The following is a 454590-nucleotide window of genomic DNA, read 5'->3' on the forward strand; positions in this document are numbered from 1 at the left end:
ACCGGAGTCGTCTTGGCTTCCGCCGTGCCCCCAACGCGCCCACTCGTCCCGCGAGCCGAGCAGGGTGTCGGTGAGGCTCGGCAGGTCGTCCATCGGCGTCTCCTCGGCCCACTCCGGCCGGGGCCGCTCGGCGGTCGACTGCGACTCGCCGGTCTGCGGCACCACCGGCTGCGGCGCGGCCTGCCGACCGTCCACCACCGGCAGCTCCCGGGTGCTGTCCACCGGCTCCCCGGGACGCCCCGGCCCGACCCTCGGCAGCACCGCGGTCTCGTCCGCGGCGGGAACCCTCGGCAGCACGGCCGTCTCGTCCGGCGCCGGCACCTTCGGCAGCACCGCCGTCTCATCGGCGGCCGGCACCCGCGGCAACCGGGCGGTCGCCTCAGCAGCCTCCGCGGACTCCGCGGCCTTCGCCCCCTCCGCAGCCTTCGCGGACCCGGCAGCCTCCGCCGCCCGGACCGCCGCCTGCCGGTCGCGCAGCGTCAGCTCCCGCGTCGCCTCGTCGCCGAGACCACCCTCCGAGGCCCCCGGCCTGTCCCCTGCCGCGTCCCCGACCGCCGCGTCCCCGCCCGCCGGAGCCCCGGCCCGGTCCGAAGCCGTCTCCGCCGCCGCGGCGGCCGCCGCGAGCGCCGCGGCCTGCGCCAGCCGGGCCTCCTCGGCCCGCTGCAGCGCCTCCTCCGCCCGGCGCCGCTGCTCCTCGCGCGCCAGCTCCCGCTGCCGCTGCAGCTCCGCCTGGGCGGCCGCCTCGTCGGCGATCCGCTTGCGCTCGGCGGCCTCGGCCGCCAGCCGGGCCTCCTCCTCGGCCCTGCGCTTCGCCTCTTCCTCGGCCCGGCGGCGAGCCGCCTCCTCCGCCCGGCGGCGGGCTTCCTCCTCGGCCTTGCGGCGCGCCTCGGCGGCGACCCGTTCGGCTTCCTCCTTGGCCAGCCGCTCCTGCTCGGCCTGCTCGGCCCGCAGCTGCGCCAGCACCTCCTGGCGCTTGCGCTCGGCGGCCTCCTCCTCGGCCTTCTTGCGGGCCTCCTCGGCGGCGCGCCGCTCGGCCTCCTCCTTGGCCAGCCGCTCCTGCTCGGCGCGGGCTGCCTTCTCCTGCTCGGAGAGCGGCAGCTCGCGGTCGAGCCGGTGCCGGATGGCGGTGGTGACGAAGCCGGGGGCCTGGCTGCCGTCCACGACCAGGTAGCGCGCCGGGTCGGCGGCCGCGAGGGCGAGGAAGCCGGACCGGACCCGCTGGTGGAACTCGGTGGGCTCGGACTCCAGCCGGTCCAGCGCCTCGGTGAAGCGCTCCCGGGCCCGGGTCGGGTCGACGTCCAGCACCACGGTGAGGTCGGGCAGCAGCCCGCCGGTCGCCCAGCGGGAGATCCGGGCGACCTCGGTGGCGGCCAGGTCGCGACCGGCCCCCTGGTAGGCGATGGAGGAGTCCATGTACCGGTCGGTGATCACCACGGCGCCGCGGGCGAGGGCCGGCCGGATGACGTTCTCGACGTGCTCGGCGCGGTCGGCGGCGTAGATCAGCGCCTCGGCGCGGTGCGACAGGCCGGTGTTGCCGACGTCCAGGACGAGGCCGCGCAGCCGCTGCCCGACCGGGCTGCCGCCGGGCTCGCGGGTGAGCACGACCTCGTGGCCCTTGCCGCGGATCCACTCGGCGAGCGCCTGGGCCTGGGTGGACTTGCCGGCGCCGTCGCCGCCCTCCAGGGCGATGAAGAAGCCGGTGCCCGCGCCCCGGTGCGGCACCGGTCCGCCGGCGCCGCGCACCGCGTCGACCAGGTCCCGGCCGAACGGCACGGTGCCGCGCCGGTCGTCGGTGCGCAGCAGGACGACGGCGGCGAGCACCAGGGTGAGCAGCCCGGAGGTGGCGACGGCGAGGGCGCCGCCGCCGTGGATGAAGGTGAAGGAGCCGGGCTCGACGGTGCCGTACTCGACGTCCCCGTAGCCGGCGGCGATCAGCGGGACGACGACCAGCGCGGCGGCGACCACGGCCCGCAGCACCGCGTACAGGTGCTCGGTGACCTTGGCCAGCCGGGCCTCCTCGACCTCCTGGGCGAGCAGGCCGCGCCCGGCCGAGACGACGACCCCGGCGGCCAGGCCGGCCAGCACGGTGAGCAGCAGGACCAGGACGAAGTCCAGCACCAGCCCGGCCAGGATCAGCGCGACGCCCTCGGTGAGCAGCGCCAGGGCGAGCAGCCGGCGGCGGGAGAGCGAGGGCAGGGTGGCCCGGGTGAGCCGGGCGCCCAGCGCGGGGGCGCCGGCCGCGGCGAGCACGATCAGGCCGTAGCCGATCGGGCCGGCCCGGTGCTCGGCGGCGGTGAGCAGCGCCAGGGCGGCGACGCCCGCCATCGAGGCGTAGCCGGCCGCGACGGCGAAGGTGAAGTACGGGGCGCTGCCGGTGCGGCCCTTGCTCAGGGCGGGCCCGGGGGTGGCGTCGGTGGGGGCGCGCAGGCCGGTCAGCGGCGAGTGCGGGGCGACGGCCACCGGGCCGCCGGGCAGCTGCTGGAGGTGGTCGCGAACGGCCGCGGCGGCGAACAGGCCGGCCGCGCCGAGCGCCGCGAAGGTCAGCTGGTGGGCGCGCAGCCAGTCCGAGCCGAGCGCCGCGCCGATGTTGTTGACCAGGGTGAACGCGACCAGGCCGACGGCGCCCAGCGGCAGGGTGACCCAGCCGGTGAAGCGGTCGATGCTCCGGACGGTGTCCAGGTTGGCGGCGGCCGGCCGTTGCTCGGCGACCGGGGCGTAGGGGTCGGCCGGCGGCAGCAGACCGGGGACGGCCACGGTCTTGGCGATCCCCCGGACCCGCTCGGCGGCACCGGTGAGGAACACGGTGGCGAGCAGCACGTAGGTGGCCGCGCCGGAGGGCCCGGAGCGGGCGGAGCCCAGCCAGACCGTCCACCAGGGCGCGAGGCCGATCAGCAGGGCGCTCAGCGCGTCGGCGCCGAGCAGCGTCCAGCGCCGGTCCAGCTTGCCGGCGACCAGCTGGTGCACCGGCTCCAGCAGCGCCACGCCGACCAGCCCGGTGGCCGCCACCCGGGCGGCGAGGACGGCGGCGGTGGCGAAGGCGAGGCTGCGCGGCAGGTCGCCGAACTGCCCGCCCTGGGCGGCGGCGATCACGGTGAGCGCGAGCAGCACCAGCAGCCCGAGCCGGTCGGCGGTGCCGCCGATCAGCTGGGTGGTCCACAGGCGCCGGTAGGCCCTCGTCCGCAACAGTGCCCGGGCCCGGTCCGCGGGGGTTCCGGCGGGCGGGACCTCGGGCAGCTCGGGCCCGGTGGCTCTGGCGGCCGGGGCGGCACTGGGGGTGGGCTGCTCCTCGCTCGTCATACGGTCAGCGTAGCGGTCCGGGGTTTGCCCGATTGAGACGAACGGGGTTCCGGTTCGCCGTCATCACCGGCCTGTGACGATCCCTGCACAGACGCGAGGGCCCGCGCCCCCGGGTGGGGGACGCGGGCCCGGTGCCGCCGTCGGGTACGGGGGCGGGGTCCGGCCGGCGGATCAGCCCTCGTCGGTCGCGGTGGTCTTGGCCGCCGCGGTCTTCTTGGCCGCCGTCTTCTTCGCCGCCGCCGTCTTGGTGGTGGTGGTCTTCTTCGCGGCCGTCTTCTTGGCGGCGGTCTTGGTCACGGCCGTCTTGGTGGTGGTGGTCTTCTTGGCCGCGGCCTTCTTCGCCGGGGCCTTCTTCGCCACCTTCTTGACCGGCCCGCGGGCCCGCTTCTCGGCGAGCAGCTCGTAGCCGCGCTCCGGCGTGATGGTCTCGACCTCGTCGTCCTTGCGCAGCGTGGCGTTGGTCTCGCCGTCGGTCACGTACGGGCCGAAGCGGCCGTCCTTGACCACCACCGGGCGCTCGCTGACCGGGTCGGTGCCCAGCTCCTTGAGCGGCGGGGCGGCGGCGGCCCGGCCGCGCTGCTTGGGCTGGGCGTAGATCGCCAGCGCCTCTTCGAGGGTGATCGTGAAGAGCTGGTCCTCGCTGGTGAGCGAGCGCGAGTCGGTGCCGCGCTTGAGGTACGGGCCGTAGCGGCCGTTCTGCGCGGTGATCTCGGCGCCCTCGGCGTCGGTGCCGACCACGCGCGGCAGCGAGAGCAGCCGCAGCGCGTCCTCCAGGGTGACGGTGTCCAGCGACATCGTCTGGAACAGCGAGGCGGTGCGCGGCTTGACCGCGTTCTTGCCGGTCTTCGGGGTGCCTTCGGGCAGGATCTCGGTCACGTACGGGCCGTAGCGGCCGTCCTTGGCGACCAGCATGTTGCCGCTGACCGGGTCCGGGCCGAGCTCGAAGTCGCCGCTGGGCTTGGCCAGCAGCTCCTCGGCCAGCTCGACGGTCAGCTCGTCCGGCGGCAGGTCGTCCGGGATGTCGGCGCGCCGGCCGGGCTCGCCCTCGACGGCGGAGGCGCGCTCGACGTACGGGCCGTAGCGGCCGACCCGCAGGGTGAGGTCGTCGCTGATCCGGAACGAGCTGATCTCCCGGGCGTCGATCGCGCCGAGGTCGGTGACCAGTTCCTTCAGACCGCCCAGGTGGTCGCCGTCGCCGTTGCCGGCCTCGGCGGCGGCTCCGGCCGCGCCCTCGCCCTCGCCCTCGCCGAAGTAGAAGCGCTTCAGCCACGGCACGGACTGCGCCTCGCCGGCGGCGATCCGGTCGAGGTCGTCCTCCATCCTCGCGGTGAAGTCGTAGTCGACCAGCCGGCCGAAGTGCTTCTCCAGCAGGTTGACCACGGCGAAGGAGAGGAAGGACGGGACGAGCGCCGTGCCCTTCTTGAACACGTACCGGCGCTGGATGATCGTGTCGATGATCGACGCGTAGGTGGAGGGGCGGCCGATCTCCCGGTCCTCCAGCTCCTTGACCAGCGAGGCCTCGGTGTAGCGGGCCGGCGGCTTGGTGGCGTGGCCCTCCGGGGTGATCCGCTCGGCGGCCAGCGGGTCGCCCTGGGTGACCTGCGGCAGCCGGCGCTCGCGGTCGTCGAGCTCGGCGTTCGGGTCGTCGGCGCCCTCGACGTAGGCCTTCAGGAAGCCGTGGAAGGTGATGATCTTGCCGGAGGCGGAGAACTCGACGTCCCGGCCGTCGGCGGAGGCGCCGCCGACCCGGACGGTGACCGACTGGCCGACCGCGTCCTTCATCTGGGAGGCGACGGTGCGCATCCAGATCAGCTCGTACAGCTTGAAGTCGTCGCCGCTCAGGCCGGTCTCGGCGGGGGTGCGGAAGCGGTCGCCGGACGGGCGGACGGCCTCGTGCGCCTCCTGGGCGTTCTTGACCTTGCTGGCGTAGGTGCGCGGCGCGTCCGGCAGGTAGTCGGCGCCGTAGAGCTGGGTGACCTGCGCGCGGGCGGCGGAGATCGCGGTGTCCGACAGCGTGGTGGAGTCGGTACGCATATAGGTGATGAAGCCGTTCTCGTACAGCTTCTGGGCCACCTGCATGGTCCGCTTCGCGCCGAAGCCCAGCTTGCGGCTGGCCTCCTGCTGGAGCGTGGTGGTGCGGAACGGCGCGTACGGCGAGCGGCGGTAGGGCTTGGACTCGACGCTGCGGACGCTGAACGCGGTCTGCTCCAGGGCGGCGGCCAGCTGCCGGGCGGCCTGCTCGTCCAGGTGCAGGGTGTTGGTGCTGCCCGCCTTGAGCTGCCCGTCCGAGCCGAAGTCGCGGCCGCTGGCGATCCGCTTGCCGTCGACGGCGGCCAGCCGGGCGCCGAAGGTCTCCGGGTTGGCGGAGTCGGCCGGGGTGCGGCCGGTGCCGAAGGTGCCGACCAGGTCCCAGTACGAGGCGCTGCGGAAGGCGATCCGCTCGCGCTCCCGCTCGACCACCAGACGGGTCGCCACGGACTGCACCCGGCCCGCCGACAGCTTCGGCATGACCTTCTTCCACAGCACCGGCGAGACCTCGAAGCCGTAGAGGCGGTCGAGGATGCGGCGGGTCTCCTGGGCGTCGACCAGGCGCTGGTTCAGCTCGCGCGGGTTGGCCACCGCCTCCTGGATCGCCGACTTGGTGATCTCGTGGAACACCATCCGGTGCACCGGCACCTTGGGCTTGAGCACCTGCTGGAGGTGCCACGCGATGGCCTCGCCCTCGCGGTCCTCATCGGTGGCGAGGAAGAGCTCGTCGGACTCCGCGAGCAGCGACTTCAACTTGCTGACCTGGGACTTCTTGTCCGCGTTGACCACGTAGATGGGCGCGAAGTCGTGGTCCACGTCCACGCCGAGGCGGCGCACCTCGCCGGTGTACTTGTCCGGCACCTCGGCCGCGGTGCTGGGCAGGTCGCGGATGTGCCCGACGCTCGCCTCGACGATGTAGCCGGGGCCCAGGTAGCCCTTGATCGTCTTCGCCTTGGCCGGCGACTCGACAATGACGAGTCGCTGTCCGTGCGCGGTCTCGCTGCTCGGGGACACCTTCGCTCTTCTCTCCCGGTCCATATGTGGCTGGTCGGCGCCGGCAGCACGGGCTGCGCTCCGCCCGCCCCCTCCACCGTCCCGGGGTCGCCGCTTGACGACACCCCACCAGCGGAGTGTGACCGTACCCCGGCCACCCTTGTCAAACGGACGGATCCCGCTTCTTCGCTTGCCGGACTCGCCGACGCCACTCGAACGGTAACCCGATGACGGAGGTTCGCGCCCCGTGGAGGGGGGCTTCGGCAGGTTCCGGAGGATGGAATGACGGATTTCAAGATCTGTCAACGGAAAAATCGGCGCGCTTGCGGTAACGCGCTCCCCGGATCGCGCCGCCATGGCCGACGAAAGCCGGACCGACCCGACCAGAACGGGGCGGGACCGGACAGTACGGGCCGAGCCGGGCCGAGCCCGGCCGAGCCGGAACCGAATCCGGACGGGCCGGAACCGAATCCGGACGGGCCGACCGCAGCCCCGCGGCCGACGCCGCCTCAGCGACCGACCGCCGCCAGCAGCCCGGCGCCCGCCGCCAGACACACCACGCCCAGCGCGCTCCACAGCAGGTCCACGGCCACCGCCCGGCCGACCTCCCCCGCCGCCAGCACCGCCCGGCAGGGCCGGTCCGGGTCGTAACGGATCCGCACCGCGGCACCGGGCGCGAACCGTTCCGGACGGCGCAGCGGGGTGTGCCCGCGCGGCCGGGTCAGCACCAGCTCCGCGATCCGGGCGGCGCCGGACCCACCGGAGCCCGGCGGCACCGAGAAGGAGAGCAGCGGCGCACTGTCGAGCTGGCCGTGCACGTCGTTCTCGGCCACGACCGTGGCCACCACCGGCACCCCCAGCCGGCGCACCCGGTGGCGAAGGCGCACTTCGGCGGCGCACCAGAGCAGCAGCGCGCCACCGAACAGGACGAGCACCAGCCCGCCCACGGTCGCCGTCGTCGTGTCCACCCCTGGCCCCCGGATCCCCGACTCTGTCCACAGCCTGTGGACAGAGCCTCACAGCATCCGACCAACGGAGGACGGCCGGACGGGGACCGCCGGACGAACCAGGGAGTACGGGCGGGTGAACCGGCGGGGGCCCGCACGGCGCCGCACCGGACGACATCGCACCGGACGACGTCGCGCCGCACGGCGTCACACCACGCTGGGCTCACCGCACCGGGCTCACCACGATGGGCTCACCGCACCGGGTCGATGAACCCCTGCTCGGTCAGCAGCCGGAGCGACTCCGGCACCCGGTCCCGCAACACCACCCGGTCCTCGCCCAGCAGGTGCGCGATGGCGTCCACGATCTCGCCCGCCGACAGCGTCCCGTCGCAGACCCCGACGAACCCGGCGCCCACGGTGTCCACCTTGGTGGCCCGCCGCATGCCCCGGTTGTGACGCAGCACCACGTGCTCGGGGTCCTCCGCCCCCGGCGCCCCGACCTGCTCCTGGACCACCTCGTCGGCCAGCACGTAGCGGGCCGCCAGCAGGCCCGCGTCGTCGTGCGAGCGCAGGAAGTCCTGCCGGTCGAACCACTCGTCGATGTGCGGGCCGAGCGGCTGCTCCACCGGGTGCGGCCACTCCTCCACCCGGACGGTCGGGCGCTCGGCGCCGCTCGCCCGCAGGGTGATCCAGCCCATCCCGATGCCCTCGATCCGGCCCGCCTCGAAGGCGTCCAGCCACTCGCCGTACCGGGCCTGGTAGTCGCCGCCCGGGCCCCGGTGGTCACCGCCGTCGCGCAGCCACAACTCGGCGTACTGGGCCACGTCCTGGACCTCGCGCTGGACGATCCAGGCGTCCAGCCCAGTACCCGCCACCCAGCCGGCCAGCCGCTCCTGCCAGTCCTCGCCCTCGACGTGCTGCCAGTTGGCGAGCAACTGGCAGTAGCCGCCCGGCTCCAGGTGCTCGGCGGCCGAACGCACCAGGCTGCGGCACAGGTCGTCCCCGGCCATGCCGCCGTCCCGGTAGGTGAACCGGCCGGCCGGCGAGATGACGAACGGCGGGTTGGAGACGATCAGGTCGAACTTCCGCTCCCCGACCGGCTCGAAGAGGCTCCCGGTCAGCACCTCGGTGTTGTCGAACCCGGACAGCGCCAGGGTCAGTTCGGTGAACCGCAGCGCGCGCGGGTTCAGGTCGGTCGCGGTGACGCTTCCGGCGTGCCGGGCCGCGTGCAGCGCCTGCACCCCGGAGCCCGAACCGAGGTCCAGGGCCGCCCGGACGGGCCGCCGCACGGTGATGTTGGCCAGTGTCGTGGACGCCCCGCCGACCCCCAGCACCAGGTCCTTGCGGGCCACCCCGTGCGCGGTCTCGCCGGAGCCGATCCCGCCCGCGCCACCGACCGCGCACCCCAGGTCGGAGACCACCCAGGCGTCGGAACTGGGCATCCCGGCAACCTCGTTGGCGTACGGTCGGACGTCCACCGTGGCCCGCACCTGGTCCCCGTCCGGGCGCAGCCAGCCGTCCGCCAGGCAGTCCTCCACCGACAGCGCGGCCGCCGCCGCCCGGTACGGCACCGGCTGCTGCAGCAGGAACAGCCGCACCAGGGTCTCCAGGGGGCTGCCGCCGCGCGTCGCGCGCAGTGCCGGGACAGCCTCGCTACGGGCCAACGCCGCGTAGGCGGTGGGCCCCAGCAGGTCGAGGCACCCGTCGGCGGTGAACGAGGCGGCCAACAGCGCCTCGCGCAGCTTGGCCAGACGGGTCGGGTCGAGGACGGGGCTACTGATCACCCCGCCATTGTCCCCCGCTCCGCCCCGCCCCGGCCCCACCGGCCCGGCAGGGCGGGCCGCCGCACCCCTCGGCCCCGGAGCCCCACGGCTCCACCACCCCCGACCGGGAGCACGATCCAGCCACCCGCGCCCCCGCCCCGACCGACGCGCCCCGCCGCCCGGAACCCCGACATCGGCCCGGAGCACGGCGCCCGCCACCGCAACGGGTACGACGCCGGAGAGCCGGGGACGCTGCTGCGAACGCCCCCGGCCCTCCGGCTGCCGATTCTTCCGGGCGCCTCCGGCTTCTCCCGGTTCCTCCCGGTTCCTCCCCGCCCTCGATCAGCTCGCGCTCGGGGCCGGGCCGGCCGGGGTCGAGGCCGGGGTCGAGGCCGGAGCCGACGGGGTGCCGGCGCCGCCCGCCGAGGGGGTGGCCGCCGGGCTCGCGCTGTCCGTCGCACCCGGCGCGGGGCTGCCGCTGGGGGCGCCCGCCGAAGCGGACGCACCGGCACTCGGGGTGGCACCCGCGCTCGGCGCGGCCGAGGCGCCACCGGCGCCGCCGCTCGCCCCGGCACTCGGGCTGACCTGGGAGGGCTTGCAGCCCTCCTGCTTGGCCATCGCCACACCGAGGTCGCCGCGCTGCAGCTTGCTCTGCGCCTGGGTGGACAGCGAGGTCATCTGCTGCAGCTTGTCGGAGACGCTGTGCAGCGCGTCCGCGAACTTCGCCTGGTCGTCGGTGGGCAGCGCATCCAGCTTCTTCTGGACGTCCTGGTAGCCGTCGGCGGCCTTCTTCAGCTCGTCGACGGTGTCCTTCTGCAGGGCCGCGCCGTTGTCGACCTTCGGCGCACCGGCCGCGTCGATCGCGGCCGCGATGTCCTGGTTGGTCTTGGCCAGTCGCCCGATGTCCGTCGAGAGCCGGGTCTTCAGGTCGGCCGGGGACTCACCGGTCTTCACCTGGGCGGTGTCGGCGAGCGCGGCCTGCGACTGGGCGATCGGGTCCTTGGCCGCGCCGCAGACGTTCGACGCCCAGGACTCCAGCTGCTTGCTGTTGTCGTCGCCGCCACAGCCGACGGCGCCGAACGCGAGCAGCACGCCGAGAGCGGGTACGGCCAGCAGTCGCTTGTTCACCGGGAGAAGCCTTTCGGTTCGGTCGTCTTCGGTCGTCGAACCTACACGGCCGTCACCGAGCACCCGGTTCCCGGCTGCCCTGCTCCCCGGCCCGCCCCACCCCGGACTCCCACCCCGGACTCCCACTCCGAACTCCCGCTCCCGGCAACGCGACCCGGGCCGCCGTCCGCCCCGCCCCGGCGCCGCTCAGGCCCGTTCGACCCGGATCGGATCGCCCGGCCGAACGGTCCGCAGCACCCGCGCGTCCCCGTCCAGCAGACCGAGGACGTTGCAGGGGCTGGCCAGCCGGCACTCGCCGTCATGCGAGATCGGGGTCGGGCCGTACGGCAGCGCGAGGCTGTCGCCGTCCGTCCAGAACGCGACCGTGCCCGGCTCGACCACCTGCCGGGCGCCGTCCTCCCGCGGCACGCTGACGGGCGTGCCGAAGTAGACCTCCTCGCCCCAGGTGCTGGCCGTCGAACTGATCGGCAGCTCGGCCCAGAGCGCCTCGGTGGTGGGGGTGACCGCCAGCGTGGCGGTGGCCTGACCGGCCAGCCACAGGATGCGTATCCGCATGTGCTTCCTCTTCCGCGACAGGTCCGATCGAGGACCGGACCCGGTCGTGCCGGAAGCAGCGAACCGCCAGGCTCAACAATTTGTCAACGAGCGCCCAGGGAGCGGAATGCCGGGCACGGCGCAGCAGCGGCCCCGGCCGCGCAGGCACGCCGAACCCACGCAGGCACACCGAGCCCGCCAAGCCCGCGCGGGAACGCCGTGCACGCGTGGAACGGTGAGCCCGCGCGGGAACGCCAGGCCCGCGCGGAACAGTGAGCCGTGAGCCGTTCGGCGCCGTCAGACCGCGACGGAGGCGGCCGAGAGCGGCCAACTCATCCGGATCACGCCACCGTCGGCGCCATTGGTGACCTCCAGGTCCTCGACCAGACCGGTGATCACGGCGAGGCCCAGGGTGTCCTCGTCCGGGTCGCCGCCCTCGGCGGCGTCGGAGGCCGGGACGACGGCGGGGCCGGCCTCGTCCTCGACCTCGATGAGGAAACGCTTCTCCTGGTCGGTCAACGCGACCCGCACCGTGCCGCCGATCCCACCACGCTGGTGCAGACCGACCGCACGGGAGCACGCCTCACCGACCGCGAGCCGTACCTCGTCGAGCACCGACTCGTCGACCCCGGCCCGTCTGGCGACGGCCGCGGCGACCAACCGGGCCGTCCGCACGTGCTCGGGAAGCGCGCTGAATCGAAGTTCGACGGTTGCCATCTCTCCCCCTCGGGGTGCTCCGACCGGGGCCGGCAGTGCGGCCCCGCGGACCGGTTCGACCGGCCCTGAGGCGTCCGGGGAGCAGGGGGCCACGTGGGCCCCTGCACCCCCGGACGCGTGGAACGGGCGGGCCGGCCACGTGGACCGGCCCGGACGCGTCAGTCGGTCGCGGCGACCGCGTCGTCCACCGAGGTGTGGATCGGGAAGACCTTGGTCAGACCGGTGATCCGGAAGATCTTGAGAATGCGCTCCTGGTTGCACACCAGGCGCAGCGAGCCCTCGTGGGCACGCACTCGCTTCAGACCGCCGACGAGCACGCCGAGGCCGGTCGAATCGAGGAAGTCGACGCCCTCCATGTCGACGACGAGGTGGTACTTGCCGTCGTTGACGAGCTCGACCAGCTGCTCCCGCAGCTTCGGGGCGGTGTACACATCGATCTCGCCGCCAACCTCGACGACCGTACGATCGCCGACTGCACGGGTCGACAGGGACAGGTCCACGGAACCTCCAGCACCTTGCCTTGCTACGTCATGTGCGATCCTCGGCCGGACGGCCGCAACCGCATGGTCGCGAGCCCGGACGCGCCAAGCCAACGCGTGGCAAGCCTCAGCGCTGCGACCCACGGCCATACGGCCGTCACGGCCACATTCAACCACCTGTGACCATGCCCGCACGATGGCTTACGACGATTCTCCGTCACGCCGGTGACACACTGGGTCCTCATGCCGCCCCGACACAGCCTGCCCGAGGCACTGCTCACGACCCTGTCCGCCAGTCGGGGGCGGGCCGACCGGCTCACCCATACGGAGCACCTTCCCGCCCGGCCTGCGCGTTATTCGCCCTGGCCCGACTCGATCCGGCCGGAGATCGTCGCCTCGGCCCTGGACGTCGGCGTGGAACAGCCCTGGGCGCACCAGGCAGAAGCGATGAACCTGGCCAAAAGCGGCCAGACTGTGGTGATCGCCACAGGCACCGCCTCGGGCAAGTCGCTGGGCTACCTGGCGCCGGTGCTCAGCGACCTGCTGGACGGGACCGAGGCCCGCAACGGCCGCGGCGCCACCGCGCTCTACCTGGCCCCGACCAAGGCGCTCGCCGCCGACCAGCGCCGCCGCGCCGCCGAACTCGCCCCACCCCGGGTCCGGGCCGCCCTGTACGACGGCGACACCCCGCCCGAGGAGCGCGAGTGGGTCCGCCAGTACGCCTCCTACGTGCTCACCAACCCGGACATGCTGCACCGGGGCATCCTGCCCGCGCACGCCCGGTGGTCCTCCTTCCTCAAGGTGCTGCGCTACGTGGTCGTCGACGAGTGCCACAGCTACCGGGGCGTGTTCGGCTCGCACGTCGCCCAGGTGCTGCGGCGGCTGCGGCGCATCTGCGCCCGTTACGGTTCGTCACCCACCTTCCTGCTCGCCTCCGCCACCACGGCCGACCCTGCCGCCACCGCCCGGCGGCTGACCGGCCTGCCGGCGGTGGCCGTCACCGAGGACGGCTCGCCGCGCGGGCCGATGGTCTTCGGCCTCTGGGAGCCGCCGCTGACCGAGAACGTCGGCGAGCACGGCGCCCCGGTGCGCCGCACCGCCACCGCCGAGGCCGCGCACCTGCTGACCGACCTGGTCGAACGGCAGACCCGGACCGTCGTGTTCGTCCGCTCCCGGCGCGCCGCCGAACTCGTCGCCCTGCAGACCCAGGACCAGCTCGGCCGACCGCTCGCCGACCGGGTGGCCGCCTACCGCGGCGGCTACCTCGCCGACGAACGCCGGGCCCTGGAGCGCGATCTGCACTCCGGCCGACTGCTCGGACTCGCCTCCACCTCCGCTCTCGAACTCGGCGTCGACATCTCCGGCCTGGACGCCGTCCTGATGGCCGGCTACCCGGGCACCCGGGCCTCGCTGTGGCAGCAGGCCGGACGGGCGGGCCGTGAGGCCCAGGGCGCGCTGGCCGTCCTGATCGCCCGGGACGACCCGCTGGACACCTACCTGGTGCACCACCCGGAGGCGCTCTTCGCGACGCCCGTCGAGGCCACCGTGCTCGACCCCGACAACCCGCACGTACTCGCCCCGCACCTGTGCGCGGCGGCGGCCGAACTCCCGCTCACCGAAGCGGACCTGGAGCTGTTCGGCCCGTCCACCGCACCGCTGCTGCCGGTGCTGGAACGGCGCGGCCTGCTGCGCCGGCGCACCGACGGCTCCTGGTACTGGACCCGCCGGGAGCGCGCCGCCGACGCCGTCGACCTGCGGGGCAGCGGCGGCAGCCCGGTGCAGATCGTGGAAGCGGACACCGGCCGGCTGCTCGGCACGGTGGACGCCGCGGCCGCCCACACCACCGTCCACACCGGGGCCGTCCACCTCCATCAGGGCCGCACCTACCTGGTCCGGGAGCTCGACCTGGAGGACTCGGTCGCCCTGGTCGAACCGGCCGACCCGCCGTACACCACGGCCGCCCGTGACATCACCTCCATCTCCGTCCTCGACACCGACACCACCGTCCACTGGGGCGAGGGCCGGCTCAGCTTCGGCTCCGTGGAGGTGGTCAACCAGGTGGTCGGCTACCTCCGGAAGCGGATCTCCACCGGGGAGATCATGGGCGAGAGCAAGCTCGACCTCCCGCCCCGCACCCTGCGCACCCGGGCGGTCTGGTGGTCCGTCACCGAGGACCAGCTGCTCGACGCGGACCTCCCGCTCGACCGGCTGCCCGGCGCCGCCCACGCTGCCGAGCACGCCTCGATCGGCCTGCTGCCGCTGTTCGCCACCTGCGACCGGTGGGACATCGGCGGCGTCTCCGTCCCGCTGCACCCCGACACCGGGCTGCCCACGGTCTTCGTCTACGACGGCCACCCGGGTGGGGCCGGCTTCGCCGAACGCGGCTTCCAGCGGGCCGTCCAGTGGCTGACCGCCACCCGCGCGGCGATCGCCGCCTGCGAGTGCGAGCGCGGCTGCCCGTCCTGCGTCCAGTCGCCCAAGTGCGGCAACGGGAACGACCCCCTGGACAAGGCGGCCGCCGTCCGGCTGCTGGACGTCCTGCTGGCCGGGGCACCCGACGCGGGCCCCGTAGCGGACCCCGTACCAGGCGCGTAGCAGGCCCCGCGACGGACTCCGAGGCGGACTTCGAGGAGGACTCCGCGGCGGGCCCGGACGGTGGAGCGCCGGCCGCTTCATGAGGCCGCCGTCCCGTCGGTGACCGTCGCGTCCGCCGCGCCGCCCCGCTCCCCGCCGAGACCGTCCTCGGCCGTGGTGACCGGGGCCCGGACCGGTCCGGCCCGGGCGCTCGCCCGCGCCGGACCGAACGGCAGTCGCCACGGGAGCCCACCGACCTCGACCTCGGCCACCACCTCGACGGCATCCGCCGAGCGGTCCACCGCGCAGGACACCAGTCCGGCGCCCTGCGCCGCAGCGATCCCGGCGGCCCGACCGCAGCCACCGTCCGGGTCCAGCAGCAGCCGGTCCGCGGCCGCCAGGGCCGCCAGGTCAGCGGCCGACTCGGCCCGGTGCCGGGCGGCGACCACCGCGCCGACCGCGATGGTCGCGGCGAAGACCGCCGTACCCAGCATCGCCAGGGCCAGCAGCCAGACCGTCGCCGAACCCGTGTCCGCCGCGTATCCGTACCTGCCGGGCGCGGCCGCCCGAGCTGCGCGGACCCGTGCCGGCCACTGCGCCGCCCGTCGGGCGCCGGTCAGCCGGGCCACGGACCGCCACCTCCCTCCGTGGGGCCGCCCAGCACGTCCTCCCGCGCGGCCACGGCCATCGCCCCGACCCGGACCGTGAGCAGCCCGCCCAGTCGGCCCGGCGCCGCGGACGGGGCATCCACGTCGACCCGCACCGTGTCCGCCGCGACCACCACCCGTACCCGTGCACCCGGCGGGGCCGCCGCACGGGCGAGCCCCTCGGCGTCCGGCTCCCCGCGTGCGGCCGCCCTGGCGCCGATCCGGGCCGCGTCCACGCAGGTGATCTGCGCGGCCGCCGCGAGTACGCCCCAGATCAGCATCGCCGCGAGCAGGACGAGTGCGGGCAGCACCACCGCCGTCTCCGCCGTGACGAAGCCCGCATCGCCACGCCACCCCGGCCCCGGACGCAGCCGCTGCCCCGTCCGGAGCCGCCCTCGGCTTCGCCGAGTGGCGGGGCTTCGCGGACCAGCGCTACGTCGCATGGAGCGCCCGTTCCAGCATCTCGGTCAGCGCCCCGGTGATGGCCGCACTGGTCACCACCTTGTACAGCCCGGCTGCGAGGGCGCACGCGCCCAAGGTCCCGACGGCGTATTCGGCCGTGGTCATCCCGGCGTCCGACCGTCGGCGCTGAACCACCCGGACCATCCGACGCACCCGACGCACCCGACGAGCGGCCCCGCGGCTGTTGCGCCACCACGCCCCCGACACGTGCCGCAGCGGGCACCCGGTGACCGGCCTGATCATGATCACTGCAGTCATGAATCTCTCCTCTTCTGCTCACTTCTGAATCTGTTCTGGATCTTTTCGGCGGATCTGAGTCCAGGTCCGCCGATCACTCACATCGCTTGCCCGAAGCGGCTGGTGAGGCCGATCACCACCGGCACCACCCCGATCAGGACGAAGGCCGGGAGGAAGCAGAGCCCGAGCGGGGCGGTGGCGAACACCGCGGCCCGACGGACCCGGGCATGGGCCGCGCGGGCAGCAGCCGCCCGCTGCGCCTGGGCCAGCCCGATCAGGGGATCGGCCACCGGGGCTCCGCCCAGGCTCGTCCGGACCAGGCAGTGCGCCAGCGGAGCCAGCGAGGGGTACTGCTCGCCCAGCCGGGTCCAGCACAGCTCCGGCGGGCCGCCCAGGGCCAGTTCGGTCCCGATCGCCACCAGCCTCGGCCCGAGTGGCGCGCCCATACTCCGGCCCACCACCGTCACCGCCGCCGAGGGCAGCGCCGCCGAGCCGAGACAGGCCGCCAACAGCTCGGCACCCAACGGGAGCTGTCTGAGCATCAGCTCTTCCTCCAGCGCCGCCCGCCGATCCGTCGGCGACCGAGCCCGGGCCGACCACCGATGGACGCCCACCGTCGCCAGCACCCCGGCCACCACTCCGACGCCACCCCCGACCAGCAGCGCCACCGCCAGCCCCGCACCGACCGCCACTGCCACGCGCCGCCGAGGCCCAACTGCTCGGTCCCCCAGTCCGGTTCGCGTCCTCCCCTCCTCCCGTTCACGCTCTCGCTCCCAGGCGAACGTCCGCCGCCCAGTCCTGTGCCGCACCGACCTCGCCACTGTCACCGCCACCACCGCTGTCACCGGAAGCCCGGCCGACGCCCATCCGACTCCCCACATCACCCCACCCCCACTGCGGCGCCGAGCGCCCGCACCCGCCCCCTCAGGAGCCCGCGACGCCCGCTCCCACCCAGATCCGCGCCTTCGGCGCCCCCGGAGGCCTCCAGCCCGCCCCGCGCCGCCGCCCGGACGATGCGGGCCGTCCAGAACACCCCCAGTCCCTCCAGAGCCGCCCCCATCGCAAGGCAGCCGAGCCCGGCCGAGGTGCGCAGCAGGACCTCCAGCGGACGAGCCCCGAGCGCGCTGCCCAGCAGCAACCCCGCCACCGGCAGAGCGGCCAGGACCGCGATCGTCGCCCGTGGCCCGGCCAGCTCCCCGGCGATCTCCTCCGCCAGCGCCCGCTCACCGCGCAGCGCCTCCGCGACCCGGTCCAGCGCGGCAGCCAGCCCTGAGCCGCCGTCGGAGGCGACCCGCCAGCAGGCCGCGATCGCTGCCGCCCCGCTCCCGCCCGGCAGTTCGGCCAGCAACCGGAGCGCTGCGGGGACGTCACCGCCGTAGCGGCCCGCCGCCAGCCGGGCCACCGGCTCTGCACCGAGCCGGCGCAGCCCGTCCGGATCCGCGGTGAGCCGCGCGGTGACCAGGTGCAACGCCTGTTCCGGCGTCGAGCCGCTGCGCAACTCCCCGGCCAGCGCGGCGCAGAGCTCCACCACGGCAGCGGCCCGCCGCCCCGCCTCCACCGCCAGCCGCCGCCGCAGCCGCCACCGCCGCAGCGGCAGGACGGCCGGTACGGCCGCGAGTACCGGCACCGGTGAGGCGGTGGCCAGTCCGACGACCAACCCCAGCGGCAGCACCAACAGTTCGGGCGCCAGCAGCTGCGGGAGACGACCTCTCGCCCATCGCACGGCCGCCAGGCCCGACCCGTGCGCCGGAGGCCCGGCACCCGCCAGCACCAGCCTGGAACGCCGCCCACCCGCCAGCTGCCCCTGAGCGGCCCGCCACCCGACAACGGCCAGCAGACAGAGCATCAGAACCCAGCAGAGCTCGAACTGACTTCGCATCACTTCGATCACCTCCATCTCATCGCTCCTTCCGGCCCCACACCCCGAGCAGCACCAGGGCGCCCGTCGCGCATCCGGCCAGCAGCAGCACGAACCCGATCTCCACCAACCGCAGCTCCCGCGCCGCCTGGGCCGCCACCACCACCGACACCCCGCTCATGGCGCCCCCGCCCCGAGCACCACCCCGCGCGCGGCCAACAGCCCGACCAGCCGCTCCCAGCCCGCCCCGGGCACCAGCCCACCGGCCACGGGGAACTCCACCGCCGGAGTGGTCACGGCCAGCCCGTCGCGGTCCCCGGCCAGCGTGTGGATCTCCGTCACCCGGCGCCGCCCCGAGCCCGGATCCCGGACCAGGTGCACCACCACGTCCAGCGCGGCCCGCAGTTGGCTGTGCAACGCCGGCCGGTCGAGCCCGGCGAGCGAGCCCAGGGCCTCCAGCCGGACCGGCACATCCGCCGCCGTGTTGGCATGGACGGTCCCGCAGCCGCCCTCGTGCCCGGTGTTGAGCGCGGCCAGCAGGTCCGAGACCTCGGCCCCGCGGACCTCGCCGATCACCAGCCGGTCCGGCCGCATCCGCAGCGCCTGCCGGACGAGGTCCCGCAGGGTGAACTCGCCCAGCCCCTCCTGGTTCGCCGGCCGGCTCTGCAACCGGACCACGTGCGGATGGGCCGGTCGCAACTCGGCGGAGTCCTCGGCGATCACGATCCGTTCGTCCGGCCCGACCAGGCCGAGCAACGCCGCCAGCAGGGTCGTCTTGCCCGAACCCGTCCCGCCGGAGACCAGCAACGACAGCCGCGCCCGGACGATGCCGGCCAGCAGCTCGGCGCCCTCCGGAGGCAGCGCGCCGCCCGCCACCAACTCGTCGAGGGTGAACGGCCGGGGCCGGCACACCCGCAGCGAGATGTGGGTGCAGCCGGCCGCGATCGGCGGCAGCACCGCGTGCAGCCGGGTGCCGTCCGACAGCCGGGCGTCCACCCAGGGCCGGGCGTCGTCCAGGCGCCGCCCGGCCGCGGTGGCCAGCCGGTGGGCCAGCCTCCGCACCGCCTCGGCGTCGGCGAACCGGACACCGGTGGCTCGGTGCAGGCCGCCACCACGGTCGACCCACACCTCGTCCGGCCCGTTCACCAGCACGTCCGTGACGTCGGGCGCCGCCAGCAGCCGTTCCAGTGGGCCCGCACCCACCAGTTCGGCGCGCAGCGAGCGCACGGTGTCCAGCACCTCGTCCCCGCCGAGCGGCGGCCGGGTGGCCCGCAGCACGGCCGCGACCGAGCCCGCCGTCGGGGCGGCCCCGGACTCGGCCAGCCGCAGCCGTACCGCGTCCACCAGCTCCGCCGCCCGCTCCTCGCGGGCCGTCCGGCCGTACGGGCAGGGCCCGTGCTCGGCCTGGGGCGGCCCGCCGGGCGGCGGCACGCTCCGAAGCAGCCGGTGCTCCCGCGCACCGTCTCCGGGGCCCGGGGCACCGCCCCGAAGACCTGTCCTGCGCAGACGGACCATCAGTACACACCTCCTCCGACCGCCGGCACCGGCGGCAGTACTTCGTTCAGGAAGGTCGCGCAGAAGCGCGCAAGCGGGCCGCCGTCCCGCATGCCGGGCGGGACACCCTTCTCGACGTCCTCGGCCAGGCCCGGCTCCGGTTCCAACTCCCCGGCCAGCTCCAGCCGCAGCCCACGCGCGATCCGGTGCGCCGGGAGCCCGCCGGGACGCACCGGCCGCACCACGGCCCGGACGTCCCCGAGCCGCATCCGCGCCGCCGACGCGACCCGGTCGGCCGCCGCCACCGCGCGCAGTTCGGCCGGGACCACCAGCAGCGCCAGGTCTGACTGCTCCAGCGCCTGCCCGGCGGCGGCGTCCAGGTGGCGCGGCACGTCGACCACCACCAGACCGCCGCGCCGCCGGGAGGCGGCCAGCACGCTGCGCATGGCCTCCGGCGGCACCGTCAGGGTGTCGCCGCGGTCCCAGGACAGGCAGGACAGCGCGGACAACCGTTTGAGGGCCGGCAGCGCCCGCACCAGCTCGGCCCCGCTGACCCGCCCGCGCGAAGCGGCCAGGTCGGGCCAGCGCAGCCCGCGGGCCGTCTCGCCGCCGAGCAGGACGTCCAGGCCCCCACCCAGCGGATCACCGTCGAGGAGCATGGTCCGCCGCCCCGTCCGCGCGGCGGTGACCGCGAGGGCGCAGGCCAGGGTCGAGGCTCCGGCCCCGCCCCGGCCGCCGAGCACGGCCACGGTGACCGCCGGGGAGCCGACGCCTTCGGCCGCGTCCGCGATCCGGTCCAGCAGCCAGGCCTCGGCGTCGGGCAGGAACAGCACGTGCTCCGCGCCGAGTTGGACGGCTCTGACCCAGACCCCGGGGTCATCGAGGTCCAGCCCGAGCAGCAGCACCCCGCCGCGCCTGCCGAGCCCGGCGCAGTGTTCCGCCTGGTCGTCCCCGACCAGGACCAGCGGGGCGCCCTCCCACAGCTCGCGCGGCGGCGGCGCGCCCCTGATCAGCCGCGGCTCGGTGCCCGCCGCCGCGCAGACCCGCAGCAGGTGTTCGGCCAGGGCCTCGTCCCCGGTGACGACGAGCGGGCCGGCGGCCGCGGGGCCCTCGGTGGTGACGTGGTCGGCGATCGGTGTCGACATGGTGTGCTCCCCTCTGCGCCGCCGGCCACCAGGGGCGGCCGCGGCGCGCGTCGGACGGTTCGGGCGGACGGCCGCCAGGCAGACCTCTGGGAGAGGAAGGGGGATGAGGCCCTGCCCGGCGACCGCCGCCGACCATCACGGTGGGGGGAGATCCGGATTCCGTCATCCGAGTTCCGATTGCCTGTGGATAACTCGTGGGCTGTGGATGAAAACGTTCACCCGGGCGGGGGGCTATTCGGCGAAGAATTGACGAAAGGGGGTCACGGAGATGAACCGGCCGCCCGTCGGACCCGGGCTCGACCGCCTTCCCGGCACCCCTTCACCGCCATCCCCGCCGGTCACCGGCACCGCCCCGCGGAGCCGATCGGAACCAGCCGTCCGCCTCGTGCGCGTCATGAGCAAATGGCGACGCAGAGTGACGAAAGGTGGTGGACGGACGGAGCCGTCGACACCACCTGTACACAGTCGGAAGAGGCCCCCGCAGAGCCGCCGCGAAGGGCCTTCGAGGCCTGAAAATGGCCCCGGACGTGCGACGACCCCCGCCGGGGGGGAGAGCGGGGGTCGTCTATCCACAGCCCGACTCGGGGGGGAGGAGCCGGACCGGGTTAGCACGGTCGCGAACGATCCGTGACTTCCATGGTGTACCCGAGCGGCCAGAAACACAAACCCGCACGCCCGTGAGTACACCGAATGGCGGGGTCTTTTTCGGCTCCCTCTATCCTCGGTTCCCGTGGACACCACCGAGAACGCCGACGACCACGCCGACGAGTCCCAGGGCGGCCCCACCGGGCCCGAGGAGCCGAGCACACCCGCCCGCCCCCGGCCGAACGGACTGCGGACGGCCGCCTTCTTCGACCTCGACAAGACCATCATCGCCAAGTCGAGCGCGCTGGCTTTCAGCCGCCCGTTCTACCAGGGCGGTCTGATCAACCGTCGGGCCGTACTGCGCAGTGCGTACGCCCAGTTCGTCTTCCTGGTCGGCGGTGCGGACCACGACCAGATGGAGAAGATGCGCGAGTACCTCTCCGCGCTCACCCGGGGCTGGAACGTCCAGCAGGTCCGCGAGATCGTCGCCGAGACGCTGCACAACCTGATCGATCCGATCATCTACGACGAGGCCGCCTCGCTGATCGAGCAGCACCACGCGGCCGGCCGGGACGTGGTGATCGTCAGCAGCTCCGGCTCCGAGGTGGTCGAGCCGATCGGCGAACTGCTCGGCGCGGACCACGTGATCGCCACCCGGCTCAAGGTCGAGGACGGCTGCTACACCGGCGAGATCGAGTACTACGCCTACGCCGAGAACAAGGCGGCGGCCATCCGGGAGTTGGCCGGGACGGAGGGCTACGACCTGGCCCAGTCCTACGCCTACAGCGACTCCTCGACCGACCTGCCACTACTGGAGGCGGTCGGGCACCCCTCGGCCGTCAACCCCGACCGCGCGCTCCGCAAGGAGGCGCAGGCCCGGGAGTGGCCGGTGCTGGTCTTCGACCGGCCGGTGCAACTGCGACGCCGGCTGCCCGAGTTCTCCGCGCCGAGCGGTTCGGTGCTGACCGCCGTTGCGGTCGGGACGGCCGCCGTGACCGCCGGGGTCATCTGGTACCTGGCGAGGCGCCGCCGCCCCACGGCCTGAGGCACCCATCGGGAAGCCGTGATCTAGCACGAAAGCCACTGAAACGGGCATATCGCCACAGACTTCCCGTTTCGGGTTCCCCTTTCGGCCGAAACGCGATACAAAGGAAGCACGGCCCGCGAGACCCGGTCAGGACCGAAGAGGTCAAACCGACAACGCAGTTCAGGCCCCACGGACCGCACGTACAGATATCCGAGCACCCACATGCAGCCGACCCGCTGTCGGGCCGCCGGACCAGACGAACGGGCAGGATCCCCGTCTGATCGGCACTTCCGGTGCATGCTTGGTCACCCGGTATCTGCACCAGCGGCGGCACCCAGCAGGACCAGGTGCCGCCGCATCTTCGTGTCCGCGGCGCCCGCGACGCCCTCGGACCGGCCCAGGACTCAGGCCATCCCGCGCTGCATCGCCTCGCAGACCGCCGTGCTCTCCCGCACCCCGAGCCGCAGCGCCCGTCCGCAGTGGGCGATCCAGGCCGCCATTCCCTCGGGCGTGCCCGCCAGGTAGCCCGCCAGGGCGCGCCGGTAGGTGTCGGTGCCGAGTTCAGCCAGACCGACCTCGGCGGGGCAGATCGACTTCGGGTCGAGGCCCTCCGCGATCAGCACGATCCGCTGGGCGGCGCGCGCGATCAGCCCGTTGTGGGCGCCGAACGGCCGCAGGGCGAGCAGTTCGCCGTGCACCACCGAGGCGACCACCAGGGCCGGGGTGCCCACGCCCTGGCCCTCGGCGCGGGCCACCAGCAGCCGGGAGAGCTGGTCCAGCCGGGCCGCGACCTCCTCCGCGCCGGGCGCGGGCGGCAGCACGGGCGGCGGCCCGTCCACGGTTTCCACATCGACGCTCTCCACCGGCTCGAGCTCCAGCGGGAACAGCTCTTCGGCGCCCTCCCCCGCCCGACGCGGCCGGCCGGCGGCCGGGTCGGCATCGCCGACCGCGAGCAGGTGCAGCCGGGCCAGCACCTGCAGCGGCGAGTGCCGCCAGATGCTGAGCAGCTGACCCGCCTCGGCGGCGATCCGCAGGGCGGCGCCGACCGTACGGGCCTCGGGGTCCGCGCTGAAGTCGGTGCGGCGGCGGACCTCCTCGAGCGGCCAGTCGGCCCCGGCCACGGCTGCCGACGCGCGGGCGCCGCGCAGCGCGGACTCGGAGGTGACCTCGGCCGCACGGCGGCGCATCACCCGGTGGCCGTAGAGCCGGTCGACGGCCTTGCGCACCTCGGCCACGGCGTCGGGCACCCCGGGGAGCTGGGCCAACGGGGCGAGGGGATCTGTTCCAGTGCTCACCTACCCGAGAGTAATGAACGGGCGGCCCCTCCAGGAACAGCAACCCCGCATCACCCGTTAGAGGCAATCCTCACTTCCCTCCCCCGGTGGACCCCAAACCCCGGCTAGCATGTCCACTATCGGAGACGATAACGATTTCCAGTTAGGGGTGCCCCCACACGCACCCCTGAGCACGCGGCCCGCCCCCAGGGCCCAGAGCGAGAGCCGGAGCCCCAGATGAAGATCGCCTTCGTCGGCAAGGGCGGCAGCGGGAAGACCACGCTGTCCGCACTGTTCATCCGCCACCTGGCCGCCATCGGCCGCCCGGTCATCGCCGTCGACGCCGACATCAACCAGCACCTGGGCCCCGCGCTCGGGCTGACGGACGCCCAGGCCGCCGACCTGCCCTCGCTCGGCGCGCACCTGCCGGAGATCAAGGACTACCTGCGCGGCAGCAACCCGCTGATCCGTTCGGCCGAAGAGATGATCAAAACCACGCCGCCCGGCCGTGGTTCGCGCCTGCTGCGGATCGTCGAGGAGAACCCGGTCTACACCGCGTGCGCCCGCCCGATCGCCCTGGACGAGGGCTCGGTCCGGCTGCTGGCGACCGGCGCGTTCACCGAGGAGGACCTCGGGGTGGCCTGCTACCACTCCAAGGTCGGCGCGGTGGAGCTGCTGCTCAACCACCTGCTGGACGGCCCCGACGAGTACCTGGTCACCGACATGACGGCCGGCTCGGACTCCTTCGCCTCCGGCCTGTTCACCCGCTTCGACCTGACCTTCCTGGTCGCCGAGCCGACCCGCAAGGGCGTCTCGGTCTACCGCCAGTACAAGGACTACGCCCGGGACTTCGGTGTGCAGCTGCGGGTCATCGGCAACAAGGTGCAGAGCCCGGACGACCTGGCCTTCCTGCGCCGCGAGGTCGGCGAGGACCTGCTCACCACCTTCGGGCAGTCGGACTGGGTGCGCCGCCTGGAGCAGGGCGCCGAGCCGCCGCTGAAGTCCCTGGAGCCGGCCAACCGGGCCGTGCTCGAGGAACTGCGGACCGAGGCCGAGGCGGCGTACGGGCTGCGCGATGCGCGCCGCTACACCGAGCAGGCCGTGCTGTTCCACCGGCGCAACGCCGAGAGCTGGGCCAACGCCAAGACGGGCGTCGACCTCGCGACCCAGGTGGACGAGGACTTCGTACTGGGCGGCTTCCCCGGAGAGTTCGCGGCCGACGGCGCGCCGGCCACCCCCGCGGGAGCCACCGCCTGACGCCCATCACGCGCGGCACCGCGCACGGCACCGCCAATCGACCGGACGGGCCGCGGCCTCCCCCTCACCCCCGGGGAAGGCCGCGGCCCGTTCCCGTACCGACCCCCCGCCCCCGACGACCGCTCCGCAGCCCGGCCAAAGCCGCCCACCAGCAGATTCCCGTCGGTTCGAATACCACCCAATGGGGTGAACCAGCGAAATTCCACTTCCCTCCGGGAACGACGCTGTGCAAAGCTTTCATTACTCTCGGTTTACCGAGTCTTGATGGCCCGTCCCGACGGCCACGGCGAGACATCCCGCGCCTCGCCCCGGCCCCTGGCGGGCCCAGATGGTCGACGCCGGCCGGTGACACCCGCATTCCCCGCCGTGCGCACGCCATCCCGCCACACCGTCGCGACCCACGACAGCCGATCCGCCCCGAGCCCCACCCCGGACTCACCGCCGGACCTGACTGCGTTCGTTCCCCGGACAGACGGGAAGACCATGACCCTCGACATCTCCAGCGCACCCATCGCCTCCGACACCACCGACCACGCGCCACCGGGCCCCGGCGCCCGAACCCACTGGGCACACGACCTGTCCGCCTCCCTGGTGGTCTTCCTGATCGCCGTGCCGTTCTCCCTCGGCATCGCGCTCGCCACCGGCGCCCCGCTCACCGCGGGGCTGGCCGCGGCGGCCGTGGGCGGCATCGTGGTCGGACTGTCCGGCGGCACCCCATTGATGGTCAGTGGCCCCTCCGCCGCGCTGACCGTCATCACCGCCGGGCTGATCGCCCAGTACGGCTGGCGGGCCACGTGTGCCGTCACCGTCGCCGCCGGACTGCTCCAACTCCTGCTCGGCGCACGCCGGGTGGCCCGGACGGCGCTCGCCGTCTCGCCCGCGATCGTGCACGGGATGCTGGCCGGCGTGGGGCTCACCATCGCCATCGCGCAGCTGAACGTCGTCCTGGGCGGCTCCCCGCAGAGCTCTGCGTTCGCCAACCTCCTCGCTCTGCCGGGGCAGTTGGCCGGCCCACACCCACCCGCGCTGCTGGCCGGCACGGTGACGGTGGCGGTGCTGCTGGGCTGGCCGCGACTCAGCGGACTTCCGGGCCGCGCAGGGGAGTTCGGCGCCCGCCTCGCCAAGGTGCCCGGCCCGCTGGCCGCCGTGGCCGTCGCCACCACGCTCGCCCTCGCCCTGGACCTGCGGGTCGCCCACATCGAACTGCCCGCCTGGCAGCCGCAGTCGCTCGTGCCCGCGCTTCCGCACGGTTCGCTCGCAGGGATGCTCGCCGCCGTCCTCACCGTGACCGCCGTCGCGAGCGTGGAGTCGCTGCTGTCGGCCGTGGCCGTGGACCGGATGTCCCAGCGCACCGGCGACCTCGATCGCGAGCTGCGCGGACAGGGCCTGGCCAACCTGGTCAGCGGGCTGGTCGGCGGACTGCCGATCGCCGGCGGCGCCGTCCGCAGCACCGCCAACGTGCGGGCCGGCGGGCGGACCAGGTGGGCCTCGGTGCTGCACGGCGTCTGGGTGCTCGCCGCCGCGCTGGCGCTGACCGGAGGGCTGCGCCGGATCCCGTTGGCCGCCCTGGCCGCCCTGGTGCTGGTGGTCGGGCTGCAGATGGTGAGCTTCGCGCACATCCGCAACGTGCACCGGCACCGCGAGTTCCCGGTCTACCTGATCACCCTGCTCGCCGTGGTGGCCTTCGGCGTCCTCTGGGGCGTCGGCCTCGGTGCGGCCACCGCCGTACTGCTCGCGCTGTACCGGCTGACCCGCGCCCACGTGGACGTCGGGTCCGGCCCCGACGGCTCGGTCACCGTCCAGACCCACGGACCGCTCACCTTCACCGCCGTCCCCCGGCTGAGCCGGGCGCTGGCCGGGATCCCGGCGGGCGCCGAGGTCACCGTGGTGCACGACGGCTCCTTCCTGGACCACGCCGCGTACGAGACGCTGCACGACTGGCGCACCGGGCACCAGGCCGCGGGCGGGCGGGTCACGATGGTGACGCGGCGCCAGGACGACGAGGTGCTCGACCCCGACGGCACCGTCCGCGCGGGCAGTTCACCGGGCCCGCACCGCTGCCGGGCCTGGACGCCCTGGGTCGGGCACCACTGCATCGAGCAGCAGGAGGACCCGCACGGCCGGCTGCTGGACGGCGTCCGGGTGTTCCAGCGGCACACCGCCCCGCTGGTCAGGCCCGAACTCGCCCGGCTGGCCCGGGAGGGCCAGACACCCTCCCAACTCTTCCTGGCCTGCGCGGACTCCCGGATGGTGACCAGCATGATCACCAACAGCGGCCCGGGCGACCTGTTCACCGTCCGGAACGTGGGCAACCTGGTGCCGGCCCCGTTCGAGCCCGGCGCGGCCGACGACTCGGTGGCCGCCGCGGTGCAGTACGCGGTCGAGGCGCTGGAGGTGCGCTCGATCACGGTCTGCGGCCACTCCGGCTGCGGTGCGATGAAGGCCCTGCTGGACGGCGTGCACGAGCGCCCCGGGCCGCCCACCCCGCTGACCCGCTGGCTGCGCAACGGTCGCGGCTCGCTGGACCGGCTCCGACGGGCCCCGGCCGAGTTCGCCGACCGGCCGGTGGTGGACCTCGCGGAGCAGCTCTGCCTCACCAACGTGGTGCAGCAGCTGGACCAGCTGATGGCGAATCCGGCGGTGGAGCGCCGGGTCGAGGAGGGCAGCCTGCGACTGGTCGGGATGTACTTCGACTTCGCCACCGCCCAGGCCTACGTCCTCGACCGAGCCGCCGGGACGTTCAGCCCGGTCGAGGCCCGGACGGAAGGGGATTCGGCCGAACGGGTGAGAAACGACGGCCGGGTTCCGGTCGGCGGCAGCGAGGAGGGGCCCCAGCTGGCCGCCTGAGAGCCGGGTCCGTGTCTCCGCCGGGCGGGCCGGGGCACGGGCCCACCGGCCACCGCGCGGCCTGCCGCCCCGGGCGGCGGGCTGCGCGGTCGGCCGTTCGATGATCGGTTAAAGGTCTACACCAATTCCAAGGAGCCTCTTGTCAAGTGGCCTGTTCGCCTGGTGAGCTTGTGCGCTGGGACACGTGGGCCGATCCCCACGCACGGGATCGCCCCGGATCATGAACTCGATGAGGAGTGCGCGTTGAGCAACGAGAGCCTGGCCAACCTGCTCAAGGAGGAGCGGCGTTTCGCCCCGCCGGCAGAGCTCGCCGCAGCCGCCAACGTCACCGCGGCCGCGTACGCGCAGGCCTCCGAGGACCGCCTGGGCTTCTGGGCCGAGCAGGCCCGCCGCCTCAGCTGGGCCGTCGAGCCGACCGAGACCCTCGACTGGTCCAACCCGCCCTTCGCCAAGTGGTTCGCCGACGGCAAGCTCAACGTGGCCTACAACTGCGTCGACCGCCACGTCGAGAACGGGCTCGGCGACCGGGTCGCCATCCACTTCGAGGGCGAGCCCGGCGACAGCCGCTCGATCACCTACGCCCAGCTCAAGGACGAGGTCTCACAGGCCGCCAACGCCCTGCTGGAGCTCGGTGTCCGCAAGGGCGACCGGGTCGCGGTCTACCTGCCGATGATCGCCGAGGCGGTCGTCGCGATGCTCGCCTGTGCCCGGATCGGCGCCACCCACTCGGTGGTCTTCGGCGGCTTCTCCGCCGACGCCGTCGCCTCCCGCATCCAGGACGCCCAGGCCAAGCTCGTCATCACCGCCGACGGCGGCTACCGCCGCGGCAAGCCCTCCGCGCTCAAGCCGGCCATCGACGAGGCACTCACCAAGGTCGACGGCGTCGAGCACGTCCTGGTGATCCGCCGCACCGAGCAGGAGATCGCCTGGACCGAGGGCCGCGACGTCTGGTGGCACGAGATCACCTCGCGTCAGTCCACCGAGCACGCCCCCGAGGCGCACGACGCCGAGCACCCGCTGTTCATCCTCTACACCTCGGGCACCACCGGCAAGCCCAAGGGCATCCTGCACACCTCGGGCGGCTACCTCACCCAGGCCAGCTACACCCACCACGCGGTCTTCGACCTCAAGCCGGAGACCGACGTCTACTGGTGCACCGCCGACATCGGCTGGGTCACCGGCCACTCGTACATCGTCTACGGCCCGCTCTCCAACGGCGCCACCCAGGTCATCTACGAGGGCACCCCGGACACCCCGCACCAGGGCCGGTTCTGGGAGATCGTCCAGAAGTACGGCGTGACGATCCTCTACACCGCGCCGACCGCGATCCGCACCTTCATGAAGTGGGGCGACGACATCCCCGCGAAGTTCGACCTGTCCTCGCTGCGGGTGCTGGGCAGCGTCGGCGAGCCGATCAACCCCGAGGCGTGGATCTGGTACCGCGAGCACATCGGCGGCGGCACCTGCCCGATCGTGGACACCTGGTGGCAGACCGAGACCGGCGCCATGATGATCAGCCCGCTGCCGGGCGTCACCGAGACCAAGCCGGGCTCGGCCCAGCGTGCCCTGCCGGGCATCGCGGCCACCGTGGTGGACGACGAGGCCAACGAGGTGCCGAACGGCTCCGGCGGCTACCTGGTGCTCACCGAGCCGTGGCCGTCCATGCTCCGCACCATCTGGGGCGACGACCAGCGCTACATCGACACCTACTGGTCGCGCTTCGAGGGCCGTTACTTCGCCGGTGACGGCGCCAAGAAGGACGAGGACGGCGACATCTGGCTGCTCGGCCGGGTCGACGACGTCATGCTGGTATCGGGCCACAACATCTCCACCACCGAGGTCGAGTCGGCCCTGGTCGGCCACCCGTCGGTGGCCGAGTCCGCCGTCGTCGGCGCCACCGACGCGACCACCGGCCAGGCCATCGTCGCCTTCGTGATCCTGCGCGGCGGCGCCACCGAGAGCCCCGAGCTGGTCGAGGAGCTGCGGGCGCACGTCGGCCGCACGCTCGGCCCGATCGCCAAGCCGAAGCAGATCAAGGTGGTCGGCGAGCTGCCGAAGACCCGCTCCGGCAAGATCATGCGCCGCCTGCTGCGCGACATCGCGGAGGGCCGCGAGGTCGGTGACACCACCACCCTCGCCGACAGCTCGGTGATGAGCCAGATCCAGGCCCAGCTGCCGCCGCACGGCAGCAACAGCTGAGTGCAGCCCTGACGACCTGATGACCTGACGACTCGACAGCTTGACGGCCCGGCACCCACCGACAGTCGGAGGGTCAACCGGCCGGACGGCCCGAAGACCGGGCGGCGCCCCGCAGCACGGGGCGCCGCAGGTCGAGCGGGCCCGAGCAGTGACCGGGGCCCCGGGCGGTGATCACCGCCCGGGGCCCCGTTGTCACGCCCACGCGGGGGTCACGCCCCCGTGCCCTCCTCAGCCGCCGGGCCCGTCACCGCCCCCGCCGCCGTCGCCGTCGCTGTTCCCGCCCCCCGGCCCGCGCTGCGCGGCCAGGGCGCGCAGGGTCTCGTACGCGCTCTGGACGAAGCCCCGGCCGCGCGCGATCCGCACCCCCGAGCGCGCCCCGGTCAGCACCGCCAGCCCGACCTGGGCCCGGGGGCTGAACCCGACGAAGGCGCTGCACCCCCGGGTCGACCCGGCGTGGAACACCAGTTCCTCGGCCCCCTCCGCCAGCTGCCGCTCCACCAGACCGACCAGGTCGCCATTGCCGTCGCCATTGCCGTCGCCATTGCCGTCGCCATCGCAGTCGCCATCGCAGTCGCAGTCGGCGCCGCCACAAGCGCCGCCCTCGCAATCGCCGGCGTCACCACCGAACTGACCGGCCGACAGGCGCTGGGTCCGGCGCACCTCGGCGAGCAGCAGCGCGGTGAAGGTCTTGGTCACGGATCCGAGCTCGAACCGGGTGTCGGCCCGGACGGGGTGGAGCCCGGAGCGGTCGGAGTGCCCGCGGCAGGCGACCGTCCGTTCCTCACCGCGGATCACCGCGACGGCGACGCCGCCGTCCGGACCCGCGGTGCGGAACAACGGGCGGAGCAGCCGGTCGAGGTCAGCGGGGATCTCGGGGAGGTCCGGGGAATCGTCCGAGGGGAGCCCCGAGGAGCCCTCCGGCGGGGGCTCCGGACGATCCTCCGGGAGGAGCCCCGGCGCGAGTCCCGGTGCGAGTCCCGGGAGGCGTCCCGGGAGCGCGACCGACCGCGGCTCGGGGCCGTTCGGATCGGCGGGCTCACCGGGTAAGAGGGGCGGTTGGGGCATGGTGGTGCCGCCACCGGGCATGGTCGTGCCTCCAGCAAGTACAGCGGGTACAGCGGGAACAGCGGGGTGGGAAGGGGGACGCGCACCGGCCCGGACCGGGCGGGCGCCTGCCACCGACCCTAGGGAGCCGTTCACCCGACTGCACTCGGCCTGAGCCGTTCGGGTGCCGGTCCATTGCTTCTCGGGAGTGCAGAACCGGCCCACAGGGCTTAAGTCATTTGTAAGGACGATCCGGTGGTCACCCGAACGTCCCGCTAGACTGTTAAGGACGCATCAAGATCCTTGAGCAGGACTCGCGGGCGTCACAGGGCGCGCCGGGAAGTCTGGTCGGCAACTGCACCACCCGTGCAACCGTTGCCGCTCCCAGCCCCAGGAGGTCCCCGTGACCGACCAGCCGCCCGTCCACGAGCCGACGACCCGCCGCCGGCAGTTCCTCGGCCGGCTGTCGCTCCCCGAGCGCACCTTCATCACCGACGCCCTGCGCACCGAGACGGTCGGCGGCGTGCTGCTGCTGGCCGCCGCCGTGGTGGCGCTGATCTGGGCGAACGTCTGGCCGCACGGGTACGAGAGCCTGCTCGACTACAAGATCGGCCCGTCCGCCCCGCTGCACCTCGACCTCACCCTGGCCAACTGGGCCAAGGACGGCCTGCTGACGATCTTCTTCTTCGTGGCCGGCATCGAGCTCAAGCGCGAGTTCGTCGCGGGCGAGCTGCGCACTCCGAGTGCGGCCGCCCTCCCGGTGATCGCCGCGGTCTGCGGCGTCGCCCTGCCCGCGATCCTGTTCGCCCTGACCAACTCCGGCAGCGGCGGCCACCCCGGCGGCTGGGCCATCCCGACCGCCACCGACATCGCCTTCGCCCTCGGCGTGCTGGCCGTGGTCGGCAGTCACCTGCCCTCGGCGCTGCGCGCCTTCCTGCTCACCCTGGCCGTGGTCGACGACCTGATCGCGATCCTGATCATCGCGGTCTTCTACAGCTCCGGGATCAAGTTCTGGGCGCTCGGACTGGCCCTCGCCGGCCTGGTGCTGTTCTGGTTCCTGCACCGGCGCGGGGTGAAGGGCTGGTACCTGTTCGTGCCGCTGGCCGTGGTGGTCTGGGCGCTGATGCACGAGAGCGGCATCCACGCCACGGTGGCGGGCGTCGCGATGGGCCTGATGCTGCGCTGCCACCGGGAGGGCGACGAGAAGCACTCCCCCGGCGAGCACATCGAGCACCTGGTCCGCCCGCTCTCCGCCGGGCTGGCCGTCCCGGTGTTCGCGCTGTTCGCGGCCGGGGTGGCGATCTCCGGCCCGGCGCTGCGCGAGGTGTTCACCCAGGCCACCCCGCTCGGCATCGTGATCGGGCTGCTGGTCGGCAAGACGGTGGGCATATTCGGCGGCACCTGGCTGGCCGCCCGGTTCACCCGGGCCGAGCTGAACCCCCAGCTCAAGTGGGCCGACCTGTTCGCCGTCTCGGTGCTCGCGGGAATCGGCTTCACCGTCTCGCTGCTGATCAGCGAACTGGCCTTCCCGCACGACCTGGCGCTCGCCACCCGCGCCAAGACGGCCGTCCTGGTCGGCTCGCTGCTCTGCGCGCTGGTCGCCACCGTGCTGCTCAAGCTGCGCAACCGGCACTACCGCGCGCTGTGCGAGGAGGAGGACCGGGACGAGGACGGCGACGGCGTCCCGGACGTCTACCAGCAGGACGACCCGGCCTGGCGGGCCCGGAACACGGACGCGGCGGCGGCCGTCGAGGCCGCCCGGCAGCTGCCCGGCGAGGGACCGGCGGCCGGCCGCTGAGCCCCCGTGGGAAAGCCGCCGACAGCCCGCCCGGAGGCACCCCGAGCGATCGCCCAGCGGTCTCCCAGCAGCCTTCCGGTGGCCTTCCGGGGGCCTTCCAGTGGCCCTCCAACGGCCTCCCAGCGGCCTCCCAGCGGCCTTCCGAAGCCAGGACACGTCCCTCCGGCGGGGCCCCGGAGTGGTGTCCGACTGACCGGTAGGGGCATGATTCTGAGCTGTCGACAAACCGCTGACGCCTCCGGACCCCCCACCGGCCCCGGAAACCGCACCCCGCGCCGGCGTCACGCCGCAGCAGCCGCAGAGGAGAACCGCTGATGCCCGCAGGAGCCGCAGACCCGTCCAGCAACGGCCGGGCGCCCTACGAGGGCGAGCGTTCGGTGGGGCAGCTGTTCGCGGCGGCCACCGCCGATCTGAGCGCACTCGTGCACGACGAGATCGCGCTCGCCAAGTCCGAGATCAAGGCGGACGTCAAGCGCGGTGTCTCCGGCGGTGTCTCGGTAGGCGTCGCCCTCGTGGTGATCCTGTTCTCCGTCCCGATGCTGAGCGCCGCGTTCGCCTTCGGCATCCACGCGCTGGGCCTGTCGCTCGGCTGGTCCTTCCTCATCGTCGCGGGCGCCTACTGGGTGCTCGCCGCGGTGCTGTTCGTGGTGGCGAGGCGGTTCTTCAAGAAGATCCAGAAGCCCGAACGCACCATCGAGGGCGTCCACAGGACCGCCGAGGTGCTGAAGAACGCCCGGCCGCGTCCGGCCACCCAGGAGGAGATCGACCGGGGCCTGGGCCGCATCCCGTAACCCGCCCCGCGACTGACGTGCCCGGACCCGCCGACGGCGAGTGCCGGGCACGTGTCCTTCGCACGGATGTGACACGCTCTCGGTATGCCGCTCGACCACAAGCCCGCCACCGCGCAGCCGTCCGCCGTTTCCGGCCCCGACTCCGGCCCCGACTCCGCCCCGGACGGCGGCCCGGACGGTGGCCCCGACTCCGGCCCGGAGTCCGCCGAAAACGTCCCCGTTCCCGGACGGTCCGACGAGGGTGCCGACGGCGCCGTCGGCGAGGCCTGGAGCATCCGGCGGTCCGGCCCCTGGACGCACCGCGACCTGGCGGCCAACGGCGCCCGCTTCCACATCACCGAGGTGGGTTCCGGCCCGCTGGTGCTGCTGGTGCACGGCTGGCCCGAGTACTGGTGGGCCTGGCGCCACCAGCTGACCGCGCTGGCCGCGGCCGGCTACCGCGCGGTGGCGCTCGACCTGCGCGGCATCGGCGGCAGCGACCGCACCCCGCGCGGCTACGACCCGGGCAACCTGGCCCTGGACATCACCGGCGTGATCCGCTCGCTCGGCGAGCCCCGGGCGCACCTGGTCGGGCACGCCTCCGGCGGCACCCTGGCCTGGGTGGCGGCGGTGATGCGCCCGTCGGTGATCCGGAGCCTCACCGTGGTCTCCGCAGCGCACCCCCGGGACCTCCGCCGGGCGCTGCTGACGGACCGCAAGCAGATGGCCGCCTTCGACCACGTGCTGGGCTTCCAGCGGCCGTGGATACCGGAACGCCGGCTGGTCGCGGACGACGCCGCGCTGGTGGGCCGCTACCTGGACGAGTGGACCGGCCCGAACAAGCTGGACGCGGCCGCCGTGCACGCGTACCGGCAGGCGATCCAGATCCCCAGCACCGCGCACTGCTCGATCGAGCCGTACCGCTGGCTGCTGCGCTCGATGGCCCGCCCGGACGGCATCCAGTTCGCCCGGCGGATGAAGAAGCCGATCACCGCGCCGACCCTGCACGTCCAGGGCGCCGCGGACCCGGTGCTGCTGTCGCACACCGCGCTGGGCGGCGGCGAGTACGTGGCGGCGCCGTACCGCTGGCGGCTGCTGCCGGGGGTGGGACACTTCCCGCATGAGGAGGCGCCGGAGGAGTTCACCGCCGAGCTGCTGGACTGGGTCGGTCGCCACAAGGAGTGACTGCCCGGAGGGACGCCGGGGGTCGCCAGGAGAGGTGCTAGGGAGTGTGCGAAAGTCCCAACTCCCTTGATGTTGCGCTCATATGACATGCGCATGGGCCAATTTCGACAAACCCGGACGGTTACTCCCACCGGCCCAGGGGCATCCATTCCGGTATGACCTGGATGCCCGATCGCGGCGACGCCCCGCGCGGCCGACGCCACAACAGCCCCCAGCGCTCCGCATACCGCCCGGACTGGTCGGAGGACCTCGGCTTCGACGGCCTCGACCGCCGCCAGCGCGGGGCGCAGCGGCAGATGGGCATCCCGCGCATCCTCGGCCGGCGGGCCCGGTGGGTGGGCGCACGACTGCGGCGCGAGACCTGAGGCCTCGCGCCGCGTCGGTCGGCCGTTCGACGGCCGGTCAGTTCACGATCTGCGGTGACAGCGCGGTGAACCAGAGCAGGACGAAGGTCGCCACCGACATGATCGGCACCAGCACCTTGGTCTCGACGTTGTTGCCGCTGCGCTTGATCAGCACGATCTCGTAGCGCTCCTTGTGCGGCCACAGCAGTGGCGCGCCCTTCTTGGTCAGGCAGTCGCCCAGCAGGTGTGCCAGCGTGCCCAGCCCGACCGCGTACGGCAGCCAGCCGGGCGAATTGGGCATCCAGGTGTTCATCCCGAAGGTGCCGAGCGCGGACAGGCCGATGACGGTGATCCACGCCTCCGGGCCGTTGCTCGGCGGGCAGAGCCGCAGCGCCCGGACCGCCAGTGCCAGCAGGAAGAACGTCACCGTGAGGGTGAAGTAGCGGCCCAGGAAGGTGACGCCGGCCCAGGTGCCACCGCCCATCAGCGCGACGAACAGCAGCGAGTGGGTGGCGTGCCGGTGCCCGCCGGAGGCCCAGGCCACGAAGCGGCAGAGCGCCTTGGAGATCGGGCCGAGGAAGTTGGCGATCGAACCGTCGTGGTGGTCGAGGTCCGGCAGCAGCGCGGCGCCCGCGCACAGCACCGTGCCCATCAGTATGTCCGCCGGCTGCAGCGTGGTGTGCAGCAGCAGCGGGGGCAGGAACGGGGCGGAGGCCGCGTACAGCATCGCCCCGCTCACCGCGTGCGAATGACCCATCATCGGACTGCCACGACCTCCGTACGGCTCACTCCGGGACGGCACCCCGGTTGAGCCGAACGGGTGAGCGCGGCCGAGGCTACCAGGGCGGGCTGACGGTACGACGGATCATGCACCGGCGGGCCCGGCGCGGCGTCAGAGCGCGCAGCCCTGGGTGTCCACCTTGGCGGTCGCGGCGCTGCCCGCCGTCACGTCGTCGCGCACCTCGGCCGAGGTCAGCACGTACCCGGTGTCGGCGCTGTCCAGGGACTTGGCGAAGACCACGCCGTACACCTGGCCGTCCGGGGTGAGCAGCGGGCCGCCGCTGTTGCCCTGGCGGACCAGCGAGCGCACCGCGTAGACGTCGCGCACCACCTGGCCGCGGTGGTAGATGTCCGGGCCGTTGGCCTGGATCCGGCCGCGGATGCGGGCGGGCTGGACGTTGAAGGCGCCGTTCTCGGGGAATCCGGCGACGATCGCGCTGTCGTTGGTCTTCGCCTCGCCGGCGAAGGTCAGCGCGGGCGCGTTCAGCTTGGGCACGTCCAGGACGGCGATGTCGCGCTGCCAGTCGTAGCGGACCACCGTGGCGTCGTACAGCTGGCCGACGCCGCCGATCTGCACGGTCGGCTCGTCGACGCCGCCGACCACGTGGGCGTTGGTCATCACCCGGTGCGGGGCGAAGACGAAGCCGCTGCCCTCCAGGGTCTTGCCGCAGGAGGTCGCGGCGCCGACCACCTTGACCAGGCTCTGCCGCGCCTTGGCCACCGCCGCGCTGTTGGCCAGCGCCGGGTCGGGGGTGTCGACCTGGGTGATCGGCTCGTGCTCGAAGGGGTTGAAGACCTGCGGGAAGCCGTTGCGGGCCAGCACCTTGGAGAAGTCGGAGAACCAGTTCGGCGCGTCGCCTGGCAGCGCGTTCTGGACGCCGCCGAGGATCGCCGAGGACCGGACCTGCTTGGAGACCGTCGGCAGTGACGTCCCGGCCAGCGCGGAGCCGATCAGCCAGGCCACCAGCAGCATCGAGATCACGTTGACCACCGCGCCGCCGGACGCGTCCAGCACCCGGGCCGGGCGTCGGTCGATGTGCCCGCGCAGCTTCCAGCCGTAGTGCGCGGTGACCGCCTGGCCGATCGCGGCGAAGACGATCACCACCACGACGGCCACCACCGAGGCCGTGGTGCCGGGGCTGAGGTGGTCGAGCAGCAGCGGCAGCAGCTGGACGGCCAGCAGGCCGCCGCCGAGGAAGCCGACGAGCGAGAGGACGCCCACCACGAAGCCCTGCCGGTAGCCCGAAACGGCGAATCCGACGGCGGCGAGGACCAGCAGCACATCCAGGACGTTCACTCCGACACCCTCCCACGCTTCGCGACCGTGCCGCGCCGACGGCCCGTCACGAGCCGTCGGCGTCGCCGCCCGGCAGGGCCCGGGAGTGCTCGAGGTCGCCCTGGACGAGTGCCAGCGCGTCGTCCGAGAGGTCGACGACCCGGGACGGGTCCCAGGGCAGCTCCAGCCCGCTGTGGTGCAGCACCCGGTCGATCACCCCGGCGGTGAACCCCCAGACCAGCCGCCCGGCGACCGCGAAGGCCGGCCCGACGTGCCCGGACGGGTGCCGCAGCCGGACCCGGTTCGCCGGGTCCGCCAGGTCGGCGATCGTCACCCGGAACACCGCGCCGGTCTCGCCCTGGTCCACCGGCCGCACCGGCGACTCCTCGCGCCACCAGCCCAGCACCGGGGTCACCACGAAGCTGCTCACCGGGATGTACAGCCGGGGCAGTTCGGCGAAGACCTGCACCCCGGCCGGGTCCAGACCGGTCTCCTCCCAGGCCTCGCGCAGCGCCGCCGCGACCGGGCCGGGGCCGTCCGGGTCACCGTCCTCCGGGTCCAGCGCGCCGCCCGGGAAGGACGGCTGGCCGGCGTGCGAGCGCAGCGACCGGGCCCGCTCGATCAGCAGCAGGTCCGGTCCGTCCGGGCCCTCGCCGAACAGCATCAGCACGGCCGCCGCCCGGCCGCCCTCGCGCGGCGGCAGGAAACGGCTCAGCTGCTCCGGCAGCACCCGCTCGGCCGCGTCCCGGACCGGCTCCAGCCAGTCCGGCAGGCCGTTCCGCTCGATGGCAGTCGTGGTCACGCCTCCACCCCCAGGTCCGCGACCCGCCCGTGGTGGGCCTCGGCGTCGGCGCGGGCCGCCGCCTCGCCGGGGAAGTCCGACGGCGGCTTCAGCCGCTGGCCGGGCTGGCCGCCCATCTCGTACTTGAGCAGCTTGCGGGCCTTCTCCTGGTCCAGCTCGCCCTCCCCGTACGAGGGGCAGAGCGGCGCGATCGGGCAGGCCCCGCAGGCGGGCTTCTGGGAGTGGCAGATCCGGCGGCCGTGGAAGACCACGCGGTGCGAGAGCATCGTCCACTCCGACTTCGGGAAGATCTCGGCGACGGCCAGCTCGACCTTCACCGGGTCCTCCTCGGTCGTCCAGCCGAACCGCCGGGCCAGCCGCCCGAAGTGGGTGTCCACGGTGATCCCTGGGACACCGAAGGCGTTGCCGAGCACGACGTTGGCGGTCTTGCGGCCGACCCCGGGCAGCGTCACCAGGTCGGCCAGCCGGCCCGGGACCTCACCCCCGAACTCGTCGCGCAGGGCGGTCGACAGGCCGATCAGCGACTTCGCCTTGTTCCGGAAGAAGCCGGTCGGACGGATGATCTGCTCCAGCTCTTCCGGGTTCGCCGCCGCCATGTCCTCCGGCGTCGGGTACTTGGCGAACAGCGCCGGGGTGGTCTGGTTCACCCGCAGGTCGGTGGTCTGCGCCGACAGCACGGTGGCCACCAGCAGTTGGAACGGGTTCTCGAAGTCCAGCTCCGGGTGCGCGTACGGGTACAGCTCCGCCAGCTCACGGTTGATCCGCCGGGCCCGCCGCACCATCGCCAGGTGCGACTCCGGCTTCCTCGGCTTCACGGCCGGCTGGTTCGCCATCGGCTTGTTCACCACCGGCTTCTTCGCCGCCGTCGTCTTCGCCGCCGTCGTCTTCCCGGCCGGCTTCTCCGCGGGCTGCTTCGGCGCCGTCGCCTTCCGGACCTTGCTCTCTGCCATGGACGAAGGCTACGCCGAGCGGCGGACCGCTCGGGGCCGATCAAGGAGGGAAAAACGCCCTGCCGGGGCGGCTGTTGTGCGAAGGGGGCGGTCCGGGTGGGGGGGTGGTCACCGCGGGGGGCGGCCGATGGTGCCCTCGAGGGTGTTGAGGAGGCCGGCCAGGGCGTCGGCGAGGCGGGCCTGCTCGTCGGGGGTGAGACCGGCGAGGAGGGCGCGGTCGTAGGCGACGAGTTCCTGGACCAGGCCGTCGACCAGCTCGCGGCCCGCCGCGGTGAGGGAGAGGTGGGCGACCCGGCGGTCGCGCTCGTCGGGGCGGCGGCTGACCAGGCCGCGGTCCTCCAGCAGGCGCAGACGCTTGGTGACGGCGGCGCCGGAGGCGAAGCTCTCGCGGGCCAGCTGGGTGGGCGTCAGCTCGCGGTCGACCCGGCGCAGGGCGCCGAGGATGTCGAACTCGGCGCGGGTGAGGCCGGTCCGGGTGAGCGGGTCGGGGGTCTGCTGGAGCAGTGCGGCGCAGCGGTTGATCCGGCCGAGAACGGCGATCGGGCCGGTGTCCAGGCCCGGGTAGGCACGCTCCCACTGGCGCAGCACACCTGCGACGACGTCCTCCACGTGTGCTGCTCCCGTTCCGCGACCGACCGTCCGGCTGTCCGTCGATCCTAGGGCCTGTACGGCAGGCCCTGGGCGGCGCGCGCTCCGGCCCCCCGCCGTTCCAGCAGGGCTGCCAGCAGGTGGTGGGCGCGGCGTTCGGTGTCGGCGGTGCGCTGGTGCGGGAGCACGGGACGGCGCCACTCGCCGGTGGCGTTGTCGGCGGCCTCGCGCAGTTCCAGCAGGGCGGTGGCCAGGCCGGTCCGGGCCGCGGCGGCCTCGGAGCCGGCGGTGGCGACGGCGGCCCGGGCCCGACGGGTGGCGGTCTCGACCCCGGCCAGGGCGCGGGACAGCCGGGTGGCGGTGCGGCGGTTGGTGACCAGTAGGCAGGCGGCGAGGCCGGTGAGCGCGCCCACGCAGGTGTCCAGCCAGCGGTCGGCGACCAGCCCCCGGGCGGGCTGGAGGCCGGCGAACTCGGTCATCATCAGGGCCATCGGGGTCACGAAGACGGTGGCCAGCCAGTAGCTGCGGGCGATCGTCGCCTCCGCGCCGAACTGGCAGAGCAGCCCGAGCGCGATCAGCGCCACCGGGCCCGAGTGCGCGACGGGCAGGACGGCGGTGAACGCGGCGAGGCCGAGCAGGTTGCCCAGCACCCGCTGCAGTGCGCGCTGCCAGGACAGCGTGCTGTTGGCCTGGAACACCGAGGCCGCGGTGACCACCGCCCAGTACGGCCGCCCGACACCGAGCGCCAGCGAGAGCCATCCGGCCGCGGCGCAGCCGACCGCGACCCGCAGGCCGATCGGCAGCAGCGCGGAGCCGGGTCGCAGCGCCCGGTGCGGTGCCGGGCGGGGAACGGGCCGGCGGGCGCGCAGTTCGGCCGCCTCCGCCTCGGTGAGCTCCGGCAGCGGCAGCGGGCGGCCCCGGCGCAGGTCGCGGGCCCAGGCCGAGTACCGCTCGGCGGCGGCCGGGTCGGCGGGCGCGGCCAGGGCCGACTCGGCGTGGACGAGCAGCCGCTCGGGTGCGTCGCCGAGGGCCGGCCACCGGGCCGGGGAGGACTGCCCGAGGCTCTGCCGGGCCGCGTCGACCGCGCCGACCAGGGCCGTCCGGGCGGCCGCGTCCGGCGTGCCGGGCCCGGTGCGCGCCAGCCGGGCGGCGGCCTCCAGGGCGCGGGCGGTGGCGATCCGCTCGGGCCCGTACGGGCGCAGCAGCGCGGGGGCCATGCCGACCAGCCAGGCCAGTGCGGCGCCGAGCGCGGCGAGCGCCAGGTGCGGGAGGAGGTCGGCGGGGCGCTGGGGGACGAAGGCGCAGCCGGCCGTGGTGAAGGTGATGATCAGGCTGCCGGGCGGGCCGATCCGGGCGGCGTCGCAGCCCAGTTTGTGCAGCGCGGCGAGCCCGGCGGCCACCGCGACCAGGGTGACGGCGTCGCGGGTCAGCGCGGCGGCGGTGAGGGCGGCGGCGGTGCTGAGCAGGGTGCCGAGCAGGACGGCGGCCAGGGTGCGGGCCCGGGAGCGGTAGGGCAGGCCGTGTCCGTACAGCGCGCCGAGTCCGCCGGCCGAGGTGTAGAGCGCGAGGTCGAGCCGGCCGAGGGCGAGCAGGGTGAGGTTGAGGGTGCCGAGGGTCACCACGGCGCTGAGGGCGGGCTTGTGCCAGCTGTCGCCGGGCGGGCCGACCCGGAGCGCCTGTCGGAACTGGGCGGTTGTGGCCATGGAAAAAAGATTAGCAGGTAATTTACCCGTAAAACATATGCCCGCGGGACGGGCCCCGCAGGCCGTCGTCAGCGCCCTCGGAGCCAGCCCGCCGGAAGAAATCTCCGGCCGGAGCGATGAGTTCTGCGGCGAGCCCCGGTCTACCCCTGCGACCGACTCGTCCGACCGAAGGAACACCCCATGAGCACCGTGGTCTCCACCGACGGCACCACCATCGCCTGCACCGTCACCGGCTCCGGCCCGGCCGTCGTCCTGGTGGACGGGGCGATCGGCCACCGCGGCTTCGACCCGGGCGTCGCCGTCTCCGAGCGGCTCTCGGCCCACCACACCGTGTGGGCCTACGACCGGCGCGGCCGCGGCGACAGCGGGGACACCGCGCCGTTCGCCGTCGAGCGCGAGATCGAGGACCTGGCGGCCGTGATCACGGCGGCCGGCGGCTCGGCCGCGGTCTTCGGCATCTCCTCGGGCGCCGCGCTCGCCCTGCGGGCCGCGGCGGCGGGCGTCGGGATGAGCCGACTCGCCGTCTACGAGCCGCCGTTCAGCACCGAGGAGGAGCGGAGCGAGCAGTTCGTCGGGTACGTCGCCGAGTTGGAGGCGGCGATCGCCGAGGGGCGGCGCGGGGACGCCGTCGCGGCCTTCATGACCTTCGTCGGGATGCCCGGCGAGATGGTGGAGGGGATGCGCTACGCCCCGGTGTGGCCGGTGTTCGAGGCGGTCGCGCCCACCCTGGCGTACGACGCGGCGGCGCTCGGCGGGCGGACCGGCGGCACGGTGCCGACCGAACTGCTGGCCACGGTCGCCGTGCCCACCCTGGTCCTGGACGGCGGCGCCAGCCCGGAGCTGCTGCGGGCTCCCACCCGCGCGGTGGCCGGGGCCGTCCCGGGCGCCGAGTACCGGACACTGGCCGACCAGACCCACGAGGTGGCGCCCGAGGCGCTGGTGCCGGAGCTGCTGAAGTTCTTCGCCTGAGTCGGCTGATCCGGGACCTCGCCGAGGTGCGGGACCTGGGCTTCCCGGTGGTCGCCCGGGGCGTCATCCCGATCCCCGGGGCGAAGAAGCAGCTGGGCAGCCACGGCGCCCCGGTGCGCTGCGGCGGCGTGCTGGTGGCGCCCGGCGACATCGTGGTGGCCGACGAGGAGGGCGTCGTGGTGGTGCCCGCCGCCGAGCGGGCGAGCGCCCTGGCGGCGGCCCGGGCGAAGCTGGCCGAGGAGGCCGCTGAGACCCTGGACGACTGGGAGGCCGCCCACCACGCCCGGATCGAGCAGAGCCTCGCCGAGCTGGGCTTCACCGGCTGAGCCGGATCCGCAGGGCCGGAGAGCCGGAGAGCCGGAGAGCCGCAGGGCCGCAGGGCCGCAGGGCCGCAGGGCGGTCAGTACAGCCCGTTCAGCTCCCCGAAGCCGAGCGCGCCGTCGAGCTCGGTCAGCGTCCCGGCGCCGAGCAGCTCGACGGCGGCCCGGTGGGCCGTGGTGTACGCGGCCTGAGCCAGGCCGGTGCCGACGCTGACTCGCCGCACCCCCGTGGCGGCGAGTTCGGCGACGGTCGGCCCGCCCGCCCCGGCCATCGCGTTCACCGGCAGCGGGGAGCGCCGGCACAGCTCGGTGAGGGCGTCGAGGTCCAGCAGCCCGGGGACGAACAGGCCGTCGGCGCCCGCCTCGGCGTAGGCCTCGGCCCGGGCCAGGACGTCGTCCAGCCCGCCGAGCCCGAACAGGAAGACGTCGGTACGGGCGTTGACCAGCAGTTCGGGGAGCCCGGCCGCCGCGGCCGCCGTCCGGGCCGCGCGCAGCCGTTCCGCCTGCTCGGCCACCGGGAACAGCGGGCCGCCGACGGCCCTGGAGTCCTCCAGGTTGACCCCGGCCACGCCGGCGCCGACCAGCTCGGTGACGGTCGCGGCCACGTCGGCGGGCAGCGGCCCGTACCCGCCCTCGGCGTCGACGGTGACCGGCAGGTCCACCGCGGCGACGACCCGGCGGGCCGCCGCGACCGCCGCCGCCCGGTCCATCCGCTGGCCGTCGCCGTGCCCGAGCGACCAGGAGACGCCACCGCTGGTGGTGGCGATCGCCCGGGCGCCGGCCGAGGCGATCACCGCGGCGCTGCCCGCGTCCCAGGCGTTGGGCAGGACGAGCACGCCCTCCGCGAGGAGCTCGCGCAGCCGCAGTGCGCGCTCGCGGGCCTCGGGGGTGGTGGACATGACGGGTCACCGGCTTTCGTACGGATCGGTGGGGACGCAGGCATCCTGCGCCCCGCCGCCGGCCGGCCGCCAGTGTTTAAGCTGGGGCCGAATCTTCTCCAGGAGGGGTGCAGGTGCGGACGGAACTCCACTTCTCCGCGCAGGACTTGGCGCTGACCCGGTTCGCCGTCAGCCCGATGCAGGAGGTGGTGACCAGCCTGCGCGCCCTCGCCCACTCCCCCGCCCCGGCGCTGCACCGCCGCTGGGCCGGGCAGGTCCGCGAGCGGCTGGCCGCAGCCGGGCTGGACCGGGGCCGGCTGGCCGCGATGGTCCCGCCCGACGGCCACCTGCCCGACTTCCTCAACCCCGCCCCGGCCGGCTTCTCCCCCACCCTCGCCGAGGAGCTGGCCGCGATCGCCACGACCGGCGCCGGTCAGGTCCGGGCCGATCTCGACATCGTGGCCGCCGAGGCGGGCGGCCGGCTCCCGGCCGTCCTGGCGCCGCTGTACCGCGACCCGGACGGCCAGTTGCCCCGGCTGGCCGCCGAGATCGAGGCGTACTGGGAGCTGGCGCTCGCGCCGTACTGGGCCCGGATCCGGGCGCTGCTGGCCGCGGACGTCTTCCACCGCTCCCGGCAGGCCGCCGAGCACGGCACCGCGCGGATGCTGGACGAACTGCACGAGACGGTCCGCTGGGACGGCACCGCGCTGCGGCTGGAGCGCCGGCACTGCGCCGTGGCCCGGCTGACCGCCGGTTCCGGCCTGCTGCTCCTGCCCTCGGCCTTCGCCTGGCCACGGGTGCTCACCCGGGTGCTGCCGCCCGAGCCGCCGCAGCTGATCTACCCGGCGCGCGGCACGGCCGCGCTCTGGGAGGAGCGCCCCGGCACGGCCGCGCGCACCGACGCGCTGGCCGCCGTCCTCGGCCGCTCCCGGGCCCGGCTGCTGGCCGAGCTGGAGTCCCCCGCCTCGACCACCGAGCTGGCCGGCCGGACCGGACTCTCCCCGGCGGCCGTCTCCCAGCACCTCGCCGCCCTGCGGGCGGCAGGCCTGACCAGTGCCCACCGGGCCGGGCACGCAGTCCTCTCCGCCCGCACCGCGGTGGGCGACTCCCTGTTCGCTCCGCACGGACAGACGTTCGAGAAAGCGGCGGCCGCCGGGCGGCCCGCCCCGTGACCCGCCGGTGCGAATGGCCCCGCACCGCACACCCGGACACACCCCCTCCTCATATGATCGGAGCGACATGCGCCATGCTTGGTGATGCAGAACACTGAACGGAACTTGCGCCGGACGGCCCACCCGCCGGACGGCCGAGAAGGAGGAAGCACGTGGACGACGTTCTGCGGCGCGCCGCACTCTTCGCGGCACTCGACGACGAACAGGCCGGCGAGCTGCGCGCTTCCATGACCGAGGTCACCCTCGCCCGTGGTGAGTCGCTGTTCCACGAGGGCGACCCGGGCGACCGGCTGTACGTCGTCGCCGAGGGCAAGGTCAAGCTGCACCGCGCCTCCCCGGACGGCCGCGAGAACATGCTGGCCGTGCTCGGCCCCAGCGAGATGATCGGCGAGCTGTCGCTGTTCGACCCGGGCCCGCGCACCGCCACCGCCAGCGCGCTGACCGAGGTCAAGCTGCTCGGCCTCGGCCACGGCGACCTGCAGCCCTGGCTGCACGCCCGCCCCGAGGTGTCCATCGCCCTGCTCCGGGCCATCGCCCGCCGACTGCGCCGGACCAACGACGTGATGTCCGACCTGGTCTTCTCCGACGTGCCCGGGCGCGTCGCCAAGGCCCTGCTGGACCTCTCCCGCCGCTTCGGCGTGCAGTCCGAGGAGGGCATCCACGTCGCCCACGACCTCACCCAGGAGGAGCTGGCCCAGCTGGTCGGCGCCTCCCGCGAGACCGTCAACAAGGCGCTCGCCGACTTCGCCGGCCGCGGCTGGCTGAAGCTGGAGGCCCGCGCGGTGGTCCTGATGGACGTCGAGCGGCTGTCCCGCCGCTCGCGCTGACACCGTACGAACGCCGGAGGGCCCGTCGCGATCACCGCGACGGGCCCTCCGGCATGCGTGCGTCAGTCCTGGTCCGGGATCAGTCCGTGCTCCGTCAGGTACTCCAGCTGGGCCCGCACCGACAGCTCGGCGGCCGGCCAGAGCGCCCGGTCCACGTCGGCGTAGACCCGGGCGACCACCTCGGCGGCCGTCCGGCAGCCCGCCTCCACCGCGGTCTCCACCTGGGCGAGCCGGGTGGCCCGGTGGGCCAGGTAGTAGTCGACGGCGCCGAGCGCGTCCGCGAGCACCGGGCCGTGGCCGGGCAGCACCGTCCGCACGCCGTGCGCGGAGGCCATCGTGTGCAGGTGGCGCAGCGAGTCCAGGTAGTCCCCGAGCCGGCCGTCGGGGTGGGCGACCATCGTGGTGCCGCGGCCGAGCACGGTGTCCCCGGTGAGGACCGCGCCGTCGTCCGGCAGGTGGAAGGTCAGCGAGTCCGAGGTGTGGCCAGGAGTGGCGACCACCCGGAGGTCGAGGCCGCCGACGTCCAGGCGCTGACCGCCCACCAGGCCCTCGGAGCCCAGCCGGTGCGCCGGGTCCAGGGCCCGCACCTCGCTGCCGGTCAGCTCGGCGAAGCGGGCCGCGCCCTCGGAGTGGTCGGCGTGGCCGTGGGTCAGCAGGGTCAGCGCGATCCGCTTGCCGCGCTCCTCGGCCAGCTCGACCACCCGGCGCAGGTGGCCCTCGTGCAGCGGGCCCGGGTCGATCACCACCGCGAGGTCCGAGCCGGGCTCGGAGAGCAGCCAGGTGTTTGTGCCGTCCAGCGTCATCGGCGACGGGTTCGGCGCCAGCACGCACAACGCCCGGGGAGTCGCCTCGCCGCCGACCACGGCGGCGGGGTCGCCCGGCAGGAATCCGCTCATGCTGCTACCTCGCTGCGCTCGATGGTTCGCTCGCCAGGCGCTTCGCGCAACGCGCACCTCTCGATGGTTCGCTCGCTCCGCCCGCTCATGCGCCCACCTCGCTGCGCTCGCCAGGCGCTTCGCGCAACGCGCACCTCTCGATGGTTCGCTCGCTCCGCTCGCTCACCGGCCGCGCTCGCCGTCACGGTGCAGGGCCCGCAGGGGCAGGGCCCGGACGAGGGCGCGCTGGGCGACCTCGACGAACGGGACCGGACCGTCGCAGGCGGGGGAACGGCGGATCAGTCGGCGGGCGGGCAGCTCGGGGGCCGTCCGGCGAGCCACGGCGTTGTGGTCCATCGGGTGTCGGTCCTTCCTGGTCGGCGTTGTCGTGTCACGGCGGAGTGGGATGCGGACTGGGATGCGGTCGTGGGATGCGGTCGTGGGGGGTCAGGATTCCTCGGCGGGGAACTCCCCGTCGATGGTCAGTTCGTCGTACCCGGGCCAGCGGACCGTCATTCGGTCGCCGCGGACCTCGGCCCGGCCCAGCACCGGCTCCAGCACCCGGTCGGCGGCCGCGGCCAGCGCCTCGGCGGCCGACCGGACGTGCGACAGCTCGCGCAGCACCGTCACCGTCGGCGGCAGCATGCCGAACCGGCCCTCCCGGTGGCCCCGGACCGCCTCGGCGGGCGTCAGCCAGGCGACCCGGTCGGCCTCGCCGACCTCCAGGGCCGCGCGCTGGCCGGCCGGCAGGGCGGCCACGAAGAACCAGGTGTCGTAGCGCCGCGCCTCGAACTCCGGGGTGATCCAGCGGGCCCAGCCGCCCAGCAGGTCACTGCGCAGCACCAGGCCGTGGTCCCGCAGGAACTCGGCGAAGGACAGCTCGTGCGCCTCCAGCGCGGCCCGCTCCGCGGACCAGTCGCGCGGCGCGGCGACGCTCCGCGCGTCCGGGCCGGCCAGCAGCACGCCGGCCTCCTCGAAGGTCTCCCGCACGGCGGCGCACACCACCGCCCGCGCCGTCCGGGCGTCCACCCCGAGCCGCTGCGCCCACTCCTCGGGTGACGGCCCGGCCCAGCCGGGCTCGACCTCGGCGTCGCGCGGGTCCACCCCGCCGCCCGGGTAGGCGTACATCCCCGCCGCGAAGGCCATCGAGGTACGACGGCGCAGCAGGTAGGCCTCCGGCCCGTCGGCGCAGTCGCGCAGCAGCACGACCGTCGCGGCGGGCTTGGCCACCGCCGGGGTGAGCAGGCCGGAGTCGACCGCCCGGATCAGGGCGGGCCAACCGGGCGGCATCGGGAGCGTCGTTGCTCGATGGTCCATGCCCGGATGCTAAGCGCACGAAGGCGGGGTTGGACAGGCCCGACCCCGCCTTCGCGATCACACTCAGGCGTTCTTGACGCGCACCTGGATCTCGACCTCGACCGGGGCGTCCAGCGGCAGCACCGCGACGCCGACCGCGCTGCGGGCGTGCACACCGGCCTCGCCCAGCACCTTGCCGAGCAGCTCGCTGGCGCCGTTGATGACGCCGGGCTGGCCGGTGAAGTCGGGGGCGGAGGCGACGAAGCCGACGACCTTCACGACCTGCTCGATCCGGTCCAGGTCGCCGATCACCGACTTCACGGCGGCCAGGGCGTTCAGCGCACAGGTCTGCGCGAGCTCCTTGGCCTCCTCCGGGGACACCTCGGCGCCGACCTTGCCGGTGCTCGGCAGCTTGCCGCCGACGACCGGCAGCTGGCCGGAGGTGAACACGAACTCACCGGACCGCACGGCCGGCACGTACGCGGCGACCGGGGCGGCCACCGGCGGCAGGGTCAGGCCCAGCTCGGCGAGGAGCGACTCGACCTGGCTCATGCGTTCTTCTCCCGCTTGAAGTAGGCCACCAGCTGCTCCGGGTTCGGGCCGGGCACGACCTGGACGAGCTCCCAGCCGTCCTCGCCGAAGTTGTCCAGGATCTGCTTGGTGGCGTGCACGAGCAGGGGCGCCGTCATGTATTCCCACTTGGTCATGGCCAGACTCTAGACGAGCCGTCCCGGCGATCGCTGCCGCCCATCGCCCCGCGTGTGAGGTGGGACACAAAGGGGGCATGATTCAGTCCTGGCACCCCGGGTGCTCCGGGCATCGGGCGTGCTCCCTGGTTACCCTCGCGAGAGGGCATCCTCGTGCGGAGGCACCCCCCGTGGAGGGGCGTCCGCGCGGAGGGGCACCCTCATGGAGGGCATCCCCTGCGCGATCGGCACCCCCCTGGGGCGCCCCGCGGGAGGGGACGCCCATAGGGACGGAGACGGACGGAGACGCAGCGTGGCACGCACCCCCGGCCAGGCGGCCCGGCGCGACCCCGACTGGGAGGGGGTCCGGCTGCACGTGGTCAGCGGCAAGGGCGGCACCGGGAAGACCACGCTGGCCGCCGCGCTGGCCCTGGCCCTGGCCGCCGAGGGCGGGCGGGTGCTGCTGATCGAGGTCGAGGGGCGGCAGGGCATCGCCGAGCTGTTCGGGATCGCCGCGCTCCCGTACGAGGAGCGCCGGATCGCCTCGGTCTCCCGCCCCCAGCTGGGGCTGCCCGCCGGGGAGGGCGGGCCCGGCGAGGTCCTCGCGCTGGCGATCGACACCGAGCAGGCGCTGCTCGAGTACCTGGAGATGTTCTACAAGCTCGGCCGGGCCGGCAAGGCGCTGCAGAAGGTCGGCTTCGTCGACTTCGCCACCACCATCGCCCCCGGAGTGCGGGACGTCCTGCTCACCGGCAAGGCCTGCGAGGCGGCCCGCCGCAAGGGCCCGGACGGGCGGCGCCGGTACGACGCGGTGGTGATGGACGCCCCGCCGACCGGGCGGATCACCCGGTTCCTGAACGTCAACTCCGAGGTCGCCGGGCTGGCCCGGATCGGCCCGATACACACCCAGGCGCAGGCGGTGATGCGGGTGCTGCGGTCCCCGGAGACCGCCGTGCACCTGGTCACCCTGCTGGAGGAGATGCCGGTGCAGGAGACGGTCGACGGCATCGCGGAGCTGCGCGAGGCGAAGCTGCCGGTGGGCGGGGTGATGGTCAACATGGTCCGGCCGCCGTTGCTGGACGCGGCCGCGGTCGCCGCGGTGGACGGGGACCACCGGGAGGAGGTGGCCCTGGCCCTCGGTGAGGCCGGGCTGGGGGGCCGCTCGCGCAAGGCGGAGACGGTCCGGACGGCGGTGGAGCCACTGCTCGACCCGCTGTTGGAGCAGGCCAGGGAGCACGCCGAGCGGGTCGAGCTGGAGCGCGAACAGCGCGCCGACCTGCAGCAGTTGCGGCTCCCGACGTACGAACTCCCGTTGCTGGGCGAGGGCGTGGACCTCGGCGGGCTGTACCGGCTGGCGGGCGAACTGAAGCGGCAGGGGGCGGCGTGACTCCGGCGAACGGCGGTACGGCTTCGGCGAACGGCGGGACTTCGGTGAAGGGCGGGGCTTCGGCGAACGGCGGGACCTCCGCGAACGGCGGGGTGCGGGGCACCGGCAGCCGGCTCGCGGTGGACGAGCTGATCGACAGCCCGAAGACCAGGATCATCGTCTGCTGCGGCTCCGGCGGCGTCGGCAAGACCACCACCGCCGCGGCGATCGGCCTGCGGGCCGCCGAACGCGGCCGCAAGGTCGTGGTGCTGACCATCGACCCGGCCCGACGGCTCGCCCAGTCGATGGGCCTGACCGAGCTGGACAACACCCCCCGGGTGGTCAAGGACGTCGCCGGGGACGGCCGGCTCCACGCCATGATGCTCGACATGAAGCGGACCTTCGACGAGGTCGTACTGGCCCACGCCGAGCCCGAACGGGCCAAGGCGATCATGGAGAACCCCTTCTACCAGTCCCTGTCGGCCGGCTTCGCGGGCACCCAGGAGTACATGGCGATGGAGAAGCTCGGGCAACTGCGCGCCGCCGAGGAGTGGGACCTCATCGTCGTGGACACCCCGCCGTCCCGCTCGGCACTGGACTTCCTGGACGCCCCCAACCGGCTCGGGTCCTTCCTGGACGGCCGGGTGATCCGCATCCTGACCGCGCCGGCCAAGGTCGGCGGCCGCAGCGCGATGCGCTTCCTCAACGCCGGGATGGGCCTGCTCACCGGCGCCCTGGGCAAGATCTTCGGCGCCCAGCTGCTCACCGACGTGCAGACCTTCGTCAGCGCGATGGACTCGATGTTCGGCGGTTTCCGGGAACGCGCCGACCGCACCTACCAGCTGCTGAAGGCGCCCGGCACGGCGTTCCTGGTGGTGGCGGCGCCGGAGCGGGACGCGCTGCGCGAGGCGGCGTACTTCGTCGACCGGCTCGCCGCGGACCGGATGCCGCTGGCCGGGCTGGTGCTCAACCGGGTGCACAGCACGGGAGCGCCGCAGCTCACCGCGGAGCGGGCACTGGCAGCCGCCGAGGCGCTGGAGGAGAACGGCTCGGAGCACTCCTCGCCCGAGGCGGAGCTGCTCGCGGCCGGGCTGCTGCGGCTGCACGCCGAACGGATGCAGATCATGGGGCGCGAGCGGCGCACCCGGGACCGCTTCGTCTCGGTGTACCCGGACGTGCCGATCGTGGAGGTGGCGGCGCTGCCCGGCGACGTGCACGACCTGGACGGTCTGCGGGCCATCGGGGACCGGCTCAACGGCGCGGTGTAGTCCGGCCGGAGCGGTGCGGCCGGAGCGGTGCGGCCGAAGCCGTGCGGCCGGGCTCAGCCCGCCTGGGCGTAGTCCGTCAGTATCACGCCGGTCGCGAGCGACTCCTCGTACTCGGTGCGGGCCGTCTCCAGCAGCCTCCGCCAGGACATGACCGTCGGGCGGCGGCGCAGCAGCGCACGGCGCTCGCGCTCCGTCATCCCGCCCCAGACCCCGAACTCCACCCGGTTGTCCAGCGCGTCCGCGAGGCACTCCGTCCGGACGGGGCAACCGCTGCACACCGCCTTCGCCCGGTTCTGTGCCGCCCCCTGGACGAACAGTTCGTCCGGATCACTCGTGCGGCAGGCGGCCTGCGCACTCCAGTCGTCAACCCAGCCCATGCCGGCGCCGTCCTCTCCCGATGATTCGAGGCTCCCCCACGGCGGCAACGGCATATTCACCGTTGCCAGTTGAGGACGTTACGGAAGAAGGAGAACTTGCAACAGCCCCTTCGGGCTCAATCTCGAATGACCCAATCGGACTATGGGTATCGGTCATCTCACTCGTTGGAGTGATCGCAGGTCGCGGGCCTTGCCAGCCGCGAAGCCCCCACTCTCGCCACAGGCGCCGTCACGGAGCGCAACCGTTCACCCGAACACAGCAGGCCTCGGCCGCCTCAAAACCCGTACAAGGGTGGGCAATTCGGGCAACTCTCCGCACTCACAAGAGTGAACGATGTTGACGCACCGAAGCTGTCGCAAGCTTGTGACAAGCCTAGGCGAACACCTGCCCCTATGTGCGGGAATCGGGGACGTAGGGTTCTCCTCATGGCACCGAAGCGCCCCCAGGCATCCCAGCCCCCAGGCAGTCCCGGAGCTCCGCGCCGGAAGAGCAGCGGATCACCGATGGACCACGTCGGCAACGGCGTGAAGTTCCTGGGCGTCAGCGTGCTCTCCGGAGTCCTGCTGGCGGGCCTCGCCCTGCCGGCCGTCGGCGCCATGGGCCTGACCGCCAAGGACACGGCGGAGAGCTTCCAGAACATCCCCGACGATTTCAAGACGCCGCCGCTCACCCAGGCCACCCAGATCTTCGACGCCAAGGGCGGGCTGATCGCCAAGGTCTACGAGCGCGACCGCACCGTCCTCACCGCCGACCAGATGTCCCCGTACATGCGGAAGGCCCAGGTCGACATCGAGGACGCCCGGTTCTACGAGCACGGCGCCGTCGACCTCAAGGGCATCCTGCGCGCGGTCGGCAAGAACGCCGAGAGCGGCTCCGCCTCCCAGGGCGCGTCCACGCTGACCCAGCAGTACGTGAAGAACGTCAACGTGGAGAAGGCCGGCGACGACCAGGCCGCCGTCCTGGAGGCCCAGCGCAAGACCCTGGGCCGCAAGATCCAGGAGCTCAAGGTCGCGATCAAGCTGGAGGAGGACCTGACCAAGGATCAGATCCTCACCAACTACCTCAACATCACGTTCTACGGCCACCAGGCCTACGGGATCGAGGCCGCGTCTCAGCGCTACTTCAGCAAGAGCAACAAGGACCTGACCATCGCCGAGGCCGCCACCCTGGCCGGGCTGGTCCAGAACCCGTCGCAGTACGACCCGGTGCGCTACCCCGACAACACGATCAAGCGCCGCAACGTCGTCATCGACAAGATGCTCGAGAACAAGCACATCACCGCCGACCAGGCGAAGGAGGCGAAGGCCGCCCCGCTGGGTCTGAAGTACAAGGACCCGCAGAACGGCTGCATCACCGCCCAGGCCGGCATGGGCTTCTTCTGCGACTACGTCCGCCACGTGGTCAAGCAGGACCCGGCCTTCGGCAAGACCGCCGACGACCGGAAGAAGCTGTGGGACACCGGCGGTTTGAACATCTACACCACGCTGGACCCGGACAAGCAGGCCGCCGCCCAGAACGCCGTCACCAAGAAGGTCAACGTGACCGACCAGGTGTCGGCCGCGGCGACCATGATGGAGCCCGGCACCGGCAAGATCCTGGCGATGGCCCAGACCCGCCCGTACGGCCTGGACCCGAACAAGAACCAGACCGTCGTCAACCTCAACGTCGACGCCTCGATGGGCGGCGGCAACGGCTTCCAGACCGGTTCGACCTTCAAGCCGATCCTCGCCGCGGCGGCGCTGGAGGCGGGCATGTCGAACACCCAGTCGTTCCCGTCCGAGAACAAGATCGACTACCCCCAGATGTCGACCTGCAACGGCACCTGGAAGAACACCGACAAGCCCAAGGCCACGGTGAAGAACGAGTCGGCCGGCGAGGTCGGTCCGTACGAGCTCAAGCAGGCCATGGCCCTCTCGGTCAACACCTACTTCGTGGAGATGGAGCAGCAGGTCGGCCTCTGCGCGATGAAGCAGATGGCGAACAAGGTGGGCATCACCCAGTCCGCGAAGGGCGACCAGTTCCAGGAGGTGCCCTCGATGGTCCTCGGCACCCTGGAGCTCTCCCCGCTGACCATGGCGAACGTCTACGCGACCTTCGCCGCCCGCGGCAAGTACTGCACCCCGATCGCGATCAACAAGATCACCACGGTGGACGGCAAGGACCTCAAGGTCCCGCAGTCGCAGTGCAACCAGGTCTTCTCCGAGCAGACCGCGGACTCGGTCAACACCGTCCTGCTCAACGTGACCGAGAAGGGCACCGCCGCCGCCCTCGGCCTGGACGACGGCCGCAAGATCGCCGGCAAGACCGGTACCACCGACGAGAAGAAGGCCGCCTGGTTCGACGGCTACACCCCGTCGCTGGCCACCGCGGTCTGGCTCGGCGGCCCGGCCGGCGGCGTCAAGATGAAGAACATCAACATCGGCGGAAAGCACTTCGACGAGGTGTTCGGCGCCGACGGCCCCGGCCCGATCTGGCAGATGGCCATGAACCAGGCGCTCAAGGGCACGCCGCTGGAGCCCATCCAGACCACCAACATCCCGGACCCGCAGCCGGCCACTCCCCCGGCGGGCGCCACCCCGCCGGCCGACCCCAACGCCCCGCAGCAGCCGGCCGGCCAGAACCCGCCGCCGCCCGCACCGGGCAACGGCGGCCCCGGTGGGGTGATAGGAGGAGGGTTCACCCTCCCGCCCGGCATGATCGGCGGGGGCGGGAACGGCAACGGCGGCAAGCACGGCGGCGGCAACGGCTGACCTGACCTGGTCCTCCGAGCTCGCACAACGACGCTCGCACCACGCGCTCGCACAACGCGCTCGCACAACGGCGAAGGGGCGCCCTCCGGATCTTCCGGGGGCGCCCCTTCGGCGTGTTCACGCGTGCCGCTTCACACGTGCGCTTCACACGTGCGGCTCAGAGCAGCGCGGCCTTCACCGCGGCAGCCACCCGGCCGCCCTCGGCCAGGCCGTCCACCTTCGGCTTCACCAGCTTCATCACGGCACCCATCGCCTGCGGGCCGCTCGCCCCGCTCTCGGCCACGGCGGCGGCCACGATCGCGGCCAGCTCCTCGTCCGAGAGCTGCTTCGGCAGGTAGGCCGCCAGCACCTCGCCCTCGGCGCGCTCGCGCGCGGCCTGGTCGACCCGGCCGCCGGTGTCGAAGGCCTCGGCCGCCTCGCGGCGCTTCTTCGCCTCGCGGGTGATCACCTTCAGCACCTCGGCGTCGGACAGCTCGCGCTTCTGCTTGCCCGCAACCTCCTCGCTGGTGACGGCGGACAGCGTGAGCCGGATGGTGGACGAGCGCAGCTCGTCCCGGTCCTTGATGGCAGCCGTGAGGTCCTGGTGCAGCTGATCCTTGAGCGTCGTCATGGCCATGAGTCTCCCACCTGGGACGTTCCGTCGCTTGCCATTAACCTTCGACCGCCACGACCACCCCGCCCGGATCCGTAACCTCTTATCCTGGTTACATGACCGATGGAGACGGCGCACCGGAAGCCCCGACCGGCCTGGTCCTCACCACCCCCGGCGGCAGCCGCTTCCACTTCGACGCCGGCGCCCTCTGCCTCGAACTGCTCACCACCGGCGGCCCCGGCGACCACGCCCGGTACGAGGCGCTGCACCACCCGGCCGACCTCACCGACTGGCTCCCCCGCTCCCGGCTGCGCCTACCCGCCGACACCGTACGGATCACCGCCGAACACCTCGCCGACGCCCGCACCCTGCGCGACGCCCTCTGGCGCCTCGCCGCCGCCCGCGCCCACGGCCGGACCGGTGACCCCGAGGACCACGCCACCCTCAACCGGACCGCCGCCCACCCCCCGCTCGTCCCCCGGATCGCCCCGGACGGCACCCCCGGCGCCCCGCCGCCCGCCGACGGGGCCCAGCTGGTCTCCACCCTCGCCCGGGACGCCATCGCCCTGCTCACCGGCCCGCACGCGGACCGGATCCGGGAATGCGGCGCCCACGACTGCCAACTGCTCTTCGTCGACACCTCCCGGCCCGGACGGCGCCGCTGGTGCTCCATGGAACGCTGCGGCAACCGCCACAAGGTCCGGGCCCTGCGCGCCCGGCGGGAGACCCGGCAGCCCCCGCCCGCACCGACCCCGGAGACCGCACGGGCCCCGGAGACCGCGCCCACGGCGGCCGACCGGCCGTTCACCACCTGATCCACCGTCTGAGAGCATGGGCTGATGCGACCGCTGTACTCCGTTCCCATCGGTGTCGCCGCCGCCGGCGCCGCCTGCCTCGCCTACTCCGTCGGGTACGAGGTCCGTGCCTTCCGGCTCCGCCGCGTCGAGGTCCCCGTCCTGCCCCAGGGCGCCAAGCCCGTCCGGATCCTCCAGGTGTCCGACATCCACATGGTGAGCGGACAGGGCAAGAAGCAGCGCTGGCTGCAGAGCCTGGCCGGGCTACGCCCCGACCTGGTGGTCAACACCGGCGACAACCTCTCCGACCCCCTCGGCGTCCCGGCCGCCCTCGACGCGCTCGGGCCGCTCATGGACTTCCCAGGCGTCTACGTCTTCGGGTCCAACGACTACTACGGCCCCGCCCGCAAGAACCCCGCCCGCTACCTCCAGGCCATGCGCAGCGGCGTCCACGGCATGAACAACCCCGACGGCACCGGCAACCGCGGCATCAGCGGCGCCGTGCACAACCCCTGGGAGAAGCTCCGCGACGGCTTCGACGCGGCCGGCTGGCTCGACCTCACCAACACCCGCGGCCGCCTCACCGTCAACGGCCTCGACCTCGAGTTCACCGGCCTCGACGACCCGCACATCCGCCGCGACCGCTACGCCGAGGTCGCCGGCGGCCCCTCCGCCGACGCCGACCTCTCCCTCGCCGTCGTCCACGCGCCCTACCTGCGCGTCCTCGACGCCTTCACCGCCGACCGCTACCCCCTGATCCTGGCCGGGCACACCCACGGCGGCCAGCTCTGCATCCCCTTCTACGGCGCTCTGGTCACCAACTGCGACCTCGACACCCGCCGCGTCAAGGGCCTCTCCACCCACCAGGCCGGCGGCCACCGCTCCTACCTCCACGTCTCCGCCGGCTGCGGCACCAACCGCTACACCCCGATCCGCTTCGCCTGCCCCCCGGAAGCCACCCTCCTCACCCTCACCCCCACCCCCCGCTGACCCCCACCGGACGCCCGCCCGAAACCGGATTTCGTGTCTCGGCGAGCGTCCGGTAGAGTTCTACTCGTCGCGAAGGAGACGGAGCGACAAACAGAAAGACCGGGGTGTGGCGCAGCTTGGTAGCGCGCTTCGTTCGGGACGAAGAGGCCGTGGGTTCAAATCCCGCCACCCCGACCCAGTAACACCAGCTCAGGGCCGGTGTCCCGCAAGGGACACCGGCCCTGACTGTTTCTCCCGGAGTTCTCGGGAGAATCCTGGGAGAAACCGCCGGAAATCCTTCTCCCGAGGGCTGCGGCTGAGGCTTCCTCAGCAGGGCGTCGAGAACCGCCACGGGCGAGCCGGGCGACATCCGCCGGCGGACTGCAAGTGACCGGAGGCACATCCGGGTCAACCCCTCCATGAAGTCCCGGCAGGCAGGCATCTGCGGCACCGAGGCGCGCGGGGCCGAGTCCGTCATCGTGTCCGGGGCTGCGAGGACGACCGGGACTACGGCGACGAGATCGTCTTCACCGGTCCGGGCGGCCGGAGCGCCGCGACCGGGCCGCAGGCCCGTGGCCGGAGCCGTGCCGGAGGCAATGCCGCGCTCGCGACCGGCTTGGGCAGCCGACTCCCGGCGCGGGTCGTCCGAGGGCACCGCGGCGATCCGCGGCACACGCCGGTGACGGGCTACCGGTAGGGCGGCTCTTCCGGGTGGAGGAGTGCTGGTGGGAGAAGGGCCGGACCGGGTTCCAACCCTTCCGGCTGGTGCGGGCGGCGGGTCAGAGGGTGGTGGGGAGGGCGGTGCGGGAGGTGATGCCGAGTTTGGGGTAGGCCTTGTAGAGGTGGTGGGCGACGGTGCGGGGGCTGAGGAAGAGCTGGGCGGCGATGTCGCGGTTGGTGAGGCCGGCGGCGGCGAGGCGGGCGATCTGGAGTTCCTGGGGGGTCAGGGGGTTCGGGGTGGTCTGGGGGGTCTGGGCCGGGGCGGGGGTGCCGGTGGCGGAGAGCTCGGTGCGGGCGCGGGTGGACCAGGGGTGGGCGCCGAGGCGGTCGAAGGTTTCCAGGGCGGCCGTGAGGTGGGGGCGGGCGTCGGTGCGGCGGCGGGTGCGGCGGAGCCATTCGCCGTAGAGCAGGGCGGTGCGGGCGTGCTCGAAGGGGCGGTGGGTGGTGGCGTGCAGGTCGAGGGCGGCGCGGTAGGCGGGTTCGGCGAGTTCGTCGGGACCGAGCAGGGCCTGGCAGCGCAGGCGTAGGGCTTCGGCCCAGGGGCGGTCGGCGGCTCGGGTCCAGCGGGCGAAGCGTTCGTAGGGCTCGGCGGCACGGTCCGGGGTGCCGAGCCGGACGGCGGCTTCGACCAGGTCGGGGACGGCGCGGGTGGCGCTGACGTGGTGCCGGTGGGGGCCGGTGGTGAGGGCGTGCAGGCGGTCGGCGGCGCCGGCGGCGCGGCCCTGGCCGAGGTCGAGCAGGGCGAGTGCCCAGTGGGCCCAGGGGCGGCCGGCGGCGGGGGCGGCGGTCTGCGGGCCGGTGGTGGCGAGGGCGGTGGTGGCCAGTTCGGTGCAGCGTTCGGTGCGGCCGTCGAGGGCGGCCAGGTAGGCGAGCAGGGCGCTGAGTTGGCTGACCCACTGGTGCTGGCCAGTGTCCTGGGCGAGGACGAGGGCCTCGGTCGCGGTGAGCTCGGCGTCGGCGTGGCGCCCGTGGAAGAGTTCGGCCTCGGCGAGGAAGAACTGCAGGGTGGGCATCACTCCGAGGGTGCCCTTGGCGCGGGCTTCGGCGACGAGTTCGCCGCCGAGGTCGACGGTCTCCTCGTCGCGGCCGAGGACGAGGGTGGCGCCGCAGAGTTGGACCAGGTCGGCGGGGCTCTCGGCGCCGGCCCGGCGGGCGGCTTCGACCGCCTCCCGGGCGGGCGGCGGCGGGGTGGCGGTCCGGCCGAGGGCGGGGAGGACCGCGGCGGGCAGGTAGCGGGCGAGCGGGGTGAGGGGGTCGCCGGCGGGCAGCGGGAGGGCGGCGAGCCGGTCGAGGACCTCGGCGACCGGTTCCTCCCCGGCGTACCAGGCGGCGTGGAAGGCCTGGACCAGCATCCGGGCGGCGTGGGCGGGTTCGACGGCCTCGGCGGCCGCGGCGGCGCCGTCGGCGGCGAGGGCGAGGGCGGCGTCGGTCAACAGCCGGTAGGCGGTCGGGTAGGAGCCGCGCCAGAAGTGCGCGGTGGCCCGGACGTGGTCCAGCAGGGCGTGCGCGAGGACGCTGTCGGTACGGGCGGCGGCCTCGTCGGCGAGCGCTTCGGCGTGCTCCAACTCGCCTTCTTCGGTGGCGGCTTCGGCGGCCAGGACGAGCCGGCGGGTGGCGGCGTCGCGGTCGGGGGTGAGCCGGGCGGCGCGTTCGTAGGCGGCCGCGCCACCGTGGCCGCCGCGCCGGCCGGTGCGGACGGCGGTGCGTTCCAGCGCGTCGGCGAGGGCCGCGTCGGGGGCGGTGGCGGCGAGGGCGAGGTGCCAGGTGCGGCGGTCGCCGTCGGGCAGTGCCCCCGCGATGCCACGGTGGACGGTCAGCCGCTGGTGGTGCGGGGCGCGTTGGAGGATCGCGGAGCGCAGCAGTGGGTGGCGGAAGGCGATCCGGCGGTCGGGGGTGACGGTGACCAGGCCGGATTCCTCGGCGGGGGTGAGGTTCTCGGCGCCGACGCCGAGCGCGGCCGCGGCGGGCAGCAGGACGTCCAGTTCGCCGCTCTCCTCGGCGGCGGCGACCAGCAGCAGGGTCTGGGTGGCCGGGGGCAGCCCGGTGACCTGGCCGTGGAAGGCGATCAGCAGACGACTGGTGAGCGGCAGCCCGCCCGCGGTGGGGGCCTGCGGCCCGGTGGCGACGGGGAGTTCGGTGAGGGCGAGCGGGTTCCCGGCGGCCTCGGCGAGCAGTCGGTCGCGGACGGCGGCGGGCAGGTCGGGGCCGGCCCGTTCGGCCAGCAGCCGGGTGGCGTCGGTGTCGGCCAGGGCGGCCACCCGTAGTTCGGGCAGGCCGAGCCGGTGGTCGGCTAGGGCGCCGGGCTCGGTGCGGGCGGCGAGCAGCAGGGCGACGCCTTCGGCCTGGAGGCGGCGGGCGGCGAGCAGCAGGGCGTCCAGGGAGGCGCGGTCCAGCCACTGGACGTCGTCGAGCACGCACAGCAGCGGCTGGTCGGCGGCGAGTTCGGCGAGCAGTCCGAGGGTGGCGAGGCCGACCAGCAGCCGGTCGGCGGGCGCGGCGCCCGGACGGTCGGGCCCGGCGCCCGGACCGTCGGGCTCGGCGCCCGGACCGTCGGGCTCGGCCGGAGGCGCGTCGCCGAGTCCGAACGCCGCCTCCAGGGCGCGCCGTTGCGGCCCGGGCAGGGCGTCCAGCCGGTCCAGTCCGGGCGCCAGCAGCAGGCTCAGCCCGGCGAAGGGCAGTTCGGCCTCGTACTCGACGCCCGCCGCCCGGATCACCCGGAACGTCCGGCCCGCTCGGGCGACGGCGTCGTCCAGCAGGGCGGTCTTGCCGATCCCCGCCTCCCCCCGGAGCAGAAGCGCCCCGCTGCGGCCGGTCCGTGCCTGTGCCAACAGACCGTCCACGGCGGCCTGTTCGTGTTCCCTCCCGTACAGCATGCCCCCGACCCTATCGAGCCGGTCGGCGGCGTTCCGGCACAACGGCCCACCTGAGCCGGGCGGATGCCACGGCTGAGCAGGACGGGCGGTCACCGCCTACGTAGGCCCCGCGGATACCTACGTACCCCCGTACCGATCCGTGACTGATTCGCCCGCCGGCGCCCGTCCGTACCTTTGTGAGCAGCGGGAACGAGCCGCCAACCACCCACCGGAACACGGGAGATGACCATGACCGAGATCACCGCCACCGCCCTCCAGCAGCTCGCCGAGCGCTACCTGGCGGTCTGGAACGAGACCGACCCGGCCGCCCGTCGCAAGCTGATCGACGAGGTGTGGGCCGAGGACGGCCGCTACACCGACCCGCTGGCCGCCGTGGCCGGCCGGAACGCGATCGACGCTCTGATCGGCGCCGCCCAGGCCCAGTTCCCGGGGCTGCGGTTCACCCTCGGCCCGGTGGACGCGCACCACGACGTCGCCCGGTTCACCTGGAACCTCGGCCCGGATGGCGCCGAGCCGGTGGTGATCGGCTTCGATGTGCTGGCGGCCACCCCGGAGGGCCGGATCGGCACCGTGCACGGCTTCCTGGACCGCGTGCCGGGAGTCTGAGTCCTGGACGGACGTCCGGACAAGACGGACGTCCGTGTCAGACGTACGTCCGTATCAGAAGTCAGGCGGACGTACGTGCCAGACGGACGGGGAGGTAGCAGAGGTCAGACGGACGTACGTGTCAGACGGACGTACGGCCAACCCCGGCCTCCGACCCCCGGCCGAACCACTCCGGCGGGGCGCCACACCCCCACGGCGGCGCCCCGCCCGCCCCCCTGACAACCCCTGACCGCCCTGACCGCCCCTGGTAGCCCCGCAGTAGCGCCCCCCGGAGGAGAGCCCGAGATGAGCACCGCCCTGGACACCCGCCGCCGCGTCGCGGCCGCACCGGCGGCACCAGCCGCCCCAGCCGCCCCCAAGGGCCTGCTGCCGGTCGTCCTGACCGCCACCTTCATGACCGCCCTCGACACCTTCGTCGTCAACGTCGCCGTCCCTTCCGTCCAGGCCGACCTGGGCGCGGGCCCGGCGGTCGTCCAGTGGGTGATGGCCGGCTTCGGCCTGGCCCTCGCCGTCGGGCTGGTCACGGCCGGCCGGCTGGGCGACCGCTACGGTCGGCGCCGGGTGTTCGCGCTCGGCCTGGCCCTGTTCACCCTCGCCTCGGCGGGCTGCGGCCTCGCCCCCACCGCCGCCACGCTGGTCGGCGCCCGGGTCGCTCAGGGCCTGGCGGCCGCGCTGATGGGCCCGCAGGTGCTGGCGATCCTGCGGACGGCGTTCGACGGCGCCGCACAGGCCCGGGCCTTCGCCCGGTACGGGCTGACCATGGGCATCGGCGCGGTGTTCGGCCAGCTGATCGGCGGGCTGCTGATCCGCGCGGACCTCTTCGGCCTCGGCTGGCGCAGCTGCTTCCTGATCAACCTGCCGATCGGCCTGGCCGCGCTGGCGGCCGTCCGTCGCTGCCTGCCGGAGTCGCGGGCCCCGCAGCGGCCGGGGCTGGACCCGGTCGGGGTGGTGCTGGTGACCGTCGCGCTGACCGCCCTGGTGCTGCCGCTGATCCAGGGCCCGGGCCTCGACTGGCCGCTGTGGACGGTGCTCTGCCTGGCCGCCGCGGCCGTCCTGCTGGTCGCGTTCGCCGTCCACCAGCACCGCGCCACAACCGCCGCCACCACGACCGGCACCACCATCACCGGCACCGGCACCGCCGCCACCGCCGCCCCCACCCCGCTGGTCGACACCCGGCTGTTCCGCAGCCGGGCCTTCGGCACCGGGCTGCTCGCCCAGCTGGCCTTCTGGCTCGGCCAGGCCTCGTTCTTCCTGGTGCTCGCCCTGCACCTGCAACTGGGCCGGGGGTTGGACGCGCTCGGCGCCGGGCTGGTGTTCACCGCGATCGGCCTCGGCTACCTGCTCACCTCGAACGCCACCCACCGGGTCACCGCCCGCCTCGGCGAGCCCCGCACGATCACCGTCGGCGGTCTGCTGATGGCCGTCGGGCTGGGCCTGCTTGCCCTCGCCGCGTACGGCGCCGCGGGCGGCAGCGTGTGGTGGCTGGCGCCCGGGCTGTTCGTCGACGGCCTCGGCATGGGCCTGGTGATCGCCCCGGTCACCACCGTCGTCCTGGCGGCCGTCGAGCCGCAGCTGGCCGGTGCGGCGGCGGGGGTGGTGGCCACGGTGCAGCAGGTCGGCGGCGCCGTCGGGATCGCGCTGATCGGCCTGGTCTACTACGGCTCCGGCGACCCGACCGCGGCCTTCGGGCGCAGCGTGGCGGTGCTGGCGGTGCTGGAGCTGGTGCTGGTGGGCCTGGTCCGGCTGCTGCCGCGCCGTTCGTCAACGCCCGACCGGCTCGGGGAGTGAACACCCCACCGGCCCACGGAAGCCAACACCCCGCGGGCGCCGGGGGGACACCGCGAGGACGAGGGCGGGCGGGGGTGAACCCCGCCCGCCCGTTCCGTTCCCTCGCCCCGATCGGGTTGGATGGTCGGATGAGCGAGGAGAAGAGCGCCGTACCGGCGTGGGAGCAGCGGTTCAGGGCGGCCCGGGTGTCACTGCCGGACTGGGCCGAGGACGCCCCCGACCGGGCGCTGTACGTGTCCAACGCGACCGGCACCTACGAGGTCTACGCCTGGGACCGCGCCACCGGCGGCCACCGCCGGGTCACCGACCGCCCGAACGGCACCACCGACGCCGAGCTGTCCCCGGACGGCGACTGGATCTGGTGGTTCGACGACCACGACGGCGACGAGTTCGGCGTCTGGCGCCGCCAGCCCTTCACGGGCGGCCCGGACGAGGAGGCCGTGCCGGGCCTCGCCGCCTCCTACTCGGCCGGCCTCGCGCTGGGCCGGGACGGCACGGTGGTCGTCGGCCGGTCCACCGACGAGGACGGCACCACCCTGCACCTGCGCCGCCCGGGCGCGGCCGAGCCGGTCGAGATCTACCGGCACGAGGAGTACGGCGGCGTCGGTGACCTCAGCCACGACGCCACCCTGCTCGCCATCGACCACACCGAGCACGGCGACGCTATGCACTCCGCCATCCGGGTGGTCCGGCTCACCGCGGCCGGGGTCGAGACCGTCGCCGAGCTGGACGAGGTCACCGGCCGGGACGAGCCGCGCGGCGTGGCCTGCCTGGGCTTCGCCCCGGTCGACGGCGACACCCGACTGCTGGTCGCCCACCAGCGCACCGGCCGCTGGGAGCCGATGATCTGGGACGTCGCCACCGGCGCCGAGACCGCCCTCCCGCTGCGCGACGAGCAGGGCCGTGAGCTGCCCGGCGACGTCTCCGCGCAGTGGCGCCCGGGCGCCGCGGAGCTGCTGGTCGAGCACGAGTACGAGGCGCGCAGCGAGCTGTTCACGTACTCCCTCGCGGACGGCCGGCTGACCCGCCTGGAGACCCCGCGCGGCACCGTCGGCGGCGCCACCGCCCGCCCGGACGGCACCGTCGAGTACCTGTGGTCCTCGGCCGCCGATCCCTCCGCAGTCCGCTCGACCGCCGGTGCGGTCGTGCTGCGGGCGCCCGGCCCGGTGCCGCCCGGCTCCGTCCCGGTCGAGGACGTCTGGGTGGACGGGCCCGGCGGGCGGGTGCACGCCCTGGTACAGCGCCCGCGGACCGGCCCGGGCCCGTACCCGACGGTCTTCGAGATCCACGGCGGCCCGACCCACCACGACAGCGACTCGTTCGCGGCCGGGCCGGCGGCCTGGCTGGACCACGGCTTCGCGGTGGTCCGGGTCAACTACCGCGGCTCGACCGGCTACGGCCAGGCCTGGACCGACGCGCTGCACGAGCGGATCGGCCTGATCGAGCTGGAGGACATCGCGGCCGTCCGGGAGTGGGCGGTCGCCGACGGCCTGGCCGACCCCGACCGACTGGTGCTCACCGGCGGCAGCTGGGGCGGCTACCTGACCCTGCTCGGCCTGGGCGTGCAGCCCGACAGCTGGTCGCTGGGCGTGGCCGCGGTGCCGGTGGCGGACTACCACACCGCGTACGCCGACGAGATGGAGGCGCTGAAGTCGCTGGACCGCACGCTCTTCGGCGGCACCCCGGAGGAGGTGCCGGAGCGCTTCACCGCCTCCTCGCCGCTGACCTACGTCGAGCAGGTGCGGGTGCCGGTGTACATCAGCGCCGGCGTCAACGACCCGCGCTGCCCGATCCGGCAGATCGAGAACTACGTCGAGCGGCTGGAGCAGCTCGACAAGCCGCACGAGGTGTACCGGTACGACGCCGGGCATGGCTCGCTGGTGGTGGAGGAGCGGATCAGGCAGCTGCGGCTGGAGATCGACTTCGTCCGGCGTCACCTCGGCCTTCCGGACGGCAGCACCGGAGGCGCCGGGTGAGGCGTCTGCTGACGCTCGCGGGGGCGGCGGTGGCCGGGGTGCTGGTGCTCAGCGGCTGCTCGGGCTCGCACGGTGACGAAGGGGCCTGCCCGCCGCCCCCGGCTTCGATTGCGCCCACGTCCACGTCCGCCCCCATGCCCGCGCCCGCGCCCACGTCCACGTCCACGCCCATGCCCACCGGCTCGGCGACCAAGGCGAGTGCGCTGGGGGCCGGGTCGTCGGTGGTCCGGGCGGAGTTCGCGCCGGGCGCGACCGAGCCGGGCGCGGACGAGGACGTCGCCGAGCGCAGCGGGTCGCACGGCGGCTCGCACAGCGGGAGCGGCTCCACGGGGTCGTCCGGTTCCAAGGGTTCCGGCTCCAAGGGCTCGTCCGGGTCATCCGGGTCGAGCGGGTCAAGCGGGACGTCCGGGTCCTCCGGGACGTCCGGGTCCTCCGGGACGTCCGGGTCCTCCGGGTCGGGCGGCGGCGGCACCACGCACCACCACATCGACCACTACGGCACGACGGTCGGCACCGGCGGCCGCGGTCACTGCCGCGGCGGGAGCGAGCCGGCGGGCGACGACATGGCCGCGCCGTTCGGTGACGATCCGAGCCCGGCGGCCCCGTCGCACTCCCCCACCGCGCCCCCGGCGCAGTCCCCCGCCGCGCCCCCGGCGCAGTCCCCCACCGCGCCCCCGGCGCAGTCCCCCGCCACACCCACGGCCCAGGTGCCGGCCGCGACGCCGGCCAAGCCGGCGCCCACGCCGCCCCCGGCCGGCAAGCCGGCCCGGTAGCCGGGATCAGTCCAGGACCGGGTCCAGTCCCAGGGCCCGGTCCTGCGCCGCCTCCGCCGCCTGGCGCATCAGCCGGAACCACATGAAGATCACGAAGCCCGCGAAGACGAACCACTCCAGGGTGTAGCCCAGGTTCTGGAACGCCCGCAGGGTGAGCCCGTCGCCGCCCTGCGGCTGCACGGTCGGTACCGCGGTCAGCCCGGTGGGCACCTGGTCGGCGGCCACCCAGCCGTCGTACCAGCCGTCGTACGCCAGCACGTTCAGCAGCGAGGCCCGGTTGATCATGCCGAGCTGTCCGGCGGGCAGGCCGCCCGCGACCGCGCCGTTGCTGCCCACCGCCTCGTTGGCCTGCAGCCGCCCGGTCACCGTGACCTGCCCGGTGGGCGCGGCCTCGGCGGCGGAGGCGGCGGACGCGGCGGAGGCGGCAGCGGGGGCGGTCCCGGACGGGTCGCCGGCCGCCCAGCCCCGCACCACGGCGACGGCGTGTCCGTCGGCGGTGCGCAGCGGGGTGAGCACGTAGTAGCCCTGCTTGCCGTCCAGCACCCGGTTGGGGACGAGGAGTTGGTGCTCGGTGTCGTAGCTCCCGGTCACCGTGACGGGCTTGCCGACGGTCTCCGTGGTCACCTGCGGGGTGGCCGGGCCGAGCAGTGCGTCGATCGGCCGGGCTTCACTCGAAGCGGTGAGCGACTGCTTGGTCTCCTGATGGGTGGAGACGCGGTCCTCGAACCGACCGAGCTGCCAGGAGCCCAGCCAGACGCAGACCGCCACGGCCGCCACGGCCAGGGCGGTGCCGCCCAGCCAGCGCGGAGTCAGGAGGAACCGGTACACACCCCCCACGGTAACCACTCCTCACACCGGGCCGGACCACAGGGTCCGCCGCAGCGGGCCGCTCAGCCCGTCGAGGGCGCCCCGGTGGGCTGGGGTGCGGAGCCGCCCGCCGACTGCACTCCGCCCCGGTAGAGGGTGCCCCCGCAGTCGACCGGCAGCGAGGCGGTGGCGGCCACCGGACTGCCGGGGGCCGGGGTGTGGGCGATGGTCGCGGTGGCCGGGCCACCGGTGGGCTCGCCGCTCGGGGTGGCCGTCGGGCTGGGCGCCGAGGTGGGTGCGGAGGTGGGCGAGGAGCTGGCCTGCGGATTGGCGCTGGGCGCGGCCGAGGCGCCGCCGGCCGGGGCTGCGCCGGAGGACCCGCGCGGGGCCTGGGTGGTCAGCGAGGCCTGGTTGACGCTGTTGGTCGGCGCGGTGGTGGCGCCGCCGGAGGTGCCGCAGCCCTGGTCCGGGATCCACGCGAACGGCACCCGGTACCCGGTCTGGGGGGCGAGCACCGGGGGTTCGGCGTCCATCGCGGGCAGGCTGCCGGCCGGGTCGCCGGGGGTGTGGTCGGCGGTGCGGACCCGGTTGCGGTCGGTGCCGTTGACCCCGGTGACGGCCACCGCGCCCGGCCCGCCGAGGCGGCAGCTGTGCCCGGAGACGTTGTACACGGTGAAGGAGCCGTAGATCCGGCCCTGGGAGTCCGCCGGGCCGAGCTGCGAGGCGCCCTGTCCGAGGTCCGTCCGGGTGCACAGCGGGACGATCCCGCCGTCCGCGGTGCCGGTGGCACCGGTGGGGGTGGCGGCGCCGGGGCGGGTGGTGTCCGCGCCGGGGCTGGGTGAGGCGGTGCCGGAGGCCGTCGCGGGGCCGCTGCTCTGGCCGCCGGGGCCCGGGTGCGTGCCGGTGCCGGTGGTGCCGCCGCCGACGGCGCTGCCGCTGGGGGCCGCGAGGGTGGCGCCGTTGGCGTCCGCCGAGCCGGGCCCGCCGGAGAGCCCCAGGTGGTCGCCCTCGTGCAGGACGGGCAGGGCGATCGCGACCGCCAGGGCCAGCGCCGCCGCCCCCGTCCAGGCCCCGCGCCGGGCGGCCCGCCGCCGGGGTACGGCCTGCCGGATCCGGGGCAGGGCGCCGATCCCGGGTTGGATCCCGTCCACCGCGTGGTGCATGAGCCGGCGCAGCGCCCGTTCCTCGGCGGAGAGGTCCGGGAGGTCGTCGTCGGCGGGCCACTGCCTGGTGCCGTCAGCCATGTCCGGCCTCCATCTGGATCCGGAGGGCGGCGAGTCCGCGCGAGCCGTACGCCTTCACCGAACCGAGTGAGATGCCCAGGGTCTCGGCGACCTGCGCCTCCGTCATGTCCACGAAGTAACGCAGCACCAGAACCTCCCGCTGACGGCGTTGCAGACCCTTCAGCGCGGCCTTCAGCTGGTCGCGCTCCAAGGCATCGTAGGCACCTTCTTCTGCACTGGCCATGTCAGGCATCGGCTTCTGCAGCAGGCGCAGGCCGAGGATCCGGCGTCGCAGCGTGGAGCGCGACAGGTTGACCACCGTCTGTCGCAGGTAGGCCAGGGTCTTCTCGGGCTCGCGCACCCGGCGCCGGGCGGCGTGCACCCGGATGAAGGCCTCCTGCACGACGTCCTCACAGGTGGAGAGGTCGTCCAGGAGCAGCGCGGCGAGGCGCAGCAGGGAGCGGTAGTGCGCCTGGTAGGTCTCGGTGAGCAGGTCCTCGCTGGTACCCGCGTCGGTACCGGCACCGGAGTCCGCCGCACCGGGTGCGGCCGCGGTCATCTGGTCGTCTTCCGGCCTACTCGCAGCCCACGGGGTGCGCGACGGGAACACCACCACGGCTCTCGCCGGGATGCCCGCCGCTCCCCCCACCATCACGTTCGCCACGCCCGTTGGACACTCGATCCCCTGTCATGGTTGCCCAGCCCGGGGGCCATTCTTCCGCATCGGCGGAAGAGGCCTCCAGGGGATTCCCACGGGATTCCGGACAGATTGTGTCGAGGAGCGGACACAGGTCCGGACATCCTCGGGCACAAAGGGCCCTCCGGCACCGGCTGATGACGGATCCTGGACCTCCCCCGCCGTCAGCTCATCCCGTCTCAGGAGACGCCCCCGGATCGCCCTCACTCCGTCCCCGGATCGCCCTCAGCCAGTACTCCGGCCGTCCGCGGACCGCCCTCAGCCAGTACCCGGACCCCACTCGGGCCACCTCAGCCAGTACCCGGGCCGCCCTCAGACCGCCGGAACGGTCAGCTCGCCGGCCACCAGCTCGGCGATCTGCAGCAGGTTGAGCGCGGCCCCCTTGCGCAGGTTGTCGCCACAGAGGAAGAGGTCGAGCGCGTCCGGTTCGTCCAGCGCCCGGCGCACCCGCCCGACCCAGACCGGGTCGGTGCCGACCACGTCGTTCGGGGTGGGGAACTCCCCGGCCGCCGGGTCGTCGTAGAGGACCACCCCGGGCGTCTCGCGCAGGATGTCCTGCGCGTGCTCCTGGCTGACCTCGCGTTCGAAGCGGGCGTGCACGGCCAGCGCGTGGGTGCGGACCACCGGGATGCGCACGCAGGTCGCGGAGACCCGCAGCGCGGGCAGGCCGAGGACCTTGCGGGACTCGTCGCGCAGCCCGAGCTCCTGGGCGGACCAACCGCCCTCGCGCAGGCCGCCGGTCCAGGGCACGGCGTTGAGGGCGAGCGGGGCCGCGAACGGCCCCTCGTCGGCGATCACCGCGCGCAGGTCGCCGGTCTGCCGGCCGACCTCGGTGCCGGCCACCAGCGCGGTCTGCTCGCGCAGCGCCGCGGTGCCGGCCCGGCCCTCGCCGCTGGCGGCCTGGTAGGTGGCGACCACGAGCTGCTCCAGCCCGTACTCGGCGTGCAGCGCGCCGACCGCCGCGACCAGCGCCAGCGTGGGGCCGGCCGGACTGGCCACGATGCCGCGCGGCCGGATCCGCAGCGCGGCCGCGTTGACCTCGGGGACGACCAGCGGGACGTCCCCGGCGGTACGGAAGGCGGCCGAGTCGTCGACCACCACGATGCCCTTGGCCGCCGCGATCGGCGCCCACTGGGCGGACACCTCGTCGGGGACGGCGAACACGGCGACGTCGATCCCCGCGAAGGCCTCCTCGGTCAGCGGGACGACCGCGACCGGTTCCCCGCGCACCACCGGCGTACGGCCGGCCGAGCGCGGGGAGGCGATCAACCGGACCTCGCCCCAGATGTCCTGCCTGAGCGAGAGCAGGCCGAGCAGCACCTCGCCGACCGCGCCGGTGGCGCCGACGACGGCGAGGTTCGGACGCCGGGTCACCGCCCGGTGCCCCCGCCCGGCTGCCGGGTCATCGACCGGTGCCGCCGTAGACGACGGCCTCGTCGCTCTCGCTGTCCAGGCCGAAGGCACTGTGCACGGCGCGGACCGCCTCCGGCACGTCGTCGGCGCGGGTGACCACCGAGATGCGGATCTCCGAGGTGGAGATCAGCTCGATGTTGACGCCCGCGGCGGACAGCGCCTCGAAGAAGTTCGCCGTGACGCCCGGGTTGGAGCGCATGCCGGCACCGACCAGCGAGATCTTGCCGATCGCGTCGTCGTAGCGCAGCGACTCGTAGCCGATGCCCTCCTTGACCCGGCCGAGCGCGTCGATGGCCTTCTGGCCCTCGGTCTTCGGCAGGGTGAAGGAGATGTCGGTCAGGCCGGTCGAGGCGGCGGAGACGTTCTGCACCACCATGTCGATGTTGACCTCGGCATCGGCGATGGCACGGAAGATGCGCGCGGCCTCGCCCGGCTTGTCGGGCACGCCGACGACCGTGACCTTGGCCTCGGAGGTGTCGTGGGCGACCCCGGAGATGATGGCCTGCTCCATCTCGCCCCCTTCGGGCTTGTTCGGGTTGTCGTTGCTGACGATCGTCCCGGGAAGACCCGAGAAGGACGAGCGTACGTGAATCGGGATGTTGTAGCGGCGGGCGTACTCCACACAGCGGTCGAGCAGCACCTTGGAACCGGACGAGGCCAGCTCCAGCATGTCCTCGTAGGCGATCCAGTCGATCTTGCGGGCCTTCTTCACCACGCGCGGGTCGGCGGTGAACACGCCGTCCACGTCGGTGTAGATCTCGCAGACCTCGGCCCTGAGCGCGGCGGCCAGCGCGACGGCGGTGGTGTCCGAGCCGCCGCGGCCCAGCGTGGTGATGTCCTTGCTGCTCTGGGACACGCCCTGGAAGCCGGCCACGATCGCGATGTTGCCCTCGTCCAGGGCGGTGCGGATGCGGCCCGGCGTCACGTCGATGATGCGCGCCTTGTTGTGGACGGAGTCGGTGATGACACCGGCCTGACTGCCCGTGAAGGACTGGGCCTCGTGCCCGAGGGATTTGATCGCCATGGCCAGCAGCGCCATGGAGATGCGCTCTCCAGCGGTCAGCAGCATGTCGAACTCACGGCCGGCAGGAAGCGGTGACACCTGCTCCGCGAGTTCGATGAGCTCGTCCGTCGTGTCGCCCATCGCGGACACCACGACGACGACCTCATGGCCGGCCTTCTTGGCGTCAACGATTCGACGGGCAACGCGCTTGATGCCTTCGGCATCCGCAACGGATGAGCCGCCGTACTTCTGCACGACAAGGCCCACGTGCGCTCCTCGACTAGTGTCGTTTTCCGGGGGCTCCAAGCCCCCGTACCCCCGGGGGAAAGGGGGGTGCGGTCCGCGCCAGTCTACCGAGCAGGGGTGCTCTGACCGGCGCCTTCCATATGATGAGACGGCTGTTTCAGCACGTGGGCGGGGTACGGGCGGTGCCACCGGCAGGTCTGCGGGGCGTTCGGCGCCGCTCCGAAGAATCCTCGGACGAATGCCCGCCGCCGCGGCCGGATTTCTTTTCCGGGCGGATCGCTGAGGCATTCGTCACAATCGCCGAACGCCCGGGACCGTGGTCGGTCCAGGGCGTTCGAGGCTGCGGGTCTGCGGCCGTCGGGCCGCGGGTCGGCGGCGTGCGGGGCGGCCGACCAGCGGCGTTCAGTGCTGCGGATCAGCGGCGTGCGGGGCGGCGGATCAGCGGCCGAGGCCGAGTTCGGCCGCCATCAGGTCGCCCGCCTGCTGCTCCAGCTGCTCGTCGGTGAGCCCGTCGTCGTCGATGTCCGCGCCGTCCGGCGCCGCACCGATCGGGCTGTCCAGCCGGACGTGGGCGATCAGCGACTGCAGCGCCCGCAGCACCGCCGTGCAGGTCGTGCCCCAGTTGGAGAGGTACGAGAACTGCCACCACCACAGCGCCTCGCTGACCCGGCCCTCGCGGTAGTGGGTCAGGCCGTGCTGGAGCTCGCTGACCACGCCCGCCAGGTCGTCCGAGATCCGGAAGGCGTTGGGCTTCTCCGGCGGGCCGTACGGGTCGAAGACCTCGTGGTAGACGTCGATCGGCGCGAGCAGCCCGGCGAGGCGCTCGCGCAACTGCTCGCCGTCCGGCTCCGGGCCGGCGTCGGGCTCGAAGCGGTCCTCCGGGACGACGTCCTCGATGGCGCCCAGCCGGCCGCCGGCCAGCAGCAGCTGCGAGACCTCCAGGAGCAGCAGCGAGACCGCGCTGCCCGGTTCGTCGCCCTTGGCGACCTCGGTGACGGCGAGCACGAAGCTCTCCACCGAGTCGGCGATCTGCACGGCGAAGTCGTCCGGCTCGGAGCCGTGGCCGTGGGTGTGCGGGGCGTGGCCCTCCGGCTCCGGATGGGGCTGCGGGCCGTGGGGCTGCTGGTTGATCGTCCGGTCAGACATCGAGCAGTCGTCTCCCTTCGAAGGCGCGGCCGAGGGTGACCTCGTCCGCGTACTCCAAGTCCCCGCCGACGGGCAGTCCGCTCGCCAGCCGGGTCACCTTCAGGCCCATCGGCTTGCAGAGCCGGGCCAGGTAGGTGGCGGTCGCCTCCCCCTCCAGGTTGGGGTCGGTGGCCAGGATCAGCTCGGTGACCGTACCGTCCGCGAGGCGCGCGAGCAGCTCGCGGATGCGCAGGTCGTCCGGGCCGACGCCCTCGATGGGGCTGATCGCGCCGCCCAGCACGTGGTAGCGACCGCGGAACTCACGGGTGCGCTCGATGGCGACGACGTCCTTGGGCTCCTCGACCACGCAGATGACGCCGAGGTCGCGGCGCGGGTCCAGGCAGACCCGGCACTGCTCGGCCTCCGCGACGTTGCCGCAGACCGCGCAGAAGCGGACCTTGTCCTTGACCTCCAGCAGCGCGTGCGCCAGGCGGCGCACGTCGACCGGGTCGGACTGCAGCACATGGAAGGCGATCCGCTGGGCGCTCTTGGGCCCGACGCCGGGCAGCCTGCCCAGTTCGTCGATCAGGTCCTGAACCACGCCCTCGTACAACGTCGCGCCTTCCCTCGGATGGTCGGTGGTGCTCCGGTGCCATCATCCAACGAATCGGGCGTCGGACACACCGGCCGACGCCCGACTCCCATCGAAATCACATGGATCTATCGTCTGAACTTCAGATCTATTCAGACCCATTCAGACCCAGAAGTGAACTCCAGACCTAGAACGGCAGGCCGGGGATGCCGCCGCCCATGCCCTGGGTGAGCGGACCCATCCGCTCGGCCTGCATCTTCTGGGCCGCCTGGCTGGCGTCCCGGACGGCCGCCAGGACCAGGTCGGCCAGGGTCTCGGTGTCCTCCGGGTCGACCGCGGCCGGGGCGATGGTCAGCGCCACCAGCTCACCCGAGCCCGTGACCGTCGCCTCGACCAGACCGCCGCCGGCCGTACCGTTCACCTTCGCCTCGGCCAGCTCCTGCTGGGCCTTCGCGAGCTCCTGCTGCATCTTCTGCGCCTGCTTGAGCAGCTGCTGCATGTTGGGCTGACCACCACCGGGGAACACGGCTCACTCCTTGCTGTCACACGGTTCGTCGTTCGTCGCCGTCGAGCCTACGGGCCCGGGGCCCGCTCAGTTGCCGCGGTGGTGGATCTCCTCCAGCACCGTGGCACCCAGCTCGCGGATGATCAGCTCCTGGCCGGAGAACGCCTCCTCGTTGAGGTCCGGGTCGTCCTCCTCCGGGATGTCGTCCTCCGGGGCCACCGACTGCACCGGGCGGGCCGGGGGCGCCTGCGGCGGCGGGGCCTGCACCGGCGCGGGGGCCGGGGCCTGCGGCGACGGCTGCGGCGGCGCCTGGACCGGGGCCGGAGCCTTCGCCTGCGGCTGGGGCTGCACGGGGGCGGGGGCGGCCACCGGCGGCGCGGCGGCCACCGGACGCGCCGGGGCACCCCAGCCACCGCCGGCCGGGGCGGCCGCGGCCGGAGCCGCGACGGCACCGCCACCGGGGTTTCCGGACGGGTCGACGATGCACTCGATCCGCCAGTCCACGCCCAGCGCGTCGGACAGCGCCTGGCGCAGCACGTCGTCGCTGTTGCTGCCGACGAAGCTGTCCCGGGCGCCCGCGTTGATGAACGAGACCTGGAGCGTGCTGCCGTCGAACCCGGCCACCTGGCCGTTCTGGCTCAGCAGGATCCAGGTGAAGCGGCGGCGGTTCTTCACCGCTTCCAGGATCTGCGGCCACAGCTGCCGGACCTGCCCGGCACCCTGCTGCGCGGCCGCGGACGGCTGGCCGCCGGGGGCCGGGGCCTGCTGGACCGGCGGCGGGACCGGAGTGGGCGCGGGCTGGGCGGCAGCCTGCGGCTGGGGGGTGGGTACGGCGGTGGCAGCGGCGGGCGCGGGGGCCGGGGCGCCGCCGGCGGGCGGGAAGCTGCGCGGGATCGGCCAAGCACCCGGGGCGGACCCAGCGGGGGCCGGGGGCGCGGGGGCCTGTGCGGGCGCCTGCACGGAGGCGGGCGCGGGAGCGGGAGCCGCCGCGACCGGCGCGGCGACGGGCGCGGGCGCCGGGGCGGGCACCTCCGCCGGCGGGGCCATCGGTACGCCCACGGGCGGGGCCATCGGGGCCGCCGGTGGCGCCATCCCGGCCGGTGCCATCCCGGCCGGTGCCATCCCCGCCGGTGCCATCCCCGCCGGCGCGGCGAATCCGCCCGCGGCCGCCCGGCGCTCCAGCTTGTCCAGGCGCGCCTGCAGCGACAGCTCGTCGCTGTACGCGCCCGGCAGCATCACCCGGGCGCAGATCAGCTCCAGCTGGAGCCGCGGCGCCGCGTTGCCGCGCATCTCGGTCAGCCCGGTGTTGACAAGGTCGGCGGCCCGGCTCAGCTCGGCCGCGCCGAACGCGTCCGCCTGCGCCTGCATCACCGCGACCCGGTCGGCCGGGGCGTCGATCAGCCCCTTCTCCCCCGCCTCCGGCACGGTGGCGAGGATCACCAGGTCGCGCAGCCGCTCCAGCAGGTCGGTGACGAAGCGGCGCGGATCGTGCCCGCCCTCGACCACCCGGTCGATCACCTGGAACACCGTCGCCCCGTCGTGCGCGGCGAAGGCGTCCACCACCTCGTCCAGCAGCGCCGAATCGGTGTACCCGAGCAGCGCCGTCGCCATCTGGTAGGTGACGCCGCCCTCGGCGGCACCGGCCAGCAGCTGGTCCATGACCGACATCGAGTCACGCACCGAGCCCGCGCCGGCCCGCACCACCAGCGGGAACACCGAGTCCTCGACCTGGATGCCCTCGCGGCCGCAGACGTCCGCCAGGTAGTCGCGCAGCGTGCCGGGCGGGACCAGCCGGAACGGGTAGTGGTGGGTGCGGGACCGGATCGTCCCGATCACCTTCTCCGGCTCGGTGGTCGCGAAGATGAACTTGAGGTGCTCCGGCGGCTCCTCCACCACTTTGAGCAGCGCGTTGAACCCGGCCGAGGTCACCATGTGCGCCTCGTCCAGGATGAAGATCTTGTACCGGCTGTGCACCGGCGCGAAGAAGGCCCGCTCACGCAGCTCGCGCGCGTCGTCCACACCACCGTGCGAGGCGGCGTCGATCTCGATCACGTCGATCGAGCCGGGCCCGCCGGTCGCGAGGTCCCGACAGGACTGGCACTCCCCGCAGGGCGTCGGCGTCGGCCCCTGTTCGCAGTTCAGGCAGCGGGCCAGGATGCGTGCGCTCGTCGTCTTGCCACAGCCACGCGGCCCGCTGAACAGGTAGGCGTGGTTGACCCTGTTGTTACGCAGGGCCTGCTGGAGCGGAGCGGTCACGTGCTCCTGCCCGATGACCTCCGCGAAGGTCTCGGGGCGGTAGCGGCGGTACAGGGCTAGGGACACACCACCGACGATATCGGGACGGGCCGACAAACGCGGCACCCCTTCGTCCCGGGCCCGCAGGCCCCGGGAACGCAAAGACCCCCCGTGCACCCGCCAGAGCCCTCCTACCCTTGCTGCCTTCCGGCCCTGGGGGGGTTCAGAGAGATGACGCCACACGAGGGGCTGACCCCCACACTACCGGATCCCGGCCCCCACGATCCACAGGCCACCCCCGCCCTCCCGCCTGCGGGATAGCTGGTCGCGAGCACCCCGAAACATGTACTAAGCTCTCCCACGGAGGATTCGCCTAGAGGCCTAGGGCGCACGCTTGGAAAGCGTGTTGGGGGCAACCCCTCACGAGTTCGAATCTCGTATCCTCCGCCTTCACGAAGGCCCGGACCGCTCAGCGGCCCGGGCCTTCGTCGCATCCGCCCCCGGCGGTACGCCACCCGGCGGGCCATGGATGTCTTCGTGCCGGGTGAGGTGCCCTATCGGTAAGAAGAGCGGATCGGCACTGCCCGGGCCGAGGACGAGCCGGTCTGGTCGGAGGTCCCGGTGGCGACCATCGGCCAGCTGATGGTCATGTCGGTGCTGGGCCGCTCGATCTCCTACAGCGACGAGAAGAGCGATCGCCTGGTCCAGGACGTGTGCCCCAAGCGCGGCGCCGAGCAACGCCAGGAGAACAGCGGATCCGTCCTGCTGGACTGCACACCGAGGACGGCTTCCACCCCAACCCTCCGCACTTCCTCAGCCTGATCTGCCTGCGGTCGGACCACGACGAGGTGGCGGCCACGGTCAGCGGGGGGATCGGCGACGCACTGCCACTGCTGGACGAGGACACGGTGGAGGCGCTGCGGCAGCCGGAGTTCAGGATCCGGTTCAGCTCCTCCTTCGTGCCGGACTCCTCGGTCGGCGCACTGACCCCGGCCATGCCGATCCTCACCGGCAGCGCCGAGCATCCGGACCTCACGGTGGACTTCAACGCCACCACCGCGACCACCCCGCGTGCCCAGGCCGCGCTGGACCGGCTGGAGGAGGCCGTGCGCCACTCGCTCAAGGGGCTGGTCCTGCGGCCGGGCGAGCTGATCATCCTGGACAACCGCCGCGCGGTGCACGGACGCACCGACTTCACGCCGCGTTACGACGGCCGGGACCGCTGGCTCCGGCGATCCTTCGTGGTGACCGACCTGCGGCCGGTCAACAGCTTCCTCGGCCAGGGCCGGAGCCACCTGCCGGTGACCCCGGGTCACGACCGACCGATGTCGCGGCCACTCGCCGAGCGCGTCCTGGCGAGCGCGCTCGGCGCCTGACACCGGGCGGCTCAGATCAGCCAGGCGCGCGCCTCCGGGCGCTCGTCGGTGAGCTGCTTCAGATGCCCGTCGACGGTCGCGGCGGCCCGCTGGAAGACCTCCCGCCCTTCGGCGGTGAGGCGGATCTGGGAGCCGCGACCGTCGCCCGGGGAGGGCTTGCGGTCCACGTACCCCGCCTCGACCATCTGCGCCACCAGGCGGGAGACCTGGGGCTGGCTGCGCGAGGTGCGGGAGGCGACCTCCCCGGGGCGGATCCATTCCTGCTCCACCTGGAGCACCTCCATGATCTCGTAGGCGCTCACGCAGAGATCGAACTCGTCGGACAGCGTGCGCTCGATCCGCTGGTTCACCAGCGCGCAGACGCGCACCAGGGACAGCCAGCGGTCGGCAAGAGGAGTGTTCGCCACGCTTCGCAGTCTAGATCCGACCCACTGGCATGTCGATTCATGCGCATGTATCTTGTCTCCTGGAAAGGGGAACCCGATGACTGAGGCAATCTCACTCGTGGATGCCAAGCAGGAGAACGACCGAACGTCCGACCAGAGGCCGGGGCCGGAAGCCCCGAAGGCCTCCTGGCTGCCAATGGCCGCAGTCGGCGTGGCCCAGCTGATGGTGATGCTGGACTCGACGGTCGTGAACGTGGCGCTGCCCTCGATCGGGGCCGACCTCCCGGCCGACCAGACCGCCCTCCAGTGGACGATCAGCGCCTACGTCCTGATGTACGGCAGTCTGCTGCTGTTCGGCGGCCGGGTCGCCGATGTCATCGGACGCCGCCGCTCCTTCCTGTCCGGCCTGGGCCTGTTCGCCGTCGCGTCCGTCCTGTGCGGGGTCGCGGGCAACCAGGAACTGCTGGTCGCCGGCCGTGTGCTCCAGGGCGTGGGTGCGGCGGTGCTGTCCGCCGCCGCACTGTCGGTCGTGGTGACGGTCTACCAGAACGAGGAGCAGCGCAAGGCCGCCCTCGCCACCTGGAGCGGCCTCGGCGTGATCGGGGCCATCCTCGGGGCCGTCCTCGGCGGGCTGATCGTGTCGGCCGCCAGCTGGCGGTGGGCCTTCCTGATCAACATTCCGATCAGCCTCGCCTCCGGGATCATCGGCCTGCGCAGCCTCGCGCCGATGCGCTCCGACGTCCGCCGCCCGCTGCGGCTGCCCACCGCTTTCCTCGCCACCTTCGGCCTCGCCTGCCTGTCCTTCGGCCTGATCCGGCTGCACGACGGAATGACCTCACCGACCGCCTGGATCAGCATGGGCCTGTCCGTGGTCCTGCTCGCCGTGGTCGCCGTCACCGAGCTCGGCAAGTCCGACCCGCTGCTCCCGCTGCACCTGCTGCGCATCCCGACCTACTGGCTCAGCAGCCTGGGCCTGCTGCTCGCCGCGATCGTGATGATGGGCAGCTCCTATCTGGCCAGCAACTACTTCCAGGGCGCGCACGACATGAGCGCCTTCGCCACCGGTCTGTCGATGCTGCCGATGGGCCTGGCCGCTCTGGTCTTCGCCACGGTGGTGCCCAACCTGATCGCCAAGGTCGGCCCCGGCGGGACGTACCTGATCGGTGCACTCACCCAGATCGCCGGCGCCGCCGTCCTGATCACCGGACCGTCCAGCACCGCGGTCGCGATCATCGCGCTGACCGTCATCGGGGCCGGTCTGCCCACCTGCTTCGTCCCGCTGTACGGGATCGGCACCGCGCACGTCCGCCCGGAGGAGTCGGGCGTCGGCTCGGGCCTGCTGAACACCTTCAACGAGAGCGGCGCCGCCCTCGGCATCGCGGTGATCGGCACCGTCCTGGCCACCTCACTGGACGGCGAGCTGGAGTCCGGCGCGACCGCCCCGGACGCGATGACCATCGGCGTCGGCAACGGCTTCCTCGCCGTCGGGATCTGCGCCGCGCTCGCCGCCTGCATCGCCGTGGGCCTGCACCGACTGACCCGCCCCACACAGGCCGGGACCGAGACCACGGAGGCCTGACGACTCCCTTTCCCGGGCCTCCCCCGGCCCCCGGAACGCTCGACCGAACCCCCGTCGGTCGAGCGTTCCGCGTTTCGGAACACCGGCCGCCGGGCCGCGGCCTGTCGCTCGACATTCACAGCGGCCGGCCGTGAGTACGTGTTCAGCGGCCCGGGCCTTCGTCGTCTCTCGGTCGCAGTCTTGGATCAACCCCTCACGAGGTCGGATCTCGCGTCCTCCGCCTTCACGAAGGCCCCGACCGGTTGGCCGGGCGGGGTCTTCGTCGTTTTGCGGGGTGGCGGGGAGGCGGATGATGGGGGGAACCGAGGTGAGGGGCGATGTGGTGAGTGGGAGTGGGACCGGTGGGGCGGCCGGGGCGGTGGCGGCTGCGGGTCGGGGTGGGGGCGGCGGGGCGGCCGGGGATGCGGGTGGGGGTGTGCGGCGGCGGGGCGGGGTGCGGCGGCTGGCCGTGCTGGTGGTCGTCCTGGTGGTGTTGTGCCTGCCGCCGTGGTGGACGCTGTTCGCCGGGGCCGGCTGGCCGTTTCCGGTGGTGCTGGGCGGCACGGTCGTGCTGGTGGCCTGGATGGTGGCGTTCCCGTTCCTGATGATCGCGGGGCACGGGCGGCGGCGGCTCGACCGGGCGGCCCGTTTCGCGGACACCAGCCTCGGGGTCGTCTGGGTGCTGTTCACCTGGTCGGTGCTGGGTGGGCTGGTGGGGCTGGTGGCGGCCGGGCTCGGCGTCGGGGGCAGCGGCCGGGGCAGGGCGGTGGCGGTCGCGGTGGCCGTGGTGTCGGCCGGGTTGTTGGGCTGGGGGTACCGCGAGGCGATGCGGGTACCCCGGGTGAAGCGGCTGGACGTCCATCTGCCGCGGCTCGGTGGCGGGCTGGACGGGACCCGGGTCGTGGTGCTGGCCGACACCCACTACGGGCCGATCGACCGGGCGGACTGGTCGGCGCGGGTCGCGGAGGTGGTCAACGGGCTGGACGCAGACGTGGTGGTCCACGCCGGCGACATCGCCGACGGCACGCCGGCCCAGCGCCGGGAGCAGTCGGCGCCGCTCGGGACGGTCCGGTCCCGGCTGGCCAAGGTCTACGTCACGGGGAACCACGAGTACGGCGGGGAGGCCCAGGGCTGGCTGGACCGCATGGCGGAGCTGGGCTGGGAGCCGCTGCACAACCGCCACCTCGTGGTGGAGCGCGGCGGGGACTCCCTGGTGCTGGCCGGTGTGGACGACGTGACTGCGGAGCACTCCGGACTGGACGGGCACCGCGCCGACCTGGTGGACGCGCTGGCCGGGGCGGATCCGGCACTGCCCGTCCTGCTGGTCGCCCACCAGCCCAAGTACGTCCCCCGGGCCGCCGCGGCCGGCGTCGACCTGCAGATCTCCGGCCACACCCACGGCGGCCAGATCTGGCCGTTCAACTTCCTCGTCCGGATCGACCAGCCGGTGGTGCGCGGCCTGAGCCGGCACGGGGAGCGGACCCAGCTCTACACCAGTCGGGGCACCGGGTTCTGGGGGCCGCCGTTCCGGGTCTTCGCCCCGAGCGAGATCACCGTCCTCACCCTGCGGGCGGGCACCGGGGTCGTGGGCACCGGGGTGGCGGGTTCCGCGGCGGTCGGCGGGTAGCGGTCGGCGGGTAGCGGGTAGCGGACAGCGCGGCCCGCGCTGGGTAGCGGGCAGCATGCCGGCCCCGTTTTCGAACACCGTTCGGAATTTTCCGGTCAACGGGAACCGGTCCCTCACCGAGATCGTTTCCAACGGTGTTCGAATGGGTGGGGCGTCCCGTCGTCCGCCCGTGACCAGGGAGGGGAACCGTGTCGAAGGACATGTACAAGGAGTTCTCGGAGAACGTCGACCGCGAGGTCGCCAAGCTCGTCGACCGGACGAACCGGGCAGCCGCCCAGGCCGTCGACCGGGCGCTGGGCGGCAACGGGGCCGCCAGGGCCACCGAGACCGCGGGGGCCACCGGGACCGCCGAGACCGCCAAGGCCACCGGGGCGTTCGACACCGACCACTGGCAGCGACGGCTCGACGAGCTGCTCGCCACCCACCGCATCCCCGGCGCCGTGCTCGCCGTCCTCACCGGCGGGGAGATCCACGAACTCGCGAGCGGCATCCTGCACACCGGCACCGGCGTCGAGACCACCACCGACTCGGTGTTCCAGATCGGCTCGGTCAGCAAGGGCTACACCGCCGCCCTCGTCCTGGCCCTCGCCGACGCCGGCAAGCTCGACCTGGACCAGCCGGTCGCGAACGTCCTGCCGGACTTCGCCCTCGCCGACGCCGGGGCCGCCCGCACCATCACGCCGCGCCAGCTCCTCAACCACACCAGCGGGATCGAGGGCGACTACGTCAACGACACCGGCCGCGGCGACGACTGCCTGGCCCGCTACGTCGACGGCACCCGCGACGTCGGCCTGACCAACCCGCCCGGCGCCACCATGTCCTACTCCAGCACCGCCTACAACGTCCTCGGCCGGATCGTCGAGGTGATCACCGGCCGTACCTGGGACGAGGCGCTCAGGGAACTGCTCTGCGAGCCGCTCGGACTCCAGCGGACCATGACCCTGCCCGAGGAGGTCCTGCGCTTCCGCGCCGCGATGGGGCACATGGGCGAGCCCGGAGAGGACCCGGAGCCCACCCCGCTGTGGAACATGCTGCCCCGCTCCGCCGGACCGTACGGCGGCATCAGCGCCACCGCGGCCGACGTGGTCCGCTTCGCCAGGCTGTTCATCGACGGCGGGACGGCACCGGACGGCACCCGGGTGCTCTCCACCGCCGCCGTGGAGGCGATGCTCACCCGCGAGGTCGAGATGCCCGACCAGTGGTTCCTCGGCGCCCACTGGGGCCTCGGCTGGGGCCTCTTCGAGTGGGACGGCGTACGCGGCTTCGGCCACGACGGCAGCACCTTCGGACAGCTCGCCTACCTGCGCGCCATCCCGGAGAAGGGCCTCGCCATCGCCCTGCTCACCAACGGCGGAGGCGCCGCGCCCAAGGTCCACGAGGCCCTCTGCCGCGAACTGAGCGCCGAACTCGCCGGCGTCACCATGCCCGTGTTCGGGCCCGCCGAGAACCCCCCGGCCGTCGACCCGGCGCCGTTCACGGGCCGCTACAAGCGCGAGGGCTTCCTGATGACCATCAGCCCCCGCACCGGGGAGGACGGCGGCGAAGGCGTGCTGGACCTGCGCTACGAGGGCGTCGAGGGCCTCGCCGGCACCTTCGACCCGCTGGTCTGGCACCTCACGCCCGTCTCCGACAGCCCCGAGCGAACGGTCTTCGCCGGGCGCCGCAACGACAAGGACGCCTGGATACCGGTCGTCTTCTACGCCCTGTCCGACGGCAGCCGTTACGTCCACTTCGGGGTCCGCGCGACCGCCAAGTCCGCCTGACCGGCGGGTGTCGTACGGGCCCGTAGGCCCGGGCCCGTACGACACCTGGTCAACGAAGGCCCGGACCGCTGCGCGGTGGTCCGGGCCTTCGGGCTGTCCAGCGGGACGGGTCAGGAGCCGGGAGCGGGGCGGGGGTGCGGTCGGGGGCGCCGGCGCCGAGGGCGAGCGGCTCGCCGAGGACGACCCCGGCGTCACCCCTCGCGGCCGCCGCCGGGCGCGCCGTCAGCCTGCTGCACGGCGGCCCGGACGGGCTGGTCCGCCCGGCGATCACCGCCCAGTCGGCCGCCCGTTGACCGCCGCGGTCACCCGTATCTCGTGGACGGCGTTGCGGTCCCCGCCGAGCGGCTGGACCCGCCCGGCGGAGTCGGTGGCCCGGCAGCGGACGCGGTGCGGCCCCGGGGCGAGGTCGTACCGGAGCCGGAACCGCTGCCAACTCGGCCCCGGGCCACGCCCGTCCAGCTCGGCGGGCTGCCAGTCGCCGTCGTCCACGGCCACCTCGACGGCCGTCACCTCGGTGGAACTCCAGGCGTACCCGGCCAGTTCGGCGGCTCCGGCCGGCACGTTGGCCCCGTCCCGCGGGCTGAGCAGCTTGCTGCTGACGTCCTTCTCGCGGACCGGCCGGGACTCGCTCTCCCCCGGCAGCACCCGGGTGTACAGCCGGGTGGTGAACAGGTGCTCGGGGCGCTCGGCGGCCAGCACCAGACGCGTCAGCCACTTGACCGAGTTGGTGCCGAACATCCGCGGCGCCACCGCCCGCACCGGGTGCCCGTGGTCGGGGCGCAGCGCCTCGCCGTTCATCCGGTGCGCCAGGACGACCTCGGCCGACGCCTCCTCCAGCGGCAGGTCCTTGAGGTAGCTCACGTCGCTCTCCCCCGCGAAGTCGCCGCGGTCGGCGCCCTCCAGCCAGACGTGCCGGGCCTCCGGGCGCGGCCCGGCCAGCGCCAGCACCTCGGCGAGCGGGACCCCCTCCCACTCCACGTTGGTCACCGCGCGGGTGGGCACGGTCGGGCGCAGCGGATTGCCGAAGCACTCGTGGACGGCGGTGAACCGGCGCTGAGGGAGGCCCTGGAGGGCCCGGAAGTCCAGCCGCAGCGGCCGCTCCACCAGGCCCTCGACGGTGAGCGTCCAGGTGTCGGCGTCGAGCCCCGCGTACCGGCCGAGGTGGCTGCGGACGAAGACCTCTTCGACCGGTGTGAGGAAGACGTCGGGCGTCTCCGGATCCGTCCTGAACATGTGCCACACCCCCGTGTCGAACCAATCGTTGCGTGATCGACGGTACAAGGAGCGACTGACAACCGACCGCCCGGGCGCCTGCCCGGCGCAGACCGGGCCCGTGCCGGGCGCAGGCCAGGCCGCCGCCGGGCACCGCCCGGGGCCTGCCGGAGACGACAACGACCCGGGGTGTCCGATTCGTTCAAGACCTCCTCCCGCGGCCCGCCTACCGTGGCCGTCATGAACAGCACACCCGCACCGCAGTTCGCCTTCATCGGTCTCGCCGTCTCCGACATGGCCGCCTCGGTGGCCTTCTACCGGCGGCTGGGGCTCACCTTCCCCGAGGGCTCCGAGCAGCAGCCGCACGTCGAGGCGGAGCTGCCCGGCGGCCTGCTACTGGTCCTCGACGCCGAGTCGACCATCCGCTCCTTCCACCCCGACTGGCAGCCGCCGACCGGCGGCGCCCGGGCGGCGCTGGCCTTCCGCTGCCAGAGCCCGGAGCACGTGGACGCGGTGTACCGGGAGCTGACCGCCGCCGGGTACCACGGGGAGCTGAAGCCCTGGGACGCCTTCTGGGGCCAGCGCTACGCCTCGCTGCGCGACCCGGACGGCAACGGGGTCGACCTGCTCGCCCCGCTGTAGTCCGGCCTCACAGCAGCGCCGTCACCGTCGTTCCCGCCAACTCCCGTACGTCACGGGCCAGGTGCGCCTGGTCCGCGTAGCCCGTCCGGGCCGCCGTCTCGGCGAGCGGGACGCCGGAGCGGGCCAGCCCGAGGGCGCGCTGCAGTCGCAGGATCCGGGCCAGGGTCTTGGGGCCGTAGCCGAAGGCGGCCAGGGAGCGGCGGTGCAGCTGCCGGGCGCCGAGCCCGACCGCCTCGGCCGTCGCCGCGACGCTCCGCCCGGCGGCGAGCGCGTCGGCCACCGCCCGTACCAGCCGGTCCTCCGGCTGTGCCGTGGCCGCCAGGCGCAGGGCCAGTTGTTCCAGGGCGGCGGCCGGGTCGGGGGCGGCGTCGATCCGTTCGGTCAGCCGCCGCACCTCGCCGACGGGCCGGAGGTCGGCCAACTCGACCCGGCGGTCGCGCAGTTCGTGTGCCGGGAGGCCGAGCAGCGCCGGTCCGGCGCCGGGTCGGAAGCGAACGCCCGCCCACGGCCCGCGCAGTCCTGGTCCGGGCCGGTACGCCCGAGTGTCCGGCCCGGCGACCAGCAGCCGGCCCTCCGTCCACAGCAGGTCCATGCAGCCGTCCGGCAGCACCAGCCCGCCCGTACCGCCGCCCGTACCCCCGCCCGCACCGCCGTCCGCACCGCCGTCCGCACCCCCGCCCGCACCCCCGCCCGCCGGGTCGGCGCCCTTCGTCCACAGCACCGCCCCGGGCAGCCGGGACGGGCGCTCCGCGTACGGGGTGGACATGCTTCGAAGGCTACGCGCCCCCAGGAGCCCGCGGCGGCCCGGACGGCCCACCGGCCCCGGCTGCGAGGGGCAGCCGGGGCCGGTGGGTGGGGGGTGCGGCCGGGGGCCGGCCGCCGGGCGGGGCGATCAGACGCCCGCCCCGATGGCGGGCTCGGCGGGCTCAGCAAGCTCGGCGGCCTCGGCGGGCTCCACCGCGGTTCCGGCCGCCTTGCCCCGCATCAGCACCAGGGTGAGCACCGCCGCCACCAGGACGGCGATCCCGCCGACCGTGAAGGTGGTGGAGGTGGCGGTGTTGAAGGCCTCCCGGGCGGCCCGGGCCAGGGTGCCGTCGCCGCTACCTGCCGAGAGGGCGAGCGCGTCGGTGATGGCGTGCCGGGCGGGGGCGGGGGCGTCGGCGGGCATCGCGCCGGTGTAGGTGCCGGAGAGCACGGTGCCGAGGACGGCCACGCCGAGGGCGGCGCCGGACTGCTGGATGGTGTCGTTGAGCGCGGAGCCGACGCCGGCGTGCTCGGCGGGGATGGCGCTCATCAGGGCGTTGGCGGCGGCGGGCATGCCCAGGCCGGAGCCGATGCCGAGCACCAGCATGGCGAGGGCGACCTTGGCGAAGCCGTCGCCGACGGAGAGGGTGGCCAGCAGCCCGAAGCCGCCGGCGATGATCACCATGCCGATCGAGGTGAGCACCCGGGCCGGGAGCTTCTTGCCGAGCGCGGCGCCGATCACGTTGAAGGCGAGCGAGGCGATGGCCAGCGGGATGAAGGCCAGGCCGGTGTCGGTGGGCGAGAACTCCAGCACGAACTGCAGGTACTGGGTGAGCACCAGCATCAGGCCGCCGGTGGCGAAGGTGAGCAGGACGAGGGAGAAGCTGGCGCCGGTGAAGACCCGGTTGCGGAACAGCTTGAGCGGGACCATCGGCGAGTCGGTGCGGACCTGGCGGATGCCGAAGCCGGTGAGTGCGGCGACCGCGACGGCCATCGCGCCGAGGGTGTTGACGTGGGCGAAGCCGTCCCGCGGCAGGACGATGATCGACCAGACCAGGGCGGTCATGCCGACCATGGAGAGCAGCATGCCGGGCAGGTCGGGCTTGCGCCACGGGCCCTTGGACTCCGGCATCAGCACCATCGCCGCGACGATGGCCACGGCCGCGACCGGCACGTTGAGCAGGAACACCGCGCCCCACCAGAAGTGGGCGATCAGCGCGCCGCCCAGCACCGGGCCGCCGACCAGGCCGATCATGGCCACCGCGCTCCAGGCGGCGATCGCCTTGGGCCGCTCCTCGTCGTCGAAGACGGTGATCAGGATGGACAGGGTGCTCGGCATGACCAGGGCGCCGCCGACGCCCATCAGCACCCGGCCGGCGATCAGTTCACCGGGGCTGGAGGCGACCGCCGCGACCAGTGAGGCGGCGCCGAACAGCACCAGTCCGATGATCATCACTTTCCGCCGCCCGAACCGGTCGGAGAGGCTTCCCGAGGTCAGCAGCAGTCCGGCGAAGACCAGGATGTACGAGTCGATGATCCACTGGATGTCCTGCGCCCCGGCCCCGAGGTCCTCCGCGATCGGCGGGATGGAGACCGTGAGCACCATGTTGTCGATCACCAGCACCAGGCTGCTGAGGCAGAGCACGACCAGGATGAGCCAACGGCGCGGGTGACGATCCGTCTGACGGTCCACCACGATCCCCCTTCGGTTCGGCGCGTCGGCCGCAGCCCCGCGCACGTCCTCGCGTCGGCGGAAGGCCGCGCGGAAGTCCTCGCGGCGCACACCGTCCACCCGTCCCCGACCGAACGGTGTGCGCTACGCCGAACACTGTACGGACACCGAACACCGTGCGCAAGGCAGAACACCGTTCGCAAGACCGCACGACGTGTGGATGGCCGTACGGTGTGCGGGTGACCGTACGGTGTGCGGCGCCGGGGCCTATGCTGGACGGACCGCACCCGACCAGGGGGCACGTGGATTGGAGGGCCGGATGACGGCCAAGTCGGAGGACGACACCCCGCCGGAGCACCGGGCCGGCGCACAGCCGGACTTCCCCTCGCCGTGGAACCGTCCACAGAAACGGCGGACCCAGCCCGCCCTCAGCCGCGAGCAGATCGTCGCGGAGGCCGTCGCCCTGCTGGACTCCGACGGCATCGAGGCACTGAGCATGCGCAAGCTCGGCGCCCGCCTCAACGCCGGCGCCACCTCGCTCTACACCCACGTCGCCAACAAGGACGAACTGCTCGCCCTGGTGGTCGACCACATCTTCGGCGGACTCCCGCTCGCCCGGGTCGAGGGCGCCGAGGACCCGAAGGTCTGGCGTGCGGCCGTCATCGAGAGCACCGAGGCCATGCGCGCCGCCGTGGTGCGCCACCCGTGGATGGTCTCGGTGATCGGCGACGTCGGCATGGTCTACCTCGGCCCCAACTGGATGCGGCTCTCCGAGGCCCTGCTGGTCCTGATGGAGACGGCCGGCTTCGAACTCGGCGAGGCCAACGACGTGATGGGCATCATCATGGGCTACACCATCGGCACCGCCACCGTGGAGGCCGCCTGGCTGAGCGCGCTGACCAAGAGCGGCCAGGGCGAACAGGAGTTCATGGACCGGCTGCTGCCCGCCGTCACCGAGGCCACCCGGTCGCACCCGCGACTGCACGCCCTGTACACCACCCAGGTGCCGGATGAGGTCGAGGCCGGCCGGGACAGCAGCTTCCGACGCGGCATCGACCTCATCCTGGACGGGATCGAGGCGAGGCGGTCCAGGGCCTGAGCCCGCCCTCGCCGCCGACCATCAACTCCCGCTCAGCGCCTGGACCTCGGCATAGCCGGGCACCGGCCCGACCGGCCCGCCCGAGGCCACGGCGGCCGCCGTCGCCACCGCCGCCGCCAGCGCCGAGCGGTACAGCAGCGAGCCCAGGCTGACCCGGGCCACCCCGAGCCCGGCCAGCTCGGCGAGGCCCGGGCCGGTCGGCGTCCAGAGGATGTTGAGCGGGAGGGGCGAGCGCCCGGCCAGCCGGGCGATCGCCGCCGGCTCGCTCAACCCCGGCACGAACACCCCGTCCGCCCCCGCTTCCTGATAGTTCGTCAGGCGCCGCTCGGTCTCCGGTTCGGGGTCCTGACACCCGCACCAGTAGGTGTCGGTACGGGCGTTGACGAACAGCGCCGGCACGGCCGCCTTCACCGCCGCGACCTTCGCCGCGTGCAGCCCGGACGGCGCCAGGGTGCCGTCCGGCCGGCCGTCCTCCAGGTTGATGCCGACCGCACCGGCCTGCGCCAACTCGACGGCCAGCGCGGCCACTTCGGCCGGATCGTCGCTGAACCCGGACTCCACGTCGACGCTCAGCAGGAAGCCGTCCCGGCCCAGCCGGCGGGCCAGCCGCACGGTCTCCGCCCGGGTGGCGGCGGCTCCGTCGGGCAGCCCGGCGGCGGCCGCCACGCCCAGGCTGGTGGTACCGATCGCCGGGTGGCCGGCCGCGGCGAGGGCGGCGGCCGAGGCGTGGTCCCAGGCGTTCGGGAGCAGCAGCGGACGGCCGGGGCGGTGGTGCAGGGCGGCGAACGCGGTCGTCGGGGCGGGGGTGGTGGTCATCGCGACTGCTCCTCGCTCGTGACGGGGCCCGTCGCGGCGCTCGTGGACTCGCTCGTGGACTCGCCCGTCGCGGCGCCCGTGGCCGCGCCCGTGGCCGCGCCCGTCGCGGCGCCAGCAGCCGCGCCCGGGGTGGGGCCCACCGAGTCCGCGTAGTAGGCGGCGGTCCCGGCGACGTGGCAGACGATCTGCTGGAAGCTCCAGCCCTCCCCCGGCGAGTCGTCCAACTGCCGCTCCGGCAGCGCCGCGACCCGCTGGGCCCAGATCCGGCCGAGCCGGGTCAGCCGGCTGCGGGCCTCGTCCAGGTCGGCGGCGGTGAACGGCGCCAGGTCGGCCGGGGTGGTGACGTTGGAGGCGTGCCAGTGGTCGGCGGCGGCCGGCTCGCCGGCCAGCCGGGCCTCCACCTCGGCCAGGTGGTCCAGGAGGTGGTCGGCGACCCGGCGCACCACCTTGTGCGGGGTGTAGGCCCGGTCGTCGGCGTTGATCACCGGTCGCCCGTCCCAGTCCGTCCAGGTGTCCGCCAGGGCGAGCACGTGCGCGACCGCCGCGGGCATCAGCGCGGCGAGTCCGGCCTGGTCGAGGTGGTCCTCGGCGGGCGGCTCGGAGGTGTCCGACGGGTCGGAGGAGCCGTACAGGATGCCCTCGGCGATCACCATCGCCTGCGCGCGGCCCGGGCAGAGCCGGGGCGGGGCGCCGAAGGCCAGCGGCTCGCGCTCGCCGTCCGCGTCCCCGGCCGCGTCCCCGGCCCGGGCGGCGTCCAGGTCGAGCAGCACCTGCGCCCCGGCGGGCACCGCGACCCCGCTGACCACCGTCGCCCGGGCCGCGACCCGGCGCATCACCCGGACCGGCGGATCGTCCCGCAGCGCGGCGGCCGGCCCGCCGCCGCGCCGGGCGTGCTCGACCAGGGTGGCGGTGGCGTCGCAGGCCTGCACCAGCAGGCCGATCCGGTTCGCCGCCGTCTCGGCGTCCTCGGCACCCATCGCGGGCAGCAGCCGGGCCACCGCCGCGTCCGCCTGCGGATCGTCCGGGGCCGGGTCGAAGTACGCCCGGGCCACCGCCTTCACGTCCCGCGCGACGGCCTCCGGATCGGCCAGCCCGAGCATCGTCGCCAGCACCCGCACCACCCGCAGCCGGACGTCCGGTTCGAAGCCGCCGGCGGCCAGGATCCGCAGCTCGACCAGGTCCAGCCGGTCCAGGTCGGCCTGCACCAGCGCCCGCCGCCGGGCGTGCGGCTCGCCCGCGCTGAACCGGGCGACGCCGGCCCGCAGCCAGGCCACCGTGCCGTACGGGCCGGGCGTCGCCGGCGGGGGGACGAGGGCCGGGTCGGCCAGGGCCGCCGTCACGTCCTGGTAGCGGGAAAAGGTCAGTTCTCGGGGCGTCGGATCGCTCATGCCGCCATCGTGGACCCTGGTCGTTTCGGCCCCGGCCGAAACGTGTCGGGGCGACCATGGGGGCATGCCCGACCACGAACGCACACCCGTCGATCACCGGGGCTCATCGCTCGCCGCCCTCGCCGCGCTGCTCGCCGACCCCACCCGCGCCACCTTCTGCTCCGTGCTGCTGGACGGCCGCGCCTGGACGGCGGGCGAGCTGGCCCGGTCGGCGGGCGTCGCGCCGTCGACGGCCAGCGAGCACCTGTCCCGACTGATCGCGGGCGGGCTGCTGGCCGAGGAACGGCAGGGGCGGCACCGGTACGTCCGGCTGGCCTCCCCGGCGGTCGCGACCCTGATCGAGGACCTCACGGTGTTCGCCGAGGCCACGGGCGGATCGACGGGCGGATCAGCGGGCGGGTCGACAGGCGGATCTGTGGTCGAGCCCGCCGGTGGAACCGCCGGGCCGGCCCCCCGCAACCTCCGCGAGGCCACCCGGCTGAGCGCCGAGGCCCGCGCCCGCACCTGCTACGACCACCTGGCCGGCCGCCTCGGCGTGGCCGTCGCCGACGCCCTGCTCGACCGCGGCCTGGTCACCGACCGCGCCGGGCTCGCCGTCACCGACCGCGGCCACGCCTGGCTGGCCGCCCAGGCCATCGAGCTGCCGCCGCGCTCCGGCCACCCGGGTGGGCGCCCGGTGGTGCGCAGCTGCCTGGACTGGACGGAACGCCGCAGCCACCTCGGCGGCGCGCTGGGCGCCGCGCTCTGCCGGGCCGCGCTGGACCGCGCCTGGGTGGAGCGGATCGGCTCCGGCCGGGCCCTGCGGGTCACCCCGGACGGCGGCCGGGCCCTGCGCGAACTGCTCGGCGTCGAAGTGTCCTGAGCGCAGGGGCGTCCTGAGTACAGAGGCGTCCTCAGCGCAGGAGCGTCCTCAGCACAGGGGCGTCCCGAGTACAGAGGCGTCCTCAGCGCATGAGCGTCCTCAGCGCCTCGGGTGCTCGCCGCGCACGCTCACCCCATCGACTTCGCCCCGTCCAGCGCCTCCCGGATGATGTCCGCGTGCCCGGCGTGCTGCGCGGTCTCCGCGATCAGGTGCAGCAGCACCCGCCGGGCCGACCAGCTCGCCCCCGGCTCGAACCAGGGCGCCGACGGCAGCGGGTGGGCGAGGTCGAGGTCGGGCAGGCTCCGGACCAGTTCGTCGGTGCCGCGCGCCACCGCCTCGTACCCGGCGAGCAGCCCGGCCAGGGTCTCGCCGTCCGCCATCCGGAACTGGGCCGCCCAGTCCCCGCCGTCCCCGCCGTCACCGCCGTCACCGCCGTCACCGCCGTCCCCGCCGCGCATCGCCTCCGCGCCACCGGTGATGAACCGCGCCCAGCGCGCCTCGACCGCCGCCACGTGCTTGACGAGCCCGCCCAGGCACAGCTCGCTGACCGTGGTGCGCCGGGCCGCCTGCTCGTCGCCGAGGTCCCGGACGGTGCGGCGCAGCAGGCCGCGGTGCTTGTCCAGGGTCTCGACGAGCTCCTCGCGCTCGCCCATCAGACGTCCACCGTCGGCGGCCGCCCGCCCACCGTCCGGCCCAGGTCGATCAGCCCGAAGGCCGCGCCCTGCTGGTCGCCGACCGCCGCGAACCGCCCGAACGGGCTGTCCACCGGCCCGAAGTACACCTTGCCGCCGCGCGCCGTCAGCCGCCCGATCGCGGCGTCGGTGTCGTCCACCGCGAAGTAGACGCTCACGTACGAGGGCGCCTGCGGCGGCAGGAAGTCGCCCTCCGCGCCCATCCGGCCCAGCACCGGCTCGGCGCCGACCAGGAACATCCGGTAGTCGAACTGCTCGGAGTCCATCTTCCGCACGCCGTACGGGAAGACCGCGGGGAAGAAGGCGTCGGCCTTCCCGGGCTCGCGGGTGATGATCTCGGCCCAGCTGTACGCGCCGGGCGCGCTCTGCTTCTCGAAGCCCTCGTGGATCCCGGCCTGCCAGACGCCGAACGTCACCCCGGCCGGGTCCTTGGCGATCACCATGGTGCCGAAGTCGCCGACCTGCATCGGGCCCATCACCACCTCGCCGCCGTTGGTCCGGATCCGCTCGGCGGTCGCGGCGGCGTCCGGCGAGGCCAGGTAGAGGCACCAGGCGGACTGCGCCTCGGCCCCCGGCATCGGCGGCACGATCGCGGCCACCGCCTTGCCGTCCGAGTACGCCTGGGTGTAGTTGCCGAACTCCGACGAACTCTCGCCGAAGGTCCAGCCGAGGACGTCGCCGTAGAAGTCCTTGGCGCCCTCCAGGTCGGTGAACATCGCGTCGGCCCAACAGGGTGTGCCCTCAGGTAGCGCAGCCATCTCTCAGCCCTCCTGTCCGGCGGTGCGGGCGCGCACCGGACGGCACGCGCGGCCCCCGATTCGCCAGCCTAACCACGACCCGGCGCACCCGCGCGGGCTGAACCGCGCGGGTGCGCCGGGGGCCGGAGGGGCTTCCGGGGCCGAGGGGCGCCCGGTCAGTTCGCCGGTACGGCGCCGGCCCGCGGCGGGCGCAGCGAGCTGGTGCCCAGACCGGTCGGACCGATCGGCACGGTGGCTCCGACCGCCTCGACCCTCTCCACCACCGCCGAGGCCCGGGCCCGGACCGCGCCTGCGAGGTCCCGTTCGGCGCCGAAGTGCCGTTCCAGGTCCGCCGTACGGTACCGGCGGCACTCCCGGTGCCAGTTCAGCACGCCGGCGAGCCAGTTCTCCAGCTCCACCACGTACCCGCCGAGCAGCCTCCGGGCCTCCGCGGTCAGCCCGAAGTCGTCGTACAGCACCGGGAGTTCCTTCTGCGCGACGTGCTGGAACTGCGCCAGCCGCGAGTGCATCAGGTCGTCGACGATCCGGACCGCCGACGGGTAGTCGCAGTCGAAGAAGTTCTGCACCACCAGCACGATGTTGTGCAGCTCGCCCTCGTACTCGACCTCCTTCTGGTACGAGATCAGGTCGTTGATCATGCAGCCGTAGTCCATCGCCGAGTTCTCCAGCGCGCGCATCGAGCCGTGCCGGTAGACCTCCTCCGGTACGGTCCGGCCGTGGCCGAGGCGGGCGAGCAGCGTGGTGAGCTCGGAGCCGAAGGTGGAGCGGCGCATCTCCAGGTAGTCCACCGGGTCCGGGACGCGGTTCTGGATCTGGTTGGCGAGCTCCCAGATCCAGCTCGCCGTCATCACCTCGATCGCCTCCCGCAGCCGGCCCCGGGCCTCGACGGTCATCGGGCCGGCGGTGCGCTCCCAGATGTCGGCGAGGGAGCGCTCCAGCGGGTGGGCGGACTCGGGTGCGGGGGTGCCGTCCAGCGGCATGAACAGTGGCAGCCGCGCGTTGGCGGCCTTGGCGCCGGCCAGGTCGCGGGTGCGGCCGAAGACCACCGGGTAGTAGTCGTCGGCCCAGGTGCCCCAGGCCAACCAGGCCGAGGCGATGTCGAGTTGCTCGGCGGTGGCGTCCGGGTGGAGGCCGGCCGCGCAGAGCGCGAGGTCGTAGTCGCGCATCGACTCGGCGTCCCAGAGGCCGGATCCGGGCACGTCGGGGTGGGCGTCCAGCAGTCCCACCCGCTCGGCCCATTCGACCACCCGCTCCCGCGCGCCGTCCAGGTGCGGGCTCAGGGTGAGCGCAAACGGCAGGCGGAACTCCGGCAGTTGGGACGGCCCGACGGGCTGGAACGGCACGTGCCCGTGGGCGCGCGCCCGCCGTACGGCCGGTGGTCCGGCGGTCTCAGCACCCTTGCGCAGGATGTCCAGCGCCGAGGTCCCGACCCCGCCGATCGCGTACCGATCCCACCAGTTGCCGGCCCCGGACGGGCCCGGGAGCCCCGACATCCCCGGAAGTCCCGGAAGTCCCGAGTGCCCAGTCAGCCCGGCACCGCCCGTCCCCGGCGGCACCGCACCGGCCGAACCCGCCGCCGCGCCACCGCCGTTCATGTACCGGCTGGACCGCATGTGCCACTCGTGCCCGCCGGACTGCCAGTCCTGCAGCCCCTTCACGTACGCCATCACCCGGGCCCGGCCTGCCGGATCGAGCCCGGTCTCCTCGAACAGCACCGGCAGTTCGGTGAACACGGTGTTCTCGAACTGCTGCAGCCGCGAGGTGAGCAGGTCGTTGACCGACTCGGCGGCCTCTTGGGTGGAGCACTCCAGGAAACGCTCCAACACCAGGATGCCGTTGCTCAGTTCGCCCTCGTCCTCGACCTCGCGCTGGTACGAGAAGATGTCGTTGCGCAGGTGCACGGCGTCGGAGAAGGCGTCCATCAGCACCCGCAGCGCCCGCGAACCGGACACCTCCCTCGGCACCTCGGCCCCGGCCGCGAACTCCACCAGCTGCGCGGACCACGGCGCGCCGCCGACCTTGCGCCGCATCTCGATGTACTCCACCGGATTGGCGACCCGGCCGGCGTCGATGTTGGCGAGCTCCCACAGCGACTCGTCCAGCAGGTTCCGGGTGCTCTCCGCGAACCGGATCCGCCAGTCCTCCCCCATCGCCGGCACCGTCCGCCGCCACAGGTCGGCCAGCCCGGCCTCGACCGGGTTCTCCGGCTCGGGCACCGGCGTCGCCGGATCGGCGGGCATGAACAGCCGCAGCCGGTCCAGGTGCGCCTTGCCGGCCACCCGGTCGTTGGTGCGCTTGTACATGTCCAGGAAGTGGTCGTCGAAGAAGAACACCCACACGTACCAGTCGGTGACCAGCGACAGCACTTCGGCGGAGGCGTCGGGGTGGGTGTAGGCGCAGAGCAGCCCGTAGTCATGCGCGTCCAGATCGGCCTGGTCCCAGATCCCCGACCCCTCCAACATCCCCATCTCCCGCGCCCAGCCCGAGGAGTGGGCCCGCGCCTCCTCCAGATGCGGATTGAGCCGCGCCGGGTGCGGCACGTAGAAGGACGGCAGTTCGAACGGCTGGGTCACGGCGAGCAGGCCTTTCTGGACGCGTCGTTTGCGACCAGAATGACGTGCCTTCATCCCCCCGCACCCCCACAACACCAACAGTCATATGAGATGACCCAACCCATCCGACCCTTCGCTCCAGCGCTCCGCCTAATCCTCCGGCCCGGGCGACGTCCCGTTCGCCGCATATCCGTTCAAGGATCCGTTGAGTTTCCTGAAGCTCACCGCCGTACCCTCCGGAGGCTCCGGAGGCTCCGGACCGACTTCCTGGTCCTCAAGAAAGCTCTCCCTGATCAACCCTGCATCGTCCGGGCGACCTGCAGCATGGGTGGCATCCGCCACCCGGTACACGTAGGCCTGCCCCTCCGGAGAGGATTTCTGCAACCTCATGTCGCTCATCATCCGGTCCAGCGGCCCGACCACCGGCGGCCCCGGGTCGGCCCCGTCCGGGCCGCCGTCATCGTCCGGGAACGCCCCCGGCACCAAGTGCTCGTACAACTCGCTCACGGGCTCGTTGTTGGCTGCCGCCGAAAGCTGCGCGAGCGGACCGATCAGCTCGACGGCATCCTGGATCCGGTCGTCATGGCGAGACAGCCACCACATCGCCGCGCTACCGGGCGACTTGAACACATCGTCACCGAGGTACGCCCTTTTGCTCTGCTCGAACCGCCGCTCGTGCTCCCACACCTCCTCGGTCTTGCGCACCTCCGACAGCTTCCCCAGCCGGTGCCGGTCGGCGTCGGAAAGCCTCAGCTCGACCCGCCCGCCCATCGCCTCCACCAGGCCCGAGAAGTCCCCGCTCTGGGTGCCCAGAGCACCGTTCAGCTTGTGCTGCACCAGGTCCAGCCGCCCCGGCACCTCCTGCTCGGTCACCTGCCTAGCACGGGCCAGCACCGTCTCGACCGCCAGGCCGGCCGGATCAGCGTGCACCAACCCCGACGCGTTCCGGACCGGACGCCACCAGACCGTCGCCGAGAAGAGGAAGTCATAGTCCGGCACCAGACTCGGCAGCGCCACCCCGACCACCCGGGTCTTCTCCCAGGGCAGTTCGTCCGGCGACACCCTCGGCACCCGCGCCGTCGCCAGCAGCACGGCGAGCACCACGACCACCACCGTCGGCGGCAGCCACAGCCAGACCGGCCACCGGGCCGACACCCCGAGCCCTACGGTCACCATCCCCGCTGCGACGGCCAACCCGACCATCGGGACCTTCCCCATGCCCTTCACCGCCTGCTCCCCCCGTTTGCCCCGGCCAACGGTCCGATTCCCTGCGCACGGTCGATCCTCCGGCAGAGCCGCGCCGCCACCTCCGCCCGGCTCGACTGCCCGGGAGAGTCGTCCGGCGTCACCGCCCAGGAGCGCGCCACGAGGTAGAGACGGCTGAGCGCGCCACTTCCCCCGTTGGCCGCCTCGATGAGGACGTCCATCCGCCGCTCGCCCCCGTCCTGCTCCTGGCGAGCCGCTGAGAGCCACGCCTCGACCAGCGCCCGGAAGATCCAAATGTCCGGTCGCCATGGAGGCTTCCGCTCCATGCCGTCACACACCCGGCCCAGCAGCATCAGGAACAGCTGTCGATTCCCACCCGCCAGTTCGAGCAGGGCATCCAGGGCGTACCTCGGTTCCCTGCCAGGCTCCCGTCGTGCGAGCTGGTGCAGGCGGACGAGCGCCTGGCCCGGGTAGTCCGGGGCCATGACGTCGACGCAGATCCGCACCAGAGCCTGTACCAGATTGGTGGGCAACTGGGTGGCTATCGACCACTCGTAGGTCTTCTTCCGGAAGGCAGCCCCCCTGCTCTCACTCATGAGCCCCAGCTCCAGAACCCGCATAGCCTCGGGCAGCAGCCTGGTCCCCGCCGCCCAGGACTCCACCAACCCGGTCAGCACCTGGACGTCTCCGACGCTCAGCGCCTGTTCCGTGAAGCGATCGACCAGTCGCCGCCGATCCGCCGGATCCAACCCCGCCGCCGCGCTGACGGCGTCCGCCACCCACGCTCCGAAGGCCGTACGCAGGTCCGGGTAGTACAGCCAGAAGTGGGTCCGCACCGCGCCGGCATACGCCAGTACGCCGAAGCGCACGCGGCTCTCCTTCACGTCCACCTGCAGATCGCTCAACCGTTGCCTGAGGTCCGCATGCTCGAGGCGTGGCCTTTCATCCTCCGGATGGCGGACCTTGCTCAGCAGCCTGTCCGCGAACCGGAAGACCGTGTCCGTGGAGGCCTCCTCCAGCATCGCTGCCGTGAACAGCAGTGCCCGCTGGCGTCCGTCGGCGAGTCGGGCGACCTGCTGCGCCACCTCCCGGCCGCGGTCTCGAAGAGCTGCGACGGCCTTCTCGATCCACACGTCGACGTCACCTCCCGCCGTGCGCGCCTCGATCACCAGCTCGGACAACCGTTGCAACTCCCTCAGGGGAGAGCCGAGCAGCAGCCCATCGAGGTCCTTGTGGTTGTGGGGCATCCCAATGGCGGCCTCGCTCAGGTGTCTGGCCAGCACAGCGCCTCCGAAGGGCCGCCCGATCCGCACCATCAACTGGCGGAAGTCGGGCCGGAGGTGATGCTCGTACTCCTGTGGCAGAACCACGGCAAGACGGCCACCACACCGCTCGACCTTGTCCCAGTAGGACTGCACCAGGTCCTGCGCATCGACAAACTGCTGCTCGGAAACGCCCGAGAGGTCGATCAGGACACGCTCGCCCGCGGCCAGTGCCGACTCGTACCGGTCGTCCTCCGGCGCGACCTCACGAAACGGATCGTGCGGCCCGCCCGCCCGGTGCAGCAGCACGACGGCCGCCGTACGACGTCCACTGCCGTCGGCTCCCGAGACCAGAACGGCCGAGCCGGGTGCCTCCACCTTGCCGAACGCCTCCCCGTATCCGGGCGGGCGCACGAACCGCCGGTTCAACCACCGCCGCCGGTCGACGGCCACGCGCAGCGGATCGGCACCGCCTCGGATTCTCCTCTCCTCGGCGTCGTAGTAGTAGTGGTAGTTGTTCTGCGTACCGCTCCCCGTGTGCGTCTGCCCCTGCGCATGGCCGATCCACGTCGAATCGCCCAGCTCCCTCACCGCCGGCGGCCCTCGCGGTCGCCACGACCGCCGAAGTCGTTGTTCACCGTGCCGCGTTCGACGTAGTTGCTGCCGTCTCCGTGGAACTCCACACCCCCGTGTCGGATGGTGTTGTTCTGGTCGCCGCTTCCGGTGTGGACCGGCCCGCTGGCGTTGTTGATGAACGTCCCGACGTCCCGTCCCACGTTGCCGATGCCTCCGCTTTGGTCGTGCCGGTAGTCCCGGGCCTGAACCACGCTGCCGTTCACCCGGTCGATCTCGTTGTGGGTCTCAGTGATGCCGCCTTCCCTCGCCGTCTTCCGGTCCGCCGCCGCGAGGTGGGGCATCGCCTCGGCGAGGTCGTCGCCGAGGCGCCGCAGGCCGGAGTCCGCGTCGCGGTTGTCGAAGCGGCGGTACTGGCAGTCGGCCAGTTCGGCGATCGCCGGCGGGAGGTCGTGCCGGTCGAGCCGGGTCGCTCGACCGACGAGTACCGGGATGACCAGGGCGCCGGTCTCGAAGGCTTCGACGATCTCCCGTCGGGTCCAGTCCGCCGGGTCGTCGAGCGCGCGCCGCCCGTCCGCGGTCCGGGCGTCGGCCCAGCGCGGGCCGATGACGGCGATCAGCACGCCACAGCGGCGGACGGCGGTCAGCAGCTCCTGGGGGAAGCGCCCGCCGGCCTTGATCGACTTGCTGGCACGGAACACCCGCTCGGTGCCGAAGCGCCGGGAGAGCTCGCGCTCGATCAGGGTGGCGGTGCTGTCCTCGTCGTTGGTGCGGTAGTTGACGAAGATCTCGGGCATGGCGGATCACCTCTCCGGTGAGTGAGGGGTAGGTGGGGTTCGGGCAGCGGCCGGGTTCCCGGTCCGGTCAGGGGTGCAGCGCCCTGGCGAGCAGGGGCTGGAGCTCCTGTACGGGGCGGGCGGCCCGGAAGCGGTGCAGTTCGCGGGCGAGCCGCTGGACGTCGGAGCGGATGGTGGCCGAGTGCAGTGCGGGGACGCTCGGCAGGAGTTCCGCGGCGAGTTCACAGGCGTGTTCCGGTTCGCCCGCGCCCGCGTGGGCGAGTGCCCGCCGGAGGCCGTACCGGGCGCGGCTGCGGACGGCGTGCGCCGGGATCTTCGGGTACTCGCGGTCGAGCGCCTCGGCGGCCTCCCGGGGACGGCCGAGGTCGTGGAGGCACCAGCCGCTCACGACGGCGGCCGGGTCGGCCAGGCTGGTGGTGCCGAGGACGGGCCCGCCGCGGTCCTCGGCACCGGCTAGAGCCAGCAGCTCCCGGGCACGGTCGAGGCTGCGCAGACAGGCGTCGCGGTCCCCGGCGAGGGCGTGGCCCTGGGCTTCTCGCTGGGCGGCGAGGCCGCGGATCCGTGGTGGCAGGTCTCCGCCCTGGGCGGGTTGCACCAGTTGGACGGTCTGGGCCGCGTCACCCGCGTAGAAGGTGACCAGGGCCCGCCTGACCAGCGCGTACGAGGCCAGGTCGGCTTCGCCTCCGGCTTGGGCGAGTTCGACGGCCTGGGCGGTCCACCACAGGGCCGAGGGGTCGTCGCCGGCTTCCTGGGCCATCCAGCCCGCGTACTCGGCGTACCTGGCGGCGAGCACCAGAAGTCGGCCGCGGTTCGTCGCGTCCGCTTGGACGGCGAGTTCGCGCAGGGTGTGGGTCTGGACGGTGAGCAACGGCAGGAGCACGCCGGGGTCGGTGGTCTGGCCGAGCTGCCGCATCTGGTCGAACTGGGCCCGGAAGACCTCGACCGGGGTGGACCCCAGGACAGCCGCCGGGCCCTCCGGGGAAGCGACCGGCGGTGCGGCCGGTGCCGGACCGCCGACCACGAGGCCACCGCCGAGCAGGGTGGTGGCTCCGGCGGCGAGCAGTTGTCGCCGTCCGAGCCCGCCGGACCATCGGATGCCGTCGCGGTCGACGCGGACGAGCGGCTCCCGGTCCTGCTCGTCCGCGCCGATGGGAGTCCCGCGCCGCCGGCGCGGTTCGGTGGGCTCGATGAGCCGTTCCAGTTCGCCCCCGGCCACCAGCTGGACGTCGCAGCGTCGGGCGAGTTCGGGCGGTGGCGCCTTCTGCCCTCGTTCGATCTTGCTGAGGTGGCCCTTGCTGTAACTGAGCAGTTCGGCGAGCCGGGTGAGGGTGAGCCCGGCGGCGATCCGCCGGCGGCGGAGTTCCGGGCCGAACTCGCCGAACGACTTTCTGGACGCGCTCATGCCAACCCCCACTCTGGAACCGACCGCCCATGCGTCTGCTGCGTCGTGGGCCGGAAGCGGTCACCCCTCGCTTCCGCCTGAATATTGGCATGCGACCGAGCCGGTGAAACGGGGTTCGGCGGGTTTCCCGTTTCCTCTTTTCGGCTCGAATGGCCATGCGAACAAAACGAGTTGGCGATATGTCCATGCACTCGAACGAACTTCGCCCCGCAACGCCGCCGGGGCGGACCACCCGTCGGTGGTCCGCCCCGGCGGCGCTGCGGCCCGGGTCAGGCCGCGAGGCCCAGGGCGAGGGAGGCGGCGGCCGGGGCCAGGTAGATCAGCGGGAAGGGGATGTGGGCGTAGGCGCGGGCGCGGGCGACGGTGATCACGGCGCCGAGGAAGTAGAGGATGATGCCGACGGCGGCTGCGTAGCCGATGGCCGGGACGGCGAGGCCGGCCAGCAGGCCGAGGGCGCCGGCGGCCTTGGCGACGCCGAGCCAGGTCCACCAGGCGCGCGGGACGCCGTACTCGGCGAGGGGTCCGACGACGTAGTCGGCGCCGGCGAAGACGGAGTACGCCGAGAAGCCGACCATGAGGGCGCCGAGGACGGTGACGACGATGTGGGCGACGGACATTGGAGGCTCCCCGTTCGATGGCTGGTCGGGTCGATCCGGTCGATCCGATCCGGTCCGAGCCGGTCTGATCCGGTCGGACACAGCACTGACCCGGCGCACGCGATGGATGTGACAGCCGCGGACAAAAATGTTTCCGCGACACCTCCGGAAAACCCCCAACAACCGCTCCGCCAACGAACAAAGCAGCTCTCGCAAGGGTTGGAACACCAAGACTTCCCCAGCTACGGGCGTGTTGACGGTGTCCGTCCACGCCGCGTCATCCAGACTGGGCGCCGACCCGACGTCAACTCCGAGGAGGGCACACCCATGAACGTCACCGTCCGGCTCGCCCAGCAGCCCGAGGCCGACGAACTGCTCGGACGGAGCGCGCTCGCCGCGCTCGTCGGCATGCTGCTCGACCAGCAGGTGCCGATGGAATGGGCGTTCACCGGCCCGCTGACCATCGCCCAACGCCTCGGCCGCAAGGACCTCGACGCCCACGAGATCGCCACCTACAACCCGGAGGAGTTCGTCGCCCTGCTCTCCGCGAAGCCGGCCGTCCACCGCTACCCGGCGGCGATGGCCAAACGGGTGCAGCAGCTGTGCCAGTTCCTCGTCGCCCAGTACGAGGGCGACGCCGCCGCGCTGTGGAAGGACGCCCGCACCGGCAGGGAACTGCTCAGCCGCCTCAACGCCCTTCCCGGCTTCGGCAAGCAGAAGTCGCAGATCTTCCTGGCGCTGCTCGGCAAGCAGTACGGGGTGCGCCCGGAGGGCTGGCGCGAGGCGGCCGGCGCGTACGGCGAGGAGGGCGCGCACCGCTCGGTCGCCGACATCACCGGCCCTGAATCCCTCACCCTGGTACGGGAGTTCAAGCAGGAGATGAAGCAAGCGGCGAAGGAGGCCAAGGCCGCCGCCAAGCCCCGCACCACCACCCGCACCACCACCGCGGGCCTCACCGGCGCCCGTTGATCCCACCTCCGGCACACCGGCGGAAGCCAGACGGCAGCGGCCGGACGGCAGTGGCCAGACGGCGGCGACTACCGGCGGTCCGGCACCACCGCGTAGGCGTACCGCCCGCGCACCGCACGGAGGAAGTACCGCCCGTGGCTCTCCGCCGCGAGCAACTCCCGGTGCACCCGGGCCGGTACGTCCGCGTACCGGTACACCCGCCCGCCGGTGAACTCCAGCTCCAGCACCCGCGCCCGCGGGTCGTACCCGACCGAGCGCAGCACCGAGGAGTCCACCGCCGTACGGTCCATGACCCTCCCAGTGTGCGGCGGGGGCCCCGGTCGCGCAGCGCGACCGGGGCCCCGAACCGGGCGGCACGGCTCAGACCAGCACGGGCTCCTGCTCCTCCGCCTGACCCAGAGCCTCCGGGGCGCCGTCCTCGACCGCCACCCCGCGCTTGCGCGGCAGCGCGAACATCAGCAGGAACACCGCCAGCAGCACCCCCGCGACCCACCACATCGCGTGCACGAACGCCCCGCCGAAGGCCGTCCCCAGCGCGTCCGGCGCGACCACGTCGTCCATCGCCCCGAAGAAGGCGACCGACACCAGCCCGAGCCCGAGCGCATTGCCGATCTGCTGCACGGTGTTGATCAGCCCGGAGGCCGAACCGGCGTGCCGGCGCGGCACCTCGGACAGCACGGCGTCGGTGATCGGCGCGACGATCAGCCCCATCCCGAGGCCCATGACGACCAGTGGCAGCGCCATCTGCCAGGGCGCGATGGACGTCCCGTACCGGTTCGCCTCCCAGATGTAGGTGAGCACGCCCGCCGCCATCACCAGCGCGCCGGCCTGGAGCACCTTGCGCCCGAACCGCGGCACCAGCTTCTGCACCGAGAGCCCGGCCGCCGTGGAGACGGCGAGCGAGAACGGGATGCCGGTGGTGCCGGCCTTGAGCGGGCTCCAGCCGAGGCCGACCTGCATGTAGAGGGTCCAGACCAGGAAGAAGATGCCGAGTGCGACGCCGAAGGCCAGCTGCACGCAGATCCCGGCGGCGAAGCTCTTCACCCGGAACAGCGACAGTTCGACCAGCGGGGAGCCGTCCCGCCGCGTCTTGGCCTTCTCGTACGCCACGAACAGCAGGAACACCGGGAGGCTGCCGGCCATCAGCAGGTACCCCCAGAGCGGCCAGCCGGCCTCCCGGCCGTGGGTCAGCGGGTAGATCAGCATCAGCAGGCCGAGGCTGGCCAGGAGCACGCCGACCAGGTCGAGCTTGAGCGCGTGCTCGGCCTTGGACTCGTCGATGAAGCGGCGGCCGAGGAGCAGTCCGGCGATGCCGACGGGCAGGTTGATCAGGAAGATCGGCCGCCATTCGAGGCCGAGCAGGTTCCACTCGGTGAGCAGCGCACCGATCATGGGACCGGACACCGCGCCCAGTCCGACCACCGCGCCGAACATCCCGAACACCTTGCCGCGCTCCTCCGCCGGGAAGGTCGCGTGGATGATCGACAGCACCTGCGGCACCATGAGGGCCGCCGTCAGGCCCTGCAGGATCCGCATCGCGACCAGCATCTCCGGGCCGGAGGCCAGCCCGCACAGTGCCGAGGTGATCGTGAAGCCGCCGATCCCGATCAGGAACAGCCGCTTGCGGCCGTGGATGTCGCCCAGCCGCCCGCCGGTGATCAGCCCGACCGCGAAGGCCAGCGCGTAGCCGCCGGTGACCCACTGGATGGCGCTGAAGGAGGCGCCGGTGTCCTGCTGGATGCTGGGGATGGCGATGTTGACGATGGTCACGTCCACCAGGTCCATGAAGGAGGCGACCATCACGATCGCCAGCGCGATCCACCTCCGCCGGTCGGCTCCCGCCGTAGTCATTCCGGTCTCCTCGTTCGTCCGCTTGTCCACTCGGAGGACGATACGAGCCATGTAGGTCAGGAGCTGTCCCAGTTCGTCCGGCATGCTGGACGGCATGACCGACACCCCGGCCCGGCTGCTCAACCTGCTGTCCCTGCTGCAGACCCCGCGCGAGTGGCCCGGCAGCGAACTCGCCGAGCGGCTCGGCGTCAGCCCCCGCACCATCCGCCGCGACATCGACCGGCTGCGCGAACTCGGCTACCCGGTGCAGGCCAGCATGGGCGCGGACGGCGGCTACCGGCTGGTCGCGGGCACCGCGATGCCGCCGCTGCTGCTGGACGACGAGGAGGCGGTGGCCATCGCGGTCGGCCTGCGGGCGGCCGCCGGGCACGCCGTGGTCGGCATCGAGGAGGCCTCGGTACGGGCCCTCGGCAAACTGCTCCAGGTGCTGCCCGGCCGCCTGCGGCACCGGGTCGGCACCCTCAACACCGCCACCGTGCCACTGCTCACCGGGGACGGTCCGACCGTCGACCCGGAGGCCCTGACCCTGCTGGCCGGCGCCGTCACCAACCACGAGCGCCTGCGCTTCGGCTACCGGGCCCGCGACGGCGCCGAGACCCGGCGCAACGTCGAGCCCGAGCGCCTGGTCTCCACCGGCCGCCGCTGGTACCTGATCGGCTACGACCTGGACCGGGACGACTGGCGGCTCTTCCGGGTCGACCGGATCGCCGACCCGTTCGCCACCGGCGCCCGCTTCACCCCGCGCCCGCTCCCCGCCGAGGACGCCGCCACCTTCGTGGCCAACCGGCTGCGCCGCTCCCCGACCCGCTCCATGGTGGCCACCGTCCACCGCCCCGCCGCCGAGGTCGACGGCTGGATGCCCTGGACCGGCGACTACGAGATCGAACCCATCGACGACCACAGCTGCCGGCTGCGCGCCCGCGCCGACTCCCTGAAGTGGATGGCCGCCGGACTCCTCATGCTGGACTGCGACTTCGAGGTCCACGAACCCCCGGAGCTCCGCGCCCACCTGCGCGCGATAGCGGCGAGGGCCGCCCACGCCGCGGAAAGCGGGAGTTAGGTCCTGTCCGGCGGATCTTGTCGGATCAGCGCCCGGCGTTGGGCGCCCGGCAAGATCCGCCGGGCAGGGCCTAGGCCCTCACCGAACGTCCAAAGGGGATCAGACCCCGTACTCGCCGGTCAGCAGCGCCCGGCCCAGGGTGTGGAAGGTCAGGTTGAAGCCGACCTGGGCCGCCGGGGTGTCGGCGGTGACGTCGAGCTTCTCGACGTCCAGCGCGTGCACCGCGAACACGTACCGGTGCGGGGCGCCGGGCGGCGGGGCGGCGCCGTCGTACTTGTTGCCGGGGAAGTCGGTGCGCCCGTGGAAGGAGGCCGCGCCGGGCAGGGTGTCGTCCGACGAGCCGGCGCCGCGCGGCAGTTCGACGGTGTCGGCGGGCAGGTTGAGGGCGAGCCAGTGCCACCAGCCGGAGCCGGTCGGCGCGTCCGGGTCGTAGCAGGTGACGGCGATGCTCCGGGTGCCCTCCGGCAGGCCCGACCAGGCCAGCTGGGGCGAGAGGTTGCCACCCGCGTGGATGAACTCCCGGCCCAGTGTGCCGCCTTCGGTGAAGTCCTGGCTGCTCAGCGGGAAGGACGGTACCTGCGGCAGGAACTCGTACGGCAGCGGCGGACGAACACTCATGGGGTGCACCTCTCACGGTCGGGATGACACGGGTCACTGTAATGGGGTGCACGTCCGATCCGGCCGCCCCTACAGTCGACGCCATGGCCTCGAAACTCGCCCAGCTGTTCTCGGATTCCCGCCGCGCGCTGTTCACCATGCTCGGGATCCAGGCCGTCATATGGTCCGTGCAGGTGCTGAACTGGCTGGACGACTACGGCCTCTCCAAGGAGTTCGGCCTGCGCACGGAGCAGGTCGGCGACCTCCCCGAGATGTTCACCATGCCCTTCCTGCACTTCAGTTGGGGCCACATCGTGGACAACTCCTGGCCGCTGTTCGTGCTCGGCTTCCTGGCCGCCTACCGGGGCATGCGGAAGTTCCTGCTGGCCAGCCTGGTGATCGCGGTCTCCGGCGGGCTCCTGGTCTGGCTGCTGGAGAGCCCCAACACCGTGACGGCCGGAGCGAGCGGCATGATCTACGGCTACCTCGGTTACGTGGTGCTGCGCGGGGTCCTCGACCGGAACCTGCTGGACGCGGTCGTCGGCCTCGGCGTCGCGGCGGTCTACTGGACCGTCCTGATCGGCGTGCTGCCGATCGCCCACGGCGTCAGCTGGCTGGGCCACCTCGGCGGACTGATCGGCGGACTGGCCGCCGCCGTCCTGCTCCGCGAGCAGGTGCGACCGAAGCCCACCGACGCGCCCACCTCCGCGCCCGCCAAGGCCCCCGCCCACGCTCCCGCCGGCCCCAACGCCGCCCTGCTCAAGGAGCTCGACGACCTGGGCCTGTAGCCCGCCCGCAGCAGCCAGGTATAGACCATTCCCACCCCTGCGGCTAGCGTGACCGACGCACCTGCCCCCAGCTCCGGAGCCGCACCGTGGAGTCGTCCGTCCTCGCCTTCGCCACCGACCTCCTCGACGAGGGCGCCGACACCTTCTTCGGCAACCTCACCGACCGGGCCGGCGTCGGCGGCGTCACCCTGGCCGCCGTCTACCACGAGGCCCGCGACGTCTTCCCGCACAACCCCCGCCGGGTGATCCGCTACCTGGAGCCGGGCGCCGCCTACTTCCGCCCGGACCGGGCCCGCTGGCAGGGCCGCCGGCTGGCGCCCGCGCCGTCCACCGCGATCGGCGACCGCGACCCCTTCGCCGAGGCCGCCGCCGAGGCCGACCGCCGGGGCCTGCGGCTGCACGCCTGGACGGTCTTCTGCCACAACGACCGGCTCGGCTTCGCCCACCCCGACTGCGCCCCGGCGAACGCCTTCGGCGACCGCCACCTCACCGAGCTCTGCCCGGCCCACCCGGAGGTCCGCGAGTACGCGCTGGCCCTGGTCGAAGAACTCGCCCGGTACGGCGTGGACGCGATCCGCGCCGAGTCCCTGCACTTCCACGGCCTGCGCCACGGCTACCACCACGAGCGCTACTTCGAGCAGCTGGGCCCGACCGCCGAGGCCCTGCTCGGCGTCTGCTTCTGCCCGCACTGCCGCGCCGCCGCCACCCGCGCCGGCGTCCCGGCCGAGCGGGTCGCCGAGGCGGTACGGACCGAACTGCGCCGCCGGCTGGCCGACGAGACCGCCGCCGCCGAGCCGGCCGACCTGAGCACCCTCGCCGACGGCGCCTTCGCCGCCTACGTGGACGCCTCCGCCGCCACCGTCACCGCCCTCGCCGCCGACCTCACCGAGCAGGCCCGCCGCCACGGCATGCGACTGAGCTTCATGGACGGCGGCGGCCCCGGCAAGGGCTGGCTGTCCGGCATCGACCTGCCCGCCCTGGCGCGGGCCACCGACCAGATCGAGACCCTGGGCTACGCCGCGACCGCGCGCGAAGTCCGGGAGAAGGTGGCCGCCTTCGCCCTGCACGGCGTCCGCCCGGAGCGGATGGCGGTGATCCTGCGCCCGATGGCCTCGGACTGCGACGGCCCGGAGAACCTCGCCGCCAAGATCGCCACCCTGCGCGAACTCGGCGTCCCCGAAGTCGAGTTCTACCACTACGGCCTGATGCGGCTGTCCTCGCTCGACCGGATCGGCACCGCCCTCGGGGCCTGACAGCCCAGGGGCGGAGGGGACCCACCAGCGAGGAACTCACCCGCTGAGAACCCACCGGCGAAGACTCGTCAGCCGAAGACCCGCCGGCCGAAGACTCACCGCCGCCGCTTGGACGTCCCGAACAGGCTGCGCGAGATCTCCTGCCCGAGCTGCTTCCCGGCCGAGCGGGCGAAGGACTTCACGGTCGGGTTGCTGAGCAGCGAGCCCAGCAGCCCGCCCGCCCCCTTCGGCTCCTCCCGCCGCGGCGCGCGCTCCCGCGACGCGGGATCGGGCGCGGGCACCGGCGGTTCGACCGGCGCCGCCTCCGGCCGGGGCGCCCGGGCCGCCAGCTTCTCGTACGCGGACTCCCGGTCGATCGCCTCCCGGTAGCGCGCCGTCAGCGGCGAGGCGTCCACCGCCGCCCGCAGCGCCGCCTCCTCGACCGGCGCCATCAGCGACCGCGGCGCCCGCAGCCTGGTGGCCGCGACCGGGGTCGGCGCGCCTTTCTCGGAGAGCACCGTCACCACGGCCTCGCCGGTCCCCAGTGAGGTGAGCACGGTGCCGAGGTCGTAGGAGGAGCGCGGGAAGGTCGAGACGGTGGCCTTGAGCGCCTTGGCGTCGTCCGGGGTGAAGGCGCGCAGCGCGTGCTGCACCCGGTTGCCCAGCTGGGCGAGCACCTCGGCCGGGACGTCCTTGGGCGTCTGGGTGACGAAGAAGATGCCGATGCCCTTGGAACGGATCAGCCGCACGGTCTGGGTGATCGCCTCCAGGAAGGCCTTGGAGCCGCCCTTGAACAACAGGTGCGCCTCGTCGAAGAAGAACACCAGCTTGGGCCGGTCCAGGTCGCCGACCTCCGGCAGCTCCTGGTACAGGTCGGCGAGCAGCCACATCAGGAAGGTGGAGAACAGTCGCGGCCGGTCCTGGACGGCGGGCAGTTCCAGCACCGAGACCACGCCCTGCCCGTCCGGCGTGCTGCGCAGCAGTTCGGCGGTGTCGAACTCGGGCTCGCCGAAGAACGCCCCGGCGCCCTCGTTCTCCAGCACGGTGAGCGCCCGCAGGATCACCCCGGCGGTGGCCGCGGAGAGCCCGCCGATGGTGCGCAGTTCCTCCTTGCCCTCGGGCGAGGTGAGGTGGCCGATGACGGCGGTGAGGTCCTTGAGGTCGTAGAGCTCCAGGCCCTGGCTGTCGGCGTAGTGGAACACCAGGCTGAGCGAGGACTCCTGGGTCTCGTTCAGGTCCAGCACCTTGGCGAGCAGCAGCGGGCCGAAGCTGGTGACGGTGGCCCGGATCGGGATGCCCGTGCCCTGCCCGCCGAGCGAGTAGAACTCGGCCGGGCAGCCCCGGGGCGTCCACTCCTGCCCGACCTCGGCGGCCCGGGCGGCGGTGCGGTCGCTCGGTGCCCCGGGCGCGGCGATGCCGGAGACGTCCCCCTTGATGTCGGCGAGGAACACCGGCACGCCCTGGGCGGAGAGCTGTTCGGCGATCAACTGGAGGGTCTTGGTCTTCCCGGTGCCGGTGGCCCCGGCGACCAGCCCGTGGCGGTTGAGCACCCCGAGCGGGATGCGCACCTGCGCGTCGGGGTACGCGGTGCCGTCCAGCAGCACCGCGCCGAGGTCGAGGGCGGGCCCGGTGAAGGCGTACCCGTCGGCGATCTCCCGGACGGTCGGTGGGGTGGTGGCGGAAGGCATCGGGGCACGCTCCTGGGCGGGATCGGCGGTCGGAAGCTGGTCCTGAACCCGGCCGGGACCGGGCGATGTTCACGACATTTCCCATCAAACAGCCGCAATCGACCTCCCGCAGCTCGCACCCGTGCGCGTGGCGGCGCCGCGGCTGCTGCGCCGCGCGCCGTACGAACGGTAGGCTTTCCGTGTGATCTTCAAGCGCATCGGCAATGGGCGGCCGTACCCGGATCACGGCCGGACGAGCACCCGCCAGTGGGCTGACGTCGCCCCACGCCCGGTGCGGCTCGACCAGCTGGTGACCACCAAGGGCCAACTCGACCTGGAAACCCTGCTGGCCGAGGACTCGACCTTCTACGGGGACCTCTTCGCCCACGTGGTGAAGTGGCACGGCGACCTCTACCTGGAGGACGGGCTGCACCGGGCCGTACGGGCCGCGCTGCAGCAGCGCCAGGTGCTGCACGCCCGTGTCCTCGAGATGGACTGACGGCTGTCTCCCGACTCCCAGGACCGCCCCCTCGCCACCCGGCGGAGGGCGGTCCGCGCGTACCCGGATACCTCCTTTCGGGTACCGGGGTACTCCAGATGATGATCGTTTAGTACCTTCACCGCTGTCCGGCACTACGCTGCTGACTACGGCTGCGACCAGGGGATCCGCCCGCACCTGAGGGACTCTCCTACCCGGCCCACCCGTCATCCCGACCCCGCCCTGGCACGAGGGGGAGACAGACCCGTGAGCATGTTGACTCCCCAAGGCCTCAAGGGGAAGCAGTACCGCGTCACCGGCAACGCCTACCCGCGGCTGGGCCGGCCCCCGAAGAAGAGTCGCAAGGTGATCGCCGCACTCGCGGCCCTGCTCGCCCTGGCCCTGATCGGCCTCGGCGGCGTGCAGTTGTACGACATCTTCCGCGGCAAGGACAAGAACGCCTCGGCCCAGGCCTGCGCCACCCAGTCCGGCAAGCCACTGGCGGCCCCGACCGCCGGCGCCACCCCGGGCGCCCCCGCGGCCTCCGGCGCGCCGGTCGACCCGCACGCCGTCCCGCAGCCCTCCGCCGTCACGGTGAACGTCTACAACGCCACCACCAAGGCCGGCCTGGCCGGGCGGACCGCCGACGAGCTCAAGAAACGCGGCTTCACCATCGGCAAGGTCGGCAACGCACCCGCCGAGCTGGACAAGAAGGTGCCCGGCACCGCCCAGGTGATCGCCGGCCCGACCGGCGCCGCCGCCGGCACCCTGGTGAGCTCGCAGATCGCCGGGGCCGCCGTCACCGCCGACGCCCGCACCGACACCAGCGTGGACTTCGTGATCGGCGACAGCTACAACGCCCTGCTGGACGAGACCCAGGCGGCCGCCGCCCTCGCCCTGGCCACCAAGCCCTCTCCCACCCCGAGCGCCACCGGCAGCTGCTAGGGCGGTCCGGTCGAGACCCCGGCAGGACAACAGAGGAGAGCCCCCGGCAGACGCAGCGCCGGGGGCTCTCGGACGTTCTTCGGAAGGGTGGTCAGCCGGCCGTGCCGTACAGCCGGTCGCCCGCGTCGCCCAGACCGGGGACGATGTAGCCGTTCTCGTTCAGCCGCTCGTCGAGCGCGGCGGTGACCACGGTGACCGGCAGGCCGGCCAGCTCCCGCTGCATCACCTCGACGCCCTCGGGCGCGGCCAGCAGCACCACGGCGGTGACGTCGGTGGCACCGCGCTCGATCAGCATCCTGATCGCGGCGACCAGGGTGCCGCCGGTGGCCAGCATCGGGTCGAGCACGTAGACCTGGCGGCCGGAGAGGTCGTCGGGCATCCGGGTGGCGTACGTGGAGGCCTCCAGGGTCTCCTCGTTGCGCACCATGCCGAGGAAGCCGACCTCGGCGGTCGGCAGCAGCCGGGTCATCCCGTCCAGCATGCCGAGGCCGGCCCGCAGGATCGGGACGACCAGCGGACGCGGGTAGCTGAGCCGGGTGCCGAGCGTGACCGCCACGGGCGTGGTGATCTCCACCTCGTCGGTGCGGACGTCCCGGGTGGCCTCGTAGGCGAGGAGGGTCACCAGCTCGTCGGTCAGGCGACGGAAGGTCGGCGAGTCGGTGCGCTCGTCGCGCAGGGTGGAGAGCTTGTGGGCGACCAGGGGGTGGTCGACGACGTGGAGACGCATGTACCGAGGTTAGCCCGGTCCTGGACGCCTGTACGACACGCCGTGCCAGGCCGCCCACCGGCCGCGGTCACCTTTTCGTGACACGCCGTGACGCGCGCGGAATGTCCGGACGGAACCGTCTCCTGTGGTATCAACCCGGCCGATCGGGGAATGTCACGTCTTATGACGAGCAACCCGAAGGCCGGGGACGGCTCGGCGGACGACCCCGCCGGCGGGGCTGCCCTTCGCGCCGGCCCGCCGCAGGAGCCCCCGGAGACCGAGTCGGAGCGCCGTAGGCGGCGGGCCGTCTTCCTGCGCGAGCTCGCCGAGGCCCGCGAGCTGAGGGAGCGGGTCCAGCCCCGCCGGACCAAGGAGCGGCGGATGCGCGAAGCGATGCGGATGCGAACCTTCCGGATCTGACGCCGCCCCGCCCGGGCCCCGTCGCGGTCCGGCCGACGCTCCGCCGGGCGTTCGGAACAAAATTCGACCGCCTTCGGACGGCCCCGCCCGGGTTCCGCCCGCCGCCGCCCGGCCCTTCCGACACGACCTGCAAAGACGCGCTGCCGAACACCCCCCGCGAGGGCGGGCTTTCTGTCACGATTCCGATGGGACGGTCCGAACAAGCGGACCGCCTCTGGCGCGGGGGCGGCCAGATTTCCGCGTTGCCCGAGCGCGCCGACAGCCGAGACCGATGATCTTGGGAGTGTCCCTGGTGGCGTACTTCGCTGCAGTGCTTGCTCGCACCGAGGACGGGTGGGATGTGAGCGAGACGGAACTCGACGACGTCGAAACCCTGGCCGATCTGGCGGATCTGGCCCGCGGCTCCGCGCAGGACGACGACAGCGTCCTGATCTTCATCGAACAGGAGGACTCCTGGTTCGCCATCGTCCGGGTGGACGGTGAGGACGACCCCCGGATCTTCGTGTCGGACGGCGCCGCCGCCGCCCGCAGCTCCTACGGCTCCGTCCTCACCGACGAGCTGGTCGACCAGGCCGGCGAGAGCGAGTTCGGCGACCTGGACCACCTGCTCGACGAGGAGTCCGAGACCGCGGAGCAGGACGACGAGGACGCGGACGCCCGCAGCGGCGTCCCGGTCGGCCCGCTCGGCGACGCCCACCTGCTCACCGAGTACGGCCTGGCCGCCGACGAGCTGCTCGGCCTCAGCGGCGAGGGCGCGGTGCCGGGCGACGCCCTGGAGGAGATCGCCGAGGCGCTGGGCTGCGGCGAGGTCCTGGAAGCGGTCCGGTAGCGGCACCGGCCGCACCGGTGCTCACCACCGGATGCCCGACACTGGATGCCATGCAGCCCGCATCCACCCCGCTGACCGTCCCGTACGTCCCCCCACTGCCCGCCCCCGTCCGCCCCGACCCGGTCCGCGACCGCTGGGCGGCGCCGATGCGCCTCGCCATCGCCGAGGCCGCCCTGGCGCCGGCCACCGGTGACGTCCCGGTCGGGGCGCTCGTTCTGGGCCCGGACGGCGAAGTGATCGGGCGCGGCCACAACGAGCGCGAGGCGGTCGGCGATCCGACCGCGCACGCCGAGGTGGTCGCGATCCGGCAGGCGGCCGAGAAGCTCGGGGAGTGGCGGCTCAGCGGCTGCACCCTGGTGGTGACCCTGGAGCCCTGCACGATGTGCGCCGGAGCCATCGTGCTGTCCCGGATCGACCGGGTGGTCTACGGCGCCCTCGACGAGAAGGCCGGCGCGGCCGGCTCGCTCTTCGACGTGATGCGCGACCGCCGGCTCAACCACCGACCCGAGGTGATCTGGGGCGTCCTCGCGGACGAGTGCGGCGAGCAGCTGCGCGCCTTCTTCGACACCCATCGCTGACTCCTGCGGTGACGGCCCTCCCGATACGGATTTCGTGACCGCGCCACCCGTCCGGTAGAGTTCCCCTCGGTAGCGTGTCCGAGCGGCCAAAGGAGCACGCCTCGAAAGCGTGTGTGGGGGCAACTCCACCGTGGGTTCGAATCCCACCGCTACCGCCAGAAAGCCCGAGGGCCCGTCCGATCCGGACGGGCCCTCGGCGTTTCCGCGCACCCTCGGACGCGGAAAGGGCCCCGTACTCCAGGCCGATGACCACCATTGCCCGGCCCGTACGGAGCCTTGGAGGGGGAGCGGCTCTGGGGGACCGACCGCTCCCCCGGCGGAGTCCCACAACCGGCGCCGCGAGGGGGAAAGCCGCGACCACCGGTCCCACAGCGGGGGCTCCGGATCCACGCGCCGGGGATTCCTGCCAGATCCTCGGCACGTCAACCATCCTGCCGTCCGGGCCGTGCCGAGGCACCCGGAGAAAGGCCCCACCCGCGGGGACCTTCGTCCCGCCGGGCGAACGCGTCGCACACTTGATAGCCCGTCCGGTGGATAAGCTGCCCCGCAGGGCCGCTCGGGGACCCGGATGACGGCGGCCCACCGCAGGGAGGAAGGTCACGATGGCGCAGGCGAAGAAGATCGGCATGGCCCTCCTGCTCATCTTCGTGCTCTACTCGATCATCACCTCGCCGGCCCGGTCCGCCGAACTCGTCCAGCTGGGCTTCGAGGGCATCTCGAACGCGGCCAAGGCGGTCGGCACCTTCATGACCGGTCTGATCAAGTAAGGAGCGGTACATCGTGATCCGCCACCTGGTCCTGTTCAAGCTCAACGAGGGCGTCGCCAAGGACGAGCAGCGCGTGCTGTCCGGTGCCAAGGCGTTCGCCGAGCTCGGCTCGCTGATCCCCGAACTGCGCGAGTGGGACTGCGGCTGGAACACCACCGAGCGCGACATCGCGTACGACTACGCGATCAACAGCCTGGTCGAGGACCGTACGGCCCTCCAGGCGTACCTGACCCACCCCGCGCACCAGGCCGCGGCCGGCCAGTGGCGCGAGTTCGCGACCTGGGTGATCGCCGACATCGAGGTCTGACCCCCGCGACCGTCCCCCGGACGGCCCGCGCCCGCCCCGTCCGGTCCCCGGACGGGGCGTCTTGGTATGCGCCGGAACAACCCTTGCGGCGCCTCGCCGACGGGACCGGCGCAGTCCGGGCACCCCATCAACACACCTCCATCGGGTGCTTGCCCGACCTGCGCCCACCTTGTGATGCTATGACCGGTTTTGCCGGACATGGCGAGGTGCGAACCAGCCGCGACACCCGATCCGCAGGGCCCACCGTTGTCAACTTTGGGAGGGGTGAGGTGTCCGTGGACGAGGTGTTGGCTGCGATCATCAGCCCGGCCGGCGAACTCCGCCCGGACGGGCTGCGCGGCCCCGGCGGCCGACCCGCCATGGACGTCCGGACGCTCACCCGGGTGCTGTTCGAGCGGCTGTCCGAGCTGCCCCCGGACGCCCCCGAGCGGGAGCGGGTCCGGGCCGCCCTGATCGAGGTGAACATCCCACTGGTCCGCTACGCGGCCACCCGCTTCCGCAGCCGCAGCGAGCCGATGGAGGACGTCGTCCAGGTCGGCACCATCGGCCTGATCAACGCGATCGACCGCTTCGACCCGACCCGGGGCGTCCAGTTCCCCACCTACGCGCTGCCGACCATCCTGGGCGAGATCAAGCGCTACTTCCGGGACAACGTCCGCACCATGCACGTCCCGCGCCGGCTCCAGGAGCTGTGGGTCCAGGTCAGCGGCGCCATGGAGGAGCTGACGGTGCTGCACGGGCGGGCCCCCAAGGTGCCCGAGATCGCCGCCAGCCTGCGGATCCCCGAGGAGGACGTCCGGGCCTGCCTGGACGCCGGGCGCGCCTACAACGCGGCCTCCCTGGAGGCCGCCCAGGAGCACGAGGGCGGGCTCGCCCTGCTGGACCGGCTCGGCTACGAGGACGCCGCGCTGGCCGAGGTGGAGCACCGCGACATGGTCCGCCACCTGCTGGTCCAACTCCCCGAGCGGGAGCGACGGATCGTGATGCTGCGGTTCTTCGCCAACCTCACCCAGTCGCAGATCAGCACCGAACTGGGGATGTCCCAGATGCACGTCTCCCGGCTGCTCTCACGGATCCTGACCAGGCTTCGGACCGGCAACTCCTGGGAAGAGTGAGATTGCAGCGCGTTACCCCCGCGTGACATCTTGCGACGTTCGGGTTTGCCGGGGACCGTGTTCCGGTATGGAGGGGGTTGGGCCCCTGCCGGGAACCTCCGTGCGACGGCCCCCGTTCAACTGTCAGTCACAAGGGGGTGGGTGCATGTCCGGAGAGCTGGGCACTGCGGAGATCCACGCTGGTCAGGCCAAGGGTACGGCGGTCGCCGAGGAGCGGATCCCGCTCCAGCGGGCCACGTCTCTCGAAAGGCCCGTCGCCGGGGCGACCGGCCCGGTGACGTCCACCGAGGCGCCGCCCGGCTCCGGGCTGGACACCCGGACGCTCTCCCGCTCGCTGTTCCTGCGGCTGGCCGCGCTGGAGCCGGGCAGCGAGGAGCACACCTACGTCCGCGACACCCTGATCGAGCTCAACCTGCCGCTGGTCCGGTACGCCTCGGCGCGTTTCCGCAGCCGCAACGAGCCGATGGAGGACATCGTCCAGGTCGGCACCATCGGGCTGATCAAGGCGATCGACCGCTTCGACCCGGAACGCGGGGTGGAGTTCCCCACCTTCGCGATGCCCACCGTGGTCGGTGAGATCAAGCGCTTCTTCCGGGACACCAGTTGGTCGGTCCGGGTGCCCCGGCGGCTGCAGGAGCTGCGGCTGGCGCTCACCAAGGCCGGGGACGAACTGGCCCAGCGGCTGGACCGCTCCCCCACCGTCGCCGAGCTGGCCACCTGCCTCGGGGTCAGCGAGGAGGACGTGGTCGAGGGCCTCGCGGTGGGCAACGCGTACACCGCCAGCTCACTGGACTCCAGCCCCGGCGAGGAGGACAGCGAGGGGCCGCTGGCCGAACGGCTCGGCTACGAGGACCTCGCGCTGGAGGGCGTGGAGTACCGGGAGTCGCTCAAGCCGCTGCTGGCCAAGCTGCCGCCGCGCGAGCGCCGGATCATCATGCTGCGGTTCTTCGGCAACCTGACCCAGTCGCAGATCGGGGAGGAGATCGGGATCTCCCAGATGCACGTCTCCCGGCTGCTCACCCGGACCCTCACCCAGCTCCGCGCGGGGCTGATCAGCGAGGGCTGACCGCCGCCGCTCCCTGGCTCAACTGCCGTCGCCGTCCAGGAGGTTGGCGCGCAGTCCGGCCAGCACGTGCTCGTCCAGCCCGAGCCCCTCCCGCCAGAACGCGTCGAAGTCGCCCCAGCCGGCCTCGACCTCCGCGAAGGCCGCGTCCAGGTAGTCGCGGTCGGCCCGGAACACCGGCAGGAGGAGCTCGGGCTCGCGCATCAGACCCCGGCCGCCGAAGTCGGCCAGCACCCGCTCGACCACCGCGGCGGAGCGCTCGTTGGTGAGCAGGTAGTCGGCGAGCACCGTCTCGCGATCCACGCCCAGCGCGGTCAGGACGAGCGCCGCCGCCCAGCCGGTGCGGTCCTTGCCCGCCGAGCAGTGGAACAGCAGCGGCACGCCGTCCGGGGCGGCCAGCAGCCGCAGCAGCGCGGCGAAGCGCTCGCGGGCCACCGGGTCGGTGACGAACCAGCGGTAGAGCCCGGTCATCATGGCGGCCGCCCGGCCGTCGCCGAGCAGGGCGCGCTGCCTGTCCGGGCTGCGGTCGGCGAGGGCGCCGCGCAGCGTCAGGTGGATGTCGAAGTCCGTTGCCAGCAGCGGGAGATGATGGATCACCACGCCGTCCGGCAGCCGGTCCGGGCCGGCCTCGCGGACCTCCTCGGGGCTGCGCAGGTCGACCACCGCGCGCAGCCCGAGCGCGCCCAGCGGGTCGAGGTCCTCGGCGGTGACATGGTTCAGGCCATCGCTGCGCAGGACCACGCCACGGCGTACCGCGGCCCCCTCGGCCGTCCGACAGCCGCCCAGATCCCGGGCGTTGACCGCCCCGCGCAGACCCAGACTGCGGCCGACCAGGACCGTTCCATCCGGTTCCGGGAGCGCATTCCGTACGTTCCCGATTCGCTCGGATGCGATCTGACGATCGGCCATCAACGGCCTCCATTGCATATTCGGACTGTCACATGGCACAGCGGTGCCCGATATTGCATGAACCTGCCCGTTGCGGCGGCAAGATGTGCAAGAGTGTCGTGCGCGACGACGACAGTGTAGGTGCCCCACAGAGCCGTGTGAGCCGCACAGTCGGTAACCAGGTGTAGCACTCGGCTTCCGGTTTTTCATTTTCAATTCATTATTTGCGTAGGCGGTCCGGTTACGGTCACAATCAGCGCCGCCATGGCTTCGCCATGAACGTTGGTAACAGGTTCGCTGCACTCTCGCCCAATTGGTCCCTCGCACCGTCGACCCTCGACCAGGATGGGCGCCGGGCAGCCTGCTGCCCGCGAACAGCTACACGGGCCGGCGAGCGCCGAGCAGCGCAGCGCCTGTCCCAAGGGGAGGATCAGACATGGGTCGAGCGACCCGAAGAGTTGCCGCCTGCGCAGCGGCAGTTCTGCTGGCCAGCGGCCTGCAGACCACCCTGGCCCACGGCGACACCACGCCGCCCAGGATCGACCTCACCGTCCTGGTCATCGACGACGGGGGCCCCTCCGTCGCGGCGATCACCGCCGAGCTCAAGAGCCAGGGCACGCCCTACAAGGTCGTCAGCCTCAATGACCCCAACCGCCCCGTCATCGACTCCGCTTTCCTGAGCGACACGGTGAACGGGCTGCCCCGGGGCAAGTACCAGGGCATCGTGCTGCCCAACGAAAACCCCTTCCCCAACAGCGCAGCCGAGATGACGGCGATCGCCACCTACGAAGCGGCTTTCAACGTCCGGCAGATCGACGCGTACACCTGGGCCAGTCCGGCCGTCGGCCTGAACTACGCCCAGAATCCCGGATTCGTCGGCACCCTCGACGGATTCCAGGCAGCCACCACGACGGCCGGAACTTCGGGCCCGTTCGGGTACCTCAAGGGCAGTGTCCCGTTCGAGGACAACGACCCGAACGTCAGCGAGAGCTACGGCTACCTGGCCACCCCGCTGGCCAACCTGCCGACCGGGGCCTCCTTCGTCCCGCTGGTCGACGCGGCGATACCCGGCACGACCAACCGCGGCTCGCTGGTCGGTGAGTACACCCACGACGGCCGCAAGGAGCTGGTCGTCACCTTCGTCTACAACCAGTACCAGCAGCAGTACCGGCTGCTGGCCCGCGGCATGGTCGACTGGATCACCCAGGGCGTCCACCTCGGCTACGACCGCAACTACTTCGCCACCCACGTGGACGACGTGTTCCTGGCCGACGACCGCTGGGACACCGTGCTCAAGTGCACCCCCGGTGACGTCACCTGCCCGCCCGGCACCCCGGACACCGCCAACCCGATCCGGATGACCCCCGCCGACGCGCAGTACCTCAAGCAGTGGCAGACCGCCAACAACTTCACGCTGGACATGGTGTTCAACGGCGGCGGCAGCGAGGACTGGAAGGCCGACCACCAGACCACGGTGGACCCGACCGCCGGCCAGCTGATCGCCGACCAGAACAGCTACCGCTGGGTCAACCACACCTTCACCCACCCCTACCTGGGCTGCGTGCAGGACGTCACCGTGGTGCCGTGGAAGTGCACCAAGGACGCGACGGGCAACACCGTCTGGACCGACCAGAACACCATCTCCACCCAGATCAAGCAGAACTTCGACTGGGCGGCCGCCAACGGCCTCAAGCCCGACCCGCAGGTGCTCGTCACCGGTGAGCACTCCGGTCTGCTCACCGCCCCGCAGGAGACCAGCGACAACCCGAACCTGGCGCCGGCGCTGGCCGCCAACGGCATCAAGTTCACCGGCAGCGACGCCTCCCGCGAGCCCGGCCAGCGGGCCGTCGGCTCCTCCACGCTGACCGTGCCGCGGTACCCGATGAACGTCTTCTACAACGCCGGTTCGGCGAAGGAGGAGGCCGACGAGTACAACTGGATCTACACCAGCAAGGCCAACGGCGGCAGCGGCGTCTGCGAGAACAACGCCAACTCCACCTGCCTGCCCCAGCCGCTGGACACCGCCACCGGCTACCAGTCGTACATCGTGCCGCTGGAGGCCCGGATCGACCTCGGCCACGTGCTGAACAACGACCCGCGGCCGCACTTCGTGCACCAGTCGAACCTCTCCGAGGACCGCATCCTGTACCCGGTGCTGGAGAAGATCCTCGGCAACTACCGCTCGCTGTTCGCCGACAGCACCCCGATCGTGAACCTCGGCGAGCGCGAGATCGGCCAGGAGTTCCAGAAGCGCGCGGCCTGGGACAAGGCCGTCGCCGCCGGGCAGGTCACCGCCTACAAGATCGGCAACACCGTCACGGTCAACGCTCCGGCCGGTGTTCAGGTCCAGGCCACCATGCCGACCGGAACTGCTCAGAAGATGGCCATCGGTACGGCCGCCTTCGGTTCGGCCTACGCCGGTACGCTCTCGGGCTGGGTGTCCCCGGGCGCCCTGCAGAGCAGCGTCACCCTGCAGCTCCCCTCCGGCAGCGCGCCGGCCGCCCCGGCCGCCGTCACGCCGAACGTGGCGGCCAAGTCCGTCCCGGCACCGGCGCCGGCGGACAAGAAGGTCGTGCCGCAGGGCGTCGCCACGCCCGTCCCGGCCGGCCCGAGCGACGTCACCCGCAAGCCCGCCCAGTCCCTCGTCCCCGGCAGCGGAACCCCGGTGCCCGGCAAGGACGCGGTCCAGGGCGCCAAGTCCCAGGGCAACGGTGCCCAGGCCGGCAACGGCCAGGGCGGTTCCGGCAAGGCTCCCGGGGGGACGGCCTCGCACGGCACCACGACCGGGCGCTCCGGCAACCGGTAATCCTCAGCACCTCGTGGCGGGGTCGGGCCGGTCGCCCGGCCCGGCCCCGCCACGGGTCCCGCTCCGGCCACCCAGTCCGGACAACGACGCAAGAACAGGAGGGGGGACAGGAGATGCGCGTCACCCTGCTCACCGAGGGGACGTACCCGCACCAGCACGGCGGCGTGAGCGTCTGGTGCGACCAACTCGTTCAGGGCATGCCGGACGTCGACTTCGACATCATCGCCGTCACCGGAACCGGCCAGGAGCCGCTGGCCTGGGAACTGCCCGCCAACGTACGGTCGGTCACCACCGCGCCGCTGTGGGGCCCGGCCTCGGAGGCCCGGCCGCCGCGCGGCAAGGAGATGCGGCGCTTCCTCAACGCGTACGAGCGCTTCCTCCACTCCATCCTCGACCCGGTCTACACCACCCACTTCGGCACCGAGCTGTACGGCTTCGCCGACCTCGCCCGGCGCGGGCTGCTCAGCCCGGCGCTGCGCAGCGAGCGCGCCCTGCGCACCCTCCAGCACGTGTGGACCCGCGACTACCTGCCCACCGCGGTCTCCCGGCCCACCCTGCACGACGCGCTGAACGCCACCGACCTGCTGGAGCACGCGCTGCGGCCGCTCTCGGTCGACCCGCCCACCGAGGGCGTCGCCCACGCGGCCAGCGGCGGCCTCGCCACCCTGCCCGGGCTGATCTCCGCCCAGCAGTTCGGCGTACCGTTTCTGCTCACCGAGCACGGCATCTACCTGCGCGAGCGCTACCTCGGCTACCGCACCGGCCCGTACCGCTGGCCGGTCAAGGCGCTGCTGCTCGGCTTCTACCGGATGCTCGCCGAGGAGAGCTACCGGCAGGCCGCCCTGGTCACCCCCGGCAACCGGTACAACCGGCGCTGGGAGGAGCGCGGCGGCACCCCGTCCACGCACATCCGCACCGTCTACAACGGGGTGGACCCGGCCGCCTTCCCGCCGGCCGGGCCGGAGCCCGAGACGCCGACCCTCAGCTGGGCCGGCCGGGTCGACCCGATCAAGGACCTGGAGACGCTGATCCGGGCCTTCGCCATCGTCCAGCGTGAGATCCCCGAGGCGCGGCTGCGGCTCTTCGGGGGCACCCCCAAGGGCGGCGAGGCGTACCGGGACGGCTGCATAGCCCTGGCCGCCGAGCTCGGCGTGGCCGACTCGGTGGCCTTCGAAGGCCGCGTCGCCGACATCACCGACGCGTACGCGGCGGGCAACGTGGTGATGCTCTCCAGCATCAGCGAGGGCTTCCCGTTCACCCTGATCGAGGCCATGTCCTGCGGCCGCGCGACCGTCTCCACCGACGTCGGCGGCGTGCGCGAGGCCGTCGGCGACACCGGACTGGTCGTCCCGCCGCGCGAACCCGAGCCGATGGCGGCCGCCGCGATCGAGCTGCTGCGCGACCCCGCGCGGCGCGCCCGGCTCGGCGAGGGCGCCCGGCTGCGGGTCATCGAACAGTTCACCCTCCGCCAGAACATCGACGGCTTCCGGAGCATCTACACCGAACTCCTGGGCACCTCCCGCTGGATGCCCGGCGGCGTGGTCGCCGTCGCCGACGAGGTCCCCAGCCCGGACTGGGACCAGCAGCTGGCCACCGCCCGGCCCGAGCCCAGCGAGGTGGGCGCGTGAACGAGCGAAGCGAGCGAACCATCAGCAGGTGCGTGTTCCGCGAAGCGGCCGCCGAGCCCAGCGAGGTGGGCGCGTGAACGAGCGAAGCGAGCGAACCATCAGCAGGTGCGTGTTCCGCGAAGCGGCCGCCGAGCCCAGCGAGGTGGGGGCGTGAACGAGCGAACCATCAGCAGGTGCGTGTTCCGCGAAGCGGCCGCCGAGCCCAGCGAGGTGGGCGCATGAGCGGTCCCATTCGCCTCGTCCCGGACGAGGGCGGCGCCGAGCCGACGATGCAGCTGCGCACCCTGCCGCTGAAGCGCCGCCGCCCCGCCCCCGCCGCCGAGCCCGACCCCGCCGAGCAGCTCGGTCTCTCCGACGACCCGCTGGACGAGCTCGCCGAGCGCCTGCGCGACGTCTGCGCCGACGCCGTCCACCCGTACGAGATCGCGGCCTTCCTGGAGTCCGACGGCCTCTCCGACGAGCAGGCCGCCCTGCTGTACGGCCGCCCCGACGCGTTCACCGTCGCCGAGGAGCTGTTCGAGAAGGTCGAGCGCCGCTACCCCGGCCCGAGCTCCGAGTTCGCCAACCCCTGGCGGGCCGACCCCTGGCGCTGCGTGGTGCGCGGCCTGGTGTTCGCCCTGCCCGGCCTCGGCTACCTGCTCGGCGCCAACCTGTTCGCGACCACCCGGATGCGCTTCGGCCTGCCCTCGGGCATGCTCGCCCTGTCCATCGCCACGCTGGTCAGCTGGGGCTTCAACCAGGCCCTAGCGCACCGCGCGTACCGCTGGCTGGGCCGGCTGCGCCGCCGGGACGCGGCGGTCTGCCTGGCCGTGGGCGCCCCGCTCGGCGCGCTGGTGGCCTCCGCCTCCGCGTACGTGGTCGGCGGGCCGCTCGGCTCGCTGTGGTTCGCCGCGGGGCAGTCCTGCTACCTGGCCGCGGCCACCGCGCTGCTGGTGCTCGGGCGGGAGAAGTTCCTGCTGCTGGCGCTGGCCCCGGCCTCGGTCGGCGCGGGCGTGGTGCTCGCGGTCGACGTCCCGCAGGCGGTCCGTACGGTGGTGCTGCTCGCCTCGGTGGCGCTGGCGGTCGGCCTGGCCGTCCGGGAGCTGCTGGTCGCGGCCCGCGGCGGCGAACGGGACGGCGTGGAGCTGAAGCTGCCGATCCGCCAGGAGGTCCCGCACCTGCTGTTCGGGCTGGCCTGCGGCGCGCTCACGCTGATCGCCGGCCTCGGCGAGACCGTCCACCAGGCCGTGCACGCCGCCTCGCACGTGGTGCACACCCCGGTCCACGGCGCGCACACCCCGACCGCCCCGACCGCGCCGACCGGCCCGGCCATGATCGCGCTGACGCTCAGTCTCGGTCTGGCCGAGTGGCTGCTGTTCCGCTACCGGGCGATGGCCGTGGCCGCACTGCGCTCCAGCCACACCACCGGGCAGTTCACCCGCCGCACCGGCGGGATCCTGCTCGGCTGCCTGTTCATCTACCTCACCACCGTGGCCGCGCTGGACGCCGCCGCGACCGTGCTGTGGCCGGGCGCCCCGTCGCTCGGCGTGCCGCAGCTGGCCGCGATGCTGCTCCTGGGCGGCTCGCTCTGGCTGGCGCTGCTGCTGAACGCCTTCGGGTTCAGCTGGAGCACCGCCCTCATCTGTCTGGCCGCCGCGGTCGCCGAGAGCGTCGGGCTGCTGACCGGTGCGGACCCGATCGTCCTGCAGCTGATCGGCTGCGGGGCGGCCGCGCTCGTCCTCACCGCAACCGCCGGGCCCGCGCTCGGCCGCACCACCCAACACCGCTGAGAATCCGCCTCTCCAGAGGCACCACCGGCCGGTCGTGACCACGCGTCCGGCTGTCCCCCGAGATCGAGAAAGCGAATCCGCATGAGCAGCGTCGCGGTTACCGGAGCCGAGGGCTTCATCGGCTCCCACCTGGTCGAGACCCTGGTCGCCGACGGGCACCACGTCCGCGCGATGGTCCAGTACAACTCCTTCTCCTCCTTCGGCTGGCTGGAGACCCTGTCGCCGGAGGTGCTGGACTCGGTCGAGATCGTCCTCGGCGACGTCCGGGACCCGGGCTCGGTCAACGGCCTGGTCAAGGGCACCGAGGCGGTCTACCACCTGGCCGCCCTGATCGCGATCCCGTACTCCTACCGCGCTCCCCACTCGTACGTGGACACCAACGTCACCGGCACCCTGAACGTGCTGGAGGCGGTGCGCCACCTGGAGATCCCGCGCCTGGTGCACACCTCCACCAGCGAGACCTACGGCACCGCGCAGACCGTGCCGATCACCGAGGACCACCCGATCAACACCCAGTCCCCGTACGCCGCCTCGAAGGCCGGCGGGGACCGGCTGGCCGACAGCTACCACGCCAGCTTCGAGACCCCGGTCGTCACCCTGCGCCCGTTCAACACCTTCGGCCCGCGCCAGTCGATGCGCGCCGTCATCCCGACCGTGATCGCCCAGGTCGCGGCCGGTCAGACCGAGATCACCCTCGGTGACCTGCGTCCGACCCGCGACTTCACGTTCGTCAAGGACACCGCCAACGCGTTCCGCACGGTGGGCACCGCGGCCGCCGAGAGCGTGGTCGGCCGGACCTTCAACGCCGGCACCGGCGGCGAGATCTCCGTCGGCGACCTGGTCACCCTGGTCGGCAAGCTGATGGGCGTGGACCTGGTGGTGAAGGAGGACGAGCAGCGCATCCGTCCGACCAACTCCGAGGTCATGCGCCTGGTCGCGGACGCCACCCGGCTGCGCGAGGCCACCGGCTGGGCCCCGCGGTTCAGCCTGGAGCAGGGCCTGGAGCAGACCATCGAGTTCTTCCGCGACCCGGCCAACCTGGCCCGCTACAAGACCGACATCTACAACGTCTGACCGCCGTACCGACCATGCCCGTCCTGGCAACCAAGGTTCGCGTCCTGCACATCCTTTCCGTGGGGGAAACACCATGCATGCAGTGATCCTGGCCGGCGGTAAGGGCGTCCGTCTCCGCCCGTACACCACCGCGCTCCCCAAGCCGCTCGTCCCGATCGGCGACCAGCACGCGATCCTGGAGATCGTGATGCGCCAGCTCGCCGCCGCGGGCTTCAAGACCGTCACCCTGGCCATCGGCCACCTCGGCCACATCATCCGCGCCTACGTCGGCAACGGCTCGCAGTGGGGCCTGCGGGTCGGCTACGCCGTCGAGGACAGCCCGCTCGGCACCATGGGCCCGCTGCTCACGATGCAGGACCGCCTGCCGGAGCACTTCCTGGTGATGAACGGCGACATCCTCACCGACCTGGACTTCTCCGGGGTGCTCAAGCACCACGAGCAGTCCGGCGCCCCGCTGACCATCGCCACCTACGCCCGTCAGGTGAAGATCGACTTCGGCGTGCTGACCACCGACTCCGGCACCATCACCGGCTTCCAGGAGAAGCCCTGCATCGACTACCGGGTCTCGATGGGCGTGTACGGCGTCTCCCGCGCCGCGCTCGCCAAGTACACCCCGGGCCTGCCGCTGGGCTTCGACGAGCTGGTGCTCGACCTGCTGGCCGCCGACACCCCGCCGGCCGCCTACGACTTCGGCGGCTACTGGCTGGACATCGGCCGCCCCGACGACTACGACCGGGCGAACGCCGAGTTCACCTCGATCCGCCCGGTCCTGATGCCGTTCGAGTCGGCCGCCACCATGCCGGGTCTCGCGGAGCTGCCCGTCCCGGCCGCCCGCACCGCCCCGGACGACGCGACCGACGAGCCCGTCACCGCGGGCGCCGAGACCGACGGACGGGCCGCGTGAGAATCCTGCTCCTCGGCGGCGACGGCTTCCTGGGCCGTCACGCCGTCACCGTCCTGCGGACGCTGCCCGGGGCCACCCTGCTGTCCGCGGGCCGGCGGCCCACCCACGACCTCCGGCTGGACCTGGGCACCGCCCAGGTCGGCCCGCTCGGCGAGGAGCTGGCCGCACTGGCTCCCGACGTGGTGATCAACTTCGCGGGGGCGGTGGCCGGCAGCGCGGTCAAGCTCGCCGAGGTGAACGCCCGCGGCCCGGCGGTGCTCTGCGAGGCACTCGCCCTGGGCGCCCCGAAGGCCCGTCTGGTGCACATCGGTTCGGCCGGCGAGTACGGCGTCTGCGACGAGGGCGAGTCGCTCTCCGAGCAGTCCGACGCCCGCCCGGTCGGCGTGTACGGCGCGACCAAGCTGGCCGGCTCCCTCGCGGTGGCCGGTTCGCCGCTGGACGCGGTGGTGCTGCGGGTGTTCAACCCGGTCGGTCCGGGCGCCCCGGCGGGCTCGCTGCCCGGCCGGCTGGCGGCCGAGCTGCGCCGGGTGGCGCCCGAGGGCGCCGACGCCGTGATCACGGTCGGCGACCTCTCCGCCTACCGGGACTTCGTGGACGCCCGGGACATCGCCAGGGCGATCCGCCTGGCCGTCACCGCCGACGGCCCGCTCCCCCGGGTGCTCAACCTGGCGACCGGTCGGGCCCAGCGGGTCCGGGCGATCGCCGAGGGCCTGGTCGCGGCGTCCGGCTTCACCGGCCGGATCGACGAGAGCGGAGCGGGCTCCGAGCGCTCGACCGCGGTCTCCTGGCAGCAGGCCGACGTGTCGGCCGCCGCCCGGGCCCTCGGCTGGCACCCGGAGACCGCGCTCGCCGACACCCTGCGCGACCTGTGGCTCAGCACCGCCGAGCCCGCCCCGACCCCGGTGGTCGCATGACCGCCGGGACCACCCCCGACGGCCGCCTGCTGGTGCCGCTGTACGTCCACCCCGCGGTGGACCCGGCGGCCTGGCGGGCGGTCGCCGCCGCCGACCCCGCCCGGATCGCCGCCGTGGTGCTCAACCTCGCGGACGGTCCGGGCGAGGTACCGGACCACGTCTTCGCCGAGGCCGCCGACGAACTCCGGGCGGCCGGACTGCCGTTGGTCGGGTACGCCGACACCGATTACGGCCGCCGGCCCCACTCGGCCGTGGTCGCCGACATCCTGACGTACCGTCAACGACACGGCATCACGGGCGTCTACCTCGACCAAGTCGCCACCCACCCTGGCGCGTTGGCGCACTACCGGCGCCTCGCGACGGCGGCCCGGGCGGCCGGCTGCGGCACCGTGGTGTTCGGCCACGGCGAGCACCCGGACCCGGGGTACGCCGAAGTCGGCCTGGCCGACCTGCTGGTCACCTTCGAGGGCGACTGGGACACGTACCGCGCGATGGCGCTGCCGCTGTGGACCGGCCGGCACGCGGCCTCCCGCTTCTGCCACCTGGTCTACGACGTCCCGGCCGAGTCCGCCCAAGACGCCTCCGCACTGATCGCCGCCCGACGGGCCGGCGTCGGCTGCGCCGTACCGGGTGCCGGGGAGAACCCCTGGCGCACCCTGCCGTACGGCCTGACCGCCGCTGAACTGACCTGACCCGATCCGGAGTTCGAGTACCGTGAACCGCCGTACCCGGCTGATGCCGGCCGCTCTGGCCCTCGCCACCGCCACCGCCCTGCTGGTCAGCTCGTGCAGCAGCTCCGGCTCGGAGGACGACGACTCGGCCGACGGCAACCAGAGCAACTCACCCACGGCCACCGCGCCGAGCACCCCCGGCACCACCACGCCCACCGACCCCGGCACCACCTCGGCCCCGGGCACCCCGAGCGGCACCACCGCCCCGGGCACCCCACCGGGCACCACCCCGCCCGGCACCACCGCCCCGCCGGCCGGCGCCCGCTGGCAGCCCACCCCGGGCCTGGCCTGGCAGTGGCAGCTCGGCGGCACGGTGGACCAGTCGGTGGACGTGCCGGTCTACGACATCGACGGCTTCGAGAACGACGCCTCGGTGGTCGCCGCGCTGCACGCCAAGGGCCGCAAGGTGATCTGCTACGTCAACGCCGGGTCCTGGGAGGACTTCCGCCCCGACGCCGCGGCCTTCGCCAAGTCCCTCCAGGGCTCGGACACCGGCTGGAAGGGCGAGAAGTGGTTCGACATCCGCAAGCTCGACCAGCTGAAGCCCCTGATGGCAACCCGCTTCGACATGTGCAAGAGCAAGGGCTTCGACGCCATCGAGCCGGACACCATCGAGGCCTACAACCAGAACAGCGGCTTCCCGCTGACCCCGGACGACCAACTCAAGTACAACCGGATGCTGGCCCAGCTCGCCCACGAACGCGGTCTGGCCATCGGCCTGAAGAACGACCTGGACCAGATCCCCGCGCTGCTGCCGGACTTCGACTTCGCGGTCAACGAGGAGTGCTCGCAGTTCGACGAGTGCGACCGGGTCTCGCCCTTCATCAAGGCGGGCAAGGCGGTCTTCCACGTCGAGTACAAGCTCGACACGGACCGGTTCTGCGCCAAGACCAAGGCGCTGGGCTTCAGTTCGATGCAGAAGAAGCTCGACCTCAACGCCTGGCGCAAGCCCTGCTGAGGCCGGAGCCGCACGTCGCGCGGGTGACCCCCACCAGGGCCACCCGCGCGACGGTCACTTGACCGCCAGCCAGACGACGGCGCCCAGGACGACCAGGACGACGACGGCGACCAGCGCGATCACGCCGGTGCGACTGCCGTTGTTGCTGCTGCCGTAGGTGGAGACGGAGCCCGGTGCCTGGGGCGCCGGGGTCTCGTCGACGAACGCCCGGAACATCTGGGTGCTACCGGCGGGGTCGTAGTCGTTGTCAGCCATGGCACGGACTCTAACGAATCCGCCCACCTCAGGCACACCCCGGACCCCTCCTGGGATGAACACGCCACCCGCCCGTGCGACGGCGGTACGACCGGATCGTGAAATCCGTGTGACCGACGGAATGCGCTGCCGCGCAAGCGGGTTGACTGGGATCATGACCGGAAACCAGAGCCGGGTCCGCCTCGGCACCTCCGACCTGTCCGTCCACCCGCTCTCCCTCGGCGGCAACGTCTTCGGCTGGACGGCCGACGAACAGCAGTCCTTCGCGGTGCTGGACGCCTACGCCGCCGCGGGCGGCAACTTCATCGACACCGCCGACGTCTACTCCGCCTGGGCCCCCGGCAACGCCGGCGGCGAGTCCGAGACGGTGATCGGCGACTGGCTGCGCAGCCGGGGCAACCGGGACTCGATCGTGATCGCCACCAAGGTCGGCGCGCACCCGGAGGCGAACGGCCTGGGCGCGGCCAACATCAAGGCCTCGGTGGAGGGCTCGCTCCGGCGCCTCGGCGTCGACCACATCGACCTGTACTACACCCACCGGGACGACGACACCCCGGTCGAGGAGTTCGTGACGGCCCTGGACGAGCTGATCCGCGCCGGCAAGGTCCGGGCGGTCGCCGCCTCCAACATCTCCGCCGAGCGGCTCGCCGAGGCGCTCGCCTTCGCCGAGCGCGAGGGCCTGGCCAAGTACGTCGCGGTCCAGCCGCACTACAACCTGGTCTCCCGGGACACCTTCGAGGGCCCGCTGGCCGACGTGGTCGCCCGGCACGACCTGGCCACCGTGCCCTACTACGCGCTCGCCTCCGGCTTCCTGACCGGCAAGTACCGTCCGGGCGGCGCGGGCGTCGACAGCGCCCGGGCCGAGGGCGCCGCCCGCTACCTGGCCGAGCCGCGCGGCCCCAGGGTCCTGGCGGCGCTGGACGCGGTGGCCGCCGAGCACGGAGTCGAGCCCGCCGGGGTCGCCCTGGCCTGGCTCGCCGCCCGCCCGACGGTCGCCGCCCCGATCGCCAGCGCCCGCACCGTCGACCAGCTGCCCCCGCTGCTGGCCGGTGCAACGCTGAAGCTCACCCCCGAGCAGACCGCACTGCTGGACGCGGCCTCCGCCTGATGCCGCGCCGGGGCCCCGACAGCGGTTGCTGTCGGGGCCCCGGGTGCTTCCCGGCTACGGCCGCCCGAAGTGGGTCGGGTAGTAGCCGGAGTTGAGCGTCGATATCCGGACGGTCTTGCCCGGCCGCGGCGCCTCCACGAACGTGCCGCCGCCCAGGTAGATCCCCACGTGGTGGATCCCCGAGGCCCGCCCGCTGTCCGACCAGAACACCAGGTCACCGCGGCGCAACTGCCCCGCACTGATCGGTGTGGTGGCCGCGTACTGGTCGTCGGCCACCCGCGGCAGGCTTATCCCGCTGCGCCGGTAGGCCTGCTGGACCAGCCCGGAGCAGTCGTAGCCGGACGGGCCGTTGCCGCCCCAGACGTACGGCTTGCCCAGCTGGGCGAGCGCGTAGTCGACGGCCGACTCGGTGCTCCCGGAGGACGACGCGCCGCCCGACGAGGGCCGGCTGTCCGACTGGCCGGAGGCCTGGTCCGAACCGCCGGAGCCGCCGGACTGCCCGGTGCGGCTGACGTAGACGTCGTAGTGACTGGTCCAGCGCCACTCACCGGCGCCGTTCTTGAACCAGTACTTCGACCCGTCCCAGCCCTGGCGCGGGCCCCAGGAGGAGGCCGAGCCGTTCGAGACGGCCTGGCCGGCGGAGCCGGAGGAGCCGCCCGAACCGCCGGACTTCCCGGTGCGGCTGGCGTAGACGTCGTAGTGACTGGTCCAGCGCCACTCACCGGCGCCGTTCTTGAACCAGTACTTCGACCCGTCCCAGCCCTGCTTTCCGGCCGCGGCGTGCGCGGAACCGGCTCCCGCCGTCAGGCCGACCGCGCCGGCGCCCGCCAGCACGGTGGTGGCCAGGCAGGTGCTTCGCACGGCCCGGTGTATTCGGCTGCCGCCGCCCGCCACGGCGGCGCGGGCGGTGCGCGGCCGGGCGGCGCAGTTCGGGCAGCCGCAGCCCGTGATCGCGGGGATGCTGCCGAGGCGCTCCTCGAAGCCGATCAGACCGGGGTCGGCGTCGGGGCCGATGCCCGGTTCGGCGTACGCGCCGGTGGCTATCCTCATGCGGGTCGTCCTTCCTTCCGCCCGGCACGGGCGGCCGGGGGCGGTACCGAGGCGGCCACTCCGGCCGGGGCGACGAAGGCGACCAGCAGCTGTTCCATCAGCGCGCTGCGGGCGGCCTCGTCCAGTTCGTGCGCGGTCGCGCGTTCCAGCCGGCGGACGGCCAGCGCCGCCGCCTCCACCGCGTCGTCGACCAGCACGGTCCGCAGGCCCGCGTCGAGGTCGGCGAGCCGGCGGCGGCGCATCGACTCGGCCACCTCGGGCGCGTAGTCCAGCGCCAGCGGCTGCACCGAGTAGACCTCCAGGCCCGCCGGGGCGGCCTCGGCGGCCAGCGCCCGGGTCATCTCGTCGGCGAACCACTGCCCGTCGCGCAGGGCCGGGCCGGGGGCCGCGTTGCTGTCGCACGGCAGGGTGGAGGCGGTGCGGGTGAGCACCGCCTGGACCTGCTCGCGCAGGTAGCTCTCGTGGTCCTCGATCGCCAGCAGCGCCCGCGCGGTGTCCTTGACCCGCCAGACGATCAGCAGCCGGACGATGATCGGGGTGCCGGTGCGGTCGACCACCTTGACCGGCTCGCTGCGCCAGTGCCGCAGCCGCACGTCGACCCGGCGGCGGCGCAGCAGCGGGTTGACCCAGACCAGCCCGGTCCGGCGCACCGTGCCCCGGTAGCGGCCCCAGCGGGTCAGCACCCGGGTCTCACCGCCGGCGTTGGCCAGCAGGCCGGCCAGCGCGCACACCACCAGCAGCCCGGCCGCGCCGACCCCGGCGATCGCCTGGGCGTCCACCTCGGCCCGGCCACTGGCCAGGGCGGCGGGGCCGCGCAGTTCGGGCAGGGCGTCCCAGTGCGGGATGACGCCGGTGCGCAGCAGCACGTACACCACGCCGGCCAGGCCGAGCAGCACCACCAGCAGCGCGACCCAGCCGGGCAGGACGCCGGCGGTGTGCTCGCGCAGCGCCTGGTCCGCCCGCGGGGGGCGGCGCGAGGTGGCGGCGGCGGGGGCCCCGGCCTGGCCGACCTCGGGGAGTTCGACGGTCTCCGGGGCGGCCACCTCCAGCGGGTCCCGCAGGTCCGCGGCGTCGGCCGGGGACGGACCGGGGACGACCGCCAGCGGAGCGGTCGCCGGACCGGCGTCGACCGGTCCCACCGCCTTGGCGGCCTTGCCGGTCGAGGCCTTGGCCAGCGGGCTGGCGCCGGAGGCGGAACGTTCCGGCAAGACCGGCGGGAACGACTTGGGCAGGTTCTCGGGTCGCTGCGAAGAATCGCGGGTGACGTCCATGCACGGATCCTCTGGGTCTGGTGTGTCGCGCAACGGGCGGCCCGGATCTGACGGGCAGTGCCAGAGTCAGGCTAAGTTCATACGTCATCAAATGCGACATTTGAGCCGAGGTGTGTCGACATTTACTGACGAATCGCCACAGCTGACCTGACGCGCAGGCACATGAGCGGACGGTAGGGACGGTTCGGCGCAGGTCAGCGCCGTCGGGCACCGGATCCACGGGCGAACACCCGACGGGTGATCAGCCCGATCCCGGCGAGCACCAGCAGCACCCCGGCGAGCAGGCCGTGCCAGCGGGCCTCCCGGGGCCGGCCGGCCGCCGCCCCCTCGATCGGGGGTGCGGGCAGCGGACGGACGACGGCCCCGCCCGTCCGGGGTTCGCCCCGGTCAGCGGCCGACAGCGGCTCGGCCGCGACGGTCGACGGGACGCCCGGGGACGGGGCGGCACCGCCGGGCGGCGGGGCGGAGACGGCGGGAACGAACGGGACCGTCGGACGGCCCGAGGAGCCGGGGGCGGTGGAGGGCGTCGGAACGGCAGGAGTCGCAGGGACGGACGGCACCGGCGGCACCGGCGCCGAGGGCTTCGCCGGAGCCCCGACCACCGGCGGTACGGCCGGCGGAACGACGATCGGCAGCAGCCCCGGCGGGATCGGCCGGAGCGCCGGGACCTCGGTCGGGCTCGGCGACCCGACCCCGACCGTGGGCGCCGTCGAGGGCACCACCGAGGGCGCCGCCGTCGCACCGGAGGGTCTCGGCGAGGCTCCCACCGACGCCGTCGCACTCGGACCGGCACTCGGGCTCGCGCTCGGACTCACACTCGCCCCAACGGACACCGTGGCACCGGGCGTTGCACTGACCGGCGCCGAGGCCGAGGCCGAAACCGAGGCCGACGCCGACGCGGCCGCGGTCGCAGATGCGGTCGCCGAAGCCACCGGGCTCGAAGAGGCCGCCGGACCGGGCGCCACGACCGCCTGCACCCGCACCCGCACCGGATCCGCCGAAGTCCCGTTCCCCGCCCGGTCGGTCACCGTGACCGTCAGCCACTGCTCCCCGTCCGCCAGGTCCCGGTTGGCGGTGCAGCTCCAGCTCCCGTCCAGCGCCGCCGTGGCCCCGCAGAGCACCGTACGGTCGCCGGAGCCTGCCGCCGGAGCCGCCGTGACCAGCACGTTCGCGCCGGGTTCGGCCCGCCCGGTGAGCTTCGGCCGGCCGGTCCGCAGCACCTCGCCGGCGGCCGGGGAGTTGAGCACCGGCTTGTCCGGCGGCACGGTGTCCACGACCAGGGCGACCGGCTGCCCGGACGTCCGGTTCCCGGCGGCGTCGACGGCGACCGGGGTGAGCTGGTGGCTGCCGTCCGCCAGGTTCTCGACCGGCAGGCAGGACCACTCGCCGGCGGTCCGGACGGCGCTGCTGCACAGTTCGGAGGTGGTGGACCGGTCGGTGACCGAGACGGTGCTGCCGGCCTCGCCGGTGCCGGTGAGCTGCAGCCCGGGATCGTTGGTGTACGCGGGGAGGGTGAGCACGGGGGCGGTCGGCGGCGTGGTCTTCACGGTGACCTTGGCCGGCTCGCCGCGCAGCACCACGCCCCCGCTGGTGGTCTCCACCGGGGTGAGGGCGTGCGGCCCGGCCGCGAGCGCGCTGCCGGGGCGGCAGGACCAGTCGCCGCCGCGTTCGACCTTGGCCCGGCAGAGCGTCGCGTCGCCGTCCCGGACCTCCACCGAGGCGCCCGCGACGGCGCCCTCGCCGCGGATGTGCGGGCGGGCCTCGGCCAGCACGGTGCCGTCGACGGGCTCGGCGATCTCGGGCCGGGCGGCACCGACGGCCAGCTTGATCCGCTGGTCGGTGACCTCCCCCGAGTCGGCGAAGCCGCCGGAGGGGACGAGCTGGCTGGTGTCGCGGCCGAGCCGCAGCCGGGCCCAGGTCTCGCCGGAGGCGGCGCCGGCCGGGACGGTCCACTCCAGGGTCGCGGTGTCGGCGCCGGCCGGGATCTCGGTCTGCACCCGGTCGGCGGGGTCGAAGCGGCCGCTGTGGTCGAAGTCGATCCAGCCGGCCAGGGTGGCGGGCTGGTCGCCCACCGCCACCGGGACGGTGACCCGGTAGTAGCGGCCGATGGCGGCCTGGTCGGGGAAGCCGATCGACGGGTCGGCGCCCTGGTACTCGCTGCGGCCGGGCTGGAGCTTGGGCGGCGGCGGGCCGGCGGCCGTGCTGGCGAAGGGGTTGCCGCGCCGGACCGCGCCGTGGTCCAGCTCGACCAGCGGCTCGTCGCCCGTGCTGCCGCCGGGCCGGCTCCGGTCCCGGCGCGGCGGGGAGGTCGCGTCGGCGCCCAGGAACAGGTCGGAGACCACGTGCGAGGCGTTGCCGTAGGCCTGCGGCGCGGTGCCGAGGTCCTCGTCCACGGTGACGGTGTAGGCCTGGCGCAGGAGCGGCGGGGCGGTGGTGCTCCCGCCCCGCGCGGTGGAGCGCTGCTCGACCCGGAACTCCGCGGTGCGGACCGTCCCGGCGAGTTCCAGGGTGCCTTCGGCGGCTGAGCCGGCGGCGCCGTCGGTGCTGCCGTCGCTCCCGGCGGGGGCGAGGGAGCCGCCGTCGACCGTCCAGCCGGGCCAGTCGGTGCGCCCGACCAGGGTGGGGGCAGCGGGCGATCCGCCGGTGAGGGTCAGTCGGGCGGCGGTGCTGGTGGTGCCGGACGTCCCGGTGGCGACCGCGGCCAGTCCGCTGAGGTGCAGCCGGGGGTTGCGGACCGGCCGGGAGAAGCCGACCCGGAGGGTTCCGACGGTGCGCCAGGTACCGTCCGTCCGCGGCTGGTCGGGGGTGAGGGCGAAGGTCTGGGCGGCGTCCCCGGGGCGCTTCCCGTCCGCGTAGACCGCGGTGGAACGCCCCCCGCCGGAACGGTCGGCCAGCCGGCCGGGCTCGGCGGTGACGGCCGTGCCGTCCGCGCCGGTGAGGTCGAGCTGGACGGCGAGCCCGGACGGCAGCACCGCCCGGTGCTCGCCCGACCAGGCGTCAGGGGACTGCTGGGCCACCGAGAGCGGGGCGTTCCAACCGGTCAGCGCCCCGGCCGTGAGAACGGCCAGGGCGGCAGCTGTGCGGGGGAACTGTCGGCTCATCCGGCTCTCCTTCACGGTCGGCTGCCGGGGTGGCGGGCAGTCTGGGCACAAGATCCGACAAAAACGGAATCACGACCCCGGACCGGTCATACTGCGACACCTGGGCTTTTGGCCGCGTCCTACCCGTTTGGCGGTCATCCGGGCGGCAGGACGGGATGTACCCGAATCGGCTGCATTTCATCCATTAGGCGGTAATGGATCCCGCGCGAACGGCCGAGCCCACCCGAATGGCGGAGGAGGGGGAATTCCGGCTGATCAGGCGGGCACCAGCGTCCGGTACCTGACCATTCATCGGGTAACTCTGTTCGAATTGGCCACCCGGTCAGTAGAGTCGGGACCCGTGACTATGGACCCCGTACTCGTGAAGCGCAGTTTCGCGGCCGTAGAGCCCCACGGCCCCGTCGTCACCGAATACTTCTACCGGCATCTGTTCGAGCACGATCCCGCTCTCCGCCCCCTCTTCGCCGAGCACCTGGACGAACAGCGGGACCGGCTGTTCACCGCCCTCGGCGCGCTCGTCACCCACCTCGAGGACACCGGCACCGTGCTCGGGCTGCTCCGCGGCCTCGGCGCGCGGCACGCCGGGTACGGCGCGTTGGTGGAGCACTTCCCGGCCGTCGGCGCGAGCCTGCTCGCCACCCTGGCCCACTACGCCGGCGACGAGTGGACCCCGGAGGCCGAGGCCGCCTGGACCGCCGTCTACGCGGTGGTCAGCGACACCATGGCCGCGGCGCTCACCGAAGCCCGGTCGGCCTAGCCGGGGGCGTCCGGTGGCCTTCGACCCCGCGGTCGTCCGCGCCAGCTTCGCCGTCGTCGAGCGCCGGGCCGACCACCTGACCACCTTCTTCTACACCCACCTGTTCAGCCACAACCCCGGCCTGCGGGCGCTCTTCCCCGCCCAGCTGCACGAGCAGCGGGACCGGCTGTTCGCCGCGCTCACCCGGATCGTGCTGCGGCTGGACGAGCCCGAGCGGCTCACCGAGTACCTCCGGGCGCTCGGGCGCGACCACCGGAAGTTCCAGGCCGCGCCCGAGCACTACCCCGCCGTCGGCGCCAGCCTGATCGCCGCGCTGCGGCAGTGCTCCGGCCACTCCTGGACGCCGGAGACCGAACGGGCCTGGACCGAGGCCTACGCCCTGATCGCCGGGATCATGACCGGCGCCGCCGACGAACTCCCGGAGCACCACCCGGCCTGGTGGGAGGCCGAGGTCGCCACCCGACGCCGGGCCGCCCCCGACCTGATCGTGCTCACCCTGGCGCCGATGCGCCCGTACCCCTTCACGGCCGGCCAGTACCTCACCCTCAGCAGCCCCCGGGCGCCCCGGGTCTGGCGGCCGTACTCGCTCGCCAACGCGCCGCGCCCGGACGGCAGCCTGGAACTGCACGTACGGCGGGTGCCCGGCGGACTGCTCAGCCCCGTCCTGGTGGAGGACGTGATGCCCGGCGAACTGCTGCGGCTCGGACCGCCGCTCGGCGAGGCCGTGCTCGCCGACGCCCCGGACCGGCCGCTGCTGCTGGTCGCCGCCGGCAGCGGCTGGGGGCAGACCAAGGCGCTGCTGGAGCAGCTCACCGCCGGGCAGCCGGAGCGGGAGGCGACCGTCCTGCTGGCGGCCCGCTCGGCGGCCGGGCAGTACGACCTGGACACCGTACGGCGACTGCTCACCCGCAACCCCCGGCTGCGGGTGCTGACCGCCGTCCCCGACCGGTCGGCGGGCCCCGACGGCACCACCGCGCTGCTGCGGCGGACCCTGCACGGGCACGGCGACTTCACCGGCTGGGAGGTCCACCTCTCCGGCCCGCCGGAGCTGGTCGCCGAACTCGCCGGACTGGTCCTCGCCCTGGGCGCCGCCCCCGGGCTGGTCCGCCACGATCCGGTGCCGGCCACCTTCAACCGGGCCCGGCCGCTGACCAGCTCGGACTGGTTCCTGGACCACCGGGACGTGCCCTGGATCAACCGGACCGACCTGGGGTGACCGTCGCCACAACGGGCCAGGGCGGGGGCCGGGAAAACGGAGAAGCCCCCGGCCGGTGGCCGGGGGCTTCTCGATGGTGCGCTCAGCAGGATTCGAACCTGCAACCTCTTGATCCGTAGTCAAGTGCTCTATCCGTTGAGCTATGAGCGCAAGGAACGGGCGGACCCGATCTTGCGAAGGTTGGTGCGCTCAGCAGGATTCGAACCTGCAACCTCTTGATCCGTAGTCAAGTGCTCTATCCGTTGAGCTATGAGCGCTCGCCCTGGTGAACCGTGGCCCCCGGGGCGTTGCGTGGACAACATTACATGACCTGCGACGCAGGACGAAATCGATTGATCCGACCCCTCCGGCCTGCGGCGACCCGGCTCCCGGCCTGCTCCGGCCCGGCCGACGATCACGCCCCGGACATGCGAAGAGCCCCGCCGACGAGATCGTCGACGGGGCTCCCCGGGCTGCGGAGGCTGAGGGATTTGAACCCTCGATCAGGAATAACCCCGAAACCGCATTAGCAGTGCGGCGCCATAGACCGGACTAGGCGAAGCCTCCCCACATGGACCACGCCCGCGCGCTGCGGACCCGTTCCGTGTGTCAGTGATGATGCCACAACCGTGGGGCTCGGCACCAACCACCGCCCACGTTACTAGGCGGGTCGTCCCCGCCGCAAAGAAGAATGAGATACTGCCGACTCCGGAGGAGCTGCCCTGAGCCGAGGAGACCTGTCGACGTGAGCAGCAGGCCGATCCGAGGCGCTGCTCGCCTCGACGCCATACTCGACGCCCTGCCCGACGCGTTGTTGCTGGTGAACAGCAACGGCACGGTGGTGGACGCCAACAGCGCGGCGGTCCAGGCGCTACAGGCGCCCGGCACCTCGCTGGTCGGCATGGGCGTGCTCGGACTCCTACCCGAGTTCGACCCCAGCCGGATCCCCGGCTCGATGCGGCCGGCCACCCGCGACGGCGACGCCCTGGACCGCCCGGTCCGGATGACCGCCCACCGCACCGACGGCACGACCTTCCCGGTCGAGGTCTCCGGCAACGACTTCGCCACCGACGGCGGCGACGGCTACGGGCGCTCCCCGTACGAGCCGTACCGCGAGGGCGCGCGCGCCTCCTCGTCCTCCGACCTGCTCCTGCTGCTGGTCCGCGACCTCTCCGGCCGGCTCGGCGTCGAGGCCGAGCTGCGCCGCCAGCACAAGCAGACCGAGATGATCCTGCGGGCCGCCGCCGAGGGCGTGCTCGGGGTCGACCTCGAGGGCCGCTGCGTGCTGGTCAACCCGGCCGCCGCGCACATCCTGGAGTACCGGGCGAGCGAGCTGGGCGGGCGCGAGCTGCACCCGCTGATCCAGCACTCCCGGGCCGACGGCACCCCGCTGGCGCTGGAGGAGTCCGCACTGCTGGACACCCTGACCTCCGGACGCAAGCACCGGGTGCGCGGCACCGTGCTGTGGCGCAAGGACGGCCGGCCGGTCACCGTCGACCTCACCACCGCCCCGGTCCGGGACGGCGACCAGTTGGTCGGCGCGGTGATGACCTTCACCGACCGCAGCCGCGAACTCGCCCTGATCGCCCGCAACGAGCAGCTCACCGCCGTCCTGGAGGACGAGCTCGGCGGCGCGCTGAGCGCGCTCAACCAGCGGCTGGACACCCTCGCCGCCGACCCGGCCGGGCAGCTCTGGCCGGAGGCCAACTGGACCCTGCGCCGACTCGCCGACGAGTGCCGCCGGTTCGGCAAGCTGATCGACGACGTGCTGGAGCACCAGCGCGCCGAGGCCGGGGAGGCCGGCCCGGCCGAGGGCAAGGACGCCAAGGAGTCCGCCGCCAAGGGCACGAAGGACGCCAAGGACGGCAAGGACGCCAAGAGCGGGCCCCAGGCCGCCCGACAGGTGCCGGTCGGCCTGGACAAGGTGGTGCGCCGGGCCGTTGAGCAGGCGGGCGAGCTGGTCGGCCCGGGCCGGGTGCGCTTCTCGGTGCACGCCGCCGCGGTCGAGGTGATCGCCGACGAGCGCCGGCTCGCCCAGGCGCTGGCCCACCTGGTCGCCGACGTCAGCGGCGCCGGCCTCGGTCTGGACGCCCCCACCGCCCCCTCCCCCGGCCTGGCCGTCCCCGGACTGTCGGTGCCCGGCCTGGGCAACCCGCCCGCGCCGACCGCGCCCGCCGAACCGCCGACCGTCGTGCTGGCCGCCGCCCAGCGCGGCGACGTCGCCCGGGTCGAGATCCGCGGCCCCGGCGTCGGCGGCAGCCCCGTCCACCTGCCGATAGCCCGCGCGGTGGTCGAGCGCCACGGCGGCGTGCTCCAGCCGCACGAGCTGCCCGGCAAGGCCGGCACCACGTACGTGGTCGAGCTGCCGCTGGACCCGGCCGCTGCGAAGGCCGCCGCCGAACGCGCCGCCGCCGAGGGCCGCTCGGACCGGCCCAAGGAGAGCGACAGCGCCGTCCTGCCCGAACTGCCGGGCATCCCGCAGCTGCCCAGCAGCGGCGAGACCGCCGAGTCCACCGCGAGCAGGACCGCCACCACGGCCGCCCCCGACACCCCGGCGGCCGCCGCCGAGGGGCAGCCCGCCCGCGAGGCCGCCGCGCCGGAGCGGGCCCCCGCCGAGGAGCCCCCGGCCGAGCGCCGCGGCCGCCGCGGCCGGCCCGCCGCCGAGAACCCGGCCCCCGAGCCCTCCCCCGCCACCCCGGCCGACCAGTGGCCGAACGCCCCCGCGCGGGTCGAACGGGCCGTCCCCGAGCAGTGGAACGGCACCGGCAACGACCCCGCGTACGGCCGCCGCGGCCCGAGCGCCCCGGAAGCCGCCCAGCGCGACCCGTGGGGCAAGGACGACGGCCGCTCCGGCCCCGCCTACGCCGTGCCCGTCGAGGGCGGACGCCCGCAGCAGAACCGGCCCGCCGGCCGCGAACCGCTCGCGCTCGGCCCCGCCCCCACGGCCGGGGAGCCCGGCGCGACCCCCGCCGCGCCCCCCGCTGAGGACGGCGGCGAGGCCAAGCCGCGCAGACGCCGCGCGCTGCCCTCCGCCGAGGACTCCTCGGGCGGCTTCGCGCTGCCCGGAGTGGGAGAGGCCCCGGTGTACCCCGGCCTGGAGCACGCCCTGCCCGCCGGTCCGGCCCCCGCCCCGGCCGAGCCCGCCACCATGCCGACCGGCCGCCGCCGGCGGCTCTCCGTACCACCCGGCCCCGCAGCACCGGACGCCCCCCCGGCCCCGCAGGCCGGCGGCGGCGCGCTGGAGCCCGCCCGGCCCGCGCTGCCCGCCGCCGAGGAGCAGCACGCCCCGCGCCCGGTCGGCAGCGGACTGGCCGAGCTCGCGCCGCCACGGCCGGTCGGCGCCCCGGTCGGCGCCCCGGCGCAGCCGCCGGCCGTACCGCGCCCGATGGCCGAACTGCCGCCCGCCCGGAGCGACCGGCCCGACGCCGAGCAGTCGCCGACCGGGTCCGGCGAACTGGCCAACACCCGCCGGCTGCTGGTCTGGCCCGAGCCGGACCCGGCCACCAACCAGGCCCTCCAGTCGCGCGGCTACCTGCCGGTGATCGTCCGCTCCCGCGAGGAGGTGGACGCCCAGGCGAACGCCTTCCCGGCGGCGCTCTTCGTCGACCCGCTGACCAGCCCGATCACCCGCACCGCGCTGCAGTCGCTGCGCACCGCGGCGCTCAACAGCAGGGTCCCGGTGCTGGTCACCGCCGGCCTCGGCCAGGCCACCCGGGACGCCGCGTACGGCGCCGACCCGGCCGTTCTGCTGCGTGCCCTCGCCCCGCGCGACGGCGAGCACCACGCGCCGCGGGTGCTGCTGGTGGAGGGCGACCCGGACATCGCCGCCGCCATGATCAGCAGCCTGGAGCGGCGCGGCATGCACGTCGAGCACGCGGTGGACGAGAACGACGCCGTCGCCCGGGCCAGCAGCGTGCAGCCCAACCTGGTGGTGATGGACCTGTTCCAGATCCGCCGCCGCCGGATCGGCCTGCTGGACTGGCTGCGCGCCAACGACCGGCTGCACCGCACCCCGCTGGTGGTCTACACCTCGGTCGACCTCGACCCGCGCGAGCTGCCCCGGCTGCGCACCGGCGAGGCGGTGCTCTTCCTCGCCGAGCGCTCGACCAGCGAGGACGTCCAGTCCCGGATCGTCGACCTGCTCGGGCGGGTCGGCGCGATGGGCGAGGCGGGCGTCGCCGCCGCGGGCTGAGGCCGGAGCACGGCGGGCCGATCGCCCGGAGACACGGAGACACGGAGACACGGAGACACGGAGACACGGCGGAGGGCCGGCCCGGTACCGGGCCGGCCCTCCGCCGTGTCCGCTACTCCTTGCCGAGCGTGGTGACGTCCAGCTCGTCGGCCGCGTAGCTGGCCCGGATCACCTTCTTGTCGAACTTGCCGACCGAGGTCTTCGGGACGGACTCGACGATCGCCCAGCGCTCCGGCAGCTGCCAGGAGGCGATCCGCTCGGCCAGGAAGGCCCGCAGCTCCTTCAGCCCGGCGGTCGCGCCCGGGCGCAGCACCACGGTGGCCAGCGGGCGCTCGCCCCACTTCTCGTCCGGCACCGCGACCACGGCGGCCTCGGCCACCTCGGGGTGGCCCATCAGGGCGTTCTCCAGCTCGACGGACGAGATCCACTCCCCGCCCGACTTGATGACGTCCTTGGCCCGGTCGGTGAGGGTCAGGTAGCCGTCGGCGGTGATGGTGCCGACGTCGCCGGTGCGCAGCCAGCCGTCCTCGGAGAACTTGTCCTCCGGGCGGAGCGGATCCTGCCCGGCGCCGCCGTAGTAGGCCGCGGCGATCCACGGACCGCGCACCTCCAACTCGCCGGCGGCGACGCCGTCGTGCGGCATCCGCTCGCCGCCCGGGCCGATCAGCCGGGCCTCGACGGAGGCCGGGAAGAGACCCTGGGTGATCCGGTACGGCCACTCCTCCTCGGGCGTGAGGCCGCCGGGCGGCTGGGCGAAGGAGCCGAGCGGGGAGGTCTCGGTCATGCCCCAGGCGTGCAGCACCCGGATGCCGTGGCGCTCGTCGTAGGCCTTCATCAGCGAGGGCGGGCAGGCGCTGCCGCCGATGACCACCATGCGCAGGCTGGAGGTGTCGTAGTCGCCCGCGTCCAGCTCGTCCAGCAGGCCGCTCCAGATGGTGGGGACGGCGGCGCTGACGGTGGGCCGGACGGCGGCGATCATCTCGGCCATCGGCTTGGGCTGGAGGAAACGATCCGGCATGAGCAGGTTGGCGCCGGACATGAAGGCGGCGTGCGGGATGCCCCAGGCGTTCACGTGGAACATCGGGACCACCGGCAGCGCGGTGTCGCGCGGGGTGAAGGCGAAGTTGTCGCCGGTGTTGACCTGCATGCAGTGCAGGTAGATCGACCGGTGGCTGTAGAGCACGCCCTTCGGGTCGCCGGTGGTGCCGGAGGTGTAGCAGAGCACGGCGGCCTGGCGCTCGTCCATGTCCCGCTGCCACGGGTAGTCGGTGGGCCGCCCGGCGATCAGCTCCTCGTAGTCGTGCACGCCGCCCGCGAAGCCGGCCAGCGGCGAACGGTCGCCCGGGCCGGCCACCACGATGTGCTTCAGCGTGGGTGCGAGGGCCGGCAGCACGGCGGCGAGCAGCGGCAGCACGCTGCCGTTGACGATGATCACGCGGTCGGCTGCGTGGTCGATGATGAAGGAGAGCTGCTGGGCGGGCAGTCGCAGGTTCAGGGTGTGCAGCACGGCGCCCATCGCGGGGACGGCGAGGTACGCCTCCAAGTGGAAGTCGTTGTTCCACATCAGCGTCGCCACCCGGTCGTCCCCCGTGACGCCGAGCTCGTCGCGCAGCGCGTGGGCGAGCTGCGCGGCGCGGGCGCCCACCTCGGCGTAGGTCCGGACCACCGGCCCGGTGGCGTCCCAGGTGGTGACGGTCGAACGGGCGTGGACCGTGGATCCGTGCTCCAGGATTCGGGTGACGGTGAGTGGTACGTCCTGCATCGTGCTGAACACGGGTCCTCCTCGACCTGGCGGCACTGGCGACTCCCGCGGCACACCTACCGGGCGGTAATGCGCGCGGACGTGCCCGATTGTGCCGTTCCGTCCGCCTGCTGTCAGTATCCCGGCCCCGTTGCACGGATCACGGATTCGCCCGGTTCCTCCCCCGGCACCTACCCCGGTAGCTCGACCGCTGCCTCCCTCGGTTACTCCCGCGGGGGGGGCTCAGCGGTGGTCGGGGCGGCAGAGGCGCAGCGAGTTCGCCGGGTCGGGGGCGTACGCCGGGTCGAGGACCCAGCCCTGCTCGGCGGCGATCCGCAGGGCCCGCTGGGCGCCGGCGCCGCGGTAGGTGGCGCGGTGCAGCCGGATGCGGCGCAGGAAGGTTCCGTCCGGGGCGAGCAGCCGGCCGTAGCTGTCGGCGGTGCGGCCCAGCTCGCGGGTGGCGTCGCGCTTGAGGATCCGGCGGACGTGCCGGTCCCAGGCGGCGGGGCTGCCGGTGAACTCGGCTCGGAAGGCGCGCGGGCCGACCGTCCAGCGGGCGCCCCAGCGCTCCCAGTAGTCGGGCTCGGGGCGGTCCACCCAGAAGGTGAGCAGGCCGTACACCGGGGCGTAGACCAGCTGGAGCAGGAAGATGACCGGCAGCAGCGGCGCGAACCGGCCCGGCTGCGGCCCCCACGGGGTGCCGGGGGCCGCCGGCGGATCCTGCGGGGAGGGCGCGCCCACCGAGGCCGGGGCGGCGAACCGGCGGACCAGCCGGACCCGCTCCGCGTCGGTGCCGGACGGCGCCCCCTGCCAGCCGAACCGCTCGGCGATGCGGGCCACGCCGTCCGCGCCGAGGCCCCGGTACAGCCGCACCGCGAGTCCGACGGACACCTCGCGGCCGAGGTCGAGCTGCACCTCGCCGCCGCCGGCCGCGTGGTTCGCCTCGGCGGCGGCGATGCGGCGGCGCAGGACCGGGGTGACGTAGCGCTCCCAGTCCTCGGGGCGGCCGGTGAGCTCGGCCCGCAGGCGGCGCGGCGGGATGAAGCTGCGGTTGACCCTCAGCCAGCCGTCGGAGCTGGGGCCCTCGCCGCCGTAGTTGGAGAAGATCGCGGCCGCGATGATGATCGCGAAGACGGCCACCAGGCCGAGGATCCAGAGCGGGGCGTAGATCCACTGCAGGAGGAACTGGAGCAGCACCACCGTGCGGTTGCGGCGCGGCAGCGGGCCGGCGGGCTGCACCTGAGGCGCGAACTGGGCTGCGGGGTAAGGGTGTTGGACGGCTGGCTGCGGTTGCTGCCGTGGTTGCTGCGGTTGCTGCTGCTGCGGCGGGACCGGCTGGGCGTACGGGTTCTGCTGGGGCGGCACCGGCTGGGCGTACGGGTTCGGCGAGTACGGGTTCGGCGCGTACGGGTCCTGCCGTGGTGCGCCGCCGCCGTAACCGGCCGCGCCCGGGTGTTCCTGGCCGTTCGTCATGCCGCCCCCTGGGTGCTCGATGAGCGGCCACCCTATCGACGGGCGGTCAGCCGGCGGTCGGCCCGTCGACCTGGTCGCGGTCGATGGTGAGAGTCTGGCCGGCGTAGGTCTCCTGGGCGTTGCCGCGGTACTGGTGGACGCGCTGGTGGGAGGGCCAGAGGTCCGGGGTGAGCGGTCCGGCGCCGGCGGTGTCGGCGTGGTCGTCCCAGCGGGCGTACCAGACCGCGTCGGGGAGCGGGGAGCTGCCGGCCCGGGCGGCGGCGGCCAGGTCGGCGACGCCGGAGTCGAGGCTGGAGTAGAGGCCGGAGCGGTAGCCCGCCGAGTGCAGGGCCTGGGTCCAACCGAGGGCGAAGTCGACCACGGCCTGCCCGCAGGCGGCGTCGTGCATCGAGTAGGCCTCGATGTCCAGGTAGACCGGGCCGCCCGTGCCGAGCCCGAGCGAGCGCATCGCGCGCACGGCCTCGCCGGCCTCGTCCCGGCCCTGCTCGACGGCCTTGGCCGGGTCGATCCGCTTGGGCTTGCGGCTCGGGTCGGCGCACGGCGCCTGCAGGCCGACGTGCACCGGCAGGAAGCGCCAGCCGGCCGCGCGCGCCTGGCGGATCCAGTCCGCGGTGAGCCGGGGCTGGGCGCAGCCGCGCTGGGAGCCGCTGACGTAGATGCCGACCGCCCCGTACGGCGAGGCGGCGCGCCAGGCCCGCAGGGTCTCGGCCGGGGGCGCGGTGCAGGCGTCGAAGGCGGTGCCGCTCCAGTTGTCGCGGAACCGGGGCGGGCCGATCCGGTCGGGGAGCGTGACGGTGCGGATGCGCGGGACGGCGACGGCGGCGGGAGCGGAGGCTTCGGCGCTCACGCCCGTCCCGTCGGTGGCCAACAGGAGCACGAGGGAGGCGGCCAGGACGGCCGCCGGGCGGAGGTAGCGCATCCGGCCTTGATACTGACGGACCATCGGAAGAACGCGTCCACCACGCCGCAGGGGCCCTCCGGCTCCACCCTTTCGGGTGCGCCCGTCCCCATCCGTCCCGATTCCGGTAACGAGCTTGCCGCTTTGTCACTCCTTACGGCAAACTCATCAGTATGCCCACCTCCCACAGCAGCGAAACCGCTGTCCCCACCTCGGCCGCCGCCGTCGCCGAGGCCCTTGCCATGCCGCCCGCCCCCAAGGGCGAGCCTGCCGGCGAGCGGGGCAGCTGGCGACGAGGTGGGGAGCCCGGCTCCGCGGCGCCCCCCGGGGTGCGAACCGGCCGAACCGGCCGGTTCGGCAAGGCCCTGCGGCGCCCGGAGCGAATCCCGGCGCCGCTTCTGTGTCTGGCCGCGATGTTCCTGGTGCAGACCGGCATCGCGCTGTCCAAGCCGCTGTTCGGCCCGCTCGGGGTCAGCGGCACCACCTTCCTGCGCCTGGGCTTCGCCGCGGTCATCCTGCTCGCCGTCACCCGGCCCAGGCTGCGCGACAAGCGCCCGCGCGACCTCGCCGCGGCCTCGCTGCTCGGCGTCGCCTCGGCCGGGATGACCTTCCTGTTCGCCGGGGCGATCGACCGGCTGCCGATGGGCACCGCCGCGACCATCGAGTTCCTCGGCCCGCTCGCGGTCGCCCTGGTCTTCGCCCGCCGCGCCAGCCACCTGCTCTGGGCACTGCTCGCCGGGGCCGGCGTCCTGCTGCTGACCCTGCTCGGCGAGGGGGAGGGCGGCGGCTCGCTCGACCCGGTCGGCCTGCTGTACGCCTTCGGCGCGGCGGCCTGCTACGCGGTCTACATCCTGTTCACCGACAAGGTCGGCGCCACCTTCCAGGGCTTCCAGGGCCTGGCGGTGTCGATGACGGTCGGCGCGCTGGCCCTCGCGCCGTTCGGGCTCGGCCAGGCCTGGGACGGACTCACCGCGCCCGGCGCCTCCCCGCTGCTACTGCTCGGCTCGGCGGCCGGGGTCGCGCTGCTGCTGCCGGTGCTCCCGTACGCGCTGGAGATGACGGCGCTGCGCCGGATGCCCCAGCGGGTGTTCAGCGTGCTGGTCAGCCTGGAGCCGGCGGTCAGCGCGCTGGTCGGGCTGGTGGTGCTCGGCCAGCTGCTGGGCGCGGCTCAGCTGGCCGGGATCGGCTGCGTGGTGGCGGCCAGCGTGGGGGCCACGCTGACCGGGCGGCGCTGACCAGGCCGCGCTGACCGGCCCGGCCCCAGACGTCGGCCCGTACGACGGCTTACAGCCCTTACGGCGCTTACGGCGCTTACGGCCAGAGCAGGGTGCGCGACCACTCCGGCGCACGGACCGGGCCGGTGCGGGTGTAGCGCAGCCGGACGTGCCGGCGCTGGGCGTCGCCCTGCCAGAACTCCACCTCGTGCGCCCACAGGGTGTAGACCGCGTGGCCGGGCGCGACGGCGTCCGGGGTGGCCTCCAGCCGGCGCCGGGCGACCGCCACCGCCTCGTCGTACTCGGTCAGCCCGCCCAGCGGCTCGCTCTGCCGGCCGACCAGCGCGCCGATCCGGGCGGCCGGCGAGCGGGTGGCGAACTCGGCGGCGGCGACCAGGTCGGCGGCCCGCTCGACGGTGCCGCGGACCCGCACCTGGCGGCCCAGCTGCGGCCAGTAGACGGACAGCGCGGCGGCCGGGTGGTGGGCGAGCTGACGGCCCTTGGGGCTGTCGGCGGCGGCGGAGAAGTTCCAGCCGGTGCCGGCCGCGTCGACGTCGCGCAGCACCAGCACCCGGGCGTCCGGCATGCCGTCGGCGTCGACCGTGGAGAGGGTGAGGGCCTGCGGGTCCAGCACCCCGGCGTCCAGCGCGGTGGCGAGCCAGTCCAGGAACAGCGGGCCGGGCTCGGCGGGGGCGGCCTCGTGGTCGAAGGAGGGCAGCGGGCGGGCCATCGGCGGGCGGCCGAGCAGCAGTTCGGGGACGGACCGCGGTCCGGGCCGGCGCTCGTCCAGTGGCGCCGGGCACGCCTCCGGCTGCGGCTCCGGTGCGGGCCTGGCCCCGTCCGGGCCGGTCAGGCCCTCGTCCTCCGCCGCCATCGCGCGCCTTCCTTCCGATTGCCGCGGTCGTCGCCCCGGTCGGGCCGTCCGTTCCGGGCCCGGCCACGTGGGAGCGCTGTCGGAGCGCAACCGTACCGCCGTGGACCGACGGCTCCGGGCTCGGGCCCTCGTTGGACGGATCCGGGCCGCTCGCGCGGGGTGGTACGCCGCGGGTGCGCGCCCGTGGCCGCGCCCCGTGACCGCGGCCCCGTGGCCGTACCCGGTGCCCGCACCCGGTGGGAGCCGGCGGCCGGTCCTGATCCGGAGCGCGGGTCCGGACCCGGCGCCGGACACACTCGTGGGCGGTGCCGATGGCGGCACCGCCCACGAGGCCGGTTTCGCGGCGACCCTTTCCGCTGGCCGGTCAATGCGCTTGTCCTTCGGAACCCTCGACGGTGCTCAGCTCACCCACGGCCACCCACCTCCGGCGCCCCCGCCGACGGTGGTGCCGAAAGCGGTCAGCGGAAGATCGGGGCGAAGATGACGTTGACGTTCTTGTTCCCCTGGCCGGCCAGGACGTTGCCCGCGTTGTCCTTCACCGCGACGGTGTTGTTCTGGTTCGAGGCACCGGAACCGGTGGCCGTCTGCTGGTTGGAGACGTAGTTGCCGTCGACCCCGCCGAACACGTTGCCGGTGCCGGTGTTGGACACCACGCCGGCATTGGAACCGGCCGCGGCACCCGCGCCGCTGTCGGCGGCGGCGGCCCCGGCGCCCACCAGCAGCAGGCCGGCCGCGAGCGGCGCGGCGAGCAGGGTCCCGGACACCCGGCGGGTGTTGAAGCGAGCCATGTGAGCCTCCAAATAAGCTGTTAATCGTGCATTAGTCGAGCGTGGATGCGGGGGTTCGCCGGCCAGACGAACTCCTGCGGGCTGCGACGCCGGGTCACAGACTTCCGCAACAAATCGACAAAGCACTAGCCGACGGAGCAGTTTTCGCCCGTTAGCGTGATATCCACCCGAGCCGCGCATAACGGGCGCCGATTCGGACAGTGCGCCGACACACCGCCACTGAGCTGGGACTTCGCCCGAACGGCGGCGACTTTGCACGTCCCGGGAAGCGGCGCTTCGGCGCCGCACGAACCACCGAGCGCACGACCCCGGCGCAGGCCTCCAGGGAACGCGCCCCCGAAAAGTTCGGCCACCCTTCCATGTCGACTTTTCCGGCCATGCGCAGACCATCGGAAAGTCGTACTGAAAATACGGCCAAGAAAGCGACGGCGAAAGGGTGGTGGGACCACGAATCCTGTTGCTCTGAAAATCAGACCATCTTGCCCGGATTGAGGATTCCCAGCGGATCGAAGACCGCCTTCACCTGCCGCTGCAGGTCCAGCCCGACCGGTCCCAGCTCACGGGCCAGCCAGTCCCGCTTGAGCAGCCCAACCCCGTGCTCGCCGGTGATCGTGCCGCCCAGCTCCAGGCCGAGCGCCATGATCTCGTCGAAGGAGCGCTGGGCGCGTTTCGCCTGCTCCGGGTCCGCGCCGTCGAAGATCACGATCGGGTGGGTGTTGCCGTCCCCGGCGTGGCTGACCACCCCGATGGTCAGCGCGTGCCGCTCCGCGATCCGCGCGACGCCGTTCAGCATCTCGGCCAGCCGGGACCGCGGCACCGCCACGTCGTCGATCATCGTGGTGCCCAGCCGGTCCAGCGCGGGCAGCGCCAGCCGCCGGGCCGCCAGCAGCAGATCGGACTCCGCCTGGTCCTCGGCCGGCACCACCTCGGTCGCCCCGGCCTCCCGGCACAGCTGCGCGACCCGCGCCAGCCCGGTCTCCCGGTCCGGCCCGTCGAAGGCCACCAGCAGCAGCGCCTGGGTCGACTCCGGCAGGCCCATCTGCCCCAACTCGTTGACGGCCCGGACGGACACCGCGTCCATCAGCTCCATCAGCGATGGCGTCAGCCCGCTCGCCATCACCGCGCAGACCGCCGCACCGGCGGTGTCGGCACTCGGGAACTCCGCCGCCAGCGCCAGCTGCGGGGCCGGCGCCGGCCGCAGCGACAGCACCGCCCGGACCACCACCCCGAGCGTCCCCTCCGAGCCGACCAGCAGCCGGGTCAGGTCGTAGCCGGCCACCCCCTTGGCCGTCCGGCGCCCGGTGGACAGCAGCCGGCCGTCCGCCAGCACCACGTCCAGCCCGAGCACGTACTCGCTGGTGACGCCGTACTTCACGCAGCACAGCCCGCCCGCGCCGGTGCCGATGTTGCCGCCGATCGTGCAGGACTCCCAGCTGGACGGGTCCGGCGGGTAGCAGAGCCCGAACTCCTCGACAGCACGCGCGAGTTCGGCGTTCACCACGCCCGGTTCGACCACCGCTACGCGGTTCACCGGGTCGATCTCCAGGATCCGGTTCAGCTTCACCAGCGACAGCACGATGCAACCGTCGACCGCGTTCGCCGCCCCCGACAGCCCCGTCCGGGCCCCCTGCGGCACCACCGGCACCCGCAGCTCGGTGGCGGTGCGCAGCACGTGCTGCACCTGCTCGACCGTCTCCGGGAACACCACCACGGCGGGCGCACCGGCGGCGCAGAAGCCCGCCATGTCATGGCTGTAGGCCGCGGTGACGTCCGGATCCACCACCACCGCCCTGGCCGGGAGACCCTGCGCCAGCCGGTCCGTCAGATCACCCATCGCCGCCTCCACTCGCCACCGCACCGCCGCCATCTCCGCACTCTGCCCGCCGGGCCGGGGGCGGGCAAGTGGGCCTCACCCCCGGGCCGGGCCCGGCGCCCGGCCGGGGTGTCAGGAGCGCGGCGCAGCGCGGGCGCCTCTCTGCGGCAGCGTCAACAGCGCCTCCACCCACGGAAGATGGGAGGCCGACGCGCCAGCGAGCACCAGCGGCCCGTGGCGCCCGCCCGCCGGACGGGCCGAGCGGGGAAACACCGAGGGCGGGTGCCGAACGATGTCGGCACCCGCCCTGAGCAGGTGTGGTTCCCCTACCAGCGGAGAGCGTGGGATTCGAACCCACGGTGACGGGTCACGCCACGACAGTTTTCAAGACTGTTCCCTTAGGCCGCTCGGGCAGCTCTCCAGGCGGAGGTCAGCCTAACGGGTCCGGCGGGGTTCGGTGCACACGATTCCGCGTGCACCGGGGTCACTGATCGCCGTCCCGCTGGCCGAGCGTGACCTTGGTGGTCATGGTCTGGCCGTTGCGGGTGTACTCGACGTCGACGGTCTCGCCCGGCTTGTGCGTCCAGATCCGGCTGACCAGGGCGGGGCCGTTCTCGATCGGGGCGCCGCCGAGCTTGGTGATGACGTCGCCCGGCTTGAGGCCGGCCTTGTCGGCCGCGCCGCCGGGGGTGACGGCCGGCTGGCCCTGGACGTCCTTGGTCTGGATCTGCGCGCCGTCGCCCTTGTAGTCGTCGTTGCGCAGCACGTCGAGCTTGGCGTAGACCGGCTTGCCGGTCTTGATCAGGGTGTCCGCGACCCACTTGGCCTGGTTGATCGGGATGGCGAAGCCCAGGCCGATGCTGCCGGCCCGGCCGTTGGCGGAGGCGTTGGACTGGATCGCCGAGTTGATGCCGATCACCGCGCCGCTGGAATCGAGCAGCGGGCCGCCGGAGTTGCCGGGGTTGATCGAGGCGTCGGTCTGCAGGGCGTTCATGTACGAGGCCTGCGAGCCGGTCTCGTCGCCGGAGGCGACCGGGCGGTCCTTGGCGCTGACGATGCCGCTGGTGACGGTGGACTCCAGGCCGTACGGCGCACCGATCGCCACGGTCGCGTCACCGACGTTGACCTTGTCGGAGTCGGCCAGCGGCAGCGGCGCCAGCTTGCTCTTCGGCGGGTTGTCGATCTTCACCACGGCCACGTCGTAGCCCTCGGCGTGGCCCAGCACCGAGGCGCTGTAGGAGGTGCCGTCGGCGAACTTGACGGTCAGTTTGCCGCCGCTGCCGGTGAGGGTCGGCGCGACCACGTGGTTGTTGGTGAGGATGTGGCCCTCGGTGTCGAAGACGAAGCCGGTGCCGGTGCCCGACTCGCCGTTGCCCTGCGCCTTGATGGTGACGACGCTGGGCAGCGCCTTCTGCGCGATGCCGGCGATCGAGCCGGGGGCGGGCTCGTTCCTCTGGGTGTTGCTGGCCTGGACGGTGGTGCTGCGGTGGTCGTCCGCCGAGGAGCTGCTGTTGGTGTGGTCGGTGGCGACCACACCGATGGCGCCGCCCGCGATGCCGGCGACCAGCGCGACGGCCGCGAGCAGGGCCACCAGGCCGCCGCGCTTCTTGCGGGGGCCGCCGGGGCCGGTCGGGCCGCCGGGGTACTCGGCCGGGTAGCCGAGCGGGCCGCCCGGCCCGCCGGGGTAGCCCGCGCCGCCGGAGCCGGCGTCGTGGCCGGCGCCCCAGCCGCCGAGCGGCTGGCCGGCACCGAAGGGGTGGTGGCCCTGCGCGGCGGGCGCGCCCGCGCCCGGGGCGCCGTACGGCTCCTGCGCGTTGGCGGCCGGGACGCCGTAGCCGTCCTGGGCGCCGGCGGCGGGCACGCCGTGGCTCGGGGTCGCGTACGGGTTGGTGCCCGGGGCGCCCGGCGGCAGCGCGGGCGCGGCCGGGGCGGGGGCCTGGGCGGCCGGCGCCACGGCCGGGGCGGGGGCGGCGGGCGGCGCGGGCGGCAGGACCGGCGGCGGGGCGTCGATGTAGCCGGTGACCGGGTCGACGGCCGGCTCCTCGACGGCGGGCGCCGCCGGGGCCTCCGGCGCGGGGACCTTGGTGAAGGCGACGGTGGGCTTGTGCCCGCCCTCGGCCGGAGCCGCGTCCGCCGCCTCGGCGGCCGGCTGGGCGGCCGGCTGGGCGGCCGGCTGGGCCACGGGCTGGGCGGCCGGCTCCGGGACCCGGCTGAACGCCATGGTCGGCTGGTGACCGCTGTCGGCGGGCGCGCCCTCGACCGGGGCGTCGGCCGCCGTCGGCTCGGCCACCGACTCGGCGACCGGCTTCGCCACCGGCTCGGCGGCCGGCTCCGGAACCCGGCTGAACGCCATCGTCGGCTTGTGACCGCCCTGAGCGGTGCCGTCGGAAACGGCGGCCGCCGCCTCCGGGGCCCCGGCGGGCTGCTCCCCCTGCGGCCCGGTGGGCCCAACCTCGCGCTCGGTGCTCACGGACGACCTCCATAGCTGACAGAACCAAGGACCATAGTTTTTCGCACGGACGATTCGATTGCCGTAAGGACCCCTCTGAAGAACTCATAAGAATCCTTAGCCGCCTCCGACGACCGGGCTCCCCACCCCCGCCGGGCGTCCCGCGATGCGGACCGCGCACCCACCGGCCTTTGGCGTTCTTACCCGTGCCGGTTAGCCTGTCGCTCCAAACTGACACGCGGGAGCTTGGACCGACCAGGCTGAGAGTGCGCATGTCGACCGTACGCCAGGCGAGTGACCGGCGGACCGTCGAGGGGGCGCTGACCGCCGGAACCTGTCCGGGTAATGCCGGCGTAGGGAGTATCGGCCATGCCGCCTGCTTCGCCATCCTCTTCTTCGGGCGCGCCCGCGTCCAAGGATTTCCCCGCCCCCACCGCGACCGCGCTGCTCGACCACCGGGTCGAGGCGCCGCTGGTCCTGGACACCGAGCCGCCGCGCACCCTGCGCTTCCGGGACCACTTCGCGCTCTGGATGAACCTCGGCGTCAGCCTGATCGGCTTCTCCACCGCCGCCACCGTGCTCGGCGCCAAGGGCAGCGAGCTGTCGCTGGCGGCCGCGGTGACCGCGATCGTGACCGGTACGGCGGTCGGCACCGCGATGCTCGGCGTGGCCGCGCTGATCGGCGCCCGGACCGGCGCCCCGGCGATGGCCAACCTGCGCGGCCTGTTCGGCACCCGGCTGTCCTACCTGCCGACCGTGCTGAACATCGTCCAGTGCATCGGCTGGGGCGTGTTCGAGCTGCTGACCATCTCGGCGGGCGCGCAGACCGTCGCCCACACCACCGGCTACCGCTGGCTGTTCGTGCTGCTCGCGGGCGCGCTGACCACCGCGCTGACGATCTGGCCGCTGGGCTCGATCGCGGTGCTGCGCCGCTTCGTGGCCGGCGCGGTCGCGGTGGCGATGGTGTACTTCACCGTCCAGCTGGGCCGCCAGGGCGTGCCGGACCCGGGCGCGGGCAACTGGCACGGCTTCCTGGGCGCCACCGACGCGATGATCGCGGTGTCGATCTCCTTCGTGCCGATGGCCGCCGACTACACCCGGCACTCGCGCACCCCGCGCTCGGCGTTCTGGGGCAGCTTCTCCGGCTACACCGTCGCCCAGGTCTGGTGCTACGTGCTCGGTCTGATGGCGCTGCTGCAGTCCGACGGCGACCCGAACCGGATCTTCGACTCCTTCCTCGGCGTCTGGGCCGGCTGGCTGTTCCTGCTGGTGCTGGTGCTGCGCGAGACCGACCAGTCCTTCGCCAACGTCTACTCGACGGCGATGTCGCTGCAGAACCTGCTGCCGCGGGTGGACCGCCGGGTGCTGAGCGGCGGGATCGGCGTGCTGATCACCGTGCTGGCGCTGCGGATCGACCGGTTCACCGACACCTACAGCAACTTCCTCGGCCTGATCGGCTCGGTCTTCGTGCCGCTGCTGGCGGTGCTGGCGGTGGACTACTTCTTCGGCGCCGGCCGGCACGGCTGGGACCTCTCCGAGCGGGCGCCGTCCCGCTGGCTGATGCTGCTGCCGTGGGTGCTGGGCTTCGCGGTCTACCAGTTCATCGCGCCGACCGCGGTGGCCGACTGGTGGGTGGACTTCTGGACCTCCGCCCAGGAGGCGCTGCACTTCACCCCGCAGCAGTGGACCTCGGCCTCGCTGTTCGCCTTCCTGGTGCCGGCGCTGGCCACCTGGGCGCTCACCCCGCTGACCCGCCGCACCGCGCGGGGCTGAGTCCCCGCCGGATCCCGCCGAGTCCCCGGAGGCGGAGCCGGCCCCGCAGGTTGGGACCGTCTTCGCCTCCGCGTCACCCGCGCCCCCTATCGTGGGGGCCGTGACCAGCCCAGACCTGCCCTCGGCGGCGGCGCGCACCGCGCCCTCCGTCCAGGTGATCGCCCACCGCGGTTCCTCCCACGCCCTGCCCGAGCACACCCTCGCGGCGTACCGGCGCGCGCTCGACGAGGGCGCGGACGCCGTCGAGTGCGACGTCCGGGTGACGGCCGACGGCCACCTGGTCTGCGTGCACGACCGCCGGATCGGCCGGGTCTCCGACGGCCGGGGCACCGTCTCCGCGATGACGCTGGCCGAGCTGGAGGCGTACGACTTCGGCGCCTGGAAGACCGGCCGGCCCAGCACCGACCCCGAGCTGCGCGGCGTCCTGCGGCTGGAGCGGCTGCTGGAGCTGGTGGTGGACTACGGCCGCCCGGTGGACCTGGCGATCGAGACCAAACACCCGGTGCGCTTCCGCGGCCGGGTCGAGGCCGAGCTGCTGCGGGCGCTGGAGCGGTTCAAGATCGGCACCGTCCGGGAGGGCGACCGCCCGTCCGCCCGGATCATGAGCTTCTCCTCGATCGCGCTGAACCGGGTGGCCGCCGCCGCGCCCGACTACCGGCGGGTGTTCCTGATCGAACGGATGCTGCCGCTGCTCGGCCGGCTCCGCCCGGGGCAGCCGCTGCCGGGCGGGGCGCGGATCGCCGGCCCGGGCATCGAACTGATCAAGGCCAAGCCGCAGCTGGTGCCCCGGCTGCGCGAGCTGGGCCACGAGGTGCACGTGTGGACGGTGGACGAGCCGGCCGACGTCGAACTCTGCCTGGAGCTCGGGGTGTCCGCGATCATCACCAACAGGCCCGCCGAGGTACTGGCGCAGCTCGGGCGGTGATCCTCCTCCGGGAACACCGCCGTACCCGATCCCCCTGGTCGGCAGTCAAACCTTCCGCGCACGTTATTGCCGGAATTCTTGCCTTCGGGCGACGGAGGGTGAGCACGGAATGACCTCTTGTCGACCCTGAGTCGCTCCGCTCGAAATGGGCGCGCGGGATCCTCCGACGGTCGTTTCCGACGCATTACCAAGGGGCATCCATCCCTCGGCATACGCTGAAGGAGGTCCGGGGGTGGCGTTGATGGTGGCGCGTGAAGTGCCGACTTCATCGACCATGGCAGTGCCGCACGGCCCAGCGAGTGTCGGGGTCGCACGGCGCCGACTGCGTCGAGATCTGGGTGACCGGCAGATACCGGAACCGGTCATCGATGATGCTGTTCTGATCCTTTCCGAACTGTTGAGCAACGCCTGTCGATACGCCCGTCCGCTCGGCCCGCTGCCCGCCCTGGGCCGCGGCGCCCGGGCCGAGGTGGTGGACCAGGTGCTGGTCGGCGTCCCCTCCGGGACGCACCCGGCGCCGGGCGGCCGGGAGCACGAGGACGGTACGGCCGAGCCGGACGGCGGCGTGCTGGTCCGCTGGCAGATCCACGCCGACGGCGTGCTCACCCTGGAGGTCACCGACGGCGGCGCGGCCACCCGGCCGCTGCCCGCTAGCCCCTCGCTGACCTCGCGCGGCGGCCGCGGCCTGGCCATCGTCGACCAGCTGGCCAGCGACTGGGGCGTCCGGGACGCGCCCGGCGAGGTGACGGTCTGGGCGGCGCTGCCCGCCCGTGCCCGGCACGCCCGGCGCACCGGGGGTGACACCGCCCGCAGCGCGTAGGGCCGGCCAGGGCCTAGCCGGAGGTACGGACACCCGGGCGTATGGCCTCCGCCCCGGCGCGTTCCCGCGCGCCGGTGGAACGTCAGTAGGCTTCCCGGTGAAAAGGACCACCGTCCCCGGGAGAGCCGCAGCATGGGCAAGAAGGCCGCCAAGAAGGCGCCGCAGCGCCAGTCCACCACCGCCGTCACGGGCGAGATCCCCGTGGTCGGGGCCCGCGAGGACTGCCCTTGCGGCTCGGGCCGCCGCTACAAGGCCTGCCACGGCCGGGAGGCCTCGCACGCGGTGCAGGAGCTGGTGCACCGCCCGTTCGAGGGCCTGTCGGGCGAGGCGGACTGGGTCGCGCTGCGCGAGCTGGTGCCCGCCGCCACGGTGCCGCTGACGCTGGCCGCCGGGGTGGCCGGGACCGCTGAGGGTGACGTCCCGTCGGTGACCCTGGCCACCGTGCTGCCGCTGGCCTGGCCGGCCCTGCGCCGCGCGGACGGCTCGATCCTGCTGGGCCTGCAGACCCAGTCCTCCTCCGGCGACCTCAGCCGCGACCTCGCGGACGCCCTGGAGCTGGCCCTGGCCACCGAGCCGGGCAGCCCCGTCCCGGCCCGCCGGACCGTGCCGGGCGGCCGCCGCCTGCAGGACCTGCTGGACACCACCGCCGCGTTCGAGCCCACCGTGCACACCGGCTTCGAGTTCTGGCTGGAGGACGCCGAGACCGCCACCGGCGAGGTCGCCGCCTCGCTGGAGCGCGCCAACGCCTCCGCCATCCCGACCGAGAAGCTCGCGAGCGTCGACGCCGCGTACTGGTGCGGCACCCCGGACAAGAACCACCTGCGCTGGGTGATGACCGTGCCCGAGGAGCAGCTGCTGGACGCGCTGGCCCGGCTGAACGCCGCCGGCGAGGCCTCGCTCGGCGCGGACACCCGCCTGGTGGGCTCCTTCCGCGCGCACGGCCTGACCGTCCCGGTGTGGGACCTCCCGCTCGCCATGACCGCCACCGACTGCGAGAAGCCGGCCGCCGAGTTCGGCGAGCGGCTCGCCGCCGTCCTCGCCGACCCGACCCCGCTGACCGCCGAGGAGCGGCGCGCCCGCGCCAACCTGGTGAACCGTCAGGTCACCTTGAACTAAAGCGCGCTGGATCCGGGTGATACGCGTCACATTGTCGCCGTGGAAGCGCAATTTCCGGGCCTGGAGGGCGTCTTGGAAATTGGCGCGAGCGCGGATCCTTGTTACTGTCTAAAGAGTCCGGCCGCTGGTGCATCCCCCGTCGCCAGCGGCCGGATCTTTTGTTTTCCGGAACGCCCCGCACCACCGGGCCCGGAGTCCGGCACGAACCGGCGATCCGTCAGTACGTCGAGCGCCCGCTGTCCAGCCGGACCGTCGCCTCCACCAACTCCCCCAGCAGCGGCCCGACCTGCGGCAACCAGACCCCGCCGGACACGGCCGGTCGCGGCGCCAGCACCCAGCGCACCCTCCCCCAGCCTCCGGCCGGGGGGACCCCGACGGCCCCGCCCCCCGGCGGCAGCGGCAGGAAGCCGCCCGGCCCGTGGTAGCGCAACGATCCCGGCACCCAAGGGAGTTGGGCGAGCATCTCGCCCAGGGCGTCGAGCGAGTACGGGGCCACCAACAGCGCGTAGCGGCCCGGCATCGCGAGCACCGGGCCGAGCGGCAGCCGCAGCGCGCCCAGGTAGACCAGCGCCCGCGCGCCGGCCGCCGCGGGCAGGCTGACCGCCGAGACCGCGGAACCGGTCGCGGCCAGCACCGGCGCGTCCGGGCTCTGCCGCTCCCACCACCAGCGGACCATCCGGGCGTCCGTGGTCGCGGCCAGTAGTGAGGGATCGTGCGGATGGGCCCCGGGCACCGGGCAGTCCGGCTCCCCGCAGGAGCAGCGGCCGCCACGCAGCACCGTGCCGGGCACCACCGGCCAGCGGTGTTCGACGGCGGCCGTCAGGGCCGCTTCCAGCCGGGCGGACGACTCCCGCGATTCCTGCGACTCCTGCGACCGGCTCTTCGGGCTCTTCGGGTTCTCACGCATGGCGCTCGTTCCTTTCCCTGACCGCTCGGTTCGCTCCGCCCCACCGACGTCCGTCGGGACTCGCCACGCGGGCCCGCGACGGCACGGCCCCGGACGGCGCGAAGCGGGGGCGGGCGGCATGGCGGACGGCGCGGCTACGACGTGGAGCACGGTGTGGAGCACGACATGAGAAGGGCCGCGCACTGGAACAGCCCTTGGAACGAGAATCCCGTATGCGACCGGATGGACGCCGCCCGGGCGCGCTTGGTTCCACCGTACGAGTGAGAGACTTCCGGCCAGCCCGGAACGCGGGCGGCGCGGACATACGATCCGGACGGCCGCCCGGTCCGTCCCATCCGTTCTGCCCGCTCGCGGCTCGCTCCATGCCTGCGGCCGCGACCGGCGCGCGCACGAACCGTGCACGCCCTCCGACCGGGTCGCTCCGATGTGGAACCGGCCACCGCGTCGTCCTGGATCTGGACATGCCCCGAATGGCCTGTGTAGAAGTGGTGGCATTGCTGTCGATCAATGACGAGTAGTAGCGAATCGAGGCGAAACGGGCCCTTTGGCCGTGCTCGCTCCACATCGGCCGTATCTGGGGGTTTCGCATGGCACGTAGCACCGCGTCAGGAGTGGCGGCATGACCAAGTCCCACCCGTCGACGTCCCACCCGTCGACGCCGACCGCAGAGCCGGGTGAACCCGGCTGCGCAGGCGGGCTCACCGTCCTCGACCCGCCCGGCCGGCCGGCCCCCGCCGACACCGCGGACGGCACCACGGCCCCGTCCACCACGCTGCAGGACCGTTTGGCCGGACGTCTGTCCGATATCACCAGCCTGCACGAGCACACCGAACGGCTCGCCCGCGCCCGCGGCCTCACCGCCACCCTGGACGCCGTCCTCGCCTCCGGCGCCGACCTGCTCGGCGCCCGCCGCGGCGTCCTGGTCACCCTGCTGCCCGGCGGCGGCTCCGGCCAGCCCGTCGGCCTCGGCCTCGACCGGGCCAGCCTCGGCGCCCTGGAGACCGTCCCGACCGAACAGAGCCTGCTCGCCCGGCTGCTGCGCGAACAGGACCGGCCCGACCAGCTCCACTCCCGCGACCTCGCCGACGACCCTGCCATCGGCGGCCGGCTGCGCGAACTCGCCGTCCACCTCGGCCTCGGCGGCGCCTACGGCCTCCCGCTCGCCACCGCCGAGGACGGCCCGCTCGCCGCCGCCGTCTGGTTCTACGACCGGCCCGCCGAACCCACCGACTGCCAGCGCGAACTCGCCCGCCACTACAGCGAGATCGCCGCCCAGCTGCTCGCCAAGCAGCTGGAGGCCGAACGCACCCGGCGCACCACCGAGGCGCTGCGCCGCGGCCTGCTGCCCGACCACCTCCCCCAGGCCGCCGGACTGCGGCTCGCCGTCCGGCTCGTCTCGGCCAGCCTGGACCGCTCCAGCGGCAGCGACTGGTACGACGCCATCCCGCTGCCGGACGCCACCATCGGCCTCACCGTCGGCTCCGTCTCCGGCGACGGCCCCGGCGCCGGACCCGGCTCCGCCCCCGGCGCGGCCGCCGCGATGGGCCGGGTCCGGGCCGCGCTGCGGGCGTACGCGGTGCTGGAGGGCGAGGACCCGGTCTCCGTCCTCGGCGACCTGGAACTGCTGCTCAAGACCACCGAGCCGACCCGCACCGCCACCGCCGTCTACGCCTGGGTCGAACCCCAGGAGCGCCGGATCACCCTGGCCGGCGCCGGGCACTGCCCGCCCGTCCTGGTCGGCCGGCAGGGCGCCGAGTTCGTCGAGACCTCGCTCTCCGCCCCGCTCGGCATGCTGGCCTGCTGGGAGGCCCCCGGGGTCGAGTTCACCGCCGAGCGCGGCGACACCCTGCTGCTCTACACCGAGGGCCTGGCCCGCCGGTGCGGCCCGACCCTGCACGCCGGCCAGGCCAACCTGCGCCGGGCCGCCGCCGACGCCCCGCGCGACGTGCGGATCGACCCGGACCGGCTCTGCGCCCACCTGCTGTCCGTCTGCCCCCTCCCGGACCCCGCCCCGGCCACCGACGACCTGATGCTGCTGGCCGCGCGCTTCGAGTAGGCGTACGAACCCCCGATGGGCGAGCGGCCGGGCGTCCGTACCATGGACGCACGGCCGCCCGCGCGTGTCGCGACCCGACACCTCCCCCGAGGGCGGCGGTACCACCCCCAAGGAGGCGTTGCACGTGACCGAGGACCGGACCCCTGCGGTGGCCGAGAACCCCGAGGCCGAGGGCGGCGAGGAGCCGCAGCAGTTCAAGGGCCGCAAGAACGGCCTCTACGGCGAGATCTCGGACGAGCTGTCCGCCTCGATGAAGTCCGGCTGGGCCGACACCGAGCTGCACGGCCTCGCCCCGATCGCCCAGGCCCGGTACGCCGCCGCCCGCCGCGCCGCGCTGTCCGCCGCCCACCCCGGCGTGCGCCTGGTCGTCCCGGCCGGCAACCTGCGGGTGCGCTCCAACGACACCGACTACAACTTCCGCGCCTCCAGCGAGTACGTGCACCTCACCGGTGACCAGACCGAGGACGCGGTGCTGGTCGGCGAGCCGACCGGCGACGCCGGCCACGAGTTCGCGCTGTACCTGCTGCCCCGCTCGGACCGCGAGAACGGCGAGTTCTGGCTGGACGGCTACGGCGAGCTGTGGGTCGGCCGCCGGCACAGCCTGAGCGAGCAGGAGCAGCTGCTCGGCCTGCCCGCCCGCGACGTCCGCAAGGCCGCCGAGGAACTGGCCGAGCGCGCCAAGGACCCGGCCGTGCCGACCCGGATCGTCCGCGGCTACGACGCCGGCCTGGAGGCCGTGCTCGCCGACGTCCTGGACGCCGATGAGGACGCCGGGTTCAAGGAGTTCCTGAGCGGCCTGCGGCTGGTCAAGGACGAATGGGAGATCGGCGAGCTGCGCGCCGCCTGCGACGCCACCGTCAACGGCTTCACCGACGTGGTCCGCGAGCTCGGCCAGGCCGTCGCCACCTCGGAGCGCTGGATCGAGGGCACCTTCTGGCGCCGCGCCCGGGTCGAGGGCAACGACGTCGGCTACGGCACCATCGCCGCGGCCGGCCCGCACGCCACCACCCTGCACTGGGTCCGCAACGACGGCGACGTGCGCCCCGGCGAGCTGCTGCTGCTGGACGCCGGCGTGGAGACCCACACCCTCTACACCGCCGACGTCACCCGCACCCTGCCGATCAACGGCACCTTCACCGAGCTGCAGCGGAAGATCTACGACGCGGTGTACGACGCCCAGGAGGCCGGCATCGCCGCGGTCAAGCCGGGCGCGCGCTTCCGCGACTTCCACGACGCCTCGCAGCGCGTCCTCGCCGAGCGGCTGCTCGCCTGGGGCCTGCTGGACGCCTCGGCGTACGACGTCGAGAAGGTCCTCGAACTCGGCCTGCAGCGCCGCTGGACCCTCCACGGCACCGGCCACATGCTCGGCCTGGACGTCCACGACTGCGCCCACTCCCGCCGCGAGGAGCACGTCGACGCATTGCTGGTGCCCGGCATGGTGCTCACCGTCGAGCCCGGCCTGTACTTCCAGCAGGACGACCTGACCGTCCCGGAGGAGTACCGCGGCATCGGCGTCCGGATCGAGGACGACATCCTGGTCACCGCCGACGGCAACGAGAACCTCTCGGCCGGCCTGCCCCGCCGCTCGGCGGACGTCGAGGCCTGGATGGCCTCGCTGGCCTGAGCCGCTGACGCGCGAAGGGCCCGGCCTCCGTCCGTACGGGGGCCGGGCCCTTCGGCGCTACTTGGTGACGTTGACCGTGATGTCCTTCTCACCGAGCAGGGTCATGGTGCTTCCGCTGTAGGGGAGCATCACCTGGGCCTTCACCGGCATGCTCCCGGGGCCGTTCTTGGCACCCAGCGTCATCCGGTAGGTGACCTTCCTGCTCTGTCCCGGGGCCAGGGAGAAGACGGACGCGGGGTCGGCCACCGCATAGCCCATGTCGGTACCGGGTGACAGCCCCTTCTCCGTCCAGGTGCTGCCGTCCAGACGCTCGAGCTTGCCCTCGTTCGACGGGCCCACGAAGTCACTCGGCACCGAACCCGGGTAGACGTCGGTGATGACCAGCGGTTCGAGCCGGCTGTACGTGTTCTGGCTGGTGTTCCGGTAGGTCACCGAGAAGGTGACGACCGGGCCGCCCGCCGTCAGCTGCTGGCCGTCCGCGAGGCCGTCATAGCTGACCGCGATGTCGTTCTTGTTGGCGGCGGTCGGCGGGGGTTGGTGGCCGCTCACATCCAGGCTGTTGACGATCGATGTCAGGCCCGCCTGGTAATCGTCCTTGAGACCTGCCGACGTGACGAAGACCTGGTCCTGGGGCAGGGCCCACATCTGGGCCTTGAAGGAACTCTGGCCGCAGGTCACCTGCCACTGCGCCTTCTCCGCGGAACGACCGGCCACAGTGGGCGTGGTCCTGGTCGGACCCACGCTGCTGACTTCGCCCGCGGCAGCCGCGTGAGGGTTGCCCCAGACCGGGCAGAAGGGTTGTGCGTTCCAGCCGGCCTGGCTGTGGAGAAAACTCTCCGCAGGCCAGCTCTGCGACTGCCCGTCGAACGCCGATATCTCCACACCGTAGGGCTGGCAGTCCGAGTAGTCCGCACCCTGAGGCGCTCCCGGAGACAGGACACAGAGGTAGAAGCTCCCCGAAGTCGCGACCCGCCACCCCTGCGGCACCTTGAACTTGACGCCCTGGAACGAGTACTGCGTCCCGGCCGAGCCGCTCGGTGCGCCGGTGGTGGTCGCGGAGGACGACGGGGTGGGATCGGCGAGCGGTACGTCCGTCTCCGGGGCCTCGGTCGGGGTGGCGTCGGCGCTCGGGGAGGCCGCCGGGCTGGCGGACGGGGTGGCCGTCGGGCTGGGGGACTCCGACACGCCGGCCGCCGGGGGCGGGGGGACGTCCTGCTTGGCGACCGGGGTGCCGTGCAGGGTGAGCACGCCGATGGCCAGGGAGGCGGCCAGGGCGAGGATCGGCACCGTGGTGAGGTACAGCGGGCGCAATCGGCGCAGGCGGCCCTTCGGGGGGTCGGCCGGGCGCAGGTCGTGGGCGGTGATCAGGGACGTACGGGCGTTCATCGCCTCGCGGAGCAGCCGTTCCGTGGGGGTCTCGGCCGGCCCGTCGCCGTCACCGCCGCCCGGGCGGGGGAACTCGTCGGTCATCGAACCTTCTCCAGGTGCTTTTCCAAGGCGTCCAGGGCCCGGCTGGCGGTGGACTTGACGGCACCCCGGGAGAGCCCCAGGGTCTCGGCTATCTGCGCCTCCGACATGTCGGACCAGTAACGCAGCACCAGCACCTCACGCTGGCGGGAGGTCAACTCCTGCAGCGCCACCAGCACCCGCCGGTGCTCGTCGTTGAGCACCGCGTGGTCCTCGGCGGAGGGGGCGTCGGGCTCGTGCGGGGGCACGTACTCCCGGGCCGTCCTGCGGCGGCGCAGCATCGAGCGGGCGCCGTTGACCACCGAGGTCCGCAGGTACCCGAGCGCGTTGTCGAGGTCGTCCAGCTGCTCGCCGTGGCGCTGGTAGAGCTGGGTGAAGGCCTCCTGCACGACGTCCTCGGCGAGGTCCTGGTGGTCCACCAGCAGGACGGCCATCCGCACCAGGCCCAGCCGGTGGGCGTGGTACAGGTCGGTCAGGGTGGGCCGGTCCTCCGCGGGCTTTCGGCTGCCGCGCAGCAGCCGGAAGCCGGAGCGGCGCTGCGCCGCCTGCTGGTCGGTGGTGAGCGGGGAGTCCGGCTCGCCGGCCTCCTGCGCGCCGAACAGCGCGACGACCACTCCGCGGACTCCGCGGACTCCACGGACTCCACGGACGGAGACGCCACGGCCCCGCCGTGGCGCGGCGAACGGCCCGATGGCCATGGACATGTGCGGTTCTGCTTTCCCCCGGGACGGTGACGGCGTGTCCGCCGGACCGTCAGGCAACCTTCAAGATCGTGATCGGGGAGATCCTCGCAGCCGCGTCCGACCCGGTTCCCTCCGCCCCCGTACTGATGGACGTGCGGCGTGGGTGGAGGTTGCAGGGGGATTCGAAGAAAGTTCCGGGGTGGCCGCGACGGCTACACTCACCGGGATTCCGCCACCCGTGAGCAGGGGGTCCGCATGGCCGAGCAGAACACCGGGGTCCCGGTGCCACCCCGTCCGGTGGCCGTCACCATCGGCCGGCGCCCGGAGCCCGTGCACGACGTCGCGGTGTACGCCTTCGAGGGCATGGCGCCGTTCGAGCTCGGTGTGGTGGTCGAGGTGTTCGGCCTGGCGCGGCCCGAGCTGAGCGGGCTGCTGGCCGCGCCCTGGTACGGGCTGAAGGTGTGCGCCGACCGGCCGGGGACGGCGCTGGACGCGGTGGGCGGCTTCGCGCTGACCGCCCGGCACGGGCTGGCCGAGCTCGCGGCGGCGGACACCGTCATCGTCCCCGGAGTGCGCAACGCCTTCGCCGGTGTGGGGGCACCTCCCGGCCGCCAGACCGGGGGAGTGTCCGCCGGCCTGGTCGAGGCGCTGCGCACGGCGCACGAGCGCGGCGCCCGGATCGTGTCGATCTGCTCGGGCGCCTTCGCGCTGGCCGCCGCCGGGCTGCTGGACGGCAAGGAGGCGACCACCCACTGGCGGTACGCCGAACTGCTCCAGCAGCGGTACCCGCGGGTGCGGGTCAACCCGGACGTGCTGTACGTGGACCACGGCGACGTGCTGACCAGCGCCGGCAGCGCGGCCGGCATCGACCTGTGCCTGCACCTGATCCGCCGGGACCACGGCGCGAAGGTCGCCAACAGCGTGGCCCGGCGCTTCGTGGTGGCGCCGCACCGGGACGGCGGGCAGGCCCAGTTCATCGAGGCGGCGGTCCGCCCGGTGGAGGAGGACGAGGACGGGATCGCCCGCAGCATGCAGTGGGCGCTGGACCACCTCGCCGACCCGCTGACCGTCTCCGTGCTGGCCCGGGCCGCCCGGATGTCGGACCGCTCCTACCTGCGGCACTTCACCGCCCGCAACGGCACCAGCCCGATGCGCTGGGTCGTCACCCAGCGCATCGCGGCCAGTCTGGCGCTGCTGGAGTCGCCGGAGGGGACGGTGGAGGAGATCGCCGCGGCGGTCGGCTTCGAGAGCGCCGCGACCTTCCGCCACCACTTCGGCCGGGTGATGCGCACCTCGCCGACCGCGTACCGGCGCTCCTTCGGGCGCGGGGTGGCGTAGCGGCGCTCCGTGTTCCCGCGACGGTGCGGTGCCGCTACGGGCTCTCGCGCCGGGTGGGTGCGGTGCCGCTACGCGTTCCCGCGCCGGGTGGGTGCGGTGCCGCTACGCGTTCCCGCGAATGGTGCGGTGCCGCTACGCGTTCTCGCGCCGGTCGGCGTTGGCGACGATGGCGTCGTGCAGCCACTGCGCCAGGCCGGGGGCGAGCTCCTCGTAGGTGGTGGTCCAGCGCGGGTCCTCGACGTACAGGCAGGCCAGCCCGCGGTGGATGGTGAACGTGCAGTCGTAGAAGTTCCGGCAGATGTGCTGCCGGTGCGCCTCGGCGAGGTCCATGGCGACCGTGCCGTCGGCGGGCTCGCCGGCGGTGACGGCCGCGGCCAGGCGGGTGTTGAGCTCGGTCATCTCGCCCTGGATCCGCTGCCAGTCGGCCTTGCCGTAGCCGCCGGTGCGGCGCTGGGACTCGGCCCAGGCCTCGGTGTTGCCCCAGCGCTGCTCGGCTTCCTGCTCCCACTCCTCGCGGTAGCCCTCGCCGAAGATCTCGAACTTCTCCTCCGGGGTCAGCTGAATGCCCATCCTGCGTGCCTCCATGGCGTGTTCGACGGCTGTGGCGAGTTCCTGGAGGTGACTGATCCGGTCGGTCAGCAAGCGGTGCTGCCGCCGGAGGTGCTCGGTCGGGCTGACCGATTCGTCGTCCAGGATCGCCGCGATCTCCTCCAGGGGGAATCCGAGCTCGCGGTAGAACAGGATCTGCTGCAGCCGGTCGAGGTCGGCGTCCACGTACCGGCGGTAGCCGGCCCGGGTGCGGCCCGCGGGGGACAGCAGACCGATCTCGTCGTAGTGGTGCAGGGTGCGGACGGTCACCTTGGCGATCTTCGCCACGGCGCCGACCGGGTAGCCCTCGTCCTGGTTCATCCGGAACTCCTCCCTGGTGCTGACCACCAGCCTCGGCTCTCACGCCGCGTGAGGGTCAAGCCGTACCGGCGGGAAGCGGGAGACCTGCCGCGCGGCCGGGGGCTCAGGCGTCGACCAGCTCCCGCTCGCGCCGCCGGGCCGCCCTGCGGCGCCCCTCACCACCGCCCCGGGCCGACGGCCGGGGCCGACGGGTCTTCTGGGTGGGCCAGAGCAGCACGTACGCGGCGGAGACCACCACGAAGGCGAGCCGGACGAAGCCGCGGGCCGAGTCGGACGGCAGCAACAGCGTGCCGCCGTACAGCGCGGCCAGCGCGATCCAGCTCCACCAGGGGACCAGCCGCTTCTGCCCGACCGCGTCCCAGAGCAGGGTGCCGAGCAGGATCGAGGCCGTGTAGTACGTGTAGACGCTCGGGTCGAGCAGGATCCGGGCGTCCGCGCCGAGCAGCACGACGGCCGGCCAGCGGCCGCGCCAGACGGCCACGCAGCCGAGGCCGATGCCGAGCGCGAACTGGGTCGGGCGGTCCCACCAGGGGGTGGCCGGGTCGGTGACCCCGAACCAGCGCAGCGCGGAGGCGGGCTGGTTCGGAATGGTGAACTTGGCCGCCGCCATGGTGTCCAGGTTGCCCAGGTAGAACGGCAGCCAGGCGATCGCGACCAGCAGGCAGAACCACAGCGCGGTGCGCAGCCAGGCGGGCCTGGGCAGGGCCAGGAGCAGCGGGGCGAAGGCGATCGCCCAGGGCTTGGAATCCACCGCCAGGGCCAGGAAGACCGCGACCTGGACGGGCTTGCCGCGGGCCAGCGCGTGCGCGGCCAGGGTGGTGAAGAACAGCGCGAGGACGTCGTCCAGGTGCGCGAAGCGGACCGACACCTCGACCCACATCGGGATGAACGCCAGCCCGGCGATCAGCAGCCGCTGCTGGAGCCGGCGGTGGTTGATGCCGGTGCCGAGGTAGTACAGGGCGGCGGTGCGGCCGATCAGCACCAGCATCACCAGACCGAGCCCGGCGCTCGCCGCCTCCGCGACCAGCTCCCCGACGTGCGGCGAGAACGGGGCGGTGAGCCGGGCGGCGGCCAGGCTGACCGGGCCGATCTGCAGCTCGGGGTGGTGGGCGTAGAGCGAGAGGCCGCCGTCGGGCTGGCTGCTGAACAGCAGCTGCTCGCCCTGGCGCAGGTAGTGCCAGGAGAAGCCTCCGCTGGGCTCCACCAGGAAGAACCAGAGCACCGTCCACGCCGTCAGCAGCACGTGGTGCCGACGAAGCGGAAGGCCCGCGATCCGACCGGTCGCGGACTCGTAATCGGTGGTGGTCCGTGCCGTGCGTTCTCCCCGCACCTGTACCTCTCCCCGCCGTTCCGCCCCCTCCGGCCGGACATCCTATGTGACGGACGAGACCGGCCCGTGCCGCCCGGAGGTCCGTCCCAGGGGACGGCCGGGCGGCACGGGGAGCGCTCGGGAGGAGCGCCCGGGGGTCAGACCCGGGTCAGCTCTGCTGGCCCGACTTGCGGCGACGCAGCACCACGAGGGTGCCGATGCCGGCGACCAGGACGGCGCCACCGGCGGCCGCGATCGCGGTGGTGTCGTCACCGCCACCGGTGGTGGCGAGGGTCTTGTCCGCGCTGTCGGCGGCGGTCTTGGCCTTGGTGACGCCGGCCGGGGTGATCTTCGGCGGGGTGACCTTCGGGACGTCCACCGGGAAGTCGATCGGCTGCTGGACGTCGGTGCTGCTGCCGGACGGGGCCGGGGCGGTGGCCGCGCCGGAGCCGGAGTCGGTCGGGGAGCCGGACGGCGAGGCGGTGCCGGGGGCCGGGGTCGTCGGCGCCGGGGTGGTCGGGGCCGGGGTGGTCGGCACGGTGGTGGGGGTCCCCGTCGCGGTGGACGTGGACGTGGGCGTGGGGGACGCGGTGGCGGTCGGGCTCGGCTTGCCGGTCTTGGTCGGGGTGGGGGTCGGGCTGGGCTTGCCCCCGCCGCCGGCCTTGATGGTGAAGCCGGCGCCCTTGATCCCGTCGCAGCTGAAGTGGCCGTTGTCGGACTCGTCGTCGGCGTTGGCCGAGAAGACCACCGGCACGACTCCGGCCTTGCCCAGCGGGGTGTCCTTGGTGAAGGAGACCCGGACGTCGATGTCGATCCGCTTGCCCGGGGCGAGGTAGAGCAGCGCGTCGTCGGCGGGGCCGCCGTCGTTCACGCCGCCGAGCAGCATCAGCACGGCGCTGTCGTCGCCGTCACCGCCGCCGGGCGCGATCGAGCCGGTCCGCCAGGTGCCGCCGCCGGGCAGGCCGGCCGGCAGCTGGTACTCGACCTTGAGGTCCTTCGCCTTGAGCGTGCCGGCCTTGTTCTTGAACTTCAGCAGCGGGAAGGCGACGAAGTCGTTCTTGGTCGAGTTCTGGATCCGGTAGGAGAAGACGCGGGCGTCACCGCCGGCGACGAAGGTGTCCGGGACGCCCCGCACCGAGAGGTCGAGGCTCTGGTGCTTCGCCTGCTCGGCCTGGGCGGCGGCGGACGGGGAGGCGGCGGACGGGGCGCCGGTGGAGCCGACGGCCATGGCGCCCTGGGCGCCGGTGAGCACCAGCGAGGAGGTGAGCGCGGCGACGCCGGCCAGGGCAAGACTGCGACGTATGGACAAGAAGACCTCACGGAAGTGTCCGGGCGAGGCCCGGGGCGCGAGGGGCGGCCGTGGACGCCGCGAACCCCCGCGAAGCTGAAAGTCCGACGGAGAGTACCGAACGATCCAGCCACTCCGGAAGGCAGGTGCCGGGTTGTGGCGTACAGACAGGGCGGGCGCGCCCGAATCGCCCAACTCCGTCCCGTGGTAGGGCCTTTGCGCCGTGTCGGAGATGACCGCAGGGTGACGGGTACACGTCCGGGAGGACGGTACCGGATGGCTCCGGGTGGCCGGAATGCGTCGGTGGGCCGGCGCGGGGTGAGCCGACCCGGCGGGCCGGTCGGGTCGGCTCGGTCCGACCGGGGCGGGGTCGGGGCGGGTCGGGGCGGCCGACCCGGCGGGCCGACCCGGTCAGCCCGATCGACCCGGTCAGCCCGATCGGCCCGGTCAGCCCGGTCAGCCCGCGAAGAAGGACTTGGCCTCGATCAGCGCCTGCTCGTCGCGCAGGACGTCCCCCGGGCGGGTGCCGTTGCCGATCAGCGCGCCGCCCCAGCGCATCCCCATGTACTCGGCGACCAGCTTCAGCGTGCCGAGCAGCGGCTCGGCCTTGTCCGCCGAGCCGGCCAGGACGGTCACGTCCCACAGCGTGTGCCCGCTCATTCCGGCGCGGAAGTCCACCCCGGCGACCCGGAACCAGGCCGACCAGTAGTCGAGGTAGAGCTTGGCGCTGGTCGGCATCGTGTACCAGTACAGCGGCGCGACGAAGACCAGGTCGGTGGCCGCCAGGGTGGCCTCCAGCAGGGTCCGCTCGTGGCCGACCGGCTCCGGGTAGCGGCCGTCACCGGTGTGTCGCAGGTCCTGGAAGGGCGGCAGCGGGTGGTCGTCGAGCCGCAGCCAGCGCTGCTCCGCGCCTTCGGGCAGGCTCGACTCGGCGGCCAGTCGGGCGAGTTGTTCGGTGTTGCCACCGACGCGCGAGCTGGCGTCGAGGAACAGGAAACGGCGTGGCGTCTCGGCGCCGGACGACTGGTCGGTCATCGGTACTCCCCCGGTCGGGTGCTGCGGACAGAGGTGCGAGCACCCGCCGCGCGCCGGGTATTCCGCGCCCGCGCCCGACCAGAGGTCGTACGCGCCGGTCCGGGTTCGGGCCGGTCAGGGTTCGGGCCGGTCAGAGTTCGGGCCGGTCAGAGTTCCGGCCGGTCAGGAGGACAGCCGCTTCGGGATCCGGCCGGTCAGGAGGACGGCCGCTCCGGCAGTCCGGCCCGGCGGCGGGCGACCTCGGCGACGGCGGCCCAGTCCTTGTCTCCGTCGCCGTGCGCCAGCGCGTCCAGGAAGGCGTCCCGGAGGATGCCGCCGAACGGCAGCGGGACATGGCGCGCGGCCCCGGCGTCCAGGGCCAGGCCGACGTCCTTGAGGCCGAGCGGCAGCCGGAACCCGGCCGGCTCGTAGCGCCGTTCGGCCACCATCGAGCCGTAGCCGGAGTAGACCGGCCCGGGGAAGAGCGTGCCGCTGAGCATCTCCACCAGGTCGGTGGGCCGTACGCCGTGGGACTCGGCCAGGCTGCACGCCTCGGCCATCGACTCGATCGCGCAGGCCAGCAGGAAGTTGGTGCTGATCTTGGCGGTGTTGGCCTGCCGGGGGCGGTCACCGAAGTGCCACGTGCGGTCGCCCATCGCGGCGAACAGCGGCTCGGCCCGGTCCAGCAGCTCGGGCGCGCCCGCGACCAGGATGTTGAGCTTCCCCGCCGCCGCGACCGGCGGCCGGCCGAGGACGGGCGCGGCAACGTAGCCGATGCCGTGCTCGACGTGCAGCTCCTCGGCACGCTCGGCCAGCGCGAGCGAGATGGTGGCCATGTTGACGTGCAGGGTCGCCTTCGCACCCGCCAGCAGCTCCGGGTCCAGCAACACCCGTTCGACCGCCTGGTCGTTGGCCAGCATGGAGACCACCGTGTCGGCGGCGAACACCTCGGCGAGCGAAGCCGCCGCCTCGGCGCCCTGGGCCACCAGGGCGGCCACCGGCTCCGGCGAGCGGTTCCAGACCCGTACGGCGTGGCCGGCCCGCAGCAGGCTGCCGGCCATGCCCTGCCCCATCGCACCCAGCCCCACGAAACCGACCGTCGACCCGCTCATCCGCGCACTCCCGTCGCCGCAGCCATCCGTACGTACGTTGGTTCGTTCGGGCCGACTGTACGTCAGGGGAGGCTTGGGGCCGGGAGCGCGCTGCGGCCGCTTCCGACCTGCGGACGGGGCCGGGCTGCGGGCGGTCCGGGCTGCGGGCTGCGGGCGGTCCAGGCTGCGGGCTGCGGGCGGTCCGGCGGTCTAGGCGACCCGGGCCGGGCGGCGGATCCGGCTCGCGGCGGCCCCGCGCTCCAGCTCGGTGACCACCCGGTGGCGGAGCAGCTCGTACTGGGCCTGGAGCCGGCCGGGGCGGGCCGGGCGGGCGACCGGGCGGCCGGGGCCGACCAGCTCCCTCGGGCCGAACTGCTCACGGGTGAGGTCGATCTCGAAGCCGGTGGCGAAGCGGTTCCACCAGTGGAGGTCCGTCCGGACCCCGTCGACGTGGACCTCGCCCATCATCAGCTCGCCGCCGAGCAGGTCGTGCACCACCATGGCCGTCACGCCGCACTGGCCGCGGGCGGGATTGTCGGGACGCCAGTGGGCCAGGTCCTCGGGCGCACAGGTGTCCAGACCCCAGGAGGAGCGGATCGCACGTTCGATGTCGTTGAGGGTCCACGCCGTCATACCGGGAAGCCTGCCACGCGGCACTGACAACGACACCGGCTTTTCAAAGGGTCATCGCTTGTTCTGCGGCGACCCTCCCCTTGTTCACCCGAACGAGGACACCGTGGGCCGTCGGCCCGGGGGCACAGCCGCTGGTGGGGACGGGAGTTCGCCCGAGGACGGCCGGACGGCGCGTCCGGCCGGTCGGCCCGCGGGCGGGAGTTCGAGGACCCGCCCCAGGGCCGACCGGCCGGGGCGCGTCACTTCGCCAGTGCGGCGACGCCGGCCTGCGCGAACTGCTCGTCCAGGTCGCCGCTGGGCGCGCCCGCCACGCCGATCGCCGCCACCGGGGCGCCCTTGGACTGCACCGGGGCGCCGCCGGCCAGGAACAGCGTGCCAGGGATGTCCTTCAGGTTCGGGGCCTGGGCCAGCCGCTTGGCCAGCTCCGAGGTCGGGGCGTTCCAGGAGACCGCCGTGAAGGCCTTGCGCTCGGCCGACTCCGGGGCCTGCGGGCCGGCGCCGTCGCCCTTGAGCAGGACGCGCGTGACGCCGTCCCGGTCGACCACGGCGACCGAGACGTGCTGGCCGGCCTTGGTCGCCGCGTCCAGGGCGGCCTGGGCGGCGCGGGTGGCGGCGTCGATGGTCAGGCCGGTGCTCTGGGCGAGGTCCTTGTTCTGCGTGTCGGCCTTCACCGCGGTCGGCGCGGCCGGGGTCTCGGCGCTCTCGGCACTGGCCGAGACGGCGCCCACGCCGGCGGCGGCGAGCGCGGCGACGGCGACGGTGCCGGTCAGCACCCGGGTGCGCACGGAGGTCTTCTTCATGGTCCAGCTCCTCAACTCAACGGGATCGCGGGGTTCGCGGGGTTCTGCGGCGCTCTTCAGGGCTCTGGGCGGTTCTGCGGGGTTCGCGGGGCCCGCAGCGGTCCGGGGCCGGGCGGCGGGGGGACCGCCCGGCTCTGCTTCGATCCTCCGGCCGGACCGGGGCGCGCGGCATCGACGGTCCGGTGCGACCGTCCGGGCATGATGGGGGACGCCGCCGTCAACCGATCGGCTGATGCGGGACCGGGCCGGACGGGTCACCATCGAGGGATCGGCGCAGGTCAGTGAGCCGATCGCGGCCGGCCCCGCCGAGCGGCCGACCGAGCACCGTGCCGAGCCCGTAGCGCCAGGAGCCACCCGTGCAGCAGCCCCGTCCGTCCACCGGCCGGCCCCTGGGCGGGCGCGACGCCGGGGACCCGGACGCCGGCCGGCTGGCGCTGCTGCTGGACTCCGCCTTCCTGCTGCTGCTCGCCGCGGCACTCAGCCGCTACCTCACCCACCACGGCGGCAGCCCCGGGATCCCCTGGGTGATCGGGCTGAGCGCCGTGCTGGCCGTCGCCCAGCCGGCTGCCTCCTGGCTCGACCACCGCCGCCCGGCCGCCCCGGGCCGTCCGCGCCGGTGGCCGCTGGCGCTGGTGGTCGCGCTCTGGGTGGTGCTGGTGGTGCTAGCGCCGAGTTTCGCCTGGTGCGCCGTCCCGCTGATCTACACCGCGCTGCGGGCGCTGCCCGCCGGGGCGGCGATCCCGCTGGTGGCGGCCCTGACGCTGCTGGTGGTGATCGCCGAGATCCGGCTGCCCGGCGGCGCGGACGCCACCCTCGTCCTGCTGCCGCCCGCGGTGGCCGCGCTGGCCACCGGGGTCTTCCTGTTCATGGCCCGGCAGGCCGCCCGGCAGCGGGCGCTGATCGCCGACCTGGTCCACACCCGGCGCGAACTCGCCGCCACCGAACGGCGGGAGGGCACCCTCGCCGAGCGCGAGCGGCTGGCGATGGAGATCCACGACACCTTGGCGCAGGGGCTGTCCAGCCAGCAGATGCTGCTGCAGGCCGCCGACCGCACCTGGGAGACCGACCCGGCGACCGCCCGTACCCACGTCCGCACCGCCGCCGAGGTCGCCGCCCGCAACCTCGCCGAGGCCCGCCGTTTCGTCCATGACCTCGCCCCGACCGAGCTGGCCGACGGCGGCACCCTGGAGCGGGCGTTGCGGGCGCTGGCCGAGCGGGAGTCCGCCGAGAGCGGGCTGCCGGTCCGCTTCCACCTGGACGGCACGCCCGTCCCGCTGCCCGCGGCCGCGCGGTCGGCGCTGCTGCGGATCGCCCAGGGCGCGCTGGCCAACGTCCGGGAGCACGCCGGGGCCTCGGCGGCCGCGATCACGCTGTCCTTCCTGGGCGACCAAGCCGTCCTGGACATCGCCGACGACGGGCAGGGCTTCGACCCGGACGCGGGCGAACGGCGTACCGCCGGCGGCGCCCGCGGGTACGGGCTGTCCGCCATGCGCGCCCGGCTGCGGCAGCTGGGTGGCACGCTGACCGTGGAGAGCACCCCCGGCGAGGGCACCGTCGTCTCCGCCGCGATCCCCCTGGAGCACCGATCGGAGCACCGATGAACGCGATCCCCGTCCGGTTGCTGGTCTGCGACGACCACGCGGTGGTCCGGGCGGGCCTGTTGGCGCTGCTCGCCAGCGCGGGCGACATCGAGGTGGTCGGCGAGGCGAGCACCGGGGAGGAGGCGGTCGCGCTGGCCGCCAAGCTGGTGCCGCAGGTCGTGCTGATGGACCTCCAGCTCGGCGACGGCATCGACGGCGTGGAGGCCACCCGGCGGATCACCGCCGCCCCGGGCGGCCCGCACGTCCTGGTGCTCACCACCTACGACACCGACGCCGACATCACCCGGGCCATCGCCGCGGGCGCCACCGGCTACCTGCTGAAGGCCGAACGGCCGGAGGAGCTGTTCGCCGCCGTCCACGCGGCCGCGCAGGGCCGGACGGTGCTCTCGCCGCCGGTCGCCTCCCGGGTGATGGCGCAGATGCGGGCGCCCTCGCCGCAGCTCACCGAGCGGGAGCAGGACATCCTCGAACAGCTGGCGCAGGGGCTGGGCAACCGGGAGATCGCCCGGGCTCTGTTCATCAGCGAGGCGACGGTGAAGACCCACCTGGGGCGGATCTACGACAAGTTGGGCGTGGACACCCGGGCGGGCGCGGTAGCGGTGGCCAAGGAGCGCCGACTGCTGCGCTGAGCGCTGAGCGCGCCCTCCGGAACGGCCCCCGGCCGGAACCGGGCCCCTCCGGACCAGTCACCATCCGGAATTGACGGATCCGTCACTGCGCTGGGCACTCGCGCGGTGTCACTCCGTGCTGTCATCATGCATGGAATGTCGGATTCCAGGTCGGGCGTCCCTCGTGCCCGGCGCGTGCGGTACGACCGCAGGCCATCCTGACGAACCCACAACTGCCTGGTGGGACGCCCATCACACCGGCCCGACCGGATCGTCATGATTGTGGATTTTTCGTGGATCCCACTATTGACAAACCAACCACGCGGTTTGTTAGCGTGAGATCAACGACGTCCCCGGGGGGTGGGGGCTCGCCGGGGTCTGTGCGGACGCTCTCGCCGGAGGGTGGTGCCAGGGGGGACGGCGGGGCTGCCGGAGGGTGTCGGGGGGAGCGGCAGCGCCGAAGCCGCGCGACGAGGCGGCGTGGAGCGGGTCCGGGGGGACTCGCTCCACGCCTCCCCCGGAACCGTCCCCCTCCCGGAACCGCTCCCCTCCCGGAACCGCTCCCCTCCCGGTCAGACCAGCGCGCTCCAGTAGGCGCAGTGCACATGGGGCAGCGGCGCCGGGTCGGGCTCGCCGGCCCCCGGCAGCCGGGGGATCCGCTCCGAACAGGCCACCCCGAGCAGACTCGCGGTCAGCCGGATGTCACCGAACTCACCGAAGCACAGCACCAGCTGAGAACCCTCCGGCGTGGTGGCGGCCACCCCGGGGCGGTCCTGCCCGGCGTTCAGCGAGGTGATCGTCCACCCGCGCCGCCGCCACTGCCGCTCCACCACGTCCGCCAACTCCCGCCGCCGGCCCGGTGATACGACGGTGAGCAGGTCCCGCCCCCGGGTGACGTACCAGAGCACCTCGGGCCCGCGCCGCCCCGGGGCGGACAGCCGCATCCCGGCCCGCGGCACCGTCTCCTGCCAGACCGGGGCCGGCCGGACGGCGTCCATGGTGTCCTGGAGCAGGGTCTCGCAGTGCTCCGCCGCGTCGAGTTGACCGACCGTCACATCCGGGGCCAGCACCGGCCACCAGTCCGGCGCGACCGACGCGCCGCCGCGAAAGCCGTCCGGGCATCCGAGGTTCAGTTCGGCACCACCTGACTGCACAGGGCCCTCCGTACTCCTCCCGGTGTTCAACCCGGGCAGGCATTCCGTCACTGCTTGGACGGTGGCCGGGCACCGACAGTTCCGCAAGTGGCCGACCCAGGATTGCACTGCACGGTGCAGTGAAATCTGTGCTCTGCACCGTGCCGCCTCCTTCTCCTGTCGCCGGGGCCCGCCAAGGCCCGCCGAGGCCTCACCCGCGACGCGGTACGTTGGCACCTCCGACGACAAGATCGGACCGGGCGGCCACAAGGTCCCGAAACGGAAGGGCTGGGATCGTCACGTGGCCGAGGACCTGAAGCACTGGGTTCGCGTACCGGTGGGGCCCGATGCGGCCCGATGGGCCACCCGCGGACAGTGCCGACGAGTCCTGCTGGTCATCCACAACGTGACCGCGGCGACGCGGCTGCTCGATGTGCTGCCGCTGTTCCGTGACGATCTGCGCATCCAGGTGTTGGCCACCTGCACCGGGTCGTCCCCCTTCCAGTCCGGCGTAACGAAGTTGCTCGCGGAGACCGGCGTTCCGGTCCTGCCCTGGGAGCAAGCGCTCCTGACCCCGGTGGACCTGGCCGTATCGGCCAGCTTCGGCGGTCAACTCGCCGACATCAAAGGCAAGTTGACAGTTCTCTCACATGGAGTCGGATACAATAAGAAGCTGACCACGCCGGACGCCGGACGCCGGACGCCGGACGCCGGACGCCGGACGCCGGACGCCGGACGCCGGACGCCGGACGCCGTGTTCGGGCTCGGCCCCGAGTGGCTCCTCTCCCCCGAAGGCACCCCGATCGCGGATGCCATGGTCTTCTCCCACCCCGAGCAGATCAGCCGGCTCGCCGAGACCTGCCCCGAGGCCGTCCCGACCGCCGTACTGGCCGGCGACCCGTGCTTCGACCGCATCCTCGCCGCCCGGCACCACCGCGAGCGGTACCGACGGGCCCTGGGGGTGCGTCCCGGGCAGCGCCTCGTCCTGCTCAACTCCACCTGGAATCCGACTTCGCTCTTCGGTGACGCCGGCCCGGAGGACGTCCTCCCGCTCCTGCTGCCCCGGCTGACCTCCGAACTCCCCGTCGACGAGTACCGGTTGGCCGCCGTCCTGCACCCGAACATCTGGCACGGCCACGGGCCCGGCCAGGTCCGCCTCTGGCTGGACCGGGCCCGGCGAGCCGGCCTCGCCCTCGTCGACCCGCTCGACGGCTGGCGCCAGACCCTGATCGCCGCGGACGTGGTCCTGGGCGACTTCGGTTCGGTCAGCTACTACGCGGCCGCCTGCGGCACCCCCGTACTGCTGGGCGCCGCCGGCCTGGAGGCCCTCGGGGCGTCGTCGCCCGTCGCGGCGTTCGCCCGGTCGGCGCCCCGCCTCGATCCGTACGGCGCGCTGCGGCCCCAGTTGGAGAAGCTGCTGGCCGAACACCGCCCCCTCGACGGGCCGGCCGAGCTGACCACCTCGGTGCCGGGGCGTTCGGCGGCGCTGCTGCGCGCCCTCTTCTACCGGCTGATCGGCATCGCCGAGCCGGCCGCCCCGGCGCTCCTCGACCCGCTGCCGCTGCCGCCGTACGAGCCGCCGTCGCGCACCGCACCGCTGCGCGTCCTCACCCACACCGGCGCGGACGGCACCGTCGCCCTCCAACGCTTCGCCGAGCCGCGGTACGAACCCGACGCCGTCGAGGGCGCGGGCCACCTCGCCGTCCACGAGGACACCCTCGATCCCGGCGTACTGGAGATCGCCGACCTCGTCCTCCGGTACGGCGAGGCGGACGACCACCGGCTCGGCCCTCCCCAGGCGTGGGCGGCCGAGGTCCTGGACCGCTACCGCTCCGCCTCGCTCGCCGCCTACGTCACCGGCCCCGGCGAGTGCAGCGTGCTGCACCGCAGCGGACTGCGGTTCGAGCTGACGACCGACAGCCCCGGAGACCCCGCCGCGCACGCTTCGGCACTGCTCGCCCGGCTGCACGACAGCCCGGAGGTGGCGAGGCTGGTGGCAACCGGCCTGACCGTCGAGACCGGCGGCCGGGTGGAGCGGGTGCGGGTCAGTCTCCTTCCGGACGACACCGGTCCCGCAGGGCGGCCAGGTAGTTGAGGTGGATGGTGGCGTTCTCCTGGCTCAGCAGGGCGGTGGCCTCGTCGATCAGGGGCAGCGCCGCAGTGCGCTCAGCCGTGTCGAGGTGGAGTTCGGCGAGGTCCGTCAGCACTCGGGCGGTGTTGTAGCGCTCGCCGGTGCCCCGGAAGAACTCCCGTGCGGCGCCCAGTCGTTGCTCCGCCTCGTCGAACCGGCCGAGACCTCGTAGCGCCCGCCCCCGGTGCCGCTCCAACAGCGCGCGGGCCCGCGGCACATCAGCGGCGCCCTCCTCCGCCGGACCGATCCCGTCGAGCAGACCGTCGGCCTCCTCGAAGCACTCCAGGGCGGGCCGGAAGCGCCACTGGCGCAGCCGCAGCAGCCCCAGCGACTCGATCGCCGTCGCACGACCGCGCGCGTGGCCCGCCCGGGCCTCGTCGTCCGCGGCCGCCGACAGCTCGCGCTCGGCCTCCTCGTCAAGCCGCAGTTCCATGAGCGCGAAGGCCAGTTGGGTGTGCATCCGGCCCGCGACCCGAGTGCCCGGGCAGTGCCGTTCGGCGGTACGGGCCCCAGCCCGCAGCGCGGGCAGCAGGGCGTCGTGACAACCCGCCTTGAGCTGGACGGCCCAGAGCGCCTCGACGGACTGGCACACGGTGTCGAACCAGCCGAACTCCTCGGCGGCGAGCACGGATTCCACCAGGTTGCCCACCTCCGCCACCAGCGCGGCCACCGCGGCGCCCTCGTCCTCGTACGGACCCGGTCCGAGCTCGGCGTAGAGCGGGCCGAGGTGCCAACGCTCCTTCAGCGCCGCGTAGTCCGCCCGGACGGCGAGCCGCAGGTACCAGTCCACCGCCCGGGCCACCGCCGCGGCGCACGCTGCCAGACCGTCCTCGCGGGTGGCCGCCTCCTCGGCGTGGGAACGCAGCGCCGGGCGGTACCGGTAGCGGCCGTCGTCCGTGCTCTCCAACAGCTGGAGCTCGGCCAGTTCGGCCAGCGCCCGCTCGGCCTCCGCCGGTGGGACGTCCGCCGTCGCCGCCACCGCGGCCGCGTCGAGGGACGGCCAGGGCCGCAGCGACCCCAGCCGGTAGATCCTGGCCGTCTCGGGCTCGAGCCGGCGATAGGCCTCCTCGGCCGCCGCCCGCACCGGGGGCAGCCGGTTCTCCGCCCCGCCGCCGGGCGGGACCGTCGTGAGGTACGGGGCCATGGCCCGGAGCGCGAACGGGGAGCCCGCGCACTGCTCCAGCACCGAGGGGAGTGCGGCACGGGCCGCCGTCATGGCCGGGCGCCCCGCGAGCTCGGCCAGCAGCCGCTTGGAGTCCTTGACGGACAACGGACCGACCGGGATGGTGACCGCGTCGAGACCGGTCAGCGGGCGACGGGCGACGATCACGGTGAACACCCCGGGCGCCGCCGTGATCAGCGGCCGGACCTGGGCCGCCGACTGCGCGTGGTCGAGCACGACCAGCAGCCGCCGACCCGCGAGCACCGAGCGGTAGAGGTCGATGCGGTCCTCCACGGAGGGCGGAACGTACTCCGCCGGCACCCCCAGGCGCAGCAGGAAGTGCCGCAGGACCGTCGCGGCGGTCGGGGCGGTGCTCGCCGATCCGCCCCGCAGATCCGTGTACAGGGTTCCGTCCGGGAACCGGCGGGCTTCGCGACCGCCCCAGTGGAAGGCGAGGGCGCTGGTGCCGATCCCCTCCGGGCCGTGCAGCACGGCCACCTTCGGAAGACCGTCGGGCTTGCGGTCGGCCTCGCGGTCCAGCAGCGCCAACGGGCCCTTCCGGTCGGTGAAGAAGCGGGCCGAGGCCGGGAGCAACCGCGGCACCCCGTGCGCCACCGCTCCACCGGCGCCCTTCCCGCTCATCACGGCGGCGAGCGCCCTGGCCTGCTCCGGGCTGCGGAGCGCCTCCGCCACCAGCAGCTCCGCCACCGACTCCCGGTCGGCCTGGCCGACCGGGGCCGGTACCTCCCGCCCCACCGCCCGGGCCACCAGCCCGCCGACCGTCTCCCAGGCCCGCTTCCCCGCCTCGTTGGCCATCCCCGCGCCGGCCGCGCCCAGGAAAGCCGTCACCGCCGACAACGACAGCGGATCCACCCCACCCACCCCCGGTCCTTCGTGAGGCAGCGGTTCACCGCCGCCCCAGTCTGTTGCGTCCGGCCCCACGGTAGCCTGCCGAAGGAAGCGGACGGAGGAACTCTGTCTGCCACCGCGACGGAGGGGATCCGGCTCCCCGGCACCCCCACCGGCTGCCCGGTCCACCCGATGACGCCGCATCATCAATCCGGGTGGACCCCGCGACGATCAACGGCACCGCCGGACCTCCACCACCCACCATGGGCCGCATGAATCCCGTGACCCGACGTACCACCCTCGCCGCGCTGGCCGCCGGCGTGGCCACCGCCGGCCTGCCCACCACCGCCACCGCCCAGACCGACAACCGGCCCGGCCCCGCCGAAACCCCGCAGTCCTCCTGGGTGCTGCCCGGCGACCAGGCCGCGACGGAGGGCGACCCCGAAGCCGACGAGGTCATCGACCGACTGGTGCGCGACGACCAGATGGTCCTGGCCAACCGGGTCTTCCACGACTGGACCCGCAACGACCAGCCGGTACCGGACGCGGCCCCGCCGGTGCTGCACGACTTCCTCCAGCGCAACGTCGTACTGAGCGCGGACGAACGCGCGGCCCTCGACCGCCTCGCCCACGGCGACACGCTCAAGCTCATCCAGGGCAACATGGAAGCCCTCACGGTGACCGAGGCGTTCGGCGGCCTCTTCGCCGCGCTGGCCGACCCGCTGCTCGCCAAGTCCGTCTGGTACGCCAAGTACGACCTCGTGATGGACATCGGCCGCCGCTTCTCCCGCACCATGAACACCCTGTGGGACATGCTCGGCACCAACAGCTGGGACCCGTCCGGCAACGCCCTGGTCACCCTGGTCAAGCTGCGCCTCGTGCACGCCGCCGCCCGGAACATGGGCCTGGCGCACGGCTGGAACCAGGCCCGGGACGGCATGCCGATCAGCCAGCGCCTGGAGGTCGAGGAGCTCATGTACGTGGGCGCCTACAACGTCCAGCTGGCGGCGAAGTACGACTTCCATCCCACCGCGCGGCAGATCGACGAACTGATGGCCGTGGTGCGGGTCGGCGGCCGACTGCTGGGCATCCAGGACCGGTACAACCCGCGGACCATCGAGCAGGCCAACCAGGTCCTCGCCGACGCCGCCGCGAACCACCGGGCCCCCTCCGACGAGGGCGTCAAGCTCGCCCACAACATGCTGGACTGGATGGACCGGAAGATCTTCCCCGGCGCCGGCGCCGTCGGGGCCTCCCTGGTGCGGATGATGGACCCGCACGTCGCCGACGTACTGGAGATCAAGGCCGACCCGCCCCTCGACACCTCCGTCGCCACCCTCGCCCCCTACCTCTACCGGCCCGCCTACGAGGTCCAGCAGAAGTTCCCGCTGCTCGCCCCGGTCCACGCTCGGATGTTCAAGATCGCCTCCCAGACGGTCGCCTGGTACGCCGTCGACTTCCGCGACTACGACCTCCAGATGCCCACCGGCCGGCCCACCGGCTGACCCCGGGCAGCTTGCTCCGGACAACACGAAAGCCGCAGGTCAGATGACCTGCGGCTGTCGGTATGGAGCGGGCGACGAGAATCGAACTCGCGCTCTAAGCTTGGGAATCTCGCCTACTGATCGTGCCCACATGCGCTCTGACGTGCAGTGATGCCCTAAGGCGACATCCTGCAGAGTTGAGATTAAGGGTCGCTGTTTACCGTGACTTACCGCTCGTTACCGCCTCGTGGGGCACGGATGGGGCACGCCTATTCAGTGACCTCGATCGTGGAGACGAGGCCCTTCTGAATGCTGAACACGCGCTCGGCCTCCTGCGCGACGTACCTGACGAAGTGGACGAAGTCGGCGTCCGCCTTGTACGCGTCAGCCTCGACAACACGACTGATGCCAGCTATTCCGCCGTTGATCAGAAACTTCGGCATGCCGCCGCCTCCAATGTGAGTCCCGTCACCAACTGAGGGGAGGCTACTCCGTTTGAGCGACAGGCCCGGCATGGCGCCCGGCGTGTCGCTAAGGCCGGTGAAGCGGTTCTGGCCGCCGGCCATGGCTCGGGCTGAGCGGGTGGTCCCCTCCTCGATCGGGCAGCTTCGCCGCACCCGGGTTCTCCTGGGGCCGTCAAGGCTCACCCGGTGACGCTTGCGCTTGGCCTTGGCGGCCCCAGGAGGTTCCGGGTACGCCCTTGGGTGTCCGTCGATGAGGGGGCCTCCCGCGACCCGCCCACGATCACCACGACGAAGCTGCACCCGTGCGCCTGCCCCGGTCCCCTCCGAGGAGGGCCCGGCGGAGCCTCGTCTTGACCCGCGCTGTCCGCCCGGCGGGCTCCCTCATCTCGGCATCCCCGGCCGCACGCTCGCGTGCGCGGCCGGCCGCCGCCGAAGCGGGGCGCAGACAGGAGCGACGGCGAGCGGCAGGGCCGCGCGCTGGCGCGCTGTGCGCGCCCTTGAACCAGTAGCGAAACTCGTAACAGCCACCTTCCAGCCCCACCCCCTCGCCCCAACTCCCCTGATCCTTATCCCTTCCCGTACACCGCCCGCCTGAGTCTGCGCGCGCTGGCACCCACACCCTGGCCCCGTAGCCACTCCCGCTCGCCCGGACCGCGCTTCCTGGCCTTTGGCTGAACCGCCCCGGCTGGCCGGCTCTCCGCGTTCCTGCTGATAGGTCCGTGGGCATGCTGACCGTGGTCGGGGAGGCCGTGCCGGAGGGGGACGAATGACGGAGCTGGTGGTCAAGCCGTGGCGGGTGCCGGGGAAGGAACGGCTCTACGTCAACAAGGCTGGCGCCCGCGGGGATTCGGTGGCCTGGCTGGACTGCAAGACCGGGGTCGTCACGGTCGATGTCCCAGAGTGGGAGGCTCCCGCACTGGCCAAGGTCGAGGAGTGGTGCAAGTCCTCCGGCAGTCATGTGCCACCGCGCACCGTTCGGCACCGAGGAGCGAAGAATCCGCCGCCGAAGCCGGCTCCCACACCCGTGCCGCAGCCGCGGGCGGAGGTCCCGTTCCTTCCACCGCTGCGGAATGAAGACGACCTTGCACGGAACCTACCCGGCGCAGGGCTGGAGAGCCTGGTGCGCGAGGGCGAGGAGAGGTACGGGCTACTCGTCCGACTTGCCGCCAAGGTCACCCGTCAGCGCCTCGGTGATTCGAGCACGCTTCGCGGTCTGGAAGGTGAGCAGATCGTCGGCGCCCGGCTGGAGCCGCTGAAAGCCGTCGGCTGGAAGGTCCTGCACGGGGTGCCACTGCCGTCAGGGTCCGACATCGACCACGTGGTGATCGGCCCGCCCGGCGTCTTCACGATCAACTCGAAGCACCACCCGGGCGCCACCGTGTGGGTCGGCGACAAGGTGGTGAAGGTCAACCGCAACGGCTTCCCGTACCTGGAGAACTCGGAGTTCGAGGCGAGCCGTACCGCCAAGTTGCTCACCGAGTGGTGCGGCTTCGAGGTCCCCGTTCACCCCGTCATCGCCGTCGTCGGCGCCCAGAAGATCACGCTCAGTGCGGAGCCCGGAGTGACGGTCATCGACGGCGAGCAGATCGCCTCGGTCCTCCCTGCCCGGCCGGCGGTGCTGTCCCCGAACAGGGTGGATCGGGTTTTCACCATCGCCCGCCACCGGCACGTCTGGAGCCAGATCGGCAAGCGCGGCCGGAAGACCAGCTAACTCAGCTCGCCTGCGGCATGTCGATGAGCGTCCGGCCGTCGTGCGTCCGGACGTGCGGGACCGTGTCGCCCCGGACTGCATCGAGCAGGCGGACGGCGTAGACCTCGCCCATGCGGTCGGCGATCTCTTCCGGGGTGAGCCACGCGACGGCCGTCGACTCGTCGGACAGCTGCTCGCTGCCGCCCTCGGGGTGGCACCGGAAGACCAGGGCGACGATGCCACGGGCGACGTTCTTGTAGACCCCAGTGAGCCGCTCCACCGAGACCTTGATCCCGGTCTCCTCGTACACCTCGCGGCGCACGCCGTCCTCGACCGTTTCCGAGAGTTCCAGGACTCCGCCGGGCGGTTCCCAGGTGCCATTGTCGGCCCGCCGGATCGTGAGAATCCGGCCGTCCTCGCGCACCACCGCCCCGGCCACGGACACGGAGTGGAGAGGCGTTGAAACTTGATTCGAGGACCTGGTACTCATGTACAGGAGAATAGGAGACCTTCAGCACCATGGCGAGTGGCGAGGCCGCATCAACGGCGAAGGCGAAGTACCAGCAGATCGCGGACGACTTGGCGTCGCAGATCCGGTCCGGGGTCCTGGCTCCCGGCGCGGCGATCCCAAGTGAAGCCGAACTCATGGAGCGCTACGGGGTGGCTTCCGGCACGGTCCGTAAGGCCGTCGCCGAGCTGCGAACGACCCAGCTGATCGAGACACACCACGGCCGCGGCTCCTTCGTTCGCTCCCGGCCCCCGGTGCAGCGCAAGTCCTCGGACCGTTTCCGCCGCGCGCACCGGCTCGCCGGCAAGGCGGCTTACCTGGCCGAGGCGGAGCAGTCCGGCGGCAAGCCCTCCGTGAACGTGCTCTTCGTCGGACCCGTCGACGCCCCGGAAGAGATCGCCGAGCGCCTGAATGTGCCCGCCGGCTCGAAGGTACTGGCCCGCAAGCGGCGGTACTTCCGCGACGGGACACCGACCGAGGAAGCGACCTCCTACCTGCCATGGGACGTGGTCAAGGACATCCCGGAGACCTTCGCCGAGAACCCCGGCGGCGGTGGCATCTATGCGCGGCTGGAGGAGCACGGCCACACCTTGGCGGAGTTCACCGAGACTGTCCGGGCCCGGCTGGCCACCAAGGCCGAGACGGCCGCGCTAGCGCTGAGCCCCGGCTCCCCGGTGATCCATCTCGTTCGGGATGCCGTCACCGATGCCGGCCGCGTGGTTGAGGTCTGCGACACCGTGATGGCCGCTGACCAGTTCGTTCTTGACTACCGCTTCCCCGCGCGCGACTGACGCCAGGTCAACTTCCGCAGCCCGCCGCAAGATTCTTTCTCGCGGCGGTTGACTCATGTACAGGAGTCAGGCACTCTTCTATCCACCAGCTCATGTACATGAGTGCATGAGAACACCTCCGTTAGAGGAGATGCCCCGGGCCGTCTACTTCGCCCGGGTGCCCGATGAAGGAGCCAGAACATGCGCTTCATCCCCGTCGACACGACCGCCGCGCTGGTGATGGTCGCCCAGGCGCCCCGCCCGAAGCTCAAGAACCGCCAGACCGGCGAGATGGCCATGGACACCGAGACCGGTGCGCCCCTGGTCACCCTGGACGTCACGTTCGTGGCCAACGGTGAGGCCGACATCCTGTCCCTGACCGTGCCGCAGCCGGGCATCCCGGACGGGCTGGCGCCCGGCGTGCTGGTCAGCCTCACCCGGCTGATCGCCCGGCCGTGGGAGAGCGAGTTCAACGGCCAGAAGCGCTCCGGGATCGCCTTCCGAGCCGACGCCGTGACGATCGCCTCCCCGGTCCTCGCCGGCGCGAACGCCTGATCACCATGGACGCCCTGACAACCACGCTCCTGGAGCTGGGCACCCCCGCCGCGGTCCTCAGCTCCGGCGCTCTCTACGCCAAGGCCAGGATGCCCCGGACGTACTGGGCGACGGTCGGCATCCCGCTGACCATCCACCGCATCCGGCACGACTACGAGAACGTCATGGAGGCCTGCGGGCTGACCGTGGAACCCTCGTTCTGGCGCGCCATGGCCTCATCCGCCACCAACCGGCCAGCGAAGCCCGCGATGCCCAAGATCCGTGGAGTGAAGGCGAGTTCGACCGGCCTTCGGGTCCGCCTGCGGCTCGCCCGTGGTCAGCAGACAACGGACCTGGTCGACGCGGCCGAGCGCCTGCGGCACGCGTGGGAGGTCCACGCGGTGCACGTCTCGGAGGTCAAGCCCGGTGTGGTGGACCTGCGGATCGTCGGCTTCGACGTACTGCGCAACGTGCGCATGCCGCGCCGGGCCGCCGCCAAGCCGGGACTGCTGCGGGTTCCGGTCGCGCTTCGGGCTGACGGCACCGTGCACTTCCGGGACTACCGGCAGGCCCCGAACGGGCTGAACCTCGGCGCCAACCAGTCCGGCAAGTCCATGTTCACCCGGAACCTGATCCACGGGCTCGCTCCGCAGCCGGTCGCCCTGGTGGGTATCGACTGCAAGCGCGGTGTGGAACAGCGCCCCTTTGCGCCGCGGCTGTCCGCTCTGGCTACCGATCAGGGCGAGGCGCTCGGGCTGCTGCTCGCGCTGCTGGTCGAGATGGACGACCGGTACGACCTCATCCGTGACCACCAGGGTGTTCCCGGGTCGGTGGCGGCCGAGGATGTGACCGCCGACATCTGGGGCCTGCCGGAGAAGATCCGGCCGGTGCCGATCGTCGTCCTGGTGGATGAGATCGCCGAACTCTTCCTGGTGGCCAGCAAGGCCGACGAGGAGCGGCGGAACCAGATCGTCACGGCACTCATCCGGCTCGCCCAACTTGCCCGCGCTGCCGGCATCTTCCTGGAGATCGCGGGTCAGCGCTTCGGCTCGGAACTGGGCAAGGGCGCGACCCTGCTCCGCTCCCAGCTCACCGGCCGCACCGTCCACCGGGTCAACGACATGGAGACGGCGAAGATGGGGCTCGGGGATGTCTCCGACGCCGCCGTCGCCGCCGCTACGAAGATCAGCCCGGACATGCCTGGCCTGGCCGTCGCCGGCGACACCTCCGGTCTCTGGTCCGAGATCCGCACGCCGTTCCGCTCGCTCGCCGAAGTCGCCGAGCGCTGCCGCGAGTTCGCGTACCTGACGCCCGACCTGGACCGCTTGGCGGCCTTCCGCCCGCAGGTCGCCACCCCCGTCATCATCCCGCCGATGCCCACCGCGCCGCCGGACCTGGTTCCGGTCTCGCTCGGCAAGTAGCGAAACCTCACCCATCGGCTGACGCGACCGCTTCGCGCCAAGTCCCTACCCCACCACGCCCTGACACGAGGAGATCCATGTTCTGCGAGCACTGCGGCGACGAGAACGGCGCCGAGACCGGCATCGACCACGACGAACGCGACTGCCCCTGGTACGGCTCCGCGGACTCGGACGAGGAGTGACCGCCATGTCCCGCAAGCCGTCCATCGCCGAGATCGGCGCCTTCCTCGGCCACCTCAAGGCCACCCGCGAGAACAAGGCCGACACCGGCCCGCTGCTCGCCGAGAAGGCCGATCTGCTGGAGCGCATCGCTGCGGCCAACCCGGACGACCACGACGCCGCCCAGGTCGCCCGTGAGGCCCGCGCCACCGCCGACCGCGCCCAGCGCGACAGCGAGTGACCCCGGTGGCCGCCCGCAAGCTCCCCGCGCCGCCGAAGCCCACGCCCTGCGAGCCCTGCAAGGGCACCGGCCAGATCACCGAAACCGTCTACGCCGGCCGGGGCGCCCGCCGTCACCGGATCGCCGACCAGGAGGCCACCTGCCTCGACTGCCTCGGCGCCGGAACCGCCCCCGCGTAACGCCAACGTCGACCGGGCGGCAAGCCCACCGTGCTCCGCCCCGCCGCCCTTCCCAGGAGACAGCAATGCAGCAGGACACCTACCACTGCGTCCTTACGATCCAGCGGACCACGAACAACGGGACCGCCAGCGCGACGTTCTCGGACACCATCACGCCGACGCCCGGGATGACCCGCGCCGACGTGTTCAACCTGGCGATCACCCACCTGACCCAGCGCCGGCCGGAACTGACCGGCGGCACGGTCCTGCTCTTCGCCCTCGACAAGAACCAGCTCTGACGGAGCCCGCCATGCGCCGACTCCCCAAGCTGGACGCCGTACTGGCCCAGGCGGTCATCGCCGCCGCTCTGTCCTTCGCCCACCTGCACGACCTGGCCGCAGCCGCCGGACAGGCCGGATGGAAGTCCTGGGCCTACCCGGTGTCCGTCGACCTCCTGCTCGTCGCTGCCTGGCGCCGGATGCGCTCCGGCACCTCCCGCCGACTCGCCTGGTGCTGGTTCGTGATCGCCTTGGCGGCCTCACTCGGCGCCAACGTCGGCACCGCCGGGCTGCTCGACCTCGGCAACGCCCCGGCCTGGCTCCGCGTCCTGGTCGCCGGATGGCCCGCCGCCGCCTTCCTCGGCGGCACCCTGCTCGCCCACTCGACCCCTGCGCCCGCCGACGAACCCCAGGTCGCGGAAGCCGAGCCGGACGACGCCGAGACCGACAACGCCCAGCCGCTCTACGTCCCGGCCGCCGAGCCGATCACCGAACCGGTCATCGAGCCGGAGTCCGTCGAACCGCCCGCGGCTGTCCCGGCGATCGAAACGGCCCCCGCCCCGGCGCCGACCCCGGCGCCCGTGCCGGTCATGGCCTCCGTCCCGACCCCGGCGCCCACGGTCCCGGCGTTCCTCCTCGACCACGCTCGCAAGGTCGCCGACGACCACCGCACCCGCACCGGCAACCCGATCGACGCCGCCACGCTCCGCGCCCGCCTCGGCGTCCAAGACCCCCTTGCCTCGGCCCTCGTCGCCGAACTCGTCTGAAAGGCCCGCCTGGTGAACATCCAGCTGCCGTTCATCGTCGTCCTCGCGATCGTCGCCTGGCTCATCGTCCGGCACCTCCGACTGCGCTGGTGGGCCGTCGCCGCGCTCATCCTCCTCGGCTTCTACCTCGCCGACACCTCCGCCGCCCCGCTGATCGACAACACCACCCGCGACGGCGTGTCCGTCGTCAACAAGACCAACAAGTAGCAAGCCAGAAAGGAGAGTTACTCATGCCGACCACCGTCCGCCTGCCGCCCCTCGTCACCGTCGACGGCTCCGGCCTCGTCGCCGAGATCGAGGCGTACTTGGCCTCGCTGCCCGCCCCGGCCCGCATCGCCGTCCCGTACGTCTCGCCGCTCGGCTCCACCCTCCAGCCCTGGAACGCCGGCTACCCGGTGCCCCGGCTCACGCTCCTCGACCGGCTCACCCACCGCCCGGCCCGGCCTGTCCCGGTGAGCGCCGCCGGCCACCTGCGGCTCACCTCCCGCTACATCGACGCCTTCGGCTGGCTCCAAGGCGCCATGTGGGACTCCGCCGGCCGCGTCTGCCTCCTCGGCGCCCAGGCCGCCGTCCTCGCCCACGGCTACGGCACCCCGGCCACCGTCACCACCGCCCGCGTCCAGGTCATGGAGATCCTCCACGCCACCGGCCGCCCCACCCGCTCGCCGGACGAGTACAACGACCGCCCCACCACCCGCCAGGCCGATATTCACCAGCTGCTCGACCGGGCCGCCACCCGCGCCCAGCGCCTCGGCCTCTGACCTCCCCGGGGACGGCCAACACGCCGCCAGCATCCCGCCGCCCCGGAGATCGCAACCCCCATCCACGCCCGCCCATCACGGAGGACCACCATGGATCTCCCCACGGCCTTCGCCGCCACTGTGCCACTGATCGGATGGACCACCCACAGCGTCTGGCTGAGCCAGCGCCTCGCCACCGCCCGCCGCGACCCGCTCACCGGGCTCCACACCCGCGACGGCTTCACCGCCCGCGCCCACCGGCTGACCCAACGCCGCCCGGACCGCGCCTCGGTGCTGCTGATCGACCTGGACGACTTCAAGGCCACCAACGACACGTACGGCCACGCCGCCGGCGACGCGGTCATCACCGCCACCGCCGACCGCCTGTCCACCTGGTGCGGCCGTCCCGGCATCGCCGCCCGCCTCGGCGGGGACGAGTTCGCCGCCGTCGCTCTGGACGCCCCCGCCCGGCTGCCTGACCTGCGCGCCGCTCTCAACCAGCCGGTTCCGTACGCCGGTCTCACGCTCCCGGCCTCCGCTTCGGTGGGCATCTGCCCCGTCGCCGAGCTGCCGGTCGTCTCGCTCACGGACGCGCTCGCCTCCGCCGACCGGGACATGTACGCGCACAAGCGCGACGGCCGCACGACCCGCCGCCGCTGACTCCAAGACCGGCCTCGGGGCGGCAACACGCCGCCAAGCATCCCGCCGCCCCGAGGCCGCAACCCCTTCCCGAACCGAAGCCCACGAAGGAGACCACCATCATGCCGCAGCACAACCACACTCCGAGCCGGATCTGCCCGAACTGTTCCGGTTTCGCCTCCGTCGCCATCGCCACCGGCGTCCGTCTCCGCGACGGCTCACGCGCCACCGTCCCGGTCAACTGCCAGACCTGCAACGGCATCGGCACCGTCGCCCGCCCGCTCGCCACCACCGCCAAGGCGGCCTGACCGATGGCCCTCCTCGACTGGCGCGACTCCAAGCACTGGGCCCCGAAGCCCGAGCCCTGCGGCGTCTGCGACAAGCCCACCAACCTGCGCTCCGACCGTGGCAAGCCCGTCCACAAGGTCTGCGCCGAAGAGTGGCTCGACCGCCACCAGAAGCCCGCCGACCAGTCCTAACCTGCTGGGCCCCGGGACTGGTGCTACTGGCCCGTCCCGGGGCCTCCCCACGGAGGGAGAACCGCCTTGAACCGCCACATCATCGACCTGTTCGCCGGCCCCGGCGGCTGGTCCGAAGGTCTGCGCCGCCTCGGCCACACCGACATCGGCCTGGAGATCGACGCCGCCGCCTGCGCCACCCGCGCCGCCGCCGGTCACCGGACCATCCGCACCGATGTCGCCGCCTACCCGACCGCCCCGCTCGTCGGAAAGGTCTCCGGCCTCATCGGCTCCTCGCCCTGCCAGCCTTTCAGCACCGCCGGACTCGGCGCCGGAACCGACGACATCGCGCTCTGCCACCAAGGCCTTGACGACCTCGCCGCCGGCCACGACACCCGTACCGCCCTTCGGAGCGCTTGCGCGGACCCGCACTCGCTCCTGGCCGTCGAACCCCTGCGGTACGCCCTCGACATCCGCCCGGACTGGATCGCCCTGGAAGAGGTCCCCTCGGTGAAACCCCTCTTCGCCCACATCGCCCGCATCCTGCGCGGCATCGGCTACTCGACATGGGTCGGAGTCCTCAACGCCGCCGACCACGGCATCCCCCAGACCCGCCGCCGGGCCTTCCTCCTTGCCTCCACAACTCACCAAGTCACGCCGCCCGAAGCCACCCACGCCAAGGTGCCCGAGCCCGAAAGCCTCTTCGGCCCCGGCCGCGCCGCCTGGAACACCATGGTCGATGCGCTCTGCCTGGCTGCCGGCGATGTCGTCACCCGCGGCGAACACACCGGTGGCGGCAACTGCTTCACCACCACCGGCCCCGCTTGGGCCCTTACGGGCCGCGCTCGCTCGTGGAAGCTCTCTGCCACGACCTCCAGCCCGGCGCGCGAACTGAGCACAATCGAAGCGGCGCTTCTCCAGGACTTCCCCGCCGACTACCCCTGGGCCGGCTCACGGACCAAGCAGTTCGAGCAGATCGGCAACGCCGTCCCGCCCGGCCTCGCCGCCGCAGCTCTCCGCTCGGTCCTGAAGCCCACCCGCCTGCCGCTGGCGGTGGCCGCCTGATGCCTGACATCCACTCCGAGCGCGAACACCTGGCCCTCTCCGACCTCGCCCGCCTGGCGGCCAGGGGAGACCTCCCCCGCCTCCACGACCAGCTCCGCCGTACCGGCGGCTGTGCCAACCCGATGCACCTCAAGGGCTTCCGCACCCTCACCCACGCTCCGACCGGCGCCGTCTGGCACCGCTACTCCACCGACCACGAGCCCGGCGGACGTCTCAAGGTCGCCTGCGGCAACCGCCGTTCCTCCCGCTGCCCCTCCTGCGCCCGCACGTACTCCGCGGACACCTTCCACCTGATCCGCGCTGGCCTCGCCGGAGACACCACCAAGGGCGTGCCCACCACGGTCCGCTCCCACCCCCGGGTCTTCGCCACCCTCACCGCCCCCAGCTTCGGCCCCGTCCACAACCGGCCCGACACCGGCACCTGCCGCTGCGGCCACACCCACCCCGCCGGGTCGCCCCTGCTGGGCACCCCGCTCGACCCGGAGAAGTACGAGTACGGGCACGCGGTGCTGTGGAACAACCACGCCCCCGACCTGTGGCGCCGCTTCACGATCTACCTGTTCCGCGTCATGGCCAAGATGGCCGGGCTCTACCAGTACGAGTTCAAGGAGCAGGCGAAGCTCTCGTTCGGCAAGGTCGCCGAGTACCAGCGTCGGGGCGCCGTCCACTTCCACGCCGTCATCCGCATCGACGGCCCCGGCGGACCCGACACGCCCCCGCCCGCGTGGGCCACCGTCGGTCTGCTGGACGCCGCTATCCGGGCCGCCGCCCGCCGCGCCGGCGTCCCCATCGCCGCCGGAGGTGACCAGTCCGCCCGCGTCCTAGAGTGGGGCACGCAGGTCGATGTCCGCCCGATCGGCGCCTTTGCTGGCGGGGAGATCACAGAGCGGGCCGTCGCCTCGTACATCGCCAAGTACGCCACCAAGTCCGCCGAGACGACCGAGACCGTGGACCGCCGCATCCTGGAGCGCCACGAACTCGACCGGCACGACCTGCCCGCCCACACCCGTCGCCTGATCGAAGCCTGCTGGGACCTGGACCAGCACTACCCTGGCCGCCTGCTCGCGCACTGGTCCCACATGCTCGGCTTCCGCGGCCACTTCTCCAGCAAGTCCCCCACCTACTCGACCACGCTCGGCGCCCTCCGCCAGGTCCGCGCCGACTACCGCGCCGAACAAGCCCGGACCGAACTCCGGGAACGGCTGCTCGCCGCCGGGCTCCCGGACCTGGATGACCTCCCCGACGCCGAAACTCTGGTCGTCGCCCACTGGGCCTTCGCCGGCGCCGGGAACTCCCCGGGTGAGTCCCTGCTCGCCGCCACCATCGCCCGGGACCTGCACGAACGCCACACCACCGACCGACAGGAGATGCGCGCACAACTCGCGCGAGAAGAGGGGGAACAGGCATGGACCGCCTGCTGACCGTCAAGGAAGTCGCCGAACGCCTCGGCACCTGGGAGACCAGCGGGGAACGATTCCCCCGCCGCCTGATCGCCGAACGCCGGATCGCCTTCGTCAAAGTCGGCCACCACGTCCGCATCCCGGAAACCGCCCTCGCTGCCTACGTGGCAGCCAACACCGTCCAACCCCGGTCCCGCCGACTGCGGGCGGTGGCCTAAGTGGCAAGCAAGCGACGGCAGTTCGGGCGTATCCGCAAGCTCCCATCCGGCCGCTATCAGGCCCGGTACCTCGACCCGGCCGGCCTCCTCCGGCCGGCGCCCGAGACTTTCGAGACCAAGACCGACGCGGACGACTGGCTGGCCGAGATGCAGACCAGCATCCGCAAGAAGGACTGGCGCGATCCCGACGCCGGCGCGGTCAACTTCGGCAAGTACGCCGACGCGTGGATCACCGAGCGCGGCCTGATGCCGACCACCACGGAGCTGTATCACCGACTGCTGCGGCTGCACTTGGAACCGACCTTCGGCGCCCTCGACCTGGACGAGATCACGCCGCCGCTCGTCCGCGCCTGGCGGGCCGAACTCCGGGCCACCGGCAAGCACACCACGGCCGCGAAGGCATACCGCCTGCTCAAGTCCATCATGGCCACCGCGACCGATGACGAGCTGATCCGCCGGAATCCGTGCCGGATCAAGGGCGCAGGCAAGGAGTCGGCCGAGGAACGGGGGGTTGCCAGTATCGAGAAGGTCTACGAGCTGGCTGAGTTCGTGGGGCTTCGCTGGCGCGCCATGGTCCTGCTCGCCGCCTTCACGACGCTCCGCCCGGAGGAGCTGGCCGAACTCCGCCGCAAGGACATCGACCTCGCGGCTGGCACGGTCCGCGTCCGGCTCGCCGCTCCCGAACTCAACACCGGCCGGCGCGCGCTAGGCGACACGAAGTCCGAAGCGGGCAAGCGCGTCGTGACCATTCCGGCCGCGGTTCTGCCGGATGTCCGGCTGCACCTGGAGCTGTTCGCTGAAAAGGGTGATGAGGGCCTGCTGTTCGTCGGCGAGAAGGGCGCCCCGTTTCGGCGGACCACCTTCGGCCGGGTCTGGCGAAAGGCACGTGCCAAGGCGGGCATGCCGGGCTTCCGCTTCTACGACCTCCGCCACACCGGCAACAACCTGGCCGCCGCCACCGGGGCCAGCCTCAAAGAGCTGATGGCCCGCATGGGGCACGCCTCTGTCCGGGCCGCGCTGATCTACCAGCACGCCACCAGCGAGCGGGACAAGAAGATCGCGGACGGCATGGGCGCGGCGATCAACGACGCCCTCGGTCGGGGCACGACACCGCCCGCCGAGCCGTAGGGGCACGCAGGGGGCACGGGAACCCAAGAACGCGAAAGGCCCGGGTCGGGGATTATGTCCCTGACCTGGGCCTTTACTGCTGGAGCGGGCGACGAGAATCGAACTCGCGCTCTAAGCTTGGGAAGCTCATGTTCTACCATTAAACTACGCCCGCCTGATGAGCTGTCAGAGACCGCTCGATCCAGTGTCACTGTACCCCATCCGTGACTGTGGTTGCACGGCCGGTCCGGGGCCGTGGCGGAGCCGGGTGGGGGCGGGTGGGGGGCGTACTGTTTGGGCGCGTGTGAGTGCTCCGGTGGGTGTGGGGTCGGGGCGGCGAGCCATGGTGTGGAATGTCCGGAACATCCCCTAATGTGACGCTGTCCCGGGGCCTGGCCGCCGGGGCGCGATGAGTACGGGTGAGTACTGGGTTAGGGATGGGAAGGGGATCGATGGAGCAGCGCGCCGTCGTTCGTTGTGCCGAGGGGCACCTGTTCAGCACCACCACGTTCCCGATGCAGAACCTCGGTCCCGGGCGGATCGGGCCCGGACGGTTGATCCGCTGTCCGCAGTGCGGACGGCTCCGGAGCTCGGTGCTGGCCGACGTGCGGGAGCTGTCGACGGCCCAACTGGCGCAGGCGATGCGGCTGGAGGCCGCTGAGTTCCTGGCCTGACGGCCGGCGGGAGGACACCTGGGGCCCCGGACGGATTCGTCCGGGGCCCCGTCGTGCACGTAACCTCGAAGCGTGCTGCTCTCTGACAAGGACATCCGGACCGAAATCGACCTGGGCCGGGTCGTCGTCGACCCCTTCGACCCGGCGATGATCCAGCCGTCGAGCATCGACGTGCGCCTCGACCGCTTCTTCCGCGTGTTCGAGAACCACAAGTACCCGCACATCGACCCCTCCGAGGAACAGCCGGACCTGACCCGGCTGGTCGAGCCGGACGGCGACGAGGCGTTCATCCTGCACCCGGGCGAGTTCGTACTGGCCTCGACGTACGAGGTCATCACGCTGCCCGAGGACGTGGCCTCCCGCCTGGAGGGCAAGTCGAGCCTGGGTCGGCTGGGCCTGCTCACCCACTCCACCGCGGGCTTCATCGACCCCGGCTTCAGCGGCCACGTGACGCTGGAGCTGTCGAACGTCGCGACGCTGCCGATCAAGCTCTACCCGGGGATGAAGATCGGGCAGCTGTGCCTGTTCCGGCTCTCCTCGCCGTCGGAGCACCCGTACGGCTCCGCGCGCTACGGCTCGCGCTACCAGGGCCAGCGCGGTCCGACGCCGTCCCGCTCGTACCTGAACTTCCACCGCAGCGAGGTCTGACCGCACCACGGCGGAGTGCACGCACGGCGGGCGGCCATCCCTCTTCCGAGGGGTCGGCCGCCTGCGGCGTTTCCGGGACTCGCCCGGGGTGTCAGGCCCGCCTGGGGTGTCAGGCGCGCCCGGGGTGTCAGGCCCGCTTGGGGCTGGTGACCGCGACCAGCTCGGCGCCGTCCTCGGACAGCCGCAGCTCGGTGCGCAGCTCGGCGAGCTCGCCCAGGTGGTGCAGGTGGGTGCCGCCGCAGAAGATCCGCGCGCCGCCCTCGGGCAGCTCGCAGTGCCACTGGCGGCGGGCGGTCAGCTCGGGGCCGGGGACCTCGATCCGGACCGGGGCGTCGGCCGCGACCCAGGCGGCGAGCCGGGCGTTGACGGCCTCGGTGAGGGCGGGCAGGGCGTCGGCGAGGGCGGGGAACTCCTCGGTGGCGTCGACGGTGAAGCCCTTCTTCTTCAGCGACTTGCCGAGGCGGTAGGTGTCCGTGCTGGCCTCGGTGTCCATCACCGAGCTCGCCATCGCGAGGCTGTCGAAGTCGGGGTTGCCGAAGGCGTCCGAGCGGCCCGGGTCCTTGCGCCAGCGCGGGGCGAGCGCGGCGTTGAGGGCGAGGGCGAGCAGGTGGCAGCCGCTGTGCGAGGCGCTCAGGGCGGCCCGGCGCCCGGCGTCGACGGTGAGCAGGGCGGTGCGGCCGGTGAGGTCGCCGGGGTCGGCGGCGAGGACGTGCAGCACCAGCCAGGACCACTCCTCGTCCCCGCGCTTGACCGGGATCTCGGCGCCGACCAGCGGCGCGCCGCCGTCCGGGCCGACCGCGCCGGTGAGGCAGTCCAGCACGGCCAGTTCGGTGCCGTCGACGGTCAGGGTGCCGTGGTCGGCCGGCTGGTCGGGCCAGGTGTGGTCGAGCGGGTGGAAGGGGGTGGCCGCGGTCACCACGGCGTAGCGACCGTCCGCCAGCGGGTGCACCGCCAGCACCGGTGACTCTCCGGTCACCGCCCCGGCCGGGAAGCTGACGTGGGTGGTGGGGAGGGTCATGGCTGGCTCCGGCGCTGGTGGAGGACGGGAGGGTGGGCGGGCCCGGGCCTTCCGGCCGGATCCGCCCACCATTCTGCCTGCCGGCCCCCGGCCCCGGTCCGGGAGCCCGATCGGCCCGGGGCCGCCGGCTTGATCAGCCCGGCGTCGGAAGCCCGATCAGCCCGGCGCCCGCAGCTCGATCAGCTCGATCAGCTCGATCAGCCCAGTGTCGGCAGCTTGATCAGCACCAGCAGCGCCAGCAGCTGCACCGCCGAGGCGGCCGCCGCCTTGCCCCAGGGCAGGTCGTGCACCCGCCGGACCATGCAGGTCAGCAGGTACGCGCAGAGCCCCCAGGTGGCCCAGCCGACCAGCTGGACGACCATGCTGCCGGAGGGCAGCACCAGGTCGAGCAGCAGCCGGGGCGCGTCGGTCAGCCAGCCGATCAGCGCGGCCAGCCCGACCGTGGACTTCCACGGGCCGTCGCCACCGAGCTGGCGGGCCAGCGCGTAGGTGACCGCCCCGAAGACCGCGCCGGCCACGGTGAAACCGACGGCGGCGGCGAACAGGCCGGTCAGGGCCACCGAGAAGGTCGAGTTGACGATGTCGTCGTGGGTCAGCCCGATGCCGAGCACCGCGAGCACGCCGTACGTCAGCGAGACGGTGAGGGCAGGAAGCCAGACCTGGTGGTCCCGGGTGCGGTCGAAGATCGCGGTCGGGGTGCGGAAGATGCCGACGAACAGCTCGCGCCACTGCGGCCGCGGCCCGCTGACGTGCGGGGCGGACTGGCCGCCGGCGCGGTAGACGGTGACGTTGTCCTGGCCGTACGGGGGCTGTTGGTCCGGGCCGCCGCCGTACGGGGGCGGGGGCTGCTGGCCGTACGGCGGGTGCTGCCCGTACCCGCCGTCGTCGTAGTGGCCCGGGCCCGGGGGTTGTCCGTACCGGCCGTAGCCGTGGTCCTGGCCGTGCTGCGGGCCGTACGGCGGCTGCTGGCCGTAGGGGTCGCCGCCCTGGTACGGGTCGCCGACCGGGAAGGCCTGGGTGTTGCCGGGCCGGTCGGCGCGGTACGGGTCGTACCCGTCGCCGACGGTTCCCCCGGGCCCTCCGGGGCCGCCAGGGGCCCCCGGCCCGCCGGCCCCCACCGTCGGGTGCGCGGACGTGAAGTACTCCGGCCCGTCCACGGGCCCGTCCGTCCGCCCGTACCCCCCGGGCGCCCCCGGCGGCGGCGGAGGGGCCGGCCATCCGCCGTGCGGACGGTCGGCGCCCTGACCGCTGTCGTATCGATTACCAGCCACGCTCCGAAGGTACCCGTCCGGCCCAGTGCGCGTCGGCCCCGGACGAAGCCGGGGCCGGTTTGCAGCGAGCCTGAGACGAACGGGTCCGAAACCCGCCTGCGCGATCGCCCGCGCCGGACGGGTACCAGGGCGTGTCTGACAATTCCCGCCCGGCGCGAATTGTCAGACACGCCCTAACGCTGGGCGCTGACCGACGGCCCGTGTACCGCGGCGGCCGCGGTGGTGCCGGCCGGGCAGCCGCCCGGGCCGGCCGTGGTGCGGACGGCGCCGACCGGCAGCAGGGTGCCGCAGGCGATCCGGATGCCGTTGGGCAGCTCGTTGTCGGACTCCACGATCGCGCCGTCGCCGATCACCGCGCCGTCCAGCGCCGAGCGGTCGCCGACGGTGGCGTAGGCGCCCACGATCGAGTCCTTCACCAGGGTGTCCGGGCCGATCAGCGCGCCGGGCAGGATCACGCTGCCCTCGACGATGGCGCCGGCCTCGACCACCGCGTCCGCGGAGACCACGGTGCCGCCGCTGAGCACCGCGCCGGGGTGGACGGTGGCGCCGGGCAGCAGCAGGGCGTCGCCGGTCGGGCCGGGGACGGCCGGGGAGTCGACCTTGCCGAGGACCAGGTCGGCCGAGCCGCGGACGAACGCGCCCGGGGTGCCGAGGTCCAGCCAGTACGAGGTGTCGACGACGCCGCGCAGCAGGGCGCCGGTGGCCAGCAGCTCGGGGAAGGTCTCGCGCTCGACGGACACCTCCCGGCCGGCCGGGATGCGGTCGATGACGGACCGGGTGAAGACGTAGCAGCCGGCGTTGATCTGGTCGGTGACGATCTGCTCCGGCGTCTCCGGCTTCTCCAGGAACTCCAGCACCCGGCCGTCGGCGTCGGTGGGGACGAGGCCGAAGGCCCGCGGGTCCTCCACCCGGGTGAGGTGCAGCGTGACGTCGGCCCCGGCGGCCACGTGGCCGTCCCGCAGGGCGGCGATGTCGAGGCCGGAGAGGATGTCCCCGTTGAAGACCAGGACCGGTTCGTCCGGTCCGCAGGTCAGCCCGGAGGCGGCGTTGCGGATGGCTCCGCCGGTGCCCAGCGGCTCGCGCTCGGTCAGGTAGACCAGCTCGATCCCGTACGGGGTGCCGTCCTGGAAGTGGTCCTCGAACACCTCGGCCAGGTAGGACGTGGCCAGCACCACCCGGGTGACGCCGGCGGCGGCCGCGCGGGCCAGCTGGTGCGCGATGAACGGAACACCGGCAACCGGCAGCATCGGCTTGGGAGTGTGGGTGGTCAGCGGACGCAGTCGCGTGCCCTTACCACCGACGAGCATGATCGCCTCGGTCATGGTCTGCGCTGTTCCCCTTGTGGTCTCTGCGGCCCGGCCCGGCGGGCCGATACCTCCGTCGGTGGTCTGGTCCCGTCCTGGAACGGGTCGACCGGCGCGCGGCCGGTCCGGCGCCTACTGTATTTCCTTCCGACCGAATGCCCGTCCGGCGGTCGTGCGATCAGCGTCACTCGCCGTCCGCCCGCCGTACCGCCGGCCGTCGCCCGGGGCACCGAAAAGCCCGGCCCGGCGGGCGCGTTGGCGGCGTCCTCCGGGCCGGGCGGTTGTTGCAGAACTGTCGAACAGCGGTCGCGGTTACGCGTCCACCGTCGCCGGCTCCTCGGCCTCGGCCGGCGGGGTCGCCTTCACCGAGTCGAGCAGCAGCTGGGCCACGTCGACCACCTTCAGGTGCTCCTTGGCCGCGCCCTCGTTCTTCTTGCCGTTGACCGAGTCGGAGAGCATCACCAGGCAGAACGGGCAGGCGGTGGAGACGATGTCCGGGTTGAGGGACAGCGCCTCGTCCACGCGCTCGGTGTTGATCCGCTTGCCGATGCGCTCCTCCATCCACATCCGCGCGCCGCCGGCGCCGCAGCAGAAGCCGCGCTCCTTGTGGCGGTGCATCTCCTGCTGGCGCAGACCGGGGACCTTGTCCATGATCTCGCGCGGCGGGCTGTAGACCTTGTTGTGGCGGCCCAGGTAGCAGGGGTCGTGGTAGGTGATCAGGCCCTCGACGGGGTTCACCGGGACGAGCTTGCCCTCGTCGATCAGGTGCTGCAGCAGCTGGGTGTGGTGGATCACCTCGAAGTGCCCGCCGAGCTGCGGGTACTCGTTGGCGATGGTGTTGAAGCAGTGCGGGCAGGTGGCCACGATCCGCTTGGTCGGGGCGTCCTCCAGCGCGGCGTTCAGCGTCTCCACGTTCTGCGCACCGAGCATCTGGAAGAGGAACTCGTTGCCCAGGCGGCGCGGGGAGTCACCGCTGCAGGTCTCCTCCTTGCCGAGGATGGCGAACTTCACGCCGGCGGTGTGCAGCAGCTCGGCGAAGGCCTTGGTGGTCTTCTTGGCGCGGTCCTCCAGGGCGCCGGCGCAGCCGACCCAGTAGAGGTACTCGACCTCGGCGGGGTCGATGTCCTCGCCGATCACCGGCACCTCGATGCCGGTCTCCTTCTTGAGCTCCTTGACCCAGTCCAGGCGGGCCTTGGTGGCCATGCCCCACGGGTTGCCCTTGTTCTCCAGGTTCTTGAGCATCGTCCCGGCCTCGGTCGGGAAGTTGCTCTCGATCATCACCTGGTAGCGGCGCATGTCGACGATGTGGTCGATGTGCTCGATGTCCACCGGGCACTGCTCGACGCAGGCGCCGCAGGTGGTGCAGGACCACAGGACGTCCGGGTCGATGACGCCGTTCTCTTCGGCGGTGCCGATCAGCGGGCGCTCGGCCTCGGCCAGCGCGGCCGCCGGGACGTCCTTGAGCTGCTCGGCGGTCGCCTGCTCGGTGCCCTCCATGTCCTTGCCGCCACCGGCCAGCAGGTAGGGGGCCTTGCCGTAGGCGTGCTCGCGCAGGCTCATGATCAGCAGCTTGGGCGAGAGCGGCTTGCCGGTGTTCCAGGCCGGGCACTGCGACTGGCAGCGACCGCACTCGGTGCAGGTGGAGAAGTCGAGGATGCCCTTCCAGGAGAAGTGCTCGACCTGGGAGACGCCGAAGACGGCGTCCTCGGCCGGGTCCTCGAAGTCGATCGGCTCGCCCTTGCTCGTCATCGGACGGAGCGCGCCGAGCGCGGTGCCGCCGTCCTCCTCGCGCTTGAAGTAGATGTTGAAGAAGCCGAGGAAGCGGTGCCAGGCCACGCCCATCGAGGGGTTGAGGCCGATGGTGGCCGCCCACGCGAACGAGATGCAGATCTTCAGCATCGCGAACAGGTAGACCAGGTTCTCCAGCGTGCCGTGCGACAGGCCGCTCAGCGCGGAGGTGATCGGGTACGAGACCAGGTGCTCCGGGCCGTACGAGTCGACGCCGGCCAGGGCGCCCTCCAGGGCGCGCAGCATCAGGATGCAGATGCCGATGCCGAGGATCGTGTACTCGACGTAGAAGGCCTGCCAGGCGATCGAGCCGGCGAACCGGGACTTGCGGCCCGACCGGGACGGCAGGCTCATCAGGCGGATCACCATCAGGGTGGCGATGCCCAGCGTGGTCAGGGTGCCGACGAGCTCGACGAAGAGCTGCCAGATCATCCAGTTGCCGATGATCGGCAGTTCCCACTCGGCGTCGAAGAGCTGACCCATCGCGTTGACGATGGTCAGCACCAGGCTGAAGAAGCCGACCGCGACGAACCAGTGGGCGATGCCCACGATCCCCCAGCGGTTCATCCGGGTGTGGCCGAAGAACTCGGTCGCGACGGTCTTGACCCGCTGGGCGGGCTTCCCGAAGCGGGTCGAGTCGGGCGCGCCGGTCAGCACGACCCTGAAGATGTGCCACGCCGCACGGAGGGCGAGCGCGGTGCCGATCACGAAGGTGACCAGCGAGATGACGATCGCTGCTAGTTGCATCGCTCTCCGTCTCCTGCGGCTTGCGGTTGAGCAGTGTCTGCGGTTCTGCGGTTCTGCAGGTTCTGCGGTTCTGTGGTATTCCGAACTGATTGTACTGGTCGGTAACTTGCCGGGCCGACGGCCCGGACATTACCGGTGCGCAACAGTTCTCCAGAAGGCTCCCAAGCTATGGCGGCAGTCACGTGACCGCACGCCCGCCGCCCCGGTCGTCCGTCGACCCCGCCCGCACTGACGCGGAGCCCGGCCTCAGCAAAGTTGAGCGACTGGCACTCATACCTGTTGACGCTCCCCGTCGAGTCGTGCATCCTTGAGCCCGTAAAGCTCAACTCTTCCGTGGAGGTACCTACGATGGCACGCGCGGTCGGCATCGACCTCGGCACGACGAACTCGGTCGTCAGCGTTCTGGAGGGTGGCGAGCCCACCGTCATCACGAACGCCGAGGGCGCTCGGACCACGCCGTCCGTCGTCGCCTTCGCGAAGAACGGCGAGGTTCTGGTCGGCGAGGTGGCCAAGCGCCAGGCGGTCACCAACGTCGACCGCACCATCCGCTCGGTGAAGCGCCACATGGGCACCGGGTGGAAGATCAACATCGACGGCAAGGACTTCAACCCGCAGCAGATCTCGGCCTTCGTGCTGCAGAAGCTGAAGCGCGACGCCGAGGCCTACCTGGGCGAGACCGTCACCGACGCCGTCATCACCGTCCCGGCGTACTTCAACGACTCGGAGCGCCAGGCCACCAAGGAGGCCGGTGAGATCGCGGGCCTCAACGTCCTGCGCATCGTCAACGAGCCGACCGCGGCCGCCCTCGCGTACGGCCTGGACAAGGACGACCAGACCATCCTGGTCTTCGACCTCGGCGGCGGCACCTTCGACGTCTCCCTGCTGGAGATCGGCGACGGGGTCGTCGAGGTGAAGGCCACCAACGGTGACAACCACCTCGGTGGCGACGACTGGGACCAGCGCGTCGTCGACCACCTGGTCAAGGTCTTCCAGTCCGGCCACGGCGTCGACCTGTCCAAGGACAAGATGGCCCTGCAGCGTCTGCGCGAGGCCGCCGAGAAGGCCAAGATCGAGCTGTCCTCGTCCTCCGAGACCTCGATCAACCTGCCGTACATCACGGCCTCCGCCGAGGGCCCGCTGCACCTGGACGAGAAGCTCACCCGCGCCCAGTTCCAGCAGCTGACCGCGGACCTGCTCGAGCGCTGCAAGGTCCCGTTCCACAACGTGATCAAGGACGCCGGCATCTCGCTCTCCGAGATCGACCACGTCGTCCTGGTCGGTGGCTCGACCCGCATGCCCGCCGTCGCCGAGCTCGTCAAGGAGCTGACCGGCGGCCAGGACGCCAACAAGGGCGTCAACCCGGACGAGGTCGTCGCCATCGGCGCCGCGCTCCAGGCCGGTGTCCTCAAGGGCGAGGTCAAGGACGTCCTCCTGCTGGACGTCACCCCGCTGTCCCTCGGCATCGAGACCAAGGGCGGCATCATGACCAAGCTGATCGAGCGCAACACCACGATCCCGACCAAGCGCTCCGAGATCTTCACCACGGCCGAGGACAACCAGCCGTCCGTGCAGATCCAGGTCTACCAGGGCGAGCGCGAGATCGCGGCGTACAACAAGAAGCTCGGGATGTTCGAGCTGACCGGCCTGCCGCCGGCGCCGCGCGGCCTGCCGCAGATCGAGGTCACCTTCGACATCGACGCCAACGGCATCATGCACGTCGGTGCGAAGGACCTCGGCACCGGCAAGGAGCAGAAGATGACCGTCACCGGCGGCTCCTCGCTGCCGAAGGACGAGGTCGACCGCATGCGCCGCGAGGCCGAGCAGTACGCCGAGGACGACCACAAGCGCCGCGAGGCCGTCGAGACCCGCAACTCCGCCGAGCAGCTCGTCTACTCGACCGAGAAGTTCATCGCGGACAACTCCGACAAGCTCCCGGCCGACGTCAAGACCGAGGTCGAGACCGCCATCGGCGAGCTCAAGGAAGCCCTCAAGGGCGAGGACATCGCGAAGATCCGCGAGGCCTCCGAGAAGGTCTCCACCACCGCCCAGAAGCTCGGCCAGGCGCTCTACGCCAACGCCGACGCCGCCGCCGGTGCCGGTGCCGCCGCGGCCGGCGAGTCCACCCACGCCAAGGAAGACGACGTCGTCGACGCCGAGATCGTGGACGACGAGAAGCCCAAGGGCGGTGCGTCGGCATGACGGACAAGCCGCAGGGCGGTAAGCCCGGCGACGACTCCGCCGCCGAGGAAGCCGTGATCAAGGCTGCCGAGGAGGCCGCGGCCGGCGGTGCCGGCGAGGGCTCCGACGAACTCGCCGCGGCCAAGCGCGAGCTGGCCGAGCGCACCGCTGACCTGCAGCGCCTGCAGGCCGAGTACCAGAACTACCGCAAGCGGGTCGAGCGCGACCGGCTGACGGTCCGCGAGATCGCGGTCTCCAACATCCTGGAGTCCCTGATCCCCGTGCTGGACGACATCGGCCGCGCCCGCGAGCACGGCGAGGTGACGGGCGGCTTCAAGTCCGTCTCCGACTCCCTGGAGATGGTCGTCGCCAAGCTGGGCCTGCAGCAGTTCGGCAAGGAGGGCGAGCCCTTCGACCCGACCCAGCACGAGGCGCTGATGCACAGCTACTCCTCGGACGTCACCGAGGACACCTGCGTGCAGATCCTCCAGCCCGGCTACCGCATCGGCGAGCGGATCATCCGGCCGGCCATGGTCGCCGTCGCCGAGCCCCAGCCCGGCACCCAGACGACGCCCGGCCCGGACGCCGAGGCCAAGTCCGCCGACCCGGACAAGTCCGACGGTGGCTCGGACAGCTGACAACCTGTGACAGCTGACAACCAGTGCGCTGCGGAGTCGTACGCCGGCCAGTACGGCGGCCGGCTCCGCAGCGCGCTGTCAACAGCACTTCTTTCGGCTGCTGTTGACAGCGCAGTGACGATGGACATCGGGAGGTGGCGGAAGCCGTGAGCGAGCGCAGCGGGCGAACCATTCTGAAGTGCGTGTACCGCTCCGCGGCTGCCGAGCTCAGCGAGGTGGGCGCATGAGTGGCAAGGACTACGTGGAGAAGGACTACTACAAGGTCCTCGGCGTGCCCAAGGACGCCACCGCCACCGAGATCAAGAAGACCTACCGCAAGCTGGCCCGCGAGTTCCACCCCGACGCGAACAAGGGCGACGCCAAGGCCGAGGAGCGCTTCAAGGACATCTCCGAGGCCTACGACGTCCTCTCCGACGAGAAGCGCCGCAAGGAGTACGACGAGGCCCGCAGCCTCTTCGCCAACGGCGGGTTCCGCACCGGCGGCCCCGGCACCGGCAGCTACGGCTTCGACTTCGGCGACCTCTTCAGCGGCAACCAGGGCGGCGGGGGCGGCGGCGGAATCGGCGACGTCTTCGGCGGCCTCTTCAACCGCGGCGGCACCCGGCAGGCCCAGCCCCGCCGTGGCGCCGACGTCGAGACCGAAGTGACGCTCTCCTTCGAGGAAGCCGTCGACGGCGCGACCGTGCCGCTGCGGATGACCAGTCAGGCCCCCTGCCGCCTCTGCAACGGCACCGGCGCCAAGTCCGGCACCACCCCGCGGGTCTGCCCGACCTGCGTCGGCGCCGGCACCGTCAGCCGCGGCCAGGGCGCCTTCGCGCTCTCCGAGCCGTGCAAGGACTGCCGCGGCCGCGGCATGATCGTCGACGACCCGTGCCCCGACTGCCACGGCAGCGGCCGGGCCAGCTCCGCCCGCACCATGCAGGTCCGCATCCCGGCCGGCGTCCAGGCCGACCAGCGGATCCGGCTCAAGGGCAAGGGCGCCCAGGGCGAACGCGGTGGCCAGCCCGGCGACCTCTACGTCACCGTGCACGTCGACCCGCACCCGGTCTTCGGCCGCAAGGGCGACAACCTCACCGTCACCGTCCCGGTCACCTTCCCCGAGGCCACCCTCGGCGCCACCATCGAGGTGCCCACGCTGAACGGCCCCGCCGTGAAGCTCAAGCTCCCCCCGGGCAGCGCCAACGGCCTCACCATGCGCGCCCGCGGCAAGGGCGCCACCCGCAAGGACGGCACCCGCGGCGACCTCCTCGTCACCGTCGAGGTCGTGGTGCCGCAGCACGTCACCGGCGACGCGCTGAACGCGCTGGAGCAGTACCGCGAGGCCACCGCCTCCGACGACCCACGAGCCGCTCTCTTCCGGGCGGCGAAGGGAGCGTGACGACCAGATGTCCCCGAATCCCCTCAACCCGATGAACCCGATGAATCCGATGGGCGCCGACGGCCCGATGGACTCCAACGGCCCCATCGGCCCCGGCCTCGGCGAGGGCCTGCCCGGCAACGGCCCCCGCCGGCCCCGCCGCGCCGCCGCCCCGCCGCAGTACGTGCTCACCGAGGACACCCCGGTGTACGTCATCTCGGTCGCCGCCGAACTCTCCGGCCTCCACCCGCAGACCCTGCGCCAGTACGACCGCCTCGGCCTGGTCTGCCCCGACCGCACCGCCGGCCGCGGCCGCCGCTACTCCGCCCGCGACATCCAGCAGCTGCGCGAGGTCCAGCGGCTCTCCCAGGACGAGGGCATCAACCTGGCCGGCATCAAGCGGATCATCGAGCTGGAGAACCAGGTCACCGCCCTCCAGTCCCGCATCACCGAGCTGGTCGACTCCCTCGAAGGCGCCGCCACCGCCCTCCAGCAGCGCGAGGCCGCCGTCCACGCCTCCTACCGCCGCGACCTCGTCCCCTACCAACCCCCCACGCCGCAATCCAGCGCCCTCGTCGTCTGGCGCCCCAAGCGCTGACCCGGGGCCCGGACCGCACCACAGCCGCCGGCTCCCTCCTGTTCGGGGGGTGCCGGCGGCTGGGTGTTGGTGAGAGAGTGGCGGCTTCGGGTCGGCTACCGGGCGTCTTGACCTCCTCCGTTCGAGCTGAGCGTCGGATCGCGGTCTCCGATTAAGATCCCTGAGGCCGCGGACTTCAGTCGCGTTGACTACTTGTCCGGTCGACGACAAGGAGCCGAAAGTGAGTGATCGAGAACACCTGGTGAACCACCACGGTCGCTCGCCGATCCTGTCTCCCGGCGCCCGTACGCTGTACCTCAAAGCGCTCACGGGGGACGGTCGACTCGTCAGGGCCACCTGCACTCAGGACGAGAACGAGGCACTCCAGGAGTTGCTGGAACTCGGGCTCCTGATATCGGATAATGACGAGCCCGGGTCATTGTTCGCCGCCGACCCAGAAAAACTCGCCGCCAGCCTGAGTTCGACTTGGCAACGCCAGGCCCTCGACCTACTGGCCCGCGCGGTTTCAATTCCAGGCGAATTGACAGAGCTGGCAGAGGCATTTCACACACCGGATCAGACCGGTGGCCCCATCGAGTACGTCCAGGGCCGGGCGCTTATCAACCAACGGCTGCAACAGGCGATGGCCGGCGGCATGACCGAAGGTCTCGCGATGCAGCCCGGGGGGCCACGCCCCTCCGAAATGCTGACTTCATTCCTGGAGCGGGATCTCGACATCATTCGCACCGGCGCATCGATGCGATCGATCTACAATGCGAGCACTCGGTACCACCAGCCCACCAGGGACTATGTCGCCACGCTCGCCAAAGAGGGATGGCAGTTCCGGACCCTGGACGAGCCTTATACCAGACTGTTGATCTTCGATCGACGACTCGCCGTAATTCCGGTGGCCGGAGACAACCTCGCTGCCTTCGTCCACGACGCAGCAGTGATCAACTATCTCGCCCAGGAGGTCTTCGAACGGAACTGGAGCAGAGCCCTGGATTTCGAGGGCGATCGCACCGTACCCCAGCAGGTCGTTTCGCAGCTCCGGCAGACCATCATCGACCTGCTGCTGTCCGGAACGAATCATCGAGTCATCGCACGGCGACTCGGCATCAGCGAACGGACCCTCGCCAGGCACATCGCCGAAATGCGTGAGGAGTACAACGTGGACTCCCTGTTCCAGCTCGGCTATGTCCTCGGGCACGCGGCGAAGACAGGCCGCGGGAACACTGACACCACGCCCCTGGGTCACTCAGCGCTCGACGGGCTGCACTAGCCGACGCGGGTACAGGTGCACCCGTCGGCAACGCGGAGGACACCAGCTCGGCGGACTCGGCGCACCGGACCCCGAGGATCACTCACCATGCGCAGGGCATACAACGCTCCGCGCACCAGCCTGCCGGTGGGGCAATCCGCTTACGGGCGGGCCCTACCAGTGAAAGTCGTCAGACACCGTCTCAGCCCCGACAACAGCGACGGTTGCACGGTCATGCGCCGCCCCGGAAGCCCCATAACCCGCAATAGAGATGCAAGCCGCCAAGAGGGAAGCGCCCGCTACCGTGGACAGCACAGCCTTACGGACAAGTCGGTGCATACGGGACATGGACCCACCCTCTTTCCCCTCAAGTCCGCAAGTTGGACTAATAGCACTAGCGTCCACATGATGCCGCATGCCTCGCTCCTTTGTCACCCGCCGACCGGCAGGCCGGGCGTCATCTCTCTGCCAGGCATCCAGATGCCAGGGCGTAGCGCTAGACGAGGCCATCGCCACTGATAGACGATCAGTTCGCTCCCGATGGTCCCACGCAGGCGGCAAACTTGCCGCTGTACCGTCAAATTTCCGCTCTGCTTAACCACCGGATTCCTTGAAGCAGCAACCAAACACGCCTACCGGCACCGCCTCTCCCACCCGGTCGGCCTTCCCCCGGAGTCGACATGACCGAGCCCTACCTGCGTCACAGCGACAGCCAGGCCCCTGAGGGTCGGCGTGCACGTGTGTTCCTGGCCGCGCCGCTGATGCGGCTGACCGGCCCCGCGGACAGCGTGGTGACGCTCGCCAGCCGGACGCGGCTGACGACGCTCCGCACCACCCTGCTCCGCAGCGGTGCCGCCGTGTACAGCGCGCACCACAGCGACGCCTGGACCGTTGCCGGCCGGGCGCCCGAGCCCCGGGTGCCGTCCGACTTCCGGGCGCTGCAGTCCGCGGACCTGGTGTTCGCCTACGTCGGTGCCCCGCTCTCGGCTGGCGTCAGCCTCGAACTCGGTTGGGCGTCGGCGCTGCGGAAGCCGATCGTCCTGCTCGTCGACGAGGCCATCACCCACAACCCGCTGATCGCCACCATCGAGCAGGTCGCCCCCGTCCTGCCGCTGGTCTTCGACGACACCTGGTCCCAGGAGGCCCTCCACCACACCGTGGAGACCGCCCTGGACTGGGCCGGCATGGCGCTCTCCCTCCGCGAGGGCTTCTGGACCGCCCCCGGCGACCGCTTCAACGTCCCCCGGCAGCAGACCGCCCTCCCCGGTTACTGGCCGACCGGCGCCGCCACCGGCTGAGCAGAACTCACCCACCGGACTCCCCCGTCCGGGCTCCCCGCATCTGCCAGCCGAGCTGGAACAGGGTCTCGGCGTCGTACACCTCACGCAGCCGGGCGATGTGACCGGCCACGGTCCGCTCGCTCAGCCCCATGCGGCTGGCGATCGCCCGCTGCGTGAGACCCTTCGCGAGCAGGCGACCCACCTGATCGTGGGCCAGCGGCGTCGCGCCCGCTACCAGTGATCCCCAGTCCACGACCTGGGCCTGACGCCACTGCTGCTCGAAGACCCCGACCAGGTAGGCGACCATCGCGGCATCCTCGACCACGGCCGCGACCGTGTGATCTCCGGTGGCCGGGATCAGGGCCACGGTGCGGTCGAAGACCAGCGTCTTGGTGAACGGCCCCTCGATCAGACGGATCGGGGCACCGGCCCGGGTGGACTCCAGCGCGTACTCGACCGTTCGCGGATCGGAGCGGGCCGCCGGTTCGAAGACCGTGCGCATCACCCCGCCTGCTTCTATGTAGCGGCGGGTGTGGTCGAGGTTGTCCTGCATGTGGTCGTGCGGGCGGGGCCCGCCGGGCTGGGCGGCGAGGGCCTCGTGCGGGTGGTCCTTGACCAGTTGGGAGATCAGGTGCCGGATCTCCAGCATGCCGACCACCCGCCGCACGCCACCGACGGATTCGGCCTGGCGGGGCGTTGTGTCGTAGGCCTGGGTCAGGTCCTCCAGCAGGTCAGGCACTGCCGCCGCCCGAGCGAGGAGGCGGGCGCTCTCCTCCCGCAGATCCGCACCGATGCGCTCACCGACGGCACGGGGGTTCACCGCGCTGTAGGTGCTGTCGGCAACGCGAAGGACGATCAGTCCGAGGTCGGCGAGTTGCTTGACGGTGGCTCCGTCCTCGGGGCGGATCTCACCGATGTGTATCCGGCCGCCTTCGGCCAGGATCGCGCGGTAGAGCTCGCGGGCGGCGGCGTCGGGTAGGTCGAGTACCGGCTCAGGCATCGCGGGCTCCTCGCATCTGCCAGCCGAGTTGGAACAGGGTCTCGGCGTCGTACACCTCACGCAGGCGGGCGATGTGACCGGCCACGGTGCGCTCGCTGAGGCCGAGGCGGGTGGCGATGGCGCGCTGGGTGAGGCCTTGCGTGAGCATGTGGCCGATCTGGTCGTGGAGCGGAGCCTCGACTGCACCATTGGCGAGGGCCGCCCAGTTCACGCCTTCCGCCTGCTGCCAGTGCAGCTCGAACTCCCGGACCAGGAAGTCGACCACAGCCTGGTCCTCGACGAAGGCCGCGCAGCTGTAATCCTGGCCGACGGGGATCACGGCGACGGCTCGGCCGAAGATGAAGAGCCGGGTGAACGGAATTGGCAGGACCCGGATGGCGACGCCGAGTTCGGTGGCCTGTGCTGCGAAGGCGACAGTCGGTGGATCAGAGAGGGCCGACGCCTCGTAGATGGTCCTCATGGTGCCGCCCTTCTCGATGTGGCGGCGATCGGATTCGAGGGCCTCGGCCAGGTGTTCGGCAGGTCGAGCGCCTCCCGGCTGCCGAGACAGGGTCTCGCTCGGGTGGTCGGTGTGGATCTGTGCGACCTGGTGACGGATCTGCTCCGGACCGACGACGTACTGGACGGCGGGCGAGCGTTCGGGCTTCCGGCGAGGTGCGAGGTCGTAGGCCTGGGTGAGGTCGTCCAGCAGCTCGGGGATGCGCGCCGCCCGCGTGATCAGCCGGGCGCCCTCCTCCCTAAGTTCGGTGCCGATCCGCTCACCGACGGCCCGGGGGTTCACCGCGGTGTAGACGCCGTCTGCGATGTGCAGGAAGAGCAGGCCGAGATCGGCGAGCTGCCGGACGCCGGACTCGTCCTCGGAGCGGATGTCGGCAATCCGGAGCCGTCCACCGTCCTTCAGGATCGCGCGGTAGAGCTCGCGGGCGGCGGCGTCGGGCAGGTCGAGTACCGGCTCAGGCATCGCGGGCTCCTCGCATCTGCCAGCCGAGTTGGAACAGGGTCTCGGCGTCGTACAGCTCGCGCAGGCGGGCGATGTGGCCGGCCACGGTCCGCTCGCTGAGGCCGAGGCGGGTGGCGATGGCGCGCTGGGTGAGGCCTCGGGCGAGGAGGCGGCCGATCTGTTCGTGGGTGGCGGACTCGGCGGAGCCGTCGGCGAGGGCAGCCCGGTTCACGCCTTCGGCCTGCTGCCAGTGCGTCTCGAAGTCCTGGACCAGGAAGTCGACCACGGCCGGGTCCTCGATGAAGGCCGCGCTGGTGTCGTCCGGACCGACGGGGATCACCGCGACGGTCCGGTCCAGGATCATCAGCTGCCTGAACGGCACGGGCAGGACCCGGATCTGGCAGCCGACCTCCGTCATCCGCGCCGCCATCCTGACCGTCGGGCCGTCGAGCCGGGCCGCGACCTCGTAGATCGTGCGCAGTGTGCCGCCCGCCTCCGCGTAGCGGCGGGCGTGCGCCACGATGTCGTCCGCGGCCTCGGCCGGCCTGGCGCCGCCCGGGCGCAGGGACAGCGCCTCGTGGCCCAGCTCTTCGACGAGTTGGGAGACCCGGTGCCGGATACTCGCGTATCCATGGACGACCTGGGTGGCCCCGGCGCCGTCGTGGCGTCGCGGAGCACCGTCGTAGGCGGCGGCCAGGTCGTCGAGGAGATCGGGCACTTCCTCCGCCTGAACCAGAAGGCGAGTGCCGGCCGACCGTAGCTCGGCGGCGATCCGAGTGGTGACCGTGCGCGGATTGACCGCGCTGAGCACACCGTCCGAGATGTACGGCTTCAGGAGCCCCGTCTCCAGCAACGTCTGGACGGTGTTGGCGGCCTCCTTGGGAATGTCGGCGATCCGGAGCCGTCCACCGTCCTTCAGGATCGCGCGGTAGAGCTCGCGGGCGGCGTCGGGCAGGTCGAGTACCGGCTCAGGCATCGCGGGTTCCCCGCATCTGCCAGCCGAGTTGGAACAGGGTCTCGGCGTCGTACAGCTCGCGCAGGCGGGCGATGTGACCGGCCACGGTGCGCTCGCTGAGGCCGAGGCGGGTGGCGATGGCGCGCTGGGTGAGGCCCTGGGCTAGGAGGCGGCCGACCTGCTCGTGGATCGCGGATTCGGCCGAACCGGCGGCCAGCGCTGACCAGTTGACGCCTTCGGCCTGCTGCCAGAGCGTTTCGAAGGTGTCGACGGCGAAGGCGACCATCGCCGGGTCGTCGACCACGGCGGCGCTGGTGTAGTCGGCGGCGGCGGGGATGAGGGCGATGGTGCGGTCGAAGACCAGGAAGCGCTTGAACGGTACGGCGAGGACGCGGGTGGTGGCGCCGAGGTGGGCGGCCTCGGCAGCGAACCGGACGGTCGGCGGGTCGTACTTGGCCGAGAGTTCGTAGAGGGAGCGCACGGTGCCGCCGCGTTGGTGGAAGCGGCGGGCGCGCTCCAGGGCGTCCGGCAGCTCGATGGCGGGGCGGGGGCCGCCGGGTTGGGCGGCCATGCATTCGCCGGGGTACTCCTGACTCAGCTGCTCGAGCTCGTGTCGGATCTCTTCCTTCTCGGTGATGTACCGCACCCCCGTCGAAGCGCCTCGCCGCTTCGGGCTGGTGTCGTAGGCCCGGGTGAGTTCGCCCATCAGCTCGGGGAGTTGCTCGGCCTTCGCGAGCAGGCGGGCGCTCTGTCGGCGGATCTCGGTGCCGATCCGTTCGGTGGCCACCCGAGGGTCGACCGCGCTGTACGAGGCGTCCTGCAACCGCGGTACCAGAAGGCCGAGTTCCACCAGTTGTCCGAGCGCCTCCCGGTCCGCCAGGCCGATGTCGGCGGCGCGGATGCGGCCGCCCTCGCGGAGGATGGCGAGGTAGAGGGCGCGGGCGGTGGGGTCGGGGAGGGCGGCGGGGTCAGCCATGGCGTTCGCCGCGGAGGTGCCAGCCGAGGTGGAAGAGGGTCTGGGCGCCGTAGCGGTCGCGGAGGCGGGCGATGTGGGCGGCGACGGTGCGTTCGCTGAGGCCGAGGCGGGTGGCGACGGCGCGTTGGGTGAGGCCGCGGGTGAGGAGGTGGCCGATGCGGACGGTGGTGGGGTGGGGGGCGCCGAGGTGGTGGTCGGCGGGGGTGGCGCGGGCCCAGTCGCGGTGGAAGTGGGCGACCAGGTGGGCGACGGTGGCGGGGTCGGTGAGGACGGCGACGCAGTTGCGGTCCTCGGCGGCGGGGATGACGGCCACCGAGCGGTCGAAGACCAGCATCCGCTCGTACGGTTCGGCGAGCACCCGGGTCTGGGCGCCCTGGCGGCTGCGGAGGCCGATCTGGTGCAGTACGGCGGGGTCGTCGAGGGTGGCGGGCTGGTAGAGGGTGCGTGTGGTGCAGCCGCGGCGGAGCAGGGAGAGGTCCTGGCCGAGGGTCAGTTGGAGGAGTTCGGCGGGGCGGGGGCCGGGCTGGGCGGAGAGGAACTCCTCCTTGCAGTCGGCGAGGAGTTCGGCGAGGCGCCGGCGGATGGCGGTGTGGCCGTCGATCTGGGTGGCGGAGAGGGCCCCGTCGTCGAGGTCCCCGCCGGCCGGGCCGCCCGACCGGCGGAGCGCCTCGTAGGCGTGGGAGAGCGGCCGGAGGGCGCCCGGGAGCCGTTCGGCGTGCACGAGCAGCCGGGTGGCGCGGAGCCGGAGTTCGGCGCCGAGCCGGTCGCCGAGGGCGCGCGGGTTGGCGGCGGTGTAGCCGGTGGCGGTGGGGGTGAGGAGGCCGCGGGCGACGAGGGCGGCGACGGTGGGCCGGTCGGCGGGGGCGAGGTCCTCGTGGCGCAGCCGGCCGCCGCCGCGGACGGCGGCGAGGTAGAGGTCGCGTTCGGCGGGGCCGGGTTCATCGGTCATCGCGGGCGCCTCTCATCAGCCAGCCGAGCTGGAAGAGGGTCTGGGCGCCGTAGCGGTCGCGGAGGCGGGAGATGTGGCCGGCGACGGTGCGTTCGCTGAGGCCGAGGCGGGTGGCGACGGCGCGCTGGGTGAGGCCGCGGGCGAGCAGGCGGCCGACCCGGTCGGGGATGGTGCGGGCGGGGCCCTGGCCGAGGGCGGCGGCGGCTTCGGCGGTGTCGGCGCGGGCCCAGTCGCGTTCGAAGCCGGCGATCAGGAAGGCGAGGGAGGCCGGGTCGCTGATGAAGGCGGCGGTGCTGTTGTCGTCGTTGGCGGAGATGACGGCGACGCTGCGGTCGAAGACGATCAGCCGCTGGAAGGGCTCGTCGAGGACCCGGATCTGCGAGCCGTGCCGGGTGACCTGCTCGGCGTAGGCGATGGCGGGCGGTTCGGCGAGCGCAACCGGCTGGTAGACGGTGCGCAGCGAGCAGCCGCGCTGGAGGAGTTGGACGTCCTGGGCGAGGGCGACCTGCAGGGTGTCGGCGGGCCGGTGGCCGGGTTGGGCGGTGAGGACCTCGGAGCGGCAGTCGGAGACCAGTTGGGAGATCCGCTGGCGGATGTGGACGTGGCCCTCGACGTAGACGGCGCCGCCGGCGCGGCCGGACGGGCGGGGCATCGCGTCGTAGGCGCGGGTGAGGCCGTCGAGGGCGCCGGGGAGGTTCTCGGCGCGGACCAGCAGGCGGGTGGCCTCGCTGCGGAGTTCGGCACCCAGGCGGTCGCTGACGGACCGCGGGCTGACGGCGGTGTAGCAGCGGTCCAGCCGGTTGGCCATGACCAGGCCGATGTCGAGGAGTTGGCGGAGCGCGGTCCGCTCGGCGTCGGTGATGTCGGCGAACGGGATGCGGCCGCCTTCGGCGATGATCGCCAGGTAGAGCTGCCGGGCGGCCTCGTCGGGTTCCTCGCCCTCGGGTCCCGCCTGGTGCGGCGCGTCCGCCGGTTCCGCCGTCACGTCGTAACTCTCCCTGCCGGACGCTCTCCCCTGGTGCCTCCCCGCCGGTACGCGCGCGCCGTGGCGGTGCGCGGTCCGCGGGTGCCGGTGGCCGGGCGTCTCACGCTACCGGCCGGACGGCGGGCCCCCGGGTCCGGGTGCCGTCGCACACGGGCTCCCGGGGGCCGCCGTCGGTACGCCAATGCCAGGGCGATTCCGTCGAGGCGGAGCAGCAACGCCTCGCCGGATCCGGCCCGGGCTCCATCACCACACATGGATCCCGGCCGGCGCTCTTCCCCCCCGTTCCACGGCCGCGGGATGTTGCACCCGTGGTCAGTTCTGAAGAGCGAATCACCACCATCGGGCTGCGGTGCCCGGACGGCCTGGCGTGCCTCCACCCTCACAGCGTGACGGCCGGTGGACAAGTGCCGCCCGAGTGCAGGTTCACGCAATTGCAACTTTCCGCATCCCGCAGTGGGCCCGGGGGCGTGGGCGGCGGACGGGATTCCGGTAAAGGCCGAGGCCAGCGGGGGGCGGGGGCGTTGGGCGGCGGTTGGCTGTGCACCGTCATCCCGTAGCTGCGCGTTCCTGCAACGGCGGCGTGCTCATGAGCAGCGAGAACCGTCCGGCGAGAGCTGTCCGGCGGGGTCCACCACGGCTGTGCCCCGCCGCTGAGCCGGGCCGGCGCCGGCCCGGTTCAGCGCGCCAGCAGCCGCCCGCGCACCAGCCCGGCGGCCGTACCGCCCGCCGCCAGCACCCAGGCGGTGCCGAGGAGCAGGTAGAGCCCGACGGTCAGCGCGGTGAAGCCGCCGAAGCCGGTGTGCTTGGCGAGCGCGGCGGCGCCGGTGACACAGGTGCCGATCGGGAAGGTGTACGCCCACCAGGTCATCGCGAAGGGCATCCCGGCCCGCCGGGCGCGCAGGTTCGCGGCGAGCGCGACGGCCAGCCAGAGCATCGCGACACCGATCACCGCGACGCCGTACAGCTCGGCCAGCGGCAGCAGGACGGGCGCCAGCGCGGGCAGCACCGGGCGGGCCGCGTCGGCGAGCTGGTGGATCGCGGTGACGGACTGGCCGAGCGGGCCGAGCACCAGGAACAGCGCGGGGGTGAGCACCAGGGTGGGCAGCTTGCTGTGCAACAGCCCGGTGAACACCACCGGCAGCAGCACCAGGGTGGCCAGCAGGCCGACCCCGAACAGCGCCCAACAGCCGTACAGCAGGGCCTGCTGGGGCGTTCCGGCGGGCAGGTGCGGGACGAGGGCCGGGCCGCAGGCGGAGGCGACCAGCGGGGCGACCACGGGCAGCAGCCAGGTCGGGTTGGCCTCCAGGGCGGACACCCGGTGCCGGGTGATCATCAGGTACGGGATGCCGGCCGCGACGGTCAGCGCGTAGAGCGTGCCGACGCCCCACAGCACGGCGTCGACGGCGACGGCCGGGCCGATGCCGATGACCCGCGAGCCGAGCAGCAGGGTGCCGAGCCCGACGGCCAGCAGCGCCATCGGCGGACAGCCGTAGAAGACGGCGGTGGCCGGGTTGTCCAGCAGCTGGGTCCGGGCCGCCTCCCGGTGCCGGGTGAGGTGCACCAGCCGGGCGCCGGCCAGCACCAGCAGGGCGGCCGCGCCGAGCGCCCACATGACCTCGCCGAAGCCGATCAGGCCGGGCAGCCGGACCGGCAGGGCGGCGGCGCCGTTGGCCACGATCGCGGTGCCCATCACGGCGGCGTACCAGTTGGGGCCGAGTTGGGAGAGGTCGAGGCGGGAGGGCCGGGAGCCGGCGGCGGGGATCGCGGGAACGGCCGGGGCGGCCGGGGCGGCCGGGGCGGCCGGGACGTCAGTGGGGCCGGCGGGGACGGCCGCGACGTCGGTGGAGCCGGCGGGGGCCGCGGGGCGGCGGGCGAGTGGACGGACATCGGCCGAGGTGGACATGGATCCACCGTCGCCGAGCGGCCCGCCCTCCGGTAGCGCCGCGGATTCTATGAGGGCATAGCCTGAACCTATGCCCCTCTCCCCGCACGTCCCCGAACTGGGCGCCCTGGAACTGCTGCTCTCGGTGGCCCGGCTCGGCAGCGTCGGCCGGGCGGCGGCCGAGCTGGGGGTGAGCCAGCCGACCGCGAGCGCCCGGATCAAGGGCATGGAGCGGCAGATCGGCGTCCCGCTGCTGGAGCGCTCGCCCCGGGGCAGCCGGCCGACCGAGGCGGGCCGGCTGGTGGTCGAGTGGGCCCGGCAGGTGGTGGAGGCGGCGCAGGCGCTGGACGCCGGGATCGACGCGCTGCGCGAGCGGCGGGACGCCAAGCTGCGGGTGGTGGCCAGTCTGACCGTCGCCGAGTACCTGATGCCGGGCTGGCTGCTGGCGCTCTCCGAGGCCAGTCCGGGGACGGCGGTGACGCTGCGGACGGCCAACTCGGCGGAGGTCGCCGGGCACGTGCTCGCCGGGGACGCCGACCTCGGCTTCGTCGAGGGCCCGTCCACGCCGCCCGGGCTGGCCGGTGCCGTGGTGGCGGCGGACCGGCTGGTGGTCGTGGTGGCGCCCAACCACCGGTGGGCCCGCCGCCGCACCCCGCTGACCGGGACGGAGCTGGCGGCCACCCCGCTGGTGCTGCGCGAACCGGGCTCGGGCACCCGGGAGGTGCTGGAGATGGCGCTGACCCCGTACGGGGGCGCGGTGCCGCCCCGGATGGAGCTGGCCTCGTCCACGGCGCTGAAGGCGGCGGCGATGACCGGGGCGGGGCCGGTCTGCCTGAGCGAGCTGGCGGTGGTGGAGGAGCTGGCCACCCGGCGGCTGGTCGAGGTGCCGCTGGCGGAGGAGCTGGACCTGCGGCGGCCGCTGCGGGCGGTGTGGCCGGCCGGGCAGCGGCCCGGCGGGCCGGCCCGGGAGCTGCTGGGGCTGACCCGGCGCCGCCCCGGCCAGTCCCCGCGGCGGAAGGCCTGAGGCGGGAGGGCTCGGACGGACGGGCTCGGACGGGCGCCAGCAAAAATGCTTCGCCGAAAAGTTGAGCGGAATACACTCAACTTAGTGCATGCTGTATGTAGCAGTACTGAAGGACGACGAGGGAGGATCCCCCAGCAGTGGACGCGAGCAAGTTCACCACCAAGACGCAGGACGCCCTGTCCGCCGCGATCCGGCAGGCGGGCGCGGCCGGCAACCCGGACGTCAAGCCGGTGCACATCCTGATCGCCCTGCTGGAGCAGCCCGAGGGCATCGCCCGGCCCCTGCTGGAGGCGGTCGGGGTGAACGCGGCCCGGATCGACGCCGAGGCGCGCCGCCAGCTGACCGCGCTGCCCAGCGCGATGGGCTCGACGGTCGCCGCCCCCCAGCTCGCCCGGGACACCCTGGCCGTGCTCACCGAGGCCGGCAGGCGCGCGGACGACCTGGACGACCAGTACGTCTCCACCGAGCACCTGCTGGTCGGCCTGGCCGCCGAGGGCGGGGCCGTCGCCGAGCTGCTGGTGCAGCAGGGCGCGACGCCCAAGGCGCTGCTGGCCGCCTTCAAGGACGTACGGGGCAGCGGCAAGGTCACCTCGCCGGATCCGGAGGGGACGTACAAGGCCCTGGAGAAGTACGGCACCGACCTCACCCAGGCGGCCCGGGACGGCAAGCTCGACCCGGTGATCGGCCGTGACCACGAGATCCGCCGGGTGGTCCAGGTGCTCTCCCGCCGGACGAAGAACAACCCGGTGCTGATCGGCGAGCCCGGTGTCGGCAAGACGGCCGTGGTCGAGGGCCTGGCGCAGCGCATCGTGGCCGGGGACGTCCCGGAGTCGCTGCGCGGCAAGCGGCTGGTCGCGCTGGACCTCAGCGCGATGGTCGCGGGCGCCAAGTTCCGCGGCGAGTTCGAGGAGCGGCTGAAGGCCGTCCTGAACGACATCAAGTCCTCCGACGGCCAGGTCGTCACCTTCATCGACGAGCTGCACACCATGGTCGGCGCGGGCGCCGGCGGCGACTCCGCGATGGACGCCGGCAACATGCTCAAGCCGATGCTGGCCCGCGGCGAGCTGCGGATGGTCGGCGCCACCACGCTGGACGAGTACCGCGAGCGGATCGAGAAGGACCCGGCCCTGGAGCGCCGCTTCCAGCAGGTGCTGGTCGGCGAGCCCAGCGTGGAGGACTCGATCGCCATCCTGCGCGGCCTCAAGGGCCGGTACGAGGCGCACCACAAGGTGCAGATCGCGGACGCCGCCCTGGTCGCCGCGGCCACCCTGTCCAACCGCTACATCACGTCCCGCTTCCTGCCCGACAAGGCGATCGACCTGGTCGACGAGGCGGCCTCCCGGCTGCGGATGGAGATCGACTCCTCCCCGGTGGAGATCGACGAACTCCAGCGCGCCGTCGACCGGTTGCGGATGGAGGAGCTGGCCCTGGAGAAGGAGTCGGACCCTGCCTCGGTCGACCGGCTGGCCCGCCTGCGGCGCGATCTCGCCGACCGGAACGAGCAGTTGAGCGTGCTGACGGCCCGCTGGGAGCAGGAGAAGAAGAGCCTCAACCGGGTCGGCGAGCTCAAGGAGCGGCTGGACGACCTGCACGGAGCGCTCGAACGGGCCCAGCGCGACGGGGACTTCGAGCGGGCGTCCAAGCTGATGTACGCCGAGATCCCGGCCGCCGAGACGGAGCTCATCGAGGCCCAGGAGCGCGCCGCCACCGCGAACACCGAGCCTGGGTCCGCCTCCGCCTCGATGGTCAAGGAGGAGGTCGGCCCGGACGACGTGGCCGACGTGGTCGCCTCCTGGACGGGCATCCCGGCCGGTCGGCTGCTGGAGGGCGAGAGTGCCAAACTCCTGCGCATGGAGGACGAGTTGGGCCGGCGCCTGATCGGCCAGGCGGAGGCCGTGCAGGCCGTCTCGGACGCGGTGCGCCGCACCCGTTCGGGCATCGCCGACCCGGACCGCCCGACCGGCTCCTTCCTGTTCCTCGGCCCGACCGGCGTCGGCAAGACCGAACTCGCCAAGGCCCTGGCCGACTTCCTGTTCGACGACGAGCGGGCGATGGTCCGGATCGACATGAGCGAGTACGGCGAGAAGCACTCGGTCTCCCGGCTGGTCGGCGCCCCGCCCGGGTACATCGGCTACGAGGAGGGCGGCCAGCTCACCGAGGCGGTCCGCCGCCGCCCGTACAGCGTGGTGCTGCTGGACGAGGTGGAGAAGGCCCACCCGGAGGTCTTCGACGTGCTGCTCCAGGTGCTCGACGACGGCCGGCTCACCGACGGCCAGGGCCGCACGGTGGACTTCCGCAACGCGATCCTGATCCTCACCTCCAACCTGGGCTCCCACTACCTGGTGGACCCGGCCATCCCGGAGGACAAGAAGAAGGCCCTGGTGCTGGACTCCGTCCGGGCCGCGTTCAAGCCGGAGTTCCTCAACCGGCTGGACGACATCGTGGTCTTCGACCCGCTGGGCACCGCCGAGCTCAGCCGGATCGTCGACCTCCAGGTGGCCCGCCTCGGCGAGCGGCTGCGCGAGCGCCGGCTCACCCTGGAGGTCTCCGCCGCCGCCCGCGACTGGCTGGCGCTCACCGGGTACGACCCGGCGTACGGCGCCCGCCCGCTGCGCCGGCTGGTGCAGTCCGCGATCGGCGACCAGCTGGCCCGGGCGATCCTGTCCGGGCAGGTGCACGACGGGGAGACCGTGCTGGTCGAGCGGGACGACGAGGGCGACCGGCTCACCGTCCGTAGCCGGGGCCCGCTGGAGAAGTAGGCACCGGTGCCTGGGCCGCCTCCCCGCTCGCGCGAGGGGGCGGCCCGTGCCGCGTCCGCGCCCTGTACCGCCGTACCGCCGTACCGCCGTACCGCTGTACCGCCGTCCACCGTCCGCCGTCCGCCGTCCGCCGTACCGCCGCCGCGCCCTACCCCGCCGTACCGCGCTGCTGCCGCCGGGAGCGGTCCCGCCAGGCCCGCGCCAGCCGGTGCAGCTCGGCCCCCTGGGACTCCGGCAGGTTCCAGGTCTGGGTGAGCAGCCGCAGGGTGGACACCCGTGGGCAGGACACCCCCCGCTCCAGGTCGCGGATCGACCGCACACTCAGCCCCGACACCTCGCCCAGTCGCTCCTGCGTCATCCCCCGGTCCAGCCGGATGTTCCGCAGCAGCGCCCCAAGCGACGCGCCCTCCCCGGTCACCGTACGCTCCATCCCTGATCCCCCCATCGGTCCAAATCACCTCAACTCGCCCGGGGCAAAAGGGTTTTGCCAACGGCGAGTTCCGTCGCACGCTAACCGCATCCGGCCCGCGCGGCAGCCGAACCCGGCCGCCGGGCGCGTGACTTGGCTCACCCACCCACCCGGGGCCCGACGGGTCGGTCGGACCCCGCGCACCCTGGGTGACGGCGACCTCCGCACGCCCCCGGAGGAAGATCGACGCGCCCCCCGGCTCCCCTGTGAGCGAAGCCCCTAATGAGGCAGGATGGGAGGTGGAAAGGGCGGCCTCTCATTGCCGGCCACCCCGTGCACTGAGGAAGAGGACCCCCATGAGCATCGACCCGTCGTCCATCCCGTCGTTCGGCGCGCCCCAGGGCGGCCAGCCCGGCGGCCAGGGCGGCCGGCCGGCCGGCCCTCCGCCGATCATCGTCCCGGACCAGGCCCTGGTCACCCAGCTGCTCGACCAGATGCAGCTCAAGCACGTCGTGGACGAGGAGGGCGACCTCACCGCCCCCTGGGAGGGCTTCCGCGTCTACTACATGTTCCGCGGCGAGCAGAAGGAGCTCTTCGCGGTGCGCGCCTTCTACGACCGCTCGTACCCGCTGGAGAAGAAGGGCGAGATCCTCGACCTGATCGACGAGTGGAACCGCGAGACCCTCTGGCCCAAGGTGTACACCCACACCCACGAGGACGGCGTGGTCCGCCTGATCGGCGAGGCCCAGATGATCGTCGGCACCGGCGTCAACCTGGACTACTTCGTCACCACCACCGCGAACTGGACCCAGGCCGCGGTCGGCTTCGAGCAGTGGATCGTCGAGCGCCTCGGGCTGCAGAACGAGATCGAGGGCGAGGACGGCGAGGGCGAGGACGGCGAGGAGGCCTGATCCCGGCCCCGGCGCGCACCCCTGCGGCCCGGTCCCCGGCACGGCCGGGCGCCGGGCCGTACCCGTTTCCGTACCCCCGCACCGCCGGGCCGTCCTTGTCCCCCGCCCCCGGCTGCCCCAGGATGGCCCTGACGACGAGCCGTGAGGAGCCACCGATGGGTACCAGGCCGCTGCTGAACCGCCGATTGGCGGGCATGGGGACGACGATCTTCGCCGAGATGTCCGCCCTGGCCACCGCCACCGGCTCGATCAACCTCGGCCAGGGCTTTCCGGACACCGACGGGCCCGAGGAGGTCCGCGAGGCCGCCGTCCGGGCCCTGCGCGAGGGCCGCGGCAACCAGTACCCGCCCGGCCCCGGCGTCCCCGAGCTGCGCACCGCCGTCGCCGAGCACCAGCAGCGCTTCCACGGCCTGTCGTACGACCCGGACACCGAGGTGCTGGTCACCGCCGGCGCCACCGAGGCCATCGCCGCCGCCCTGCTCGCCCTGCTGGAGCCCGGCGACGAGGTGATCGCCCTCGAACCCTTCTACGACTCCTACGCCGCGTGCATCGCCATGGCCGGCGCCACCCGCCGCCCGCTCACCCTCCGGGCCCCGCACTTCCGCCCCGACCTGGACGAGCTGCGCGCCCTGATCACCCCGCGCACCCGGCTGCTGCTGATCAACACCCCGCACAACCCCACCGGCACCGTCCTGACCGCCGAGGAGCTGGCCGCCATCGCCGCCCTCGCCGTCGAGCACGACCTGCTGGTGGTCACCGACGAGGTCTACGAGCACCTGGTCTTCGGCGCCACCCACCACCCGCTCGCCGCCCTTCCCGGCATGCGCGAGCGCACCGTCACCATCTCCTCGGCCGGCAAGACCTTCTCCTTCACCGGCTGGAAGGTCGGCTGGGTCACTGGGAGCCCCGCCCTGGTCTCCGCCGTCCGCACCGCCAAGCAGTACCTCACCTACGTCAGCGCCGGGCCCTTCCAGTACGCCGTCGCCGAGGCGCTCCGCCTCCCGGACAGCTACTTCGACACCCTGCGCACCGACCTGCGCCGCAAGCGCGACCTGCTGCTCGACGGCCTCACCGCGGCCGGCTTCCGGGCCTTCACCCCCGAGGGCACCTACTTCGTCACCACCGACATCACCCCCCTCGGCGAGAAGGACGGCATCGAGTTCTGCCGCGCCCTCCCCGAGCGCTGCGGCGTGGTCGCGATCCCCAACGCCGTCTTCTACGACGACCCCGACGCGGGCCGCAGCCAGGTGCGCTTCGCCTTCTGCAAGAAGGACGAGGTGCTCACCGAGGCCGTCGCCCGCCTGCGACGGCTCTGACCGAACGCACGGTGGACGAGCGCGCTCAGCCGCCCGGGGCGACCAGACCGGACTCGTGGGCGAAGACCACCGCCCGGGCCCGGTCGCGCAGGCCGAGCTTGGTCAGGATGCGGCTGACATGCGTTTTGCCGGTCTGCTCGGCGAGACCGAGGTCAGCGGCGATCTCGCTGTTGGCCAGACCCCGGGCGACGAGCAGGAGGACCTCGGTCTCCCGGGGGCGGCCAGCAGCGCGCCGAAGCAACCACGTCAGACCCCTGCGGCCGTACCGAGCAGACGGACGGCCAGCCGCCGCTGGGCGACGACGAGCACCCGGAACACCGGCAGCAGGATCGCCAGGGTGAGCAGCCCGACCCCGAAGTGCGCGGCCCACGCGCCGACGAGCGTCGGACCGCCCCAGGCCTGGCTCACGTCCCGCCCCCACACCGCCAGCGGGTAGCAGACCCCCCGGGCCAGGAAGTCGGCCCACAGCGCCCCGGTGAGCAGACCGGCGAGGACCTGCAGCGGCAGCGCCAGCACGCCGTGACCCAGGACCCGCACCAGCCGGCCCCGCTCGGCCTCGTCGATCCGCGCACCCAGCAGCCCTGCCGCGAGCCCGCGCTGCATCCGGTAGGCGACCCGCGATCCGCCGAACAGCGCGAGCGGCAGGGCCACCAGCCCGACCGGCAGTGCCGCGACGGCGTACGCCGAGCTGCGCCAGTCGTAGCTTGCGCGAAGCCAACCTTCCTTTGCAGCAGGCGACTTGGCGGCGAACCCGGAATGCGTGGCGAGTGCCATGAGGTGTTTCTCCCTGCGGGGGCGATCGGTTGGCTTGAGCCTAGATTTCGCCCGCTCTCGCCCACGTCCCTCCACGGAGGCAACCTCGACCCCCTACCGGGGTAGCGGGTCCACCTGAGCAGGCGTCGGGGGACGGGCCAGCCCCTCCACGGCCGCCTGGCCGCCGTACCACTTGGCGAAACGGGCGAACCGTACAGCGGCGGCCATCGCACCCCTCCCCCTCGGTTCCGTCCACCCGCCCACCCGGCATATCCGCTGGTCAGCGGCCGATCAGGCGGTCCGCACGACGATGCGGCGGAGCGACGAGTTCCGCAAACCCTCTGCCGTCCGCCCGCCTCAACGTCCTTGTCACCATGAAGAGTTGGGCGATCACACCGTCCGGCACCGGCACCGGCCGAGCGCCATGACCTAGCACGCCGGCGCGACCACCGGCAGGCCGTCGCCGCCCATAGCCCGGGGGCGGGGCGGTTTGTGCAAAGGGGTCGGGTGCTCCGGGGGTGCGGTGCGTGCAGACGGCGCTCGAATAGGTTTCGCGCGCCCCCTGTTGGGCGGGTCCAATTCTGGCCCGGCGGTCGTGCTGATTGGCTCTCAACTTCCGTGGGTGGCAAGCTTCTTTGCTGCCGGTGAGGCAAACCGGGCGACCCGTCCGGCACGCCGGGGCGGCCCTCCGCGGCCGGTGCGTCGAGGGCGGCGGCGCGTGTAGCGCGCGAACAGCGCACTACCGGCGCACACGGCGCACGGGCCGGTTGCAGGGGCGCGCGCTGTGCAGAGTCGCACACCGGGTCGATCAGAGCCGGGAAGCAGGTGTGCTCGAAACGGTGAATGCTTGACAAAGTTGGGTAAATCACCGACGGACCCGGCGTATTCATGCTTCTCTGCTGCTGAATCTCCAGCCGGAATCCTTCCTTCCACGGTCGGCCGCGCCCAGGGCCGCACAGCCACGAACAGCCTCGCCATCGGCCCAGGCCTACTCGATGCTGCTCGGCGGGCGCGCACGGAGCTGAAACGCGGAGCCGAGCATGCTCACCACACTGCAGACCTCCTACACGGACACCCGCGCCGGTGACCTCGCCTGGTGCCTCGGCGGCGAGCCGCTGCCCGCTCTCGCCGTCCGCGACCTGAGACTCGACACCGACCGCCCCGGCACCTCCGGCACCCTCCAGCTGCGGCTGCTGGGCGCCTCGCACCAGGTGGTGATCTCGGCCGGCCCCGGCGAGTGCCTGGAGACCGTCGCCTGCCTGCCCGGCCGCCGCACCCCGCTGCCCGCCCGGGTGGCCAAGCAGGTCGGCGGCTGGGAGTACGAGTTCGCCGCCCGGATCGAGGCCCTGCCGCCGCACGACTTCGCGGCCCGCGCCCAGGAACTGCTGGCCCTGGTCGAAGGGCACCCGCGCGGCCTCGCCGGAGTCTTCCCGGGGGACCCGAGCGCCTTCACCGCGCTCGTCACCCAGGGCGGTACGGACCGGCTGCTCTGGCGGACCTGGCACGCCTACCCGCAGGAGGGGCAGCTGGTCTGCACCCGCTCCTCGCTGGTGGTGTCGAGGGCGTGACCACCGACGGACCGGGCGCCCAGAGCCCGGGCGGCACCGCCGATCCGGTCATGCACCACCCGGCACAAGCCTACGAATCGCACGCAGGAACGATTCGTCAATCCGACGGCCCCCGCTGTCCGTCGGATGGGCGCAGCGATCCGTCCCGCACGTCCCCTAGCGTTTGTTCGTGATCAACCATCCGGCCGGTCCGCCCGCACGCCCGCGAGTGGACCTCGACGACGGCACCCCACCCCGGCCCGGGCGAAGCCTCACCCCCCTGCCCACCCGCCGTCGATCCCGGCTGCGCTCCCGACCCCGGCTCGCCCGGCTGACCGTCCTGCTGGCCGCCTTCGTCTGCGCGGCCTGCGGACTCGTCTACGAACTCGAACTCGTCGCGCTCGGCGACTACCTACTCGGGGACGCCGTCACCCAAACCTCCGTCGTGCTCTCCGTCATGGTGTTCGCGATGGGCCTCGGCTCCCTGCTCGCCAAACGGCTCACCAGCCGACCCGCCACCGCCTTCGCCCTGGTCGAATGCGCCCTCGCGCTCACCGGCGGACTCTCCGTCCTCGCCCTCTACTCCTGCTGGGCCTGGATCGGCCGCTACCAGGCCGCGATGGTCGGCCTCACCTGCCTGATCGGCATCCTGATCGGCGCCGAGATCCCCCTGCTGATGACCCTCATCCAGCGGATCCGGCGCGAGGACGCCGGCCGCGCCGTCGCCGACCTGTTCGCCGCCGACTACGTCGGCGCGCTGGTCGGCGGCCTCGCCTTCCCGTTCCTCATCCTCCCCCTCCTCGGCCCCGGCGACGGCGCGCTGCTCACCGGGGCCGTCAACGCCGTCGCCGGGGCGGCCGTGGCACTCTGGCTGTTCCGCGAGGAACCCGCCCCCCGGATACGACGGTTGCTCTGGGCCGGCTGCACCCTCGTCCTCGCCCTGCTCGCCGCCGCCGCCGTCGGCTCCGACGCGATCGAACGCGCCGCCCGGCACGCCCTCTACGGCGACCAGGTCCGCTACGCCACCCGCAGCCGCTACCAGGAGATCGTGCTCACCGGCCCCGCCGAAGGCCCGCTCCGGCTCTACCTCGACGGACGGCTCGCGGTCTGCGGGCCCGACGAGTACCGGGGCAACGAAGCCCTCGTCCACCCCGCCATGGCCGCCGGGCCGGACACCCGGGTCCTGCTCCTCGGCGGCGGCGACGGCCTCGCCCTGCGGGAGGTGCTGAAGCACCGGGGCGTCCGCAGCGTGCGGCTGGTCGACGCCGACCCGGCACTCCCCCGACTCGCCCGCACCGACCCCGGGCTCGCCGCCCTCGGCGACCACTCCCTGGACGACCCCAGGGTCCGCACCACCGCAGCCGACCCGATGGCCTGGCTGCGCGGCGCCCCCGACGAGGAGTACGACGTGGTGCTCGCCGACCTGCCCGCGCCCTCGGACGGCGGACCGGTCAAGTTCCACTCCCAGGAGTTCTACGGCCTCGCCGCCCGGCTGCTGGCCCCCGGCGGCCGGATCGCCGTCCGCGCCGGAGGGGGCGGCGGGAACGACGGGAACGGCGGGAACGGCGAGGTCAACGGCGGGGTCAACGACGGGAGCGGCGAGGTCAACGACGGGAACGGCGGGGCCGACGACGGGCTCTGGCGGATCGAGTCGGGCCTCCGGGCGGCCGGACTGCGGACCACCCCGTACGCGGTCCCGGGCAGCGCCACCGCCGACTGCCGCCCCGGCCCGCCGGACACCGCCCAGGACTTCCTGCTCGCCGCCGCCACCCCGCCCCCGCTCACCCTCGCCCCCGACGCCCCGTCACCCCGCGCCCTCACCCCTGACACCCTCCACGCCTCCAGCACCCGCCTCACCGCCCTCCGCCCACCCCATCCCCCGGCCCCACTCACCCTCCTGGGCCCCCGCTGACGGAACCGCCGGAGGTGGTCGGGCGGAGGGCGGTGAGGCGGGTGGACACACCGGGCGGGGTTCCGGGTGGGGCGGGAAACAGGCGGGCGGACACCCCGACGGAGACCGATAGGGCCCACCGGCCGCTGCGGGCAGGGAAACGGGCGGATCGACACCCCGCTGACGGGACCCCCGGAGGTGGGTCGGGCAGCGGGCGGTGGGCGGTGAGGCGGGTGGACACCCCCGGGTGGGGTTCCGGGTGGGGCGGGAAACAGGCGGGCGGACACCCCGACCGAGACCGATACGGCCCACCCGCCGCTGCGGGCAGGGAAACGGGCGGATCGGCACCCCGCTGACGGGACCCCCGGAGGTAGGCGGGCAGCGGGCGGAGGGCGGTGCGGCGGGTGACACCCCGGGCGGGGTTCGGGGTGGGGCGGCAAACAGGTGGACGGACACCCCGACCGAGACCGATAGGGCCCACCCGCCGCTGCGGGCAGGGAAACGGGCGGATCGACACCCCGCTGACGGGACCCCCGGAGGTGGGTCGGGCAGCGGGCGGAGGGCGGTGAGGCGGGTGGACACCCCGGGCGGGGTTCGGGGTGGGTGGCGCGGGGCGCAGGGGTGTGGAGGGCACTGGTGGGGTCGGGAAAGTCGGCGGTGGTGGGTAGGGACCGGGCCGGGTGCAGTCGGTAGGCTCCGTGGCATGGAGCATGAGGTTGTCGTCCCGATGTCCGCAGAGCTGGTGCGGCAGGCCCTGCAGGATCCCGCGCTGCTGGCGCGGAGCGTGCCGGGGCTGAGCACCGAGCCGGCCGCGGTCGGGGCCGGGCTTGCGGAGGAGATCGGCGGGCGGCTGAAGCTGCGGATCGGCGGCTCCACGATCACCTACAAGGGTGTGCTGTCGCTGATCGAGGGCCGGGGCGGCGTGCTGACCGTGCTCGCCGAGGGGCAGGAGGCCCGGGGTGACGGCGAGGCGACCGCCACCGTGCGGGTCAGCGTCGCGGAGGGCGCCGAGGACGGCACCGCGGCGGTCCGCTTCACCGGCGACCTGAGCGCCACCGGTCGGCTGACCGAGTTCGACGCCGAGACCCTCGACGCCACCGGTCGCCGCCTGCTGGAACGCTTCGCCGTCGCGCTCACCTCCCCGGACGCCCCGGTGGAGGGCGACGAGGAGCCCGCCGACGGGACGACGGACGAAGCCGGGACCGGCGCCGAGGACGCGGCCGACACCGGCACCGACACCGACACCGACACCGGCACGGACGCCGAGGTCGTCTTCATCGAGGACCGCCAGGACCAGCCCGGCGACGACCTGGACGACGACCTCTCGGACCTGATCGCCTTCTCCGACGCCGACGCCGAGCGCTTCGGCCTCCCCACCGGCTCGGCCGCCGACGACGAGGACGACGCGGACGACGTCGACGAGCACGACGAGGCGGACGCCGGCGACGGCGGCCCCCAGGACGGGGTGGCCGAGGAGCTCCCGGTCGAGCCGCTCTTCGCCTACGAGGACGAGCCGGAGCTCAGCGGCCCGGTCCGCCGCAGCATCGTCGGCCGTTCGGCCGAGGAGGTGGACCACGCCCCGCCGCGCGGCCGCTACGCCCCGGCCCTGCCGGCCCGCAGCGCGCGGGCCCGGGCGGCGTCCCGCTGGGGCGGCGAGGCCGGCGGCATCGTGGTGCCGGGCGCGGGTGGCCGCAGCGCGGTGCCGTGGGTGATCGGCGGCTCGGTGGCCCTGCTGGGCGGCGCCGTGGTGCTGGTCAGGGCACTGCGCCGGCGCTAGTCGCGAGCGCCCCCCGAGCGTTCAGGCCCTAGACTGAACGCTCATGAGCAACGACCGCGACGCCCTGCTGGCACAGATCAAGGACAAGGCCGTCGTGCACGGCAAGGTCACCCTTTCCTCCGGCAAGGAGGCCGACTACTACGTCGACCTGCGCCGGATCACGCTGGACGGCGAGGCCGCCCCGCTGGTCGGCCGGGTGATGCTGGACGCGACCTCGCACCTGGAGTACGACGCCGTCGGCGGTCTGACCCTGGGTGCCGACCCGGTGGCCGCCTCGATGCTGCACGCCGCCGCCGCGCGCGGACAGAAGCTGGACGCCTTCGTGGTCCGCAAGGCGGGCAAGGCGCACGGCCTGCAGCGCCGGATCGAGGGCCCCGAGGTGAAGGGCCGCCGGGTGCTGGCGGTCGAGGACACCTCCACCACCGGCGGCTCGGTGCTGACCGCCGTCGAGGCGCTGCGCGAGGCGGGCGCCGAGGTGGTCGGCGTCGCGGTGATCGTCGAGCGCGGTGGCGCGGGCGCCGTCGAGGCGCAGGGCCTGGCGTACGTGACCGCGTACACCCTGGACGACCTGGGCCTCTGACCCGTACGGGGACTCCGAACAGCACGAAGGGCCGGGCCCTGTTTCACGTGAAACCACGTGGAACGGGCCCGGCCCTCTGTCGTGAACGCCGTGGAGGCCGTCGGCACTGCGAAGGCCGTGAACGCCGTGGAGGCCGTCGGCACTGTGAAGGCCATGAACGCTGTGATGGCCGTCGAGGCCGCAGCAGGGGCTCAGCCGCGCCGGTGCCGCCCGCTGCCGCTCTGCGCCGCGTCGGCGGCCGGGGTCTCGACCAGGCCGGCCTTCTTCTTCCGGCGCTCCCGCATGACCTCGACCAGGATCGGCGAGATCGACAGCAGCACGATCAGCAGCACCGCCGGGATCAAGTACTTGTCGATCACCGGGGCGAGGGCGTCGCCGAAGAAGTAGCCGATCAGCAGCATGGACTCGGTCCACAGCACGCCGCCGATGACGTTCCAGACGAAGAAGGTCCGGGCGGGCATCTCCAGGGTGCCGGCCACCGGGTTCAGGAAGGTCCGGATGATCGGCATGAAGCGGGCCAGCACCACGGCCTTGCCCGAGCCGAACTTGTTGAAGTACTCCTCCGCCTTCACCACGTACTCACGGCGGAAGATCTTCGAGTCGGGCTTGTCGAACATCCTCGGCCCGACCTTGGCCCCGATCAGGTGCCCGAGCTGGGCTCCGGCGACCGCCGCGATCGGGCAGCCGACGAGCAGCACCGCGATCGGCAGCTTCGCGCCGTCGCCGAGCACCGAGGAGGCCGCGTTCGAGGCGGCGACGCCTGCCAGGATCAGCAGCGAGTCACCCGGGAAGAAGAAGCCGACCAGCAGGCCGGTCTCCGCGAAGATGATCGCGATCAGCCCGATGGCGCCGAGGGACGAGATCAGGGATTTGGCGTCGAGCAGATTGACGGCCAGCTGGTTGTAGTCCACGGGCGCAGGATAGCGGGCGTACCTTTCCGGCGACTTCCGGCCAAGCCCCGCGGGCCCGGTCCGGGCGGGCCGACGGGTTCCGGCCGAGCCGTCCCGTGCGACGTCCCGACAGGCGGGCTCCTGCTGACCTGCGGGCACGAGTCTGGGAAGATGGCCCAGGCGTCCGGTCCGCGGCGGCCCACCACCCTCAGGGCCCTACCGCGGAGGTCGCCTCGAACCTTGGTGCCGGAGAGCCACACCGCAGCGCCGCGCGTCGGCGGGCCGGCACGGAGTCGTCACGAAGGCGTACACAGCGTCGGACAGCACCGTCCGTACGCCGCAACCCGACAGGAGCGGATCGCATGCCCATCGCAACTCCCGAGGTCTACAACGAGATGCTGGACCGGGCCAAGGCGGGCAAGTTCGCCTACCCGGCCATCAACGTCACCTCGTCGCAGACCCTGCACGCCGCGCTGCGTGGTTTCGCCGAGGCCGAGAGCGACGGGATCATCCAGATCTCGACCGGTGGCGCGGAGTTCCTGGGCGGCCAGCACAACAAGGACATGGTGACCGGCGCGGTCGCGCTCGCCGAGTTCGCCCACATCGTCGCCGCCAAGTACGACATCACCGTCGCGCTGCACACCGACCACTGCCCGAAGGACAAGCTGGACGGCTACGTCCGCCCGCTGCTGGCGGTGTCCGCCGAGCGCGTGGCCAAGGGCGAGAACCCGCTGTTCCAGTCGCACATGTGGGACGGCTCGGCCGAGACCCTCGCCGACAACCTGGCGATCGCCCAGGAGCTGCTGGCCCAGGCCGCCGCCGCGAAGATCATCCTCGAGGTCGAGATCACCCCGACCGGTGGCGAGGAGGACGGCGTCACCCACGAGATCAACGACGAGCTGTACACCACCGTCAACGACGCCGTGCGCACCGCCGAGGCGCTGGGCCTGGGCGAGAAGGGCCGCTACCTGCTGGCCGCCTCGTTCGGCAACGTGCACGGCGTGTACAAGCCGGGCAACGTCGTGCTGAAGCCGGAGCTGCTGCGCGAGCTGCAGGACGCGATCGGCAAGCAGTACGGCAAGACCGACCCGTTCGACTTCGTCTTCCACGGCGGCTCGGGCTCCACCGCCGAGGAGATCGCCACCGCGCTGGAGAACGGCGTCGTGAAGATGAACCTGGACACCGACACCCAGTACGCCTTCACCCGCCCGGTGGCCGGCCACATGTTCGCCAACTACGACGGCGTGCTGAAGGTCGACGGCGAGGTCGGCAAGAAGAACACCTACGACCCGCGCACCTGGGGCAAGCTGGCCGAGGCCGGCATGGCCGCCCGCGTGTTCGAGGCCGCCGAGCAGCTGCGCTCGGCCGGCAAGCGCCTGAAGTGACAAACGTCTGACGTGACAAGCGCCTGAAGTGACGGGCGCCTGACGTCACCGGCCCCGGAGCGACGGGCGCCTGAACCGACCGTGCCCCCGGTGGATGATCCACCGGGGGCACGGTCGTGTCCGGGTCCCTACAGCTCGGACGACTGCTTGAGCTCGGTGTACGCCTCCGCACTGCTGTCCTTCAGGAACTGCCAGCAGCGGGCCTCCTCCTCGGTCTCCTTGATCGCGCCGGCCGCCCGGGCGAGCGCCGCCAGGCAGCGCAGGAAGCCGCGGTTGCCGCGGTGGTCCCACGGCACCGGGCCGTGGCCCTTCCAGCCGGCGCGGCGCAGCGCGTCCAGGCCGCGGTGGTAGCCGGTGCGGGCGTAGGCGTAGGACTCGACGTGGCGGCCGGCCACGTAGGCGTCGTCGGCGAGCATGGCCCAGCCGAGGCAGAAGGCCGGGAATTCGGCGACCACCTGGGTCGGTGAGGCCGACTCCTCCGCCAGCATCCGGTAGGGCTGTTCGTCCTCCGGCAGAAGGGTCGGTTCGGGGCCGTCGAGAAGATTCTTGTGAATCGCCATGGAGTGCAGTCTGCCATCCGGGGCCCTGGGGTCAACCGCCCGGCCGTGATCGGGCGCCCGCTCGACCGGTACGGGGCCGGGGTCCGCGCAACGCCCGGCTCGCCCCGGAGGTTGCATACCGGGTATATGGACATTCACCCGTTCGCCATGCCAGGGTGTGGCTCGTGCCCGCAGCCAGATCCGCCCGCAGGCGAGCCACTCCACCCAAGAACGCTCGCAACAGACGCCGCCGGTCACGCCGCAGGATCAGCCCTGGCATGCTCACGGCAATGATCGCCTCCGTCGTCCTGCTGGGCGTCGCGGCCTTCGCGCTGAACGGCTCCACGGACACTCCGGCCCCCGCCACCACCCAGGCCCGGGTCGCCCCGCCCGCCGAACAGTCGCCCGGCACCGCGTCAGCGTCGGCGACACCCACCAGCGCGCCCACGGCGACCCCGACGCCGACCCCGACGCCCACCGCTCCGGACCCCGGCCCCACCAAGGGCTCGGGCACCTTCAGCATCGCCCCCGCCAGCGCCAAGGCGGTCGGCCGCGGCACCGTGCGCCGCTACCGGGTGGAGGTCGAGGACGGCATCGGCATCGACGCCGCGTCCGCCGCCGCCCAGATCCACGGCATCCTCGGCGACCGCCGCGGCTGGACCAACGACCGCAAGAACGCCTTCCAGCTGGTCGCCGGCGGCTCGTACGACTTCACCGTGAAGATCGCCTCCCCGGTCACCGTGGACAAGATCTGCGGCGCCTCCGGCCTGGACACCCACGGCGAGGTCAACTGCAACGTCGGCAACCAGGTGCTCGTCAACTCCAAGCGTTGGAACACCGGTTCACCCCAGTTCAGCGGCCCGCTGGACGAGTACCGAGCGCTGATCATCAACCACGAGGTCGGCCACCGGATCGGCCACGGGCACGAGACCTGCCCCGGCCCCGGCAAGCCCGCGCCCGCGATGATGCAGCAGATCTACGGCCTCAAGGGCTGCGCGCCGAACGCCTGGCCGTACTCGGCCGAGGGCACCTACCTGAGCGGCCCGGCCGTCCCCTAGCGTCCGTCCGGCGGACCTTGCCGGACGGACCCCGGCGGTACGGACCGGAACGGAGTTGAGACCTGATCGGCGATCCCCCGGCACAACCAGCGCCTACCCTGCGGTCATGACCGCTGCCCAACGCCGAAAGCTCACCGCCGTGTTCGCCGCCGCCGGGATCGCCCTGGGCGCCGCCGCCTGCTCGTCCTCGTCCGACACCGGGGCGGGCGGCGGGGCACTGTCCTACGACCGGGTCCGGTCGACCGCCCTGGACCTGGTGAAGAACAAGTCCACCAGCTGCCCGTTCGGCCTCGACCTCGCGAAGGCGACGGCCGCCGCCGGGATCAGCGGCACCGTCGCCCCCGCCGTGACGGACGGGCGTTCCGTCACCGGCAACACCGGCGACGGCGTGCCCGCCCAGCCCTGGCCGTCGGCGGTCAGCCACCCGCCGACCATGCCCGAGATGCCGGCCACGCCGCCGAACGCCCAGATCACCTGCTCGTACACGGTCGGCCCGTCCACCGTCGACCTCGAACTGCTGGCCGTGCCGAAGAACGACTACGGCGTCAGCATGATGCTCCCCGCGATCCAGCGCGCCGGGCTGCTCAGCGTGGATCAGCTGACCCAGTTCTCCACCGACCGCCCCTCCGTCGGGCAGACCAGGATCACCCCGGGCCAGGGCACGGCCGCCGTCGCCCGGATCGCGCTGCACGGCGACGGCGACCTGGTGCTGATGCTCGACCAGAACACCACCGTCCAGGACACCCGGAACCCGGCCCTGGCCGGCGAACCCCTGCGCAAGACCGCCGAGAACCTGGCCGGGCAGCTGCACTAGCCAAGTCCTAGCCCAGGACCGGCAGGTACTCCCCCAGGTCGCTGCGCTCGCCGGAGGCGGACACCTCGTGGTCCGCCACCGCGGCCGCCCACGGCACCCGGCCGGTGGCGAGCCGGATCCAGGTCAGCGGGTCGGTCTCGACCACGTTGGGCGGGGTGCCGCGGGTGTGCCGGGGGCCCTCGACGGCCTGGACGACGGCGTACGGCGGGATCCGCAGCTCGACCGCCCCGCCGGGGGCCCGGGCGGCCAGCGCGTCGGCCAGCAGCCGGGTGACGGCGGCGAGGGCCTGGCGGTCGTGCGGGAAGGCGGCCAGGCCGAGGGCGTCGGCCAGGTCGTCGGCGTGCACCACGGTCTCGACCAGCCGGGTGACCAGCAGGTCGGCGAGCGTCATCGAGCCCAGCCGGATCTCGAACCGCCGCGCCGGGTCGGCGGCTTCGGGCCTCGCGAGCAGTCCGGTCAGGGCGTCGGCGGCCCGCCCGAAGGCCTCCGCGACCGCGGCCGCGTCCCCGTCGAACTCCGCCCCGGCCCGCTCCCGGGCCTGCTCGTCCAGCAACGGCGCCACCGTGCCGACCGCCGCCACCCAGCCCGTCAGGTCGAGCTGCGGGCGCCCCTGGAGCGGGTCGTCCAGGTGCGCGGGGAGGTACTCCAGCTGGACGGCCAGGTGCGCGATCAACTCCCGCACCCGCCAGTCCCCCAGCCTGGTCGGCAGGTCCAACTGCCCGTCGGCGAGGCCCGCCACGGCGGCACGCAGCGCCCCGGTCTGGGCGGCCAGCGCGGCGCGGACCTTCTGCGGTTGGTAGGTACGGGACTTGGCAGGCATGGGGCCCAACATACGCCGAGGGCCTGTCTCCCGGGTTTTGTCGGCTCAGGCAAGGACCCGGGAGACAGGCCCTGAGGGGCGGGCGGTTCAGAACGAACCGCCCGCCCCTCGGAACAGCCGATCAGGCCAGCAGGGCCTCGATGACGCCGGTGTGGGCGTCCTTCAGCTCGGCCAGCGTGACGCTGAACTGCCCCTGGACGTCGATGCTGTCGCCGTCCACGACACCGATCCGGGTGGCCGGCAGGCCACGCGCGGTGCACATGTCGTTGAAGCGGAGCTCCTCGCTGCGCGGCACCGCCACGACGGCGCGGCCGGCCGACTCCGAGAACAGCAGGACGAACGGGTCGGTGCCCTCGGGCACGACGATCCGGGCGCCGTGGCCGCCCTTGAGGCAGCTCTCCACGAGCGCCTGGCCGAGGCCGCCGTCGGAGAGGTCGTGCGCGGCGTCGATCATGCCGTCGCGCGAGGCGGCGATCAGGATGTCGCCGAGCAGCCGCTCGCGCTCCAGGTCCACCTTGGGCGGCAGGCCGCCGAGGTGGTCGTGGACGACCTGCGACCAGGCCGAGCCGCCGAGCTCGTCCGCGGTGTCGCCGAGCAGGTAGAGCAGCTGCCCCTCCTCGGCGAAGGCGACCGGGGTGCGCCGGGTGACGTCGTCGATGACGCCGAGCACCGCGACGACCGGGGTCGGGTGGATGGCGACGTCGCCGGTCTGGTTGTACAGCGAGACGTTGCCGCCGGTGACCGGGGTGCCGAGCACCAGGCAGGCGTCGGCCAGGCCGCGGGTCGCCTCGGCGAACTGCCACATGACGTCCGGGTCCTCGGGGGAGCCGAAGTTGAGGCAGTCGGAGACGGCGAGCGGCTTGGCGCCGCCGGCCGCGACGTTGCGGTAGGACTCGGCCAGGGCCAGCTGGGCGCCGGTGTACGGGTCCAGCTTGGCGTAGCGGCCGTTGCCGTCGGTGGCGACCGAGACGCCGAGGTTGGTCTCGTCGTCGATCCGGATCATGCCCGAGTCCTCGCCGTGCGAGAGCACGGTGTTGCCGAGCACGTAGCGGTCGTACTGGTCGGTGATCCAGGACTTGGAGGCCTGGTTCGGGTGGCTCGCGACCTTCAGCAGATCGGCCTTGAGGCCCTCGCCGGTGGTCGGGCGGGCCAGCCGCTCGGCGGTGGGGGCGTCGGCCTGCAGCGCGTCCTGCCAGCTCGGGCGGGCGTAGGGGCGCTGGTAGGTCGGGCCCTCGTGGGCGACGGTGCGCGGGGGCACGTCCACCACGAGCTCGCCGTGCCAGAAGATCTCCAGGCGCTCGCCGTCGGTCACCTCACCGATGACGTTGGCGATGACGTCCCACTTCTCGCAGATCTCCAGGAAGCGGGCGACCTTGTCGGGCTCGACGATCGCGCACATGCGCTCCTGCGACTCGCTCATGAGGATCTCCTCCGGCGAGAGCGTGTGGTCGCGCAGGTGCACGGTGTCGAGGTCGATCCGCATGCCGCCGGAGCCGGCCGAGGCCAGCTCGCTGGTGGCGCAGGACAGGCCGGCCCCGCCGAGGTCCTGGATGCCCTTGACGAGCTTCTCCCGGAAGATCTCCAGGGTGCACTCGATCAGCAGCTTCTCCTGGAACGGGTCGCCGACCTGGACGGCCGGGCGCTTGGCCGGCTTGGTGTCGTCGAAGGTCTCGGAGGCCAGCACCGAGACGCCGCCGATGCCGTCGCCGCCGGTGCGGGCGCCGTACAGGATGACCTTGTTGCCGGCGCCGGAGGCCTGCGCGAGGTGGATGTCCTCGTGCTTCATGACGCCCACGCACAGGGCGTTGACCAGCGGGTTGCCCTGGTAGCAGGAGTCGAAGACGACCTCGCCGCCGATGTTCGGCAGGCCTAGGCAGTTGCCGTAGCCGCCGATGCCCGCGACGATCCCGGGCAGCACGCGCCGGGTGTCCGGGTGGTCGGCCGCACCGAAGCGCAGCGGGTCCATCACGGCGACCGGGCGGGCGCCCATCGCCAGGATGTCGCGCACGATGCCGCCGATGCCGGTGGCCGCGCCCTGGTAGGGCTCGATGTACGAGGGGTGGTTGTGCGACTCGACCTTGAAGGTGACCGCGTAGCCCTGGCCGACGTCGACCACACCGGCGTTCTCGCCGATGCCGACGAGCATCGCGTCCGAATCCGGCTTCTTCTCGCCGAACTGCTTCAGGTGGACCTTGCTGCTCTTGTACGAACAGTGCTCGGACCACATGACCGAGTACATCGCGAGTTCGGCGCCGGTCGGGCGGCGGCCGAGAATCTCCCGGATGCGCGCGTACTCGTCCTGCTTGAGGCCGAGTTCGGCCCACGGCTGGGCGGCGTCCGGGGTCTGCTCGGCGTTCTTGACGGTGTCGAGGCTCATCAGGCGTTCACCAGCTGCTTCAGGACGGAAGTGAAGAACCCCAGGCCCTCGGTGCTCGGGCCGGTGAGCGGCTCCACGGCGTGCTCCGGGTGCGGCATCAGGCCGACGACATTGCCGGCGGCGTTGGTGATGCCGGCGATGTCGCGGTACGAACCGTTCGGGTTGACGTCGAGGTACCGGGCCACGACCCGGCCCTCGGCCTCGAGTTCGTCCAGGACGTGCGCGTCGGCGACGAAGCGGCCCTCGCCGTTCTTCAGCGGGACGACGATTTCCTGGCCCGCCGCGTAATCCCGGGTCCAGGCGGTCTCCGCGTTCTCGATGCGCAGCTTCTGGTCGCGGCAGATGAAGTGCAGCGAGTCGTTCCGGGTCAGCGCGCCGGGCAGCAGGTGCGATTCGCACAGCACCTGGAAGCCGTTGCAGATACCCAGCACGGGCATTCCGAGCCTGGCCTGCTCGATGACGGTGTCCATCACCGGCGAGAAGCGGGAGATCGCGCCGCAGCGCAGATAGTCGCCGTAACTGAATCCGCCGGGCAGGACGACGGCGTCGACCTGGTGGAGATCCTTGTCACGGTGCCAGAGGGCGACCGGCTCCGCGCCGGCCAGGCGGACCGCGCGCTGGGCGTCGCGGTCGTCGAGGGATCCGGGGAAAGTGACGACGCCTACGCGGGTGGTCACTTCGCCGCCTCCTCGACCCGGACGGTGAAGTCCTCGATCACGGTGTTGGCGAGAAAGGTCTCGGCGGCTTCGCGGATACGGGCGAGCGCGGCGTCGTCGACCGGGCCCTCCAGCTCCAGCTCGAAACGCTTGCCCTGGCGGACGTCGGCGATCCCGGTGAATCCGAGACGGGGCAGTGCACGCTGCACCGCCTGTCCCTGGGGGTCGAGGATCTCCGGCTTGAGCATGACGTCGACTACGACGCGTGCCACTGGCACTCCCGGTGGTGTCTTCGGTGAGGCGGGGGAACTCCAGACTACCGGCCGTTCGGGGCAGGATTGCTGGCCGGGGCGGGTGACGCGCGTAGACCCAGGACCCTTACGGCACAAGGGATCCAGCACCCCCACCCCCCGCACGACCCGGCCCGTTTCCGGTGATTCGCGGGCCCAAACCACGACCCGCGAAGAACACCCGAATACGGCACTTGGGGACAGATCCGCCCGTCCCGCACTCCGGTATCCCGCAGTGCCGCGAAGACTCGTGAATATCCGGAAAAGAATGTCGAACTCTTCGATTTCGACCCCCTTCGGGTGCAGAATAGGGCCACCTGTCGCGGCAAGTGCTGCGTATCCGGCGGGCCACCAGGCCTGCCCGTATGCGCTTGCGCGAGTTGGTGCACATCAGGCCACCCGTCGCACTCCGCGAACCGGCGGCCGAATTGCCCGAGAGGATTGACACCCATGGCTCAGCGTGTAGTTGTCACGCTCTCCGACGACCTGGACGGCGGCGCCGCCGCAGAAACCGTCCACTTCGGCGTCGACGGGAAGTCGTACGAGATCGACCTGTCCGTGGACAACGCGGAAAAGCTGCGGGAGGCCCTCGCTCCGTTCGTCGCGGCCGGCCGTCGCCAGAGCCGCACCGGAAAGTCCTTCCGCCGCACCGCGCTCACCCCGGACCCGGCCGCCGTGCGCGCCTGGGCCCTGTCGCGCGGGATGGAACTGCCGGCCCGCGGCCGCATCCCCAAGCACGTGTACGAGGCGTTCGCCGAGGCGAACTGACCCCGTCGGGGCACCGCCCCCGGTCGCCCTGCCCGCCTGGACCGAAAGGGTGGGGCGACCACCCCGAACGATGCTGTAGAGTAATCCTCGTCGCCGCAACGGAGAGATCCGAAGAGGCGGCGGGTGCCCCACCAGGCACCATGCGGACGTGGCTCAGTTGGTAGAGCATCACCTTGCCAAGGTGAGGGTCGCGAGTTCGAATCTCGTCGTCCGCTCGCAGTGCGCGAGCACAGCACAACTCAATAGTTTGACCATGCGGACGTGGCTCAGTTGGTAGAGCATCACCTTGCCAAGGTGAGGGTCGCGAGTTCGAATCTCGTCGTCCGCTCCAGCACGAAGGCCCCCTCGATCGAGGGGGCCTTCGACGTATTCCCGCACTTCCTCCGCCGCTCCTCCCCATGACATTTGTCATCGCCGACCCGTGGATCCGCACCGCCGATTCATGACGGCGCGCACTGCCCGCGCGGCCGGGCCGGCGGAAGGCTCGGGGCATGGAGAAAAGCCAGCCCGCCCGCCCCGGCGACAGCGTGATCGAGGTCACCGACCTGCACCGCCGCTACGGCACCGGCGCCACCGAGTACCACGCCGTCCGCGGCGTCGACCTGACCGTCGGCCGCGGCGAGCTGTTCGCCCTGCTCGGCACCAACGGCGCCGGCAAGACCTCCACCATGGAGGTCATCGAGGGCCTGGCCGCGCCCGGTGGCGGCACCGTCCGGGTACTCGGCCGTGACCCCTTCAAGGAGCGCGCCGCCGTCCGGCCGCGGATCGGCATCATGCTCCAGGAGGGCGGCTTCCCCGGCGAGCTCACCGCCGCCGAGACCGGCCGCACCTGGGCCGGGGTGACCAGCGGCGCCCGCCCGGTCGCGGAGGCCCTGGAACTGGTCGGCCTCGGCCACCGCGCCGACGTCCGGGTCAAGCAGCTGTCCGGCGGCGAACGGCGCCGGCTCGACCTCGCGATGGCTCTGCTCGGCCGCCCCGAGGTGCTGTTCCTGGACGAGCCCAGCACCGGCCTCGACCCGGAGGCGCGCGCCGCCGTCTGGCGGCTGGTGCGCGAACTGCGCGCCCAGGGCACCACGGTGCTGCTCACCACCCACTACCTGGAGGAGGCGGAGGAGCTCGCCGACCGGCTGGCCATCATGCACGGCGGCCGGGTCGTCACCACCGGCACCGTCGCCGAGGTGATCGCCGGCCGGCCCTCCCGGATCACCTTCGAGCTCCCCGAGTTCACCGGCAGCGCGCTGCCCGTCCTGCCCGGGGCCGAGGTCACCGTCGACGGCCGCAAGGTCACCGTGCAGAGCACCGGCCTCCAGGACACCCTCACCGACCTGCTCGGCTGGGCCCGGCACCACGGGATCGCCCTCGGCGCCCTGGACGCCCGCAGCGCCTCGCTGGAGGAGGCCTTCCTCGCCATCGCCTCCGAGGCCGCCCACCAGGCCCCGCCGCAGGCCCCCGCCGCCGCCCGTCCCGCCCGCCGCCGTCTGATCGGATCCGCCCGATGACCACCGCCGCCGCCGCCACGGGTGCCCCGAGCACCACCGCCGGCCGACTGTTCGCCCTCGGCCGCGCCGAGGCCACCCTGCTGGTGCGCAACCGCACCGCGCTGTTCACCGCCGTGGTGCTGCCGGTCGTGCTGATCGGCACCCTGCGCGGGATTCTCAAGCAGCAGGCCGAGACCACCCCCGGGCTGGACGTCGACTCGATGCTGGTCTACGGCTCGGTCGGGATGATCCTGGCCTTCGTCGTCTACTACAACCTGACCGCCGCGTACGTCGGGCGGCGCGGCGAGCTGGTGCTCAAGCGGCTGCGCACCGGCGAGGCCAGGGACCTGGAGATCCTGCTCGGCACCGCCGTCCCCTCGCTCCTGCTCGGCCTGCTGATGGCCGCCCTGATCGGGATCGGCGGCAGCCTCGGCCTGCACCTGGCGGTGCCGGTCAACCCGCTGCTGATGCTGGCCGGCCTGGTGCTGACCCTGGCCACCATGATCGCCCTGGCCGCGCTGTCCAGCGCCTTCACCAAGACCGTGGAGAGCGCGGGCATCACCACCCTGCCGGTCATGCTGGTCATGCAGTTCGGCTCCGGCCTGTTCGTCCCGCTGGAGGTCATGCCCTCGCAGCTGGCCGACGTCTGCCGCCTGCTGCCGACCACCCCGGCCTTCCAGCTGATCCGGGTCGGCTGGTTCGGCACCGACGGCTCGGCCGCCCCGACCGACTTCCTCGGCAGCTGGAGCGCCGCCGCCCCGCACCTGGTCACCGGCACGGTCTGGTTCGGCCTGGCGGTCTGGGGCGCGGTCCGCTACTTCCGCTGGGAACCGCGCCGCTGACCTGGGGTGGGAGAGGGAAACCAAAAGACCAGCCCGTGTTCCACCTCTGATATGAAGGCAGCGACACGATCGTGATCAGACGGGGAGCACTGCGATGGTCCGGGGGCCGATCCGACGCTGGCGGAGCTACGGCAAGCCGCAGCGCGCCGAGCTGTACTTCCGCTGGTCGCTCTACCTGGTGGCATGGTTCACGCTGCCGGTGAACCTGCTGGCCAGCGCCTCCGCCGTGCGGATCCAGGGGGCGACGTCCACCGCCCAGGTCGGCCTGGTCCTGTCGCTGGCCTCCGTGCTGGTCACCCTCCGGGCCTACCGGACCTCGCTCGACCACTACCTGGGACGGCCCAGCACGTACCGGCGGTGGCTGATCGTCAACACCGCTCTGAGCGTGGCCGGTTCCTGGATCGTCCTGCTGCTCGGCCCGGCCTCCGACGGGCTGTCGACCCACCCCGGCCCGCCGTTCACCGCGGTGATCGCCGCCGCCCTGGTCGGAGCGGCCGCAGGCCCCACGGGGGTGGGCCTGCGGTGGCGGTGGACCTCGCTCGTCGGAATCGCTCTGCCGTTCGCGATCGCCCCGGCGATGCTGCTGGCCGGAATCGGCTTCGGCACCACCTGCGGATGGGTCTGCGGTTCGATCTTCGGCATCCTCGTCCTGATCGGCAGCTGCCGCAGCTTCGCCTGGGTGACCGCCGTGGTCTGGGAGCTGGACGCCGCCCGCGAGGCGCAGTCCCGGCTGGCCGTCGCCGAGGAGCGCCTGCGGTTCTCCCGCGACCTGCACGACGTGATGGGCCGCAACCTCACCACCATCGCGCTGAAGAGCGAACTCGCCGTCCAGCTCGCCCGGCGCGGACGGCCGGAGGCCTCCGAGCAGATGGCCGAGGTGCAGAGGATCGCCCAGGAGTCGCAGCGCGAGGTCCGGGACGTCGTCCGCGGCTACCGCACCGCCGACCTGCACGCCGAGGCGATCGGCGCCCGCGCCGTACTGCGCGCCGCCGACGTCAGCTGCGAGATCGACCTCGGCGAGGACGTCGACCGGCTGCCGCACCCCGTGCAGTCGGTGCTCGGCTGGGTGATCCGCGAGGCCACCACCAACGTGCTGCGGCACAGCGAGGCCGCCCACTGCCTGATCCGGCTTCGGCAGCGGGACGGCCGGGCGGTGCTGGAGCTGGAGAACGACGGGGCGCCCGCCGTGCCGCTGCCCTCCCAGGGCGGCGGCACCGGACTGGGCGGCCTGCGCGAGCGGCTGGCCGCCCACAACGGCGAACTGAGCGTCCCGGCCGCCGCGCCCGGTACCTTCCGGATGCTCGCCACCGTCCCGCTGCCAGGCTGAGAGAGGCCCCGATGACCGAGAACACCGCGCCCGTCCGCGTCCTGCTCGCCGACGACGAGCACCTGATCCGCGGCGCGCTGGCCGCGCTGCTCTCGCTGGAGGACGACATCGAGGTGGTCGCCCAGGCCGGCTCCGGCCCGGAGGCGCTGGCGATGGCCCAGTCGCACCGGCCGGACATCGCGGTGCTGGACCTGCAGATGCCCGGCAAGGACGGCATCGAGGTGGCCACCGAGCTGCGCCGGCTGCTGCCGGACTGCCGCTGCATGATCGTCACCGGCCACGGCCGGCCCGGCTACCTGAAGCGGGCACTGGAGGTCGGGGTGCGCGGCTTCCTGCCGAAGACCGTCTCCGCGGCCGACCTGGCCGGCATCATCCGCACCGTGCGCTCCGGCGGCCGGTACGTGGACCCGGAACTCGCGGCGGACGCGATCAGCGCCGGGGAGACCCCGCTGACCCCGCGCGAGACGGACGTCCTGGAGCTGGCCGCGGACGGCACCCCGATCGCGGAGATCGCCGAGCGGGCCGCGCTGTCCCAGGGCACCGTGCGCAACTACCTGTCCTCGGCGGCCACCAAGCTGGGTGCGGAGAACCGGCACGCGGCGGTGCGGATCGCCCGCGAGCACGGCTGGATCTGACGCCGTACCCGCGGGCCGTCCGGGCGGCTCAGACCCAGCTGGTGCCGGTCAGCCGCTCGTACACCTCGATGTACTTGGCGCGGGTCCGCTCGACCACCTCGGCCGGCAGCTCCGGCGGCGGCTGCTCGCTGTAGCGGTCCCAGCCGGAGGCCGGGGAGACCAGCCAGTCGCGGATCAGCTGCTTGTCGAAGGACGCCTGCGAGCGGCCCGGCCGGTAGTCGTCGGCCGGCCAGTAGCGGGAGGAGTCCGGGGTGAGCACCTCGTCGCCGATGATCAGCTCGCCGTCCAGCAGGCCGAACTCGAACTTGGTGTCGGCCAGGATGATGCCGCGGTCACGGGCGATGTCCCGGGCCCGGGCGTAGACGTCCAGGGTGGTGCGGCGGACCTGGTTGGCCAGCTCGGCGCCGATCCGGCGGGCGGTCTCCTCGTACGGGACGTTCTCGTCGTGCTCGCCGACCTCGGCCTTGAGGGCCGGGGTGTAGATCGGGGCGGGCAGCTCGGAGCTGTTCTCCAGGCCCTCCGGCAGGGCGATGCCGCAGACCGTGCGGCTCTCCTCGTACTCGGTCAGGCCGGAGCCGGCCAGGTAGCCGCGGGCGACCGCCTCGACCGGGATCATCTCCAGGCTCTTGCAGACCAGCGTGCGGCCCTTCCAGTCGGCGGGGGCGCCGGCCGGGAGCTCGGTGGAGATCACGTGGTTGGGGACGATGTCGGCGATCCGCTCGAACCACCACAGCGAGAGCTGGGTGAGGACGCGGCCCTTGTCCGGGATCTCGTTCGGCAGCACCCAGTCGTGGGCGGACGTCCGGTCGCTGGCCACCATCACCAGCTCGCCCGCTTCGGTGCGGTACAGGTCGCGCACCTTGCCGGTGTGCAGGTGGACCAGGCCGGGTACCAGCACCGGCTCGGGCTTGGTGACAAATCCGCTCAAGGTGTTCAGTCCTCAGGGGTCGTTCACGGGCGTGGGGCACCGCGAAAGGGGAGGTCACTGCTCCCGCAGTCTTTCACGCCCGCCCGGGCCCGGTTCCTGCGGAGCCGGGGCTCAGTTCTTGCAGAGCCGGTCCAGCAGGTTGGCGGTGGCCCGCTGGACCCGCTCGTCGGTGAGCCCGGGGCGGCCCAGCGCGGGCGACCAGGCGAAGGTGCCGGCCGCGAAGACGTACGCGCCGCTGGGCGCCCGGTACAGCGAGGTCTCCTGGTAGCGGGTGCGGCCGGCCAGGTCCCGGTACGGCGAGTGGGCCAGCAGCACCCGCTCGGTGTGCTCGGGCAGCGCGACCTTCGGGTAGTACCGGTCGGCCTCCCCCGCGACCAGGCCGGGCAGCTCGTCGCCCTCCTGCAGCCCGGTGCCGTCCCAGAGCCAGTGCCCGGTGTGCCGGGCGACCAGCGGCACCGGCGCCGCGACCCGGCCCGAGTACTGCACCCCCAGCAGGTGCTGCTCGGGCTCGCCGGCGTCCCGCCACAGCGCGCTGGCCGCACCGGGCACCCCGGCGGCCGGGCTGCCCGGTCCGGCCTTCTGCCGCTTGCGGCAGTTGAGCAGCCGGTTGGGCTCGCCGGAGGCGGCGGCGGTCAGCTCGACCCGCCAGTACATGGTGTTGGCGGACAGGAAGACCAGCGAGGTGCCGCCGTCCCGGGCCCGTTCGGCGGCCCGTCTCATCGGCTCGGACCAGTACTCGTCGTGGCCGGGGAAGACCAGCGCGCGGTGCTCGGCCGGGTCCACCAGGCCGGCGTGCAGGTCGGTGGCGGTGGCGTAGGAGAGGTCGTAGCCGTAGCGCTCGGCCCAGCGGATGAAGTCGTACGCGTGGCCGACGTGCAGCGGCAGTCCGGCGGTGGCGTGCGGGCGGTCGAAGGACACCGTGACGGCCGCCTCGGGCTCGCCGACCAGGCCGCCCCGGCCGTCCCAGGCGTGGTAGAGGCTGGCGCCGGTGCGGCCGTCCTCGGGGAACAGGTTGTACGCCTGCCAGGTCACGTCCGGGAGCACCAGGAGCAGCTCGGCGGTGCGCCCCTGGTCGGCGAAGTCCCGTACGGTGAACGGGATGTGGCTGCGGTGCAGCATGTCGGCGGTGGTCAGCACGGCGACGTACGCGCCGGGCTTCCAGTGCGCCGGGATCTGCAGTCGCCAGGAGTGCCACCAGTGGTGGCAGGAGACCGTCCGCTCGACCACCAGCGGGGCGGGCTGGGCGAGGCCGGCCACCAAGGGGCTGTCGGTCATGTGGCGGGCGCCGTCGCCGCCGTAGTGGCCGATCCGGTAGACGCTCACGGTGAAGTCGCGGGGCGGGTTGACGGTGACCCGGAAGTCCACCGAGCCGCCGGGGCGGACCACCCCTGCCGAGGCGAAGCCCTTGATCTGCTGGTCGACGTCGTTGGAGCTCTGCGGGGTGCCGACCGGCGGCTTGGTCCGCGCGCCGGCCGACAGCGGCTGCTGGCCGGGCGCGTCCACCGAGACGTACCAGGGCACGGCGCCCTCGGCCCCGGCCAGGTACTGGTCGGGGCTGCGCAGCCAGGGCAGCGGGCCCTGGCCGAAGGGGTCGGAGACGCTGTAAGCGTGCGTGCCCGACTCCCAGCGGCGGTTGAGTTCGGTCCCCACGCGCCCCTCCCAGGTGCACTTCCGTCCGGTTGGCACGTGCCCCCCGGATGTGCGTGCGGTCTAATACACCACACGGCGCTGGCGCTCCGTCACCCCACGGTAGCAATTGGTGTCGGGAATCTTCCGGGCCGTCAGGACAGGGCCTCCGGCCTGCGGATACGGCCGGCGGCCGAAGCCCCCGGGGGCGCGTGCCGGGGCTCCGAGCGCCGCCCGGGACGGCTGCGACGTCAGAGGCGGACGGGTTTCTCGAGCCGGACCTCGGCGGCGTCCAGCCAGGCGCGCAGCGGACCGTCCTGGCCCTGCTCCACGGCCTGGGCGACCGGGCCGGCCAGGTCGGTGCGGCGGACCCCGCCGAGCAGCAGCACCGGGCCGTCCAGCCAGTCCAGGCCGGGGGCGCCGCCCGCGGTGTCCACGGCGGCGCAGCAGACCATCGCGGTGACGTGGTCGACCAGCAGGTCGCGGCCGGTGCGGTCGGGTTCGAGCAGCGGGGCCGGGGCGGTGGTGCGGGCCAGCTGGGCGGCCAGGGCGGCCGCCAGCTGCTCGCCGTCGCCCTCGGCGAGCCGGAGCAGCAGCCGGGTGAGCGTCGGGGCGCCGGGGCGGGACTGCGGGGCCAGCCGGTCCAGCGCGGACTGCAGGCCGGTGGCCCGGGCCCGCCAGCCGACGTCCACCACCCCGGCCGGGTAGTCGGCCCACTCCAGCTCGTGCCAGGCGCCGGCCGCCGGACGGCCGAAGAACAGCTCGGCCGCGAGCCGGGAGACCGCCCGGTCCACCTCGCCGGGCTCCTCCAGCAGGTCGCAGGCGGGGCGGTCGCCGAGCCGGGTGCCGTAGCTGTCGGCCAGCCGGTCGCGGCGGGACAGCTCGGTCAGTGCGGCGACCACGCCGGCGTTCAGGTGCACCGGGTGGCGGCCGAGCCGCCAGGCGGGCAGCGCGACCCGGGTGAGCAGCCGGTCCCAGCCGGCGTAGGCCAGGCCGACCTGCTCCTGGGCGGCGATCCGCAGGCCGTAGTCGACCGTCCGGGCCTGCTCGGAGGCCCAGCTCGCGACCGACCGCTCCAGCTCGGCGGAGTGGCCGCGGCACGCGCCCAGCAGCCGGCGGGTGACCCGCCGGGTGAGCCGGTCGGCGAACCCGGCCGGGCCGCGGCGGGGCGGGGCGGGCGGCCCGGCCAGGGTGCCGCCGCCGAGGCCGGGGGCGGTGCCCGCGCCGGAGTCCAGGCAGGCGTCCAGGCTGCGCAGGAAGCGGCGGGCGGCGGCGATCTCCGGGTCCGCGGAGGCGGCGGTGCCGGCCACCACGGGGGCGAGCAGGGCGCGCAGCTCGCCGGCCCGCATCCACCACAGGAAGGGCGAGCCGATCACCAGCACCGGCGCGGGCGGCCCGGCGTGCGGTCGCGGCCCGCGGGGGCGCCGGGGCGGCGCGACATCCTCCAGCCAGCTGTCGCAGTCCGGGGTGAGGGCCACCGCGGAGGGCGCGGGGACGTCCAGCCGGTCGGCCAGTTCGTCGATCAGCCGGTACAGCTCGGGGGCGGCGCCCCGCTCGACCGGTACGGCCGGGGTCCGTGGCGGGACGGCCCGGCGCAGGGCGCGGGCGGTCAGCCCGGCCACCAGCAGGGTCAGCGCGGCGACCGCGCATATCACCCAGCGGGCGGCGTCCCAGCCGGCGGCGTCGGAGGAACCGGCGGCCCCGATCCGGCCGGTGAACCGGCCCGCGAGCAGGACCACCGCGACGGCGGCGGGCAGGACGGCCGCGGCCAGAGCGAGGCCCCGGATCCGCAGGACCGCTTGGGCGTGAGCGCGCGCGGTGTCGACGGCCATACGGTGCGGCACCCCCTTCGGAGCCCTCGGGCGCCCGTTACGGGCCCTGAGCCGACTCGAAACGATCAGTTCCGACCGGGAAGCGGAGGTGTCCGCTCCCCGGCAGTGCATGCTGTGTGGCGCTACTGACATTTTCGACGCCCCGATCCGGGCGGGTGTTCCGGATCGGCCCGGTTTCCACTCGTCCCGGTGACGCCGCCCGGTCGCTGCGGTGACGCCGTCCGAATTCCGGACGCCCACGACCGGTCCGATGCGAAGCACCGGGCGACCGCCTGGCCGATCGCCGTCCAGCATCCCCCCGCGGGCGCGCCGCTACCCGGCGGCGACCCAGGCGCACGGCCCGTCGCACGGCGATCCAGCGCACCATAAGGCCGAGCGCCCGGTTACGTCAGCTGGATGCGGGTGCTATCACCCGATGGGCTGGAATCCGCCCGCCGAACGGTGAGTCGGCCCGCCGGACCACCCCCACCCCGGAAACGCCGGAGGCGCTGCGCCCTGTGGGTTGCCGCGGCCCCCTTTTTGGGCTCGCTCGGCTCCGGGGCGCTCGGACCCGGTGCCGACCCCCTTTCTGGGGCTCGCTCGGCTCCGGGGCGCTCGGACCCGGTGCCGACCCCCTTTCTGGGGCTCGCTCGGCTCCGGGGCGCTCGGACCCGGTGCCGACGGTCGGCGGGCGCTGCGCCACCTCCTTCGTCGGCGGCTTGGCCCTTCTCCCTTTCGGCACCGGCGCGCCCCTTCGGCTCGCTCGCGCCGTGCGTGGCGCGGGCCCCGTCACGCAGAACCCGTAGCGCAGGCCCGATGGTTCAGGCCCGATGGCGCAGGATCCGTGGCGCGGGGCCTGTTTCGTTGGGCCCATGGCTCGGCCCCCGTGCGAGGGGTCGCACGGGGGCCGCGAGGGGCGCGGGACCTCAGGCGGTGGCCGCCTTGAGCGCGATGTCGGTGCGGTGCTGGCCGCCCTTGAGGGAGATCCGGTCCACCGCCGCGTAGGCGCGGTCGCGGGCCTCCGCCAGGTCGGCGCCGGTCGCGGTGACCGACAGGACGCGGCCGCCGGCGCTGAGCACCCGGCCGTCCTGGTCCGTCGCCGTGCCGGCGTGCAGCACGTACGCGGTGCCGTCCGCCTCGGCCTCGGCCAGGCCCTCGATCGGGTCGCCGGTGCGGGGCGCGGCCGGGTAGCCCTCGGAGGCGACGACCACGGTGACGGCCGCCCCCTCGTCCCAGCGCAGCGGCTCCAGCTGGTCCAGGGTGCCGGTGGCGGAGGCCAGCAGCACGCCGGCCAGCGGGGTGCGCAGCCGGGCCAGCACGACCTGGGTCTCCGGGTCGCCGAAGCGGGCGTTGAACTCGATCACCCGGGTGCCGCGGGAGGTGAGCGCCAGGCCCGCGTACAGCAGGCCGGAGAACTCGGTGCCGCGGCGGCGCAGCTCGTCCACCGTGGGCTGGAGGACGGTGTCCAGGACCTCCTGGACCAGCCCGGCCGGGGCCCAGGGCAGCGGCGAGTAGGCGCCCATGCCACCGGTGTTGGGGCCCTCGTCGCCGTCCAGGGCCCGCTTGAAGTCCTGGGCGGGCTGCAGCGGCAGCACGGTGGTGCCGTCGGTGATCGCGAACAGCGAGACCTCGGGGCCGTCGAGGTACTCCTCGATGACCACGCGCTCGCAGGAGGCGGCGTGCGCCAGCGCGGCGGCGCGGTCGGAGGTGACCACGACGCCCTTGCCGGCCGCCAGGCCGTCGTCCTTGACCACGTACGGGGCGCCGAAGGCGTCCAGCGCCTCGGCGGCCTCCTCGGCGGTGGTGCAGACGTAGGAGCGGGCGGTGGGCACGCCGGCGCCGGCCATCACGTCCTTGGCGAAGGCCTTGGAGCCCTCCAGCTGCGCGGCCGCGCCGGAGGGGCCGAAGACCGGGATGCCGGCCGCGCGCACGGCGTCGGCGACGCCGGCCACCAGCGGGGCCTCGGGGCCGACCACCACCAGGTCGGCGCCGAGCTTGGCGGCCAGTTCGGCGACCTGCGCGCCGTCCAGCTGGTCGACCGGGTGGACCGTCGCCACTCGGGCCGTACCGGCGTTGCCCGGGGCACAGTGCAACTCGGTCACGGAGGGATCTTGGGACAGGGAGCGGCACAGGGCGTGTTCGCGGGCGCCGCCGCCGATGACGAGGACCTTCACGCCAGGCAGCGTAGTCGGTGGCCAGTTCCGGCCGCTCTCCGGTCCCGTCGGATCCTCCAGGAAAGGCGCTCCGTACACCGATGACGTAGGAGGATCCTCCAAACCAGGACGGTCCCGGATGCGCGGCGAGTGTCCGGGTCAGGACGGCGGGTCACCGGCGCCTCGCTCGGACGGGTGAAATCTCGCCGACCCCCGCAACCGCCCCACCTCGGGTTCCGGTGGCCGAAACCGGTAACGATCAGCGGTGAAGGGCACCCACGGTCAGCCATTTGGCGGTAAGAAGTGCTGTTGGAGAACCACCGGCAGACGTCACGTCAGCCGATGCGCCGACAGACCCAGCCGCCCGCCCGCCACAGGGAGCCCCACAGGTGAGCCAGCCGGAAATGCAGCCCGAGGAGAGTGCCTGGGGCAAGGAGATCGGTGAGGAGGACCAGCCCGCCGCAGCCGTGGCCCGGCGGGCCTCCACCCGCCACCGGGGCGATCTGAGCGCCCGCCAGTTCCCGCTCGGGGACTGGGGCGAGCCCGCCGAACGGCTGGAGGAGCTCTACCGCTGGTCCGAGGAGCGGGCGGTCGAGGCGATCGAGTGGTACCGCCGGGACCGGATCTGGAAGCGCCGCTGGGCCCGGCTGCTGCGGTTCGGGTCGGCCGGCTTCGCGGTGGGCGGGGTGACCGCCCCGCTGGTCCAGCTCACCGGCACCGTCGCGCACGGCGCCGGCTGGGGCTACGTCGGCCTCGCGCTCGCCGCCGCCTGCTACGGCACCGACCGGGTCTTCGGGCTCACCTCCGGCTGGATGCGGGACGTCTCCACCGCGCAGGCGCTGCAACGCCGCCTGGAGGCCTTCCAGTTCGACTGGGCGTCGGAGTGCGTGCGCGAGGTGCTCGGCCCGACCGAGGGCACCGCGGGCGAGGCCGCCGAGCGCTGCCTGGGCGTGCTGCGCCGGTTCTGCGAGGACGTCTCGGACATGGTCCGCACCGAGACCTCGGAGTGGATGCTGGAGTTCCGCGCGTCGATGACCCAGCTGCCCACCCAGTCCGCGGGGACGTGGGGCGGGCGCACCGAGCCCGGGGTGGGCGCCCAGGTGCGGGTGCTGCCGCCGCCGGGGGCCAGGCCCACCATGCCGCGCCAGCGGCCGCCGGAGGGGCCGCTGCGCTAGGCCCGGCGGGAGCGGGACGCGCTACGCGAAGACGATCATCGAGCCCTGGGCGAGGCTGCGGGTCGCCGCCGCGTACAGGCCCGACCAGGCGTGCCGCTCCCGGGCGAAGGGGTGCAGGTCGTCGATCGGCGGCCCGAACGGCTGCTCCAGGCCGGTCGGGCCGAGCGGCCGGGTCGGGGCCGGCGGGTTGAGCGGGTCGATGCCCAGGGCCGGTGCCACGGCCTGGAGTTCGCGCAGCAGCCCGTGGCTGGAGCCGAGCGGGCCGCCGGAGGCGAGCAGGGTGTCGTCCACCAGCGGGGCCGGGAACTCGATCGGCACGTACGCGCCGGCGTGGTCGAAGTGCCAGACCAGGTGGGACTGTTCGGCGCTGCTCTCGAACATCTCCAGCAGCTGCTCGTAGTCGCCGCCGAGCGCGTCGACCGGGGTGATGTCCAGGCCGGTGAGGCCCAACAGGTAGGCGCGGCGCAGGAAGTGCAGCGAGTCGTAGTCGAAGGCGGCTATCGGCTCGACCGCCCCGCTGAGCCCGGGGACGAACTGGTAGACCGGCACCTCGGGCAGCCCGCGTGAGGTCAGCACCGCGTTGTAGAGCGCGAGGTCGTCCCGGAAGGGGTTGTCGGGGCTGTGGCTCAGCACGTCCACCAGCGGGACGAGCCAGAGGTCGCAGGCCATGGCCGGCAGTTCCTCTCCGGGCGGCGGGAATCGCCCGCGGGAGCGGGGCGACGGCGGGGGCGGAGTCGGTACCCGGACGGCCCGTGCGGGCGCCCGGTTCGACGCCCGCCCACCCTACCGGCCCGGAGCCGGGTGCGGATCGGGCCGTCCCCGCGGGGCCTCGGGGGGTGGCTCGGGCAGCTTCCGGCCGAACCCGGTGTGCGGCGGCACCCAGCGCGGCTGCGGTACCAGGCCTAGGCCCAGGCCCAGTTCCCGGCCCAGCTCGCGGCCGACCTCGTCGCTCCGCCGGGGCCGCCCGGACCGGGCCGTCCCCGTCGCCGTCGCTGTTCCCGCTCCCGCTCCCGCTCCCGACGCGGGCTCCGCCGACGGCCGGGCCGGCGACTGGGCCGACGGCTGGACCGGCTGCGGCCCCGGCGGCTCGACCGGGACGGGTAGCGGCTCCCCGTCGGCGACCTCGGTGAGCAGCCCGAGCACCGTCACCGACTCCAGCGGCCGCCCGGCCAGCCCGGCCAGCAGCCGGACGGTGAACAGGTTGTACTCGCAGATGATCCGGTGCGCGCCGATCAGGTCGTGGGTCGCGATCGCGTCGACCAGGTCGGGGTGGCGGTCCCAGCAGACCCCGGCCAGGGTGGGCATCGCCCGCAGGTAGGGCGCGGCGAACATCCAGGACTGCACCCGCAGCCAGTCCAGGTAGTCCCCGATCCGGCGGTTGCCGAGCAGGGCGGAGACCTCCTGCCAGAACCGGCGGTCGCAGCCCACCATCACGTCCAGGTTCCCGGCCCGGGCGGCCCGGACGGCCGCGTCGGCCCGGCGGCTCAGTGAGGGCAGCCGGCTGAGGTCGGGCAGCGACCGGCGGGTGGAGAACTGGCGGTAGAAGCTGTCGGTGAGCAGCACCCGGGACTCGAAGATCTCCAGGAAGTCCTCCCAGCCCAGCTCCGGCACCGTGAAGCCGCGGTGGTGCTCGGCCCGCAGCAGCCCCTGGGCGCCGAGGTCGACCAGGGCCTCGCGGGCCGGGGTCGCGGAGACGCCGTACAGGTCGGCGATCTCCTTGACGGTGAAGTTGCGGCCGGCCTCCAGCCGGCCGGCCATCATCTCCTCGCGGAGCGCGCCGGCGATCTGCTCGCGCAGGCTGTTGCGCTGGATGACGGGGCGGGGGGTGTCGCCGGCGCCGGTGCCGGACATGCGCGCGACCTCCTCGGGCGGGCCGCCGTGCCGACCCGCGACGGACCGGCCGACCGGCGGCGGGGAACACGACGAGTGCTCATCTTCTCAAACCGGCCCGGAGCAGGTACGAACCAACCCTCCGGAAAGCCGTGCCCCCGCCCGCGCCTACCGCTGGACCGGCGCCGGGATCCCCAGCAGGCGGTCCCGCAGCACCGGGAAGTCCTCGCGCGCCCGGCCCACCTCGGCCGGGTCGAACTCGACGGTCAGCACCTGCTCGTCCGGCCCGGCCTCGGCCAGCACCTTGCCCCACGGGTCCACCACCAGGCTGTGCCCGGCCTGCTCGACCCCGGCGTGCGTCCCGGCGGTGTTGCAGGCCAGCACGAAGGCCTGCTCCTCCAGTGCCCGGGCCCGGGCCAGCAGCGTCCAGTGCTCGCGCCGCTTGGCCGGCCAGGCCGCCGGGACCACCAGCAGCTGGGCGCCGGCGTCCAGCAGCGCCCGGAACAGCTCCGGGAAGCGCAGGTCGTAGCAGGTGGCCAGGCCCAGGGTGCCGAACTCGGTGGGCGCGGTGACGATCTCCTGCCCGGCGCCCATCACCACCGCCTCGCCGCTGTCGAAGCCGAAGCGGTGGATCTTGCGGTAGGTGTGCACCAGCTCGCCGTCGGGGGCGAACACCATCGAGGTGTTGTAGATCGGACCGTCCGGGTCGCGTTCGACGATCGAACCGGCGTGCAGCCAGACCCCGGCGGCCCGGGCGGCGGCCGCCATCGCGTCCGAGGTGGGCCCGTCCAGCGTCTCGGCGCCGTCCGACCAGAGCTCGTGGGCGAAGCCGCCGAGCGGCCACAGCTCGGGCAGCACCACCAGGTCGGCGCCCTGTTGGGCCCGTACCAGCGACGCGGCCCGGGCCCGCCGTTCGGCGGGCGGCTCGGCGTCGGAGACCGCGAGTTGGATCAATGAAGCGCGCACAGTACCACCGTCCACGGCAAGAGACCTACGATCGTCACCCGAAAGCGCTGCCCAGCTGTCTCCCGGCAGCGTAACGTGCGGTTAGCGTGCGCGCCCGGAAGCCGGCCATCCCGGCCGAGAGCGACGGCCGGGCGCGGAGCGTAGGAAAGCTGACGGAGGGCCGGAGATTCCCGTGACGGACAACCAGACCGTGCAGGCTTACACGGAGGCGTGGACGCAGAGCATCGAGGCCATATCGGAGCTGGTCGCCCCCCTGCCCGAAGGCTCCTGGAACCGGGCCACCGAGTGCCCCGGCTGGTCGGTCCGCGACGTCGTCTCGCACGTGATCGCGGTGGAGTCCGAGCTGCTCGGCGATCCCCGCCCGATCCACTCGCTGCCGCGTGACCTTCGCCACGTGACCACCGAGTTCGCCCGCTACGTCGAACTGCCGGTCGACAAGCGCCGCTGCCACACCGCGCTGGAGATGACCAGCGAGCTGGAGTACACGATCATCCGCCGCTCGCGCGCGCTGCGGAACGCCAAGCAGACGCCGCAGGAGCCGGTCCGCTGGCCGGGCGGCCCGCTGGCCAGGGACATCCCGTACCACGAGCTGCTGCGGGTGCGGGCCTTCGACGTCTGGGTGCACGAGCAGGACCTCCGCCGGGCCCTGGACACCCCCGGCGACCTGGACTCCCCGGGCGCCCTGGTCGCCCGGGACTACCTGCTGCAGTTCCTGCCCAAGGCCGTCGCCCACAACGCCGGCGCCCCGGCCGGGACGGCCCTGGTGGTGGACGTGACCGGCCCGGTGGAGTTCCTGCGCACCGTCCGGGTGGACGCGGCCGGCCGCGGCGTCGTGGACGAGTCGATCAGCCTGGCCCCGGACGTCCAGCTCACCATGGACTGGGAGACGTACGTCCGGCTCGCCTGCGGCCGCGGCCGGCCCGGCCCGGTGGGCGTCGAGGGCGACAAGGAGCTGGCCGAGCGGGTGCTGGCCAACTTCTCGGTCACCGTCTGAGGCCCGGGGTTCAGGAGGCGGCTGCGACCTTCCGGCGCAGCCGCAGGATCATCGCCGTGCCCAGCGCCAGCGGGACGTACTGCCAGCAGAACGCCCAGCGGAAGGCCTCGGCCGAGTACGCCCCGGCGCCGGCCGGGGAGAGCGCGTCCAGCAGCACGCCGATGCCGAACAGGGTGATCATCGTGCCGATGAAGCCGCCCATGTTGACGATCCCGGAGGCGGTGCCGAGCCGTTCCACCGGGTTGCGGGCGCGCGCGTAGTCCAGGCCGACCAGCGAGGCCGGGCCGTTGCTGCCCATCACCAGGATGATCCCGACCAGCAGCCAGAACGGCGGGTGCCCGCCCGGCCAGGCCAGCACCAGCGCCCAGCCGAGCCCGGTGGCCGCGAGGACGCCGAACACGATCGGCATCCGGGCCCGGGCCGTCCGGGAGATCAGCCGTCCGAAGACGAAGCCGCAGCTCATGTTGGCGAGCACCAGCACGGTCAGCAGCCCGCCGGCCTCGCCCCGGGTCATCCCCTGGGCCTCGACCAGGTAGGGCAGGCCCCAGAGCAGACCGAAGGCGTTGCCGGGGAACTGGGTGGTGAAGTGGATCCACAGGCCCAGCCGGGTGCCCGGCTCCCGCCAGCAGTCCAGCACCTGACGGCGAACCTTCGGCCGCTCCCGCCGCTCCCCGGCCGGCCGCACCGGCTCCTGCTGTGCCGGGGTGTCCTGGAGGAAGAGCGCGACCAGCGCGAACACCGCCACGCCGAGCAGCGCGATCGCCGCGAAGGTGGGCGTCCAGCCCTCGCTGTGCAGCGCCTGGGCGAGCACCACGGTGGTGACCAGGTTGCCGCCCATCCCGGCCAGGCCGGTCAGCTGGGCGACGAACGGGTTCTTCGCCGCCGGGAACCACCGGGCGGCGATCCGCAGCACGCTGATGAAGGTCATCGCGTCGCCGCAGCCGAGCACCGCCCGGGAGGCCAGTGCCGGGGCGAAGGAGGAGCTGAAGGCGAAGGCCAGCTGACCGGCGCTCAGCAGCAGCACGCCGAGCAGCAGCACCCGGCGCGGCCCGAACCGGTCGACCAGCAGGCCGACCGGGACCTGCATGGCCGCGTACACCAGCACCTGGAGGATGGAGAAGGTGGACAGCGCCGAGGCACCGATGCCGAAGCGCTCGGCGGCGTCCAGTCCGGCCACGCCGAGGCTGGTGCGGTGGATGACGGCCAGGATGTAGACGCTGACGCCGATGGACCAGGCCAGCCAGGCCGCGCGGCCGCCGGGCGGCGCGGGGACGGTGGCGGCGGGGAGCCCGGCGGTGGCCGGGGACTCGGCGGTGGCTCGGGGCTCGGCGGTGGCTCGGGGAGCGGGGACGGACAGGGGCGGGGCTGAACGGGCGGGCTCCACGGTCATAGTCCGTCCAGACTAGTCATCCCATGATTGGACGCCCAGATCCGGGGGGTGTGACCTCGCGGACTCCGGACTCCGGCCCCCACCCCCGGCCGCCCCCAGCCCCCAGCCGCCGGCTGCCGGCTGCCTTCAGCCGGCCCCGGCCGACGGACCCGCGCCGGCGACGCTCAGCCGGTGACCGTCCAGGACACCGACCGGGTCATGTAGCGGTCCCGGAAGGCCTCGTCCCGCACCCAGTCCGTGGAGTCCCGGACGATCGCGGTCACGGTCACCGTCCGGCCCGGGGGCAGGTCCAGCAGGGCGGTGTCCAGCCGGCCGCCGTCCACGGCCTGCGGGGCGGCCGGGGCGCCGTCCACCTTCCAGTCCACCTGGAGCTGCCGGGTGCCGGTCAGCGGCAGCGGTCGGACGTCCAGCCGTGGACGCCCGGTGACCTCGCCGGGCGGCGGCGAGGGGGCGTCGGTGGGGCGGACCTTGCGGTACAGCTCCTCGATGATCGCCTCCCGGGAGGGCAGGTTGTAGGCGCTGCCGAGGGTGCGCATCACCGAGTCGGGGGTGGGCCGGTAGAGGCCGTTGGCGCTGCGGTACGCCCCGACGGTGCCGGCGCCGTCCGGCGACACCGCGCCCAGCCAGCGCCACCACTTGGTCTGCTTCTTGCGCATGTCGTCGGCGTTGAGGGTGGAGAGGTTCGGGTAGTCGGCGTCGTCCGGGGCGCTGTCGTACTCGTCCCCGAGGTCCCCCACGGTGTGCCCGATCTCGTGCTGGATGATCCGTCCGGCGTCCGGGCTGCCCCCGGCCAGGGTGGTCACCCCGGTGCCCCCCGCACCGCCGTACTCGACCGAGTTGGCCAGCGCTATCAGGTACTGCGGCCCGGCGCTGTCCCCGGCGTAGCGGGCGGTGGCGCCCTCGTCGGCACAGAGCAGCCGGGCGGTGCCCTCGCACCAGAAGTGCATGCCCAACGGGGTGGCGGGGTGGCGGCCACGGCCCTCGGTCTCGGCTATCCCGGAGACCGGGGAGACCACCTCGACCCGCCGTATGTTGAAGAACCCCTGGTAGGTGCGGAAGGGCTCGACGTCCATCAGCGCGTGCCAGGCCTTGTCGGCCTGCTGCCGGAAGGCCTCCTGTTCGTCCGTCGTGTAGCCGTCGCCGAGCAGCACCAGGGTGATCCGGTTGGCCGGGTCCCCGGTGCGGCGTATGTCGAAGGTCGGGGCGGCCGCGGGCAGCCGCTGGTCGGCGCGGAGCACGGTGTGCGGCGGCAGCGCCCGGTCGGCGGGGGCGCCGGCTCCGATCACGCCGAACGGCGAGGGGCCGACGAGTTCCAGGGCGGCGGGGAGTACGGCGGTGGACACCAGTACGAGGGCGGCCAGACTCCGGACGAGACGGCCAGGGTTGCCAGCAGGCATACGGGTGCGTCCTCGGGGCTCCGGTCACCCGGTGTCGCCCGGGTGGTGGAGCGGAGACGTACCCGGACCGGCGTGTCGCCCCCACCGGCCGAAGAAAATGTCACCGACCTGGCCGAACGATTCCTGTCCTGCCAGAGATACCAATCAATCCCGGCGCCTCACTTCCGGCGCCTCACGTCCGGGGCCGCCTCCCCAGCTCCAGCACCAGGTGCGTCCCGAGCCCGAAGAGCAACCCCCAGAACGCCGAACCGATGCCGAACAGGCTCATCCCCGAGGCGCTCGCCAGGAAGGTCACCACCGCCGCGTCCCGCCCCCGCTCCTCGGCCACCGCCGCCGCCAGGCTGCCCTGCAGCGAGGCCAGCAGCGCGACCCCGGCGATCACCGCGATCAGCTCCTTCGGCAGCCCGGTGAACAGGCTCACCAGCAGCCCGCCGAAACTGCCCACCACCACGTACAGCACCCCCGAGGACATCCCCGCGACGTACCGTCGGCGCGGGTCCGGGTGGGCCTCCGGGCCCGAGCAGATCGCCGCCGTGATCGCCGCCAGGTTCACCCCCGGCGAGCCGAACGGCGCCATCAGCATCGACACCGCGCCCGTCGAGCCGATCAGCAGCCGGTCGTCCGCCCGGTAGCCGAAGGCCCGCATCACCCCGAGCCCGGGCGCGTTCTGCGAGGCCAGCGTGACGATGCCGAGCGGCAGCGTCAGCCCCACCAGCGCCGACCAGGAGAACGCCGGCACCGTCAGCACCGGTGCGGTCGGCCCGCCCGAGCCCAGGTGCAGCGGCAGCCCCACGGTCAGCGCCGCCAGCACCCCGCCGACCACCAGCGCCACCGGCACCGCGTACCGCGGCGCGAACCGCTTGGCCAGCAGGAAGGCCGCGAAGCTGCCCACCACCAGCACCGGCGCACCGTGCACCGCGCCGAAGATCCCGGCGCCGAAGGAGAACAGGATGCCCGCCAGCATCGCGTTCACGATCCCCACCGGCACCGCCGCGATCAGCCGGCCGAACCAGCCGGTCACCCCGAACAGCGTCACCACCACCGCGCTCACCAGGAACGCCCCGACCGCCTCCCGGTACGGGTAGTCGCCCAGGCTGGTCACCAGCAGCGCGGCGCCCGGGGTGGACCAGGCGGTGATCACCGGCGTCCGGGTCCACCAGCTCAGCGCGAAGCCGCTCACCCCGCTGCCGATCGCCACCGCCCAGATCCAGGACGCCGTGTGCGCCTGGTCCAGCCGGCCGGCGGCGGCCGCCGCGAGCACCACCACCAGCGGTCCGGAGAACGACACCACGACGCAGACCAGCCCCGCCAGCAGCGCCGGCGCCGACACGTCCCGCCGCAGCGACCGGCGTTCGTCGCTCCCGGCCGCCGTCTTCTCCGGTCGAATCGTCAGCTCATCCGTCATTCCGGCAGTATCCCGAAGCCCGGCCGAAGACTCCCGAAAAAACTTTTCGATCCACCTGCAACCCCTGCGGAGGATGCGCGTCTGTACGGATGAAGGCACGGAGAGCGAGACCGGCGGAGCCGGGGGGCGCTTCCGCTCACGAGGAGCGGAGCCGGTCGTCTTCACCCAACACACCGTCAGACCCATGACCCTGGGGAGTCACGTCATGCGCACGTCCGTTATCACCCGTTTTGCGAAGAACGACCGCGCCTTCTCCGGCCGCCGCCGCATCGCCCTCCTGGCCGCCACCACCGTCCTCGCGGGCGGCGTCCAGCTCCTCGCCACCGACACCGCCTGGGCCTGCGGCGCCCCGGACACGGCCACCGCGCCCGCCGAGAGCGCGCCGGCCGTCCAGCACAAGGGCACGGTCCAGAACGGGTTCTTCATGACGCCGTCTCTCGCCATCACGGCCGGCGGCCCGAAGACCGAGATCCCGGTCGAGGTCGTCAACTTCACGGGCGCTCCGTACCGCACCGTCACGCCCGGGCTCGCGCTCTACAACGAGAAGGGCGCCCCGCTGCGCAGCCAGGACCTGACCGTCGAGGTGGCCGGGCCCAAGGGCTGGGAGAAGGTCCCCCTCGTCCGCGGCTGCGACCCCAATCTCTTCGCGGTCGGCAAGCACGGCGAGGCCCTGGCCGACGGACGGGCAGCCCACTTCACTTTCCGGGTCGGCCTGTCCGCCACGGCCCCGGCCGACCTCCACGAGATCCGGGTCGGCCTCTCGGCGAACACCGAGGACGGCCAGCACGCGCCGTGGGTGTTCAAGACCATGTCCGTGTCGGCCCCCAAGCCCCAGCAGCCCGCCGCCCCTGCCAAGCCCACCACCCCGACCAAGCCCAAGCCCGCGCCGACCAAGGAGACCAAGCACGCCGAGCCCGTCGCCGACCGGACCCCGGCCAAGGAGACCCCCGCCCCCGCCGCCGAGGCCCCCAAGTCCACGGCTCCGCAGGCCACTTCCGCCGCCCCGGCGACCAGCGCGCCGGCCGGCACCGCCGAGCTGGCCCACACCGGCGCCGCCGAGACCAACACCTTCCTCGCCACCTCCGCCGCCGCGCTGCTCGCGCTGGGGGCCGGCGTCCTGCTCACCGTCCGCCGACTCCGCCGCCGGCGGTAGTCGACGGGCGGGTACGGCGAAGGGGCCCTGCTCCGCACGGCGGTGCGGAGCAGGGCCCCTTCGTCTCGTCTCCGGGGGCGTCAGCCCCAGGTGATCAGGCGCTTCGGGAACTCCAGCAGCCCGGCCACGTCGGCCAGCACCCGGGAGCCCAACTCCCCGTCCACCAGCCGGTGGTCGAAGGAGAGCGCGAGCGTGGTCACCTGTCGCGGGACCACCTTGCCCTTGTGCACCCACGGCAGCTCCCGGACCGCGCCGAAGGCCAGGATGGCCGCCTCGCCCGGGTTGAGGATCGGGGTGCCGGTGTCGACGCCGAAGACGCCGACGTTGGTGATGGTGACCGTGCCGCCCTGCATGTCGGCCGGCGAGGTCTTGCCCTGCCGGGCGGTCTCGACCAGCTCGCCGAGCGAAACGGCCAGGCCCGCGAGGGTCTTGGAGCCGGCGTCCTTGATGTTCGGGACGATCAGACCGCGCGGGGTGGCCGCGGCGATGCCGAGGTTGACCTGGCCCTTGACCACGATCTCCTGGGCCGCCTCGTCCCACTGGGCGTTGATCTCCGGGTGCCGCTTGATCGCCACCAGCAGCGCCTTGGCGACCAGCAGCAGCGGGCTGACCCGGACGTCCCGGCCCAGTTCGCCGCTCTCCTTGAGCTTGCGGACGAACTTCATGGTGCGGGTCACGTCGACCTGGACGAACTCGGTGACGTGCGGGGCGGTGAAGGCCGAGGCCACCATCGCCTGCGCGGTCGCCTTGCGGACGCCCTTGATCGGCACCCGGACGTCGCCCGTGACGGACACCGGCACCGGCGCCACCACGGCCTCGGCCGCCTCGACGACGGCCGACTCGACGGCCGGAGCCGCCGCAGCGCCCTGGGCCGCGGCGTGGGCGTGCAGGTCCTCGCGGGTGATCACGCCGTCCCGGCCGGTCGGGGTGACGGCCCGCAGGTCGATGCCCAGGTCCTTGGCCAGCTTGCGCACCGGCGGCTTGGCCAACGGCCGCTCACCGACCGGCACTTCGGCCGCCGGCGCGGCCGGGACAACCGGGGCCGCAGCGACCGGAGCCGGGGCCGCGGCCGGAGCCGGCTTCGCCGCGGCGACGGTCTTGGCGGTGGTCCGCCGGGCCCGACGCTGGGCGGAGCCGGTGCGCGGGCCGTACCCGACCAGCACCTCCCGGCGCTCCGGCTCAGCCTCGGCGGCCGGCGCCGCGGCGGCGGGCGCGGGCACGGCGGCAGCGGCGGCCGGAGCGGCCCCCGCCTCCCCGGCGACCGCCACCGTGATGATCACGGTGCCGACGTCGACCGTGGCGCCCTCGGGGAAGAAGAGCTGCTCGACGACCCCGTTGAACGGGATCGGCAGCTCCACCGCCGCCTTGGCGGTCTCCACCTCGCAGACGACCTGCCCGTCGGTGACGGTGTCACCCGGCTTGACGTACCAGCTGAGGATCTCGGCCTCGGTGAGGCCCTCGCCCACATCCGGCATCTTGAACTCGCGGAGCGAGCGAACTTCGGTGGTCATCTTCGCTCCCCGGTATCAGTACGCGAGCGCGCGGTCGACGGCGTCGAGCACGCGGTCCAGGTCGGGCAGGAAGGACTCCTCGACCCGGGACGGCGGGTACGGCGCGTGGTAGCCGCCGACCCGCAGGACCGGTGCCTCCAGGTGGTAGAAGCACCGCTCGGTGAGCCGGGCGGCCAACTCGGCGCCCATGCCCAGGAACACCGGGGCCTCGTGCACCACGACGGCCCGCCCGGTGCGCTTGACCGACTCCTCCAGGGTGGTGAAGTCCACCGGGGAGAGCGAGCGCAGGTCGACGACCTCCAGCCGGCGGCCGTCCTCCGCGGCGGCCGCGGCGGCCTCCAGGCAGACCTTGACCATCGGGCCGTACGCGATCAGCGTCGCGTCGGTGCCGGGGCGGACGATCCGGGCGTCGTGCAGCCCCAGGTCGGCGGCGGCGCCGACCTCGCCCTTGTCCCAGTAACGCCGCTTGGGCTCCAGGAAGATGACCGGGTCGTCGGACTCGATGGCCTGCCGCAGCATCCAGTGCGCGTCGTGCGCGTTGGACGGGGTGACCACCCGCAGACCGGCGGTGTGCGCGAAGTACGCCTCGTGCGACTCGCTGTGGTGCTCGACCGCGCCGATGCCACCCGCGTAGGGGATGCGGACGGTGACCGGCATCTTGACGTGGCCCAGCGCACGGGCGTGCATCTTGGCCAGCTGGGAGACGATCTGGTCGAAGGCCGGGTAGACGAAACCGTCGAACTGGATCTCCACCACCGGGCGGTAGCCGCGCAGCGCGAGGCCGATCGCGGTGCCCATGATGCCGGACTCGGCCAGCGGGGTGTCGATCACCCGGCCCTCGCCGAAGTCCTTCTGCAGGCCGTCGGTGATCCGGAAGACGCCGCCGAGCTTGCCGATGTCCTCGCCCATCAGGACGGTCTTCGGGTCGTTCTCCAGCGACTTGCGCAGCGCCTCGTTGAGCGCCTTCGCGATGCTCAGCTGACCGGCCATCAGTGGTTCTCCCCCGCCTCGAAGGAGGCCGCGTACTCGACGTATTCGGCCCGTTCCTCATCGACCAGTGCGTGCGGCTCGCTGTACACGTGGTCGAAGATCAGCGTCGGGTCCGGGTCCGGCATGCTGCGCACGCCCTCGCGCACCCGCAGCCCCAGCTGCTCGCTCTCGGCGTCGACGGCGGCGAAGAACTCGTCGTCGGCCAGGCCCTCCTTCTCCAGGAGGGTGCGCAGCCGCAGGATCGGGTCCTTGGCCTTCCAGGCCTCGGTCTCCTCGGCGAGCCGGTAGCGGGTCGGGTCGTCGGAGGTGGTGTGGGCACCCATCCGGTAGGTGAAGGCCTCGATCAGCACCGGGCCGTTGCCGCTGCGGGCGTGGTCGAGCGCCCAGCGGGTGACCGCGAGGCAGGCCAGCACGTCGTTGCCGTCGACCCGGACGCCCGGGAAGCCGAAGCCGGAGGCGCGGCGGTACAGCGGGATCTTGGTCTGGGTGGTGGTGGGCTCGGAGATCGCCCACTGGTTGTTCTGGCAGAAGAACACCACCGGGGAGTTGTAGACCGAGGCGAAGGTGAAGGCCTCGTTGACGTCGCCCTGGCTGGAGGCGCCGTCGCCGAAGTACGCGATCACCGCGTCGTCGGAGCCGTCCTTGGTGATGCCCATCGCGTAACCGGTGGCGTGCAGGGTCTGCGCGCCGATCACGATGGTGTAGAGGTGGAAGTTCTTCTCGTTCGGGTCCCAGCCGCCGTGGTTCACGCCGCGGAACATGCCGAGCAGGTTCAGCGGGTCGACGTCGCGGCACCAGGCCACGCCGTGCTCGCGGTAGGTGGGGAAGGCGTAGTCGCCGGTGCGCATGGCCCGGCCGGAGCCGACCTGCGCGGCCTCCTGGCCGAGCAGCGAGGCCCACAGGCCCAGCTCGCCCTGGCGCTGGAGCGAGGTCGCCTCGGCGTCGAACCGGCGCACCAGCACCAGGTCGCGGTAGAGGGAGCGCAGCTCCTCGGGAGTGGTGGTGAGGGGGTAGTCCGGGTGCTCGACGCGCTCGCCTTCCGGCGTGAGCAGCTGTACGAGCTCCGGCTGGGCGTCCGTCCCCGTGGCGCGGAGGGTGTCAGGGACGCCGGGGGCCGCCTTCTTGCGGGCCCTCGCCGTGCTTTTGACGGTCACGTTCACTCCTCGGTCTGTCCGGCCGCCCGGGGTCGCCGGTGACCGGTCCGGTCACCGCCTCGCGGGGCGCGCGTGGGTGTGCGCACCTACTGCGTGGCAGGTGGTGATCCTGTTCCGACGGCGTCCCTCACGAGAACGTTACCCAGCGTCCGCCCTTGGCGCGCTTGCGCTAGGACGTCCTACTTGTTCAGGGCCTACAACCCCGAGGGTGCCGCGCCCGGCTCGCCGTCGGAAGGGTGGGGGTGACGGTCGGCGTGACGCAGCTCTCAATTCGAGCGCCTTCAGGACACCAGCGCACGTTATCCGGGCGGACGCCCGTACGTAAGGGGGTTCTCGGTATCGGTTTCGGTCGGGTGTGGCTGGATCGCACCGTTACGGCACCCAGGACGATAGGCCTTCTGTACGGTGATATGGGAGGCTTTGGGCGTGACTGATAACGGACATATCAGGGTTTTCCTGCTCGATGACCACGAGGTCGTCCGACGCGGCGTGCACGATCTGCTGTCGGTCGAGGACGAGATCGAGATCGTCGGCGAGGCCGGCACGGCCGCCGAGGCGCTCACCCGGATCCCCGCGGTCCACCCCGACGTCGCGGTGCTGGACGTCCGGCTCCCGGACGGCAACGGGGTCGAGGTCTGCCGGGAGATCCGCTCCCTGATGCCCGAGATCAAGTGCCTGATGCTGACCTCCTTCTCGGACGACGAGGCGCTGTTCGACTCGATCATGGCGGGCGCCTCCGGCTACGTCCTCAAGGCGATCCGCGGCACCGACCTGATCACCGCCGTCCGGGACGTCGCGGCCGGCCGCTCGCTGCTCGACCCGGTCGCCACCAGCCGGGTGCTCGCCCGGCTGCGCGACGGCGGCGAGAAGGAGGACGAACGGCTGGCCCAACTCACCAAGCAGGAGCGGCGGATCCTCGATCTGATCGGCGAGGGGATGACCAACCGTCAGATCGGCAACGAGTTGCACCTGGCCGAGAAGACGGTGAAGAACTACGTCTCCAGTCTGCTCGCCAAGATGGGGATGGAGCGGCGCACCCAGGCGGCGGCGTACGTGGCCCGGCACCAGGCCGATCATCAGTACTGATACGGCCCTTCACACATGTGATGGTTTGTCAAGGGCCCCCACCAAGGGGCCATAACCTCTGCACGTGACTTTCAGCCAGACCCTCGCCTGCGCCCCGGCCCGCCCCGACCTCTCCGCACCGCCGATAGGGACCCTCAGTCCACCGGTACCGCGCAGCGCACTCGCCGAGGTCCTGGCCCGCTTCCGGGTGGGGCGGCCGCTCACCGTCGAACCGGTCGCCGAGGGCCTGCTCAACCGGGGCTACCGGGTCACCGCCGAGGCCGGCGCGTACTTCCTGAAGTGCTACGTCGACGCCGCCACCGCCAACCGCCCGAAGATCCTCGCCCACCACCGCGCGATGACCGACCTGCACGCCCTGGGGCTGCCCGTGGCGCCCCCGTTGAGCTGCTCCGGAGGCGGCGGGACGGTGGCCGGACTGAACGGCCGGCTGTTCGCACTGTTCCCCTGGGTGGATGGCCGACACCGACACGGTACCGAGCTGGATCCGTCGGGGTGCGACGCGCTCGGCGCGCTGCTCGGCCGGCTGCACGGCGCGCTCGACGACGTCTGCGCCCCCCTCGACCAGCCCGCCGGCTACCACAGCGCCGACCCCCTCGACAGCGCCGAACTGGCCCGCGAGCTGCGGCGACGAGCCCGCGACCACCGCCCCAACGGCGACCTCGACGCCCTGGTCGTCCGACGGCTGGACGAACGGTTGGAACTGCTCGCCGAGCACGCCCACCGCCGCCCCGGACCGCTCGCCGCCCCGCCCACCGGCTGGACCCACGGCGACTTCCACGGCCTCAACCTGCTCCACGGCGAGGGCCCGGACGGCGACCGGATCACCGGCGTGCTCGACTGGGACAAGCTCGGCCCGCAGCCGCGCGCCGAGGAGGCCGTCCGCGCCGCCACCCTGCTCTTCAACGACCGGACCACCGGCACCCTCGACCTGGTCCGGGTCCGCCGCTACTCACAGGCCTACCGGGCCTCCGGCGCCGCCACCGCAGAGCAGCTGGCCGCCGCCGTCCACCGGGTCTGGTGGGAGCGGCTGAACGACTTCTGGATGCTGCAGTGGCGCTACCAGCGGGCCGACCACCGGGCCGACCCGCTGTACCCCGCCTCGGCGGGCCAGTTGGCGTGGTGGTGCCAGGAGTACGAGCAGGTCCTGGACGCCTTCGCCAACTGATCCGTCAGGGGTTGAGCGGCGGCGGCAGCGTGCCGCCACCACCGGCCGGCTTCGAGGGCGACACCGGCGGGGGGGTGTTCCCGCCGCCCGCGGTCGGCGACGTCCCCGAGGTCGGTCCACCGGTCGCCGACGAACTGGCCGTCGCGGAGTGGGTGGTGGTCGGCGTCGGGGTCGGGGTCGGGGTGTGCTTGCCCGTACCCGGCGACGGCGACGTGTTGTTCTCGCCGCCGGTCCCGCCGGTCCCGCCGTAGCCGCCGGAGCCGGTCGGCTGGGTCGGCCGCCGGCTGCCGGAGGTCGACGGCGGCGGGGTCGGCTGGCCGTTCTGGGTCGGCGTGGTCGGCTCGGTGGTGCTGACCACCGGGGCGGGCGTCGTGGGCGTCGTCTGGTGGTCGGTGCCGCCACCGCCGCCGCTGAGCGCGAACGCGATCCCGGCGCCGACCGCGACCAGCACGGCGATCCCGCCGGCCACCCAGCCCCACGGCCCGCGCCGCCGGCCGCCGTGGTCGTCGTGGTCGTCCTCGCCGCCACCGCCGTACGAGCCGCCGGACCCCTGGTAGGGGGCGGGGGTGTGCGGTCCGCCCGCCGAGTACGGCAGCACCGAGGTCTGGTCGCCGGCGCCGACCGCGCCGAAGGCCTGGGTGGCCGCCGCCTGGTCCGGCCGGAGCACCTGGGTGGCCCCGGTGTCGCCGGGCATCCCGGCGCCGGCCCAGGCGGCCCCGCCCGCGCCGTGCATCTCGCGCAGCGCGTGCTGGAGGTGGGCGCGGAACTCGTCGGCGTCCTGGAAGCGGTCGTCCGGGTTCTTGGCGAGCGAGCGCAGCACCAGCGGGTCCAGGCCGACCGGCACCCGGCTGTTGGTCTGCGAGGGCGGCACCGGCGGGTCCTGGACGTGCTGGTAGACCACCGAGAGCGGGGTGTCGCCGGTGAACGGCGGGCGCAGCGTGAGCAGCTCGTAGAGCATGCAGCCGGCCGCGTACAGGTCGGAGCGGTGGTCGACCGGCTTGCCGAGCGCCTGCTCCGGCGACAGGTACTGCGGGGTGCCCATGACCATGCCGGTCTGGGTCATCGTGGTGGCCCCGCCGGTCAGCGCCCGGGCGATGCCGAAGTCCATCACCTTGACCGCGCCGGTGTTGGTGATGATCACGTTGGCGGGCTTGATGTCGCGGTGCACGATGCCGTTGCGGTGGCTGTAGGCCAGCGCCTCCAGCACCCCGGCGATGATGATCAGCGCCTGGTCGACCGGCGGCGCCTCCTCGTCCACCAGCAGCTCGCGGACGGTCCGGCCCTCGACCAGCTCCATCACGATGTACGGCGTGGACTCGTCGCCGAGGTACTCCTCGCCGGTGTCGTAGACCGAGACGATCGAGTGGTGGTTCAGCGCCGCGACGGCGTGTGCCTCGCGGGTGAAGCGCAGCCGGGCGACATCGTCCTGGGCCAGCTCGCCGCGCAGCAGCTTGACCGCGACGGTGCGGCCCAGCCGCACGTCCTCGGCGGCGAACACCTCGGCCATGCCGCCGCGGCCCAGCCGGTGGGTCAGCCGGTAGCGGCCGTCACCGACCGTGCCCATCGGAACCCCGCGACCGGGAGTCTGCGGTCCGCCGCGGCCGAAGGGCGGCAGCGCGGAGGTCGCGGCATCGCTGCCCGGCTCGGGGATCCTCGGCGTGCCGCCGGTCCGTCCGACCGCTCGGGCACCCGCCTCGTCGTCCGGCTGCTGCGTCTGTGCCATCGCTCCTCGCCCCGGGCGTTCGCTCGGATCGCGGTGCCCTGTCGCTTACGTATCCCCGAACGCTACCGCTTCCGACGGGCACCCGTGACACCCGCAGAACGGCGGGAAACCGTCAGAGCAGCCCGGTCCGGTCGGCCTGCGGGTCCACCAGGACGACCGCGGCCGGGCGCTCGGAGTGGAACTTCCCGTTGGTGCTGTTCTGCGCCTTGTTGACCACGATCGCGATGATGATGCCCGCCAGCACCAGCACGCCGACGATGATCGCGATCACCACGAAGGCCGTGGAACAGCCGCCGCTGCTGGGCTTCGGCTGCTGGTACGGAGGCATCGTCTGCGGGCCCGGCGGCATCGGCCGCGGGCCCTGCTGCGGCCCCCCTTGCTGAAGGAACTGCGGCTGCGGGGTGTGCGGGGCCTGCGGGCGCGGGGTCTGGTAGGCCGGCGGCGGGGTCCGGTACTGCGGCGCCGGCGGCTGCGGCTGCCCCTGCTGGAGGTACTGCGGGTGCGGGGTCTGGTAGGCCGGCGGCGGGGTCTGGTACTGCGGCGGCTGGGGCTGCCCCTGCTGGAGGTACTGCGGGTGCGGGGTCTGCGGCGCCTGCGGCGTCGCGTGCACCGAGCGCGGCCCCTCCTTGATCACCAGCGGGGAGCTGGCCTGCAGCGCGTGCCCGGCCCCGCCGCCCTTCAGCTCGGCGATCAGCCGCTCCGCCTCGTCCCGCATCGCGGCGGCGCTCTGGAAGCGGTGCGCCGGGTCCTTGCGCAGCGCCTGCGCCACGAAGGCGTCCACCACGGGGGTGAGCGAGCCGTTCAGGCTGGAGGGGGCCGGCGGCTCCTCCTGGACGTGCTTGTAGGCGATCGAGAAGGCCGAGTCGCCGTCGAAGACCAGCTGGCCGGTGAGCATCTCGAAGAGCATCACGCCGACCGAGTACAGGTCGGAGCGGGCGTCGACCGGCTTGCCGAGCGCCTGCTCCGGCGACAGGTACTGCGGGGTGCCGACCACCATGCCGGTCTGGGTCATCGAGGTGACGCCCGACTCCAGCGCCCGGGCGATGCCGAAGTCCATGACCTTGACGTTGCCCTTGCGGTCGAACATGACGTTGCCGGGCTTGATGTCGCGGTGCACCAGGCCCATGTCGTGCGAGGCCTCCAGCGCGTTCAGCACGCCGACGATGACCCGCAGGGCATCCTCGGTCGGCATCGCGCCGTACTGGGCGACCGCCTCGTTGATCGACTCGCGCAGGCCCATGCCGTCGATCAGCTGCATGACGATGTACGGCGTGCTGGAGCCGTCCGGGGCGACGTCCTCGCCGCTGTCGTACACCGTGACGATGTTCGGGTGCTCCAGCCGGGCCACCGCCTGGGCCTCGCGGCGGAACCGCTCCTTGAACGAGTCGTCCCGGCCCAGCTCGCTGTGCATGCTCTTCAGCGCCACCTGCCGGTCCAGCACGCTGTCGTACGCGAGGTGCACGGAAGCCATGCCGCCCTCGCCCAGCAGCCGCTGCAGCACATAGCGGCCGTTGCCCAGGGAGAAGCCCTCGGCCGCCGCGTTGCCGTGCTCGCTCATGGTCCTCTGCTCCCCCTCGGCGCGGTGGTCCTGCCGCAACCGTGACGTTCGGTCTCGTCCGTACGTGGTGGGCCCGGCCCGCTGGCCCGGCGAACCCCTGTCGCGGCGGCTCCACCGGCCTGCGACAGGGGTCAGGGTATCGGCTTCCGCCGACGGTGCTCGGCCCAGGGCCGATCCTGCCCCCGGACCGTCCGCGCCCTGCTGCGGCGGCGCGGTCCGGGGCGGATCGTCGTGGTACGTCCGGACCCGCGGCGGGCCCGGCGGGCCTACAGGTACGGGCCGGAGCGGATGCCGCGGCTCTGGCCCGGGTCCTCCTCGTCCGCCTCGCCCCCGTGCAGACCGGGCGGCAGCGCGCGGCGCATCTGCTCCAGCTGCGCCCGGGCGGCCATCTGCTGGGCGAACAGGGCGGTCTGGATGCCGTGGAAGAGGCCCTCCAGCCAGCCCACCAGCTGGGCCTGGGCGATCCGCAGCTCGGCCTCGGTCGGGATGGTGTCGTCGGTGAACGGCAGCGAGAGCCGCTCCAGCTCGGCCACCAGCTCCGGGGCCAGCCCGAGCTCCAGCTCCTTGATCGAACTGGCGTGGATGTCCTTCAGCCGGACCCTGCTCGCCTCGTCGAGGGGCGCCGCCCGGACCTCCTCCAGCAGCTGCTTGATCATGCTGCCGATCCGCATGACCTTGGCGGGCTGCTCGACCATCTCGGTCACCGGGAGCTCGCGCGGCACGTCCGCCTCGTCGTCCCCCTCCATCGGCGCCCCGGCGAACCCCTGGCCCACGGGCAGTCCGTCCGGTCCGACGATCAGCACCTTCTGGCCGTCCTGCGACTGCCCGCCGGCGGCCCGGAAGGGCTCCTGCGACGAGCGCTCGTTCATCGGATTCGTCATGAACAACATTCTCTCTCACTGGGGTTGGTCGGGCGGAAGCCCCCGTGTGTCCCGCCGTCCTGCGCCACCCCCCGACGACCGTACGCCCCCACGGCCCGCCCGGGAATCCGTACGGCTACTCAGTTCCCGCCCGGCCGCGCACAGCACCTCCCCCATCACCCCGCGAAACCCACCCCACCCAGGAGGGCCCCACTCCGCGAACCCCCACCGAATCTCCACGCCCCGGGCCCCGGGGCGCCCCGTCTCAGCCCTTGCGCAGCCGCAGGCCGATCAGCCCCAGGCCGCAGCCGATCAGCCCCAGGCCCGCGCCCAGCGGCAGCTGGAGCGTGGAGGGGTCCTGCCAGCGGGCGGGGAGGATGGCGGGGACGGCCGCGGCGGCCACGGGCTGGCCGGAGGCCGCCGTGACGGTGTCCTGGTCGGCGGCTGGAGCGGAGGCGTCCGAGGTGTCCGGGGCGTCCGCGTCCTGGGCCTGCTCGGGCGACTGCTCGACGGCCTGGTCCGGTGCCTGGTCCGGTGCCTGGTCGGGCACCTGGTCCGGCACCTGGCCGGGAGCTTGGTCCGGCACCTGGGCGGGAGCCTGGGCGGGCACCTGGTCCACGGCCGTGTCCGGGTGCTCCAGCACCGCCGCGGGGTGGTGCCGGTGGGCCCGGAGTCCGGCGAGGTCCGGGCGCGACCGGTCGGGCGCCGGGTACTGCGGCGGCGCGGCCTTCGGCGACGGCCCCTCCGGCTCCGTCCAGGCCTGGCCGTCATCCGCCGCCGGGCCGGACGGGTCATCCGCCCCGGCCTGGTCGTCGGCACCCGTCGCCGGCCCGTCCGACCCGGCCTGGTCATCGGCACCGGTGGCCGAGGAGTCCGCCGGCGCCGAGGAGTCCGCCGGCGCCGAGGCGGTCGGCGTCGGCTCGGCGGCCGCCACGGTCGCGGCGGCCAGCGGGAGGGTCAGTCCCAGCACGGCCGCCGCGAACAGCCGGCGGGCACGGCGGAGCCGGGGGTCGGTGCGGTGGTGGAGCGCGGCGGGCAGCGGCCCGAGGACGACGTACGGAGGTGCGGCCACGGTCGGAGTCCTTCCGACGGCCGACCGCGCCCGGGGCGGGGTCGGCGGTGGGACAGCTCCGGACCAGCCTCACACACTCCGACAATCGCGGCATTTCGGACGCCGCCGCACCCGACGCACCCGCCGCGCGGCCCGTCAGGCCTTCAGTACGACCTTCCCGACCTGCTCCCCCGCCTCCAGCACCCGGTGCGCGTCCCCGGCCGAGGTCAGCGGCAGCACCCGGTCCACCACCGGCTTCACCACCCCGGACTCGACCAGCGGCCACACGTGCTCCCGCACCGCCGCCACGATCGCCGCCTTCTCCGCGAGCGGCCGCCCGCGCAGGTTGGTGGCGATCACCGCGGCTCGCTTGCGCAGCAGCGTGTTGAGGTCGAGTTCGCCCTTGACCCCGCCCTGCAGCCCGATGATCACCAGCCGTCCGTTGACGGCCAGGGCGTCCACGTTCCGCTGCAGGTACTTGGCACCCATGATGTCCAGGATCACGTCCGCCCCGGCCCCGCCGGTGGCCTCGCGCAGCACCTCGACGAAGTCCTGCTCCCGGTAGTCGATCGTGATGTCGGCGCCCAGTTCGGCGCACCGGGCCAGCTTCTCGGCGCTGCCCGCGGTCACCGCGACCCGTGCGCCGACGGCCTTGGCCAGCTGGATCGCCATCGTCCCGATCCCGCTGGCACCGCCGTGCAGCAGCACCGTCTCGCCGGGCCGCAGGTGGGCGGTGAGGAAGACGTTGGACCACACCGTGGAGGCCACCTCGGGCAGCGCCGCGGCCTGCTCCGGGCTCAGCCCCTCGGGCAGCGGCAGCAGCTGCCCGCTCGGCACCGCGACCTTCTGCGCGTAGCCGCCGCCGGCCAGCAGCGCGCACACCCGGTCGCCGACGGCCCAGCCGGCCACACCCGGCCCGAGCGCGACGATCCGCCCGGCGCACTCCAGCCCGGGGTAGGGCGAGGCGCCGGGCGGCGGGTTGTAGAAGCCCTGCCGCTGGAGCAGGTCCGCGCGGTTGACGGCGGTGGCCGCCACCTCGACCAGGACCTCGCCCTCGCCGGGCACCGGATCGGGGACCTCGGCCCACACCAGTGCCTCGGGGCCGCCGGGTACGGGAATCGTCATCGCATGCATGCCCCGAACCTACTTCGCCGTACGGCGGTCCGGGGTTCAGGCCCCGCCAGGCCCGGCCGACTTGATGACGATCACCCGGTCGGTGAGCTGCAGCACGGCGGCCTCCGGCTCGGTGTAGTTGAGCACCCGTCGGCCCCGCACCACGGCGAGCACCAACTCCTCGCACTCGCGCGGACTGTGCCCGGCCTCAGCCCGGGTGACCGGCCGTTCGACCACGTCCAGCCCGTTCCCGTAGGTGAGCAGGTCCTCCATCACCGCTCCGGCGTGCGGGCTGAGCATCGACAGCCCGAGCAGCCGCCCGGCCGAACTGGAGCTGGTGACCACGACGTCGGCACCGCTCTGCCGCAGCAGCGGGGCGTTCTCGTCCTCCCGTACGGCGGCGACCACGGTGGCGCCCTTGTTCAACTGGCGCACCGTCAGGGTGATCAGCACCGCCGTGTCGTCCCGTTCCGGGGCGACCACGATCCGGGCCGCGCTCGGCACCGCGGCCCGCACCAGGGTGTCGGTACGGGTGGCGTCGCCGACCACCCCGACCAGACCGTGCTGGGAGGCGTGTTCGATGACCTTGCGCTGGGGGTCGACGACGACGATCTCCTCCGCCTTCACCCCCTGCCCGAGCAGGGTGTCGACGGCGCTGCGCCCCTTCGTCCCGAAGCCGATGACGACGGTGTGCTCGCGCACGGTGGACCTCCAGCGGTTCAACCGCCATTGCAGACGGGTGCGTTCGGTGAGCACCTCCAGCGTGGTGCCGACCAGGATGATCAGGAACACCACGCGCAGCGGGGTGATCACGAAGATGTTGGTGAGCCGGGCGCCGTCGCTGTACGGGGTGATGTCGCCGTAGCCGGTGGTGGAGAGCGTCACGGTGGCGTAGTAGGCCGCGTCCAGGAAGCTGAGCTCGCCGCCCGCGTTGTCGTGGTAGCCGGCCCGGTCGAGGTACACGATCACCGAGGTGGCGACCAGCACGGTGAGCGCCAGCAGCAGCCGGGAGCCGACCTGCCGCACCGCGGGCGCGGTCCGCCGGGCGGGCAGCACGATCCCGGCGTCCGCCCACGGCTCCGTGCCGGGCGCCGAGATGCGCCTCAGCCGGCTCATCCGCCCACCTCGCTCCGCCCGCTCACGGCGCCTCCACCAGTTCGACGGCCTCCCCCGCGCTGGCCCCGCCGGGCGGGACGACGGCCAGCGCCTCGGCCCGGGCGAGGCCGCGCAGCATCGCGGGCCCGTCGAAGGCCAGCGGGACGACCCCCGCGGCGGTGCGCCGCACCGGCTGGAGCCGGGTGTCCACCGGGTGTCCGGGCAGCGGGACGGCCGTCGGGGCGAGCGCGGGCGCGGTGGCGCCCCGCCCGCCGCGGGCGTGCAGCAGGGGCAGGGCGAGGGTGACCATGCCGGCGACGGCGGCCAGCGGGTTGCCGGGCAGGCCCACCAGGTGGCGCCCACCGGGGAGTTCGGCCAGCAGCATGGGGTGTCCGGGGCGGACGGCCACACCGTCGACCAGCAGTCGGGCGCCGGCTTCGGCGAGCGCCCGGTGCAGGAAGTCGACCGGCCCGGCGGCCGTTCCGCCGGTGGTGACCACGACGTCGGCGGTGGAGTGCCGCAGGGCGTCCCGGAGCAGCCCGAAGTCGTCGCGGACGCACCGGACTTCGGCGACCTCCGCACCGGCCGCCCGCAGCCAGGGCGGCAGCAGCGGGCCCAGCGCGTCCCGGACCAGCCCCGGGCCGGGGACCCCGGAGCCGAGCAACTCGTCGCCCAGTATGAGCAGTTGGACCACCGGGCGACGACGCACGGCGAGCCGGTCGTGGCCACAGGCGGCGGCCAGACCGAGCACGGCGGGCCCGACCACCGTCCCGGCGGGCAGCAACTCCTCGCCCCGGCGGCACTCCTGGCCGCGCGGGCGGACGTCCTGACCGGTGGTCAGTGGCTGCGGGCCGCGGTCGCGCAGCAGCGTGCCGTCCGTCCGGCCGTGTTCGCGGCGCAGTACGGCGGTCGCCCCGGGCGGTAGTTGGGCGCCGGTGGCGATCTCGACGGCGCTGCCGTCGGCCAGCGGCGCCACCTCGGTGCGGCCGGCCAGCACCTGCCCGGCGACCCGCCAGGGCCCGGGGCCGGCGACCGCCCAGCCGTCCATCGCGGAGGTGTCGAAGGCGGGCAGGTCGGTGAGCGCGCCGAGCGGTTCGGCGAGAACGTGTCCGAGCGCCTCGGCCAGCGGCCGCCCGATCACCGGCAGCGGGCGCAGCCCGGCCCGGCGCGCGGCCTCCCGGGCGCGCGGCCAACTCAGCACGCCGGGACCGGTGGCGGGGGCGGAGGAGGTCACGGTGGTCTGCCCGACCGCGCTCACGGCTCGCCCGGGCTGTCGTCGGCCGGGCTGTCGTCGCCCGGGCCGTCCTCGGCCGGGGCCCACCGCTCGGCGAGCGCCGCGGTCCGCCGGGACGCCTCGGCGACGGCCTCCGCCCCGCCGCCCTGCCGGGCGGCCGCGTAGCCGATCAGGAAGGCGGTCAGCGGCGCGGCCGGCCGGGCCACCCCGTGCGCGACCACCCGGGCCGTGTCGAGCAGTCCCCGGACGTCCACGTCCAGGTCGATGCCCAGGTCGGCCTTGACCTCGGCGATCCAGTCTTCCAGCGTGCGCTCCATGCGCCCATGCTGCCTGATCGGCGGTTTCCCCGAGGTGTTCGTCCCGTGTGCGGCGCGCGTCGATTCCCTCACGGCCGGGGGCCGGGACCGGTGAGGGCCGGTCAGGACTTCTCCCGCTCCCGGGCCTGTTCGAGGTCCTCCCAGGTGTCGCAGTCGTACGCGACGTCGTCCGTGTCGGCGACCCGCAGCCCGGCCAGTCCGCCGACGAGGCGGCGCAGCGGCTGCCCGGCCGGGTCGCCGAGGGCGGCGAGCGCGGCGCGCAGCGGGGCGGTGCGGTAGGCGGCGGCGAGCGGCTGGTCGCGGCCGCCCGCGTCGACCAGCAGGGCGGCGTCCACGGTCGGCCCGGCCCCGTCGAGGGCGTCTGCCAGCCGGTCCACCGTCCGCCGGTCCAGGAAGGGCAGGTCCGCGGCGAGCAGCAGCACGAGGTCGGCGGTGACCAGGTCGAGCCCGGCCGCGACGGCGGCGACCGGCCCGCCGCCGGGCGGCTGCTCCCTGGTCCAGTGGACGCCCGGGCGCGCGGTCGGCCGGGCGGGGCCGACCACGACGGTGGTCCGGGCACCGGCGCAGGCGGCGAGCACCCGGTCCAGCAGGGTCGTCTCCCCGACGGTCAGGCCGGGTTTGTCGGCCCCGCCGAGCCGCCGGGCCGAGCCGCCGGCCGGAACGATCACGTCGTACAGCGTCGCCATGCGGCCAGTATCCCGCCCTACTCGCTCGCCCCGTCCTTCCCGTCCTTCCCGTCCTCCGCTTCCGCCTCGGCCTCGGCCGCCGGGGAGGCCGCCGGGGCGGTCGCCCGCGCCGTGTTGGCGGCGGCGCCCAGCTCCAGGAAGGACGGCAGGGTGAGCTCCCCGTACCGCTCGTTCATCGCCGTGACCAGCGCCTCCGGGTCGTCCGGGTGCTCGGCCAGCAGCCGGTCGAAGTCCTCGAGGTACTCCCCGGTGAAGGCGAGCACCCGGTCCGCGTCGTCGCCCTGCTCGGGGGCGCGGTGCCCGGCGATGACCCGGTCCACGCCGAGGTCGGCGATCCGGCCGAGGTTGTGGCCCCAGGTGGTGCGCTGGGCCGGGGTGGTGTCGGCGGTCCAGACGTGGGTGCCGTTGCAGGCGAAGTCCCCGGCGATCACGGTCCGGATGCTGGGCACGTGGACGACGGTGGACTCCCCGCAGTCGGCCTGGCCGAGCAGCAGCACCGGGATCACCTGGCGGTCGAGCATCAGCGGCTGCGGCAGCAGCGGGGCGGGGACCAGCGGGTGGTCCGGGATGTCGTCGCCGTAGACCGGCTTCCACTGGGCGACCTTGGCCGCGACGGTCCGCCGGATGCCCTCGACCACCGCCGGGGCGGCCAGCAGCTGGGCGTCCGGGAAGAGCCTCAGCACCTCCTCGGCGCCGAAGTAGTGGTCCGGGTGCTGGTGGGTGATCACGATGGCGAGCAGCTGGCGGCCCTTGCCCGCGACCCACTCGGCCAGTTCGCGCCCGGCGCTGCGGGTGAGCTGGGCGTCGACCAGGATCGCGGTCCGCTCGCCGAGGATCAGCGTGGAGGTGGTGAAGAAGGCCGACTCGGGCCCGGTGAAGACGGCGACCTCCAGCGGAGGGGCCGGGCGCTCGACGTCGTCGGCGACCCCGGCCGCGACGGGCTCGGTGTCGGCCCGTTCCGCGCCGGCGCTCTCCTCGGGCGGGGACGACGTCACGGGCTGCTCCCTCTGGTTCGGCGGTCGGACTTCTTGCGCCCTACAGCATGGGAGCACCGGCGGCCGATTGCGCGGAAGGCGCGCCCGGCGGGGCGCGCCTTCAGGGGCAGGTCACACCGCGGCCCGGGCGGCGAGTTCCTTGCCCCGGCGGGCGGCCTGCTCCAGCGCCTGCGCCTTGGACTCGACGGCCCGCGGGACGAACTCGGCCAGCTGCGGGACGCTCGCCGCGAGGGTGAGCTCCGGGACGATGAAGTCGACCTCCAGCCCGAGCCCGCCGCCCAGCACCTTCTCCAGGTAGGTGGTGACGAACTCGTACGGCTCGCGCGGGGCGCCCGGGCCGTACGAACCGCCGCGGGAGGCGACGACGGTCACCGGGGTGCCCTTGGCGGAGGGCCGGTCGCCGGCGGTGCGGCCCATCAGGATCACGTGGTCCAGCCAGGCCTTGAGGGTCGACGGGATCGTGAAGTTGTACATCGGGGCGCCGATCAGCACCGCGTCGGCGGATTCCAGCTCGACCATCAGCTGCTCGCGGAGCCCGAAGGCGGCGGCCTGCTCGGCGGTGCGGGCCTCGGCCGGGAGGTATCCGGCGGTGATGCCGGCGGCCTCCAGGTGCGGGAGCGGGTCGGCGGCGAGGTCGTGGTGGATCACCGTGCCGTCGGGGTGCTCGGCCTGCCAGGCGTCCCGGAACGCGGCCGTGACCTCGCGGGAGACGGAGCCGTCGGTGAGCGCCGAGGAGTCGATGTGCAGCAGCGTGGGCATGGCAGGGCCTCCAGAGAATAAGTAGCTGCAGTTTCCGTTGCAACTGCAACTAACGTAGCAGCTTACTTTTCTATAGTCACTAGTGACGGGTCGAGTAGGCTGGAGCCATGGCCGAGCCCCAGGTAGTCCCCGACGCAGCTCCGACCTCCGTCGACACGGGCGCCCCCGAGGGCCACGGCGGCTGCTTCAACGTCGAGCTGGCCCTCAACCGGGTGTTCACCCTGCTCGGCAAGCGCTGGACCGGTCTGCTGCTGGGCGTGCTCAACAACGGCGGCCCCGCCCACTTCTCCGAGCTGCGCCGCTCCGTCCCGGGCATCAGCGAGCGGATGCTCTCCGACCGGCTGACCGAGCTCACCGAGGCCGGACTGGTCGTCCGCGAGGTCGACCCCGGCCCCCCGCTGCGGGTGAGGTACCGGCTCACCGAGAGCGGGGTCGCGCTGAAGCCGGCCCTCACCGAACTGGCCGTCTGGGCCGACCGCTACCTGCCGGAGGACGCCCTCAAGGGCGGCTGCTGACCCGCCCGGCCGCACCCGGACACGCCGAAGGGCCCGCCTGCCGACAACGGCGGACGGGCCCTTCGTACAGCTGCTCAGCCCTGCGCGGCACCACCGCGCAGCCGGGCCACCCGGTCGGCGACGCCCCAGGACGTCACCCGCCAGAGCGCCTCGACCACGATGCTGCGGCTCATCTTGGAGGCGCCGAGCTCACGCTCGACGAAGGTGATCGGCACCTCGGCGACCTTGAAGCCCGCCTTCACCGTGCGCCAGGCCAGGTCGACCTGGAAGCAGTACCCGGCCGAGGCCACCTCGTCCATGCCCAGGCCCAGCAGGGTCTCCTTACGGAAGGCCCGGTAGCCGCCGGTGACGTCCCGGATCGGCACGCCCAGCATCAGCCGCGAGTAGGTCGAGCCGCTGCGCGAGAGCAGCAGCCGGGACTTCGGCCAGTTGACCACCCGGCCGCCCGGCACCCAGCGCGAGCCGAGCACCAGGTCGGCGCCGCGCAGCGCGCTCAGCAGCCGGTCCAGCTCCTCGGGCTGGTGCGAGCCGTCCGCGTCCATCTCGACCAGGACGTCGTAGCCGTTGTCGATGCCCCAGCGGAAGCCCGCGAGGTAGGCGGCGCCCAGGCCCTCCTTGCCCTTGCGGTGCATGACGTGCACGTTCTGGTCCTCGGTGGCCAGCTTGTCGGCCAGCTCACCGGTGCCGTCAGGGCTGTTGTCGTCGGCGACCAGCACATGGGCCTCGGGCACCGCGGCCCGGACCCGGCCGACGATCCGCTCGACGTTCTCCGCCTCGTTGTAGGTCGGGATGATCACCAGGACCCTGCCGAGATCAGCAAAACTCTGCTGGTTCACGGTCACGTACAAACCTCTCGGCCGATGGCGGGGAGTATCAGAACACCGTCGCCCGCACTCTGGAACGCGGCCCCGCCGACAGCCCGCCGACGGGATGACCACGGTGGAGAATGCTGCGGGGGGCGGAGACTACTGCGTCCTGGCATCCTACTACCGCGCCCGGGAACCACCGGTCGGACCACGGCACTCCCACCGGATGGCCGCCGTTTCCCCGCGGGCGACCCAGGTCAGCTAGGGTCGATGCCCTTGCCCGTGCCCGGGCCGCCCCGTCAGCGAAGGAGTAGGACCGCGCGCATGGACAGGCTCGTCAACACCGTCCGCCCGTACGCCTGGGGGTCGCTCACGGCCCTGCCCGAGCTGCTGGGGCAGGAACCGACCGGCGAACCGCAGGCCGAGCTGTGGATGGGCGCCCACCCCGGCGACCCGTCCCGCGCCGACCGCGGCGAGGGCCCGAGGCGGCTGGACGAGCTGATCGCGGCCGACCCCGAGGGCGAGCTCGGCGCGGCGAGCGTGGCCCGGTTCGGTCCGAGCCTGCCGTTCCTGTTCAAGGTGCTCGCCGCGGGCATCCCGCTGTCCATCCAGGCCCACCCCACGCTGGACCAGGCCCGGGCCGGCTTCGCCGCCGAGAACGCCCTCGGCATCCCGCTGGACGCCCCCGGGCGCAGCTACCGCGACGCCAACCACAAACCCGAAATGGTCTGCGCGCTGGGTGAGTTCGAGGGCCTGTGCGGCTTCCGCCGGCCCGCCGCGGCGGCCGCGCTGATGGCCGCCCTCGGGGTGCCCGGACTGGACCCGGTGATCGCACTGCTGTCGGTCGAGGCCCCCGGCGGCCCCGAGGCCGAGGCCCGGGCCCTGCGCGACGCCCTGGCCGCCCTGCTCACCATGGACGACGAGACGGCCGGGCGGACCGTCCGGGACACCGTCGCCGCGCTGGCCGGGACGGACCCGGACGGCGAGCACGCCCCGTACGCCAGGATCGCCAAGGACTTCCCGGACGACCGCGGCGTGCTCGCCGGCATGCTGCTCAACCACGTCCGGCTGCGGGCCGGCGAGGCGCTCTACCTGGGCGCCGGGGTGCCGCACGCCTACCTGTCCGGGGTCTGCGTGGAGCTCCAGGCCAACTCGGACAACGTGCTGCGGGCCGGCCTCACCCCCAAGCACATCGACGTGCCGGAACTGCTCAAGGTGGTGCTCTTCGAGCCCTGCGCGCCCGAGGTGGTGCACCCCGTTCCGGTCGGGACCACCCCCGGCGAGCAGCTCTACCCCGTCCCGATCGACGAGTTCCGGCTCTCCCGCTTCGAGCTGGCCGGCGTCGAGCGCGAGATCGACGGCCGCACCCCGCAGATCCTGCTCTGCACCGAGGGAGCCGTACGGCTCACCGCCGCCGACGGCACCGTGCTGGACCTCGCCCGCGGCCAGTCCGCCTTCCTCCCGGCCACCGGCACCCCGACCCGGCTCGCCGGCACCGCCGGCACGCTCTTCCGCGCCACCGTCACGGTCTGAGCCCGCCCGGAGGGGCGGGTACGGCGAAGGGCTCGCCCCGGTGGGGGCGAGCCCTTCGTGCTGCTCGGCCGGTCAGCGGCCCGGGGATCCGGCCCCTGCCGACACCGTCTCCCCGACCGAATCCGAAGCAGAGGTCGAAGCCGAGGTCGAAGCAGGAGCCGAGACCGCGACCGGGGCGCTCGCGGCGGCGCCAGCCGGCACCGCGAAGGCGAGCGGCGGCAGCTCGCCGCCGGGCCAGCGGCGGTCGACCCACTTGCCCACCTTGCGGCCCACCTTCTGCACCGGGAGTTCCACCAGCTTGTACATCACCCAGCTCGCGATCATGATCACGGCGAGGTACTCGACCGTCCACAGCACCTTGCCGCCGGTCGTCGGCGGCACCTTGGGCACGTCCAGCAGGTAGTGCAGGGTGTGCAGCACCGGGACGTGCAACAGGTAGAGCGAGAAGCTGATCCCACCGAGCCAGGTCAGCGGCTTCGGGAAGCGGCGCTTGCGCAGTGCGAAGCCGATCCCGAAGGTCAGCCAGGCGCCGAGGTAGGAGCCGACGAAGGCCCGCGGCCCGGCCGTCCAGGTGTTGTTCTCCATGCCGCTGTGGTTGTAGAAGAACGCGACGGCCACACCCGCGGCCATCACGAAGCCGCAGCAGAGGACGGCCTGCAGGCGGTCGATCTGGCCGCGCTCGGCGCGGTAGACCGTGGTGCCGGCGAACATCGTCGCGAAGATCATCAGGGTCTCGAACATCGGGGCGCGGCTGTTGTTGTACATCAGCACGAAGGCCAGCACGCCGAGCGTGATCGCCCCGATCCGGGTCAGGTTCGCCCGGCCGCTCAGCACGCAGGCGAAGGCGAACAGCACGATCAGCACCACGCCCCAGACCAGGTTGTGGGTCGAGGCGGCGTCGACGGTCATGGTGTGGGACGCGATGGAGGTCCCGAAGATCACCGCCACAGCGGCGAAGGCCACCGCGATCGGGGCGCTGCGACGGTGCTGGCCGACCGCGAAGAGCGCGGTGACCATGTAGTAGAAGGCCATCTCGTAGCTCAGCGTCCACATGACGCCCAGGCCGTTCCAGACGCCCATGAAGTCCTGCAGCATGGTCGTGTTGGCGGCCACGGCCACGAAGTTGTGACCGGTGGCGAAGAGCGCGACCGAGCCGTCACCCTTGGGGATGATGGCCAGCGCCACCGCGATGCCGATGATCACCGGTGGCCAGAGCCGGAAGAACCGGCCGATCCAGAACGCCCGGACGTTCCCCCGGCGTTCCAGCGAGGCGGGGATGATGTAGCCGCTGACCAGGAAGAACAGCATCACGCCGTACAGGCCGAGATCCCCGTGCCACCAGATGAAGGCGGCCAGCCGGTCCGGCAGCAGCTTCAGGACGTCGAAGTGGTGCAGGGCGACCACGAGGGCGGCCACGCCGCGCAGCGCGTCGAGCCAGCCGAGCCGGGCGGCCGCACCGCCCGCCCGGGCCTGCGTGCTTCCCCCGGACTTACGGGCGACCGGCAGTCGTATCGTCTTCACCGCAGGGACAGTAGTCCATCTGCGTCACGCCCCCGCCTCCGGCGCCGTCACCGGGCGGGCCGTCACGGACCACCGCGGGCCGTCGCGGGCCGTCACGGACCACCGCGGGCCGTCGCGGACCGTCGCGGGCCCGAATCTCGGTTGACCGCGTCCCGTACCGCCGCTGGACTGTCGCGAGCGCCCCGACCGGTGGGGCCGCACCCAGGGGAGGCAGCGCAGCCATGGACATCCGATCCACGACCGACCAGGACCTCGGCGTCTTCGTCGACACGCTCCACGCCGCGTTCGGCCGCTTCCCGGAGACCCCGGCCGAGGACGGCGGCGGGCTCTGGTGGTCGGCGGTCGAACCGGACCGCGGCCTGCTCGCCGTGACGCCCGAGGGCCGGCCGGTCGGCACCGCCGGCGCGTACTCCTTCGAGCTCACCCTGCCCGGCGGGGCGGTGACCCCGGTCTCCGGGGTGAGCAACGTCGGCGTGCTGCCGACCCACCGCCGGCAGGGCGTGCTGACCGCGATGATGCGGCGCCAGCTCGCCGACCTGCGGGCCCGCGGGGAGTTGCTCTCCGTGCTGCTGGCCTCCGAGGCCACGATCTACGGCAGGTTCGGCTACGGCCCGGCGACGTACACGAACCGGCTGACGGTGCCGCGCCACCGGGCCGCCCTCGCCGCACCGCGGGCCGGCGACGCGGACACCGGCTCGGTCGAGGTGCTGCGGCGCGCCGACTGCGGGGACCTCCTGGAGCGGGTCTACGACCGGTACCGCCTGGCCCAGCCCGGCGCGCTGTCCCGGCCGCACCGCTGGTGGGCCCTGCGCGCGGGGCAGCCCCCGATCGCGGCGACGCCGCGCTACATCGCCGTCCACCGGGACGCCGACGGCGTTCCGGACGGGTACGCCAGCTACGCGCTCGACGGGGACAGTCTGAAGGTCGACGAGATCATCGCCGCCGACGACGCCGTCACCTCGGCCCTGACCAGGGTCCTGCTCGGACACGACCTGGTCTCCGAGGTCGTGTTCAAGCACGTGCCGTCCGAGCACCCGGTGCGCTGGCAGCTCGCGGACTACAGCGCCGGCCAGCTGGGCAACAGCACCGACTGGCTCTGGGTCCGCCTGCTGGACGTCCCGGGCGCGTTGACCGCGCGCGGCTGGCTCACCGACGGCGAGCTGGTCCTGGACGTCCGGGACCCGTTCCTCGGCGAGCGCGCCCGCCATCTGCTGACCGTCCGCGGCGGCGAGGCCGAGTGCGCCCCCACCGACCGGGAGCCCGACCTGTCGCTGGACGTCCGGGACCTCGGGGCCGTCTACCTCGGCGGCACCGCCCCGAGCACGCTCGTCCGGGCCGGGCTCGTCCGGGCCCACCACCCGGAGGCGGCCGCCCTCGCCGACGCCCTGTTCCGCGCCGAGCGCCCGCCGCACTGCCTGAGCTGGTTCTGACCACCGACCGGCCGCCCCGCCCGGGGCGGCCGGGACCGTCAGTCCCGGGTCATGTCGACGAAGCGCGAGTAGTGGCCCTGGAAGGCCACCGTGATGGTGGCGGTCGGGCCGTTACGGTGCTTGGCGACGATCAGGTCGGCCTCGCCCGCGCGCGGGGACTCCTTCTCGTACGCGTCCTCGCGGTGCAGCAGGATGACCATGTCGGCGTCCTGCTCGATCGAGCCGGACTCGCGCAGGTCGGAGACCATCGGCCGCTTGTCGGTGCGCTGTTCGGGACCACGGTTCAGCTGGGACAGCGCGATGACCGGGACTTCCAGCTCCTTGGCCAGCAGCTTGAGGTTCCGGGACATGTCCGAGACCTCCTGCTGGCGGTTCTCGGCCCGGCGGGAGCCGCCGGACTGCATCAGCTGGAGGTAGTCGATCACGATCAGCTTGATGTCGTTGCGCTGCTTGAGTCGGCGGCACTTGGCCCGGATCTCCATCATCGACAGGTTCGGCGAGTCGTCGATGAACAGCGGTGCCTCGCTGACGTCGGGCATCCGGCGGGCGACCCTGGTCCAGTCGTCGTCCGTCATGTTCCCGGAGCGCATGTGGTGCAGCGCGACCCGGGCCTCGGCGGAGAGCAGGCGCATGGCGATCTCGTTGCGGCCCATTTCGAGCGAGAAGATCACGCTCGGCAGCTTGTGGTGGATCGAGCAGGCGCGGGCGAAGTCCAGCGCGAGGGTGGACTTACCCATGGCGGGGCGGGCCGCGATGACGATCATCTGACCGGGGTGCAGCCCGTTGGTGAGCGCGTCGAAGTCGGCGAAGCCGGTCGGCACGCCGGACATCTGGCCGTTGCGGGAGCCGATCGCCTCGATCTCGTCGAGGGCGCCCTCCATGATGTCGGCGAGCGGCGCGTAGTCCTCGTTGGTGCGCTGCTCGGTGACGGCGTAGATCTCCGCCTGGGCGGCGTTGACGATCTCGTCCACGTCGCCCTCGGCCGCGTAGCCCATGCCGGCGATCCGGGTGCCGGCCTCGACCAGGCGGCGCAGCACCCCGCGTTCGGCGACGATCTGGGCGTAGTACTCGGCGTTGGCCGCGGTCGGGACGGAGTTGACCAGGGTGTGCAGGTAGGAGGCGCCGCCGACGCGCTGCAGCTCGCCGCGCTTGGTGAGTTCGCCGGCCACGGTGATCGGGTCGGCCGGCTCGCCGCGGGCGTAGAGGTCGAGGATCGCGCCGTGGATCATCTCGTGCGCGGGCCGGTAGTAGTCGGCCGGCTTGAGCACCTCGACCACGTCGGCGATGGCGTCCTTGGACAGCAGCATGCCGCCCAGCACGGACTGCTCGGCGGCGAGGTCCTGCGGGGGGACGCGCTCGAAGCCGTCGACCCCGCCCTGGCCGTCGTCGTCCCGGCGGTCCCGGTCGTCCCGGCCCTTGCCGTTCTTCCCGAAGCCGCCCTTGCGGAAGCCCTCGCCGCGGCCGCCACCCTGGCCGTTGCCCTGGCCGCCACCGCCCTGGCCGCCGCGGTTGCGGGAGACCGGCAGCCGGTCGCCGGGGCCGTCCGGGAAGGGGGCGTCGTCGAAGGCGCCGGCCGGGAAGGGATCCTCGGCGTTCTGCCAGTCCTCCTCCGGCGGCGGCGGGGCGTCGTGGTGGTCGTACTGGGGGCCGGTCACGCGTGTTCCCCGATCAGCGAGTGGTGCGAAGTTGGAGCGGGCTTGCCGGTGGCTGGGTGGAGCGGAGCCGCTCCTTTTGTACGCCACGGCACCGACAAATCGGACGCCGGGGTGGGTGAGAGTGTCGGGCGGAGGGCCCACGCTAAGGCGCCGGACGCCCTCGCGCCAAGGCGGTTATCCACAGGGGGTGTGGACGAGTGGCCCTCGACTGTGGAGAACTGCCGCAAAGCTGTGGACACCCCTGTGGAAGCTCCTGTGGATAACCGGACGATCGGTCCACCGTCAACCTGCTGACCTGCGTTTACCTCTTCCGGGGCCTGTGCATGAGAAATTCTTCACACACCGCCGAACGGCCATGACCACGGACCGGACGGAGCTCGCCGCTCACAGTTTCCAGTAATGACTGAATAGGCCATTGGCCTATTACCTGTGGATGAGTACCCTGGAGCGCATGAGCACCGCCCCCACCGAGCCCTCCGGACGCAGCCGCGACCGACGCAGCCACGACCGGGAGATCCTCGCCCTGGCGGTGCCCGCCTTCGGCGCCCTGGTCGCCGAGCCACTGTTCCTGCTGGCCGACTCCGCGATCGTCGGCCACCTCGGCACCCCCCAGCTCGCCGGAGTCGGCGTCGCCTCCGCCGCCCTCACCACGGCCACCGGGGTGTTCGTCTTCCTCGCCTACGCCACCACCGCCGCGGTGGCCCGCCGAATAGGCGCCGGGGACCGCCGGGGCGCCGTCCAGCAGGGCGTCGACGGCCTCTGGCTGGCGCTCGGCCTGGCCGTCCCGGTGGTGCTGCTCACCCTGCTGCTGGCCCCCTGGGCGGCCGAGCTGCTGGGCGCCTCGCCGACCGCGGCGCCGTACGCCGTGACGTACCTGCGGATCAGCTCGCTGGGCATCCCGGCGATGCTCCTGGTGCTGGCCGCCACCGGCGTGCTGCGCGGCCTCCAGGACACCCGCACGCCGCTGGTGGTGGCGGTGGCGGGCTTCACCGCCAACATCGGCCTGAACGCCGGCCTGGTGTACGGCGCCGGCCTGGGGGTGGCCGGCTCCGCCTGGGGCACCGTGCTGACCCAGACCGGGATGGCCGCCGTCTACCTGGTCGTGGTGGTCCGCGGCGCCCGCCGGGAGCGGGCCTCGCTGCGGCCGGACGCAGCCGGCATCCGGGCCGGGGCCAGGGCGGGCGGTCCGCTGCTGGTGCGCACGGTCAGCCTGCGCGCGGTGCTGATGATCGCCACCGCGGTGGCCGCCCGGCTCGGCGACGACCAGGTGGCCGCGCACCAGATCGCCATGACGCTGTTCAGCTTCCTGGCCTTCGCGCTGGACGCCATCGCGATCGCCGGGCAGGCCATCATCGGCCGCTACCTGGGTGCCTCGGACGTCCCGGGCGCCCGGGCGGCCACCCGGCGGATGGTCGAGTGGGGGCTGGGCTCCGGGGTGGTGCTCGGCCTGCTGGTGGTGCTCGCCCGCCCGCTGTACGTCCCGCTGTTCACGCCCGACCCGGTGGTCCAGGGGCAGCTGCACACGGCGCTGCTGCTGCTCGCGCTCAGCCAGCCGGTGGCCGGCCTGGTCTTCGTGCTGGACGGCGTGCTGATGGGCGCCGGGGACGGCCCGTACCTCGCCCGGGCGGCGCTGGCCACCCTGGCGGTGTTCACCCCGGCGGCCCTCGCGGTGCCCGCCACCGGCACCGGGCTGGCCGGGCTGTGGTGGGCGATGAACCTGTTCATGCTGGTCCGCGCGGTCTTCCTGGTCGCCCGCGCCCGCGGCGGACGCTGGCTGGTCACCGGGGCCGTCCGGAGCTGACCGGAACGACCGAGGGCCGGACTCCCCGAGCGGGGAGTCCGGCCCTCAGGCCACTGCTACGGAACTCAGGCAGCCACGACGGCGACGTCGAGGTTGGCCACGACGTCCGAGTGCAGCTTGACCGAGACCTTGTGGGTGCCCACGGTCTTGATCGGCGAGCCGATCGCGACGGCGCGCTTGTCCACAGCCGGACCGCCGGCGGCCTTGATGGCCTCGACGACGTCGGCCTGGGTCACCGAGCCGAACAGACGGCCGGCCTCGCCCGAGCGAACGGCCAGCTTGACCTGGACGCCCTCGAGCTTGCCCTTGACGTCGTTGGCGGCGTCGAGGGTCTGGATCGCGTGGATCTTGCGGGCGCGACGGATAGCGTCGACGTCCTTCTGGCCACCCTTGGTCCAGCGGATGGCGAAGCCACGCGGGACCAGGAAGTTGCGGGCGTAGCCGTCCTTGACCTCGACGACCTCGCCGGCGGAGCCGAGACCCGGGACCTCGTGCGTGAGGATGATCTTCATTACTCGGTCACCCTCTCTTAGCGCGCGGTGCTGGTGTAGGGCAGCAGCGCCATCTCACGGCTGTTCTTCACGGCCGTGGCGACGTCACGCTGGTGCTGGGTGCAGTTGCCGGTGACCCGGCGGGCACGGATCTTTCCGCGGTCGGAGATGTACTTCCGCAGCAGGTTCGTGTCCTTGTAGTCAACGTAGTTGACCTTGTCCTTGCAGAAGACGCAAACCTTCTTCTTCGGCTTGCGAGCAGGCGGCTTCGCCATGGTGTGCTCCATTTGGGGTTCACGGCCCGGCCGGCGTCCGGGGACGCCTGCGGCCGGGCCGCACGAAATCTGTCAGCTCTTTAGAACGGGGGCTCTTCCGAGAAGCCGCCACCGGACGGGGCGCCGCCCCAGCCGCCGCCGCCCTGGTTTCCACCGGACGGAGCGCTGGACGCCCACGGGTCGTCGGAGGGGCCGGACTGGCCGCCGCCGGAGTTTCCACCCCAGCTGCCGCCGCCCTGCTGGCCGCCACCGTTGCCGCCGCCCCAACCGCCCTGGCCGCCGCCGCCCTGCTGGCCGCCGAAGCCGCCCCCGGGGCCGCCGGGGCCACCGGACCGGTTGGCCCGGGTGACCTTCGCGGTCGCCGAGCGCAGGCTCGGGCCGACCTCGTCGACCTCGACCTCGAAGACCGTCCGCTTCTCGCCTTCCTTGGTCTCGTAAGACCGCTGGCGCAGTCGGCCCTGCACGATGACGCGCATGCCGCGCTGCAGCGACTCGGCCACGTTCTCCGCCGGCTGACGCCAGACGTTGCACGTGAGGAAGAGGCTCTCGCCGTCCTTCCACTCGTTCGTCTGACGGTCGAAGGTGCGGGGGGTGGACGCGATGCGGAACTTCGCGACCGCCGCACCCGACGGGGTGAAGCGCAGCTCGGGGTCGTCGACGAGATTGCCGACGAGGGTGATGACGGTCTCGCCTGCCATGGTGGTGATGACCTCTCGGGAAGATGTCCGTTCACCGCTGTTTCACGTGAAACAGCGGACGCGAGCTACCCGAGACCCGAAGGCCTCAGAGGTGGCTCAGTGGGTGTCCGGGCGCAGGACCTTGGTCCGGAGAACCGACTCGCTCAGGCCAAGCTGGCGGTCGAGCTCCTTGACGACCTCAGGCGTGGCCTTGAGGTCGATGACCGAGTAGATGCCCTCGGACTGCTTGTTGATCTCGTAAGCCAGACGGCGGCGACCCCAGGTGTCGACCTTCTCGACCTTGCCGCCGGCGTTGCGGACGACGGCCAGGAAGGACTCGATCAGGGGGGAGACAGCGCGCTCCTCGACCGACGGGTCGAGGATGACCATCAGCTCGTAGTGACGCATGAGTAACCCACCTCCTTTGGACTCAGCGGCCACGGTCTCTCCGTGGCAGGAGGGTTGTGCGTAGCGTCGGCACCGGTGCGGTGACGACTCCGGCCCACCGTAGCGGCCGGGTCCGACAATCGGGCCCCGCCCACCCGGAAGAGGGTGTCACCCGTAAGAGGGCGCAAGGGGGCACAACTACACCAGTGCAGACGGCACAGCCTACCTGCACCCGGACGGCCGAACAAAACGCATAGGGGTTGTGAGACGGACCCAACCGCCGCAATCTGGACGGAACGGGATTCCTGCCCGTTCGTCTCCACGCCAGGAGGTGGGACTCATGGCCCAGTCCGTCCACCGCATGCCCGCCCTCACGCTGAACACCGACGGCCACCCGCACCCCCGCGAGAACACCCTGGTGGCCCTGACGGCCGTGCTGGGCGTGATCGCCTTCACCACCTCGTTCTTCCACAACCTGCACCTGCTGAGCTCGTGGACCGGCCTGGCCGGGATCGTCACGGGCCTGTGGGGCATGTTCGTCTCGGTCACCACCGCCGAACGCTTCGTCCTGATGATCACGCTCGGCGCCTCCGCGATCGGCTTCTACCTCGGCATCGCCCGGGGCGGCCTCTGGGGCTGAGCACCCGGCCCAGGAACCCCCGGCGCCCCCGTCGCGTATCTGGAAGGGACAGGTACCCGACGGGGGCGCCGTCGTGCCCGCACCGGCGGGCGCCCGGGCCCCGGACGATAAGGTCAGCCCGAGAACCTGGGGCCCACCGCAGCCCGACCGACGAGGAGCACCGAGCAATGAGCCTGCGCCTGAGGACGATCACCCGCGAGGAGCACCTCGCCTTCATCAGGAGCCGCGCCTCGGCCAGCCACATGCAGGTGCCGTCCTGGGGCGACGTGAAGGCCGAGTGGCGTTCGGAGTCGATCGGCTGGTTCGACGACGCCGACCAGCTCGTCGGTGCCGGTCTGGTGCTGTACCGCCAGCTGCCGAAGGTCAAGCGCTACCTGGCCTACCTGCCCGAGGGCCCGGTGATCGACTGGTTCGACCGGGACCTGGACCGCTGGCTCTCCCCGATGCTGGCGCACCTGAAGTCGCAGGGCGCCTTCTCGGTGAAGATGGGCCCGCCGATCGTCATCCGCCGCTGGAACGCCCCCACCATCAAGGAGGCCATCGCCGGCAAGCAGGCCAAGCGCCTGCGCGACATCGAGGCCGACTGGTACGAGGCGCGCGCCTTCGAGGTCGCGGACCGGCTGCGCAAGGCCGGCTGGCTGCAGGGCGAGGACGGCGGCGCCGGCTTCGGCGACGTCCAGCCGCGCTACGTCTTCCAGGTGCCGCTGGCCAACCGCTCGCTGGACGACATCCACAAGAACTTCAACCAGCTCTGGCGCCGCAACATCAAGAAGGCCGAGAAGAGCGGCGTCGAGGTGTACCAGGGCGGCTACGACGAGCTGCCGATCTTCCACCAGCTCTACCTGGTCACCGCCGAGCGCGACAAGTTCACCCCGCGCCCGCTGTCCTACTTCCAGCGGATGTGGCAGGCCCTCACCGCCGAGGACCAGAACCGGATGCGGCTCTACATCGCCTACCACGAGGGCGAGCCGCTGGCCGCGACCACGATGCTGGTGGTCGGCGAGCACGTCTGGTACTCCTACGGCGCCTCGGCCAACCACAAGCGCGAGGTCAAGCCCTCGAACGCGATCCAGTGGCGGATGATGCGCGACGCCTACGCCCTCGGCGGCGGCGTGTACGACCTGCGCGGCATCAGCGACACCCTGGACGAGAACGACCACCTGTTCGGCCTGATCCAGTTCAAGGTCGGCACCGGCGGCCAGGCGGCCGAGTACCTCGGCGAGTGGGACTTCCCGCTGAACAAGCTCCTGCACAAGGCCCTCGACCTCTACATGTCCCGCCGCTGAGGAGGCTGCCCCGATGACGCTGTCGCTCTACCTCGACACCGAACGCTGGCGCACCCACCAGCGCTCCGTCCTGGCCGAGTTCCCCGGCCTGGTGCCCGTCGCCAAGGGGAACGGCTACGGCCTGGGCAACCACCGGCTGGCCGAGGAGGCGACCCTGCTCGGCACCGGGGTGCTGGCCGTCGGCACCGCGTACGAGGCGGCCGACGTCGCCGAGTGGTACGGCGGCGAGCTGCTGGTGCTCACCCCCTACCGGGTCGGCGAGGAGGTGCTCCCGCTGCCACACGCCCGGGTGATCCGGACGGTCGCCCGCGTTGACGCGCTGCGCTCGCTGCACGGCGCCCGGGTGGTGCTGGAGTGCATGACCACCATGCGTCGGCACGGCGTGAGCGCGGCCGACCTGCGCACCGTCGCCGCCGAGCTGGACGGCGTGTCCTTCGAGGGCCTCGCCCTGCACCTGCCGATGGACCGGCCGGACGGCTCCAGCCCGGTCGAGGAGGTCATGTACTGGGTGGACACCGCGAAGGCGGCCGGCATCCCGGTGCACACCGTCTTCGTCAGCCACCTGGGCGCGGCCGGCATGGACCAGCTGGCCCAGCGCTACCCGGACACCGTCTTCCGGGCCCGGATCGGCACCCGGCTCTGGCTGGGCGACCACGGCGCGCTGGAGGTCCGGGCCACGGTGCTGGACGTCACCCCGGTGAAGAAGGGCGAACGCTACGGCTACCGCCAGCACCCGGCGTCCGCCGACGGCCACATCCTGGTGGCGGCCGGCGGCACCGCGCACGGCATCGGCCTGGAGGCCCCCAAGTACGTGGCCAGCATGGGCGCGCGCGCCAAGGGCATCGCCCGGGCCGGCCTGGCGACCGTCAACAAGACCAAGTCGCCGTTCCACTGGGCGGGCAAGCAGCTCTGGTTCGCCGAGCCGCCGCACATGCAGGTCTCGCTGCTGTTCCTGGACGGGGAGACCGCGCCCCCCGCGATCGGCGAGGAGCTGGGCCTCCAGGTCCGGCACACCACCACCCACTTCGACCGCGTGGTGGATCGCTGAGCCGCACGGCTACTTCTCGGCCGGCTCCGTCGCCGGTGGCTCCTCCAGCCACTGGTCGAAGGGGCCGGCCGGCGCGTATCCGGCGTAGCTCTCCTCCTCGTGCAGCCGCCGGGCGGCGCCCAGGGTGACCACGTCCGGGGCGTGGTCGAGCACCCCGCCGGAGGGGTCGTCGGTGCCGTCCCAGCGGACCGGGTCGCGCTCCGGGTGGAGGGCGTCCCGGACCACCAGCGCGACCAGGTAGAGCGTGCCGAGCAGGTGCAGCACGATCGCGAAGTGGTACCAGGGCTCGCCGATCCCGTGCTGCTTGGGCCCGGTGACGAAGCCCAGGTGGGACCAGATGCCCAGGGTGTAGAGCACCTCGCAGGCCTGCCAGATCAGCAGGTCCCGCCAGCGCGGCCGGGCCAGCGCCGCGAGCGGCAGCAGCCAGAGCGCGTACTGCGGCGAGTACACCTTGTTGACCAGCACGAACAGTGCGACCACCAGGAAGGCCAGCTGCGCCAACCGCGGCCGGCGGGGCGCTGAGAGGCCGAGCCACGCTATGGCCGCACAGCCCAGCACCATCAGCACCGCGATGTAGAGGTCGAGGTCGGCCAGCCCCACCCCGCGGTTCTGCATCAGGATCAGCCAGAACGAGCCGTAGTCCTCGCCGCGGTGCTTGCTGAAGACGTAGAAGGTCGACCAGCCCTGCCAGTTGGCCAGCATGATCGGCAGGTTGACCAGCAGCCAGGAGCCGACCGCGCCGCCGAGCATCACCCGGAACTCGCGCCACTTCCCGGCCCGCCAGCAGAGCACCAGCAGCGGGCCGATCAGCAGCAGCGGGTAGAGCTTGGCCGCGGTGGCCAGGCCGATGAAGACGCCCGCCCAGCCCGGCCGGGAGCCGGCCCACCAGGCCATCGCCACGGCGGCCAGGGCGACCGCGAGGAGGTCCCAGTTGACCGTGCCGTTGAGCAGCAGGACCGGCGAGAGCGCGAACAGCATCGCGTCCCAGGGGCGCCGGCGGTGGGTGCGCGAGAGCGCGACCACGGCGATCACGGCGCAGGCCATCAGCAGTCCGGCGTTGATCGCCCAGAACCACTGCTCCTGGGCCTGCTCGGTGCCGCCGCCGGGCGTCAGCCAGGCCGCGACCTGCATGAACAGGCCGGTCAGCACCGGGTACTCCAGGTACTGGAGGTCCCCCGTGGTGCCCGGGATCCGGTCCACGTACGGGTGCAGCCCGGCCGCGAAGCCGCGGCCGGAGAACAGGTGCGGGATGTCGCTGTAGCAGGCGTGGATGTACTGCGGCGAGCCCGGCTGGAACCAGGCCTGGTCGTAGCAGGGCAGGTTGTGCACCATGCCGAGCGCCGAGACCACGATCACCGCCAGCGCCAGGACGCGCACCGGGATCCACCAGGAGACGCCGAGCAGCGCCCGGCGCCCGGGCGGACCGCCGATCACCTCGCTGCCGGCCGCCGCCACCCGGTCCTCGTCGGCCGGGACGACCACGGTGTCGACCGGGGGCACGGCCGTGGCGACGGCTGCCGGGAGGGGCCCTGCGGCGCCGTCGGGCCCGTACCGGCCGACGGCTTCGTCACGATCGCTCGACGTCATGCCGGACATCCTGCCGCACCCGCCGCACCGGGACGAGGAGGACCCCGCGGCGGTCCGGCGGTACGGGTGGGGGCGCGCGCGGCGAATCGTGACGAAAACGGCGGTGGCGGCCCTCCGAGGAGGACCGCCACCGCCGTTCCGGGTGTCTCGCTACTGCCCGGCCGCTCCGGCGCCCGGAGTGGCGCCGGTGCTGGTCGGGGTCGGCTTGCCACCGCCACCACCGTTGCCACCGCTGCCACCGGGCGGTGGCGTCGACGGGCAGAAGATGAGGGTGCAGCTGGAGCCCGACGGCGTCGGCCTGTGGGTGGGGCTCGCCGGCGGGGTCGTCTGGCAGTCCACGCCCGGCACGCAACCCCCGCCCGGGGCGGGCTGGGTCGGCTGCTGGGTCGGCTGCTGGACCGGCGCCTGGGTCTGCGCCGGGGGCGACGGGGCCTCGGTCGCGGTCTGGGTGGGCGTCGCGGTGGCCGTGGACGGCGCACCGGAGGAGTCCACCTCGGTGCCGACCGGCTGCGGGGTCGGGAAGTCCACCTTCTTCTCGTTGGCCAGGGCGGCCTTCATGTAGCGGGTGAAGATGTCGGTGGGGATGTCACCACCGTGGATGGACTCCTTGCCGCCGGTGCCGTTGAGGGACTCCCGGTCGTGCTTGCTCGGGTCCTCGCGCCACATCGCGACGCTGGTGACCAGCTGCGGGGTGTAGCCGACCCACCAGGCCGACTTGTTCTGGTCGGTGGTACCGGTCTTGCCGGCCACCGGGCGGCCCAGGCTGTTGGTCTTCGTACCGGTACCGTTCTTGGCCACGTTCACCAGCACGTCGGTGACGTTGTCGGCGACGGCCGGCTCCAGCGCCACCTTGACGTCCTTCTTGCCGAAGCCCGGGCGCTCCTTGCCGTCCACCTCGACCTTGGTGACCGAGTAGGGCTCGGCCTCCTTGCCGCTGGCGGCCAGGGTGCCGTAGCCGGTGGCCATCCGGATCGGGCTGATGGTGGAGGTGCCGAGCGGGAAGGTCGCGGTCTTCGGGTCGGCCAGGCTGTCCCGCTTGATGCCCATCTGCACGGCCATGTCGGCCACGGCCGGACCGCCGACGTCCTGGTTGAGCTGGACGAAGGGCACGTTGTACGACCACTGCATGGCCTGCCGCAGCGAGACGTAGCCGCGCTTGCCGGAGTCCTCGTTCTTCTGCCGGTAGGGCTTGCCGTCGTCTCCGATCACCAGTGAGCCGTCCGGCTTGCGGATCTCGGACATGTCGTCGGCGAGGTAGCGGCTGTCGGCGTTGATCCGCTTCGGCTTGCCGTCGCTGTCCTTCGCGGTCTGCACGCCCACCTGCATCGCGGTGGCGAGCACGAAGGGCTTGAAGGTCGAGCCGACCTGGACACCGGTGGCGTTGGCGTTGTTGTCGAAGTGGTTGTTCTCCACGCCGTCGCCGCCGTAGATCGCCACCATCGCACCGTCACCGGGGCGGATGCTGGCGGCGCCGAACTGGACGAAGGTGTCGTTGTTGGGGCGCTTCTGCGGGTCGAGGTTCTCGGCCTTGACGTCGTCGACGGCCTTCTTCAGGGCGTCGACCTTGTCCTTCTCGAAGGTGGTGTAGATCTTCAGACCACCCTTGTCGATCATCTGCTGGGTGACCGACTTGTCGGTGGCCATCACGTACTGGTTGGCGGTGTCGACCAGGTAGCTGATCTCACCGTTCATGTTGGAGCTGGGCTTCAGCGGGATCGGCTCGGGGAAGGTGGTGCACTTCGCCCGCTCCTCCGGAGTGGCGTTGTGGGTGGTCACCATCCGGTCCAGGATCCACTTCCACCGCTCCACGGCGCGGTCGTGGTTGGCCGGCTTGGAGGGGTCGTAGTAGTTCGCACCCTTCAGCAGGCCGGCCAGCATGGCGCTCTGGCAGAGGTTCAGGTCCTTGGCGTTGACCCCGTAGTAGGCCTGGGCGGCGGCCTGGGCCCCGTTGGCGTTGCGGCCGAACCAGCTGGTGTTGAGGTAGCCCTTGAGGATGTCGTCCTTGGACTTCTGCTGGTTGATCTTCAGCGTGATGAAGAATTCCTTCATCTTGCGGCTGATGGTCTGTTCCTGGCTGAGGTAGGCGTTCTTCACGTACTGCTGGGTGATCGTCGAGGCGCCCTGGGTCTCGCCGCCCTTCGCCATGTTGTACACGGCGCGCAGCATGCCCTTGGGGTCGATGCCGCTGTCGGTGCGGAAGGTCTCGTTCTCGGCCGAGATGACGGCGTTCTGCAGGGTCGGGTTGATGTCGTTGAGCTCGACGATCTGCCGGTTGGTCTCGCCCTTGCGGGTCATCTCCGAACCGTCGGCCCAGTAGTAGATGGTGTTCTGGTCCTTCACCAGGTCCTTGAGCTCCGGGACGGTGGTGGTCTGGTACAGGTAGAACACGCCCGCCACGCCGGCGGCGAAGAACAGCAGGAAGACGCTCAGCACCTGCTTCCAGGACGGCAGCCAGCGCCGGACGCCGGTCTTGCCCCAGCGCGGGTAGTCGATGAAGCGCTTCTTGCCCGGGTCGGCGGCCGCCGCGGCGGAAGCGCCGGCGCCACCGCGCCGGCCGCCACCGCCCTTGCCCTTCTTCTGCGCGGCCTTGCGCATCTCGGCACGGCCCATCCGGGGCTGTTGGGCGGTCTCCCGGACGCCGGGCGGGCGTCGGCGGCCGATGCCGTCCGAGGCCAGCTCGTCGGGCCCGGGGCCGCCCCGACGGCCTCCGCCTCCCGGGGGCTGCTGCCCGTCACCGCCCGGGTTGGGCGTCCTTCGCCGTCGCTCGCTCATGTTTCCAGCCACTCCTCGCCAGGCCTGATCGGCCTGAAGGCAGGGTTCCTGTCCGATGCTCGGACCGCCCTAACCCCGGAGGTTGGTCCTCGTGCACACGCGACAGCGTACGCAGCGGGGAATCAGAACTAATCGGGCATCAGTCGCCAATAACCACAAAACGGCGTCAGATCATTACACGCCCGTTGCCAAGCCCACCCGCGCGTCGGCTTGTGATCACATTCACGCGTGCCCCCCTTGCCCCTTCCGGGGGTCGGGTTTACTGTTCTCGATATATCGAGCCGATACATCGAAGCGGTATACCCGCCGATGCAGCGGCCGCAGCGAAGGTCGAGAGAAAGGAGGACGACGGCAGTGGGCAGACGCTCAGGAGTGCTGGAGTTCGCCGTTCTCGGCCTGCTCCATGACGCCCCGATGCACGGCTACGAGCTGCGGAAGCGGCTCAACATCCTGCTCGGAGCGCTGCGGGCACTCTCCTACGGAACGCTCTACCCGTGCCTGAAGAGCCTGGTCGCCCAGGGTTTCCTGGTCGAGGACAACCCGGACGTCGAGTACGTCCCGGCCACCGCGCTCAACGGCAAGCGGTCGAAGATCGTCTACCGGCTCTCCCCCGAGGGGAAGCAGCGCTTCGAGGAGCTGCTCGCCGACTCCGGTCCGGACGCCTGGGAGGACGAGCGCTTCGGCGTTCACTTCGCCTTCTTCGGCCAGACCGACCGGGCGGTCCGGATGCGCGTCCTGGAGGGTCGCCGCAGTCGGCTGGAGGAGCGCCTGGAGCGGATGCGCAGCTCGCTGGCCCGCGCCCGCGAACGGTTCGACGACTACACCGTCGAACTCCAGCGGCACGGCCTGGAGTCGGTGGAACGCGAGGTCCGGTGGCTCAACGAGCTGATCGAGACCGAGCGGGCCAACCGCACCGGCCGGCCCGGGCCCGCCACCGGGACCCCCGGAACCACCGCCGTACCCCACACGACTTCGGACGGCCGTGGCCAGGAGACCGGGTCCCCCGACCCGTCCGGGCCACCGTACGACCGCCCGGGGCGCTCCGCCCAGGAGCGCTGACGCCGCGTCAGCCCGGTGCCACGCGGCAGGAGTGGGCGCCTCGCGCCCGTACAAGCAGTCATTCGAAGAAGCAGGACGAGTGCCGTCGACTCTGACGGCCCTCATGAGATCACAGGGAGCAACCGGAATGGGTTCGGTTCGCGTAGCCATCGTGGGCGTGGGCAACTGCGCCGCGTCGCTGGTGCAGGGTGTCGAGTACTACAAGGACGCCGACCCGGCCGGCAGGGTCCCCGGGCTGATGCACGTCCAGTTCGGTGACTACCACGTCCGCGACGTGGAGTTCGTCGCCGCCTTCGACGTCGACGCCAAGAAGGTCGGCTTCGACCTGGCCGACGCCATCGGCAGCAGCGAGAACAACACCATCAAGATCTGCGACGTCCCGCCGACCGGCGTGACCGTCCAGCGCGGCCACACCCTCGACGGCCTGGGCAAGTACTACCGGGAGACCATCGAGGAGTCGGACGAGGCCCCGGTCGACGTCGTCCAGGTCCTCAAGGACCAGCAGGTCGACGTCCTGGTCTGCTACCTGCCCGTCGGTTCCGAGGCCGCGGCCAAGTTCTACGCCCAGTGCGCCATCGACGCCAAGGTCGCCTTCGTGAACGCCCTGCCGGTGTTCATCGCGGGCACCAAGGAGTGGGCGGACAAGTTCACCGAGGCCGGCGTGCCGATCGTCGGTGACGACATCAAGTCCCAGGTCGGCGCCACCATCACGCACCGCGTGATGGCCAAGCTGTTCGAGGACCGCGGTGTCATCCTCGAGCGCACCATGCAGCTGAACGTCGGCGGCAACATGGACTTCAAGAACATGCTCGAGCGCGAGCGCCTGGAGTCCAAGAAGATCTCCAAGACCCAGGCCGTCACCTCGCAGATCCGCGACCGCGAGCTGGGCGCCAAGAACGTCCACATCGGTCCCTCGGACTACGTGGCCTGGCTGGACGACCGCAAGTGGGCGTACGTCCGCCTGGAGGGTCGCGCGTTCGGCGACGTCCCGCTGAACCTGGAGTACAAGCTCGAGGTCTGGGACTCCCCGAACTCCGCCGGTGTCATCATCGACGCCGTCCGCGCCGCGAAGATCGCCAAGGACCGCGGCATCGGCGGCCCGATCCTGTCGGCCTCCTCGTACTTCATGAAGTCGCCGCCGGTCCAGTACTTCGACGACGAGGCCAAGGAGAACGTCGAGAAGTTCATCCGCGGCGAGGTCGAGCGCTGAGCGCAGTGCTGACTGTCGGTAGGGGCTCCTAGCTCCTCCGAAGGGCTCACGATCATCCGATCGTGAGCCCTTCACTGTTCCGCGGCGAATGTTTCACGTGAAACGGCGACCGGTTCCATGGCACCCTGAGCGGGTGGCGATCACCGAGAACGGCAGCACCCACCAGTCCGCGCACAGCGCCACGCTCCTCGGTCTGCTCCGCGGCCGGGACTTCCGCCGGCTGCTGACCGCCCGGGTGCTCTCCCAGCTCTCCGACGGCGTCTTCCAGGTCTCGCTCGCCGCCTACGTGGTCTTCTCCCCCGAGAAGCAGTCCTCCCCCGCCGACATCGCCTCGGTGCTGGCCGTGATGCTGCTGCCGTTCTCGGTGATCGGCCCGTTCGCCGGGGTGCTGCTGGACCGCTGGCGCCGCCGCCAGGTGCTCTACTTCGGCAACCTGGCCCGCTTCGGCCTGGGCCTGGGCACCGGCGCGCTGCTCCTGGTCAAGGCGCCGACCTGGCTGTTCTTCGCCTCGGCGCTGCTGGTCACCGCGCTCAACCGGTTCATCCTGGCCGGGCTCTCGGCCGCACTGCCCCGGGTGGTCGAGCAGGACCGGCTGGTCACCGCCAACGCCCTCTCCCCCACCCTCGGGACGGTCGCCGCCGCCTCGGGCGGGGGCCTCGGCTTCCTGCTGCACCAGGTGATGGCCCCCGGGCCGAAGGCGGACGCCGCGCTGGTCACCGTCGCCTCGCTGCTCTACCTGTCGGCCGCGCTGGCCGCCCGCCGGATGGACCGCGACCTGCTCGGCCCGGAGCGGCACGGCGAACGACCCGCGCTCGGCCAGGCGCTGGTGCGGGCCGCCGTCGAACTCGGCGCCGCCGTGCGCCACCTGGTCCGGGACTGCCGCCCGGCCGTGCACGCGCTGGCCGCCGTCACCGCGGCCCGGTTCTGCTACGGCGTGCTGATCGTGGTCGTGGTGATGCTCGCCCGGTACACCTTCAACGACCCGACCGACAGCGCCGCCGGACTGGCCACCCTCGGCCAGGCGGTCGGGCTGTCCGCCGCCGGGTTCTTCGTCGCCGCGCTGGTCAGCCCCTGGTGCACCCGCCGGCTGGGCCTGGCCGGCTGGATGACCGCCTGCCTGCTCGCCCCGGTGGTCTTCGTGCCCGCGCTGGGCCTGTTCTTCGCCCCGGTCCCCACCCTGGCCGCCGCCCTGCTGCTCGGGGTGGTCACCCAGGGCACCAAGATCTGCGCCGACACCGTGGTGCAGGAGTCGGTCGAGGACGAGTTCCGCGGCCGGGTCTTCGCCATCTACGACGTGCTGTTCAACGTCGCCTTCGTGGCCGCCGCCCTGGTCACCGCGCTGGTGCTGCCGCTGTCCGGCCGCTCGGTCGCGGTGGTCGTCGGGGTGGCCGTGGTGTACGCGCTGACGGCCGTCGTCTACCTGCGGGCCGCCCGGCGGTCCGGGCCGCTCCCCGGCGACGCCCACTGAAACCGTCCGGTAGCGGAATCGAAACCACCTCGTCCCGAAACCCCGGTCCGACCACCGGGCCGATTGCGTCCGACCCAGTCGCTAAGGTACGTAAACCTGTCGGAACGACAGCACTCGGTCTCGGGGGACGAACTGATGAGCACACCGACCGGCCCGTACGGGCCGCCGCAACCGGCCGCGCCCGGATTCGGTCCGCCCCCGGCGTCCTACCCGCAGGCGCCGCCCTACCCGCAGGCGCCGTACGGGCAGCAGCCGTACGCCCCGGGCCCGTACGGGCCGCCGCCCCAGCCCCAGCCGCCCCGGCCCCAGCCGTCGTACGGCCAACCGCCGTACGGCCAGCAGCCCTACGGGCAGGCACCGTACGGCCACCCCCAGCCCGGCGCGGTGCCCCCGGCGCCACCCGCCAAGCGCGGCGGCCGGTCCAAGCTGCGGATCGTCGGTCTGATCGGCGGCTGCGCCGCGCTCGCGGTCGGCTACTTCGTCGCCGGCCCGAGCGTCAGCAGCGCCAAGCCCGGCGACTGCGTCCAGGTGAGCGGCGCCCGCGACGTCTCGATCGTCAACTGCACTGACCGCAAAGCGAATTACAAGGTGCTGTCGAAGTTCACCGGCACCACCGACGTGAACCGCTGCCGGCAGACCCCGCAGACCACCAGCGCCGTCTCGGGCAAGAGCGGCCGCCGCTGGAACAAGACGCGGTACGTGCTCTGCCTCGGCCCACTGACCCCCACCACCACCGGCTACCCGCCGGTGAAGAAGTCCTGACCCTGCCACCGACCTTCCCCGGGGGACCTTTTGTCCGCTCCACCTCCGCCCCAGATGCCCTACGGCCCGCCGCCCGGTGACGGCAACCCGTACGGCGGCGGCCCGTACGGCTCGCCGCCCCCGCCGCCGCCCGGCTACGGCTACCCGAGCGCCCCGCCGCCGGAGCAGCCCTACGGCGCCCAGCCGCCCGGGTACGGCTACCCGCCGCCCGCCCCGATGGACGGGGAGACCTGCCGGTTCTGCGGCGGCTTCCCCGCCGTACGCGCCACCGTCCGCGGCCACCAGGGCCTGATAGTCGCCTTCCGGATGCTGCGGATGCACGGCCCGTTCTGCCGCACCTGCGGGACGGCCACCGTCCGCGACATGTCCGCCCGGACGCTGGTCCAGGGCTGGTGGAGCTGGGTCTCGCCGCTCCTGACCGTGATCACCCTGCTGCTGAACCTCGGCGCCAACGGCCGGATCAAGCGGCTGCCGCCGCCCATGCCGGGCACCCACGGCCCCCAGCTCGACCCGGGCACCCCGCTGGGCAGCCGCCCGCACATCGCGATGCTGCTGGTGCCGGTCTCCCTGCTGACCACCGGGATCCTGGTGGTCACCGGCGTGATCGGCCCGAAGAACGACCCCGGCAGCACGATCGGGTCGTCGACGCCGACCTACACCACCGCGCACTCGCCGTCGCCGCTGCCGATGCCCACCTACAGCTACACCCCGCCGCCGGTGGTGCCGATGCCGAGCTTCACCATGCCGAGCATCACCCTGCCGCCGCCCGCCACCCCGGCGGCCAAGGACGACGTCGACAGCGCCGGCATCGGCGACTGCCTGCGCAACGAGAACAGCAACGGCACGGGCGACGACGACCACCCGAACATCACCGTGCTGCCCTGCACCGACCCCAAGGCGCAGTACAAGGTGGTCTACAAGTACTTCGGCACCTCGGACGACAAGTCCTGCCAGAAGCAGCCGAAGTCGGACAGCTCCTACACCCGTACCTACAGCAAGCTGCCCTCGCTCGACTACGTGCTCTGCCTCAAGCACGTCAACAACTGAGCGGACACCGACGGCGGCCACCCCCTCGCTCTCCGAGGGGGTGGCCGCCGCTCGTCGTGGGGGGCGCCGCCCCGGTCAGCCCTGCTGCCCGGCCCACCAGGTCCGCAGCGCCGCGACCGCCTCGTCGGGTTCCATCGGCCCGTGCTCCAGCCGCAGTTCGAGCATGTGCTTGTACGCCTTGCCGACCGCCGGGCCCGGCTTCAGCCCGAGCAGCTCCATGATCTGGTTGCCGTCCAGCGCCGGGCGGATGGCGTCCAGCTCCTCCCGCGCCTTCAGCTCGGCGATCCGCGACTCCAGGCCGTCGTAGGTGCGCGACAGCATGGCGGCCTTCTTCTTGTTGCGGGTGGTGCAGTCGGAGCGGGTCAGCTTGTGCAGGCGCTCCAGCAGCGGCCCGGCGTCGGTGACGTAGCGGCGCACCGCGGAGTCGGTCCACTCGCCGCCGCCGTAGCCGTGGAAGCGCAGGTGCAGCTCGACCAGGCGCGAGACCTCCTCGGTGAGCTCCTTGGAGTACTTGAGCTCGCGCATCCGCTTGCGGGTCATCTTGGCGCCGACCACCTCGTGGTGGTGGAAGGAGACCCGGCCGTCCGACTCGAAGCGGCGGGTGCGCGGCTTGCCGATGTCGTGCAGCAGCGCGGCCAGCCGCAGGGTGAGGTCCGGGCCGTCCTGCTCCAGGGCGATGGCCTGCTCCAGGACGGTCAGCGAGTGCTCGTAGACGTCCTTGTGCCGGTGGTGCTCGTCGCTCTCCAACTGGAGCGCGGGCAGTTCCGGCAGCACGTGCCCGGCCAGGCCGGTGTCGACCAGCAGCCGCAGGCCCTTCACCGGGTGCGCGGCCAGCAGCAGCTTGTTCAGCTCGGCCTGCACCCGCTCGGCGGAGACGATGGTGATCCGCTCGGCCATCGCGGTCATCGCGGCGACCACCTCGGGCGCCGGGTCGAAGTCCAGCTGGGCGGCGAAGCGGGCGGCCCGCATCATCCGCAGCGGGTCGTCGGAGAAGGACTCCTCGGGGGTGGCGGGGGTGCGCAGCACCCGGGCCTCCAGGTCCTCCAGGCCGTGGTGCGGGTCGACGAAGCCGCGGCCGGGCAGGTCGACGGCCATCGCGTTGACCGTGAAGTCCCGGCGGACCAGGTCCTGCCCGATGGTGTCGCCGTAGGTCACCTCGGGCTTGCGGGAGGTGCGGTCGTACGCCTCGGAGCGGTAGGTGGTGATCTCGATCAGGAAGGAGCCCTCGGGGGTGTCCTTGCGGGCGCCGACGGTGCCGAAGGCGATGCCGACGTCCCAGACCGCGTCCGCCCAGCCCTTGACCAGCTTGAGCACCTGCTGCGGCCGGGCGTCGGTGGTGAAGTCGAGGTCGTTGCCGAGCCGGCCGAGCAGCGCGTCCCGGACCGAGCCGCCGACCAGGGCCAGCCGGTGACCGGCGGCCTGGAACCGGCGGGCGATCTCGTCGGCGACCGGCGACACCCGCAGCAGCTCTTGCAGCCCCAGGGTCTGGGCCTCGCTCAGTCCTGGGACGGTCTGGACGTCGGTGCTGGAACGATCGGTGCGCGCGGTGGGCTCATTGGCAGTGGACACGGCTCACAAGGGTACGTGCCCCGGAAGGTCAACCGCCCGCGCGTTTTGGGCGTCTCACCCCACAGCCCGCAACACTGCACCCCAGGCTGGATCGTTACCATGCCGGTGGACGAAGCGCGGACACCGGAACCGGGGATGCGGTGTCGCGTTCCGCCGTGCCGACGGAACCTCCGTGGCAGCAGGGTGGCGTACGGCGTCGAGCGAAGAACGTCGAGCGGGGAACGTCCGGCGACCGCGCCGGGCGGGCAGCATCAGCAGCGAGCGATCGAACAGAACGGCGAGGGCGAATCGAGTGAGTGAGCCGGCACGGCACTCGGGCCTGGGGGCACACCGACAGCCTGGCGGGATCGCGGATCCCACCGGGCGTCCCACCGAAGGGCGGCACCGCCGCGCCCGCCGACTCGCCGCCGCCTGCGCGGCCGCCCTGACCCTGTTCACGACCGCGTTCACGGCCGGCCCCGCGACGGCGCTGCCGGCCGGCGGCAACATCCGCCCGGCCGCCGACGCCGCGGCCACCGCGGAGTACCCGGTGGTGATGACCATCGACACGGTCACCCCGCAGCTGGCCACCCAGAACGGCACGGTGTCCGTCACCGGCCACGTCACCAACTCCGGCAAGTCGGCGCTCAAGGGCGCCCACGCGGCGGTCCGCAAGCCCGTCTCCAGCAAGCCCCTCCAGCGGCGCAGCGAACTCCAGGGCGTGGCCACCAGGACCACGCCGAGGGGCGACGACGGCATAGAGCTGGACAGCCCGCAGTACGCCCTGCCCGAGCTGAACCCGGGCCAGAGCCAGGCGTACACCCTGAGCGTCGCGGTGAGCGACCTCGGGCTGTCCGAGAGCGGCGTCTACGAGCTCGCGGTGGACGCCTGGGGCGCGACCGCCGACAACCCGCGCGACCGGGCGCTGGGCATCGCCCGCACCTTCCTGCCCTACACCCAGGGCGGCACCGAGGCCCAGCCGACCAAGGTCGCCACGCTCTGGCCGCTGGTGCACGCGCCGGTGCTGGCCGCGCAGACCTTCGCCGAGGGCGACCAGACCGTCCCGGTGCTGCGCGACGACAGCCTGGCCACCGACTTCGCGCCGGGCGGCCGGCTGTACGAGCTGGTCGACACCGGCGCCAAGCTGAACGGGCTGACCTGGATGGTCGACCCGGACCTGCTGGACGCCGCGTTCGCGATGACCAAGGGCTACCGGGTGCAGAAGCCGGGCACCGAGTCCTCCGGCAAGTCCGCCCGCGAGGAGAACACCGTCTCCCGCCCCGCCTCGGCCGCCGCCGACGCCTGGCTGAACAAGCTGCGGGCGGCCGTCGCCAAGCAGGGCAGCCAGGTCGTCGCCCTGCCGTACGCCGACCCGGACCTCGCCTCGATCGGGCACAACGGCGCGGACCTCGTCGGCATGGGCACCGCCCTGAACAAGGCGTCCACCGCCGGCCGGCTGACCGTCGAGGGCCGGCTCTCCGTGGACACCCGCTCCGACGTGGCCTGGCCGTACCAGGGCTACCTCGACCAGCAGATCGCCGGCATCGCCCGGCAGGCCGGCAGCAGCCTGGTGCTGGCCAACGGCGCGAGCATGCCGGAGCCGGACTCGGTCAACTACACCCCGACCGCGGTGCGCCCGATCGGCAACGGGCAGAGCGCCGTGGTCGCCGACGACACCGTCTCCACGCTCTTCCAGAAGGACCTGGCCACCCCGAAGGACCAGACCGAGACGACCCAGCGGTTCCTCGCCGAGACCTTCGCGATCACCCACGAGCAGCCGCAGAACCAGCGCGGCCTGCTGGTCATGCCGCCGCGCGACCTGACCGTCAACACCGCCAAGGTGCTGGCGGGCGCCCTGCAGACGGCCACCGACAAGTGGCTGACCCCGGTGAAGCTGGACGCGCTGGCCCAGGCCACGCCGGACCCGAAGGCCAACACCACCGTCCCGTCGCCCGCCGACTACCCGACCCAGGCCCGGGCCTCCGAGCTGCCGGCCGACGCCCTGACCGGCACCGACGTCATCCAGCAGCACCTGGACACCCTGATGCGGGTGCTCACCCTGCCGCAGCGCGTCCGCGGCCCGTTCAGCGCCGCCATGGTCCGCTCGCTGTCCACCGAGTGGCGCACCCGGACACCGGCCGGCGAGACCTACCGCAAGGGCGTCTCCACGTACCTGGACGAGCTCATCGGCGCCGTCCAGGTGCCCAAGAAGAACGTGGTCACCCTGGCCGGGAACACCGGCCAGCTCCAGGTCAGCGTGCGCAACGACCTCACCCAGACGGTCACCAACCTGCAGCTGCGGCTCACCTCGGTCCAGCCGAACAGACTGCGGGTGGGCAAGCCGGAGGAGCTGGTCCTCCCCGCCTCGCAGAGCGTCACCCTGCGCTTCAACGCCGAGGCCCGCAACAACGGCCCGGTCACGATGATCGCCCAGCTGTGGACCAGCGGCCCCGACCCGCGGCCGTACGGCGAGGCCCAGCCCTTCACCGTCGAGGTCACCTCGGTGACCAACGGGGTGCTGTACGTCTTCGCCGGCGCCGCCGTACTGCTGGTGCTGGCCGCGCTGCGCTTCGTCCGCCAGCGCAAGCGCCGGGGCGGGCAGCCGCACGAGGACGGCGACCAGCCGGTCGGCGACGGCCCGGACACCGACGGGCCGGGGAGCGCCGCCGAGGCCGAGCCGGCCGACCCGGACGCCGCCGCGGGTGACACCGCCGGCGACACCGCCGAGGAAGCCACCGAGGACCCCGAACCGGACGGCTCCGCGGGCGGCCGTCCCGCGCAGACACCGCGCGCCAGCAGCCCGGATGGCCGGGATCGGACCGCCAGTGATGAGAAGGTTGGTCCTTGATACCGCCGACCCCCCGCAACGCCGGGCCGGCCTCCCCCCACAACAGCGAAGAGGTGACATGACCGGGCGCAGCGAGGAGCGGCCGCCGGGCCGCGGTGAGAGCCGGCCGGGCGCCGAGTCGCCGTCCGGCGACTGGTACGTGGCCGACACCTACGCCCAGGACCCGTACGCCGCGGAGGCGTACCGGGCCCAGCAGGACGGCCAGGACCCGTACGGTCTCCAGGCCGGACGGCCCGCCGCCGCGCCGCCGCCGGTCACCGCGTACGACGTGCCGCCGCAGCTGCCGCCGCAGGGCGGCGGGTACCCGACGCCGGTGCCCTCGGCGCCGTTCACGGCCCCGGTGCCGCCCGTGCAGCCCGGCTGGGACACCCCGGTGCAGGCCGGCTGGCCGCAGCAGGCCGCCCCGGCCCCGGCGCCGACCCAGTGGGGCGGCGTCGAGCAGCCCCAGCCGCAGTGGCAGCCCGGCCCGGCGCACTCCGCCTGGGACAGCGAGACCACCGAGTACGTCGGGGTGGACGCCCTGTTCGGTGGCCACCAGCCCGCGGCCGCGGTCCAGCCGCCGGTGCCCCAGCCCGCCCCGGCACCGCCGTCCGCGCCGGTGCCGCCGGTCGCCCCCGGGCCGTACCCGCCGATGGGCGGCTACCCGGGGCAGCCGCAGCACGGCGGCCCGGACGGGCAGCGCCCCTTCGTGCCGCCGATCGAGTTCGACCCGCCGCTCTCCGAGGAGGAGGCCACCATGCAGGTGGCCGCCGTTGCGGTGCCCCCGGCGGTCGAGCCACTGGCGGACTTCGCCGAGGAGCACGCCGCCCAGCCCGCGTCCGCGCCCGCCCCGGCCACCGAGGGCGGTGGCGGCGGCAAGGTCGCCAGCCTGCTGAACTCCAGCGCGATCATGGCGGCCGGCACCCTGGTCTCCCGCGGCACCGGCTTCCTGCGGACCATGGTGATCGCCGGTGCCATCGGCATCGCCGTCATGGGTGACTCCTACAACGCGGCGAACACCCTGCCGACCCTGCTGTACATCCTGATCGGCGGCGGCGCGCTGAACGCGGTCTTCGTGCCGCAGCTGGTGCGCAGCATGAAGAACGACGAGGACGGCGGCACCGCCTACGCCAACCGGCTGCTCACCCTGGTGATGGTCGGGCTCGGCGGCGTGGTGTTCCTGGCCGTGCTCGGGGCGCCCCTGCTGGTCCAGCTGATCGCCCACCCGATGATGACCAACCCGGCCCGCGCCGACACCACGGTGGCGCTGGCCCGCTACTGCCTGCCGACCATCTTCTTCATGGGCGTGCACGTGGTGATGGGCCAGATCCTCAACGCCCGCGGCCGGTTCGGCGCGATGATGTGGACCCCGGTCCTCAACAACATCGTGGTGATCTTCACCTTCGGCGCCTACATCTGGGTCTTCGGCGGCTACAACGGCACCCAGGTCACCCCGGAGAACATCTCCCCGGAGGGCGTCCGGCTGCTCGGCCTGGGCACCCTGCTCGGCCTGGTGGTCCAGTCGCTGGCGATGATCCCGTACCTGCGGGCCGCGGACTTCCGCTTCCGGCCGCGCTTCGACTGGCGCGGCCACGGCCTGGGCAAGGCCGCCCGGCTGGCCAAGTGGACCTTCTTCTTCGTGCTCGCCAACCAGGCCGGCTACCTGGTCATCACCCAGCTGGCCACCGCCGCCGGCAGCGCCGCCGAGCAGGGCGGTCACGGCGGTGTCGGCCTGTCGGCCTTCTCCAACGCCCTGCTGATCTGGCAGCTCCCGCAGGCCGTCATCACCGTCTCGATCATGAGCGCGGTGCTCCCCCGGCTCTCCCGGGCGGCGGCCGACGAGGACGCCGGAGCCGTCCGTGACGACCTGTCGTACGGGCTGCGCACCACCGCCGTGGCGGTCGTCCCGGCGGCCTTCCTGTTCCTGGCCCTCGGCCCGGCGATCGGCCGCTCGATCTACGCGGTCGGCGGCGGCGGTACGGCCCTGGACAACGCCACCAACGTCGGCCTGATGCTGTCGGCCTTCGCGCTCGGGCTGATCCCGTACTCGGCCCAGTACGTGATGCTGCGCGGCTTCTACGCCTACGAGGACACCCGGACGCCGTTCTCCAACACCGTCTGGGTGGCGGTCTGCCAGGCCGGCTTCTCGCTGATCTGCTGGTTCGCGCTGCCCGCGCAGTGGACCGTGACCGGCATGGCCCTCGGCTACGGCCTCGCCTACGCCGTCGGAGTGATGGTCGCGGTGCCGAAGTTGAAGAAGAAGATCGGCGGCCTGGACACCAAGCGGATCGGCAAGACCTACAGCCGGCTGGCCACCGCCTGCGTGCCGGCCGCGGTGGTCGGCCTCGGCGTCAGCCTGGCGGTCCAGCAGGTGATCGGCGGCTGGCCGGGCAGCGTGGCGTCCGTCCTGCTGGGCGGCGGCATCCAGATGCTGGTGTTCGTGTTCATCGCGAAGCGCCTGCGGATCGAGGAGATGAACGCCATGCTGGGCATGGTCCGCGGCCGACTGGGCCGCTGACCGACCAGCCAACCGGCCGGACGAGCGGGCGCCCTGAGCGGGCGTCAACCGGGGCGACACCGCCCCCGCCCGTCCGGCCTGATTCTGGGCCGCCGGCCGCGGCCGGGACCGCCGGGTGGCGGCCCGGTGGCGGCCCGGTGTCGGATCTGCACCACATCTCTCCACCCCCGTGCAACCGAGCGGACACCTCAGCGGTCGTACCCGGTGGAGAAGAGTGGGCACAATTGTCCTGGAGCACAGGGCGGCCGATCCGCGGGCTCCAGCGACTCTCTCAGCCGGGGCGACACAAGGGGAGGCAGGACCACGGTGGCTGATGGCACCAAGGCGGTCGTCGACACGTCAGCAGCTGACACGGCGGCGGACGAGGCCGCGCTGGCCGCGGCGATCGACGAGCTCGGGGGCGGGAAGCCCGCCCCGGCGGGCTCCGCCGACGCCCCCTCCGCGGACGCCCCCACGGCTGCCGACGAGGACGAACCGGCGGAGCCGGACGCGGACCGCGCCCCGGAGGCCTCCGTGAGCGAGGAGACCTCGGAGGTCACCGCCCCGCTCTCGGTCCAGGAGATCGCCGCCGAGCTGGCGGCCGGCTCGGCCGCGAAGAAGCCCGCCCCCGGGCCGGCGGCCGCGCCCGCCAAGCGCCGCCCGACCGACCCCCAGCCCACGGTCGACCCGCGCGACACCGCCACCCTCCCGCGCACCCTCCCCGCGCCGATGCGCCACAGCGGCGACAAGATCGGCAACCGGTACCTGCTCGAGGAGTGCATCTCCCAGACCGAGACCTTCAGCAGCTGGCGGGCCGTCGACGAGAAGCTGCGCCGAGCGGTCGGCGTCCACCTGATGGCCTCCGGCCACCAGCGCGCCCGGAAGGTGCTGGCCGCCGCCAAGTCCGCGGCCCTGCTCGGCGACCCGCGCTTCGTCCAGGTGCTGGACGCCGTCCAGGAGAACGAGCTGGTCTACGTCGTGCGGGAGTGGCTGCCGCACGCCTCCGACCTCGCCAGGCTGCTCGCGAACGGCCCGATGGAGCCGCACGAGGCGTACCAGATGGTCCGCCAGGTCGCCGACGCCGTCGCCGCCGCCCACCGCCGCGGCAAGGCCCACCTGCGGCTCACCCCGCGCTGCGTGCTGCGCACCGACAGCGGCCAGTACCGGATCAACGGCATCGCGGTGGACGCCGCCCTGCGCGGGCTGCCCCCGGAGGACTCCACCGAGGACGCCCAGCGCACCGACACCCGGGCGATCGGCGCCCTGCTGTTCGCCGCGCTCACCCACCGCTGGCCGTACCCCGAGGACCGCTACGACCTCAAGGGACTGCCCAAGGACCTGCAGAACGCCGCACCGGACCAGGTCCGCGCGGGCGTCCACAAGGGCCTGTCCGAGCTCGCGGCCCGGGCCCTGTTCGACCACCCGCCGCACCACGCCGAGCCGATCACCACCCCGGAGGAACTGGTCCGGGCGATCGCGAAGCTGCCCAAGATCCGCCAGCCCGAGCCGGAGCTGCCGGCCTTCCCGGCCCCGCCGCGGCACAACACCCACGCCCTGCCCACCGCGCCCAACCCCACCCGGGTCGCCGACACGACGGTCGCCCCGCTGCCGCCGTCCTCCCGGCCGACCGCCGCCCGGCGCACCAAGCGTCGGCTGCGCCGGGTGGTCAAGGCCACCGCGTGGACGGTCGCGCTGGGGGCGATCGGCGTCGCCTCCTGGCAGTTCGTCGGCAGCCTGCGCAACACCGGGCAGGCCGCCGCCACCCCGCAGACCTCGGTCAGCAGCACTGCCCCGAGCATGCGCCCGACCGCCCACACCCCGGTGCCGATCACCATCAAGGGCGCGGAGTCGTACAACCCGCTGGGCGACGGGCCCGAGGGCACCGACAGCGTCAAGAACGCCATCGACGGGGACCCGAACAGCGCCTGGACCACCGGCTGGTACGTCGACCAGCTCGGCCCCAAGCCGCCCGCCCTCAAGTCGGGCACCGGGCTGCTCATCGACCTCGGCTCGCCCCAGTCGGTCTCCTCGGTGAACGTCCAGTTCAAGGAGGGCGAGCAGGCCGCCGAGATCCGGGTGCCCAACGCGGCCGCCGCCGCCGGGCCGGCGTCGGCCCGGCCGGAGAACTTCACCGTGGTCGCCGGCAGGAAGTCCGGCCTGAACGTCGACTACACCCTCGACTCGCCGGTCACCACGCGCTACCTCTTGATCTGGCTGACCTCTCTGAACAAGGATTCCGACGGCAGGTACCGCGGCCACGTCGGCGAGGTCAAGGTCTCCGGCTGACCGCACGGACCAGGTACGGAACGACCCGCAGGGACGAGGGTGAAAGTGGCGGACGACGACGCGACGCTGCTCGCCCGGCACGTCGCCGGCGACCAGGAGGCCTTCGGCCTGCTGGTGAACCGCCACCGCGACCGGCTCTGGGCGGTCGCCCTGCGCACCCTGGGCGACCGCGAGGAGGCCGCGGACGCCCTCCAGGACGCCCTGGTCTCCGCATTCCGGGCCGCCCCCGGCTTCCAGGGCCGCTCGGCGGTCACCACCTGGCTGCACCGGATCGTGGTCAACGCCTGCCTGGACCGCGCCCGGCGCAGCGCCACCCGGCGCACCACCCCGCTGGACGACGACCCGCAGCGGCTGGACCGCCTGGTCGGCACCGCCGAACCGGCCGACTCCCCGGTGGTCCGGGCCGAGGTGCACCGCGAGCTCACCGCGGCGCTCGCCGAGCTGCCCGCCGAGCAGCGGGCCGCGCTGGTCCTGGTCGACATGCAGGGCTACCCGGTCGCCGAGGCCGCCGAGCTGCTGGGCGTCCCGGTGGGCACGGTGAAGAGCCGCTGCGCGCGCGGCCGGGCCCGGCTGCTCCCGCTGGTGCGGCACCTGCGGGAGACCGACGGCGAGGCGCGCGGTGGAGAGCGCGACGGAGAGCCCGTCGGAGAGCGCGGCCGACGGAACGTTTCACGTGAAACACCGGCCCGGGGAGCGTCCGGCGGCCCCCCGCCACCGCACCGCGCGCCCCAGGGGAACCCGACGGGCCCCCGCACCGTCACAGGGACAGGCCCGAGCACCGGCCGCACGATGCTGGAAGGAGACGCGAGCACACGATGACCGCCCCCCTCTCCTCCCCCGGGGCCTCCGACGCCCACCCCTCCGTCGAGGAGCTCGCCGACCTCGCCGAGGGCCTGATCGAGCCCGCCCAGGCCGCCCGGGCGCTGCAACGGCACCTGGACGGCTGCGCCGAGTGCCGCGAGACCGCCGAGGCCCTGGCCGAGGTGCAGGCGCTGCTCGGCACCGCCGAGCCCGAGCCGATGCCCGCCGACGTGGCCGCCCGGCTGGACGCCGCCCTCGCCGAGGCCGCCCGCACCGACCACCGCGCGGCGGCCGGAGCCGTGGAACGCCCCCGGGAGGCCCCCGCCGTCGCCCGCCCGGCCACCACCCCGGCCACGCCCGTACGGTCCGTCCCGGCCCCCTCCGCGCCCCCGTCCCGCCCCAACTCGGCCTCCGGTCCCGGGCGGCCCCGGCCCCGCCGCCGGTTCGCCCTGCTGCTCGGCACGGCCGCCGCCCTGGCCGCCCTCGGCCTCGGCGGCGCTCTGCTGCTGAACCACCCCGACGACTCCGGCCGGTCCACCACCTCGGCGGCCTCGGCCCCCTCCTCGGCCGCCGCCGGCGACCCGAACGCCCGCGGCCCGCACCTGGCGGGCCCCGGCACCGACTACCGGGAGGACCGGCTCGCGGCACAGGTCCAGCAGTTGCTGGCCCGCTCCGGGGCCGAGCCCGGGCTGCGCGCCACCGGGCCCGCCAAGTCCGAGGCCGCCCCCGCCGACGGCTCCCGACCCGACCTCGCCGGCCCCGGCTCCCCCACCGCGCCGGCCTCCCCCACCGCCTGCCCGGCGCCCGCTCAGGGCACCCCGCTGGCCACCGACCGGGGCAGCTACCAGGGCTCTCCCGTCGACGTCCTGGTCTATCCGGCCCCCGACCGGCCCGGCTCCGTGGACGTCTACCTGCGCGCCGCGGACTGCGGCCCGGTCCTCCTGCAGCGGACCGTCCCCGGCCGCTGAGCAGCCGTTCCCAGCCACCGGTCGGCCGTTCCCATGCGATCGACGTCAAGGACGCCACGCCGCTTCCGGAGTTCGGGCACCTGGTACTGATCCGCCTGGGAATGCGAGAGACTGGTCAGTCGTTGTCCCGGGCGGCGGAGCAGGACCGCCCTCCCCGCAGCAAACGCGGGTCGCGATGCGAACCAGGAGAAGCAGTGAGCGACGTCCGTAACGTGATCATCATCGGTTCCGGCCCGGCTGGGTACACGGCTGCGCTCTACACGGCCCGAGCCTCCCTCAAGCCGCTGGTCTTCGAGGGAGCCGTCACCGCCGGTGGTGCGCTCATGAACACCACCGAGGTCGAGAACTTCCCGGGCTTCCGGGACGGCATCATGGGCCCCGAGCTGATGGACAACATGCGGGCGCAGGCCGAGCGCTTCGGCGCCGAGCTGATCCCGGACGACATCGTCGCGGTCGACCTCACCGGTGAGATCAAGACCGTCACCGACTCCGAGGGCAACGTCCACAAGGCCCGCGCCGTGATCGTCACCACCGGCTCCCAGCACCGCAAGCTGGGCCTGCCGAACGAGGACAAGCTGTCCGGCCGCGGCGTCTCCTGGTGCGCGACCTGCGACGGCTTCTTCTTCCGCGACCAGGACATCGCGGTGGTCGGCGGCGGTGACACCGCCCTGGAGGAGGCGACCTTCCTCTCCCGCTTCGCCAAGAGCGTCACGATCATCCACCGCCGGGACAGCCTGCGCGCCTCCAAGGCGATGCAGGAGCGCGCCTTCGCCGACCCGAAGATCCGCTTCGAGTGGGACAGCGCGGTCGAGGCGATCCACGGCGACCCGAAGCTGACCGGCGTCACCCTGCGCGACACCACCACCGGCGAGACCCGCGAGCTGGCGGTCACCGGCCTGTTCATCGCGATCGGCCACGACCCGCGCACCGACCTGTTCAAGGGCCAGCTGGACCTCGACGCCGAGGGCTACCTGAAGGTCGAGGCCCCCTCGACCCGGACCAACGTCGAGGGCGTCTTCGGCGCCGGCGACGTCGTGGACCACACCTACCGCCAGGCCATCACCGCCTCCGGCACCGGCTGCTCCGCCGCGCTGGACGCCGAGCGCTACCTGGCCGCGCTGGACGACGTGGAGAACAAGGCCGCCGCCGTCGCGGTCTGACCTCCCCACCACCGACCGAACCCCGCGGGGGTGTTCCACGTGAAACACCCCCGCCCCGGCCAGGCAGAAACAGAACGGCCCTGCCCGTTGTTCACCTGGCAGCAGCCCCCTCCGTCCTAACCCGAGGAGTCCCCGTGGCCGGCGCCACCACCACCGTCACCGACGCGACCTTCAAGTCCGACGTCCTGGAGAGCGACAAGCCCGTACTGGTCGACTTCTGGGCCACCTGGTGCGGCCCGTGCCGCCAGGTCGCCCCGGTCCTGGACGACATCGCGGCCGAGAGCGGCGACAAGCTGACCATCGCCAAGCTCGACGTGGACGCCAACCAGGCGACCGCCGCCGAGTACAACGTCATCTCGATCCCGACCCTGATCCTCTTCAAGGGCGGCCAGCCGGTGAAGCAGATCACCGGTGCCCGTCCGAAGGCCGCGCTGCTGCGCGAGCTGGACGGCCTGATCTAGGTCTCCCGGTCAGCAACCGAACGGCGGCGGGGCTCCCGATGGGGGAGCCCCGCCGCCGTCGTTCGACCCCGCTCAGAACGGCCGCAGGGCCGGCTCCTTCCGCCCGCCGCCGAGCAGCCGCTCCAGCGCCCCCTCCACGTCCCCGCGCCAGGAGAGCGTGGTCCGCGCCTCCAGCCGCAGCCTCGGGTACCGCGGGTGCGGCCGTACGGTCTTGAAGCCGACCGCGAGCAGATGGTCGGCCGGCAGCACACAGCTGGTCGGCACCCGACCCGCCCAGCCGAAGGCCTCGATCGCCCGCACCCCCCGCCCCAGCAGGTCCTTGGCCACCGCCTGCACCAGCACCCGGCCCAGCCCCTGCCGCTGGTAGCCCGGCAGCACCCGGCTGACCATCAGCTGCACGGCGTCCGGCGAGACCGGGCTGGTCGGGAAGGACTGGGAGCGGGGAACGTAGGCGGGCGGCGCGTAGAGCACGAACCCGACGGGCTGGTCGTCCACATAGGCGATCCGGCCGCAGGACCCCCACTCCAGCAGCACCGCGGAGATCCACCCCTCCTTCTCCAGCTCCGGCTTCCCCGACTCCACCGCCTCCTTCCCACTGACCGGGTCCAGCTCCCAGAACACACAGGAGCGGCAGCCCGTCGGCAGGTCCGCGAGGTTGTCCAACGTCAGCGGAGCGATCCGGCGTCCCATGGCCCGTACCTCCTCCTCCCTTTCACGGTCGAGCATTCCCCCACGAACGCCGATGGGTGCATGTTTCACGTGAAACAGCGCTCACGTGGCACATGCACCCATCGGGTCGTTGCCCTCGGTCCGGTCGGCCGGCTCAGCCCTGCGACAGCCGCAGACCGTCCTCGCCCGGAGCCATGCTGTCCAGGATCCGGTTCAGGTCCTCGACCGAACCGAACTCCAGCACCACCTTGCCCTTGCCGAGCTTGCCACCGCGCTGCGACACCTCGACCTTGACCCGGGTGTCGAAGCGGTCCGACAGCCGGCTCGCCAGGTCGTTGAAGGCCGGGGAGATGATCCTGCCCGCCTTCGGCGCCTGGCGCTTCTCCCCCTTCGGCTCCTCCGAGCGCATCAGGAGGACGAGCTCCTCGACGTTGCGCACCGTGAGGCCCTCGGCGATGATCCGCCCGGCCAGCTTCTCCTGGGCCTCGGGATCCGTCAGCGGAAGCAGCGCCCGGGCGTGCCCGGCCGTCAGCGTGCCGGCCGCCAGCCGGCGCTGGACGGGCGCCGGGAGCTTCAACAGCCGCAGGGTGTTGGAGACGTGCGGCCGCGAGCGGCCGATCCGGTCGGCCAGCTCCTCATGGGTGCAGGAGAAGTCCCGCATCAGCTGGTCGTAGGCGGCCGCCTCCTCCAGCGGGTTCAGCTCGGCCCGGTGCAGGTTCTCCAGGAGGGCGTCCAGCAGCAGCTTGTCGTCCTCGGTGACCCGGACGATCGCCGGGATCCGCTCCAGCCCCGCCTCGCGGGAGGCCCGCCAGCGGCGCTCGCCCATGATCAGCTCGTAGCGCTCGGCCGCGACCTGGCGCACCACGATCGGCTGGAGCAGGCCCACCTCCTTGATGGAGGTGACCAGCTCGGCCAGCTTGTCCTCGTCGAACACCTCGCGCGGCTGGCGCGGGTTGGGGGTGATCGCGTCCAGCGGCAGCTCGGCGAAGGAGGCACCGGGCACCGGCGCCGGCGTCGGCTGCTCCGCCTGCCGCCCGACGGCCGCCCGGGCCGCCACCGTGGCGCGGCCACCCGGCAGCACCGGCACCGAGGCCGGCGACGTCGCGCCGGCCGGCACCACCGAGGTCGGCGCGGACGTGGCGGGGACGGACTGCGCCGCCCCGCCGTCCGCCGGCGCGGCGGGGCCGATCAGCGCCCCGAGCCCTCGTCCCAGACCCCTGCGACCACTCACTGCTGACCCTCCGTCGTGCCGTGCTGTGCCATCGGGGCGCCGTGCCCCGTACCGCTGCCGTCCCGCTGCTGACCCACCAGCGAGCCGCCGCCCTGGCCCACCGCACGCAGCGCGAGCTCGCGGGCGGCCTCCAGGTACGACAGTGCCCCGGTCGAGCCCGGGTCGTAGGTCAGCACCGTCTGCCCGTAGCTGGGCGCCTCCGAGATGCGGACCGAGCGCGGGATCGCCGTGCCCAGCACCTCGGCCTGGAAGTGGGTCCGGACCTCCTCGGCGACCTGGGCGGCCAGCCTGGTCCGGGCGTCGTACATGGTGAGCAGGATGGTCGAGACGTGCAGCGTGGGGTTGAGGTGCGCGCGCACCAGCTCGACGTTGCGCAGCAGCTGGCCGAGGCCCTCCAGCGCGTAGTACTCGCACTGGATCGGGATCAGCACCTCCTGGCCGGCCACCAGGGCGTTGACCGTCAGCAGGCCCAGTGAGGGCGGACAGTCGATCAGGATGTAGTCCAGCGGCTGCTCGTAGGCGGCGATGGCCCGCTGCAGCCGGCTCTCCCGGGCCACCAGCGAGACCAGCTCGATCTCGGCGCCGGCCAGGTCGATGGTGGCGGGGACGCAGAAGAGTCCCTCGACGTCCACGACCGGCTGGACCACGTCGGCCAGGGGCTTCCCCTCGACCAGGACGTCGTAGATGGAGGGCACTTCGGCGTGGTGGTCGATGCCGAGCGCGGTGGACGCGTTGCCCTGGGGGTCGAGGTCGACCACCAGGACGCGCAGCCCGTGCATGGCCAGCGAGGCGGCCATGTTCACGGTCGTGGTGGTCTTGCCCACCCCGCCCTTCTGGTTGGCGACCACGATCACCCGGGTGGCGGCGGGCCGGGGCAGCCCCTCCCCCGCTCGGCCGATCGCCTGAACCGCAGCCTGGGCAGCCCGTGCGATGGGCGTGTCATCGATCTGGTCGATGGTCTCCGAGTCCTGCATGGGGCTCAGTGTTTCACGTGAAACCGGAGCGGCAACAGTCGCCGCTCGGAAGAGGCCGAGCCCGCGGCGGAGCCGCCAGTCGAAGCTGTCAGAGAGCAGAGAGCGACGTTTCACGTGAAACACCATGCCCGCTATGTCGCAAATCTGACGTTGCGACACTCCGGTGATCCGCTGGAGGCCCACCCGTCATCCGAACGACAGCGGGCGAACGGTTCCCCCCGTCGGAGGGGACCGTCCGCCCGCTGTCGTGGTGCGTGCCGGGGGTCAGCGGCTGCGGCGCCGGCCGCCCCGGGCCGCGCCCTGACCGTTCTTGGTGCCGACGTTGCGGCCGGCCCGGGCCACCTTGGCCCGCCGGGTCGCGGCCTTCACACCGCCGGGGCTCTCCCCCGCCTTGACCTGGACCACCCGGGTCGAGGTCTCCAGGGTGCCCTCGCCGACCGAGATCACGGTCCACTCGACGGCGCCCAGCTTGGCCAGCCCGGCGCGCGAGTCGGCCAGCTCCTGTTCGGCGCTGTCGCCCTTGAGCGCCAGCATCTGCCCGTGCGGGCGGAGCAGCGGCATGCCCCAGCCGGCCAGTCGGTCCAGCGGGGCCACCGCCCGGGCGGTCACCACGTCCACCGCGAGCTTGCCGACCATCTCCTCGGCCCGGCCGCGCAGCACCGTGACGTTCTCCAGCGCCAGCTCCCGGACGACCTCCTCCAGGAAGGTGGTCCGGCGCAGCAGCGGCTCCAGCAGGGTCACCGAGACGTCCGGACGGGCCAGCGCCACCGGGATGCCGGGCAGGCCGGCGCCGGAGCCGACGTCGCACAGGGTGGATCCGGCCGGCAGCAGCTCGGCCAGCACCGCGCAGTTGAGGACGTGCCGGTCCCAGAGCCGGGGCACCTCGCGGGGCCCGATCAGCCCGCGCCGGACGCCCGCCGTGGCCAGCAGCTCGGTGTAGCGGACGGCGGCGTCGAAGCGGTCGCCGAAGACCTCCCGGGCGGCGGCCGGTGCCTCGGCCAGCACGTCCAGCTCGGGCACCTCGGCCCGCTCCTCAGCGTCAGGGTTCACGTCCGCCCCCGGACGGCCGGTGGCCGCGCTCTCCGTGTCCATCTCGACCTCTCCGATCTCCGGATCCACCGACCCGCTCAAACGCACTGTTTCACGTGAAACATCCCAGAAGGAACAGCGACCCCGCCCGCACGAGGCGGACGGGGTCGCGTTCGGTAAGGCTCACCGGCCGCCGCGGCGACCGGTCGTCGGTCCGACGGCCTCAGGCCGGCAGCACGACCACGCACCGCTGGGGCTCTTCGCCCTCCGACTCACTGCGCAGACCGGCGGCCGCGACCGCGTCGTGGACGACCTTGCGCTCGAAGGGCGTCATCGGCCGCAGCTTGACCTGCTCGCCGCTGCTCTTGGCCTGCTCCGCGGCCTCGGCGCCCAGAACGGCCAGCTCCTCGCGCTTGCGGGCCCGGAAGCCGGCAATGTCCAGCATGAGACGGCTGCGCTCGCCGGTCTCCCGGTGGACAGCCAACCGGGTCAGCTCCTGCAAGGCCTCCAGCACCTCGCCGTCCTGGCCGACCAGGCGCTGCAGCGCGCGGTCGTTGCCGTCGCTGACGATGGAGACCAGGGCACGGTCGCCCTCGACGTCCATGTCGATGTCACCGTCGAGGTCCGCGATGTCGAGCAGACCCTCCAGGTAGTCCGCTGCGATGTCACCCTCCTGCTCCAGGCGGGTGATGAGGCTCTCGTCGGTGCTGGCGACGTCCTCGGCCTCGACGGCGGAGGTGGTGCCTTCCGTCACTGATGGACTCCTTCGGAGATGGGCCCGGCTGGCGGGCGGGGAACGAAGCTCTTCGCAGCTGCCACAACGGGCCAGGGGGCGGTCAGGACTTCCTCTTCGGCCGCTGGCCGCCGCGCTTGGGCTGCTGCCGGGTGCCCTGCTTGGTGCCGCCGGGCTTGGCCGCGGTCTGCTTGTCGGCCGCCGGCTTGGCACCGGACTCGGCCGGGACGGCGTCCTCGGCGGGCTGCTCGACCGCGGCGTCCTCACCCGGCTCGGCCGCCTGGGTGGCTCCGCTGTGCTGGCGCTGGGCCTTGGTCTGGCGACGGGGCTGCTGGCGGCTCGCCCGGACCGACTCCTCGACCACGGCGGCGGCGGAGGCCGCCTCGGCGATGGCCGTCTTGGACGGGGGCAGCATGCCCCAGAGCGCGCCCTTGATCTCCGTACCGTCCGCCCGCAGTCGGCCGGCCTTCTTCAGGCGCGCCTGGCGCTCCTCGAAAGCCTTGCTGCCCGGGGTCGGGTTGTTGTGGATGACGACCAGCTGCTGGCCCATCGACCAGACGTTGGTGGTCAGCCAGTAGACCAGGACACCGACCGGGAAGTTGATGCCCATCACGGCGAACATGACCGGGAAGACGTACATCAGCATCTTCTGCTGCTGCATGAACGGCGTCTTGACCGTGAGGTCGACGTTCTTGGTCATCAGCTGGCGCTGGGTGACGAACTGCGACAGCGACATCATGATGATCATCACCGCGGTGACGATCTTGACGCTGGTCTCGGGGCTGCTGACGAAGGTCGCGGAGAGCGGGGCACCGAAGATGTGCGCCTTGCCGGCGCTCAACAGCAGGGAGCCGTGGATCACGCCGATGTCGTGGCCCTTGGCGACGTTGGACAGCACACCGTAGAGGGCGGTGAAGAACGGCGCCTGGACGATGATGGGAAGGCAGCTGGAGAACGGGTTGGTACCCGCATCCTTGTACAGCTTCATCATCTCTTCGGACTGGCGCTGCCGGTCGTTCTTGTAGCGCTCCTGGATGGCCTTCATCTTCGGCTGGATCGCCTGCATGGCCCGGGTCGCCTTGATCTGCTTCACGAAGAGCGGGATCAGGCAGATCCGGATGACGACCACCATCGAGGCGATGGCCAGACCCCAGGCCCAGCCACCGTCCGGGTCGAAGACGTTGCTGTACAGCGAGTGGAACTGGACGATGATCCAGGACACCGCCGTGTAGAGGGGACTCAGAAAACCGAAGGTCACCGGTCAGACTCCTTGGACATCGGGCTTCGCCACCGGCTCCGGCTCGGCGGTCCCGCTCTTGGGGCTCAGCAGATCACGCAGCCGGCGGTGCCACACCGGGTGCTTGCGAGGCGGAACGTGGTCCACCCCGCCGGGCGACCAGGGGTTGCAACGCAGGATGCGCCAGACGGTCAGCCCGCCGCCCTTCACCGCCCCGTGCACCTTCACGGCCTCGTAGCCGTAGTGCGAGCAGGAGGGGTAGTAACGGCAGACCGGACCGAGCAGTGGGCTGATGGTCCACTGGTAGACCCTGATCAGACCCATCAGCAGGTACTTCATCGACCTGCTCCCGTCGGCGCCGTCGCGGCGGGCTCGACCCTCAGCAACCGCTTGAGCGCCGCGTCCAGGTCACGTTCGAGGTCCTGGTACGAGGCGGTCGCGGCCTGGGGCAGCGCACGCACCACTATCAGGCTACCGGCGGGCAGCCTGGACAGACGATCACGGAGAAGATGGCGCAACCGGCGCTTCACCAGGTTGCGGACGACCGCCGGGCCAACGGCCTTGCTCACGACGAAACCCGCACGCGCCGAAGGAGTCCCCTCGGCGACGTGCGGGCGGATGTCGCTGGTCCGGTCGGTCTGCCCCTGCTGCTCGTCATCTCTGCTGAGATGGACGACCAGAAGGGGCCGGCCGGCCCGGCGACCGCGTTTCACCGCGGTCGCGAAGTCCTGGCGCCGCCGCAGCCGATTCTCGGAGGGCAGCACAACAGACTCTGGTGCGGATCAGGCGGACAGGCTGGTGCGGCCCTTGCCACGGCGGGCAGCCAGGATGGCGCGGCCGGCGCGGGTACGCATACGCAGCCGGAAGCCGTGGGTCTTCGCGCGACGACGGTTGTTCGGCTGGAAGGTGCGCTTGCTCACTCGGGGGCTCCTGAGGTGAATCGTAGGATGACGGGGGGTCGCTTGGCCGTCACCGTGCGTCCGCGTGATCTCCCCATGATTCGGAAATCCGACCCATCGCCCCAGTTCGGCTGGGGTCTTGGGCAATCCACGGCGCCCGTGCTGCGCGCCTTATGGAGCGGGTGGACCCGCGGACATGCGGCAGCGGCCATCGACAACTCGACCTGGTTACGGTACGCGGGACGGGGCACGAGGGTCAAACCAGCCCTCCGGAGGGCGTTTACCCACAGCCTGTGGACAACGACTTGATCCGTCCCTGTTCGCTGACTACCGTTGCAGGACTTGTCTGGTTTTGTTCTTGGAAAGCGTGCACCAGTGGCTGATGTCAACAGCGACCTTGTCCCGGTCTGGGCGCGGGTCGTCGAGCGGCTGGTCAGCGACCCCGATATCGGGGAGATGGACAAACAGTGGGTGCAGCGCACCCAGCCCATGTGGATGATGCACGACACCGCCCTGCTGGCGACCCCGAACGAGCGGGCCAAGCAGGTGCTGGAGGGTCGGCTGCTGCCCCAGCTGACCGACGCGCTCAGCCGCGAGCTCAACCGGCCGGTCCGGATCGCCGTGATGGTGGACGCCAACGCCGCGCCGACCACCCCCGCGCCGGCCCCCCAGGCCCCCGCCGAGCCGTACCCGGCCTCCACCGAGCCGTACCCGGGCCCGGCCGACGACGACTCCGACTACGGCGACCAGGGCTACCGCCAGCCGTACGAGCAGGACTACGAGCGCCCCCGCTACGACACCGGCGGCTACGAGCAGCGCCCCGCGCCCTACGGCGGCCAGCCGGCCCAGCCCTGGCCCGGCTACCAGGAGCACCAGGCGCCGTACCCGGAGGCCGAGGAGCCCGCGTCCCGCCAGGCGCCGCGGCACCTCCCCGGCCCGCCCTCGACGACCCAGGGCGACCTCTTCGGCGGCGCGTACGGCCCCGGCCCGGGCGAGCAGCCCCGCACCGGCGCCGGCCGCCGCGGGCACGGCTCCCGGCCCTCCGGCGGCCGCCCGGCCGAGAAGCCCGCCGCCGAGCGGTCCGCCGAGCGCCCCGGTGTCCCCGGGGTGCCCGCCCCACCCGGCGCTCCCCCGGCCGGCGGCTCGCGCAAGGACGAGCCGGCCGCCCGGCTGAACCCCAAGTACCTGTTCGACACCTTCGTCATCGGCGCCAGCAACCGCTTCGCGCACGCGGCGGCGGTGGCCGTCGCCGAGGCCCCGGCCAAGGCGTACAACCCGCTCTTCATCTACGGCGAGTCCGGGCTGGGCAAGACCCACCTGCTGCACGCCATCGGGCACTACTCGCGCAGCCTCTTCCCGGGCACCCGGGTGCGCTACGTGTCCTCCGAGGAGTTCACCAACGAGTTCATCAACTCGATCCGGGACGGCAAGGCGGACACCTTCCGCCGCCGCTACCGGGACATGGACATCCTGCTCGTGGACGACATCCAGTTCCTGGCGAGCAAGGAGTCCACCCAGGAGGAGTTCTTCCACACCTTCAACACCCTCCACAACGCGAACAAGCAGATCGTCCTGTCCTCGGACCGGCCGCCCAAGCTGCTGACCACGCTGGAGGACCGGCTGCGCAACCGCTTCGAGTGGGGGCTGATCACCGACGTCACCCCCCCGGAGCTGGAGACCCGGATCGCGATCCTGCGCAAGAAGGCGATCCAGGAGCAACTCAACGCCCCCGCCGACGTGTTGGAGTTCATCGCGTCCCGGATCACCCGCAACATCCGGGAGTTGGAGGGCGCGCTGATCCGGGTCACCGCCTTCGCCAACCTCAACCGGGCCCCGGTGGACCTGGAGTTGGCCGGGATCGTCCTCAAGGACCTGATCCCGGGCGGGGACGAGGACGCCGGTCCGGAGATCACCGCGCAGGTCATCATGCAGCAGACCGCCGCGTACTTCGGCCTGGGCGTGGACGACCTCTGCGGCTCCTCGCGCAGCCGGGTGCTGGTGACGGCCCGGCAGATCGCGATGTACCTGTGCCGGGAGCTCACCGACCTCTCGCTGCCGAAGATCGGCGCGCAGTTCGGCGGGCGCGACCACACCACGGTGATGCACGCGGACCGCAAGATCCGCTCGCTGATGGCCGAGCGGCGCTCCATCTACAACCAGGTCACCGAACTCACCAACCGCATCAAGAGCTAGCGGCCCGGCACGAGTTGGCCCCGTGCCCCCGTGAGCCCCCGAAGGGCGTCAGGAGCGATCCTGACGCCCTTTCGCCGTTTCCACAGGTGTGCGTCCCGCTCCGGCTGGGCAGGAATCGCCCGACGGACGTGCCACCAGTCCACAGCCCGCGCCGAACAACTGACCGGTGATTCGAAAACCGAGGGCGCGCAAGGCCGTTGTCCACAGGACGGGCCCCTTCTGCACAGTCCACAGGCCGGGGAGTCCGGAGTTATCCAGAATTCGTCCACAGGCCCGTCACCGCTACGCTCTTCCGCGCAGGTCAGGTGCCTGTGGACTTGTGCACAACGGTTATCCACAGGGTGTGGACAATTGACGGGCCACCAGTGGGCCGTCCGGGTTATCCACCGGTTGTCCCCAGGCTCGGGGCGGTTATCCCCAGGTTGTCCACAGCGGGGTCCACAGTTCGACAACCTTGTGCCGCCGTTCATCCCCTGGTGTGAAAGGCGTCACGAAAAGTTGACCGGCGCCCGTGGATAACCGGGCCCGGATCTGGGGACAGCCCTGGGGATAACCTGTGGATACCCTGCGTGCCCTGTGGGTAACGCTCGGCTGTCCACAGCGCGGCTCGCCCGTCCACAGCCGCCGTCCACACCCACTGTGGACAAAATCTGGGCGCTGACCTGCGGAAACGGGGTTATCCACGGTTTCCACAGGCCCTACTACTACCGCTACACAGTTAGACCGTGAACCTGCTTTCAAAGTGGGTGGGCCCGAAATCTGTGGACAACGCGACCGACCGTCGGACCCGACGCTTGTTCGGGTTGCTTCCGCCCGTCTGCCCCGTCTGTCGGCGGAGTACGTCAGACTGTCCTTTGCGACTGGAAGCGGAGTGGTAGAGCTCAGCGGACAGGCGGACCGACGATCAAGATCAGACGAACCAGAGTGCGAGCGGGAGCGCTCGATCCAGGAGGCGGTTACCGGTGAAGTTCCGGGTGGAGCGTGACGTCCTCGCGGAGGCGGTGGCCTGGGCTGCTCGCAGCCTCCCGGCACGGCCGCCGGTGCCGGTGCTGGCCGGCCTGCTGCTGACCGCGCAGGAGGGCAGCCTGGCGCTGTCCGGCTTCGACTACGAGGTCTCGGCCCGGGTCGAGCTGGAGGCGGACATCGAGGAGGCCGGCACCGTCCTGGTCTCCGGTCGCCTGCTCAACGACATCTCGCGGAACCTCCCCAACAGGCCTGTGGAGATCTCCACCGACGGCCAGCGGGTCAGCGTGGTCTGCGGCAGCTCCCGCTTCACCCTCCCCACCCTTCCCGTGGACGAGTACCCGGCCCTGCCCCAGATGCCGACCGCCACCGGCACCGTCTCCGGCGACGTCTTCGCCTCTGCGGTCAGCCAGGCCGCCGTCGCGGCCGGCCGGGACGACACCCTGCCGGTGCTCACCGGCGTCCGGGTCGAGATCGAGGGCGACCGGATCACCCTGGCCGCCACCGACCGCTACCGCTTCGCCGTCCGCGACCTGCTGTGGAAGCCCGAGCAGTCGGACATCTCCGCGGTCGCGCTGGTCCCGGCCAAGACCCTCCAGGACATCGCCAAGTCCCTGGGCAGCGGCGACACCGTCTCCATCGCGCTCTCCTCGGGCGGCGCGGGCGAGGGCCTGATCGGCTTCGAGGGCGCCGGCCGCCGCACCACCACCCGGCTGCTGGAGGGCGAGTTCCCCAAGTTCCGCAGCCTCTTCCCGACCGAGTTCAGCGCGGTCGCCGCGATCCAGACCCAGCCCTTCCTGGAGGCGCTCAAGCGCGTCTCGCTGGTCGCCGAGCGCAACACCCCGGTCCGGCTCAACTTCGAGCAGGGCGTGCTGACCCTGGAGGCCGGTTCGGGCGACGACGCCCAGGCCACCGAGCGGATCGAGGCCGACCTCGAGGGCGACGACATCTCGATCGCCTTCAACCCGGGCTACCTGGAGGAGGGCCTCAAGGCCATCGACTCCCCCTTCGCCCAGCTGAGCTTCACCACCCCGACCAAGCCGGCCCTGCTCAGCGGCAAGGTCTCGGTGGACGCCGAGGAGGACAAGGCGTACCAGTACCTGATCATGCCGGTCCGCCTCTCCGGCTGACCGCCGGCCAGGTCGGTCGTCCACAGGCTGTGCACACCCGCTGTGCACAGCCTGTGGACGTCTCCCCCGACGCTCTCCCCTGCTGTCTCCCCGCTCTCCCCCGGTCGGCCCGGCGGCGCGGAGTCCGGATCCGCCGGAAGCGTAGGCTCGGGGAGTGCGGCAACGGCGCCGCCGCCAGGCACGTCCCCACAGTAAGGATTTGGTCATGGAGCTCGGCCTCATCGGTCTCGGCAAGATGGGCGGCAACATGCGCGAGCGGATCCGCCGCGCCGGCCACACCGTCATCGGATTCGACCGCAACCCGGAGATCTCCGACGTCGAGAGCCTGCAGGAGCTCGTCACCAAGCTCCAGGGCCCGCGCGTGATCTGGGTGATGGTTCCGGCCGGTGCCGCGACCCAGGCGACCGTCGACGAGCTCGCCGAACTGCTCTCCCCCGGTGACGTCGTGGTCGACGGCGGCAACTCCCGCTGGACGGACGACATCAAGCACGCCGAGGCGCTGGCGGCCAAGGGCATCGGCTTCGTCGACTGCGGTGTCTCCGGCGGCGTCTGGGGCCTGGAGAACGGCTACGCGCTGATGTACGGCGGCGACGCCGAGCACGTCGCCCTGGTCCAGCCGGTGTTCGACGCGCTCAAGCCCGAGGGCGACTTCGGCTCGGTGCACGCGGGCGCGGTGGGCGCCGGTCACTTCGCCAAGATGGTCCACAACGGCATCGAGTACGCGATGATGCAGGCCTTCGCCGAGGGCTGGGAGCTGCTGGAGGCCGCCCCCGAGGTCACCGACGTGCGCGAGGTCTTCCGCAGCTGGCAGGAGGGCACCGTCATCCGCTCCTGGCTGCTGGACCTGGCCGTCCGCGCCCTGGACGACGACGAGCACCTGGACAAGCTGCGCGGCTGGGCCGCCGACTCCGGCGAGGGCCGCTGGACCGTCGAGGCCGCGATCGACCACGCGGTGCCGCTGCCGGCGATCACCGCCTCGCTGTTCGCCCGCTTCGCCTCCCGCCAGGACGACTCCCCGCAGATGAAGATGATCGCCGCGCTGCGCAACCAGTTCGGCGGCCACGCGGTCGAGTCCAAGTAACCGCAGGCCCCTCCGGAGAAGGCGAGCGCAGTCCACCGCCATGCACGTCGCGCACCTGTCGCTCGCCGACTTCCGGTCGTACGCCCGGGCCGAGGTTCCCCTCGACCCGGGCGTGACGGCCTTCGTCGGGCCCAACGGCCAGGGCAAGACCAACCTGGTCGAGGCGATCGGCTACGTCGCCACCCTGGGCAGCCACCGGGTCGCGACCGACGCCCCGCTGATCCGGCTGGGCGCCGAACGGGCGGTCATCCGCACCTCGGTGGTGGACCGCGGCCGCTCCACCCTGGTCGAGCTGGAGCTCACGGCGGGCAAGGCCAACCGGGCCCGGATCAACCGCTCCGACAACGTCCGCCCGCGCGACGTGCTGGGCCTGCTGCGCACCGTGCTGTTCGCCCCCGAGGACCTCACCCTGGTCAAGGGCGACCCGGGCGAGCGCCGGCGCTTCCTGGACGAGCTGCTGACCGCCCGCGCACCCCGGCTGGCCGGGGTCCGGCAGGACTACGAGCGGGTGCTCAAGCAGCGCAACGCCCTGCTGAAGACCGCCGCGATGGCCCGCCGGGCCGGCGGCGGCAAGGGCGCCGACCTCTCCACCCTGGAAGTCTGGGACGGCCATCTGGCCCGCGCCGGCGCCGAGTTGACGGCCTTCCGGATCCAACTGGTGGCGGCCCTGCAGCCGTTGGTGACGGCCGCGTACGGCCGGGTGGCCCCGGGCGGCGGCGAGACCACGCTGGAGTACCGCAGCTCCTTCGAGGGCGAGCTGCCGACCAGCCGGGAGCAGGCCGAGGAGCAGCTGCTGGCGGCGCTGCTGGCGGTCCGCAAGCAGGAGGTCGAGCGCGGGATCACCCTGGTCGGGCCGCACCGCGACGAGCTGGGGCTCAAGCTCGGCCCGCTGCCCGCCAAGGGCTACGCCAGCCACGGCGAGTCCTGGTCGTTCGCGCTGGCGCTGCGGCTGGCTTCGTACGAGCTGCTGCGCGCCGACGGCGGCGAGCCGGTGCTGATCCTGGACGACGTGTTCGCCGAGCTGGACGCCGCCCGTCGGGACCGGCTGGCCGAGCTGGTGGCCGACGGCGAGCAGGTGCTGGTGACGGCGGCGGTGGCCGAGGACGTGCCCAAGGCGCTGGCCGGCGCCCGGTTCGCGGTCGCCGACGGCGCCGTCCGCCGGATCGACGCCTGATCCCCCCGGCACCACACCCACATCACGGAACAGCGCGGCACGGCAGGTGCCGACGTCCGGCGTGCGCGCGCTCCCGTAGGCTGGACGGCTCATCGGGTTGTCCACAGGCTGGGGAAAGGAGATCGCCGTGAGCGAATCGGCGGAGACCTCCCCCGGCTCCGGCGGCGCCGAGCCGACCGGTGCCGACCTCGCCCGGTCCGCCCTGCGGGCCGCCCGCGCCCAGGCCCGCCAGCGCGGGGAGCAGGTCCAGCAGAAGCGCGAGGCGAAGCGGCACGGGCTGCGCAGTGGCGCCCGCTCGGACGGCCGCGACCCGGTGCCGCTGGGCGCGGCGCTGAACCGGCTGCTGACCGAGCGCGGCTGGGAGTCCTCGGCCGCGGTCGGCGGCGTGATGGGCCGTTGGCCGCAGATCGTCGGCCCGGACATCGCCGCGCACTGCCACCCCTCCTCCTACGACGAGGCCGAGGCGGTGCTCACCGTGCAGTGCGACTCCACCGCCTGGGCCACCCAACTGCGCTGGCTGGCACGGCAGTTGGTGGCCCGTCTGAACCACGAGCTGGGCCATGGCACGGTCCGCACCATCAAGGTGCTCGGCCCGGCCGCGCCGGTCCGCGGCTACGGCCGGCTGCGCGCGCCCGGCAGCAAGGGCCCGGGCGACACCTGGGGCTGAGCCCGGCCGGCGCCGGTCGGTTCCGGCCGGGATCGGACCACGATCTTCCGGAACCCCTGACGGCCCTTCCAGGCGCCTCAGGCCCCCCGGGCGAGTATCGGGACTCGTGCCGAGGGGATTCAGGGCGGCATATCTGCCTTCAAGGGCTGCCAAACGCCCATCTCTGTCAGTCGTACCGGTAGACTGAAAGCCAAACACTGTTGCTAGTGGCAACCGAGTCGAAACGCCGTGGTCGCACGCTCGCCCGCACGGGGCGGGAATGCGGCCCGTGCTGTGCCAGAGAGGGCGCTTCGTGGCCGATTCCGGCAACCCCAGCCAGACCCCAGACCAGACCGACCAGGCTTCCTACACCGGTAGCAACATCCAGGTGCTGGAAGGCCTCGACGCCGTCCGCAAGCGCCCCGGCATGTACATCGGCTCCACCGGTGAGCGCGGCCTGCACCACCTGGTGCAGGAGGTCGTGGACAACTCCGTCGACGAGGCGATGGCCGGGTACGCCGACACCATCGACGTCACGATCATGGCCGACGGCGCGATCCGCGTCGTCGACAACGGCCGAGGCATCCCGGTGGACATCGTCCCCGGCCAGGACAAGCCGGCCGTCGAGGTCGTGCTCACCGTCCTGCACGCGGGCGGCAAGTTCGGCGGTGGCGGCTACGCCGTCTCCGGCGGTCTGCACGGCGTCGGCGTCTCGGTGGTGAACGCGCTGTCCACCCGGCTCTCGGTGGAGATCCACAAGGACGGCAACATCTGGACCCAGGACTACAAGATGGGCGCGCCGACCGCCGCCCTGGTCAAGGGCGCGGAGACCGACCGCACCGGCACCACGGTGACCTTCTGGGCCGACGCCGACATCTTCGAGACCACCGTCTACTCCTTCGAGACGCTCTCCCGGCGCTTCCAGGAGATGGCGTTCCTCAACAAGGGCCTGTCGATCTCGCTGACCGACGAGCGCCCCGAGCACGTGGACGAGGAGGGCAAGCCGCTCTCCGTCACGTACAAGTACGACGGCGGCATCGCCGACTTCGTCGCCCACCTCAACTCCCGCAAGGGCGAGGTCATCCACCCCTCGGTGATCGACTTCGAGGCGGAGGACAAGGACAAGGCGATCTCGGTGGAGGTCGCGATGCAGTGGAACTCCTCGTACACCGAGGGGGTCTACAGCTTCGCCAACACCATCCACACCCACGGCGGCGGCACCCACGAGGAGGGCTTCCGCGCCGCGCTGACCGGCCTGGTCAACCGCTACGCGCGGGACAAGAAGCTGCTCCGCGAGAAGGACGACAACCTCTCCGGCGAGGACATCCGCGAGGGTCTGACCGCGATCATCTCGGTCAAGCTCGGCGAGCCGCAGTTCGAGGGCCAGACCAAGGACAAGCTCGGCAACACCGAGGCCAAGACCTTCGTCCAGAAGGTCGTCCACGAGCAGCTCAACGACTGGCTGGACCGCAACCCCAACGAGGCCGCGGACATCATCCGCAAGTCCATCCAGGCCGCCACCGCGCGCGTCGCCGCCCGCAAGGCCCGCGACCTCACCCGCCGCAAGGGCCTGCTGGAGTCCGCGTCGCTGCCGGGCAAGCTCTCGGACTGCCAGTCCAAGGACCCGTCCGAGTGCGAGATCTTCATCGTCGAGGGTGACTCCGCAGGCGGCTCGGCCAAGCAGGGCCGGGACCCGCGCACCCAGGCCATCCTGCCGATCCGCGGCAAGATCCTGAACGTCGAGAAGGCCCGGATCGACAAGGTGCTGCAGAACACCGAGGTCCAGGCGCTGATCTCGGCCTTCGGCTGCGGCATCCAGGAGGACTACGACGAGTCCAAGCTGCGGTACCACAAGATCGTCCTGATGGCCGACGCCGACGTCGACGGTCAGCACATCCGCACCCTGCTGCTGACCCTGCTGTTCCGCTTCATGCGGCCGCTGGTCGAGTCCGGGTACGTCTACCTCGCCATGCCCCCGCTGTACAAGATCAAGTGGGGCAAGGACGACTTCGAGTACGCCTACTCCGACCGCGAGCGCGACGCGGTGATCGCCGCCGGCGTCGAGGCCGGGCGCCGGCTCCCCAAGGACGACGCGATCCAGCGCTTCAAGGGTCTCGGTGAGATGAACGCCGAGGAGCTCCGGGTCACCACCATGGACGCCGAGCACCGGCTGCTGCTCCAGGTCACCCTGGAGGACGCCGCCCGCGCCGACGAGCTGTTCTCCGTGCTGATGGGCGAGGACGTCGAGGCCCGCCGCTCCTTCATCCAGCGCAACGCCAAGGACGTCCGCTTCCTGGACGTGTGACGCCTGCGAAGCAGGCCCCGCACGTACCAGTCCGCGTGAAAGGAAACTGACCACCAGTGGTCGACGACAACCGTCCCGAAGGCGACCAGCCCGAGACCCCCGAGGCCGCCGAGGCCACCGCCCAGGCGACCATGCGGATCGAGCCGGTCGAGCTCGAGACCGAGATGCAGCGCTCCTACCTCGACTACGCGATGAGCGTGATCGTCAGCCGGGCGCTCCCCGAGGTCCGCGACGGCCTCAAGCCGGTGCACCGCCGCGTGCTCTACGCGATGTACGACGGCGGGTACCGGCCCGAGAAGGGCTACTACAAGTGCGCCCGCGTCGTCGGCGACGTCATGGGCAACTACCACCCGCACGGTGACACCTCGATCTACGACACCGTGGTCCGGCTGGCCCAGCCGTGGTCGATGCGGATGCCGCTGGTGGACGGCAACGGCAACTTCGGCTCCCCGGGCAACGACCCGGCCGCGGCCATGCGCTACACCGAGTGCAAGATGATGCCGCTGGCCATGGAGATGATGCGCGACATCGACGAGGAGACCGTCGACTTCGCGCCCAACTACGACGGCCGCTCGCAGGAGCCGACCGTCCTGCCCGCGCGCATCCCCAACCTGCTGGTCAACGGTGCCACCGGCATCGCGGTCGGCATGGCCACCAACATCCCGCCGCACAACCTCCGCGAGGTCGCCTCCGGCGCGCTCTGGTACCTGGAGAACCCCGAGGCCTCCGCCGAGGAGCTGCTGGAGGCCCTGATCGAGCGGATCAAGGGCCCCGACTTCCCCACCGGCGCGCTGATCGTCGGCCGCCGCGGGATCGACGACTACTACCGCACCGGCCGCGGCTCGGTCACCATGCGCGCCGTGGTCGAGGTCGAGGAGATCCAGGGCCGCCAGTGCCTGGTGATCACCGAGCTGCCGTACCAGGTCAACCCGGACAACCTCGCGCTGAAGATCGCCGACCTGGTCAAGGACGGCAAGATCGCCGGCATCGCCGACGTCCGGGACGAGTCCTCGTCCCGCACCGGCCAGCGCCTGGTGGTCGTGCTCAAGCGCGACGCGGTCGCCAAGGTCGTGCTCAACAACCTGTACAAGCACACCGAGCTGCAGACCAACTTCGGCGCCAACATGCTGGCCCTGGTCGACGGCGTGCCGCGCACCCTGTCGCTGGACGCCTTCATCCGGCACTGGGTCAACCACCAGGTCGAGGTCATCGTCCGGCGCACCACCTTCCGGCTGCGCAAGGCCGAGGAGCGCGCCCACATCCTGCGCGCGCTGCTGAAGGCCCTGGACCTGATCGACGAGGTCATCGCGCTGATCCGGGCCTCGGCCAGCGCCGACGCCGCCCGCACCGGCCTGATGGGCCTGCTGGACATCGACGAGCTCCAGGCCAACGCGATCCTGGAGATGCAGCTGCGCCGGCTGGCCGCCCTGGAGCGCCAGCGGATCATGGACGAGCACGACGAGCTGCAGCGCAAGATCGACGAGTACAACGCGATCCTGGCCTCGCCGACCCGCCAGCGCGAGATCATCTCCGAGGAGCTCGCCGCGATCGTCGAGAAGTACGGCGACGAGCGCCGCTCGACCCTCATCCCCTCGGACGGCGACCTCTCCATCGAGGACCTCATCGCCGAGGAGGACATCGTCGTCACGATCACCCGTGGCGGCTACGTCAAGCGGACCCGCTCCGACCTCTACCGCTCGCAGAAGCGCGGCGGCAAGGGCGTGCGCGGTGCCCAGCTGAAGCAGGACGACATCGTCGACCACTTCTTCGTGACGACGACCCACAACTGGATCCTGTTCTTCACCAACAAGGGCCGGGTCTACCGCGCCAAGGGCTACGAGCTCCCGGACGCCGGGCGCGACGCCCGCGGCCAGCACGTGGCCAACCTGCTGGCCTTCCAGCCGGGGGAGCACATCGCCCAGGTGATGGCCGTGCGCACCTACGAGGACAAGCCGTACCTGGTCCTCGCCACCCGGGCCGGCCTGGTGAAGAAGTCCGCGCTGAAGGACTACGACTCCCCGCGCTCCGGCGGCCTGATCGCGATCAACCTGCGCCAGGACGAGGAGGGCCAGGACGACGAGCTGATCGGCGCCGAGCTGGTCTCCTCCGAGGACGACCTGCTGCTGGTCTCCAAGAAGGCCCAGTCGATCCGCTTCACCGCGACCGACGACGCGCTGCGCCCCACCGGCCGCGCCACCTCCGGCGTCAAGGGCATGGCGTTCCGCGAGGACGACGAGATGCTCTCGATGAACGTCGTCCGTCCGGGTACCTACGTGTTCACCGCCACGGACGGCGGGTACGCCAAGCGAACGGCCGTGGACGAGTACCGTGTCCAGGGACGTGGCGGCTACGGCACCAAGGCGGCGAAGATCGTCGAGGGCCGGGGCTCGCTGGTCGGCGCGCTCGTGGTCGACGACACCGACGAGATCATGGCGATCACCCTCTCGGGCGGGGTGATCCGCACGAGGGTTTCCGAGGTTCGTGAAACCGGACGTGACACCATGGGCGTCCAACTGATCAACCTCGGAAAGCGCGACGCGGTCGTGGGCATGGCCCGCAACGCGGAGGCCGAGGACGAGGAGACGGCGGAGGACGAGGTCGCTGGCACCGAGTCCACCGAGACGGCCGAGGGTACGGGGACGGCGGTCGGCGGCGACGCCGAGGTCTGAACCGAACCGCAGACCGGTGCCGTCGCGTCCAGAGAGAGGACGCGGCGGCACCGGACGCCGACCAGTACCGGGCAATCCCGCCGGGCGCTGGATGACGAGTGACGGATCAGGGCGCCGCCCTGGTGGGAAGTGCGGGAGGACCAGGTGAGTGGAGCCACGGGTGCTGCGGGAGGACCCTCCGGCGGCCGTCCGGGCGCGCAGGGCGGGGGGTCGTACGGCGTGCCGGGGCAGCCGCCGACCGAGCACTCGGCCGCGTCCACCTCGCTGATGCCGCCGGTCGGCGGAGCGGGTCAGGCCGGTGCGACCTACGGGGGCCAGACCCCGCCCCCGTCCGGCAGCCCGGCTGCCGGACAGAGCGGCTTCTCGCAGCCGACCACGTACGCCAAGGGCCAGCCGACCCCGCCCCGGGGCACCCGGACCGGCGGCAACACCCCGCCCGGCGGCACCCCGGTGCCCGGCGCGCCGCGCCGCCCCGCCGGCGGCCCCGCGACCGTCGGCGGCGGCCTCGGCCGGACCCGCAAGGCCCGGCTGCGGGTGACCAAGGTCGACCCGTGGTCGGTGATGAAGGTCAGCTTCCTGCTGTCGCTGGCCGTCGGCATCATCATCATCGTGGCCTCGGCCGTGCTGTGGATGACGCTGGACTCGCTCGGCGTCTTCGACTCGCTGACCAAGACGCTCAAGGACGTCACCGGCGGCGGCGCGGACAACGCCAGCAGCCAGCTCAACCTGATGGACTACATCGGCTTCGGCCAGGTCATGATGTTCACCACGCTGATCGCCGTGGTCGACGTCGTCCTGCTGACCGCGCTGTCCACGCTCTCCGCGTTCATCTACAACGCGGCGGCCGGCTTCACCGGCGGCGTCGAGCTGACCCTGGCCGAGGAGGACTGATCCCGGCCGGATCCTGACCCCAGGTCAGTTCGCTGTCCGCAGACGGAATGTACGGGCCCCGCAGGCTGTTGCAGCCTGCGGGGCCCGTCGGCATTCGGGTGACACCGGCAGCCCGCGGCGTGCCGCCCGGAAACGGGCCGCCCGCGGTGGGATTAGCTGGACGCCGCCCGTTCCCGCCCCTGGGAGTGCCGCAGGCCGCCCCGGTCGGTCGACCGGGTCAGGAGAGGTTCCACAGGACGGCTGGACGGAGGCGCGCGGTGGCGAAGCTCGCAGGTCAACTGGTCGAGGCCCTGGAAGGGCTGTTGGGCATCCCGATCCCGTTGCGGGTGCAGACCTGGGACGGCAGCGTCGCCGGGCCGCCCGGAGCGCCCACCGTGGTCCTGCGCAACCGCCGGGCGCTGCGCCGGCTGGTCTGGCAGCCCAACGAGCTGGGCCTGGCCCGGGCCTACGTCGCGGGGGACCTGGACCTCGCCCCCGGCACCGACCTGTACGAGACGCTCTCCGCGGTCGCCCGCTTCGCCGAGCTGCCGGAGATCCGCACCATGGCCCTCGGGCCGCGCGAGGTGCTCGGCGCCGACGGCCGCCGGGTGCTCGCCGCCGTCCTCCGGGCCGGGGCGGTCGGCCCTGAGCCCACCCCGCCCCCGGAGGAGGTCCGGCGGGCCCAGGGGCGGCTGCACAGCCGCGGCCGGGACCGCGCGGCCATCAGCCACCACTACGACGTCGGGAACGACTTCTACGGCCTCGTGCTGGGCTCCTCGATGGTCTACTCGTGCGCCTACTGGACGCCCGAGGCGAAGAGCCTGGAGGCCGCCCAGGAGGCCAAGCTCGACCTGATCTGCCGCAAGCTCGGCCTGCGGCCCGGGATGCGGCTGCTGGACGTCGGCTGCGGCTGGGGCTCGCTGCTGCTGCACGCGGCCGAGCACTACGGGGTCACCGCGGTGGGCGTCTCGATCTCCAAGGAGCAGGTCGCGCTGGCCCGGGCCCGGATCGAGGAGGCCGGCCTGGCCGACCGGGTCGAGGTCCGGCTCCAGGACTACCGGGAGATCACCGACGGCCCCTTCGACGCGATCTCCAGCGTCGGCATGGCCGAGCACGTCGGCGAGGAGCAGTACCGGGTCTACGCCGACGGCCTGTACCGGCTGCTGGCCCCCGGCGGCCGGCTGCTCAACCACCAGATCGCCCGCCGCCCCGACCACCCGGGGGAGCCGCACCGCACCAGCCCGTTCATCGACCGCTACGTCTTCCCCGACGGCGAGCTCTCCCCGGTCGGGTCCACCGTGGCGCGGCTGGAGGAGGCCGGCTTCGAGGTCCGGGACGTCGAGGCGCTGCGCGAGCACTACGGGCTGACCCTGCGCGAGTGGGTGGCCAACCTCGAGGCGCACTGGACGGAGGCGGTCCGGCTGGTCGGCCTCGGCCGGGCCCGGGTCTGGCGGCTGTACATGGCCGCCTCCGCGCTGGCCTTCGAGCAGAACCGGATCGGCGTCAACCAGGTCCTGGCCGTCCGCAGCACCGAGGAGGGCGGATCGGGCCTGCCGCCGACCCGCGAGGAGTGGCTGGTGCGCCCTGCCGCCGAGGTCATCGCCGCGACCCCGGCCGGAACGGATTTGGGGGATCGGCGGTCGGTCCGCTAATCTTTCAGTGCGGCAAGGGCCTATAGCTCAGACGGTTAGAGCGCTTCCCTGATAAGGAAGAGGCCACAGGTTCAAGTCCTGTTAGGCCCACCACCGCGAAGGGCCCGGAGTGATCACTCCGGGCCCTTCGGCGTTTTCGCGGATCGGGCGGCTTCCGGTACGCTCTGGTGTGCAGCGAGGGCCTATAGCTCAGACGGTTAGAGCGCTTCCCTGATAAGGAAGAGGCCACAGGTTCAAGTCCTGTTAGGCCCACCGCCCCGAAGGGCCCGGAGTGATCACTCCGGGCCCTTCGGCGTTCCCCGGTGGACCGGCTCCGACGAGGGCTTCCCGGGCGGACCGCGTGCGGACGATCCGTACGACAGGAGGTGCGGCGTCAATCCTCGGACCGGACCGCCGGGTTGACGGCACCGGTGGCTGGTCACGATTGGGACACCGGTGTGTATCATCGGCCGCAAGGGCAGTCTGGCACCCGGCAGCCCGTTCGCGCTCGAAACACATCTGGACTCGTCGGCCCGGTCAGTCCGGCCGGAGCACCGGCTCTTGAGTCCGCCAACGCAAGAAGGACGAGGTCCCGCGGTGAAGAAGCTCCTCCTGGTCGCCCTGGTCGCCCTCGGCGGCTTCTTTGTCTACCGTCAGGTCCAGGCGGACCGCGCCGAGCAGGACCTGTGGACCGAGGCCACCGACCCGGTTCCGGCCGGTCGCTGAGCCCCTGGCGATCACACGATCGACGGTCTTCGGAGGCGCTGACCGCGCCTCCCGAACCGGTCGGCCCGTTCCTTCGATCGGACCGGCCGGTTCCCCCAGGGGGACGGCTCTCGGAATCACGCCGGAACCCGGTACGCTAGTGCCCGTTGGCACGCGCCGTGCCGTCGAGGGGCATTAGCTCAGTTGGTAGAGCGCTGCCTTTGCAAGGCAGATGTCAGGAGTTCGAGTCTCCTATGCTCCACAGCGCCTGAACGGCGGTCGACCTGTTCTCCAGGTCGGCCGCCGTTCGGCGTTTCCGGGCCCGCGCTAGGACTGCGGGCGGTCGTCGTCGGACGGCTCCGCGGATCCGGCCGCGTCCTCGGGGGTGACGCCGTTCACCGGGGCGGCGGTCGCGCCGGCCGGCTGGGGCGACTGCGGGGCCGGTGGCTCGACCAGCCACTCCGGGTTGCTGTGCCGGCGCCACCACTGCCAGGCGACCAGGCCGCCGCCGACGGCCAGCACCCCGACCACCACGAGGCCGGTGGACCAGCCGCCGCACCGCTGCCGCCGCTTCGCGTTCCGGGCGGCCAGTTCGCTGATCTCGGCCGAGCTGACATTGCCGTGGAGGGCGGTCAGCGCGGCGGCGCCGCGGGACTGGGCCTCGTGCGCGACCGGGGAGACCGCCGCGCGGGCCTCCTCGACCGCCAGGGCGACCCTGGGGCCGACCGTGGTGCGGGCCTGGTCGGCCGCGCGGGCGGCGGAGAGGCGGGCCGCCAGGGCGGCCTCCTGGGCCCGGTGGAGGGCCTTCAGGGCGTTCTCCTGGGCCTCCGGCGGCAGGCTGGCGAAGGCGTGGCCGAACTGCGGGGCGAGGTGCTTGTCGTAGTGGACACGGAGGTGGTGGGCGGCCTGGTTGGCCTTGGGGCCGAGGGCGTCCAGGGCGGGCCCGAGGCGCTGTTTGGCGCCGTCCGCGAACTGTGCGGCGGTGTCCCGGGTCCTGGTGGCGGTGTCACGGGCCGAGTCCGAAAAGCTCACGAGTCTCTCCTCCTGGGTGGCGTCCTATATGCACATATCCACCTGAATGCTGATCATGCATGCCGATTTGTCCACCGGCACGCCGAGATGGGCCGTACGCGGGGTTCGCGGGGAGGGCCGGGGGTGGAAGGCCGGCCGTCGGGGCGGGGCGCCGCAGTAGGCTGGCGGCTTCGGTGACCGGGCAGGGAAGGGGAAGCCGCTGATGCTCCCGGACGAGCCGCGACCGTCCACGGACCGCGCCCCCGAGGCCGAGCCGCCCGGCTGCTACCGGCACCCGCGGACGACCACCGGGATCTCCTGCACCCGGTGCGAACGGCCGATCTGCCCCCAGTGCATGGTGGCCGCCTCGGTGGGCTTCCAGTGCCCCGAGTGCGTCGGCGAGGGGCACGCCGGTGCGCGGCGGGCGACCACCCGGTTCGGCGGGGCGCCGAGCCTGGACGGCGGGCTGGTGACCCGGGTGCTGGTCGGGATCAACCTGGTCGTCTGGGTGCTGGCCGCCTATGTGCTCGTCCCGCGCCTGGGCGAGGTCTGGGCCCTGGTCAGCGCCGGGCGGGCGCACGCCGGCGGCCCGTACGGGGTCGCGGACGGCCCGGGGCAGTGGTACCGGCTGCTGACCGCCACCTTCCTGCACCTCCAGTGGTGGCACATCGGGCTGAACATGCTGGTGCTGCTCTGGCTCGGCCCGCCGCTGGAGGAGGCGCTCGGCCGGCTGCGCTTCCTGGCCCTCTACCTGCTGGCCGGCCTGGGCGGCAGCACCTTCACCTTCCTGGTGGCCGGCGACTGGGTGAACTCGTTCGGTGCCTCGGGGGCGGTCTTCGGCCTGATCGGCGCCACGATCCTGATGCAGTTGCGGGACCGCGGCCCGCTGGCCCCGGCGGTGGCCTTCCTGGTCTTCAACCTGGTGGTCACCTTCTCCGGGGCGAGGGGCGGCCCGGGGGGCGTCGGGCCGAGCATCGACTGGCGGGCGCACATCGGCGGGCTGGTGATCGGCGTCCTGGTCGCTTTCGGCCTGATGTACGCCCCGCGCGAGCGCCGTGGCGTGGTCCAGGCGCTGACGCTGGTCGGGGCGCTGGCCCTGGAGGCGGGGCTGCTGCTGGCCGGGACGGCCCTCTACGGCGCCTGACGACCCCGGACGTTTGTCCACAGCGGGTGGGGGGTTGTGCACAGGCTGTGCGCCGACCCGGCTGTGGACTGTTGTTCTACGCGTGTCCTGCTGTGCGATTCCCGCCCGTCCGGGAGGTTGTGCACAGCTGTGGACGGTCCGGAGCGGGAAAGTTATCCACAGGCTGTGGGGACTTTTCCCCAGTGTGGATAACCATGTGGATAAGCCTGACGGTGTGATGGTCGGACGGTCTGATGGCGGGCGGCCGACCGTGCCGCGACCCGGATCCGGGCACGCCGAACCGCCGCTCCGGGACCCGCGATCCGGAGCGGCGGACATGGCCCGAAATCGAGCCTCAGGACGCGGGTGGCGTCACTTCCACTGGGTGGAGACGCCGAACCCGGCCGCGATGAAGCCGAAGCCGACCAGGATGTTCCAGTTCCGCCAGCTCTCGACCGGGTAGCTGCCGCTCGTCACGTAGTACGTGACGATCCAGACCAGGCCGATGAGGAACAGTGCCAGCATCAGCGGCGCGACCCAACTACGGCCCGAGCTGATCTTCACCACGGCCGTGGTCGGCGGGGTGTAGTCGGACTTCTTGCGGAGTCGAGACTTCGGCACGAGGAGCTCTCCTGTCGATGCGCTGTGAGACCGCGCAGAGGTGCAGCGGGTTGAGAGCCGACGGACGGACGTGGAGAGCGCTCTGGGACCGCTCCCCCGGCTGCCACCGGCGTCCGTTAGCGTAGTGGCTCGGCGGGTCTCAAGGAGATAAGGGTACGGTGACTAATTTGTCGATTCCCCCCGGGAAGGCCGTTACCCGCCGCTCCGGCACCCGAAATGTCGGACGTGCCCTGACCTGCGCCGTGTTCGCGCTCGCCGGTCTGCTCTTCTACATCAGCGCCCAGACCGCCCGCGGCACCGACCTCCGGACCGACAACTCGCTGCTGAGCCTCGGCGACGTGATCCGCCAGCGCAGCTCGCAGAACCAGCAGGCGCAGGCCCAGCTGGCCGACCTCCAGGCCCGCGCGCAGCAGCTCACCGAGCAGCAGGGCCACGACCCCGCCGACGCGGCCCAGCTGGACGGCCTGCGGCTCGGCGCGGCCCTGGAGCCGCTGCAGGGCGGCGGACTGACCGTCGCCCTCAACGACGCCCCGCCGAACGCCACCGCGCGCATCCCCGGCGTCCCCGAGCCCGGCGTCAACGACCTGGTCATCCACCAGCAGGACATCCAGGCCGTGGTCAACGCGCTGTGGCGGGGCGGCGCGGCGGGCGTACAGGTGATGGACCAGCGGCTGGTCTCCACCAGCGCCGTGCGCTGCGTCGGCAACACCCTGCTGCTCCAGGGCCGGGTCTACTCCCCGCCGTACGTGGTCAAGGCGGTGGGGAAGACGGACGCCCTGCGGTCGGCCGTCGAGGCGGACCCGACGATCCGCAACTACCTGCAGTACGTCCAGGCGTACGGCCTGGGCTGGAAGGTCCAGGAGAGCGGGGACCTGACCCTGCCCGGATACTCCGGCACCACCGAACTGCGCTCGGCGGGCGGACAGCAGTAGCGGCAAGGGCGGACCGGCCTCACGGCCGTTGATCCCGGGTCTACTCTTGACCCCAGTCCGCTACCTCGAGGGAGCACCATGTACGGCTGGATCTGGCGTCACCTGCCGGGGAACACCCTGGTCCGGGCCGTCATCTCGCTGCTCCTGATCCTGGGGATCGTCTACCTCCTCTTCACCTACGTCTTCCCGTGGGCGGAACCGCTGCTCCCCTTCGGCGACGTCACAGTGGACGGCGGCGACGGCGCCTCGGCCGGCTGACCGGCGGGCCCGGAACTTCCCCCCAGCACCGCATCCCACGGAGACCACGCGCGCATGACCACCCAGTCGACCCCGCCCCGCATCCTGGTCGTGGACAACTACGACAGCTTCGTCTTCAACCTGGTCCAGTACCTGTACCAGCTCGGTGCCACCTGCGAGGTGGTGCGCAACGACGAGGTGACCGTCGAGCACGCCGTCCGCCGTGCGGGGGAGGAGGGCTTCGACGGGGTGCTGCTCTCCCCCGGGCCCGGATCGCCCGAGGAGGCCGGGGTCTGCGTCGAGATGGTGCACCACTGCGCGGGGATCGGGCTGCCGGTGTTCGGCGTCTGCCTGGGCCTGCAGTCGATCGCGGTCGCCTACGGCGCGGTGGTCGGCCGGGCGCCGGAGCTGCTGCACGGCAAGACCTCGCCGGTCGAGCACGAGGACGGCGGGGTGTTCGAGGGCCTGCCCTCGCCGCTGACCGCGACCCGCTACCACTCGCTGGCCGTCGACCCGGCCACCGTGCCGGACGAGCTGGTGGTCACCGCCCGGACCGCGAGCGGCGTGATCATGGGCCTGCGGCACCGTGAACTGCTCGTCGAGGGCGTGCAGTTCCACCCCGAGTCGGTACTGACCGAGGGCGGGCACCGGATGCTCGCCAACTGGCTGGCGGAGTGCGGCTTCCCGCAGGCCGTGGACCGGTCGGCCGGGCTCGCCCCGGTGATCGGCCGGGGCTGAGCGGCGTGACCGCGGTGCGCCCGGAGGGGCGTTACCAGCCGGAGGCCGGCCCGTACGGTGGCCCGCAGCCGTACGACGGCGTCCAGCGGCAGGGTGGCCCGCAGTACGGCACCCGGCAGCCCGCCGCCCAGCAGTACGGCGCTCCGCAGTACGGTGCCCCGCAGCCCGGCGGGCCGTACCCGCAGGAGCAGCCGGTCCAGGGGGCGCCCGAGGACGGCTGGGGCGTGTACGAGCAGGCCGAGCAGCCCGTCGAGGGCGGGCCCGAGTACCCGTGGCTCCCTGACCAGACCCTCCAGCTGCGGCTGCCCGCCGACGGCGGCGAGCCGCCCGCCGAGGCCGTCCCGGCCACCGGCGGCCGGGCCGAGCGCCGCCGGGCCGCCCAGGGCCGGACCTCGGTCCGTGCGGGCGGCGGCCGGCGCCGGGCGAAGGGCCGGGGCGCCGGTGGCGCCCGCCCGAAGGAGTCCGCGGTGGTGGTGGCCGCCCGCTTCGTCGGCGAGGCGTGCATCACCTTCGGCCTGGTGATGCTGCTGTTCGTGGCGTACCAGCTGTGGTGGACAAACGTGCAGGCCGACGCCGCCGCCAACAGCGCCCGGGACCAGCTGGAGCAGCAGTTCGACGCCCAGCCGCCCGGCGCGGGCCAGCCCGCCGCGGATCCGAACAAGCCGGAGGCGTTCGCCCCCGGCAAGGGCTTCGCCATCATCTACCTGCCCAAGCTGGGGCTGAAGTTCCCGATCGCCGAGGGCACCGACAAGGCGGCGGTGCTCGACAAGGGCCTGGTCGGCCACTACCCCGGCACCGCGATGCCCGGCGACCAGGCGGGCAACTTCGCGCTGGCCGCCCATCGCAACACCCACGGCGAGCCGTTCCGCTACATCAACGAGCTCGGCAAGGGCGACAAGGTCGTCGTCGAGACCGCCGCCGGGTACTACACCTACGAGATCACCGGGGGAATCCCGCAGACCCCGCCCAGCAACGTGAGCGTGATCAAGCCGGTGCCGAACGGCTCCGGGTACACCGGCCCCGGCCGGTACATCACGCTGACCACCTGCACCCCCGAGTTCACCTCCAAGTACCGCCTCATCCTCTTTGGCAAGATGACCGAGGAGCGACCGCGCAGTCAGGGCAAGCCGGCCGCGATCACGGGCGGGTAGCCGCCCGGAGGCCCGGTTTCGGAGGGGGAGCAGCGCAGATGCAGGACGACGGGACCGCGCGGTCGGCCGATCCGGAGGGGGAGGCCTTCCCTCCGCCCGAACGGGCGGTGCGGAAGGGCCGGAGCCGGGCGCTGGCCGCGCTCGGCGTCTTCGGCGAGCTGCTGATCACCCTGGGCCTGGTGCTCGGCCTGTTCGTGGCCTACTCGCTGTGGTGGACCAACGTGCAGGCGGACCGCTCCGCGGCGGACGCCTCGGACAAGCTGCGCGGCTCCTGGGCGGCCGGTCCGACCCCCGGCCCCACGGGCGCCGCCGCCGGGCCGGGCGGCGCCGTCGCGCCGCCCGCGATCGGGGACGACGTTGGCTTCCTGCACGTCCCGGCGATGGGCCGGGACTTCCAGGTGCTGATCCGGATGGGCACCTCCACCGACGTCCTGGACGAGGGCGTGGCGGGCGTGTACGAGCAGCCCTACAAGGCCGCGATGCCGTGGGACCAGGCGGGCAACTTCGCGCTGGCCGCCCACCGGGACGGCCACGGCGCCAAGTTCCACGACCTGGACGCCGTCCACAAGGGCGCCGCGATCGTGGTCGAGACCAAGGACAAGTGGTACGTCTACAAGGTCGACAACACCCTGCCGGAGACGTCCAAGTACGACACCGGCATCGTCGCGCCCGTCCCGGTCGGCTCCGGCTACACCGCCCCCGGCCGCTACATCACCCTGACCACCTGCACGCCGGTGTACACCTCGCGGTACCGGATGGCCGTCTGGGGGAGCCTGGTGCGGGTGGACGTCATGGACGCCAAGCGGACCCCGCCGCCGGAGCTGCGCTGACCCGCGGCACCCCCGGTGAAAGGCCCGAGGGCCCGTCGCGATCACCGCGACGGGCCCTCGGGCCTTTCACCGTCCCTGCTCCCCGGCTCAGAACCAGGGGAAGAAGGGCTTAGTTGTTGCCCCCTTTGCCGGGGGGTGTGGTGTTGGAGTCGCCCCCTTTGGCCGGATCGGCCGGCCGGGTCATCAGCTGCACCTGGGTGTTCGGGTCCAGCTGGGTGCCGGCGCCGGGGATGCTCTGGACGACGATCGCGTTCGGGTCCTGCGGGCCGGCGACCACGGTGTACAGCAGGCCGACCTTGGACAGCGCGGCGATGGCGTCCGACAGCTTCTGGTTCTGCATCGGCGGGACCTGCGGCTTGTCCTGCGCCTTGAAGATCGTCAGCGAGATCTTCGTGTTGGCCGGGACCTTGGTGTTCGGCGCGACCGACTGCGAGGCGACGGTGTTGACCTTGGTCGGGTCGGTGGTCGGCGTGGTCTTCGAGGTGTCGACCTGGAAGCCGAGGCCCTGCAGGGTGGTCGTCGCGTCGTCCTTCTGCGCGCCGGTCACGCTCGGGACGCTCACCTTGGTCTTGCCCTGGGAGATCGTCAGCTTGACCGGGGCGCTGGGGTCGGCGGGGGTGCCGGCCGCCGGGTCCTGGGCGAGGACGGTGTCCTGCGGGGCGGTGTCGTCGTCCTTGTAGTCGGGCGTGGCGACGTTGGTGAAGCCGGCCGCCGTCAGGGCCTGCATCGCCTGGTCCTTGGTCTTGCCGGTCAGGGTCGGCATCTGGGTCTTGGCCGGACCGGACGAGACCTGGACGGTGATGTGGGCGTCCTCGGAGACCGAGGTGCCCGCCGTCGGGGTCTGGGTGCAGACCTGGTCCTTCTTGATGTTGGTGTCCGGGCAGGCGATCTTGTCGCCCTCGGTGACCACGAGCTTGGAGCCGGCCGCGGCCGCGGCGGTCTTGGCGTCCGCCAGGCTCTTGCCGACCAGGTTCGGCGCCGTGACCTTCGCGGCGTCCTTGGTGCCCTTGTCGCTGAACATCGCCTGGGCCACGAAGAAGGTGCCGACCAGGACCAGCACGGCGGCCACCGCCAGCACGATCCAGGAGGTGTTGCTCTTCTTCTGCCGGTCGTCGGCGCGTCGGCCGCCGCCCTGGCCGTAGCCGTCGTCGTAGCCGTCGTGGCCGCCCGCGCCACCGGCGGAGGTCTGGCCGTAGCCGTCGTTCTGGTAGCCGGAGGCCTGCGGCAGCATGGTGGTCGGGCCGCCGGGCTGCTGCGGCAGCACGTTGGTCTGGCCGTACGGGTCGTGCTGCTGCGGGTAGCCGTTCTGGTCGTAGCCGTACCCGGCGGCGCCCATGCCGTAGGCGGCGGCCTGCTGGGCGGCGGCGACCGGGAGGCCGTCGAGGAAGCGCTCGATGTCGTCGCGCATCTCGTCGGCGCTCTGGTACCGGTAGTCGCGGTCCTTGGCGAGTGCCTTGAGCACGATCGCGTCGATCTCGGGCCGCACCTCGGGGTCGAAGACCGACGGCGGCTGCGGCTCCTCCCGGACGTGCTGGTAGGCGACCGCGACGGGGGAGTCGCCGACGAACGGCGGGCGGACGGTCAGCAGCTCGTAGAGCAGGCAGCCGGTGGAGTAGAGATCGGAGCGGGCGTCGACCTGCTCGCCCTTGGCCTGCTCGGGGGAGAGGTACTGGGCGGTGCCGATCACGGCCGAGGTCTGGGTCATGGTCATCCCGGCGTCGCCCATCGCCCGGGCGATGCCGAAGTCCATGACCTTGACGTTGCCCTGCCGGGTCAGCATCACGTTGGCCGGCTTGATGTCGCGGTGCACGATGCCGGCCCGGTGCGAGTACTCCAGGGCCTGGAGGATGCCGATGGTCATCTCCAGCGCCCGCTCGGGCAGCAGCCGGCGGCCGGAGTGCAGCAGCTCGCGCAGGGTCGAACCCTCGACGTACTCCATCACGATGTACGGGATGGAGATTCCGTCGATGTAGTCCTCGCCGGTGTCGTACACGGCGACGATCGCGGGGTGGTTCAGGGACGCCGCCGACTGTGCCTCGCGACGGAAGCGGGCCTGGAACGACGGATCCCGGGCCATGTCGGCCCGGAGCGTCTTCACTGCGACGGAACGGCCGAGCCGGGTGTCATGGCCGAGGTACACCTCGGCCATGCCGCCGCGTCCGAGGACGCCGCCGAGCTCGTACCTGCCGCCGAGGCGACGAGGCTCATCCATAGTTCCGACCCTCTCCCTCACCCGCCGGTGAGGTTGTGACGTAGGTGTCCCCGCACGCTCTGGGTGACGCCGCGCGGGCCGTGACCGGTTCTCCGGCCGGGCCGTGCGCCGTCTCGCGGGCGGCAACGGGCACACCCGCTGCTGGCGGATACGCTACCGGTCGCACCGCACCGGACCGGAGTCAGCCGTCGGCCGATATCAGACCGGTATCCGAACCGGGGTGCCGATCGTGACATTCACCTCACCCACGCCCCTACTTGCCGAGCGCGGCCTGCATCACCGCCTTGGCGATCGGGGCCGCCAGGCGGCCGCCGCTGATGCCGTCGCGGTTCTGGGAACCGTCCTCGACCACCACCGCGACCGCGACCGACTGGCCGTCCGGGGTCTTGGCCCAGGAGGTGAACCAGGCGAACGGCAGACCGGCGTTGTCCTCGCCGTGCTGGGCGGTGCCGGTCTTGCCGCCGACCTGGAGGCCGGGGATCTTGGCGTTGGTACCGGTGCCGTTCTCGACCACCGAGACCATCAGGTCCTGCATCTTCTGCGCGGTGGCCGGGCTCATCGGCTGGGAGAACTGCTTCTCGGTGTGCTTGGAGATGGTGGTCAGCGAGGCCGAGCGCTCCTGGTCGACCAGGTACGGCTGCATCAGGCTGCCGTTGTTGGCGATCGCCGCGGAGACCATGGCCATCTGGAGCGGGGTGGCGCGGGTGTCGTGCTGGCCGATCGAGTCCTGGGCGGTGCCGTCCAGGCTGGGGCTGTCCGGGAAGATGCTCTTCTCGGAGCGGACGGGCGTGTCGATCGTGCTGTTGAAGCCGAACTTCTCGGCCTGCGCGCGCATCTTGTCCTTGCCGAGGTCCGCGCCCATCTTGGCGAAGACCGTGTTGCAGGACTGGTCCATCCCGGCCTTGACGGTGGCGTTCCCGCAGCGCTCGTTGGGGCTCTCGTTCCTCAGCTCGAACTTGGTCCCGGGCAGGATGTACGGGTCCGGGGTGTCCGTGGCGTCGTCGATGCTCTGGTACTTGCCGTTCTCGAACGCGGCGGTGGCGGTGACCAGCTTGAAGGTCGAGCCGGGCGGATAGGTCTCCTTCAGTGCCCGGTTGAGCATCGGCTTGTTCGGGTCCGCGTTGAGGTCCGTCCAGGCCTTGGAGTCGGACGAGTCGCCGCCGGCGAAGCTGCCCGGGTCGTAGGACGGGGTGGAGACCAGCGCCAGGATCGCGCCGGTCTTCGGGTCGAGCGCGACCACCGCGCCCTTCTTGGTGCCGAGGCCGTCGAAGGCGGCCTTCTGCGCCTTGGCGTTGATGGTGGTGAGGACGTCGCCGCCGCGCTTCTGCTCGCCGGTCAGCATGTCCAGGGTGTTGCGGAAGAACAGCCGGTCGTCGGTGCCCGAGAGGATGCCGTCCTCCAGGTTCTCCAACTGGGTGGAGCCGTACGCCTGGGAGGAGTAGCCGGTCACCGGGGCGTACATCGGGCCGTCGACCCAGGAGCGCTTGTACTTGTAGCGCAGGCCGTTCACGAAGTCGGAGTTCGTCACCGGCTGGCCGCTGACGATGATGTTGCCGCGCGGGTGGGCGTAGCGGTCGTACAGCTGGCGCTTGTTGTTCTTGTTGGAGGCCCAGGAGTCGGCCTGGACGCCCTGCACCCAGTTGGTGCGGGCCATCAGGGCCAGGATCAGCACGAGGCAGAAGATCGAGACCCGTCGGATCGGCTTGTTCATCGGGCGGGTCCTCCCTGGCCCTCGGTGGCCGGGGCCGGTTCGACCCCGGGTCGGCGCGCGCTGTCGCTGATCTTCAGCAGGATCGCGACCAGCGCCCAGTTGGCGACCACGGACGAACCGCCCTGCGCGAGGAACGGCATGGTCATCCCGGTCAGCGGGATCAGCCCGGTGACCCCGCCGGCCACGACGAAGACCTGCAGCGCCATCGCCGAGGAGAGCCCGACGGCGAACAGCTTGCCGAAGGGGTCGCGGGCGGCCAGCGCGGTGCGCAGGCCGCGCTGCACCAGCAGGGCGTACAGCAGGAAGATCGCCATCAGGCCGGTGAGCCCGAGCTCCTCGCCGAAGGAGCCCAGGATGAAGTCGCTCTTGGCGGCGAAGTTGATCAGCCAGGAACGGCCCTGGCCGAGGCCGGAGCCGGTCACCCCGCCGGAGCCGAGCGCCATCAGCGACTGGCCGATCTGCTCGGTCGCACCCTTGGGCGGGTTCGGCGAGAAGGCGGCCATCGGGTCCAGCCAGGCGTCGATCCGGACCTTGACGTGGCTGGTGGTGGTGGCGACCGCGACCGCGCCGCCGACCGACATCAGCAGGCCGAACAGGATCCAGCTGGTCCGCTCGGTGGCGACGTAGAGCATCACCACGAACAGGCCGAAGAACAGGAAGGACGTGCCGAGGTCGTTCTCGAAGACCAGGATCAGCAGGCTCAGCAGCCAGATCACGATGATCGGGCCGAGGTCGCGGCCGCGCGGCAGGTAGAGGCCCATGAAGCGGCGGCTGGCCAGCGCCAGGGCGTCCCGCTTGACCATCAGGTAGCCGGCGAAGAACACGGTCAGGATGATCTTGGCGAACTCGCCGGGCTGGATCGAGAAGCCGCCCAGCCGGATCCAGATCTTCGCGCCGAAGTCCTCCGCCCGGGCCGGGAAGAAGGCCGGCGCGGCGAGCAGCACCAGCGCCACCACCATCGAGATGTAGGTGTAGCGCTGGAGCACCCGGTGGTCCTTCAGGAAGACCATCACCCCGATGAACAGGGTGACCCCGAGAGCGGACCAGACCAGCTGGTTGCGGGCCGCCGGGAAGTTGCCGCTGAGCAGGTGGCCCGCCTTGTCCAGCCGCCAGATCATCACCACGCCCAGCCCGTTCAGCAGGGTGGCGATCGGCAGCATCAGCGGGTCCGCGTACGGCGCGAAGCGGCGCACCAGCAGGTGCGCGACCAGCGCCAGCGCGCCCATGCCCAGGCCGTAGCCGAGCATCCCGGCCGGGATCCGGCCGTCCATCGCCAGGCCCACGTTGGCGTACGCCAGGATCGGCAGCAGGACCGCGAAGACCAGCAGGGCCAGCTCGGTGTTGCGCCGGTTCGGTGCGCCCTGGAGCGAGATGGTGGTGTTGCCGCGCCGCCGCGGCATGACGCGCTCGGCCGACGCCCGGCGGCGACCGCCGGCGCGGCCGGTGTCGCCGCTCAGGTTGTAGCTGCTCACGTGGTGACCGCTCCCTGACGGCCGGCCGGCCCGCTCCGGGCGGGCCTATGTCGGATCACGGACGTCACGGTTTCGGGCAGGACTCGGCCCGGCTGCGCTCGTCGTCACTCAGCGGGGGCTGGGCCTGCTCGGTCGGGGCGGCCGCCGGCGGGGTGGCGTTCTGGGTCGGGGCGGAGGTGGCCGGGGCGGTCGGGGTCGGCGAGGTGGTCGGCGCCGCCGAGGCCGTGTTGCGGGGCTTCTCCCGCTCGCCCGGGGTGGTCGGGGTGGCGGCCACGAACGCGGTCTTGGCGGCCTGGGTGCCCTGCGGGGCCGCGCCGTTCCCGGTGGGGACGGTGGCGGCCTTCTGGCACAGCTTGGCCCAGTCCACCAGGCCGGTCATGGTCTTCTCGGCGTCCTGCAGGCTGCCGACCGAGATGGTCCGGTTCACCTGGGCGCGCTGGTCCTGGGGCAGCCACTTCAGCGGGGCGTCGCTGTGCGACTCGTGCACCGAGGACAGGCTCAGCCCGGCCAGGTTCTGGTTGACGCCCTGGTAGATGGCGACGTGGTCGCCGTCCTCGCCGATGTAGTACTGGTCCTGGGTCCACTGGTAGCCGAAGTACCCGGCGCCGCCGAGCAGGCCGAGGGTGACCAGGACGGCCAGCGAGACGGTCAGGCCCCGGCGCTTGCGCTTGGGGGGCTGCTCCCCGTCGAACTCCTCGGCGCCGTACACCGACGGCTCGGCGGGGTAGCCGTAGCCGCCCTCGCCCTCGCCCTCGTAGCCCTCGGCGGGGCCGAAGCCGCCCTGGGCGGCGCCGTAGCCGCCCTCGTAGCCCTCCGCCGGGCCGAAGGTGCCCTGCGGGCCGCGGCCCAGCCCGGCGGCGCGGCCGGCCGGGGTGTCCGCGATGGAGTGGTCGGCGGCGGCCGAGGACGGCGGGGTCTCGGCGACCGCGCCGACCACCACCGGGACGTCGTTGAACTGGCCGCTGGCGGTGTCCGTGGCGCCGACGTCGATGACGTCCGCCACGATGCAGGTGATGTTGTCCGGACCGCCGCCGCGCAGGGCGAGCTGGATCAGCTCCTGCACGGTCTGCTCGGGCGAGTAGTAGCTGCCCAGGGTGTCCTGGAGGGTCTGGTGGCTGACCGGGCCGGAGAGGCCGTCGGAGCAGATCAGGTAGCGGTCGCCGGCCCGGACCTCGCGGATCGACAGGTCGGGCTCGACCTGGCCGCGGCCGTCCAGGGCCCGCATCAGCAGCGAGCGCTGGGGGTGGGTCTCGGCCTCCTCGGGCGTGATCCGGCCCTCATCGACCAGGCGCTGCACCCAGGTGTGGTCCTGGGTGATCTGCACCAGCGAGCCGTCGCGCAGCAGGTAGGCGCGGGAGTCGCCGACGTGCACCAGGCCCATCCGCTGGCCGGTCCAGAGCATGGCCGTCAGGGTGCAGCCCATGCCCTCCAGCTGCGGGTCCTCCTCGACCATCTGCCGGAGCCGGTCGTTGGCGCCCTGGACGGCGTCGCCCAGCAGGGTCAGCAGGTCGGCGCCCGGCACGTCCTCGTCCAGCCGGACGATCGAGCCGAGCACCTCGGAGGACGCGACCTCGCCGGCCGCGGCGCCGCCCATGCCGTCGGCCACGGCCAGCAGCCGCGGCCCGGCGTAGCCGGAGTCCTCGTTCCCCTCCCGGATCAGTCCCTTGTGGGAGCCGGCGGCGAAGCGCAGCACCAGGGTCATGCGACCTGTGCCCCCCTCTGGGTCATGGACGGGATGCTGTCCCTCATGCGCTACTACTTCCGCAGTTCGATGACGGTCCTGCCGATACGGATCGGCGTGCCCGGCTGGAGCGGAGTGGGCGCGGTCAGGCGCTGCCGGTCCAGATAGGTGCCGTTGGTGGAGCCTAGATCCTCGACCGTCCACTGCCCAGTCTGATCCGGATAGATCCTGGCATGCCGGGAGGACGCGTAGTCGTCGTCCAGCACGATGGTCGAGTCATGCGCGCGGCCCAGCGTGATGGTCTGGCCCTGCAGCGCGACCGTGGTCCCGGCCAGCGAGCCCTGGACGACCACGAGCTGGGTCGGGCCGCCGCGGCGGCGACCGCCGCCCTGGGTCTGGCCCGCTCCGGCGTTGCCGGGGGCGGGTGCCGCGGGACGTCCGGGTGCCGTGGCGGTCGCCGCCGCGGCACCGCTGGACGCGGCGCCGGAGTTGGCACCGCGACGGGAGCTGCGGGGGTTCACCTTGGTGCCGAACAGGTCGCTGCGGATCACCTGGATCGCGACGATGACGAACAGCCACAACACGGCCAGGAAGCCCAGCCGCATGACCGTGAGGGTCAGCTCTGACATGACCGTCCCGCCAGTCGGTGAGCGAGGCGCGCGAACAACTCGGACACTACCCTTCGACCTGCCGGTAGACGATGGTGGTGGAGCCCACGACGATTCGGGAGCCGTCGCGGAGCGTAGCGCGCTGGGTGTGCTGTCCGTCCACCACGATGCCGTTGGTGGAACCCAGGTCGAGGACCATCGCCGGGGTGCCGGGGCGGATCTCGGCGTGCTTGCGGGAGACCCCGGGGTCGTCGATGCGCACGTCCGCCTCGGTCGAGCGCCCGAGCACGCAGGCCGCGCCGGTGATCTGGTGGCGGGAGCCGTTCACCTCGATCCAGCGGCGGACCGAGGCGCCGTGGCCGGCGCCCGGGAGGTTCCGGACGTTGCCGCCGGCCGGCGGGCCCGGGGGCATCGCGGGGGGTGCGGGTGGCGGCGGGGGCGCGCCGTACTGCCCGGCGCCGCCCTGCTGCCACGGTGCGCCGGGGGCCGGTGCGGCGGGCTGGCGGTCGTAGCCGGGCTGCTGCGGGGCGTACTGCTGGGGCTCCTCGGCCGCCAGGGTGCGGCTGCGCACCCGGTACAGGCCGGTGTCCAGGTCGTCGGCCTTCTCCAGGTTCACCTGGAGCGGGCCCATGAAGGTGTACCGCTGGGCCTCGGCGTACTCGCGGACCATGCCGGCCAGCTCGGTGCCGAGCTGCCCCGAGTAGGGGCTGAGCCGCTCGTGGTCGTGCGGGCTGAGCTCGACGATGAAGTCGTTCGGCACGACGGTGCGGTCGCGGTTCCAGATGCTCGCGTTGTTGTCGCACTCGCGCTGCAGAGCGCCGGCGATCTCCACGGGCTGGACCTCGGACTTGAACACCTTGGCGAAGGTGCCGTTGACGAGACCCTCCAGCCGCTGCTCGAACTTCTTCATCATCCCCATGGGGCACCCCCTTCCAGGGTTCGTTCGCCTGCCTGCCGACCCGCCTCCTCCGAGGAGTGGTCCTCCGGGGAGTCGGTCGTGCCTACTTGCGGTACTTCCGTACTGATCGTATCCACGCCCGGCCCTTCCGTACGGTTCCCGGACCGCGTGGTGCCGGGGGTGGGCTCGGACACACAGGGTGACGCATTTCGGGTACGGCACGCCAGGTGTGCCCGTCGGAGCCGTCCGCCGCCCTTCGCTCGTGCGTTCGTCGCCCGCCTGTTCGGAGGCGGTCGGTCTCCCCGGGAAACGGATTCGGAGCCGCCCCCCAGGTCGTGCTACTGTTTTCCACGTCGGAAGGGCCGCCCGGAAGGGAGCCGGACCGGGGAAGCGCGAAGGACCACATGGTACCGAGCGGATCCGCGGAACGGACGGCAGCGAAGACAACACCCATGCGCGGGTGGCGGAATAGGCAGACGCGCTGGATTCAGGTTCCAGTGCCCGAAAGGGCGTGGGGGTTCAACTCCCCCCTCGCGCACAGCGAAGCCCCCCAGATCTTCGGATCTGGGGGGCTTTCTCGTTGTCCCGGCCCGCTCCGGACCCCCGCTCCGGCCCGGCCGGGCCCGGTCAGGAGCGGGAGGCGGGGAGTTCGGCGCGGACCTCGAAGCCGCCGTCCTGGGTGGGGCCGGCGGTCAGGGTGCCGCCCAGCAGCTGGGCGCGCTCGCGCAGGCCGACCAGGCCGTGGCCGCCGCCCGGCAGGGTCTCGGCCGGGTGGACCGGGGGCGCCTCGTTGCGGACCTCGACCCGCAGCCGGCGGCCCTTCGCCCGGACCTTCACGTGCACCGTCGCCGCCGGGGCGTACTTGGTGATGTTGGTGAGCGCCTCCTGGACGGTGCGGTAGGCGGCCCGTTCGACCGCCTCCGGCCACGGACGGTCACCGGGGTTGAGTTCGGTGTCGGCGGCCAGTCCGCTCTCCTCGATCAGCCGGGGCAGGTCGGCCAGCCGGGGCTGCGGGGCGAGCGGGGCGTCCGGGAGCGGGCGGCCGGTGCCGCGCAGCACCCCGACCATCTGGCGCAACTCGTCCAGGGTCCGGACGGACAGTTCGCGGATGGTGCGGGCGACCGTCGCGGCGGCCGGGTCGGCGGTGCTCACCTGGAGCGCCCCGGCCTGGATGCTGATCAGGCTGACCTGGTGCGAGACCACGTCGTGCATCTCCCGGGCCAGCCGGCCGCGCTCGCTGATCAGCACCCGTTCGGCGAGCAGCCGGCTCTCCCGCTCCTGGCCGCGGGTCAGCTCGTCCAGGCGGGCGGCCAGCTCCCGCCGGGTGCGGGAGAGCAGGCCGGTGGCGGCCGGGCCGGCGGACAGCATCACGGCCTGGATGGCGTCCAGGGCGGTGCTCCGGCTGAGATCGATGATCGGGGTCGGCAGCGGCCAGTGGAAGAAGGAGACGAGGGTGAACAGGGTCGCGCAGGGGACCAGCACCCGGGGGCCGGGGCGCTCGGTGGCCACCGTGTAGACCGCGGTGATCGGGGCCAGCCAGATCTGCTCGACCCAGGAGCCGGGCATGGTGAGCAGCAGCACCGCCACCGGGAAGCGGCGGCGCCAGAACAGCGCGACGGCGGCCAGCGTGGAGAGCGCCATCTGCCACCAGGTGGCGTCCCGGGCCACCAGCGCGGCGTCCAGCAGGGAGTAGAGGACGGGCAGCAGCAGCATCAGCCAGGGGGCGGTGCACCAGGCCGGCAGCCGTCGGGACGGCAACTGGTCGGCGGTCGTCATGCCCCGTCGCCGGGCTTGGGCCGCACCAGGCCGGCCCGGTGGGCGAGCACGGCGGCCTGCACCCGGTTGGCGGCGCCGAGCTTGCCGAGGATCGCGCTGATGTGGTCCTTGACCGTGCCGGTGCCCAGGAAGAGCCGGTCGGCGATCTCGGCGTTGGACAGGCCCTCGCCGAGCAGCGCGAGCACGTCCAGCTCCCGGCCGGTCAGGGTGCGGGCCAGCGCGGTGGCCTCGGCGTCCGGGCCGCCGCCGTCCACGTAGCCGCCGATGACGGTGCGGGTGACGGTCGGGGAGAGGATGTTGCCGCCCGCCGCGAGCACCCGGACGGCGTGCACCAGCTGCTCGGGGGCGGTGTCCTTGAGCAGGAAACCGGTCGCCCCGGCCCGTAGCGCGGTGCCGATGTACTCGTCGGTGTCGAAGGTGGTGAGCATCGCCACGGCCGGCGGGTCCGGCAGGGCGCGCAGGCGGCGCAGCACCGAGATGCCGTCGAGGTCGGGCATCCGGATGTCGAGCAGCACCACGTGCGGGCGCAGGCGCTGGACGTGCTCCTCGGCCTGCCCGCCGGAGCAGTCGCCGACCACCTCCAGGTCTGGGGCGGAACCGACGATCAGGCCTAGGCCCGAGCGGACCAGGATCTCGTCGTCGACGATCAGCACGCGGGTGGTGGTGATGGGTGCCTCCTCGGTTCGGGCGGCCGGGTTCGGTCGGTCCACGGGGGTCGCTTTGAGAGTAGGGGTAGGGAGGGCGGGCCGCCGAACCCATGACGGGTACGAACCCCCGCCGTTCGGCGGGGGTGGGAATCCGCTACCCGGTTCACGCAATTCTCAGGAATGGTGCGGAACCATGGAGTTGGCTGCCCTTTTCCGGCCTGCCGCTCGCTGCGGGCGGCCGGTGGGCGGGGGTGGCCGGTCAGTCCGTCGGACCGTGCGGGCGTCCGGCGCCGGGCCGTGTGCGGATGCGCCCCACCATCTGATCGTTTGGAATTGAGCTGTGTCGTCCACTGTGAAGTCGGAGCCGTCCGCCACCTCCGCCGGGTCACCGTCCGCCGGACCGCTCGCCCGCTGGCGCCCGAGGGCCGCCACCGCCTCCGTCTGGTACCTCCGGCTGCTGGCGCTGCTGAACGTGACCACCGTGCTGCTGGTGCCCTGGCGCAACCAGGTCTCCGAGCACAACGAGGGCGAGTACTTCACCCCGTACCTGATGACCTCGGGCCTGGCGGCCGCGGTGCTGTCGATCTTCCTCGCGGTCGCCATGCGGCGGCGCAAGCGGGCCGCGTGGATCTTCAACGCGGCGCTCGGAAGTGTCTTCGCCCTGCTGTACCTGGCCGCCATGGTGCTGCCCGGCGAGCGCTTCAACAAGCACCCGCTCAACTACTTCTCCACCATCCTGACCTGCCTGTTCGTGCTGTCGCTGCTGATCGGGCGCAAGGAGTTCACCTCCAAGGGCGACCGCTCCAACCCGAAGACCGCGGCGGCCACGTTCGTCGGCGGGCTGTTCTTCGGCGGCGCGGTGGGCGCGCTGCTGGTCTGGCTGACCAACGAGCTGGACGGCGCCGGCTGGTGGGACCTCTTCCGCTACTCGGTCGGCCGGATGATCACCATCACCCCGACGGAGCACCTGCGCTCCGTGATCGCCGCCCCGACCTGGGTGAACGCGGCGATCAACGCGATGGGCGCGGTGCTGTTCCTGCTGGTGCTGTACGTGGCCTTCCGCAGCCCGCGCGGCAAGGAGCTGCTCAACCCCGAGGACGAGGCCAGGCTGCGCGGTCTGCTGGAGAAGCAGGGTGAGCGGGACTCGCTGGGCTACTTCGCGCTGCGCCGGGACAAGGCGGTGATCTTCTCGCCCAGTGGCAAGGCGGCGGTGACCTACCGGGTGATCGGTGGGGTGTCGCTGGCCTCGGGCGATCCGATCGGGGATCCGGAGGCCTGGCCGGGTGCGATCGAGGCCTGGCTGTCCGAGGCCCGTGAGCACGCTTGGGCGCCGGCCGTGATGGGCGCTTCCGAGGAGGCCGGGGTGATCTACGCCCGGCACGGGCTGGACGCGCTGGAGCTGGGTGACGAGGCGATCGTCGAGCTGGACGAGTTCTCGCTGGACGGCCGGGCGATGCGGGTGGTGCGGCAGGCGTACAACCGGGTCAAGCGGGCCGGGTACACGGTGCGGATCCGCCGCCACGAGTCCATCTCCGAGGAGGAGATGGCGCAGCTGGTGGCCAAGGCCGACGAGTGGCGCGACGGGGCGACCGAGCGCGGCTTCTCGATGGCGCTGGGCCGGCTCGGGGACCCGGGCGACGGCCGCTGCGTGATGCTGGAGTGCAGCGACGGCGACGGCGAGCTCCAGGCGCTGCTGAGCTTCGTGCCGTGGGGCCCGGACGGGCTGTCGCTGGACCTGATGCGCCGGGCCCGGGACACCGAGAACGGCCTGATGGAGTTCATGGTGATCGAGCTGCTGCAGCGCGCCGAGGAGGTCGGGCTGAAGCGGGTCTCGCTGAACTTCGCGATGTTCCGCTCGGTCTTCGAGCGCGGTTCGAAGCTCGGTGCCGGGCCGGTGCTGCGGCTGTGGCGCTCGGTCCTCGGGTTCTTCTCCCGCTGGTGGCAGATCGAGTCGCTGTACCGGGCGAACGCCAAGTACCGGCCGATCTGGGAGCCGCGCTACCTGCTCTTCGAGAAGAGCAGCGAGATCCCCCGGATCGGCATCGCGAGCGCCCGCGCCGAGGGATTCATCGTCGCGCCGAGCCTGCCCGCACTGTTCCGTCGCCGGCACGCCAGGCCCGCCGTGGTGGCGCCCCGGCTGCCGGTGGGGGCACGGGACGGGCAGGGGTAGCCCTCCGTCGGGGGGCGGAGGGGGGCCGGGGCTCCGGGGGCGGAGAGCGCCATCGGTCGTAAGGGGGGTCCGGAGGGGGGATTCGTCTCCCTCCTGAGGATGACGTAACTCCCCATCCATGCCGATGTGGATTTGTTAACAGGCTTCTAATGTTGGAGTAGCTGACAAGTTCGGGGATTCGGGAGAAACGGTTGTGATTCACAGGACCCACGCGGGGGGCGTGCGAAAGGGGCCGCTGGCGCTTGCCAGAAAGGCCGCTGTCGCCGAGTGGGGAACGTTGTACCTGACGGTCCGGGGTGCGGTGGCGCGGAAGAAGTTCGCCGCGTTCCCGCTGGCCACGGTGGCGACGTTTCTGATCCTGCTGTTCAGCATCGTCCAGCACCTGCCGGGCGGTGAACGCTTCGTGAGCCACATCGGGGTGGTGCGGGCCTCGCTACCGCTGGAGGTCTCGCTGCTGCGGACCCCGCTGTCGTTGTACGTGCCGGCCCTGGACCTGCCGGTCTGGGGGGCGCTGGCCCAGGTGTTCGTGGTCTTCGCGATCGCCGAGGTCGTGCTCGGCCGGCGGATGACCCTGGTGGTCGCCTACGCGTGCACCCTGACGGGCACGCTGTTCGCCCGGGTCGGCGTGGCGATCGGGCCGGGCCACCTGTTCGGCTTCCCGAAGTGGGTCGCCTACGTGCGGGACACCGGGCCGTCGGCCGCGGTGGTGGCGCTGGCGATCTGCATCGCGTTCCGCACCCGGTCCTGGTTCACCGCCACCCTGGTCGTGGTGCTGATGGTCGGCGAGGCGGTCATGCTGCCGAACCTGGCCGGCCTGGAGCACGTGGTCGCGGTGATCACCGCGCTGCTGATCGCCGTCGCGGTCGAGGTCTTCGGGGACTTCTGGCCGCGGGTGCTGGCCGGGGTCGGCGCCGCCACCTCGGTGGCCACCACCACCTCCCGGGAGGTCGCGGCGGAGGCCCGGCGCCGCCCGGCGGGCGCGGTCATTCCCTGAGGGGCGCTTCACCCGGCCTGACGGCCGCGTACGGGCGGACTGCGGAGCAGTCGCCCGTACGCGGCCGTCAGGCGTGCGGGAGGGGCAGCTCGAACCAGACGACCTTGCCCACCGCCTTGCGGGCGGTGCCCCAGTGTTCGGCGAGCTTGGTCACCAGGGTGAGGCCGCGGCCGGTCTCGCCGAGCTGCTCGGCCGGCTCCAGCGAGGGCAGGTTGTGGTTGTCGTCGCTGACCTCGACCAGCAGCTTGTCCACCCGGATCAGCTGGAGCTGAACCCGGTCCCGGGCGACCCGGACGGCGTTCGTGACCAGCTCGCTGACCAGCAGCTCGGTGATGTCGCTGAGCGCCTCCAGGTGCCAGGCGGCCAGCTGCTCGCGGACCAGCGAACGGGCCCGGCGGACCTCGCGCTGGTCCACGGTGAGGTCCCAGGTGGCCACCTCGGACGGGGCGACCCCGTCGAAGCGGGCCACCAGCAGGGCGACGTCGTCCTTGCGGTCGTCCGAGTGCAGCCGCCGCAGCACCTCGTCGCAGGCCTGTTCGGGGCTCTGCTGCGGGTCGATCAGGTTGCCGCACAGCGCCGCCAGGCCCGCCCCTATGTCCCCGCCCCGGACCTCGACCAGACCGTCGGTGCACAGCACCAGCATCGAGCCGTCCGAGACGTCGATGGTCTTGGCGACGAACGGCACCCCGCCGACGCCGATCGGCGCGCCGGCCGGGATCTCCAGCAGTTCGCCGGTGCCGTCCGGGTGCACCAGGACCGGCGGGACGTGGCCGGCGCTGGCCAGCTCGCAGGTCCGGTTGATCGGGTCGTAGACCGCGTACAGGCAGGTGGCGAGGTGGTCGTCGCCGAGCTTCTGGGCCAGGTTGTCCAGGTGCCGCAGCAGCTGGCCGGGCGGCAGGTCCAGGGCGGCCAGGGTCTGCATCGCGGTGCGGAAGCGGCCCATCGCGGCGGCCGAGTGGATGCCGTGGCCCATGACGTCGCCGACCACCAGGGCGACCCGGCTGCCGGGCAGCTGGATCGCGTCGAACCAGTCGCCGCCGACCTCGGCCTTCGGGTCACCGGGCAGGTAGCGGTGGGCGATCTGCACGCCGGGGATCTGCGGCGGGCGGGTCGGGATCATCGAGCGCTGCAGGGTGGTGGCGACCCGCGCCTCGGCGCGGTGCAGTCGGGCGTTGTCCAGCGACAGGGCGGCCCGTACCGCCAGCTCCTTGAGGGTGGCGGCGTCGCTCTCGTCGAAGGGGGCGCGGTCCGGCAGCCGGAGCAGTTTGAGGATGCCCAGCACGGTGCCCCGGGCGGACAGCGGGACCACCAGCATCGAGCGGCCGGAGACGACCGGGGCCAGCCGGGCGCCGCCGAGCGCGATCGCGTAGTCCACCGCGACGTCGGCGCTGACCACCGGGACCAGCACCGGCTGGTTGAGCTGCAGGGCCAGCCCGGGCGGGGTCCGGCGCGGCATGCTGACCAGCGAGCCCTCGGAGAGCACGTGGTCCCAGGCGCCGCCGGTCTGGTTGAAGACCAGCGCGACCCGGCGCAGCATCGTGTCGTCGTCGGGGCGGGAGACCGGCAGCTCGGAGTCCGAGATCAGGCCGTCCACGAGGTCCACGCAGGCGAAGTCGGCGACCCGGGGGACCAGCACCTGGCACAGCTCGTGGGCGGTGAAGCCGAGGTCCAGGGTGGTGCCGACCTTGCCGCCGACCTCGTTCAGCAGGGCCAGCTGCTCACCGGCCTGGCCGTTGGTGAGGAACGGGCCCAGCCGGCCGCTCGGCGGGCCCTCGGCCGGTGGGGCCTGGCCGGCGGGGCGGGGCGGGAGGCCGTGGGCGGACGGCTCGACGGCGTCCTGCTGCTCGATGGTGGCTCCTCCTCCGGTGGGCGACTGGACGGGCGGGCGGCCGGTTCTGGTGGCGCCTCGCTCGGCCGGTTCGCGGGGCGCGGGCTCGCGCTGGGCCGCCTCCCGCTGAGCCGCTTCCCGCTGGGCGGGCAGTGGGCCCGGGGGACGGCGGCCGGGCGTGGACTGGTCGGCCTGCGGCGGCGGCCCGAGCCGGGCGGCGCGCTGCTGCGGGGTCGGGTAGCGGCGGCCCAGGCCGGCGGCCGCGTGGGCGGTGCCGTGCTGCGGATCGGCGGGCAGCACCGGCAGCGCGGTGGTCGCGTCCAGCCGCAGGGCGGGCAGCCCGCCCACGGCCACCGCCTCCCGCAGCGGGCCCCGGTGGGCGGCGGGCAGCAGCCGGGCCAGCGGCTCGGGCAGCTCGGCGGCGGGTGCGGTGAGCGCGGCCGTCAGCCCGTGGAAGCCACCCCGGGCGCCGGGCGCGGCGGCGAACGGCAGCAGGCGCTCGCCGAGCGCCAGCCGGGGCCCGGTGGTGCGCAGCGGGCGGGCGTCGGCGGCGAGGGCGAGCAGTCCGCCGGCCGGGCCGGGCAGCGGGTAGGCCCACCAGAGCACGTCGCGCTGGTGCTCCTCGCGGTCGGTCACGGTCAGCCGGCCGGCCCAGGGGCGGCCGGCGGCGGTCAGTCCGGCCAGGGTGTCGAGGGCGTCGCAGCGCCGGCGCACCGCGCAGCGGCCGAGCACCCGGGACTCCAGGGCGGGCAGCAGGCCCGCGGCCGGGCGGTCGGTGACGGCCTCGGCGCGGTGCCCGAACAGTTCCTCGGCGGCCCGGCTCCACTGGGTGATCCGGCCGGTCCGGTCGACCAGGACGAGGGCGAGCCGGACCAGGGCGGCGACGCCGGTCGGATGGTCGCCCGGCGCGGTTTCGGCGCCCGCCGGAAGCGGTGTGGAGTTGGACTCGGCCACCATGGATTCGGTCTGCTCCCGCCTGGCCGCCACGCCTGGAGGCGGCCGATTCTCCGGAGGAGGGCACGCTGTGCGGATACCAGCGAAGCACGGACCGGGCCGGGCTCGACACCGAAACGGGGAGATTCATCAGGATCGGTTGCGTGTCGTGCACCGCGCGCCGGTTCGTACGCCTGCTTCACCCGGACGGGGGCGCGGAGCGCGGCGGTAGGGTGGCAGGCCGGGCCGCCCGCGCGGTGGCCCCGCAGGACCCAGCCGGCCGGACGAGACAGAGGCGAGATCGTGACCGCGCAGAGCCCCGTTCGCTGGACGGACCCGGAGCAGCAGGAGCTGGAGGAGCGGGTCGCCGCCGCCGAACTGGCCTGGCTCAGCATGGACGTGGACGTCCAGACGCTGCGGGTCGAGATCGACAACTTCGCGCTGATCCACCACCAGCTGCTCGGCCCGCTCTACGCCCGGCTGGACGAGCTCGACGCGCTGGTCGCCGAGGCCGTCGCGGCCCGGACCGGCGACCCGGAGGACCGGCGGCGGGCCGCCGAGGCGCGGCAGCAGGTCGACGAGCTGCCCGACCTGGACGCGCTGTTCGACTCGGTGCGGTCGGTGCGGGAGGAGTCCGGTCGGGACGCGGACGAGGTCGCCCCGCCGCCGCCCGCCGCGCCGGCCCGGGTGCGGCCCGGGAAGGAGGCCCAGCGGATCTACCGCGAGCTGGTCCGCCGCGCCCACCCGGACCTGACCACCGACCGGGACGAGCAGCAGCGCCGGGCGGACTTCCTGGTCCGGGTCAACGAGGCCTACGCGTACGGGGACACCGCCGCGCTGGCCGACCTGGCCGCCGAGTGGTCCACCGCGCCGGAGGCCGCACCCGCCCTCGACTCCCCCGACCGGCTGGGCTGGCTGCGCCGCCGGCTGGAGTGGCTGACCGCCAAGATCACCGAGACCGCCACCGAGCAGGTCCGGCTGGAGCAGACCCCGATGGGCCAGCTGCTCGCCCTCGCCCCGCAGGACCCGGACCGGCTGCTGGAGCAGCTCGCCGAGGAACTGCTCGCCAAGGCCGCCGCGCAGCAGGCCGAGCTGGAGCGGCTGCTCGGGGCCCACCCGACCGTGCCGGTGGGCGAGAATGGCACCGACCCGAACCGAGCCCAGGAGAGCCACACGATGTTCGCGCAGATCCCCACCACCGACGCCGCCTCCGTGCCCGCCGACGCCGCCCTGCTGGACGTGCGCGAGCAGGACGAATGGGACGCCGGCCACGTGGACGGCGCGCTGCACATCCCGATCGGTGAGGTGATCGCCCGGATCGACGAGCTGCCGGACGCGAAGCTGTACGTGCTCTGCCGGGTCGGCGGCCGCTCCGCGCAGGTCGTCCAGTACCTGGTGCAGCAGGGCCGGGACGCGGTGAACGTGGACGGCGGGATGTACGCCTGGGAGAGCGCGGGCCGTCCGATGGTCGGCAGCGGCGGGCAGGCCGCCTTCGTCCTGTAGGCCGCGGCGCCCGCCCGGTGACGGGTAGGGCAGGATGGGCGCGCGACGCGCCGGTACCGGCCGGCGGCGCGCCGATCGGGCGGGGAGGCCATGACGGGGACCACCGACCGGGCCGCCCCCGGGAGGGTGTGGTCCGGGCCCGCGCAGCTCGTCCTCGGCCTGGCCGCCGCGGTGCTGGTGAGCGGCACCGGACTGTTCCTCGCCGCGGTGTTCCTGCACGTCGCGCCGGACAACACGGTGTCCCGGCAGTACCGGGACGAGGTCGACGGGCTGGTGTACCCGGAGTTCGAGCAGAACTGGAAGCTGTTCGCGCCCAACCCGCTGCAGCAGAACGTCAGCCTGGACGCCCGGGTGCGCACCGTCGCCGACGGCGGCGCCACCCGGACCCACGACTGGACCGGGCTCACCGCCCGGGACCTCGCCGCGATACGGGACAACCCGGCGCCCAGCCACGTCGACCAGAACCTGCTGCGCCGCGCCTGGGACTTCTACGACGGCTCGCACGATCCGCAGGACGAGAAGCTCACCAACCCGCGCGGCAAGCTCGCCGAGCAGTACCTCAAGCGGATCGCGCTGCAGCGGATCGGCCGGGAGGCGGACGGCGAGCGCGTGCTGGAGATCCAGTTCCGGGTGACCTCGGCCACCGTCCCGCCGCCGACCTGGAGCGGTGAGGCCGCGCCGCCCGCGCCCAGGGTGCGGGAGCTGCCGTGGTGGCCGGTCGGGGACGAGGACTACCGGGGGTTGGGGTGAACGGGGCTTCGGAGCCGGCGGGGTCGGCGGAGCTGTCGGGGTCGGCGGAGCTGTCGGAGTCGACGGAGCCGACGGAGCTGTCGGAGTCGGCGGAGCTGGGCGGTGCGGTCGGGCAGCGGCTGCCGGTGCGCGTGCCGCGTCAGGACGGTGCCAGGACGGATGTTCCCGGGCCGGTGGGCCCGGTGGGCCCGGTGGGTCCGGTGGGTCCGGTGGCGGCTTTCGGGCGGGCGGTGGAGGCGTTCACCGGGCGGGCGCTCGGACGGCACCAGGCCGCGGTGGTGCGGATCGGCTTCGGGCTGGTCTGGCTCGCCTACCTGCTGCGCGAGTGGCCCAACCGGCGGGTGCTGTACGGCGACCACTCGCCCTGGTCGATGGACCTCGCCCGGCGGTTGCTGGCCGACGACGGGGCGTTCACCGTGCTGCCCTGGTTCGACGGGCGGCTCTGGTTCGAGCTGGTCTACCACCTGGCCGTGCTGGCCGCCCTGGCGGTGCTGCTGGGCTGGCGGACCAGGGCGAGCAGCGTGCTGTTCCTGGTCACCGTGCTCTCGCTGCAGAACCGCGACGTCTTCCTCGGCGACGGCGGGGACAACATCGTCCACCTGATGGCCGTCTACCTGGTCTTCACCCGCTGCGCCGAGGTCTGGTCGCTGGACGCGCGCCGGGCCCGGACCGGGTGGGGCGGGGTGGTGCTCTGGGCGCTGCTCGGCGCGGTGCTGGCGGTCTGTCAGGCCGGCGACTTCTCCGGGGACAGCCTGACCTGGAGCAGTCCGGCCTTCCCGTACCTGGGCTGGGCGCCGCTGTTCTGGGGGCTCTGGGCGGTGGCCGGGCTGTGGTGGACGCTCGGCCGGCTGCGACCGGAGGGCGAGCCGCGGGCGGTGCTCGACGCGCTGGCGAACATGGTGCACAACTGCGCGATGCTGGTGATCGTCACCGAGGTGGTGCTGGTCTACGCCACGGCCGGCTGGTACAAGGTGCAGGGCTCGCGCTGGCAGGACGGTACGGCGCTGTACTACCCGCTGCACCTGGACTACTTCACCCCCTGGCCGGGGTTGTCCGGGCTGCTCGGCTCGGCGCTGCTGCCGGTCTTCCTGATCTCCTACGGCACGGTGATCCTGCAGGTCGGCTTCCCGTTCACGCTGCTCAACCGGCGGGTCAAGAACGTGCTGCTGGCGGTGCTGATGGTCGAACACCTGGGGATAGCGGTGGTGCTCGGGCTGCCGGTGTTCTCGCTGGCGATGGTCGCGGCGGACGCGGTGTTCCTGCCGACCGGCGCCCTGCTGTGGGCGGCGGCGCGGCTCGGGCGGCTGCGGCAGCGGCTGGTGGGGGCGCCCGGCGCCAGACCCTAGGATGTCGGTATGTCCTGGTTCGACGCCCTTCGTGACACCGCGCGGACCGGGCTCACCCTCGACCGGGCACTCACCGACCCCAAACGGGCCCTGCGCGGGGCCGTCGCCGTGGCGCTGGTGCTCTTCCCCACGCTCGCCCTCGGCGGGGTCGCCCTCGCCACCTCGGCCGCGATGGGCGCGTTCATCGCCGGCTCGGCCACCTTCCAGCGCAGCTTCCGGCCCCGCGCCAGCCTGGCCGTCGCGGCCGGGGTCGGCCTCGGGGCCAGCACCTTCCTCGGCTACCTGGCCGCCGGGGTGTACGGGCTGTTCCCGGTGCTGCTCGCGGTGTGGGCCTTCGGCGCGGGGCTCGCCTGGGCGATCGGACCGACCGCCGGGGTGGTCACCGCCAACACCCTCTCGGTGATGCTGATCGTGGTCCAACTCCCGGTCAGCGCCACCGCCGCGCTCGGCCACGGGCTGGTCGCCGCGCTCGGCGGGGTCGCCCAGGCCGCCGTCATCACCGTCTGGCCGATCGGCAGTTGGACCGCCCAGCGGGACGCCCTCGCCGACACCTACGCCGAACTCGCCGACTACGCACGCCGGTTGCGGCAGGACCCGACCGCGCACGTGGACCCGGAACCGTTCATGACCGCCCGGCACGCCTCCGCCGTGACCCCCTGGCAGGACCGCCACCGGCCGCCCGAACTGCGCGGCCTGCGCGGCATCGCCGAACGCATCCGGCCCACCCTCGCCGCGCTCGCCGACCCCAAGGTCGGCGCCCCCGAGGAGGGACCGGAACGCGACCGGGCCCGCGAGGTGCTGGCCGCCGCCGCCGAGGTGATGGACGCCCTCGCCCGGGCCGTCCGCAGCGGCGACCCCGTCCGGCTCCCCCGCTCGGCCCCCACCCTGACCCTGGTCCGGCCGGACGAGGGGACGCCGCTGCAGGGCGCGGCCCGGCGCTCCGCCCGACGCCTCGGCGGGCTGCTGCGCAAGGCCGCGGACACCCTGGACCGCAACGACGAGGACACCATCACCACCCCCGTGGTCGGCGCGGGCGGGGCCCTGCACAAGCCGTCGATCTCGCGGATGCTGCCGGTCGCGCTGCGGGCCGTCCGTCGGCAGCTGCGGCCGCGCTCGGCGATCTTCCAGCACGCCGTACGGCTGTCCGGGGTGGTCACCGTCGCCTACCTGCTGGCCCGGCTGGCCGGGTTCCACCACGGGTACTGGGCGCCGATGACCGCCGCGATGGTGATGCGGCCGGACTTCGCCCAGACCTACAGCCGGGGGGTCGCCCGGCTGGCCGGGACGGTCGTCGGGGTCGCGGTCTCGACGCTGGTGGTGCAGCTCGCCCACCCCGGGGAATGGGTGCTCGCCTCGCTGGCCGTCCTGTGCATCGGCGGGGCGTACCTGGCGTTCCGGACCGGGTACGCGCTGACGACGGTCGGGATCTCGACGTACGTGGTGTTCCTGCTCGGGCTGCAGGCCGGGAACCCGTTGCAGACGGCCTTCGAACGGGTCGGACTCACCCTGCTCGGCGGGTCGCTGGCGCTGCTGACGTACGCGCTGTTCCCCACCTGGCAGACCGCCCGGCTCGGGGAGCGGCTCGCCGAGTGGCTGGCGGCGGCGGGGCGGTACGCGGCGGCGGTGGTCGCCTGCTACGAGCAGCCGGGGGCGCCGCGGGGCCGTACGGTGCGGTCCGCGCTGCTGGACTCGCGGGAGGCGCGGTCGGAGCTGCTCCAGGCCATGCAGCGGGCGGACGCCGAACCGGGGCGGCACGAGTCGGGACTGACCGGGGTGACCAGGCGCCAGATCGACCGGGCGCGGGCGGCGGTCGGGCACCTGGGGCGGGCGGCGGTGCTGCTGGAGGCGCACCTGCCGGCCGCCGACGCCGAGCCGGTGCCGGGGGCGGCGGAGTACGCGGAGGAGCTGCGGCTGGCGACGGCGCTGGCGGCGGGGGCGCTGTTGACGGGGCGGCCGGTGGAGTTCGGGGCGGTGCGGGGGGCGCAGGCGCGGTTGGAGGAGGGGTTGGTGGGGGCGGGGGTGCAGGGGGATGTGGTGAGGGCGGGGACTCGGTTGGTGGGGGTGGCTTTGCGGGATCTGGAGAGGGCTTTGCGGGGGAGTTCGGAGGAGCGGTAGGGGGGCGCTGCGCGGGGCTGTTGTTGGGGGGGTGGGCTTTCGGGAGGGTGGGTGGTGCCGGGGGCGGTTCCGGGGGTGGGCGCTCCGGGGGCTGGATGATTTTCCGACCGCCGACCCTGTGGGCAGATGGCCGGGCGCCGTTGGCGGTCTGAAAATCACCCGTCACGCCCCTCTCCGCACCCACCCCCTCCACCGCCCCCTCCCGCAGCGCGTCCCTCTCGCCTGGGGCGGGTGGGAGGGGGAGGTGGGGGGTGAGGTGGGTGGGTGGGTGGGTGGGTGCGGGTTGGGGGTGCTGGGGGTGGGTGGGTGTTTTGGTGTGGGCGCGCGGGCTTTGCCCTGTGCGGCCGCTGGGGGTGGGTGGGTGCGGGGTGGGGGTGGGTTGGGGGTGGGAGAGTGACCGGCATGGATGACGAGCTGGTGCGGGTGTGGCGGGTGGCCGAGCGGGAGCCGGGGGTGGTGCTGTTGGACGGGTTCCATCCGCTGAAGCACGCGTTGCGGTTCGGGGGCGAGGTGCGGCGGGTGTTGACGGCGGACCGGGGGGCGTTGTTGGCCCTGGCCGGTGAGCTGGCGCCGGATGTGGTGGCGGCGGTGGAGGCGCTGGCGGTGGAGGTCGAGGAGTCGCGGCTGCGGGTGCTGGCGCCCCGGCTGCATCCGACCGGGGTGGTGGCGTTGGCGGTGCGGCCGTCGTTGGCGGCCAACCGGGCGGTGCTGGCGGAGCGGCCGCGGCGGGCGCCGGTGGTGGTGCTGGAGAACCCGCGGAACCTGGGGAACGTCGGGGCGGTGATCCGGCTGGCGGCCGGGTTCGGGGCGACCGGGGTGGTGACCACGGGTGAGCTGGATCCCTGGCACCCGACGGTGCTGCGCGGGAGTGCGGGGCTGCACTTCGCGACCGCGGTGGAGCGGGTGGGTCTGCCGGAGCTGCCGGCCGGGCCGTTGTACGTGTTGGATCCGGAGGGGGCGGACATCCGGGACCTGCCGTTCCCGGACGACGCGCTGCTGGCCTTTGGGACGGAGCGGCACGGGGTCTCGGCGGAGCTCAAGGCGCGGGCCGACCGGTTGGTGGCGGTGCCGATGCGGCCCGGGGTGTCCAGCTTCAACCTGGCGACGAGCGTGGCGATGGGGCTGTTCCACTGGATGTCGGGGCGGCGCTGAGGCGCGGCACCGGGGTGGTGCCGCGCCTCGGGCGCCCTCAGGAGAAGAGGGCGCGCCAGGTGTCGGGGCCCGGGTAGCCGTCGGCCTCGTTGCCGCGCCAGCCCTGGGCGAGTTGGAAGGCCTGGGTGGCCTTGCGGTCGGCTTCGCCCCACTGGGGGTCGGGGCCGGTGGTGTAGGAGCCGCCGAAGCCCTTGCGGACCAGCTGTTCGCCGAGTTGGCGGACGTAGTCGTTGCTCTGGCCGGGGGCGAAGTACCGGGTGCCGGGGAAGGCCGGGGCGCCGGTGGTCGGCGGGGGCGGCAGGGGGGTGCCGGCGCCGATGTCGCGGCCCTTGTCGTTGACCAGGAAGTCCCAGGTGTCCTTGCCCGGGAGGCCGTCGGCCTCGTTGCCGCGCCAGCCCTGGGCGAGTTGGAAGGCCTGGGTGGCCTTGCGGTCGGCTTCGCCCCACCGGGGGTCGGGGCCGGTGGTGTAGAAGCGGGCGCCGCCGCGCTGGACCAGCATCTGGCCGAGCCTGGTGACGTACGCGTTGTCGGCGCCGGGGCCGAACTTGTCCGCGCCGGGGAAGGCGTTGCCGGAGGGGGCGCCGTCGCTGCTGCCGCCGGACAGGCCGGTGTAGCGGTAGGGGACGTAGGAGCCGGAGTTGTTCCAGTAGGCGTACGGGGTGGCGCGCTTCTTGGTGCCGGGGGAGGTCTGCTCGTAGGCGAGGTACCTGGTGCGGGAGGAGTCCGTCCAGCCGGCGAAGATCGTCACGTGCGAACCGGCCTGGGGGTTGGCCGGGTTGTTGTAGATCAGCACGTCGCCGGGCTGGAGGTCGTTCCGGTTGATCCGTTCGGCGAAGTTCGGCAGGGTCCAGGTGGTCTGGTTGCTGCCGAGGCCCCAGGCCATCGAGACGAAGCCGGAGCAGTCCTGGCGGTAGCCGTCCGTCCAGTAGCGGCCCATGTTGTACGGCACGGCCTGGTCGACCCAGGCCTGGGCGCGCTGGACGATCTGGGCCCGGGTGACGGGCTGGGCGGCGAGCCGGGGGGCGGCGAAGGAGCGGGCGCCGGGGGCGTCACCGTCGGAGAGGCCGCTGACCTCGCCTTGGGGGGTCCGCGGGGGCTGGCTGGTGCTGCTGCCGCCCGGGGTGGGGCCGGGCGCGGGGGCCGCGGCGGCGGTGCCGCCGCCGATTGCGGTGCCCACGGCGGCCATCAGGACGGCGGCCCGGCGGCGGGCGGAGCGGGCCGCGGCATGGCCGCCCTCGTGGACCGGCGCGGAGTGCAGCCGGGCGCGGCGGCGGGCGTTGCAGCCCCCGCATATGCAGTCCTCCTCCGGCTCGACCTCGTCGAACTCCATCAGCGGGTCGGTGAGGGTCATGCTCCGCCTCTTTTCTGCGGTTTTCCTGGTCGACGCCTGACGGCGGGACAGGAACGGCCTTCCGGGGCCGACCGCGTGTTGTGGGGACCAAAGTCCCAAAGCGGGCGGGGTGCGGCGCGGCGGATTGAGCCGGACGGGTGAGGAGCCGTTCGACGGACCCTGAGTGGACGTCAGCGTGGGTTGGCCGGTGAGTACTCGGGATCGGTCCAGGTCAGCGGGGTGGCGTCGGCGAGTTCACGGACGCCGGTGACGGTCAGTTCGACCATCCGCTCGGCGCCGGGGGCGGACTGCCGGGCCTCCTCGGACCAGTCGGTGCGGGCCTCGCCGGTGACCAGCAGTGCCCCGCCGGTCTCCCAGTCGGGCAGCAGCAGCCCGGCCCGCGGGTCCAGCTCCAGGTTCCCGAGGGTCAGGAACATGCTGTTGCCCCGGTACTCGGGCCAGCGCAGCCGGTCCGGTGCCACCGCCTCCAGGAAGCCGGGGAAGCCGCCGCGGTGCGAGGCGTCCACCCGGCCGTCCGGGCCGGTGGTGGCGATGAAGAAGGTGTCGGCGGTGCCCGCGGCCAGCCGCTGCGCGGTGGAGAGCACCGGCCCCGCGGCGACCGTGCGGGGCGCGCCGGCGTCCGGGCGGTCCAGCGGGGTGCGGCGCTGGATGTACTTGGGGCAGTTGGACACCACCTCCTCGGCGTGGACCACCAGCCCGCCCCGGCCGTCCGGGGCCGAGCGGCCGTTGAGCCGCATCCGGCGTCGGCCGGCCGGGTCCAGGGCGATGGTGCCCAGCTGTGCCGGGCGGCCCAGCGCCTCGGCCAGCGGATCGGCTTCGGCCGGGCGGGTGGCGACCGTCATGGTGCGTTCGTCGGGGGCCCGCAGGAAGCCGGCCGGGCCGGACAGCTGGGTGGCCCAGACCCGGCCGTCCCGGTCGGCGGCGCCGACCACCAGCATCCGCCGCTCGGTGAGGAAGCGGGCGGCCACCGCCGGGACGGTGTCGCGGATCGAGCGGCCGGCGTGGTCGGCGCGGTCGGTCACTCCGGCGCGGGCCTGGGCGGTCCGCTCGCCGGGGTGGTAGGGGGTGGCGGTGCTGGTCATGGCGTGGCCTTAGAAGAATCCGCAGGTGGGGGCGGAGGCGTGGGGGGCTTCGGCGGCGGTCTCGTCGACTCCGGTGCGGGTGTAGACCTCCAGACGGATGCCGTCCGGGTCGCTGAAGAAGATGCCGCCGGAGGCGGAGCCCTCGGCGTGCGGGACGACGCCGTCGTAGGCGAACTCGGCGCCCAGTCCGCGCAGCAGCTCCTCGGTGGCGCGGACCTCGTCGAGGGTCTCCACCTCGAAGGAGAGGTGGTGCAGGCCGGGGGCGGCGGTGGAGAAGGTGCCGGCGCTCTGCTGCCAGAGGGTGAGCACCAGGCGGCCGTCGCGGCCGAGCATGGCGAAGCGACGCTGGGGGTCGGTGCCCTGGTGGGTGAGCTGGAGGCCGAGGACGGCGCGGTAGAAGTCGGTCGAGCGGCTCAGGTCGGTGACGTTCAGGCCCACGTGGCCGGTCTGCAGGGTGCGGAGCGCGGTGGTGCTGGACATGCCTGGTCACTCCCGGGGCTGGGGCTTCCGGCAAGGCTGTTGCCTAACCTGTATTCATGAGATTAGGGGTTAGGTGATGGGGCGTCAACCGGTATGTGGGTGTGAAGGGGTTAGGTGGAGGGGTTGGGCGAAGGGGGCGGGTGAATGCCGGAGCCCCGCCGGACCGGTGGTCCGACGGGGCTCCTGGGGCTCGGGGAGGGGGTGGCGCTACGGCCATTCCCAGCGGATGCCGATGTGGCCCGGCTGCTGGTCCGGGGCCAGGACGTGGGCGCTCGCCGAGGCGCCGATCCACAGCTGCTCGCGGCGGTGGTCGACGTCGGCGCCGGGCTCGCGGTCGTAGCGCTCGCAGTGCACCGGGACGGCCGCCGGGTCGAAGTGCACCTGGAGCACGTACTCGCGCACCGTGGTGGCGAAGCGCCGGCTGTACTCCATGGTCGGTCCGCCCGGCGGGATCTCCACCTCGTACTCGAAGACCGTGCTGTCGCCGTGCCCGAGCGGGCGGTCCAGCATCAGCTCGGCGACGGTCAGCCCGACCTCCGGGCGGCGGCGGACCCGGCCGAGCCGGCCGTGCCGCACCGAGGTGATCTCCGGGCAGCCGGTGGCCTCCTCATCGGCCTTGTGCACGACCAGGCAGCGGCCGACGCCGCCGACGGTGGCGCGCACCACCTGGCGCATCCGCAGCAGGTTGGCGCGCCGCTCGGCGTCCACGTAGTACGAGTCGTGGATGCTGAGCCGCTCCAGCTCGCCGGCCGGCGGGGCGTCCAACTCGGCGAAGATCGAGGCGATCTCCTGCTCGCCCGGCCAGACGTCCTCCAGCCCGAGGTGGAGGGTGTTGGCGGCGGCGGCCCAGCGGCCGCGCGGGCGGGGCGGGCCGAGCAGCGAGGAGAGCGAGCTGTGCGGCAGGCCGAGCAGTTCCTCCAGCAGGTGGACGGCGCGCAGCGAGCTGGCCCGCTCGGGCTGGCTGCGGCCGCGGCGCCAGTAACTCAGCGTCGTGACGCTGACCCTGACGCCGCGTTGGGCCAGGGCGGCGCGGATCCGGTCCAGGCTGAGGCCGCTGGCCTCGATCGCCAGGTGCAGGGCGTCCGCGAAGCCGCCGGCCGGGGCGGGGCGGCCGGCGGACGGCGCGGAGTTCGGCGGGGCGGGGTTCGTGGGGGGCGCCGGGGCGGGCGGGTCGGGACGCTCCGTACGCGATCCGACCAGCCGCAACCGCGCGGCGTCCTGAGGTTGCTGTGCGGCCATGCGGTGACCCTCCCCGCCAGGTGAGTGCGGTGGCGCCGGACCGGCGCCGGGGCGCGCCGCCAGCAGCTTCACCGAGCTTTGGGGAACCCTATGCACGGTCGAGAGGCTACGTCATCCGTCGCGCGTATGACAGTGGTCACGGCAGGTGAACCGGATGGTTAGCGATCTTGAAACAGTGCGGAAACACGGCCGGAACGCGGCCCCCGGGAGGGTGGCGAACCGGGCGGAACGGACACCGCCGGGGCGGGCCGTGTCGGCGCCGCCCCGGCGGGGGACTGGGTGGTGCTACCGGACGGTGATCACTTGACGTTCAGCGCGACGTCGTCGATCACGAAGCTGGTCTGGTTGGAGCCGTCCTCGGTGCCGGTGAACGTGAGGGTCACGGTCTGGCCGGCGAAGGAGGTCAGGTCCAGGGTCTGCTGCACGTAGCCGGCGGCCGCGTCCGCGTTGGACCAGGTCTTCAGCGTGGTGTTGCCGGCCTTCAGGGTCAGCTTGTCGTACGCGGTGGCGCCGGTCTCCGCGGTGTCGATGTGCAGCGCGAAGCTGAGGGTCGCCGAGGCGCAGCCGGCCGGGACCGTGACGGTCTGCGACAGGGTGTCGGTGTGGGTGGTGCCGTAGCCGTCCAGCCAGGCCTTCCAGCTGCCCGAGTGGGCCGGCTCGGAGGAGCTGTTGTCCAGCACGCTGCCGGAGGCCGTCCAGGGGGCGGTGGTGCCGGTCTCGAAGCCGCCGTTGCCGATCAGCTGGGCGGCGGTGCAGCCGCCGGCGGGCGGCGGGGTGGTGCCGCCGGTGCTTCCGCCGGTGCTGCCGCCGAGCAGGGCGGTGGTGAGGGCGTCGGCGACCGGGCTGCCCCAGCCGGTGACCTGGTCGTAGCCGGTCTTGGCGGCGAAGTCCTGGTTGGCGCCGCCGGTCACGTCGTGGAAGGCGCTGCCGTAGCCGGCGCTGTTCGCGACCGCGTACAGCTTCGGGCTCGCCTCGCCGAGGGCGGGCTGCCCGGCGGCCTTGGCCTTCTGGTTGAACTGGGCGGCGTAGCCGGCCCACAGCGGCGCGGCCGCGCTGGTGCCGCCGTAGACGTTCCAGCCACCGCCGGTGTAGATCGCGAAGCCGCTCTGCGGGTCGGCGTTGGAGGCGACGTCCGGGACGGTGCGCATGGTGCCGTTGACGCCGGTGCCGGTCTGCCAGCTGGGCTTGGCGAACACGGTGGAGACGCCGCCGCCGGCGGTGCTCCAGGCGCTTTCCGAGGAGTAGCCGTTGCTGCCGGTGACCCGGAGGTTGGTGCCGCCGACGCCGGTCTGGTGCGGGCTGGAGGCCGGGAAGTCGACCGAGGTGACGCCCGAACCGCTGGCCGAGCGGGTGCAGTCGCGCGAGCCGTCGTCGCCGGAGGCGGAGAAGACCGAGATGCCCTGGGCGGCGGCCTGCTTGAAGGCGTTGTCGACGGCGGTCATCGAGGCGGCGGTGGTGTCCGGCTCGCAGGTGCCCCAGGAGATCGAGATGACCGAGACCTTGTTGTCGGCCACGATCTTGTTGGCCATGTCGATCTCGCCCTGGTCGCTGTTGGGGGCTTCGTAGAGCAGCTGGGTGGCCTTGGGGGCCGCGCCGCGGACGATCTCGCTGTCCAGCTCGACCTCGCCCTCGCCCTGGCCGGGCGAGGAGTCGTAGTTCGCGCCGTCCACCGCGACGGTGGAGACGGCCGGGCCGGTCAGGCCGTACTGCGAGTCGTAGGTGGTCAGGTCCGAGGACTTGTAGCCGTCGAACTCCCAGAGGGCGACCGTGGTGCCGGTGCCGTCGGCGCCGGTCTTGTCCAGGTTGTAGGCGCCCCGGTACTGGGCCGGGGCCATGCCGTTCGGGGTGGCGGTGGCGGCGTTCGGCGTCACCGAGTTCGGCGTGGCGATCCGGCCCTTGCGCACCGCGTGGTTGTCCAGGCCGCTCAGGCCCTGGACCACGGAGGCCAGTTCGGCGGGGATCGAGGCGGCGGCGTCGTTGGCGAAGAAGGTGCGCTGCTGCTGCGGGTCGACGTAGGCGCTCTCGTGGGTGCCGAAGGCCTGCGAGATCTGCGCGGCGGTGCCGTGGGCGTTGACCACCTGGCGGTTGGCGCTGATGTCGCCGACGGTCAGGCCCTGGGCGGTCAGGTAGGCCTTGACCTGGTCGACGGCCTGCTGGGTGGGCGCGAACTGGGCGTTGAACTGCTCCGGCGTCAGGTACTTGCCGAACTCCGGCGTGCCGGGCGTGGTGACCGCGGTGAGGAAGCGGTCCAGCTGGTCGGCGTTGCGCAGCTTGAGGCTGACGGCCACCGAGATCTGCTGCTCGGCCGGGACGTCACCCTTCTTCTCCGAGTGGGCCACCGCGGGGTTCACGGTGTTCGGCAGCGCGACGCGCGGGGTCGCGTGGGGGGTGGCGGCCTGCGCGGTGGAGACGCCGAGCGAGACGGCGGTCAGCGGCAGGACGGCTATCGCCGCGGCGAGGGCGAGGGAACGGGGGCGCACGGATCCTCCTCCGGCCGGCTGTGGGGAGCCGGCAAGGGGCAAGGCGTTCCGAGGGGTTCGGGAACGCTGGCTAGAACATGTCAGAGCGGATCGGTGCTGTGGATCATGGACGGGCAATTGGTTGCTAAAAAACAGTCAACTGTGGAGGCGTGGAAAGCCGGGGATTCCATACAGTGAATGACCGGAATTCCGGCGACGGTCCATACCAATTCGCCGCGCCGGGACCGGCCGTAGAATCGGACCGAGCCGAGGGAGGGCCATGACTGACGTGACGCCGGACCCGAGGGACCACCGGCCGCTGATCGGCGAGCCGCTGGCGCTCGACCTGCTCAACACGCGCTGGACGGGAACCCCCGTCAACGACGCGCTCACCGACGTCGAGCAGTACGGGATCTGGCTCTCCAGCAACGGGCTGAGCGGGCGCTGCACGGCCGACGAGGCCGGGCTGACGGCGATCCGGCAGGCCCGCGAGGCGATCCTGCTGGCCGCCCAGGAGGCCCGCGAGCAAGGCGAGTTGGGCGCGGCCGGGCGGAGCGGGCTGGACGCGGTGCTGGCGCACGGGCGGATCCGGCGGACGGCCGGTCCGGGCGGGGCCGAGGAGCGGGTCGAGGCCGACCGGCCGGAGTGGCTGGCGCCCTGGCTGGCGGCGGACGACTTCCTCGGGCTGCTCGGGCAGGGCGCCCACCGGGTGAAGCAGTGCGCACACGAGGCGTGCATTCTGCATTTCTTCGACGCCTCGCAGAACGGGCGCCGGCGGTGGTGCCGGATGGCGGTCTGCGGGAACCGGGCGAAGGCGGCGCGGCACTATGTGAAGGCGCGGGGTTAACGGATGACCGAACGAAGGGTCGGCGGGCGGGCCGTCCCCGCGCCCCTTGCGGAACGCGGGGACGAGCGGGCCGGTCAGGCCTCGGCGGGGGCGCCCAGCCAGCTGGTGAGGGCCTCGCGCAGTTCGCCCTGGCCCGGGTCGACGGCGCCCCAGGCGACGTAGCCGTCCGGGCGGATCAGCAGGACGGTGTCGGCGAGCTTGCCGTGCGGGTCGGCCGGGGCGGCGCAGACCAGGTGGTCCGCCCAGGGCCCGGTGGCGGCCAGCTCGTCATTGCTGACCAGGACGAACTTCCCGGCGCGCAGCGCCTCGTAGAGCCGCTCGGGGCCGGCCGGGGCGCCCTCGGTGGGCTTGCTGAGGGCGGTCAGCCGAAGGTCCGGGACACGCTTGCCGACCTGCGGGTGGGCGCCCTTGGGGGCCGGGTAGGAGATCTCGATGCCGGAGACCATCCGGGCGCCGCGCTCGGTGAGCAGGTCCAGGTGGCCGCCGATCGCGGTGAGCGCTCCGCGCAGGGCGCGGGTGGGGGCGGACTCGGCGAGGGCGATCCGGATCAGCGCGCCGGAGGTGCGCAGCACCGCCTTGCCGACCGGGTGCCGCTCGCTCTGGTAGGTGTCCAGCAGCGCGTCGCCGGCCCCGCCGCGGAGGGCGGCGGCGAGCTTCCAGGAGAGGTTGGCGGCGTCCTGGAGGCCGGTGTTCATGCCCTGGCCGCCGGCCGGGGAGTGGCAGTGGGCGGCGTCGCCGGCCAGGAAGACCCGGCCGGAGCGGTAGTTGGGGGCCTGCCGCTCGTCGCTGTGGAAGGTCGAGCTCCACCGCACGTCGTGCAGGCCGAAGTCCTCGCCCTGGGTGGCCCGGACGATCGCGGTGAGCTGCTCGGGGGTGGGGGTGGTGCCGTCCGGGTACTGCTCGTTGCGGTCCCAGGCGATGACCCGGTACCAGCCGTCGCCGAACGGGGCGATGAAGGAGAAGCCGCTCTTGTTGGCGCCCACGGCGATCGCGTCGGCGGGCTCCCGCTCCAGCCGGACGTCGGCCAGCACCACCGAGTCGACCACGGACTCGCCGGGGAAGGGGATGCCGAGCAGCTCGCGGACGGCGGAGCGGACGCCGTCGGTGCCGACGGCGTAGCGGGCCCGGTGCGCCCGGCCGTCGCCGGTCTCCAGGGTGACGCCCTCGGCGTCCTGGCGCAGTCCGGTGACCTCGGCGCCGCGCAGGATGGTGGCGCCGGCCCGTACGGCCCGTTCCTGGAGCACCCGTTCGACGTGGTACTGCGGGGTGATCAGGACGAACGGGAAGCGGCTGGGCAGGGTGCTGAGGTCGATGCCGACCTTGTTCAGCATCCTCAGCCCGCTGAGCGGGCGGCCGGTGGCGATGACTTCCTCGGCGATGCCCCGGGCGTCCAGCAGTTCCAGGGTGCGGGCGTGCACGGCGAAGGCACGGGTGAGGTTCGACTCGTCGGTGCGCTTCTCCAGGACGGTGACGCCGACCCCGGCGGCGGCGAGGTCGCCGGCCAGCAGCAGTCCGGTCGGTCCGGCGCCGACGATGATGACGTCGGTTTCGGTCGTCGGCTTCACGGCCATGTATCAGCTCCCGTTGTTCGGAGGGCGGTTGGACGCCGTTTCCGGCGCTCTCCCAGCCTCCATCATCGCGGGCGCGGCTGGAGCTGTGAACCGCCGGTCCCCCGGTGGCCGTCGGCCGCCGGGGGACACGGGGGATTCGGGGGGTCGGGCCGGCTCAGCCGTGGCGGCGGATCTCCACGGTGCGGAACCGGTTGGCGACGAAGGCGCCGTCGCAGTAGGCCGAGTTGGCGGCCGGGTTGGCGCCGGTGCCGTGCAGGTCGGAGAAGGCGGCGGTCTGGTTGGGGTAGACGCCGCCGGTGAGGTTGAGCGACAGCGAGACGCCCGAGTCCAGGGCGGCCTCGACCAGCAGGGCCTCCACCGCGGGGGAGGTGGTGTAGCCGGAGGCCGTCATGGCGCCCTTCTCGCGGACCGTGGTGCGCAGCAGTTCCACTGCGGCGGGGGTGGACTCGACGGCGACGGCGAAGGTGACCGGGCCGAAGCACTCGCTGCGGAACACCGAGCGGTCGTCCGGCTTGTCGGCGTCCAGCTTGACCAGCGCCGGGGTGCGCAGGGTCGCGCCGGGGAAGTCCGGCGAGACCACCGCGCGCGGGGCGAGGGCGAGTTCGCCGTACTCGCCGCCGGCCGCGGCGGCCGAGCGCTGCAGCACGCCCGGGTTGACCACGGCGCCGAGGATGGCGGCGGCGCGGGCGTCGTCGGAGAGCAGGCCCTCGATGGCGGCGGCGAGGTCGGTGACCACCTGGTCGAAGGACTTGTCGCCCTGGTCGGTGCCGATGCCGCCGCGCGGGATCAGCAGGTTCTGCGGGGTGGTGCACATCTGGCCGGTGTAGAGGGAGAGCGCGAAGGCCAGGTTGCCCAGCATGCCCTTGTAGTCGTCGGTGGAGTCGATCACCACCGCGTTCACGCCGGCCTTCTCGGTGTAGACCTGGGCCTGCTTGGCGTGCTCCTCCAGCCAGTCGCCGAAGGTGGTGGAGCCGGTGTAGTCGATCATCTTGATCTCGGGCCGGACGGCGAGCGACTGGGCGACGGTGCCGCCCTCGTGCTCGGCGGCCAGGCAGACCAGGTTGGCGTCGAAGCCGGCCTCGGCGAGCACCTCGCGGGCGATCGCGACGGTCAGCGCGAGCGGCAGCACGGCCCGCGGGTGCGGCTTGACCAGCACCGGGTTGCCGGTGGCCAGCGAGGCGAACAGGCCCGGGTAGCCGTTCCAGGTGGGGAAGGTGTTGCAGCCGATCAGCAGGGCGAGGCCGCGCGGGACGACGGTGAACTGCTTGGTCATGACCAGCGGCTCGCGCTTGCCCTGGGGCTTGGTCCAGCCGGCCTGCTCGGGCAGCCGGGTCTGCTCGGCGTACGCGTAGGCGACGGCCTCCAGGCCGCGGTCCTGGGCGTGCGGGCCGCCGGCCTGGAAGGCCATGCCGTAGGCCTGGCCGGTGGTGTGCATGACGGCCTGGGCGAACTCGTGCGAGCGGGCGTTGATCCGGTGCAGGATCTCCAGGCAGACGGCGGCGCGGTGCAGCGGCGAGGCGGCGGCCCAGCCGGGCCGGGCGGCGCTCAGCGCGGCGATCAGCGCGTCCGGGGCGGCGTGCGGGTAGGTGATGCCCAGCTCGATGCCGTACGGGGAGGCCTCGCCGCCGACCTGGTCGCCGTCGCCGGGGTGGCCGTCGAGGGCGAAGGGCTTGCCGAGCAGCGCGTCGAAGGCGGCCTTGCCGTCCGCCGGGCCGCTCTCGCCGTAGGCCTTCGGGAACTCGGGGTAAGGGGACCAGTAGTCGCGCTTCGCGGCGGCGGCGAGCGCGGCGTCCAGGGTGGCCTGGTGGCGCTCGACCAGCTCGCCGACGAAGGGGTGGGTGACCGCTGCGGACATCTGTGCGCTCCTCAGAGGGGAGGACGGGACACGTCACAGGGTAACCGAACGATCGGTCGGTTCAAGAGGGTGCCGGGAACGGATTGCGGCCGGGGCGCGGGGGCGGGCCGCGGAAGGGGCACGGGGGACGGGAAAGGGACGGGGGCGCTGGGGCGGGAAAGGAACGGGGGCGCGTCCTGGTCGGACGCGCCCCCGGGGGCCTTCGGCGGGCCGGTCTACGGCACCCCGAGCTCGAAGATCACGTACCCGGCGTACCAGCCCGAGGCGATCGCGCCCGTCCCCAGCACCGTCGCCAGCACCGGCCAGCTGAGCTTGCGCATCCCCACCGCGAGCGCGACGAACAGCGGGAAGGCCGGCAGCAGGTAGCGCGACACATTGCCGAAGATGCCCAGGCTGCCGAGCACCGAGACGATCGTGGCCAGCGTGTAGGCGGTCAGCACCAGCGGCGGGCGCAGCCGCACCAGCAGCACGATCAGCACCGGCAGGCTGAACACGATCAGGGTGGCCAGGAGGTCCGGCACCGGGAACGCGAAGGGGTAGTCGCTGCGGCCCAGCAGCACCCCGCGGATCGCCTGCCAGGTGCCCTGGCCGCCGTCGAAGTAGTGCAGCCAGGCGTCGTGCTGCAGCCGGAAGTAGCCGCCCCACTCGCCGGTCCGCGAGCCCACCCAGGCCACGTAGCCCAGCAGGCCGACCGGGGCCAGCAGCATCGCCGCCAGCGGGCGCAGCACCCCGCTCTCCCGCCGGTACAGCTCGACCAGCGCGGCCAGGCCGACCGCGCCGATCAGCGCCGCCGCGGTCGGCCGGTTGAGCCCGGCGACCAGGGTCACCACCCCGGCCGCCACCCATTGCTTGGTCATCACCAGGTAGCAGGCCCAGGCCGCCAGCGCGACGAACAGCGAGTCCGAGTAGACCGCCCACTCCGCGCCCGAGCCGGGCGCGATCGCCCAGAGCCCGGCCGCGATCACGCCCGCGCGGGGGCCGGACAGCTTCTCCACCACGGCGTAGATCCCGGCGGCGGCGAACAGCGAGGCCAGCACCGAGACCAGCATCCCGGCGCCGTAGAGGCCGAGGCCGGTGGCGTCCGAGGTCAGCCGCATCAGGCCGGGGTAGAGCGGGAAGAAGGCGGCGGAGTTCTGCTCGATGTTGAAGCCGGGCTGGCCGCCCGGGATCGGCACCAGCGCCGGGTGGTAGCCGAACTGGGCGACCTGCTGGTACCACCAGCCGTCCCAGCTGGCCAGCACGTCCCAGGGGTTGGCGCCGCCGCCGAACCGGGCCGGCTTCTTGGCGTAGTCGCCGGCGAAGGAGAGCAGCTTCATGAAGACGGTGAAGCCGATCAGCTTGAGCACCGCGTAGCACCACACGGCCGGGCCGAACCGCACCACCAGTGCCTGGGCGCGCTCCTGCCAGGTGCGCGGGGAGCCCTCCGGCTGCCCGCTGCGCTGGTCGGGCACGTCGGAGGAGACTGCCGGTATTGCGTTCATCAGCTGCGAACCCCAGGCTGCTGGACGTGGACGATCGTCCGCCGAGTCTAGGGGGTCCACTCTCCGGCTGGTGTGGACCAGCTGGACCCGATCGCGTACCGCGCGGGGCGGCCGGGGATACTCGGAGGATGGCCGATCACACCACGCGCACCGCCTACACCGTCGAGTCACTGCTCGCGGTGACCGTCGACGTGTTCAACGAGCGCGGATACGACGGCACCTCGATGGAGGACCTCTCCCGGGCGGCCGGGATCTCCAAGTCCTCGATCTACCACCACGTCCGCGGCAAGGAGGAACTGCTGCGGCTGGCCGTCGGGCGGGCGCTGGACGGGCTGTTCGCGATCCTGGCCGAGCCGGCGGCGGTGACCGGCCCGGCGGTGGAGCGGCTGGAGCACGTGGTGCGGCGCACCGCGGAGGTGCTGCTGGCGGAGCTGCCGTACGTGACCCTGCTGCTGCGGGTGCGCGGCAACACGGCCACCGAGCTGTGGGCGCTGGAGCGGCGCCGGGACTTCGACCACCAGGTGGCGGAGCTGGTGCGGGCGGCCGTCGCGGACGGCTCGCTGCGCGGGGACGTGGAGCCGCGGCTGGCCACCCGGCTGCTGTTCGGGATGATCAACTCGATCGTGGAGTGGTACCGGCCGGGGCTGAAGGCGGCCGACGGCGTCGCGGACGCCGTGGTGCACCTGGCCTTCGACGGGCTGCGCGCGCGGTAGGCGGTCGCCGGGCACCTTAATCAGGCGGCACCTGGTCGGTCTCCTCGAACACCAGCATGGTCTGGGTGCCGAGCACCTGCGGGATGGATTGGATGCGGTTGAGCACCAGCTCCCGCAGGGCGTGGTTGTCGGCGGTGTGCACCAGCAGCAGGACGTCGAAGTCCCCGCCGACCAGGGCGATGTGGGCGACCCCGGGCAGCGTCAGCAGCTGCTCCCGCACGGTGCGCCAGGAGTTCTGCACGATCTTCAGGGTGATGTACGCGGACGCGCCCTGACCTGCCCGTTCGTGGTCCACCCGGGCGGTGAAGCCGCGGATGATGCCGTCCTCGACCATCCTGGAGATCCGGGCGTACGCATTGGCCCGGGACACGTGCACCCGCTCGGCCACCGAGCGGATCGAGGCGCGGCCGTCCTGCTGCAGCAGCCGCAGGATCGACCGGTCGACCCGGTCGAGTCTGGACATCTGTTCAGCCGACATGACCCCCCACCCTCGACGATTGGACACACTGCCACCAGTCGACCGCCACTCGGGCCGAATGTCCACCACCTTGTCACGCTTCTGGTCAAAGTGAACAGACGACCGAACAATCGGTAGGGAGCCCCCGCCACCCATGGAGGTGCCCCGAGATGACCGTTCTCGACCACAGACACCACACCGGAGTGCCCGGCTGGATGCCCGGGGCCGCCGCCCCGCGCACCGATCCGGCCCCGCTCCTCCCGGACGTCTCCCCCGTCCGGGTGCTCGGCACCCCCGCGCTGGAGAAGTACGACCCGGCGCTGCTGCGCGAGCTCTACCGGCGACTCGTCGTCGGCCGCCGCTACAACCAGCAGGCCACCACCCTGACCAAGCAGGGCCGCCTCGCCGTCTACCCGGCGTCCACCGGGCAGGAGGCCTGCCAGGTCGCCGCCGCCCTGGTGCTCGGCGAGCGCGACTGGCTGTTCCCCAGCTACCGCGACACCCTCGCGGTGGTCTCCCGCGGGGTCGACCCGCTGGAGGCGCTGACCCTGCTGCGCGGCAACGCCCACACCGGCTACGACCCCCGCGCCAGCCGGACCGCCCCGCTCTGCACCCCGCTCGGCACCCAGGCCCCGCACGCCGTCGGACTGGCCCACGCCGCCCGGCTGCGCGGCGAGCCGGTGGTCGCGCTGGCCCTGCTCGGCGACGGCGGCACCAGCGAGGGCGACTTCCACGAGGCGCTGAACTTCGCCGCCGTGCTGCGGGCGCCGGTGGTCTTCCTGGTGCAGAACAACGGCTACGCGATCTCCGTCCCGCTCAGCGCGCAGTCCGCCGCGCCCAGCCTCGCCCACAAGGCGGTCGGCTACGGCATGCCGGGCCGGCTGGTGGACGGCAATGACGCGCCCGCCCTGCACTCGGTGCTCGGCGAGGCGGTCGAGCGCGCCCGCGCCGGCGACGGCCCGACCCTGGTCGAGGCGCTGACCTACCGGATCGAGGCCCACACCAACGCCGACGACGCCACCCGCTACCGCACCGAGTCCGAGGTGGAGGCCTGGCGGGAGCACGACCCGATCCTGCTGATGGACCGCGCTCTGCGCGAACTCGGCATCCTGGACGACGAGTTGGTCCAGCAGGCGGCCGACGAGGCCGAGGCGCTGGCGGCCCGGATGCGGGCCGAGTTCCATGCCGAGCCGGAGCTCGACCCGATGGCCCTGTTCGCCCATGTCTACGCCGAGCTGACCCCGCAACTGCGGGAGCAGGCAGCCCAGTTGGCCGCCGAGCTGGCCGCCGAAGCCGAGGTGCAGCACTGATGTCGACTGCAACTCCCCCCCGTACCCTGAGCATGGCGCAGGCGCTCAACTCCGCGCTGCGGGACGCCCTGCGGGAGGACCCGACGGTCCATGTGCTCGGTGAGGACGTCGGCGCGCTCGGCGGCGTCTTCCGGATCACCGACGGGCTCACCGCCGAGTTCGGCGCCGACCGCTGTCTGGACACCCCGCTCGCCGAGGCCGGCATCCTCGGCACCGCGATCGGCATGGCGATGTACGGGCTGCGCCCGGTGGTCGAGATGCAGTTCGACGCCTTCGCCTACCCGGCACTGGAGCAGCTGTTCTCGCACGTCGCCAAGATGCGCAACCGCACGGCGGGCAAGCTGCCGCTGCCGATCACCGTGCGCATCCCGTACGGCGGCGGCATCGGCGGCGTCGAGCACCACAGCGACGCCTCCGAGGCGTACTACGCCAGCACCCCCGGCCTGCACGTGGTCACCCCCGGGACGGTCGCCGACGCCTACGGGCTGCTGCGCGCCTCGATTGCCTCCGACGACCCGGTGGTCTTCCTGGAGCCCAAGCGGCTCTACTGGGGCAAGGCCGACCTCGACCCGACCGTGCCGGTCGAGCCGATCGGGAAGGCCGCGCTGCGGCGGACCGGCACCTCCGCCGTGCTGATCACCTACGGCCCTTCGCTGCCGGTCTGCCTGGAGGCGGCCGAGGCGGCGCAGGCCGAGGGCTGGGACCTCGCGGTGCTCGACCTGCGCACCCTGGTGCCCTTCGACGACGAGACCGTCACCCGGGTGGTGCGCTCGATCGGGCGCGCCGTGGTGGTGCACGAGGCGAGCGGCTTCGGCGGTACCGGCGCGGAGATCGCCGCCCGGATCACCGAGCGCTGCTTCCACCACCTGGCCGCGCCCGTGCTGCGGGTGACCGGCTTCGACATCCCGTACCCGCCGCCGATGCTGGAGCACCACCACCTGCCCGGAGTGGACCGGATCCTGGACGCGGTCGCCCGGCTGCAGTGGGAGGACTGAGGATGATGCCCGTCGTACGGGAGTTCCGGCTGCCCGACCTCGGTGAGGGACTCACCGGGGCGGAGGTGGTGCGCTGGATGGTCGAGGTCGGCGAGGTGATCGCGGTCGACCAGCCGGTGGTGGAGGTGGAGACGGCCAAGGCCGTGGTGGAGGTGCCCTGCCCGTACGGCGGGGTGGTCACCGCGCGGTACGGCGCGGAGGGCGAGGAGATCGCCGTGGGCGCGCCGTTGGTGACGGTCGCGGTGGCCTCGGCGGGTTCGGACGCTTCCCCGGAGGGCGCTCCGGAGGCTCCGGCCGCGCTGTCGGCGGAGGTCGAGCGGCCGCTGGTCGGGTACGGGGTGGCCGAGAGCAGGGGTGGACGGCGGCGCCGGGTCGGGGCTGCCGCCCCGGTGGCGGTCGCGGTCGCGCCGACCGCTCCGATTGCCCCCGTCGCTCCGACCGTTCCGGTCGTGGTGCCGGTGATCTCGCCGCTGGTGCGGCGGCTGGCCCGGGAGCAGGGGGTCGACCTGGCCGCGCTCACCGGCAGCGGGCCGGACGGGCTGATCATGCGGGCGGACGTCGAACGGGCGGTCGCGGCCAAGGTGGCCGCTCCGGTGGTGGCCGCTCCGGCCGTCGTGGCTCCGGGGGACGACGTCGTCCCGCTGCGCGGGCTGCGCAAGGCGGTGGCCGAGAAGCTCAGCCGCAGCCACCGGGAGATTCCCGCCGCGACCTGCTGGGTGGACGCCGACGCCACCGAACTGATGGCGCTGCGACGGCAGTTGAATGCGACTCCGGGTCCGAAGGTGAGCGTGCTGGCGCTGCTCGCCCGGATCTGCACGGTGGCGCTGGCGCGCTTCCCCGAGCTCAACTCCAGTGTGACCGAGGACGGTTCGGGCATCGTCCGGCACTCGGCGGTGCACCTGGGCTTCGCGGCCCAGGGGGAGCGCGGACTGGTCGTCCCGGTGGTCCGGGACGCCCACACGCGCAGCACCGAGCAACTCGGCGATGAGCTGGCCCGGTTGACCGAGTCGGCGCGCGGTGGGTCGCTCACTCCGGCCGAACTGACCGGCGGCACCTTCACGTTGAACAACTACGGGGTGTTCGGCGTGGACGGCTCCACCCCGATCCTCAACCACCCCGAGGCGGCGATGCTCGGGGTAGGCCGGATCGTGGCCAAACCCTGGGTGCACGGCGGAGAGTTGGCGGTCCGCGAGGTGACCCAGTTGTCGTTCACCTTCGACCACCGGGTCTGCGACGGCGGGACGGCGGGCGGGTTCCTGCGGTTCGTGGCCGACTGTGTCGAACAGCCGGGGATGCTGCTGCGGCAGCTCTGAGCGGGCCGGAGCGGGACCGCTCCGAGCAGGGCGGGGTCGCCCTGGGTGTGCTGCTCGGCACTCAGGGCGACCGCCGATCGAGCGAGAGTAGCGCGTTCCCGGGCCGGGCGTGCGGGCTTCACCTGATTTGTCGGATGAGCAGTTCGGGCGTGCCACGCTGCCTAGGCGTCAGCAGAGACAAGCCAGGTGGTGGCGCAGGCCGGCCGGAGGCGAAACGATTCTCTTGGGTACTCGAAACGTTGCGGTGAAGTCCCGCAGAACACTCCTGATCCGCACCGGGCACGGCTCGGCGGAGGCCGCCTCCGTCCCGGGCCTGCCGGAGGTGCCGCCGGTGCCGGCGGACCCGCCCGACCTGCCGCCCACGGCGGTGCACCTGCCGCCGGTCGTGCCGCCCCCGCCCACCGAGCCGCCGGCCGTCCCCGCGCCCAGCTACCCGGAGCCGCCCTCGATCACCGGCACCGCACCCTCCTTCCAGCCGCTGCTCACCGCTGCCCCCAGCCTCAACTGGGCCGGCCCCGGCGACAGGTGGAGCGACGCCTGGGCTGCCCAGCCGGCCGCCGGGCCGTACCCGGCGCTGCCGTCCGCCGAGGAGGCCGCCGGGCCTGTCGCGCCCGGCACACCGGTCGGCGTGGTGCCGATCGCCGCCGCCTCCGGCGTCGAACTCCCGCTCACCGCACGGGACATCGAGCTGATCCGGGCCAGCCTCGCGGTGGTCGAGCCGGTCGCCGACCGGGCCACCGCGCACTTCTACGCCCTGCTCTTCCTGCACCACCCCGAGGTCCGCTCGCTCTTCCCCGCCGCCATGGACGTCCAGCGCGACCGGCTGTTCCGCACCCTGCTGGCCGCCGCCCGCGGCGCCGAGGACCCGGCGGCGCTGCGCACCCGGCTGAGCGCGCTCGGCCGCGGCCACCGCCGCTACGGCACCCTGACCGGCCACTACGCCCCGGTGGGGGAGTGCCTGGTGCAGGCGCTGGCCCGGTACGCGGGCGGCCGCTGGGGCGCCGAGACCGAACTGGCCTGGCGCCGCGCCTACCGGCTGATCTCCACCCTCATGATCGAGGCCGCCGAGGAGGCCGCCCGCACCTCGCCGCCCTGGTGGCAGGGCGAGGTGGTCCGGCACGAGCACCGCACCCGGGACGTCGCGGTGCTCACCGTCCGCCCGGACCAGGCCTACCCGTTTCGGGCCGGTCAGTACTGCAGCCTGGAGACGCCCTGGTGGCCGCGGGTCTGGCGGCCCTACTCCTTCGCCTCCGCACCGCGCCCGGACGGGCTGCTGACCTTCCACGTCAAGGCCGTCCAGGCGGGCTGGGTGAGCAACGCGCTGGTGCACCGGGCCGCCCCCGGGGACGTCCTGCGGCTGGGCCCGGCGGCCGGCTCGATGACCGTCGACCACACCGCCGGCGCCGACCTGCTCTGCCTCGGCGGCGGCACCGGCATCGCGCCGATCCGCGCCCTGGTCGAGGAGGCGGCCGAGCACGGCGCGTCCGGGGGCAGCGTCGAGGTGTTCTACGGGGCCCGGAGCGCCGCCGAGCTGTACGAGCTGGACGCGCTGCGCGAGCTGGCCGGGCGGCTGCCCTGGCTGACGGTACGGCCGGTGCTGTCCGGCACCGGACCGGCCGAGGGCGTGCTGACCGGTGAACTGCCCGAGGTGGTGGGCCGGTTCGGCCCGTGGGCCGGCCGGGAGGCGGTGCTCAGCGGTCCGCCCGCGATGGTCCGGCGCGGAGTCGGGGTGCTGCTGCGGGCGGGCCTGCCGGCCGAGCGGATCCGGCACGACCTGGTCGGCGAACTGGCGGCGGGATAGCGGCCGGGGCAGGAGCAGGAGCAGGAGCGGGGCGGCGGCAGGGCAGGGGCAGTGGCCGGGCCGGCGGCCCGGTGGTCAGCCGAGGTCGGGAGCGAGGAGCGCGCGGATGCCCTCGATGTTGGCCGCGAGGTACGCCCGCAACCGGGGCGGGACGACGTTCACCGAGGTCACGCCCTCGCGGGTGAACGGCAGCCGGACCACCTCGTACTCGCCGTTCGGGTCCGTCACCTCGGGCCCGTGCCGGCGGCTGAGGTCCATCGAGGCCAGCCGGCAGACGAAGAAGTGCTGCACCTTCACCCCGTGCGGGTGGAGCAGGGTGCCGTCGTCATGGTGCGTGTGGCTGATGGTGTCGACGAAGGCGGGCACCACGTCCACGACCTTGCCGCCGAGTTCCTCGTCCACCTCGCGGTGCAGCGCCTCGACCACCGTGCGGTCCTCGGGTTCGACCCCGCCGCCCGGGGTGATCCAGTACGGGTGCGGCGCCCCGGGCCGGACCCGCCGGATCAGCACGATCGAGGCCGGGCCGTGCGGATCGTCCGGGTCCAGCTCCAGCAGGATCGCCCGCGCGGTCCGCTTGACCACCGGGCGCGGCGGCGGGGTTCGGTTGTCGGGGCTCATGGCGACCTCCGGGGCTGGCGCGTTGTGCGGGAGTGTCCCGCGCCGGGCCGGGGTCGAAACGCCCGGGATGGGGGGAATGGGCCCGCCGTGGGCGCTTCGAGGCCCGCCGTTCGGCCGCTGGATCCGCCCGTTCGTCCCCGCACGCTCCGTGCCGGGCCCGGTGGGGCCGCTCGTTCACCATGTGAAAAAGCACATCTTGTCCACGACATGCCCAAACATGGACGATGAGGATCGAACGTGGATTGCTTGCCCAAAACCGTCGAAACCATGTCCGGCCGCCGGCGGAACCCTCATCCCCACACGCCGAGGCCGGGCAGAAGAGAGGTACTGGCGCCATGCAGCACAGCACAGTCCAGGGGCACCTGGTGATGAGCCTCGTGGTCTCGCCCGAGCTGTCCTTCAGTCTCGTGGTGGACCTGGCGTACGAGACCGGCGATCCGTACGCGGTCCGGTGCACCTTCCACCTCCCCGGCGACGCCCCGGTCACCTGGGTGTTCGCGCGCGAGCTGCTGCTCGACGGCCTCAGCGGCCCGGCCGGCGAGGGTGACGTGCGCATCCACCCGGTCGGCGGGGAGCTCTCGGAGGTCTCCATCGAGCTGCACTCCCCCAACGGGGACGCGCTGCTGCGCGCCCCCGCGCCCCCGCTGATCGCCTTCCTGGCGCGCACCGACCGGCTGGTGCCGATGGGGCAGGAACTCACCGGACGGGAACTCGACGCCCAGCTCGCGGACATCCTCCGGGGGTGCGACGCGGGGTGAGTCCCCGGGGTGAGCACCCGGATACGACGAAGGGGCCCGCACCCGGTGGAACACCCGGGCACGGGCCCCTCTCGCGTCCGCGTGCGACACCGCGCACGACGGGGTCAGTCGTCGTCCAGGGCCAGGTGCAGACCCCAGGCGACCAGGCTGATGATCAGCGAACCGACCAGCGCGGAACCGAAGTTGACCACGTGGAAGTCCAGCTCCAGCTTGGTCGACGCCCAGGACGTGAGCAGCAGCATCAGGGCGTTGATCACAAAGGTGATCAGGCCCAGCGTGAGGATGAACAACGGGAACGAGAACAGCTTCACCACCGGCTTGATCAGCCAGTTGATGAGCCCGAAGACGACGGCGACGCCGAGCACCGTCAGCGCCTTGTGCTGCCAGTCGGCCTTGCCCTCGGCGAGTTGGATGCCGCTGACGATCCAGGCGGCGACCCAGATGGCCGCCGCGTTGATCAGTGTTTTGATGACGAAACCCTTCATGCCGCCCAAGCCTGACAGGCGCCCCGGCCCGGGGGAAGCTCCCGCAGGAGGAGTTGGTGTTGAATGCCCCTGGTCCGGGAGGTGGACGGGACGGGCCCGGCGGACCGCCGAAGCGCGGGTGACGGAGGAGGACGGCAGCGGTGAAGGTGTTCCGGCTGGACGAACTGGACGCCGAGCGGGCGGCCAACGACGGCGCGTACCTGCGGTTCCTGCGCGAACCCCGGATGTCCGCCGGCCTGTACGCGCTCTCCCCCGGCGACACCGACACCCAGACCGCCCACGACCAGGACGAGATCTACCAGGTGATCAGCGGCCGGGCCGAGCTGACCGTCGGCGCCGAGACCACGACCGTCGCGCGCGGCACCGTGGTGTACGTCCCGGCCGGCACCCCGCACCGCTTCCACCACATCACCGAGGAACTGCGGGTCCTGGTGGTGTTCTCCCCGCCGGAGGACTGAGCCCGTCGGCCCGTCGTAGGGTCGGTCGTATGACCCGCAGCCTCACCGACGAGCTCTGGGCGTCGATCGAGCCGATCTACGCCGAGATCCTCGCCCACCCCTTCATCGGCGGCCTCACCGACGGCACCCTGCCGCGCGAGGCGTTCCGCCACTTCGTCGTCCAGGACTCCCACTACCTGCGCGACTACGCCCGCGCGCTCGCCGTCTGCGCCGCCAAGGCCCCCGGCGAGGCCGACGTCCGGGCCTTCGCCGACGACGCGGTCGGCGCGCTGGCCGCCGAGCAGGGGATGCACGCCGAGTTCCTGACCGCCTTCGGCGGCACCGCCGAGCAGGCCGCCGCCGAACCGGTGCTGCCCACCACCCGGGCCTACACCAGCTACCTGCTGGCCACCGTGTACGGCGGGTCGTTCGCCGAGGCGCTCGGTGCGGTGCTGCCCTGCTACTGGATCTACGCCCGGGTCGGCGAGGCGCTGCTCGCCCAGGGCTCCCCCGACCCGCTGTACGCCAAGTGGATCGCCACCTACGGCGACGAGGCCTTCCAATCCGTGGTGCGCCGGGTGCTGGCGCTCACCGACCGGCTCGGCGAGGAGCTGTCGGCGGCCGAACGGCGCCGGGTGGTCGAGCACTTCAGGACCACCTCGCGCTACGAGTGGATGTTCTGGGACGCCGCCTGGCGCGGGGAGCGCTGGCCGGTCTGACCCGGCCCCCCGCCGTTTCTCGGGGGTCTTCCCGGGGGTGCGGATAGGGGTGATCTAGGGGTTCTCTCCGGGCCGCAGGCCCTCGTTCCGCCGCTTGCGCCCCCGTACGATCGAAGCATCGGAAGCAAGCGGGATGCGGCCACCGAACGGCAGCCGGCCCGAGGGGAGAAGAGGAACCGACATGGCTGAGCTCTGGAAGTCGCTGCCCTCCTGGGTGCGCAACATCGTCATCCCGGTGCTGGTCCTGGTGCTGGCCTGGAACATCATCGCCTTCGTGTTCGGCGTGGTCGGCGCCCTGCTGAGCATCGTGATCAAGCTGCTGGTGGTCGTCGGCATCGCCGCCGCCGTGGTGATCCTGGTCAAGAAGGCCGCCAAGAGCTGACCCTGCTCCGCCCGCCGCGCGGAGCACTTCCGAAGGCCCGGCACCCCGTCCGCGGGGGCCGGGCCTCGGCGTTCCCGCCGTCCGTCCGGGTCCTTCCGGCGGTCGTCGCCCGGCCGGTTCCGTTCGGAGACCGTCTGGACCTGCGGCGATCGGCTCGCTACCGTGTTGGGCGTCATGTGCAGGCAACACCGCCTGCGACGCGGGAGCTCGGAGCACCGGGCTGAGAGGGCGCTGACCGGACCGTCGACGGACGGACCGACGGCTGCGTCGACCGCAGGAACCTGGACCGGGTAATGCCGGCGTAGGGAGTAGAGGTCAGATGACCACGTTCGAAGCACAGCCGCAGCCTGCCCACAGCGCCCCCAGCAGCGAGCGCACCGGTTACCCCACCCCGGCCTGGCGCAAGGCCTACCGCGACGGATCCCGCCCCGACCTGCGGGTCCCGTACCGCGAGGTGCAGCTCACCAACGGCCGGACCGTCCCGCTGTACGACACCTCCGGCCCGTACACCGACCCGGCGTACGAGCCCGACGTGCGGCGCGGGCTGCCCGCCCTGCGCGACTCCTGGATCCGCCAGCGCGGGGACGTCGAGGAGTACGACGGCCGCGAGGCGCGCCCCGAGGACGACGGGATCAAGCACACCTCCCCGCGCGGCGGCGACCTGCGCAACCTGGACGCCGTCTTCCCCGGCCGCCCGCGCCGCCCGCTGCGCGGCCGCGGTGGTGTCGCCGTCACCCAACTCGCTTACGCCAAGCGGGGCGTGGTGACGCCGGAGATGGAGTTCGTGGCGCTGCGCGAGGGCCTGGAGCCCGAGTTCGTGCGGGACGAGGTGGCCCGCGGCCGGGCCGTCATCCCGGTCAACGTGAACCACCCCGAGGTCGAGCCGGCCATCATCGGCACCAACTTCCTGGTGAAGATCAACGCCAACATCGGCAACTCCGCCGTCACCTCCTCGATCGAGGAGGAGGTGGAGAAGATGACCTGGGCGACCCGCTGGGGCGCCGACACCGTCATGGACCTCTCCACCGGCCGCAACATCCACACCACCCGCGAGTGGATCCTGCGCAACTCCCCCGTGCCGATCGGCACCGTGCCGCTCTACCAGGCCCTGGAGAAGGTCGACGGCAAGGCCGAGGAGCTCAGCTGGGAGGTCTACCGGGACACCGTCATCGAGCAGTGCGAGCAGGGCGTCGACTACATGACCGTCCACGCCGGCGTGCTGCTGCGGTACGTCCCGCTCACCGCGCGCCGCAAGACCGGCATCGTCTCGCGCGGCGGCTCGATCATGGCCGCCTGGTGCCTGGCGCACCACCAGGAGAACTTCCTCTACACCAACTTCGAGGAACTCTGCGACATCCTGGCGCGCTACGACGTCACCTTCTCGCTCGGTGACGGCCTGCGCCCCGGCTCCATCGCGGACGCCAACGACGAGGCGCAGTTCGCCGAACTGCAGACCCTCGGCGAGCTCGGCCGGATCGCCCGCGAGCGGGGCGTCCAGGTGATGATCGAGGGCCCGGGCCACGTCCCGATGAACAAGATCAAGGAGAACATGGATCTCCAGAAGGAGATCTGCGACGAGGCGCCGTTCTACACCCTCGGCCCGCTCACCACCGACGTCGCCCCCGGCTACGACCACATCACCTCGGGCATCGGCGCCGCCATGATCGCCTGGTGGGGCACCGCCATGCTCTGCTACGTCACGCCCAAGGAGCACCTGGGCCTGCCCAACCGGGACGACGTCAAGACCGGCGTGATCACCTACAAGATCGCCGCCCACGCCGCGGACCTCGCCAAGGGCCACCCCGGCGCCCAGGCCTGGGACGACGCCCTCTCCGACGCCCGCTTCGAGTTCCGCTGGGAGGACCAGTTCAACCTGGCCCTCGACCCGGAGACCGCCCGGGAGTTCCACGACGAGACCCTCCCGGCCGAACCCGCCAAGACGGCCCACTTCTGCTCGATGTGCGGCCCGAAGTTCTGCTCGATGAAGATCTCCCAGAAGATCCGCGACGAGCACGGCGACGGCTCCACGGCCGTCACCAGCGGCTTCGACGCCGAGGCGCTGGCCGGCATGGCCGAGAAGTCCGCCGAGTTCGCCGCCCAGGGCAACCGGGTGTACCTCCCGCTCGCTGACTGACCACTGCCGCACGACGGGGTGCTGTCCTGGGATGCCTGAGATCCCGCGACAGCACCCCGTCGCGCCGTCCGGGGCTGCTGCCGATACGGTGCTTCACGGCTGTGCAGAAGGTCGTATACGGCCCACGGCGTTGCCGCCACCGCCGGTGAAGCGTGTGACGGCCACTCAGCTCCCGGCGTTGTCGGCCGGGCGGGCCCGTTGGGAGGGCACCCGCGGCGTCGCGGTGTTCTGCTCCTCGCCGGGGCGACCGGCGGGCGGGACCTTGAATCGGGCGCGTAGCGCGTCGGCTTCGGCCAGGGCCTGCGGGGACGGCGGACGCGGTGTGTTCCGTCGGCAGAACGGGGCATCGGTGAGTGCCGGTGTCGGGCGCCGCTCCAGTACGGCGATGGCGCTGCTGCGCTCGACGACCGTCAGCCCGGCCCCCTCCGGGGCGAGCGGGTACCGGGCGATGACGGCTCCGGCGGGTGTCGCGATGGACAGGTAGGGCTGGTCGAGGCGCCGGCGGACCTCCACCTGGGCGCCGACCAGGTCCGGCATGACGTAGAAGTTGCCGCGGAAGGGAACCAGGTCCTGGGCGGTGACGGTACGGCGGGCGCGGACGCGGGCTGGGTAGGGCGTGGCGGGCAGTTCCCGAAGTGCTGCGGTGCCCGTGCCCGTGCCCGTGCGCGGGCCGTCGGCCGCCGGGCGTGCGTCGCCGGTGCTCCCGCGCCGGGTGTCCAGGCGTGCTGCGAGCCGGGCCAGGCTGTCCTGGGCGTCCTGGAGGGTGGTGTCGGTCGTCACCGTGCGCCACCAGAAGCGGAGGGCCTCGTCGAGGGTCCGGCGCGTGTACGAACGCTGGTCGGCCGGCCGGCGGCACTCGACGCGCACGTCGTAGTGCCCGGCCACCTGCCGGAACGCCGGTGTCACCCGGTCGGTCCTCGGGCACCACACGGTCGGCGTCCGGCCGAACCGCCAGCACCCGGTAGTGCCGCCGAGCCGTTTCAGCACGAGGTCGACGGCTTCCACGAGGGGGGCCAGTTCCTGGTCCTCCGCCAACGCCACCGACCAACGGCCGATGCCGGTGCCGGCGTCCGTGCCGGGGCTGGTGAGCGAGCCCAGTAGCAGGCACGCCCGGTGGCCGTAGCCCCAACTCACCGGCGGCTCGGGAAGCCGAAGCCAGTCGAACTCGACGGCCACCTCGCTCTGCTGGGCGGCCGACGGGCTGCTCGCGGCCGTAGCCGCGTCCTGGCACTGCTCGCAGCGCGGCCGGGTCCGGTGTCTGCGCAGGGCCCGGGTGAAGGTCGAGTAGCCGCCCGGATAGCCGAGGTCGACGACCTCGTCGAAGAGGACGGTCGCGGCGAGGTGCGGGTCCTCGACGAGGCGCTGGCGGCAGTACGGCAGGAACTGGAGGAAGCCGTCCTGGGAAGAAATTCGGATGCCCGGGATCCGCTCCCCACGAAGGTAGGACCTCACCGTTTTTCGATCACGCCCGAGGTGTCGGGAGATCCTGATTATTGACCATCCCTGGCGATGAAGCCTAACCGCTTCCAGATATTCCCTCCCGCTGAGCAAGAAGCCTCCCGGGGTCGAAGCTGACCCGACGCAAGTCGATGAATATGCCGTGAGCAAGTCGGAAACATAGCACCGGCCTGGGAGAAGGAACGTTTCTCTTGCAATTGTTTTACGTGGGGATTTTTGGTGAGCAGTGTCGCTGGTGAGTATAGGATTACCCCTACTCGGCTTGTTTGGGGACGTTCTGTAGTCGCCGAAAAAAGACCCATCCCCCTGCGCCACCCCCTGGGTAATTTTGTGGAGCATCTCCGATATCGAATATGGAAGGACGCCTGGATGCCGTAAAAACGGGACTCGCCGCTCCTCGTTGATGAACCGTGACCTCACCATGCCTGCCCTACGCCTCGTCACCCCCCGTGCGGGAGCCGGTCGCCTCGCTCGGGGCGTGGCTCTTCGTCCCCGACCGCCGGAACGCCGTGGGCGACGTGTCCACCGGCTACCTGTCGCGCAACGGCGAGCGCGTCGTCCTGGCGCACACCTCGCGCGCGTTGGCCGACTTCGTGCGGAAGATCAGCCAGTTGGAGAGCGACTTCGCCGCGCGGATCGGCCCCCTGTACTGCTCGGTCGAATCATGACGCCGCCACTCGTACCGGGACTCCCGGCGCGGGCCCGGGCCGGGAGCCGGATCAAGCCGCAGCCGGGCGACCGGGTGGGGAGCGTGCCGTGTACGACCGTGTGACCGATCTTCTCGGCGGGTACGGGGACCGCGGCTACGGCGAGTCGAACGACGAGGCATGGGCCACGCCCCGTGACCGTGTCCGCGAGGCGACCCGTCCGGCAGGCGACTGGTACGACGACGGCTTCACCTATGACCTCGGCATCGCGTACGGCGACTCGCGGGCGTTCAGCTCCATCGCCGCATCGGCCGGCGGTTGGGAGGACAAGACGGCGTTCGTGCCCCCTCCGCGCGCGCCGGTCGATTCGTCCGGCCCGACCGGGTCCGGCCGACCGGTCGGCCCGTCGGTCTCTCGGCATCGCCGACGGTCTCCCTTTCCCCGCCCGGCCTGGCCCCAGCTGATCAGCTCCGTGTTCGGCGCACTGACGGCGGTGACGGTCACCGCGGCCTGCGTGCTGGGCTGGGTGTTCTCCTACGGCCCGTTGCAGGAACTGGCGTTCTCACGCGTGCCGCGCGGACTGTCGCAGTTGTGGCCGGTGGTCGTCTACGGGCCGTGGTTCGCGGGTTGTCTGTCGGTCCTGCGCGCCGTCCAGCACGGACGTCAGCCGTTCCACTCCTGGGTCGTGGTCGTGCTGTTCTCCGGCCTCGCGGCCGGACTGTGCATCGCCGACGCCTCCTGGACGCCGTCCGCCGTCGTCGTCGCCGGGCTGCCGCCGCTCACCGGCGTCATCTCACTCCATCAACTGGTGCGCCAACTCACCGCCGCTCGGGGTCCGCGCCAGCGCCTGGACCGTCAGGCCGGGCACAGGGCGCGCCGGTGAACCGTGGTCATCGGTCGCAGGTCCGGGCGGCTGAGAGGTCTCCCGGAGCGACGTTCCGGCGAGCGCGTCGGCCAGCAGGACGGCGGCGCGGTCTGCGGTGAGGACGCCCAGGAGGTAGCCGTCGTCGCCGACGACGGGCCAGACGGTCAGGTGCTTGATCCGCATCGCGAGCGCGGCCAGGCCAGGCCCATCGTCGGCCACGTGAACGGGCCGCGCTGGTGCGTGGTGGTGCTGACCGGGGTCCGTTCGCTGCACCGCGAGTGGGCCAGGAAAGGACGGAGCCCGGTGCGGGTGACCAGCCCTTCACACCGGCCGTCGTGGTCGCGGACGAGCAGGTACTCGACCTGGGGCGCTGCGGAAGATGGCCGGCGGCCCGGGCAGGACCGCGGCGGAGTAACGTGGGAGACAACCAAGGACATTACGCACACCGGCATCAGCGTCGACGTCGCCCTGGGTCATGATTGGTCCTTCCCGGACCGGACGGGCGGCTCCACGTGATGCTGCTGAATCCTTTCCCCGCCTCTTCCTCTTCCGGGCCGTGGTCGGCGCCCGGCGTCCCGCTGTTGCCACGGCTGGAACTGGAGCCGACGATGTCGCGGGAGGGCGTCTTCGACGGGGCCTGGTGGCCCCGTTCGAACCATGTCGTCGCCGAACTGCCGGACCTGATCACCGCGCTCGGCGCCCACTTGGGCCGCATCGTCCGGGTCGGCCTCGACACCGCGGCCTGGGACGGCGTGCCCCGGTCCGTCGCGGCGAACGGCCTGACGATCAGGATCAGTTGGTTCACCGGCAGCGACGCGACGATCAGCGTTACCCGGGGCCTCCAGGACCACTTCCTGCTGCTGGTGGTGCCGCCCGGCACCGACCCGGCCACGGCTGCCTCGGCGATGGCAGGTGCCGCGGCAACCGGAAACCACACCCCGGCGGCAGAACTCCTGTATTGCGCCGGTCGCCGGCATCTCGCCGATGTGCTGGTGCCGGGCTGAAGTCGGCCTACCCGAAGATCAGCCGTGAAGCTCAGCCGTGAAGATCAGCAAAAGCATCACGGAGCCGTACCGCCGGCCGACTGACCTGCGCTGAGCGCCGTCCCGAGGGAGTTTCCAGTCTCGGGGCGGCGCTCAGCGGTCGTGTCATCGAGCGGGGGTCGAGGCTGGTGCCGGCTCGGGCCGGGGCGATGACACGGCCTCCAGCGTGCGGCGGATGACCGCCGAACCGTGCTCGACGGACTCGGCGATCGGTGTGGCCAGAGCGTCGGGCAGGACGTCGGTGTGCCACACGAATCTCGTCCGGCCACCGGCCTCCGGAAGGGCCTGCATGGAGGCGTGGTGGTGGGACGGGTGGAGGCTGCCGCCGATGACCGTGTAGGCGACCCGCATCGCCTCGTGGTCGAGGTCGACGAGCCGTTCGAGCACGATCGTGCCGTCGGCGAAGGTGACGGTGCGGGTGTCCGAGCTCAGGCGGGTGTCGGTGACGAACCCGGGTGCCAGTCGCTCGTGCACCGCGCCGTAGTCGCTGAGCACCGCCCACACCGCTTCGGGGCGGGCGTCGATGACGAATTCCTTGTGGATCGAGGCCATGTGGTGGCTCCCTTCGTGTCGTCAGGTGACCCCAAGCATCCGGGGCGACGGCCATGAAGGTCTTGAAGATCCTTGCGGTCCGTACTGTCCTACCCGGCGCGTACTGTCCGGAGCATGCTGTCCGTCACCACGCTCGCCGACCGGCCCGAGTTCACCGTGGCAGTGGTGGGTTGCCGCTCCGACCACACCCGGTGGTCCCAGCCGGAGACCCGGGATGACCACCGCCTGGTGCTGGTGCGACGCGGCAGGTTCCGGCGGTCGACCGACGGCACCGATGCCGATCTGGACCCGACCATGGCCTACCTGGGCGCGCCCGGTGAGGAAGAGCGCTTCGCGCACCCGGCCGGCGGCGATGTCTGCACGTCGGTCAGCTTCGAGCCCTCCCTCCTCGGACGCCCTCCCACTGCGACGACCGTGTACGTGGACGCGCGCGTCGATCTCGCCCACCGGCGCCTGGTCGCTGCCGCGGGCACCGGTGACATCGACTACGCGCTGACGGAGGCGTTGCTGCGGCTGGTCGCGGCGGCGGCCGACGAGCCGATCGTGCCTCCGCGGCCGGCCGATCGAGTGCTGGTGGCTGCGGCGCGTGAGGCGATCACCGAAGAGGCTCCGAGCGCTGGAGGGCTCTGCGCGCTGGCCGAGTTGCTGGCGGTGTCGCCCTATCGACTGAGCCGGGCGTTCTCACAGGAGATGGGTGTCTCGCTGACCCGTTACCGTAACCGCGTACGCGTCACCCGGGCCATGGACCGAATCGCCGAGGGCGCGTCCAGCCTCGCCGACCTGGCAACACAGCTTGGCTTCGCAGATCAGGCGCACCTGACCCGCACCATCCGCGAGCACGTGGGACACACACCCACCGCGTTGCGCCGGCTGCTCGCTCCTGGTCCGCGTCCGGCATCAGCGCAGGGATCGCTGAATGTGCTTCCCGCAGACCGAAGTTGACGGCGGCACGCGCGGAAGTGCCGCGCCCGGAGGCAGGAGGGGGCCTCCCGGTGCGGCACGGCCGGTTCAGCTGGTGGCGTCGGCGGCGCCGGCGGCGTCCTGGGGGTACCAGCGGAGTTCGACGGTGTTGCCGTCCGGGTCCTGGACGTAGAGCGAGGTGGCGGTGCCGCGGGCGCCGTAGCGGGGGCCGGGGCCGTCCAGGACGGTGAAGACGCCCGAGTCGACGACCTCCTGCCAGTCGAGGGGTTCGACGGTGAGGCAGATGTGGTCGACGTTGGACTCGTGGCGCGGGCGGTGGAAGAGGTCGATGATCGTCTCGCCGCTGACCCGGACGGACGGGAAAGAGACCTTGCTGGCCCGCCACTCGTCGACCCGGACCGGCTCCATGCCGAGCAGGCCGGTGTAGAAGGCGAGCGACCGCTCGATGTCGGCGACGTTGAGGACCAGGTGGTCGAGGGCTACGACGCGCATGGTGATCGGCTCCGGTGGTGTGGGTTCGCTGGTGACGAGGTCCACGATCCTCCGCCCCGGAGCGATCATCAATGCCGGATCACCGTACGATCGTTGAGCGGGACTAAACGATGCGGGTTCGATGCGGGTCCGAGGGGCGGGGGCGGCATGCTGGAGCGGCTGGAGACCGAGGTCTTCCTCGCGCTCGCCGGGGAACTGCACTTCGGCCGGACGGCCGAGCTGCTGGGCCTGACCACCGGCCGGGTCAGCCAGGTGGTGCGGAAGCTGGAGCGCCGGATCGGCGCACCGCTGTTCGAGCGCACCAGCCGGTCCGTGCGGCTCACCCCGGTCGGACGGCAACTGGCCGAGGACCTCGCCCCGCTGGTGGCCGCGATGGACGAGGCGCTGCGCCGGGCGGTGGACGCCGGCCGCGGGGTGACCGGCGAGCTGCGGGTGGCGTTCCTCGGCGAGTGGACGGCCCCGGTACTGCTCAGGGCGGTCGCGCTGTTCGGCGAGCGGCACCCGGACTGCCGGGTGGACGTCCGGGAGGTGCAGCTCTCCAACTCCCGCTCCAGCCTGGAGGACGGCTCGATCGACATCCTGGTCGCCTCCTACCCCTTCGACGGGATGTCGCTGGGCCCGGTGCTGCTCACCGAGCGGCGCGCCCTGGCGGTGCCGGCCGGGCACCCGCTGGCCGCCGAGGCCTCGGTGTCGCTCGAAGTGCTCGGGGACCACCCGGTGGTGCAGTACCCGGCGGTGACCTCGATCGGCTTCAAGCGGGACCGCACCCCCGACCGCACCCCGGCCGGCCGCGCCGTCCCCAAGGGCCCCTCGGGCAGCACCTTCTCCGAGATGCTCAGCCTGGTCGCGATGGGCCGGGGCGTGCTCCCGGTCGGCGAGCACTGCCGGCGCTACTACCCGCGCCCCGACCTCGCCTACGTCCCGATCCACGACGCCCCGCCGATCCGGCGCGGGCCGGTCTGGCTTCCGGCAAACACCACCGAGCGCGTCCGGGAGTTCATCCGCGCCGCCGCCGAGGTGGCCGCCGAGGTGGCGGCCCGGTAGCGGCCTGATAGGGGCCTGATAGGGGCCCGGTTGCGGGAGCTCAGGAGATCGCGCGCAGGCGGGCCGGTGCCGGGGCGGTCAACTCGGCGAGGTGGGCCGCGGTTTCGGCGTCGGCGGGGAGCAGGACGAGGAGTTGCTGGGCGTCGGCGGGGAACTCCAGGGTCTCGCGGTGGAGGCGGAGTTCGGGGCCGCTGGGGTGCCGGAGGCGCAGCGGGCCGCGGCGGGGCACGAGCTGGTTGGCGAGGCGGCGGGTGAACTCGGGGCCCGCGACGGGGGCGAGTTCGGTGCTGAACCATTCGGAGTTCTCGGCGGTGGGGCCGAGCCAGAGGTCGAAGGCCTGCTCGTCGGCGATGTCGTCCCAGTCGGCGAACAGCGCGCGGGCGCGGGGGTCGGTGAAGACGTAGCGGGTGAGGTTGGGGGCGGGGTGGTCCAGGAGGCCGGCGGCGCCGAGGACGGCGGCGTAGCCGGGGGTGTGGGCGAGGACGTCGCCGAGCCGGTTGGTGACGGCGGCGATGCCCGGTTCGAGCAGCCGGAGGGTCTCCCGGACGGTGGGGCGGACGTCGCGGCTGGGCGGGGCCGGCCGGACGTGGTGGGGGCAGGCACCGCCGGTGATCTTGGCGAGGTAGCGCAGGTGGGTGCGTTCGGCGGCGTCGAGGCTGAGCGCGTCGGCGAGGGTGTTGACCACGGCGGTGGAGGGGTTGCGGTCGCGGCCCTGCTCCAGCCGGGTCAGGTACTCGACGCTGATGCCGGCCCGGAGGGCGAGGTCGGAGCGGCGCAGTCCGGGTGAGCGGCGGCGGCCGTGGTCCGGCAGGCCGAGCGTCTCGGGTTGGATGCTGTCGCGCTTGGCGCGGATGAAGTCCCCCAGTGGTGTGCCCATATGACGAGCGTACGGGTGGGGCTGGTACGGAGGGTGGCCCTGTGGGGGCCAGTCTGGGCACGGTCTGGCTGGGGCCGTCCGGCGGGCGGATCGTGGTGGCCATGGAGAACAAGAGCACGCACAAGCTGGTGGTCCTGGTCGGCAGCGTCCGGGAGGGCCGGTTCGGCCCGGTGGTGTCCTCGTGGGTGGCCGAACAGGCCGCTTCTCACGGGGGGTTCGAGGTCGAGGTGGTGGATCTGGCCGAGGTGGAGCTGCCGTTGGCGCTGCCCGCCGCCCCGCCGAAGTACGCCGGCGCCGACTACCCCCGCCCGGCCGGGATGGCGGGGCTGACCGGGGCGCTGGAGCACGCGGACGCCGTGCTGATCGTCACCCCGGAGTACAACCACAGCTACCCGGCCTCGCTGAAGGCCGCGATCGACTGGCACTTCACCCAGTGGACGGCCAAGCCGGTGGCCTTCGTGAGCTACGGCGGCGCGGCCGGCGGCCGGCACGCGGTGCTGCACCTGGAGAACGTGCTGAGCGAGCTGCACGCGGTGACCGTCCGGGACGGCCTGGCCTTCCCGAACTACTTCACCGCCTGGACGGACGGCCGCCCGGACGACCCGCAGGCGGCCGGCTACGCCAAGGCCATGTTCGACCAACTGGCCTGGTGGGCGTCCGCGTTGAAGAACGCCCGGGCCGCCGCCCCGTACCCGGCCTGAGCCGGGGGAGGTGAGGACGTGATGGAGTACGGAAAGCTCGGCGGCACCGAGCTGGTGGTCAGCCGGATCGCGCTCGGCTGCATGGGCTTCGGCGGCGGCGGGCACGGCCACAACCCCTGGGCGCTGGACGAGGAGGCGGCCGGGCCGGTCTTCCGCCGGGCCGTGGAGCTCGGGATCACCCTCTGGGACACCGCCAACGTGTACGGCGGCGGCGCCTCGGAGGAGCTGGTCGGCCGCGCGGTGCGGCGCTACACCCGGCGCGAGGACGTCGTCCTGGCGACCAAGGCGGGCCTGCCGATGCACGACGGCCCGGGCGGTTCGGGGCTGTCCCGACGGGCGATCCTGGAGCAGGTCGACGGTTCGCTCGCCCGCCTGGGCACCGACCACCTCGACCTCTTCCAGCTGCACCGCTTCGATCCGGCGACCCCGGTGGAGGAGACGGTGGCGGCGCTGGCCGAGGTGGTGGCGGCGGGGAAGGTCCGGTACGTCGGGGCGTCCTCGATGTGGGCCTGGCGGTTCGCGAAGCTGCAGCACGCGGCGGCCCTGGCCGGCGGTCCGCCCTTCGCGTCGATGCAGCACCAGTACAGCCTGGTGCAGCGGGAGGAGGAGCGGGAGATGTTCCCGCTGCTCGCCGACCAGGGGGTGGGCAGCCTGGTGTGGTGCCCGCTCGCCTCGGGGCGGCTGGCCCGTCCGTACGGGCGGTCGACGGCCCGCTCGGCGGGGGACGCGGTGGCCGGGCGGTTCTTCGCGGGCGTGGACCGGCCGGTGGTGGACGCCGTGCAGGCCGTCGCGGAGGGCCGGGGGGTGCCGATGGCGCGGGTCGCGCTGGCCTGGGTGCTGGGCAACCCGCTGGTCACCGCCCCGATCGTGGGCGCGACCCGGCCGGGGCACCTGGACGACGCGGTGGCCGCGCTGGACGTCCGGCTGAGCGCGGACGAACGCGCGGCCCTGGAGGCGCCGTACACGCCGCGGCTGCCGACCGGGTTCTGAGCCGGGCCGGTGGCACGGGCCGGCCGCACGGCGGCGGCCCCGGTGCGGCTCAGCCGACGTCGTCCGGGCCGGTGAAGTCGGGCGGGGTGTAGCCGGGCCCGGTGAAGTCGGGCGGGGTGAAGGCGGCGGGGCGGGCGGTGCGGCCCTCCGGGTCGGTGATGTTGTCGGAGCCCGGGCTGGTGAAGGCCGGCGGGCTGTAGCCGGGGCCGGTGAAGTCCGGGCTGGTGAAGCCGGGGGCCGGGCGGCCGGGGACGGCCGGCAGCTGGGTGTGGAGGTACGGCAGCAGGCCGCGGTCGCGCAGGGCGGCGCGCCACTCGCCCCGGGCGGCGGCGAGTTCGGCGGCGAGTTCCGGGTCGGTGCCGGCCGGGACGGCGGCGGCGCCGTCGCGTATGGCGGTGAGCAGCAGGCCGATGACGCCGACGGCCATGGCGGCGACGCCGGCGGCGAGCGCGACCCAGCCGGCGGTGACCATCGAGCGGCCGAGGGCGAGCCCGGAGTCGGTGGCGCGCAGCAGGTAGCCGACCAGCAGCAGGACGAGTGCGGCGGCCCAGGCGAGGATCGGGGTGAGCACGGTGAGGACGGGGAAGAGCCCGGCGCCGCCGTTGGCGGAGCGCAGCTGGCTGAGCAGTCCGGGGGCGTACGGTTCGACGTCGGTCGGCGGCGGGGGTGTCGCGCGCAGGCTCTCGCGCAGCGCGGTGTAGTGGGCGTACTCGGTGGCGGCCGCGGTGTTGATGCGGTCGGCGTCGCGCAGGGCGAGGACGCGGAGCTGGTCGGCGGTGAGCGCGCCGGGGGTGCGCAGGGCGGTGAGGACGGTGCGGTCGCGCAGGGCTTCGCCGAGGAGGCGCTCGTACTCCGGGCGGTCCTCGGCGAGCAGCGGCGGGGGGTTGGACATGGGGACCCCGTTCATGCGGACCCCGGCCGACAGCGAGGACGCGGGACCGCATCGGGGACGCGGGACACCCTCAGGGCGCCGGGGCGGGCGCGGAGGCGGGCCGCCGGACGGGCGGCCGGGTGTGGTGTGCCTCATGGTAGGGGCGGGAGCGGCCGGGCTGACAGTCGGTTTCCGGAATTTCGCGCCCCGGGCCGCGCGCGTGCAGGGGTGTGCGCGCCGGGAACAACTGTTCTGGTGATGCCGTCGACTGACGTCGGGTCGGGTGAAGGGTCGGATCGTCGGACGATCGGAGGATGAGTCGGATCGGCAGATCAGATCATCGAACGGTCGGACCATCGAACGGTTGGACTCATCGAACGGTCGGGCTCATCGAACGGTCAGATCGGCAGCCGGGCGACCAGCAGCCGGCCCTCCATGGTGACCCCGCCGTCCATCGCCACCGCCAGGTCGTCCGCGTACACGTACGGCCCCGGGATGTGCGGCGGCTGCCCGTCGTCCGCGTGCACCGCGCCGGTGAGGTACGGGATCGGGCTGTGCCCGTGCACGATCCGGGAGCCGCCGAAGGTGTCCAGCAGCTCGTGGACGGCCGTCGGCCCGGCGTCGCCGCGGAAGGCGAAGCGCTTGGTGAAGCGGCGGAAGCAGTCCCACCACTCGTCCACGCTGCCGTCGGCGAGCAGGCTGTGCACCGCGTCGTTGACGTCGGGGATGGACTCGCCGTACTCCAGGTACGCGGTGGTGTCGGAGTGCAGCAGCAGGTGCCCGTCCTCCAGGCCCATCGCGGGCAGCCGGGAGAGCCAGCTGATGTGGTGGGCCTCCAGCCGGTCCAGGTCGTTCTGCTGGCCGCCGTTGAGCCGCCAGGCGGCGAGGAAGGAGGCGGTGCCGGCGGTGGACTGGACGGGCTCGTCGGCGAACTTGGCGGCGCCGAGGAAGAGCAGCTCGTGATTGCCCATCAGGGCGCGGCAGTAGCCGCCGGCCGCGGCGGCCTCGGCGGCGAGCTGCATGACCAGGTCGATGACGCCGATGCCGTCCGGGCCGCGGTCGGTGAAGTCGCCGAGGAACCAGATCCGGGCCCGGCCGGCCGACCAGTGGCCGTCGGCGTCGATCAGGCCCTGGTGGTGCAGTTCGGTGCGCAGCTCCTCCAGGTAGCCGTGCACGTCGCCGACGACGTAGACCGGGCCGGGCGGCTCGCCGGGGCCTGGGGCCGGGTACGGGTAGGTCGGCGCGGCGGGGTCGGGCAGCGGCGGGCCGAGCTCGATGGTCGGCGGGTCGTCGCGGTCGGCGGGCCGGCCGGGGTGCTGCTCGCCGAGCTGGAGGGCCGGGGAGGGCTGGTCGGGCAGGGTGGGCTCGTAGCCGGGGTGCTCCTGGGGCTCGTAGCCGGAGCGGTCCTGGGCTTCGTAGCCGGACTGCTCCTGCGGCTCGTAGCCGGGCTGCTCCTGGGGCTCGTAGCCGCCCTCGTAACCGCCCTGGTTCCGGTGCGAGAACGCCGGCTGCTGGTCGACCGCGCCGTGGTCGGTGCCGGGCGCCTGGGCGTGCACGGTGTGTCCGTGTTCCTGGCCGTCGCCGGGCCAGTGCTGCTCCAGGTAGCGGGCGCCGCCGTAGCCGCTGTAGGTCTCCGCTTCGTACGGGGCGCTCTGGTAGCCCGGGGTGGGCTCGGGTTCGTAGTAGGTGCCGTACGGCAGCACGTCGAGGTCCGGCTGGTGGCGGGGGCCTGAGTGGGGGTGCTCAGGTCCGGGGAAGCGGTCCTCGGGTGTCATTCGCCCATCATAGGAAGACCACTCTCCCGCCGTCGTCACCTGGTGGGTATCCAATCCTCCGGAGCGTCAGCCGGGCGCTCGCGCACGGTCCGTTTTGTCCCGGCTCGGTAGGGTCTCGTGGGCTTTTCGTGGGCGTTCCGTCGGCCTTTCGCCGTGGTCCCGCCCCCTGCGCTACACCTCGCCCGGCGTCCGGGGCGGGCTGACGGTGGTGCGCGGGCTCCGTCGCTGGGAGGAGGCCCGGACGATCAGCTCGGTCGGCATCAGGGTGCCGGGCGGCGGGCCGGTGCCGGCGGTGCGGAAGCGCGGCGGGAAGAGCCGGGCGATGTCCACGCCCGTCCCGGAGTCGACTCCCTCGATGGCGTCGATGAGCAGGTTGACGACGGTGGTGCCGATCTTGCGCGGCTTCAGCGAGAGGGTGGTGATCGGCGGCTCGGTGGCCGCGTAGACGTCGCTCTCGCTGCAGCAGACCAGCAGCAGGTCGTCCGGCACCCGCAGGCCGTAGCGGCGGGCGGCGGCGAGCAGGTCGGTGCCGTTGGGGTCGAACAGGCCGTACACGGCGTCCGGGCGGTCCGGGCGGGCGAGCAGCCGGTCGGCGGCGACGGCCCCGGCCGCCGGGTCGTGGGCCGGGTAGGCCTCGTACACCGGCTCCTGGCCGACCTTGGCGCACCAGCCGAGGTAGGCCTCGGTGGAGAGCCGGGTGTAGGTGTCGGTGCTGGTGCCGGTGAGCAGGCCGATCCGGCGGGCGCCGGCTTCGGAGAGGTGGTCGAGGATGCCGAGCACGGCGGCCTCGTGGTCGTTGTCGACCCAGGCGGTGACCGGGCAGTTGCCGGGCTTGCCGTCGCTGACCACCGGCACGCCGGACCGGTACAGCTCGCTGACCAGGGGGTCCTGGTCGGGCGGGTCGATCACCACGGTGCCGTCCAGGGCGATGTTGCCCCAGACGTCGTGGCGGGAGGAGGCGGGCAGCACCACCAGCGCGTAGCCGCGGCCGAGGGCGGCACTGGTGGCGGCCCGGGCCATCTCGGCGAAGTACGCGAACTCGGTGAAGGTGAAGGGCTCTTCGCCGTAGGTCGTGACCGTCAGCCCGATCAGGCCGGACCGTCCGGTGCGCAGGGTGCGGGCTGCCGCCGAGGGGCGGTAGCCGAGGCGCTCGGCGACCTCGCGCACCCGGCTGCGGGTCTCGTCGGGCAGGCGGCCCTTTCCGTTCAGCGCGTCGGAGACGGTGGTGATCGACACTCCGGCGGCTGCTGCCACATCCCGGATGCCGGCCCGCTCCAGACGCCTTGAGGTGGTGGGACGCCGACCGCTCTGGTTGGCTGCTGCTGTCATGGCGGACCGATCGTATGGCTCCTGACAAGGGTCTGTGACCGGCGCATCGGGAGCCTTCGGAGATACGTTTCTCCAAGAGTGAGCCGGGGTGCGCCCCTTCGATACCCTCCTGAAACCAGCCGACTTACCTCTGACATGTGCCAAAGGAACCGGGCAGAATGGCTGATCTGCGCCTGTAACCCGTCCGGGCATCTCACTCCTACGGGTGAGGGCGGTCGGTATCGTGCAAGGCACCCGACCGGGGTGGTCCGGGCCCGCCCCGAGATCCCGGGAGCGGAGCCGGGTCCCGGGGTACGGCGGCGATCCCGACCGTGCGACGGCGGGCCGACCGGCAGAGACACGAAGGAGTACGACCGTGAGCAGTGGTACCTCAGCGCAGGGCCCGCGCCTGCGCCCGAGCCTGGACGGCATCCCCACCTACAAGCCCGGCAAGCCGGCCGGCGCCGACGCCTACAAGCTGTCCTCGAACGAGAACCCGAACGACCCGCTGCCCGGCGTCCTGGAGGCGGCGGTCGCGGCGGCCGGCTCGTTCAACCGCTACCCGGACATGGGCGTCAGCGAGCTGACCGCCGTCCTCGCCGAGCGCTTCGACGTGCCCACCGAGCACATCGCCCTCGGCACCGGCTCGGTCGGCGTCGCCCAGTCGTTGGTGCTCGCCACCGCCGGCCCGGGCGAAGAGGTGATCTTCGCCTGGCGCTCCTTCGAGGCCTACCCGATCATCACCCAGATCGCCGGGGCCACGCCCGTCCCGGTCCCGCTCAAGGACAACGGCGACCACGACCTGGACGCGATGCTCGCCGCCGTCACCCCGGCGACCCGGCTGATCTTCGTCTGCAACCCCAACAACCCCACCGGCAACGTGGTTCACCGTGCCGAGCTGGAGCGCTTCCTGGACGCCGTCCCCGGGGACGTCCTGGTCGTCGTCGACGAGGCGTACATCGAGTTCATCCGCGACCCCGAGGTGCCCAACGGCATCGACCTCTACCGGGACCGCCCCAACGTCTGCGTGCTGCGCACCTTCTCCAAGGCGTACGGCCTGGCCGGTCTGCGGGTCGGCTTCGCGATCGCCCACGAGCCGGTGGCGGGCGCCCTGCGCAAGACCGCCGTCCCGTTCGGCGTCAGCCAGCTCGCCCAGAACGCCGCCGTCGCCTCGCTGCGCGCCGAGGAGGCGCTGATGGTGCGGGTGGAGGCGCTGGTCGGGGAGCGCGACCGGGTGGTCGCCGGGCTGCGCGCCCAGGGCTGGGACGTCCCGGACTCGCAGGCCAACTTCGTCTGGCTCGGGCTCGGCGAGCGCTCGGCGGACTTCGCCGCGGCCTGCGCCGCGGCCGGGGTGATCGTCCGGCCGTTCCCGGAGGGCGTGCGGATCTCGATCGGCGAGGCCGAGGGCAACACGATCTTCCTGTCGGTGGCGGAGGCCTTCCGCAAGGAGATCGAGGGCTGATCCCTCCTCCTGCTGTTCCGCAGGGGCGCGCTCCACGGGGGCGCGCCCCTGCGGCGTTCCTGGCCGGGGGCCGGGGGCCGGGGGCCGGGGGTTGGGGGTCGGGGGCTGCGTCTGCGGCTGCGGGTTGAACGCCGTCTGAGGGCCGTCTGAGGATGCGCTGCCGGATGGCTGGGGATCGCTGGGAGGCGGCTGGGAGTTCGGCCAACGATCGGCCACGCCCCGGCCAAGCCGCCCGCGCGGGGCGGGCGGTTCGGGCGGAATGCCCGGATCCGGTCGGTCAGTCTTCTCCCAGCCTGTGCCCAGGGCAGCGCAAGAGCGCCCCGCGAAGCTGTCCGCCATGAAGGTGCTCCCACGGCGGCGAGGCGCCGTCCTCGTCAACTCCGCGCTCGGCGTGGCCCTGCTGGGCGGTGCGGCCCTGGTGTACGCCACGGTCGACGGCAGCGGCGGCACGGCCGCGGCCAAGCCGGCCGCCCGTACCGCGACCGTCACCAAGGGGACGGTCCTGGCCACCGTGTCCGGAACCGGCACGCTGGCCTCCCCGACCGACGCGGCCCAGGACTTCGCCACCGGCGGGCGGCTCACCGCGGTCAAGGTCGCGGTGGGGGACGCCGTCAAGAAGGGCCAGGTGCTGGCGACGGTCGACACCACGGCGGCCCAGCAGCAGGTGGAAGCCGCCCAGTCGGCGCTCACCACGGCGAATGCCAACCTCACCAAGGCGCAGGCCGGGGTCACCACGACGACCACCGAACCCCTGCCCGGCGCCACCATCCCTCCGTCGAACAGCGGCAGTGGCAGCGGCAGCGGCGGCGGCGGTGGGGGTCGCGGGGCGGGCGGGAGCAGTACGCCCGCCCCGCAGACCACCACCATCACCACCACCAAGGTCGACGACGCGGCGGTGGCCCAGGCCCAGCAGCAGGTCGCGACCGCGCAGACCAACCTCACCAACGCCCAGGCGGCGCTGACCGGGACGACGCTCACCGCCTCGGTGGACGGCACGGTCGCCTCGGTCTCGGCGAAGGTCGGGGACACCGTGGGCGCCACCGCATCGGGCTCCGCCACGTCTTCGAAGTCCACCGGTGCGAGCGCGAGTTCGGGCTCCCCCAGCGGCTTCATCGTGCTCACCAACCCGACCGGGATGCAGGTCACCGCCAACTTCTCCGAGCTGGACTCGCTCAAGCTGAAGAAGGGCGAGGCGGCCACCGTCACGCTGAACGCCCAGTCCGACACCAAGCTCAACGCGACCGTGCTGTCGGTCAGTTCGCTGCCGTCGAGCAGCGGCAGCGGCGCGGCCGGCTCCTCCGCCGTCCAGTACGCGGCCACCCTCCAGCTCAACGGGGACACCAGCACCCTGCGCACCGGCCTCAGCGCGACCGTCCAGGTGATCACCGGCGAGGCGGACAACGCGCTCTCGCTGCCGACCTCGGCGCTGTCCGGCACCGGCGCCTCGCGGACCGCCACGGTGGTGCACGAGGGCGGTGCCACCGAGCGGGTCGACGTCGGCGTGGGCGTCGAGGGCGACAGCACGGTGCAGGTGGTCTCCGGGCTCAAGGAGGGCGACAAGGTCGAACTCCCCACCACCAGCGGCAACAACGGCTTCCCGAGCGGCTCCTTCCCCGGTCTGGGCGGTGGCGGCGGCCGGGGCGGCAGCGGCGGCGGCGTCGGCATCCCGGGCGGGGCCGGTGGCGGCGGTGGCGGCGGCGGCCGGGGCGGTAAGGGCTGAGCATGCAGCACGTCATCGACAAGCGCGTCCCCGCGCACCCCGTGCCGGTGATCCGGATCAGCCGGCTCACCAAGTCGTACGGGCACGGCGACGCCACCGTGCACGCCCTGCGCGGCCCCTCGCTGCCCGGGACGGGGGAGCCGGCCGGCGTCGACCTGGACATCGAGCAGGGCGACTTCGTCGCGGTGATGGGCAGTTCGGGCTCCGGCAAGTCCACCCTGATGAACATCCTCGGCTGCCTCGACGTCCCCACCTCAGGCCGCTACCTGCTGGACGGCACCGACGTCGGCCACCTGGACGAGCAGCAGCTCGCCCTGGTCCGCAACCGCAAGATCGGCTTCGTCTTCCAGTCCTTCAACCTGGTGCCGCGCACCACCGCCCTCGCCCAGGTCGAGCTGCCGCTCGCCTACGCGGGCGTCCGGGCGGCGGAGCGCCGGCGGCGGGCGATGGCCGCGCTGTCCCTGGTGGGGCTGGGCGAGCGGGCCGGGCACAAGCCCAACCAGCTCTCCGGCGGCCAGCAACAGCGCGTCGCGGTGGCGCGGGCGCTGGTCACGGCGCCCGCCATGCTGCTCGCCGACGAGCCGACCGGAAACCTGGACAGCCGCTCCACGGAGGAAGTGCTGGGCCTGATCGACGGGCTCAACGCGACCGGCCGCACGGTCGTGCTGATCACCCACGAGGACGAAGTCGCCCTGCACGCCAAGCGGGTGCTGCGGCTGGTCGACGGGCAGATCGTCAGCGACGTCCGGCAGGCGCCGGTGGACGGGCCCCCGCCCGTCCTGGCCCGGCAGGGGGTGCTCGCGTGATCCTCTGGCAGACGATCCGCTTCGCGGTCGGCGGCCTGGCCGCCAACAAGGTGCGCTCGGCGCTCACCATGCTGGGGGTGCTGATCGGCGTCGCCTCGGTGATCCTGCTGCTGGCGGTCGGCAACGGCTCCTCCCAGGCGGTCAAGGACTCGATCACCTCGCTGGGCACCAACTCGCTGACGGTCAGCTCCGGTTCGGCGGCCGGCGGCGCGCGTTCGGTGTCCTCGGTGAAGAAGCTGACGGTCGCCGACGCCAAGGCGCTGGCGAGCGGCGCGGACCCGTCCGCGGTCAAGTCGGTCGCACCGGTGGTGACGACGAGCGCGACGGCGCTGTACGGGAACGTCTCGTACAGCCCGGGGTCGGTGGTGGGTACGTACCCCGCGTACTTCGAGACCTCCAACCAGAAGGTCGCGCACGGCGACTACTTCACCGACGACGACGTGCTCGGCTCGCGCAAGGTCGCGGTGCTCGGCGCCACGACGGCCAAGCAGCTGTTCGACACCGAGGACCCGGTCGGCAAGAAGATCGTGCTCGGCGGGACGCCGTTCACGGTGGTCGGCGTGCTCGCCGCCAAGGGCGGCAGCGGGTTCACCGATCCGGATGATGTGGTGATCGCACCGCTGCCGACCGTGCAGAACGCGTTCACCGGGTTCGGGGCGGTCAACCAGATCCTGGTGCAGGCGTCGTCCGCCGACACGACCACGGCGGCGCAGAACGAGATCACCCGGGTGCTGCTCGGGACCCACGCGATCACCGACCCGACCAAGGCCGACTTCCGGATCACCAACCAGGCCTCGCTGCTCACGGCGAGGGAGAGCACGACGAAGACCTTCACCGTGCTGCTGGGCGCGGTCGCGGCGATCTCGCTGCTGGTCGGCGGGATCGGGATCACCAACATCATGCTGGTGACGGTGACGGAGCGAACGCGTGAGATCGGCATCCGCAAGGCGCTCGGCGCCCCTCGGGCCGTCATCCTCGGGCAGTTCCTGACCGAGTCGACGCTGCTGTCGGTGATCGGCGCCGGGTTGGGCGTGGCGGCGGGGATCCTCGGCTCGCACTTCAGCATCGTCGGCATCAAACCGGTGGTGATCCCGGCTTCGGTGCTCGGCGCCTTCGGCATCGCGGTCGCCATCGGACTGTTCTTCGGCAGCTACCCCGCCAACCGGGCCGCCTCACTGCGGCCGATCGACGCCCTCCGGCACGAGTAGGAGCACTTCTTCGATGGAGCACGACGAACAGGTCGCCCTGCTGGCCACCCCGCCGGACGCGCGGGACGTGAGCGCGGAACTGGCCGCACCGCCCCGGCGCAAGCTGCCCTGGCTGTCGCTCGTCCTCGCGGGCGGGGTGATCGCCACCGGGGCCTTCGCGGGCGGGGTCTGGTACCAGCAGGGGCAGGGCGGGACGAGTGGCGGCAAGTCCTCCGCACCCCGGGCCGCTTCGGCTGCCGCTCCGGCGGCGGGCGGCGGGTACGGGCAGGGCGGCGGTGGGCGCCGAGGTGGGCAGGGCGGCCAGGGGCAGGGCGGTCAGGGTCAGGGTGGTCAGGGTCAGGGCGGTCAGGGTCAGGGCGGTGCTCAGGGCGGCTTCACGCGCGGCACGGTCAAGGCCGTCGACGGCACGACCGTGTACCTGACCGACGCCAGTGGCAACACCGTCAAGGTGACGACCGGGGACTCGACCAAGGTCCAGCTGAACAAGGAGGGCAAGGTCGCCGACCTCCAGCCCGGCCAGAGCGTGACCGTCGTCGGGACGCCGGATTCCAGCGGTGGGTACGCCGCCAGCCAGCTCGTCGAAGGGGCCGCCGGTGCCGGTGGCTTCGGCGGTGGTTCACCCCGGAAGCCGTCCGGCGGCTGACCCGGAACCGTCGGACACCCCGCGAGGCCCTCGCCTTCCCAGGCGAGGGCCTTCGCGCGTTCAGTCGCCGTCGTCGGGGCGTTGCATCTTGAGGGTGGCGATGACGCCGAGGGCGACGGTGGTGATGGCGAGGGCGAGGAGGGCGAGAAGGATGGCGCCGACGAAGAAGTTCACGGGCGCCACGGGTCGTCGCGCTCCAGGTCGCGGAGGAGGTGGAGGAGGTTGAGGAGGGTGCTGACGGGGGCGTTGCCGAAGTCGACGAGGATGCGGCCGTCGAGGGTGGTCTCGGGGGTGCCGGCGGAGCCCCAGAGGAGGCCGTAGGGGAGGCCTCGGCGGTGCAGTTCGCCGAGGAGGGCGGTGAGTTGGGGCTTGGTGTAGTCGCGCATCCGGGGGTCGTCGGGGGCGATGGGGTCGCGGGTCACGAGTCGGTGTCCGACTCGCACTCGAACCAGGTGGTCTTGCCGCGCTGTTGGGGGTCGACGCCCCAGCGGTCGGTGAGGCCTTCGACGAGTTGGAGGCCTCGTCCGGTCTCGGTGAGGTCGGTGGGGGTGCGGGGCTGGGGGAGGGCGTCGCTCTCGTCGGAGACGGTGACGCGGAGGGTCTGGTCGAGGATGGAGAACCAGACGACGGGCGCGGGGGTGTCCGCGTGGCGCCAGGCGTTGGAGATGAGCTCGCAGAGGGCGAGTTCGGCGTTGAAGATGGTGTCGGCGTCCCAGCCGCCGCTGCGGGTCATGGCGTCCCGCAGGGCCTGGCGGGAGAGGGTGAGCGAGGGGGTGTTACGGGTGCACACGGGAACCTCCGGGAGGCTGTGGTGTGGAGAGAGGGGGTGACGTGACGGGGTCGTCGCCGTGAGCCAGGCCGGGGCGGCGGTTGCTCTTCGGTGCGCGGGCAGCAGGCGCCTACTGCCCTGGATACAGGCTTTACTGACGACCCGTCGGATCGAGCTGTGAACGACGATAGCGCATCCGCTCTTTAATTAAATTCGAACGGGCGAAGGTTCCTTCGCCTGGGGGACACGCGCTGCCGAACCCGGATGGATCCGGCGGCGACCGGCGCGGCACACTGGCCTCTGTACCAGCTGAGAGGACGCCATGGCCCTTCGAGTCCCCACGCTCCGTCAGCGGCGCCTCGGCGCCGAACTACGGAGGATGAGAGAGCAAGCCGGATTCGGCGGCAGCCACCTTGCCCGTCTGCTTGAGGTGACTGCCGCCCTGGTGAGCCAGATGGAGAGCGGGAAGTCATCCGTTAGCGAGGAACGTCTGCGGGAGATCGCGGCGGTCTGCGCGTGCAGCAATGAACCCCTGATCGAGTCACTCGCCGACATGGCCCGGGAACGAGAGACCGGCTGGTGGGAGGAGTACGGCCCGAGGCTGTCCACCGACCTGCTCGATGTGGCGGCGATCGAGGCCCACGCCCGGCGGATCTCCACCTACTCGATCACTTTCCTGCCCGGTCTGCTCCAGACTCCGGCCTATGCCGCTTCGGTGTTCGCTCGCGCGATCCCGCCACTGCCGCAGCCCGATGTCGACCTCCGCTTGGCCTTCCGGCTGCGGAGGCAGCAGGTTATCCAGGATGGCGCCACGCCTTACACGGCGTTCATCCATGAAGCCGCACTACGGATGCAGTTCAGCGGTCCGGCGGCGCTCGCCGAGCAACTCGGAGCTCTCATCGACCATTCCGAGAGCCCCGGCATCTCCGTCCGAGTTGTGCCGTTCAAGATTGAATCGCTGCCCGGACCCAGCGAGAACTTCGTCTATGTCGCTGGACCGGTACCCGAGCTGGATACCGTGCAGATCGACATCAGCTTCGGGTGTCCACTCTTCGACGCGCCCTCTGACCTGGCAAGTTACCGCGAGATCCTCGACAGGATGGCATCTGTGGCCCTCTCCGAGGATGACTCACGAGACTTCATCCGATCCATCAAGAAGGAGATAGAGGGCAATCATGAGTAGCCCTGCATGGCAGAAGTCCAGCTATTCCGGTTCCAGCAACGCGTGTGTTGAGGTGCGGGCTGTCGACGGGGTGCTTGAGCTGCGCGAGTCCGATGAGGGCGACATCATCGTCCGCACCACGCCCCTCAAGTTCGCCGCGTTCCTCCAGGGCGCGAAGTCCGGCGAGTTCGACCACCTGATCGTCAGCGCCTAGCGAATCGTTCCGGCGGCCTCTTGCTCCCCGCAAGAGGCCGCCGGTGGCCAAGGGTTGTCCCGTAAAGCTCGGAGGAGAATCAGGCGAGGCAGAACTCGTTGCCCTCGATGTCCTGCATCGTGATGCACGACTCGTTGACGCCGTCGGCGCGCTGCGTCAGCACGTGTTTCGCGCCGAGCGCCATCAGCCGTGCGCATTCGGCCTCGAGTGTGGCCAGGCGCTCCTCACCCACGAGCCCGGTGCCGGCCCGCACATCGAGATGCACCCGGTTCTTGACGACCTTGCCCTCGGGAACTCGCTGGAAGAGCAGGCGCGGGGCCACACCCGAGGGATCAGTGCACGCGAAGTAGATCGCATCCTCCGGCGGCAGCGAGCGGAAGCACTCCTCCCACGTGGCGAAGCCCTCCGGGACCGCCGGCATGACGTACCCCAGCACCTCGCACCAGAAGGCGGCGAGGCGCACAGGCTCCGCGCAGTCGAAGGCCACTTGGAACTGTTTGATCGTTGACATCGGCGCACGATAACAGGGGCCTGGCTCATCTCCCCAGGTCGGGAGGTCCGCCCGTTCTCGGGAGGAGGAGTCTGCTGCCCGCTGTCAGTGCCTCCCCGAAGGGAACCTGGGATGCGATCCCGGCCAGCCACTCTCGTTCCGCCAAAGATCAGTTACGGGACAACCCTTGGAGAGTCGTTCCGGCGGCCTCTTGCTCCCCGCAAGAGGCCGCCGTTGGTTGATCACCGACGTGTGGGCGCTCTGCCTGGACACCCGCCACGGGGCGGGCAACGACCGGTAGGGGGTAGGTCTGGCCCCACCCCAGGTGTGGGGCCAGACCGGTGTCGGCCCGTCCGCCGCCTCCGTAGATTCGTTCTCACCACGACACGGAGGACAGAACAATGGCGATCACCGCGACGGCGAACCGCGGCAACTCCCGTACCGACGAGGCGTTCTCGACCGCGAAGAAGTGCATCACGCTCTTCGGCGCGATCGGCGTGATCACCCTCGCGACCGTCGCCGTGATGGCCTTCACCGGGCACGCGACCACCCCGTTCATGTGGATCCGCGGCATCCTCTTCCCCGCCCTCGCCCCGGTGCTCCTCCGCATCACCGCCCGCGCCGCCGACGGCGACTACAAGGCCCTCGACCGCATCCGGACCCTCTCCACCGTGATGCCGATCGCCGTCCTCGGCGTCGACCTCATCCCCGGCATCTGCCCGACCTGGTACGCCGTCCTCCAGGGCCTCTCTGCCCTCGCGATCGTCCCCATCGCCATCCTGACCCGCACCAAGGCCGTCACCACCGCCATCCCCAAGCCGTAATCCCCCCACTCCGCCCCCTGGCGCAGGAAGTCGGCCCCGCCGACTTCCTGCGCCAACTTTCGTCCTCCAGTTCGAAGTTGGCCAGGTTTCCAGTACCGGAAACACTTGCCTCTTGCCTCGGCTGGTTGGACTCGGGAGCATCGTGGGGAGACCGAGCGAGCGAGGAGACCCCCGTGGAGCCGCTGGTCGAAATCCCCATGGAACTCATTCGAAAGGCCATCCGTGACAACCTCATCCAGGACCCTCGGAGACTGGTTCTCGGAGTTCGAACGGGAGGCGTTCCGACTGGAGACGCTGGACGACTACGGCCAGTCCGGCGGAGTGGAGGCCTATCACGCCTTCCTCGCAGGCGAGGAGCAGCCGGAAGACTTCAAGACCGTCGATTGGCTCACGACCGTGGGCGACGCCACTCGGGCCGGCAAGCGCATGTACCGGGTGCACACCCTCTCGCGTCCGCTCACGGACTACCTCCGGTTCGAGCTCGGCTGGGGGTACCTGCGGAACATGGCAGCCGGCGAGGAGTTCTTCATCCTCGACACCACGTACCGGATCAACCCCATTCCCAAGGCACCGGACTTCTGGCTCTTCGATGACGAGACCGCCGCCGAGATGAGTTACGACGGCAACGGTAAGTTCCTCGGCTCCGAGTTCCACACCGGCGCCCGAGCCGCCGAACTCAAGGCGTACCGCGACCTCGCGATGGCCAACGCCGTCCCGTTCGCGACCTGGTGGGCCGAGCACGGCGAGTGAGGAGCGGCTCCGTGAGGAGCGGTGGCCTCTTCCTTCCCGCCAGGGGCCACCGGGCGGCCTCCCAGCGGAGATCCCGACCAGGTGGAGATCTTTATTCCAGGTCGGGAATGGGCGGCTTGCGTCGTGGACAGGATCCATTACCCGGCCCTAGCGTCGTTGACCAGCCGCGAGGTACCGCACCTGAGAGGGGTCAGCATGACCGAGCAGACGGAACTGACGCGTCTTACCGGCAAGTTCAACGGACCGACCTGCGACGATGACGACTGCCCGAACGTCTATGCCACCGATCGACGAACGTTCGTGGTCCAGGGGGAGCACTTCACGGCGTTGAAGGTGCCTTCCGGGGAATCCGCCGTCGAGATCCCCGAGGACGTTCTGAGGGAGGCCGTCCGTGCTCTTGGATGGTGACCAGTGGCGCGCTCACTTCGACAGCTACCGGCACGATGCTTTCCGGTATGAGGTACAGCCCGTCTACACGATGCCCAAGGAGACCGAGAGCCTCTCTCGCTTCCTGCGAGGAGAGCCGAAGCCGGCCGACCACAACACGGCGTGGCACCGGCGGGTGCGCGCCTTCGTCTCGTCGGGACGCACCATCGGCCGGGTCCGCGTGGTGCGTCGGCCGCTCACGGACTACCAGCGGTACCAGTTCGCCTGGGGAATCCCGGGGAACATCGCGGCGGGGGAGGACATCAGGATTCTGGACGCGACCGAGCTGGACCTCGGGATTCCGGACCAGGACTGGTGGCTGTTCGATGATTCCTCGGCGGTCCACCTGAACTTCCGCGCCGATGGGACCCAGATCAACCGGGAGCTGGTCACGGGTGACATGGGCCGGTACCAGGAATGGAAGCAAGTCACCCTGGAGCATTCCGTGCCTTTCGCCGAGTACCTGAAAGCCCACGGGTGACACTCGATCCCGACCAGCTCGGCAGATCGAAGTCGGACCTCGCCGAAACGCTCAGAAGGCTCCGCCTGGAGGCCGGTCTCACAGGAGACCGGATTTCGGCGCGTTGTGGCATCTCCCAAAGCAAGATCTGCAAGATCGAGACCGGAAGATTGACTCCGACCCTGGTCGACGTGGAGCTCATCCTCAGGGCACTCGGAGTGCCTGCCGCCCTCGTCCAGGAGGTTTCCGCGCTGGCGAGGATCGCGAATACCGAATGGCAGGACAAGCGTGCGTCCTGGCGTCGAGGCATCGCGAAGCGTCAGGCCGAGCTGCTCTCGCTGGAGGCGGATGCGACGGAGCTGCGGTACTTCCTGCCGGCGATGATCACCGGCCTTCTGGCGACGCCGGAGTACATCCGGGCCAGCCTGAGTCATTCGCCGGGTGACAGGACGACCGTCATCACCCGCAAGCTGGAGCGGCAGGCGGTGCTCCACGACGAATCGAAGTCGTTCACGTTCCTGCTCACGGAGCAGGCGGTGAACTGGGCGTTGATCCCTCCCCAGGCGATGGCTCTCCAGATCGACCGCCTCGCCTCGCTCTCCCACCTGCCGGGAGTCCGGATCGGTGTGATCCCGTGCGGAACGCGCCTCACTCGTGGCCCGATGAACACGTTCACGATGTACGACGACCGCCTGGTCACCATGGAGTCGTTCACGGGGCGCATAGTGTTCCGCGATCCGCGGGACGTCCTGCAGTACCGTCACATCTTCGCAATGTTCGAGGATATTGCCCTCTTCGATGATGAGGCCCGAACGCAGCTGCGCAATTGGGCGGACCGTTATCGAGGGGCCTCCCGAGATCTTTAGTCGCTATCGGGAATAACCTCCATGGATCGTATGGAATCCCCTAATCTGCTCCTTGCTGATGTATGCGGCAATGGAAAGGGGAATGCGCATGGGAAAGCACGGCGGAGCATCGGGCGGGGACGGCCCCGGCAAGGCTGGCGGGGGCAGCGGCGGTGGGCACTCCGGGAAGCCGGACACCGCGCCGCACGACGGCCAGCGGGACGCGCCGCCCAAGAACCTGCCCAAGCCCGGGAAGTAGGGGAACCATGACGTGGTACGAACTGGCCGACGCGCTGCGGGAATCCGGGGCGCTGTCGGCCGACTGGGAGAAGACGTTCCGCACCACCCCGCGCGAGCTGTTCACCCCGGATCGGATCCTGGACGAGGGCGAGTGGCTCGATCGCGCCGAACAGCCCCATCGCTGGGCGGAGTTGGTCGCCTCCGACTCGGCCCTGGTGACGCAGGTCTACGAGGGGACCGACACCCCGTCGTCGTCCAGCTCCATGCCCACCGTGGTCGCGCAGATGCTCCGGCACCTGGACGTGGCCGAGGGCATGCGGGTCCTGGAACTGGGCACCGGCACCGGCTGGACGGCGGGGTTGCTGTCCAGCCGACTCGGCGGGGAGAACGTGACCACCATCGAGCTGGACCCGGACCTGGCGAGTCGGGCACGGCACCGGCTGCACGCGGCGGGCCTGCGGCCCACCGTCCTGGTCGGCGACGGCGCCCTCGGCCATCCCGAGGGCGCCCCGTTCGACCGGGTGCACTTCACCGCGGCCGTCCAGCGGCTGCCGTCGGCGATCCTGGAACAGACCGCCCCCGGTGGGGTCATCCTGGTGCCGTACGGCACGGCGTTCTGCAACGGCGCGTTGCTGCGGCTCACCGTGGCCGAGGACGGGCGGTCGGCGAGCGGACCGTTCGTCGAGGACGTGTCGTTCATGTGGGTGCGCGACCAGCGGCCCGACAGCGGCGAGTTCGACATCGAGGACGTCCGGCACGGACCCTCCGGCATCGACCCGGCCGACGTGGCCGAGCAGACCCACGCAGCCTTCGCCATCGGCCTGCGGATCCCGAACCTGTTCCGGCGGAGCGTCTGGGCGGGCTACGACCGGTTCGGCACCGGCCGGGCCGAGATCTGGGACGGGGAGTCGTACGCCCACTGCCGCTTCGCCGACTGGGACGGCCGGCACGCCGTGTCCCAGTCGGGCCCGCGCAACCTGTGGGACGAGGTGACGGCGGCGCACGACTGGTGGGTCCGCAGCGGCAAGCCCGAACTGACCCGGCTCGGCATGACCGTGACCGCGACCGGCGACCACCACCCGTGGCTGGACGACCCCGCCAACCTCCTGCCCTGACCAGTCCCGGCCCCCTGCGCAGGAAGTCGGCCCGGCCGACTTCCTGTGCGGACGCCGTCCTCCGGTGGCCCCTTGCGGCGGGCAAGGGGCCACCGGTATCCAGGGGTGGATCTTCGTTCGCTCCGTAGATAGGCCGTTCCGTGGCTCGCACGTCCCCGCCGCGTCCGCTCGATGTCGAGGCGCTGTTTCCCGAGGTGGCCGCCTGGCGGAAGCCGGCCACCCGGCTGCATCCGCGGCGAGGTGAGCCGGGGCCGCGGGACAGTTCGATGGGTGGACCGGTGCTGTGGCCTCGCTCGGAGCCGTGGCCGCACTGTGGGGACGGCCACCCCCGGACGTCGTACGCGCCGCGGAAGGGGGACGCGGGGCCGTTTCCGAGCTGGGACCTGCCGGAGGACGTCTACGAGGCGCTCCAGCCGAGGTTCGAGGAGGTGGAGGAGGAGACCGGCTGGTCGTACGAGGCCCACCTCTCGGTGTCCGACGGGATCAAGGTCTGTGGCTACCCGACCTGGACGCAGGACCCGAACTGGCCCGACTGCCCGTCCTGCGACCGCACCATGCGGCACCTCCTGACCGTCAACAGCGCCGAGTTCGACGGCGCGAGCCGGCGCACCTGGCTGGCGGTCGAGGACACCCCGGCGGAGGGCGAGATCTGGGACCTCCCGTACGAGGAGCGGACCTTGGTCCAGCGCCCGCACGGGCTGATGCTCGGGGACATGGGCGGCGTCTACCTATTCGAGTGCCCCGACTGCCCGGACCGGCCGTTCGCCCACCGCTCCGACTGCTCGTGAGGTCGCTCGTGAGGTCGCTCGTGAGGTCGCTCGTGAGGTTGAAGGGCCGGCTCCCCGTGTGAGGGGAGGGGGTCGGGCCGTCGGGAGGCACGGGAAGTCGGCCCGGCCGACTTTCCGTTCCGCAGCCACCCGGGGCACGACGACTACCGGCTCATCGGCCCATCCTGCCCCGGGCCCGGCGGGGGGTAAAACGGGGCGATCCGGCGCCGACCCCGCCGCTAAACTGCGGTCCCCCGTTGCGAGGACCGTTGCGAAGACCGTCGCGAGACCGGCCCGCGCGACGCTCCGCAGCTTCGCCGAGAGGACGGTGTCCGGCCCATGCGTTGGTCCCAGCTGTACGTACCCACCCTCCGGGAGGACCCGGCCGACGCGGAGGCGGTGAGCCACCGGCTGCTGGTGCGCGGAGGGTTCATCCGGCAACTGATGGCCGGGCACTACTCGTTGCTGCCGCTGGCGGTGCGGGTGCGCGCCAGGATCATCGCCGTCATCCGCGAGGAGATGGCCGCGATCGGCTCCCAGGAGTTCCTGCTGCCCGCCATGCACCCGGCGGAGATCTGGCAGCGCAGCGGCCGCTGGGAGTCCATCGGCGAGGAGATGTTCCGGCTCAAGGACCGCAAGGGCGCGGACCTGGCGCTCGGGGTGACGCACGAGGAGGTCTTCACCGTGCTGTCGCAGGAGTTGCGCTCGTACCGGGACCTGCCGCAGATGTGGTACCAGTTCCAGACCAAGTTCCGGGACGAGGCCCGCCCCAAGAGCGGGCTGCTGCGGGTGCGCGAGTTCACCATGAAGGACTCGTACAGCTTCGACGTGGACGAGGCCGGGCTGGACCGCTCCTTCCGGCTGCACCGGGCCGCGTACGAGCGGATCTTCGCCCGGCTGGGACTGCCCGCCATCGCCGTCCAGGCCTCCAGCGGGACGATGGGCGGCAGCGAGTCGGTGGAGTTCATGGCCGCCTCGGCGGCCGGCGAGGACCTGGTGGTCCGCTGCCCCGGCTGCGACTACGCGGCGAACAGCGAGAAGGCGACGTCCGCGCTGCCCGCCGTGGCGGACGGCCCGGGCCTGGCCGCCCCCGAGCGGTTCGACACCCCGGAGGCGCGCACCATCGAGGAGTTGGCGCGGCTGCACGGGGTGCCGGCCGAGCGGCAGGTCAAGACGCTGGTGTACGTGGTGGACGGGCAGCTGACCCTGGTCCTGGTCCGCGGCGACCACAGCCTGGTCGAGCAGAAGCTGATCGACACCCTCGCCGCGACCGCCGTCCGCCCGGCCACCCCCGAGGAGATCCGGGCGGCGCTCGGCGCCTCCCCCGGCAGCCTGGGCGCGGTCGGTGCCCCCGCCGACCTGCCGGTGCTCGCCGACGAGGCGCTGCGCGGCCGCACCGACCTGACCACCGGCGCCAACACGGACGGGGTGCACCTACGCGGGGTGTCCGTCGAACGGGACGTCGCCGTGCGGCGCTGGGCCGACCTGCGGGAGGTCGGCGCGGGGGAGCCCTGCCCGCGCTGCGGGGCGCCGCTGGAGGTGGCGGTCACCATCGAGGTGGGCCACATCTTCAAGCTGGGCCGCAAGTACACCGAGACCCTCGGCGTCGCCGTGTCCGGGCAGGACGGCGAGCGGGTCGTCCCGGTCATGGGCAGCTACGGGATCGGCGTGGAGCGGGCGTTGGCCGCCGTCGTGGAGACCCACCACGACGACAAGGGCATCGTCTGGCCCGTCGCGGTGGCCCCCTTCGAGGTGGCCGTGGTCGTCCTCGGGACGAAGGACGAGCGCGTGGCCGGGGCCGCCGAGACGCTCTACCGGCAGCTGCGGGCCGAGCGCCTCGACGTGCTGTTGGACGACCGGGACGAGCGGCCCGGCGTGAAGTTCCGCGACGTCGAGCTGATCGGCATCCCGTACCGGGTGACGGTCGGCGCCCGCGGGCTGGCCGACGGCCTGGTGGAGCTCACCACCCGGGCCACCGGCGAGACCCGGTCCGTCCCGCTGGCGGAGGCGGTCGAGCACCTGCGCAAGCTGCTGACCGCGGAGGCGTAGCCGTACGGCTCGGCAGGCCCTGTGCTGTGGGGTCGTTCGTGCGACAACGGGGGAGCAGAGGGAAGACGGGGGAGCAGAGGGAGAACGGGGGAGCAGAGGGAAGACGGGGGACCAGCGGGCATGGGACCCCGCCCGCGGAGCCGCCCGCGCCGGCTCAGGCGGCCTGCGGGGCGGGAGCGTCGGCGAGTTCGCGGATGGTGGTGGCGATGGCCCGGTGGTCCTTGCGGAGGATCTTGGAGTGGTTGCTGGGGACCTTGGCGGCGATGCGGATGTTCGGGCTGTCGGCGGCGAAGTCGGTGATGGCGGCGCGCAGGCCTTCGATGGTCTTCTCGTCGGCGCCCAGGTTGGCGCCGCTGGCCAGGACGTAGCGGGTGGGGACGGTGACCTGGTCGAGGACGGGGAGGAGGAGGGCGGGGGCGGACAGGTCGATGAGTTCGAGGTTGATCTCGGCGTGCTGCACGGCGCTCATCCGGGCGGCCAGGCCCAGGCGGCGGCAGATGGGGAACAGCGGGCTGAGGCGGCGGAAGAGTCCGCGGATCTTCGTCCGGGCGGCGTCGTCGAGCGGCTCGACGGGCATGGCGCCGTCGACGGAGACCGCGCCCAGGACGCGCTCGGGGTGGCGGGCGGCGAAGTGCACGGCGACCACCGCGCCGTAGGACCAGCCGACCAGGATCGCCCGCTGCACGCCGCGGGCGTCCAGGACGGCGTCGAGGTCGCGCATGCAGGCCTCGAAGGAGTAGTCGGAGGCGAGGGCGGACTTGCCGCGGGCGCGCTCGTCGTAGCTGATGTGGCGGTAGCCGGGGCCGAGGTCGGCGATCACGCGCCGCCAGTGCGACTGGTCGGCGTAGCTGCCGTTGAGGTAGACGACCGCGGTGCCGGTGCCGCCGGTGTCGGTGACGGCCAGGGCGGTGTCGTCGACGTGCACCATGCCGGACCACGCGGGGACGTTGACGGCGGTGGCGGCCGGGGCGGTGGCGGTGGCGGCGGGCTTCTGCATGATTGCTTCTCCTTCTCCGGCGGCGGCCCCTGTCGGCCGCTGCTTTCTTATGACGGAAAAGCTACGTTGCATTCATTGATCGGGCAACAGCTTCATTGTGCGAAAATGGCATCAGTGCAGGCAGTGGCCGTGAAATCATTGCAACGATCCTGCAGGGAATGCAACGACCCAGTCCTCTGGCGTTGCAATGGATTGGAGGTGAACGCTATCCTGTGCGGAGCGACCACGGATCCCGAAGGAGGCCGCGATGCCGGGCGGACGACTCACTCAGCAGGAACGCCAGCAGATCGCGCTGGGACTGGCCGACGGCCTCGCGTACGCCGAGATCGCCAGGCGCCTCGACCGGCCGACCTCGACCGTCACCCGCGAGGTGATGCGCAACGGCGGCCCCGCCACCTACCGCGCCGACCTCGCCCACCGCGCCACCGGGAACCGGGCCCAGCGCCGGCGACAGCCCGCGCCCCAGGGGCCGAACACCACCCCGCAGCCGTACGGCCGCGACGCCGAGGCGGTGCGCGAGTACGAGGACGTGTTCACCACCGTCATCATGAGCTCGGGCATGCCCAAGATGGCGTCCCGGACGCTGGCCTGCCTCTATATCACCGACGCGGGCAGCCTCACAGCCGCCGAACTCGTCGAGCGCCTCCAGGTCAGCCCGGCGACCATCTCCAAGGCGATCGCGTTCCTGGAGAGCCAGGGCATGGTGACCCGGGAACGCGACGAACGCCGCCGCGAGCGCTACTTCGTGGACGACGACATCTGGTACCGGGCGATGATGGTCAGCGCCCAGTCCACCGCCCAGCTCGTCGACACCACCCGCCAGGGCGTCGGCGTCCTCGGCGCGGGCACCCCGGCGGGCAACCGGCTGGAGAACATCGCCCGCTTCCTGGACTTCGTCTCCGAGTCGATCGCCCGCGCCGCCGAACAGGGCCGCGAGGTGCTCCACACCAGGCCGGAGGAGCCGGAAGCGGACGAGACCGAGGGCACCGACTGACGCGCGACGACGATGCACGAGAAGTCGGCCGGTCCGACTTCCCGTGCACTCGTCGCTCAGCACCCGACGTTCAGCACCCGACGTTCAGTACCCGTCGCTCAGCACCCGACGGCCTCCCGCAGCAATAGCACGACGCTCCGGGAGAAGCGGGTCGGTGCGTTGAGCACCAGCAGCTGGTTGACGGCGCTGGGCTGGCCGTAGGCGGCCCGGGAGCGGGTGTCCTCCAGCGGGAGCACGTACTCCTCCAGCCGGCGCAGCGCGGTGGGCAGGTCGGGGACCACCTTCTGGGCGCCGACCACCCAGATCGCCGTACCGGCGCCGCCGGCGTTGCCCGGCAGTTGGCTGCCGCTGGCCGAGGCGATCACCAGGGAGCCGGTCTCGGTGACGGCGGCGACGCTGCCCACGGCGACGTCGGGGGCGGCGAGCAGGCGCCGGATGCCGTCGGCCTCGGTGGTCCGGTCCATCGCCATCACCCGGGACTTGACGGAGTGATGGGCGGTGTCGTCGTTGAGGTCGTCGTTGAGGTCCTCGTCGATGCCGGACAGCCGGAGGGTCTCGCTGGCCGCGGTGAACACCGAGGCGCCGGCCGGGACGAGCTCCCGGACCCGGGCCCGCGCGTCGGCGGCGGTGTCGAGGAGTTCGACGGTGAAGCCGCGCGCCGCCAGCGCGGCGGCCGACCGTTCCAGGCGCTCCGCGTCCGCCGGGGCGCCGAACCCGGCGTCGGCCGGGGCCGCGCTCCCGGCGCTGCGCGGGGCCGAGCCGCCCAGCGGGCTGGTGTCGACGTACCGCACCTCGTAGACCCGCTCGGCGAACCGCCAGCCGTCCGCCGTGCGCTGGTAACGGTCTTGGTAGATCGCGTAGTTGAGCCCCTCGCGGCCGTCCAGCAGCCGGACCAGCTCGTGCATGTGGGCGCGTCCGGTCGCGGTGTCGCCGTCGATCCGGATCGAGCCGGGGTGGGTGTTCTGCACGAAGAAGTCCCAGCGGTCCTGGAGCGTCTGGCGCCCGGCGCGGATCTGCTCCGGGCCGACCAGTTCGATCGGGACGTCGGGCATCCGCAGCACACCGTCCGGGGTGAACAGTTCGGCGAGGCGGGCGCCGTCGCGCATCACCACCGCGTCGGTGAACTCGCTCTGCAGGGCCTGGATCCCGACCAGGTCGGCGGTCGTCTGGAAGTCGTTCACGGGGGGGTTCCTCCGTACCGTTCGGTGCCGTCTGCCGGGTACGACCGCGCGGCCCGCCGGAATGTGAGGCGGGGGGCGGATGTCACATTCCGGCCCGCTGTCCGGTCGTAAGGGGTGGAGGCGACCCCGGGAGGCGGACGATGGACGACGACGACCTGAGCGTGATCATGAGTGAGCGACGCCAACTGACCAATGTGGCCTACCGGATGCTCGGCTCACTGGCCGACGCCGAGGACGTCGTGCAGGAGACCTACACCCGCTGGTACGCGATGCCCCCGGAGCAGCGGGACGCCGTGGCCTCGCCCGGCGGCTGGCTGACCACGGTCGCCAGCCGGATCTGCCTCAACCAGCTCGGCTCCGCCCGGGCCCGGCGGGAGCGCTACGTGGGCGAGTGGCTCCCCGAGCCGCTGCCCGAGCACCGGGACGGGGCCGAGGGCGCGGCGGCGGACCCGGCGGACCGGATCACCCTCGACGAGTCGGTCAACATGGCCTTCCTCGTCGTCCTGGAGTCCATGACGCCGGCCGAGCGCGTGGCGTTCATCCTCCACGACGTCTTCCAGTACCCGTTCGCCGAGGTGGCCGCGGTCGTCGGCCGTTCGGCGGCGGCCTGCCGCCAGCTGGCCTCCTCGGCCCGCCGCCGGATCCGTACGGCCCAGGCCCCGGCGACGCCGACCGGTGTGCAGGCCGGGATCGTCCGGGAGTTCAAGCGGGCCTGGGAGGCGAAGGACGTCAGGTCGCTGATGGACCTCCTCGACCCCGGCGCCACCGTGATCGCCGACGGCGGCGGCCTGGCCGGCGCCCTGCTGGAGCCGCTCACGGGCGGCGAGTGGATCGCCCGCGCCTACGCCGGCTCCACCCGGCTCACGGCCGGCCGGACGCTGCGGGAGTGCACCGTCAGCGGCCTGCCCGGACTGGTCGTCGAGCAGGACGGCGTCACCGACACGGTGATCGCCTTCCGGATCGCCGAGGGCCTGATCACCCACATCTGGGTGGTGCGCAACCCGGAGAAGCTGCGCCCGTGGAACGGCGGGTGACGCAGGTCACGGCCGGGGCTGTCACAGGCGGCCCGGCTGCCCTGTCCCAGAGGGCAGTGCGGCGGACCGAAGCCGAGAACGAACCAGAGACAATGAAGGAGCACCCGATGGAAGCCCGACTGAACGCCTTCGCCAGCCCCGTCATGGGCAAGGTCTTCAAGCACCTCATCGCCGCGCATCAGCCGATCGCGGACTCGACGCTGCCCTACGCCACCCAGGAGCTGGTGCGGCTGCGGGCCAGCCAGATCAACGGCTGCGGCTTCTGCGTCGACATGCACTTCAAGGACGCCGTGCACGCCGGGGAGGAGGCGACCCGGCTGAACCTGGTGGCCGCCTGGCGCGAGGCCACCGTCTTCACCGACGCCGAGCGGGCCGCCCTGGAGCTGGCCGAGCAGGGCAGCCGGCTGGCCGACGGGGACGGGGTGACGGACGAGGCCTGGGCGAACGCGGCCAAGTACTACGACGAGGAGCAACTCGCCGCACTGGTCTGCGTGATCGCGCTGATCAATGCGTTCAACCGTGGCAACGTCATGATCCGCCAGCCCGCCGGCGACTACCGGCCGGGCCAGTTCGCCCACTGAATCGACGGGCGGCTGAGGGCGCGGCTGAGGACGCGGCCGGGCATGCGGCGGACGAGGCGGCTGACGAGGCGGCCGGGGAGCGTGGCCCCCCGGCCGCCTCGTCGTTCCCGTACAGTCGGCCCGCACACCCGTACGTACACCGCTACGCACACCCGCACGCCCGGGCGCACACACGTCCGCACACCGGTGCGCACACCACCGAGCCCCACCCCTCGGGGCTTGTCGGCAAAAAACCGACCGTTAAGGTGTTAATCCAACATTCATCCATGCCGCGTAGCCTCCGGGGGCTAGCCTCATGCTGAACGTCATCGTCCGACCGGGAGGCGAAACCCCCGTGCAAGGCACTGTCACCACACCGGGCGGCCCCGCCGTGGCCGGGGGCCAGGGCGAGGCGTTCCTCCTCGTCGTCGACGACGAGCCGAACATCCGCGAACTGCTCGCCGCCTCACTGCGGTTCTCCGGTTTCCGGGTGGCCTCCGCCGCCAGCGGCACCGAGGCGCTGGAGCTGATCGCCGTCGAGCGGCCCGACCTCGTGGTCCTCGACGTGATGCTGCCCGACCTCGACGGCTTCACCGTCGTCGAGAAGCTGCGCGAGCGCACCAGCCGGGGCCAGATCGCCGGCCCCGCGCACGGACACCCCGGCGACCACCTGCCGGTGCTGTTCCTCACCGCCAAGGACGGCGTCGGCGACAAGGTCCAGGGCCTGGCCGCGGGCGCGGACGACTACGTCACCAAGCCGTTCAGCCTGGAGGAGCTGATCGCCCGGATCCGGGCGATCCTGCGCCGGGCCGGCGGGCCCGCCGAGGACGGCCGCCTGGTGGTGGCCGACCTCAGCCTGGACCCGATCGCCCACGAGGTCACCCGGGCCGGGACCCCCGTCGCGCTCTCCCCGACCGAGTTCAAGCTGCTCCACTACCTGATGGCGAACGTCGGTCGGGTGGTCTCCAAGGCGCAGATCCTCGACCACGTCTGGGCCTACGACTTCGGCGGCGACCTCTCCATCGTCGAGTCCTACATCTCCTACCTGCGCCGCAAGCTCGACTCCGGCCCCGCGCACGGCCCCAAGCTGATCCACACCGTGCGCGGCATCGGCTACGCGCTGCGCCGCCCTCCGCAGGGCTGACCGGACCGGCCCGGCCCGTGTTCACCCGCTTCACCTCCCGGCTGTCGCTGCGCGCCCGGCTCCTGGTCCTGGCGCTCGTGCTGGTGACCACCGGGCTCGCGGTCAGCGACACCTTCGTGCTGGGCGCCGTACGGGCCCAGCTGGTCGAGCAGCTGGACGAGCAACTCCAGCGCTACGGCGTGCCGTTGTCGCGCAAGGCGCCGATGCAGGTGAACCCGCCCGGCACCGGCAAGCCGGTCGTGGCCGGGCGCCGGATCAGCCTGCCCAGCCAGTACCTGGTGCAGTGGCTGTCCGCGGACGGCAAGGTCCAGACGTCGCTGCGCCAGCCCGTCTCGGACAGCGACCCGGCACCCCAACTGGGCGGCCTGGACCCGACCCAGACCGCCCCCGACACCCCCTTCGACCTGCCCGACCAGCGCGGCCACCACAGCTGGCGGGTGCTGGTGCTGCCGATCCAGGCCCCGCGCACGCCGACCCCCGGACTCGGCGCGTTCACCTCGCCCGTCACCAACCCGACCTACGTCATGGTCGCCGTCTCCCGCGAGGACGTCGACACCACCACCGGCCGGCTCGGCACCTCCTTCCTGGCGATCGGCGGCGGCGTCCTGCTGCTGATCGCCGCGCTCGGCTTCTTCGCCGTCCGGGCCGGACTGCGGCCGCTGCGGCGGATCGAGGAGGGCGCCGCCCGGATCGCCGCCGGCGAACTGTCGCACCGGATGCCGGAACTCTCCCCCGGCACCGAGGTCGGACGGCTGTCCGTCGCGCTGAACGGCATGCTCACCCAGATCGAGGCGGCCTTCGCCGCCCGTGCCGAATCCGAGGCCCGGATGCGGCGCTTCGTCGCCGACGCCTCCCACGAACTGCGCACCCCGCTGGCCGGCATCCGCGGCTTCGCCGAGCTGTACCGGATGGGCGCGCTGCCCACCGAGGGCGACGTCAAGCGGACCATGACCCGGATCGAGAGCGAAGCCGTCCGGATGGGCACCCTGGTCGAGGACCTCCTGGTGCTCGCCCGGCTCGACGAGGAACGCCCGCTCGACCTCGCCCCGATGGACCTACGCACCCTCGCCGCCGACGCCCTGCACGACCTCACCGCGCTCGACCCGAGCCGCCCGGTCGCCCTCACCGGCCCCGCCGGCACCGGCGCCCCCGGCGCCGCACCCGTCCTCGGCGACGAGGCGCGGCTGCGGCAGGTGGTCACCAACCTGGTCGGCAACGCCGTCAAGCACACCCCGCCCGGCACCCCGGTCCGGATAGGCGTCGGCGCCGGGCCCGGCGGCATCTGCCTGCTGGAGGTCGCCGACGCCGGTCCGGGCCTCACCGGGGAACAGGCCCAGCGGGTCTTCGACCGCTTCTACCGGGTCGACGCCTCCCGCAGCCGCGACAACGGCGGCGGCGGCGGACTCGGCCTCGCCATCGCCACCGCCCTCACCCGCGCCCACGGTGGCACCCTCACCCTGGACACCGCCCCCGGCGCCGGCGCCACCTTCCGGGTCGAACTGCCCACGAACGGCGACCGGGTTTCCTGAGTCCTTGTCGACCCGTCAATTCCGCTGCGGACCAAGCAATTCCGAAGGCTCGTTCACTGCCGGAAGTCGGTATGGAGGGTCAAGAATCCGTGTGCCTCTGATCGGCGCTGTCGGAGCGTCAGGAGAGGCCCGCACAAAGGTCTTCGCCTTCCTTTTCGACCCGAAAGGGCCCTCGCCGATGCCAAGGTGGCGACGGAGAAGCCGGCCGACAAGCCCGCCGACAAGCCCGCCGAGACGCCCGCCCCACCTCCTGACCCACCCGGTTCGCGCCCGCTCGGGAGGAGGCCGCGAACCCGCCGCACCCCGAACCGCAGGGCAGGCCCCTCCCGGCCCGCCCTGCGGTTCTCGCGTTTCCGGGCCCCAAACTCCCCGTTCGGGTGAATTCGCGCCTGTGCACCCACTCAGCCCCTCGGTCGTGTGCGACCGTGCTGCCGTCGCTTGTGCGAGCTCGCACGGGCTCATCACACTGGACGGGAAAGAAGGTGTCTCGTGAGCGCGCTAGTTGCTGAGGTGGCCGTCGTGAACCTGGACCAGGTGCTGTGGCAAGCGTGGAAGTCCATGGATGTGCCCGAGGGCTTCCGCGCGGAGATCATCGAGGGGACGATCACTTTGTCACCCACTGGCGGAGCTCGTCATTTCACTGTCAACAGGCGGCTGAGTAGGGCTCTCTACGACTTTCTGCGCGGCACTGGCTATGGGCCGGCGCAGGACGGCAACGTGATCGCTGATCTGAAGGTGTTCATCCCGGATGTCTTCGTGGCGTCCGACGACATCGATGAGATCGAGCATCCGGAGGGCTTGGGGGTGCTGGCTTCGGGTGTGCCGATGGTTGTCGAGACCGTCTCGCCGGGCGCCGAGGCGCGCAAGCGCGACCACGTCCTCAAGCGTCGCGCATACGCCCGCGCCGGCATTCCGGTCTACGTGATCATCGACGATGACGACGAGGGCGGTACCGTGACCGTCCTGACCAGCCCTGACCCCGGCCGCCGGGAGTACGCATCATCGGTCCGCGTTCCGTACGGCAAGGAGGCCGTCATCCCCGAGGGTCCCGCCAAGGGCTTCGTGATCGGCCCCGAGATCACCGGGGAGCCCCGTGGCTGACCGGGCCGCCGTCTCCTTCAAACGCGACCTCTCCGAGCGGCGGCTCGCCCTGGTGGCCTGGCGGCTGCTGATCATCCAGGCGGCGGATCCGGCGGTGGGGGCCGGGATGCACGAGCACTCGACGTACCGGGCGCATCCGTGGCGGCGGATCGAGCACACCATCGGCAGCGGGCGGCGGCTGTTCTACCAGGACGCGGACGCGCTGCGCCGTGAGGTGGCGCGGCTGAACCGGTCGCACAAGCGGATCCGCGGCACGATGCCGGACGGGCAGCCGTACGACGCGCGGGACGCGGCGACCAGGGTGTGGGTGCTGCTGACGCTGTTCGAGTGCGTGGTCGCCATGCGGCGGCTCGGCGGGGACGCCTACGACGCCGTGCAACTGGAGGCGGCGTACCGGGAGTTCAGGGAGGCGATCGCCGCCTTCGAGCTGCCGGAGGAGGAACTCCCCGCGACCGCGGCCGACTTGCCGGCCTACTTCGCCCGGTACGCCCGGGAGAAGCTGGAGTTCAACGACGCGGCCCGCTACCTGCTGGACGACATCCTGCGCGAGGCGCCCCGGCCCCGCCGGTTGTGGTTCCTCGGGGACGCCGGCTGGCGGATCACCCGGACGGTGGTCGCCAAGGCGATCCGCGAGCTGACGGTGGCGGACCTGCCGCCGGTGGTGCGGGAGCGGCTCGGGCTGGTCCGCACCCGTCGGGGCGCGCTGCTGTCCGTGGTGCTGCACCGCGGTGCGGGGGCAGTGGTCCCGCGCCTGCCGGAGCGGATGCGCTACCGCTCCCCGGAGGAGGGGCGGACCCCGCCGCGCCGGCTGCGGCCGCAGCGCCGGGACGCCCGCGGCTCCCGGGTGGACCGGTTCTTCCGGGAGGTGCTGGACCAGACCGGGGACGGTGTCATCACCGTGCACGACCTGCGGGCGATGGCGCACAACGTGTGCTGGCAGCTGGAGTTGGACGAGGCCGCCGAGGCGCGGGTGTACGAGGCCTTCGACGGCTGGTGGGAGCAGTTGCGCGCGGCGATGGACGCCGACGGGAACGGCGAGGTGAGCCGGGAGGAGTTCGTGGCGGCGACACTGGCGGGCTGTGACCGGGACGAGGCGTACCTGGAGCGGGGGTTGCTGCCCGCGCTGCGGGCGGTGTTCGCCGCGGCGGACGCCGACGGCAGTGGCTTCCTGGAGTTCGACGAGTACCGCGCGGTGTTCGGCGGCCCCCGGGTGCACCCCGCCGAACTGTCGCACGGGTTCCGCCAGTTGGACGCGGACGGGGACGGGCGGATCACGGTGGAGGAGTTCGTCGGTGGCTTCACCGAGTTCTTCACCGCCCGGGCCGACTCCACCTCGGGCGCCCAGCTCCTCGGCCGCCCGTAGCCGAGGGCCCAGCTCCTCGGTCGCCCGTAGCGAGGGCCACGCCGGGCGCCCCGGTAGCACGCCCCGGTAGCACGCCCCGCTCGCCGTCGCGAGCGGGGCGTGCTGCTGTCAAGCGCCGGTTCGGCCAACTGCGACGGGCCGTGCGCCCGCGCGTTCGTTGCCCCGGCACCGGCCGGTCCGCAGACTGTGCGGACCGCCCGCGCTCGTCGTGACGCACCGCACACAGGCGTCAACCCACCCCACCTGCGGTTCCCCCGTAAGGATGGTGGATACTGTGCTTGTGAACGTGTTCACGTTCACAAGCGGACAAGCTCGCGCGGTAGTGCGGCGGTCTACGGCTGAAGATGAAGTTTGTCCGGAACACGCCCTGAGAAAAGGGCCGGTTGGAAGAGAGGGCGACGTGGAACTGGCAATCGCTCACGAGACGATCGCGCGATGGCAATTCGGAGTCACCACCGTCTACCACTTCCTCTTCGTACCGCTCACCATCAGCCTGGCCGCCATCGTGGCCGGGCTGGAGACCGCCTGGGTGCGTACGAACAAGGAGAAGTACTTCCACGCGACCAAGTTCTGGGGAAAGCTCTTCCTCATCAACATCGCGATGGGCGTCGTCACCGGAATCGTGCAGGAATTCCAGTTCGGCATGAACTGGTCCGACTACTCCCGCTTCGTCGGTGACGTCTTCGGCGCCCCGCTCGCGATGGAGGCGCTGATCGCCTTCTTCTTCGAGTCGACCTTCATCGGCCTGTGGATCTTCGGCTGGGACAAGCTGCCGAAGAAGATCCACTGCGCCTGCATGTGGATGGTCTCGCTGGGCACCGTGCTCTCCGCCTACTTCATCCTGGCCGCCAACTCCTGGATGCAGCACCCGGTCGGCTACTCGATCGACCCGGCCACCGGCAAGGCGCAGCTCACCGACATCGCCAAGGTGCTGTTCCAGAACACCACCCTCACCGTGGTCTTCCACACCCTGACCGCGGCCTTCCTCACCGGCGCCGCCTTCATGGTCGGCATCGCCTCCTTCCACCTCTGGAAGGCCAAGCGCAAGCCGGAGACCGCCGACCCCAAGAAGACCGCCGTGATGCGCACCTCGCTGCGGCTCGGCCTGGTGATCGCGGTGATCTTCGGCGCCGGCACCGCGCTCAGCGGCGACACCCTCGGCAAGGTCATGTTCGAGCAGCAGCCGATGAAGATGGCCGCCGCCGAGGCACTGTGGGACACCCAGGCCCCCGCGCCGTTCTCGATCTTCGCGGTCGGCGACGTCAGCAAGGGCCACAACTCGGTCGAGCTGGAGGTCCCCGGAATACTCTCCTTCCTCGCCCACAGCGACTTCAGCTCCTCCGTCCCCGGCATCAACGACACCGCGGCCGCCGAGGCCGCCGCCCACGGCGGCAACCCCAAGGACTACATCCCGAGCGTCTTCGTGACCTACTGGGGCTTCCGGTTCATGATCGGCTTCGGGATGACCTCCTTCGTGGCCGCCCTGATCGGCCTCTGGACCACCCGCCGAAAGTTCCTGCTGCACCCCGAGTTCCGCACCGGCGACACCGAGGTGCCCCGGCTGATGCTCACCCCGAAGCGGGAGATGGGCCCGCTGCTCACCAAGTGGAGTTGGCGGATCGGCATCCTCACCATGGGCTTCCCGCTGATCGCCAACAGCTTCGGCTGGATCTTCACCGAGATGGGCCGCCAGCCCTGGGCCGTCTTCGGCCTGATGACCACCGCCAGCGCCGTCTCCCCGAACGTGGGCATCGGCACCCAGATCGGCGCCCTGGCCACCTTCACCACGCTGTACGCGATCCTCGCCGTCGTCGAGGTCCGGCTGCTGGTCAAGTACGCCAAGGCCGGCCCGGTGGTGACCGAGCAGCCTCCGGCCAAGGACCCCTCGCTGCGCGGCCCGTCCGCGGACGAGGACGCCGACAAGCCGCTCGCCTTCGCGTACTGACCAGTACTGACCAGTACTGACCCACGGAAAGGAGACCAAGGGTCATGCAACTCCACGACGTCTGGTTCGTGCTGATCGCGGTCCTGTGGATCGGCTACTTCTTCCTGGAGGGCTTCGACTTCGGGATCGGCATCCTCACCAAGCCGCTCGCCCGGAACACCGCCGAGCGCCGGGTGCTGATCAACACCATCGGCCCGGTCTGGGACGGCAACGAGGTCTGGCTGCTCACCGCCGGCGGCGCCACCTTCGCCGCCTTCCCGGACTGGTACGCGACCCTCTTCAGCGGCTTCTACATCCCGCTGCTGGTCATCCTGGTCTGCCTGATCGTCCGCGGCGTGGCCTTCGAGTACCGGGCCAAGCGGGACGGCGCCCGCTGGCAGCGCAACTGGGAGGAGGCCATCTTCTGGACCTCCCTGCTGCCGGCCTTCCTGTGGGGCGTGGCCTTCGCCAACATCGTCCGCGGCGTGGACATCGACGCCCACAAGAACTACGTCGGCGGCCTCGCCGACCTGCTCAACCCGTACGCGCTGCTCGGCGGCCTGGTGACGCTCACCCTGTTCACCTTCCACGGCGCGGTGTTCGCGGCGCTCAAGACCGTCGGCGAGATCCGCGAAAGGGCCCGCCGGGCCGCCCTCCAGGCCGGTCTGGCCACCGCCGTCCTGGCCCTCGTCTTCCTGGTCTGGACCCAGGCGGACAGCGGCAACGGCCGCAGCCTGGCCGCCCTGGTGATCGCCGTGCTGGCCCTGGTCGGCGCCCTGGTGGTCAACCAACTCGGCCGCGAGGGATGGGCGTTCGTCCTCTCCGGGGCGACCATCGTGGCCGCGGTCGCGATGCTCTTCCTGGCGCTCTTCCCGAACGTCATGCCGTCCACGCTCAACCCGGACTGGAGCCTGACCGTCACCAACGCGGCCTCCTCGCCGTACACGCTCAAGCTGATGACCGTCGTGGCCGCGGTGTTCACCCCGCTGGTGCTGCTCTACCAGGGCTGGACGTACTGGGTGTTCCGCAAGCGGATCGGGGTGCAGCACATCCCCGAGCCCGCCGCCGGCCACCGGCCCGCCGCCCCCGCCGCGCCCGCCGCCCCCGCCGCGCCCGCCGCCCCCGCCGCGCCCGTCGACCGGGCCTGACGCCGTGAAGCCGGTCGACCCCCGACTCCTCGGACACGCCCGCACCACCCGGGCCTTCCTCGCCGGATCCGTCCTGCTCGGCGGGGCGGGCGCGGCCCTGGTCGTCGCCCAGGCGAGCCTGATCGCCGAGATCGTGGTCCGCGCCTTCCAACGCGGCGCCGGACTCGGCGAACTGGCCACCCCGCTGGTGCTGCTCGCCCTGACCGCCGTCGGACGCGGGCTGGTCGGCTGGCTCACCGAACTCACCGCGCACCGGTCCGTCGCCCGGGTGAAGTCCACCCTGCGGCGCCGGCTGCTCGACCACGCCACCGCGCTCGGCCCGTCCTACCTGGCGGGCCGGCGCACCGGCGAACTCACCACCCTCGCCACCCGTGGCATCGACGCCCTCGACGACTACTTCGCCCGCTACCTGCCGCAACTCGCCCTCGCCGTGGTCGTCCCGGTGATCGTGCTGCTGCGGATCGTCGGCGCCGACTTCACCTCCGCCGCGATCATCGCCGGGACGCTGCCGCTCATCCCGCTGTTCATGGTGCTGATCGGGATGGCCACCCAGGCCCGGATGGACCGGCAGTGGAACACCCTCTCCCGGCTCTCCCACCACTTCCTGGACGTCGTCGCCGGCCTGCCCACCCTCAAGGTGTTCAACCGGGCCCGCACCCAGGCCGCCACCATCGCCCGGATCACCGCCGACTACCGCAAGGCCACCCTGCGCACCCTGCGGATCGCCTTCATCTCCTCCTTCGCGCTGGAGCTGCTCTCCACCCTGTCCGTCGCCCTGGTCGCGGTCACCGTCGGCTTCCGGCTGGTCGACGGCACCCTCGACCTGGAGACCGGGCTGCTGATCCTGATCCTGGCCCCCGAGGTGTACTTCCCGATCCGCCAGGTCGGCGCGCTCTACCACTCCAGCGTCGAGGGCCTCACCGCCGCCGACGAGATCTTCCAGGTGCTGGAGACCCCGCTGCCCGCCGCCGGGACGCTCCCGGCCCCCGACCTCACCGGCGCCGTGATCACCGCCGAGGGCCTGACCGTACGCCACCCCGGCCGCTCCCGGCCCGCCCTGGACGGCGCCGCGCTCACCCTGCGCCCCGGCTCCAGCACCGCCCTCACCGGCCCGAGCGGGGCCGGCAAGTCCACCCTGCTGTCCGTCCTGCTCGGCCTCACCGCCCCCGAGGCGGGCAGCGTGCGGATCACCGCCGCCGACGGGCGCACCCACGACCTCGCCGAACTCGCACCGGACAGCTGGCGGCGGCAGATCGCCTGGGTGCCCCAGCACCCCCACCTGTTCGCCGGGACGATCCGCGACAACCTGCGGCTCCAGCGGCCGGACGCCACCGACGACCGGCTGTGGACGGCGCTCCGGGCCGCCCACGCGCTCGACTTCGTCACCGACCTGGACGCCGAACTCGGCGAGGACGGCGCCGGGCTCTCCGCCGGCCAGCGCCAGCGGCTCGCCCTGGCCCGGGTGCTGCTCGCCGACGACCGGCCGCTGGTGCTGCTGGACGAGCCCACCGCCAACCTGGACGGAGACTCCGAGGCGGCCGTGGTGGACGCCGTCCGCACCCTCGCCGAGGACCCGGCGCGCACCGTGCTGGTGGTCGCCCACCGGCCGGCGCTGCTGGCGGTCGCGGAGCAACGGGTCAGGCTGGCGGGGGCCTCCGCCGGGGCCGGCACGCCGGGCCCGGTCGCGGCGCTCGCCCACAGCGGCCGCCCCACCGCCGCCCCCGCCGTGCCCGAGGAGCCGGAGGCCGAGCCCGCCGCCCCCCGGCTGGCCCTGTCCGTGCTGCTCGGCGCGCTCGCCCTCGGCAGTGCCGTCGCCCTGATGGCCACCTCCGGCTACCTCATCTCCCGGGCCTCCCAGATGCCCCCGGTGCTCTACCTGATGATGGCCGTCACCTCCGTCCGGGCCTTCGGCATCGGCCGCAGCGTCTTCCGCTACGCCGAGCGGCTGGTCTCCCACGACGCGGTGCTGCGCACCCTCGGCACCCTGCGGGCCGCCGTGTACCGCCGGCTGACCGTGCTCGCCCCGGCCGGGCTGCCCGCCTTCCGGCGCGGCGACCTGCTCTCCCGGCTGGTCGCCGACGTCGACGCGATCCAGGACCACCACCTGCGCTGGCGGCTGCCCGCCGCCGTCGCCGCCGTGGTCTCCGTCGGCTCGGCCGTCGCGATGGCCGCCTTCCTGCCCGCCGCCGGGCTGGTGCTCGGCCTCGGACTGCTGCTCGCCGGGGTGCTGGTGCCCGCGCTCGCCGCCCGCTGGTCGGCCGGCGCCGAGCGGCGCCAGGCCCCCGCCCGGGGACGCCTCGCCACCTCCGTGGTGGACGCCCTCAGCGGCACCGCCGAGCTCACCGTGGCCGGCGCGCTGCCCGGCCGGCTGGCCGCCGTCCGCAGCGCCGACGCCGCGCTCACCGGCCTGGCCGCCCGCTCGGCCGCCACCACCGCGCTCGGCACCGGGCTGATCGCGCTGCTCACCGGGCTGACCGTGGCCGGCGCGGCCGCCGTCGGCATCCAGGGGGTGCGCGACGGCGCGCTCGCCCCGGTCTGCCTGGCCGTCGTGGTGCTGACCCCACTGGCCGCCTTCGAGGCCGTCACCGGGATGCCGCTCGCCGTCCAGGCCCGCCAGCGCAGCCGCGCCGCCCGGGCCCGGCTGGACGAGGTGCTGACCGCCCCCGCCCCGGTGGCGGAGCCAGCCGAGCCGGCCGAACTGCCCGCGCAGCCGCTGCCCGTCGCGGTGCGCGGGCTGACCGTACGGCACCCCGGGCAGGCCGCGGACGCGCTCGGCGGGGTCGACCTCGACCTCGCGCCCGGCCGCCGGATCGCCGTGGTCGGCCCGTCCGGCTCCGGCAAGACCACCCTCGCCCAGGCGCTGCTGCGCTTCCTGGAGCCCGGCGCGGGGTCCGTCACCTTCGCCGCCGGTCGTCCACAGGCTGTGGACAGCCGGGCGCTGGCGGGCGAGGACGTCCGCCGGGTGATCGGCCTCTGCGCCCAGGACGCCCACGTCTTCGACAGCTCGCTGCGGGAGAACCTGCGCCTCGCCCGCCCCGACGCCGCCGAGGACGACCTGCGCGCCGCCCTCGCCGCCGCCCGCCTGCTGGACTGGACGGACACCCTGCCCGAGGGCCTGGACACCATGGTCGGCGAGCACGGCGCCCGGCTCTCCGGCGGCCAGCGCCAGCGGCTCGCCCTGGCCCGGGCGCTGCTCGCCGACTTCCCGGTGCTGGTCCTGGACGAGCCCGCCGAGCACCTCGACCTGCCCACCGCCGACGCCCTCACCGCCGACCTGCTGGCCGCCACCGCGGGCCGCACCACCGTGCTGATCACCCACCGGCTCGCCGGGCTGGACGACACCACCGTGGACGAGGTGCTGGTGCTGGACGCGGGCCGGGTCGCCGAGCGGGGCCGCTGGTCCGAGCTGGTCGCCGACCCGGGCGGGCGGCTGCACGCGCTGTGGCGCCGGGAGCGGGAGGCGGACGGACTGGCGGACGCCGTCCTGACGCCCGCCGGGCGCTGATGCCGCTGCGGGAGGGGCGCTGCTGGTGGGCGCTGAGGAGAGGCCCTGATGGCGGCATCGCTCCTTCGGCTGAAAACCGTACAAACTAGGCTTTCTCCATGGACCCCACGCCAGGCCTCCCCGAAGCCGCCCCCGAGCAGACACCCCATCGGGTGCCCGAGATCGCCTCGCTCGGGCTGGACACCCTGGTCACCGAGGTCGCGGAACGCCTGCAGTCCGCCGCCGCGGTCACCGACCGGATGCAGCGGCTGCTGGAGGCGGTGGTCGCCATCGGTGCCGGGCTCGACCTGCACGCCACCCTGCACCGGATCGCCACCGGCGCCGCCGAACTGGTCGACGCCCGGTACGCCGCCCTCGGCGTGATCGCCCCCGGCGGGCACGGCCTGGCCGACTTCATCCACGTCGGCATCGACGACGGCACCGCCGCCGAGATCGGCGAACTGCCCGCCGGCCGCGGCATCCTCGGCGCGCTCATCGACCGCCCCGAACCGCTGCGGCTGACCGACCTCGGGGCCGACCCGCGCTCCTCCGGGTTCCCGCCGCACCACCCGCAGATGAGGACCTTCCTGGGCGTGCCGATCCGGGTCCGCGAAGAGGTCTTCGGCAACCTCTACCTCACCGAGAAGAAGGGCGGCGGCGCCTTCACCCCCGAGGACGAACAGGTCGTGCACGCGCTCGCCGCGGCCGCCGGCGTGGCCATCGAGAACTCCCGGCTGTACGAGGAGGGGCGCCGCCGCGAACGCTGGATCGCCGGCGCCGCCGCCGTCACCACCGCGCTGCTCTCCACCGAGCAGGCCGAGGGCGCGCTCACCGTCGCCGCCGAACAGGTACGGGAGTTGGCGGGCGCGGCGCTCGGCATGATCCTGCTGCCCACCGGCACGGTGGGGGAGGGGGACTGCCAGATGAGGGTCGCCCACGCCTCCGGCGAGGCCGCCGAGTTCGTCCGCGGCGAACTGCTGCCCAGGGACAGCTTCGCCGCCCAGCTGCTGGAGGGGGACAGCGTCCACCTGGACGACATGTCCGGCGACCCCACCGTGGTGATGCGGCTGGCCCGCAGCTTCGGCCCGTCGATGGCCGTGCCGATGGTCGCCGCCGGGCGGGTGCTCGGCGGGCTCTGCGTCTGGCGCTCGCGCGGCGCCCTGCCGTTCACCGACTCCGAGAAGCAGCTCGCCGAGACCTTCGCCTCCCAGGCCGCCCTCGCCCTGCGGCTCGCCGAGGGCCAGCGCGACCAGCAGCGGCTGGCCGTCTTCCAGGACCGCGACCGGATCGCCCGCGACCTCCACGACCTGGTCATCCAGCGGCTGTTCGCCACCGGGATGATGCTGGAGAGCGCCGCCCGCCGGGCCGTCGTCCCCGAGGTCAAGGTCGGCATCGGCAACGCCGTCGACGAACTGGACGCCACCATCCAGGAGGTCCGCACCACCATCTACGCCCTCCAGCACGACAACCACGGCGACGCCCCCGACACCCTGCGCACCCGCGTCCTGCGCGAGGCCAGCCAGGCCGCCGCCGCCCTCGGCTTCAAGCCCTCGGTCAGCTTCGTCGGGCCGGTCGAGAGCCTCGTCGGGGAGAACACCGGCCGCCAACTCCTCGCCGCACTACGGGAGATGCTCTCCAACACGGCCCGGCACGCGCGCGCCTCCCGGGTCGGCGTGGAGATCGACGCGACCATCCACCTGGACGACGGCGGCCGGCCCGTCGGCGGCGACCCCGAGTCGCTGGACCGGGGCGGCCGACCCGGCGTGCTGCTCACCGTCACCGACGACGGCGTCGGCATCCCGCAGGGCGGGCGGCGCAGCGGACTGCTCAACCTGACCCGGCGTGCCGAGGCCCTCGGCGGCGCGGCCTGGCACGAGAGCGGACCGTACCGGAGGGGGACCAGGGTGCGCTGGACGGCCCGGCTCTAGCAGTTCGTGTACTGGTAGGTGAAAGCTGAACAAGGGAGAACTTCCCGACCAACGGCGCAAGTTGTGAACGTTCCGGGCTTTCGGCGGTTCCGTGTGCACACATAGTTTGGCTCCCGTCTCGGAGGGGACGGCGCTGATCTGTACCACTGGACGGAGGGGGCAGTGGACGCTTCCGGCCGCGGTCACACCGCAGCAGGGGCAAGTCGAGGGGGGTTCCGGACCGAGCGCGCACCGGACGGGCGGTACCGCTGGCAACTGAAGGCGTCCAACGGGCGGGTGGTGGCGATCACCTCCGCGCTGTTCGAGACGCCCGGCGAGGCCGAGCGGGGCTTCGACGGTCTGCGCGCCGGCGCCGCCGAACTGACCGCACGGATCACCCATGTCCGCGACGGGATCGGCTGGATCTGGGTCATCCCCGGCTCGCGCACCCTGCCCGAAGTACGGTCCAGCCGCGCCTACGAACGGTACGCGACGTGCCAGAACGCCTTCCGCCGCTTCGTCGTGCTGCTCGCCAAACAGCCCGCGCGCGAGCCGGTGGTGCGGGAGGCGTCGAGGCGCGAGACGTCGGTGCGGGAGCCGGCCGTGCGCGACGCCTCCGCCCGTGACGTTCCCGCCCGTGACGTCCCCGCCCGTGACGTCCCCGCCCGTGACGTTCCGGCCCCCGAACCCGGCCGAAGAACCGTGTCGTTGAGACGCCCCGATGGCCGCTGAGCGGCGCGGGCCGCGGCTGCTGATCGTGCCCGCGGCCGACCGCTGCGTGGGCTGGGCGCTGCGCGCCGCCAACGGCCGACCGCTGGGCGTCGGCGTGCGGACGTACCGCAGCGAGGAGGAACTCGCCGAGGCCGTCCGCGAACTGATCATCGAACGGGCCGTGCTGCGCTGCTCGACGGCGCAGTCCGAGGGGCGCCAGTGGGTCTGGTCCGCCCACCTGCCGGTGCGCAGCACCCGGCCGGGCGCGGCCGCCGGCGTCCCCGTCGCCCGGAGCGCGCGCGGCTACCTGCGGCGCGACCAGTGCCAGGCGGGTGTCGAGGGCTTCCTGGCCGGACTCCTGTGGGTGGGGCAGGAGTTGCGGCGATCCGGCCGGGACGGCCGCTGGCCGCTGTAGGGCAGGTCCGGTGCGCGCCCCCGGTTCCTGTCACCCCTTCCTGTCACCCTCTCCTGTCACGCCCCTTCGGGCCACTGAGGTTCGTGCTGTCCCGGTGAAGCGCAGGTTTCCGGCAACACCCCGAGCCGCCTCCTGGAGAAGAACGTCGACCGGGTTCGGAGGCCCTGTTCCGGCCCTGTCACGTCCACGGTGACCAGTGGCTAAACCTCGTCGAACCGATGAGTCGACATTCCCCGGCCGAGTCCGACCGCCCTTCCGACGGAACCGCCCGGCCGGACAGGATCTGCACTGCCGGAGCGGCCGCAGCAGACACGGCCCACCGGCCCCGGACTCCCCCCGGAGCACGGGTTCACGCGATGTACGTCCCTTCTTCGGAGGAACAGGAACATGCGTAAGACCGCTGCCAAGCTGCTCGCCGCCGCCGCGCTGGCGACCTCCCTCGCCACCGTCGCCACCGGCACCGCCGTGGCCGACCCGGCCGCCGGCGTCACCCCGGCCGCGCAGGACATCGTCGGTGTCGGCTCGGACACCATCCAGGCCGTCCTGAACCAGTTCTCCACCGACTACAACGCCTCGCTGGGCTCCGGCTCCAGCCTGCCGCACCTGTACAGCTGGGACGCGACCCCGGCCGGCACCATCACCACCAAGACCGGTGCCACCGCGATCACCCGTCCGAACGGCTCCGGCGCCGGCATCAAGGCCCTGAACCTCAACACCAGCGCGACCGTGGACTTCGCCCGCTCCTCGCGCGGCCCGGCGTCGACCGACCCGACCGGCCTGAGCTTCGTCGCCCTCGCCAAGGACGCGGTCACCTGGTCCGCCCAGGCGGGCGGTCACGCGCCGGCGAAGCTGACCCCGGCCCAGCTGAACGCCATCTACAGCTGCACCACCACCAACTGGACCCAGATCGACCCGACCCTGACCAACGCCACCATCAAGCCGTTCCTGCCGCAGGCCGACTCCGGCACGCGCTCCTTCTTCCTCTCGGCGATCGGCAACCCGACCCTGGGCCCGTGCGTCACCACCGGTCCCGAGGAGAACGAGGGCACCGACGCCGCGCTGCAGAACAACGACGTCGTCTTCCCCTACTCCGTCGCTCACTTCCTGGGCCAGACGGTGGGCAACCACGGCACCTCGACCGACGCGCCGGGCAACCTGACCCTGCGCAACGTCGTGGTCAACGGCGCCACCCTGACCCCGGTCACCAACAACGCGATCAACGCCACCTTCGCCAAGTCCGCGTTCGGTCGCGTGGTCTACAACGTGGTCCGCACCTCGGAGTGGAACGCCGGTGACGCCCACGCCACCGCCCTCCAGGCGATCTTCGGCGTGAACGGCTGGATCTGCAACGACTCGGTCGCCTCCGCCGACCTGGCGAGCTACGGCTTCCTCCCCCTCGCCTCCTGCGGTGCCGTCACCAACACCTGATCCACTCCGCACCATCCGGTGGCCACGGGCTCCCCGCCCGTGGCCACCGGCCGGTCCTCCGACCGGCGTTCCACCCTCGAAGCGAAACCTTCCTCTCCCAAGGAGACTCGCATGTCCCGTACCACCGCCCGGTTCCTCGCCGGTGGCGTCGCGGTCGTTCTCGCAGCGACCGGCTTCAGCGGCGTGGCCGCGGCCGACACGGCTCCCGCCACCCCCAGCGGCAGCGTCGTGGTGACCGAGAGCAACGCCTTCCTGCAGAGCGCGGCCGGCAGTGGTGTGTTCATCGTCCCGCTGCCGAACGCCGGTGTGTCCTACGACAGCACCGTCGGCCTGTCCACGAGCCTTCCGGTGACCGGTGGCAGCCTCAACCTGGCCGGCTACTACGGCGATGTGACGCTCGGCGGCAGCCTGCTCTTCGTCGACCTGAAGACCGGCAAGAGCGTCCTCTTCAAGCAGCTCGACTTCAGCGCCGACGACTGGCGCCTGACCGGTGTGCCGGACGGTTCCACCACGCCGGTCGCGCTGCTGAAGCCAGCCGGCACGGTGGTGACCGGCCACAACGGCACCGCCCAGACCGTGACCGCGACCAGCCTCACGGTCGACTCCAACGGGGCCGAGTTCCTGGACTCCCAGCTGAACACCGGCTTCTTCACCGCCGGCCAGTCGGTGGGCTCGTTCTCGCTGACCTTCAACGGCTGACCCACCGCGGCCGGTTGAGCACGGGGCCCGCGTCTGAGACGCGGGCCCGTCCGTGTTGAGGCGTCAACTCCGCTACGGAGGTGCCGCGTTGTGGCCCTGTACACACGGGCGACCGGATTCGGCCACCTGCGGCTGGCCGAATGGACGTGTACCGGAACCGTTGGCCGCTCGCAGCCCGATCCCCCTTGCGTCGCGTTCCGGCGGCGCGCAACCGCACGGAGGTGCCCGCCATGAGAGTCCGACTGCCCGACCGCAGACCCCCGGGGTGGTGGCGCCGCCGGGTACCGGCGATCGCGTTGGTGTGGTCGGTGGTGGTGGCGATCGGCGTCGCGCCGATCGGCCTGGGGGCCGTGACGCCGGCCGCTGCGGACGGCTCCGCCACCACGGTGCGGGGGCCGCTGGTCTACCTTCCCGACTCCGGCACGGACGGGACCACGTACGGGAGCGTCACGGTCGACCAGACCAAGGACCTGGTCAACCAGGTGGTCCACGTCAGCTGGCAGGGGTTCACGCCCACCGCGGCGGACGACGGCTTCTGGGACCGCGGCCCGGACACCAACGACATCCGGGCGCACTACCAGGTGCGCGTGTACCAGTGCCGGGGCGAGAAGCCCAAGATCACCGACTGTTACGGCAGCACCCTGTACAACGCCGATCAGGACAAGGGCTTCCAGCAGAAGCAGCCCGCTCCGGGGACGACGTTCCCCGACTTCCCGTCCAACCACGTGCTCGCGGTGACGGGCCAGGACGGCTCCGGGGGCGCCGACATCGAGCTCCTCACGGCGGTCCAGAGCCCGACCCTGGGCTGCGACGACAAGCACGCCTGTTCGATCGTCGTCGAGCCCAACTACGGCGGCAACAGCGTGGGCTGGAAGTCGAAAACCGGAGCCGTCAACTGTCAGGACCACAGGTTCGACGGCGACGACGGTCTGGACCTGGCCTCCGACGCCAAGCTCAAGGGCATGCCCAACCAGGCCACGGGCTTCGCGACGGCCGAGCAGTGCGCCTGGGAGCGGGCGGCGGTCGTACCGCTGAACTTCTCGCCCACGCCGTCCTCGTGCCCGAGCCACGGGCCGGCCTTCTCGGCCGCGGGCCTCGAACCGGTCAAGCGGGCGATGGACCAGTGGCAGAACGGGCTGTGCCAGAGCAGCGATCCGATGCTGGTGTCCTACGGCTCGGCGAACGGCGACCTCCAGGCGCGGTCGGAGTTCTTCGCGGGCACCAAGGACATGGCACTGGGATCGAGGCCGGACACCCAGTCGCCGCCGCCGCGGCCGTACGTCTACGCGCCGATCGCGTCGTCGGGGATCTCCGTGGTGTTCGTCGTCGACGACCCGAAGTCGTTCCGGCAGATCAGGAGCATGAAGCTGAACGCGCGGCTGGTGGCGAAGATGCTCACCCAGTCCTACGGCGCTCCGGGCACGATCGACTCGGTGAAGGGCAACCCGATCTGCGTCTTCGACGACCCCGAGTTCCAGAAGCTGAACCCGCCGCCCGACAGCGGCAAGGGCAGCTGGCCGGTGGGCTGCAGCTCCCCCTACGCGACGCCCACCGTGTACTCCGGGATCTCGGACCTGACCTACCAGCTCACCTCATGGATCGCCTCCGACCCCGACGCGGTGCGGTTCCTGGACGGCGAGCCCGATCCCTGGGGCATGCACGTGGACACCTTCTACGAGCGCCCGGCCTTCTCCGGCTACCCGGTCGACGCGTTCCTGCGACAGGACAACAGCGGGCCCGCCGACGGAACGACCGACGCCTACCGCCACTGGAAGCAGTACGAGTGGAACCCGGTGTCGACCGGGATCAAGGACGTGGTGCGCAAGGTGCTGTGGAACCAGTCCACCTGCATCAACGTGGACACGAAGTCGGACGGCTCCCACGACGCCTGCCCGCCCAAGCCGGTCGGACAGCGGACCGTCTTCGCGATCATGGACTCCGGCCAGGCGAAGGCGTACGCGCTCCCCGAGGCCCAACTGCTCAACCCGGCCGGGAACTTCGTCTCTCCCGACGCCCCCGGCCTGCAGGCCGGCGTCGCGGACATGACCGTCGACCCGGCGACCGGAGTGCAGTCCCTCCCGTACGGTGCGTCGGACTCCGCGTTCTCCCGGGACCAGAAGGCCTACCCGCTGACCACCGTGGACTACGCGATGCTGGCGACCAAGGGGGTGCCGGCGGACAAGGTGACCGCGATGACCAAGTTCATGCGCACCGTGACCACCTCCGGCCAGGTCTACGGCCACGAGCCCGGCCATCTGCCGGCCGGGTTCCTGGCCCTGACGAACGCCCAGCGCGACCAGGCGACGGACGCCATCGGCCACCTGGAGGCCCAGGACGGCAAGCTGCCCGGCAACCAGGCGGCGCCGCCGAACCCGCCGGCACCCGGCGACGACGGTGCGGCCCAGGGGAGTGGCTCGGCCGGCGGCACCGGATCGGCCTCCGTCACCCAGGCCGGCGACGGCAACGGGTCGTCCGGCGCCGGGGGTTCCTCGACCGGGGGCCCGGCCGACGGCTCGTCCGGCGGCGCCGCGGTCGCTGCGGGCGGCGCCGGTGGTGCCCAGGCGGCCGCGGCCGCCAAGCCCGGTGCCACGCCGAGCGCTCCCGGCAAGTCGCTGTCCGCCGCGCCGGTCGCGGCGGGGACCCCGGCCGCGGACCGCTCCGGCGCCGCCCGGCTGCTGCTGCCGGTCGCGCTGGTCGGCGGCCTGGTGCTGCTGGTCGGCGGTCCGGCGGCACTGTTCCTCGGTGGGACGCCCGCGGGGGAGCGGATGATGGCCGGGGTGCGGCAGGGCTGGTCGCGGGTGCGGCGTCGTCCCTGAGGTGACCGTGTGATGGCGCCGCACTGAGGCGCGACTCGGCGGGGCCGCCGTTCCGGCCCCGCCGAGTCGTGCTCGCATCCGCCAACTCATCGTGGATCAACGCGCGTTGATCACCCTGGTCGATTCCGGCCACCGTTCCGGGCCGCCCGGGAATGCCCAAATCACTTGCCGCACAAGCGACTTGTGCGCGATGTCCGATCGCGATCCTGTCAACCACCTGCGATCGCCGCTGTTCTGGAGTTCCCAACTCCACTACGGAGTCGCCGCGTTGGGCCCTCGTACATGCGGTCGACCCGATCCGGCCACCTCGGACTGGCCGAATGGATGCGCACCGGATCCGTACACCCCCCGCAGCCGAGCACGGAGAGCAGACCATGACATCCGCCGCCGAGCCCGCGGCAGCACCCAGCGGGGCACCAGGTCAGGTCGAGCGCGGTCCGGACGGCGGTCCCGGCCGGGACGTCCCGCGGACCGTCACCGCCCCCGCGACCCCCGGCGACCGGGTGTTCCGCGGGGTACTGCGGATGGCCGGCCTCTCGGTCTTCGCGATCATGGGGCTGATCGCGTTCTTCCTGATCCTGCGGGGCACCGACGCGCTCCGCGAGGTCGGCTGGTCCTTCCTGACCGAGCAGAAGTGGCAGACCGCCGCGCACAACTTCGGCATCGCCGCCGTCCTCCCGAACGGCCTGCTGATCGCCCTGATCGCGCTGGTGATCGCCGTCCCGGTCGCGCTCGGCACCGCGATCTTCATCTCCGAGTACGCGCCCGTCCGGCTGCGTGCGGCGCTGGTCTCGCTGGTCGACCTGATGGCGGCGATCCCCAGCATCATCTACGGCCTGTGGGGGCTGTTCTTCCTGCAGCCGCGGATCATCGGCTTCACCCGCTGGCTCTCCAACCACCTCGGTGACGCGATCCCCTTCCTGAAGGTGCGCACCGGCGACATCAGCACGTCCTACACCTCGTCCACCTTCATCGCGGGCGTGGTGGTCGCACTGATGATCGTCCCGATCATCACCTCGCTCAGCCGCGAGGTGTTCTCCCAGGCCCCGCAGGGCGAGCGGGAAGGCGCCTACGCGCTGGGCTCGACCCGCTGGGGGATGGTCCGTGCGGTGGTGCTGCCGTTCGGCAAGGGCGGCGTGATCGGCGCGGTGATGCTGGGCTTCGGCCGGGCGATGGGCGAGACCATCGCCGTCGCACTGATCATCTCGCCGAGCTTCAAGACCATCACCCACGTCCTGGAGAACGGCGCCAACTCGATCTCGGCGCTCATCGCGCTGCGCTTCGGCGAGTCGGACACGCTCTCGCTCTCCGCGCTGATGGCGGCCGGGCTGGTGCTGTTCGCCCTGACCCTGCTGGTCAACGTCGCGGCCGGCTTCGTGATCAACCGGTCCCGGTCCGGTTCCGCCACCGCGGACTGAGACGGAGCACCGACATGACCCATCCCCTGGAAGGGACGACCCGATGACCACGCTCGACCGCCCGCCGGTCGCCGCGCCCGAGCCGACCGCCGTCACCGCCCCCGCCACCGGTACCGCCGGGCCCGCCGGTGCCGGACCGGCGCGCCCCGAGACCAAGCTGCGGCTCGGCGGCGTCACCTCCGAGGACGTGTTCACCGTGGTGGGCGCGCTGGTGGGCGCGATGGCGCTGGACTGGCTGCTGTACGAGCGGGTGCTGCCGTTCAGCGGCGTGTTCGGCTTCCTGGTCTGCTGGTACCTGCTCTTCCTGGCCGGCTACTTCACGCTCGGCCTGCTCCAGTGGGGCGGGCCGATGGTGCGCGATCGGCTGGTGTCGGTGGTGGCCTGGAGCTCCGGACTGCTGGTGGTCGCGCTGATCGGCGACCAGGTCGGCTACGTCGCCACCCGTGGCTGGGAGGCGGCCCACCACCTCAACTTCTTCACCGAGTCGATGGAGCGGACCGCCGCGCTCTCGCCGATCACCTCCGGCGGGGCGCTCAACGCGATCGTCGGCTCGCTCGAACAGCTCGGCCTGGCAACGCTGTTCGCGGTCCCGCTGGGCATCGGGGCGGCCGTCTTCATGTCCGAGGTCGGCGGCCGGATGGCCAAGCCGGTGCGCACGCTGGTCGAGGCGATGACCGCGCTGCCGTCCATCGTGGCCGGGCTGTTCATCCTCGGCGTCTTCATCATCACCTTCGGCTTCGAGAAGAGCGGCTTCGCGGCCTCGCTGGCACTCACCGTGATGATGATGCCGATCGTCACCCGGGCCGCCGAGGTGGTCATCCGGCTGGTGCCGGGCACGCTTCGCGAGGCCTCGTACGCGCTCGGCGGCAGCCAGTGGCGGACCGTGTGGAACGTGGTGCTGCCGACCGCCCGGCCCGGCCTGGTGACGGCGGTGGTGCTCGGCATGGCGCGCGGCATCGGCGAGACCTCCCCGGTGCTGCTGACCTCGGGCTTCACCCCGGGGTTCAACGCCGACCCGTTCCACGACCACCAGGTGTCGCTGCCGCTGTACATCTGGAACTACGTCAAGCAGCCGCACCCGGAGATGATCGCGCGGGCCTTCGCGGCCGGTCTGGCCCTGATGGCCCTGGTGCTGATCCTGTTCGTCACCGCGCGCGTGCTCGGCGGGCGCAAGCCGGGTGAGCTGACCCGGCGCCAGCGGCGGCGGATCGACCGGGAGGCCCGGCGCGCCGAGGCCTCGGTGCGGGCCGGTGTCCGGCCGTCCGGCACCGTCCGCCCGGCGGTGGCGCGCAGCACGCCCGCGGCCGTCGCGCCGGCCGCCGCCACGAGCCTGCCCGGGAGCAGCTGATGAGCAACCCAACCACCCTCCGTACCAGAGGAGTCGCCATGTCCTGGGAGGCCGCAAGCCGTCCCGTGGCCCGCGGGCTCGCCCTGCTGATGTCGCTGTTCCTGCTCGCGGCCGCGCCGATGCTCGGGCCCGGATCCCGGGCGTTCGCGGCCACCGTCGCGCTGAGCGCGGACGGTTCCAGCTGGGCCGGCCCGGCCCTTGACCAGTGGCGCCAGGACGTCGGGCCGCAGGGCATCGAGATCAGTTTCAACCCGGTCGGTTCGGCCGCCGGGCGCACCGCGTGGGCCCAGGGCCAGGACGACTTCACCGCCTCCGACGTGCCCTTCCGCAGCGGGCAGGACCAGGGCGTCAACTCGGCGGGCAAGGGCGGCTACCAGGGCAGCGCGGAGAAGCCGACCTACGGCTTCTCGTACATCCCGATCACCGCGGGCGGCACCACCTTCATGTACAACCTCGAGGTCGGCGGGAAGCAGGTCCGTGATCTGCGGCTGTCCCCGCAGACCATCGTGGACATCTTCACCAGCAAGATCACCAACTGGAACGACCAGCGGATCACCAACGACTACGGCCGGCAGCTGCCCAGCCAGCCGATCACCCCGGTGGTCCGCTCGGACGGCTCGGGCGCCACCGCCCAGTTCACCCGGTGGATGGAGCACACCCACAAGGACCAGTGGGACGCGTACTGCACCTCCGTCAACGGGGTGCCCTGCGGCGACTACACCGAGTTCTTCCCGCCGTCCGGCCGGATGACCGCCCAGAACGGCTCGGACGTCGTGGCCGGCTACATCAAGTCCTCCATCGGCCGCGGCACCATCGGCTACGACGAGTACGCCTTCGCCAAGCTCAGCAACTGGCCGGTCGTGAAGGTGCTCAACCAGGCCGGGTACTACTCGCTGCCGACCGCGTCCAACGTGGCGGTCGCGCTCACCGCCGCCAAGATCCGCGGCGTGGACGACAACACCCCGGCCACCGACCCGAACTACCTGCAGCAGAACCTCGACGGCGTCTACACCATGGACGACAAGCGGGCCTACCCGATCTCCAGCTACAGCTACGTGATCGTGCCCCGGCTCGGCGCGGCCGACCCGCCGCCGTCCCGCTTCAACAACGACAAGGGCGCCGCGCTCAGCAAGTTCCTCGCCTACGTCCTCTGCGAGGGCCAGGGCGAGGCCGACGGCCTCGGCTACTCGCCGATCCCGCGCGGCCTGGTCAAGGGCGGGCTGCTGCAGACCAAGTCGATCCCCGGCAACGCCAGCCCGGTCAACCCGGACACCCTGGCCAACTGCGCCAACCCGACCTTCAACTCGGCCGGCGAGCTGACCGTCCTCAAGAACGCCCCGATGCCGAGCCCCTGCGACGCCAAGGACGCGCCGCTGGACTGCACCGTGCAGGACGGCAAGGCGGTCAAGACCGGTGCGGGCGGCACCGGCGGTACGGGCGGTGGCGCGGCCGCCGGCTCCGGCGGCAACGGCAACGGCAACGGTGGCAAGGGCAACGGCGGCAGCGGGTCCGGTGGTGCGGGCGGCAACGGCGACGCGGGCGGGACCGGCGGCGCCGCGGCCGGCGGCGACCCGAACGCCGGCGGCGCCGCGGCCGGCGACCCGAACGGTGGCGACGGCTCCGCCGACACCGTCGACCCGCAGACCGGCCAGGTGGTCGCGCGCGGCCGGGGCGGCTCCACCGAGGTCGCGGCCAACGTGGTCGAGGTGAGCGGCCGGCCCGAGGACTGGATGCTCTCCTCGCTCACCGCCGTGGAACTGCTCGCCGTCGTCCTCGTCCCGCCGCTGCTCGGCCGCCGGCTGCTGCGCCGGCGCAAGGGCTCGGGCGGTGCCTCGTGACGGCACCCGTCCTGGAACCCGTCCTGGAGGAGCCACCCGCCCCGCCCCGGCCGGTCGAGGCCCCGCCGGCCGCCGGGCCGGCCGCGGCCCGCCCGGCCGTCAGCCCCGCCCGGCGCCGCTTCCTCCAGGGCGCCTGGGCGGCCAGCCTGCTGGCCGCGCTGGTGCTGGGCTTCGTCGGCTACCTCTTCACGCTCTCGCACGTCCAGGAGCGGCACTACCAGTCGACGGCGTACAAGACCTTCCAGGATCAGCTCGCCCGGGCCGTCGCCCCGACCGGCGCGGCCGCCGACGGCGACCCGGTGGCGCTGCTGGACATCCCGGCGATCGGCCTGCACCAGGCCGTGGTGGTCGAGGGCACCACCGGCCGGGACCTGATGCGCGGCCCCGGCCACCGCCGGGACACCGCGCTGCCCGGCCAGGGCGGGGTGGCGGTGCTGTTCGGCCGGGGCGCCACCTTCGGCGCGCCGTTCGCGGAGCTGTCCGGGCTCCGGGTCGGCGACCGGATCGAGACCACCACCGGGCAGGGCAAGGCCACCTACGTGGTCAACGTGTACGGCGACGGCGACCACCCGATCACCGACCCGGTCCGCAACCGGCTGGTCCTGGTCACCGGCGACTCCGACTGGATCGCCGGCTCCACCGTGATGATCGGCGCCCGGCTGGAGGGCGACCCGCAGCAGAACCCCGGCGGCCGCCCGGCCACCGTCCCGTACGACAAGGCGCTGGCCGCGGACAAGGGCGCGCTGGCCACGCTGCAGCTGTGGTCGCTCGCGCTGCTGGGCTCGGTGGCCGGCGCGCTGCTGCTGGCCCGGTACTGGCGGCGCTCGACCGCCTACCTGAGCGCGGCGCCGGTGGTCGGCGCCCTGCTCTGGGCGGTCTACGAGAACGCCGCCGCCCTGCTGCCCAACCTCTACTGACGCGCGCCCGGAGGGCCGTACCGATGACCGACACCACGCACCAGCCGCACGAGGCGGCGGTCGACCCGGCCGCCGCCGACACCCTCACCCTCCCGCCGGTGCCCCCGGCCCCCGGCCCCGGTGACGGGGTGCTGGCCGGGCTGGAGACCCGGGACGTCTCCGCCTGGTTCGGCAGCCGCAAGGTGCTGGAGCGGGTCTCGCTGGCGATGCCGGCCGGCGGGGTCACCGCGCTGATCGGCCCGTCCGGCTGCGGCAAGTCCACCTACCTGCGGATCCTCAACCGGATGCACGAGATGGTGCGCGGCGCCGCCCTGGCCGGCGAGGTGCTGCTGGACGGGGACGACGTCTACCGGCCCGGGCGGCGCCCCGCCGAGGTGCGGCGCCGGATCGGCATGGTGTTCCAGCGGCCCAACCCGTTCCCGGCGATGTCCATCCAGGACAACGTCTCCAGCGGGCTCAAGCTGGCCGGCATCAAGGTGTCCAAGGAGGAGCGCCGGCACCTGGTGGAGAGCAGTCTGCGCCGGGCCGGACTCTGGGACGAGGTGGCCACCCGGCTGCACACCCCGGGCGGCGCCCTCTCCGGCGGTCAGCAGCAACGCCTGTGCATCGCAAGGTCGTTGGCCGTCTCGCCGGACATCCTGCTGATGGACGAGCCGTGCTCCGCGCTCGACCCGACCTCCACCCGCCGGGTTGAGGAGACCATCGCCGAACTGCGTGGGCGGCTCACCATCGTGATCGTCACCCACAACATGCAGCAGGCCCAGCGGGTCTCCCAGACCTGCGCGTTCTTCCTGGCCACCCACGACACCCCGGGCCGGATCGTCGAGGCCGGGCCGACCGAGCAGCTCTTCGGCAACCCGCGCGACCAGCGGACCTCCGACTACGTCAACGGCCGCTTCGGCTAGAGCAGTCGAAGCAGCCCCTCCAGCACCGCCGCGACGCCGTCCTCCTCGTTGCTCACGGTGTGCAGCGACACCGCCGCCAGCACCTGCGGGTGCGCGTTGGCGACCGCGTACGCGGTGCCGGCCCAGGCCAGCATCTCCAGGTCGTTCGGCATGTCGCCGAAGGCCACCACCTCGGCGCGGTCGATCCCGTGCTCGGCGCACCAACGGGCCAGCGTGCTGGCCTTGGTGACGCCGGGCGCGCTGATCTCCAGCAGCGAGATCGGCGCGGAGCGGGTGATCTCGGCCAGGTGCCCGGCGGCCGTACGGGCCTCGGCGAGGAAGGTGTCCGGGTCCAGCTCCGGGTGCTTGGCCAGCAGCTTGAACAGGCCGCGCACCGGGCCGCCGTCCGCCAGCAGCTCCTCGGCCGGGCCGACCGCGCGGACCTCGTCGTCGCCCCACATCAGCACCTCGTACCCGGGCTCGCGGGCCCAGCCGTCCGCGTACTCGAACGCGAACGCGGTGCCCGGCAGCTTGGCCCGCAGCGTCTCGACCACGGCCAGCGAGGTCTCCGCCGCCATCGGGAAGTACTCGATCAGCTCGCCGCGCCGCACGTCCACGATCGCGCCGCCGTTGGAGCAGATCGCGACCCCGTGACCGCCGATGTGCGGGCTCACCTGCTGCATCCAGCGCGGCGGCCGGCCGGTCACGAACACCACCTGCACGCCGGCCGCCTCGGCCGCGGCCAGCGCGGCGGCGGTGCGGTCGCTGACGGTGCCGCCGGAGCACAGCAGGGTGCCGTCCAGGTCGGTGGCGATGAGGCGGGGGGCGGTGCGGGGTTCGGTCACCGGTCCATCTTCGCCCATCGCCGCCGCCCGGTCACCGGCGCGGCCGGGGCGTGCGGCCCCGACCGTACGGTCGGGTTCCGGCCCTTCGGGCGCCGTTTCCGGCCGATCCGGGCCCGCCCGGGGTGTCGCTGCGGGCGCGGCGGGCAGGACTCCCCCCGGTCACCGCCGTCGGCAGGAAGAGCCATGCCCACTCGCCAGCTCCGTGACGAGCCGCCCCCGACCCTCCCCTCCCCGGACTCCACCGAGGCCCACGAGCCCCCGGGCGCACCGGCCGCCTCCCGCGAGCCGGTCCTGCTCGGCGAGGTCCTCTTCCACACCCTCGCCGAGCTCGCCCGCCGCACCCCGGCCCAGCCCACCGCCCTCCCGGCCCAGCCCACCGCCCTCCCCGCCCAGCGCACCCGCCCGCACCCGTGACGCCCGGCCTCAGCCCAGCTGGGCGAGGCCCTCGGTGGCGATCCGCTCGAACACGGCGAGGTCGTTCTCGAAGATCGAGTCCGGCACCGGCCAGTGGATCACCAGCTCGGTGATCCCCAACTCCCGGTACGTCCCGGCCCAGTCGACGAAGGCGTCCAGTGACTGCAGCGGCTTCTCCGCCGTCGAGCCCTGGAGCAGCACCTTCTCCAGCGAGGCCACGTCCCGGCCCTGCGCCTCGCAGGCGGCCGTCAGCTTCGCGATCTGCGCGGCGATCACCGCGGGCGCCTGCTCCACCGGCACGTCCGCCGGGCCCTTCGGGTCGCCGTACGTCACCCAGCCCTGCCCGTGCTCGGCCGCCAGCCGCAGCCCGCGCGGGCCGGTGGCGGCCACGTAGAACGGCACCCGCGGGGTCTGTACGCAGCCGGGGATGTTCCGCGCCTCGACCGCCGAGTAGTACGTGCCCTCGCGGGTCGTGGCGTTCTCCCGCAGCAGCTCGTCCAGCAGCGGCAGGAACTCCCCGAACCGGTCCGCCCGCTCCTTCGGCGACCACGCCTCCTGCCCCATCGCCGTGGCGTCGAAGCCCGTCCCGCCGGCCCCGATCCCCAGCGTGACCCGCCCGCCGGACACGTCGTCCAGCGTGATCAGCTCCTTCGCCAGCGTCACCGGGTGCCGGAAGTTCGGCGAGGTCACCAGTGTTCCCAGCCGGAGCCGGTCGGTCGCGCAGGCCGCCGCCGTCAGCGTCGGTACGGACCCGAACCAGGGCTCGTCCCGGAACGACCGCCAGCTCAGGTGGTCGTAGGTGTACGCCGCGTGGAAGCCGAGGTCCTCGGCCCGCCGCCAGATCTTCTGCCCCTCGCTCCACCGGTGGATGGGGAGGATCACGGTGCTCAGTCGCATGGCAAGGACCCTACGGTAGCCGTCGGCGGCCGGCGCCCGACCTCTGAGCGGGGGCGCTGCCGGCGGACGGTCGGTGGGCCCGGCGAGTGGGCCGTCGTCATCGGCGACGCGGATTCAACGCTGCAGCCAGCTCAGCAGGGCCGTCGCCGTGAACACCGTGCCCGACGCCAGACAGACCGCGCGCGGGGTCAGCCACCGTGGGCCTCCCGAGGGCTGGGACTGCGGAGCCGGAGCCAGCAGCGCGTCCGCGAAGGCCTGGGCGGTCGGCGGTCGGTCTGCCGGTTCGACGGACATCGCGGCCCGTAGCAGCAGGACGAGGTTCGGTGGGAGCTCCGTTCCGGCGGGGAGCGCCGGCAGCGTCGAGGCGGTCGGCTGGTCGGTCATCAGGGCTGTGGCGCGTCCGCCCGGGCCGAACGGCTTCTGCCCGGTCAGCAGCTCGTAGGCCACGACGGCCAGCGCGTACACGTCGGCCCGCCCGTCCAACCCGCCGGTCTGGAAGGCCTGTTCCGGTGCCATGTACGCGGGCGTGCCCGTGGTCACCGTCAGCCCGGACGCGTCGGCCAGTTGCTTCGCGCTGCCCAGATCCGCCACCAGCACCGCGGCGGGCGCAGGGCCGTCGGCGAGCAGCAGGTTGGACGGCTTGACGTCGCGGTGCACCACGCCCGCCTCGTGCAGGACCTGGACCGCGTAGCCCGCCTCCGCGGCCAGCCTCAGCGCCTCCTGCGGGTCGCACTGGCCGACCCGGTCCGCCAGGGTGCCGCCGCGTACGTAGTCCATGACGAAGTAGGGCCGGTCCTCCTGCACCCCGACGTCGTGCACCCGGACCACCCGCGGGCTGACGATCCGGCGCAGCAGCCTCGCCTCCGCCAGGAACCGCTCGCGCACATCGGCGTTGGCGGCCCAGTTCTCGGCCAGCACCTTCACCGCGACCTCGGTGTCGAGCTCCGGATCGTAGGCCTTCCAGACCGTGGCGAAGGAGCCGGCTCCGAGCCGCTCCAGGAGGAGGTAACGGCCGAGCTTGCGCATGTGGCAGCATTCTGCCGGAGGCGGGGGGAGCGCGGAACTCCCGTTCGACGGGCGGGATGCCAGGTGGGACGGAACGGGGGGATCCGGGTGTTCGAGGAAGGCGAGCTGGAACGGCTCGTGGCGGCTGTCCAGGCGGGGGACCCGGGGTCGAGGGAGTACCTGCTGGCCAAGCTGCGGCCGGTGGTGCTGCGCCGCTGCTCGCGCTTCCTGCCCCACCACGCAGACGCGGAGGAGGCGGCGCAGGACGCGTTGCTGTCCGTCAGCACGCACCTGCACGAGTACGGCGGCCGCGGCTCCTTCCTGGGCTGGGTGACGGTGATCGCCTCGAACGCCGCCCGGTCCACCTACCGCTCGATGCGCCGGCGCGCCGAGGACAGCCACGCCGACCTCCCCGAGTCCGTCGACCCGCGCACCACCAGCGTCATCGCCGGGACCAGGCTCGACCTGATGGAGGCGCTGGCCGCGCTGGAGCAGCAGCACCCCACGCTGGTGGAGGCCTTCGTGCTGCGCGACCTGGGCGACCTGACCTACGTCCAGGTGGCCGAGGAGCTGGACGTCCCGTTGGGCACGGTCAAGGACCGCATCCACCAGGCCCGCCGCTTCATGCGTGAGCGCCTGGTCACCGATCTGTGAACGGCGGTCCCGCTGCGGGCGGCGGCCACGCCGTCGTCCGGCCCCGGTACGCCGTCGCCGCCCTGGTGGCAGCCGCCGCGCTCGGGCTGGCGACCGGCCGGTTCGTCCTGCCACCACCCCCCGGCGCCACCGCGCACCCGGCGGCGCGGTCGGGCGCCGCGGTCGGCGGGGCGTCCCAGGGTGCGTCCCAGGGCGCGTCCGCTCCCGCGACGCCCGGCGTGTCCGGTGTGTCCGGCCCGACGCCCGCGTCCTCGGCCTCCGGCTCCGCCGCGCCGACCGGTGCGACCGGGCCGTTGACGACCGCGAACCTGCTGGGACCGGCGGCGTTCGGCCAGGACGTCGATATCGGGCGGATCCACGTCACCGACCGGTACGGCGACGGGGCCTACGCCAACGCGGCCTGCACCGGAGAGAAGACCCTCAGTCAGACCCTGGGCGGGCCCGGTGCCCACTTCCGCGGACTGATGACCAGCCCCGGCACCGACCCGGGCGACCCCACGGTGGCCGCCGACCGCGACGGCCAGGTCGCCCGTGAGGTCGCCGCCGAGGCGCGGAGCCCTTCCCTGGCGCAGAACTTCAGCGAGCGTCTGCTGCTGGAGGAGGTGCCCTGCCAGGAGGAAACGCCGGGGCACTGGGTCTACGGAAAGACCACGACGCTGCAACTCGCCCCGGACGTCACCGCGAGTTGGATGGGCCTCTACCCGGGAGCGCTCAACACCACCGGCAGAGCGCCCGAGGGCAAGGAGCCCTGCGGCGGCATCGCCGTGCTGCGCAACGGCAGCCACTACGGAGTGCTGGAGGTCGACGCCTGCCTGGGGACGGCCGCGATGGACCGCGTCGTCAGGGCCGCTCTGTCACAGCTGTGAAACAGCCGGTCCGGGCTCCAACTTTCCTTCCTCCGGTGGCATCTCCCCGGTTGTACGAGGACGCAGCAGGCGTCCCGACCAGCAGGGGGACCAGATGACCGAGAACCGGGCCGTCCAGCAGAAGTCCGTTCGCCGCAACCGGGTCGCCGCCGCGGCCTGCTTCGCCGCCGCACTGATCACGGTCAGCGTCGTCGGCACCCAGTCGGCCACCGCCGACGGCGCCGCGCAGCGCACCGCGGTCGCCGCCCAGTCGGCCACCGCCGCCCACCTGGGTACGGCCGCCCACCCGGCTGCGGCCGCCGCGCCCGGACTCGGCTCCGCCGCCCTCGTGCAGAGCGAGGACTACTTCCAGCAGGGCCTGAACCCGGTCGGCGCGACCGTTTCGCTGACCGGACGCCAGGGGCTGTCCGCGTGCTCCGGCGAGGAGACGATGCGCGACCTGACCAAGGGCGCGGCCACCGGGTACGCGTCCGTGACCTGGACCTTCGACACCGACGGCCGAGTGATCGAGTCGGTGGCGAGCGCCCCCACCGGGACCGCCGCCGACACCTGGGAGAAGCAGCTCGTCGCGCTCGTCGAGGACTGCCGGGACGAG

Annotated in this window: 397 protein-coding genes, 14 tRNA genes, 1 other RNA gene and 5 pseudogenes (2 of these 417 only partly in view); 224 read left to right on the forward strand and 193 right to left on the reverse strand. The window is 72.9% G+C overall.

Translation table 11 applies throughout. The features are described 5' to 3' along the window. The 8 genes from tmk to bldG form a co-directional block, all read right to left on the reverse strand. Positions 1-3297, reverse strand: the 5' portion of a protein-coding gene (tmk, locus tag ACZ47G_RS02745; RefSeq protein ID WP_465739626.1) for a dTMP kinase. The gene continues 81 nt to the left of window position 1, outside the view; only the first 3297 of its 3378 coding nucleotides appear in the window; its start codon is at positions 3295-3297; its stop codon lies off the left edge, out of view. A gap of 171 nt (positions 3298-3468) precedes the next feature. Next, positions 3469-6339 carry a type I DNA topoisomerase gene (topA, locus tag ACZ47G_RS02750; RefSeq protein WP_465739627.1) on the reverse strand — a complete coding sequence of 957 codons (2871 nt, stop codon included), beginning with the start codon at positions 6337-6339 and terminating at the stop codon, positions 3469-3471. A 488-nt stretch (positions 6340-6827) separates the two neighbouring features. Beyond that, entirely contained in the window at positions 6828-7286 is a 459-nt protein-coding gene (locus ACZ47G_RS02755; RefSeq protein ID WP_465739628.1) for a DUF3592 domain-containing protein, read from the reverse strand. A 230-nt stretch (positions 7287-7516) separates the two neighbouring features. Continuing rightward, on the reverse strand, positions 7517-9049 hold the full coding sequence (locus tag ACZ47G_RS02760; protein ID WP_465739629.1) for a DUF7059 domain-containing protein: 1533 nt from the start codon (positions 9047-9049) through the stop codon (positions 7517-7519). Positions 9050-9370: 321 nt separating this feature from the next. Beyond that, a complete protein-coding gene (locus tag ACZ47G_RS02765; protein ID WP_465739630.1) occupies positions 9371-10156 on the reverse strand; it encodes a hypothetical protein in 786 nt (261 codons plus the stop codon). A 186-nt stretch (positions 10157-10342) separates the two neighbouring features. Then, positions 10343-10711 (reverse strand): cyclophilin-like fold protein, encoded by a 369-nt coding sequence (locus tag ACZ47G_RS02770; RefSeq protein ID WP_465739631.1) that lies wholly within the window; start codon positions 10709-10711, stop codon positions 10343-10345. Between the two features lie 276 nt (positions 10712-10987). Further along, a complete protein-coding gene (locus ACZ47G_RS02775; RefSeq protein ID WP_465739632.1) occupies positions 10988-11407 on the reverse strand; it encodes an ATP-binding protein in 420 nt (139 codons plus the stop codon). 158 nt (positions 11408-11565) lie between these two features. Next, entirely contained in the window at positions 11566-11907 is a 342-nt protein-coding gene (gene bldG, locus ACZ47G_RS02780; protein ID WP_188305076.1) for an anti-sigma factor antagonist BldG, read from the reverse strand. A 222-nt stretch (positions 11908-12129) separates the two neighbouring features. On the opposite strand from bldG, the gene ACZ47G_RS02785 reads away from it, so the two are divergent. After that, positions 12130-14481: a DEAD/DEAH box helicase gene (locus ACZ47G_RS02785; protein WP_465739633.1), complete on the forward strand. Its 2352-nt coding sequence runs from the start codon at positions 12130-12132 to the stop codon at positions 14479-14481. Positions 14482-14558: 77 nt separating this feature from the next. Here ACZ47G_RS02785 and ACZ47G_RS02790 read toward each other — a convergent pair whose 3' ends face one another. The 8 genes from ACZ47G_RS02790 to ssd all read right to left on the reverse strand — a co-directional run bounded on the left by ACZ47G_RS02790 (position 14559) and on the right by ssd (position 20303). Beyond that, complete coding sequence (locus ACZ47G_RS02790; protein WP_465739634.1) at positions 14559-15089, reverse strand: Rv3654c family TadE-like protein; 531 nt, start codon at positions 15087-15089, stop codon at positions 14559-14561. Further along, positions 15077-15550, reverse strand: coding sequence for a TadE family type IV pilus minor pilin (locus ACZ47G_RS02795; RefSeq protein ID WP_465739636.1), 474 nt, complete (start codon positions 15548-15550; stop codon positions 15077-15079). Before ACZ47G_RS02795 ends, ACZ47G_RS02790 begins: the two co-directional genes overlap by 13 nt. Continuing rightward, positions 15540-15827, reverse strand: coding sequence for a DUF4244 domain-containing protein (locus tag ACZ47G_RS02800; protein ID WP_465739637.1), 288 nt, complete (start codon positions 15825-15827; stop codon positions 15540-15542). Before ACZ47G_RS02800 ends, ACZ47G_RS02795 begins: the two co-directional genes overlap by 11 nt. Positions 15828-15904: 77 nt before the next feature. Then, positions 15905-16348, reverse strand: coding sequence for a type II secretion system F family protein (locus ACZ47G_RS02805; RefSeq protein ID WP_465739638.1), 444 nt, complete (start codon positions 16346-16348; stop codon positions 15905-15907). Positions 16349-16686: 338 nt separating this feature from the next. Beyond that, on the reverse strand, positions 16687-17529 hold the full coding sequence (locus ACZ47G_RS02810; RefSeq protein ID WP_465739639.1) for a type II secretion system F family protein: 843 nt from the start codon (positions 17527-17529) through the stop codon (positions 16687-16689). A 175-nt stretch (positions 17530-17704) separates the two neighbouring features. Next, the gene (locus ACZ47G_RS02815; RefSeq protein WP_465739640.1) at positions 17705-17845 is read right to left on the reverse strand and encodes a hypothetical protein; all 141 of its coding nucleotides are present in this window, start codon (positions 17843-17845) and stop codon (positions 17705-17707) included. Continuing rightward, positions 17842-19095: a TadA family conjugal transfer-associated ATPase gene (locus ACZ47G_RS02820; RefSeq protein ID WP_465739641.1), complete on the reverse strand. Its 1254-nt coding sequence runs from the start codon at positions 19093-19095 to the stop codon at positions 17842-17844. The genes ACZ47G_RS02815 and ACZ47G_RS02820 overlap by 4 nt, the downstream gene beginning before the upstream one ends. A gap of 83 nt (positions 19096-19178) precedes the next feature. Then, the gene (gene ssd / locus ACZ47G_RS02825) at positions 19179-20303 is read right to left on the reverse strand and encodes a septum site-determining protein Ssd (protein WP_465739642.1); all 1125 of its coding nucleotides are present in this window, start codon (positions 20301-20303) and stop codon (positions 19179-19181) included. Between the two features lie 832 nt (positions 20304-21135). On the opposite strand from ssd, the gene ACZ47G_RS02830 reads away from it, so the two are divergent. Then, positions 21136-21933, forward strand: a complete 798-nt coding sequence (locus tag ACZ47G_RS02830) for an HAD family hydrolase (RefSeq protein WP_465740023.1) — start codon at positions 21136-21138, stop codon at positions 21931-21933. A gap of 386 nt (positions 21934-22319) precedes the next feature. Here the strand turns inward: ACZ47G_RS02830 and ACZ47G_RS02835 are convergent, their stop codons facing one another. After that, positions 22320-23210 carry a Fic family protein gene (locus tag ACZ47G_RS02835; RefSeq protein ID WP_465739643.1) on the reverse strand — a complete coding sequence of 297 codons (891 nt, stop codon included), beginning with the start codon at positions 23208-23210 and terminating at the stop codon, positions 22320-22322. Between the two features lie 216 nt (positions 23211-23426). Here ACZ47G_RS02835 and ACZ47G_RS02840 point away from each other — a divergent pair, with 216 nt between their 5' ends. From ACZ47G_RS02840 to acs, 3 genes are all read left to right on the forward strand, one after another. After that, the gene (locus ACZ47G_RS02840) at positions 23427-24446 is read left to right on the forward strand and encodes an ATP-binding protein (protein WP_465739644.1); all 1020 of its coding nucleotides are present in this window, start codon (positions 23427-23429) and stop codon (positions 24444-24446) included. A gap of 483 nt (positions 24447-24929) precedes the next feature. Beyond that, positions 24930-27293: a SulP family inorganic anion transporter gene (locus ACZ47G_RS02845; RefSeq protein ID WP_465739645.1), complete on the forward strand. Its 2364-nt coding sequence runs from the start codon at positions 24930-24932 to the stop codon at positions 27291-27293. Positions 27294-27536: 243 nt separating this feature from the next. After that, complete coding sequence (gene acs / locus ACZ47G_RS02850) at positions 27537-29492, forward strand: acetate--CoA ligase (protein WP_465739646.1); 1956 nt, start codon at positions 27537-27539, stop codon at positions 29490-29492. A 228-nt stretch (positions 29493-29720) separates the two neighbouring features. Here acs and ACZ47G_RS02855 read toward each other — a convergent pair whose 3' ends face one another. Then, entirely contained in the window at positions 29721-30329 is a 609-nt protein-coding gene (locus ACZ47G_RS02855; protein WP_465739647.1) for a serine hydrolase domain-containing protein, read from the reverse strand. Between the two features lie 610 nt (positions 30330-30939). On the opposite strand from ACZ47G_RS02855, the gene nhaA reads away from it, so the two are divergent. The 4 genes from nhaA to ACZ47G_RS02875 all read left to right on the forward strand — a co-directional run bounded on the left by nhaA (position 30940) and on the right by ACZ47G_RS02875 (position 34654). Continuing rightward, the gene (gene nhaA / locus ACZ47G_RS02860; RefSeq protein WP_465739649.1) at positions 30940-32334 is read left to right on the forward strand and encodes a Na+/H+ antiporter NhaA; all 1395 of its coding nucleotides are present in this window, start codon (positions 30940-30942) and stop codon (positions 32332-32334) included. A gap of 314 nt (positions 32335-32648) precedes the next feature. After that, positions 32649-33125: a phage holin family protein gene (locus ACZ47G_RS02865; RefSeq protein WP_465739650.1), complete on the forward strand. Its 477-nt coding sequence runs from the start codon at positions 32649-32651 to the stop codon at positions 33123-33125. An 84-nt stretch (positions 33126-33209) separates the two neighbouring features. Beyond that, on the forward strand, positions 33210-34289 hold the full coding sequence (locus tag ACZ47G_RS02870; protein WP_465739651.1) for an alpha/beta fold hydrolase: 1080 nt from the start codon (positions 33210-33212) through the stop codon (positions 34287-34289). A gap of 155 nt (positions 34290-34444) precedes the next feature. Next, a complete protein-coding gene (locus ACZ47G_RS02875) occupies positions 34445-34654 on the forward strand; it encodes a hypothetical protein (protein ID WP_465739652.1) in 210 nt (69 codons plus the stop codon). Between the two features lie 37 nt (positions 34655-34691). On the opposite strand, the gene ACZ47G_RS02880 is transcribed toward ACZ47G_RS02875, so the two are convergent. From ACZ47G_RS02880 to ACZ47G_RS02905, 6 genes are all read right to left on the reverse strand, one after another. Continuing rightward, the gene (locus ACZ47G_RS02880; RefSeq protein WP_465739653.1) at positions 34692-35393 is read right to left on the reverse strand and encodes a metal-dependent hydrolase; all 702 of its coding nucleotides are present in this window, start codon (positions 35391-35393) and stop codon (positions 34692-34694) included. A gap of 132 nt (positions 35394-35525) precedes the next feature. Then, the gene (locus ACZ47G_RS02885) at positions 35526-36710 is read right to left on the reverse strand and encodes a MarP family serine protease (RefSeq protein ID WP_380451321.1); all 1185 of its coding nucleotides are present in this window, start codon (positions 36708-36710) and stop codon (positions 35526-35528) included. A gap of 46 nt (positions 36711-36756) precedes the next feature. After that, positions 36757-37491 carry an NUDIX hydrolase gene (locus ACZ47G_RS02890; protein WP_465739654.1) on the reverse strand — a complete coding sequence of 245 codons (735 nt, stop codon included), beginning with the start codon at positions 37489-37491 and terminating at the stop codon, positions 36757-36759. After that, positions 37488-38441, reverse strand: coding sequence for an endonuclease III (gene nth / locus ACZ47G_RS02895; protein WP_465739655.1), 954 nt, complete (start codon positions 38439-38441; stop codon positions 37488-37490). Before nth ends, ACZ47G_RS02890 begins: the two co-directional genes overlap by 4 nt. Before the next feature lie 108 nt (positions 38442-38549). Beyond that, positions 38550-39050 (reverse strand): MarR family winged helix-turn-helix transcriptional regulator, encoded by a 501-nt coding sequence (locus tag ACZ47G_RS02900; protein ID WP_465739657.1) that lies wholly within the window; start codon positions 39048-39050, stop codon positions 38550-38552. Between the two features lie 47 nt (positions 39051-39097). Then, positions 39098-40732, reverse strand: coding sequence for an FUSC family protein (locus ACZ47G_RS02905; protein WP_465739659.1), 1635 nt, complete (start codon positions 40730-40732; stop codon positions 39098-39100). A gap of 180 nt (positions 40733-40912) precedes the next feature. Between ACZ47G_RS02905 and ACZ47G_RS02910 the strand changes: the two genes are divergently transcribed. Both ACZ47G_RS02910 and ACZ47G_RS02915 read left to right on the forward strand, forming a co-directional pair. Continuing rightward, positions 40913-41701 carry an alpha/beta fold hydrolase gene (locus ACZ47G_RS02910; RefSeq protein WP_465739660.1) on the forward strand — a complete coding sequence of 263 codons (789 nt, stop codon included), beginning with the start codon at positions 40913-40915 and terminating at the stop codon, positions 41699-41701. A gap of 5 nt (positions 41702-41706) precedes the next feature. After that, positions 41707-42027, forward strand: a pseudogene (locus tag ACZ47G_RS02915) (RraA family protein); the annotation flags it as partial. Positions 42028-42101: 74 nt separating this feature from the next. Here ACZ47G_RS02915 and ACZ47G_RS02920 read toward each other — a convergent pair. Then, positions 42102-42920, reverse strand: coding sequence for an isocitrate lyase/PEP mutase family protein (locus tag ACZ47G_RS02920; RefSeq protein ID WP_465739662.1), 819 nt, complete (start codon positions 42918-42920; stop codon positions 42102-42104). 113 nt (positions 42921-43033) lie between these two features. On the opposite strand from ACZ47G_RS02920, the gene ACZ47G_RS02925 reads away from it, so the two are divergent. Both ACZ47G_RS02925 and ACZ47G_RS02930 read left to right on the forward strand, forming a co-directional pair. Beyond that, positions 43034-44071 carry an ArsR/SmtB family transcription factor gene (locus tag ACZ47G_RS02925; protein ID WP_465739663.1) on the forward strand — a complete coding sequence of 346 codons (1038 nt, stop codon included), beginning with the start codon at positions 43034-43036 and terminating at the stop codon, positions 44069-44071. 152 nt (positions 44072-44223) lie between these two features. Then, a complete protein-coding gene (locus ACZ47G_RS02930; RefSeq protein WP_030240972.1) occupies positions 44224-44898 on the forward strand; it encodes a Crp/Fnr family transcriptional regulator in 675 nt (224 codons plus the stop codon). 62 nt (positions 44899-44960) lie between these two features. Here ACZ47G_RS02930 and ACZ47G_RS02935 read toward each other — a convergent pair whose 3' ends face one another. The 5 genes from ACZ47G_RS02935 to ACZ47G_RS02955 form a co-directional block, all read right to left on the reverse strand. Continuing rightward, positions 44961-45794: an MBL fold metallo-hydrolase gene (locus ACZ47G_RS02935; protein ID WP_465739664.1), complete on the reverse strand. Its 834-nt coding sequence runs from the start codon at positions 45792-45794 to the stop codon at positions 44961-44963. 162 nt (positions 45795-45956) lie between these two features. Next, the gene (locus tag ACZ47G_RS02940; protein ID WP_465739665.1) at positions 45957-46130 is read right to left on the reverse strand and encodes a hypothetical protein; all 174 of its coding nucleotides are present in this window, start codon (positions 46128-46130) and stop codon (positions 45957-45959) included. 90 nt (positions 46131-46220) lie between these two features. Beyond that, on the reverse strand, positions 46221-47090 hold the full coding sequence (locus ACZ47G_RS02945) for an NUDIX hydrolase (RefSeq protein WP_465739666.1): 870 nt from the start codon (positions 47088-47090) through the stop codon (positions 46221-46223). 63 nt (positions 47091-47153) lie between these two features. Next, complete coding sequence (locus ACZ47G_RS02950) at positions 47154-47621, reverse strand: RidA family protein (protein ID WP_380451298.1); 468 nt, start codon at positions 47619-47621, stop codon at positions 47154-47156. After that, the gene (locus ACZ47G_RS02955; protein WP_094743074.1) at positions 47618-47776 is read right to left on the reverse strand and encodes a DUF4177 domain-containing protein; all 159 of its coding nucleotides are present in this window, start codon (positions 47774-47776) and stop codon (positions 47618-47620) included. The genes ACZ47G_RS02950 and ACZ47G_RS02955 overlap by 4 nt, the downstream gene beginning before the upstream one ends. Positions 47777-48068: 292 nt before the next feature. Between ACZ47G_RS02955 and bagA the strand changes: the two genes are divergently transcribed. Next, entirely contained in the window at positions 48069-49142 is a 1074-nt protein-coding gene (bagA, locus tag ACZ47G_RS02960) for an ATPase BagA (protein WP_465739667.1), read from the forward strand. A gap of 92 nt (positions 49143-49234) precedes the next feature. Next, a complete protein-coding gene (bagB, locus tag ACZ47G_RS02965) occupies positions 49235-50389 on the forward strand; it encodes an ATPase BagB (RefSeq protein ID WP_380451437.1) in 1155 nt (384 codons plus the stop codon). Positions 50390-50442: 53 nt separating this feature from the next. Here the strand turns inward: bagB and ACZ47G_RS02970 are convergent, their stop codons facing one another. Continuing rightward, a complete protein-coding gene (locus ACZ47G_RS02970; protein ID WP_033333275.1) occupies positions 50443-50766 on the reverse strand; it encodes a WhiB family transcriptional regulator in 324 nt (107 codons plus the stop codon). 504 nt (positions 50767-51270) lie between these two features. Here ACZ47G_RS02970 and ACZ47G_RS02975 point away from each other — a divergent pair. Next, on the forward strand, positions 51271-53517 hold the full coding sequence (locus ACZ47G_RS02975; RefSeq protein WP_465739668.1) for a transglycosylase domain-containing protein: 2247 nt from the start codon (positions 51271-51273) through the stop codon (positions 53515-53517). Positions 53518-53674: 157 nt separating this feature from the next. Here ACZ47G_RS02975 and ACZ47G_RS02980 read toward each other — a convergent pair whose 3' ends face one another. Next, a complete protein-coding gene (locus tag ACZ47G_RS02980) occupies positions 53675-54127 on the reverse strand; it encodes a GatB/YqeY domain-containing protein (RefSeq protein ID WP_380451292.1) in 453 nt (150 codons plus the stop codon). A 98-nt stretch (positions 54128-54225) separates the two neighbouring features. Here ACZ47G_RS02980 and ACZ47G_RS02985 point away from each other — a divergent pair, with 98 nt between their 5' ends. The 4 genes from ACZ47G_RS02985 to ACZ47G_RS03000 all read left to right on the forward strand — a co-directional run bounded on the left by ACZ47G_RS02985 (position 54226) and on the right by ACZ47G_RS03000 (position 56569). Then, positions 54226-54924, forward strand: coding sequence for a CGNR zinc finger domain-containing protein (locus tag ACZ47G_RS02985; protein ID WP_465739669.1), 699 nt, complete (start codon positions 54226-54228; stop codon positions 54922-54924). A gap of 24 nt (positions 54925-54948) precedes the next feature. Beyond that, positions 54949-55893, forward strand: coding sequence for a metallophosphoesterase (locus ACZ47G_RS02990; protein WP_465739670.1), 945 nt, complete (start codon positions 54949-54951; stop codon positions 55891-55893). Between the two features lie 100 nt (positions 55894-55993). Next, positions 55994-56067: transfer RNA gene (locus ACZ47G_RS02995), tRNA-Pro, on the forward strand. Between the two features lie 247 nt (positions 56068-56314). Continuing rightward, positions 56315-56569 (forward strand): YDG/SRA domain-containing protein, encoded by a 255-nt coding sequence (locus tag ACZ47G_RS03000; protein ID WP_465740024.1) that lies wholly within the window; start codon positions 56315-56317, stop codon positions 56567-56569. Positions 56570-56651: 82 nt separating this feature from the next. Here the strand turns inward: ACZ47G_RS03000 and ACZ47G_RS03005 are convergent, their stop codons facing one another. Further along, positions 56652-59465, reverse strand: a complete 2814-nt coding sequence (locus ACZ47G_RS03005) for an ATP-binding protein (RefSeq protein ID WP_465739671.1) — start codon at positions 59463-59465, stop codon at positions 56652-56654. A gap of 228 nt (positions 59466-59693) precedes the next feature. On the opposite strand from ACZ47G_RS03005, the gene ACZ47G_RS03010 reads away from it, so the two are divergent. The 4 genes from ACZ47G_RS03010 to ACZ47G_RS03025 all read left to right on the forward strand — a co-directional run bounded on the left by ACZ47G_RS03010 (position 59694) and on the right by ACZ47G_RS03025 (position 64608). After that, entirely contained in the window at positions 59694-60071 is a 378-nt protein-coding gene (locus ACZ47G_RS03010) for a nuclear transport factor 2 family protein (RefSeq protein ID WP_465739672.1), read from the forward strand. A gap of 285 nt (positions 60072-60356) precedes the next feature. After that, on the forward strand, positions 60357-61859 hold the full coding sequence (locus ACZ47G_RS03015) for an MFS transporter (RefSeq protein WP_465739673.1): 1503 nt from the start codon (positions 60357-60359) through the stop codon (positions 61857-61859). 128 nt (positions 61860-61987) lie between these two features. Beyond that, positions 61988-63835 (forward strand): S9 family peptidase, encoded by a 1848-nt coding sequence (locus ACZ47G_RS03020; RefSeq protein ID WP_465739674.1) that lies wholly within the window; start codon positions 61988-61990, stop codon positions 63833-63835. After that, positions 63832-64608 carry a hypothetical protein gene (locus ACZ47G_RS03025; RefSeq protein WP_465739675.1) on the forward strand — a complete coding sequence of 259 codons (777 nt, stop codon included), beginning with the start codon at positions 63832-63834 and terminating at the stop codon, positions 64606-64608. The genes ACZ47G_RS03020 and ACZ47G_RS03025 overlap by 4 nt, the downstream gene beginning before the upstream one ends. A 6-nt stretch (positions 64609-64614) precedes the next feature. On the opposite strand, the gene ACZ47G_RS03030 is transcribed toward ACZ47G_RS03025, so the two are convergent. The 10 genes from ACZ47G_RS03030 to ffs form a co-directional block, all read right to left on the reverse strand. Further along, positions 64615-65436 (reverse strand): SURF1 family protein, encoded by an 822-nt coding sequence (locus ACZ47G_RS03030; protein WP_465739676.1) that lies wholly within the window; start codon positions 65434-65436, stop codon positions 64615-64617. Positions 65437-65498: 62 nt separating this feature from the next. Further along, positions 65499-66659, reverse strand: coding sequence for a hypothetical protein (locus tag ACZ47G_RS03035; protein WP_465739677.1), 1161 nt, complete (start codon positions 66657-66659; stop codon positions 65499-65501). Next, positions 66652-67197 carry a SigE family RNA polymerase sigma factor gene (locus ACZ47G_RS03040; protein ID WP_380451238.1) on the reverse strand — a complete coding sequence of 182 codons (546 nt, stop codon included), beginning with the start codon at positions 67195-67197 and terminating at the stop codon, positions 66652-66654. The genes ACZ47G_RS03035 and ACZ47G_RS03040 overlap by 8 nt, the downstream gene beginning before the upstream one ends. Positions 67198-67647: 450 nt before the next feature. Beyond that, positions 67648-68709 carry an aspartate-semialdehyde dehydrogenase gene (locus ACZ47G_RS03045; RefSeq protein WP_465739679.1) on the reverse strand — a complete coding sequence of 354 codons (1062 nt, stop codon included), beginning with the start codon at positions 68707-68709 and terminating at the stop codon, positions 67648-67650. Between the two features lie 28 nt (positions 68710-68737). Next, entirely contained in the window at positions 68738-70018 is a 1281-nt protein-coding gene (locus ACZ47G_RS03050; RefSeq protein WP_188307118.1) for an aspartate kinase, read from the reverse strand. A 417-nt stretch (positions 70019-70435) separates the two neighbouring features. Continuing rightward, entirely contained in the window at positions 70436-71143 is a 708-nt protein-coding gene (locus ACZ47G_RS03055; protein WP_465739680.1) for a DUF5063 domain-containing protein, read from the reverse strand. Further along, positions 71136-71735 (reverse strand): recombination mediator RecR, encoded by a 600-nt coding sequence (recR, locus tag ACZ47G_RS03060; protein WP_188307117.1) that lies wholly within the window; start codon positions 71733-71735, stop codon positions 71136-71138. The genes ACZ47G_RS03055 and recR overlap by 8 nt, the downstream gene beginning before the upstream one ends. Positions 71736-71901: 166 nt before the next feature. After that, complete coding sequence (locus ACZ47G_RS03065) at positions 71902-72240, reverse strand: YbaB/EbfC family nucleoid-associated protein (RefSeq protein WP_465739681.1); 339 nt, start codon at positions 72238-72240, stop codon at positions 71902-71904. Positions 72241-72306: 66 nt separating this feature from the next. Continuing rightward, positions 72307-74541 carry a DNA polymerase III subunit gamma and tau gene (locus ACZ47G_RS03070; protein ID WP_465739682.1) on the reverse strand — a complete coding sequence of 745 codons (2235 nt, stop codon included), beginning with the start codon at positions 74539-74541 and terminating at the stop codon, positions 72307-72309. Positions 74542-74611: 70 nt separating this feature from the next. Then, positions 74612-74708: signal recognition particle sRNA small type (gene ffs, locus ACZ47G_RS03075), an RNA gene on the reverse strand. A gap of 108 nt (positions 74709-74816) precedes the next feature. On the opposite strand from ffs, the gene ACZ47G_RS03080 reads away from it, so the two are divergent. The 3 genes from ACZ47G_RS03080 (at position 74817) to ACZ47G_RS03090 (ending at position 75830) form a co-directional block, all read left to right on the forward strand. Beyond that, positions 74817-74901, forward strand: a tRNA-Ser gene (locus ACZ47G_RS03080). A gap of 174 nt (positions 74902-75075) precedes the next feature. Then, positions 75076-75276 carry a hypothetical protein gene (locus ACZ47G_RS03085; protein WP_465739684.1) on the forward strand — a complete coding sequence of 67 codons (201 nt, stop codon included), beginning with the start codon at positions 75076-75078 and terminating at the stop codon, positions 75274-75276. Between the two features lie 26 nt (positions 75277-75302). Further along, positions 75303-75830 (forward strand): TauD/TfdA family dioxygenase, encoded by a 528-nt coding sequence (locus ACZ47G_RS03090; RefSeq protein WP_465739685.1) that lies wholly within the window; start codon positions 75303-75305, stop codon positions 75828-75830. 11 nt (positions 75831-75841) lie between these two features. Here the strand turns inward: ACZ47G_RS03090 and ACZ47G_RS03095 are convergent, their stop codons facing one another. Next, complete coding sequence (locus ACZ47G_RS03095) at positions 75842-76237, reverse strand: MarR family winged helix-turn-helix transcriptional regulator (protein ID WP_465739686.1); 396 nt, start codon at positions 76235-76237, stop codon at positions 75842-75844. 76 nt (positions 76238-76313) lie between these two features. On the opposite strand from ACZ47G_RS03095, the gene ACZ47G_RS03100 reads away from it, so the two are divergent. The 3 genes from ACZ47G_RS03100 to ACZ47G_RS03110 all read left to right on the forward strand — a co-directional run bounded on the left by ACZ47G_RS03100 (position 76314) and on the right by ACZ47G_RS03110 (position 81164). Continuing rightward, entirely contained in the window at positions 76314-77795 is a 1482-nt protein-coding gene (locus ACZ47G_RS03100) for an MFS transporter (RefSeq protein WP_465739688.1), read from the forward strand. Between the two features lie 415 nt (positions 77796-78210). Further along, on the forward strand, positions 78211-79401 hold the full coding sequence (locus tag ACZ47G_RS03105) for a metallophosphoesterase (protein WP_465739689.1): 1191 nt from the start codon (positions 78211-78213) through the stop codon (positions 79399-79401). Positions 79402-79589: 188 nt separating this feature from the next. Further along, a complete protein-coding gene (locus ACZ47G_RS03110; RefSeq protein ID WP_465739690.1) occupies positions 79590-81164 on the forward strand; it encodes a serine hydrolase domain-containing protein in 1575 nt (524 codons plus the stop codon). A gap of 267 nt (positions 81165-81431) precedes the next feature. Here the strand turns inward: ACZ47G_RS03110 and ACZ47G_RS03115 are convergent, their stop codons facing one another. After that, positions 81432-82397, reverse strand: coding sequence for a molybdopterin-dependent oxidoreductase (locus ACZ47G_RS03115; RefSeq protein WP_465739691.1), 966 nt, complete (start codon positions 82395-82397; stop codon positions 81432-81434). A 219-nt stretch (positions 82398-82616) separates the two neighbouring features. Between ACZ47G_RS03115 and ACZ47G_RS03120 the strand changes: the two genes are divergently transcribed. Continuing rightward, the gene (locus ACZ47G_RS03120; RefSeq protein WP_465739692.1) at positions 82617-83018 is read left to right on the forward strand and encodes a VOC family protein; all 402 of its coding nucleotides are present in this window, start codon (positions 82617-82619) and stop codon (positions 83016-83018) included. 7 nt (positions 83019-83025) lie between these two features. On the opposite strand, the gene ACZ47G_RS03125 is transcribed toward ACZ47G_RS03120, so the two are convergent. Together ACZ47G_RS03125 and ACZ47G_RS03130 are read right to left on the reverse strand one after the other, a co-directional pair. Then, positions 83026-83784: a helix-turn-helix domain-containing protein gene (locus tag ACZ47G_RS03125; protein WP_465739693.1), complete on the reverse strand. Its 759-nt coding sequence runs from the start codon at positions 83782-83784 to the stop codon at positions 83026-83028. 126 nt (positions 83785-83910) lie between these two features. After that, positions 83911-85455: an MFS transporter gene (locus ACZ47G_RS03130; RefSeq protein WP_465739694.1), complete on the reverse strand. Its 1545-nt coding sequence runs from the start codon at positions 85453-85455 to the stop codon at positions 83911-83913. A gap of 298 nt (positions 85456-85753) precedes the next feature. Between ACZ47G_RS03130 and ACZ47G_RS03135 the strand changes: the two genes are divergently transcribed. Beyond that, complete coding sequence (locus ACZ47G_RS03135; RefSeq protein ID WP_465739695.1) at positions 85754-86533, forward strand: TetR/AcrR family transcriptional regulator; 780 nt, start codon at positions 85754-85756, stop codon at positions 86531-86533. 21 nt (positions 86534-86554) lie between these two features. On the opposite strand, the gene ACZ47G_RS03140 is transcribed toward ACZ47G_RS03135, so the two are convergent. Then, positions 86555-87349, reverse strand: coding sequence for an isocitrate lyase/PEP mutase family protein (locus ACZ47G_RS03140; RefSeq protein ID WP_465739696.1), 795 nt, complete (start codon positions 87347-87349; stop codon positions 86555-86557). Continuing rightward, the gene (locus ACZ47G_RS03145) at positions 87346-88737 is read right to left on the reverse strand and encodes a cytochrome P450 family protein (protein ID WP_465739697.1); all 1392 of its coding nucleotides are present in this window, start codon (positions 88735-88737) and stop codon (positions 87346-87348) included. The genes ACZ47G_RS03140 and ACZ47G_RS03145 overlap by 4 nt, the downstream gene beginning before the upstream one ends. A 64-nt stretch (positions 88738-88801) precedes the next feature. Between ACZ47G_RS03145 and ACZ47G_RS03150 the strand changes: the two genes are divergently transcribed. After that, positions 88802-89599, forward strand: a complete 798-nt coding sequence (locus ACZ47G_RS03150) for an ArsR/SmtB family transcription factor (protein ID WP_465739698.1) — start codon at positions 88802-88804, stop codon at positions 89597-89599. Positions 89600-89727: 128 nt separating this feature from the next. On the opposite strand, the gene ACZ47G_RS03155 is transcribed toward ACZ47G_RS03150, so the two are convergent. The 8 genes from ACZ47G_RS03155 to ACZ47G_RS03190 all read right to left on the reverse strand — a co-directional run bounded on the left by ACZ47G_RS03155 (position 89728) and on the right by ACZ47G_RS03190 (position 99458). Then, positions 89728-90252: a DinB family protein gene (locus tag ACZ47G_RS03155; RefSeq protein WP_465739699.1), complete on the reverse strand. Its 525-nt coding sequence runs from the start codon at positions 90250-90252 to the stop codon at positions 89728-89730. Next, positions 90252-91049, reverse strand: a complete 798-nt coding sequence (locus tag ACZ47G_RS03160; RefSeq protein WP_465739700.1) for a VOC family protein — start codon at positions 91047-91049, stop codon at positions 90252-90254. Before ACZ47G_RS03160 ends, ACZ47G_RS03155 begins: the two co-directional genes overlap by 1 nt. 155 nt (positions 91050-91204) lie before the next feature. Continuing rightward, a complete protein-coding gene (locus ACZ47G_RS03165; RefSeq protein ID WP_465739701.1) occupies positions 91205-93622 on the reverse strand; it encodes a terpene synthase family protein in 2418 nt (805 codons plus the stop codon). A 129-nt stretch (positions 93623-93751) separates the two neighbouring features. Further along, positions 93752-94828 (reverse strand): hypothetical protein, encoded by a 1077-nt coding sequence (locus ACZ47G_RS03170; RefSeq protein WP_465739702.1) that lies wholly within the window; start codon positions 94826-94828, stop codon positions 93752-93754. Then, the gene (locus ACZ47G_RS03175; RefSeq protein WP_465739703.1) at positions 94825-96660 is read right to left on the reverse strand and encodes a hypothetical protein; all 1836 of its coding nucleotides are present in this window, start codon (positions 96658-96660) and stop codon (positions 94825-94827) included. The genes ACZ47G_RS03170 and ACZ47G_RS03175 overlap by 4 nt, the downstream gene beginning before the upstream one ends. Continuing rightward, positions 96657-97439, reverse strand: a complete 783-nt coding sequence (locus ACZ47G_RS03180) for a toll/interleukin-1 receptor domain-containing protein (RefSeq protein ID WP_465739704.1) — start codon at positions 97437-97439, stop codon at positions 96657-96659. The genes ACZ47G_RS03175 and ACZ47G_RS03180 overlap by 4 nt, the downstream gene beginning before the upstream one ends. A 67-nt stretch (positions 97440-97506) precedes the next feature. Beyond that, entirely contained in the window at positions 97507-98841 is a 1335-nt protein-coding gene (locus ACZ47G_RS03185; protein WP_465739705.1) for a helix-turn-helix domain-containing protein, read from the reverse strand. 269 nt (positions 98842-99110) lie between these two features. After that, entirely contained in the window at positions 99111-99458 is a 348-nt protein-coding gene (locus tag ACZ47G_RS03190) for a DoxX family protein (protein ID WP_188304833.1), read from the reverse strand. A gap of 306 nt (positions 99459-99764) precedes the next feature. On the opposite strand from ACZ47G_RS03190, the gene ACZ47G_RS03195 reads away from it, so the two are divergent. Continuing rightward, complete coding sequence (locus tag ACZ47G_RS03195; RefSeq protein ID WP_465739706.1) at positions 99765-100406, forward strand: HhH-GPD-type base excision DNA repair protein; 642 nt, start codon at positions 99765-99767, stop codon at positions 100404-100406. Positions 100407-100474: 68 nt separating this feature from the next. Here ACZ47G_RS03195 and ACZ47G_RS03200 read toward each other — a convergent pair whose 3' ends face one another. Further along, entirely contained in the window at positions 100475-100696 is a 222-nt protein-coding gene (locus ACZ47G_RS03200; RefSeq protein WP_465739707.1) for a KTSC domain-containing protein, read from the reverse strand. Between the two features lie 70 nt (positions 100697-100766). Further along, on the reverse strand, positions 100767-102257 hold the full coding sequence (locus tag ACZ47G_RS03205) for an MFS transporter (protein WP_465739708.1): 1491 nt from the start codon (positions 102255-102257) through the stop codon (positions 100767-100769). Positions 102258-102351: 94 nt separating this feature from the next. Here ACZ47G_RS03205 and ACZ47G_RS03210 point away from each other — a divergent pair, with 94 nt between their 5' ends. After that, the gene (locus ACZ47G_RS03210; RefSeq protein ID WP_465739709.1) at positions 102352-103317 is read left to right on the forward strand and encodes a helix-turn-helix transcriptional regulator; all 966 of its coding nucleotides are present in this window, start codon (positions 102352-102354) and stop codon (positions 103315-103317) included. A 99-nt stretch (positions 103318-103416) separates the two neighbouring features. Here ACZ47G_RS03210 and ACZ47G_RS03215 read toward each other — a convergent pair whose 3' ends face one another. After that, positions 103417-103935 carry a YbhB/YbcL family Raf kinase inhibitor-like protein gene (locus ACZ47G_RS03215; RefSeq protein ID WP_380461020.1) on the reverse strand — a complete coding sequence of 173 codons (519 nt, stop codon included), beginning with the start codon at positions 103933-103935 and terminating at the stop codon, positions 103417-103419. A gap of 83 nt (positions 103936-104018) precedes the next feature. Here ACZ47G_RS03215 and ACZ47G_RS03220 point away from each other — a divergent pair, with 83 nt between their 5' ends. Together ACZ47G_RS03220 and ACZ47G_RS03225 are read left to right on the forward strand one after the other, a co-directional pair. Continuing rightward, a complete protein-coding gene (locus tag ACZ47G_RS03220) occupies positions 104019-104702 on the forward strand; it encodes a rhomboid family intramembrane serine protease (protein WP_465739711.1) in 684 nt (227 codons plus the stop codon). Between the two features lie 86 nt (positions 104703-104788). After that, on the forward strand, positions 104789-105955 hold the full coding sequence (locus ACZ47G_RS03225; RefSeq protein WP_465739712.1) for a hypothetical protein: 1167 nt from the start codon (positions 104789-104791) through the stop codon (positions 105953-105955). A gap of 95 nt (positions 105956-106050) precedes the next feature. Here ACZ47G_RS03225 and ACZ47G_RS03230 read toward each other — a convergent pair whose 3' ends face one another. Next, the gene (locus ACZ47G_RS03230; protein WP_465739714.1) at positions 106051-107622 is read right to left on the reverse strand and encodes a helicase HerA-like domain-containing protein; all 1572 of its coding nucleotides are present in this window, start codon (positions 107620-107622) and stop codon (positions 106051-106053) included. A 181-nt stretch (positions 107623-107803) separates the two neighbouring features. On the opposite strand from ACZ47G_RS03230, the gene ACZ47G_RS03235 reads away from it, so the two are divergent. Together ACZ47G_RS03235 and ACZ47G_RS03240 are read left to right on the forward strand one after the other, a co-directional pair. Beyond that, positions 107804-108100, forward strand: coding sequence for a type II toxin-antitoxin system VapB family antitoxin (locus tag ACZ47G_RS03235; RefSeq protein WP_030273186.1), 297 nt, complete (start codon positions 107804-107806; stop codon positions 108098-108100). 252 nt (positions 108101-108352) lie between these two features. Beyond that, entirely contained in the window at positions 108353-109024 is a 672-nt protein-coding gene (locus tag ACZ47G_RS03240) for a LytR C-terminal domain-containing protein (protein ID WP_465740025.1), read from the forward strand. A 91-nt stretch (positions 109025-109115) separates the two neighbouring features. On the opposite strand, the gene upp is transcribed toward ACZ47G_RS03240, so the two are convergent. Then, the gene (upp, locus tag ACZ47G_RS03245; RefSeq protein ID WP_270145916.1) at positions 109116-109751 is read right to left on the reverse strand and encodes a uracil phosphoribosyltransferase; all 636 of its coding nucleotides are present in this window, start codon (positions 109749-109751) and stop codon (positions 109116-109118) included. Positions 109752-109913: 162 nt separating this feature from the next. Here upp and ACZ47G_RS03250 point away from each other — a divergent pair, with 162 nt between their 5' ends. The 8 genes from ACZ47G_RS03250 to ACZ47G_RS03285 all read left to right on the forward strand — a co-directional run bounded on the left by ACZ47G_RS03250 (position 109914) and on the right by ACZ47G_RS03285 (position 114812). Continuing rightward, positions 109914-110150, forward strand: coding sequence for a hypothetical protein (locus ACZ47G_RS03250; protein ID WP_380461016.1), 237 nt, complete (start codon positions 109914-109916; stop codon positions 110148-110150). A gap of 271 nt (positions 110151-110421) precedes the next feature. Beyond that, on the forward strand, positions 110422-110979 hold the full coding sequence (locus ACZ47G_RS03255; protein WP_465739715.1) for a tRNA adenosine deaminase-associated protein: 558 nt from the start codon (positions 110422-110424) through the stop codon (positions 110977-110979). A 50-nt stretch (positions 110980-111029) separates the two neighbouring features. Further along, entirely contained in the window at positions 111030-111557 is a 528-nt protein-coding gene (tadA, locus tag ACZ47G_RS03260; RefSeq protein ID WP_465739716.1) for a tRNA adenosine(34) deaminase TadA, read from the forward strand. Positions 111558-111625: 68 nt separating this feature from the next. Next, positions 111626-111715: transfer RNA gene (locus ACZ47G_RS03265), tRNA-Ser, on the forward strand. A 444-nt stretch (positions 111716-112159) separates the two neighbouring features. Beyond that, positions 112160-112324, forward strand: a complete 165-nt coding sequence (locus ACZ47G_RS03270; RefSeq protein ID WP_188304848.1) for a hypothetical protein — start codon at positions 112160-112162, stop codon at positions 112322-112324. A 13-nt stretch (positions 112325-112337) separates the two neighbouring features. Then, entirely contained in the window at positions 112338-112631 is a 294-nt protein-coding gene (locus ACZ47G_RS03275; RefSeq protein ID WP_380461013.1) for a Dabb family protein, read from the forward strand. Between the two features lie 359 nt (positions 112632-112990). After that, positions 112991-113746 carry an RNA polymerase sigma factor SigF gene (locus tag ACZ47G_RS03280; protein ID WP_435823770.1) on the forward strand — a complete coding sequence of 252 codons (756 nt, stop codon included), beginning with the start codon at positions 112991-112993 and terminating at the stop codon, positions 113744-113746. A 145-nt stretch (positions 113747-113891) separates the two neighbouring features. Beyond that, a complete protein-coding gene (locus ACZ47G_RS03285) occupies positions 113892-114812 on the forward strand; it encodes an RNA polymerase sigma factor SigF (protein WP_465739717.1) in 921 nt (306 codons plus the stop codon). A gap of 18 nt (positions 114813-114830) precedes the next feature. On the opposite strand, the gene ACZ47G_RS03290 is transcribed toward ACZ47G_RS03285, so the two are convergent. Next, positions 114831-115907 (reverse strand): tyrosine-protein phosphatase, encoded by a 1077-nt coding sequence (locus ACZ47G_RS03290; protein ID WP_465739718.1) that lies wholly within the window; start codon positions 115905-115907, stop codon positions 114831-114833. Between the two features lie 226 nt (positions 115908-116133). Here ACZ47G_RS03290 and ACZ47G_RS03295 point away from each other — a divergent pair, with 226 nt between their 5' ends. From ACZ47G_RS03295 to ACZ47G_RS03330, 8 genes and pseudogenes are all read left to right on the forward strand, one after another. Next, positions 116134-118503, forward strand: coding sequence for a hypothetical protein (locus ACZ47G_RS03295; protein WP_465739719.1), 2370 nt, complete (start codon positions 116134-116136; stop codon positions 118501-118503). A gap of 113 nt (positions 118504-118616) precedes the next feature. Then, on the forward strand, positions 118617-120131 hold the full coding sequence (gene pelF / locus ACZ47G_RS03300; RefSeq protein WP_380461008.1) for a GT4 family glycosyltransferase PelF: 1515 nt from the start codon (positions 118617-118619) through the stop codon (positions 120129-120131). Positions 120132-120349: 218 nt separating this feature from the next. Next, the gene (locus ACZ47G_RS03305; RefSeq protein ID WP_465739720.1) at positions 120350-121900 is read left to right on the forward strand and encodes a hypothetical protein; all 1551 of its coding nucleotides are present in this window, start codon (positions 120350-120352) and stop codon (positions 121898-121900) included. 81 nt (positions 121901-121981) lie between these two features. Continuing rightward, a complete protein-coding gene (locus tag ACZ47G_RS03310; protein WP_380461006.1) occupies positions 121982-122974 on the forward strand; it encodes an SDR family NAD(P)-dependent oxidoreductase in 993 nt (330 codons plus the stop codon). Between the two features lie 73 nt (positions 122975-123047). Continuing rightward, positions 123048-123749 (forward strand): annotated as a pseudogene (locus ACZ47G_RS03315) (nucleotidyltransferase family protein); the annotation flags it as partial. Positions 123750-123874: 125 nt separating this feature from the next. After that, positions 123875-124792, forward strand: a complete 918-nt coding sequence (locus ACZ47G_RS03320) for an NAD-dependent epimerase/dehydratase family protein (RefSeq protein ID WP_465739721.1) — start codon at positions 123875-123877, stop codon at positions 124790-124792. After that, complete coding sequence (locus tag ACZ47G_RS03325; RefSeq protein ID WP_465739722.1) at positions 124789-125484, forward strand: spherulation-specific family 4 protein; 696 nt, start codon at positions 124789-124791, stop codon at positions 125482-125484. Before ACZ47G_RS03320 ends, ACZ47G_RS03325 begins: the two co-directional genes overlap by 4 nt. Before the next feature lie 22 nt (positions 125485-125506). After that, positions 125507-126481 (forward strand): endo alpha-1,4 polygalactosaminidase, encoded by a 975-nt coding sequence (locus ACZ47G_RS03330; protein ID WP_465739724.1) that lies wholly within the window; start codon positions 125507-125509, stop codon positions 126479-126481. A 54-nt stretch (positions 126482-126535) separates the two neighbouring features. Here ACZ47G_RS03330 and ACZ47G_RS03335 read toward each other — a convergent pair whose 3' ends face one another. Continuing rightward, positions 126536-126736, reverse strand: coding sequence for a hypothetical protein (locus tag ACZ47G_RS03335; RefSeq protein ID WP_465739725.1), 201 nt, complete (start codon positions 126734-126736; stop codon positions 126536-126538). A gap of 154 nt (positions 126737-126890) precedes the next feature. Between ACZ47G_RS03335 and ACZ47G_RS03340 the strand changes: the two genes are divergently transcribed. Beyond that, positions 126891-127844 carry an aldo/keto reductase gene (locus ACZ47G_RS03340; protein WP_465739726.1) on the forward strand — a complete coding sequence of 318 codons (954 nt, stop codon included), beginning with the start codon at positions 126891-126893 and terminating at the stop codon, positions 127842-127844. 54 nt (positions 127845-127898) lie between these two features. Here the strand turns inward: ACZ47G_RS03340 and ACZ47G_RS03345 are convergent, their stop codons facing one another. From ACZ47G_RS03345 to ACZ47G_RS03355, 3 genes are all read right to left on the reverse strand, one after another. Then, on the reverse strand, positions 127899-128894 hold the full coding sequence (locus ACZ47G_RS03345; protein WP_465739727.1) for a C40 family peptidase: 996 nt from the start codon (positions 128892-128894) through the stop codon (positions 127899-127901). Then, the gene (locus ACZ47G_RS03350; protein ID WP_465739728.1) at positions 128891-130102 is read right to left on the reverse strand and encodes an SPFH domain-containing protein; all 1212 of its coding nucleotides are present in this window, start codon (positions 130100-130102) and stop codon (positions 128891-128893) included. Before ACZ47G_RS03350 ends, ACZ47G_RS03345 begins: the two co-directional genes overlap by 4 nt. Before the next feature lie 257 nt (positions 130103-130359). Beyond that, positions 130360-133266, reverse strand: a complete 2907-nt coding sequence (locus ACZ47G_RS03355; protein WP_465739729.1) for an Ig-like domain-containing protein — start codon at positions 133264-133266, stop codon at positions 130360-130362. 346 nt (positions 133267-133612) lie between these two features. On the opposite strand from ACZ47G_RS03355, the gene ACZ47G_RS03360 reads away from it, so the two are divergent. Next, positions 133613-134023, forward strand: a complete 411-nt coding sequence (locus tag ACZ47G_RS03360; RefSeq protein WP_465740026.1) for a globin domain-containing protein — start codon at positions 133613-133615, stop codon at positions 134021-134023. A gap of 13 nt (positions 134024-134036) precedes the next feature. Further along, complete coding sequence (locus ACZ47G_RS03365; protein ID WP_465739730.1) at positions 134037-135239, forward strand: globin domain-containing protein; 1203 nt, start codon at positions 134037-134039, stop codon at positions 135237-135239. A 74-nt stretch (positions 135240-135313) separates the two neighbouring features. On the opposite strand, the gene ACZ47G_RS03370 is transcribed toward ACZ47G_RS03365, so the two are convergent. From ACZ47G_RS03370 to ACZ47G_RS03380, 3 genes are all read right to left on the reverse strand, one after another. Continuing rightward, positions 135314-135389 (reverse strand) — tRNA-Arg (locus ACZ47G_RS03370). Positions 135390-135420: 31 nt separating this feature from the next. Continuing rightward, positions 135421-135496, reverse strand: a tRNA-Arg gene (locus ACZ47G_RS03375). A gap of 198 nt (positions 135497-135694) precedes the next feature. After that, a tRNA-Ser gene (locus ACZ47G_RS03380) sits at positions 135695-135785 on the reverse strand. Between the two features lie 178 nt (positions 135786-135963). Between ACZ47G_RS03380 and ACZ47G_RS03385 the strand changes: the two genes are divergently transcribed. Next, positions 135964-139410 carry a PAS domain-containing protein gene (locus ACZ47G_RS03385; protein ID WP_465739731.1) on the forward strand — a complete coding sequence of 1149 codons (3447 nt, stop codon included), beginning with the start codon at positions 135964-135966 and terminating at the stop codon, positions 139408-139410. 112 nt (positions 139411-139522) lie between these two features. On the opposite strand, the gene ACZ47G_RS03390 is transcribed toward ACZ47G_RS03385, so the two are convergent. The 3 genes from ACZ47G_RS03390 to ACZ47G_RS03400 all read right to left on the reverse strand — a co-directional run bounded on the left by ACZ47G_RS03390 (position 139523) and on the right by ACZ47G_RS03400 (position 143543). Next, on the reverse strand, positions 139523-141184 hold the full coding sequence (locus ACZ47G_RS03390) for a long-chain fatty acid--CoA ligase (RefSeq protein ID WP_465739732.1): 1662 nt from the start codon (positions 141182-141184) through the stop codon (positions 139523-139525). A 210-nt stretch (positions 141185-141394) separates the two neighbouring features. Beyond that, a complete protein-coding gene (locus tag ACZ47G_RS03395) occupies positions 141395-142624 on the reverse strand; it encodes a hypothetical protein (protein WP_465739733.1) in 1230 nt (409 codons plus the stop codon). 46 nt (positions 142625-142670) lie between these two features. Further along, a complete protein-coding gene (locus tag ACZ47G_RS03400; protein WP_465739734.1) occupies positions 142671-143543 on the reverse strand; it encodes a DUF1906 domain-containing protein in 873 nt (290 codons plus the stop codon). A gap of 152 nt (positions 143544-143695) precedes the next feature. Between ACZ47G_RS03400 and ACZ47G_RS03405 the strand changes: the two genes are divergently transcribed. Next, on the forward strand, positions 143696-144757 hold the full coding sequence (locus ACZ47G_RS03405) for an EamA family transporter (RefSeq protein ID WP_465739735.1): 1062 nt from the start codon (positions 143696-143698) through the stop codon (positions 144755-144757). Between the two features lie 76 nt (positions 144758-144833). Here the strand turns inward: ACZ47G_RS03405 and ACZ47G_RS03410 are convergent, their stop codons facing one another. From ACZ47G_RS03410 to ACZ47G_RS03430, 5 genes are all read right to left on the reverse strand, one after another. Further along, positions 144834-145610, reverse strand: coding sequence for a pyridoxine/pyridoxamine 5'-phosphate oxidase (locus tag ACZ47G_RS03410; protein WP_465739736.1), 777 nt, complete (start codon positions 145608-145610; stop codon positions 144834-144836). A 458-nt stretch (positions 145611-146068) separates the two neighbouring features. Next, positions 146069-146398 (reverse strand): hypothetical protein, encoded by a 330-nt coding sequence (locus tag ACZ47G_RS03415; protein WP_465739737.1) that lies wholly within the window; start codon positions 146396-146398, stop codon positions 146069-146071. 469 nt (positions 146399-146867) lie between these two features. Next, positions 146868-148232 (reverse strand): FAD-binding oxidoreductase, encoded by a 1365-nt coding sequence (locus ACZ47G_RS03420; RefSeq protein WP_465739738.1) that lies wholly within the window; start codon positions 148230-148232, stop codon positions 146868-146870. 312 nt (positions 148233-148544) lie between these two features. Continuing rightward, a tRNA-Ser gene (locus tag ACZ47G_RS03425) sits at positions 148545-148632 on the reverse strand. A gap of 63 nt (positions 148633-148695) precedes the next feature. Further along, positions 148696-150681 (reverse strand): S1C family serine protease, encoded by a 1986-nt coding sequence (locus ACZ47G_RS03430; protein ID WP_465739739.1) that lies wholly within the window; start codon positions 150679-150681, stop codon positions 148696-148698. A 348-nt stretch (positions 150682-151029) separates the two neighbouring features. Here ACZ47G_RS03430 and ACZ47G_RS03435 point away from each other — a divergent pair, with 348 nt between their 5' ends. From ACZ47G_RS03435 to ACZ47G_RS03450, 4 genes are all read left to right on the forward strand, one after another. Continuing rightward, a complete protein-coding gene (locus tag ACZ47G_RS03435) occupies positions 151030-152433 on the forward strand; it encodes a purine-cytosine permease family protein (RefSeq protein WP_465739740.1) in 1404 nt (467 codons plus the stop codon). 100 nt (positions 152434-152533) lie between these two features. Next, entirely contained in the window at positions 152534-153358 is an 825-nt protein-coding gene (locus ACZ47G_RS03440) for a glycerophosphodiester phosphodiesterase family protein (protein WP_465739741.1), read from the forward strand. 397 nt (positions 153359-153755) lie between these two features. Continuing rightward, a complete protein-coding gene (locus tag ACZ47G_RS03445; RefSeq protein WP_465739743.1) occupies positions 153756-154178 on the forward strand; it encodes an ATP-binding protein in 423 nt (140 codons plus the stop codon). 132 nt (positions 154179-154310) lie between these two features. Further along, entirely contained in the window at positions 154311-155294 is a 984-nt protein-coding gene (locus ACZ47G_RS03450; protein WP_465739744.1) for a DUF5926 family protein, read from the forward strand. Between the two features lie 217 nt (positions 155295-155511). On the opposite strand, the gene ACZ47G_RS03455 is transcribed toward ACZ47G_RS03450, so the two are convergent. Beyond that, complete coding sequence (locus ACZ47G_RS03455) at positions 155512-156201, reverse strand: bifunctional DNA primase/polymerase (RefSeq protein ID WP_465739745.1); 690 nt, start codon at positions 156199-156201, stop codon at positions 155512-155514. A 619-nt stretch (positions 156202-156820) separates the two neighbouring features. Between ACZ47G_RS03455 and ACZ47G_RS03460 the strand changes: the two genes are divergently transcribed. Both ACZ47G_RS03460 and ACZ47G_RS03465 read left to right on the forward strand, forming a co-directional pair. After that, the gene (locus ACZ47G_RS03460; protein WP_465739746.1) at positions 156821-158257 is read left to right on the forward strand and encodes a PP2C family protein-serine/threonine phosphatase; all 1437 of its coding nucleotides are present in this window, start codon (positions 156821-156823) and stop codon (positions 158255-158257) included. A gap of 124 nt (positions 158258-158381) precedes the next feature. After that, positions 158382-159881 (forward strand): aminopeptidase P family protein, encoded by a 1500-nt coding sequence (locus ACZ47G_RS03465; RefSeq protein ID WP_380454300.1) that lies wholly within the window; start codon positions 158382-158384, stop codon positions 159879-159881. Positions 159882-159938: 57 nt separating this feature from the next. Here the strand turns inward: ACZ47G_RS03465 and ACZ47G_RS03470 are convergent, their stop codons facing one another. Next, positions 159939-161351, reverse strand: coding sequence for a hypothetical protein (locus ACZ47G_RS03470; protein ID WP_465739747.1), 1413 nt, complete (start codon positions 161349-161351; stop codon positions 159939-159941). Next, positions 161348-161866 carry an RNA polymerase sigma factor gene (locus ACZ47G_RS03475; RefSeq protein ID WP_465740027.1) on the reverse strand — a complete coding sequence of 173 codons (519 nt, stop codon included), beginning with the start codon at positions 161864-161866 and terminating at the stop codon, positions 161348-161350. The genes ACZ47G_RS03470 and ACZ47G_RS03475 overlap by 4 nt, the downstream gene beginning before the upstream one ends. 420 nt (positions 161867-162286) lie before the next feature. On the opposite strand from ACZ47G_RS03475, the gene ACZ47G_RS03480 reads away from it, so the two are divergent. Further along, positions 162287-163369 (forward strand): helix-turn-helix domain-containing protein, encoded by a 1083-nt coding sequence (locus tag ACZ47G_RS03480; RefSeq protein ID WP_465739749.1) that lies wholly within the window; start codon positions 162287-162289, stop codon positions 163367-163369. Positions 163370-163501: 132 nt separating this feature from the next. Here the strand turns inward: ACZ47G_RS03480 and ACZ47G_RS03485 are convergent, their stop codons facing one another. The 7 genes from ACZ47G_RS03485 to ACZ47G_RS03515 all read right to left on the reverse strand — a co-directional run bounded on the left by ACZ47G_RS03485 (position 163502) and on the right by ACZ47G_RS03515 (position 170413). Further along, the gene (locus ACZ47G_RS03485; RefSeq protein ID WP_465739750.1) at positions 163502-164278 is read right to left on the reverse strand and encodes a MerR family transcriptional regulator; all 777 of its coding nucleotides are present in this window, start codon (positions 164276-164278) and stop codon (positions 163502-163504) included. A gap of 103 nt (positions 164279-164381) precedes the next feature. Beyond that, positions 164382-165608, reverse strand: coding sequence for a hypothetical protein (locus tag ACZ47G_RS03490; RefSeq protein ID WP_465739751.1), 1227 nt, complete (start codon positions 165606-165608; stop codon positions 164382-164384). Positions 165609-165756: 148 nt separating this feature from the next. Beyond that, entirely contained in the window at positions 165757-166896 is a 1140-nt protein-coding gene (locus ACZ47G_RS03495; RefSeq protein WP_465739753.1) for an LPXTG cell wall anchor domain-containing protein, read from the reverse strand. A gap of 435 nt (positions 166897-167331) precedes the next feature. Then, the gene (locus ACZ47G_RS03500) at positions 167332-167910 is read right to left on the reverse strand and encodes a flavodoxin family protein (protein WP_465739754.1); all 579 of its coding nucleotides are present in this window, start codon (positions 167908-167910) and stop codon (positions 167332-167334) included. Between the two features lie 194 nt (positions 167911-168104). Further along, positions 168105-169001: an NAD(P)-dependent oxidoreductase gene (locus tag ACZ47G_RS03505; RefSeq protein WP_465739755.1), complete on the reverse strand. Its 897-nt coding sequence runs from the start codon at positions 168999-169001 to the stop codon at positions 168105-168107. Between the two features lie 189 nt (positions 169002-169190). Then, positions 169191-169613: a YunG family protein gene (locus ACZ47G_RS03510; RefSeq protein WP_465739756.1), complete on the reverse strand. Its 423-nt coding sequence runs from the start codon at positions 169611-169613 to the stop codon at positions 169191-169193. Positions 169614-169852: 239 nt separating this feature from the next. Continuing rightward, a complete protein-coding gene (locus ACZ47G_RS03515) occupies positions 169853-170413 on the reverse strand; it encodes a GlcG/HbpS family heme-binding protein (protein WP_465739757.1) in 561 nt (186 codons plus the stop codon). A 356-nt stretch (positions 170414-170769) separates the two neighbouring features. Between ACZ47G_RS03515 and ACZ47G_RS03520 the strand changes: the two genes are divergently transcribed. Together ACZ47G_RS03520 and ACZ47G_RS03525 are read left to right on the forward strand one after the other, a co-directional pair. Then, positions 170770-172014, forward strand: a complete 1245-nt coding sequence (locus ACZ47G_RS03520; protein ID WP_465739759.1) for a sensor histidine kinase — start codon at positions 170770-170772, stop codon at positions 172012-172014. Next, the gene (locus ACZ47G_RS03525) at positions 172011-172643 is read left to right on the forward strand and encodes a response regulator (protein WP_465739760.1); all 633 of its coding nucleotides are present in this window, start codon (positions 172011-172013) and stop codon (positions 172641-172643) included. The genes ACZ47G_RS03520 and ACZ47G_RS03525 overlap by 4 nt, the downstream gene beginning before the upstream one ends. A gap of 551 nt (positions 172644-173194) precedes the next feature. Here ACZ47G_RS03525 and ACZ47G_RS03530 read toward each other — a convergent pair. Continuing rightward, the gene (locus ACZ47G_RS03530; protein WP_465739761.1) at positions 173195-173776 is read right to left on the reverse strand and encodes a hypothetical protein; all 582 of its coding nucleotides are present in this window, start codon (positions 173774-173776) and stop codon (positions 173195-173197) included. 385 nt (positions 173777-174161) lie between these two features. Between ACZ47G_RS03530 and ACZ47G_RS03535 the strand changes: the two genes are divergently transcribed. Next, positions 174162-175850 carry a hypothetical protein gene (locus tag ACZ47G_RS03535; protein ID WP_465739762.1) on the forward strand — a complete coding sequence of 563 codons (1689 nt, stop codon included), beginning with the start codon at positions 174162-174164 and terminating at the stop codon, positions 175848-175850. Here ACZ47G_RS03535 and ACZ47G_RS03540 read toward each other — a convergent pair. Beyond that, positions 175801-177921: a tetratricopeptide repeat protein gene (locus ACZ47G_RS03540; protein ID WP_465739763.1), complete on the reverse strand. Its 2121-nt coding sequence runs from the start codon at positions 177919-177921 to the stop codon at positions 175801-175803. The genes ACZ47G_RS03535 and ACZ47G_RS03540 overlap by 50 nt on opposite strands. A gap of 248 nt (positions 177922-178169) precedes the next feature. Between ACZ47G_RS03540 and ACZ47G_RS03545 the strand changes: the two genes are divergently transcribed. Next, positions 178170-179402, forward strand: coding sequence for an oxygenase MpaB family protein (locus tag ACZ47G_RS03545; protein ID WP_465739764.1), 1233 nt, complete (start codon positions 178170-178172; stop codon positions 179400-179402). Positions 179403-179650: 248 nt separating this feature from the next. Here the strand turns inward: ACZ47G_RS03545 and ACZ47G_RS03550 are convergent, their stop codons facing one another. After that, a complete protein-coding gene (locus ACZ47G_RS03550) occupies positions 179651-179824 on the reverse strand; it encodes a hypothetical protein (protein WP_318277425.1) in 174 nt (57 codons plus the stop codon). Between the two features lie 787 nt (positions 179825-180611). On the opposite strand from ACZ47G_RS03550, the gene ACZ47G_RS03555 reads away from it, so the two are divergent. Continuing rightward, complete coding sequence (locus ACZ47G_RS03555; protein ID WP_465739765.1) at positions 180612-181556, forward strand: nuclease-related domain-containing protein; 945 nt, start codon at positions 180612-180614, stop codon at positions 181554-181556. 1 nt (position 181557) lies between these two features. Here the strand turns inward: ACZ47G_RS03555 and ACZ47G_RS03560 are convergent, their stop codons facing one another. After that, entirely contained in the window at positions 181558-182037 is a 480-nt protein-coding gene (locus ACZ47G_RS03560) for an NUDIX hydrolase (protein WP_465740028.1), read from the reverse strand. 17 nt (positions 182038-182054) lie between these two features. Here ACZ47G_RS03560 and ACZ47G_RS03565 point away from each other — a divergent pair, with 17 nt between their 5' ends. The 16 genes from ACZ47G_RS03565 (at position 182055) to ACZ47G_RS03640 (ending at position 192019) form a co-directional block, all read left to right on the forward strand. After that, a complete protein-coding gene (locus ACZ47G_RS03565; RefSeq protein WP_465725752.1) occupies positions 182055-182834 on the forward strand; it encodes a GntR family transcriptional regulator in 780 nt (259 codons plus the stop codon). A gap of 180 nt (positions 182835-183014) precedes the next feature. Next, on the forward strand, positions 183015-183368 hold the full coding sequence (locus ACZ47G_RS03570) for an SCO3933 family regulatory protein (RefSeq protein WP_465739766.1): 354 nt from the start codon (positions 183015-183017) through the stop codon (positions 183366-183368). A 5-nt stretch (positions 183369-183373) separates the two neighbouring features. Continuing rightward, positions 183374-184768, forward strand: a complete 1395-nt coding sequence (locus ACZ47G_RS03575; RefSeq protein WP_465739767.1) for an FtsK/SpoIIIE domain-containing protein — start codon at positions 183374-183376, stop codon at positions 184766-184768. 187 nt (positions 184769-184955) lie between these two features. Then, on the forward strand, positions 184956-185168 hold the full coding sequence (locus tag ACZ47G_RS03580; RefSeq protein ID WP_465739768.1) for a hypothetical protein: 213 nt from the start codon (positions 184956-184958) through the stop codon (positions 185166-185168). A gap of 5 nt (positions 185169-185173) precedes the next feature. After that, positions 185174-185347: a hypothetical protein gene (locus ACZ47G_RS03585; protein WP_465739769.1), complete on the forward strand. Its 174-nt coding sequence runs from the start codon at positions 185174-185176 to the stop codon at positions 185345-185347. A gap of 65 nt (positions 185348-185412) precedes the next feature. Further along, positions 185413-185625 carry a hypothetical protein gene (locus tag ACZ47G_RS03590; RefSeq protein ID WP_465739770.1) on the forward strand — a complete coding sequence of 71 codons (213 nt, stop codon included), beginning with the start codon at positions 185413-185415 and terminating at the stop codon, positions 185623-185625. Positions 185626-185636: 11 nt separating this feature from the next. Continuing rightward, the gene (locus ACZ47G_RS03595) at positions 185637-186371 is read left to right on the forward strand and encodes a DUF2637 domain-containing protein (protein ID WP_465739771.1); all 735 of its coding nucleotides are present in this window, start codon (positions 185637-185639) and stop codon (positions 186369-186371) included. A gap of 12 nt (positions 186372-186383) precedes the next feature. Continuing rightward, complete coding sequence (locus tag ACZ47G_RS03600; RefSeq protein WP_465739772.1) at positions 186384-186578, forward strand: hypothetical protein; 195 nt, start codon at positions 186384-186386, stop codon at positions 186576-186578. Between the two features lie 23 nt (positions 186579-186601). Beyond that, complete coding sequence (locus ACZ47G_RS03605; protein WP_465739773.1) at positions 186602-187132, forward strand: DUF6197 family protein; 531 nt, start codon at positions 186602-186604, stop codon at positions 187130-187132. A gap of 90 nt (positions 187133-187222) precedes the next feature. Beyond that, positions 187223-187771: a GGDEF domain-containing protein gene (locus tag ACZ47G_RS03610; RefSeq protein ID WP_465739774.1), complete on the forward strand. Its 549-nt coding sequence runs from the start codon at positions 187223-187225 to the stop codon at positions 187769-187771. Positions 187772-187872: 101 nt separating this feature from the next. After that, positions 187873-188058, forward strand: coding sequence for a hypothetical protein (locus tag ACZ47G_RS03615; protein WP_465739775.1), 186 nt, complete (start codon positions 187873-187875; stop codon positions 188056-188058). A gap of 3 nt (positions 188059-188061) precedes the next feature. Further along, complete coding sequence (locus tag ACZ47G_RS03620) at positions 188062-188229, forward strand: hypothetical protein (protein ID WP_465739776.1); 168 nt, start codon at positions 188062-188064, stop codon at positions 188227-188229. 66 nt (positions 188230-188295) lie between these two features. After that, a complete protein-coding gene (locus ACZ47G_RS03625; protein ID WP_465739777.1) occupies positions 188296-189273 on the forward strand; it encodes a DNA cytosine methyltransferase in 978 nt (325 codons plus the stop codon). Beyond that, positions 189273-190694: a replication initiator gene (locus tag ACZ47G_RS03630; protein ID WP_465739779.1), complete on the forward strand. Its 1422-nt coding sequence runs from the start codon at positions 189273-189275 to the stop codon at positions 190692-190694. The genes ACZ47G_RS03625 and ACZ47G_RS03630 overlap by 1 nt, the downstream gene beginning before the upstream one ends. Continuing rightward, the gene (locus ACZ47G_RS03635; RefSeq protein WP_465739781.1) at positions 190679-190891 is read left to right on the forward strand and encodes an excisionase family DNA-binding protein; all 213 of its coding nucleotides are present in this window, start codon (positions 190679-190681) and stop codon (positions 190889-190891) included. The genes ACZ47G_RS03630 and ACZ47G_RS03635 overlap by 16 nt, the downstream gene beginning before the upstream one ends. Then, positions 190892-192019 carry a tyrosine-type recombinase/integrase gene (locus ACZ47G_RS03640; RefSeq protein WP_465739782.1) on the forward strand — a complete coding sequence of 376 codons (1128 nt, stop codon included), beginning with the start codon at positions 190892-190894 and terminating at the stop codon, positions 192017-192019. Between the two features lie 80 nt (positions 192020-192099). On the opposite strand, the gene ACZ47G_RS03645 is transcribed toward ACZ47G_RS03640, so the two are convergent. Beyond that, positions 192100-192173 (reverse strand) — tRNA-Gly (locus tag ACZ47G_RS03645). Between the two features lie 262 nt (positions 192174-192435). Between ACZ47G_RS03645 and ACZ47G_RS03650 the strand changes: the two genes are divergently transcribed. Together ACZ47G_RS03650 and dcd are read left to right on the forward strand one after the other, a co-directional pair. Next, positions 192436-192672: a hypothetical protein gene (locus tag ACZ47G_RS03650; protein ID WP_465739783.1), complete on the forward strand. Its 237-nt coding sequence runs from the start codon at positions 192436-192438 to the stop codon at positions 192670-192672. Positions 192673-192744: 72 nt separating this feature from the next. Then, positions 192745-193320, forward strand: a complete 576-nt coding sequence (gene dcd, locus ACZ47G_RS03655) for a dCTP deaminase (protein WP_380454272.1) — start codon at positions 192745-192747, stop codon at positions 193318-193320. A 127-nt stretch (positions 193321-193447) separates the two neighbouring features. Here the strand turns inward: dcd and ACZ47G_RS03660 are convergent, their stop codons facing one another. The 4 genes and pseudogenes from ACZ47G_RS03660 to ACZ47G_RS03675 form a co-directional block, all read right to left on the reverse strand. Next, a complete protein-coding gene (locus tag ACZ47G_RS03660; protein WP_380454270.1) occupies positions 193448-194338 on the reverse strand; it encodes an alanyl-tRNA editing protein in 891 nt (296 codons plus the stop codon). A 197-nt stretch (positions 194339-194535) separates the two neighbouring features. Then, complete coding sequence (locus ACZ47G_RS03665; protein WP_465739784.1) at positions 194536-195495, reverse strand: Yip1 family protein; 960 nt, start codon at positions 195493-195495, stop codon at positions 194536-194538. A gap of 371 nt (positions 195496-195866) precedes the next feature. After that, positions 195867-196931, reverse strand: a pseudogene (gene manB, locus ACZ47G_RS03670) (mannose-1-phosphate guanylyltransferase); the annotation flags it as partial. 294 nt (positions 196932-197225) lie between these two features. Beyond that, complete coding sequence (locus ACZ47G_RS03675) at positions 197226-199448, reverse strand: (Fe-S)-binding protein (protein ID WP_465739785.1); 2223 nt, start codon at positions 199446-199448, stop codon at positions 197226-197228. Positions 199449-199796: 348 nt separating this feature from the next. Here ACZ47G_RS03675 and dnaK point away from each other — a divergent pair, with 348 nt between their 5' ends. From dnaK to ACZ47G_RS03705, 6 genes are all read left to right on the forward strand, one after another. Beyond that, a complete protein-coding gene (gene dnaK / locus ACZ47G_RS03680) occupies positions 199797-201647 on the forward strand; it encodes a molecular chaperone DnaK (RefSeq protein WP_465739787.1) in 1851 nt (616 codons plus the stop codon). Further along, the gene (gene grpE, locus ACZ47G_RS03685) at positions 201644-202264 is read left to right on the forward strand and encodes a nucleotide exchange factor GrpE (RefSeq protein WP_380454264.1); all 621 of its coding nucleotides are present in this window, start codon (positions 201644-201646) and stop codon (positions 202262-202264) included. Before dnaK ends, grpE begins: the two co-directional genes overlap by 4 nt. 223 nt (positions 202265-202487) lie before the next feature. Then, positions 202488-203642: a molecular chaperone DnaJ gene (gene dnaJ / locus ACZ47G_RS03690; RefSeq protein WP_465739788.1), complete on the forward strand. Its 1155-nt coding sequence runs from the start codon at positions 202488-202490 to the stop codon at positions 203640-203642. Positions 203643-203709: 67 nt separating this feature from the next. Continuing rightward, positions 203710-204219, forward strand: coding sequence for a heat shock protein transcriptional repressor HspR (locus ACZ47G_RS03695; RefSeq protein ID WP_465740029.1), 510 nt, complete (start codon positions 203710-203712; stop codon positions 204217-204219). 220 nt (positions 204220-204439) lie between these two features. Continuing rightward, on the forward strand, positions 204440-205480 hold the full coding sequence (locus ACZ47G_RS03700; protein WP_465739789.1) for a hypothetical protein: 1041 nt from the start codon (positions 204440-204442) through the stop codon (positions 205478-205480). A 659-nt stretch (positions 205481-206139) separates the two neighbouring features. Beyond that, positions 206140-206757 carry a hypothetical protein gene (locus ACZ47G_RS03705; RefSeq protein WP_465739790.1) on the forward strand — a complete coding sequence of 206 codons (618 nt, stop codon included), beginning with the start codon at positions 206140-206142 and terminating at the stop codon, positions 206755-206757. 7 nt (positions 206758-206764) lie between these two features. On the opposite strand, the gene ACZ47G_RS03710 is transcribed toward ACZ47G_RS03705, so the two are convergent. The 7 genes from ACZ47G_RS03710 to ACZ47G_RS03740 form a co-directional block, all read right to left on the reverse strand. Continuing rightward, positions 206765-207739, reverse strand: coding sequence for a LuxR C-terminal-related transcriptional regulator (locus ACZ47G_RS03710; protein WP_465739791.1), 975 nt, complete (start codon positions 207737-207739; stop codon positions 206765-206767). Further along, a complete protein-coding gene (locus tag ACZ47G_RS03715) occupies positions 207732-208700 on the reverse strand; it encodes a LuxR C-terminal-related transcriptional regulator (protein ID WP_465739792.1) in 969 nt (322 codons plus the stop codon). Before ACZ47G_RS03715 ends, ACZ47G_RS03710 begins: the two co-directional genes overlap by 8 nt. Further along, positions 208693-209655 carry a LuxR C-terminal-related transcriptional regulator gene (locus ACZ47G_RS03720; RefSeq protein WP_465739793.1) on the reverse strand — a complete coding sequence of 321 codons (963 nt, stop codon included), beginning with the start codon at positions 209653-209655 and terminating at the stop codon, positions 208693-208695. The genes ACZ47G_RS03715 and ACZ47G_RS03720 overlap by 8 nt, the downstream gene beginning before the upstream one ends. Continuing rightward, positions 209648-210610 carry a TrmB family transcriptional regulator gene (locus tag ACZ47G_RS03725; RefSeq protein WP_465739794.1) on the reverse strand — a complete coding sequence of 321 codons (963 nt, stop codon included), beginning with the start codon at positions 210608-210610 and terminating at the stop codon, positions 209648-209650. Before ACZ47G_RS03725 ends, ACZ47G_RS03720 begins: the two co-directional genes overlap by 8 nt. Then, positions 210603-211559, reverse strand: a complete 957-nt coding sequence (locus ACZ47G_RS03730) for a helix-turn-helix transcriptional regulator (protein ID WP_465739795.1) — start codon at positions 211557-211559, stop codon at positions 210603-210605. Before ACZ47G_RS03730 ends, ACZ47G_RS03725 begins: the two co-directional genes overlap by 8 nt. Further along, positions 211549-212544 (reverse strand): LuxR C-terminal-related transcriptional regulator, encoded by a 996-nt coding sequence (locus tag ACZ47G_RS03735; RefSeq protein WP_465739796.1) that lies wholly within the window; start codon positions 212542-212544, stop codon positions 211549-211551. The genes ACZ47G_RS03730 and ACZ47G_RS03735 overlap by 11 nt, the downstream gene beginning before the upstream one ends. 676 nt (positions 212545-213220) lie before the next feature. Then, complete coding sequence (locus ACZ47G_RS03740) at positions 213221-214447, reverse strand: TDT family transporter (protein WP_465739797.1); 1227 nt, start codon at positions 214445-214447, stop codon at positions 213221-213223. 70 nt (positions 214448-214517) lie between these two features. On the opposite strand from ACZ47G_RS03740, the gene ACZ47G_RS03745 reads away from it, so the two are divergent. Together ACZ47G_RS03745 and clpB are read left to right on the forward strand one after the other, a co-directional pair. Beyond that, positions 214518-215450 (forward strand): LysR family transcriptional regulator, encoded by a 933-nt coding sequence (locus ACZ47G_RS03745; RefSeq protein ID WP_465739798.1) that lies wholly within the window; start codon positions 214518-214520, stop codon positions 215448-215450. 137 nt (positions 215451-215587) lie between these two features. Continuing rightward, positions 215588-218209, forward strand: a complete 2622-nt coding sequence (clpB, locus tag ACZ47G_RS03750; protein ID WP_465739800.1) for an ATP-dependent chaperone ClpB — start codon at positions 215588-215590, stop codon at positions 218207-218209. Positions 218210-218357: 148 nt separating this feature from the next. Here the strand turns inward: clpB and ACZ47G_RS03755 are convergent, their stop codons facing one another. Further along, complete coding sequence (locus tag ACZ47G_RS03755) at positions 218358-218639, reverse strand: helix-turn-helix domain-containing protein (RefSeq protein ID WP_465739801.1); 282 nt, start codon at positions 218637-218639, stop codon at positions 218358-218360. A 335-nt stretch (positions 218640-218974) separates the two neighbouring features. Between ACZ47G_RS03755 and ACZ47G_RS03760 the strand changes: the two genes are divergently transcribed. Together ACZ47G_RS03760 and ACZ47G_RS03765 are read left to right on the forward strand one after the other, a co-directional pair. Then, on the forward strand, positions 218975-219529 hold the full coding sequence (locus ACZ47G_RS03760) for a type III secretion system chaperone family protein (protein ID WP_380454241.1): 555 nt from the start codon (positions 218975-218977) through the stop codon (positions 219527-219529). A 155-nt stretch (positions 219530-219684) separates the two neighbouring features. Further along, on the forward strand, positions 219685-220845 hold the full coding sequence (locus ACZ47G_RS03765; RefSeq protein ID WP_465739802.1) for a pyridoxal phosphate-dependent aminotransferase: 1161 nt from the start codon (positions 219685-219687) through the stop codon (positions 220843-220845). Between the two features lie 25 nt (positions 220846-220870). Here ACZ47G_RS03765 and ACZ47G_RS03770 read toward each other — a convergent pair. Together ACZ47G_RS03770 and ACZ47G_RS03775 are read right to left on the reverse strand one after the other, a co-directional pair. After that, a pseudogene (locus ACZ47G_RS03770) lies at positions 220871-221152 on the reverse strand (response regulator transcription factor); the annotation flags it as partial. Beyond that, positions 221092-221619: a hypothetical protein gene (locus ACZ47G_RS03775; protein WP_465739803.1), complete on the reverse strand. Its 528-nt coding sequence runs from the start codon at positions 221617-221619 to the stop codon at positions 221092-221094. The pseudogene ACZ47G_RS03770 and the gene ACZ47G_RS03775, both read right to left, overlap by 61 nt. Before the next feature lie 1019 nt (positions 221620-222638). Here ACZ47G_RS03775 and ACZ47G_RS03780 point away from each other — a divergent pair. From ACZ47G_RS03780 to pyrE, 4 genes are all read left to right on the forward strand, one after another. Then, the gene (locus tag ACZ47G_RS03780; RefSeq protein WP_465739804.1) at positions 222639-223166 is read left to right on the forward strand and encodes a DUF2617 family protein; all 528 of its coding nucleotides are present in this window, start codon (positions 222639-222641) and stop codon (positions 223164-223166) included. Between the two features lie 169 nt (positions 223167-223335). Further along, on the forward strand, positions 223336-225057 hold the full coding sequence (locus ACZ47G_RS03785) for a polyamine aminopropyltransferase (RefSeq protein ID WP_465739805.1): 1722 nt from the start codon (positions 223336-223338) through the stop codon (positions 225055-225057). Positions 225058-225739: 682 nt separating this feature from the next. Next, positions 225740-226813, forward strand: a complete 1074-nt coding sequence (locus tag ACZ47G_RS03790) for an SRPBCC family protein (RefSeq protein WP_465739806.1) — start codon at positions 225740-225742, stop codon at positions 226811-226813. Between the two features lie 43 nt (positions 226814-226856). Then, positions 226857-227393: an orotate phosphoribosyltransferase gene (gene pyrE, locus ACZ47G_RS03795; RefSeq protein ID WP_465739807.1), complete on the forward strand. Its 537-nt coding sequence runs from the start codon at positions 226857-226859 to the stop codon at positions 227391-227393. A gap of 191 nt (positions 227394-227584) precedes the next feature. Here the strand turns inward: pyrE and ACZ47G_RS03800 are convergent, their stop codons facing one another. Further along, positions 227585-228304 (reverse strand): DedA family protein, encoded by a 720-nt coding sequence (locus ACZ47G_RS03800; protein WP_465739808.1) that lies wholly within the window; start codon positions 228302-228304, stop codon positions 227585-227587. 341 nt (positions 228305-228645) lie between these two features. On the opposite strand from ACZ47G_RS03800, the gene fbaA reads away from it, so the two are divergent. Beyond that, on the forward strand, positions 228646-229668 hold the full coding sequence (gene fbaA / locus ACZ47G_RS03805) for a class II fructose-bisphosphate aldolase (protein WP_188307415.1): 1023 nt from the start codon (positions 228646-228648) through the stop codon (positions 229666-229668). Positions 229669-229796: 128 nt separating this feature from the next. On the opposite strand, the gene ACZ47G_RS03810 is transcribed toward fbaA, so the two are convergent. After that, positions 229797-230228, reverse strand: coding sequence for a DUF3151 domain-containing protein (locus tag ACZ47G_RS03810; RefSeq protein ID WP_380454229.1), 432 nt, complete (start codon positions 230226-230228; stop codon positions 229797-229799). A 257-nt stretch (positions 230229-230485) separates the two neighbouring features. On the opposite strand from ACZ47G_RS03810, the gene ACZ47G_RS03815 reads away from it, so the two are divergent. Continuing rightward, positions 230486-231265, forward strand: coding sequence for a DUF3152 domain-containing protein (locus ACZ47G_RS03815; RefSeq protein ID WP_465739809.1), 780 nt, complete (start codon positions 230486-230488; stop codon positions 231263-231265). A gap of 106 nt (positions 231266-231371) precedes the next feature. Beyond that, complete coding sequence (locus ACZ47G_RS03820) at positions 231372-232079, forward strand: hypothetical protein (RefSeq protein WP_465739810.1); 708 nt, start codon at positions 231372-231374, stop codon at positions 232077-232079. Between the two features lie 7 nt (positions 232080-232086). Here ACZ47G_RS03820 and ACZ47G_RS03825 read toward each other — a convergent pair whose 3' ends face one another. The 4 genes from ACZ47G_RS03825 to purS all read right to left on the reverse strand — a co-directional run bounded on the left by ACZ47G_RS03825 (position 232087) and on the right by purS (position 236204). Continuing rightward, positions 232087-232899 carry a maleylpyruvate isomerase family mycothiol-dependent enzyme gene (locus ACZ47G_RS03825; RefSeq protein WP_465739811.1) on the reverse strand — a complete coding sequence of 271 codons (813 nt, stop codon included), beginning with the start codon at positions 232897-232899 and terminating at the stop codon, positions 232087-232089. A gap of 121 nt (positions 232900-233020) precedes the next feature. Further along, the gene (gene purL, locus ACZ47G_RS03830; protein WP_465739812.1) at positions 233021-235276 is read right to left on the reverse strand and encodes a phosphoribosylformylglycinamidine synthase subunit PurL; all 2256 of its coding nucleotides are present in this window, start codon (positions 235274-235276) and stop codon (positions 233021-233023) included. Continuing rightward, positions 235276-235953 carry a phosphoribosylformylglycinamidine synthase subunit PurQ gene (gene purQ, locus ACZ47G_RS03835; RefSeq protein ID WP_465739813.1) on the reverse strand — a complete coding sequence of 226 codons (678 nt, stop codon included), beginning with the start codon at positions 235951-235953 and terminating at the stop codon, positions 235276-235278. The genes purL and purQ overlap by 1 nt, the downstream gene beginning before the upstream one ends. Beyond that, entirely contained in the window at positions 235950-236204 is a 255-nt protein-coding gene (gene purS, locus ACZ47G_RS03840; RefSeq protein WP_030278336.1) for a phosphoribosylformylglycinamidine synthase subunit PurS, read from the reverse strand. The genes purQ and purS overlap by 4 nt, the downstream gene beginning before the upstream one ends. Positions 236205-236672: 468 nt before the next feature. On the opposite strand from purS, the gene ACZ47G_RS03845 reads away from it, so the two are divergent. The 7 genes from ACZ47G_RS03845 to ACZ47G_RS03875 all read left to right on the forward strand — a co-directional run bounded on the left by ACZ47G_RS03845 (position 236673) and on the right by ACZ47G_RS03875 (position 241272). Further along, entirely contained in the window at positions 236673-236990 is a 318-nt protein-coding gene (locus tag ACZ47G_RS03845; protein WP_030056585.1) for a histone-like nucleoid-structuring protein Lsr2, read from the forward strand. A 142-nt stretch (positions 236991-237132) separates the two neighbouring features. Beyond that, positions 237133-237205, forward strand: a tRNA-Gly gene (locus ACZ47G_RS03850). 40 nt (positions 237206-237245) lie between these two features. Then, a tRNA-Gly gene (locus tag ACZ47G_RS03855) sits at positions 237246-237321 on the forward strand. A gap of 160 nt (positions 237322-237481) precedes the next feature. After that, on the forward strand, positions 237482-238489 hold the full coding sequence (locus ACZ47G_RS03860; RefSeq protein ID WP_465739815.1) for an ABC transporter ATP-binding protein: 1008 nt from the start codon (positions 237482-237484) through the stop codon (positions 238487-238489). Continuing rightward, positions 238486-239310, forward strand: coding sequence for an ABC transporter permease (locus ACZ47G_RS03865; protein WP_465739816.1), 825 nt, complete (start codon positions 238486-238488; stop codon positions 239308-239310). Before ACZ47G_RS03860 ends, ACZ47G_RS03865 begins: the two co-directional genes overlap by 4 nt. A gap of 94 nt (positions 239311-239404) precedes the next feature. Continuing rightward, entirely contained in the window at positions 239405-240637 is a 1233-nt protein-coding gene (locus tag ACZ47G_RS03870) for a sensor histidine kinase (protein WP_465739817.1), read from the forward strand. A gap of 11 nt (positions 240638-240648) precedes the next feature. Then, positions 240649-241272: a response regulator gene (locus ACZ47G_RS03875; protein WP_380454211.1), complete on the forward strand. Its 624-nt coding sequence runs from the start codon at positions 240649-240651 to the stop codon at positions 241270-241272. Positions 241273-241300: 28 nt separating this feature from the next. Here the strand turns inward: ACZ47G_RS03875 and ACZ47G_RS03880 are convergent, their stop codons facing one another. The 4 genes from ACZ47G_RS03880 to purD form a co-directional block, all read right to left on the reverse strand. Then, positions 241301-242200 carry a phosphoribosylaminoimidazolesuccinocarboxamide synthase gene (locus tag ACZ47G_RS03880; protein ID WP_465739819.1) on the reverse strand — a complete coding sequence of 300 codons (900 nt, stop codon included), beginning with the start codon at positions 242198-242200 and terminating at the stop codon, positions 241301-241303. A gap of 111 nt (positions 242201-242311) precedes the next feature. Then, positions 242312-243850, reverse strand: a complete 1539-nt coding sequence (locus tag ACZ47G_RS03885; protein ID WP_465739820.1) for a N,N-dimethylformamidase beta subunit family domain-containing protein — start codon at positions 243848-243850, stop codon at positions 242312-242314. Between the two features lie 227 nt (positions 243851-244077). Continuing rightward, the gene (locus tag ACZ47G_RS03890) at positions 244078-245658 is read right to left on the reverse strand and encodes a M48 family metalloprotease (RefSeq protein ID WP_465739821.1); all 1581 of its coding nucleotides are present in this window, start codon (positions 245656-245658) and stop codon (positions 244078-244080) included. Between the two features lie 905 nt (positions 245659-246563). Then, complete coding sequence (gene purD, locus ACZ47G_RS03895; RefSeq protein ID WP_465739822.1) at positions 246564-247811, reverse strand: phosphoribosylamine--glycine ligase; 1248 nt, start codon at positions 247809-247811, stop codon at positions 246564-246566. 368 nt (positions 247812-248179) lie between these two features. On the opposite strand from purD, the gene ACZ47G_RS03900 reads away from it, so the two are divergent. Further along, complete coding sequence (locus ACZ47G_RS03900; protein WP_465739823.1) at positions 248180-248965, forward strand: SLATT domain-containing protein; 786 nt, start codon at positions 248180-248182, stop codon at positions 248963-248965. A 21-nt stretch (positions 248966-248986) separates the two neighbouring features. On the opposite strand, the gene ACZ47G_RS03905 is transcribed toward ACZ47G_RS03900, so the two are convergent. From ACZ47G_RS03905 to ACZ47G_RS03915, 3 genes are all read right to left on the reverse strand, one after another. Further along, positions 248987-249634: a hypothetical protein gene (locus ACZ47G_RS03905; protein WP_380454200.1), complete on the reverse strand. Its 648-nt coding sequence runs from the start codon at positions 249632-249634 to the stop codon at positions 248987-248989. Positions 249635-249748: 114 nt separating this feature from the next. Further along, the gene (locus tag ACZ47G_RS03910; protein WP_465739824.1) at positions 249749-250816 is read right to left on the reverse strand and encodes a GntR family transcriptional regulator; all 1068 of its coding nucleotides are present in this window, start codon (positions 250814-250816) and stop codon (positions 249749-249751) included. A 147-nt stretch (positions 250817-250963) separates the two neighbouring features. Beyond that, positions 250964-251761 (reverse strand): carbon-nitrogen family hydrolase, encoded by a 798-nt coding sequence (locus tag ACZ47G_RS03915; RefSeq protein WP_465739826.1) that lies wholly within the window; start codon positions 251759-251761, stop codon positions 250964-250966. Positions 251762-251933: 172 nt separating this feature from the next. On the opposite strand from ACZ47G_RS03915, the gene ACZ47G_RS03920 reads away from it, so the two are divergent. After that, on the forward strand, positions 251934-252755 hold the full coding sequence (locus ACZ47G_RS03920) for a maleylpyruvate isomerase family mycothiol-dependent enzyme (RefSeq protein WP_465739827.1): 822 nt from the start codon (positions 251934-251936) through the stop codon (positions 252753-252755). A 10-nt stretch (positions 252756-252765) separates the two neighbouring features. On the opposite strand, the gene ACZ47G_RS03925 is transcribed toward ACZ47G_RS03920, so the two are convergent. The 3 genes from ACZ47G_RS03925 to ACZ47G_RS03935 all read right to left on the reverse strand — a co-directional run bounded on the left by ACZ47G_RS03925 (position 252766) and on the right by ACZ47G_RS03935 (position 256947). Next, positions 252766-254145 carry an MFS transporter gene (locus tag ACZ47G_RS03925; protein ID WP_465739829.1) on the reverse strand — a complete coding sequence of 460 codons (1380 nt, stop codon included), beginning with the start codon at positions 254143-254145 and terminating at the stop codon, positions 252766-252768. A 164-nt stretch (positions 254146-254309) separates the two neighbouring features. Next, on the reverse strand, positions 254310-255542 hold the full coding sequence (locus ACZ47G_RS03930; protein ID WP_465739830.1) for a M64 family metallopeptidase: 1233 nt from the start codon (positions 255540-255542) through the stop codon (positions 254310-254312). A 172-nt stretch (positions 255543-255714) separates the two neighbouring features. Continuing rightward, the gene (locus ACZ47G_RS03935; protein WP_465739831.1) at positions 255715-256947 is read right to left on the reverse strand and encodes a benzoate/H(+) symporter BenE family transporter; all 1233 of its coding nucleotides are present in this window, start codon (positions 256945-256947) and stop codon (positions 255715-255717) included. 205 nt (positions 256948-257152) lie between these two features. On the opposite strand from ACZ47G_RS03935, the gene ACZ47G_RS03940 reads away from it, so the two are divergent. Next, positions 257153-258100 (forward strand): hypothetical protein, encoded by a 948-nt coding sequence (locus tag ACZ47G_RS03940; protein WP_465739832.1) that lies wholly within the window; start codon positions 257153-257155, stop codon positions 258098-258100. Positions 258101-258180: 80 nt separating this feature from the next. Here ACZ47G_RS03940 and ACZ47G_RS03945 read toward each other — a convergent pair whose 3' ends face one another. From ACZ47G_RS03945 to pdhA (ACZ47G_RS03955), 3 genes are read right to left on the reverse strand one after another with little or no spacing between them, the layout of a single operon-like run. Next, entirely contained in the window at positions 258181-259611 is a 1431-nt protein-coding gene (locus tag ACZ47G_RS03945; RefSeq protein ID WP_465739833.1) for a dihydrolipoamide acetyltransferase family protein, read from the reverse strand. A gap of 15 nt (positions 259612-259626) precedes the next feature. Next, positions 259627-260601 carry an alpha-ketoacid dehydrogenase subunit beta gene (locus ACZ47G_RS03950; protein WP_465739834.1) on the reverse strand — a complete coding sequence of 325 codons (975 nt, stop codon included), beginning with the start codon at positions 260599-260601 and terminating at the stop codon, positions 259627-259629. Then, the gene (pdhA, locus tag ACZ47G_RS03955) at positions 260601-261755 is read right to left on the reverse strand and encodes a pyruvate dehydrogenase (acetyl-transferring) E1 component subunit alpha (RefSeq protein WP_380458486.1); all 1155 of its coding nucleotides are present in this window, start codon (positions 261753-261755) and stop codon (positions 260601-260603) included. Before pdhA (ACZ47G_RS03955) ends, ACZ47G_RS03950 begins: the two co-directional genes overlap by 1 nt. Before the next feature lie 426 nt (positions 261756-262181). Between pdhA (ACZ47G_RS03955) and ACZ47G_RS03960 the strand changes: the two genes are divergently transcribed. Together ACZ47G_RS03960 and ACZ47G_RS03965 are read left to right on the forward strand one after the other, a co-directional pair. Further along, a complete protein-coding gene (locus tag ACZ47G_RS03960) occupies positions 262182-262841 on the forward strand; it encodes a response regulator (RefSeq protein WP_380458484.1) in 660 nt (219 codons plus the stop codon). Positions 262842-262905: 64 nt separating this feature from the next. After that, positions 262906-264006: a phosphotransferase enzyme family protein gene (locus tag ACZ47G_RS03965; RefSeq protein WP_465739835.1), complete on the forward strand. Its 1101-nt coding sequence runs from the start codon at positions 262906-262908 to the stop codon at positions 264004-264006. A 4-nt stretch (positions 264007-264010) separates the two neighbouring features. On the opposite strand, the gene ACZ47G_RS03970 is transcribed toward ACZ47G_RS03965, so the two are convergent. The 10 genes and pseudogenes from ACZ47G_RS03970 to ACZ47G_RS04015 all read right to left on the reverse strand — a co-directional run bounded on the left by ACZ47G_RS03970 (position 264011) and on the right by ACZ47G_RS04015 (position 275397). Further along, entirely contained in the window at positions 264011-265729 is a 1719-nt protein-coding gene (locus ACZ47G_RS03970) for a protein kinase domain-containing protein (protein WP_465739836.1), read from the reverse strand. 112 nt (positions 265730-265841) lie between these two features. Continuing rightward, complete coding sequence (locus ACZ47G_RS03975; protein WP_465739838.1) at positions 265842-267287, reverse strand: protein kinase domain-containing protein; 1446 nt, start codon at positions 267285-267287, stop codon at positions 265842-265844. A 266-nt stretch (positions 267288-267553) separates the two neighbouring features. After that, the gene (locus ACZ47G_RS03980) at positions 267554-268168 is read right to left on the reverse strand and encodes a bacterial proteasome activator family protein (RefSeq protein ID WP_380458476.1); all 615 of its coding nucleotides are present in this window, start codon (positions 268166-268168) and stop codon (positions 267554-267556) included. 244 nt (positions 268169-268412) lie between these two features. Then, positions 268413-269219, reverse strand: coding sequence for a hypothetical protein (locus ACZ47G_RS03985; RefSeq protein WP_465739839.1), 807 nt, complete (start codon positions 269217-269219; stop codon positions 268413-268415). A 135-nt stretch (positions 269220-269354) separates the two neighbouring features. Beyond that, a complete protein-coding gene (locus ACZ47G_RS03990; protein ID WP_465739840.1) occupies positions 269355-270332 on the reverse strand; it encodes an NAD(P)H-quinone oxidoreductase in 978 nt (325 codons plus the stop codon). Positions 270333-270368: 36 nt separating this feature from the next. Beyond that, the gene (locus tag ACZ47G_RS03995; protein ID WP_465739841.1) at positions 270369-271427 is read right to left on the reverse strand and encodes a potassium channel family protein; all 1059 of its coding nucleotides are present in this window, start codon (positions 271425-271427) and stop codon (positions 270369-270371) included. Positions 271428-271449: 22 nt separating this feature from the next. Beyond that, positions 271450-272664 carry a molybdopterin molybdotransferase MoeA gene (locus tag ACZ47G_RS04000; protein ID WP_465739843.1) on the reverse strand — a complete coding sequence of 405 codons (1215 nt, stop codon included), beginning with the start codon at positions 272662-272664 and terminating at the stop codon, positions 271450-271452. Continuing rightward, positions 272661-273643: pseudogene (locus tag ACZ47G_RS04005) on the reverse strand (NTP transferase domain-containing protein). Before ACZ47G_RS04005 ends, ACZ47G_RS04000 begins: the two are co-directional and overlap by 4 nt. A gap of 17 nt (positions 273644-273660) precedes the next feature. Continuing rightward, on the reverse strand, positions 273661-274638 hold the full coding sequence (locus ACZ47G_RS04010; RefSeq protein ID WP_465739845.1) for an MBL fold metallo-hydrolase: 978 nt from the start codon (positions 274636-274638) through the stop codon (positions 273661-273663). 111 nt (positions 274639-274749) lie between these two features. Continuing rightward, positions 274750-275397: an FMN-dependent NADH-azoreductase gene (locus ACZ47G_RS04015; protein WP_465739846.1), complete on the reverse strand. Its 648-nt coding sequence runs from the start codon at positions 275395-275397 to the stop codon at positions 274750-274752. Between the two features lie 107 nt (positions 275398-275504). Between ACZ47G_RS04015 and ACZ47G_RS04020 the strand changes: the two genes are divergently transcribed. Beyond that, positions 275505-275912: a winged helix-turn-helix transcriptional regulator gene (locus ACZ47G_RS04020; RefSeq protein WP_465739847.1), complete on the forward strand. Its 408-nt coding sequence runs from the start codon at positions 275505-275507 to the stop codon at positions 275910-275912. 74 nt (positions 275913-275986) lie between these two features. Here the strand turns inward: ACZ47G_RS04020 and ACZ47G_RS04025 are convergent, their stop codons facing one another. Continuing rightward, positions 275987-276754 (reverse strand): polyprenol monophosphomannose synthase, encoded by a 768-nt coding sequence (locus ACZ47G_RS04025; protein WP_380458460.1) that lies wholly within the window; start codon positions 276752-276754, stop codon positions 275987-275989. Positions 276755-277042: 288 nt separating this feature from the next. On the opposite strand from ACZ47G_RS04025, the gene manA reads away from it, so the two are divergent. Next, positions 277043-278251, forward strand: a complete 1209-nt coding sequence (gene manA / locus ACZ47G_RS04030; RefSeq protein ID WP_465739848.1) for a mannose-6-phosphate isomerase, class I — start codon at positions 277043-277045, stop codon at positions 278249-278251. A 72-nt stretch (positions 278252-278323) separates the two neighbouring features. Here manA and ACZ47G_RS04035 read toward each other — a convergent pair whose 3' ends face one another. Then, complete coding sequence (locus ACZ47G_RS04035; protein ID WP_465739849.1) at positions 278324-279772, reverse strand: acyltransferase family protein; 1449 nt, start codon at positions 279770-279772, stop codon at positions 278324-278326. Positions 279773-279993: 221 nt separating this feature from the next. On the opposite strand from ACZ47G_RS04035, the gene ACZ47G_RS04040 reads away from it, so the two are divergent. Next, a complete protein-coding gene (locus ACZ47G_RS04040) occupies positions 279994-281202 on the forward strand; it encodes a GNAT family N-acetyltransferase (RefSeq protein ID WP_465739850.1) in 1209 nt (402 codons plus the stop codon). A gap of 38 nt (positions 281203-281240) precedes the next feature. Here the strand turns inward: ACZ47G_RS04040 and dnaB are convergent, their stop codons facing one another. Beyond that, a complete protein-coding gene (gene dnaB / locus ACZ47G_RS04045) occupies positions 281241-282728 on the reverse strand; it encodes a replicative DNA helicase (protein WP_465740030.1) in 1488 nt (495 codons plus the stop codon). Between the two features lie 580 nt (positions 282729-283308). On the opposite strand from dnaB, the gene ACZ47G_RS04050 reads away from it, so the two are divergent. Then, entirely contained in the window at positions 283309-284658 is a 1350-nt protein-coding gene (locus ACZ47G_RS04050) for an MATE family efflux transporter (RefSeq protein WP_465739852.1), read from the forward strand. Positions 284659-284723: 65 nt separating this feature from the next. On the opposite strand, the gene rplI is transcribed toward ACZ47G_RS04050, so the two are convergent. The 4 genes from rplI to rpsF form a co-directional block, all read right to left on the reverse strand. Next, the gene (gene rplI, locus ACZ47G_RS04055) at positions 284724-285170 is read right to left on the reverse strand and encodes a 50S ribosomal protein L9 (RefSeq protein ID WP_380458452.1); all 447 of its coding nucleotides are present in this window, start codon (positions 285168-285170) and stop codon (positions 284724-284726) included. Between the two features lie 17 nt (positions 285171-285187). Then, complete coding sequence (gene rpsR / locus ACZ47G_RS04060; RefSeq protein WP_030059640.1) at positions 285188-285424, reverse strand: 30S ribosomal protein S18; 237 nt, start codon at positions 285422-285424, stop codon at positions 285188-285190. A gap of 80 nt (positions 285425-285504) precedes the next feature. Further along, complete coding sequence (locus ACZ47G_RS04065) at positions 285505-286122, reverse strand: single-stranded DNA-binding protein (RefSeq protein ID WP_380458450.1); 618 nt, start codon at positions 286120-286122, stop codon at positions 285505-285507. Positions 286123-286218: 96 nt separating this feature from the next. Next, positions 286219-286509, reverse strand: a complete 291-nt coding sequence (gene rpsF, locus ACZ47G_RS04070; protein ID WP_188298654.1) for a 30S ribosomal protein S6 — start codon at positions 286507-286509, stop codon at positions 286219-286221. A 319-nt stretch (positions 286510-286828) separates the two neighbouring features. Between rpsF and ACZ47G_RS04075 the strand changes: the two genes are divergently transcribed. The 3 genes from ACZ47G_RS04075 (at position 286829) to ACZ47G_RS04085 (ending at position 289462) form a co-directional block, all read left to right on the forward strand. Next, positions 286829-287128, forward strand: coding sequence for a hypothetical protein (locus ACZ47G_RS04075; protein ID WP_350506555.1), 300 nt, complete (start codon positions 286829-286831; stop codon positions 287126-287128). Positions 287129-287295: 167 nt separating this feature from the next. Beyond that, a complete protein-coding gene (locus ACZ47G_RS04080; protein ID WP_363429774.1) occupies positions 287296-288414 on the forward strand; it encodes a lipid II:glycine glycyltransferase FemX in 1119 nt (372 codons plus the stop codon). Between the two features lie 13 nt (positions 288415-288427). Further along, the gene (locus tag ACZ47G_RS04085) at positions 288428-289462 is read left to right on the forward strand and encodes an alanine racemase (RefSeq protein WP_465739853.1); all 1035 of its coding nucleotides are present in this window, start codon (positions 288428-288430) and stop codon (positions 289460-289462) included. Positions 289463-289471: 9 nt separating this feature from the next. Here the strand turns inward: ACZ47G_RS04085 and ACZ47G_RS04090 are convergent, their stop codons facing one another. Next, the gene (locus tag ACZ47G_RS04090) at positions 289472-291049 is read right to left on the reverse strand and encodes a glycosyltransferase family 87 protein (RefSeq protein ID WP_465739854.1); all 1578 of its coding nucleotides are present in this window, start codon (positions 291047-291049) and stop codon (positions 289472-289474) included. A gap of 150 nt (positions 291050-291199) precedes the next feature. After that, the gene (locus tag ACZ47G_RS04095; RefSeq protein WP_465739855.1) at positions 291200-293821 is read right to left on the reverse strand and encodes a transglycosylase domain-containing protein; all 2622 of its coding nucleotides are present in this window, start codon (positions 293819-293821) and stop codon (positions 291200-291202) included. Between the two features lie 354 nt (positions 293822-294175). Between ACZ47G_RS04095 and ACZ47G_RS04100 the strand changes: the two genes are divergently transcribed. From ACZ47G_RS04100 to ACZ47G_RS04120, 5 genes are all read left to right on the forward strand, one after another. Further along, positions 294176-294880, forward strand: a complete 705-nt coding sequence (locus ACZ47G_RS04100) for a PadR family transcriptional regulator (protein ID WP_380458441.1) — start codon at positions 294176-294178, stop codon at positions 294878-294880. Positions 294881-295007: 127 nt separating this feature from the next. Further along, positions 295008-296090, forward strand: a complete 1083-nt coding sequence (locus ACZ47G_RS04105) for an inositol-3-phosphate synthase (RefSeq protein ID WP_465739856.1) — start codon at positions 295008-295010, stop codon at positions 296088-296090. A 133-nt stretch (positions 296091-296223) separates the two neighbouring features. Continuing rightward, positions 296224-297558: an MFS transporter gene (locus tag ACZ47G_RS04110; protein WP_465739857.1), complete on the forward strand. Its 1335-nt coding sequence runs from the start codon at positions 296224-296226 to the stop codon at positions 297556-297558. 135 nt (positions 297559-297693) lie between these two features. Beyond that, on the forward strand, positions 297694-298320 hold the full coding sequence (locus ACZ47G_RS04115; protein ID WP_465739858.1) for an LppU/SCO3897 family protein: 627 nt from the start codon (positions 297694-297696) through the stop codon (positions 298318-298320). Positions 298321-298374: 54 nt separating this feature from the next. After that, on the forward strand, positions 298375-299367 hold the full coding sequence (locus ACZ47G_RS04120; RefSeq protein WP_465739859.1) for an LppU/SCO3897 family protein: 993 nt from the start codon (positions 298375-298377) through the stop codon (positions 299365-299367). Between the two features lie 75 nt (positions 299368-299442). Here the strand turns inward: ACZ47G_RS04120 and ACZ47G_RS04125 are convergent, their stop codons facing one another. Next, a complete protein-coding gene (locus ACZ47G_RS04125; RefSeq protein ID WP_465740031.1) occupies positions 299443-300867 on the reverse strand; it encodes a CCA tRNA nucleotidyltransferase in 1425 nt (474 codons plus the stop codon). Positions 300868-301228: 361 nt separating this feature from the next. On the opposite strand from ACZ47G_RS04125, the gene ACZ47G_RS04130 reads away from it, so the two are divergent. The 7 genes from ACZ47G_RS04130 to trxA all read left to right on the forward strand — a co-directional run bounded on the left by ACZ47G_RS04130 (position 301229) and on the right by trxA (position 311915). Then, positions 301229-303763 (forward strand): DUF6049 family protein, encoded by a 2535-nt coding sequence (locus tag ACZ47G_RS04130; protein ID WP_465739860.1) that lies wholly within the window; start codon positions 301229-301231, stop codon positions 303761-303763. A 58-nt stretch (positions 303764-303821) separates the two neighbouring features. Then, complete coding sequence (gene murJ / locus ACZ47G_RS04135) at positions 303822-306260, forward strand: murein biosynthesis integral membrane protein MurJ (protein ID WP_465739861.1); 2439 nt, start codon at positions 303822-303824, stop codon at positions 306258-306260. Between the two features lie 306 nt (positions 306261-306566). Next, a complete protein-coding gene (locus ACZ47G_RS04140; RefSeq protein WP_465739863.1) occupies positions 306567-308525 on the forward strand; it encodes a protein kinase family protein in 1959 nt (652 codons plus the stop codon). 45 nt (positions 308526-308570) lie between these two features. Beyond that, positions 308571-309344 (forward strand): RNA polymerase sigma factor SigM, encoded by a 774-nt coding sequence (sigM, locus tag ACZ47G_RS04145; protein WP_465739864.1) that lies wholly within the window; start codon positions 308571-308573, stop codon positions 309342-309344. Further along, on the forward strand, positions 309341-310294 hold the full coding sequence (locus ACZ47G_RS04150; RefSeq protein ID WP_465739866.1) for an anti-sigma factor family protein: 954 nt from the start codon (positions 309341-309343) through the stop codon (positions 310292-310294). Before sigM ends, ACZ47G_RS04150 begins: the two co-directional genes overlap by 4 nt. A 194-nt stretch (positions 310295-310488) precedes the next feature. Beyond that, positions 310489-311454, forward strand: a complete 966-nt coding sequence (trxB, locus tag ACZ47G_RS04155) for a thioredoxin-disulfide reductase (RefSeq protein WP_465739868.1) — start codon at positions 310489-310491, stop codon at positions 311452-311454. Positions 311455-311588: 134 nt separating this feature from the next. Further along, entirely contained in the window at positions 311589-311915 is a 327-nt protein-coding gene (gene trxA / locus ACZ47G_RS04160) for a thioredoxin (protein WP_380458421.1), read from the forward strand. A 72-nt stretch (positions 311916-311987) separates the two neighbouring features. Here trxA and ACZ47G_RS04165 read toward each other — a convergent pair whose 3' ends face one another. The 9 genes from ACZ47G_RS04165 to rpmH form a co-directional block, all read right to left on the reverse strand. After that, entirely contained in the window at positions 311988-312605 is a 618-nt protein-coding gene (locus ACZ47G_RS04165; protein WP_465739870.1) for a GNAT family N-acetyltransferase, read from the reverse strand. Between the two features lie 133 nt (positions 312606-312738). Beyond that, positions 312739-313815, reverse strand: coding sequence for a ParB/RepB/Spo0J family partition protein (locus ACZ47G_RS04170; protein WP_465739871.1), 1077 nt, complete (start codon positions 313813-313815; stop codon positions 312739-312741). Continuing rightward, positions 313812-314762: a ParA family protein gene (locus ACZ47G_RS04175; RefSeq protein WP_380461671.1), complete on the reverse strand. Its 951-nt coding sequence runs from the start codon at positions 314760-314762 to the stop codon at positions 313812-313814. Before ACZ47G_RS04175 ends, ACZ47G_RS04170 begins: the two co-directional genes overlap by 4 nt. 291 nt (positions 314763-315053) lie before the next feature. After that, positions 315054-315881, reverse strand: a complete 828-nt coding sequence (gene rsmG / locus ACZ47G_RS04180) for a 16S rRNA (guanine(527)-N(7))-methyltransferase RsmG (RefSeq protein WP_465739872.1) — start codon at positions 315879-315881, stop codon at positions 315054-315056. Between the two features lie 160 nt (positions 315882-316041). Then, positions 316042-316572: a Jag family protein gene (locus ACZ47G_RS04185; RefSeq protein ID WP_465739873.1), complete on the reverse strand. Its 531-nt coding sequence runs from the start codon at positions 316570-316572 to the stop codon at positions 316042-316044. An 82-nt stretch (positions 316573-316654) separates the two neighbouring features. Further along, the gene (gene yidC / locus ACZ47G_RS04190; RefSeq protein ID WP_465739874.1) at positions 316655-317809 is read right to left on the reverse strand and encodes a membrane protein insertase YidC; all 1155 of its coding nucleotides are present in this window, start codon (positions 317807-317809) and stop codon (positions 316655-316657) included. Between the two features lie 3 nt (positions 317810-317812). Then, positions 317813-318127, reverse strand: a complete 315-nt coding sequence (gene yidD / locus ACZ47G_RS04195; RefSeq protein ID WP_188307180.1) for a membrane protein insertion efficiency factor YidD — start codon at positions 318125-318127, stop codon at positions 317813-317815. Then, positions 318124-318552: a ribonuclease P protein component gene (gene rnpA / locus ACZ47G_RS04200; RefSeq protein ID WP_380461657.1), complete on the reverse strand. Its 429-nt coding sequence runs from the start codon at positions 318550-318552 to the stop codon at positions 318124-318126. Before rnpA ends, yidD begins: the two co-directional genes overlap by 4 nt. Positions 318553-318570: 18 nt before the next feature. Continuing rightward, positions 318571-318708: a 50S ribosomal protein L34 gene (gene rpmH, locus ACZ47G_RS04205; RefSeq protein ID WP_030392420.1), complete on the reverse strand. Its 138-nt coding sequence runs from the start codon at positions 318706-318708 to the stop codon at positions 318571-318573. Positions 318709-319062: 354 nt separating this feature from the next. On the opposite strand from rpmH, the gene dnaA reads away from it, so the two are divergent. The 13 genes from dnaA to ACZ47G_RS04270 all read left to right on the forward strand — a co-directional run bounded on the left by dnaA (position 319063) and on the right by ACZ47G_RS04270 (position 334316). Beyond that, a complete protein-coding gene (gene dnaA, locus ACZ47G_RS04210) occupies positions 319063-320880 on the forward strand; it encodes a chromosomal replication initiator protein DnaA (RefSeq protein ID WP_465739875.1) in 1818 nt (605 codons plus the stop codon). 962 nt (positions 320881-321842) lie between these two features. After that, the gene (gene dnaN / locus ACZ47G_RS04215) at positions 321843-322973 is read left to right on the forward strand and encodes a DNA polymerase III subunit beta (protein ID WP_380461659.1); all 1131 of its coding nucleotides are present in this window, start codon (positions 321843-321845) and stop codon (positions 322971-322973) included. A 205-nt stretch (positions 322974-323178) separates the two neighbouring features. After that, a complete protein-coding gene (gene gnd, locus ACZ47G_RS04220) occupies positions 323179-324054 on the forward strand; it encodes a phosphogluconate dehydrogenase (NAD(+)-dependent, decarboxylating) (protein ID WP_465739876.1) in 876 nt (291 codons plus the stop codon). A gap of 40 nt (positions 324055-324094) precedes the next feature. Continuing rightward, positions 324095-325228 carry a DNA replication/repair protein RecF gene (recF, locus tag ACZ47G_RS04225; protein ID WP_465739878.1) on the forward strand — a complete coding sequence of 378 codons (1134 nt, stop codon included), beginning with the start codon at positions 324095-324097 and terminating at the stop codon, positions 325226-325228. Positions 325229-325355: 127 nt separating this feature from the next. Further along, positions 325356-325895: a DciA family protein gene (locus ACZ47G_RS04230; RefSeq protein ID WP_465739879.1), complete on the forward strand. Its 540-nt coding sequence runs from the start codon at positions 325356-325358 to the stop codon at positions 325893-325895. A gap of 268 nt (positions 325896-326163) precedes the next feature. Further along, positions 326164-328179: a DNA topoisomerase (ATP-hydrolyzing) subunit B gene (gene gyrB / locus ACZ47G_RS04235; RefSeq protein WP_465739880.1), complete on the forward strand. Its 2016-nt coding sequence runs from the start codon at positions 326164-326166 to the stop codon at positions 328177-328179. A gap of 131 nt (positions 328180-328310) precedes the next feature. Continuing rightward, positions 328311-330848, forward strand: a complete 2538-nt coding sequence (gyrA, locus tag ACZ47G_RS04240; RefSeq protein WP_465740032.1) for a DNA gyrase subunit A — start codon at positions 328311-328313, stop codon at positions 330846-330848. Between the two features lie 144 nt (positions 330849-330992). Further along, a complete protein-coding gene (locus ACZ47G_RS04245) occupies positions 330993-331739 on the forward strand; it encodes a DUF3566 domain-containing protein (protein WP_465739881.1) in 747 nt (248 codons plus the stop codon). Positions 331740-331996: 257 nt separating this feature from the next. After that, positions 331997-333370, forward strand: coding sequence for a class I SAM-dependent methyltransferase (locus ACZ47G_RS04250; protein WP_465739882.1), 1374 nt, complete (start codon positions 331997-331999; stop codon positions 333368-333370). A 16-nt stretch (positions 333371-333386) separates the two neighbouring features. Continuing rightward, positions 333387-333463 (forward strand) — tRNA-Ile (locus tag ACZ47G_RS04255). 85 nt (positions 333464-333548) lie between these two features. Then, positions 333549-333622: transfer RNA gene (locus tag ACZ47G_RS04260), tRNA-Ile, on the forward strand. A 324-nt stretch (positions 333623-333946) separates the two neighbouring features. After that, positions 333947-334075 (forward strand): DLW-39 family protein, encoded by a 129-nt coding sequence (locus ACZ47G_RS04265; protein WP_014137031.1) that lies wholly within the window; start codon positions 333947-333949, stop codon positions 334073-334075. A gap of 168 nt (positions 334076-334243) precedes the next feature. Next, a tRNA-Ala gene (locus ACZ47G_RS04270) sits at positions 334244-334316 on the forward strand. Between the two features lie 65 nt (positions 334317-334381). Here the strand turns inward: ACZ47G_RS04270 and ACZ47G_RS04275 are convergent. Next, a complete protein-coding gene (locus ACZ47G_RS04275; RefSeq protein WP_465739883.1) occupies positions 334382-335086 on the reverse strand; it encodes a DUF5324 family protein in 705 nt (234 codons plus the stop codon). 202 nt (positions 335087-335288) lie between these two features. Between ACZ47G_RS04275 and ACZ47G_RS04280 the strand changes: the two genes are divergently transcribed. Beyond that, positions 335289-336209: a rhomboid family intramembrane serine protease gene (locus ACZ47G_RS04280; protein WP_465739884.1), complete on the forward strand. Its 921-nt coding sequence runs from the start codon at positions 335289-335291 to the stop codon at positions 336207-336209. Positions 336210-336560: 351 nt separating this feature from the next. Here ACZ47G_RS04280 and crgA read toward each other — a convergent pair whose 3' ends face one another. Next, on the reverse strand, positions 336561-336809 hold the full coding sequence (gene crgA / locus ACZ47G_RS04285) for a cell division protein CrgA (protein WP_188303014.1): 249 nt from the start codon (positions 336807-336809) through the stop codon (positions 336561-336563). A gap of 167 nt (positions 336810-336976) precedes the next feature. Here crgA and ACZ47G_RS04290 point away from each other — a divergent pair, with 167 nt between their 5' ends. The 5 genes from ACZ47G_RS04290 to ACZ47G_RS04310 all read left to right on the forward strand — a co-directional run bounded on the left by ACZ47G_RS04290 (position 336977) and on the right by ACZ47G_RS04310 (position 340697). Beyond that, positions 336977-337741: a DUF881 domain-containing protein gene (locus ACZ47G_RS04290; protein WP_465739886.1), complete on the forward strand. Its 765-nt coding sequence runs from the start codon at positions 336977-336979 to the stop codon at positions 337739-337741. A 78-nt stretch (positions 337742-337819) separates the two neighbouring features. Further along, positions 337820-337999, forward strand: a complete 180-nt coding sequence (locus ACZ47G_RS04295) for a hypothetical protein (protein ID WP_030278236.1) — start codon at positions 337820-337822, stop codon at positions 337997-337999. A 54-nt stretch (positions 338000-338053) separates the two neighbouring features. Then, entirely contained in the window at positions 338054-338716 is a 663-nt protein-coding gene (locus tag ACZ47G_RS04300; protein WP_380461668.1) for an aminodeoxychorismate/anthranilate synthase component II, read from the forward strand. Between the two features lie 5 nt (positions 338717-338721). Further along, positions 338722-339867 carry a class E sortase gene (locus ACZ47G_RS04305; RefSeq protein ID WP_465739887.1) on the forward strand — a complete coding sequence of 382 codons (1146 nt, stop codon included), beginning with the start codon at positions 338722-338724 and terminating at the stop codon, positions 339865-339867. A gap of 38 nt (positions 339868-339905) precedes the next feature. After that, on the forward strand, positions 339906-340697 hold the full coding sequence (locus tag ACZ47G_RS04310; protein ID WP_465739889.1) for a class E sortase: 792 nt from the start codon (positions 339906-339908) through the stop codon (positions 340695-340697). A gap of 109 nt (positions 340698-340806) precedes the next feature. Here ACZ47G_RS04310 and pknB read toward each other — a convergent pair whose 3' ends face one another. The 6 genes from pknB to ACZ47G_RS04340 all read right to left on the reverse strand — a co-directional run bounded on the left by pknB (position 340807) and on the right by ACZ47G_RS04340 (position 349300). After that, the gene (gene pknB / locus ACZ47G_RS04315; protein WP_465739890.1) at positions 340807-342909 is read right to left on the reverse strand and encodes a Stk1 family PASTA domain-containing Ser/Thr kinase; all 2103 of its coding nucleotides are present in this window, start codon (positions 342907-342909) and stop codon (positions 340807-340809) included. Between the two features lie 253 nt (positions 342910-343162). After that, positions 343163-344620, reverse strand: a complete 1458-nt coding sequence (locus ACZ47G_RS04320) for a peptidoglycan D,D-transpeptidase FtsI family protein (RefSeq protein ID WP_465739892.1) — start codon at positions 344618-344620, stop codon at positions 343163-343165. Then, positions 344617-346020 carry an FtsW/RodA/SpoVE family cell cycle protein gene (locus tag ACZ47G_RS04325; RefSeq protein ID WP_380462268.1) on the reverse strand — a complete coding sequence of 468 codons (1404 nt, stop codon included), beginning with the start codon at positions 346018-346020 and terminating at the stop codon, positions 344617-344619. Before ACZ47G_RS04325 ends, ACZ47G_RS04320 begins: the two co-directional genes overlap by 4 nt. 136 nt (positions 346021-346156) lie before the next feature. Beyond that, on the reverse strand, positions 346157-347794 hold the full coding sequence (locus tag ACZ47G_RS04330; RefSeq protein WP_465739894.1) for a PP2C family protein-serine/threonine phosphatase: 1638 nt from the start codon (positions 347792-347794) through the stop codon (positions 346157-346159). Between the two features lie 53 nt (positions 347795-347847). After that, positions 347848-348402, reverse strand: coding sequence for an FHA domain-containing protein FhaB/FipA (locus tag ACZ47G_RS04335; RefSeq protein WP_465739895.1), 555 nt, complete (start codon positions 348400-348402; stop codon positions 347848-347850). A 46-nt stretch (positions 348403-348448) separates the two neighbouring features. Beyond that, complete coding sequence (locus tag ACZ47G_RS04340) at positions 348449-349300, reverse strand: FhaA domain-containing protein (RefSeq protein WP_380462263.1); 852 nt, start codon at positions 349298-349300, stop codon at positions 348449-348451. A 433-nt stretch (positions 349301-349733) separates the two neighbouring features. On the opposite strand from ACZ47G_RS04340, the gene ACZ47G_RS04345 reads away from it, so the two are divergent. Then, positions 349734-349817, forward strand: a tRNA-Leu gene (locus ACZ47G_RS04345). An 89-nt stretch (positions 349818-349906) separates the two neighbouring features. On the opposite strand, the gene ACZ47G_RS04350 is transcribed toward ACZ47G_RS04345, so the two are convergent. Next, the gene (locus tag ACZ47G_RS04350; RefSeq protein WP_465739896.1) at positions 349907-351055 is read right to left on the reverse strand and encodes a sensor histidine kinase; all 1149 of its coding nucleotides are present in this window, start codon (positions 351053-351055) and stop codon (positions 349907-349909) included. After that, positions 351052-351765 carry a response regulator gene (locus tag ACZ47G_RS04355; RefSeq protein ID WP_465739897.1) on the reverse strand — a complete coding sequence of 238 codons (714 nt, stop codon included), beginning with the start codon at positions 351763-351765 and terminating at the stop codon, positions 351052-351054. The genes ACZ47G_RS04350 and ACZ47G_RS04355 overlap by 4 nt, the downstream gene beginning before the upstream one ends. A 277-nt stretch (positions 351766-352042) precedes the next feature. Between ACZ47G_RS04355 and ACZ47G_RS04360 the strand changes: the two genes are divergently transcribed. Together ACZ47G_RS04360 and ACZ47G_RS04365 are read left to right on the forward strand one after the other, a co-directional pair. Beyond that, positions 352043-353872: a phosphatidylglycerol lysyltransferase domain-containing protein gene (locus tag ACZ47G_RS04360; protein WP_465739898.1), complete on the forward strand. Its 1830-nt coding sequence runs from the start codon at positions 352043-352045 to the stop codon at positions 353870-353872. Positions 353873-354173: 301 nt separating this feature from the next. Continuing rightward, positions 354174-354866 (forward strand): hypothetical protein, encoded by a 693-nt coding sequence (locus ACZ47G_RS04365; protein ID WP_380462260.1) that lies wholly within the window; start codon positions 354174-354176, stop codon positions 354864-354866. Between the two features lie 67 nt (positions 354867-354933). Here the strand turns inward: ACZ47G_RS04365 and ACZ47G_RS04370 are convergent, their stop codons facing one another. After that, a complete protein-coding gene (locus tag ACZ47G_RS04370; protein ID WP_465739899.1) occupies positions 354934-357681 on the reverse strand; it encodes an ATP-binding SpoIIE family protein phosphatase in 2748 nt (915 codons plus the stop codon). Positions 357682-357930: 249 nt separating this feature from the next. On the opposite strand from ACZ47G_RS04370, the gene ACZ47G_RS04375 reads away from it, so the two are divergent. The 5 genes from ACZ47G_RS04375 to ACZ47G_RS04395 all read left to right on the forward strand — a co-directional run bounded on the left by ACZ47G_RS04375 (position 357931) and on the right by ACZ47G_RS04395 (position 364493). Further along, positions 357931-359130, forward strand: coding sequence for a rhodanese-like domain-containing protein (locus tag ACZ47G_RS04375; RefSeq protein ID WP_465739900.1), 1200 nt, complete (start codon positions 357931-357933; stop codon positions 359128-359130). A gap of 90 nt (positions 359131-359220) precedes the next feature. Then, the gene (locus tag ACZ47G_RS04380) at positions 359221-359880 is read left to right on the forward strand and encodes a DUF5819 family protein (protein WP_465739901.1); all 660 of its coding nucleotides are present in this window, start codon (positions 359221-359223) and stop codon (positions 359878-359880) included. A 209-nt stretch (positions 359881-360089) separates the two neighbouring features. After that, positions 360090-361226, forward strand: a complete 1137-nt coding sequence (locus ACZ47G_RS04385; protein WP_465739902.1) for an HTTM domain-containing protein — start codon at positions 360090-360092, stop codon at positions 361224-361226. A 9-nt stretch (positions 361227-361235) separates the two neighbouring features. Next, positions 361236-363341, forward strand: a complete 2106-nt coding sequence (locus tag ACZ47G_RS04390) for an FUSC family protein (RefSeq protein ID WP_465739903.1) — start codon at positions 361236-361238, stop codon at positions 363339-363341. A 402-nt stretch (positions 363342-363743) separates the two neighbouring features. Continuing rightward, a complete protein-coding gene (locus tag ACZ47G_RS04395) occupies positions 363744-364493 on the forward strand; it encodes a TrmH family RNA methyltransferase (RefSeq protein WP_465739904.1) in 750 nt (249 codons plus the stop codon). Between the two features lie 37 nt (positions 364494-364530). Here the strand turns inward: ACZ47G_RS04395 and ACZ47G_RS04400 are convergent, their stop codons facing one another. The 5 genes from ACZ47G_RS04400 to ACZ47G_RS04420 all read right to left on the reverse strand — a co-directional run bounded on the left by ACZ47G_RS04400 (position 364531) and on the right by ACZ47G_RS04420 (position 371125). Then, positions 364531-365844: a peptidoglycan-binding protein gene (locus ACZ47G_RS04400; RefSeq protein WP_465739905.1), complete on the reverse strand. Its 1314-nt coding sequence runs from the start codon at positions 365842-365844 to the stop codon at positions 364531-364533. Between the two features lie 170 nt (positions 365845-366014). Then, on the reverse strand, positions 366015-366926 hold the full coding sequence (locus tag ACZ47G_RS04405) for a pyridoxamine 5'-phosphate oxidase family protein (protein WP_465739907.1): 912 nt from the start codon (positions 366924-366926) through the stop codon (positions 366015-366017). Between the two features lie 9 nt (positions 366927-366935). Continuing rightward, a complete protein-coding gene (locus ACZ47G_RS04410) occupies positions 366936-367406 on the reverse strand; it encodes a VOC family protein (RefSeq protein WP_465739908.1) in 471 nt (156 codons plus the stop codon). Positions 367407-367613: 207 nt separating this feature from the next. Then, positions 367614-368645 (reverse strand): XRE family transcriptional regulator, encoded by a 1032-nt coding sequence (locus ACZ47G_RS04415; protein ID WP_465739909.1) that lies wholly within the window; start codon positions 368643-368645, stop codon positions 367614-367616. Between the two features lie 299 nt (positions 368646-368944). After that, positions 368945-371125 carry a S53 family peptidase gene (locus ACZ47G_RS04420; protein ID WP_465739910.1) on the reverse strand — a complete coding sequence of 727 codons (2181 nt, stop codon included), beginning with the start codon at positions 371123-371125 and terminating at the stop codon, positions 368945-368947. Positions 371126-371384: 259 nt separating this feature from the next. Here ACZ47G_RS04420 and ACZ47G_RS04425 point away from each other — a divergent pair, with 259 nt between their 5' ends. Next, complete coding sequence (locus tag ACZ47G_RS04425) at positions 371385-371951, forward strand: CGNR zinc finger domain-containing protein (protein ID WP_465739911.1); 567 nt, start codon at positions 371385-371387, stop codon at positions 371949-371951. A gap of 74 nt (positions 371952-372025) precedes the next feature. Here the strand turns inward: ACZ47G_RS04425 and ACZ47G_RS04430 are convergent, their stop codons facing one another. From ACZ47G_RS04430 to ACZ47G_RS04440, 3 genes are all read right to left on the reverse strand, one after another. Beyond that, positions 372026-373522, reverse strand: coding sequence for an FAD-dependent monooxygenase (locus tag ACZ47G_RS04430; RefSeq protein WP_465739912.1), 1497 nt, complete (start codon positions 373520-373522; stop codon positions 372026-372028). A 154-nt stretch (positions 373523-373676) separates the two neighbouring features. Continuing rightward, positions 373677-375377 (reverse strand): phenylacetic acid degradation protein PaaN, encoded by a 1701-nt coding sequence (gene paaN / locus ACZ47G_RS04435; RefSeq protein WP_465739913.1) that lies wholly within the window; start codon positions 375375-375377, stop codon positions 373677-373679. A gap of 215 nt (positions 375378-375592) precedes the next feature. Next, complete coding sequence (locus tag ACZ47G_RS04440) at positions 375593-376858, reverse strand: hypothetical protein (protein WP_465739914.1); 1266 nt, start codon at positions 376856-376858, stop codon at positions 375593-375595. 128 nt (positions 376859-376986) lie between these two features. Between ACZ47G_RS04440 and ACZ47G_RS04445 the strand changes: the two genes are divergently transcribed. Next, positions 376987-377571: a TetR/AcrR family transcriptional regulator gene (locus ACZ47G_RS04445; protein WP_465739916.1), complete on the forward strand. Its 585-nt coding sequence runs from the start codon at positions 376987-376989 to the stop codon at positions 377569-377571. A 16-nt stretch (positions 377572-377587) separates the two neighbouring features. Here ACZ47G_RS04445 and ACZ47G_RS04450 read toward each other — a convergent pair whose 3' ends face one another. Beyond that, positions 377588-378034 (reverse strand): Lrp/AsnC family transcriptional regulator, encoded by a 447-nt coding sequence (locus ACZ47G_RS04450; protein WP_465739917.1) that lies wholly within the window; start codon positions 378032-378034, stop codon positions 377588-377590. 164 nt (positions 378035-378198) lie between these two features. Here ACZ47G_RS04450 and pdhA (ACZ47G_RS04455) point away from each other — a divergent pair, with 164 nt between their 5' ends. From pdhA (ACZ47G_RS04455) to ACZ47G_RS04470, 4 genes are all read left to right on the forward strand, one after another. Further along, positions 378199-379338, forward strand: coding sequence for a pyruvate dehydrogenase (acetyl-transferring) E1 component subunit alpha (gene pdhA / locus ACZ47G_RS04455; protein ID WP_465739918.1), 1140 nt, complete (start codon positions 378199-378201; stop codon positions 379336-379338). After that, positions 379338-380333, forward strand: coding sequence for an alpha-ketoacid dehydrogenase subunit beta (locus tag ACZ47G_RS04460; protein ID WP_465739919.1), 996 nt, complete (start codon positions 379338-379340; stop codon positions 380331-380333). The genes pdhA (ACZ47G_RS04455) and ACZ47G_RS04460 overlap by 1 nt, the downstream gene beginning before the upstream one ends. A 5-nt stretch (positions 380334-380338) precedes the next feature. Further along, positions 380339-381646, forward strand: a complete 1308-nt coding sequence (locus tag ACZ47G_RS04465; protein ID WP_465740033.1) for a dihydrolipoamide acetyltransferase family protein — start codon at positions 380339-380341, stop codon at positions 381644-381646. A gap of 244 nt (positions 381647-381890) precedes the next feature. Then, positions 381891-383447, forward strand: coding sequence for a globin domain-containing protein (locus ACZ47G_RS04470; protein WP_465739921.1), 1557 nt, complete (start codon positions 381891-381893; stop codon positions 383445-383447). 75 nt (positions 383448-383522) lie between these two features. Here ACZ47G_RS04470 and ACZ47G_RS04475 read toward each other — a convergent pair whose 3' ends face one another. Next, a complete protein-coding gene (locus ACZ47G_RS04475) occupies positions 383523-384065 on the reverse strand; it encodes an NUDIX domain-containing protein (RefSeq protein WP_465739922.1) in 543 nt (180 codons plus the stop codon). Between the two features lie 335 nt (positions 384066-384400). Between ACZ47G_RS04475 and ACZ47G_RS04480 the strand changes: the two genes are divergently transcribed. Beyond that, the gene (locus ACZ47G_RS04480; RefSeq protein ID WP_465739923.1) at positions 384401-384823 is read left to right on the forward strand and encodes an SsgA family sporulation/cell division regulator; all 423 of its coding nucleotides are present in this window, start codon (positions 384401-384403) and stop codon (positions 384821-384823) included. A gap of 104 nt (positions 384824-384927) precedes the next feature. Here ACZ47G_RS04480 and ACZ47G_RS04485 read toward each other — a convergent pair whose 3' ends face one another. Then, the gene (locus ACZ47G_RS04485) at positions 384928-385308 is read right to left on the reverse strand and encodes a phage holin family protein (RefSeq protein ID WP_465739924.1); all 381 of its coding nucleotides are present in this window, start codon (positions 385306-385308) and stop codon (positions 384928-384930) included. A 140-nt stretch (positions 385309-385448) separates the two neighbouring features. Here ACZ47G_RS04485 and ACZ47G_RS04490 point away from each other — a divergent pair, with 140 nt between their 5' ends. From ACZ47G_RS04490 to thiC, 4 genes are all read left to right on the forward strand, one after another. Continuing rightward, entirely contained in the window at positions 385449-385766 is a 318-nt protein-coding gene (locus ACZ47G_RS04490) for a cupin domain-containing protein (protein ID WP_380452479.1), read from the forward strand. Positions 385767-385795: 29 nt separating this feature from the next. After that, positions 385796-386464: a thiaminase II gene (gene tenA / locus ACZ47G_RS04495; protein ID WP_465739925.1), complete on the forward strand. Its 669-nt coding sequence runs from the start codon at positions 385796-385798 to the stop codon at positions 386462-386464. Positions 386465-386645: 181 nt separating this feature from the next. After that, complete coding sequence (locus ACZ47G_RS04500; protein ID WP_188305823.1) at positions 386646-386846, forward strand: DUF5326 family protein; 201 nt, start codon at positions 386646-386648, stop codon at positions 386844-386846. A 319-nt stretch (positions 386847-387165) separates the two neighbouring features. Further along, the gene (thiC, locus tag ACZ47G_RS04505; protein WP_465739927.1) at positions 387166-388980 is read left to right on the forward strand and encodes a phosphomethylpyrimidine synthase ThiC; all 1815 of its coding nucleotides are present in this window, start codon (positions 387166-387168) and stop codon (positions 388978-388980) included. Positions 388981-389145: 165 nt separating this feature from the next. On the opposite strand, the gene ACZ47G_RS04510 is transcribed toward thiC, so the two are convergent. After that, the gene (locus ACZ47G_RS04510; RefSeq protein ID WP_465739928.1) at positions 389146-390861 is read right to left on the reverse strand and encodes a terminase gpP N-terminus-related DNA-binding protein; all 1716 of its coding nucleotides are present in this window, start codon (positions 390859-390861) and stop codon (positions 389146-389148) included. A gap of 26 nt (positions 390862-390887) precedes the next feature. Here ACZ47G_RS04510 and ACZ47G_RS04515 point away from each other — a divergent pair, with 26 nt between their 5' ends. From ACZ47G_RS04515 to ACZ47G_RS04525, 3 genes are all read left to right on the forward strand, one after another. After that, entirely contained in the window at positions 390888-391106 is a 219-nt protein-coding gene (locus tag ACZ47G_RS04515) for a hypothetical protein (protein ID WP_465739929.1), read from the forward strand. A gap of 88 nt (positions 391107-391194) precedes the next feature. Then, entirely contained in the window at positions 391195-391968 is a 774-nt protein-coding gene (locus ACZ47G_RS04520) for a DUF2637 domain-containing protein (RefSeq protein ID WP_465739930.1), read from the forward strand. A gap of 497 nt (positions 391969-392465) precedes the next feature. After that, positions 392466-392954, forward strand: a complete 489-nt coding sequence (locus ACZ47G_RS04525) for a DUF5994 family protein (RefSeq protein WP_465739931.1) — start codon at positions 392466-392468, stop codon at positions 392952-392954. Positions 392955-393098: 144 nt separating this feature from the next. Here ACZ47G_RS04525 and ACZ47G_RS04530 read toward each other — a convergent pair whose 3' ends face one another. After that, positions 393099-393545 carry an SRPBCC family protein gene (locus ACZ47G_RS04530; RefSeq protein WP_465739932.1) on the reverse strand — a complete coding sequence of 149 codons (447 nt, stop codon included), beginning with the start codon at positions 393543-393545 and terminating at the stop codon, positions 393099-393101. Between the two features lie 114 nt (positions 393546-393659). Here ACZ47G_RS04530 and ACZ47G_RS04535 point away from each other — a divergent pair, with 114 nt between their 5' ends. Next, positions 393660-394487 (forward strand): helix-turn-helix transcriptional regulator, encoded by an 828-nt coding sequence (locus ACZ47G_RS04535; protein ID WP_465739934.1) that lies wholly within the window; start codon positions 393660-393662, stop codon positions 394485-394487. Positions 394488-394553: 66 nt separating this feature from the next. Here ACZ47G_RS04535 and ACZ47G_RS04540 read toward each other — a convergent pair whose 3' ends face one another. Then, positions 394554-394958: a VOC family protein gene (locus ACZ47G_RS04540; protein ID WP_465739935.1), complete on the reverse strand. Its 405-nt coding sequence runs from the start codon at positions 394956-394958 to the stop codon at positions 394554-394556. Positions 394959-395105: 147 nt separating this feature from the next. Here ACZ47G_RS04540 and ACZ47G_RS04545 point away from each other — a divergent pair, with 147 nt between their 5' ends. Beyond that, a complete protein-coding gene (locus ACZ47G_RS04545) occupies positions 395106-396002 on the forward strand; it encodes a LysR family transcriptional regulator (protein ID WP_465739936.1) in 897 nt (298 codons plus the stop codon). 40 nt (positions 396003-396042) lie between these two features. Here the strand turns inward: ACZ47G_RS04545 and ACZ47G_RS04550 are convergent, their stop codons facing one another. Further along, a complete protein-coding gene (locus tag ACZ47G_RS04550) occupies positions 396043-396879 on the reverse strand; it encodes a helix-turn-helix domain-containing protein (RefSeq protein ID WP_465739937.1) in 837 nt (278 codons plus the stop codon). A 101-nt stretch (positions 396880-396980) separates the two neighbouring features. Between ACZ47G_RS04550 and ACZ47G_RS04555 the strand changes: the two genes are divergently transcribed. Both ACZ47G_RS04555 and ACZ47G_RS04560 read left to right on the forward strand, forming a co-directional pair. Then, positions 396981-397580, forward strand: coding sequence for an NADPH-dependent FMN reductase (locus ACZ47G_RS04555; RefSeq protein WP_465740034.1), 600 nt, complete (start codon positions 396981-396983; stop codon positions 397578-397580). A 21-nt stretch (positions 397581-397601) separates the two neighbouring features. Then, entirely contained in the window at positions 397602-398570 is a 969-nt protein-coding gene (locus ACZ47G_RS04560) for an aldo/keto reductase (RefSeq protein ID WP_465740035.1), read from the forward strand. Positions 398571-398619: 49 nt separating this feature from the next. Here ACZ47G_RS04560 and ACZ47G_RS04565 read toward each other — a convergent pair whose 3' ends face one another. The 3 genes from ACZ47G_RS04565 to ACZ47G_RS04575 form a co-directional block, all read right to left on the reverse strand. Beyond that, positions 398620-399462, reverse strand: a complete 843-nt coding sequence (locus ACZ47G_RS04565) for a hypothetical protein (RefSeq protein WP_465739938.1) — start codon at positions 399460-399462, stop codon at positions 398620-398622. A gap of 377 nt (positions 399463-399839) precedes the next feature. Next, positions 399840-401216: a metallophosphoesterase gene (locus ACZ47G_RS04570; protein ID WP_465739940.1), complete on the reverse strand. Its 1377-nt coding sequence runs from the start codon at positions 401214-401216 to the stop codon at positions 399840-399842. Positions 401217-401387: 171 nt separating this feature from the next. Then, entirely contained in the window at positions 401388-402545 is a 1158-nt protein-coding gene (locus tag ACZ47G_RS04575) for a LacI family DNA-binding transcriptional regulator (RefSeq protein ID WP_380452502.1), read from the reverse strand. A gap of 355 nt (positions 402546-402900) precedes the next feature. On the opposite strand from ACZ47G_RS04575, the gene hisC reads away from it, so the two are divergent. The 5 genes from hisC (at position 402901) to ACZ47G_RS04600 (ending at position 408363) form a co-directional block, all read left to right on the forward strand. After that, the gene (gene hisC / locus ACZ47G_RS04580) at positions 402901-403986 is read left to right on the forward strand and encodes a histidinol-phosphate transaminase (RefSeq protein ID WP_465739942.1); all 1086 of its coding nucleotides are present in this window, start codon (positions 402901-402903) and stop codon (positions 403984-403986) included. A gap of 337 nt (positions 403987-404323) precedes the next feature. Beyond that, entirely contained in the window at positions 404324-405706 is a 1383-nt protein-coding gene (locus tag ACZ47G_RS04585; RefSeq protein WP_465739943.1) for an efflux RND transporter periplasmic adaptor subunit, read from the forward strand. Positions 405707-405708: 2 nt separating this feature from the next. After that, the gene (locus ACZ47G_RS04590; protein ID WP_465739944.1) at positions 405709-406512 is read left to right on the forward strand and encodes an ABC transporter ATP-binding protein; all 804 of its coding nucleotides are present in this window, start codon (positions 405709-405711) and stop codon (positions 406510-406512) included. After that, positions 406509-407720: an ABC transporter permease gene (locus ACZ47G_RS04595; protein ID WP_465739945.1), complete on the forward strand. Its 1212-nt coding sequence runs from the start codon at positions 406509-406511 to the stop codon at positions 407718-407720. The genes ACZ47G_RS04590 and ACZ47G_RS04595 overlap by 4 nt, the downstream gene beginning before the upstream one ends. Before the next feature lie 13 nt (positions 407721-407733). Beyond that, positions 407734-408363, forward strand: coding sequence for a hypothetical protein (locus tag ACZ47G_RS04600; RefSeq protein WP_465739946.1), 630 nt, complete (start codon positions 407734-407736; stop codon positions 408361-408363). Between the two features lie 60 nt (positions 408364-408423). Here the strand turns inward: ACZ47G_RS04600 and ACZ47G_RS04605 are convergent, their stop codons facing one another. Genes ACZ47G_RS04605 through ACZ47G_RS04615 form a run of 3 tightly spaced genes read right to left on the reverse strand, consistent with a single transcriptional unit; the run spans position 408424 to position 409153 of the window. Then, positions 408424-408546, reverse strand: a complete 123-nt coding sequence (locus ACZ47G_RS04605; RefSeq protein WP_465739217.1) for a hypothetical protein — start codon at positions 408544-408546, stop codon at positions 408424-408426. Beyond that, entirely contained in the window at positions 408534-408785 is a 252-nt protein-coding gene (locus tag ACZ47G_RS04610) for a hypothetical protein (protein ID WP_465739948.1), read from the reverse strand. The genes ACZ47G_RS04605 and ACZ47G_RS04610 overlap by 13 nt, the downstream gene beginning before the upstream one ends. Then, positions 408782-409153, reverse strand: coding sequence for an ATP-binding protein (locus tag ACZ47G_RS04615; RefSeq protein ID WP_465739950.1), 372 nt, complete (start codon positions 409151-409153; stop codon positions 408782-408784). Before ACZ47G_RS04615 ends, ACZ47G_RS04610 begins: the two co-directional genes overlap by 4 nt. A gap of 301 nt (positions 409154-409454) precedes the next feature. Between ACZ47G_RS04615 and ACZ47G_RS04620 the strand changes: the two genes are divergently transcribed. Beyond that, positions 409455-410315: a helix-turn-helix domain-containing protein gene (locus ACZ47G_RS04620; protein ID WP_465739952.1), complete on the forward strand. Its 861-nt coding sequence runs from the start codon at positions 409455-409457 to the stop codon at positions 410313-410315. Next, positions 410308-410508: a DUF397 domain-containing protein gene (locus tag ACZ47G_RS04625; protein WP_465739953.1), complete on the forward strand. Its 201-nt coding sequence runs from the start codon at positions 410308-410310 to the stop codon at positions 410506-410508. The genes ACZ47G_RS04620 and ACZ47G_RS04625 overlap by 8 nt, the downstream gene beginning before the upstream one ends. Before the next feature lie 79 nt (positions 410509-410587). On the opposite strand, the gene ACZ47G_RS04630 is transcribed toward ACZ47G_RS04625, so the two are convergent. Then, the gene (locus ACZ47G_RS04630) at positions 410588-411019 is read right to left on the reverse strand and encodes a VOC family protein (RefSeq protein WP_465739954.1); all 432 of its coding nucleotides are present in this window, start codon (positions 411017-411019) and stop codon (positions 410588-410590) included. Between the two features lie 380 nt (positions 411020-411399). Here ACZ47G_RS04630 and ACZ47G_RS04635 point away from each other — a divergent pair, with 380 nt between their 5' ends. The 9 genes from ACZ47G_RS04635 (at position 411400) to ACZ47G_RS04675 (ending at position 418474) form a co-directional block, all read left to right on the forward strand. Next, a complete protein-coding gene (locus tag ACZ47G_RS04635) occupies positions 411400-411822 on the forward strand; it encodes a hypothetical protein (protein WP_465739955.1) in 423 nt (140 codons plus the stop codon). Between the two features lie 222 nt (positions 411823-412044). Continuing rightward, a complete protein-coding gene (locus ACZ47G_RS04640; RefSeq protein ID WP_465739956.1) occupies positions 412045-412572 on the forward strand; it encodes a DUF6879 family protein in 528 nt (175 codons plus the stop codon). A 195-nt stretch (positions 412573-412767) separates the two neighbouring features. After that, complete coding sequence (locus ACZ47G_RS04645; protein WP_465739957.1) at positions 412768-412980, forward strand: hypothetical protein; 213 nt, start codon at positions 412768-412770, stop codon at positions 412978-412980. After that, complete coding sequence (locus tag ACZ47G_RS04650) at positions 412964-413479, forward strand: DUF6879 family protein (RefSeq protein ID WP_465739958.1); 516 nt, start codon at positions 412964-412966, stop codon at positions 413477-413479. The genes ACZ47G_RS04645 and ACZ47G_RS04650 overlap by 17 nt, the downstream gene beginning before the upstream one ends. Further along, a complete protein-coding gene (locus tag ACZ47G_RS04655) occupies positions 413476-414324 on the forward strand; it encodes a helix-turn-helix domain-containing protein (RefSeq protein WP_465739960.1) in 849 nt (282 codons plus the stop codon). Before ACZ47G_RS04650 ends, ACZ47G_RS04655 begins: the two co-directional genes overlap by 4 nt. A gap of 88 nt (positions 414325-414412) precedes the next feature. Continuing rightward, positions 414413-414562: a hypothetical protein gene (locus ACZ47G_RS04660; protein WP_465739962.1), complete on the forward strand. Its 150-nt coding sequence runs from the start codon at positions 414413-414415 to the stop codon at positions 414560-414562. Positions 414563-414569: 7 nt separating this feature from the next. Further along, on the forward strand, positions 414570-415658 hold the full coding sequence (locus ACZ47G_RS04665; RefSeq protein ID WP_465739963.1) for a protein-L-isoaspartate O-methyltransferase family protein: 1089 nt from the start codon (positions 414570-414572) through the stop codon (positions 415656-415658). Between the two features lie 266 nt (positions 415659-415924). Beyond that, on the forward strand, positions 415925-416446 hold the full coding sequence (locus ACZ47G_RS04670) for a hypothetical protein (RefSeq protein WP_465739965.1): 522 nt from the start codon (positions 415925-415927) through the stop codon (positions 416444-416446). Positions 416447-416764: 318 nt separating this feature from the next. After that, entirely contained in the window at positions 416765-418474 is a 1710-nt protein-coding gene (locus ACZ47G_RS04675) for a proline--tRNA ligase (protein WP_465739966.1), read from the forward strand. Positions 418475-418628: 154 nt separating this feature from the next. Here ACZ47G_RS04675 and ACZ47G_RS04680 read toward each other — a convergent pair whose 3' ends face one another. Next, positions 418629-419471 (reverse strand): alpha/beta fold hydrolase, encoded by an 843-nt coding sequence (locus ACZ47G_RS04680; protein WP_465739967.1) that lies wholly within the window; start codon positions 419469-419471, stop codon positions 418629-418631. Between the two features lie 247 nt (positions 419472-419718). Here ACZ47G_RS04680 and ACZ47G_RS04685 point away from each other — a divergent pair, with 247 nt between their 5' ends. Next, complete coding sequence (locus tag ACZ47G_RS04685; protein WP_465739968.1) at positions 419719-420465, forward strand: GbsR/MarR family transcriptional regulator; 747 nt, start codon at positions 419719-419721, stop codon at positions 420463-420465. A gap of 98 nt (positions 420466-420563) precedes the next feature. Here ACZ47G_RS04685 and ACZ47G_RS04690 read toward each other — a convergent pair whose 3' ends face one another. Further along, complete coding sequence (locus ACZ47G_RS04690) at positions 420564-421646, reverse strand: LUD domain-containing protein (RefSeq protein WP_465739969.1); 1083 nt, start codon at positions 421644-421646, stop codon at positions 420564-420566. Positions 421647-421786: 140 nt separating this feature from the next. Between ACZ47G_RS04690 and sigJ the strand changes: the two genes are divergently transcribed. The 20 genes from sigJ (at position 421787) to ACZ47G_RS04790 (ending at position 449335) form a co-directional block, all read left to right on the forward strand. Continuing rightward, on the forward strand, positions 421787-422680 hold the full coding sequence (gene sigJ / locus ACZ47G_RS04695; RefSeq protein WP_465739970.1) for an RNA polymerase sigma factor SigJ: 894 nt from the start codon (positions 421787-421789) through the stop codon (positions 422678-422680). Between the two features lie 107 nt (positions 422681-422787). Then, complete coding sequence (locus ACZ47G_RS04700) at positions 422788-423261, forward strand: carboxymuconolactone decarboxylase family protein (protein WP_380452537.1); 474 nt, start codon at positions 422788-422790, stop codon at positions 423259-423261. A 334-nt stretch (positions 423262-423595) separates the two neighbouring features. Continuing rightward, the gene (locus ACZ47G_RS04705; protein WP_465739971.1) at positions 423596-424384 is read left to right on the forward strand and encodes a response regulator transcription factor; all 789 of its coding nucleotides are present in this window, start codon (positions 423596-423598) and stop codon (positions 424382-424384) included. Positions 424385-424401: 17 nt separating this feature from the next. Then, complete coding sequence (locus ACZ47G_RS04710) at positions 424402-425913, forward strand: HAMP domain-containing sensor histidine kinase (protein WP_465739972.1); 1512 nt, start codon at positions 424402-424404, stop codon at positions 425911-425913. Between the two features lie 519 nt (positions 425914-426432). Continuing rightward, positions 426433-427014 carry a Uma2 family endonuclease gene (locus ACZ47G_RS04715; protein WP_465739973.1) on the forward strand — a complete coding sequence of 194 codons (582 nt, stop codon included), beginning with the start codon at positions 426433-426435 and terminating at the stop codon, positions 427012-427014. Further along, the gene (locus ACZ47G_RS04720; RefSeq protein WP_465739974.1) at positions 427007-428377 is read left to right on the forward strand and encodes an oxygenase MpaB family protein; all 1371 of its coding nucleotides are present in this window, start codon (positions 427007-427009) and stop codon (positions 428375-428377) included. The genes ACZ47G_RS04715 and ACZ47G_RS04720 overlap by 8 nt, the downstream gene beginning before the upstream one ends. A 400-nt stretch (positions 428378-428777) precedes the next feature. Next, a complete protein-coding gene (locus ACZ47G_RS04725; RefSeq protein ID WP_465739976.1) occupies positions 428778-430322 on the forward strand; it encodes a cytochrome ubiquinol oxidase subunit I in 1545 nt (514 codons plus the stop codon). A gap of 44 nt (positions 430323-430366) precedes the next feature. Further along, entirely contained in the window at positions 430367-431449 is a 1083-nt protein-coding gene (gene cydB / locus ACZ47G_RS04730; RefSeq protein ID WP_465739977.1) for a cytochrome d ubiquinol oxidase subunit II, read from the forward strand. A 4-nt stretch (positions 431450-431453) separates the two neighbouring features. Then, on the forward strand, positions 431454-434954 hold the full coding sequence (gene cydD, locus ACZ47G_RS04735; RefSeq protein WP_465739978.1) for a thiol reductant ABC exporter subunit CydD: 3501 nt from the start codon (positions 431454-431456) through the stop codon (positions 434952-434954). 98 nt (positions 434955-435052) lie between these two features. Next, a complete protein-coding gene (locus ACZ47G_RS04740; protein WP_465739979.1) occupies positions 435053-436861 on the forward strand; it encodes a sensor histidine kinase in 1809 nt (602 codons plus the stop codon). A gap of 162 nt (positions 436862-437023) precedes the next feature. Next, positions 437024-437572, forward strand: coding sequence for a DUF1508 domain-containing protein (locus tag ACZ47G_RS04745; protein WP_465739980.1), 549 nt, complete (start codon positions 437024-437026; stop codon positions 437570-437572). After that, a complete protein-coding gene (locus tag ACZ47G_RS04750) occupies positions 437562-437966 on the forward strand; it encodes a hypothetical protein (RefSeq protein WP_465739981.1) in 405 nt (134 codons plus the stop codon). The genes ACZ47G_RS04745 and ACZ47G_RS04750 overlap by 11 nt, the downstream gene beginning before the upstream one ends. Positions 437967-438353: 387 nt before the next feature. Next, positions 438354-439394, forward strand: a complete 1041-nt coding sequence (locus ACZ47G_RS04755) for a PstS family phosphate ABC transporter substrate-binding protein (protein ID WP_465739982.1) — start codon at positions 438354-438356, stop codon at positions 439392-439394. A gap of 111 nt (positions 439395-439505) precedes the next feature. Then, the gene (locus tag ACZ47G_RS04760) at positions 439506-440093 is read left to right on the forward strand and encodes a hypothetical protein (RefSeq protein WP_465739983.1); all 588 of its coding nucleotides are present in this window, start codon (positions 439506-439508) and stop codon (positions 440091-440093) included. A 230-nt stretch (positions 440094-440323) separates the two neighbouring features. Then, on the forward strand, positions 440324-442909 hold the full coding sequence (locus ACZ47G_RS04765; RefSeq protein WP_465739984.1) for a hypothetical protein: 2586 nt from the start codon (positions 440324-440326) through the stop codon (positions 442907-442909). Between the two features lie 374 nt (positions 442910-443283). Next, positions 443284-444327 (forward strand): phosphate ABC transporter permease subunit PstC, encoded by a 1044-nt coding sequence (pstC, locus tag ACZ47G_RS04770; protein ID WP_465739985.1) that lies wholly within the window; start codon positions 443284-443286, stop codon positions 444325-444327. Positions 444328-444370: 43 nt separating this feature from the next. After that, entirely contained in the window at positions 444371-445675 is a 1305-nt protein-coding gene (gene pstA, locus ACZ47G_RS04775; RefSeq protein WP_465739986.1) for a phosphate ABC transporter permease PstA, read from the forward strand. Further along, positions 445675-447513: a substrate-binding domain-containing protein gene (locus ACZ47G_RS04780; protein WP_465739987.1), complete on the forward strand. Its 1839-nt coding sequence runs from the start codon at positions 445675-445677 to the stop codon at positions 447511-447513. Before pstA ends, ACZ47G_RS04780 begins: the two co-directional genes overlap by 1 nt. Beyond that, complete coding sequence (locus tag ACZ47G_RS04785; protein ID WP_465739988.1) at positions 447510-448430, forward strand: sortase; 921 nt, start codon at positions 447510-447512, stop codon at positions 448428-448430. Before ACZ47G_RS04780 ends, ACZ47G_RS04785 begins: the two co-directional genes overlap by 4 nt. 128 nt (positions 448431-448558) lie before the next feature. Further along, positions 448559-449335: a phosphate ABC transporter ATP-binding protein gene (locus ACZ47G_RS04790; RefSeq protein WP_465740036.1), complete on the forward strand. Its 777-nt coding sequence runs from the start codon at positions 448559-448561 to the stop codon at positions 449333-449335. Here ACZ47G_RS04790 and ACZ47G_RS04795 read toward each other — a convergent pair. Next, the gene (locus ACZ47G_RS04795; RefSeq protein WP_465739989.1) at positions 449332-450177 is read right to left on the reverse strand and encodes an HAD family hydrolase; all 846 of its coding nucleotides are present in this window, start codon (positions 450175-450177) and stop codon (positions 449332-449334) included. The two genes, ACZ47G_RS04790 and ACZ47G_RS04795, sit on opposite strands and share 4 nt — an antisense overlap. A gap of 165 nt (positions 450178-450342) precedes the next feature. Here ACZ47G_RS04795 and ACZ47G_RS04800 point away from each other — a divergent pair, with 165 nt between their 5' ends. Continuing rightward, a complete protein-coding gene (locus ACZ47G_RS04800) occupies positions 450343-450573 on the forward strand; it encodes a hypothetical protein (protein WP_465739990.1) in 231 nt (76 codons plus the stop codon). A 9-nt stretch (positions 450574-450582) separates the two neighbouring features. Here ACZ47G_RS04800 and ACZ47G_RS04805 read toward each other — a convergent pair whose 3' ends face one another. Then, the gene (locus ACZ47G_RS04805; protein ID WP_465739991.1) at positions 450583-451470 is read right to left on the reverse strand and encodes an LLM class flavin-dependent oxidoreductase; all 888 of its coding nucleotides are present in this window, start codon (positions 451468-451470) and stop codon (positions 450583-450585) included. 114 nt (positions 451471-451584) lie between these two features. After that, complete coding sequence (locus tag ACZ47G_RS04810; protein ID WP_465739992.1) at positions 451585-452496, reverse strand: serine/threonine-protein kinase; 912 nt, start codon at positions 452494-452496, stop codon at positions 451585-451587. A 63-nt stretch (positions 452497-452559) separates the two neighbouring features. Between ACZ47G_RS04810 and ACZ47G_RS04815 the strand changes: the two genes are divergently transcribed. The 3 genes from ACZ47G_RS04815 to ACZ47G_RS04825 all read left to right on the forward strand — a co-directional run. After that, positions 452560-453129, forward strand: a complete 570-nt coding sequence (locus ACZ47G_RS04815; protein WP_465739993.1) for an RNA polymerase sigma factor — start codon at positions 452560-452562, stop codon at positions 453127-453129. After that, positions 453126-453995 (forward strand): hypothetical protein, encoded by an 870-nt coding sequence (locus ACZ47G_RS04820; protein WP_465739994.1) that lies wholly within the window; start codon positions 453126-453128, stop codon positions 453993-453995. Before ACZ47G_RS04815 ends, ACZ47G_RS04820 begins: the two co-directional genes overlap by 4 nt. A 94-nt stretch (positions 453996-454089) precedes the next feature. Next, positions 454090-454590: the 5' portion of a hypothetical protein gene (locus tag ACZ47G_RS04825; protein ID WP_465739995.1), read on the forward strand. 225 nt of this gene lie beyond the right edge of the window; 501 of the gene's 726 nt are visible here — the first part of the coding sequence; its start codon is at positions 454090-454092; the stop codon falls past the right edge of the window.

It is taken from the genome of Kitasatospora sp. NPDC030952 (assembly GCF_055571335.1).

Excerpts from the sequence above, each read along its gene's own strand:
- ACZ47G_RS04465 (WP_465740033.1), top strand. The coding sequence starts at position 380,339 with ATGCCCGTCGTACGGGAGTTCCGGCTGCCCGACCTCGGTGAGGGACTC.
- ACZ47G_RS03890 (WP_465739821.1), bottom strand. The coding sequence starts at position 245,658 with ATGGCCGTCGACACCGCGCGCGCTCACGCCCAAGCGGTCCTGCGGATC.
- ACZ47G_RS03525 (WP_465739760.1), top strand. The coding sequence starts at position 172,011 with ATGAACGCGATCCCCGTCCGGTTGCTGGTCTGCGACGACCACGCGGTG.
- ACZ47G_RS04020 (WP_465739847.1), top strand. The coding sequence starts at position 275,505 with ATGGCCGAGCCCCAGGTAGTCCCCGACGCAGCTCCGACCTCCGTCGAC.
- ACZ47G_RS04805 (WP_465739991.1), bottom strand. The coding sequence starts at position 451,470 with ATGCGACTGAGCACCGTGATCCTCCCCATCCACCGGTGGAGCGAGGGG.
- ACZ47G_RS02985 (WP_465739669.1), top strand. The coding sequence starts at position 54,226 with ATGACCGATGGAGACGGCGCACCGGAAGCCCCGACCGGCCTGGTCCTC.
- ACZ47G_RS03340 (WP_465739726.1), top strand. The coding sequence starts at position 126,891 with ATGACCGGAAACCAGAGCCGGGTCCGCCTCGGCACCTCCGACCTGTCC.
- ACZ47G_RS04525 (WP_465739931.1), top strand. The coding sequence starts at position 392,466 with ATGCTGCTGAATCCTTTCCCCGCCTCTTCCTCTTCCGGGCCGTGGTCG.
- ACZ47G_RS04400 (WP_465739905.1), bottom strand. The coding sequence starts at position 365,844 with ATGACCCTCACCGACCCGCTGATGGAGTTCGACGAGGTCGAGCCGGAG.
- ACZ47G_RS04535 (WP_465739934.1), top strand. The coding sequence starts at position 393,660 with ATGCTGTCCGTCACCACGCTCGCCGACCGGCCCGAGTTCACCGTGGCA.
- ACZ47G_RS03015 (WP_465739673.1), top strand. The coding sequence starts at position 60,357 with ATGAGCACCGCCCTGGACACCCGCCGCCGCGTCGCGGCCGCACCGGCG.
- nth (WP_465739655.1), bottom strand. The coding sequence starts at position 38,441 with ATGGCAGAGAGCAAGGTCCGGAAGGCGACGGCGCCGAAGCAGCCCGCG.
- ACZ47G_RS04550 (WP_465739937.1), bottom strand. The coding sequence starts at position 396,879 with ATGGGCACACCACTGGGGGACTTCATCCGCGCCAAGCGCGACAGCATC.
- ACZ47G_RS02845 (WP_465739645.1), top strand. The coding sequence starts at position 24,930 with ATGACCCTCGACATCTCCAGCGCACCCATCGCCTCCGACACCACCGAC.
- ACZ47G_RS03500 (WP_465739754.1), bottom strand. The coding sequence starts at position 167,910 with ATGACCGACCAGTCGTCCGGCGCCGAGACGCCACGCCGTTTCCTGTTC.
- ACZ47G_RS02910 (WP_465739660.1), top strand. The coding sequence starts at position 40,913 with ATGAGCACCGTGGTCTCCACCGACGGCACCACCATCGCCTGCACCGTC.
- ACZ47G_RS04450 (WP_465739917.1), bottom strand. The coding sequence starts at position 378,034 with ATGTCCAGACTCGACCGGGTCGACCGGTCGATCCTGCGGCTGCTGCAG.
- ACZ47G_RS03415 (WP_465739737.1), bottom strand. The coding sequence starts at position 146,398 with ATGGCTCGCTTCAACACCCGCCGGGTGTCCGGGACCCTGCTCGCCGCG.
- ACZ47G_RS03325 (WP_465739722.1), top strand. The coding sequence starts at position 124,789 with ATGACCGCCGGGACCACCCCCGACGGCCGCCTGCTGGTGCCGCTGTAC.
- ACZ47G_RS04510 (WP_465739928.1), bottom strand. The coding sequence starts at position 390,861 with ATGGTGAGGTCACGGTTCATCAACGAGGAGCGGCGAGTCCCGTTTTTA.
- grpE (WP_380454264.1), top strand. The coding sequence starts at position 201,644 with ATGACGGACAAGCCGCAGGGCGGTAAGCCCGGCGACGACTCCGCCGCC.
- ACZ47G_RS04340 (WP_380462263.1), bottom strand. The coding sequence starts at position 349,300 with ATGGGGATGATGAAGAAGTTCGAGCAGCGGCTGGAGGGTCTCGTCAAC.
- ACZ47G_RS03140 (WP_465739696.1), bottom strand. The coding sequence starts at position 87,349 with ATGACCACCACCCCCGCCCCGACGACCGCGTTCGCCGCCCTGCACCAC.
- recF (WP_465739878.1), top strand. The coding sequence starts at position 324,095 with ATGCACGTCGCGCACCTGTCGCTCGCCGACTTCCGGTCGTACGCCCGG.
- ACZ47G_RS04405 (WP_465739907.1), bottom strand. The coding sequence starts at position 366,926 with ATGACCAGCACCGCCACCCCCTACCACCCCGGCGAGCGGACCGCCCAG.
- ACZ47G_RS03575 (WP_465739767.1), top strand. The coding sequence starts at position 183,374 with ATGGACGCCCTGACAACCACGCTCCTGGAGCTGGGCACCCCCGCCGCG.
- ACZ47G_RS04095 (WP_465739855.1), bottom strand. The coding sequence starts at position 293,821 with ATGAGCGAGCGACGGCGAAGGACGCCCAACCCGGGCGGTGACGGGCAG.
- ACZ47G_RS03610 (WP_465739774.1), top strand. The coding sequence starts at position 187,223 with ATGGATCTCCCCACGGCCTTCGCCGCCACTGTGCCACTGATCGGATGG.
- ACZ47G_RS03210 (WP_465739709.1), top strand. The coding sequence starts at position 102,352 with ATGACCGACACCCCGGCCCGGCTGCTCAACCTGCTGTCCCTGCTGCAG.
- ACZ47G_RS04050 (WP_465739852.1), top strand. The coding sequence starts at position 283,309 with ATGAGCACCGCCCCCACCGAGCCCTCCGGACGCAGCCGCGACCGACGC.
- ACZ47G_RS02950 (WP_380451298.1), bottom strand. The coding sequence starts at position 47,621 with ATGAGCCAGGTCGAGTCGCTCCTCGCCGAGCTGGGCCTGACCCTGCCG.
- ACZ47G_RS03950 (WP_465739834.1), bottom strand. The coding sequence starts at position 260,601 with ATGGCCGGTCAGCTGAGCATCGCGAAGGCGCTCAACGAGGCGCTGCGC.
- pstA (WP_465739986.1), top strand. The coding sequence starts at position 444,371 with ATGACCACGCTCGACCGCCCGCCGGTCGCCGCGCCCGAGCCGACCGCC.
- ACZ47G_RS03150 (WP_465739698.1), top strand. The coding sequence starts at position 88,802 with ATGCCCGACCACGAACGCACACCCGTCGATCACCGGGGCTCATCGCTC.
- ACZ47G_RS04545 (WP_465739936.1), top strand. The coding sequence starts at position 395,106 with ATGCTGGAGCGGCTGGAGACCGAGGTCTTCCTCGCGCTCGCCGGGGAA.
- pyrE (WP_465739807.1), top strand. The coding sequence starts at position 226,857 with ATGAGCAACGACCGCGACGCCCTGCTGGCACAGATCAAGGACAAGGCC.
- ACZ47G_RS04300 (WP_380461668.1), top strand. The coding sequence starts at position 338,054 with ATGACCACCCAGTCGACCCCGCCCCGCATCCTGGTCGTGGACAACTAC.
- fbaA (WP_188307415.1), top strand. The coding sequence starts at position 228,646 with ATGCCCATCGCAACTCCCGAGGTCTACAACGAGATGCTGGACCGGGCC.
- ACZ47G_RS03100 (WP_465739688.1), top strand. The coding sequence starts at position 76,314 with ATGACTGAGGCAATCTCACTCGTGGATGCCAAGCAGGAGAACGACCGA.
- ACZ47G_RS03980 (WP_380458476.1), bottom strand. The coding sequence starts at position 268,168 with ATGACGAATCCGATGAACGAGCGCTCGTCGCAGGAGCCCTTCCGGGCC.
- ACZ47G_RS03710 (WP_465739791.1), bottom strand. The coding sequence starts at position 207,739 with ATGCCTGAGCCGGTACTCGACCTACCCGACGCCGCCGCCCGCGAGCTC.
- ACZ47G_RS04555 (WP_465740034.1), top strand. The coding sequence starts at position 396,981 with ATGGAGAACAAGAGCACGCACAAGCTGGTGGTCCTGGTCGGCAGCGTC.
- ACZ47G_RS04295 (WP_030278236.1), top strand. The coding sequence starts at position 337,820 with ATGTACGGCTGGATCTGGCGTCACCTGCCGGGGAACACCCTGGTCCGG.
- thiC (WP_465739927.1), top strand. The coding sequence starts at position 387,166 with ATGACCACGTTCGAAGCACAGCCGCAGCCTGCCCACAGCGCCCCCAGC.
- ACZ47G_RS03160 (WP_465739700.1), bottom strand. The coding sequence starts at position 91,049 with ATGGCTGCGCTACCTGAGGGCACACCCTGTTGGGCCGACGCGATGTTC.
- ACZ47G_RS03745 (WP_465739798.1), top strand. The coding sequence starts at position 214,518 with ATGCCCCTCTCCCCGCACGTCCCCGAACTGGGCGCCCTGGAACTGCTG.
- ACZ47G_RS04780 (WP_465739987.1), top strand. The coding sequence starts at position 445,675 with ATGAGCAACCCAACCACCCTCCGTACCAGAGGAGTCGCCATGTCCTGG.
- ACZ47G_RS04390 (WP_465739903.1), top strand. The coding sequence starts at position 361,236 with ATGTCCTGGTTCGACGCCCTTCGTGACACCGCGCGGACCGGGCTCACC.
- ACZ47G_RS03675 (WP_465739785.1), bottom strand. The coding sequence starts at position 199,448 with ATGCAACTAGCAGCGATCGTCATCTCGCTGGTCACCTTCGTGATCGGC.
- ACZ47G_RS03580 (WP_465739768.1), top strand. The coding sequence starts at position 184,956 with ATGTCCCGCAAGCCGTCCATCGCCGAGATCGGCGCCTTCCTCGGCCAC.
- ACZ47G_RS03005 (WP_465739671.1), bottom strand. The coding sequence starts at position 59,465 with ATGCTGTACGGGAGGGAACACGAACAGGCCGCCGTGGACGGTCTGTTG.
- ACZ47G_RS03570 (WP_465739766.1), top strand. The coding sequence starts at position 183,015 with ATGCGCTTCATCCCCGTCGACACGACCGCCGCGCTGGTGATGGTCGCC.
- pknB (WP_465739890.1), bottom strand. The coding sequence starts at position 342,909 with ATGGATGAGCCTCGTCGCCTCGGCGGCAGGTACGAGCTCGGCGGCGTC.
- ACZ47G_RS03205 (WP_465739708.1), bottom strand. The coding sequence starts at position 102,257 with ATGACTACGGCGGGAGCCGACCGGCGGAGGTGGATCGCGCTGGCGATC.
- ACZ47G_RS03935 (WP_465739831.1), bottom strand. The coding sequence starts at position 256,947 with ATGACGGATGAGCTGACGATTCGACCGGAGAAGACGGCGGCCGGGAGC.
- ACZ47G_RS03565 (WP_465725752.1), top strand. The coding sequence starts at position 182,055 with ATGGCGAGTGGCGAGGCCGCATCAACGGCGAAGGCGAAGTACCAGCAG.
- ACZ47G_RS03335 (WP_465739725.1), bottom strand. The coding sequence starts at position 126,736 with ATGGCTGACAACGACTACGACCCCGCCGGTAGCACCCAGATGTTCCGG.
- ACZ47G_RS03010 (WP_465739672.1), top strand. The coding sequence starts at position 59,694 with ATGACCGAGATCACCGCCACCGCCCTCCAGCAGCTCGCCGAGCGCTAC.
- ACZ47G_RS03215 (WP_380461020.1), bottom strand. The coding sequence starts at position 103,935 with ATGAGTGTTCGTCCGCCGCTGCCGTACGAGTTCCTGCCGCAGGTACCG.
- ACZ47G_RS04540 (WP_465739935.1), bottom strand. The coding sequence starts at position 394,958 with ATGCGCGTCGTAGCCCTCGACCACCTGGTCCTCAACGTCGCCGACATC.
- cydB (WP_465739977.1), top strand. The coding sequence starts at position 430,367 with ATGCAACTCCACGACGTCTGGTTCGTGCTGATCGCGGTCCTGTGGATC.
- ACZ47G_RS03220 (WP_465739711.1), top strand. The coding sequence starts at position 104,019 with ATGGCCTCGAAACTCGCCCAGCTGTTCTCGGATTCCCGCCGCGCGCTG.
- ACZ47G_RS04680 (WP_465739967.1), bottom strand. The coding sequence starts at position 419,471 with ATGCAGAAGCCCGCCGCCACCGCCACCGCCCCGGCCGCCACCGCCGTC.
- ACZ47G_RS03910 (WP_465739824.1), bottom strand. The coding sequence starts at position 250,816 with ATGTCCGGCACCGGCGCCGGCGACACCCCCCGCCCCGTCATCCAGCGC.
- ACZ47G_RS04480 (WP_465739923.1), top strand. The coding sequence starts at position 384,401 with ATGCAGCACAGCACAGTCCAGGGGCACCTGGTGATGAGCCTCGTGGTC.
- ACZ47G_RS04015 (WP_465739846.1), bottom strand. The coding sequence starts at position 275,397 with ATGCCCACGCTGCTGCACATCGACTCCTCGGCGCTCACCGACGGCTCC.
- ACZ47G_RS03310 (WP_380461006.1), top strand. The coding sequence starts at position 121,982 with ATGAGCAGCGTCGCGGTTACCGGAGCCGAGGGCTTCATCGGCTCCCAC.
- ACZ47G_RS03035 (WP_465739677.1), bottom strand. The coding sequence starts at position 66,659 with ATGGCTGACGGCACCAGGCAGTGGCCCGCCGACGACGACCTCCCGGAC.
- ACZ47G_RS04395 (WP_465739904.1), top strand. The coding sequence starts at position 363,744 with ATGGATGACGAGCTGGTGCGGGTGTGGCGGGTGGCCGAGCGGGAGCCG.
- ACZ47G_RS03720 (WP_465739793.1), bottom strand. The coding sequence starts at position 209,655 with ATGCCTGAGCCGGTACTCGACCTGCCCGACGCCGCCCGCGAGCTCTAC.
- dnaK (WP_465739787.1), top strand. The coding sequence starts at position 199,797 with ATGGCACGCGCGGTCGGCATCGACCTCGGCACGACGAACTCGGTCGTC.
- ACZ47G_RS04795 (WP_465739989.1), bottom strand. The coding sequence starts at position 450,177 with ATGGGCGAAGATGGACCGGTGACCGAACCCCGCACCGCCCCCCGCCTC.
- ACZ47G_RS03450 (WP_465739744.1), top strand. The coding sequence starts at position 154,311 with ATGGGCAAGAAGGCCGCCAAGAAGGCGCCGCAGCGCCAGTCCACCACC.
- ACZ47G_RS03480 (WP_465739749.1), top strand. The coding sequence starts at position 162,287 with ATGGCCGAGCAGAACACCGGGGTCCCGGTGCCACCCCGTCCGGTGGCC.
- ACZ47G_RS02795 (WP_465739636.1), bottom strand. The coding sequence starts at position 15,550 with ATGCGACGTAGCGCTGGTCCGCGAAGCCCCGCCACTCGGCGAAGCCGA.
- ACZ47G_RS03775 (WP_465739803.1), bottom strand. The coding sequence starts at position 221,619 with ATGGCACTCGCCACGCATTCCGGGTTCGCCGCCAAGTCGCCTGCTGCA.
- ACZ47G_RS03515 (WP_465739757.1), bottom strand. The coding sequence starts at position 170,413 with ATGAAGAAGACCTCCGTGCGCACCCGGGTGCTGACCGGCACCGTCGCC.
- ACZ47G_RS03790 (WP_465739806.1), top strand. The coding sequence starts at position 225,740 with ATGGAGCATGAGGTTGTCGTCCCGATGTCCGCAGAGCTGGTGCGGCAG.
- ACZ47G_RS03945 (WP_465739833.1), bottom strand. The coding sequence starts at position 259,611 with ATGACCACCGAAGTTCGCTCGCTCCGCGAGTTCAAGATGCCGGATGTG.
- ACZ47G_RS03760 (WP_380454241.1), top strand. The coding sequence starts at position 218,975 with ATGAGCATCGACCCGTCGTCCATCCCGTCGTTCGGCGCGCCCCAGGGC.
- ACZ47G_RS03630 (WP_465739779.1), top strand. The coding sequence starts at position 189,273 with ATGCCTGACATCCACTCCGAGCGCGAACACCTGGCCCTCTCCGACCTC.
- ACZ47G_RS04800 (WP_465739990.1), top strand. The coding sequence starts at position 450,343 with ATGCCCACTCGCCAGCTCCGTGACGAGCCGCCCCCGACCCTCCCCTCC.
- ACZ47G_RS03875 (WP_380454211.1), top strand. The coding sequence starts at position 240,649 with ATGACCGAGAACACCGCGCCCGTCCGCGTCCTGCTCGCCGACGACGAG.
- ACZ47G_RS04625 (WP_465739953.1), top strand. The coding sequence starts at position 410,308 with ATGAGTAGCCCTGCATGGCAGAAGTCCAGCTATTCCGGTTCCAGCAAC.
- ACZ47G_RS03590 (WP_465739770.1), top strand. The coding sequence starts at position 185,413 with ATGCAGCAGGACACCTACCACTGCGTCCTTACGATCCAGCGGACCACG.
- ACZ47G_RS03305 (WP_465739720.1), top strand. The coding sequence starts at position 120,350 with ATGAGCGGTCCCATTCGCCTCGTCCCGGACGAGGGCGGCGCCGAGCCG.
- ACZ47G_RS04320 (WP_465739892.1), bottom strand. The coding sequence starts at position 344,620 with ATGAACAAGCCGATCCGACGGGTCTCGATCTTCTGCCTCGTGCTGATC.
- ACZ47G_RS03120 (WP_465739692.1), top strand. The coding sequence starts at position 82,617 with ATGAACAGCACACCCGCACCGCAGTTCGCCTTCATCGGTCTCGCCGTC.
- ACZ47G_RS03395 (WP_465739733.1), bottom strand. The coding sequence starts at position 142,624 with ATGACGAACGGCCAGGAACACCCGGGCGCGGCCGGTTACGGCGGCGGC.
- ACZ47G_RS03285 (WP_465739717.1), top strand. The coding sequence starts at position 113,892 with ATGTCCGGAGAGCTGGGCACTGCGGAGATCCACGCTGGTCAGGCCAAG.
- ACZ47G_RS03420 (WP_465739738.1), bottom strand. The coding sequence starts at position 148,232 with ATGGGTGATCTGACGGACCGGCTGGCGCAGGGTCTCCCGGCCAGGGCG.
- ACZ47G_RS03115 (WP_465739691.1), bottom strand. The coding sequence starts at position 82,397 with ATGTTCAGGACGGATCCGGAGACGCCCGACGTCTTCCTCACACCGGTC.
- ACZ47G_RS03660 (WP_380454270.1), bottom strand. The coding sequence starts at position 194,338 with ATGACCCTCCCCACCACCCACGTCAGCTTCCCGGCCGGGGCGGTGACC.
- ACZ47G_RS04675 (WP_465739966.1), top strand. The coding sequence starts at position 416,765 with ATGCGTTGGTCCCAGCTGTACGTACCCACCCTCCGGGAGGACCCGGCC.
- ACZ47G_RS03290 (WP_465739718.1), bottom strand. The coding sequence starts at position 115,907 with ATGAAAAACCGGAAGCCGAGTGCTACACCTGGTTACCGACTGTGCGGC.
- ACZ47G_RS03040 (WP_380451238.1), bottom strand. The coding sequence starts at position 67,197 with ATGACCGCGGCCGCACCCGGTGCGGCGGACTCCGGTGCCGGTACCGAC.
- ACZ47G_RS04485 (WP_465739924.1), bottom strand. The coding sequence starts at position 385,308 with ATGAAGGGTTTCGTCATCAAAACACTGATCAACGCGGCGGCCATCTGG.
- ACZ47G_RS04810 (WP_465739992.1), bottom strand. The coding sequence starts at position 452,496 with ATGCGCAAGCTCGGCCGTTACCTCCTCCTGGAGCGGCTCGGAGCCGGC.
- ACZ47G_RS03250 (WP_380461016.1), top strand. The coding sequence starts at position 109,914 with ATGACGAGCAACCCGAAGGCCGGGGACGGCTCGGCGGACGACCCCGCC.
- pstC (WP_465739985.1), top strand. The coding sequence starts at position 443,284 with ATGACATCCGCCGCCGAGCCCGCGGCAGCACCCAGCGGGGCACCAGGT.
- tadA (WP_465739716.1), top strand. The coding sequence starts at position 111,030 with ATGCAGCCCGCATCCACCCCGCTGACCGTCCCGTACGTCCCCCCACTG.
- sigJ (WP_465739970.1), top strand. The coding sequence starts at position 421,787 with ATGGACGACGACGACCTGAGCGTGATCATGAGTGAGCGACGCCAACTG.
- ACZ47G_RS03605 (WP_465739773.1), top strand. The coding sequence starts at position 186,602 with ATGCCGACCACCGTCCGCCTGCCGCCCCTCGTCACCGTCGACGGCTCC.
- ACZ47G_RS03595 (WP_465739771.1), top strand. The coding sequence starts at position 185,637 with ATGCGCCGACTCCCCAAGCTGGACGCCGTACTGGCCCAGGCGGTCATC.
- tenA (WP_465739925.1), top strand. The coding sequence starts at position 385,796 with ATGACCCGCAGCCTCACCGACGAGCTCTGGGCGTCGATCGAGCCGATC.
- ACZ47G_RS03400 (WP_465739734.1), bottom strand. The coding sequence starts at position 143,543 with ATGCGCTACCTCCGCCCGGCGGCCGTCCTGGCCGCCTCCCTCGTGCTC.
- ACZ47G_RS03505 (WP_465739755.1), bottom strand. The coding sequence starts at position 169,001 with ATGAGCGGGTCGACGGTCGGTTTCGTGGGGCTGGGTGCGATGGGGCAG.
- ACZ47G_RS04570 (WP_465739940.1), bottom strand. The coding sequence starts at position 401,216 with ATGACACCCGAGGACCGCTTCCCCGGACCTGAGCACCCCCACTCAGGC.
- ACZ47G_RS04565 (WP_465739938.1), bottom strand. The coding sequence starts at position 399,462 with ATGTCCAACCCCCCGCCGCTGCTCGCCGAGGACCGCCCGGAGTACGAG.
- ACZ47G_RS04445 (WP_465739916.1), top strand. The coding sequence starts at position 376,987 with ATGGCCGATCACACCACGCGCACCGCCTACACCGTCGAGTCACTGCTC.
- ACZ47G_RS03295 (WP_465739719.1), top strand. The coding sequence starts at position 116,134 with ATGGGTCGAGCGACCCGAAGAGTTGCCGCCTGCGCAGCGGCAGTTCTG.
- ACZ47G_RS02775 (WP_465739632.1), bottom strand. The coding sequence starts at position 11,407 with ATGGCAACCGTCGAACTTCGATTCAGCGCGCTTCCCGAGCACGTGCGG.
- ACZ47G_RS03200 (WP_465739707.1), bottom strand. The coding sequence starts at position 100,696 with ATGGACCGTACGGCGGTGGACTCCTCGGTGCTGCGCTCGGTCGGGTAC.
- ACZ47G_RS03135 (WP_465739695.1), top strand. The coding sequence starts at position 85,754 with ATGACGGCCAAGTCGGAGGACGACACCCCGCCGGAGCACCGGGCCGGC.
- gnd (WP_465739876.1), top strand. The coding sequence starts at position 323,179 with ATGGAGCTCGGCCTCATCGGTCTCGGCAAGATGGGCGGCAACATGCGC.
- ACZ47G_RS03240 (WP_465740025.1), top strand. The coding sequence starts at position 108,353 with ATGTTGACTCCCCAAGGCCTCAAGGGGAAGCAGTACCGCGTCACCGGC.
- ACZ47G_RS04585 (WP_465739943.1), top strand. The coding sequence starts at position 404,324 with ATGAAGGTGCTCCCACGGCGGCGAGGCGCCGTCCTCGTCAACTCCGCG.
- ACZ47G_RS04475 (WP_465739922.1), bottom strand. The coding sequence starts at position 384,065 with ATGAGCCCCGACAACCGAACCCCGCCGCCGCGCCCGGTGGTCAAGCGG.
- ACZ47G_RS03905 (WP_380454200.1), bottom strand. The coding sequence starts at position 249,634 with ATGGCCTGCGACCTCTGGCTCGTCCCGCTGGTGGACGTGCTGAGCCAC.
- ACZ47G_RS03635 (WP_465739781.1), top strand. The coding sequence starts at position 190,679 with ATGGACCGCCTGCTGACCGTCAAGGAAGTCGCCGAACGCCTCGGCACC.
- ACZ47G_RS04460 (WP_465739919.1), top strand. The coding sequence starts at position 379,338 with ATGTCGACTGCAACTCCCCCCCGTACCCTGAGCATGGCGCAGGCGCTC.
- pelF (WP_380461008.1), top strand. The coding sequence starts at position 118,617 with ATGCGCGTCACCCTGCTCACCGAGGGGACGTACCCGCACCAGCACGGC.
- ACZ47G_RS04065 (WP_380458450.1), bottom strand. The coding sequence starts at position 286,122 with ATGGCAGGCGAGACCGTCATCACCCTCGTCGGCAATCTCGTCGACGAC.
- ACZ47G_RS03055 (WP_465739680.1), bottom strand. The coding sequence starts at position 71,143 with ATGTCTGACCGGACGATCAACCAGCAGCCCCACGGCCCGCAGCCCCAT.
- ACZ47G_RS04660 (WP_465739962.1), top strand. The coding sequence starts at position 414,413 with ATGGGAAAGCACGGCGGAGCATCGGGCGGGGACGGCCCCGGCAAGGCT.
- ACZ47G_RS02840 (WP_465739644.1), top strand. The coding sequence starts at position 23,427 with ATGAAGATCGCCTTCGTCGGCAAGGGCGGCAGCGGGAAGACCACGCTG.
- ACZ47G_RS04575 (WP_380452502.1), bottom strand. The coding sequence starts at position 402,545 with ATGACAGCAGCAGCCAACCAGAGCGGTCGGCGTCCCACCACCTCAAGG.
- ACZ47G_RS02935 (WP_465739664.1), bottom strand. The coding sequence starts at position 45,794 with ATGAGCGGATTCCTGCCGGGCGACCCCGCCGCCGTGGTCGGCGGCGAG.
- ACZ47G_RS03695 (WP_465740029.1), top strand. The coding sequence starts at position 203,710 with ATGGACTCCAACGGCCCCATCGGCCCCGGCCTCGGCGAGGGCCTGCCC.
- ACZ47G_RS04335 (WP_465739895.1), bottom strand. The coding sequence starts at position 348,402 with ATGTCAGAGCTGACCCTCACGGTCATGCGGCTGGGCTTCCTGGCCGTG.
- ACZ47G_RS03185 (WP_465739705.1), bottom strand. The coding sequence starts at position 98,841 with ATGAGCGCGTCCAGAAAGTCGTTCGGCGAGTTCGGCCCGGAACTCCGC.
- ACZ47G_RS02990 (WP_465739670.1), top strand. The coding sequence starts at position 54,949 with ATGCGACCGCTGTACTCCGTTCCCATCGGTGTCGCCGCCGCCGGCGCC.
- ACZ47G_RS04620 (WP_465739952.1), top strand. The coding sequence starts at position 409,455 with ATGGCCCTTCGAGTCCCCACGCTCCGTCAGCGGCGCCTCGGCGCCGAA.
- ACZ47G_RS03620 (WP_465739776.1), top strand. The coding sequence starts at position 188,062 with ATGGCCCTCCTCGACTGGCGCGACTCCAAGCACTGGGCCCCGAAGCCC.
- rplI (WP_380458452.1), bottom strand. The coding sequence starts at position 285,170 with ATGAAGATCATCCTCACGCACGAGGTCCCGGGTCTCGGCTCCGCCGGC.
- ACZ47G_RS03460 (WP_465739746.1), top strand. The coding sequence starts at position 156,821 with ATGACCAAGTCCCACCCGTCGACGTCCCACCCGTCGACGCCGACCGCA.
- ACZ47G_RS03360 (WP_465740026.1), top strand. The coding sequence starts at position 133,613 with ATGGACCCCGTACTCGTGAAGCGCAGTTTCGCGGCCGTAGAGCCCCAC.
- ACZ47G_RS04630 (WP_465739954.1), bottom strand. The coding sequence starts at position 411,019 with ATGTCAACGATCAAACAGTTCCAAGTGGCCTTCGACTGCGCGGAGCCT.
- ACZ47G_RS02805 (WP_465739638.1), bottom strand. The coding sequence starts at position 16,348 with ATGCTCAGACAGCTCCCGTTGGGTGCCGAGCTGTTGGCGGCCTGTCTC.
- ACZ47G_RS03780 (WP_465739804.1), top strand. The coding sequence starts at position 222,639 with ATGCTCACCACACTGCAGACCTCCTACACGGACACCCGCGCCGGTGAC.
- ACZ47G_RS03705 (WP_465739790.1), top strand. The coding sequence starts at position 206,140 with ATGACCGAGCCCTACCTGCGTCACAGCGACAGCCAGGCCCCTGAGGGT.
- ACZ47G_RS03845 (WP_030056585.1), top strand. The coding sequence starts at position 236,673 with ATGGCTCAGCGTGTAGTTGTCACGCTCTCCGACGACCTGGACGGCGGC.
- murJ (WP_465739861.1), top strand. The coding sequence starts at position 303,822 with ATGACCGGGCGCAGCGAGGAGCGGCCGCCGGGCCGCGGTGAGAGCCGG.
- yidD (WP_188307180.1), bottom strand. The coding sequence starts at position 318,127 with ATGAAGTACCTGCTGATGGGTCTGATCAGGGTCTACCAGTGGACCATC.
- ACZ47G_RS04425 (WP_465739911.1), top strand. The coding sequence starts at position 371,385 with ATGACTGACGTGACGCCGGACCCGAGGGACCACCGGCCGCTGATCGGC.
- ACZ47G_RS04115 (WP_465739858.1), top strand. The coding sequence starts at position 297,694 with ATGAGCACACCGACCGGCCCGTACGGGCCGCCGCAACCGGCCGCGCCC.
- ACZ47G_RS04430 (WP_465739912.1), bottom strand. The coding sequence starts at position 373,522 with ATGGCCGTGAAGCCGACGACCGAAACCGACGTCATCATCGTCGGCGCC.
- pdhA (WP_465739918.1), top strand. The coding sequence starts at position 378,199 with ATGACCGTTCTCGACCACAGACACCACACCGGAGTGCCCGGCTGGATG.
- ACZ47G_RS03470 (WP_465739747.1), bottom strand. The coding sequence starts at position 161,351 with ATGACCGACGAGTTCCCCCGCCCGGGCGGCGGTGACGGCGACGGGCCG.
- ACZ47G_RS03995 (WP_465739841.1), bottom strand. The coding sequence starts at position 271,427 with ATGAGCCGGCTGAGGCGCATCTCGGCGCCCGGCACGGAGCCGTGGGCG.
- ACZ47G_RS03510 (WP_465739756.1), bottom strand. The coding sequence starts at position 169,613 with ATGACGGCGTGGACCCTCAACGACATCGAACGTGCGATCCGCTCCTCC.
- ACZ47G_RS04310 (WP_465739889.1), top strand. The coding sequence starts at position 339,906 with ATGCAGGACGACGGGACCGCGCGGTCGGCCGATCCGGAGGGGGAGGCC.
- ACZ47G_RS03755 (WP_465739801.1), bottom strand. The coding sequence starts at position 218,639 with ATGGAGCGTACGGTGACCGGGGAGGGCGCGTCGCTTGGGGCGCTGCTG.
- ACZ47G_RS04765 (WP_465739984.1), top strand. The coding sequence starts at position 440,324 with ATGAGAGTCCGACTGCCCGACCGCAGACCCCCGGGGTGGTGGCGCCGC.
- ACZ47G_RS03345 (WP_465739727.1), bottom strand. The coding sequence starts at position 128,894 with ATGAGGATAGCCACCGGCGCGTACGCCGAACCGGGCATCGGCCCCGAC.
- ACZ47G_RS04750 (WP_465739981.1), top strand. The coding sequence starts at position 437,562 with ATGGCCGCTGAGCGGCGCGGGCCGCGGCTGCTGATCGTGCCCGCGGCC.
- ACZ47G_RS03940 (WP_465739832.1), top strand. The coding sequence starts at position 257,153 with ATGCGCACGTCCGTTATCACCCGTTTTGCGAAGAACGACCGCGCCTTC.
- ACZ47G_RS03270 (WP_188304848.1), top strand. The coding sequence starts at position 112,160 with ATGGCGCAGGCGAAGAAGATCGGCATGGCCCTCCTGCTCATCTTCGTG.
- ACZ47G_RS03155 (WP_465739699.1), bottom strand. The coding sequence starts at position 90,252 with ATGGGCGAGCGCGAGGAGCTCGTCGAGACCCTGGACAAGCACCGCGGC.
- ACZ47G_RS04410 (WP_465739908.1), bottom strand. The coding sequence starts at position 367,406 with ATGTCCAGCACCACCGCGCTCCGCACCCTGCAGACCGGCCACGTGGGC.
- ACZ47G_RS02785 (WP_465739633.1), top strand. The coding sequence starts at position 12,130 with ATGCCGCCCCGACACAGCCTGCCCGAGGCACTGCTCACGACCCTGTCC.
- ACZ47G_RS02870 (WP_465739651.1), top strand. The coding sequence starts at position 33,210 with ATGCCGCTCGACCACAAGCCCGCCACCGCGCAGCCGTCCGCCGTTTCC.
- ACZ47G_RS03725 (WP_465739794.1), bottom strand. The coding sequence starts at position 210,610 with ATGGCTGACCCCGCCGCCCTCCCCGACCCCACCGCCCGCGCCCTCTAC.
- ACZ47G_RS03190 (WP_188304833.1), bottom strand. The coding sequence starts at position 99,458 with ATGTCCGTCGCCCACATCGTCGTCACCGTCCTCGGCGCCCTCATGGTC.
- ACZ47G_RS04685 (WP_465739968.1), top strand. The coding sequence starts at position 419,719 with ATGCCGGGCGGACGACTCACTCAGCAGGAACGCCAGCAGATCGCGCTG.
- ACZ47G_RS02875 (WP_465739652.1), top strand. The coding sequence starts at position 34,445 with ATGACCTGGATGCCCGATCGCGGCGACGCCCCGCGCGGCCGACGCCAC.
- ACZ47G_RS03970 (WP_465739836.1), bottom strand. The coding sequence starts at position 265,729 with ATGGCACAGACGCAGCAGCCGGACGACGAGGCGGGTGCCCGAGCGGTC.
- ACZ47G_RS03930 (WP_465739830.1), bottom strand. The coding sequence starts at position 255,542 with ATGCCTGCTGGCAACCCTGGCCGTCTCGTCCGGAGTCTGGCCGCCCTC.
- ACZ47G_RS03255 (WP_465739715.1), top strand. The coding sequence starts at position 110,422 with ATGATCTTGGGAGTGTCCCTGGTGGCGTACTTCGCTGCAGTGCTTGCT.
- ACZ47G_RS04635 (WP_465739955.1), top strand. The coding sequence starts at position 411,400 with ATGGCGATCACCGCGACGGCGAACCGCGGCAACTCCCGTACCGACGAG.
- ACZ47G_RS03145 (WP_465739697.1), bottom strand. The coding sequence starts at position 88,737 with ATGAGCGATCCGACGCCCCGAGAACTGACCTTTTCCCGCTACCAGGAC.
- ACZ47G_RS04665 (WP_465739963.1), top strand. The coding sequence starts at position 414,570 with ATGACGTGGTACGAACTGGCCGACGCGCTGCGGGAATCCGGGGCGCTG.
- ACZ47G_RS03545 (WP_465739764.1), top strand. The coding sequence starts at position 178,170 with ATGAATCCCGTGACCCGACGTACCACCCTCGCCGCGCTGGCCGCCGGC.
- rpsR (WP_030059640.1), bottom strand. The coding sequence starts at position 285,424 with ATGGCGAAGCCGCCTGCTCGCAAGCCGAAGAAGAAGGTTTGCGTCTTC.
- ACZ47G_RS03820 (WP_465739810.1), top strand. The coding sequence starts at position 231,372 with ATGACCGCTGCCCAACGCCGAAAGCTCACCGCCGTGTTCGCCGCCGCC.
- ACZ47G_RS03615 (WP_465739775.1), top strand. The coding sequence starts at position 187,873 with ATGCCGCAGCACAACCACACTCCGAGCCGGATCTGCCCGAACTGTTCC.
- ACZ47G_RS03125 (WP_465739693.1), bottom strand. The coding sequence starts at position 83,784 with ATGTCCACCCCGTACGCGGAGCGCCCGTCCCGGCTGCCCGGGGCGGTG.
- ACZ47G_RS04325 (WP_380462268.1), bottom strand. The coding sequence starts at position 346,020 with ATGCCGCGGCGGCGCGGCAACACCACCATCTCGCTCCAGGGCGCACCG.
- ACZ47G_RS04380 (WP_465739901.1), top strand. The coding sequence starts at position 359,221 with ATGACGGGGACCACCGACCGGGCCGCCCCCGGGAGGGTGTGGTCCGGG.
- rpsF (WP_188298654.1), bottom strand. The coding sequence starts at position 286,509 with ATGCGTCACTACGAGCTGATGGTCATCCTCGACCCGTCGGTCGAGGAG.
- ACZ47G_RS04645 (WP_465739957.1), top strand. The coding sequence starts at position 412,768 with ATGACCGAGCAGACGGAACTGACGCGTCTTACCGGCAAGTTCAACGGA.
- ACZ47G_RS03550 (WP_318277425.1), bottom strand. The coding sequence starts at position 179,824 with ATGCCGAAGTTTCTGATCAACGGCGGAATAGCTGGCATCAGTCGTGTT.
- ACZ47G_RS03815 (WP_465739809.1), top strand. The coding sequence starts at position 230,486 with ATGCTCACGGCAATGATCGCCTCCGTCGTCCTGCTGGGCGTCGCGGCC.
- ACZ47G_RS03925 (WP_465739829.1), bottom strand. The coding sequence starts at position 254,145 with ATGACCGTGGAGCCCGCCCGTTCAGCCCCGCCCCTGTCCGTCCCCGCT.
- upp (WP_270145916.1), bottom strand. The coding sequence starts at position 109,751 with ATGCGTCTCCACGTCGTCGACCACCCCCTGGTCGCCCACAAGCTCTCC.
- ACZ47G_RS04350 (WP_465739896.1), bottom strand. The coding sequence starts at position 351,055 with ATGACGACCGCCGACCAGTTGCCGTCCCGACGGCTGCCGGCCTGGTGC.
- ACZ47G_RS03555 (WP_465739765.1), top strand. The coding sequence starts at position 180,612 with ATGACGGAGCTGGTGGTCAAGCCGTGGCGGGTGCCGGGGAAGGAACGG.
- ACZ47G_RS04090 (WP_465739854.1), bottom strand. The coding sequence starts at position 291,049 with ATGACGTCGAGCGATCGTGACGAAGCCGTCGGCCGGTACGGGCCCGAC.
- ACZ47G_RS02770 (WP_465739631.1), bottom strand. The coding sequence starts at position 10,711 with ATGCGGATACGCATCCTGTGGCTGGCCGGTCAGGCCACCGCCACGCTG.
- ACZ47G_RS02920 (WP_465739662.1), bottom strand. The coding sequence starts at position 42,920 with ATGTCCACCACCCCCGAGGCCCGCGAGCGCGCACTGCGGCTGCGCGAG.
- ACZ47G_RS04440 (WP_465739914.1), bottom strand. The coding sequence starts at position 376,858 with ATGAACGCAATACCGGCAGTCTCCTCCGACGTGCCCGACCAGCGCAGC.
- ACZ47G_RS03825 (WP_465739811.1), bottom strand. The coding sequence starts at position 232,899 with ATGCCTGCCAAGTCCCGTACCTACCAACCGCAGAAGGTCCGCGCCGCG.
- ACZ47G_RS04150 (WP_465739866.1), top strand. The coding sequence starts at position 309,341 with ATGACCGCCCCCCTCTCCTCCCCCGGGGCCTCCGACGCCCACCCCTCC.
- ACZ47G_RS04165 (WP_465739870.1), bottom strand. The coding sequence starts at position 312,605 with ATGGGACGCCGGATCGCTCCGCTGACGTTGGACAACCTCGCGGACCTG.
- ACZ47G_RS04700 (WP_380452537.1), top strand. The coding sequence starts at position 422,788 with ATGGAAGCCCGACTGAACGCCTTCGCCAGCCCCGTCATGGGCAAGGTC.
- ACZ47G_RS03455 (WP_465739745.1), bottom strand. The coding sequence starts at position 156,201 with ATGCGTGAGAACCCGAAGAGCCCGAAGAGCCGGTCGCAGGAGTCGCAG.
- ACZ47G_RS04330 (WP_465739894.1), bottom strand. The coding sequence starts at position 347,794 with ATGACCCTGGTGCTGCGCTTCGCCGCCGGCTCCCACAAGGGACTGATC.
- ACZ47G_RS04560 (WP_465740035.1), top strand. The coding sequence starts at position 397,602 with ATGGAGTACGGAAAGCTCGGCGGCACCGAGCTGGTGGTCAGCCGGATC.
- ACZ47G_RS03810 (WP_380454229.1), bottom strand. The coding sequence starts at position 230,228 with ATGGCGATTCACAAGAATCTTCTCGACGGCCCCGAACCGACCCTTCTG.
- ACZ47G_RS04080 (WP_363429774.1), top strand. The coding sequence starts at position 287,296 with ATGAGCCTGCGCCTGAGGACGATCACCCGCGAGGAGCACCTCGCCTTC.
- ACZ47G_RS03020 (WP_465739674.1), top strand. The coding sequence starts at position 61,988 with ATGAGCGAGGAGAAGAGCGCCGTACCGGCGTGGGAGCAGCGGTTCAGG.
- manA (WP_465739848.1), top strand. The coding sequence starts at position 277,043 with ATGGACAGGCTCGTCAACACCGTCCGCCCGTACGCCTGGGGGTCGCTC.
- ACZ47G_RS03860 (WP_465739815.1), top strand. The coding sequence starts at position 237,482 with ATGGAGAAAAGCCAGCCCGCCCGCCCCGGCGACAGCGTGATCGAGGTC.
- ACZ47G_RS03410 (WP_465739736.1), bottom strand. The coding sequence starts at position 145,610 with ATGGCGGCGGAGGACGAGGGCCTGACCGGCCCGGACGGGGCCAGGCCC.
- ACZ47G_RS04670 (WP_465739965.1), top strand. The coding sequence starts at position 415,925 with ATGGGTGGACCGGTGCTGTGGCCTCGCTCGGAGCCGTGGCCGCACTGT.
- ACZ47G_RS02800 (WP_465739637.1), bottom strand. The coding sequence starts at position 15,827 with ATGACTGCAGTGATCATGATCAGGCCGGTCACCGGGTGCCCGCTGCGG.
- ACZ47G_RS02975 (WP_465739668.1), top strand. The coding sequence starts at position 51,271 with ATGGACCACGTCGGCAACGGCGTGAAGTTCCTGGGCGTCAGCGTGCTC.
- ACZ47G_RS03435 (WP_465739740.1), top strand. The coding sequence starts at position 151,030 with ATGCCGCCTGCTTCGCCATCCTCTTCTTCGGGCGCGCCCGCGTCCAAG.
- ACZ47G_RS02945 (WP_465739666.1), bottom strand. The coding sequence starts at position 47,090 with ATGGACCATCGAGCAACGACGCTCCCGATGCCGCCCGGTTGGCCCGCC.
- ACZ47G_RS04085 (WP_465739853.1), top strand. The coding sequence starts at position 288,428 with ATGACGCTGTCGCTCTACCTCGACACCGAACGCTGGCGCACCCACCAG.
- dnaJ (WP_465739788.1), top strand. The coding sequence starts at position 202,488 with ATGAGTGGCAAGGACTACGTGGAGAAGGACTACTACAAGGTCCTCGGC.
- gyrA (WP_465740032.1), top strand. The coding sequence starts at position 328,311 with ATGCGGATCGAGCCGGTCGAGCTCGAGACCGAGATGCAGCGCTCCTAC.
- ACZ47G_RS03195 (WP_465739706.1), top strand. The coding sequence starts at position 99,765 with ATGAACGTCACCGTCCGGCTCGCCCAGCAGCCCGAGGCCGACGAACTG.
- ACZ47G_RS02970 (WP_033333275.1), bottom strand. The coding sequence starts at position 50,766 with ATGGGCTGGGTTGACGACTGGAGTGCGCAGGCCGCCTGCCGCACGAGT.
- ACZ47G_RS04740 (WP_465739979.1), top strand. The coding sequence starts at position 435,053 with ATGGACCCCACGCCAGGCCTCCCCGAAGCCGCCCCCGAGCAGACACCC.
- ACZ47G_RS04280 (WP_465739884.1), top strand. The coding sequence starts at position 335,289 with ATGCTCCCGGACGAGCCGCGACCGTCCACGGACCGCGCCCCCGAGGCC.
- ACZ47G_RS03405 (WP_465739735.1), top strand. The coding sequence starts at position 143,696 with ATGCCCACCTCCCACAGCAGCGAAACCGCTGTCCCCACCTCGGCCGCC.
- ACZ47G_RS02980 (WP_380451292.1), bottom strand. The coding sequence starts at position 54,127 with ATGACGACGCTCAAGGATCAGCTGCACCAGGACCTCACGGCTGCCATC.
- ACZ47G_RS02865 (WP_465739650.1), top strand. The coding sequence starts at position 32,649 with ATGCCCGCAGGAGCCGCAGACCCGTCCAGCAACGGCCGGGCGCCCTAC.
- ACZ47G_RS03975 (WP_465739838.1), bottom strand. The coding sequence starts at position 267,287 with ATGAGCGAGCACGGCAACGCGGCGGCCGAGGGCTTCTCCCTGGGCAAC.
- rsmG (WP_465739872.1), bottom strand. The coding sequence starts at position 315,881 with ATGGACACGGAGAGCGCGGCCACCGGCCGTCCGGGGGCGGACGTGAAC.
- ACZ47G_RS03180 (WP_465739704.1), bottom strand. The coding sequence starts at position 97,439 with ATGCCCGAGATCTTCGTCAACTACCGCACCAACGACGAGGACAGCACC.
- ACZ47G_RS02905 (WP_465739659.1), bottom strand. The coding sequence starts at position 40,732 with ATGGCCACAACCGCCCAGTTCCGACAGGCGCTCCGGGTCGGCCCGCCC.
- ACZ47G_RS04500 (WP_188305823.1), top strand. The coding sequence starts at position 386,646 with ATGGCTGAGCTCTGGAAGTCGCTGCCCTCCTGGGTGCGCAACATCGTC.
- ACZ47G_RS02815 (WP_465739640.1), bottom strand. The coding sequence starts at position 17,845 with ATGAGCGGGGTGTCGGTGGTGGTGGCGGCCCAGGCGGCGCGGGAGCTG.
- ACZ47G_RS02940 (WP_465739665.1), bottom strand. The coding sequence starts at position 46,130 with ATGGACCACAACGCCGTGGCTCGCCGGACGGCCCCCGAGCTGCCCGCC.
- ACZ47G_RS03355 (WP_465739729.1), bottom strand. The coding sequence starts at position 133,266 with ATGAGCCGACAGTTCCCCCGCACAGCTGCCGCCCTGGCCGTTCTCACG.
- ACZ47G_RS04755 (WP_465739982.1), top strand. The coding sequence starts at position 438,354 with ATGCGTAAGACCGCTGCCAAGCTGCTCGCCGCCGCCGCGCTGGCGACC.
- ssd (WP_465739642.1), bottom strand. The coding sequence starts at position 20,303 with ATGTCGACACCGATCGCCGACCACGTCACCACCGAGGGCCCCGCGGCC.
- ACZ47G_RS03715 (WP_465739792.1), bottom strand. The coding sequence starts at position 208,700 with ATGCCTGAGCCGGTACTCGACCTGCCCGACGCCGCCGCCCGCGAGCTC.
- ACZ47G_RS02880 (WP_465739653.1), bottom strand. The coding sequence starts at position 35,393 with ATGATGGGTCATTCGCACGCGGTGAGCGGGGCGATGCTGTACGCGGCC.
- ACZ47G_RS03865 (WP_465739816.1), top strand. The coding sequence starts at position 238,486 with ATGACCACCGCCGCCGCCGCCACGGGTGCCCCGAGCACCACCGCCGGC.
- ACZ47G_RS03230 (WP_465739714.1), bottom strand. The coding sequence starts at position 107,622 with ATGCCTTCCGCCACCACCCCACCGACCGTCCGGGAGATCGCCGACGGG.
- ACZ47G_RS03730 (WP_465739795.1), bottom strand. The coding sequence starts at position 211,559 with ATGACCGATGAACCCGGCCCCGCCGAACGCGACCTCTACCTCGCCGCC.
- ACZ47G_RS03650 (WP_465739783.1), top strand. The coding sequence starts at position 192,436 with ATGGGAAGGGGATCGATGGAGCAGCGCGCCGTCGTTCGTTGTGCCGAG.
- ACZ47G_RS04600 (WP_465739946.1), top strand. The coding sequence starts at position 407,734 with ATGGAGCACGACGAACAGGTCGCCCTGCTGGCCACCCCGCCGGACGCG.
- ACZ47G_RS03765 (WP_465739802.1), top strand. The coding sequence starts at position 219,685 with ATGGGTACCAGGCCGCTGCTGAACCGCCGATTGGCGGGCATGGGGACG.
- ACZ47G_RS04530 (WP_465739932.1), bottom strand. The coding sequence starts at position 393,545 with ATGGCCTCGATCCACAAGGAATTCGTCATCGACGCCCGCCCCGAAGCG.
- ACZ47G_RS02955 (WP_094743074.1), bottom strand. The coding sequence starts at position 47,776 with ATGACCAAGTGGGAATACATGACGGCGCCCCTGCTCGTGCACGCCACC.
- ACZ47G_RS04105 (WP_465739856.1), top strand. The coding sequence starts at position 295,008 with ATGGGTTCGGTTCGCGTAGCCATCGTGGGCGTGGGCAACTGCGCCGCG.
- ACZ47G_RS04075 (WP_350506555.1), top strand. The coding sequence starts at position 286,829 with ATGGCCCAGTCCGTCCACCGCATGCCCGCCCTCACGCTGAACACCGAC.
- ACZ47G_RS04760 (WP_465739983.1), top strand. The coding sequence starts at position 439,506 with ATGTCCCGTACCACCGCCCGGTTCCTCGCCGGTGGCGTCGCGGTCGTT.
- ACZ47G_RS03485 (WP_465739750.1), bottom strand. The coding sequence starts at position 164,278 with ATGAACCAGGACGAGGGCTACCCGGTCGGCGCCGTGGCGAAGATCGCC.
- ACZ47G_RS04040 (WP_465739850.1), top strand. The coding sequence starts at position 279,994 with ATGGACATCCGATCCACGACCGACCAGGACCTCGGCGTCTTCGTCGAC.
- ACZ47G_RS03870 (WP_465739817.1), top strand. The coding sequence starts at position 239,405 with ATGGTCCGGGGGCCGATCCGACGCTGGCGGAGCTACGGCAAGCCGCAG.
- ACZ47G_RS03990 (WP_465739840.1), bottom strand. The coding sequence starts at position 270,332 with ATGCATGCGATGACGATTCCCGTACCCGGCGGCCCCGAGGCACTGGTG.
- ACZ47G_RS03740 (WP_465739797.1), bottom strand. The coding sequence starts at position 214,447 with ATGTCCACCTCGGCCGATGTCCGTCCACTCGCCCGCCGCCCCGCGGCC.
- ACZ47G_RS03280 (WP_435823770.1), top strand. The coding sequence starts at position 112,991 with ATGGACGTCCGGACGCTCACCCGGGTGCTGTTCGAGCGGCTGTCCGAG.
- ACZ47G_RS04415 (WP_465739909.1), bottom strand. The coding sequence starts at position 368,645 with ATGGCCGCACAGCAACCTCAGGACGCCGCGCGGTTGCGGCTGGTCGGA.
- ACZ47G_RS04120 (WP_465739859.1), top strand. The coding sequence starts at position 298,375 with ATGCCCTACGGCCCGCCGCCCGGTGACGGCAACCCGTACGGCGGCGGC.
- ACZ47G_RS04590 (WP_465739944.1), top strand. The coding sequence starts at position 405,709 with ATGCAGCACGTCATCGACAAGCGCGTCCCCGCGCACCCCGTGCCGGTG.
- paaN (WP_465739913.1), bottom strand. The coding sequence starts at position 375,377 with ATGTCCGCAGCGGTCACCCACCCCTTCGTCGGCGAGCTGGTCGAGCGC.
- purL (WP_465739812.1), bottom strand. The coding sequence starts at position 235,276 with ATGAGCCTCGACACCGTCAAGAACGCCGAGCAGACCCCGGACGCCGCC.